Below are 456,652 nucleotides of genomic sequence, written 5' to 3' on the forward strand. Positions count from 1 at the left end.
TGGCGCTGCTCGTAAGGAGCTGAATGCACACCTTCCGTGTCTGGGCGCCGAACGCATCGTCGGTCGACTTGGTCCTGCGGGACGGCCGTCTGCCCCTGCACCAGCGGGATGGCTGGTGGGAGCGAGAGGTGGTCGAGGCGCATCACGGCACCGACTACGCGTTCTCCGTCGACGGGAGCGAGCCGCTGCCGGACCCGCGGAGTCCCTGGCAGCCCGATGGGGTGCACGGCTTCAGCAGGGTGTTCGACGAGGACCGCTTCCGCTGGACGGACAGCGACTGGGCCGGACGTGATGTGCGCGGCTCGGTGTTCTACGAGCTGCACATCGGCACGTTCACCCCGGAAGGGACGTTGGAGGCGGCCGCGGGTCATCTGGACTACCTGGTGGCACTTGGGGTCGACGTGATCTCCCTGATGCCGGTTGCCGCGTTCCCGGGGCGGCACGGCTGGGGGTACGACGGTGTGCACCTCTACGCCGTCCACGAGCCGTACGGCGGGCCGGAGGCGCTGCAGCGATTCGTGAACCGGTGCCACGAGCTTGGCCTCGCGGTCTGCCTCGACGTCGTCTACAACCACCTCGGACCGAGTGGGAACCGCCTGGGCGAGTTCGGGCCGTACTTCACCGACCGGCACACCACTCCCTGGGGACCTGCGGTCAACCTCGACGACACCGGCAGCAACGAGGTCCGCCGGTGGATCTGCGACAACGCCCTGCGGTGGTTCCGGTGCTTCCACATCGACGCATTGCGGCTGGACGCCGTACATGCGCTCGCCGACGATAGCCCGGTGCACCTGCTGGCGCAGTTGTCGACAGTGACCGCGGACCTGTCGAAGCAGCTGGGCCGACCGCTGGGGCTGGTGGCCGAGTCGGACCTCAACGACCCGCGGATGGTCGAGCCGGTGGACGAGGGCGGACTGGGCATGCCCGCGCAGTGGAGTGACGACTTCCACCACGCGCTGCACACGCTGCTGACCGGTGAGCGAGCCGGGTACTACGTGGACTTCGGTGAGCTGGGCGTGTTCGCCAAGACGTTGACCCAGGTGTTCCGGCACGACGGGTCGTACTCGACCTTCCGGGGCCAGGACTGGGGGCGGCCGGTCGACCCGGCCCGGCATCGCGGCGGCGAGTTCCTCGCGTACACGTCGAACCACGACCAGGTCGGCAACCGCGCACTCGGCGATCGGCCCGCACTGACGCCCGGCCAGCTCGCGATCGGCGCCGCGCTGGTGATCACCTCGCCGTACACGCCGATGCTGTTCATGGGTGAGGAGTGGGGTGCCTCGACGCCCTGGCGCTATTTCACGGACCACGATGAGCCGTCGTTGGCCGAGGCGGTGCGGGCGGGCCGTCGGCGCGAGTTCGCCGAGCACGGCTGGAACGCCGAGGAGATCCCGGACCCGCAGGATCCGGAGACCTGGCACAGCTCCGTCCTCGACTGGTCCGAGCTCGACGAGCCGCCGCACCACGAACTACTCGCCTGGTACCGCGATCTGCTCGCTCTCCGTGCCCGGACCCCGGACCTCCACGACGACCGGCTGGACTCCGTCGGGATCGCGTACGACGCCGACGGGGACTGGATCGTGGTCACCCGCGGACGTTTCCGGATCGTGGTGAATCTGGCCGCCGGCGAGACCCTGGTCCCGGTCGACGGCGTCCCGACGTACCAGGTGATGGCCTTCGGTACGGCGGCGGCGACTACTGATGGTGTTCGTCTCTCGGGTCATGGCGTCGGCATCTTCGTCGTGTGACGTGAGCCAGACCATCAAGCATTTAACGGGTTTGGCGCATATTCGACATCCAAGTGAACACAAGACGGCGTTCGATTGTGTTCGGGAATGGGTTTTTCCGGAATCGCTTGTGTCAAACGCCACTCGTGACGGACTGTGGGAATCGCCAGCAGGGGTCGCGGGGGTTGACGGGAGGACATATATGACAGTCGGAGGCGTCGACACTTACTACGACTACGAAGAGAAGCAGTGGAAGAGCCGGAGGCTGGGTGGCGGACCGATCCGCCGTGGCCCGGTCTGCCCGGCCCCACGAACAACCGAGCACGCGCTCCACGAGCAACCACACGAACGGCATCCGGCAGCCCGCGAACACGACAAGAAGAAGTCCGTCCTCAACTGACGGACCGGTGGCAGGGCCCGCCAGACCAGGTCACCGCACAGTCACCACAGCGGCCGTCGTGCCGGAACCCGACGGCCGCTGCGGCACGCCCAGAGCAGACCCGCGAGCTGCTACGCCCGCCCCGCCCCCCTCGTTCGCGCACTCAGAGGTCGAGCGCGATTGGGGCGTCGACTGGGGGGAGATTGCCGCTGGCAAACGATTACCGGCGACACGGTGCTCACAGTCGATGACGCAGTCGGGGCCGACTCACCACATGAGGCTTCGCCTTCAACCCGGGCTCGATCAGTGTCGTGGTTGGTGCGGGATTCTCCTGTGAAGTTGTGCCGGCGGGCGCAGGCGCCCCCGCGATCGCCGGCGGATCCGCAGGTCGGCTAGCGGGGGAAGAGGGTTCGGAGTTCTAGGGAGGCTTGTAGGCGGTCTAGTTTGGGGCGGGTGCGGAGGGCTTTGCGGAGGTCGCGTACGCCGGACCACGCCTGCTGACTGAGTTCCGCGTCGGGGGCGGTGCCGGACCAGACTGCCTGGTCGACTGCGCGGGCGACGGTGGTGAGGCCGGGCTCGGTGTTTGGTAGGTCGCGGGCGGCGTGGGCCAGGTCCCGGACTGTCATGCCGGGGGTGATCGGGATGCCGTGGGCGCGGAGGCGGTCTCGAGCTTCGGACCAGGCGCCTACTACGGATGCGGTGCCGGTACGGCGTTTGCGGCGCAGCGCTCGGACGGACTTCAGAAGCGGTACGCCGGCCAGCCAGAGCAGGAGCAGTGCGGCTGAGGCGAGGAAGATCCAGAGCAGAGGGATCCGGATGCCGGTCCAAGTCCGGGCGGCGGTGCCGTCGTCGGTCGACGGCGGGACCTTGGGGTCCTCGATCTGGTCGACCGGTGGGACCGACTCTCGGGCCTGCTCGGTGATCGAGGCGGTGGAGCCGGCCACGGAGGCCCTGCCGGTGGCGGCTTGGTCGGCCGGGTCGAGGGGCCACCAGCCGATGCCGTCGACGGCGACCTCGGGCCACGCATAGGCGTCGCTGTCGCGGACCGTGTACAGCCCGTCCGGATCCGGCTTGGCGGGTGCGCGGAATCCGACCACGAGCCGGGCCGGGATGCCGTTCATCCGGGCCAGGACGACGTACCCGGCGGCGAATTGCTCACTCGTGCCTGCCCGCTGCTTGAGCAGGAACGCCCGAAGTTGCGGCCAGCTGTGGCCGGTCGGGAGCTGACCGTCGACGGCCTGCCGGTAGTTGACGCGCATGTACTTCTCGAGCGCGAGCGCGGTCGCGAAGGTGGCGCGTTTGCCCTGCAAGGGGTTGATCGCGGCGATGTCGGGCGGTATCGGATCGCGGTCGGACAGACCGCCGGGGGCGTCCGCGTCGATGCCCGCGGTGAGCAGGTCGGCCGCGTCGACCGAGGTCGGTTCTGCCCAGGTCAGCTGGTAGTGATCGGGCCGGTGCGGGGCCAGCAGGGTGCTGCCGATCGGCTCGACCTTGGGCTCGGTCACCCCGCCGACCGTTGCCGGGAGCAACTGCCCGGGTAGCCAGGGGCCGTCCAGGTCCTCGAGTTGGATCGACGCGTGCTGTTGCGTGGTCGAGACCTTGATCTCGGGCCCGGGAGTGAGAGCGGACCCCATCCGCAGGAGCGGATGATCCGTGGTCCAGGTCACGCCGTCGAAGTCGTCGAGCGCGACCAGACGCCAGCGGTCGACCGGCTCCGACGCCGTGTACCGGAACAGCACCTTGTCCTTGTCCGTGCCCCGCGAGCTCAGCCGGCTGCCGAGATCGTCGAGCGGACTGGGCAGTCGCGTTCCCGGTGTCGTCGCCGCTTGCACCTTCTGCAGCGAGTACGGCGTACGCCCGACCGGATCGATCGCGCCGGCGACGAGCCCGAAGACGACCGCGGCCACGGTCACCGCCGCGGTCGCCACCCATGGTGCGAGTCGGCGGTGTTCCATGTTGTCCGGGATGAGCAGTGCGATCACGATCAGGCAGAAGGCGCCGGCGATCAGTACGGCGGTCAGCCCGGTCGCGGCGATGTACAGCTGACTGACCCCCAGGACCGCGACGCCGGGAAGCAGAGCGACCAGCGGGGGCGCGCGATCGAGCAACTCGATGGCCAGGAGGCAGGCCACCAGCGTGAGCAGTGGGACGAAGACGACCAGCTCCGGATCAGGCCTGGCGGGCCAGGTCGACTCCAGTGTCAGTCGCCACGACGTGAGTCCGCGTCCGAGCGCCCGGATCGATGCCGCGGTCGGCAGGCCGATGACAGCCGTTGCCCGCAGCACCGTTTCCACAACGGCCAGCAGACCGCCCACAACCACGAGCAACGGACGCCAGGCCGTCAACCCCGGCCACTGTCGGCAGGCCTCGGTCGCCAAGTAGGCGACCACGCACACCGAACCCACCGGGAGCCACAGATTGCCGATCCCGAAGACCGGTCCGAAACACAATCCACCGACCAGTACGCCGGCCAGCACCGCGATTGTCCGTCGCCGGTTCATCGCAAGACCCCCGTCCACTGCTGTAGGGCCTCAGGCGCGGTGCCGGTGAGGATGACCTGGGCACCGAGGATCGGCGCGATACCTTGCGCCTCGCCCAGGCCGAGAACGGTGACGGAGGAGTAGCGGCTGAGCAGCGGTGCCAGCTCCGCGGCCGAACCGCGGACGCCGGTGACGACCACGATCGCGCCGCCGGCCGACGTACCGGTGGTGAGGACCGGAGGCAGCAAGCCGGAGCGACCGTCGCTCTGGCCGACCACGCAGAGTTCGTCGAGGAACAGGCGCGAGGCGACCGCACCGCCGGGTGCGGCCGTGTCGGCGCCGGCGGTGGTGACCAGGCGGCAACGGTGGCCCGCGGTCGACGCGGCGAACAGGATCGAGGCCGCGACCTCGGTCGCCTCCTCGAAGGTTGCCGGAGACAACGGTTCGCTCCTGGTGTCCAGCAGTACGGTCAGTCGGGGCTGGTCGGGATCGGCGTAGTCGCGGACCATCAGCTGACCCGTCCGCGCCGTCGCCTTCCAGTGCAGGTGCCGCACCTCGTCGCCGACCACGTACGGACGGACGTCCCGCAGATCCGCCGAACCACGCAGCGAGTCGTCCGCGGTCCGCCCGACATGGTGGTGCCGTGGCCGACCGGCGACGACCGTCTTGGTCGGGTGGCGTTTCGGGTGCACCCACAGCGTCGCGACCTCGCCGGTCGCCTTGCTGTTCCGGGCCAGGCCGAGCGGATCGCGTCGCTCCAGCGTCAACGGCCCGACCGCGATCCGGCCGCGCCGCGAGGTCGGCAGCTCGTACCGGTACGTCGCCTCGCTGCCCGGACCGAGCCGCCGGATCCGGACCTCCTGCTGATCCTCACCGGCAGAGTCGTGTGCCGCGAACGATGCCTGCCACCGGGTGCCCTCGTTCCGCACCCGCAAGGTGGCCAACGCCGGCCGGCCGCGCTCGACCCGATCGGGCGACAACACTCGCTGCACCGTTACCTGCGGCTGCCGCACGGTCAGTACGGCGGCCGCGATCAGCGCGCCCAGTCCGATCCCGCCGAGCGCCCGGAAGACGGCGTACCCGGCGATCTCGCCCAGTGCGTACGCCGCGATCGAACCGATGAGCACCGCGACCCCACGTCCCGTCAACCGCATCCCGTCACCCGCTCGGCCAGGTCATCGCAGTGGACCGACACGGGCCGCCCGGAACACTGCCGGTCTCACCGTCCTGGGTCCGGGAGATCCGCTTCATGACAAAGTCGCGCCGGCCGTTGGAGCCGGGGTCGCGGCCAGCACCTCGTCCACCACCGACGACGGCGGTCGCTGGCTGAGCTCCGCATCGGGGGTCAGGACAAGGCGGTGCGTGAGGACCGGCTGGGCCACCTGCTTGACGTCGTCCGGCGTGGTGAACGCCCGTCCGTCGGTCGCGGCGAACGCCCGGGCGGCCCGGACCAACGCGATGCTGCCGCGCGGACTGGCGCCGTACCGGACCGCGGTGTGCTCCCGGGTCGCCGCCGCGAGCTTGACGGCGTACGAGCTGATCGCCGGGTCGACGTGGACGGACCGGACGGCCGCGATCGCGTTCCGCAGCGCGGGCAGGTCGATCACCGGGCTGAGTGAGTCCGGACCGATCCGGCCGGTGTCGCCGAGCACGATCCGGACCTCGGCGTCGTGGTCGGGGTAGCCGATCTCGATCCGCATCAGGAACCGGTCCAGCTGCGCCTCCGGCAGCCGGTAGGTGCCTTCCATCTCGATCGGGTTCTGGGTGCCGATGACCAGGAACGGATCCGGTACGGCGCGGGTGTTCGAGTCGACCGTGACCCGGCGCTCGGCCATCACCTCGAGCAGCGCGGACTGCGTCTTCGGCGTACCGCGGTTGATCTCGTCGGCGACCACCACGTTGGCGAAGATGCCGCCCGGGTGGAACTCGAACGTCTCGTTGCCCTGGTGGTAGACCATCACTCCGGTGATGTCACCCGGCAGCAGGTCGGGGGTGAACTGGATCCGGTTCCAGGTCGCGTCGATACTGCGGGCGATGCACCGGGCCAGCGTGGTCTTGCCCAGGCCCGGCACGTCCTCGATCAGCAGGTGCCCCTCGGCGAACAGCGCGGTCAGCGCCAGCCGGATCACCTCCGGCTTGCCGTGGATGACCTTCGCCAAGTTGTCCGCAACCAGCCGGTAAGCCTCGCCGGGCGGAATCGTCGCGCTCATGTCAGTTCTCCCCAGGGTCTACGGCCGGACTGCACTGTGTGACCCTACTCAGTCCAGGTCCATCCGCCGTACAGAACCGGTCCAGGCTGGATTGCTACTCCGAGGTAGGCAAGCTGAATTCGAAGATCGCGCCGCCCTCGTCGGCGTTGTAGACCTTCAGATCGCCGCCGTGGGACAGCGCCACCCAACGGACGATGGACAGGCCGAGGCCGGACGAGCCGCCGCCGCTGGTGAACCGGTCGAACAGGTCCTCGCCGACCGCCGGATCGATCCCCGGTCCCTGGTCGGCCACCGTGACGCGGCCGTCGGCGACCGTGACGGTGACGATGGCCTGGTCGGCACCCGGTGCCCGGCCGTGCCGCATCGCGTTGTCCAAGAGGTTGCCGATTGCCCGTTGCAGCAAGGTCGGATCGGCGCGGACCATCGTCGGCGCCGTCACCAGCGAGATCCGCGCGCCGTCGGTCGGCAGATCCTCGGCCACCCCGGCGACGAGCTGGTCGAGCCAGACCGGCTGTACGGCGAGCTGCTCGACGCCGGCGGCCAGCCGGGCCCGGACGAGCAGGCCGTCGATGATGTCGCCCATCCGCCCGGCGAGGCGCACCGTCCGCGGCAACAACTCGGCCTGCTGCGCCGGGTACTGCGCCGCCGTCTCCGCCAGCGCCCGTAGTGCGGCGACCGGCGTCCGAAGATCGTGCGCGGTCTCGGCCAGCAAGGTCTCCTGCTGCTCGAGTGCCTCCATCGCTGGCCGGATCGCCCGGCCGGACAACCAGTATCCGGCGAGCGCCGCGGCACCGATCAGGATCGCGCAGGCACCCAGGACCACCCAGACCAGTCGCTGATGCCGGGTCGCCTGACCCTCGATGTCGACCCAGGCCAGCACCGTGCCTCCGGGGGTGCCGCTCTGGATCTGGAACGGCTGGACAGCCACCCGGATCCGGTGCCCGTTCAGCGCCTTCCGATCGGCGAACCGGCTCGTCCCGCTGTTCATCGCCTCGGTCGCCAACTCGTCCAGCACCTTGTCGTCGACCGGCGTACAGTTCTTCGCGCTCTTGTACGGCTCGCCGTCCTTCTGCAGGACCGCGAACTGTGGGCAGTTCGCGTTCAGTTCGTCGGTGGTGACGGCGCTGATGTTCAGTGTCGTCTCGTTGCCCTTGATCAGCCGAAGTACCGGAGCTGTGACGACGTTCAGTCTGTCGTCGATCTCCGCCGTACCGCGTTGGGCGTCCAGGGTGATGATGACCGGCGCGAGGATGATCAGGCCGATCGTGTTCGTCACCGTGAACAGCACGGTCAGCCGCCAGCGCAGCCGGCGCAGCCGCTCGGCCGAGGGGCCTTTCATCCGGCGCTGCCCTCGCTGGTCAGCCGATAGCCCCGGCCGCGGACCGCCTGGATCAGCTCGGGTCCGCGCAGCTTGCTGCGCAGCCGCTTGATGGTGACGTCGACGACGTTCGCCCTCGGGTCCGCGTTCTCGTCCCAGCAGTGCTCGATCAGGTCGGTCCGGGACACAGCGTGCTCGGGCCGGACCATCAGGTACTCCAGCACGGAGAACTCCTTCGCTGTCAGAGTCAGCAGTACACCGGCCCGGCGGACCTCGCGGCGCCCGGTGTCCAGCTCGACATCGGCGTACCGCAGGACCGGCGGGCGGCCGGTGCCCGCACGACGGCACAGGCTGAGCACCCTAGCGATCAGCTCGGCCACCGCGAAGGGCTTGATCAGGTAGTCGTCGCCGCCGTGCTCGAACCCTTCCACCCGGTCGGTCAGCGTGTCCCGGGCGGTCAGGAACAGGACAGGCACCGCCCAGCCCTCCTTCCGGCGGTGGTGGACGTAGAGGGCCGAGTCGCCGTCCGGGAGCGTCCGGTCGAACACCACACAGTCGTAGGAGTTCACCCAGAGCGCCTCGTCCGCGGCCGCGATCGTGCCCGCGACATCCACTGCGAGCGCCGCCGTCCGCAGCGCGGCCGGGACCGCCACCGCCAGGTCCTCGTCGTCCTCTACCACCAGTACGCGCACCGGCACCCTCTCGTGTCATCGAAATGTCATCGTCGATACGGATCGTATGTGTCATGAACGGTCACTCAGCGCACTCACCGGCCCGGTTGTCCTTCCGCGTGCTGGGTCCGCTCGAGGTCGACGGCCCGGACGGATCCCCGCTCGACGTCTGCGGCGGCAAGCCTGCCACCGTGCTGACGCTGCTCCTGCTGCACCGCAACGCGTGGGTCAGCACCGAGCAGCTGATCGACGCCGTCTGGGCCGGCCGGGACATCCCGGCATCGGCGCAGAACAACCTGAAGACCTACGTCTGGCAGCTGCGCCGGGCGCTCCCGGACGATGAGCGGATCGAGAGCCGTCCGGGCGCGTACCGGGTCCGCGTCCTGCCCGGCGAACTGGACGCCGATGTCGCCTCCGGGCTCCGCGACGAGATCCGCGACCTGCTCGCCGGTGGCGCCGCTGCCGAGGCCGCCGCGGCGGTCGAGCGTGCCCTTGGTCTCTGGCGCGGTTGCCCGTACGACGGCCTGACCGTCGACGCGACCTCAGCCGTCGACCGGCTCACCGAGCTGCACCGGAGTCTCCGCGAGGACCTGGCTGACGCCCAGCTTGCGCTCGGGCGTCCGGCCGAGGCGATCGCCGTACTGCGGAATCTCACCGACGAGGAGCCGCTGCGTGAGTTGGCCTGGGCCAGGCTGATGACGGCGTACCGGAAGACCGGACGTCGCCATGACGCATTGGCGGCGTACCAGCGGGCCCGGACTGCGCTCGTCCGCGACCTCGGGATCGAGCCGGGAGCCGAGCTCACCGCCCTGCATCAGCAGATCCTGAGCGAGGAGGCGCCGCGGCCGGTCGTGCTGCCGCTGACCTCGAACCTGCCGCCGCGCGTGCCCGGTTTCGTCGGCCGGACCGTCGAGCTTCGGACACTGCACAGCGCCCGCGGTGTGGTGACGATCGACGGGATGCCCGGCATCGGCAAGACCGCTTTCGCCCTCGAGGTCGCGGCCGCTTCGGGTTACGAGACCCAGAGCTACCTGGACCTCCGTACGCCGATCTCGTTGCCGCCGGCGACCGGCCTGGTGATCCTGGACAACGTCGAGAACGCGGACCAGGTACGACGCCTGTTGCCGAACGATCCGGATGCGGTGGTGCTGGTGATCAGCCGCCATCGACTGACCGGCCTGGATCGCACCGGCGCGGTCACCCTCGACGTACTCGCCGCCGAAGAGGCCGAGCAGCTCACCGACATCGACCAGATCCTGCGTTGGTGCGCGGGACACCCCGGAGCGATCCGGCACCTGGTCGAGCGGATGCGCAATCGGCAGCCGTGGACGGTGGCCCGGATGGCCGCGCGGCTCGACGATCCGGCGGCCCGGTACCGCGCGCTGGCCGAGGTGCTGGCTCCCTTCGACGCGGCGTACGACGTACTTCCGGTGCCGGTCCAGCGGTTCTACCGGCGGATCGCCACGACACCGCAGTTCGACCTGCGCAGGGCCGGCCGGCTCGCCGGGGTCGGACCTGAAGAGGTCGAGCCGATGGTCGACCTGCTGATGGATCTCAACCTGGTCGCCGAGCCCGCGCCCGGACGGTTCGTGCTGCTCCCGGTGGTCCGCGATCACGCTCACCGGTTGCTGTTGGCAACGGAAACCAAAGCGGAGTTGGTCGCATGAGGCCGCCCGCCGCCGCAGCCGCGGCTCCTCAGCATGAGGCCGTCCAGGCTTCGGTGACTCGCGCCGTACCGCGAGCCACGTCGGTCGGTGTGCCGCTCGCCCAACCCGCGCCCCAGTTGCCCAGGGCTTCTATCCCGGTGGCGGCTGCCCCTCGAGCTCCCGCACAGCCAAGCCTGGTTGCGCAGCCGCCCGCGCCCGAGCCGGTGGCCGACGCCGTCGGGCGGCCGGATCGGTCGATCCGGGTCGGTCAGATCGTCTGCTGGCAGTTCGCCCTGGTCGCGGTCGGTGCAGCGACGGCAGGTTCGCGTACGGCGTTGATCGCGACGTCACTCGCCGCCGTGTCGCTGGTGCTGCTGACCACGATCCGCATCCGCGGTCTGTGGCTGTACCGCTGGCTCGGTGTAGTCCTCGTCTTCCTGGTCCGGCAGCGCCGGATCGACCTCGGCGACGGCACCGCGATCAACCTGGTCAGCGCGTTCCTCGGCCGAACCGGTACCGACGAGGTCGTCGTCCGCGAACAGCCGTACGGCGTACTCAGCCGGCCGATGGGTGCGAGTGTCGCCCTCCGGCTCGGCCCGGACGCACAGCACCAGGTCCTGCACCGGTTGGGTTCGCTGGCCGACGCGGCCGACGAGCAACCGGTCGAGGTCGGTGTCCAGCTCGTCCTGCACACGGGCGTGAAGCAGAACCAGCCGCCCCGCGCGTGGATCGCCGTGGCCGCCGAGCGTACGCCGGACATCGCCACCGACGAGGAACTCCGCCAGGTGCTGGCGAACACCGTCCGCCGATTGGTTCGCCGGTTCGATCGGGAACAGGTCGAGACCATGCCGCTCGACGGATCCGACGTACTGGCATCCCTCGGCGCACTGGCACACGCCAACGCCGGCCGCGGCCGGATCCACGAACGCTGGTCGACCTGGTCCTGCGGCCCGGTCCGGCAGTTGTGTGTCCGGCTGACCGGATCCGCATCGTTGCCCGCAGCAACCGTGCAGGCCCTCGTCGCCACCTTGCTCGGCACCGGAACGGGTGCCGCCCAGACCATCGCCATCACGGTGACGGCCTCGGCCGATCACCTCGCACCTCACCGCCATGACGCCGTACTCCGGCTGGCCGCGTCACACCCGGCCACGCTCGACACGGCCTACTCCGTTCTGACCACTCTGGCCCGGTCCTTCGGGGTCGAGCCCGAGCGCCTCGACGGGCGGCACGCCGCCGGCGTCGCCGCCACGCTACCTCTGGGGGTTTCAATCTCATGACCGTCACCATGCTGACCAGCGGTTTCCATCAGATCCCCGCTCACAGTGGGATTGCCGAGCTCCTCGCGTCCGCCAAGGACGACGTGATCGCGATGAGCAACCTCACCCCGGCCGGGCCCGCCTTCGGTCCGCGCGACGTCCGGCCCGGCCTGCGCTACCGGGCGATCTACCCCGACACCGCGCGGACCACGCCGACCGCGTGCCGGCACCTGGGTGCGATGTCGATCGCCGGGGTCGCGGTACGGACGATGCCGTACATCCCGATGAACGCGCTCGTGATCGACGGCTCGATCGCGGTCCTGCCCGCGGACTCCGCCAACAGCAGTGTCGCCGTCCTGCGGCTGACCAGCGTGGTCACCAACGCCATCGAGCTCTTCGAGCGGATCTGGCCGGACGCCGTACCGCTGGCCGGTGACGACCTGCCGGACGACACCGATCTGTCCGGGCGCGAGCAGGAGATGCTGCGACTGCTCGCCCTCGGCGCGACCGACGAGGTGGCCGCCGCCCAGCTCGGCATCTCGGTCCGGACGGTACGGCGGATGGTCGCGCAGATCATGAATCGACTCGGTGCCCGCAGCCGCTTCCAAGCGGGTGTGAAGGCCGCCGACCGCGGCTGGCTGCTGGAACGGGCCAGCTGATGAGAGTCCTCACCGTCGCCCCGGATCGTCCCGGCGCATATCCGACCATCGGCTCCGCGTTGCTCGAGGCGCCGGACGGGGCCGCGATCGCGATCGCCGACGGAACGTACGCCGAGACGCTCGAACTGTCCGGCCGCTCGGTCACCCTCCAGGCCGAGGACGGGGCGACGGTGATCCTCGACGGTTCCGGCGCCGACTGGCCGACGATCCGGGCCGTCGACGGCGCGCTGACCCTGCACGGTCTCGACGTACGGGCCGCGGAAAGTATCGCCATCTCGGTCGACCGAACGACGTTGTCGGTCGAGCAATGCATCGTCACCGGCCGGACCAGGCCCGCGATCAGTGTGCACGCGAGTACGTCGTTCACGATCGACCGCTGCACCGTCACCGGCGCCGAGACCGGGATCGTGGTCGAGGGCGCCGGCGGGCGGATCCTGGACACAGGAGTCCGGGAGATCTCCGGCGACGGCATAGTCGTTGCCCTAGGCGCCGATCCGGTGATCCGGAACAGCACCGTCTCCGGCTGCGGCCGGCGCGGCGTCTACATCTATCAGTACAGCCGGCCGGAGCTCACCGACACCGAGATCTCCCACACCGGCACCGAAGGGATCGGCGTCGCCCACGGCAGTACGCCGGTCATCCGGCGAGTGACCGTGCACGACACCCGTGGGTCCGCGATCACCTTCGCGCCTGGGTGTGGCGGGACGGTCGAGGGGAGCCGGTTCACGAACACGGCCGAGCCTGCATTGCTGATCGCCCACGGGGCGACGGTCGAGGTGATCGAGGAGAGCCAGGCGATCGCGGCCGGCGATGGTGGGCCGGTCGACGAGTTGCTCGCCGACCTCGACGCGATGGTGGGGCTGCCCGGTGTGAAGGCGGAAGTCCGGGCTGTGGTGGACGAGATCCAGGTCAACGAGTGGCGTCGTACCGCCGGGCTGTCGATCGGCGCGGTCAGCCATCACCTGATCTTCGCGGGTGCGCCGGGGACCGGGAAGACGACGGTCGCGCGGTTGTACGGAAAGCTGCTGAAGGCGCTCGGCGTCCTGCCGCACGGTGGCTTCACCGAGGTGTCCCGACGGGATCTCGTCGGGCAGTACATCGGGCACACGGCGGAGAAGACGTCGCAGGTGTTCGAGAAGTCGCTCGGCGGAGTGCTGTTCATCGACGAGGCGTACACGCTGTCCCGCTCGGCCGGCACCGGCGGCGATTTCGGCCAGGAGGCGATCGACGTCCTGGTGAAGCTGATGGAGGATCACCGCGACGAGATCGCGATCATCGTCGCCGGGTACACCGCGGAGATGCTCGACTTCCTGGACGCCAACCCCGGTCTGGCGTCCCGGTTCTCGAAGACGATCGAGTTCGAGAACTACAGCGCCGAGGAACTGCTGCTGATCACCGACCGGATGGTCTCCGGCGGCGACTACCTGCTCGACCCGGCCGCCGCTCCGCCGCTGACGTCGTACTTCGACCGGATCGCGGACAGCCCCAACTTCGGCAACGCCCGCGAGGCCCGTCGCTTGGTCGAGGCCATGCGCAAGGCCCAGTCGCAACGTCTGCGCACCCTCGGCCGGATGCCCACCACCGAAGAACTCCGCTCGCTGCTCGCGGCCGACGTACTCACTGCCGCCGGGGGCTGACAGGGGTCCGATCGCGTAGTCCCTGGATCGCAGAGAGTGATTGGGGTACGAGGACGATCGGAGGGCTGCCTCGATGGCCGACGAGAAACCGCCGTACCCGGGCTTCGACATGAGCAAGCCGAGTATCGCGCGGACCTACGACTACCTGCTCGGTGGCAAGGACAACTTCGCCGTCGATCGCGCCTTCGGGGACAAGTTCATCCACGACCTGCCCGGCTCCCGGCAGATCGCGTACGACAACCGCGGCGCGCTGATCCGCGCGATCCGCGAACTGGTGTCGACCAGCAAGATCCGGCAGTTCATCGACCTGGGCAGCGGGCTGCCGACGGCCGACAACGTCCACCAGGTCGCCCAGCGGTACGACCCGAACGCGAAGGTCGTGTACGTCGACAACGACCCGATCGTGCTCGCCCACGGCCGCGCGCTGCTGGAGCAGAACAGCAACACCACCGTGATCCAGTCCGACCTGCGCACGCCGAAGGCGATCTACGACCACCCGGACACCCGGCGGCTGATCGACTTCGAGCAGCCGGTTGCGATCGTCTTCAGCGCGATCCTGCACCACGTGAACGACGACGAGGACCCGGCCGGTCTGGTCACGTTCTGGGCCGACCGCATCCCGTCCGGGAGCCACGTCTTCATCAGTCACTTCCGCAGTGAGAACGACCCCCGCAGCCAGGAGTTGGAGCAGTTGCTGCAGGGGTCACTCGGCCGCGGCCGCTGGCGGACCGACGAGCAGATCCTCGCGCTCTTCGGCGACGGTTTCACCGTCCTCGAGCCCGGCCTGGTCCCGGCCGTCGAATGGCGCCCCTCCGAGCCCGTCGACGACCTGACCGACTGGCAACGCCTGATCGCCGCCGTCCTGGCCGTCAAGAACCAGGGCACGTCTCCCAGTTCCCTGCGAGACGCGCCCTGACCTGGCTCACCCGGACTTCCAGCGGAACTTGTTGGAGGTGTAGGTGGTGCCGTCGGGGGCGGTGACGGTGGCCCAGACGAGCTGGCCGAGGGCGCTGCACGGGAACCGGTCGTCGACCAGCAGGTGCCCTTCGCTGCTCGTGGTCAGGGTGGCACCGGAGTTGAAGTTGCCCCACTTCGACGTGAACGGCTTGACGACGTACTTCGTGTTCGGCAGCAGATTCTCGATCCGGACCTGGACGAACGCGCACACCGGCGGATCGCAGTCCTCGTACTCCGCGCCCGCACCACGCGACGCGACGATGCGCTTGGTCCGCACCTCCTGGCCGATCGAAGCCGCACTGAGGATGGCCTCCTTGCCGGTCACCAGGGTGCCGTCCGATGCCTTGGTGATCGCCCGGACGGTGTACTCGTTCATCTTCCCGTCGGTCAGCCCGGTCCACGTCAGCTGATTGGTGGTGGTGCTTCGCGTCCGTCCACCCATGGTCACGTCGTACCGGAGGAAGGTGCCTTCGCCCATGGTGGGCTCGTCCCATTCCAGGGTGATCCGGCCGCTGGTGCCGTCGTCCCGCACGAGCAGCTCACGCGGCGACTCGGCCGGGTCCCACTTGAGCGAGACCAGGTTCGACCGGACCGCCGGCCCGCTACCGACCCGGTTCACCGCTTGGACGGTGATGTAGTACCCGTTCGAGGTGGACAGTCCGGTGACCCTCGCCGACCGCGCCGTACCGGCGACCGTAGTGGATCCACCGGTCCAGCTCAGCTTGTACGAGGTGATCGGTGCACCGTTCGCCGCAGCGGCCTGCCAGTTCACCGTCGCGTATCCGTCGCCGGCTCTGGCCTGGACACCGACCGGTGCGCCCGGCCGACCGGCCTTCGCAGTGGCCTGGTTGGTGGGTGTCGACTTCGGCGGGGTCGTCTTCCTCGGTGGCTGTGTTGTCGTCTCGGTCTTTCCGGGTGTCGGCCGATCATTGCCGGGCGGAGTGGTCTTGCCGGGCGGAGTGGTCTTGCGGGGCGGCGTCTGCGTCCGCACGGGCGGCGGAGCTGTCTTGACCGGCGGCGGTGGAGTCTTGACCGGCGGCGGAGTCTTGGTGGGTTTGCCGGTCGGCTTGACCGGGACTTCGGTGCCCTCCTCGTCGGAGCCGAGCTGGACGGTCTCCGCCTCCCCGTCGCGGCCCACTACGACGACCCGGTCGCCCTTCGAGCTCTCGACGTACACCCGGGAGTCGTCACCGCGGAACAGGCTCGGCTCGCGCTGCTTCTCGTCGTCCTTCTGCCGGCTGGTGACCTTCTGGTACGAGGTCTCCTTGCCGTCGCGGCCGAGCGTCAGCAGGTCCGCGTTCTTCCGGTCCAGCAGGGCAAGGCCCCGGCCGGAGGAGGCGACCTTGTCGTACTTGCCCGGCCTGATCGGCGTCGTGATCGGCGCGGCCGGCTTGGCGCTGACGTCGACCAGGTGGACGACGGACTTGGCGGGGTCGACGATCGCCAGCCGGCCGTCGAGATCGTTGCCCGCGACAAGGGCAGTGTCCGGTACGTCGACATCGCGGAGCTCAATGCGTTCGCCGATCCCGTCATCGGTCAGCGAGTAGATGTCGCCGGCCGTCAGGTCGACGAAGACCGCCTTGGCGCCGATCACCGTCAGCGACCCCTTATGGCCCTTCGGAACCGAAGCCGGGCACGACATCCGGTCCGCCACGAGCGGGAGCCGGCACAGGTCGCCCTGGCCGACCTTGTGCACCCAGAGGGTGCCGTCCGGGGTGACCGCCGGATCGCCGAGCGGCCCGCCGGGGAGCGTGACGGCCGGCTTGTCGCCGAGCCGCATCACCCGGCCGGACTTCGGATACACGGCGAACGCCGCACCAGCCGCCTCGAGACCGACCGGCTGCTCGTCGACCGGGATCTCCTTCGGCTCGGCGACGGTCAGGTCCGACTTGCCGAACTGGTCGATCCGGGACCGGGACAGGACGTACCCGTTCTTGTCATCCTGCACCACCTGCGCGCCCGGAGTCGCCGAACTCAGGTCCACCTGGGAGTCGACGTCCCCGGTCGAGCCGTTGAGATGGAAGATCCGGCCGATCGCACTGTTGTAGACCCAGTGGCCGGACTGCGTGAAGGCGACGCCGGAGTCGGCATTGCCGGGACTGCTCAGGACGACGACGCCCATCAGGGCGACGCAACCGGCGACCACCGCGGCCAGGCCGGCGCGGGCCTTGCGGTCCGTCGCCTTACGGTCGGTCGCCTTGCGGTCGGTTGTCGCCTTGCGGTCGGTCGTCCCGGCGGCGGCGTTCTGCTTGGTGAGCCGCCTGGGGCGGAAGGAAATCGGCTTCACCGGACCAGACTAGGCGAAACAGGTCCAGGAGTGGTCCAGAAGCCGTCTACCGCTGTCCGACGCAGGTGGCGCCCCGGATGCCGATGCGCGCGCTCAGGTACATGCCGACGCCGTCGATGCCCTGGATCTGGAAGCAGTACAGCAGACCTGGGCTGACCGGCACGGTGACCGAGGTCTTGGGACCGTGATAGCCGACGATCGCCTTCTTCGCACCCTGCTCGGCGACGATGACGGCGTACTCGTCGAGTTCCTGCGGGAACGACCACGACAGGACGACGGACGTGCCCTTGTCCTGGGGCGGTTTCAGCGCGATCGCGCTCGGCGCCGACGTGGCCGGCGTACCGATCGTCGTACTCGCGGTCGGCGTCGTACTCGCGGCCGTCGGGTTCGGGGCCGGGGGAGGCGTGGCGTCGTCGTCCTGGCCCGGCTGGAAGACCACCGGCACGACCGCCACCAGAGCGACCGCGGCGGCTGCCCCGATCAGCAGACCCTTGCGCGACTTCTTCGGCTCTTTCCGTTGCTTCTGGGCAACGAGCTTTTTCGGCTTCGCCGCGATCGTTGCCACCGGCACGGTTCGCCCGGCGGCGAGCTCCTCGCTGAAGTCGTCGAAGTCGAGCTCGTCCTCGGCCGGTCCCGCGGTCAGCAGTTCCTCGAACTCGCGCCGTACCGTCACCGCTTCCGGCCGGTCGTCCGGTTCCTTGGCCAGCATCCGCATCAGCAGCCCGGACAACGCCGGCGGCACGTCCCGGCCGGACACCTCCGGCGGCGGCTCACGCAGTACCCGCAGTACGACGCCATCCGCCGACTCACCCGTCCGCGCCGGGAACGGCGACTGCCCGGTCAACGCCAGATACAGTACGGCGCCGAGCCCGTAGACGTCGGCCTGCTCGGAGAGCTCGCCCTCCCGCAGTACTTCGGGAGCCGTGTAAGCGGCGTCGTCCATCAGATCCCGGGGAAACCGCAGGCGCAACGCCATCCCGAAGTCGGCGAGCGCCGGCTGACCACTGGGCCGCTCGAGCACGTTCGACGGCGTCACCCCGCCGTGCACCAGCCCGACCTCATGCGCCTCCGCCAGCACCGAACTCAGGATCTGCCCGAGAACGATCACATCGCCGATCGGCAACGGCCCGTTCGCGACCAGATCCGGCAACGACTGCGGACAGAACTCCATCCGCAACCCGGTCCGCCCGTCCGGCAAATCGTCCAGCGCCTCGACCCGCACGATCGACGCCGCCGACCGCAACCCGACCAGCTTCGACTGCTCGACCTCGACCGCGTTGTACGTCCGCCGATCCAACGGCTGCGGGTAGACCTTCAGCACTCGTGTCTGCGCACCTGGCAGCAGGTAAACCGCAGCGACCGGCCCGGTGGCCCGCGGTACCAGCGCATCAGGAGAAATCTCAGCCATCAGAGTCATCTTGTCATCCAGCGACGTCCAAGTACGCGCATCCATGGGAGATCAGGAACCGCAGATCCCCCAGGATCTCCGTCAGCGCAGCCATCGGATCCGGTGCCTGCCCGTGCGCCGCCGTCACCGTCGCCCGCACCTCGCAGCTGTGCCACAACGTCGGCGCCACCGACCCCCACTGCCACAACTCGTAGCAATCCGGATCCAGCACAGCCGCCGTACCCAGGCCAGGAATCCCCACCGCATGCCCCTCCAGCCGCTCCGGCGCATTCCCCAGCCCGACGAACAACACATCCATCCGATGACTCCGCGCGAAGTTCGTGGGGTCGTCCACGACCGCCACCAACCCCGCGTCGGCCAACGCCTCCAGATGCTTGACCGCATCCGCGATCCCAGCGCCTTCGCACTGCCGGACGACGTCGTCCACGGTCCAATGACCCTTGCCCACGTCAGGCAGCCCGTGCGCCATCACCCAGACCCCGAACGCGTCCTCGTCGAGGCGATGCTGACTCCACCCGACCCGCACAGCCTGCACACCCTCCCGGGCGCCGCCATAGTGGCCGATCGGGAATACCGTGGCGCTCATCGGACCCTCCGCCGATCGAAGTACGCCGCCCGGACACAGAGCAATCCGTGGACCTCACTCAGTACGCCGGTCAGCATCTGCCGTGGCTCGGTCTCCTCGGGACTCGTCACCCCGACCTGCCGCGCCACCGTCGCCGCGTCCTGACACCCGGTCCACAGCTCCGGCGCCAACTGGGTCCACGCCCAGACGTCGTACAGGGCTGTCGACACCTGCGCGATCGGCTGATTCAGCATCCCCACGGTCTGCAACCACGGCTGCTCCGGATCCGGCCCCAACCCGTGCACCAACCCGAACAACTGATGCTCCCGCGCGAACTCCACCGCATCGTCGGCTTGCGGATCCACGGCCGCCAGCAACCCGTCGACCAGAAACCGCTCGATCACCCCGTCGACCTCGAGCCCCAACGCGCCCGCCCGCTCGGCCAGCGACGCCCGGGTCGGCCGATCCGCATCATCCACCCCATGCGCCAGCAACCACACCGCGAACTCCCGATCCGCCAACTCCGCCACCTCGCCCCCCACCCGAACCTGCTGCCGATGCTCAGGCCCGTTGTCCGGATAGAGCACCCCGAGGTCGTGCCCGACCGGTATCAGCAGTTCTCGATCGTCCGTCACCAGGTGCTCCTTCAGTTCGCCGTCCTGGTCAGGCTAGGTCGCCGCCCAACCGCCGGACCGCCCACGGCAGGAAGCTGTCGCAACCGTCCGATCGCGGGCCGCCGTACGGATCCTGGACCCGACATCCCTGGAAGCGAGGAAGGTCCATGAACATCACAGGTCTGCTCCGGGTCACGGTCGCTGCCCCGCACCGACGCCTCGACCTGGCCCTCCCCGAACAGGCCTCGGTCGCCGAGGTCCTCCCCGGCCTACTCGCCAAAGCCGGCGAACACCTGGCCGACGAAGCCGTCCCCGACGGCGGCTGGGTCCTGCGCCGCGCCGACGGCACCGAACTCACCCTCGGCCGCACCCTCGGCTCACACCGGATCAAGGACGGCGAAGTCCTCCATCTCGTCCCTCGCCGAATCGACTGGCCCGAGCTGGAGTACGACGACCTCGTGGTCGCGGTGGCCTCCGGATCCGGCCGGCTGGGCTCGGCCTGGACCGCCTGGCACACCCGGATGGCGGGTCTGGCGATCGCAATGGCAGGCCTCACGGTCGCACTGGTCACGGTGCTCCGGGCGGGTGCGCCTTGGTCGCATCCGGCTGGTCGTTTCTTGCTGCTGACCTTCCTGCTGGTGACGGCGGCCGTCGTACTGGCGCGGGTGGTCGGTGACTCCGGGGCAGGAGCACTGATCGGTGGTCTGGCCTTGCCGTTCGCGGCGGCCGGCGGTGGACTGCTCTTCGCCGGTACGGGTGACACTCCGGCGATCGGCGCACCACAGTTGCTCGCGGCATCGGCCGCCGTACTCCTGGCCGCCGTCGCTTGTTATGTCGGCGTGGTCGACGGAGCGGCCTTCTTCGCGGCCGCGATCAGCCTGGGTGTCGTCGGTGTCGCCGCCGGCTGGATCGGTACGGCGCAATCGCTCGGCGGTGCCGATGTCGCGGCCATCGTCGGACCGGCCCTGTTCGCGTTCTCGCCATTGCTCGCCTCGCTGGCGATCAAAGCGGGCCGGTTGCCGATGCCCATCCTCCCGCGGACGACGGCCGATCTGGTCCGCGACGATCCGCTGCCGCCACGGCGGCAGGTGTACAGCGCGGTCGTCCGGGCGGACGGGCTGCTGACCGGCATGCTCGGCGCGCTGCTCGTGACGGAGTCGGTCTGCCTGGTCCTGCTGGTCCGCGAGCAGACTCGTTCGGCGACGATCCTTGCCGGTCTGCTCACGGTCGGGTGCCTGATCCGGTCCCGGCTCTACCCGATCGTGAAACAACGTCTGATGCTGCTGGGGCCCGGCCTGGCCGGCGCGGCCGGTCTGGCCCTCGGCCCGCTCAGCCACGAGTACGCCGACCCGGTTCCGGTGGTGGTCCCGTTGGCCGCCGGAGTCGCGGCCGCCGCGATCTTCCTGGGATTGCGCTACAGCACCAAGCCGCCGAGTCCGTACCTGAGCCGGTACGCCGAAATCCTCGAAATCCTGGTGACGCTCGCGCTGATCCCGGTCGCGTGTGCGGTCCTCGGGCTGTACGGCGTCGTCCGCGGCCTCGGAGGCTGAGATGGCGAGTCGCAAGGATCAACTGCAGTCGCATCAGTTCTCGGCCCAGCGGATGGTGTCCGCCCTCGTGACCCGTGAGTCGGACCCGGAGCAGCCGCCGTTCAAACGACCCACCAATTCGGCTGTCTGGAGTGTGGTGATCGCGGTGCTCGCGCTCGCCGTCGTCGGGGTCTACGGTCTCGTGGTCCCAGGCGGCAGCAAGGCCTGGTCCGGTGGCGACGCCGTCATCGTCGAGAAGGAGACCGGCACCCGCTACGTGTACGTCGCCGGCCACCTGCACCCGGTCGCCAACTACACCTCGGCACTCCTTGCCCTGGGCAAGTACGGCGAGACCCGACGGGTGTCGCGGAAGTCGTTGCGGGGTGTGCCGCGCGGGCCGCGGATCGGGATCCCGGACGCGCCGGACGCCCTGCCGTCGAAGGACCGGCTGCTCACCGGCGGCTGGACCCAGTGTTCCCAGCCCGCCCTCGACCCAACTGGTGCCCGGACCAGCGAGTCCGTCCTGATGATCGGGCAGCAGCCGTCCGGAGGGCAGCCGACGGGTGAGCGGGCGATGCTGGTGGAGGTGATGGAGACCGGCGATCGGTATCTGATCAGCAAGGGCTATCGACACCAGATCGAGAAGTCCGACCCGGCGGCCATGGTCGGTCTGGCGCTCCGGTCGGAATCCTGGACCAAGGTAGGAGCCGCCTTCGTCGCGGCGTTGCCCGACGGGGAGCGGATCGCGCCGATCAAGCCGGCCGGGATCGGCCGGCCGTCCAAGGCGATCGCTGACCGGCCACGAACGCTGATCGGCCAGCTGTTCGTCGTGAAGACGTCCAGCGGTGGCGTGCAGTACTACCTGGCCGGCAAGGACCGGTTGATCCCGATCTCGGAACTCCAGTACGACATCCAGACGGCGTACAAGCCGATGGCTGCCGCGTACGGCGGCAAGGCACCGCGGGCGATCGAACTGGGACTGGTCTCTGTCGGCCAGGCCGCGCCACCGGCGTCGGGGCCGGAGACCGGCCGGGCGCCGCGGTCGCGGCCCGAGTTCGTTGCCCCCCGGGACGGGCTGGGTACTGTCTGCGCTGCCTTCACCCCGGGAAGCGCAGTACCGTCGATCTCGATCGATCCGCAGCTGCCGCCGCGGGACGAGGCGACGATGACCCCTCGCCGGGGCCCGATGGGCACCGCGTTGGCCGATCGAGTCCTGGTTCCACCGGGCACTGCCGCGGTCATCGAAGCGATGCCGAGCGACCGTGCGCCGGCCGGCACGATCTCCGTCGTCACCGATCTGGGCCGCAGCTACCCGCTCGCCGAGCCTGACGTCCTCGCGATCCTCGGCTACTCCGGCGTCACCCCGGTCAAGGTCCCTGCCCTCCTGGTCAGCCGGATTCCCCAGGGCAGCGGTCTGAACCCCGCCGCGGCGACCCGCGCGGCGACGCAGTAGTCAAGCTTGCCGTCGGCAACTTGATGCCAGCACAGCGCAACGCCCCGGTCGGGAGAGACCGGGGCGTTGCGCTGAGGAGATTCAGCGGGCGAGACGGCGTTGCCTTGGCGCCGCCGCGGCAGCCGGGACCTGATCCGCCCCGTCCACCGTCCACAGCTCCTCGTCGAGGACCTGCAGAGTCTCGACCTGCTCGCGTTCCCGCCGTTGCGACGCGACCGCCGGCTGGAAGGCGCCGGGCTTGCCGGTCTTGCCCTGCAAGCCGGCAGGTACTCCAGGCGTCGGTCCATCGGAGCGCTTGCGCTCCCGCCCGGTCGGCCGGATCGCTCCCGATCCGGGCTTGCCGCCGCCACCACCGGCCGCGGCGCCGGCACCGCCCATGGGCGGCATCATCGGCGGTACGCCGCCGGCGCCCTGAGCCCCGCTGGCTGCCGCGCCGCCTGTACTCGACAGCGAAGGTGCCTGCCCGTTCGTCATCGAGGTCTGCGTCGGTACTTTCGCCGCCGATGGAATCGCTGGATCGATCTTTCCGATCCCGGCCTTGTCCAGGCCACCGGCCCTCCCGATGCCACCGACTCCGGAGATGCCGCCGCCACCGCGGAATCCGCCGGCCGGGACACGCGTGCCGGTGCTCGGTATACCCCGTGAGGGCACCGCCCCGACCGGCGTCCAAGGCACCCCGGCAGGTGGTGAGTGCGGCGTCAAGCCTGTGCCCGGCACCGTAGGCGCCGGCGTGGTCGGCAGCGCAGGAGTCCCGGCCAGTCCGGTACCACCCTGTCCCGCACCGGGATCGGCCCCGGCTTGCTCTCCGGCCGCTCCACCAGCCTGCTCACCCCCCGTTCCACCAGGCTGCTCCGGCCCCGCATCCGTCGGTCCACCTCCAGGCGGAACACTCGCCGGCGAAGCGCTCGTCGGCCCGCTGGGTGAGGCAGAGTTCCCAGTCGTGCCGGCCCACTTCAGCGCCTGGGCCGCTCCCAGGATGTACGCGCCTACTTCCGCGTAATTGGTGTTCTGCGAGTGCAACATCTGACCGGCCCACAGGACGTCCGGCCGCACCGCTTCCACCGCCGCGAGTTCCTGCGCCGTGGCGGGTTGTGTCGACGGAGCGGTGTTGGTGGTGCCAGTCACTGGAAAGTAAGTTACATTCCCGCCCGGATACGCCTGGAGGAACGCCTTCTGCGCCTCCTCGACCTTGATCACGGTTTCAGCGGCCCGCGTGTTGCTCATCTCGATGAACTTGGCGAGGCCGAGGCACATCTGCTCGATCGTGCCGTGGCTCTCCGCGGATCCGACCGGAGCGGACTCACCGATGGCGGCCGCCGACGAGGCCAAGGCGGTGCTGGTCGCATCGCTGGTGCCCTGGAAGATCGTCGACTCTCGCTTGCTCGTCCAGCCGCCCAGCAGTTCCGACACATCGCTGTTGAACTTCTGCGACAGTTCGGTGGTGGCCGCCGCGGTCGCGGCCCACCGCGGGCCTTCGGCTTCCAGCGCCGGCTTGATGGTGCTCATTTCGGAGGCTGCCGCCGTGGCCAGGCCCCTGGCTGCCACGAGGAGCTGGTCGAAGGTCGTGGCCGTCTGCGCGGCAGTGATGGATTGTGCCGGTTCGTTGGGCATCAGTCGCCTCCCTCGGCGGGTGTGTCGATCTTCACGATCTGCCGCATGGTCGCCGTGGTGACCGAACCGAGCTGAACGTGCAGGCTGTAGAGCGCCTGGGACGTGCTCTGGTAGCGCGTCAGACCGGTGCTGGTCGCGTCGATGAAGCGGCCTCGCAGGGTGGCGGCCTGGCTCAGTTGCTCGCCCAGCGCCTGGCTGTTGGTCAATTCGCCGTTGCCCGGGGCCGGCAGCTCCCGGGAGCCGGCGGTCTGCCCGGTGAACGTCGAATTGCTGATACCTGTCCTGTCGGTGAAGGTTTTGAACACCTGCGGTGAGGTGACCGAGATGTCGCCTGCGCCCGAGGGCTCGTCGGGTGGTGGCATACCAGAAGTCCTTTCTTGTCAGGGGTCTTCGGGATCCGGTGGACTCACGCGTCCACCGGGGCTTGGGTGAGCTGGATCAGCTGGCTGGTGCCCTGGCGGGTGATCAGCCGGCCACGGCCCGGTGGCAACGGCTGTGGGCGCAGGCCGCCCAGCAGCGGACCTTCCTCCCGGCTGCCGGACAGCTGCAGGCCGGGCGACCCGACGTCACGGAGCCGGGCCAGGACCGGTTCGAAGAAGCCACGGCCCGCGCCGCCGATCCGCCGGGCCACGATGACCCGCAGCCCGATGTCGGCCGCCTGCGGGATGAACTGCAGCAGCGGCATGAGTGGATGGCCCTCGCTACCGGCTATCAGGTCGTAGTCGTCGACCAGGATGAAGAGGTCCGGACCGTGCCACCAGGAGCGATCGCGCAGCTGCTGCGGCGTCACATCGGGGCCGGGGATGCGTTCGGCGAGTGCCTGGCACGCATCGGCGATCAGGGCCGCGCTGCTCTGGTGGTTGGTGCCGTAGCCGATCAGGTGCTCGCCTTCCACTCCGCCGAGCAGGCTGCGCCGGTGGTCGATTACCAGCAACCGCGCCTGCTGCGGGGTGTAGGTCTGCCGCACGCGCCGTGCCACCGTCCGCAGGAAACTGCTCTTGCCCGCGGAAACGTCGCCGAGGAGGATGAAGCACGGATTCTCGTTCGGGTTCAGCCGGACCGGCGCCAGATCGCTCTCCGCGATACCGATCGCGAGCCCGAGCTCCGGCGAGCTCTCGCCGTCGAGCTGCTCGAACGGCAGGTCGGCCGGCAGCAGCCGGACCGCCGGCGCCGGTTCTCCCGGCCAGGCCGATCGGATCCGCTCGACCAGCGCCGGCGTACCGGCGCGATCGGCCGGATCGGCACCGAGCCGCGGTTGCGCCATCAAGAAGTGATGCTTGGACGCGCTGACACCGCGGCCGGGTGATTGCGTCGGCACCAGCGCGGCGGTCCGCCGATCCACCACCGAGTCCGTCGGGTCGCCCAGCCGCAGTTCGAGCTTGGTCCCGCACAGGTCCCGGATGTTGGTCCGCAGGTCGAACCACCGGGACGCGCCGATCATCAGGTGGACCCCGTAGGCCAGGCCACGCGCGGCGATGTCGGGCAGCACCATCTCCAGGTCGTCGAAGTCGTTGCGAATCGTCAGCCAGCCGTCCACCACCAAGAACACGTCGCCGTACGGCGAATCGGCGTACGCCCCGTTCCGCCGGAGCTCTCGGTAAGCGGCCATCCCGTCGATCCCGGCCTGGGCGAATTCACGCTCCCGCTCAGCGATGATGCCCATCACCTCGGCGACGGTCCGGCGTACGGCGTTCACGTCCTGGCGGCCGGCGATTCCGCCGACGTGCGGCAGGTCGCGCAGTCCGCCGAGGACACCGCCGCCGAAGTCCAGGCAGTAGAACTGCACCTCGCGCGGGGTGTGCGTCAGCGCCAGGCTGGTGATGATCGTGGCGAGGGTCGTGCTCTTCCCGCTCTGCGGACCACCGATCACGGCCACGTGGCCACCACCGGCGGACAGGTCAAGCAGAAGCGGGTCGCGGCGCTGCTCGAGCGGCCGGTCGACGATTCCGGTGATGGTGGTGAGGCTTCCGCGCAACTCCGGGGCACCAGCGGTCAAGCCGCGATCGCCGTCGATCGCCGCCGTACCGAGGATGTCGTCGAGCGCCGGTGACTCGTCCAGCGGTGGCAGCCAGATCTGGTGCGCGTCCGCGCCACGGCCGGTGAGCCGGTCGACCAGGATGTCCATGAGCGATTCACCGACCGCGTCGTCGAACGGGTCCTCCGTCACCGGATGCTCGTCGGCCTGCTCCTCCTCGACCTCCGCCGCGACGTACGAGCTGGTGAAGTCCTGCAGGATCAGCGAGTTGTCCGAAGCGACCGGCAGGTCACCGATCAGCGGCCGGCGGTGCACACCGGATACGTACGCCGAGCGGAACCGGTCGAGCTGATCCGTGCCGACCCGGAGGTAGCCGTGACCTGGCGCCCTGGGCAACCGGAAGGCGTCGCTCATGCCGAGGACGACGCGGCTGTCCATGTCGGAGAAGGTTCGCAGGCCGATCCGGTAGGACAGGTGCGCTTCGAGGCCACGCAGCCGGCCCTCGTCGAGTCGCTGGCTGGCGAGCAGCAAGTGCACCCCGAGCGATCGCCCGACCCGGCCGATCTGCACGAACATCTCGATGAAGTCCGGGCGGAGGGTGAGCAGCTCGCTGAACTCGTCGCAGATCACCAGCAGCGTGGGAACCTCGGGCAACGGCGCACCCGCCGCCCGAGCCTTCTCGTAGTCGCGCAAGGAGGAAAAGTTGCCCGCGGCCCGGAGTAGTTCCTGCCGCCGGAGCAGTTCACCGTTGATCGCGTCCGTCATCCGGTCGACCAGATGAACTTCCTCGGCCAGGTTGGTGATCACCGCGCTGGTGTGCGGCAGCTTGTCCAGCCGGGTGAACGTGGCACCACCCTTGAAGTCGATCAGGGCGAAGTTGAGCGATCGCGGCGGATGGGTGATCGCCAGCGCCAGCACCAAGGTGCGGAGGAGCTCGCTCTTGCCCGAACCGGTCGCACCGATCAGCAGGCCGTGCGGCCCCATCCCTTCCTGCGCGGACTCCTTGAGGTCCAGCTCGATCGGCTGGCCGTCGGCGCGGATCCCGAACTTGACCCGGAGCCGGTCCCGGTTCGGTCGCTGGACCCAGGTCTCGTCGGGGTCGAAGTCGAACGGATCACCGAGCTCGAGCAGCTCGGCCAGGCCGAGGTCGGCGGTCAACGGCTGCTCGCCCTGGGAGCCCGCGGTCAGCCGCAGCGGAGCGAGCTGCCGGGCCAGTCCCTCGGCGCTGACGAGATCGAGCTCGTCGGCGACTCCCAGCCCGGTCTCGCCGTCGATGGTCTCGCTGACCAGGGCGCCGTCGGGGCCGACGTCGAGCACGATCGCACTGGGATCGAGCGCTCGGGGCGGTAAGGTGCTGAGGTCGACGACAGTGACACCTTCGAGGCCGGCACCGACGAGGACGTGATCGGAGCCGTCGATGTCACCACCGTCGAGGACGACCACGACGTGCGGACCCGGTACCGACGTACTCGACTCCGAGTCGAAGCGCGGACGGTTCGCGAGGACGTCGTCCAGCATGGCCTCGATCGCTGTGATCGAGCCGGCCACCAGCCGGAGCGGACCGAGCGCATCCGTGCGCTCCGGGTGGAGTGCGTGCGGCAACCACTTGACCCAGTCCCAGTCGGCACGGGTGGCATCGCCGGCGCAGACTGCGAGACGGAGGTTCTCCGGTGCCTGCAGGGTGACCAGCTGGGCAAGCAGGGCCCGCGCCATCGCGGCTGAACGGCCCCGGTCCCCAGGCAGGTAGATCCGGCCGAACCCGGCAACCGAGATCGCCAGTGGCAAGCCGGGCACCGTCGCGTACGTCGAGACGAAGCGCCGCAAAGCCAACGCCGACAGGGGTTCCAGGCGTTCGAGTGGCTGGGTGTCCGGCGGTACGACGGTCACCGCCGGACCTTGCGGACCGACGCCGATCCGGGCGACGGCGAAGTCGGCGTCGTCCCTGCGTCGTTCCCACAAGCGGTAGCTCGCGGCCAGCGTCCACAGGCTGTCCGGCTCAGGATTCACGTAGAACAAGGTGTTTCGTTGCCGCTCGACCGAACGGCTGAGCCGGGTGCGTTGCTGTGACAGTTGCCGCAGGTAGCCACGGCGGGCGGCGCCCATCTCGGCTTTGCCGGCGCCGGTCCGGCCGACGAGCCCCATGACGATCATCCCGATCATCGCGAGTCCGAACAGGCCGAAGACGACGTACCGCAGGTTGCTGGCGATGCTGCCGGAGAACATCAGCATCATCGCGCCCATCATCGCGACCATCGGTACGACCATCAGCAGTTGCATCCACTGCCTGCCACCCGGCTCGGGCACCTCGGGAGGTGCCGAGAGCAACAATTCACCGCCGGGCAGTTCGGGCGCCGGCCGTCGTGCCGGCCGCCTGACCACCATCGTCGCCATGCCGAACCTCATCTCGTCGCACGTGTTCCGGCTCCGATCATCACGCCGGTCGACGAGTCCGGAACGGCGCTGGCAGGAACGTGCCGTCGGCCCGGCCGTACGGCGGTTGCTTCCTACCGTGAGGAGCTGTCACATCCCTGAAAGAAAGGACTCGGCCACATGCGCAACGGCATGCTCGACGGCAGCCCTGAAGAAATGGGCGCACTGTCAGGCTGGATCGGTCAGGCGGTCGACGACCAGCGGAAGCACCTGACGAACTTCCTGTCGAACACCGACAACCTTCGTGCGGGGTTCCAAGGTCCTCCGGCCGATCTCAACGACGAAGGCGCCATGAACTGCTACAGCGACGCGAACGTGACGGTCGTCCAGCGCGGTGAGGAGCAGCAGACCGGCGTCATGCACCTGGGGAACATGTACGACTCGAACATCTCGCTCCAGAGCCATGCGATGAGCGGAATTCTCAACCCCGGATCGGTCTGATCGGCCGCCGGGATCGATGAAAGGAAACTGATGAGCGACTTTCGGCTGTTCAACGTGTTCGACATCATGCGGGAAGGGGCTGCCGGGTACCGGACCGTCTCCGACGCGGTGGAGACGACCGCCAACGACATCCTGACGAAGATTCAGGCTGTCGGCACGGAGGTGTGGAAGGACGGCGTGTTCGACACCTTCTGGGAACCTGCCCTGCAGCGGAGCAACTCCGAGCTCGACACCAGTGAGCGGCACGCGAACCGTGCGCTCGCTATGGACAATTGCACTGACGCGGGTGAGTCCACGTCGGCGCAGGCCTGTTCGTACGCCGCCGGCCTGTAACCGCTGACCGTCCACACAGAGCCCCGGCCGGTGTTCCGGCCGGGGCTCTGTGTCGGTGTCAGCGGTGGTGCTTGGTGAACAGGTACTCCGGTGGCAGATCCTCCGCCGGTGTCCGCGACGTACGCCGCGTCAGCTGCGAGCGGCCCGCCGCCCACCGCCGCCTGCGTCCCGCCAGCAGAATGCAGCTGATCAATGCGACCGAGACCGCACCGCCGGCAGTTAGCAGCGTGAGGTGACGGGCTTGCAGGCCTGCCGATCTCCACCATGCGAGGACAGCAAGGCTTTCCTCGTCCGGTGGTGGCTGCTTCATCCGCGGCAGCGCCTTAGCCGGTGTAGCGATCATGCCCTCGGTCACCGCACGATACGGGTCGACGATCCCAGCGCCGTACTCCGTGCTGTTGGTTCCGCCGCGGGCCGGCGCGGCGGTGGCCTGCAGTCGCTGAATCACCTGTGGGGCAGAGAGTTTCGGCCACGCCGACCGGACGAGTGCAGCCGTCGCCGCGACGAATGGTGTGGCGAAGCTGGTCCCGGTGACGTATGCGTGCCCGGTCCGCCGAGTGGCCGCCAGTACGCCGTCGCCCGGTGCCATCAGGTCGACGTACGGGCCGATCTGCGAGCCGTTGATCCGCGCGCCGGCCATGTCGATCGCCCCGACGCCGAGAACGCCGGGATAGGAGGCCGGGTACGACGGGAGCGTGCCGGATCCGAGTTTCTGGCTGTTGCCGACGGCAGCGACCACGACGACGTCTTTGCGAACGGCGTACGCGACAGCCTTCCGCACCGGCGCCTCGTCCTGATCGCCGGACATCGACAGGTTGATCACCTTCGCGCCCTGGTTGACCGCGTACACGATGCCCCGGGCCAGCACGTTCTGATCGATCACCCGGGTCGTGCCGCTGTCACCGGTCTCGCGGTCGGTCACCCGGACCGGCAGGATCCGGGCGCCGGGCGCGATGCCGCGGAACCCGATGCCCGTGGCGGCACCGGCCGCGATGATGCTCGCGACGCCGGTGCCGTGCGAGACACAGTCGTAGTTCCCAGGCAGTTTGCCCTCGAGGAAGAAGTCCCGTCCCGGCAGCACTGTGCCCGGCCGGCGCAGTTGCGGATGGTCGGCGTCGACACCCGAGTCGATGACCGCGACCGTCACCCCGGTGCCGTTGCTGTAGGGCCAGGCCCGCCCGGGCATCAGCAAGTCCTGGGCCCACGGCAACAGCCGGACGGTGCTTCGCCCGGGCTCCGGATTCGAGCATGCGCCGCGGGGCGGTGCGGCCGCTGCTGGTGCTGGGGTCAGACAGCCCAGGACCAGGGCGCACAGGGCAAGCCCGAGCGCAGCCGGTCGTCTGCGGCCGATGCGATGTCCGGCAGGACTTCCGCCGGTAGGTCGGGGAGAAGAACTCACCTGAGCATGCTGCTCCGCGCGCCGATGGCCCCGGCAGTCGTGACATGAAGCGGTCACCGTGTCCCGACGTACCGGATCGTCGGGCACCTTCGAGTCTCGGCCCATCGAGGCTCTGCCCATCGAGTACGGGAGGCGTGATGGAAAGGACCGCAGGCAGCGGCTGGCTGGACGACCTGGAAGTGCTGGAACGCCAGGCCCGCACCGCTCAGCGCCTGGCGGAAACGGTCAGCGGTACGGCGGAATCCGCTGATGGCTTGATCGAAGCGACCGTGTCCACCCGCGGCGTACTGACCGAGCTGATCCTGGATCCGCGGGTCTACCGCGAGCTGGACACCGATGACCTGGCGACCCAGATCCGTGCCGCCGTCAACAACGCGTACCAACACGCCCAGGAGGAGCTGTTCCGGGCGTTCGCCGCTCAGCTCCCGGCGGCCGAGCGTCCGCCCGACGACGACCCGGTCTTCGGCCCGTTCCTGACCGAACTCGACCGACTGCAAGGAGAGGCCCGCCGATGAGCGACGCGACCACGCCGATCGACGTCGGCGCGACCGGTGACATCGACATGTTGCCGGACCCGACCTTCCGTGCGATCCAGCGAATCTTTCAGGCCGGCACCAAGTTCGGCGCTGTCTGGCCGGGCCTGCGCGACGCGATCAACGCCGACGAGCAGATCGTGCAGCCGGCGACGGACGAGGTCAGCATGGCCTTCCGGGACGGCTACAACTTGTACGAAGCCGCCGTCAAGCCGCAGGCCGAGCGGGTCCAGCCAGACCTGCACCGCGCCGGTACGACGGGCAACTCGATCGTGGCCCTGTACCTGGAGCTCAGCCATCAGATCCAGCCGGCCTACATGCGCGCACTCGAGTGATTCCCGAGCCGACGTCGTGGATGTGGACGGGACTGCGAGAAGCTCTCGACTCGGTCTTCCCGTTCTGGGTCGACGAGGACGCCGCCCGCCGGATGGGCGACGCCTGGGACAGGTTGCACCAGGAGCTGACCGCGGCGGGCGACCAGGCCCGGGCGGCGACCAAGGAACTGCCGGCCGTGTGGACGGATTCGGCGGGTATCGAGTACCGCTTCGGAGTCAACCGGATCCTCGACGGTGTCGGCGAGAGCGGCGGCATCAGCCGGCTGGCCAAGATGATGGGCGACATGGCGGTGATGTCGCATGAGTATGCGCGGCACATCGCCACCATCAAGGACCAGATCTACGCCGAGCTTGCGGCCAACGGGGTCGCGTTCGCGGCGAGTTTCGCGATCCCGTTTCCCCTCGGGCAGTTGTTGCGGGACCGGATCATCCTCGGCGCCGTGGGCCGGATCGCCGCGACGATCCGGGCCGCCTCGGCCGCGATGCGGATCCCGGCCGGGGTGCAGGGGTACCTCGCGAAGGCCGCCCTGGAGATCCCGGAGGAGATCGGGATCGAGTTCGTTGCCCAGACAATGGACCAGCTGCGTGGCTACCGCGACGGCTACGACCTGAAACAGATCGCGGTGGCGGGCGGCTCGGGTCTCGGCGGAGGGTTGCTGTCCGCGCCGTTCGCACCGGTCGGTTGGCTGGTCTCGAAACCGCTGGGTGGAGCGATCAGAGCGATCCCCGGCGATGCCGGAACGAAGATCGGCAACTGGGTCGAGAAAGGGTCGCAGACCTTCGCGGTCAACGGCCTGACCTCGCCCATCGCCGGCGTGACCGCACAGGCGATTGCCGATGGCAACCTCGGCCAACTGACCTGGGCGGATTACGGCAAGGCCATCAATGATCAGTTCCTCACCGCCGGTGGGTTGGCCGTCTCGCGGATCGCGGCACACGACACCGGCCACGCCCTCGGCAACCTCATCGCGGGACAATCCCACGGGGCGTCGGGGCACGAGCCGAGCACGGTCACCACGACGAACACCGACCCGCCGCACACGCCTCCGCCTGGTGGGCTGGCGAAGCCGGCACTCTCCGGACAGCATGCCGGCGGCCTGATGGAGCAGCCGGCGCACCAGGCCGCCGGTGCCACCGATCAGGCGGGTCTGACGGATACCGGCAACCAGTCCGCCCCAGGCGTCACCGAAGCCTCCGCTCACCAGCGGATGACGGATCAGGTGGGAGGCGAGTCGCAAGCCGGTGGTCGAGGCGACGGTGACCAGAACATGGTGGGTCGCCCGCCGGTTGGGGCGGCTGCGGCCCCCGCAGCGGCACCTGCGCCAGTTGCCCACCCCGCACCAGTCGCGACTGCTGCACCTGCCGCGCCCGCCGCGCCCGCCGCGCCCGCTGCACCTGCGGCACCTGCGGCACCTGCAGCGCAGGCACCGGCGGCGGCTCAACCAGCTGCTCCAGCACAGCAGGCGGGGGCCTCCCAGGGCGGCGCTCAGCAGTCAGCTGCCGGCCAAGGGCAGGGAGCGGCGCCTGCCCAAGGAGCGGCGTCTGCGCAAGGAGCGGCGTCTGCGCAAGGAGCGGCTCAGGCGCAAGGATCGGGTCAGGCGCAGGGCGGTGCGCAGGCGGCCAACGCTCAAGCCCAGGGCGCTCAAGCCCAGAATTCCCAGGGCCAGAGCGCGCAGGGCCACGGTGCGCAGGAATCGGCGTCTGGGCGGTCGATTGAGGGTTCATCGGCTCGAGCGGCCAAGCAGGGGGCCGCGAAGACCGACGGGACTCAAAGCGACGCCGAGCAGGATCAGAGCAACGACTCGAAGGTTGGTACGGCACTTGCCGAGGTGGTGGACGAGGAGGCTGTCGACGCCGAGGGCAACGGGCTGCAGGTGGTCAACGAGCCGGGTCCGTCGAACGAGCACGTCGCCGAGGGCAACGGGCTGCAGGTGGTCAACGAGTCGGGTCCGTCGAACGGGATTGTCGCTGGGCCGTCTGCGGCTGTGGGGCCGGTGGCAGGGGCGGCTGTGCAGGCGGCGCCGGCCAAGGTTCCGGTGGCTGCCGATGCCGCGCACCGAGGGGCGAACCGCGGGGAGCCTGGTTCGGCAGGGCCGACGCACACGCGGTCATCGCGGTCGGTGGACGACGATTCCGGCAAGCCCGCGGCGAAGAGTGGTCCGAAGGGGCCGATTGATGATGACCCGCCGTCGACGCCGCCCAGGAACGGTCCGGCGGATGAGGCCGACGATCAGGGGCAGAGCGATCGGGAGTTCGGGTGGTTCGATCCGGCGTCGCCGGTGGTCGATGCCGCGGGGCGGAAGGGGACCAACCCGGTCTGGTCCGAGTGGCACACGTTCGGGGCGAACGAGGCGCGGTGGTTGGAGGAGTCTTCAGGGTGGGGGCGGGTCGCTCAGGCCAGGCTGCGGGCGACGTACCCGAAGCAGAAACGCAGCTCCGACGACGCAAGGGAACGGAAGCGCGCCCGCGATCGCGGTGTGAAGGGTGACCAGGGTGGTCACAGCATCGGGTGGCGGTTCTTCCAGGATGTGTTTCCCAGCAACTACTTCCCGCAGAACAAGGTGCTCAACAACGGCGCGTTCAAGAGCTTCGAGAACGAGATCGAACAATGGATCCTGGCCGGGCACCACGTCGAGCTGACCGTCTTCCTGCCACCCAACCAGGCGCGGCCGGACTCGGTCACCTTTGTCTACACCGTGGTCGATCCTGTCAGCGGCCGCGTCGTCTACACCAGCGGCCGAAGCTTCGAGAATCAGCCGCACAAGAAGGTCGATCGGTTCCCGACCCCGCGCATCCGAGTATTTGCCCCAGGCAACGAGAATCTGTTCGAACCGCCGTCGGTTCCTGCGGACAGTGACCACCATTCGCACGGAGCCCCGGAAGGCAAGAGTTGGCGCAGTAACCAGGATGTCTTCGACAATGGCGGCGGTGTCGAGCGGACGGCGGAGTCGGTTACCGAGGCCGCTGCGGCCGCGGGCGTGGATCTCACCGATACCGAGGTCGTCATCGTGGACGGGCCGGCCGAGATCCGGTACCTGGACGGCCAGCGCGCGTACGCCCGCGTACGAGTGGCGGACGGCAGCTACCAGATCCGGCTCGGCCCGGCGAGCTTCGCCGATCGGGAGACGCTGGTGGCGACGCTGGCGCATGAGCAGACCCACGTCGACCAACTCCGGGCGGGGGTCGACTTCGACAAGACGTCCATCGACGAACTCGAGAACGAGGCGTACGCGAGCGAGGCTCCAGCGCTGGAAAGGATGCGGGCGCATGACAACGGTGAGGTTCGTGGTCGAGACGACGTTCGACCTGGAGGACGAGAACACGATTCTGGCTCCCGGCCAACTGCTGACCGGACAGATCAGGCCCGGCATGACGCTGAGGACAATGACAACGGACCGCCCAGTGAAGGTCCAGGCAGTGGAGTTCCGCTGTTCCGCCGCGCCAGTGGACCGCACGAACGGGGTGACGTTGGTGATCGATCGCGCGGACGCGACGGCGATCCACACCGGGACGGTGCTGATCAGTCCAGCCTGACACCTGACGCCGCGACCACGATCACGCCGGCCGGCGAGCGGGTGATCGTCGTCGACATGAACGACGGGACGACGGTCGAGTCGGGGGCGTTCCCCGCCTTGGTGCGGGCGTTGAACGAGCGGGATGCGAACAATGACCTGACTCCGGCAGCCGTGAAGTTGCGCCAGCAGTACTACAAGAATCCCAGTGTCGACAGCAACACCGATCAGCCGACCGGCGTTGTGCAGCGTCAGCCGGGTCGGCCGACCTTCCCAGCCGCCGGGCCGGACGGAACCGTGGTCAGAGTTCCGGTTCCTCCGCTTCGGCTTCTGACCGACTCGGGCGACTTCGCCGTGGTCCGGGTGAACACTGGCCCTGGACTGGGCGCTCCTGTGCAGATCGAGCGGTGGAACGGGCCGAACGGTGAGAACGCCTGGTTCGAGCCGGACCTGCCCGTGGCGCCTGCCGAGCAGCGGGAGGCGGCGAACCCGGACTGGTCGCAGTGGCATTCCTCCCAAGGGAACAAGGTCCGATGGCTGGAGGAATCGCCCGGGCGGGGTCGTGCGGCCGAGGCGGTACTGCGGAAGGACTTCGGGGACAGCCCGCGGCCTTATGCGGACCGGAGGGAACGCAATAACGCCACCAAGCGAGGGATCCCCAAGGATGACGGCGGTCACCTCGTTGGCTGGCGGTTCTTCAAGGACGTGCTGCCTGCCAACTACTTCCCGCAGAACCTGACCCTCAACCGGGGTGCGTACAAGACCTTCGAGAACGAGATCGCGGGCTGGATCAACGCCGGGCACGAGGTCGAGTTCATCGTCTTTCTCTCGCCCAACCAGGATCGCCCGGATCAGGTCACTTTCGTCTACACCGTGGTCGATCCCGGCCCTGGCAAAGTCGTGTACTCCGGTGGGCGAACCTTCGACAACGAGCCGCTGAGCGACGTCGAACGCTTCGTCGACGAACAGATCGCCGCGCACAAACCAGGCGACGAGAACCTCTTCGAGTCCGAGGCCGGGAACGCCGCCGCCGCGGAGAACATCGAGGACGACGGTACGCCGCACTCGCACGGTGACTCGTCCGAGTTGTTCTCGCATCGGGCGCCGCGGACCAATCAGGACGTGGTCGACAATGGCGGGGGCTTGCCCAGGACACCGGAGACCGTGGCGGAGGTGGCCGCGGCCGGTGAGGTGGATCTGTCCGGTGTCGATGTCGTCATCGTGACGGACCCGCTCGAGATCGAGGTCCTGGACCTGCATGGTGCGTCAGCGGTGACGCCGCAGGAGTTCCGGGGCGCACAGATCCGGCTCGGTCCGGCGGCTTTCGCGGATCGGGAGACGCTGGTCGCGGCCCTGGCGCACGAGCGGACCCACGTCGAGCAGCTCCGTGGTGGCGCGACGGTGAACGCGGAGACCAAGCCTGGGCTCGAGACTGATGCCCGTGCGAGCGAACAGCACGCAGTGGAGAGGATGAGACACCATGACAGCGGTCAGATTCCAGGTCGAGAGAGTCTTCGACCTGAAGGGCAGGGGCGGGATCCTGGCTCTGGGCCGGCTGGTGACGGGAGTCGTCGAGGACAGGATGCCGCTGAGGATCGAGGGCACGGATCAGTTGATTCAGGTGCTGGGCGTGGAGTTCCACTCTCCGGTTCCGAAGGAGGACGGGATCGTCATGGAGACACTCGTGATCGAACGGACGGGTCCGATGCCGGTCCGCGCCGCGACGGTGCTGATCAGCCCAGCCTGACACCTGGAACCGCAGCGCAGCCGAGTCGGCAGATCCCGCACGACTACGTTCCGATGCCGGGTTCGCCGTACGTCGTGGTGCCGGCCGAGCTCGCCTACGCGCCGCCACCGCCGATCCGCACCCGGATGGAGCAGCGGATCAAGGAAGCGATGGCGCGTACGTCGGTCGCCCGGTCCGCTCAGGTCAAGTCGGTCGAGCATATCGACGGGGACCGCTACGCCGTCCACCTGGACGACGACACGGTCATTCAGGTCGTGATCACGCCAGGTTCGCTGGACGCGGACCAGTCCCACGCTGTCGATGTCCGGCCCGACGAGTCGCTCGCGGTCGTCACCGTGCCCGCGAAGATGCACCGCCACGATGTCGCGCCGATGATGGCGCAGATCATCGCCGAAGTGCGACTGCGGTTTACGGATGCGGTGTCGGACCCCAGCCTGCTGAGCAGGGATCCGGTCCTCAGCCCGAAGCACAACCAGGACGGCCGACGAGACCTCGAGCTGACCATGGAGGACCAGAGCAAGCTGGCCAATCTCGCGCAGCGGGTCAAGGATCGCCGGGACATGAGTCCGCTGCGCCGGGCGATGACCAGGGACTCGATGGCCCGGTTGATCGAGTCGATGGGCCTGGCCACGCATCAGCGGGACGGTCGATCCGACGCGGAGGTCGACCAAGCACGGGCGACACTCGAGCAGGCGATCACCGGCTATCGCCTGCTCATGTCCGAGGACGGCAAGCCGCCGATCTTTCCAGCGGTGGACAGTGTCGACCCGGCCAACGGCAGGGCGCTGGAGGGCGGCTACACGGAGCAGGTCCGGGCCGCTGTCGACGAGGCGAGGCGGCTGCTGCACGCTGAGAAGGGCCGCGAGCAGCACAAGCTCGAGGAGCGGATCGACGCACTCTGGGCAATCCGGAAGGCGGCCGATCGACTGGACACCTGGACAGCGGCGTCGGAGGAGCTCGGCAACCACCGGCCGAGAGAGCTCGCCAAGCGGCGGCTCGACCAGGCGATCGACAACTTCCGGAAACTGTCGGAGGAGGTCGCGATCCCGGCGGCCGGGCCGACGTCGGGAGAGGTGCTCGCGCAGGACTCGCAGAACCGGGCGACGTGGAATTTCGGGCGATCCGGGATGCCGGACGCGGTCGTGCTCGAACTGCGCGACATCCCGCCGCGCCAGACGCAGCCCGGCCTGCAGCCGCCGGGGTTCGCGCTGGACTGGGCGTTCAGTGAGCAGGACGCGCGGGGACTGATTCCACCGGGGATCAACGTGTCGTGGGCGTCGTTCGTCGGGCTGGAAGCCCAGCTTCGGCGCCTGATCCACGCCGGGCAGGAGCTCGAGGTTCTGCTGCGCGCCGTGCCCGGGGCCGATGGCAGCCGCACGCTGGTCGTGTCGGTGTCGGTGAGGGACGTCGGCACCGATCGCACGAAGCTCTACCGGAACCTGACCGTCGACGAGATGACCGAGGCCCTCGGCAACCATTTCATCCGGCCGCCGTCCGGCACCCGGACTGATGGTCCGGATGACCAGGACACGGATGGCGGAACGGCGGCGCAGCCGGATCCGCTGCCCTTGCCGCCTCCGTCCGGGGCGGCCCCACTGGAGCAGGCTGGAGACACGGTCGAGATCACCGTGCGGGAGTCGGGGCTAGAGCAGTCGCTGCCGCCGGAACTCGTGGTGGATCCGCAGGCGCTGGCGGCACTCGAGGCGCGCTGGACGGAGCTGGTCCGGGGCGGTTTCGAGGTGACGGTCACGGTGACGAGGGTCCTGCGCCCGAGCACGGCCGCGGACCCGCTGCGCTTCACCGTCGAGGTGGTGGACCCGCACAGCACCGCGCCGAACGAGGCCAAGAACGTCTACGGTCAGCGGAAGGCGACCGCCGAGCTGGTCACCGAGATGATCACCGACCAGCAATCCCCACCAGGCCGCCACCGCGCTCCTGCGCAGGAAGCGCAGGCGGCTCAGCCGGAGGCGGCGCCGTACGTGGCTGCGGCGCGGGTGGATCCGCGGCTGGGGCCGGTGTCGGGCGAGGTCGCCTCGAATGAGTCGCAGAATCGGGCGACCTGGAGTTTCGGGCAGCCGGGGCAGCCGGATGTGGCCGTGCTCGAACTGCGGCAGGTGCATCCGCCGGAGCGGTTGCCGGTCCCGAACAAGAAGCCGGAGGCGTTGCCCCCGTTGGCGTTGGAGTGGGCGTTCGCGCGGGATCGGGCGCGTGGGCTGATTCCCCCGGGAGTCGAGGTGTCGCCGCAGGAGTTCGCGGCACTGGAGCAGCGGGTCAAAGACCTGATCGGGGCCGGGCAGGAGATCACGCTGACACTGAGCGCTGTCCCCGGACCCGACGGCCGCCCACAGTTGATGGTCGCCGCCGACGTACGCTCCGGAGCAGGCGTCACGAGGTACGACGCCCGGCCGCTCGTCGAGATGGTGGATGCCCTAGGCAAACATCAGATTCCGCCGGCCGAGCTGGCCGCACCGGAGCAGGCGGCGGACGGTCGGAGCGCGATTGCCCGGGCGCTGAATCCCCAGCCGGCAGGCGATCAGCAAACTGCAGCCGACCAGCAGGCGGACGAGCAACCGGCGAGCGATCAGGCGGCGGGCGATCGGCAGACGGGCGATCGGCAGGCGGAGGAGTCGGGGCGGACGGCCGAGGAGATTCTCAGGGGTGCTGCCCGGCGGGTGGCGGCCGAGGACATTGCTCGTCAGGCACGTCGACTCGCGGGACAGCCGAACGAGCAGACCACCGGTACGACGGAACAGGCCGACGGACCCGGGGGCGGGCGGACCGGCGACGGCAACGGGCGGCTCGGTCATGCGCCGCGGGTTCGCCGGACGAGGTTCGTCGCCGACGGGCGGACGACTGACGAGGGCCCACTCACAGAGGACAAGATCAGGGCGGCGGCTGAGCTCACCGACCGCACCGATTTCGGTGGTCTGCTCGAGTACGGTCCCAGCCGGGCCGGCGACCTCATCGTCGTACGCACGAAGGACGGCGAGCTGCACTACTTCAGGGTCGAGGAGCCCGGCCGGGTTCGCGGCCGCCGCCTCGCCGCGACCCACTCGGCGACCGGCGACCGGCTCGATCCGCACCGAGTCACCTTCGTCCCCGGCGTCGCGGACGATCAGCTCGCCCGGCTCTGGGTTCACGAGATCAGTCACACGCTCCAGGAACTGCACGCACCGCCAGGAGGTCCGGTACGGCGGCTCTGGAACAAGCTGACTGGAGACGGGCGCAACGCCTGTGTCGAGGCCCAGCTCAACGAGTTCCGCTATCTGCAACGGCAATGGGCCGCGGCCGTGGAATCCGCCGACCACGCGGCCCAGACCGAGCTCAGCCGGGACATCGAGGGGCTCCAGAAGGCGATCAGAAGACGTGGCGGTCCACGGCTCGTGCTGCCCTGGGACGGTCCACACATCCCCGGTCCGATCGAGCGGTTGAGGATCTCCATCGCCCAGCAGATCCAGGCGCTCGACCGCACTGTGGCCACCCTGCAGACGCTGATCGACAGCAAGCACGAGAAGGCAGCCAAGGCGGACACGGACGCACAGGAAGCATCCGCCAAAGCCGGCAAGGCAGCCCGCGCCAAGGACGAGGGCCGATTCGGCCGGCAACGTTCGGCGAACGCCGACGCCAAGAAGCACCAGGATCTTGCGGAGTGGTACCGCCGGATCGAGACCCAGTACCAGGAGGCACAGGACAAGGCGGCAGCCGCGCTCGACGGCTACCGGCAACTGCGGTCCGCGTTCGACGACCGTACGTCGGAAGAGGTGGCGGCCGAAGCGACCAGGCTTGCCGCCGACGTGGCGGCGTACGAGGAAAGCATCAACAAGCTGGCCCCGGCGGAAGGGCTGCTGCCGACCGACCGGCTGCCGCACCTGACCGAACTCGCGCAGCGGATCAACACGGTCCTGTCCGCACGTGGCATCGACGAGCGACTCAGCCGCGAAGACCTGCAGGATCGGCTGAGTGGCGTGTTCGGCAAGCTGATCAACGGTGAAGGCGCGGTACTGCGCTTCGGTCACGCGAAGACCGCCGACCTCCGGATCCGGCTCTCGGTGGCCGAGTTGGTCGAGGTTGTCAACCCGTCGAAGACGGCAGCGGAGACCATCAACGGCCTGTTCCCGCAGCCGGCCCGGCGGATGTCCTCGACGTCGAACTCACGCTTCAACCATGCGTACGGCGGTCCACTGACCGACATCGCCGAGTGGTTCGCGTCCTTCCCGCAACTGTCCTTCCTGAGTGCCCTCACACTCAGGGGCGAGGTCACCCTCGGCAACAGCCGCGGCGTCACGGCGAACGCTGCCGAGATCGGTCAGGGCGGCTCGGTCGATGACAACCGCGGTCAGTCGGTGATGTTCACCGGCAAGGCGTCCTGGCAGCTCGAGATCCGGACCGACCAGGACACCGATTGGAGTTCGACCCACACGATCCACGGGACCGAGGAACTGCGGGCGTGGGCCTCGCACGCGTACACCGTGCCGGCCGCGACGAAGGTCGAACAGGATCCGAGCCTGCAGAACGGCCGCTTGCCGGCGCACATCCTGTCCTCGATCAGCGGCCTGGAGGGCATCGCCGACGGGGTGATCGAGGAGAACGACACCGAGCTGAGCAGTCTGGGTTCGGATCGGGCCCTCGTCGAGGAGCAGATCCGGGCCGCGCTGACCCAGGACCTGCCCGGCCGGCTGTCCGAGTCCACCCGGCGCCCCGTACTGCGACCCCTGATGGCCGGCGGGAAACCGGCCGGCTACCTCGAGGTCAGGACGAGGATCCGGTACGAGGCCGTCGAGTTGGCCGGTGCGGACAGCACCACGCACTGGCAGGAGTCGGTCCGGGTCGGATACAGCTCGGCGAGTGTGCAGCAGAACCTGGGTTCGAGCGACACCGAAGCACTCACCGTCGGGTACGGCGGCAAGGCGCTGGACGACATCAACGGCACTGGATCGAGTGTCGGGCCGACCGTCTCCGGAAGCCGTTCGGCGTCGCGATCGGAAGCGTTGTCCGGCGGTGGCAGTGCGATCCATGTCGGCGTCCACCGGTTCACCGGACCGACGCAGGCGTACCGGACGGTGCTGGAGCACGAGGTCACGCTGGTCCTCAATGGCGAGGCGGCGTGGACGACGCCCGGTACGAGCGAGGCACTCATGCGGGTGCGCGTGAACGACGCATACCGTCACGGCCTGCCGGTGGACTCCACCGCGCTGACGCGTCCCGACGGCCGGCCGGGACTGCGCGGTGACGTGCAGCCCGGCGTCGAGGTCCCGGGCCGGAAACTCGAGCTGCCCGCGTGGGCAGCCGATCAGGGCAAGCCTCGGGCCGCGGGTCCCTGGAACATCCAGGGCGTCACCGGTGGCGAGGCGGCGTTCCGGAGCATCGTCGACCACCTCTGCGCGCGCGGGTTCGTCCCACCGTTGGATGCCAACGGCAACCCAGATCTGACCAGACTGTCAACCGACCCGGTCGAGCGGCACGCACAACTCCTCAACCTCGAGGAGCTGCGCACCCAGTTGTCCACGGGGCGACTCGAAACCGGGTACGACATCGCGGCCCGGGACGGTCTCGTGGTGACGCTGACCCGGCCCGGCAGCGGTACGGCGGTGGAGACGGTCAGCCTGCGGATCGCGCTCGACCAGGGACAGGCGAGAGCTGTCGGCGTGACCAACGACGAGGCCGTCGTACTGCTGAACATCGGGTCCGACACGGCCGGCCGTTCGGGCAGCCGGGCGCGGGTCTGGCCGGTGCGTGGCAAGGCCGAGTTGGCCAGCCCTGTCCAAGGTGTCGACGGGAAGTCCGGCCTGTCGTACGGGCGGCAGATGCTCAGCCGGATGCTGGTCTGGTTCGGCGGCGGGACGATCAACCAGGTCACGCTGGTCGAGAGCAACTCCCCGGTAGCGGTCTTCGAGGTCCCGCACACCCTCACCGTCACCGAGGTCGGCACCGGCGACGTGATCCACACCGGCGTCGGCGAGTCCGCCCGCCTGCTGATCGACAGCGACTTCCTCCCGTACGCCGACACCGCCGAAGGCGCACCGTCTCCGTGGCAGTCGGAGCAGCCGGCGTCCGGTCCGGTGCCGGGCAAGGTGCTCGACCGGGCCACCCTGCTCGCGCTGGGTGACTTCGACCTGGGGGGCGGCCGGAGCCTGCTGGATCAGTTGCCAGAGGCAATCAGATCTGATCCGACCGCGCTCCGGCAGTTGTCCGCCTTCCTGAACAAGCGCAACCTGCTGGCGCACCCGGAATGGGCGCAGACCGGCTATCGCACCACCCTCGTCGTCACCGGTCCGGACGGCACGCAACACCGCGTTCCGATCACGCTGACTGGGCGGATCCGTGGCGCGAAGGCGGTCGCACAGACGGACGGAACGTCCGGCGACATCAACTTCGCTCTCGGCAACCAGGGTGTCTCGGCCGCGGGACAGCGCGGCGGCAGCACCGAGCTGAGCCACGGCGCTTCGGAAGATTCCGCGGGCGGTGGAGCAAAGGTCGGCATCGGGTCGAGCAGCGCGACCGCCTCTACCGAGCAGCACATCTGGGGCGTCGAGCGGTTGGACATCGAGATCGGCCGACACAACGTCTTCGACGCTGTCGCCGACTTCGAGCTCGCCGTCGGCGACGCCGTACCGATTCCGTTCGAGGCCGGTGTCGCGTTCCAGGTCGCTGAGCGGGACGTCCTGGACTTCTACAGCCGGAACGAGTCCCCGCTGTCGCTGCGGTTGGTCGCGGACGCGGTCGAGCGCTACCTGCACGACGACCTCAACCTCGACCGGCGGGCGGCCGCGGGTGTCATCCGGCGCTGCCGCAAGGAGTTGGCGGAGGCGGAGGCCGAGGGGCGGCCGATCCCGGAGCCGGCCGCCGGGCATACCGCGAAAGTCCTGGCCGACAAGCTCTGGAAACCGAGCCCGCGGCCGGTAGGCCACGACACGCCCGCACCGGATCCGAACGATCACGAGGCCCGACTCGAGCAGGCCCTGGTCCGAGCCGCGAAGCCGGCGGAGATCGAACTGCCGGCACACTACCAGGAGCACCTCGGATCCAGCCTGGTCGAACGGGCGGAGCTCGCCGACGACACCCAGTTGCTGTCCGAGGTCCAGGCGGCCATGCGGGACGAGCTGGGAGTGAACCTTCACGACGAGCCGTCCCTGGCGAACGCCCTGTTCGCGGAGCTGGCCGGCAAACGCTGGTGGGGTCGCCTGGAGGACATGCTGACTCCCCGCGGTTTCGTCCGGAACTACCCGATCAGCCGGCCCGGCCGGCTCAACACCGCCGATCGGGTCACGGTCCGGATCAAGGCCGAGTTCACCGACGAGGCGGAGAACCTGGGGGAGGCCCAGGACGTCGTCAGCATCGTCCAGCGCTACCTGTACCACGAGCAGAGCCACACCGAACTCAACGGCCGCTCGGCCGGCATGGGCGCGGACGTCCAACTCGGTGAGCTGCAATCGGCATCGGTCGCCACGGATCGGACCGAAGGCAGGTCGACCACCTCGGCCGAGCAGCGGGCCCGGCTGGAACGCATCGCGACCTTCGACGGTATGACCCGCGTCGGCCGCGGTCTCCGGATCACGGTCGAGGTCACGCGCGACGGGGTCTCCCCGACCCGCGGCGACCTTGCCCGCCACCTCGGACCGAACGAGGAGGGCGTCGCCGCGCAGCCGAGAACTCTCACGGCCCGCATCGTGCAACTGATCCCGAAGGGCATGCTCGAGAACCCGATCCCCGATTCAGCACCCGCGGCGACAGCCGGTACGGCGCTCCAGCTGCCGGCGACGTACTTCGTCGAGGGAACCGGGCCTGGAAGATTCGGCCGGCCGGATCTGCTGAGCGTCGTACTCGACAAGCTCAAGCTCGGGAATCTACTCGGCAAAGCCGGGTTGCGCGCGCAGCAGGCGCAGGTGGAGAGCCAATTGTCGGCCTCGGCTCAGCACGCCACCTTCAGCCGGATGACGTCCGAGGAAGGGCTCCGGCTGAAGCCGATCCCGACGCTCGGGTACAACCAGGGCACCGTCGATGTGACGGTGCGGGCGCGCGTGTCGAACGTGGAGCTCGTGAGCGGGCCGATCGAGAACGGCGAGCTCGGCGACGTCAACCGGAACCAGCGCACCGTCTCCACCAGCACCACGACCGGACGCATGATGCCGGTCGCGGGTACGGGGTCGGGAACGGTGCCCGGGGTCGGTGCCAGCGCGAGCGCCTCGGTCGGCGAGCAGGCGTCCGACACGACAACGGACGTTTGGGGTGTGCGCGGTGAGCTCAGCCGCTTCGAGCGGAGCGACCTGGTCACCGTACGAGTTCGCGTCGACTACGACCTCACCTTCCGTCGTACGACGGTCGACGACGAGGGCGCCGTCCACATCGAGGGCGCGCCGACGTACGTAGCCACCACCGGCGAAACCTACCTCTCGATGCACGAACACGACTATCAAGCTCTCGTCGCCCAGCAAGCCGCGGCGAGGTCCGGGAGACCGCGATGACTGCGGTCAGCCGCGAGTTCACCCGGCCGGAGCCACAGGCAATCGGCCGTTTGACGATGACGAATTCCCTTGGGAGTGATGAGTGATGTTGCCGGTGGCAAGGACTCGGGACGAGGCGCGGTTGTTTCTGGATTTGACGCCGTGTGAGTGTGGGTCGACCGATGCGGACTGGCAACACGGGACCGGAGTGGTCGACGGTGAGTTGGCGAGCGTGTACGACGCGAGCTGTGCGGACTGTGGTGCCGAGCGGACGTATTCCTTCGGGTTGCCCGAGAGGGAGACCGGGGGCGACTATCCGAACTTCGGTGGTCCCGAGCCGTCCCAGTTGCTCGACCCCGGGCGCTGGCTCGAGCTCGCCGACCAGCTCGCGAGCATGCTCCCTCCGGACGATCCGGAGACCCGGGCCGAGGCGCTGGCGATCGCGGCCGCATCCGTCTGCGAGATCCTGAAATTCATTCCGGCCGACGCGGACGCCGTACCCGCGGAGGCCTTCTGGACCGAGCAGGGCCGGCGGGTGTACGACGAGCAGCCCGGACGCTTCCAGCGCGCCCGCCTGCAGATCGTCCGCGAAACCTACGAACAGGCCGCAGCCAGGTAGCAGTGGCAGGTTGTTGTACTACTCCTGAAGGCTCAGGAAGCGCTCGCGGGTGAGGAAGGCCAGTTGGGCGGTTTTGGTGGTGCCGTCGGGGTGGGTGATCTTGGCTTCGGCGCCGAGGACGAAGCCGGTGCGGTGGAAGCGGTCGATGGCCCGGTCGTTGCGGAGGTCGGGTTCGACGACGACACGGGGGTGGCCGAGGTGGACGAAGATGAACTGGCCGACGACCCGGAGCAGGTTGCCGGTGAAGTTGGGCCGGGGGTCGCCGGGGGCGATCAGGAAGTGCAGGCCGATATCGCCGGCCTGGATGTCGTACACCGCGCCGACCGGATCGGCCTGCGGATCGTAGGTCTGCAACAAAGCGATCGGTACGTCGTCCAGATACACGACATACACGTGATGCGTCGGCACCGAATCGAGGAAGCGATAGATCCCGGCGATCTCGTCGCGGGACAAATCCCCCATCCCCCAGAAGGACGCACGCTCGGCCGTCACCCAACTGTGGATCAGGTCGAGGTCGCGGTCGGGATCGGCCTCGATGATCCGTACCGCGCCGAAGCCCGCCATCTCGCCGGCATAGCCGCGATCCTCGCGCGTGAGCGAAGACGCAACCGGGGCCAGTTCGCCGCGGAGCCAGAGCGGAAGCTGGTCGTGGTGATGCGCATCCCCGAGTACGCCGGACGCACCCAGCGGGACGACCCACCCACTCGCCGAACGGTCCGCGAGGTCAAAGGCATAACGCGCCGCCGAACCACGGACGCACACGTCGCTCAGACCGGGCAGACTCGACGTCGACATCACGCAATGGTGATCGCCGGACACCCCGAGGTCGAACGGTTCCTCGCCCGGCGCGAACACCGGACCACGCAACATGTGCAGCGGCGAGAGTTGATGGGTCTCACCCCACGGCGGTCGAGGCCCGCGCGCGGCAACCTCCTCGAGTGCCTCACGTGCCAGCCAACCCACGTTCACCTCCGTCAAGTCGGCAGCGAGAAGGTTCTCCAACGCGTACGACGTATGCGTGAGCGGATCCATCCACGGCACGAACACCTCGGGAACAGCAGCGTCTTCCAGGACGGCGAAGTGGTCGGCCAGCCGGGACACGAGCGCCTTGCGCACCGCGGCGTACGAGGATGCGGTGGTGCTCGCCGCATCCATCCGCCGGTCCCAGTCGAGCAATTCGGTGCGTAGGGCAACAGCCTCCGTGGAGAGATTGTCCAAGCCCGCAAGCACATCCAGCAGACTGGCTGCCGAGCCCAGATAGACATCGGTGTGGATCGTCGGCATCTCCTCGACCGACCAGCTCGGCCGCGCGGCCAGCAGTTCAGCGATCCGCCGGGACCGATGCGGTGCCGCGAACTCGACACCCAGTGGTGCCGCCAGCTCGCGAGCGTTCGCCATCACGGCCGGCCCGTCGACAGTTGCCCGAGGCATCGGCTCCCACGAGCCCTGCCACTGGTGATCCGCTTCCCATGCCGGTACGACGCGCAGCTTGTTCGAGTGGTGGCGAGTCGGGACCAGGCCGGCGGTCCGGTGAAGGAGGCCACCGGAAGTGTCGGCAGCCAGGACCACGTTGACCGGCTCCACCCACGTGTCCAGCGCAGCGTCGATATCGCCGACGGTGGTTGCCCGCAGCAACTTCGGCAGCACCTCGAAGCCCAGTCGCCCGGTGACCCGTGGTGGATACCTCAGGCTGACGGTCTGCTCGTCGTCGTCGATGATCACCGGTCCGCGGTCGGTCTCGATCACCTCGATCTGGATCGGATCCGCACCGGCCACCTCGACGACCTCGGAATGCACCGAGGCCGGCTTCCAGCCATCCGGACCGAGCGCCTCCACGACAGATCCGGTCCGCCGGAGCTGCTCGGCGTACAGGTCCTGGTAGTCCGACATCGCGTTGGTGATCGCCCAGGCGACCGTGCCGGTGTGGCCGAAGTGCGCGATCCCCGGGATTCCCGGTACGGCGAGACCGAGGACGTCGTACTCCGGGCAGGTCAGCCGGAGTTGCTGATAGATGCCCGGGCTCTCGATGAACCGGTGCGGGTCGCCGGCGATGATCGCCTGGCCCGAGGTGGTCAGCGAGCCGGGGATCATCCACCCGTTGCTCCCGGCCGTGCGTGGACCCTCCGAGGAGAACAGCTCGATCGCCTCGTCACCGAGGTGGCGGGCGACGTGCGTCCGCCACAGCTTCGACGGGAAACCGGCGAACAGGATGTGGACGGCGAGCCAGATCCCGAGCGGCGCCCACGGCTCCCACTCCTGCAACGTCAGTCCGGTCTCCGCGAACTCGGGCGCCCGGGCGGCTCCGATCGGCAGCGCGTGGTTGACGCCCTCGACGTAGGCCGTGATCCACTCGCGGGTCTCGTCGTCGAGCGCCTCGAAGCAGCGTTGCGCGGTGTCGGCGAGTCGTGCCTGCCGCGCGAGCACGTCCCAGGGCGCCGCTTCGGGTCCGAGGAAAGCTGCCGACGTCCCCAGGAAGCGGCGGCGCTCCAACTCGAGCTGCCAGGCGCGGTCCTGGGCGGCGTTGAGGCCTTGCAGGTAGACGAGCGCCAATGGGTCTCCAGCTTGCAGGTGCGGTACGCCGTACGCGTCCCGGAAGACCCGAGCGTTCACTACTGTCCTCGCTTCAGTTAGGTTAGGCTGGGCTAACTTACAAGTCAGGATTGTCGGCCGCAATGGCCCATTGTGCTGGAGGAATCGTCGTGGGGCGTGGCTGGGAACACGTGGTGCTCAAGCTGTTCCGCGGGAAGGACTTCATCTTCACCGTGACCGGTGCCGAACAGATCACTGAGCGCTACCGCCGGGTGCACTTCTCCGACGGTGGATTGCTCGAGGCAGTCGGCGTACGCCCGACGATGTGGGTGCGGTTGTGGTTCGAAAACGCGGGCAAGCCGCATCAGCGGGCGTACACGCTGGTCGACCCGGATCCCTCCAAGGGCACCTTCAGCCTCGAGTTCGCGCTGCACGACGGGTGCGCGAGCGACTGGTCCCGCAAGGCCGAGCCGGGGGACACGATCGAGGCGACCGTGCAGGGGACCGGGTTCGAGGCGCCGGACCCGCTGCCGGAGCGGATGCTGGTGATCGGCGACCCGGCCTCGCTGCCGGCGATCAACTCACTGCTCGCGGGCGCGCCGGAGCTGCCCGCGACCATCTGGTTCGAGACCACGGCTGACGTCGATCACGAACTGCCTTTCCGGATCGATCCGGAGCACCACGAACTGCGGACCGTTCCCCGCACGGAGCTGGTCGAGGGCGTGAAGGCCGAGCTGCCGAAGTTCATCGGCGACCCGGCCGGCGCCTGCGTCTGGATCGCCTGCGACACCGCCACCACCCGGGCGCTGTCGTCGTACGTCCAGAAGGATCTCGCCGTTCCGAAGCATCGGGTCAAAGCGCTCGGCTACTGGAAGGCAGCCTGACGTAATCTGGCCCGCGTGATCAGGCCCCTCGATGTCACCGACCGCGCCCTGGCCGAACGGCTGCTGGAGATCCAGCACCGCGCGTACGCCGTCGAGGCCGAGCTGATCGGCTTCGACGGCATCCCGCCACTCCAGGAGGACCTCGAGGGCCTGATGTCGTCCACCGAACACTGGCTCGGCCGGTACGACGCTGACGTCCTCGTCGGCGCGGTCGCCTATGAGTTCCCCGACGACGCAACGGTCGACATCACCCGCCTGATCGTCGACCCGGCGAACGCCCGTCGCGGCCACGGTCGCGCGCTCCTCGATCACCTCGACACCGTGGAACCCCGCCAGACCAGCGTCGTCTCGACGGGGACCGCCAACACCCCGGCCGTCAACCTCTACAAGTCCCGCGGCTACCGCGAGAGCGGTCGCCTCGAGATCGCCCCGGGCATCACCGTGACCCACTTCAAGCGCGAGTCCTGAGCTGCTCGAAGCCGTAGTACAGGGCGAGCAGGAACTGCACGAGCAAGGTGACCGGCGCGGAGACGAACGACAGCCCGATACAGGCCGCGTAGAACGCCGTACCGACGGAATAGCGCAGCACCGACGCCCGCTGCTGGGACGGCGTCAGCTGGTGGTCGACCAGATGGCTACGCAACACATGCCACCAGATCAGGCTGAAGGCGATCGCCGCGAGGGTGAGGTTCGTGCTGTAGACCGCCGCCGCGACGTGCGCGTCGATCGTGTCGTCGCGCAGGTACTCGGCGAACAGACTGGTCGGGAACGGCAGCAAGGCGGTCCACAGCAGCAACAACAGGTTGAGGAACATCAGCCCGCGATCGGCCCGCTGGATCTGCCGGAACATCGAGTGGTGGTTGACCCACATGATGCCGAGGATCGCGAAGCTGGTCAGGTACGCGCCGAACTGCGGCCACTCCTTGACCAGGGCCGGCCACAACCGCTCACCCGGCTCGGTCTCGGGGATGTGCAGCTCGAGGACGAGCAAGGTGATCGCGATCGCGAAGACCCCGTCGCTGAAGGCCTCGATCCTCGAGGTCTCGGCGAGGTCAGACTGGGTGGCCACAGCCACCCAGTCTGGCACCGCACTGTCAGTCGGTCGACAGGCTGAGGGCGGCCCAGCTGATCGCCGGGAGGGTGATGGTCAGCTTGCCGTCCTCCAGCTTGGCCTCGGCCGGCTGGGGGGTGACGCGGTCGGGGTGGTCCGCCGAGTTCGTGGCCAGACCGTCTTCGTCGTGCACGATCAAGGCTTCGGCGACGGTGGTGACCCCGGCGCGGCTGACGTCGACGGTGACCTCGACCGGGCCCTCGGTCGACCGGTTGACCAGGAACACCGACAGCTTGCCCTCGTCGTACGTCGCCACCGCGTCGACCGCCGTGATGTCGCCGTACTTGGTGGTGCTGACCGTCGGCGAGTCGGTCTCCAGCCGCAGGACCTGACCGGCCGCGAGCCGGGACGTGATCGCGAACGGGTGGAAGGTGGGCTGCCGCCAGGCCGGGCCGCCGCGCTCGGTCATGATCGGCGCGATCACGTTCGCCAGCTGGGCCAGGCAGGCGACGCCGACCCGGTCGCTGTGCCGCAGCAGCGAGATCAGCAGGTTGCCGACGACAACGGCATCGGTGACGTTGTACTCGTCCTCGATGCGTCGCGGTGCGACCTCCCAGCCGTCCCCGGCCTCGTCGGTGCGCTGGGACCGCTTGCCGTACCAGACGTTCCACTCGTCGAAGGAGATGTCGATCTTCTTCGTGCTCTTCTTCTCCGCGCCGACGGCGTCCGCGGTCGCCACCACCGCCTCGATGAAGCGGTCCATGTTGACGGCCGAGCCCAGGAACGACGCGGTGTCGCCGTCGTCGTTGCCGTAGTACGCGTGACAGGAGATGTAATCGACGAAGTCGTACGTCTCCCGCAGGACGGTCTGCTCCCAGCTGCCGAAGGTCGGCATCGCCGACGAGGACGATCCGCACGCGACCAGCTGCAGGTCGGACTCGATCATCCGCATCGCCCGCGCGGTCTCGGCGGCCAGGCGCCCGTACTCCTCCGCCGTCTTGTGCCCGATCTGCCAGGGCCCGTCCATCTCGTTGCCCAGGCACCACAGCTTGATTCCGTACGGCGATGCGCCGTGCTGCTCGCGCAGGTCGGACAAGGCGGTGCCGCCGGGGTGGTTGGCGTACTCCTGCAGGTCGAGCGCCTCCTGAACGCCACGGGTGCCGAGGTTGATCGCCATCATCGGCTCGACCCCGGCCTTGGCGCACCAGCGGATGAACTCGTCCAGGCCGAACTCGTTCGTCTCGACGCTGTGCCAGGCCAGGTCGAGCCGGCGCGGCCGGCCCTCACGCGGGCCGACGCCGTCCTCCCAGCGGTAACCGGAGACGAAGTTGCCGCCGGGGTAGCGGACCACCGACACCCCGAGCTCGCGGGTCAGCTCGAGGACGTCCTTGCGGAAGCCGTCCTCGTCCGCGGTGGCGTGGCCGGGCTCGTAGATGCCGGTGTAGACACACCGGCCCATGTGCTCGACGAACGTCCCGAAGGTACGCCGATTCACGGGCGCGATCGTGAACGCGGGGTCGAGGTTGATGTTGGCAGCGGGCACCAGGTTGCTCCTGTCGTGACGAATTGCTGGGTTCAGGTGATCCGGGGCCAGCCGTCCGGCCCCCAGTGGATCCGCCGCAGGCCGAGGCGGAAGTCGCCACCGGCATCGACGTCGTAGTAGTGATGGGCCAGCCAGCCGTCGTACACGGACTGGCCGCCGGGACCGGCCATCGAGCCGGAACCGGACAGGATCACCGTGCCGCCTCCTTGCAGCAGCGGCGTGCCGAGCCGGTCGACGTACGGACCGGTGACGGCGCGCGAACGGCCGACCGCGATCTTGTACGTGCTGTCCGAGCCACGGCAGCAGAAGTCGAACGAGACGAACAGGTAGTACCAGTCGCCGCGCCGGACGATGTACGGCGCCTCGATCGCGTTGGGCGGGACGCGCCGGTCGGCCAGCCGGAGCGGTTCGCCCTGACCGGGGACGGCCAGCCCGGACGGCCACTGCAGCCTGACCATCCGGATGCCGCTCCAGAACGACCCGAACGCCATCCACGGCGTCCCCGCGCGATCCACCACGACACCGGGGTCGATCGCGTTGTAGTCGTCGGTCGGCACCGAGCGGTGCACCAGACCCCGGTCGACCCAGCGGTACGACGGATCACCGGGATCCAAGGTGGTGTTGGTCGCCAGCGCGATCACCGATCGGTTCGAGCCGAAGGTGGAGGCGGAGTAGTAGAGGTAGTAGGTGCCGTCGTGCTCGATCACCTCGGGAGCCCAGAGGTTCGACACCCCCGGGACCTCTGTCTGCAGCCATCCGGGGATGGCGTCGAAGACGGTGCCGGCTGTGGTCCAGTGCCGTCCGTCCGACGATCGCCGTACCTGAATGGTGCCGCCGGCAACGGCCGGGTCGCCGGTCGAGAAGACGTACCACGTCCGGCCGGCTTTGATCAGCGCCGGGTCGTGCGTGCGCAGGTCGCCGCTCAGCGCGGGTGAATCCTTCGGTGTGGCGCCCGCGGTGGAGCTGAGGACGAGGAGCACGGCCGCGGCCAGCGCGGCGAGGCGCCTCATCCCTTGATCCCGGCGTCGCCGACGCCGCGGACGACGTGCCGCTGGAACAGGGCGTAGACGATCAGCAGCGGGAGCCCGCCGAGGACCGCCGAGGCCATGATCTGGGCGTAGCGCAGGCCGTACGAGCCCTGCACGTTGGCGAGCCCGACCGGAATCGTCATCATCGACGGGTCGGTGGTGACGATGAACGGCCAGAGGAAGTTGTTCCAGGCCCCGATGAAGGTGAAGATGCCGACGGCAACGAGAATCGGCCGCGACATCGGCACCATCACGCTCCAGACGATCCGCCACCGGGTCGCGCCGTCCACCCGGGCGGCGTCCTCGTAGTCGCGGGAGATGCCGTCGAAGAACTTCTTCAGCACGAACACCATCACCGGCGCGACCACCTGCGGCAGCACGATGCCCCAGTAGGTGTCGACCAGGCCGAGCCCGGTCATCTCCTGGAACAGCGGCACGATCAGCACCTGCGGCGGGACCAGGATGCCCGCGATCATCAACGCGAACAGCGCCCGCCGGCCGGGGAAGTCGGTCCGGGAGAACCCGTACGCCGCCAGCACCGAGACCAGCAGGGTCAGTGCCGTCACCAGCACCGACACGATCGTGCTGTTCAGGAACCAGCGGATCAGGTCACCCTGGTCGATCACACTCTGGTACGCGCCGAGGGTCGGTGCTTCAGGCAACCAGGTGATCGGCGCCCGGGTGGTTTCCGGCTCGGGTTTGAGTGAGGTGTCCAGGGCCCAGAGCAACGGCACCAGCCAGACCAGGGCGAGGATCACCGCCCCGACGACGCTCGCCACCTTGGGGAAGCTCCAGCGGGGCTCGACCGGGCCGGACCTTGTTGCCGCGGGAATGGTAGCGGTCGCCATCACACGCCCTCCTTCCGGCCGGAGAACAGTTTGAACTGCAGTACCGAGACGATCACGATGATCGCGAAGAACATGTACGAGATCGCCGACGCGTAACCGATCCGGTAGTTGGTGAAGCCGTTCTGGTAGATGTACTGGATGATCGGCCGGGTCGCGTAGTTCGGGCCGCCGTTGGTCATCAGGTAGATCTGGTCGAAGATCTTCAGCGACGCCACCAGTTGCAGGACGATGATCAGCCCGGTGGTCCGGCTGAGCAGCGGCAGCGTGATCCGGAACAGCTTCTGCCGCCCGTTCGCGCCGTCGATCGCGGCCGCCTCGTAGACCTGGGCCGGAATCCCTTGCAGGGCGGCCAGATAGAGCAGGAAGTTGAACCCGACGGTCCACCAGACGGTCGTGATCACCACTGCCAGCATCGCCCGGTTGTCGGTGTTCAGCCAGTCGATCTCGGCGAACCCGCCGGCCGTCAGCAGACCGTTCACCAGGCCGAACCCGGGCTGGTAGATCCACACCCAGATCAGGGTCACGACGGTCGCGGGCAACACGAACGGAGCGAAGTACGAGAACCGCAGCAGCCAGCCGAGCAGACCTCTACGGTTGGCGAGCAAGGCCATCACGAGCGCGATGATCACCAGGGGCGGAGTGCTCATCGCGGTGAAGACGAGGGTGTTCTTCAGCGACGACCAGACGGCCGGGTCGCCGAACATCTCCCGCCAGTTCTGCAAGCCGAGGAACTCCTGCTGCACTCCGGCGAGACTGGCGTTGAAGAAACTGTTCCAGAGGCCGGAAAGTGTCGGCCAGACCAGGAAGACCGCGAACAGCAGCAGGAACGGCGCGACGAAGAACAGTCCCGCCCAACGTTCCTTCCACGGCTGCCCGGTCTCCGGTTTCACCGCGGTGGACGGCGTACCAGGTGTTACGCGAGGTGGTGTCTGCACGGTCATGGGGCCTCCCGGCCTGGACTGAGGAGCGCAGGGAGCGCAGCGACTGGAGTGACGAGGGAAGGCCGGGAGCCAACGCCCCAGGACCACGCCGGTGCCGGAGGCCCGGCCAAAAGCAGAGCCATGGGTTGACCTCCTTTCAGACCGGGGACGGGGTGTCGAGCAGCGTCTGGGTGGCGGCCTTGAACTGCGCGAGCGCGGCCTTCGGCGTCGCCTGGCCGGAGAACACACCGCTGAAGGCGGCGCCGGCCTCGTTCTGCAGCTGGGCGCCGGAGCCGCTGAACCACGCGTCCGGGTCGTACAGCACGTCCGGGGCGACACTGCGGTACTCCGCCTGCGGCTTCAGGTTCAGGTAGTCCTGGCTCTTCACCACCGGCTGGTACGCCGGAATGTGGCCGCCTGCGGCCCAGTCCGCGCTGTGCTTGAGCATCCAGGCGATGTACTCGATCGTCGCCTTCGTGTCGTCGTCGTTCCGGTTCGACTGGTGCGGCAACACGAACGTGTGCGCGTCACCGGCGTACTTCGGTACGTCGTACACGACCGGGAACGGCGCCATGCTGAACGGCATCTTCGCGGTCTGGTACGTCGTCACCTCCCACTCCCCGTTGAAACTCAGGCCCGCGTCACCGTTGGTGAACTGGGCGACCAGGGCCGGGTAGTTCGACGACTTCGGGGTGAGCCCGTCGGCGGCGAGTTTCGCCATCAGTTCAAGGGCTTCCAGCGCCTTGGCGTCGTCGAGCACCAGTTGCTTGCCGTCGTCGCTGAAGAACTTCCCCTCGAGCTGTCCGTAGAGGGTCCACCACAGCCGCCACGGGTTCGTGGTCTCGACCGAGGCGCCGAACTTGCCGGTGGTCTCCTTGACCGCTTTGAGCATGTCGAGGAACGCGTCCACACCTTTGACCGGCTTGATCCTGCCGTCCGGTCCGAGCAGTCCGGCCTTCTGGCAGATCTCGGTGTTGTAGTAGAGGACGAACGGGTGCTGGTCCAGCGGTACGGCGTACAGCTTCCCGTCGACCACGCAGCGGTTCCAGGTCGCGGGCAGGAAGTCCTCCTCGCGAATGCCGGCCTCGTTCAGCAGGTCGACCGGGATCGGGTCGAGCATGGTGCTCGGGCTGAAACCCTTCAGCCGGGACAAGTGAAGGGTTGCCACCTCGGGCGCCCGGCCGCCGGCCGCGGACATCGCCAGCTTGGTGTAGAACGGCGGGCCCCAGGCCAGGGTGTGCGCCTCGAACCGGACGTCCGGGTGCTCGGCGACGTACTGCTGATGGATCTGCAGCAGGCGGGCGCCGTCGCCACCGCCGAACAGGTTCCATTCTCGGACTCGCGGTTTGGCGCCCAGGCTGCCGCAGCCGCTGAGGGCGAGTGCGCCGACCAGTCCACCCAGGACTGTTCGGCGAGACAGGGTTGGGGGTTCAAGCATCTGCGTGTCCTCCTGGCGGGGGTGGAGCACGAATTCGGGCGTGCGTGACCGCCGCGCCGACCCCAGGTATGGGCGTCCGGCGCATGCTTTTACATCGGTGTACTACATCGGTGAAGAGATGATGCCCGGGTGGTCCGCGACGGTCAACCCTTCAGGGCCGGTGGCTTTGTGTGACCGGTCAGCCGACGGTGGATTCGCGCACGTGCAGCTCGTACGGCGCGACGATCTCCTCGTGCTCGAAGTCGTCGCCGGCCATCCGCTTGACCAGCAGCTCGACCGCTTTCCGGGCGATCTGCGCCCGGCCGGGATCGACCGTGGTCAGCGTGGGGGTGCTGTACTTCGTCTCGTCGATGTTGTCGAAGCCCGCCACCGCTACGTCGTCCGGAATCCGGTACCCGTTCCGGGTCAGCACCCGGACGGCACCGAGCGCGAGCGTGTCGTTCAGGCCCAGTACGGCGTCGAACGTGGCCCCGGAGGCGAGCAGCCGCTCCATCGCCTCGGCTCCGGTCGACCGGTGCCACCTCCCGGCGGGCAGCGCGAGCTCCTCCGGCACCGGTACGTCGTGCTCGGCGAGGCTGGCCGCATACGCGCCGTACCGGATGGCGGCGGTGCCGACCTTCTCGTCCGGGTGGACGCCGAGGACCGCGATCCGGCGACGGCCGAGCTGCAGCAGGTGGTCGACGGCGGCCTTGGTGCCGGCCACGTTGTCGATCATCACGTGGTCGACCGGGCTGTGAAAGATGCGCTCGCCGAGCAGCACCATCGGCGTGTTCGTGGTGAGCTGGCCGATGTCTTCCTGACCGAGGCCGAGCGGGCTGTAGAGCAGTCCGTCGACCAGGTGGCCGCGGGGCCGGTTGAGCACGGTCAGCTCGCGGTCACGGTCCGCGCCGGTCTGCTCGATCATCACGGTCAGGCCGTGCTGGTCGGCCGCCTCGATCACCGCGTCGGCGAGCTCGCCGAAGTACGGCAGGCTGAGCTCGGGGACGGCGAGGCCGATGATGCCGGTCCGGCCGGACTTGAGGTTGCGGGCCGAGATGTTCAGCTGGTAACCGAGGGCATCGATCGAGGCGAGCACCTTGATCCGGGTCTCCTCGCGGATGTACGGGTAGCCGTTCATCACGTTCGACACCGTCTTCGGCGACACCCCGGCGTGCCGGGCCACATCCCGCATCGTCACTGCCACGGCGTCACCTCCTGGGTCACCGGTCCCGAGTTCCACACACACCGTAATGCACGCGGACGACACGCCCGGGCTGGCGCAAATATATGAGCGAGTCATATGACTGAATCATGTCTGAGTCGAATGTCTGGGCCGCCTGGACCCTGCGAAGTCACGACGCGCTCTCGGCGGCGCTCACCGCGACGGCGCCGCCGGGCCTCACCTTGCGCGACCTCGCGGCGCTGACCCTGATCGCCAGCCACGACGGCTGCTCGGCCGACTGGTTGTGGAACCGGATCGGCCTCACCCAGTCCGGCACCGTCCGCCTGATCGACCGCCTGGAAAGACTCGGGTACGTCGTCCGCGCCCGTCGCGGCCGGGTTCTCGAACTCGGCCTGACCACAGCCGGTACGGAACTCCTCGAGACCTGGAACGCCGCCCGGGACCAGGCCGGCCGCGAGGTGCTGGGCGGATTGACGCCCGCCGAGCGACGCCGGTTCAACGACCTGCTGGCCACTTCGTTGCGGCGAACCGCTCGCGCGCGGTCCGAGGCCGACACGACCTGCCGGCTCTGCAACTGGCCAGTCTGCACCGAGTGCCCGGTGGACGAGTCGGTGGGCAAGTCTTCATGACCCGCAAGCCACTCGTCAGCCTGGCGGCCGCCTGGACGCTCGCCTCGACGGCTGACAGTTTCCTGCTGTTCGTGCTGCTCTGGATCGCCGAGCCGCAAGGCTGGTCGGGTGCTCAGACCGCCTTGCTGATCGTGGCAATCCGCTTGCCCACAGTGGCCGGTGGCATTGTCGGTGGTCGGGCGGTGGATCGCTTCGGGCCGGTGCGGATGATGATCCTCGACGCCATCGTCCGCGCCGTACTCATGGCCGCGCTGGTGGTGGCCGGGTGGCAGCAACAGTTCTCGATCTGGATCGTGCTCGGTCTTTGTGCGGTGGCGGGGGCGACGACACCGCTGAGCTACGCGGCCGCCCGGACGTTGGTGCCGCGACTCGTGGATGACGACCTGTTGCCCAGGGCAAATGCCTTGCTGGGGTTGGGTGATCAGTTGCCGATGCTGCTCGGTGCCGCGGCGGCTGGTCCGGCGATCGCCCTGCTCGGGCCCGGGCGTGCCTTTCTGGTGCCACTCGCGCTGTTGCTCGGCGTTGTCGCGATCGCCGTACGGCTGCCTCGTCGTACCGGCGTACGTCGATCCGCCGAGGCCCGGAGCGGTTGGGCGTCGGGTCGGGTGGTCGGGCTGATCGGTTTGTCGGTGGCGTACTACTTCACGTACGGGCCGTTCGACACCGTGCTGCCGTACTTCACCCGGGAGCAGTTGCACAGCGGGGTTGGTGGTTACACGCTCCTCTGGGTTCTGTTCGGAGCGGCCGCGCTGGCCACCTTGCCGCTGGCACCTTGGCTGGCGGGGCGGCGGCCTGGCCTGGTGAACGCCGGTGGCGCGATCGTGTGGGGACTCGTCACCTTGCCGATCGTGCTCACCGACAGTCTGCCGCCCGCCGCCGCGATCTTCCTTCTCTCGGGCGCGGTCTGGGGGCCGTACTCCGCGATCGAGGCGACCGCACTGCAACGCTGGGCGGATCCGGCCAGCCACGGTGCGATGTTCGGCACCCAACGTGCCTTGCTGTCGATCGCGTTCCCGCTCGGCGCCGCGGTGGGTGCCCTCGCCGTCGATCACGTACCGCCGGCGACGATCCTCGCCGTCTCCGCACTGAGTTGCACCGTGGCCGGCGCGGTGGCGCTGGGTCCGCTGTGCCGCGGCTAGGCCGTGTCTGACGGTCCCTCGCCTACTGCGCGGCACTCGGCACGGCACCTCGCCGCACTGGAGCAAAGGCCACGATGGAACCACATCGAGACCTTCGCTCCAGCACGCCGAGCTACCGCACCGAGCACCTGCTCGCTACGGCCCTGGACCGTCAGACACGGCCTAGACGCCGTACGGCGGACGGTTCAGCGGCAGGATCGGGATGCCGAGCTGGAGCGCCTTGTTCAGAACCGCCGGTTCCGGGCGGCCGAGGCGCATTCCTATCACCGAGGGTGGCAGGTTGTCGGCGGCCAGCTCCTTCAGTTTGCGTAGTTCCTTCGCTGTCCAGGGCTCCGCGGCGTTGCGGATGGACTGCGGCAATGCCATTGTCCTCACTCTTCTCTCGGTTCCGATCTCCTTCCCGGTGCCCGATCCGCACCGTTTGAAAAGTCCTCAGGGGTCAGCGGTCGGCCGGGGGGCGCCGACGGAGGGTGGGGGTGGTGAGGGAGGGGGGTTGCCAGGCGCCGTCCGGGTGGTAGAGGTCTGTGCCCGGCGGGACGATTTCGTCGATGCGGTCGAGGGTGGCATCGTCCAGCGTCAGGTCGGCGCCCTTCAGCAGGCCGTCCAGCTGCTCCATCGTGCGTGGCCCGCTGATCACTGACGTGACCGCCGGGTGGGTGGTGACGAACGCCAGGGCCAGCTCCGGCAGTGTGCACCCGATGCCCTCGGCAACCTCGATCAGTTGCTCGACCGCGTCGAACTTCGCCGCGTTGCCCGGGATCGTCGGATCGAAGCGGAACGGCGTGAGCGCGGCCCGTCCGGTGGTCAGGTCGACCGGCTGGTCCTTGCGCACCCTGCCGGACAGGAACCCCGACGCCAGCGGACTCCAGGTCAGCACCCCCATGCCCAGCCGATGCGTCGTCGGCAGCAGCGACCGCTCGATGCCCCGGCTGATCAGCGAGTACGGCGGTTGCTCGGTCCGGAACTTCCCGTAACCACGCCGTTCCGCGACGTGGTACGCGTTCACGATGTCTTCGGCCGGGAACGTCGAGCTGCCGAACGCCCGGATCTTCCCCTGGCTGACCAGATCGGTCAGCACCCACAGCGTCTCCTCGATGTCGGTGCTGTAGTCGGGCCGGTGGATCTGGTACAGGTCGATCCAGTCGGTGTCGAGCCGGCGCAGGCTGTTCTCCACCTCCTGGACGATCCACCGCCGCGAGTTCCCGCCGCGGTTGCGCCCCTCACCCATCGGGAAGTGCACCTTGGTCGCCAGTACGACGTCGTCCCGGCGGCCCTTGAGCGCCTTGCCGACGATCTCCTCGGACTCGCCGCGGGAGTACATGTCCGCGGTGTCGACGAAATTGATGCCCTGGTCGAGGGCGGCGTGGATGATACGGACACTGTCCTCGTGGTCGGGGTTGCCGACCGCACCGAACATCATCGTCCCGAGGCAGTGTGCACTGACCTCGATCCCCGTCCCACCCAGCGTGCGATAACGCATCTGCAACTCCTTAGCCCTATCTGATGCCCGCAACGCTAGAAGCTAGAGCGCTATCTAGGTCAAGCCGCACCTTGAGAACCCACCAACCATTTCGCGGGCCGAAAAGTGGTTGGTGGGTTCTCAAGGTGGGGTGCGTAGGGTGGGGGCGTGGAGTTCGACGGGTTGTGGGATCCGGAGCCGGGCTGGCTGAACACGGCGTCGTACGGGTTGCCGCCGCGTCCCGCCTGGGAGGCGCTGCAGGCCGCGCTGTCCGACTGGCGGGTCGGCGCGACCAGTTGGGAGCCGTGGGACGAGTCGACCACGCGCAGCCGGGAGTCGTTCGCGCGGCTGGTCGGTGCAGATGCGGCCGATGTGTTCGTGGGCAGCACCGTCTCGGCCGCGCTGGCGCCGATCGCGAGCGCGTTGCCCGCCGGTGCGACCGTGCTGACCGACGATGTCGAGTTCACCTCGAACGTCTTCCCGTGGAAGGTGCACGAGGACCGTGGCGTCGAGCTGGTCGCCGTACCGGGTGATCAACTCGTCGCGGCGATCCGGCCCGGGGTCGACGTGGTCGCGGTCAGCGCGGTCCAGTCGTCGACCGGCGCCGTCCTCGACCTGCCCGCAGTCGTTGCCGCCAGCAAGGAAGTCGGCGCGCTGGTGGTCATCGACGCGAGCCAGGCACTCGGCTGGCTGCCGCTCAGCGTCGATGGAATCGACGCGCTCGTCGCCCACACCTACAAGTGGCTGATGTCACCGCGCGGCGCGACGCTCGGCTACCTCTCGCCGCGACTCCAGGAGCTTTGCCGCCCGTTGGCCGCCGGGTGGTACGCCGGCCAGAACGTGCACGGCTCGTACTACGGGTCCCGGATGGAGCTCGCTGAGAGCGCCCGCAGGTTCGACCAGTCGCCGTCGTGGTTCTGCTACGTCGGCGCGGCACCGGCGCTCGAGCTGGTCGAGCAGATCGGCGTCGAGACGATCAACCGCCATAACCTCGAGTTGGCGAACGAGTTCCGCACCGGCCTCGGCCTGCCGCCGTCCAACTCGGCGATCGTCAGCACCTCACTCGCCGGAGCGGAGGACGCGTTCGCCGCCGCGGGCATCCGCGCGGCCGTCCGCGGCGGGAGGTTGCGGGCGTCTTTCCACCTCTACACCACGCGCGCCGACGTACATCAGGCCCTCACCGCGCTCAAGCCGCTGCTGTAAAAGAGCTAGAGGGTGGTCTAGCTGTGGGCTAAGGTGCCGCCTATGACCACGGGACTGAGCATCGGACAGGTGGCGGAGCGGACCGGGCTGAGCGTGCACGCCCTCCGGTTCTACGAGCGCGAGGGCTTGCTCGCGGATCCGGTACGGCGGGAGTCGAACGGCCGCCGTGTCTACACCGAGGACGACGTCGAGTGGCTCGACATGTGCATCAAGTTCCGCTCGTCCGGGATGCCACTGGACACGATCCGCAAGTACGCCGACCTGGTCCGCCAGGGCCCCGGCAACGAGCAGGACCGGCTCGCGCTGCTGCGCAGCCACGAAGACCACGTCACCGCCCAGATCCAGGAACTCGCCGAGTGCCTGAGCGTCATCAGCCACAAGGTCGACTGCTACAGCCAGCACCTCGCCGCCGGCACCGCCGACTGCCTCTGGGGCGCCCCCTCCACCACCACCAACACCTCCGCCGCCTCCTGAGGTGGCCTAGGCGGTGTCTGACGGTTCCCCGCCTACTGCGCGGCACTCGGCACGGCATCTCGCCGCACTGGAGCAAAGGCCACGATGGATCCGCATCGAGACCTTCGCTCCAGCACGCCGAGCTACCGCACCGAGCACCTGCTCGCTACGGCGCTGAACCGTCAGACACCGCCTAGCCGGCTGAGCGGGCCGCGTCGACCTGGATGCGGTCGGGGTGGGTGTAGACGTTCATTGCGCCGTTGCGGATGAAGCCGGCCAGGGTCAGGCCGGATTCGTGGGCCAGGTCGACGGCGAGGGAGGACGGGGCTGAGACGGCGCCCAGCACGGGGATGCCGGCCATGACGGCTTTCTGGGCGAGCTCGAACGACGTACGGCCGGAGACGATCAGAATGCAGGACCGGGCCGGGATGCGACCCGCGAGGACTGCCCAGCCGATGACTTTGTCGACGGCGTTGTGCCGGCCGACATCCTCCCGTACGACGAGCAGCTCACCGGCGGGTGTGAACAGCCCGGCAGCGTGCAGACCGCCCGTGCGGTCGAACACCTGCTGCCGTTGGCGGAGAGCATCGGGCAGACCGGCCAGGACGTCGAAGCGCACGCGTACGTCGTCATCGGCCGGCGAGTAGCGCGTCTTCAGGCGTACGGCGTCCAGCGAGGCCTTACCGCAGACACCGCAGGACGACGTGGTGTAGAAGTTGCGCTCGACACCGGTCACCGGCGGTGGCACGCCGGGCGCGAGGCCCACGTCGAGGACGTTGTAGGTGTTGCGGCCCTCGTCGTCGCGCGAGTCGCAGTACCGGGCGGCGCGGATGTCGTCGACGCTGCCGATCACGCCTTCGGTGTGCAGGAACCCGTGGGCCAATTCGACATCGTGACCGGGGGTGCGCATGGTGACCGCGAGCGGTTTGCCGTCGACGCGGAGCTCGAGCGGTTCCTCGACGGCGATCGAGTCCGGGCGGGTACGGTCGCCGGCCGGACCGAGCCGCAGTACCGGACGACGTGCGATCAGACGCCCCATGGTCGCGCTCCCGGGTCGAGTGGCAGCAACCGCGCGGCGATCGCCTCGGCCGGCCCGGGATCGACCACGGCCAGCGCGTCCGCCGCGGCGACACCGCGCAGCATCGCGGAACCGCCATGTCCGAGCGGTACGGCGCCTTGTGCGGTGACGCGGACGGGGACGAGCCGGGTACTGCGCGGATGGCACGCCAGCCCGCCTGGTACGGGCGCGACCGTCAGCGCGGGAAGAGGGAGACCACGCATCCGCAGGATCGCCGCGACCCCCAAGGTGAGGAAGGCGGTCAGCGCGGCGAACGGGTTCCCGGGCAGGCCGACCACCAGCCGGCCGTCGGCGAACCGCGCGAGCGCCTGCGGATGACCAGGCCGGCACGCCACCCCGTCGATGATCAACTCGGCCCCGAGCGCGAACAACGCCGGCCGCAGGTGATCCGCCGGCCCGGAAGCCGACGATCCCGACACGAGGATGAGCTCCGCGTCGGTCGACAACAGGCTGTCGACCAACGCCGTACGCTCGTCGGGCAGATGAGTGACAGAAGCGGCGACGCCGCCGGCGCGGCTGATCAGGCCGGGCAGCATCGGACCGATCGCGTCCCGCACGCGGCCTGGTCCCGAAGCACCTCGGTGCACCAACTCGTCACCGGTCACCACAGCCGCCACCCGAGGCTGCGGAATGACAGTCAGCCGGTTGAGCCCGACAGAAGCCGCAACTCCCAGAACCGGCGGATCTACGACCACGCCAGCAGGCAAGAGCACCTCGTTGGCGGCACACTCCTCGCCTGCTCGCCTGATATGGCGTCCAGGCTCGTCCGGCCCTTGCAGTAGCTCCCCAACCAGTACTGCGTCCTCCGAACGCACCACGGAGGTCGCTCCAGCCGGCACGGCAGCACCCGTCGTGATGCTGCACGCCTCACCAGCCGAAAGCACAGTCGGGGCCTCACAATTCGCCCCTATATGACCCACGACCCGCCAGGGCCCCGGACCGCACACGGCGTACCCGTCCATAGCCGACCGGTCGACCGGCGGCACGGCTACCGGTGAAACCAGCGGACTCGCCAGCACAGTCCGCTCAGCTTCGGCCAGCTTCCGGGAGACGGCCTTGAGCGGTGTCGCCGCCGCATGCGCCAACTCCCGGGCAACATCCCACGGCAACACAGCCTCAGCGTGCCGTGGGACGTCGTCGGGTTGGGTCACTTGTACGCCGCCTGGAGTTGCTGGGCGGCCAGCGCCGCAACCGGGTCGAGGTCCTCGGCGCCGGCTTCGACGTGCGCGATCAGGGCCTTCTTCATGCGCGGGTCCCAGGCGATCTTCAGGTGGTTGGCGATGGCGGTGGCGGCATCTGCCGGGGGCCGGTGGGCGAACTGGGCCGCGATCTCGTTGGCCAGTCGCACGTACGGCGGAAGCGTGCTGCTCATCGGGCACCTACCGACTCTCGCTCGGAGGCGGTCGTCGTCGGCTGGGTCAACAGGTCGACCTGTACGGCGGTCACCTTGTACTCCGGGCAGTTGGTGGCCCAGTCCGAGTTGTCCGTGGTGATCACGTTCGCGCCGGTGACCGGGTGATGGAACGTGGTGTAGCAGACCCCGACCGGCATCCGGTCGGACAGCTTCGCCCGCAGCGTGGTCCGGCCGACCCGGCTCGACAGTGCGACCGTGTCACCGTCCTCGATGCCGCGGACCTCGGCGTCGTGCGGGTGCAGTTCCAGGATGTCCTCAGGATGCCAGGCGACGTTCGCCGTCCGTCGGGTCTGCGCGCCGACGTTGTACTGCGACAGGATCCGGCCGGTGGTCAGGATCAACGGGAACTTCCGGGTCGACCGCTCGCTGGTCGGCACGTACACCGTCTCCATGAACCTGCCCTTGCCCCGGGTGAACTCGTCCTCGTGCATGATCGGCGTCCCGTCCGGGTGCTCGAGGTTGCACGGCCACTGGATCGAGCCCATCGTGTCCAGCTTGGCGAACGACACGCCCATGAACGTCGGGGTGGTGAGGGCGATCTCGTCCATGATCTGGCTGGCTGTATCGTAATGCATCGGGTAGCCCATCTGCTGGGCGATCTCACAGACGATCTGCCACTCCTGCTTGCCGGTCCTCGGCGCCATGATCGGGCGGACCCGGTTGATCCGGCGCTCCGCGTTGGTGAACGTGCCGTCCTTCTCCAGGAACGACGTACCGGGTAGCAGCACGTGCGCGAACTTCGCGGTCTCGTTGACGAACAGGTCCTGTACGACGAGCAGCTCCAGCGCGCCGAGCGCGGCGAACACGTGCTGGGTGTTCGGGTCGGACTGGGCGATGTCCTCGCCCTGGACGAACAGCGCCTTGAACGATCCGTCGATCGCCGCGTCGAACATGTTCGGGATCCGCAGTCCGGGCTCGTTCAGCAGCGGCGTACCCCAGAGTTGCTCGTAGACCTCCCGGACGCCGTCATCGGAGACGTGCTGGTAGCCGGGGAGCTCGTGCGGGAACGAGCCCATGTCACAGGAGCCCTGGACGTTGTTCTGGCCGCGCAGCGGGTTGACGCCGACGCCGCGCCGGCCGATGTTGCCGGTCGCCATCGCGAGGTTCGCCATCCCCATCACCATGGTCGAGCCCTGGCTGTGCTCGGTGACACCGAGACCGTAGTAGATCGCAGCGTTGCCGCCGGTCGCGTACAACCGGGCCGCCGCGCGGATCTCCTCGGCCGGTACGCCGGTGATGTCCGCGACCGACTCCGGACTGTGTTCGGGCCGCGCGATGAACCTCTCCCAGGTCTCGAAGTCCTCACACCGATCGTCGACGAACGAACGATCGGCCAGGCCCTCGGTGACCACGACATGGCCGAAGGCGTTGATGATCGCGACGTTCGTCCCCGGCGCCAGCTGCAGGTGGTGCTGCGCCTCGATGTGCGGCGAGCGGACCAGGTCGATCCGGCGCGGGTCGACGACGATCAGCTTCGCGCCCTGGCGGAGCCGTTTCTTCATCCGGGACGCGAACACCGGGTGCCCGTCGGTCGGGTTGGCGCCGATCACCAGGATCACGTCGGCCTCCTCGACCGACTTGAAGTCCTGGGTGCCGGCCGACTCACCGAAGGTCTGCTTCAGGCCGTACCCGGTCGGCGAGTGGCAGACCCGCGCACACGTGTCCACGTTGTTGTTGCCGAAGACCGCGCGAACCATCTTCTGGACGGCGTACACCTCTTCGTTGGTCGTCCGGGACGAGGTGATCGCACCGATGGAGCCCTGCCCGTACGACGCCTGGATCTCGCGCAACCGGCGGGCGGTGAAGCCGATCGCCTCGTCCCAGGAGACCTTCCGCCACTCGTCCGCGATCGTGTCCCGCACCATCGGCTCGAGGACGCGGTCCGGGTGACTCGCGTACCCGAAGGCGAACCGGCCCTTCACACACGAGTGGCCCTCGTTCGCGCCGCCGTTCTTGTACGGCACCATCCGGACCAGCTCGTCACCACGCAGCTCGGCCTTGAACGAGCAGCCGACACCGCAGTACGCACACGTCGTGACGACCGACCGGGTCGGCATGCCGAGCTCGATGACCGACTTCTCCTGCAGCGTCGCGGTCGGGCACGCCTGCACACAGGCGCCACACGACACACAGTCCGACTCGAAGAACGACACCCCGGCACCCGCGGCGACCTTGGAGTCGAACCCACGCCCTTCGATCGTCAGCGCGAAAGTTCCCTGTACTTCGTCACAGGCCCGGACACACCGTGAACACGCGATGCACTTCGACGCCTCGAAGTCGAAGTACGGGTTGGAGGTGTCGGTCGGCGCGTTCAGGTGGTTCGCTCCGGCCTCGACGCCGGAGCCGTACCGGACCTCGCGGAGACCGGTGACGCCGGCCATGTCCTGCAGTTCGCAGTCACCGTTGGCGGAGCAGGTCAGGCAGTCGAGCGGGTGGTCGGAGATGTAGAGCTCCATGACTCCGCGCCGCAGCTTGCCGAGCCGCTCGTTCTGGGTCCGGACCACCATGCCGTCCGCGACCGGCGTCGTACAGGAGGCCGGCGTACCGCGTACGCCGTCGATCTCCACGACGCACAACCGGCAGGACCCGAACGCTTCGAGACTGTCGGTCGCGCACAGCTTGGGAATGTCCAGCCCAGCCTCCTTGGCCGCACGCATCACCGACGTGCCCGGTGGGACGGCGACATTCACGCCGTCGACAGTCAGTTCCACCGTGGCTTCACCCGGGCGAGCCGGCGTACCAAAGTCAGGTTCTTTGAGCAGGGTCATGGGGCCTCCCGGCCTGGACTGAGGAGTGGAGGGAGCGAAGCGACTGGAGCGACGAGGGAAGGCCGGGAGTCAAAGCCCCATGACCCCGCCGGCGCCGAAGGCCCGGCCAAAAGCACAGTCATGCGCTGAAGTCCTCTCCGAAGTGGCGGACGGCACTGCGGACCGGCATGGGGGTGAGTCCGCCCATCGCGCAGAGCGAGCCGTCGGTCATCAACTCGCACAGGTCGTCGAGCAGCACGAGGTTCTGCTGCCGGTCGTCACCGGCCACGATCCGGTCGATCGTCTCCACACCGCGGACCGCGCCCACCCGGCACGGGGTGCACTTGCCGCACGACTCGGCCGCGCAGAACTCGAACGCGAACCGGGCCATCGCGGCCATGTCCACGGTCTCGTCGAACACCACGATCCCGCCGTGCCCGACCATCGCGCCGGCGGCCGCGAAGGCCTCGTAGTCCATCGGCAGGCCGAACTGCTCGACCGGGAGATAGGCGCCGAGCGGGCCACCTACCTGGACGGCCCGCACCGGCCGACCCGACGACGTACCGCCGCCGAAGTCGTTCACCAGTTCGCCGAGCGTGATCCCGAAGGCCGTCTCGACGATGCCGCCGCGGGCGACGTTACCGCCGAGCTGGAACACGCTGGTCCCGAGCGAGCGGCCGGTCCCGTACGCCGCGTAGGCCGCCGCGCCGTGGGCGAGAATCGTCGGGACCGTTGCCAGCGACAGCACGTTGTTCACCACGGTCGGCCGGCCGAAAAGCCCTTCCAGTGCCGGGATCGGCGGTTTGGCCCGGACTGTCCCGCGCTTGCCTTCGAGACTCTCCAGCATCGACGTCTCTTCACCGCAGATGTACGCCCCGGCGCCGACCCTGACGTGCAGGTCGAAGGTCAATCCCGAGCCGAGGATGTTCTCGCCCAGCCAGCCCTGGTCGCGGGCGATCTCGATGGCCGCCTTCAGCGTCGCGACCGCGTCCGGGTACTCCGAGCGCAGATAGACGTAGCCCTCGGTCGCGCCGACCGCGTACGCCGCGATCGTCATCCCCTCGATCAGCGTGAACGGATCGCCCTCGATCAGCATCCGGTCGGCGAACGTCCCGGAGTCACCCTCGTCCGCGTTGCAGCAGACGAACTTGAGGTCCGCCGCCGCGCCGAGCACGGTGCGCCACTTGATCCCGGTCGGGAACCCGGCGCCGCCGCGACCCCGCAGCCCGGAGTCGACCACGGTCTCGACCACCTCGGCCGGGGTCATCGAAAATGCTTGCCTCAGGCCACCGTTTCCGCCGTACGACGTATGGTCGTCGGCCGAGAGTGGATCGATCACCCCGACCCGGGCGAACGTGAGCCGCTGCTGCCGCTTCATCCACGGCAGCTCCTCGACCGGACCGAGGTAGGCACCGATGTCGCGGACCGCTCCGCGCAGCATCCCGGCGGCGACCAGGCCGTCGACGTCCTCCGGCGCGACCGGTCCGTAGCCGACACGTCCCTCGGGGGTCTCGACCTCGACCATCGGTTCCAGCCAGAGCATGCCCCGGGACCCGGTCCGGATCACGTCCACGCCACCTGCCGCGGTGATCCGTTCGGCGACCTCGTCCGAGCCGACCGATCGTGCCGCGGAGTCCCGCGGGACGTAGACCTTCGTCATCGTGCCTCCCCGAGGATCGCGTCCAGGCGGGCCGGCGTGACCCGTCCGTGCAGCTTGTCGCCGACCTGGACCGCCGGGCCGAGCGCGCAGTTGCCGAAGCAGAACACCTCGTCCAGCGTCAGCCGGCCGTCCGCGGTCGTTTCCCCGAACCCGCAGCCGGCACTGCGCTTCGCATGCTCGGCCAGCGCGACCGCGCCGACCGATCGGCACGCCTCCGCCTGGCAGATCGCCACGGTGGTCCGGCCGGCCGGCGTACGGCGGAAGTCCTTGTAGAACGTGACGACGCCGTGGACCTCGGCCACGGCGATGTTCAGTACGTCGGCGACGACCGGGATGTCGCCTTGGTCGACGTACTCCAGCTCCTCCTGGATCGCGTGCAGAATCGGGATCAGCGCACCCCGGAGCCCACGCAACTCGGTGGCTATCTCGCGCACGCGCTGGGCACGCCCGGGAACCGGGACGGGGGCGGCGGCCACGACCTCACTCGTCATGTATACAACATTCCGTGACCCCGACCCCGGGGTCAAAGCAATGCTGCCTATCACCCGATAGGCAGCGTCTATCAAGCTGGCGTCATACGGTGTGACACCGGGCCGTAGATGGCGTTGGGGCGGCCCTCCAGGTGGGCCCAGTAGCGGTCGCCGAAGGACCAGTGCCACCACTCGGTGGGGTAGTTGACCAGGCCGGCGGCGATGAGGACGTCGGCGAGCAGTGCGCGGTTGGCCCGGGCCTCGCGGCTGATGTTGGGGGCGGCGAAGAAGCAGGCGCCGTTGCTCTGCTCGGGCGTCGCGTCGATCGGTGTGCCGAGGTCGAGCGGGCCGTGTGCGCCGATCAGGGTCAGGTCTACCGCGGCTCCCGCGACGTGGGGTGCGACCTCCACCGGGGAGACGAAGCGGCTGGCGAGTACGTGGAGGTCGTGGCCGGAGCTGCCGGGATGCAGTTGCTCGACGTCGGCGCGGTAGTCGTCGTAGATCTCCTGCTGTCTCTCGATGGGGCGCAGGCCTTCCACGACGTGGAGCCGGACGCCGGCCGGCAGGAACGTGTCGGCCAGCGCGAGCCGGTCCGCGACGCTCTCCCGGACGAACTGGCGATCCGATGTCGAGATGCCCCGAGTGAACAGGTCGACCAGTGGTTCACCAGTCTCAATGGCAGGGATCCGGGTGATCCGCTCGTCACTGAGCAGGACGGTCATCCGCGCGCCACCGCCGTACGGATCAGGGTGTCGACCACCTCGACGTAGCTCATCCCGGCCGCCGCCCACATCCGCGGGAACTGCGATGCCGGGGTGAACCCGGGGAAGGTGTTGATCTCGTTGACCACCGGCGCCCCATCCGCCGGCAGGAAGAAGTCCACCCGCGCGAGCCCCTCGCAGCCGAGGACTTCGAAGACCTCGATCGCCGTACGCCGGAGCCGATCGGCCGGCGCCGGATCCAGCGGCGCCGGTACGACGAACCGGGTGGCACCGCTGTCGTACTTCGCGGTCGCGTTGAAGAACGGCTGGTCCGGATCACTGTGGATCTCCAGCGCCGGCGCGGTGTCGACCCGCCCGTCGGGGAACTCCAGCACGGCCACGTCGATTTCCCGGCCGACCATCTCCCGCTCGACCAGCACCTGCGGGTCGAGTACGGCGGCGTCCGCGATCGCCTGCGACAACGCCGGCAGGTCGGGCGCCCGGGTCACGCCGAAGCTGGAACCACCGTTGCCGGGTTTGACGAAGACCGGGAAGTCGAGTCCGGCCGCCTTGAGCTTCTGCAGTGCGGACTCGGTGTCGGTCAGGTCGGGACCGGTCAGCGTGACACCGGGAGCGACTGCGATGCCCTGAGCCTTCAGCAGCGCCTTGGTGAGGTGCTTGTTCAGTCCGATCGCACTGGCTGCCACGCCGCTGCCGACGTACGGGACCTTCAGTTGGGCGAGAAATCCCTGCAGGGTGCCGTCCTCACCGCCCTCGCCGTGCAGAGCGGGGACGGTGACGTCACACGCCTGGAGGATCTCGATCGCCTCGTGCTGACCGTCCACCCAATTGCCTTCAGCATCGATCACCAGGGGGATCGCGGTGTGACCGAGGATGCCGATCGCTGTGGCGATACCCCGTCCGCTGGCCAGTGACACCTGGTGCTCCGGGCTCGCGCCGCCCATGACGACCGCGACCTTCATCGGGCTGCCTCCTCGTACCGGCGGGGCACCCGGGATCCGAGGCCGCAGTAGATCTCGTGCGGAATGGTGCCGGCCCAATCGGCCCAGTCCTGGGCGGTCGGCTCGCCGTGCGACCCGTCGCCGAAGATCGTCACCAGCTCACCGGGCTCGACCGGGAGATCGCCGGCGTCGACGACGAACTGGTCCATCGCGATCCGTCCGATCACCGGCATCCGGACAGCGCGACACAGGACACTGGCTTGTCCACTGGCGACTCGCGGAATCCCGTCGGCATACCCGAGCGGGACGAGGGCGACCGTCGTGTCGCGATCCGCGACGAAGTCATGGCCGTACGAGACGCCTTCACCTGCGCGGATCCGGCGTACCTGGGCCAGCTTGCTCATCAGCCGCATCGCCGGGCGCAGTCCGAGGCCGACTTCGTCGATGCCGTAGAGCCCGGCGCCGATCCGGACCAGGTCGCAGTCGGGTGCGTCCAGCGTGATCGCACCGGCGGAGTTGGCCAGGTGTACGACGCCCGGCCGCAGGCCAGCGCGCCGGGCCAGGACAACACCGGTCCGCAGCAGCTCGAGTTGCCGACGACTCTGGACGGCATCCGCGGCGTCGCCGTGCGAGAGGTGCGACCAGATGCCGCGGACAGTCAGGGCGCCGAGGGCTTCGTAGTGAGCGGCCGTTCGGGTCAGTTCGATCCATTGGCCGGGTGCGCTGCCGGAGCGGTGCAGGCCGGTGTCGAGCTTGAGGTGCACGTGATGGACCGACGGGTTGGAGACGACGTGATGCAGTTCGGCGATCGTCGAGATACTCACGTCCACGTCGACATCGCCGAGGAGCATGAGCTCGGCAGCGTCGTACAACCAGGTGAGGATCGGCACGGTCAGCCCGTCGGCGCGCAGTTGCAGCGCCTCGTCGGCGCGGGCCACGCCGAGCCAGGTCGCGCCGGCGTCGACGGCCGCACGGGCGACGGGTACGGCGCCGTGGCCGAAGGCGTCCGCCTTCACCACGGCGAGAACACCTTGCGGGACGAGGCGGCGGAAGGTGCGGACGTTGTCGCGAACCGCCGAGAGGTCGACGACCGCCTCGGACAGGCCGGCCGGCTCACCGACTGCCGGCCTCCGTGCTGCCGGGCGGTGGCGGGACGGGATCTGGACCAGGTTCATGGCCGTCATTGTTGTTTCCGGCAACGGTCGATGGCGTCGGTTCGCGGACGGATGTGTCCGGCCCGGGGCTACGACCCTGGTATGACCCGGCTCCTCCAGATGAATGAAATCCCCCGCCCGCAGCGAACTTTTCTCGCCGCCAAGTCCGGACCCGCGTTGCACGGACGTCTCACCGGGATCTCAGCCCCACGGTGACCGGGGATACTGGCTGGGTGGAAGCCACGGATCACCTGAAGGCGTCGCTGGTGGCGGCGATCGCGCTGGCCAATGCCTTCGGATCCACCTGGCGACAGGGCCGGCCGGCGGCGGAGCCCGATGCTGCCGTGGTGGACGGCGTACTGCGCCTGACCACGGACCAGCCGGTCGACGTCGACGTGGCGCAATGGGCGTCCGGTGGCCGGCGCTTGTACGACGCGCTCGGTCACCTTCCTGAGGGTGAGGTCGACAAGGCCGTTCAGGTGGTGAACGAGTTGCTCAGGACAACCAAGGCGGCACCGCAGCTGACCCGGCACGAGGACGCCCCCTGGCACCTGCACTTCGGCGATCCGGTTGAAGCGACCGGCTGGATCGCTGAGTTCGCCACCGCGACCGCGATGCTGCTCGGCAGCGACGACGTACTCCGCCTGCGCCGCTGCGAGGCGGACCGGTGCGAGGACCTGTTCCTGGACTCGACCCGGAACCGCACTCAGCGCTTCTGCTCAACGGCCTGCCAGAACCGCACCAAGGTCGCCGCCCACCGCGCCCGCACCGCCTGAGCCCTTCGCCGTGACCATGGTTGCTTCGGGCAACCAGCCGAGCTTGCGGTAGAGATGGACCCCTTCCGCCGTGGCCATCAGCAGGCCGCGGGACGCGCCTCGCTCGACCGCGCGCCGGCTCAGCGCTCCCATCACCACGCTGCCGAGCCCGCGGCGCCGATGTGCCGGGTCGGTCTGGATGTCGTGCATGACCGCGTCCTTGCCCACGATCGCCGTCATGCCCCGAGCGGCGACCGTGCCGTCGGCCGCGAGGAGGCGCACGTACTCCAGCGGTCCGTCCGTGCTCAGCTCCAGTTCGTACAACGCTGTCGACGGCTGCGGGTGGTCGGGTAGCGCGATCGTCATCAGCATCTTCTGCTCCGCGAACGGCGCCAGCCCGGCATCCGCCAGCCGTCGCGCCACCTGGTCGCCGTACTGCGTGGTCACGGTCAGCCAAACGTCCGCGACCAACCCGCTCGCCAGCCGATCGACGACCGCGGGGTCGTCCGTCAAGGCGAACAGCTCCCGATCCCGTCCTGGCAACCGCAGGACGACGGCCAGCGCATCGTCATGCTCGATCGCCGGTTCCAGCCCTCGGCACAGCCGCCAGCCCGCGACCCACCGCCTCAACAGCTCATCCATGCCGTCGAGTGTAACTGCTTAATCCGAAATAGCCAGTTACTGGCGTCCGAGGACAAAGGTTTGGATGGCGACGACAGCGGCGCCGCGGGCCCACTCGGTGAAGTCGGCGGGCTGCAGGACCATGGGGAGTTCCGAACCGGACGGGTGGCGGTCGCCGTGCAGGCCGGCGAGAAGCTCGTCCTGGGCGACCTCGGCCAGCCGGACGCCCTCGCCGCCGAGGACGACGAGCTCGGGCATGGTGAAGTTCGCGGCCGCGGCGATCAGGCGGCCGAGTGCGCGGCCTGCTCTGCCGACTACCTGGAGCGCCGCGGTGTCTCCCTTGGCGGCGAGGTCGAGGCATTCCTCGTAGTCGACGGACCGGCCGAGCGCGCTTCCGACCTGCTCGGTGATGGCGCCGACGGTCAGCACGCTCAGGGCGCAGCCGTGGTGACCGCGGTCGCAGCGTGGCCCGTTCGGCACCAGGGGATGGTGGCCGATCAGGCCGATACTCGTGTCCGGGCTGTCGACGGTCCGGTTGTGGATGACCAGGCCGTAGCCGATCCCGACCCCGATCGTCAGCAACACGAAACGGGCCGAGCCGCGGCCGGCACCGAACCAGTGGGTCGCCTCGGTCAGCGCGTTGAGATCGTTCGCGACCACGACGGGTGTGTCTGTGCCGGCCGCGAGCAGCTCGCCGAGTGGCACGTCCACCCAGTTCAGGTACGGACCCCAGCGGACCTCAGAGCTGTCCGTCACCCGGCCGCCGACCGTGACACCAAGGCCGGTGATCGGACGCTGCCCGGGCACCCGGACGGCGAGGTCGTCAGCGAGTTCGAGGACGAGCCGGCACACCGCGGACGGAGTGTGATCGGTCAGCGGGCGCTCGATACTCGCGATCACTTCGGCCCGCAGCGTCGTCAGTACGCCGATCGCGGTGTCGCCGGTGAGTTTGATGCCGGCGAAGTGGTGCGCGGCCGGGTCGAGGTCGAGTGGTTGCGACGGGCGGCCGACCCGGGCGTCGGTCGGGCCGGCGGACACCTCGACCAGCAAGCCCGATTCCACCATCGGCTTGGTCAATCGGGTCAGGCTGCCCGGCGACAGGCCGACCCGGCGGGACAGTTCGGCGCGCGACAGCGGCCCGTCGAGCAGGATTTCCAGCGCCACCTGCCGAGACGGCCCCGTCAATGGTCGCCATTCACCCACGCGCCAAGGGTAACGGCGTACCGGAAGAAGAGGGTTGGACGCCGGGACGTGACCCGGTCCGCGGTTCTGGCCGCACAAGCCCCGGCGTCAAGCTCAACCCCATGATCCGCACGTGTCGACAAAGAAGGCGATGCGAATCTTGTCTGCGGGCGAAGTACCCAGTTCTTCTTGCAGTATGCACCCGATCAGCCGGGACGCGGCCGTTACTTTTCCTATATTTTCAGAACGTTTCAAACGCTCGACCCCGGCCGGCCGGCGTCCCCGGGTGCTGGTCAGTGGGGGAGTTTGCGGGTGTCGATGAGTTGCTGGGCCACGTCGCGGAGCTTGGTGTTGGTGTCCTGGGAGTAGCGCTTGAGGATGGCGAAGGCTCGGTCGCCGTCGACGTCGAAGCGCTCCATCAGGATGCCCATCGCCTGGCCGACGAGTTTGCGGGCGTCGACAGCCTGGGCCATCGTCTCCTCGTGCCGGGCGGAGGCGACCGCGACGGACGCGTGCCGGGCGAGGATGTGGGCGATCGCCTCGTCGTCCTGGCTGAAGGCGTCGGGGGTCGGGCTGTAGAGGCCGAGGACGCCCACCGTCGAACGGGTCCCGTTCCCGGTTGCCAGTGGTACGTCGAGGACGCTGCGGACGCCGAGTGCGGCGACCTTCGCTGCCCACTCGGGCCAGCGATCCTCGGTGAGGGTGTCGCGGATCAGGATCGTCGTGCTTTCGCGGAGGGCGGTGACGAGCGGGCCGTTCTGAGTGCTGAGCTGGACGTCGTACACGTCGGCGACGACGGGGTCGGTCACCGCGGCGATCTCGGGGCGAGAGCCGCGGGCGTACAGGGCGACGCCGGCGTAGGTGCAGCTCAGCGCCTGGAGGGCGAACTGAACGACGGCGTCGATCGTCTCCTCCACCCCGGGGGCGTCATGCAGCTCGATCGCCAGACGCGCGAACGCGTCCGCCGACGTCACTGCGACTTCTTGCTCGGTCAACGGGACTCCAGTCGTGCTCGAACCAACGGGCACCCCGTGGCTGGAGTGATCCTCAGGAGACATCATGCCGCCAGCCCCCCACAAACTGTTAGCCGGATCAGCCTCCGACTTTTCTGGGTCCTTCAACCCAGAACCATACCGTGAAGGCAGTGCTGGCATCCCTGCCCGGCGTGCTGTGAGTCAAACCTCGTGACTGGATTTTGTGGCACTGGGGCATTTCTGCCACTGTCGGTGGTCTGAGAGATACCCGACGCTGGTGTTCCGCTGATCGAGAAGGAGCCTCGCATGTCCGTTGACCTGCACACTTCGGCTGTTCTGCAGACGCCCGCCGCCGACCGGGACACGGCAGTCGCGCACTTCGCCGGGCGGCTGGCCTTCGAGGCGGACGTGTCGGACGTGGCCGCGGATCTCGGTGCCGGTGTGACCGGATGGGTGCTGGTCGACAGCCGGAGCCAGGAGAGCTGGGACCAGGGTTATGTGCCTGGTGCGATCCACCTGCCCACCCGCGAGATCGCGGCGCGCGCGGCGTCCGTCGTACCTGAAGGCGTCACCGTGGTGACGTACTGCTGGGGGCCGGGCTGTAACGGCGCGACGAAGGCTGCACTGGAGTTCGCGAAACTCGGCTACCCGGTCAAGGAGATGATCGGCGGCTTCGAGTACTGGGCCCGCGAGGGCCTGCCGGTGGAAACCGCCAGCGGAGTCGACCGCCGCCCCACCGACCCGCTGACGGCTCCCCTGGGTATCGCCTGCGCCTGCTGACTGCTGACTTAGGCCTAGGCCGGTTCGGAGATCTTCGAGACGGTGTCGCCGGTCTTCCGGTCGGACATCTCCCGGGCGACGTCCGCCTGCGAGAGCATGCCGACCAGCGTGTGGCCGTCGATGACCGGCAGCCGGCGGACCTGGTGCTCCGCCATCGTCTTCAGAGCCTCCTCGGCGCTGTCGTCGGCGCCGATCGTCACCGGCTTGCCCTGCGCGAACTGGCCGGCCGTCGCGGTCGCCGGGTCGCCGCCCTCGGCCACGCAACGCACCACGATGTCGCGGTCGGTCAGCATCCCGTGCAGCCGGTTGTCCTCGCCGCAGATCGGCAACGCGCCGACGTCGAGGTCGCGCATCTTCCGGGCGGCGTCGACCAGGGTCTCGTTCTCACCCACGCACTGGGCGCCGGCCGTCATCAGATCCCGTGCCTTCTTCATGACTCGCCCCTCTCGTTCTCGGTGAGTTCGCCCGGTACCCCCGGGGCCGGCCGGGCACACCCGGCCTAGGAGAGGTTCGCGAGGTGGTTCGCCGGGCGGATGTTCTGGTTGAGGTGGAAGACGTTCTCGGGGTCGTACGCCGCCTTCAGTGCGGTCAGCCGGGTCAGCTTGGCCGGTGGGAAGGCGCGGTCGATCGGGTCGCCGTTGAGCGTGTTGAGGTAGGCGCCACCCGCGTACGGCGCCAGTGCCGCGGCGTACTCACGGAGCTGGGCGATCCGGGTCTCGTCCTCGGCCGAATCCTCCCAGCGGGTCGCGGTGACGAACTCGAACAGCGTGTCCCGGTGGCTGAACGCCGCGTCGTCGTCCGGTACGTCGGCGATCGCACCGCCGTACGCCTGGAGGCTCGCGGACACGCCCGGGGTGTTCAGCAGCGCGCGGATCGCGTCGTCGGGCAGCGTCTTGAAGTAGTGGCCCTTCCAGTAGCGGCGGTACCGGTGACCCTGCACGTTGTCGTCGCGGCTCTGCAGGGTCAGGTACGGCATCTCCTCGACATACTCGTCGGCGGGACCCATTGCCCGGAAGGCATCCAGCAACTCGAAGCCGCCGTCACCGACCCACACGTACCCGACGATCACGGTCTCGGGTGTGATGCTCGCGGTGAACGTCGCCTGCCGCGGCGCGGAGGTGTTGAGCTCCCGCCAAGTCCGCAGTACGTCGAAACCCACCGAGGACGGATAGGTGAACTCGGCAACCAACGCCCGGGTGCCGATCTGGTGCAGCCGGAACTCGAACGACGTCACGATGCCGAAGTTCCCACCGCCACCGCGCAACCCCCAGAACAGCTCGGCGTTCTCGTCCGCACTCGCCCTGACCGCGTCGCCGTCCGCGGTGACCAGCTCGTACGACGCCACGTTGTCACAGGCCAGACCGAATTGCCGGGCGAGCCAGCCCATCCCGCCGCCGAGGGTCAGCCCGCCAACGCCGGTGTGCGAGACGTTGCCCGCGGTCGTCGCCAGGCCGTACTGCTGCGCGGCCTTGTCCAGCTCGCCCAGCAACGCGCCACCCTGGACCCAGGCCAGCCGGCGAGCCGGATCGACCCGGACCGCGTTCATCGGGGTCAGGTCGATCATCAGGCCGCCGTCGGGTACGGCGTGGCCGGCGATGCTGTGACCGCCGCAGCGGACGCCGATCTCCAGGCCGGCCGTGCGGGCGAACCTGACCGCGGCGACGACGTCGGCGGTGTCGTGGCAGCGCGCGATCGCGGCCGGGTGGCGGTCGACCATCGCGTTCCAGACGCTCCGGGCCTCGTCGTAACCGGCGTCGCCGGCCTGCAGCAGCTTGGTCATCGGTCCCCTCCTGGTCTTCTTGGGCCTGCCATCACCCTGACAGCGCAGCGGTACTCCGATAAGGTCCAGTTCCGTGAGCCGAACCAGGACCAGTTCTGGCGCCGGCGAGCTGCTGGTCGAGCTCCGGCGGGATGCCGGCGTGCCACTGCACCAGCAGTTGGAGAAAGCGATCCGGGACCGGATCCGGCAGGGTCTGATGAGCGCCGACACGGTGATGCCATCGACCCGGGCGCTCGCCCAGGACCTCGGACTGTCCCGCGGCGTGGTGGTCGAGGCCTACCAGCAACTGGTGGCCGAGGGGTACCTGGTCAGCCGGGGTGGCGGGTACACCCAGGTCGCCGACATCGCAGTGCTCGAGCCCTCGACGACCGCGACGCCGGTCGGCGGTCCGCCGCGGATCGACTTCCGGTACAGCAAGCCCGACGTCTCTCAGTTCCCTCGCCCCGCCTGGCTGCGCTCGATCAAGAAGGTGCTGAACGAGACACCGCACCTGAGCTTCGCCTACCTCGACGGTCGCGGCGCGCTCGAGCTCCGGCACGCGCTGGCGGACTACCTGAACCGCGTCCGCGGTACGGCGGCCAGACCCGAGAACATGCTGATCTGCAACGGGTTCGCCCAGGGATCCCGCTTGCTGCTGCAAGTCCTCGCGCACCAGGGCTATCGGCGGCTCGCGGTCGAGGACCCGTCCGACAACGAACTGCGCGACGTGGCGAAGGCCGCTGGCCTCGAGGTGGTCGGCGTACCGGTGCTGGAGACGGGGATCGATGTCGACGCGCTCGATCAGTGCGGGGCGGACGCCGTACTGGTGACGGCCGCGCACCAGTTCCCCACCGGAGCGGTGGCCTCGGCGGAGACGCGGGCAGCGCTGGTCGCGTGGGCGGTGCGGCGGGACGCGTTGATCATCGAGGACGACTACGACGCCGAGTACCGGTACGACCGGGAGCCGATCGGCGCGATCCAGGGGTTGGCACCGGACCGAGTCGCGTACGCCGGGACCGCGAGCAAGACGTTGGCGCCGGGGCTCCGGCTCGGCTGGCTGATCCTGCCGGCGCGGCTGGTCGAGGCCATGTCGGCGGCGAAGCTGACGGACGATCGCGGGTCGCCGGTGCTCGAGCAGTTGGCGTTCGCGGACTTCGTCGCCCGCGGCGAGTTCGATCGGCATCTGCGGCGGATGCGGCCGCGGTACCGGCTGCTTCGGGACACGCTGGTCGGACGGTTGGGTGAGCGGTTGCCGGAGCTGGTGCCGGTCGGGGTGTCAGCCGGTCTGCACGTGACGACGTGGTTGCCGCCGGGGCTGTCCGAGCGTGCGGTGGCTGCGGCCGCGCTGGAGCGTGGGCTCGGGGTCTACGGTCTGGCGCCGTACTGGATGGCCGGGCAAGGGCCGGCGGGGCTGGTGTTCGGGTACGGCGGCCTGACCGTGCAGGCAGTTGCCGAGGGCATCGATGTCCTCGCGGACGCTATTCGCTCGATGTGAATAGTTATCCACTAGCTTGCAAGTTGATTCGCCGGCTTCTACCCTGGGTCGGGTGATCAGCGCAGCTCGCATCGACAATCTGATGAATCAAGGCTGGCCGGCGGAGGCCAAGACCGAACTGGATGGCTGGGTCGTCCGACGCAATGGCGGCGTCACCATGCGAGCGAACTCCGTCCTGCCCGCAAGTGCGCCCTTCGACCTCGACAGAGCCTTGGATTACGTGGAAAGCCTGTATCAGGCCTACGACATCACGCCGTGTTTCCACATCAGTCCGGCGGCGCAGCCGGCCGACCTGGACGCTCGGCTCGAGGCTCGCGGCTATGTTGTGCGGAGCCCGACGCTGGTGCAGTGCGCCGAGGTGGCCGACGACGTACTCGATCGACTGCCCGAGGTGTCGGCCGACCTGAATATTTCCTCGGCCCCCGATGACGACTGGATGGACTTCTGGTGGTCGATCGACGGGCGCGGGGGGAGTGCCGAGCAGCAGGCGACCGCGCGCGGGATCCTCAACCGCGGCCGCGCCTTGTACGCCGTGATTCCGTCCAGTGGCCCGATCAAGGCGATCGGACGGCTCGCGCTGGTCGACGACTGGGCCGGGTTGTACTGCCTCGCCGTCGACCAGCGCTTCCGCCGGCAGGGACTCGCGCTCGCGGTGATCCGCGGGTTGTTGCAGGAGGCAACGACTGTCGGGATCCGGCGGATCTTCCTCCAGGTCGTCGCGGACAACGAGCCGGCCCGGGCCCTGTACGAGCGCCTCGGATTCCGGACCGTCTCGCAGTACCACTACCGGGTCAGAGGGTGAGCTTCTCCAGGTGATCCAGGACGATGAACTCCGCGCCGGCGCTCTCCACCGAGGTGCGGAGCTTCGTCAGGTCGGTCCACGGCACGCCCGGCTTGTCCAGCGGCTGGTCGAAGTCGTCCCAGTGAGTGGCGACGACCTTCCGCACCGGCTTGAGGGTGCGGAACAGCCGGTCGGTGATGCCGGGCTCGCCACCGGGGGCGGCGAAGACAACGTCCACCTGCAGGCCACTCAGCGCGTTCGGGTCGAAGTTCGCCGTACTCAGGCTGAGGATCCGGACGCCGCCGATGGTGATGACGTAGGCGAGCGTGCCGCCCTCGACCAGGTCCTCGATCACGCGGGGCCGCGGCGGAACACCGTCGAGCCGGTAGCCGGGGTAGGCGTAGGTGTGGCGCCGCCCGCCGCATGAGTGCAGGGATGGGAAGACCTCGATGGTGAAGCCCTCGAACGGGAGGTACTCGCCGCCGCGGACCGGGGACAGCAGGTCCTGCGGGGTGCGCATCGCCCGGAGCATGTTGACGTGGGACTCGGTGCCGAGGACGGTGGCCTGGGTCTTCTTCGCGACGTACGGTACGTCGGCCATGTGGTCGTAGTGCCCGTGGTGCACGAGGATCGCGTCGGCCGTGGAGATGTAGCGGTCGATCACGTCCGGCTTGATCACGAGCTTGGTCTTCGGATCCGCCCCTTCGGGGGTGAAGGTGCCGGTCTTGAACCGGGTGATCCAGGGATCTGTCAGTACGACGCTCTTCCCCGACCGGATCTGCCAGGCGTGGGTCCCCAGCCAGGTCAGCTCCACCGGCTGCCGCTCCTGAGCCGTCCTCGCCTCGCCGGCCGCTGCCACCCCTACCTCGCCCGCTGCTGTTGCGCTTGTCGCGGCCTCGGGCGTCGCCGCCTCGCCGCGGGTGGTCAGGCCGACGACTCCCGCCGCGCCGGCCGCTGCCGCCCCCGTGATGACTCCTCGCCGACTCACCTTCACGCCGTCTCCTCTCGCCGTACTGGGCCTCCAGTCAAGGCGAGCGCGTGCGGGCATGTCGAATATGCTCTTACGCATGATCCGATTGCCCGGAGATATCGCCGCAGGTCAGCTGGGTCATGCTGACTGAGCGGCACCTGCAGATCTTCATCGCGCTGGCGGAGGAGCAGCACTTCGGGGACGCCGCCCGGGCGGTCGGCATCACCCAGCCGCCGCTGTCCCAGGGGCTCCGGCGGCTGGAGGCGCTGGTCGGGGCGAAGCTGTTCGAGCGCGGGCAGGGCCGGGTCGAGCTGACGCCGGCGGGCGCGGCGTTGCTGCCGTACGCCCGGCGTGCGCTGACCTCGATCGAGGAGCTGCATCAGGCCGCGGTCGCGCGTGATCCGGAAGGGCCGGAGATCCGGCTCGGGCTGGCTCCGGAGGTTCCGCCGTCCGCCGGTGCGTCGGTGGCCGCGGCGTGTGGGGCGGCGATCCCGGGGAGCCGGGTGACCGTGGTGTCCGCGCCGACCAGTTCGCTGGTCGGTCAGGTGTCCGCGGGCCGCCTGACTCTAGCCGTCGTACTGCATCCCGCCGTACTGGATGGACTCGAGGCGGGCCAGGTCACGTTGTTGCCGACGTGGGCGTTGGTGCCGACTTCGGTGGTGCCGGATGACGGCGGTGAGGTCAAGCTGCGGCAGCTGGGTGGGCTGCCGGTGGCCGTTCGCCCGCGGGCCGAGGCGCCCGCGGCTCGTGATCTGTTCCTGGACACGTTGGCGGTGCATCGGCCTGATGGCGGCACGGTCGTGGTGACTGACGAGCGAGCCGGTTTGGCGATGGCGGCGGCGGGCCAGGCGACGGTGGTGACCGCCGATCCCTCGCTGGCGGCGCCGGGAGTCGGTCGGCATCGTCTGATCGACGATCCGCTGCCGGTGCGTTTGCGGCTGGTGTGGTCCAGGACGCGTACGCCGTTCCTGCGGCCGGCCGACGTGATGGCGCACCTGACGGACGCGTTGGTGGTGTCGTGAACGCGCGGATTCGAGCGGTCTTCGAGGACGCTGGCGTGCGCGGCTGGCTGCATGCGGTCGCGCTGGATGCGCCCGAGGCGACGGTCGAGGTGGACGCGGACGGCGTCGTGCCGATGGCGTCGGTCTACAAACTGCCGTTGCTGGCCGGGTTCTGTCGGCTGGTGGATCTAGGGGAGCTCGATCCGCGGGCGCAGCTGACCTTGGATCCGGCGGAGCGAACGGCCGGGCCGACCGGGCTGTCGGCGCTGGCGGATCCGGTCACGATGTCGCTGCGGGATCTGGCGGTGTCGATGATGACGGTGTCGGACAACGCCTCGGCCGATGCCTTGCTGGGGCTGGTCGGGTTGCCCCGGCTGGCCGAGCTGCTGAAGTCCTTCGGCTTGCAACGGACCTGGGTGCGTCGGGGGACCGCGGGGAACCTGCGCGATCTGCAACGGCGTACCGGGCTGGACGATCCGGATGCGGCGCTCGCCGTACTGGCCGACAACGACCGCACTGATCCCGCGGGTGTCTACGAGGCGGCGAACGGGTCAGCGAGCACTCCACGCGACATGACGCTGCTGCTGCGGCGGTTGTGGGCGGGGGAGTTGCTGTCGGCCGAGCAGACCGAGTTCGTGAAGGCGACGATGCATCGGCAGCTCTTCCAGCACCGGATGGCCTCCGGCTTCCCGCACGACGGCGTACGCGTCGCGGGGAAGACCGGGACCTTCGGAGCACTGCGCCATGAGGTCGGTGTGGTGACACTGCCCGGCGGCGCCGCCTTCGCCATCGCCGTCTACACCCTCGCCGCCCGCGGCGACTTCCGCCAACCCCGCGTCGACGCCGCCATCGGCGAAGCCGCCCGGGTCGCGGTGGATCTCCTCCGCTGACCGGTTTGGTGGGGGCGGTTGGGTCAGATGATCGCGTACGCCTCGACTTCGAGGAGGGCGTCCGGGCTGAACAGCGCGACCACCTGGACCGCTGTGCTTGCGGGCGGGTTGCTGGTGTCGACGTACTCGTCCCGGGCAGCCCGGATGGCCGGCAAGTACGCGATGTCGGTGACGTAGAAGTTCAGCTTCACCACATCGGCGAAGGTCGCACCTGCTGCCTTCAGACAGGCGTCCAGGTTGGCGAACACCTGCCGCGCCTGCGCGGCAGGATCACCTCTGCCCACAAAGTTGCCGTCAGCATCCAAGGCCACCTGCCCGGCAATCGCCACCCACTGCCCCGGCCCGGTCACCACATGGCTGTACCCGTTGCCCGGCGCAACACCTTCGGGCTTCGGGTGCGAGAGCTTGCTCAAGAGTTCCTCCCGGATTGTCGTCGGCCCATTCTCACTCCACGGCCAGGTGATTCGCGAAGAAGGTTTTGACCGCGGTCTGCATCTCGTGGTCGAAGCGGTGAGGTCCGGGCAGAAAGAGGGCTTGGTAGGTGCCGGTGCCGTAGTGGAAGTGCTCGGTGAGCTCGCGGTCGGCGGTGAGCATGCCTTGCGGTGGGAAGAGGTTGTCGTCCTCGGCGTAGATGACGAATTGGTGGTGGCGGGCGCGGCCTGCGGTGAGGGACGGGTGGTCGAGGTCGCGGGCCAGGCCTGGGGTGGTGAACAGCCAGGAGTGTGCGTCGAAGTACGCCGGCATCATGGCGTCGAACGTGGTCATCATGCAGACGATCGCCGAGGCCTTGAGGTCCGGATCGAGGGCGGTGAGGGTCGCCGAGCGGCCACCGCCGCCGGAGAAGCCGAAGACGCCGACCCGGTCCGCGTCCACCTCGTCGAGCCCGCGCAGCACGCTGAGCGCGACCAGGTCGTCGTACGCGACCATCCCGGCGAAGGACGTGCCGAGCAGCCCGGCCGCCTTGGCGATCGTGTTCTCGTGGTGGCCGGCCGCGACGTCGTACCACTCGTCGTCGCCAGGGGAGTGATCCGCCGCCAGCCAGGCCGCCTCGTACGTCGCCATCACGTCACGCAGTCGCCACGGCAACGGATCGAGCCCGAAGCGGCGCGATCCCCAGGCGAAGGTGTCGTGGCACAGTACGACGAAACCCGCGCGGGCCAGTTCGTTGGCGACGGCCCTTCCTTCGTAGAGGTCCTGACGAAGCCGGGCCGCGCCGGCGCTCGGTACTGGCGTCTCGACCAGCCGCTCGGCGCCGACCGACTTCACGCCCGCATGGCAATGCAGCCCGAGCAGGCCGGGCGCCGGCGCACCATCAACCGGCCGCACCAGCCACGCCCGCGTCGGCGGGCCGAACGGGGTGTTCCACTCGAGCACACTTCCGCGGACGCCGTCGGATTGCCAATTGTCGACAATCCGCACGGCCGGAGGCTCCCCAGGCTCCGGCACGCCGAGCAACCCGGCAACGCGAGTGGTGAGCTCGTCCCCAGTCAGCGGTGAAGCATCGCGAACGAAGTCCGGCCAGTCCTCATAACCACCCAACGCACTCGGTCTCAACCCTTCACCGCTCCCGCCGACAGACCCTGGACCAGGAACTTCTGCACATAGGCGAAGACAAGCACAACCGGTACGACGGCCACCACGCCACCCGCCGCCAGCGCGCCGAAGTCGACGCTGTACTCGCCGAGCATGTAGCTCAGCCCGACCGGGATGGTGAACTGGTCCTGGTCGTTCAGGAACATCAGCGCGAAGAGGAAGTTGTTCCACGAGCCGATGAAGGCGAACGAGCTGATCGCCACCATGCCGGGCCGCAGCAACGGCAGGACGACGGTGAGGAACCCGCGCAGCCGGCCGCACCCGTCCACCCAGGCCGCCTCCTCCAGCTCGATCGGGACGTTCCGGATGAAGCCGGCCATCATGATCAGCGAGAGCGGCAACCCGAACACGGTGTCCGCGACGACGATGCTCCACGGGGTGTTGATCAGCCCGATGGTGCGGAAGATGTCGAACAGCGGGATCAGCATCATCGCGCCCGGGATGAACTGCGTGCACAACGTCATCACCATGAACGCACCCCGGCCGCGGAACCGGAACCGGGCCAGTGCGTAACCGCCGAGCAGCGACAGCACCGTCGTACCGAAGAGGGTGAACAGCGCGATCACGACGGAGTTCTTGAAGAACACCGCGAAACCGGCGCCGTTCCAGACGGTCGCGTAGTGCTCGAAGGTGATCGGCCACGGCACCACGGACGTGGACCCGGCCGGCCGGAGGCTGAACAGCAGGATCCAGTAGAACGGCACGAGCGTGAAGAGCAGATACAACGCGAGCGGCGCATAGATCATCCACCGCGGTGCTTGCCGATTGTTGGGATTCTTACGCTCGGATTGCCGACGATCGACAGCAGTCGGTCGTCTGGTCGGTGCTTCGAGAACGGTGGTCATGGGGCCTCCCGGCCTGGACTGAGGAGCGCAGGGAGCGCAGCGACTGGAGCGACGAGGGAAGGGCGGGAGTCAAAGCCCCATGACCCGCCGCGCGGCAGCGCGGCAATGTGCACGGTCATTTGTTGTCCTCTCGGCCGACGCGGGAGAGTTTGAGGTAGGCGATCGAGAAGATTGCCAGGATCAGGAACGCGGACACGGTGAGCGCGGAGCCGTAGCCGAACTCCTTCGCGTCGACCGCCATCCGGGCGACGTACAGCGGCAACGTCATCGTCGCGTTGCCGGGGCCGCCGCCGGTCAGCGTGTAGAGCAGGTCGACGTTGTTGAACTCCCACACCGCCCGGAGCAGCGTCGACAAGATGATGGCGTTCTTGAGGTGCGGCAACGTGACCGACCAGAATCGTTGCAGCCGGCCGGCGCCGTCCACCTCCGCGGCCTCGTAGAGATCCTGCGAGATCGTCTGCAGATCGGCGAGCAGCAGGATCGCGAAGAACGGCACACCCCGCCACAGTTCCGCGAGTACGGCGGCCCAGAACGCCGAGGTCCCGTCGATCAACGGACTCTCGCCGTAGCTGCCGATGCCGATATCGGCGAGGTAGCGGGAGAAGCCGGTGGTCGGGCTGTAGATGAGCAGCCAGATCGTCGTGGTGAGCACGCCCGCGACCGCCCATGGCGAGAACACCAGCGACCGGGCCAGGCTCCTGCCCACGAAGGTCTCGTTGATGACGAGGGCCAGGCCGAGCCCCAGGACCAACTGGAGCCCGACCTCGACGACGACCCACTGGGTGGTGAAGCGCAACGAGTCCCAGAACATCTGGTCATTGAGCATGTTCTGGTAGTTCTCGAGGCCGATGAAGCCGTTGCTGCGCGGCTTGGTGACGTTGTACTTGAACAGCGAGTAGTACACGACACTGCCGATGGGGTACAGCAGGAAGATCGCGACGAGCACCAGTGTCGGTGCCAGCAAGGCGTACGGCGTCCAGCGCTCCCGCGGTCGCCGCCGGACCAGTTCGTCCGGCGGCGCCGGATCGGCCTGCAGAACTGCCATCGTGGATTCTCCTTGTTGTGGCTACGGGGTCAGTCGCGGTCGACCGGGTTCCACCCGTCCGACCCGGCCAGCCAGGCGGATCGGTTGGCGGCGGCCGCCTCTTCGGGCGTGAGTTGGGGCCGCCCGTCACCGGTCGCGGCGCCCGGGCCGGTGTTGCGGTACTCGGCGAACCGCGCGTCCCGCCACGACCAGCCGCTCATGTCCGTCCAGGCCGGCGTACCGATGTGGGCGCCCAGCCACGAGTCCCGCACGACGACGCGCGGGTCGGCGCCGGGATCGCCACTGGGATGCCACGGGCGGCCGAGGAACACCGTGCCGGCCGCGGCGTCGGACTCGAAGCGGCTGTGTTCGATCAGGTAGCCGTGCGGGTTCGTGTCGACGGTCGCTGCCGCGGTCACGTACCCGTTGACCGCCTGGCCGCGGTTCACCGACTTGATCGTGCTGTCGGTGATCACCGCCGTGCCGCGGCCGTAGATGAAGTCGACGTCGCCCTGGATGAGCGAGTCGGTGATCCAGGTACGGACGATCGCCTCGCGGCTCGGGGTGTCGAGCAGCAGCGTGTCCTGGTTGCCGAGCACGCGCACGTTGTCGAGGCGGATGCGGTCGCCGGCGGTGCGCAGCGCGATCGCCTGGCTCGGGAAGTTCGCCTGCTCGTCCCAGCCGTTCTCGACGGTGAGGTTCTCGACCGTGACGTCGTCGCCGAGGATGCCGAGCGTGGCCGAGCCGGTGTGGCCGAAGGTGCCGCCATAGAACTTCTGCTGGCCGGCGGCGAGGTCATAGGTCAGTACGACGTCCGCCGGGTTGCCGGTCGCGCCGCGAAGGGTCAGGTTGTCCTGGAACGCCCAGATCCGGACGACCTCGCGGTAGATCCCGGGTTTCACGATGATCGTGACCGGCGTGCCCTGTCCTCCTACCGTCGCCACGGCCGCACCGATGCTGCCGAAGTCGCCGGTGCCGTCGAGTGCGACGGTGACCGTGTGGCCGTAGGTCCGTGGCTTGGTCGTCGGTCCGGCGTACTTGCCGATCAGTTCCGGGATCTTGCTCGCGGCGTCCGGGGTCGAGGAGTAGTACGTCGCCGGGTCGAACGCCGTACCGACGTTGTCGCGGCGGCCGCGGGTGCCGTTGAAGACATTGTTCTTGTTGACAATCTGCGACGCCGGGTCCTTGGCGACGACCGGGTCCTCGCCGTCGGAGTAGTAGTTGCTCTCGGCCACTACCTTGGCGGCGCCGCGGGACATCGTGCCGTACTGGCCGAAGCCGCGGAACCAGTTGTTGTAGACGTGCGCGGCCTCGACGTTGTCGATACTCGCGTTGCGCTGGTAGGTGTTCGAGAACCAGTTGTGGTGCAGGGTGATCTTGGTGACCACGTTCGGGGTCCAGCCGACGCCGACCGTCTTGTTGTGCGCGCTGAAGACGTTCCACGACAGCGTCACGTAGTCGGAGTCCTTGCGTACGTCGACCAGGCCGTCGCCGAGCCGCTCGAACGTGACGTGGTCGATCCACACATGATGTGCGGTGTCGAGCCGGATACCGTCGTTGTCGTTCTCGGCCGACTTCCCGTCCCAGTCGCCGGGGACGTAGGAGTCGCGGATCCGCAGGTTGCGGACGATGACGTTGTGGGTGCCGTTCAGGAACAGGCCGCCGCCGACCAGTTCGGCCACGGTGCCGGCGCCGATGATCGTCTTGTGCGAGGCGACCGGGATCTGGGTGCCGAACGGGATCCGCAGGCTGCCGCGGACGACGATCACCAGTGGCTCGGCGCTTCCGGCGTACTGGGTCAGCTTCTCGGCCGTGTCCGCGACGACGATCCGTCCGCCGAGGCCGCCGGTGGTGCCGTTGGGGAGCTCGGTCGTCGGGATCGACGCCATGCCGGTCGCCTTCGCCGACCACACCGGGCCGTCGGCGGTCGTGGTGGCCGGGGCGTTCATCAGGTGCAGGAGTTGCTTCTCCTGGTCGAGCCGGCCCGCACCTGCCCATGCGCCGACGAGGGCGGGGACGCTTGGCGCGGGATCGATGCGCAGGTGCGGGCCGGAGCTTCCGGACACCGTCGGCAAGAGTTGGTCATCCGGGTGTACGGCGTTGTAGGCCTCGAGTACGGCGGTCGGCCGGCGGTTGACCCAGTTACCGGATTCGGTGATGCCGGTGCCGCCCCAGTCGTGGATGATGCGGTCGGGACTGACACCTTCGAACCAGTTGCTGCGGGCAATGATCGACGACTCGACGCCGACACCCCAGGAGTACTCGTAGCGGCCCGGATCCGTGACCCGGTAGAGGTTGTTGTAGACATGTGCCTGGCCGAACCGGACCCGCGGGGCGCGCTGGACCAGGTCGGTGAGCTCGTTGTGGTGCATGGTCACGCGGAGCTTGCCACGGTCCGCGACGACACCGTCGCCGTTGCCCCACAGCAACGACTTGTCGTGACCCTTGAGTTTGTTCCAGGAGATCGTGACCAGGTCGGCCTGGCGGACCACGTCGAGCAGACCGTCGTGGCGGAGGAACGGTTCGCCGAAGTACTTCGGCTGCTCGGTGTCGACGGTCTCGCCGTCGTCGAGGGTCAGGTGATCCAGCCAGACGTGGGTCGACCGGCTGACCACCACGTTGTCCCACTCGGTCTTCCAGGTCTCGCCGTTCCAGCCCGGGAAGCAGTCGTACGCGTCGGAAATCCGCAGATTGCGGACAATCACGTTGTCGACCGACTCGATGTTGATCGTGAATCCGACCAACTGCGCGTCGCTGAGACCGATCACGGTGGTGTTGGCCCCGATGTTCACCCGGACCCGCTCGGCCTGCTTGGCGGACGAGGCCTTACGGGCGTCTTCCATCGGCCCGCTCGCCGGCCCCGTCCACTGCGCCGGGTCGTAGGTCCGCAGGTAGTTCTCCAACGTGTACGGCGCGACGTTGTACTCCGCACAGCTGATCGGTCGCCCGTTGTCCGTCGTGTTCGCGTCGAGCCTCCCGACAACCTGCACGATCTTCGGCTCGTCCCCACCCACAGCCGCCCTGAACTCAGCCGCCGTCCGAACCTGTACGACGCGCCCGGCTGCCGACCCGCCCGTCGTTCCAGCCCCAACCGACGCCCACCCGTCACCAGGCGGGAGCGTCTGCCGAGCCGGATCGGCACTTTGTGTAGTTGTTGTTGTGGATTGCTGGGCGACCGCGGACGGCACCGGCACAAGACCGAGAAGTGCCGTGGCCAGTAGGAACGTGGTGGTGCGCAGGGTGGGCGGCATGCGAAAGCTCCTCAGCAGAGAGAAACCGGTTTCTGGGATAGCTGACAGGCTGTGGGCTTACTTGCCTGTCTTGAGGGAGTCGTCGTACTCCTTCTTGGCGGCTTCGAAGCGGGCCGCGTACTTGTCGGCGAATGCCTGCGCGGTGAGCTGCTTCTGGAGCACCTTCTGGAAGTCGGCTTCCATCTCGGTCTTGAGGATCTTGCTCCAGTCCGGCAGGTACGTCGGCAGCTGCAGGTATTGGGTCTTCGGGTTCTTCGACGTCTCGACGATCGCCTTCAGCGGCTGCGACTGCTGCACCCATGACGCCTTCGCGGCCTCGGTGTTGGCCGGCACCTGGCCGACCGTCTCGCACCACTCCGAGTTGGCCGTCGTACTCATGTACTCGACGAACTTCCACGCCGCGGCCTTCTTCTCGCTCTTCGCGAGGATGCCGAGGCCGGAGATGGCCGGCGCGGTCGCGGTGACGACGCCGTCGGCGTTCGGGAACGGCTGCACGCCGGCCACGTTCGCCGGGCCGAGGGCCTTGAAGTGGTCCTGGGTCGAGCCGAGGTTGTGGTGTGTGGCCCAGGCCGATCCGCCGTCGAACGCGGCGACGATCTTGGCGTAGTCGTTGGACAGGTCGGCCGGTGCGCTGACCGTGCCGTACAGGCCGGCGTACCGCTCGAGCGCCTTGACCGACTCCGGGTCGTTGAACGTCGCCTTGCCGTCGTCGGTGAAGAACTTCCCGATCCCCGACTGCCCGTACGTCATCGCGAACATCGGCGGCATCGCGCCCGGCCCGCCACGGAACGCGAACCCGAACCGGTTCTTGTCCTTCTCGGTCATCTGCCGGGTGATCGCGAAGAACTCGTCGTACGACTTCGGCTCGGCCAGGCCCTTCTGCTTCAGCCAGTCGGTCCGGTACCAGATCACGTCGGACAGCGCGCTCAGCGGCGCCTTGTAGAGCTTGGCGTCGGCGGAGTTGCGCCGCTCGTTGGCGATCATGGTCGGGTCGACCTTGCTGGTCAGCCCGGACTTCTCGTACGCGTCGTCGAGTGACACCAGCGCGTTCTGTGCGATCAGGTGGGCGACGTCGTTGCCGATCAGCAGGACGTCCGGGATCTCGCCGGAGGCCAGCGCGTTGTCGACCTTCTGCAGGTACGACGAGTTGGGCAGGCCGACGTACTCGACCTTGATGTCGGGATTGGCGGCGTTGAACTCGCCGATCAGCTTCTCCCACTTCTTGGTCAGCGCCGGATTGGCGTTGGTGTCCCAGAACTGGACCGTGCCCTTCGCCTCACCCCAGTCGTCGGGGTTGCTCGCGGCCTCCGAGCCGCCGCCGCTCGTCGGGCCGGCACAGCCCGCGATCGTGACCACGGCCGCCGCTGCGACCGCGGTGGCCCGCAGCCACCCTGTGCGCCTCATCTTGTCCTTCTCTCCACGCCGGAACAGTTTGAGAAACCGGTTTCTTCGTGAGAAAGTAACACAGCGCACCGGGCTCGCAATAGGGTTCGGAAGGCGGTTTCCAAGGTGGGGTCCGATCGGGAGGGTGAGGCGTGTGGATGCCAACCGTGCGAACCAGGTGCGGAGCGGGTCGGTCAGTCCGGTGCGGATTGCGTACGCCAATCCGGTGCTCGACGCGGACTGGCCGGATCCGGACGCGATCCGGGTCGGCGACGACTACTGGATGATCGCGTCGAGCTTCAACCGGGCGCCCGGGCTGCCGGTCCTGCACTCGCGCGACCTGGTCTCCTGGACGCTCGTCGGCCACGCCCTCGAGACGGTGCCGCCGGTCGAGCACTACCGGATCCCGCGGCACGGCGGCGGCGTCTGGGCGCCGAGCATCCGCCACCACGACGGCCGGTTCTGGATCGTCTACCCCGACCCGGATCACGGCATCTTCGTGCTCAGCGCCACCGACCCCGTGGGTGCCTGGTCGGAGCCGCGGCTCTTGCTGGCCGGGCGCGGCCTGATCGATCCATGCCCGCTGTGGGACGACGACGGCCGTTGCTATCTCGTGCACGGCTGGGCGAAGAGCCGGGCCGGAATCAAGAACCGGCTGACCGTTCGTGAGGTTTCCCCGGAGCTGGATCGGGTGATCGGGCCGGCCCGCACGGTGATCGACGGCGACCAGTTGCCCGGGTACACGACGCTCGAAGGACCGAAGTTCTACCAGCGCGACGGGTTCTACTGGATCTTCGCGCCGGCCGGTGGGGTGACGACCGGGTGGCAGTCCGCGTTCCGGGCCCGGTCGCCGTACGGTCCGTACGAGGATCGCGTCGTACTGGCGCAGGGGTCGACGCCGGTCAACGGGCCGCATCAAGGTGCGTGGGTGGACACGCCGGACGGGGAGGACTGGTTCCTGCACTTCTCCGATCGCGGTCCGGCCGGCCGGGTCGTACACCTGCAACCGATGAAGTGGGTGGACGGCTGGCCCGTCATCGGCAACGAGGGCGAGCCGGTACTGCGGTACGGCGACGGCGAGCTCGTCGACGGTGAGCCGAATCGGACCGATCTCTTCGACGGGCCGGAGCTGTCGCCGATCTGGCACTGGCAGGCGAACCCGCGGCCGGACTGGTACGACGCCCCGAAGGACGGCTCGTTGCGGTTGGCCGTGCTCCCGGACGACGACGGCGACCTGCGGAACCTTCCCCAGGTGCTCGGGCAGCAGCTGCCCGGGCGACCCCGTCGGTTCGAGACCTCGGTCCGGCTCGACGGCGGCGGCCCGGGCGCTCGTGCGGGTCTCGTCGTACTCGGTCAGTCCTATGCGTGGATCGGCCTTCATCGCACGCCGGCCGGAGTGGACGTCGTACTGCGACAGCGCGGCACCCCGGACGAGGACGTCCTGCATCAGGCTCCGCTGGAGACGGCGTACGTCGAGTTGGCCGCCGACGTCGATGAGGACGCGATGGTGCGGTTCTCCTATCGGGTTCGCGGTGAATGGGTCGACGCCGGCCGCTTCCAGGCCGTCGAAGGACGGTGGATCGGGGCCGAGGTGGGCCTGTTCGCCGCGGCGCCACAAGGCACGATGGACGGTGGCGGGGCCGTGTTCGGTCCCGTCCGGGTCACCGAACGAGAGACGGCGTGATGGGCAGGACACCGAAGGACTCGATCACGATCGCCGACGTCGCCCGCGCGGCGGAGGTGTCGCGGGCGACCGTGTCGCGGGTGATGAACGGCCGCGTCACCGTCGCACCGGAGATCGCCGAACGCGTCCGGGCCGCCGCCGACCGGCTCAACTACCGGCCCAGCGACCTGGCCCGCAACCTGTCCCTCGGCCGCACGAACATGGTCGCGCTGGTCGTGCCGGATCTCGGCAACCCGCTGTTCCAGCAGATCATGCGCGGGATCACGAACGCCTCGGCCGCGGCCGGCTACCGGGTCCTGGTCGCGGAGACGGACGAGGACCCGCTGGCCGAGGCCGAGATCGCGATCGAGGCCCGGCGCCGGTGCGACGCGCTCATCCTGGTGTCGCCGCGGCTGGCCGAGGACCGCCTGCTCGAACTGCTGCCGGAGGTGAAGCCGGTGATCCTGGTCAACCGCCAAGGACCGTCCGACGTCGCCTCGGTCGGGGTCGATTTCGGCAAGGCAGTGCGGATCGTGGTGGACCATCTGGCCGGCCTCGGGCATCGGCGGCTCGCCTACCTGGCCGGTCCGGTCGGAAGTGCGTCGAACGTGGACCGCCTGCGGTCGCTGGAGATCGCCGAGCGCGAGATCCCCGGGCTGGAGATCGTCCGGCTGGCGTGCGGTTCCTCGATCGAGGACGGGTACGCCGCGGTCGAGCGGGTGCTGGAGTCCCATGTCACGGCCGTTGTCGCGTTCAACGATCTGGTCGCGTTCGGGCTGCTGGCCCGGCTCAACGAGGTCGGCGTCGCCGTACCCGCCGATCTGTCGGTGGCCGGGATGGACGACATCGGGTTGTCCCGGTTCGCCGTACCGTCGCTGACGACCGTGCGGGTGCCGCAGCAGGGGATGGGCGAGCTGGCCTGGCGGCGGTTGTACGCCGAGATCGCCGGAACGGACGTGGACGTGGACGGCGTACCGGATCTGCGGCTGGCGCTGCGGGCGAGCACCGGGCCGGTTCCGCAACCGACCCGGTTGCAAGGGGATGCGCCACGAGGGCGGCTCGGGCCGGTTCGCTGGCAGCAGCAGGGGGACATCTTCGTACTGGGGTCCGAGTCCGGGCTTCTCGCACATTACGAGTTCGGTCGCCGGATGCCACAGGTGCATTCGCCGCGGCCTTACCTGCACCCGGTCCGCACCCTCGGTGGCAGCCCGTTGACCGAAGTGAGCCCGGTTGACCACCGGCATCACTACGGCGTCTCGCTGGCTGTTGCCGGAGTCAACGGAACGTCGCACTGGGGCGGTCGCACGTTCCTCCCCGGCCGCGGTCCGACCCTGCTGACCAACCACGGCCAGCAACGCAGCCGTGGTGTCACCGTCGACGAAGGCCCGGGCAGCTCGCTCACCGACGACATCACCTGGTACGACGAACAAGGCCGTCCGCAGCTGGTGGAGCAAAGGCGTCTGAGCGGCTCGCTGGCAGAGGGCGGCTGGCGTCTCGACTGGCGCAGCGTCCTCACCGCCCGCTACGGCCCCATCCGCATCGACAGCCCGGCCACGGCGGGGCGTCCAGGCGCCGGGTACGGCGGCATCTTCTGGCGACTGCCTTCCGCCGAGAACACCGTCGTACTGAGTGAAGCCGGTGAGGGCACCGACGCGGCGTACGGCTCCCTGAGCCCTTGGCTCGCCTTTGTCCAGCAACACGGCGACACCGTCACCACCTTGCTGCTCGTCCAACCTGACGGCGTGCGTCCATGGTTCCTCCGCTCCACCGACTACGTAGGCGCCGGCCCGGCCCTGGCCTGGGAAAGCGCCTTGGCCCTGCAACCCGACCAGGACCTCTCCCTGTCCCTCACCGCTTTGTTGCTGGATCGCTCCATCGACCTGACCGAGGGTCCAGCTCTGGTCGGGAGGCTCTTGCAGTCCTAGCCTGGCAGCAGGGGGCGTGACATGGCGCACGACGGGCTCATCGCGGTGCTGGGGGCAACAGGACGTCAGGGCGGTGCGGTCGCCCGGCACCTGCTGGCCGCCGGCTGGCGCGTGCGCGCCCTGACCCGCAAGCCGGACTCCCCGGCTGGTGATGCCTTGCGGGCGACTGGAGCCGAGGTCGCCGGATGCGACATGGCGGACCCGGATTCGTTGCTCCGTGTCTTCGAGGATGCGTACGGCGTCTACAGCGTGCAGAACCCGATGATCGCGGGCCACGACGGCGAGGTGCGGCAGGGCAAGAACGTCGCGGACGCGGCGAAGGCCGCCGCGGTGCAACACGTGGTCTACGGATCGGCCGGGCCGGGTCTGCGCGGGACCGGAGTCGACTCCTGGGAGTCGAAGCTGATCATCGCCGACTACCTGCGTGAGCTCGGTGTTCCGCTGACGGTGCTGCGGCCGACGGCGTTCATGGAACTGATGACGGACAAGGACTTCTACCCACCTGTCGCGGTCTGGGGTCTGATGCCCAAGCTGGCCGGCGACCAGACGCCGGTGCCCTGGCTGGCGGTCGACGACCTCGGCGCGATCGCGGCCCGCGCCTTCGCCGAGCCGTCCGAATTCGTCGGCACGGAGCTTCCGCTGGCGGCGGAGTTCCGCTCGATCGCCGAACTCCGCCAGGCTTGGACCGCGGCGACAGGGCGGCCACCTCGCGGCTTCCCGATGCCGCTGTGGCTCTTCGAGCGCTTCGTCGGCAAGGACCTGACCACCATGTGGCGCTGGCTGGCGGCCAACCCGGTGGCCGTGGACCCAGTGGACACGGTGAAGCTGCTGGGCCTTGTCACAACTGTCGGGCAGTTCCTAGAACGACGGCAGGCCGGTGACCGGTGAGGACGCCAGGGCGGAGTGGTAGCGGCGGGGGACTCGGCCGGCCAGGCGGGCGGCGCGGCCGGCGGTGACCGCGTCGCGCATCGCGGCTGCCATCAGGGCCGGTTTCTCGGCCCGGGTGACCGGGGTGGCGAGCATGACCGCGGCGCAGCCGAGCTCCATCGCCAGCGCGGCGTCACTCGCCGTACCGATACCTGCGTCGACGATCACCGGGACGTTCGCGGCCTCGGTGATGAGCGCGAGGTTGTGCGGATTGCGGATACCGAGGGCGGACCCGATCGGCGCCGCCAGCGGCATCACCGCCGCACACCCGGCCTGCTCCAGCCGGCGGGCCAGGATCGGATCGTCGTTGGTGTAGGGCAGCACGGTGAACCCGTCCGCGACCAACGCGTCCACGGCGTCCAGCAACTCGATCGGGTCCGGCATCAGCAGGTGATCGTCGGCCACCACCTCGACCTTGATCAGGTCCGTCTCCAGCGCCTCCCGGGCGAGCTTCGCGGTGAGCACCGCCTCGGCCGCGGTGTGGCAGCCCGCCGTGTTCGGCAGGACGTCGATGCCGTGCCGCTTGAGTACGTCGAGGATCGAGCCCTCGTGGCCGGTGCCGAGCCGGCGCATCGCGACCGTGGTGAGTTGGGTGCCCGAGGCAATCAACGCCTCTTCCATCACCTCGAGGTTGGCGGCACCGCCAGTGCCCATGATCAGCCGGGAGGAGTACGTCCGCCCGCCGAGCTCCAGTGGATCGTCCATGACGTCAGCCTCCCTGAACCGCACTGACGATCTCGACCCGGTCGCCGTCCGTGAGCGTCGTCCCGGCCCACTCCTGCCGGGTGAGCACGGTCTGGTTGACCGCTACAGCGATTCCGGTCTGCCGGTCGGAGTACTCCCGGACCAGCTCGGCTACGGAGCGGCCCGGCGGCACCCTTGTCGGCTCGCCGTTGACCCACACGTCGTACGCCATCGCTTCCTCCCTACGCCGGCATTACCCGAGACAGGTTCAGCGGTCGGCGACACCCTGGTCAGTCGCCCTCTCAGCCCACTGTGGCGCGAGCTCCCGCGGCTCTTTCGACCTTAACCACTCCGAAACGCTCAGACAACCAGCGGTTCCGACAGGCGGGCAGCAGCTCACAGGGTCGTGACACCAAACCCCTGCCGTGCGCCCGTCCGGGCCGCTGTCACACTGCAGGGGGCTGCACTGTCTTAGCTGGCGACCGGTCGGCAACTGGCGTGGTTGGAGGCGTACTGGATGACCTCGGCGGAGTTGGAGGAGGCCGCGGCGGTGTTTGGCGGCGTGCGGCCGCGGTTGTTCGGGATCGCGTACCGGATGCTTGGTAGTGCCGCTGAGGCAGAGGATCTCGTCCAGGACGTGTGGTTGCGATGGCAGACCACCGACCGCAGTAAGGTCTCGAACCCAGCGGCGTACCTGGCCACGGCGATCACCCGGCTGGCGATCAACGCGATGCAGTCGGCGCGGGTACGCCGGGAGACCTACATCGGGCCGTGGCTGCCCGAGCCGGTCGACACGAGCGCCGATCCGTATCTCGGCGCCGAGCACAACGAGGCGCTGGAGTTCGCCGTACTGCTCATCCTGGAACGGCTCTCGCCGACGGAACGGGCGGCGTACATCCTGCGGGAGGCGTTCGACTACCCGTACGGCCAGATCGCCGAGATCATCGGGTCCACCGAGCCGGCCACGCGCCAACTGGTCAGCCGGGCGCGCAAACGCCTGGTCGCGGAACGTCGCAATCCGGTCACTGGGCCGGAACAGCGCGAGCTCCTGAGCGCGTTCGTCACCGCGGCCCGCTCCGGTGACCTGGCGGCGCTCGAGAAGCTGCTCGCCGACGACGCCATCAGCTACTCCGACGGCGGCGGCGCGGTCCGGGCCTCCCGCTTCCCGGTGGTCGGTCTCGAACGCGTAGCGAAGTACCACAAGGCCTTCGCGGACCGCTTCTGGACCGGCGCCGACGTGGAACTGGCCACCGCCAACGGCCAAGCAGTCGCGATCCTCCGCCGAGACGGCATCGCCTTCGCCATGTGCACGGTGACCGCATCCCCCAACGGCATCAACCAGGTCCTCTGGCTCCTGAACCCGTCCAAACTCACCACCTTCAACCCCACAGCGGCGTAGCAGTCACTGCGCGTCGTAGTCGTTTTTGGGGCCGCTCGGCCGGGTACCGGCCCCCTGCTGTTCTCGAGCTCAGGAGGGGCGATGAACGATCCGATCGATCGCATCGCGAACGTCTGGGGAACCCGGACGCCGTATGCGACAGGCGCCGACTGGCCGGCTCGTGTCGACGAGTTCATCGAGGACGGTACGGCGCCAGGCGAGGTCGACTGGGTGCAGTCGGCGTGTGTGCTGTGCTCCAACGGCTGCGGGATGGACATCGGTGTCCATGACGGCCGGATCGTCGGTGTCCGAGGCCGATCCGCAGACCGCGTCAACCACGGGAGGCTGGGCCCCAAAGGGCTGTTCGGCTGGCAGGCGAACAACTCGGCCGACCGCCTCACCACTCCACTGATCCGGCGCGACGGCACGTTGACACCGGCAACCTGGGACGACGCGATGGAACTGATCGCGGAGCGCAGCAGGCTGGTGCTGGACGAGCAGGGCCCGCTCGGTATGGCGTTCTACAGCAGCGGACAGTTGTTCCTCGAGGACTACTACACCCTCGCGCTCGTCGTCCGCGGCGGCATCGGCACCCCGCACCTGGACGGCAACACCCGGCTGTGCACCGCCACCTCGGACTTCGCGCTCAAGGAGACCTTCGGCACCGACGGCGCCCCCGGATCACTGACCGACTTCGACACCTGCGACGCATTGTTTGCCATCGGCCACAACATGCCGGAAACCCACACCGTGCTGTGGTCCCGCGTCCTCGACCGGTTGCACGGCCCTGACCGTCCCCGGCTCGTCGTCGTCGATCCCCGCCGTACGAAGATCGCGCAGGAGGCCGACGTACACCTTGCCATCCGCAACGGCACCAATCTTGCCCTGCTCAACGGAATCCAGCACGAGCTGATCGAGAACGACCTGGTCGACCGGGCCTTCGTCGACGCGCACACCGTCGGATTCGACCAACTCGCCAACACGGTCGCGGCCTACCCGCCTGACCGCGTCGCCGGGATCTGCGGTGTCGAGGCCGACGAGATCCGGGCCGCGGCGCGGATCATCGGGAGCGCCGAACGACTCGTGTCCACCTGCTTGCAAGGCGTCTACCAGTCGCACCAGGCCACCGCGTCGGCCTGCCAGGTCAACAACATCAACCTGCTGCGCGGAATGATCGGCAAACCCGGAGCCAGCGTCTTCCAGCTCAACGGGCAGCCGACGGCTCAGAACACCCGCGAGACCGGCGCGAACGGCGACCTGACCGGCATGCGGAACTGGCAGAACCCCTCCCACGTGGAGGAACTCGCCCACCTGTGGAACCTCGATCCGGCGCAGATCCCGAGCTGGTCCCCGCCCACCCACGTCATGCAGATGTTCCGGTACGCCGAGGAAGGATCGGTCCGGTTCCTGTGGATCATCGGCACGAACCCAGCGGTGTCGCTCCCGGAACTGCACCGGATCCGGTCCATCCTCCAGCAGGAGCGGCTGTTCGTGGTGGTCAGCGACCCGTTCCGCACCGAGACCGCCCAGTTCGCCGACGTCGTCCTGCCCACCGCCATCTGGGGTGAGAAGACCGGCACGTTCACCAACCACGACCGCACCGTCCACCTGTCCGAGAAAGCAGTCGATCCGCCCGGCGAGGCGCGATCGGACATGGACATCCTCACCGACTACGCCGACCGGCTCGGACTACACGACAAGGACGGCCGGCCCCTGGTCAAGTGGCGAACTCCCGAAGAGTGTTTCGCGGCCTTCCGCGAGGCGACCCGCGGCCGCCCGTGCGACTACTCGGGTCTGTCGTATCAGAAGCTGCGCGGGGCAGGTGGCATCCAGTGGCCCTGCACCCATGACAACCCCGAGGGCACTGAGCGGCTCTACACCGACCAGGTCTTCAACACCCAGACCGAGTACTGCGAGGACTACGGTCACGACCTGCTCACCGGCGCCGCCCACGAACGCAAGGACTACGCCGACCTGCAAGCGGACGGCCGGGCGATCCTGAAGGCCGCTGAGTTCCTGCCCCCGCACGAGCCGCCCGACGACGACTACCCGCTGCTCTTCACCACCGGGCGTACGGCGTACCACTTCCACACCCGCACCAAGACCGGGCGCGTCGCGCAGCTGCAGGCGGCCGCACCGACGGTCTGGATCGAGATCGGAGCGAGTGATGCCGAGCCGCTCGGCATCACCGAAGGTGACCTCGTCCGGGTCGAGTCCCGGCGCGGGAAGCTCGAGGCGAAGGCGCGGGTCAGTGACATTCGGGACGGCGTCGTCTTCGCCCCGTTCCACTACGGCTACTGGGACCAGGACGAGGCAGATGGCGACCGGCCGACCGCTGCGAACGAACTCACCAGCACCGAATGGGATCCGGTGTCCAAGCAACCACTGTTCAAGGTCGCCGCCGTCCGGGTCCACAAAGTGGCGGAGGAGCAGCCGTGAAGATCGATCAAGCGATCAACGATGTCCGCGACGCCGAAACCGAGCTGGCGAAGCGGCTCCGCCTGACGGGCGAACGTCACGCCGTCGAGCACGATCTCTACCACCTCGGCCACACCATGGCCCGGCAGTGCGCCGACCATCTCGACCAGTTGGCCACGGTCAGCGGCAAGTACGGCGTACAGACCGAAGAGGCCGAGGTCGCCGAATCGCCCGGCCTGCTGGAGACGGCACGGCACAAAGCCTCCGAGGTTCTTGGCCGGTCCGAGACGACCGGTCTCCTGCTGCTGCGCGACCTGCGCGAGGTGTACCTCCGGGCACAGGCGGCGGAGATCGCCTGGATCATCCTGATCCAGGCCGCCAAAGCCAGTCGCGACACCGACCTCCTGACGATCGCCACCAGTTGCCACACCGAGACGGAAACCTGCGCCAAGTGGTTGCGAACCCGCATCAAGGAAACCAGCCCCCAAGTCCTCGCCACGGGCTGACTCCTGAGCCTCGGCATACGCTCGATGTGACGACCTGCAACTGAAGGAGGCCGCGGTGACCAGTACCGAGACCTCGTACGACGTACCGGCCCATGTGGAGACCCTGTACCGCGACGGCGTCACCGCGGCGAAGGGCGTCTTCTCGCGCGACTGGATCGAGCAGATGCGCGAAGACATGATGGACGCCTTCTGGACCGCTGTTCAACGCCCAGGTGGAGCGGTCGGACGCGGGCCCCGTCGGTGGTACGTCGAAGTCCACCCCCAAGACATCTCGGGGTTCGTCGACCTGGTCACGCACCCCTGGGTGACCGGAATCTGCGAGACGGTGCTCGGGCCGGACTACGAGATCGTCGAGCTCGGCTTCGACGTACCGTTCCAGGGAGCCAGGAACCAGCCGTGGCACCGCGACTTTCCGTCACCACCGCAGACCTACCGCGACCGACGGATCACCTCACTGGCGTTCAACCTGACCGGCGTGGACGTCACCACCGACATGGGTCCGTTCGAAATCGCCCCCGGCACCCAGTGGGACGACGGCCGGCACTGGGAACATGAGATGTTCCCACCCAAGGCCGCCTGGTCCCGGTACAGCGAGCGAGCAGTACGGAAGTATCCCCAGATGGGCGACGTCTCCGCCCGCTCCGCACTCACCGTCCACCGCGGCACCGAGCACCGATCGCCGATCGCCCGGCCGGTCCTCGTCCTCGGCGTGGACGCGCCCGGCGCCGGGCACTCGGCCCTGCACGACCCGATGGTGACCCACGCGTACTACGAAGCACTCCCCGAGTCCGTACGCCGCCACCTCGAGTGCCGGGTCGTCGACGAACTCTTCCCCATCACGCAGAAGCACGATATCGAGGGCCTGGTCATGGGCGCCGACTGAGCAGCCCACACCACTGGCGCGCGGTGACGGGAGTGAATGGTGGTGCATCGGGGCACCGTAGGGGGTACGGAGCGGTTCAGGCCGGTCCGGCGTACAAAGCGGCAGGGACACCCGTGCTCGGGTGTCGGTCCCTCACGAGACCAACATCTAGGACTGGGCGATGACTTCAGCAGTAAGTTCCGATGATTCGCCTCCGGGCGAATTCCAAGCCGTCGGTGGCAAGCTCGAACGGGGCCTCATCTGGGTCTTCATCGTGGTGCCTACCCTCGCGCTGCTGCCAGGGATCTACTTCGCGTGGGGCGGCTGGATCGGCTGGCACGACATCGTGCTGCTGGTCGTGTTCTACGTGATCACCAGCACCGGCATCGGGGCCGGCTACCACCGGGCCTTCACCCACGGATCCTTCAAGAGCAAGCGCGGCCTCAAGATCGCGCTCGCTGTCGCCGGGAGCCTGGCTCTCGAAGGTCCGGTCATCCGCTGGGTTGCCGACCACCGCAAACACCACAAGTTCTCCGATCGAGAGGGAGATCCGCACTCGCCCTGGCGCTACGGCACCAGCGCGTGGGCGGTGACGAAGGGGTTTGTGTTCGCCCATGTCGGCTGGGTGCTCTGGGGTCAGGATCGCGCCGAACCGAAGCACTACGCCCCGGACCTCCTGGCGGATCGCGACATGGTGTCGATCTCGCGGCACTTCCGCACGCTGGCGGCGATATCTCTGCTGGCACCCGCGTTCATCGGTGGCCTGTGGGACAGGTCGTGGCACGGTGCCGCCACCGGATTCTTCTGGGGCACGCTGGTCCGCATCGCGCTGATGCACCATGTCACGTTCTCGATCAACTCGATCTGCCACGTCACGGGTAACAAACCCTTCACCTCCCGCGACCGGGCGGGCAATGTCTGGTGGCTGGCCATCCTCAGTCAGGGTGAGTCATGGCACAACCTTCACCACGCCGACCCCACGTGCGCACGCCACGGCGTACTCAAGGGACAGATCGACATCAACGCCTGGTTCATCAAGCAGTTCGAACGGTTCGGCTGGGCGTACGACGTCAGGTGGCCGAACCAGGAACGCCTCGAGAGGAAGCGTACGGCCGCACGCCAGGTCACCTGATCGGACCGACCTGGGATCAGCGGTGCTGGTCGATCAGGTTGGCCGCCATCGCCTGTGCGCGCCGCGCGGCGTGGGTGTCGCCTTCTGCGGCCGAGACGATGGAGCCTTTCATCAGGATGTGCCAGGAGCTGGCGAACTCCTCCGGCTCCTGCAGGCCGGCTTCGGTGGCCAGGTCGGCGATCACGGTGCGGATGTTTCGCAGGTGGCGGATGCTGGCCTGGCCCAGCACGTGGTCGGGGCCCATCTCCAGCAGCACGTTCACGAACGTGCAGGCGTCGAACCCGTCGCTGCGGAACCACTCGTCGAAGACATCGAACACGGCGAGTAACCGGCCCTCGGCGGTGGCGCCGCGCCTCCGGGCCTCGGCCTCGACCATGCCCAGCGTCCAGAGCTGCTCGCGCTGCTCGAGCACCGCCAGGACGAGATCGGTCTTGGACGGGAAGTGCCGGTAGAGCGTCGCTTTGGCGATCCCTGCTTTGGCGATTACCTCTTCGACGCCGACGTCGCGAACACCTCGTCGCGACATCAGCCGGTAGGCGGTATCGAGGATGCGCTGCCGCGGCGCCTGTGTGCGCTCCGCTGCCGCGTCGACCGTCATGCCACGCACCCTACGCCCTCGACATCGGCCCGGGAACCAGGTAGAAAGAGTTGTCTTCCTACCCCACGTTCAGTGTGGCGGTCGGAGCCTTCCGGCCTCGTCTGACCCGAGCACATCGAGCAGCGGTGTGTGCAGACCAGGGCATCGAGCGGATCCGACTCGGAGGAACCGATGACCTCTCCGGCAGCCGACGCCACCCCTCAGCCGCCCGATGCGGCGCAGCTGGACAGCGCCGCAGACGCACGCTGGCGCCCGATCCTCGACGAAGACCGGTGGGAGAACCTGGTCGTCGAGTTGCACGAGGCACTCGATCTGCAGCAGACGATGGACCGGTTCCTCGCGTTCGCGGTCGATTTCCTGGCCTGTGACCACGCGACCATCGCGCTGCGCCATCGCGCCAGGATCACGGTAGGCGCCGCCACCGACGAGGCTTCCCATGCCGCGCTGCTCGCTCAGCTGGACTGCGGCGAAGGACCGTCCCTGACGGCGATCTCGACCGGCCTGAGCGTTCTGGTCAGCGACACCGAACGCGAGACCCGCTGGCCGCTGTGGGCCGCCCGAGTGACAGCCCGCGGTCGCTCGATCTTCGCCATTCCACTCACGGCCGCCGGCTCCACCTTCGGCGCGTTGACCTTGATCGGTGAACATCCACACAGCTTCGACGCCGAAGACGCCAAGGCGCCGCGTGTTGCGACGTACGGCGCGGTGGCGATCGCAGCGGCCAAGGAACACGACTCCCTCGTCGAGGCCGTGCACGCCGGCCAGCTCATCGGACAGGCCGTGGGCATGCTGAGAGAACGCTTCAGCATCGACGACAGCCGCGCCTTCGACATCCTGAAACGCCACTCCCAAGACTCCAACACCAGACTCCGCGAAGTAGCCCAACACCTCCTCACCACCGGCCACCTCCCCACCACCAACCCACCCACCCGCCGCTCCTGACCACCTGCGACCTCCGGCCCGGCAACACGCACTCGGGCTCGGCAGGCGCGGGGCCTGCCATCGGTCGGGGATGATGTGGCGATGGATGGCTGGGAGGACCAATTCCCCGAACTGTTTACTCGAGCGCCCTTCCAGTGGGGCGGTGTCGCGGATGATCGCCTGGAGGTGCAGTTCGTACTCGAGCGGCCGGCAGACCACCTCGTGAGCAACGTGAAGGTGATTGGCCGGTCCGGAGGAGGCGTCGTCGTGTGCGCCAGTGACCAAGGCTGGCGGTTCCTCCCAGGTGGCACCCGCGAGCCAGGAGAAACGATCGACGACACCGCGAGGCGCGAACTCTTCGAGGAGGCCGGCGCGGTGATCACCGGGCCGCTGACCTGGGTCGGAGCCTTCAAGGTCCACCATCCAGGCTCAACGCCGTACCGCCCTCACCTGCCGCACCCGATCTCCTACTGGCTCTACGTGGCCGCCGATGTTGTCGTCCAGGAACGGCCGACCAATCCCGCGGACGGCGAGAACGTCATCGAAGTCCTGACGCTGGAGCCTGCCGAGGCAGCGGACTACCTGGCGGTGTTCGACGACGGCCCCATGACCGACGTCCTTCGCCTCGCCACAGCCATGGGCCACGTCTGAGCAACTGCTGTGTGCCCCCAGCGCGGCTGGACGCTCGACCTTCCCCGCTCACACCCCGAGGTCACCTTCGCGGCCTGAACCCTCCGATCCAGACAGGACGGCGGCGGCAGTCTTGCTCTCCTCGACGACTCATGAAATCTGTGGTGGCGAGATTAGACTTTCGTCAGTGGGCTGTGTAGTGTTGCTCGTGTTGACGGAGAAGAACAGCGAAGCTGAGGTGGACAGCTACCGTTCTGTCCAGAGGTGAAGTACGACGGCGGATTCCGCCGGGCCGATCAGTGAAAGGGCTCGGGTTTCGCGCCAGACCCGATGAGAGTTGTTGGAGCCTGCGGTCGAAGGTTCCACTCTCGGGTGCAGTTGGCAGTTCGCAGTAGGTAGTTGCAGTTTCGTACGAGTAGTAGCGGTTTGTAGTTGTAGTTGCAGTGAGTAGTCCGAGTAAGTAGGAGTTGGTTACACCGTCGGATCATCCGCCAGTGCCAGTACGTCGCCGGGCGGATGCCGCAGTCACAGCAGATTGGAAGGTGGTCTTCGGTTACGCATTCAGCGATACCCGCAGTGACGGCCTATCTGTGGCGGGCTGCGGACACGAAAAGGCCGGCCTGACGGCCGGTAGAAGGTGAAAAATCCAACCCTGGGCCCCGGTGCTTCGGCACCGGGGCCCTTCGACACACGGAGGCTCGATGGCCCCAGGACGCACCCGGGAGAATCCGATGAACTCAGACCCGAAAACGGGACCGGCCCATTTCGAGGACGACGACTACCCCGCCTACACGATGGGTGCCGCCGCGGAGATGCTCGGCACCACGCCAGGATTCCTCCGGAGCCTCGACGAGGCGAAACTGATCACTCCGCAACGCTCCGAGGGCGGCCACCGCCGCTACTCGCGCTACCAGCTGCGGCTCGCCGCCCGGGCCCGCGAACTGGTCGACCAGGGCACCGCCCTCGACGCCGCCTGCCGAATCATCATCCTGGAAGACCAACTCGCCGAAGCCCTCAAAATCAACGAACAAATGCGAACCCAGCACTAGCAACTCACCCAGTGGAGCCTCACAACCCCAGGACGAGGCCTCCACCTGCCCCGCCGGCCAGACCGAAACCTCCGACATTCCGGATCTGCCATTGCCCATGGCAACTTTCGGCTCTCGCTGACACAACCGCGACCGGCGTACCGTAGCAACGATGTCGGCCCGCGTGGTGTCTCTGGTCGCACGGGCACGCTTGACCGCTCTCACTCCGGTTGCGATCGGGACGCACGCCACATGGTGTGTTCGCGGCTGACGGCCTCTTCTGCGTCGGCGACCTCAGCTGCCCACCGCCGATCTGAGTCAGGACCATCGCAGTCGAATACCTCGATCCTCGACCTGATGATCGCCAACTCCTCGCTGGCGAGCGAATAGGCGCGGGCGTTCGTCGTGTACTGCCGTACGCCGAGCCGTGTGGCTCCGACACCGATCAAGGCCGCGACGACCCGGGGGAAGCATCCGACCGCTACGGGAACGGCGCGAAGGAGGCTGACCCGGCTCGATCCGCTCACCCAGTCGACAATGGTCGGTATCCGTTGAGGATTCCGGTCCTCCGACGGGCTACGGGGGGCTACCGTCTGGTTCCGGTATGCCGTTGTCTCGGCGCCTCTCCTGACTCGCCCCGGCGACCGGACCTACGCTGGGATTCGGCACCACAGCCGTACTACGTGATCGGAGCCGGGGTGGTGGTTGCGATGGTCGAGCAGGGACCGTCGGGCACACGAAAATACGGCCGCGCCGGTGCAGCGGAGCTGCAGGTACCGGAGCCCGAAAGCGGCGGCCAGGTGAGATCAGCCGGGGCGGATGCGGCCACGCCGTTGACCGAGCGCATCCTCGCGGTGCTGCCGGGTCCGCGTTCGGCGTGGGTCGCGGTCTGGGCGCTTGTTCCATGGATGAACCTCGCGCTGGCGACGGCAATCAGCGGTGCTGCAACGGGTGGGTCCAGGGTGCCTCTTGCGGAGGTCCTCAATCGCGCCGCGGTGACGATCGCCATTCTTCTCTCGCTGTGGGGTGCAGCGACCATCGCCGCCGAGTTGCGCACTATCCGGCCGACGCTGACCGAAATCGTCGACGAGGACGAGCGTGACGTGGCGCGACTGTTCCGCGGCATCGACAGTGTGGTCGGCCCTCTGATCCTGGTTGTCGCGGTCGCTGTGATTCTCCCCCTGGACGAGGCGCAGCGCGGCGACCCGGCGGGGGCAGCACTGCAGGCGGGAACCTGGTTGGTCATCGGCATTCCGGTGTGTACGGCGGTATGGGCGTATGTCGTCCTCCAGGCTGGCCTGAACCGGCTCGGCGCCGGGCAGGTGAGCCTCCAGGGCTACAACGGCGATCGCAGCCTCGGCCTGCTACCGATCGGAAGACTCGCCTTCACCGGCTTTTGGATGCTCGTCGGCACAGTGGCGCCACTGGTTGTCACCAGCTTCGCCGATCGCCCCACCCAGATCGTCGGCATCACCGTCCTCATCGCCGCCATCGCACTGCTCTTCGTCTCACTGCGGCGCGTCCACCGGCAGATGGCGGCGGTCAAACAGCGAGAGATCTCGCGAGCGCTGACCCTGTATCAAGAGGCGTATCGGGAGCTTCGCGAGCGGCCGGGCCTGGAAGTGCTGCAACGACAAGCGTCCCTGCTCAAGGCTGCCGAAGACCTCGAGAAACGAGCGGAACACATTCGTGCGTGGCCGTTCGCGGAAGGCACCTTCACCTGGGTCCTTGCCATCGCCCTCGGTTCAACGGCCACGATCATCGCCCGGCTGCTGCTGACCACCGCCGGACTTTGAGCCGCGCCGCCGTACCGGTTCGGTGGCTTGCGGCCGTCGTGGACGGCGTCGATCACCAAGGGATGCGCTTCTCCGCCGGCACCTGCGGGCGGAGGATGGCAGCAAGGGCATCGCACCCAGCGCCAGGAAAGACTCAGCCCACCGGCGCCGGACATCATCCAGGGGAGGTCGAGCGATGCAGAACCACAACATGCGCCACGGCACCGAACAGGCCCGAGGCGAGGTCTTCCCAACCGATCCCACCGGATTGCCACGCGCCAGTGCGCCGCGGCTGGTGGACCTCGGTGATGACGACGAGTTGGAACTGGTCCTTGAGCCGGTCGCCAAACAGCTAGGCGACGACCTGGTGCGCATGTTGGCGTACAACCGCTCCATTCCCGGGCCGACGCTGAAGGTGCGGCAGCACTCGCAGATCGGGGTTCATGTAGTCAACAACGGCGACCTCGACACCACGGTCCACTGGCATGGTCTGCGTCTGGAGAACCGGTACGACGGCGTACCGCACAGCACCCAGGCGCCCATCCCGGTCAACGGAGAGTTCACCTACCGGATTCAGTTCCCAGATCCCGGCCTGTACTGGTATCACCCACACATCCGGGAGGACTACGCCCAGGAACTCGGCCTGTACGGCAACATCCTCGTGATCCCCACCGACCCCGACTACTGGCCGCCGGTCGACAGCGAGATCGTGCTGACGCTGGATGACATCCTGCTCGAAAACGGCAAGGTCGCGTCCTTCAGCCGTACCGAGACGACTTATGCCGCTATGGGTCGCTACGGGAACGTGCTGCTGGTCGGTGGCGAGACGGACCTCGATTTCACCGCGCACGCGGGGGAGGTCACCCGGCTGTGGCTGACCAACACGGCGAACACCCGGGTCTTCAACGTCACCCTCCCAGGGGCACGGATGAAGCTGGTCGGCGGAGACAGCGGCCGGGTCGAACACGATGAGTTCGTCAGCGAGGTGCTGTTGGCGCCGTCCGAACGCGCGGTCGTCGACGTAGTGTTCGATCACCCGGGGCAGTACAGGCTCGAGCACCGTACGCCGCAACGCGTCAGCACACTCGCCACGGTCACCGTCGATCCCGGCCGCGGGGCTTCCGCGGCCGCGGACCAGTTCGACCACCTGCGCCGCGCGCCCGAGCTCGCAGCCGAACGCGACCTGCTCCGGAGCTGGCTGGAAGCGCCGCCCAGCAAAGTGCTTGCGCTGGTGGCCACCATGGAGGATCCGTCGAAGACTGACGCCCGCCTCACGCAGCGGTACGCGTGTCCCATGCACCCCGACGTGGTGAGCGACCAACCCGGCCCCTGCCCGCGGTGTGGGATGAAGTTGCTGGCCGAACCCGCAGACAGTACGGGCGATCCAACGCCGCACTCGATGCCCACCCACGGCACCACCGGCGGAACGCAGCACGGCTCTCATGGGCACGAGGGCCCTGCTGGCCCTGTCGAGATCGAGTGGGAAGACGAGATGGTCGAGGTCAACCGCCGGATGACCGCCGCCACGATGCATTGGCAGATCGTGGACCGCACGAGCGGAACCGACCAGCCACCGACCGACTGGCGCTTCACCGTCGGCGACCGCGTGAAGATCCGCCTGGTCAACGAAGCCGTATCCGATCACCCGATGCACCACCCGTTCCACATCCACGGCGCGGGTCGCTTCCTGGTCCTGGCCCGAGACGGCGCCCCCTCGCCGAACCTCGGATGGAAGGACACCGTCCTGGTCCGCGCCGGTCAGACCGTCGACCTGCTCCTCGACGTGACCCACCCCGGCCTGTGGATGGCTCACTGCCACATCCCCGAGCACATGCACAGCGGCATGATGTTCAACTTCACCGTCACAAAACCGGACACCTGACAAGCCCGGACGGCAGCTCGCAAGAGTGCTCGGGTACGGCGTCAACGTCCGCTCTCGCTCAGCCTGCGCACTCGACGTCAAACTCTGAGCGGCACGCCGACAGCGCGATCACCTGCTGCTGCATGCGCTTCGTTCAGAAGCTCCGCGTGGTGGCGTCGGCTCCCCAGCTGGCGAGGAGTAGCAGCGCGGCGGCGGAGGGGGAGGGGGAGCCGGGTTCGGGGTGGTAGGTGACGAAGGTCTGGTCGGGATCGTCGGGTAGGGGGAATGTCTCGTAGGAGAGCGTGAGGTCACCGACGAGCGGGTGGTTGAACCGCAGCACACCGTGGCCCTTGCGGCGGACCTCGTGCGCTGCCCACAGTTGGCGGAACTCCTCGCTGCGCACCGACAGCTCGCCAACGAGCTGAGCGAGTTGTGGGTCGTCCGGATGGATGCCGGCGTGCAGGCGCAAGATTCCGGCGACACCGGCCGCCTTGGCGTGCCAGTCGACGAACAGGTCGCGGGTGGCGGGGGAGAGGAAGATCAGCCGGCCCCAGTTGCGCTCCTCGGCCGGCAGTTCGGCCCAGTTGCTGCCAGTGGTAGGAACCTGGAAGCTAGCGAAACCGCCGACTGGCTGGGCGGTGCGGTGCGCGGCAGGGTTACTGGTGCCCGGCCGGACCGGCGACAACCCGATGCATACAGTCGCGCGACCCCAGAGTCGACCCCGTCGCCGCTCCGGCCTCATCCGATCCAGTGCCCCAAAGGGCACTGTCGTGGCCTGCCCGGCCGCGTGACTGCCCAAGGAGCTATTTGATGTCTCGTATCTGGTTCATCACCGGAACCTCACGAGGATTCGGCCGCATCTGGGCCGAGGCCGCGCTCGGGCGCGGGGACAAGGTGGCCGCTACCGCCCGGAACATCGCCACCCTGGCCGACCTGGTCGACCGGTACGGCGACCGCGTCCTGCCGATCCCGCTCGACGTCATTGACCGGCCCGCGGTGGAGCTGGCCGTGAAGACAGCACACGATCACTGCGGTCGGCTGGACGTCGTGGTGAACAACGCGGGCTACGGTCTGTTCGGCATGACCGAGGAGGTCACCGAGCAGCAGGCGCGCGACCAGTTCGAGACCAACGTCTTCGGCGTACTGTGGGTGACTCAGGCTGTGCTGCCGTATCTGCGGGAGCAGGGCTCGGGCCACGTCATCCAGGTCTCCTCGATCGGTGGGTTGCACGCCTTCCCTGGCCTGGGCATCTACAACGCCTCGAAGTGGGCGCTGGAGGCGATGAGCCAGGCGCTCGCGGCCGAGGTCGCCGGGTTCGGGGTGAAGGTCACCATTGTGGAACCGGCCGGCTACGCCACCGACTGGGGCGGGAGTTCAGCAGTCCGCTCCGACCCCATGTCCGCCTATGAGCCCGTGCGGGAGGCGGTGGCCGCGTTCTGGAGAGACACGACGCCCGGCGACCCGCTCGTGACCGCGCCGGCCCTCCTCGACGTCGTCGACGCCGAGGAACCGCCGCTGCGGATCTTCCATGGCGCCGGACTCCTCAGCATGATGCGCATCGAATACGCCCAGCGCATCGCGGTCTGGGAGGATTGGACCCACATCTCGCAAGCCGCCATGGGCAACCCCTCCGCCACGGTCGGCTGACGTCGATTTTCAAGCGCCTGATCAACCGAGGCGATCGTCGTTTGGAGGCCCTCGCGAAGCCCGGTCGAGCGAGGCTAGGACTTGCTCGAGGTGGCCGCGGACTCTTCGACTGGTCGCGGTCGGATGCACCGGTCCTACTTCGGTGGGCTTGCTCACGGGCAACTCATTGGTGGACCCGGGAATGTCCGGCACCGGTCGTCACTCGTGCTGCCGCCTGGTTCTGTGGTCGATCTGGCCTGCGCCGTGCCCCGTGGAGGTATTCTCGCTGAGGAGGCCACGATGACAGCATCGAACACCGCCAGCGGCGCGACCAAGAGCGCCCCCGTGGCGACGAGCCTCGCACCTGCGCTGAGTGACCTGGGAGAAGCGGCCCTGCTGTATGCCACTGCGAAGGCGTCGCTGAAGGTGGAGGACTGGGCCGACGGTCTGGACGATTTTGTGGCAAGCGGAGGGCCCACCACGCAGGCGGTCTTCGAGGGGCTGAAAGCCAAGCTGCGGGGAAAGAACCCTGTCTGGGCGGCGATCAAGGGTGCTTGGTCGGGGGCAAGCCCCAAGCTGAAACTGGCCGTGGTGTTGATCTTGATACTGACGCTCTTGCTGGGTCCTGTTGCGCTGCTCGTGCTCGTGCTCGGGCTGCTGGTTGCCGCGCTCGTCGCCGGCATTCGAGCCGCCACACGGTGATCAGGTCCCGGATCGAGCACGCCCAGCGTGCTCGCTCGCGAACCGACTTGCCCTTGACGCGCGCCGGCCGCATCCGCGGTGGGCTGCGAAGCGGATCCGGCCGGACCCGCTGCGCAACCGTGCGGAAGGCGTGGTGGTGCCGTCGGAGCGCACGATCAACCGGACCTTGCCCGCAGTCGTGGGCCGATGGCCCGATCGAGTTCGACGGGCGGTGCCGCCGAGCAAGTCGCCGCCGGGAGACTACGCCATTCATGCCGGGCACCGTTCTGCGGGCGCCGCATCCGGCCCGGCGCCCGCAGCGAGGTGCCGGTGATCCTCGTCGCCGCCGAGGCAAGCACGTAGCCAGCGTCAATGTACAACGCGCAATGCGATCGCATCTGGGCTCCTCTCGCTTCGAATTGGCGCTGCACGTGCTCCCTGGATCGGATGCCAGCTATGTTGGCCAAACCTGTGTACTTTCCGCGCCGCTGTCGGTCACCTGCCAGCTTCCGATCCCTTTCATTTCGAAGCGGGCATCAGAGATGCCTCGGCCTGCGCCCGGTGCGTCTCCGACGTGCAGGCCGATGGCTGGTCTGTCGTCCGCCGGTCAGGACGCGCGCGCCGGAAGCACCAAGAGTGTTCCGTCGCTGTGCTTCTCGATCTCGATGACGACCTCTGACGTCCGGCCGGCAGCGCCGATCGAGTCCCCCAGATCCCTGAGCCGATAGGACGCCTCAAGGAGGGAATCGACCTGCCCGCGCGTCATGACCTTGTCGATAAGCCGCTTGGGAGACCGCAGCTCGAGCGCCGAAAGCCGAAAGAGCACGCCGTTGATTCGCTCTTCCAGCTCGTCGATCCTTTGCTGGTCGGCCTTGAGGCTTCGGACGAAGTTCTCGAACGGGTTGTCCGGGTCACTCTGGCCTGCCTCCACTCCCTGCAGGACGACGACGCGGCGCTTCAGAGCGATCGCGAGAGCGGCCAGCTCGAGGTGGGTGCGGAACTCGCCGCCGTCCTCGGCAATCCCAGGAAAATCGGCCTCCAGCTCGGAAACTTCAACCCGGTTGTCGAAGATCTCACTGAGCGCAGCTTCCCACTTCTTCACCCGACGCTCGGCGTTCTGCGTCGCCGTACTGATGGCGTGAACGGCCGAATCGAGGCCGAGCGATGCACCGACCTTGCCGCGATCCAGAAGCAGCGCGGTCGCCTTGTCGATGGCGTCCCGGCAGCCGTCAAGCTCGTTGCGCTCCTGCTCCAGCTTGTCGTCGTGCAGCTTCTCCAGCAGCTCGGTAATGTGCTCGATCGCCTTCTGGCGCTGGTGGTCGGCGTACGCGCTCGCGCCGACCGCGACCGCCATCAGAACCAGCGGAGCAGCGACCGTTATAGCACCACCCGCGGCGACCGTTCCGACGGCGGTTCCGGCGACCCCGGTACCGGCGGCGCCGGCGGCCGCCCGTTCAACGGGCACGAAGGTTGCCTTGGCGACCGCCACGTTGGTCGTGGCATCAACCAAGGCGTCGTACACGCCGTTGGCAACGGCCTTCGACGGCATCTGCTTCACGAGTCCCTTGCCCACCTGCGCGGCGACCTTTGCCGGCACCACCATCCGGTAGAGCACCTCGCCGGAGTCTGCGAGCTGGCCTACCGCAGACACGTGCTTGGCGTTCGCCACCAGGCGCGAGAGTTCCTGCGCGAGGGGGCTGACGGCGTCCAGAGGCAGGCCCGCCGAGCTGTCGCGCTTCTTCGGCAGCGGGTGGGCTTCCAAGGTCACGAGCGGGACCGACGAGAAGGTCGCGAGCGCTGTGCGCAGTTCGGCCAAGCGGTCCGGAGTCAGTGCATCCCCGTCATCAACAGCCGGAATGCTGGAGACGTCGGCCGTGGACAGGGTCCAAACAGGCACGTTTGCGTGGTCGCTCATGGATCTCCCCCTCTGACGATGCCCGACACGATAGCGGGACGCGCCGACATCCCTAGCACTGCCGCGGCGATCACAGCTGAGCCGGCGTCGAGGTGCCGTTAGGTGAGTAGAACAGCCGGTGGCAGCTTGTGGAAGCCTGCGGCGTCCATTGCGAGCTGAAGCGTCCGGCGGCCCCAGCGAGCGACGACCCTGCGGCCGCGCGTGTCTCACGCCGCGGTCCGAGCCAGCCAACCGAGGGAGGCCGGGGATGCGCGTTGGGTAGTGTCGTGGCGTGACGGCTGATGGTGGTGCGGAGTCGACGTTGTGGAAGATCCATGGCGAGCGACTGATTGACGACACCCGTCGGCTGCGATTGAGTATCGCGTCGGTCGAGTTACCCGATGGGGTGCGGTTCGAGCAGTACGTGCTGCGGATGCCCAAGGCCGCCATGATGGTCGTGCTTGATCACAATCAAGAGAACGTACTGATGATGTGGCGGCACCGCTTCATCATCGACCGCTGGGTGTGGGAGCTTCCGGGCGGCTACGTCGACCCCGACGAGGATCCGGGCGTGACCGCTGCTCGCGAGGTCGAGGAGGAGACCGGCTGGCGGCCGAGGAACGTGAAGCCGCTCGTGTCCCTGCAGCCTTCGGTGGGTACGACGGACGCCGAGAACCTACTGTTCGTGTCGTACGGCGCCGACTACATCGGTGAGCCGAAGGACATCAACGAAGCCGAGCGCGTCGACTGGCTCCCGCTCGATTCGATTCGCGAGCGGATCGATACCGGCGAAATCATCGGTGCGGCGTCCCTCGTCGGTTTGCTTCACGTACTCGCGTTCCATGCAGGCTGGGTTTCCCCTCGTAGCGTGGAGACATCCCCTTTGAGGTGAAGGCGATGGCTGAGGCACGAAGGAAGTTTGATCGGGAGTTCCGGGAGGTCGCGGTTCGGATTGTCGGGGAGACCGGCAAACCGATGGCGCAGGTGGTCCGGGAGCTGGGCGTGAACGCGGGCACGCTGGCGAACTGGGTGGCCAGAGACAAGCGGGCCCACGGTGGTGACGGTCGGTTGAGCGAGGACGAGCGGGCCGAGCTGGCCAGGTTGCGCAGGGAGAACGCGGAGCTGGCGATGGAGCGTGATGTCCTCAAGCGCTCGGTGGCCCTCTGGGTCAAGGATGCGATGGGCCGGTAGCCGTGGCCGCGTTCATCGCCGCCCAGAGGGACACCTACCGGGTGCCACACGCGCTCAGTTGCCGGGCGCTGGGGGTCAGCCAGGCGTGGTTCTACAAGTGGCGCCACGGCGACGCCTCGCCCCGGCACGCGCGCCGCGAACAGCTGAAGATCGCGATCCGAAGGTGGTTCGCCACGCATCACGGCACCCACGGGTCACCGCGGATCACCGCGGACCTGCGCGACGAGGGCTGGCGGGTCAGCCAGAACACCGTTGCCGCCCTGATGCGCGAGCTCGGTTTGCAGGCCCGGCGCAAACAGACCACCCGGCCGGGCCGGGGGAAGTGGCGGGCACCGGACCTGATCCGTCGTGATTTCCCTGCCACCGCAGTGAATCGGAAGTGGTACGGCGACGGCACCGAGATCAAGACCGACGAGGGCAAGCTCGACCTGGCCAGCGTGCTGGATATGGGGTCCCGGCGCATCGTCGGGTTCAGCCTGGGGGAACACCATAACGCCGAACTGGCCTACAACGCGCTGGTGATGGCGGTCGCGGTCCGTGGCGGCAAGGACGCTATCGCCGGGGTGATCATGCACACCGATCAGGGCAGCGAGTACACCGCCGGCACCGTCCGGGCCGCCTGCACCCGGATCGGCATCGCCCAGTCCATGGGCTGGTCCGGCTCAGCACTGACAATGCCGTGATCGAGTCCTGGCACTCCACCGTCGAGTTCGAACTGCGCAGGCTCGAGCACTTCACCACCAGGGCCCAGGCCCGCACTCGGGGGGCCGCCTGGATCGAGGAGTACGACCACGACCGGCGCCACTCCGCGCTCGGCATGTGCTCACCGATCACCTACGAACTCACCCACCAGGCCCACGACCACGAACCCGAACAAGCAGCATGAACGACCGGCTCCCTCACACCAGCGGGAGACCGGCCAACCGAACAACAAATCTCAAGTCTCTACGGTTTCAGGGGATTGCCGGAAGATAGTCACCGGCTTCTCGTCAGAGGCTGCCGAACGATCGACCGACGCCACAGGGGATCGCTGAGCTACCAACACAGTCCGTCCCGCTGCCGCAGCCAGACTGACATCGCCATATCAGGCGATCGGCCAGACCTTACCGACCGTGGAGTCGATAGGGTCTGAGGTACGATGGTCGCTCACCCTGCAAGCTTGCATCAAGGTGTCGACCAACCCGCACGCCGATCGGTCGGGCCGCTGACCAGACCAGCACGGCTCAGGCCGCCCCACGACTGGTGATCTGATTGGCTCTTCCCGAACTGGATGTTGCACGCGTACAGCAATGGTGCGCCAGACGGGTCCCCGAGCACGCTCGCGACCAACTGCGCATCGAGTGCGAAGTCGCTCCGCGCCACCTAACGATCGTGGAACGGCGCCCACCATGGCGTGAGGACCTCGGTCCGGATTGGACCAGCTCCGCAATCGCTCGCCTGCGCTACTACGCCACTGACAACTCCTGGACGTTGTACTGGGCCGACCAGCAGCAACGCTTCCACGCCTACGACCGACTCGCCCCGTCGCAGAGCATCGACGACCTACTGGCCGAGATCGACCGCGACCCCACAAACATCTTCTGGGGGTGACCGTGACCCGTCGGCGAGAGTGTTCTGTTCCCACGAGAGACAAATCTTCAGCGGGGTCGAGAACTGCAGCGTCGCGGACGTCAAGCGTGCCGGCGAGACAGACCGCATCGTGCCTGGCTCCTCGGAAGTCCTCCTGAGAGGTCGCCTGCTCCTACAGCCGCAGGTCGGCGGTAAGCGATCCTACGGTCAGGTGAAGCCGATGAGTTGCATCTGATTCGTTCGCCGATCGTGTCGCTGATGGAGGTGCAAAGCCGTTGCGGATGGTTGGATCAGATGGTTTGTTGATCGGCAACCAATCACGGGACGGAACATGACGCTGCCCACCCCTACACTGCTCACGGCTCGCCTTCGGCTGCGTCCGTTCGATGACGCGGATGCGAGCGACCTCTTCGCGATGCACAGCAGCGCGTATGTGTTGCGCTACTGGGATGCACCGCCGTGGAGCGAACGTGAGCGCGCCGGGCGGTTTATTGCGGCTTGCCGGCAGATGGCAGAGGAAGGCACCGGGGCGAGGCTGGCCATAGATCGCGTCTCCGACGGAGCGTTCATCGGCTGGTGCAGCCTGAGCCAGTGGAATCCGGACTACCGCAGCGCATCGCTGGGCTACTGCTTCAAGGATGCGGCGTGGGGCCACGGCTACGCGACAGAGGCTGCGCGCGCTTTGCTGGGGTGGGCCTTCGACACGCTGGACCTGAATCGCGTTCAGGCTGAGGCCGACACACGCAACGTGGCATCTGCCCGCGTGCTGGAGAAGCTCGGGTTCGTGCGTGAAGGAACGTTGCGGGAAGACTGCGTCGTGAATGGCGAGGTCTCCGACTCGTGGGTCTACGGACTGATCAGGCGGGAGTGGCGGCCGTCGTCCGAGCCGGTCCCCGCCCTCTGAGTGCTCGCTCCCTCGCGAGACGTCGCCGGGCATCCGTATGCTTCGCTTCGGCGCGTCCAGGGGCCGGGCCGGCACCAACGTGAGCACTCGCGCTTCGGGAAGTCTGCTCACCTCGCAGCGCAGGTCGCAGACGCGAGCAACTCATCGCCCTCAAACAGCTCGGCTTGCCAGTTCTATCAGTCGCTTTGACCATTGCCGGTTCGGGTGCTGAAACGAAAGTGCCGCCGTGAGCGATGTGCCAGCCATGGGGCGCCATCCACGAATCGCCGGACGTCGGCGTAGTGCACGAACTCGTACCAGGCCTGCGGTTCAGGCTGCGCTGAGGGCGAGCGTACAACTGCGGCACGTGTTTCGCCCGCAGTCCGTCCGTCGCCCGAATGTTGCACAGAACCAAGCCGGGACACTCGGGTGACCGTCGCCACGTCCTGGTCGCGGATCGTTGGCTGGCTTGCCGCCAACCACCCGGCTACGGCTGCTCTCGTCAACCCGCCTGCGACGGCCGTCGACGTCCGCTATCTCCAGGCCGCGATCAATCGTCCGCTCCCGGCTGACTTGGTCGAGCTGCTCGAGCTCGCCAACGGTACGGAGCACCGGGCGGTCCGGGGATCGCTCATCCCGACGCTCTACAACCTTGTCCCGGTGATGGACATGCTGTCGATCAGGCAGATGCTGCAAGGGATCCAGCGTGGCATCTTCGGTTCCGGTCCGTGGCCAGGCGATGGCGATCCGGCTGGGAGCCCGACAACGGACTGGCTTGACAGCTTCCTGCCGATCGCGGACGCGGCTGACGCCGGTCTCCTGTACGTTGACTTGCGCGATGGTGACCAGTTCGGGTGCGTTTGGGAGTGGTACGCCGAGGGAGGCGTAGCGTCGGCGCCGTGGTGGGCCAGTGTCAGCGAGATGATCGACGACGTCGCGTGCGCGCTCGTGGAAGGACGTCCCGCACTGCAAGCCTATGCGAATGGGGCCGTGTGGCCGGCCAAACGGCTTTCCCCGCAGCTGGCGGAGGTGGACGAGGGGTACCTGCGGTGGTCCGCGGCCTAGAGGTTGGGCTGTGGTCCACCCTTCGCGGGCGGCAGGTCTCCGGCAGCCGCCGGCACACCACCGAACGGGTGGACGGGCACCCAGTCGCTCTGGAGCCTACTCAGCCAATTGGCTGAGTAAAAGCTGACCTAGAGGTCCGGGCGCAGGCTGCCAGTACGCGCCTGCCCTGGGGATTTGTAGGCCCCGTGGGACTCGAACCCACAACCCGCGGATTAAAAGGCTGCGCGTCGGCGTGTCATCTGGCCCCTCGAGGCGTCACTAGTATCGTCAGCGACCGCGCTGGCCACCTTCTCCAGCGTCAGTTGGCTCCAGTTCGCGTCACGAACCGTGTCACGCGGCTGAGGCGGCCACAAGCCGCCACGCCGGCACCGCGCTGTCCGCATCATTTCATCCGCCGCAAGTGCTTCGCTTCGAAAGCGGCCCTGATCGAGGATCTTGCCGAGTGCGCTTCTGGCGACAGACAAGCAGAAGCGACTGGCAGGCAGCGAAGGCAGGCCGACTCATGCCGCGCGTCGCGGCCGCGCCACGTGCGGGATGCCAGCAGGTGTGGTTACGTGGCGCAGTGATCGATTTCGCGAACGGTTCCGTCTTCAAGCTCAATCCCGCCAAACCGGCCGAACTCGGTCCGATGGTGGCGCCACTGCTGATTCCCGGAGAGCAACTCGTGTCCTGCTTCAAAGCGGTGCGGGACTTCGTGGTCTTCACCGACAAGCGGCTGATCGCGGTCAACGTGCAGGGGATGACCGGCAAGAAGCGGGACTTCACCTCACTGCCGTACAGCAAGATCCAGGCGTTCTCGGTCGAAACGGCCGGCACCTTCGACCTGGACGCCGAGCTGGACCTGTGGTTCAGCGGTCTCGGGAAGGTTCGCCTCGAGTTCAAGGGAACGTCCGACATTCGTCAGCTGGGTCAGATGATCGCCGGTTACGTGCTTTGAGGCAGCCTTCTCGTGCCAGGTTCCGGTCTTACGCGTGATCACGCCAGGCCGCAAGGCTCACGGCGTCTGGCGCGGGGATGTCGACGCACCGCGGTGAGCCTACAGTTGACCCGCCACCAGATGGCGCAGCCATGCCGGTGACGCACGGTTTAGAAGATTGTTCGCCGCCTCGTCTCCGGTCACATGAATCCAACACTGAGTCGAGCAGGGTGAGGACCGTCGGCGCGGCGTCGGGCCTGGATCGCGCTCGACCCACTCGGGCGGTCAGAGTGCGTGCATCGGCGGCACGACACTGGTCACGAGAGAACCCGGCCTTAGTGTTCCTCGACCAGATCCATGGCCAGGTAGTACGAGACGTCCGGTGCGTTGTCGTCCCAGTAGGCACGAGGGTCAAGTCCTTCCATGAGGTATCCGACCCATTCCGGCTGCTCCGGGCGGATCCAGATTGGTGAGTCTGCGTTCGGTCTGATCGATTCGTCGCGGCCAGCCGCCGAGCCGAGCGCGATCCTGGCGGCCGCGCTTTGTATGCGCGGGGCCTTGCCGGTGCCGCCACTCGAGCGTTTTCTCAGGTTTGGGCAGAGAAGGCATTCGAGTGGCATTGCGTAGAGGTTGACCGTGTCCGCTTGCTGGTTGGGAGCCGGCGGCTGAACGATGAAGTCCCGCACGTCTTCGGCGTGGGCGACGGAGATACCCATCGCGCTGGCATCATTCTTCCAGGGCAGCCCGGCGCCGCGTTTGAGCCAGTGTCGCAAACAGGCTCCGAAGGACGTCGACTCTCCGGCTTTCCCGAAGGGTGCGATCTCGCCCTGGTAGAAGGCGTAGACCGGCAGTGCGCTGGCCATTGCGGCCGTGTGAAGAAGATCGCCGACCTGGTCTGCGGCGTCCCTCTTTCTGAGCTCGGGATACTTGGCGAACCGTTTGCCATCGGCCTGCTTCGCCTGGACGATCATGTTCACCCACCCGGCGCCGGTTCGCAGTGCCCAGGCCCAGTCCAGCCCGGCGCGGGCTTCCACGCCAGTCGTCGCCTTGTACACCCAGACTCGTCTACGGCCGTGTCGCTCGAGATAGATCAGCAGTGATTCGGTGATGGTCTCTTCGCGGGGCCGGAACGACGCATCGCGCAGGAAATGCCAGGTCCACTCAGACATCGTCGCAAGGAGGTTGGTGGTCACTCACGCATCATGCTTGGCCTGCGCGCGTTGAACGAGCACGCCTCGCCGGGACGGAGGGAGCCATCAGACGCCGGACCTGTTCGGCGCCAGCTGCCAATCTCCGAAGGTGAATCCGTGTCTGAGGACAAAATCCTGGCAGTCGTGCGAATCCGCGAGTTGTGTGCTCGGTCCCACGCGGCGAGTTCGCCCGCTTCTCCGGGCGCGTGTCGATGAAGTCGCATCTTCGGCGATCCGCTCGAAGCTGGCAGAATCGGCCGGCCTCAAGAGACCCGCATCGAGCCATCCATCCCTCGCCCCGCTTCGGGTCGCAGATGTAGATCATCCGCACAACAAATCCCCGGATCAATCTGTGCGAACGTGTCGCTTCGTCGACGACATCCGCAGGGCTAGTACGACAGCCGGACTTCGTGATCTTGCGCGTGGCGGCGCGACATGGCGCGGCCGCCGCCTGATCATGCCGGGTTTGTGTGGAACACAGCTGACGTGACGGTGGCCGCGGGCGTCAGCATAGACCCGGGTCGATGGCAGACGGAGTTCGACGGCTTGCTTGAGCTGATCGGTGGTCGGTTCGCGCGGGTGGAGTCGCGGCGGCTGGCGCGGGATGCGGTGCTTGGGTTGATGTCGGATCTTCCGGTTAAGAACTGCTGGACGCTGGCCGAACGCGCAGGCCACGAGTCACCGGACGGGCTGCAACACCTGCTGCGGAAAGGCGAAATGGGACGACGACGGTGTGCCTGACGACCTGCGCGGTTATGTGGTCGACAGGCTCGGCAGTGATGATGCCGTGCTGGTCATGGACGAAACCGCGGATGTGAAGAAGGGCACGTGCATGGTCGGCGTGCAGCGCCAATACACCGGTACGGCGGGGCGGATCGAGAACGCCCAGGACGCGTTCCTCGCCGTCGTCGGCGACTGAACGAACCGAGAACCCAGCCCCACGACGAAGCTCACTGATCTCGTTGACCTGCAACGAGATCAAGCGCCTGTTCAACATCCCTCATCGCCGCACCGATACACAACCTGCGACACCGGATCCGCTGGTCAATCTGGAGACGCCGCGCATCACCAACGCTCCGACCAGGTTCGGGACGGCGCATCATCCGCGCCGTGACGTTGATGGCGACAGGTCGACCCGGACCTCCTTCAACTGCTGCTTGAGCTCGTCCGGCAGGTCGTTCAGGACGTACGTCAGCAGCTCGTCCTGGCGGGGCTGGCCGAACGCGATCCTGTAATGGGCGGTACTGGCCAGGAGATCACCGACCCGGGAGCTCTCTCGGGTGTAGGGGATGATCGGCAGGTGGCGTTCGATCTTGGCAAGCTTGGTGGAGTCCACGTTGGCCGGTTGGAATACCCAGTAGGGCACTATCTCCGGCTCGCCGGGCCTCCGATATGCCTCAGCACTCTTGAACCCCTCATTCCACACGTTGCCCTGTCTGGGCAGCCCAACGACCGCTCCCACGTTCTTGCGCACGGCGTGTCCCTTGTAGCGGTGGATTCGTCCTTCGCGCTGCTCGAGGTCGACGGGGTTTCCTGGCAGGTTCCAGTGCATGATCGCGTGGCAGTAGAGATGGAAGTCCAGCCCTTCCTGACCGATTGATGTGCTGGTAAGCACGAAAGGCCAGAAGGGCGAGTTGAAGGCCAACGCAACCGCCTTGGCCCTGTCCTCGCTGCCCTCCTCGGACTTCTGGTCCCCGAACCGAACGGCATAACGGCCGCGCATGTTCGACTCCTTGAACACGGATGTGCCAGATTCGTTGGTGCGCACCGCGTAGACGGCGCTGCGAAGCGACATGGCTGCGACCAGGTCATCGACTGCGTCCGTCAGGTCCTCATTCAGGTTCCCGTATCCGCGCCACTCAGCAAACACATGCAGGTATTCATCCAGCGTCGCCTGAAGATTGCCGCGCGCACAGTAGGTCAGGGTCTTCAACCAGTGAGCGGAGTTGCCGAGGTTGGTGTCTTCTTGCTCGATGAGGTGTGTGGCTTCGAAGCCGTTGAAGATCGAGCGGAATCCCCAGGCCATTCCGGCTGCGACCTTCAAATGCTGGGCAGGCGTGGCGTCTGGCCAGGTCTGCTGCGCCGCACGCAAGGCACAGTTGGCCGGCGAGGCCACCCCGATCAGCGCGAGGACCTCTTCGAGGTCGACGGGAACGTCGGGGAGCTCGTAGTCGTCCAGCCTTGTCACCAAAGAGCGGAGTCGCTCGAGCTGGTCGCGCATGCCTTTGGAGTCCTGGTGGCGCGGCCACCAGTCCGCCGTGGGCCGGATGTGCCCCCCAGCGTGGTCGAGCAAGGAGGGCATCAACCAGTACCAGAGCACCGAGTCGGTCGCGCGAGACCGGGGACGACCCTTGACGAACGGTGCGACCTCCTTCCTGATTCGCTTTCTCGCTTCGGTCAGAACGCGAGCAAGAGCTGGCACTCTGGCCCTCTCGCCCGCAAGATCACGACTAATCTGCAGCGGGTCCGTCAGCGCAGCAAGCTCCGGCGTGGGCAGGATCAACGGCAGCAGTGTCATGTTCTGGGCGTCCGGGGGCCGCAGGTGGATGGTATGTCTGGAGTTCGCGGGGTCGTCGTATCGAACGGCGCGCAGGCGTCGAGTTGATCCCGGGTCTGCCTGGGTTCGCCGCTCGACCTCATAACTGGTCAAGGTGGAGATCGCTGTGGGGACCATGTTCCAAGCGCTGAACACAAGCCGCTTGGTGAAACGCCGCGCCCATTCCTGCTCGAACGTCCCGCCGGCCCGATAGTACGGAATTGACGGGGGCAGCCATAGCAGCCTCCACGCCTCGGTGTCGAGCACCTGCCGCCACAACAATTCGACTCGAGGATTCTCGGGGGTCAGCGCCTGGTAGCGACGTACCACCTCCCAATCCATCAGCGCGGTGCTCTTCGCCAGCATCTTGTACAAGGCCGGGTCACGCGGAGGCTCAAGTCCCTTAGCGATCCGCTGGGTGATGTCGTACTTGAGCCCGCCAAGGAAGCTCAGCGGGTAGGGCGCAGACTTCCAGAAGTCGACGGGATCGGACGCGCCAACGTGTTGGGCGATGGTGTCCACGTCGATGTACTGCCGAATGGATTGAGCGCGAGGTGTGCTCGTCCGCCCGGGAACGGTGAGCAGCATGCCCTCGCGGTCCTCGGTGGAGGCCAGCCGTTCCGTCCGCGCCATCACTTTGAGCAGCTGATCTGACACCGCGGCGGCAGCGTCCTCGGCTGGTTGCACTCCCGCGAACCGTGCGTCGTAAATCGCAGCGCGAAGGTCGCGCAGGCGCCCTTGGAGGCGTTCGACGGCAGAGGCATCCCCGTCGACCAAGAAGCGGTAGGTGTTTAGGAAGTCCTCATAGTGGCGGTCGTCACCGGCGGCGGCTTCCTCGCTGGTCGTGTGCATCGCGTACGGTGTTGCCGACAACATCAGCACCCGCGTGTGCCGCTCGTGATCGGCATGCCAATAGGTAAAGATCTCCCGCGCCAACTGTCCAGCAAACGGGTCGCCCTCGGGCTCGCCGCCCTTATCCACCTGGGCCGGATCCTCGATTCGGATCAGGTTCCGGAAGCGCTGGAACTCGTCCAGGATCACCAAGTCCGGGCGCAGACCCTGCACACCTGCCGAGGACAACACCTCACGCATGTCCCGGATGAACCGCTGCCGCCGGCTCGAGACTTCCCGGGTGTAGGACGAGCGCCGTCGCTGAAAGTCCAACGTGAGTTCCTTGAAGTCGTCCCGCAGCGTCGGCTGGCCGGCGATCCTGCGCGACTCATCACGCTCCTTCATCAGAGCGCGCACCTCTGAGCGCATTGGCTCGTGCAGCCTGCCGAGCCCGTGGGCCGCGTCCAGGAGTCGTCGGCGAGCGACTTGCGAACCGCCGCTCTCACTGATCCCCCAGAAGCAGGCGCGGGCTGCGCCCATGGTGTCCATGAAGTCAGAGCCCCAGATGCTCTGTAGGGCCCGGAATACAGCGGCCCGCTCGAGGAAGACACCACTCGAGCCGCGGAGGTCGAGGCTGGTTCCGGGGGTCAGCGCGATTACGTTGACTTCGCGCTCGTCCAGCTCGCCGAGCCGGAATGGCAGCAGCGAGAGTCGTCCTGCTCGGTGCGCCACCTCGACGCCGGGAATCTTGAGTTTGCGCACATTCTGCGAAGCGATCGCGGCGTTGGAGGCGATATAGACGATGTCGATGCGATCGTCGCCCCGTTCCCGAAGGTGGTCGATGGTCTGGGCGATCACTCCGCGCGCGACCAAGGTCTTGCCCAGACCCACCTCGTCGGCCACCAAGAATCTCGGCGCGGCGTCTGCTGCCCTGAACATCCTCGTGAACGCGTGCCGGGAGGTGTCGCGCTGGAAGTCCCGCAGTTGGCGCATAACTACCGGCGTGACGCGGGAGGACCTTGTCACGAGACGCTCCCGATATTCACGGCGTTCCAGATCTCTGCCCAGAGCTCCCGGAGTCCGGCAGGCACCACTTCGGTGTTCTCAAGGTCGGCGAAGAGCTGCTGGATGTGTCCGATCGTCTCCGGCTTTCGCGAGGCAGCACGCACGAACCTCTCGACCAGAGGAAGCGTCTCGAGAGCCCGCGCACCACCACTGCCCGGAGGTGGTGCGCCCCCGTCGCCGTTGTTGAATCGGTCGTCGATCTCATCGCGGAGCAGCAACATCAGGTAGCGGATCAGCCGGTCGGGGTCCTGCAGGAGTTGCGCGATCAGCCGCCCACGTCGACCGTCCGGCTCGCCGTGCATCTCGGCCCGTACGACGAATTCGGTGTGCAGTCGCCCACGCCGCAGTTCGTAGACCAGGAATCCGGTCAGCCCCTCCAAGGTCGCAGGCCTCGTGAGGTCCAGGCTGGAGCCGGTCCGCACTTCGTGCCACCCAGACAGGGTAAGCGGACGCGCTCGGATCCTGATCCCGGCCAGGTCGGGAAGTGGGTCGCAGGTCATGTATCTGACCGAGAACGACATGTCGTCCAGATTGTCCACCCAGGCGTCGACAGGAATCGCGGCGAACTCGCGACGGGCACGATCCAGGTCCGTGTCCGCCTCGTCGTCGGTCACGACGGGGACGTCGCTCCAGATGTGCTGTTGGAGAATCGAGCGGAAGTTCTGCTGCTCCGGCGAGGCGGCGTCCTCCAACCACTTGGCCACTCCGGTGCCGGAACGACTCCCTTCCAACTCGAGGAGGATCTCGACGTTGGTGTTGAACGCGGCACAGGTTGCATTGGCGCTCCCTACCCAGGTGGTGCTGTCGCGCCCGGTGTCGAACACGAACACCTTCGCGTGCAGCCCGCTCAACGGGAACACCATCCCGTCGCCGATCTCGTCGACGTCGTCACCGACGAGGTCGGGCCTCAGCTCGAGCGCTTCACAGCCCAGGTCCTCCGTGAGTTCGCTGTCGAGATCCGCCGACCGCGAGACGACGCTCAACCGATCCCACGCGATGTGGACTTCGTCGAGCAGCGCGCGCTTCAAGAAAGGCGACACGATCAGAGCGCGGTCGATCCGAGCAGGGAGCAACCTTTTATCGCTTCGGGCGCCCATACCCAGGACGTGCACCTGCGACGTGTGATAGCCGGCCGGCGGGACGAAGCGGGCGCGGGCGATCGATCGGGCCACACTCAGCACCCGCTCGAGGTGTTCCGGTGCCAGGTCTGCGAGAGCCAGATCCGGCAGTCGTCGAAGGAAGTCGGCGTACCCCTGCAGTGGCTCACCTTGGTCCCCTTCGTCCATCGAGATCACGGCGTCCCAAGACCGGTCGAAGGTCAGGTTGCGACTGGCGATCACGATCCGGTGCGTGAAGGTGCCATCCTGATGGGCGAACCGCAGTGCCCATGTCTTCGGATGGAAAACGCCGCCCTTGGGTGCCGTGACCGGCACCGTGCCGTGCTCAAGGAAGGCGAACATCGCCTTGCTGCGCCCGCCAGTAGGAACCGCGATCTGCCCGGCCTGAGTGAACACCGTCATCCGATCCGCAGTCCGACGAAGGCTGTCCAGCAACTCCAGCGGGGCCGCGCCACCCTGCTCACCCCGGGATGGAATGCGAGCGAGGGTGAGCAGCGCCGGAACGACAAGGAACGCGTCGAGGTTCAGCGTGTACGTCGTGCCCACCGCGGCATCGAGGGAGGCGCCTGCCGGCGGTGTCAGGAGTTCGGTCAACTGCCTGCGGTTGTTCGGGCCCAACACGTCATTCCCCCAAACCCTTGTGACAGTCGCTGATGTGGCGTCGGGCGATCCCGAAACGGAAATCCATGTAGTTCTGCCCGAACAACGCCCCGCGCCAGCGCTCAAGGGCAGCCCGGTCGCGAAGTCGCGCCATGCCGCGCCGCTTGATCGCGCCCTCTCTCGCTCGGATCGCTACCCGAGCGGCGTCCGTTTTCAGAGCCTGCTCTGGGTCTGCTATCGCAAGGTCGGACCAAGCGCGCACGAACCGTTCGGATCCGCCGCTGATGCGGACACCCGTCCGTCGGAGCCCGGCGAAGAGCGAGGTCAACTCGCTCCGCCACTGCTCCATGTCGCCCTGCACGGCTAGCATGTTTACGATCCAGTCTGCCTCTAGCCCGTCGAGCCGCGCTTCGGTGTTCGGGAACTCGCCAAGCCCTGACGATGCGGCGTCTTCACACAGCATCCGGTTGTAGAGCAGCCGGGCGCCCTGAGCCACGGTGGAGAATCCGACGGCACGCCTCAGAAGGACCGCGGTCCTGGGGTCGAGTAGCGCAGGGTCTAGTTCGAAGATCGACCCGACCTGAGCCAGGCGCAAGTCGGCGGCCATGGCCGCCAGAAGCGCGGTTGACGTCTCGCCGGTGATTCTGTTGACCGTCACGCTCGTGCGTTGCATCCGCTCGAGGAGGTACTCAGCCTCCCGCTTGGTCGGCAAAATCTCGAGGGCGTCACCAGGGAACTGCTCCGGCATCGACGGCAGCTCGTCGAAGTACGGCACGTCAGCCACGGCTACGTCGGGACCTTGGTGGCGAGTGTGCCGCCGGTTCAGCACCCAGGCGCGGTACTCCGACAGGGATCCAGCCTCCGCGCCATCAGCGCGTGGTCGGACGACTCCCCAAAGAGCCATGCCGTTCCAGTAGACCTCGCTGGGCAGGCGTTGCGTGTTGTGGCCGGCATCGAATCCAATGACACCATCGCGCCTCTTGGCCATCTTCTTCAACGCGTCCATCGTGTCCCACTCGGCCTGCCGGAACCAGTTGTCGAACTGGCGTGCATCGCGCGGACCGCGTTGGGCGACGAGCAGTGCGGCGTACGGCACCAAGAGGAAATAGCGCACCCGGGTCTGAATCGTGGACGTACCCGGGAACATCAGATTCGCGAAGCCGTCCCGGATCGAACCGAGCCCGAGCGCGTCGACGGACTCCGAGTCCAAGGCAGCCAAAAGCTCCCTGGCCTTCCGCGTCTCATCCTCGTCGTAGTCGAGCCAAGAGAACGAGGTCATCGACGCCGGTGGGGTCAACTTCGATCACTGCCTTCGGTGCCGAGTCCTTCAGACCTTTGTGCCATCAGTTTCGCTTGCCAGCGTGATGGGACCGTCTTATTGCCACGAGCCCTGGACCACCTGGAGGTGTTTAGTGAGAATCGCGGGGCTTGCTCTTGGTGTCAATGGTGACGCGCTGGTTGTGGGGTCTCGTTGGCGGTCGGAGGGGCCTTCGATGATGAGGGTGCGCTGCTGATGTGAGTCGGTCGATGGCGGACAGGGCGCACATCGCGTCGCTGGTCATCGACAGCCATTCGGAGGGTTCGCGGTTCACTGCCAGGGACTGCCGGGGATCATCGGCGGGAGATGTAGCCGCCGAGGCTAGGGTGCTGACCAAAGTCCTTGCTCCTTGGCTATGCCGCCTACTTACGCCGACTGGACGCGGACGGTCTACACACCGTTCTGCTCGGCTACCTGAACAAGCACGGCTATGCCTTGATCGCCCACGCCGCCAAGGTCGCCACGCAGGCCGACCCCGGATTCGACGACGAGGCATTCCACACGCGGTTCGCAGGTGCACTCGCCGACGGCCGGTTGCGGGCCGTCATCGTGCTTGATTCCGCACCACCTGATCTGGTTGACCTGGGTCGGCCACGTTCAGGAGGTCACCGTGACCAGCTGCCTCTCGACCTGGTAGTCGAGACATTGAAGTCGCCGACGGGCACCGCACCATGGTGCCGCAACTGGTCGAACCGGACCGCTCACAGGTCACCCCCCAACTGGCAGGCGGTGGCAAGCCGTCGATCACCTACATCAAGGCCGACTACGACGAGGAACTGCTCAGCCTACTTCGAGACGCCTACCGTGAGGCCAGAGACGGCCAGGCCTAACGTTCGTACGGACCGCACGACGTCGCCGACCGACAGTGGCCAGAATTCTTGCGTTGGCGGTTTCTCGTACAGCCGCTGAAGATCTGAACAGAACACGATCACACCGTGCAGAACCGTCGTGAACCTAGAGTCGATGGCCCGGTTGGTGCGGTTGGGACGAGCACAAAGGCCTGGCATTCAGTGCAGACCCTGAGAGATCCACGCGAGTTCCTCGCTACCACCAACTCGGCATCTCGAGCGGACAACCGCGGGTGATCCACTCCCACGCCTCGAGCTGGTCGCCTGTGACGCGCGTGTTGACCGCCTCCCAGTGCTCGTAGTCACTGAGCGGATAGTCCGGGAGCTCCCGGGAGGCAAACAGCGTGGCGAACAGCAGGCTGTCGGAGAGATTCTTCCGCAGGTCGCGGACAGTCTCGTCGTAGAGGAACTTGGTGAGGGTGTGGACGGCTTCCTGCTCGGGGAAGCCGTCGTAGTACTCATCTTCGGGCTCGAACTCAAAGTCGATGCCGTGCGCAACCATCAGTTGCCCGATCGTGAACAACGAAACCAGCGGCGGCTGGCCGATCACCTCGGCGAGGGACTCAGCCCACTGGCCTGGGCTGCCTTCGTCGAATGCGCGCAGGGTGAACTCTGTGTGCAGCGCTTTCAGCGCGAGGATGCGGAATACGCACTGGACTCGGCCTACCTCATTGTCCCAGGAGGTCAGGGCAGGGCTGAGTGACCGCCACGTGTAGGCGGCCCAGTCGTCGCCACCTGTCTTGGTGCCGAAGCGGAACACCTCGGTAATCACGTCCTGGAGACGTTCCCAACGCTCATCGCTTGCCGGGCCAGCAGCCTGCTGTGAACTGTCTGGATCGGTCATCTCTACTCCCCTCGAGTCGTACTCATGGCGATACGTGCTCGTCGAGTCCGCATCTGCTTCTCAACCTCAGCCATCGCTCGGCTGCCACGCATGGGCTGAGGGCAAGTGGTCGTCATCATCGACGCGGTGCCAGTCCACGGCCAAGTCAGCCTACGGCTCTTGGCGTCTATCAGATGGCTGCGCGACCGATCGGTCGTGAGTCAGATCTCCCGTTTCGTCTACAAACGTCACCTACCCGCTGGAAATCTCGTCAATTGGCGCGTTTTCGGTGCCGTCTGAGCACGCGGTGTCCGGCTCGGGACAGTTCAGCATGACGGGCTGTGTTATACCGGGTCGCGGGGATGGTCGAGTGCCACGGCCGACCAGTAAGGGCTCATGCCCGACCCGGCGGTTTCGCCGCTGTCCGTCATTGAAGCTGATGACATCTACTCGCGACTTGAACCGCCACACCCCGCGAGTCATCCAAACTCGGGGCAGTCCCAGACATGTTGAGGCGGGCTAGATTCCCAGCCGCCGCGCGACCTCAGGTCCACCAATCTCCCGAATGATGGCGGGATCACCGACCACGACCAGCTCGTCCGTTGCCCTCGACATTCCGACGTACAGCCGCTCTCGCGCGCGGTCGCGGCCTTTCTCCTCGTTCACACACAGGACAACGGCGCGGCGCTCGAGGCCCTTGCAGCCGAGCACGTGCCCATAGAAGACGTCCTCGGTGTCCCAGAAGGTCTTCCAGTACCCTTGCTGGCCGTGGAGCTCGGTCCGTTCGAGCTGGATCGGGTGCCGCTTCCCGGTGGTCATCAGGCAGATGTGCTCCGGCTTCCAGCCAGCCTCCAGGAACTCATCGACGACGTCATCCGCGGCCGACAGGGCGTCTGATGTGGTCGACGCAACGAAACGCACGGCGGCTCCGTCACCACCGCGCGAGTACATCCGACTTGGCGCCAACGGTCCGAACGACTCGTGGATCTGCTTGGTGTTGCGCAGGTTGTGGTCGAGCATAAGCGGCACCAACTGGACTGGCGGGCGACCGAAGCGTGCGAAGAGCCGCTGGTTCTCGTCGGAGTAGACATAGAGCCCGCTCTCCTCCTCATCACGCAGAGACTTGAGGACCGGCCGCCACCACAGGTCAGCGAAGTCCTGTGCCTCGTCCACGATCACTGAGTCGTACTTGGCCTTGGGGTCCAGCCGTTCAGCCAGCTGATCCATCAGCTCGGGCAAGTCAAACTCCCAGAATTGGCTGTCGTTGCGATCCCCCTGAGCGGGGGCGCCCCATTGGACTCCGAACTCGTGGAACGTACCGACGAAGGCCGGTCGTTCCTTGCGGTGCCAGGTCGCGACCTCACGCTTCATGTACTCGGCCAACCCGAGTGAGTAGCACAGCACCGCCACTCGCTGGGCCGGCTTGTGGGTGCGTCCCCGCGTCAGCTGCTTGGCCTGCTGAAGCGCGAGGACGGTCTTTCCGCTGCCGGCCCCTCCGCGTACCTCCACCCGGTTCAGCAGCCGCGTCACATGCAGGATCGAGGCCTGTTCCTGAGTGAGTCGATCCGCGGTCGATGCTCGTTCGTCGGACTCCGCGTTGACGTCGTACGACGTGGGCATGCGGCCAGCCAAGATATCGACGATCGCCACCACATCGTCGTACGTCGGTGGGCGCTGACCGTGTGCCAGCCCCCACCCGTTGTCGCGCACTCGCTCTGCCAGGATGCCCTGGTCGGCCCGGTCGTGCAGCGCCCAGCGAGGTAGCTCAGGCACCTCGAAGTCGTGGCCGAAATCCGAGAACGGAGTCACGACTCCATGCGCCCAAGCGACCCGCCCCCGGCTCCAGCGTGGGTCCTTCTCGACGTACCGCCGGAGCGCGTATTTCGCGTCTCGCGCCTGATCGACCGGGCGGATGGTGGTGGCCCGGCCGTGCCGCCTGATCCACCAACCGCTGTCGTACCAGACGCTGCCCCCCTTGACCTCGAGCACCAGCACACCGATGTCGGGCATGAGCACGACCAGATCGGCCTCGTGGTCCTTGACCTCATCTGTGAGGCGAAGGTTGGCCATCAGTACGTAGTCCTGGCCGAGCCCGTCGCGCAGCCGTTCCCAAACCTCACGCTCCGACGCCGTCGTGAAAGTCGGCTGCTCGGGGACGAGTATCACCATGCCCGCAGACTTTCACGGTCATGGCGAGCTCGTGAATAGTTCAATCCAAATCAACAGTGAAAGGGTTGAGCAGAACTCTGTCATGGTCGCATGGTCGGGCGTTCGCTTCGCACCGCTCTAGTACTACAGCCGTAGATCGTTACCTTGGCTGATTCGCTTTCCTGGTATGGGATCTGGGATCGGCGTGGCTGTGTGACGCGAGGCGGCCACCGCTTGATCATGCAGTGCTTGTGAGAACAACTGAAGATTCGGCGGTGGCCGCTGCGCTTAGCGTGGAGGCTGCGGTGTGGGAACGGGAACTGGGCGCGCTGATGCAACGGGTTGGGGGGTGTTTCGCGCGGGTTGAGACCCGCCGGACGGCCAGGGACGTTGTCGATGGTCTGCTGGCAGACCTGCCGCGAAAGAACTGCTGGAGCCTGGCCGAGCATGCCGGCCATGGCTCCCCGGACCGGATACAGCATCTGCTTGGTCAGGCGAGCTGGGACCACGAGACGTTCCGGGCCGAGGTTGCCGCCTACGTGGTGGAGAATCTGGCTGATGGGGTGGAGCCGGATCTGGTGACGCTGGTGTTCGACGAGACCGGTGACGCCAAGAAGGGCCGGCGCACCGTGGGTGTGCAACGGCAGTACTCCGGCACCTGCGGGCGGATCGAGAACTGCCAGATCGCGGTGTTTGCCACGCTGGCCAGTCCGGCCGGGCATGCGTTCGTCGATGTCGAGTTGTATCTGCCGCGGTGCTGGACATCGGATGTGGCTCGGTGTGGACAACTAGGCGCGAGCTGCGTCGGAATCCTGCCCGTGCCGAGAGGCGCAGACGCCTGGCATGGATCAGTACGGACGTGACTGCGGCAACTTTGAATCTCGTGGCGGCTCTGCGGCGGAAGTGGCTACTGACCCTTCGAGCAGTTCCGCGCGGTGCCGCCACGCGAGCGTTAGGCATGCGGCGCTAGTCTGCCCAAGGGGCTCACGTGTAGTCAGTCGTTTCACGGTCTCCTCGTCGAAGGGCAGTCCGCGGATGGACTTGTTGTTGTCCAGCGAGAACACGACCTCGCCCTCGGGATTCGTCGCGACCAGATCACGGAACAGCTCATCGAACACGGTGTCATCAACGACGGTTGCTGTGGCGATCGACGCGTTCAGGCTTAGGGCGTCGAGGACGACACCCAGCGCGTAGGGTCGCACTGTTCCGGCTTCGCGAGCGGCGGTCATGTCGCGGTAGAACGGCCAGATCTCGTAATCGACGGGGACGCCGCTGCTGCCGTCGTGTTCTGGTTGGCCGAGCATTTCCTCGGCGTACTCGCGGACCATGTTGCGCCAGATGTCGAGGTCGGTCGTGATGCTTTGGGGCGAGATGCTGGCGGGTTGGAATTCGCCCGCGGGTAAGAGGCTGTAGTGCCGGCCGTTCGTGACCTGCGTCGGGTCGCGTCTGAGCAGGAAGAACGTTCCGGTGCCATCGGCGGTGTTTCTGCGGATCGTCAGTGTGCTGATGCCCGGATTGACGATCCGGACCGAAAGATCGAACGGATCTGACAGCAAGCCTCTAAACGGCAAGCGTTGCCAGTCGAGGTGCCCGGCCAGCTCGGCCGCCGCGGCCTCGTGGCCGAGTGGCTCGGAGACGTCGAGTTTGTCGAAGAAGGTCGCGAGGCCGAACGTCATCCGGCCGGCGCCTTCGCTCCACTCGATGCCGGTGAGGCGGTAGCTGTGGCGGTTCTCGAACAGCGCTGGCTTCCGTAGGTATCGGATCGCGGCCGTGTAGCGGGTGAAAGCGTGCCCGGGCGCACGCAGGGGCAGGGTGGGTCGAGCCTCTGCCTCAAGGCCGGTGATTCGCGGCTTACGAGAGGTGTCGTCCCAGTCGAGAGCGAGCTTCTCAAGCGGTACTGGTCCGCTGGGAAGCCAGTCAGCCGTGCTGATCGCCGGCACGTGTTCCACGCGAAGCGCTGGGTCATACAAGTCGGCCGTTCTTGCAGCCAGGCCGATCCCGCTCTCAATCAGGTACTGCCGTACCTGGCGCCAGTGCGTCTGGCTTGCCTCGATGGCAGCGTCGGGCGACGGTCTCTCGCCGGGTTGGATTTGGCGCACGGAGTTCTCGGCCGGCGCCCCCTGGACGGTGCCGTCTTGCGCGGCAAGCAGCATGCCAAACCGCCGTTGGACGCTCTCATCTGCGTCTTTCAGCGCCGCGTCGAGTACCTCTTGCATGCCCGGCGAGAGCACCATGTCCGGATTCGCCTCCCAGTTCGCAACGGTGCGGACTCCGGCACCGAGACGGCTGGCGAAGGCCTCATTGCTCATGCGCAGGGACGCTCGGAGCGCCGACGCTCGTCGGCCTGTCCACAGGTCAACTACGTCCATCTTCTGAATCCCTCCGCAAGGTCGAGCCAGCAAGACTGCACTGCCGCTGCACTGTCGTTGCATCGTCGCGGCATGTTGAGCAAGTCGCCTTCAGTATTCACTGGTTCACGTGGCAAACCAGGGACAACGGAGCTTCGCTGACTCACTCAGCTTTCGATGGCTGGGAGGGGTCGGACACCAGCTGCTCAAGGTGCTCGACTCGCTGGCGCAGCGCGTCGATGTCGGCGCGCAGACTTGCCAGCTCCGAACCGTTGTTCCCAGGAGTTGCAACGAAGACGCCGACACCTGGCGCGGATCGGAGGAGGCCTTCCGACTGGAGTGTCTCGATGGCGCGTCGGACGGTCATGAGGGCGACTCCGAAGGTCGCTGCGAGCTTTGGGCCAGCCGGCAGCTTCTCGCCGGGCTTGAGTTCGCCAGCAGCGATCGCTTCGCGGATGCCGGACGCGACCTGGAGATAGGCGGGACCGGCGACCTTGTCATCCAACTTCATAGCTGAACAGTAGTCCGGGCTAGATCAGCTAGTCATGTCTAGCCGCGAGCTATTGTCGGTCAGAGTAGACTAGACTAGTCTAGTCTGGACTAGAGTTGTTCGAGAGGAGAACGGAAATGCAGGAATCCAATGAGGGGAAGCGTCAGTGGCTGAACGTCGCCGAGATGGCCGCAGAGCTGGGCATTGCCGAGATGACGCTCTACCGCGCAATCGCGGCGGGGGAGTTCCCCGCCGTGCGGATCGGGCGGCGTCTCTTCATTCCCGCGCGCGTGCTGGACCGCATGGCCGAGGTCGCGATCGCGACCGGCCGGGTAGTAACGGCGGCCGAGTTCTGCGGCGAAGCCTCATGACAGCAGTCACGCGACGCAGAACCAAGCAATTTCAGACCGGCCCCGCACAGGCGCCAACCAGAACAGGGCCGGTTCTCCCATTACTCAGGTACGAGTTCGAGAGGTCTACAGCATGACTGACGCAGTGCAGGCCGGCACGGAGTGGGTGCCGCCGATTGGGATGTTGGAGGTTCCGGCTGAGCATGCCGCGGTGATTCGCGGCCTGTTCGAGCTGGCCGCGTTCGTGGCCGATCACCCCGAGCTGCCCGCGCCGGACGTGGATGCGGGGTTCTACTCCGGTAGGGGTGACTGGGAGTCCAAGCGGGCCGTGGTGGATCGGGTCGCTGGGGCATTGGGTGAGCAGGCGGTCGAGGACCCGCGGCGCGGGTCGTACGGCGTGCGGAAGTTGTTCGGCCCGGTGCGGGCGTGGGCTGCCGCGTTCACGGCCGAGTCAATGGCGGCACACGCCGCGTTGCTGTCGTACAGCCGCAACGTGCAGCCCGAGGCGTCGGCTGACGCGGCAGGTGGTGCGCGATGAACGAGCGTACGCAGTTGGATTTGGCGTGGCGGATGCATGATTCGGCCGCGGCGGCGATTGACAAGGCGGACACGAAGGCGGGTTTCGCGGCGACGGTGGAGACCGCGCTGGCGGCGGTGGTGCTGACGTTGGTGTCGCAGTCGGACGGCGCGCCGCTGGGCGCCCGGGTGTTGTTCGGTGTGGCGCTGGTGGCGCTCGCGGTGGCGCTGGGTTCGGCGTTGCTGGTGGTGGTGCCGCGGCTGCACCGGCCGGCCGATGCGTTGGTGCCGGGGGAGTTTCTGTACTTCGGTGCGGTGCGGCGCCGTTCGGTCGTGCAGCTGCTTGACCGTCACATCGACCCGCAGCTGACGCGCGACAAGGTCGCCGACCCGCTGGTGGCGGTGACTCATCAGGCCAAGCGGCTGGCCGACATCGCGTGGACGAAGCACCAGTGGCTGCGGGTGTCGTTCCTGGCGGCGGTCCTGGGCGCTGCCTTCGCGGTGGCGGGTGTGCTGATCGGTGGTGCGCGATGATGCGGCGGCCGACCAAGACCGAGGGTGTGATGGTCCCGCGGTTCACCCTCGCGATGGTGGCGCTGCTGGCCGGGAGTGTGGCCGTGGTCGCCTGGGACAAGACTCCGGCGCTGACCGAGGTCGGTTGCTGGGTCGCCGTGACCGGATTGGTCGGGCTGGTGACGGCCAGCCTGTTGTTTTGGCGGCTGATGCATGGCGCGCTGATCGCGGCCCCGCTGTGGGTGCTGCTGGCTGGCGCGGTGGGGTTGCGCCTCGGCGCGCCGGGTGGTGCGGCCGGGTGGGTGATCGCCGGCGGTGTCCTGCTCCTGGTCACGCTGGCCTTGGTGGCGGTGAACCGCCCGGTCGGCGGTGGTCTCGCGGTCGCGCTGTGGCTCGGCTACGCCGGGTTCGTGCTGCGCGCTCTGCCGTCAACCGTGCAGGCTTCTCAGCGCTGGTGGCAGCTGCTGATCGCTGCGGGAGTCGTGCTGCTCGTCACGGCGGGGTTCACCCTGCGGTCGCGGGCCAGCTCGCGCGGGCTGCTGCGCCGTCTCGGCCGCGCCGGCCGGGTGACCGACGGGCTGGCGTCGGGGTGGGATGTGCGGCGGGTGTCGTCGGCGCGGATGCTGCGCAAGAAGGCGAAGATCGTGCGCCCCTCGCTGGCCGAGGTGCCGGCGTGGAGGCGGCGGTTCGTGCCGCTTACGCAGATCGGCGCGACCGTGGCCACGGTGGGCTGGGTCAAGGTCCGGTCGTCTGCTGAGGACCACACGCTGACGGTGGCGGGTCCGCGCGCCGGCAAGACCGGCCTGATGATGAACCACCTGCTGGACGCACCGGGCGCGGTGATCGCCACCTCGACCAAGACCGACATCCTCGACATCACCCGCACCCAGCGGGCCACGCGCGGCCCGGTGTGGGTGTTCGACCCCGACGGCCTCACCGACGACGGGTCCACCATCACGTTCGACCCGCTGACCGGGTGCACCGACCCGGGCGTGGTGATGGACCGCGCCTCGGACCTGCTCGACGGTGTCGGCGCGAAGTCCGACGACGCCGAGCACTGGCTGAACCTGGCCCGTCAGGCGCTGACGGCGCTGATGCACGCCGCCGCGCTCGGCGGCTACACGATGGCCGACGTTCAGCGCTGGATCGCCCACCCCGACGACCAGGCGAAGTCCGACGCGCTGTGGGAACTGCGCGTGGCCAACGCCACCGGGTTCGAGCAGCAAGCCATGCAGTTCTTCACCAACAACGAGCGCACCCGCTCCAGCATCTCCACCACGATCATGCCCGCCCTGTCGTGGCTGTCGGTCCCGAGCGCCGCCGCGGCCGCGGCACCGGGCGGTGTGCCGTTCGACGTGGAGCGGCTGCTGGCCGAGACCGGCACCGTCTATCTGCTGGGCGCGGAGGACAAGAAGACCGCGCCACTCGTCACGGCGCTGACCGCGCACATCGCCCGCCAGGCCAAGCAGCTGGCCGTGCGTACGCCGGGTCGCCGGTTGGACCCGCAGCTGACGATGGTGCTGGACGAGGCCGCGCTGATCTGCCTGATCCCCCTCGATAGGTGGACCGGTGACTTCGGGTCCCGCGGGATCACGCTGCACATCTCCGCGCAGTCCCGCGCCCAGCTGCGCGACCGGTTCGGCGAGGCCGCCACCGGTGCGCTGCTGACCAACGTGACCACGAAGGTCGTGCTGGCCGGCACATCCGACGATGACGACCTGCAGTTCTGGTCCACGCTGTGCGGCGAACGGCTGGAACAGGTCGCCACCCGCGACCGCACAACCGGCGGGGTCTCGATCAGCGACCGCCGCGTCCCGGTCCTCACCCCGGGCCAGGTCGCGCAGCTGCGCGCCGGGCAGGCACTGATCATCACCCGCGGCATGCCGCCCGCGATCGGCCGGGTCAAGATGGCCTGGAAGCGCCGCGACCTGCGCAGGGAGCGGTTCCACAACCGCCGCACCGTCCAGTGGGCGACCCGCCAACTGGTCGCACTCGAGAACCGCCTCGGCGCCCGGCTGCTCGCCGACACCGCCTGGCTGCGCGACCAGCTGCTCGCCGGGCTCGACCGAGTGACGGCCGCGCGGCAGCACCTGACCTCGCCCGTCGTACGACGGATCGCGGCACGCCTTGACGCCGTAGTGACGTGGCTGGAGGCCACCGACCCGGCCCGCGAACTCCTCGCCCGGCTGCGGCTGGCCGGTGCGATGCGCAAGGCCCGCGCGGCGCTCGCCGCCCGCGACAGCAGCCGTGCCGGTGCGCCGGAACTCGTCGGCGCCACCGACGACGCGGCAGACGCGGACGGGAGCCGGTCATGACCGCGTACGACGACCGACGCGGGGTGGAGTGGGTGCAGTTGTGGGACGGCCGGCGCTGGCCAGGCCGGGTCCGCAACGGACTGCCGGAGTTCCGGTTCGGCCAGGCCCCGTCCGGGCTGTCCACGCGGCGGCAGCTGCGCGACCGTGGGCTGTCCCGCGGCGGGCAGGAGCCGTTCGCCCGGTTGACGTGGAAGCGGGATCGCCGGTTCGCGTGGCTCTACGTGGACGAGCGCGCCAAGGCGAAGCGGACCCCGAGCGACAAGCAGCTCGCCGCCGTCAACAAGGCCCTGGCCGCGCGCAAGGTCTGCGCCGAATGCGGCCCGGTCGATCACTTCGTGCGCACCACCGACCGGCTGTGCGGTGACTGCCACGCCGCCGGTGTCACACCCAGCGAAGGTGGAACCTTCGGGTGGCGCACCGTCCAGGCATGGCAGGACGAAGCCACCACCGCCGACGAAACAGACCAGGCCGAGGCGACCGAGCAGGACGAGGCCTCGGCCGCGGCCGGCAGGGCCGCCGCGGCACTGGCGGGCGCAGAGGCCCGCCTGCACACGGCCGGCCAGGCGGCGCACGAGACCGGGCGGGACGAGCAGCTGGCCCGCTGGCATGCCGACGACCAGGCTGCGCGCCTCGCCGCCGGGCAGCACGAGACCAACACCCACCACACCGGGTCGTGGAACGAGAGGGGAGTGGCCTGATGCAGTACGACGACGAGAAGGACCCCGGCACCGCCGCGCTCGCGGCGGTCGCTGGCCTGGCCCGCTCGGTCGAGGCACTGACCCGCGACGTGGCCGCGATGAAGGCCGGTCTGAAGCAGACCGCCTCCAAGACCGCCGTGGCGCGGCTGAACGACACCGTTGCCTCGCTCGGCCACACGGTCGCGTCATTCGAGGATTTGCTGACCCGGCTGGCCGTCGCCAGGCCCAGCCACGGCCGCGGCAAGCCCGCCGACGCCAGTTCAGTCGAGCCGGTGCGGTCATGGCTGCGGCTGCCCGAGGACCCGGCCGCGGTCGAGGCGGTGCTGAGCGAGCTGCTGCCGTGGATGGAATCCACCTATCTGCGGTACGCGACCGCGCGGGAGACGCTGCCGCCGTGCTGGCTGTGGCACCCCGAGATTGTTGAGGAACTGCTGTGGCTGATGGACGCCTGGAACGCCGCCTATGACAGCGACGAGGCGTCGAACAAGCTCGTCGGTGACTGGCACGACCGGCAACGCCCAGGCGTCACCCGCCGCATCGGCGAATACGCGCCCGCGTGTGACGTGCTCGCGCACCGCGACCCCGCCGGTCAGCGCGCGGTCACCGTGCCGCTGGCGGCTGACGCCGACCCGTTCGTCACCTGGTGGGCCACGAACCGTGACGACAACGGCCCTGCCCCGACACCTGAGCAGATCAAGGCCGGCCGCCGTGGCGGCCTGACCGCCGTACCGAATTCGACCGCTGGAGGCCAGCGATGACCACGCTGTTGAGCAACCTGCCCGAGGCGTTCGACCCGGGCGCGGTCACCTGGCCGATGATCGCCGCTAGCGGCGCCGGACTGCTGCTCGTCGCCGCCGTCCTCACCGGCGCGGTGTGGGCGACGCGGCGCGCGGCTCGCAGCGTCACCGCCGCGATCGAGTCCGGGCGTCTGACGACCCGCCGGGTGCTGATCGTGGTCGCGATCATCGCCGCGCTCGGCGTGGCCGGGATCGGCGGCACCCGCTCGTTCGGCGCGGTGTCGCAGAAGTTCGACAGTCCGCTGGTGCCGCTGGTGGCCGACGGCATGATCGTGGCCTGCACCGCCCTGCGGCTCGCGGCACTTACCCGCGGGTGGCGGATTCCCGGTGCGCTGGTCACGACGTACGTGTTCATCGGCGGCACCGTCTGGCTGAACATCGACACCGCCCACGGCATCGCCGACGCACTCGCCCACGCGCTCGCGCCGCTGGCCTACGCCGTACTGGTCGAGATGCTTGCCCACCTGCTGCGGCTGCACATGAAGCTCGCGCAGCCCGCGAAGCCACGGCTGTCGGCGCTGACCTGGATCACCTCACCGGTCATCACCACCCGCGTCTGGCTGCACCTGACGCGGACCGCAAGCGACGACCCGGCCGCTGCCCGGGCGCTGGTCCAGCAGGTCGTCCGCATGGCGTCGCGCCTGGCGACGCTGTGCCCCAGCCACAAGCTGTGGCCACTCGACGCCGCCCGCGCCGCCCGCACGGCCGCATTGCAGACCATCCGCGACGGGCTGCTGTCGGCCAGCGAACTCGCCGCGCTCCTGCCGGCCACCGGACGCCTGACGCCGGGCGAGCTGCTCGCGCTGGTCGATTCCGCCGCGCTCGGACTGACCGACCCAGGCACACCGCCCGAGACCGCCGAGCCTGCCGACGTGACCACCCGCAACGAGCATCCGAGTGCACCGGTGTGGCTGCTCGCCTACCTGCTCGGTGCACTCCGCACCGAATCGGCCACCGCACCGGTGCACCACCCGACCCGCACCGCACCGACTGCACCGGTGCACAACAACGGCCCGAACAGTGCACCTGCACCGGTGCACGCACCGCACCGCACCGACCCGGCCACGCCCGAGTCAGCCGAGGCCGCACCGCGCAAGAGCGCCGGGCCGTCCGACGCCGAACTGCTCGACGCGGTGGTGCGCCACGCAGCCGAGCACGGCGGTGCGCCTCTCGGCCAGCGCGAAATCCGCCGCGCCACCGAGGAGGCATTCGGGCGGCCGGTCGGCTTCGGCCGCGCCAAGCGCCTCCAGGAGCTCGCCGGGTGGGCCGAGCCCAACGCCACCGACAGCGCCGACAACCCGCCAGCTGTCCCGCAGGGCCGTGGACAGCTCCAGTTCGTCACCGAGCCCGGCGAAAACCCCGACACCACCACCAACGACGAGACCACGAGCAACACCGAACTCGAAGCGAGCAACAGCCGATGAGCAACCACAGCACGAACTCAGCGATCAGCAGCCATGACAGCAACGGACCCGCAGCGACCACGACCCAGCCGACGACCGATCTGACGATTCAGCAGCAGCCACTAGGCAGCAGCAGGATCAAAGAACTCAGATCACACCTATGCATCACGATCAAGTGGAGCCGTCGCTCCGCTTCGTGTCGTCGGCGGTGCGCGGGCTTCGCCCTGCGTGTCGGTGCCGGGCTCGGCCCGGCCCGAGTCTTCGGAGGTGCCTCGTGCTGAGCGTGCGCAGCGGCCATCGCGCCGACTACCTGACCGGCGCGGTCGCGGCGGGCAGGGAGAACTACTACACCGGTGCGGTGGCGGCCGGCGAGCCGCCGGGGCGCTGGTTTGGCAAGGGCGCCGAGGCGCTCGGCCTGTCCGGCGAGGTCGACGCGCAGGACATGACCGCGCTGTACGAGCGGTTCATCGACCCGCGCGACGAGGCGTTCCGCGACCCGGCGCGCTGGGATGTGGCCGAGACCCTCGGCCACACCGGCCGGGCGTACAAGACCGAGGAACAGGAATACGCCGCTGCACTGGCCAAGGAGCCCGGTGCGGACGCCGAACGCCGCGCCGAGCTACGTGCACTGGCCGGCAAGAAGGTGCGCAAGAACGTTGCATTCCACGACGCGACGTTCTCGGTGCAGAAGTCGGTGACGGTGCTCCACACCGCGTTCGAGGCCCAGGAGGTGCAGGCCCGCGGTGCGGCCGAGGCGGCCCGCGGTGCACTCGAGCATGCGCACCGCACGGGTGACGCCGAAGCGGTGCACCGGTGCACCCAAGCGCTGCACCAGGCCGAGACCGAGGCCGCGGCGTGGGGGCAGTACCGCGAAGCGGTCGAGGATGCGATCTGGGCGGGCAATCGGGCCGCGTTGAACTACCTGCAAGACAAGGCCGGATACACCCGCATTGGTCATTGGGGCGGCGCCGCGGGGCGGTGGGACGACGCGCACGAGTGGACGATCGCGTCGTTCTTTCAGCACGACTCCCGCGACCACGACCCGCAGCTGCACATCCACAACGCGATCCTGAATCGGGTTCAGGGAACCGACGGCAAGTGGCGGACCGTCGACGGTGAGGCGCTCCACCGCTATCAGCCCGCGGCCGGCGCGGTCGGTGAGCGGGTGATGGAGCACCACCTGTCGAAGGTACTCGGTATCCGGTTCGAGATGCGGCCGGACGGCAAGTCGCGTGAGGTGGTCGGGATCGACAGGGCCGTGATGGATCTGTTCTCCTCGCGCCGCAAGGCGATCACGAAGAAGACCGCCGTACTGGTCCGCGAGTTCGAGGCCCAGTTCGGCCGGACGCCGAACAACCTGGAACTGACACGGTTGCAGCAGACCGCCACGCTCGCGACCCGCAAGGCCAAGTCCCACGACGGCGAGACCGTCGCCGAACGGCTCCAGCGGTGGGACCAGCAGTTGCGCGCCGAAGTCCGCGGGGGACTGGGCAAGGTGGCACAGAACGTCCTCGCGACCACAGGCCAGTCGCCGATGTCCGAGGTGTTCAACGAGGCGAAGGTGCTGGACATGGCGCTTGCGGAGGTGCAGCGCAAACAGGCGGAGTGGGAGGCGCCCGACCTGACCCGCGAGATCAGCAACGTCCTGCCCGACGATCTGGGCGACCGGACACCGGAGCAGATCGTGGAACTGCTCGACCAGCTCACCGAGCAAGGTCTGCGCAAGGCGGTCGTGCTGGCCGCCGAGCGGCCCGGCGAGGCGATCCTGCCCGACGACCTGCGCTTGGCCAACGGGACCTCGCCGTACCGGGCGCCCGGCGGCACCCGGTACGCCACCGGAGACCACCTCAAGGCCGAACGCCAGCTCGCCCGCGCCGGCTACGCCCGCGGTGCCGCGCTCATGCAACCTCACCTGGCTGAGGCGTTCTGCGGCCAGCTCGCCACGGCAGGTCTCAAGCTGGGCGCCGATCAGGAGGCCGCGGTGCGTGGCATCCTCACCTCCGGCGCGAAGGTGGAGACGCTGATCGGTCCGGCCGGCACCGGCAAGTCCCGCGTCATCGGTGCCCTGGCGAAAGCCTGGGAAGACCCCGCGCTGTGGTTCGGCAAGCAGCAACGCATGATCGGGCTCGCGGCCTCCCAGGTCGCGACAGAGGTCATGGCCGCCGACGGCGTCACTGCCCGCAACATCACCCGGTGGCTGATGACGCAGCAGCGCATCGCCGACGGTTCGGCCAGCCGCGAGGAACTGGCCTGGCAGTTGCGCGACGGCGACCTGGTCGTCGTGGACGAGTCCGCGATGGCCGCTACGAGCGATCTGGCCGTCATCAACCGGCTGTGCGATGAGGCCGCGGCCAAGCTGCTGCTGGTCGGGGACCACCGCCAGCTCGCCGCGGTCGGCGCCGCCGGCGGCATGGAACTGGTTGCCTCCGGCGCGCTCACCCACGAGCTGACCGAGACCCGCAGGTTCCAGGCCGAGTGGGAAGGGCCGGCGTCGCTGCGGCTGCGCGCCGGTGACCAGACCGTCCTGGCCGAGTACCACAAGCAGGGCCGCATCCTCGACGGCGGCACCATCGAGCGCGCCCAGCGCACCGCCGCCGACGCCTGGCTGGCCGACCACCTCAACGGTCTGCACTCGCTGCTGATCGTGGACACCAACGACCAGGCCGCCCAGGTCAGCGCCCAGCTGCGCGCCAAACTCGTGGAATACGGCCACGTCGACGACACCGACACGGTGTTGCTGGCCGCGCAGGGCACCAACGCCGGCGCCGGTGACCTCATCCAGGCACGCCACAACGACTGGCGGCTCGCCCAGTACAAGGACAACCGGCGGGCCGTGTTCAACCGCGACGAGTTCGAGGTGGTCGAGACCCGCCCGGACGGTGGCCTGGTCGTCGCGCCGCTCGAGCGCGGCACCCGGCGCCGGGTCCCCGGGCAGACGGTGGAGCTGCCCGCGAGCTACGTGCGCGAGCACGTCGCCCTCGGGTACGCCGCGACCGTCCACTCATCTCAGGGGCTCACCGTGGACACCGTCCACTCGGTGACCACCCAGAACACCTCGCTGCATGCGCTGTACGTGGCCATGACCCGGGGCCGGGTCGCGAACACCACGCACGTCGTCACCCAAGCGATCGCGGCCTCGGCCGAGATCGGCGAGACCAAATCGGCGGCGAAGCGATCACCGATGGCCGTGCTCGGCATCGCGTTCGACCTCGACCAGCCGCAGATCTCGGCCCTGCAAGCCCAGGCCGAAGCCGCCGCCGAAGCAGGCCACCTCCGCACACCGGCCGAACTGCTCACCGACGGAATCGCGGTTGCCACCGCCGGCCGCTGCGCACAATGGCTCGACGAGCTGACCAAGCAAGGACTGCTGACCGAGAAGCAGCGAACGAAACTCGCTGCCGAGGACGGCGCCGGCACCCTGGCCACCCTGCTGCGGCGAGCCGAGCTGGCCGGGCACGACCCGCGTCAGGTGCTCACCGACGCGGTAACGGCACGGACGCTGACCGGCGCTCGCCGCCTGTCCTACGTCTTGCACGACCGCATCACCAAGACCACCCGGCTCGACCCGGTCGGAGACACCCATGCCGCGTGGGTGCCCCGACTCGAGGACCCGGCCTGGTCGAGCTACCTGCACCAGCTCGCCGCCGAAGCCGACCGTCGCGCCACGACCATGGCCGAGCAATTGGCCGACGACCCGCCGCAGTGGGCGGTCAAGGCGTTTGGTGCGCCGCCAGGTACTGGAGCGGCTCGCACCGAATGGATCGACCGGGCTGCCGTGGTCGTCGCCCACCGCGAACTCGCCGGAGTAGACGACGATGCCGCCGCGCTCGGACCGGCGCCTAAGCCGGGCCAGGTCGAGGCCTACGCATCATGGCGCGCGGCGTGGCGCGCCCTCGGCCGCCCCGAGACCGACCGCGCGGAGGCTGAGATGTCCAACGGCCAGCTTCGTGTCCGGGTCCGCGCTTACGAACGCGAACAGGCCTGGGCGCCGCCATCGGTGGCCGAAGAACTCGCCGGAACCCGGCAACAGGCCGAAGAGCAACGGCGCACGGCGACACTGCGCGCCACCGAGGCCGACGCCTGCCGTGACGCCGAGACCGCGGCTCGGTTGCGCGGCGAAGCCAATGAGGCGAAGGCTCTCGCGCAGGCTCTTGATGCCCGGGCGTCCGAGCTGGCGATCGTCGACCAGGCCCGCGCCGAGTGGTACGCCCACACGGCCGCCACGCGTGAAGCAGCGTTGCGCGCGGCGGACGAGCTCAAGGACCGCGGCATCGACAACAGCGACGAAGGCACCACCACCGAGGAATGGCTCGCCGCACACCGCGCCAGCGATCGAGCCGACGACCAGCACCGGCCCGTCACGGACGAGCACGATCTGGCCGACGGCGCGCAGCAGCGCGACACCGACACGATCGAAGCTGTGCCCGATGCCGAGTTCGTAGAGGCCGAACTGGTCAACGACCAGCTACCCAGTAACGCCGCGGAACACGAGGTAGCTGCCGACGAGATCCGCGACACGGAGATCGTTGCCGACGACAACACGAGCGGCGGCGACCAGGCCGCGCACGAAGGCCAGGCTCCGATCGATATTCGCGAGGTCGCGGCCGGCGAGGAGCGCGTCACGGAGTCCGACGCTCCGCGGGTTCCATCCGCGGACGAGACCGCCGAGGCGGTCCGCCGTGCGAAGCGGGCACTGATCGAGATTCAGCACCGCCGCGAAGCCGAGGATCGGTTCGCCGCCGCAGAAGCCGAAGCCCGGGAAGAAGAACTCACCCGTTGGCACATCGACGACACCAGCGCTGAGCGTCGCGAGGCGGCAGCGAAGGCATCCAAGGTCGCGAGCGAGGACAGCGGACCAGTGCCGGAGCTGGGCAGCTACGACGACGAATAGCCGCGCGTAGCCCAGAGGCTCTCCCGCCCCTGGCGGGCGGGAGAGCACCCGGCCTCCGGTCGGGCAAATCCCTTCTATGGCTGGGGTTGGTGGGCGGCTACCAGACCGGCCCCCTCCACCCGAAGCGGTTGCGGAAGTTCTCGCCTGATGGACGGCGGCGCTCGCAAGCTCGCTTGTTTCCTTGTCCATCAACCGAGAACTTCCGCAACCGCTTCGCGCGGAGCCTCTAGCCGGTCCGGTAGGCGGCAGTAGCCGGCAGGCCCCAAAGGACGGGGCTGCCGCCACACAAGCCCACCAGCGGGCAAAACGGACCAGTCGCAAGGAGACCACCGTGACGAACCAGAAGTACCTCCTCACCCCGCCGATCACCGGACCGGCTGCCGCAGGCAGCGACATCGGGTGGCCCGACCACCGTGATGTGACTCCGGCTCCGCAACCGATCCGCAACGGCCAGGTCGTGTGCGTGTGCTCGTGCGGCCGCACGTTCGTCGGCATCGACCCCGACCACGCCGACTGGCAGCTGATCGACCACATCGACAACTCCCTGAAGTCGGCCCAGACCGCCAAGACCGCCAACTAACCCACCGGCACGGGGAGCGTCGTGGTGAAGGACCACGCACCCACGGCGCTCCCCGCACCAAATTTTTGGAAGGAGCTGAACCGATGACGTTGACCGTAACTGATCTGTTCTGCGGTGCCGGTGGATCGAGCACCGGCGCTGTCCAGGTGCCCGGTGTGACGGTCCGGATGGCCGCGAACCACTGGAAGCTCGCGGTCGAGACGCACAACAGCAACCACCCGAGCACGGACCACGACTGCGCGGACCTGTCCCAGGTCGACCCGGGCCGCTACCCGCGCACCGACATGCTGTGGGCGTCGCCAGAGTGCACCAACCATTCCCAGGCCAAGGGCCGCAAGCGCAACGTGGACGCGATGCCGGACCTGTTCGGCGACACCCTGCCGGACGAGGCAGCCGAGCGGTCCCGGGCGACGATGTGGGACGTGGTCCGGTTCGCCGAACACCACAGGTACGCCGCGATCGTGGTGGAGAACGTCGTCGACGCAGCGCTGTGGGTGCTGTGGCCGGCCTGGCGCTCAGGGCTCGACGCGCTGGGCTACTGCACGCACGTGGTCTACCTGAACTCGATGCACGCCCAGGCGAGCGGGCTGCCGGCGCCGCAATCCAGGGACCGGCTCTACGTCGTCGCACACCTGCGCACGACGACCTGCCCGGACCTGAACCGGTGGACTCGGCCGATGGCGTACTGCGCCGCGTGTGACCAGATGGTGCGGGCGATGCAGGCATGGAAGAAGCCCGAGCGGACCTGGGGCCGGTACCGGGCCCAGTACGTGTGGCGCTGCCCGAATGTTGCCTGCCGCAACCAAACCGTCGAGCCGGGCTGGCTCCCGGCCGCTGCCGCGATCGACTGGTCGCTGGTGGGGGAGCGGATCGGGGATCGTACCCGGCCGCTGGCAGACAAGACGATGCAGCGCATCCGTGCGGGTCTCGCCCGCTACGTGCGGCCCGAGCTGCTACTGCCGGTCGAGGGTCGCGACGGCAAAACCGCCGCCCCCATCTCGGAGCCGATGCGAACCATGACCACTCGCAACGAGACCGGACTCCTGGTCCCTGCCGGTGGCACCTGGAACGAGACCGCGACACCGCTGAGCGAGGTAATGCGGACCCGCACCACGCGAGAGTCCGAAGCGCTGGTCGTGCCGCTGCGCAACAACAACACCACCAAGCAGGTATCGGAGCCGTTCGACACGTTCGCCGCCAACGGCAACCACCACGCGCTGCTCATGCCCTACTACGGCAACGCCACCAGCCGACCGACAACCGCACCGCACGGCACGTTCACCACCAGGGACCGGTACGCGCTGATCATGCGGAACAACGGATCGCGCTACACCGGCGCGGAGATGTGCACCCCAGCGACCGAGACGCTGCGCACCCTCACCACCGCCGGACATCAGTCGCTGCTGGAACCGCAAACCATCGCGGTGGAGGACTGCCTGTTCCGGATGCTGGAGCCGCACGAAGTCGCCGCCGGGATGGCCTTCACGCCCGGATACGTGGTGCTGGGCAACAAACGGGAGAAGGTCCGCCAGCTCGGCAACGCCGTCACCCCACCCGCCGCACGCGACCTGATCGCCGCCGTCGCCGAATCCCTCGGACACGACCTCACCGACCTGAACGCTGCCTGACCGGGCCGCAGTCGGCCGGACCTCGCCGCCGCAGGTCCGGCCCCTCGGCCACCCGGCCATTGACACGTAACCGTCAACCACACAAGGAGATCCATGATGCTGGTAGTACCCCCGAGCCCCGACGAGCCCCGCGACCCGTCCCTGGTTGAGCTGCCGCCGATCGTGGTTCAGACTCGGCGCTTCGACCACCAGCGCGGCGGAGACTGGCCCGGCAACCGTGGCCTGTTCATCGAGGCCCGACGCTACACCGACGACGCGAGAGTGTTCTCGCCCGGCTTCCCGGTCGTCTGCGTCACCGATGGCATCGACGTTGAGATAGACGAGGGCCGCTGGCCAGCCGACGAGTTCCTCGCCTGGATCGACGCTGTACGTCCTCACCTCATCGAAGCAGCCAGCGCGCGACCGCCGTCAAAACTCGCAGTGAGGTGGAGCAGTGACCATCAAGGTTCGGCTGTCCGGAGAACCCGACGAGATCAACGAGCTGGTCGCGCACCTGAGCGAAGGATTCGAGGTGGCCGGCGGCGACCGCGCCTACCCGAACCGAGGATCGTTCGGTGTCCGCGTCTACCTCGAAGTCCGCCCCCGCGGCGACCAGCCGCCTAAGCGCCGCGTACCCGGTGAGCGCGTGCACCCCAGCCACGAGGAGATCGAACCGTGAACACCACAACGAACCCGAGGGCGAGGACCAAGCGGTCTGGGGCTCGAGGTACCGGACCCGACCGGCTCGCGAGGGCGGCCCACTGGCACGCCGCCCGGGGACTGGCGGTGTTCCCCCTCCGGCCATGCTCCAAGACCCCAGCGATCGAGGACTGGCCACACAACGCCACCACCGACGCCGAGCAGATCACGCGCTGGTGGCGCGAAGCCCCTTACAACATCGGCGTCGCCACCGGCGCGTCCGGGCTCCTGGTGATCGATCTGGACCAGCCCAAGGACGGCGAAGCGGTGCCCGAGCCATGGGACTCCCGGGGTGCGACATGCGGGCGCGACGTGCTCGACCAGCTCGCCGACGACGCGGGCCAGGCCATGCCCCGGACCTGGACCGTCAGCACCCCCAGCGGAGGACAACACCTGTACTACCGGCAACCCGACGGCACGGAACTCGGCAACACCGCCGGGCGACTTGGCTGGAAGATCGACACCCGAGGAAACGGCGGGTACGTCGTCGGCGCCGGATCGGTCATCCGTGGACAGCGGTACCGGGCCGACGTGATCCGCCGACCCGCGTCCCTCCCTCGCTGGGTCGCCGCCGCCCTCACCCCGCAGCCAGATCCCACACCGAGGAGCGCGACCGACCGAAGGAATGCGAGCGCCTACACGCTCGCCGCGCTCACCGGGGAACTCGACAAAGTCCTCGCCGCCGTACCAGGACAGCGCAACGACTCCCTCAACCGCGCCGCGTTCGCACTGGGCCAACTCGTCGGCGCTCACCTCCTAGACGAAGGAGCCATCCGCGACGAACTCGTCTCAGCCGCCGACCGCATCGGTCTACCCCGCAACGAAGCCGACCGGACCATCACTTCAGGACTCACCGCCGGCGAACGACACCCCCGCCAACGCAACGCCTAGACCTGCCTCAGGCCGCAGAAGGGGCCTCAGGAAAGGCCACTCAATGGTTCTCCTGAGGCCCCTTCTCGATGCCAACCGCTGTGGTCAGATCGCGTGCGCTTGCTCAACCTGGATCGGCGGTAGACCCGAGCGTCGCCACGTCCAGGCGAACGTCGCGGCGACTCCCTCCACGTAACCCGGGCGACCCGGCCACTCCCACCGCCCGACCAGCCGCTCAGCGTACATCGTCTCTTCCTCGATGAGCTCCTCGATGACCCCCGCACTCTTCAGGGTCAGCGGCGTCTTGGCCATCTCACCGTTGCGGCCGTCGATCGGGCCGTCGTACGGAATCCACGCGTTAGCAATCCACCGGCACGCCGCGAGCACCCCGACCAGGTACCAATCGACCTGGTCTTCACCACGCAACGCATCGCTGCGCTGCTCGGCCTGCCACCACAGATGAGCGAACTCCGTCACCTTCACGCCGCGCAGGTGTTCCCGTCGGATGCGGTCGAGATCCCGGCCCATCAGCTTCATGCCACAACACGATCCCACCGGGCACGGACACTTTCTAGCGGAGACTCTGTCCACGGGCGCCCCGCCGCGGCAGCGTCTGCAGTTCCTCGACCTCCGTACGCGCCACGTGTAGTGCAATCACGGCACGTTGAATGAGATCTTCTGCCCGGGTCAGGTGGCCGGCCACCCGGTCGATCACGTCGTCCGGGTCCTCGCTCGGGTCTACGAAGCGGTCTTGAGGCAACTGAGTCATCCGGCGCAACCCGCTCGCAACCAGGCTGAGCACGTGGATCTGAGCCGTGGCCGCGGAGGCTAAGCGCAACAACAACCACCAGGCGAGTTCCGGCCGCACCAGCTCCGACATCGACCCGGCAAGCTCGGCCGAGGCCTTGTCGATCTGCCGCGCGAGAACAACCTCAGGCTCACCTTTCACGTCTCCCAATTCCAGCACCTTCCTAGCTGTAGTGGGGCGCCTGGTGGCCGGTCTGCGGGGCCGATTTGAGTAGACGCTCCAAAGCCCGCAGCCGGGCCGAATCAAGCGGCTGATCGCCCTTCAGACCCGGCCGAGGCGCGTTCTGCGATGCCTGCGCCCGTTGAAACTCCCGGCCGGTGAAGACCTCCGCCAGGAACACGCCGTACCCGAGATCCACGACGATCCGATCGGCCAGCTTCTCTTGTGTACGGGCCGCCCACGGCGCGACGAACGGCGCGAGGAACGGCGACAGCATGAACACGATGTAGTGCGAGAACCCGAGGAAGAGCCACACCCCGAGCACCCCGAGCAGCAAGAACCCGATGACGATCTTGGCCAGGATCGACAACACCTGATGCCGCAAACAAAACGCGATCCCCCGGCCCATCAGCCGGGCAGGCAGAGCCAGCCAGTACAGCAGCAGCGACAGCGCCCTCGGCATCGCCAGATGGTGAGCCAGCTCGTGCGCCAAGACCGCCTCCAAGTGCCGGGGCGGCAGCGAGTACACCGCCCAGCTCGTCACAGCCACGGTCGCGCCGGGGGTGATCGGGCCAGTTGCCTCCGGTCCCTCGTGCACCCACACCCGGTACCGGTCAGGGTCGACGCAGTAAGACTCAGGTCAGTCAATCGGGATCGGGTGACAGTTCTTCCCCTCCCGCCATACCCAGATGAGCCCGGACACCGGGCGCTCGTACGACAGTGGCCAGCCAGCCGGGTCGCCGACGGTGCGATGCATCCGTTTCGCGGCGCGGATGCACTCGAGGAAGTCCTGCTCGTAGTACTGCCACTTGTCGTTGGGACCGCCCTGGAGCCGGATGACCGGTCCCCGGTCGGCGGTAGCCATCAGAACTGCTCGGCACGACGCAGATCGGCCTGCGGAATCCAGGAGACCTTGTCATCTTTCCCCTTGACCCGTCCCAGCCAGGTTCCGTGCTCGAAGATCCAGGCGTCCAGGAACCCGGCCGGCTGCCAGGCCCTCTCCACCGGCACGGGCGGGTCGACGCGCCGGACATGGTCCGGTGACCGCGGCCCGTACACGTCGTACTGCAGCTCAAGGTCCGCCGCGACCCGGTGCGCAGCCTGTTCGGACAGGCCCGCTCCCCGGCTGCCGTTCGCCGCGTTGTCCCAGACCGACCAATCCGCATCGCCCGAGCCCTCGCGCACATTGAACCGCAACCATGACGCCAGGATGTCACACATTCGAAAGCATGTTCTAGTGATCTGAGCGACGATCGCTCACTGTCGATGACCAGTTCGGGAAACTGACTGGCAGGTTCAGTCAGACGACGCCTGGCTGATCGAGTCAGACGACTGACAATGGATCGAGTCAGACGACCGACAGCAGCCATCCTGACCACGGACGTGCGTAGCCTCTGGACGGACCGGGAGGCGATGGAGCCACTCGGTTTGGAGATCTGGCGCCCCACCGACCTCTTCAGAGCGTACCTATAGTGCTGGCTTACCCGGACCATTGGGAGGCGTGACTACGCCGCTGGCGGCTTACGGAAGAATGGTGGTGTGGCAACCGTGCAATCCGAGGAAGAGATCCGCGACCTCCTCACCCGCCTGGTGGGAGAGAAGATCACCGGTTTTCAGGTTCTCGGGATCAACAGCTTGAAGTCCCTCGCTCCGCCGCCGGATGCCGTCGTCGGCGAGGTCGTGTCGGCGATCGAGGTAGCAGGTCGCATCCTTCGACTGCAGACCATTGCTGTCACGGTCACGGTGGATCTGCAGCGCGTCGGCAAGCTTGTCTGGCTGAAGGCTGCCGAGCCGTTCCGACACTCTCCTGGCGTGCCGATGCCGACCGTCCGCCTACTTCTGGAGGGCGGTGCCGGCCTCGACCTGACCGAACCGGCGAAGACGAAGCGAATCACCGTGGCGCTGACGGCGGGGTCCTAGCGCGGTGTCCAGGCAGCGGGCGCGTTGCTGACAGCCCGCTCGTGAGCAGCTACTCTGACGCCATCACAACCACGGGTCGGGGAGGTGTAGGCATGGCTCAGTCGGGACAGAAGGTCGACGACCTCGTGGTCTCGTCCAACTTCATCAGGGCGGTTCGAGAGTCCGGTTACCTCAGCCTCTCGACCGCTCTCGCCGAACTCGTGGACAACGCGCTCCAAGCCGAAGCGACGGAGGTCGCTATCACCATCAAGCGTGAGGAGGCGAACGGGCTTCCGACCATCACCGTCACGGACAACGGCATCGGCATGACCCGGAGCGAACTAGAGGCGTGCTTGCGCTTCGGCGGGTCGTCGCGCTTCGACACGCGGCATTCGTTCGGGCGGTTTGGCATGGGGCTCCCTGCTGCCAGCCTGAGCCAAGCGCGGCGGGTCGAGGTCACGTCGTGGCGGAGCCGGAGCGAGTACCAGGTCGCGCTCGACGTGGATGCCATCACCCAGGGTCGGAGCGCATCCCTCACGGCGCGTCGGGTGGGCGCTAGCCGGGGCGCGTCGGGGACGCGCGTTCGCTGGTTGCAGTGCGACCGGATCGAGTATCGGCGGCTGGCGTGGCTGGACCGGGCAATCCACCGCGACTTAGGTCGCATGTACCGGCGGTTCCTTCGAGATGGCGTCACGGTGACGATCAACGGGGCGAAAGTCGTACCATTCGACCCGATGCTGCTCGACGCCACGGTCGAGGACGGGCGGGCGACGCTGGCCTTCGAGCCGCTCGCGTACGAACTGGAGACGGCGAGCGGCGACGCGGCGACCGTCACGGTTCGCTTCAGCATGCTGCCGGTGCATGCCTGGCACCACCTGGACAACGTCACCAAGCGGCGGGTCGGCATTGTCGGCCAGGGCGGCGTGTCGATCCTGCGGGCCAGACGCGAGATCGCCAGCGGCTGGCACCTGATGGGTGGCAAGCGCAAGGAGAACTACGACGACTGGTGGCGTTGCGAGATCGAGTTCGATCCCATCCTCGATGAGCACTTCGGTATCACCATCAACAAGCAGGGCATCCGGCCGTCGCAGACCTTGAAGGACGCGCTGGAGCCGGAACTGGAGTCGGTGGCGCGTCTGCTCAACGCCCGTGTCCGGCAAGCCTTCGAGGAAGTGAAATTCCAGGCCGCAGCCGAGGCGTCTTGCCAGATCGCGTCGTCCGCCGACCGCGACCTGCCGGTCATCGGCTCGCGCGGCGGGGGTGGGGCGCTGCGCTACCGGCTGCAGTCCGAGCCGCTGCCGATCGACGCCATGTTCCGGCAAGCGCTGCGGTCGCGGACGCTGGCCCTGACGCTCAACGTCGATCACCCGGCGTTCGCGGCGCTGTACGAGCCGCTGCACGGTCTGGAGGGCGAGGCCGGTACCAGGCTCCGGACGGCGCTCGAACTGTTTCTTCTATCCTTCGCACGGAGCGCTGCACAGATGGAGCGCGCGGGTCAGCCGTGTGACGAACTGCTGCAGACATGGAGCGCCACGTATGGACGGATGTTGCAGAAGGTATGACGGACACTGAGCGAGCACAGGCCGACCCGAAGTACCTGCCGCTGTCCCTTCCCGCGGGCTCTACGAAGTCCGAGCGGCAGGGCTTCCGCCGGCTGTGTGAACTCCTGAACCGGGCATACCTCGACCCCGAGGCTCCGCTGGAGCACGGCCACTGGATTGCTGCGGCTGGCCTCGGCAACCTCTACAACCGGCCACGCCTTGCTGCGGCGGCCCATACCCTCATTGACCTGGTCGACCAGGGATGGTCGGTCGAGATGGACACGCTGGGCACGTTGGTCGCCCCACCGGAGGCACGCGATGACCGCGCCTTGGAGAAGGACAGGATCCGGCGCCAAGAACTGCTGCGCCGCGACCAGCAACTTGGCAAGCCGAGCGTGCGTCGCTTCATCGACGGCATGGAGCGGACGCATCAACACGGCAACAAGCTGATCTCGATCTTCAACCTGATGCGTGACGGGCGCGAACTCGCTAACACGCTCGCGGCCGACGTCGATGGAACGGCGATCCAGCCCTATGTGCAGGTGGTGGACGGCACCTCGGTCTGCGAGCTTACGGGCTTCAGGCTCCACGACATCTGGCGCTACTTCCGGCACACCTGGTCGAACGCCTATCAGACGGTGCCAGGGCGTTCGATGCCCATGCTTGTTCGAGACGCAGCTACCGAGTACCACGCCGTGATCGGCCTCGCCGCCATCTCCAGCCCGATCGTGCAGATCGCCGAACGCGACCACTGGATTGAGTGGGACACGAACCAGTTCGTGGCGTCGGTGCGCGAGTGCCCGACTATCGAGGTTGCCCGCTGGTTGGCGCGCCGCATTAAGGTGCAGAAGAGCGATATCTACGTCGAGGATCTCCTGCGTGATGGGGTGCTGCAGCCGCGCGACCTTGAGCGGCCGACAACAGACGTGGTAGCCCGCCTTCGGGCTGACGCGGAGCGTCATCGGGCCAAGCATCATCGGGGCAGCCCTGTTCGGGAGGTCCGAGACAGCTTGCGCGACACCTGGGTAGAACGAGCCGAGACTCACCTCTTCCGCAGCAAGCGTGCGGCGGCGCTCGCCGAGACGCTAGAGATCCAGCTCAGGTTGGGCAATTACCTGTCGCCGAACCCGACGATCGCGGGCTTGCGCCGTGCGCTGGACGACACAAGAGCGCGGACGCAGATTGGCCGAGTGGTGCGTCGGGCACGCGGCGAACGAGTCGGGACGGTTATAGCCGATCTCACGGTCTGCGGTGCGGTCGCGCCATACAGCGCGCTGGCTGCAGGCAAGTTGGTCGGCGCGCTGGCGGTGTCACCGCCGGTGCTCGCTGCCTACGAGAAGAAGTACGCCCGCCCGAGCGAGATCGCATCGAGCATGGCCGGCCGCCCGATCACCCGCGAGGCACGGCTGGCCTTCGTCGGAACGACCTCCCTCTACGGCACTGGCTCGAGCCAGTACAACCGTCTGTTTTGGCCAGCCAACGTGATGGGCGGCGAGCAGGGAGTGAAGATCGGCTTCTATGAGCTCGGCCGCTCGCGCTCGTTCGGGACGTCGCACTTCTCCGTTGACACGGTCGAGGCGCTGGTGCGGTTGTCTGAGGTGGAGGGCTCGAGCACTCGCGTCAATAGCTTGTTCGGCGAGGGGGTGAGCCCACGGTTGCGCAAGGTCCGCTTGGGTCTGGCCGTCCTCGGCTGGCCGACCAACGAACTGCTGAAGCATGGGCGCGAGCGCATCCTGTACGGCGTTCCGCTCGTTGAGAACTTGCGGGAGTACGCGCTCGGCATCGAGCGGGAGCCGAGATACCTACTTGATCCTGTGCCGAGTGACGAGGGACAGACTGTGGCTAGCTGGTGGTGGCAGCGCTGGGGATCTCGGCGAGCCGACCAGGAGCGTGTTCGCGAGGCAATGCGGACGCATCGCCTGACGCGACCAGTTCGCCACGGCGCTCGGGTGCCTGCGCCAACCGACGACGAGCTTCTCAGCGTGGAGTCTGGCCACGGCCGAACCGCGGCCAGTGGCGGACGCTAGGTCGGGTTTACCACGTAGATCTCGGAGGTGCTGGTAAGGGCGCCGATGAGGGCGCTTGGGTCGTCTGGGTCAGTGACCTTACGCACCCCAAGTAGGCGGATGCGGGCACCGAGCGGCAGCGAGACAGAGGGTGCGGGCGTCCTCAGCAGGAGCGGCGGGTAGACGCCGGCCTCAGATTCGATGCGCCAGCTCTTGATCCCCTGCTGTGCGGTGACGGTGCCTTCGAGGTCGAACCACGCGCCAGCGGTGACGCTCGCCGGGTCAGCGGCTTCGCTGGTCCAGTAGTCCTCGCAAAGGTGTCGCACCTGGCAGTAGGGGCAGGTCTCGGGTCCCGGTTTCGCTTGGGGGGACGCAGAGTTCGTCTCGCTGTCCGCGGCCGCGATGCGCGCACTGGTGGCCGACTCCAGCGTCCTTAGGCCGGACTCGGTTAAGGGCGGCACGGGGTGGTCGCGGGCCAGGTATGAGACCACCAGGTTGGCGGCGGGAAGGCGGCCTGGGTTGCGCTGCTCGTCCAGGTCCCACAGGAGCGCATAGAGCCGGACTTGGTCGTCGTGGGAGGGATCCTCCTGCCCTGTCTTGTAGTCGGTGATGGTTACCTCGGTCCCGTCCACCAAGACGAGATCAATGCGTCCCCAGAACCGGAGGTTCTCGGCAACTAAATCGACCTCTGGCCACGCCCCCGGGCCGATAGCAGGACGGTGAGGCGCTCCGGTGTACTTATGACCAGCCTCTTCGCTCGTTGTCACGTCGGACTGGCCCGCCCACGCGGGCAACTGCCCACGGCTCAAGAAGACCTGCACGCGGTTGGTTGCGTCGCCGAGCCGGTCGACGAGCCTCTGGCGCAGTTCCTCGCGGGCGGTGTCATCAATGCGCGGGTTGTCCATGAGGGCGTCCACCTTGTCGTTGATCACCCTCTTCAGCACTGTGGACAGGCCGCCAAGGCCGCGGATGACAGCGACCGCTTCGGCGGCATGAGTCGACGTGCAGCCCGCTGTCGATAGCGCCTGGACGACTACCTCCAGCGCCTCGTGGACGACGTCACCGAAGAGTGCCGCCTGTCCGGGGATCTCCGGATAGCCGGCGCGCGTCCAGAGGTCCGGGTAACGGGCGCGGGACAGCATCCAGCGGCGAGGGCACGCCTCGATGTCCTTCAGCGAGCTATAACTCCAATACTTCGGTGCCGCGGGCCAGGTGCCCCAGACGCCTTCGATGGCCGTCTCGAATCGAGCCGCCGGCCCACTCATCGCAGCAGATCCAGAACCGACTGGCTGGCGTGGGGAAGGTTTCGACGGATGATCAGGTCATCGACCAGGCGCACGGGCACGCCCACCTGGTTCTCTTTGGCGTCCTGGAGGGCCGGGTTTGGGGCCAAGTTCGGCGTCAACGGACCGGAGACACCGACGATGAAGTGCCGCCCGCCCTTGGTCGCCAAGATGGGTGCCGTCACCGTTCCGATGCCGGGAAGCGAGACAGGAACGGCTCGTTCGAAGTCGACATCGGTCTCCCCGAGGAGTCGCAGGTCCTCATAGAGGCGGTCGGTAGAACTGTCGAGGCGGGTCTGGTCAAGTTCGGGGATCTTGTCGTAGAGGAGGTAGCGCAGCAAGCTGGCGCCGACCTGGCGATCCATCGAGCTGTGATCGAAGCGGTTGCGGAAGCTGCGCAGGCAGCGATAGCAGGACTCGTCACACTGATCGGGGCAGCCATCGAGCAGTTTGAGCGCCGCTTCGTAGGCCTCGATTCCGAGTTCGCTGACGCGGCGCGTGAAGCCCGCGCCGCCCGGCAGGGTGTCGTAGAGGTAGATCTCCGCTTCCCGACCGTGGCCGCCTGCCGATGTGAGGGCTGGACGGAACTCGGCGTCGAGTTCGCTCGCCTCGATTCCCAGCCGAAGTGCCGCCGCAATCGTGAACGCCTCCGCAAGGGTGCGGAGGGCCACCTGCGTCGCCAAGTAGGAGGGACGGAGCGTCACCGGGTCATCGACTCGGAGACGGAGCAGCAGAACATCTGAGATGAAGTCCGTGCCGAGCACCAGTCCGTGGGTGGCGCGCCCGCCGTCGCAGTTCCGGTACCGATCGTCCGGGTAGGGCTTGGGGTGCGTGCCCGCGACCAAAGGCGAGACGGTGGCGGTTGGCTCAACGAGGCCGCAGCGCACACACATGCTGTAGCCCTCGCCCTCGGGGCCGGTGTTTGTCACGAGGAGCCGACCGCGGTTGTACGTCTGGATAAGCCGGGGGGTGACCGGTTCCCACACGGCGTCGTCGAGCGGGCCGGCAGCGAGTAACTTGGCGCGGGTCGCGTAGGAGATCGCCGGTGAGTCGTCGGGGCTGGTGCCGGCGGGTGTCTTGCTGCGATGGGCGAATCCAGGCGGTCGTATCCAGTTCATGGCAGGTCCGAACTTCTCGACCGCTTTGCAGGCCGGGCAGTCCTGCACGTCGCCCTTATCAGCTGTGTCGTGCTCCACGTGGACGGCGTAGCCGCACTCCTGGCACTCGAAGTAGAGCTTCTTGGCGTCCCAGGCCTCGCCGAGTTCCCCGCGCATGGGCGAGTAGATCGCACCGGAGATCCACTCCTTGTTGGCGACCCACACGGTCTTGCCAGGAGCGTACTGCGTTAGCGCAACCGGGAGACCCTGGCTGGGCTCGAAGCGGAATTGAGGCCGGAAGCGGGTCGATCGCTCGTCATCGAAGATGTGGAACGAGACGACGTCGGTCGGGAACGCGTAACGCGGCAGGACGCCTTTGTAGAGCAAGCGATCGAGCAGGTTTGTAGTGCTGCGCTGGGCACTCGGCGTGGTGCCGTCTTCGGCGGGCGGTTCGGTCGTCTCTGTCTCCTCGGCTTCAGCCTCGGCATCGGAGTCGGCCTCACCAGGGGCGTCCTCTTCAGGATTCTCCGCCTCGGACGTAGGCGGTGCGTCAAAGACGTCTAGGGCTTCGCGCAGGGCGCTCATGGTGTCGGGGATGAGGTCATCGAGCAGCGTCGTTCGGACCGCGCCCCCGATCTCGGTTGGGAGCCAGCTATCGATGTCGGCGCGTAGCGTCGCTTGCTTGTCGGTGAGCCAGGATTGGAAGTTGGTCAGGTTGAGCGGCGACTCGGAGTCGAGGAACGCCCCGACGGTGCCGAGCACCTCGAAGAGGTTCGGCGGGAGGGTCGCTGGGTCGATATCCGGGAGACGGTCCTGGTGGTAGCGCTGGAGCAGATAGGCCGTGACATGGCGACGAGCGATCTCGTCGTTGTCCATCGTGAGCTTTGGATCGTCGACCTCGCCCGCAATCATGGCGGTCGGATCCCGGAAATACTGGTCATCGTGAGTGTCGGAGCTGCCGAAGGCCAAGACGGTGGCTATGGCGTTGCCGCGACGTCCGGCTCGGCCGGCGCGCTGTTGGTAGTTGGCGCGTGAGGGCGGCATGTTGCGCAGCGCTACACCCGACAGCGACCCGATGTCGATACCAACCTCCATCGTGGTGGTCGATGACAGCACATCGATTGCAGCTTCAGGCGCCTCGCCGGGACCGGGCACCGTGATATCGATATCTTGAAAGAGGAGTTCGTTGCGCTCGGCCTTGGAGAAGACGTCCTCGGTTTGCGACGAGTTGAGTTGGGCTGTGTGTTCCGCGGCGATGATGCTGAGCGGGAGGATTGGGGGATCCTGGAGGGCGCGCAGCGAACTGGCCCGGTAGTAGCCCTTGCGAGCCTTGAAGACGTCGTCGGTCAGTGGGTCGATGGGGCGGGCCGTGTCGCCGAGACAGGCAACACAGACGGTGGTACCTGGGAAGCGGCGCTGGGTGAAGCGGCAGCGGTCGCAGTAGGCCCACTCGCCCCCGGGTTCCAGCGCGAGATTGCTCGCCAGGATCTGATAGCTGCCACCGGACATCTGGCAGAAGGCGTCGATCAGCTCAGGGAGCCAGTCCTTGGTGAAGGTGTTCTTAGCGCCTGTCCCGAGCGCGTCGAGGAAGTTGTTCATCGGCGCGAACTTGCCCTTGTGCGTACGGACGCCATCCTTGGTGCCGATCCAGTCGCCGGTCATGGAGGAGAACCAGATACCGGGCTTGCGCCATTGGGAGATCCAGAGGCGAAGCAGCGCGATCTTGGCTTCCCTGGTCTCCACGATGCCGGCGATGTCCGGAAGCTTCTCAAGGACGGGGTCCGTCAGGTCGGCCTGCTCACGCAGGGTGGCGAGACCGAGCGCCGGGAGCGCGTAGTACTCGTGCGTCAGGGTCGTAACCAGGGCACGGAGCAGCGACTGCGGCGGCTGGTTGGGGATCATGATCAGCTTGAGGGCACCCTGGGCGGTGCCGAGCGCTCCGCTATCGACGAGGCGACGCACTTCGGTCATCGGGCGCATCGATTCACCCGTTACGAGTTCGGGTCGCAGGCGAACGTGCAGGCGGGACGCCCCGACGAGTGAGGCGAGAAAAACGTGCTCCAGGTTGAGCGCTGAGGCGAGTGCCGGGTTGTCGGTCAGTTCTTTCCAGCCCCGAAGGACGAGCGGGCGGATGACGTCGCGCATCGAGTAGGTCTGCAGGTTGGGGGCGAGGCGGGCGGCCATCTGCCGGGAGTCGGAGAAGACCATTACCTTGCGACCGCGCAGCGGTGCAAACTCGGTCTCCTCGGCTTCTCCTGCTGGTTGTACCTCGATCTGCCGACTCACGAGCGCGAGGAAAGGCTGGTCGCCCTCAGTCTGGTGGTCTTGCACAGAGGACTCGAATCCGGCGCGCTGCTTGCAGACACCACAGGGTGTGAACTGCCCGCTGGCCGTGGTGTCATCGTCGTCCTCGCCCGAGCCGTCCCCGGTTCGAGGCGTGACCAGGTAGGCGGTGCGCCAGCGATCACTCTCGTTCATCGGATTGAGCCTGCCGGTGACGAGGTCGAGGACGAAGGGCTCGACGTTTGCCTGTTGCGGCTGCTCCAACAGGATGTCGAGGGGCTCTAGGGGGCGGATGACGCCGGACGCTGTGTGCAGGGCCTTGCCCGGCTCCCGCCAGAGATAGGCGGGATCGACGAGGTTGTCGGTGTAGGCGCGGGCATAGGCGGCACCGCACTGGCGGCAGGTGAAGAGTTCGAAGACACGGGCACCGCAATCGCAGGCGGTGCGCGGCTGGGAGTAGAGCTTGCCGATCGGTCCTTCGGGAATGACGGTGCGGTCGACCAGGTCACACGCCGGATCCATGCAGGCCCAGAGACCAGGGAGGCCCCGGAAGAAAGCATGGACGCGGCACGGCAGGAGCCCGGCGTCGCCCTCCTGCAGACGCGCAACACTGCCGAGCGCGGCGAGCGCCGAGACCGCTCGTGAGGCAACGTCAGGATCGGCATCGGGAAAGACCATCGTGCCGAGTTGAGTCACGGGCTGAGCCTGGCCCATCGTGACGTTGACCAACTCGCCCAGCGGGGCGAAGTCCTCGAGTGCCTCGAACAGCAACTTGTTGATATCCAGCGTTGCGGGACGAGTCACGCCGCGAGCGTCAAGCAAGGACTGGACGGCATCAGCTCGAGCGGCATCCGTCGTGCCGTCGTAGAAGTCCTTCATGGGGAGCGCTGCGAGCAGCGCCGCGTCAGCGGCAGACCCGGGCGCGGCCGGTTCGCGGTGTTTCGGATCGCCGGTGATGGTGTCGAAGGTCGCCACGTCCGTACCGCTGAGTTGGGACGCGAACTCGCGGGCGTAGTCCGAGTCCTGGAAGCTCGCGCTGGTGCAGATGACCTGCAGTCGCTCCGGCGGGATGCCGAGTCGGGTACGGAGGCGGCGCAGAAGCAGGGCGACCTCGGCGCCCGCTGCTCCTCGGTAGAGGTGGGCCTCGTCGATGATGAGGAGGAATTTCTCTTCTGGGTTGCCCTGGAGCCAGGCGCGGGTCGCCTCGAAGATCGGCCGCTCCAGCGGCCGCATCATCATGTACTCCAACATCGAGTAGTTGGTGATGAGGATGTCCGGCGGGGCGTTGAGTACTTCGTGGCGGGTGAGCAGTTCCGGGTCCTCGGGCAGCATGACGGCGCGCTGGAACCTGCCGTTCTTGTCCTGCCAGAACCGCTTGGAACGGGCGTACCAGCCGATCAGGTCCGGTTTGGCCGGCCATTTGCCGCGCTTCTTGAGGTTCTGAATTAGGCCGGCGGATCGTTGTTGCTTGGGCGAACTCGGCCCGGCGGCCTGGTCAATCAGGTCGATGTAGAAGTGCTCGATGGATTTGAGCTTCGTCTGGTCCTTCTTCACCGACCGAACGCCCGGGTAGAGGGTGCGGCTGGTGTAGCGCGCAAAGCGGGCCGGTCGCCCCGCCCACGTCTGGAACTGTGCGGTGACGCGCGGATCGCCCATCAGGAGGCGGAGACGGCCAAGCTGGTCGTTTACCAGTGCGTTCATCGGGTAGAGCACAAGTGCCCGCACCGCAGGGGTCTCGAAGGAGCCGGGGCGCCCGGCTGCTTCGGTAGCGAGCTTGGCGAGCAGTGGCAGCAAGAAGGTCTCGGTCTTTCCGGAACCGGTACCGGTGGTGACCACGAGGTTGCGGCCGTCCCGCCCGATTGCTTCCAACGCTCGGGCCTGGTGGGTGTACGGCGGGTCGAACAGGAGCGGAGTGTTGCCGTCGCTGCTATCTGCGAGATCGGCGAACATGCCGTGGACAGCCTCGCCGAGGTCGAGGTCAGCGAATGTGCGATCGGCCCGGTAGCGGGGCGTGCTCTCGATGAAGGGCGGCTGCGTGATAACGCCTTCGCTGGCGAGTAGTTCCTGACGCTGCGCGATGATCGCAGGGTGCCCGACGTGGTAGGTCGCCTCGATGTAGTCGGTGAGCGCGCCCGTGATGTCCGCGATGGTCTTGGCAATGGTTGGTGCCGCGTCGCTCACGCTGTTCCCTCCTGGCCAATAGGCTGCATCCATAGCATGTTAGTGAGCAACTGCTCGGCGGACGTAACTGCGGCGGCCGGTAGGCGGTACGACAGCAGGGCTCCTCGGCGACGCTCAAGGGGGTCCCCAGCGAACGAGAGAGAGCGCTCCACCCATGAGGGGATGGGGCTGAAGAGGTCAAGCACGCTGCCCCCATGCTCTTCGGCCGACAACCGGTAGACCTGGGGCGCTCGACGTTCGGCATCGATGGCCGCCTGTAGGCGCCACGCCTCGTCACGAGGCAGCGCCCCGGTGTCGACGGGAAGGTCCAGGAGGGCGGTCGGCTGCCCGTCGTGCACCCGTACGAAGCACCAAGCTGCGGCGCCGTAGGCCTGCGGCCGGCGGCCAAGGAAGTCGCCGGTATCTGTCGGCTCAAGCTGACGCCAGCGGCCGGCGTAGTAGCGGACCGGACGGGTGGGATCGAGGATCTCCAGCCCCTGTACGGCGCCAGAGGCGAGCGCCACGTCGAGTCGCGCCATCACGTTGCTGAGGTGCTGCGAGCTCGGTATGGCCGCTGGGTGCCTGAGCCAGCGATCCGAGCGGAGTTCGTGTAGGCCGAACTCCTTCAGCAGGGCGGGTCCACTCTCTACAGGGAGTGCGAGCGTACGTACATGCCCGTGCACCTGGATGCCTGCGGCTGCTTCGCCCTCGACGAGCGGACGACCTTCAGCACGGACACCTAGGAGCAGGTAGTGACCCGGGTGGCGGGCGACGAAGGTCGGTGGTCCCAGGTAGATCAGGCGCCCCGCGCGCACGCCCGGCGACCGTAGTTCGAGCAGGTCGCCGATACCGAGCAGGTTCTCCAGTTCGATGGCAATGAGCTCGCGCAGCGGTGCTTGACCCTCATAGAGGGGACCGAAGACGTCGCGTACGGCATCGATCAGGTCGGCAGGCGGGACCGGGCAAAGGAACGAGGCCGCACGGCGGAGGCTGGCGGCGAGTATCTCGGGATCTGCCGCGCTGCCCGAATCAGCGTCGAGCGCCAACGTTGTCCGCGTGAGCGCGGTGATCTTTGCGGCCGAGAGTTGGGTGATGCTCACGAGGGTCCTCGTTCGTTCGTGCTGTCGCGGGGCTCGGGCCGGAGTGCGTCGCTCCCAAGGACGGCGAAGCGCACCGCGCGGAGGAGTACCGGGCTCCGTAGGGTTCCTTCGAGGAGTTGGCGGCGCTTGGTCTCTTCCCACCTGAGAAGACGGCCGGGCCGCGAGGCCAGTCGCTCGAGGAAGCGAACGGCGGTGACCGGGTGTCCCATGCCGCTCGCGTTCAGGACGGAATCGAGGAGACCCGCTAGTTCGGGGACGCGGGCGTCGGGGGCGTTGGCCCAGTGCCACAGCCTGGCGGCGATCTGGTCGCCGATCTGCTGCTCTGCCCCGGTGCCGACGATCGCTTGCATCTCCTCTAGGTGATCGAGGATGTCCTTCTCACGTTGGCCGCGCTCCTGGTGCGCCCAACGGCTCCCGCCGATGAGGCCCGCCAGCTCACTTGTGATGGCCTGAAGGGCTCGCTCACGCTGTGCCTGGGCGAACGGGTCGGCGGGAAGCTCCGCGTCCGCCCACAGTGCATGCCCGCGGATAAGGCGCATGGCCTCGATGAGCGACCGGGGCCCGATCTGCACGAAGGGACGGCGAGCACCACCCTGGGCAAAGAGTCGGTTGGGATCGGGCGGGATGACGATGGCTGACGACACGTCGCCGGACGTGGCCACCAGCAGTCCGCCGTTCAGGGGGCTAGCGATCGGCTGGTCTGGGACTTGGGCATGCCCGACGAGCGGTTCCGAGGTCTCGAACAGGGTGACGGTGGTGGCCTGGGCGTCGGTCCGGTCGATGAGGTGCGCTTCGTACCCGCCATCGTGGACTTTGGAGATCACCCAGCGAAGCGGGCGGAAGCCGCGCTCACACTGAAGGGTGGCGAAGCCGACCCCACCCCGGCTAACGGCAATCTCGGCGGTTTCGGCATCGTCGTATGCGGCGGCCAGCTCCGACCCTCGAAGTTCCCGGACGGCGAAGGTTCGCCACTGCTGGTCGGTCAGGGGAAGCCGTACCGGCCGTTGGAGATGTGCGAGCGACTCACCACCCGGGCCGCGGAGCGTCACGGTGAGCTGGGCCTGGAGCCCGGACGGCCCCTCGATGCTCAGGGAAGCGCGCCCGTCCCAGAGGTCGGTGAGCAGGGGGCGGGCTGGCGACGCCAGCATCCGGATACCGGTACCCGCGTTCTCGGCTTCTTCACGCGGTTCGCGGACGACGAGCGTGAGTGCTCCCGATGCGACGGTTGAATCCTCACCGGTGCCCAGCAAGGTTACGGTGATCTCGTAGACCCCGGCAACCAGGTCGGTGAGGCCAAAGAAGAGTTCGGGCGTTTCTGCGGGCCACGGCAAGAGTTCCGGCGCCCCGCCATTGATCGTGATGACACAGGCCTCGGGCGGGTGCTCCGCGCGTAAGCCGAGCAGGATCGGGTCACCTTCGAGGAACTCGCCGAGGCCTTCCCCGTCCCACGAGGCCGGCGTCAGTCCGACTGGGCGGATGGCGATGCTGGAGATGACCGAGATGCCAGCCGTTGTGAAGGCGAAGGCGTCCAGATCACCGATCTGCTCGGGAAGGTCGAGCAGGTAACCTCGGGCACCCTCGAGGCGAAGCTCTACCTCCGAGAGCCAGGCGACAGCGGGCGGTGGGGTTTCGGGACGCGCAACCAGCAGGTAGCGCTGGCCAGGGCGAACGACGGCGCCCTTGACCTGGACGGCGTGGTTGGCCGTCCGACGACGGAACACCCACCACGGTCCCGGCGTGAGCATGCACTGATTGGCTACTAGCACGTTGACGGAGGGGTCGGCTCGCTCCAACTGGATGAAGGCTTGACCTTCGGCGGGGAGGGCCGTGAGCAGTTGCTCTCCGGCGTATAGGAGCCGACCCGGCGCCACGGGCCGTGGGACTCCTGCGATGCGAGCTCGGCGTTGCTTGAGTTCGTCGTAGAGCTGAGGCAAGCGCGTTGCGAGGGGCGTCAGGTCGGGGATGTCTGCGAACAAGCGCCAGCCGTCGGCGAGCCGTTTCATGGAGAGGCGTGGGTCCGAGAGCGTGCGAGTGCGTGTCCCTGTCGAGGTGGACGTCAGAGCGCCGCCCTTGCCCCTGAAGCCGGTGGTTCGCACCTGGCTGGCACGATGGCGCGCCTTGGAGAGCCAGACCTTCGCCTGGCGCTCGCTTGTGAGCCCGCCGACGATGCGCTCCAGCGTCGAGCGGACGAGGTACGGTGAATCCTCGTTCTCGCCCTGGAGCAAGGCCAGCGCCACCCGCCCGAGCAGGCTGTGCATCGTGCAGAACTCCTGGAAGCGTTCCGGGTACCCCCGAGTGCGGGCAGCCAATGCGGCACCGAGGGCATCGGGATCGGCCAGTTGGTCGGCGGTGATGCTGCGGAATTCAAAGAGCAGTCGAGCGAGTTGGCGCTGCAGATAGACCGGCAGCACCGCGTGGGCGATGGGCCACGCGATGTTGACGAAGAAGTCTGCGAAAGCGCCAGTGGGACGAGCGCCGCCGTACTCATCGGCGAAGCGCACGAACCAATCCCGCAGGCGACTACGGTGCCCGTTGATATTTGAGAGGCGGTCCCAGCCGGGCGTCCGCTGGGCGAAGATCGGCCAGTAGTCGACCCCGACGTAGTCGTAGCCGACATTGGCGGCGTAGACGACGAATGGAAGCCACCACTGCCGGTAGCGCGGGCCGAAACCGGAGGCGACCGCTGCGCGCACCGCCGCCTCAAGCACCTCGAACTCGGCTTGAGGAAGGTCGTGCTCCAGTGCGAAGACGGGAGCGACGGGCGAGAGTTGGTGGCGCTGCTCAGACAGTTCACGGAAGTGGACGTCCAGGCGCTCGTGGAAGCGTTTGAGCAGATCGAAGGCATCGCCGCCGCTACTGGCTGATGTCACGGTCAACCCCTCTGACTTGTCTGCTCCTCGCCCGGACGGGGCGATCAAGGTCAAGTGTGGTCTAGACATCGGACACATTCCGGAGCTCGGACCATCGAGACGTGGAAATGGGGTGGGTCTGACCCGCCCTTGGAGTACGCCCAGACTCGCCGGGGCTCGCTCGGGGTGGTCAGACCGGAGAGCGAACGACCACCATCGAGTCATGCCCACCCTGACCGACGAACAGGAGGCCGCCGGGCGCTGACCCGGAAACCCCCATCACTGTCCGTCGCACCACTAGCGCTGGCCAGAGCGGGCGTACTCCAGACGTCGATGTCGGTCACGGCGTCAGCGCAGGTGCCTGAAACGCTGCGGTCCAGCGCTCTCGTCCCGAGTCGTTGCTCCCTGCGCGCATCCGCGTGCCGCCGAGAGTGAAGCGCGCTCGCTAATGAGCGCGCGTACAACTGTTGCAGTTCCCCTGATCGTGCGTGCCCGCGAGACTTCCGCCATGACTGATTTGATGGGGAGGGCATCGCTGGCCCTCCGACCACCAGCGCTAGTTGTCAGAGTCCCAATGCTCGTCACCAACGGCATTGTCAGCGAACTGTCGTACGTCTTGATCTACCGTCATTTGGTGCTCAACATCAAGTTGGCTGTAGAGATCCTCAAACTCTTCCTCGCTCAGAGACTCAATGCCGACAGCCAGGTCCACTACGATTTGATCCTGTTCAGCTTTGGTCAGTTTTCCCTTACTCACTACTTCCCTCCATAGGGTTATCGAGCGCATCCAGCGCTTCCGGGTCCTGACCCCGGATCTTAGACAGAGTTAGCGGTTCCGCGAGGGGTAAGCGGGGTGGCGAGCGGCTTCTAAGCAAACAGCACCGCTATCCAATGTAGAGTCCGGTTCGCAGGGGGAGGTGAGCGGTTGTTGGACGAGTATGAGCGCTTGGCCCAACGACAACTGGAGCCGGCGCTCGGGCCGATGACAGCTGTCGATGTCGCGGGCGGCCGACCCGGGCAGCATGACTTCGAGGTCATGTTGCTGGACGGCGGCGTCGGGGCGATCGAGGTGACATCCGTCGTGGACGCAGAACGACGGAACCTCTCTGCATCGATTGCAAGACGCTTGTCCGGATTGCGAGTCGGCTCCTCTCGGCTCCTTTGGATTGTTGGGCTCCTGCCGTCTGCGCGAGTGCGAGCTCTGAGCCCTGGTGTATTAGAGCGTCTGATCGCAGATCTCGACGCCGAGGGAAGGACTTCAGCCAGCAACATTGGCCATGGCGAAGATCCGTGGGCGTCCCGGCTGGGATCCCTAGGCATCGAATCAATACACGGGGTGCCGGCTCGGGAGGGCAGTGATGGGTTGGTCTTCGTTCGTGCCGGGACCTACGGCGGAGTCGGCTGGGGTCAAGAGGCGATTGACGCCTGGCTAACCTCCTTCCTCTCCGGCAGTCAGGCTGCCAACAAGGTTGAGAAGTTGGGACGGGCGGCCAACGCCCGCGAGAAGCACCTCGTGGTTGTCCTCGACAGCTTCTCAGAGGCGGGTATGGGCGTAGGGTTGGCTCTTACTGCACGTCAGGACCCTGGCGCAGCAGATTTCGGCCTTCCGACAGTGACGCCGCCAGCGCCGATCACACATCTGTGGCTGATTTCCGATGTCGTTGAGTGGGACGGACTGCTCTGGACGAAGGGCGTCGGATGGGCCGTGCTCTCACCGGTTCCCTTCGTAGAAACCGCCGAAGTACGCTCGGGTGACGTATGCGAGGACTCGGCGATGGGTGAGGTCGCCCATTGGGATGGGGGCGTCGGGCGCCCTGATCCTGACGAACCGCGGGAGGACGCAGCCCAACGCCAGAACGGCGAGAGCTGACCGTGCCCGGACGCGATCTCCTCTTGGCGCCCGGACCTGGCGGCAGGTACGACATTGGCATCACCACCCGACCGTCCGGGCTGCTCATGGAAGACCACAACCACGACCCTCGCCGACCCGACGCGTTAACGCCTCTGCGAACACGGCACCCGCGCTGACCTCCCCATCATGGGTCAGAGTCGGCCGGCAGACGGGGGAGTTGTAGCGGCGGCGTGGAGCCATTCGTGGAGCGAACTGCCCGATACGGATGAGAAATACGGGCACCGGAGATAGGTTCCCTGCAACGAATCACGCCTGAAGACGGCAGATGTGACGGTGACCTTCCTCCTCGCAATGAGAAGGTCGTCGGTCTGATTCCGACAGGCGGCTTCCAACCAAGCCGCGGCTTAGAGGCCACGTCTGAAGCTGGCGAGCCGAGCCGGCGCTACGCCCGGCCGGTGCCGCGGTTGTACGCGGCGCTGAGCCCGAGCCAGTGCCCGGACAAATGCTGCTGTGACGAACTGTGGCGCTGACCGAACTTGTTCGACACAGCGTCTGGTGTCGACGACGAGGAAGATCAGACTGCCGCATCTCGCACGGGCTTGAAGGGGTGATCCCGTAGTCGAGCCCGCAGCGCCGCGATCGATGGGTTGGTGTCCGTAACTTCCGCAACCTGTCGGGCGACAGCCAAGGGGACGAGCAGACCGGAGTCGTTGACGGCTGCTTCGATGGTGGCCATGACCGCGGCATCTGCAGATCCAGCAATGACGATCCATGTGAGTCCCGCCGCTGTGGTCGCACGGATCTGTGGGTCTTCGTCATGGGCCAAGGCAATCAGCATCCCGACGGCAAGCTCTTGTGCGCCGCCGGCCGCCCGCATGTGGCACGCGGCCACCATTGCTGCCCAACGGCGCTGGTCGCGAGATCCTGCCAGCAACTGAACGACAGACTCGTCGATCATCGAGTCAGCCCCCAATGTCGCCATTAGGTATGCAGCTGGTCCGGCCGCTCCAGGTCCGAGTCCGAACTCAACATCTCGTTCATCAGCATCGGTGGCGAGGATTCGAGCAGTGATCTCGGTCAGGCGATCGCTCAATCCTTCAGGCACCTGGCCCACGCCGTTTGCCAGTGCAAGCAATGCGCCGCGCTTCTGGGACGGAACGATATTGTCATCAGCGAGATAGTCCAGAAGTGGATCCCACTGAGCCTGTGTGGGATGCCAGCAGTTCAGGACGACGAGGGATCTTGCCTCGTCGTAGATGCCGACCCCCACGATGCCCGATGCTGCGGACTCGCGACGCGTCCGAAGCTGGTCGACAAGCCTCTGGATCATCGCTGCCGCCGCGTCGCCAGCAAGTACGCGAACATCCCCGAACGCGGAGAGGGCCGATGACGACCCTGCCGCGATGTCATCGACCAATGCGGCCCGCGCGGCCTCGATGTATGGGGCCGCAGCGCCCAGGAGCGCGTGGCGCAGGCTTTCATGGTGGCGTTCAGCGACGGCGACCGCAGTTGCGGCTGTGTCGGCGCCCCACACGGCGCGGTCCAAGGCTATGGCGCAGGTCGCCCAGCCCCGGGCGAGCAGTTCATCCGAGATAGGCGGCAACTGCAACATGAAAGTGGCAACTCGCTGCTGTGCTGCTTGGCTGGCAGACCGCAAGACCTGAGCAAGGGCCTCCACTAACGCGATGTGGAGAAGGAAAGTAGGCCGGACTCGCTGTTCAAACCCGGCCGGATCGGAGTAGGTGCCTAGGAGCCACTCGATGGTGGCGTCCGCGGTCGCCTCGTCGAGTACCGCCCCGCCTCGACGCAGAAGCGTCAGGTTTGCATACGCGGTTGTGTGGGTGGAGGCATTGAGGTCGATCGAACGGATTGTGTCCGCCACTGAGGCTGCTGGCCCGTCATCGACAAGCCTCCGCACTGCTATGTCCAGAGCCTTGTGGTCCCCGGCCATACGAAGAAGCGACAGTCCGGCGCCTAGATCTGCTGGGTCGCTTGAACGCGCGAGGCGTGTGAGCGTGTCGCGGCCTAAGAGGCTTGAGAGGTCTCGCCAGCTTCCGTGGTCGCCGGCCAATGTAGCGTTTAGCGCGGCAGCGACGAGTTGGTCGTGGGCGGTGTCGCTGGCGCTCCAGCGATGCGAGGTGTCTCGTGACCAGTCGACGAAGCTGCGCTCTAGCGCGTCCGCGAGTGCCCAACCGCGGGTCTGCTGTCTCCACCAGTTCGCGGCGGTGTCGGACGCCTCAATCGTGGCACCCAGATCGCCCTCGCCCCAATCAAGTAGTCGGAAGAGGAGTTGGGCGCCGACGCCGGCGACGGCGGTCGCGGTGACATCCTCAGCGTGGGTGCCTGCGATGGACTGAACGGATGCGGCGAGCTGACGAGCCTCGGTTGTGCGCCCGACCTCTGCGTATGCCCTGGCCAGTTGCACCGCGAGCCATGCGTGATCGACCGGTTTGGCAGCGTCTGTGTCGCGTATCGCCTCCAGCAACGCGATTCCCTCATCGGTGCGGCCTTCTTCCATCAAGCTCGTAGCGGCCGCGATGGTCGCAGCGGTCTGAGCGGCCGCGTCGGGCGCGTCGACGGGCACCGCGAGCAGCAGATCGAGCTCGCCTGCGGTAACCCGACGGTGCAGGGCGGCATAGAATCGCCAACCCCACTCAATCGACGCTGCAGCAGCGTCGGTGCTGGGGACGAGACCGCGTTCCTCGAACTGATGAAGTTCGCCGATCCGGGCTTGGAGGACAAGCGCAATTGCCTGCGACGCTGTCAGCGGATCATCGACGTGAGAGTTCGGATGTGGGGCAATGAGTCGCGGCACGAGCAGCGCGTAGCGAAGAAGATCCCGCTCCAGCACAGAATCTGCCCCATGCCACGCGCTGCCCTCCCACGCCGGTGCGGGCCGCGTGCTCGCAGCGATCGCGATGAGCGAGTCGCGACTCTGCTCGTCTACCTTCTGGTCGATCGGAACCAGTACCTTCTTGCCTTTACCGGTCGAGATGACAGCATCCTCAGTGACATGAACCCAGTAGCTCGTGTCGCTGTCGAGATCATGGATGACTACTAGGTGGGGCAGTCCGTGGCGCAGCCAGTCATCAATATGCTCACCGTCGTCGTCGCGAAACCACCACCCATTGACCTCACCGTCCGCGTTCTTGGCGGGCTCTCTGAACCAGGATGGACCAGCCTTGATCTGGGCACCGAGCGTCAGCCCCAAGTCGAAACGGCGGGCGTCCCGCGCCATCAGAAAGACATCGGTTCCGTTGTCATGCCGAGTGATCTCCGCATAGCCGAAGCCGATTCGGCCGAACTTGCCAGTGACCTCACTGACTCCAACGGATCCCGTCTGCTCGCTCTCGGTCGCACGTGCCACCGACGTACCCTCTCCCGGCTCCGGCGAGGAACGCAAGCCCACGCTTGCCGGCCACTTGGCGTCCTTCGCTGGGCCTCGTCGGTTTTGACGTGTCAAGCAGCTCCGCGAGCACTTCACCGGCCAGGAGGAGTCGCGCCCCCGGACCGCTGTCGCCACGAGCGGCGGCGCTCTGCTCGATGACATCAGTTGGTCCTCAACGCGAGCGGGCTGCGTGGCGAGCCGCGCGCCGCGGGCGAGCCTCGTGCGTCATGCGGTGCTTCTTCGAGAAAATCCAGCAGAGGTGCTTGGTCGCGGGTTGGCATGCAGGTGCATGTCTCACTTCTCCGTGCATTTCAGCCGATTGGCGGTTTCCGGGCGAAGGTCTCGCTCAAAGGCGCTCGGATTGATTGGAGATCCTGGCCAGTGCGCACGGTGCGGAGAGTTGAGCGGGCACATGGCTGCCCGCCCACCATGGACGGCGGTCCTCACTGAGGTGAGCGTGCCGGAACCACTGCCGCATCCCCGGCGATGACCGGCGCCAGTGGGTGCGGTGCTGAACAATTGAACCATCCGACCAGGCTGGGATGACCACCACATGACCACCGTCGCCTACATCGCCGTTGGGAATCCACCCCTCGCCGGCAGGCGGCTGGGTCTCCAGGAGAGGCTCGCTCGCCAGGGCAAGCCAATGCACGACGCCGTACTGCCAATCCATGACAGCCTCGCCTGCATGCGCCCCGGCCGTCACCGCTGCACCCGTTCGTAGGGCCGTTCCGATGCCTTAAGGAGTAGGGACCAGCCACGAACAGTCACATAAACGGCCGAGCTGCGGGCGCCGGACCACGCGTGCGCGCGGACCGCAATTTTCTGGACCATCGCAGAGCCTTCCTTCGCAACGACGGATTTTCCAGCACGACGAAGCTAATATTTTCCTAGGGAAGCTTCAACCATTGCTGAGCAGATATTGACTTCTTACCGTAGATATTGGCGACGTGCCGACTGGAGGAGAAGCGTGGACGATGCTGCCGTGCCCACGGAGGAAGTTGATGCGACCATCGCTGCCAACGTGCGCGCCATTCGAGCCCGGCGGCAGGAGCGCCAGGAAGATCTGGCCGCCGAACTTGGCTGGTCTCGTCCTGTTGTGGGCGACCTCGAGAACGGGCGACGCCGGGTGACAGTTGCCGATGTCATCGCCCTCTGCCGGGCACTCGAGGTGGATCTCCGTGAGCTGCTGCGAGGCGTGGATGACGATGACCTGCGAGTCCTCGGTCTCGACCGCCGGCGCGCGTAGAACACAGCGACATACACAAACTGGCCGACCGGCCGTCGACAGGCGACGCTCGCTGGTGGCGCCGGTGAGTGCTGGGCTGGGACAGCCACAACTCCTGATCTGGGTCGACAAGCTGGCCCCCGGCCTACGCCTGACTGGATGGATCTGAGACGTTCCAGATATCAGCCGGGACTGGCCGCGTGCCGCGCCGTGCCCGGCTAGCGGCCAGCTCAGGAACGATTGCTGGAGTCCCATCAGCGGCGGCGGCGCCGCCGGGCAAATCGCCTGCAGGGAGTCGGAAACCGCTATATCCTGCAAGGCTTTTCTCGACGGCGTTGGGACGGGAGATACCAGGCATGGAGATCAGGTCGCTCGAACAGCTGCGTGAGCCAGACCCGCGTACGCAGGCCTTCACGCCCCATGGGCTGGGGATGGATCGCATTTTGACCCCCGAGTCGGCGGCCGAGTTCCAGCAGCGGGTGATTGGGCGCCTTGAACTCACCGGCGCAGTCGCTGACGGAACTCGGCGCTCGTTCGAGCGGCTCCGCACCATCTACGCCTACGGTGTGCTGTGCTACGACGTGTTCACACTGGTGAACGATGCAGCGCTACTCGTCTTGGAGCAGGCCCTGCGGGACCGATTCGTCACATACCACCAGCACGGCATGAAGCTCGTCGATCCTGATGGCGAGATGCGCGAGATCCAGATCGGCGGCTACGAACACGTGCGGAGCTATTTCAAGAGGAACCGCCGAAAGCGCCTTCGTCTGGTCGTGGGTGATAGTGGGGCCACGATCGCGTTCAGGGATGGCATGTTGTCCGACCTGCGGGTGTGGGCAAGGGCAGCCGGCCTCCTCCGTGGCCAGCGCAACCGGTTTGTCGAAGACGCCATGGCGGCGCTGCGTAACGAGGTCGCCCACCCCAACGGTTATAACCTCCTCTCACCCGTTGATGCCGCGCGAACTGTGACTGACTTGGCCGAGATCATTAACCAACTGTGGGGCGAAGCAACCGAGAATGGTCGCCTCTATCCGACGCCCATGCGGAGGGAGATCCTCACCCTGGCTCGGACGCCGGACGGTGTTGACATCGCCGCCAGGGCAGAGCGACTGGCAGATGACGACGCCGAGCTGCTCGGCGCGGAACACCTCATTGTGCGGGCAGTGTTCCATGATCCTGACCTGCACTGGTTCCAAGGCAGGTGGGAGGCAACGTCTTACCCGGCAGATTGGCTGTGGGGCCCAGGATCAGCTGACGCCGCCCGGGACTGGCTGCGGACACTCCAGCCAGCTGAGGATAGCTGCGACTACCTAGACCGCGTATTCGCGGTGCACCACGTCGGCGCGGACCTCTATCTGCCGATGACGCCTGACGCTGTCTTGGCGTTACCAGATGCGGACCGCAGCGGGAGCTGGCACATCGTCCGGGCAGACCACCCGGACGCCGCCTTCACGCACGTCAAGAACCGAGTCCTCGGCCTCTCATGCCAGCAGACTGGACCGTGTGACAACTGCCCAGCTGAGCTGCTCGCCCAGGGCGCATTTCCCGACATCGCCGAATTGCTGAAGGTCAACCAGACCAACGCGCAGTATGTGCTGCCACCGGAGCTTGCGAGGCCCAGAGCACGAGCACACAAATTCCAACTACCAGAACCGTGATGGCCAGGAACCCGACCACCAAACGATGAGCCTCATTGCCCGAACAGGGCCTCGCTGTCGCCCGGACCTGGATGGTGGAGGGGCGGCGCGTGCCCTCCAGCCTGGAAGGCACTTTGGTTCTGATGCCGAGAGGCGCTCCGTCGGACCTCAGCCCATACGCACGAACGGCACACCGGCCTGGTTCAACACCTCGTACAGATCGGCGATCCTGTCCGTGGCGCCGCGTTGGTCGCATTGGGTGAAAATGAGCCGCTCGGCCGCGCGGGACACACCGACGAAGAACGCCATCGTGGATTCGACCGTGTCGCGGGCATGGGCCCACCACTGGTCGTCATCGAGCCCAACGAAGAAGACCGTGTGGTATTCCAGGCCCTTGCTGCGATGGATGGTCAGCAGCGGCACTGCTTCGTCGTCGGTGAACGCGCCAGCCACTTGACCCCACGAGTCGACCCGGCCGAGAACGTCAGCGAGCCGAGTCTTGAACGCCTCGAGCGTCACTGCGAGGTCTTCAGCCCGGTCCGCGAGGATGCGCTTCTGGGCGATGTAGTCATACTCCACGAATGCCGCGAGCTTGCCGACGAGGACCTCGGTGAGCTCTTCGGCGTGGTCAATGTCCGGCCCGGTGGTCGCATCATCGTCCAGCGGTGTAGCACCGAACCAGCTGCGTAGTTGGGCCAGGAATTCCGAGAGTGAGTCGTCGGTGCTCGACCCCACTTCGCGGTTTCCGTCGTTCGGAGCGAGCCGGGTGAGCGTGCCGGTGACCTCGCGCCAGGTCTGCGGCTGGCCTCCGCGAACAGCGCCGAGGCGGACCAGACCGATGAGCAGTCGCGCGAGCTCGTCCTTGAGCAGATCCTGGAGCCGGAGCTCGCCGACCTGGGCGTCGTCGTTGCGCAGCTTGAGTCCTTGAGCTGCGAGCGCCCGCGCGAGTTCCGGTTCGAGGTCGGCCACTCGCTGGCGCGCGATCAGGGCATACTCCGCTGGCGGGCGTCCGGATTGCTCGATGTCGGCGGCGATCCACGCTGCGATGGACTCGGCCTCAAGCCTGGCGTTTGAGAACGACCAGACCTGGACTGGGACGTCTCCGACCTGGCTGACGACTTGTGACAGCTGCTGCTGGCTGCCCGGGTCGAGGCGTGTCGCGAAGCGATGTTGCAGATCGACGAGCTCCTGGGTCGAGCGGAAGTTCCAGCTCAGCTCGAACGGCTGCGCGTCGAAGTCGTGCTCGAACTGAGCGAACGCGTCGGTCAGGGCGCCCGCCCAGCCCATGATCCGCTGCTTGCGGTCGCCGACGACCGTGACGGTCGTGCCTTCGCGTGCGAACACAGACTTCAGGAAGGAGTACTGGGCATAGGTGGTGTCCTGGAACTCGTCGACGAACACGTACGGGTAGGTCGCGGTGAGTGCGCGCTGCAGCTGCACGCTTGAACGGATGACCAGCTCGGCCAATCGGTTCAGCATGACGAAGTCGACCGTGGGGACCTCGTGGCCTTGGTACTTCTGGGCCCACCACTGCTGGATCGCGTAGTCCTCTGCAGTCGCGGGTTCCTGCGGCTCGGGCTCCAAGCGGTAGGAACCGACGAGGTTGGTGATGAATCCGGCCTGCCGGATCCCGTAGATGCCGCTACGGAACTTCTCTGGTGCCGCTGCGGCGAGGTTGCCAAGGAAGTCGCGAACTTCAACCTGGCTGGCGAAGCCGATCCGATACGTGCCGCTGATCGCCCAGGCGGGTGGCAGGAGGTCTTTGAACCGGTCGACAATCGACTTGGTGAACGAGTCGAACGTCATCGAAGTGAACCGGTCGACGTGTTCCGGCAACCGTGTCTGCACACGTCGCCGGAGGTTGGCTGCCGCGTCCCGCTTGAACGAGATCGCGAGGATCTGCCGGGGAGGACGGCACAGGCCGGTCTCGAGAAGGTAGCTGGCGCGCTGTGCAAGGAACTCGGACTTCCCGGCGCCTGGCCCCGCGGTGACCGAGAGGGTGCCGGCGCGCAACGCATCCCAGGCCGCGGGTTCAAGGTCCTCGATGTCACGCGGACGCCAGTCAGCGGGGTCGGTTCTCATGTCGGGGTGACCGCCTCGGCGATCCGGTCCAGAAGTCGCGAGAGGGGACCCTCAACCATGGCTAGGTCGGCTGGGGAGACATAGGAAAGGGCACGCAGGTGGGTGCTGGGCTTGGAGTGGGTGAGGAACAGGTACCGGTACCAGCGCAGATCGTCGGTCCTCTTCGCCTCCGTCCAGTACGCCACGTCAGGTCGCACGCCGGGTTCACCGAGGACCGCGTCGCGCGGGTCTCCCTGGCTACTGGGCCCCTTCTGTCCATCCTCGCGGTGGTCGGTGTAGGCCGGCCTGAACTTCGTCAGAAGGAGCATGTCGAGGTCGAGCGGAGCCGAGAAGTAGATGCCCCACTTCTCGAGGTGGTTCAGCCATGCCACCAGCTGAGTGGTGTCGAGATCGTCGATGTCGTCAGTCGAGTTGAAGCCGACGATGCCCTCGGATCCGTCGAACGGGTTGATACCGACCTGGAGCAACCGGGTGCAGGCATCACGGACGCGTCCTTCACCTCCCCCGCTTCGCCCCAAGTCGAGGTCGAGAAGCGTGGCGTACGGGATGTCGAGCTGAGTAAGAAGGCGCCAGAAGTGGTTGGTGTGCCTGCCACCTAGCGGGACAACGGCAACGAACGACTGGTCGATGTGCAGTCCTCTAGCTGCGGCGAGCTTCGGCAGGACAAGTGCTTCGGAATCGCCTTCGCCGAGGACGACGAAGCGGGCGAAGTACAGCTCGGGATGAGCACGGACAGCCTCGCGGATGTACTTGCCCGCCTCTGAGGAGTCGTCCGGCAGGACTATCTCGCGCACTCGGGTGGTCTTGGTTGCCTCGTCGAGACGGAAGTGCCGGACCTGCTCGGGCGGGATGCGGGACAGAACGCTGGCGGAGTGGCTGGAGATGAGTGTCTGGGCACGGCCGGTTTGGGTCACGTCGAGGAGCTGCTGGACCACACGGGAGAGGAAGAACGGCGCCAGGTTGTTCTCCGGCTCCTCGAGTGCCAGAAGGGTCAGGGATGGCAGAGCCGTGGCGGTCAGGTCGAACTTGTCGTCGTGGTCGCCCGCAGCGATCGCGCCCTCAAGGTCCAACGTGGCTGCGGTCAGCGCGATGTGGAGCAGAGACTGCTGCCCGTCGCTCAACTCCCTGGCAGACCGTGTTCGTCCGGTCGGCGAAGGCTCGAAGAGCATCTCGGCGTTCGTGACAAGGACGCTCACGTCACGGTTGATGGGCTCGAACATCGGATTCAGCTCGGAGGTCAGGTGATGGAGCTCTTGCCACCTAGTGGAGATCGCCTTGGTCACAGTCTCGACGACCGCTTCGTCCTTGAACTTTCCGAGAGCTCGTCGGCGGCACCGCCGACGTGCTCGCGGAACGGGTCCGACCACTGGCTAGCGCGCCAGACCCGCCCGCGCAGGAAGGCGTTGACCTGGCGGGCTCCGTCCCGGGTTGCGGGCACGTACACCATCTGAATGCGGTTGCGGTCCGAGGCGCTCAGCTCGAGCCACTTTTCGCCGTACTCCTCATCGAAGGTGTAGACGACACGGCGGCTATCTTCGATGGTCCCGTTCACAGGGCCTTCCGCCGACCAGGAAGCTTCAAGGACGATGCGGAGCTTGAGCTGACCGTCGTCATCGGCCGTCATCTGCGCGAAGAACTCCGGCACGCTGCCTGAGGCGTCGGCGGCGTCGTCTGCGAGCTCGGGGAACGCGAAGACTGCTTCGATCCTCAGGGCCCTGGTCGCGGGTGCCTCTTCCTCGTCGTCGGGGACGTGGAAGTCGTCGACACGGATCTGCCGCTGGTCACCGACGACACCGAACAGGCGCGAGAGCGCCTGGCAGGCAGCAGTCTTCCCGGCCGCGTTCGCGCCGAGCATCGCAGTCAGCTGAGTGTCGAAACGGATCGTGGTCGGCTCGGGTCCGAAGCTTTGGAAGTTGGTCAGGCTGAGGCGCTCAAGGAACATCCAGCGACTCCTCCAAACTCGAACCGTCCTCCCGGTCACTTGCGCACAATACGAGACTCGAGGCGCGATTGGCACCCCCGGGTGGGCATGCGGGCGGCATACCGGTAGCACGCGATGGTTCGTGCCCCGAAAGCGCTTCTACCAAGCAGGCGAAGGGCTGAAGATGCAGGCCACCCAACGCCGGCATTCTGAGGCGCCCCCAAATGGCCGACGGACTGCGTCTGACCTACGCGCCCACCACTCCAGATATCCCAACTTGCCTGCGCTTCGCACCCCGGATGGCCCCACGCGGAAAGGGCGCCCGAGCCTTTACCACCAAGCATCTGGGCTTGACCTGCAGTTATCTGGTGGCCACAAAGGTCGTCATGAGATCCGCGGACCCTGCCAGGCTGACAGCGAGTTCGTAGTCGCCGATGTCCGCGAGGTCACCGCCGCTTCGTCGAATCGCGCCGACGAGCAGCTGGCGAAGGTCTTTCGAGCTGTCTGGATCGGCACTGGCTCTGAACTTGGCGATCGGCTTGCCTAGCTGGCGAACCTCCAAGTCGAGGAGTCGCTCCTGCCCGACCGAGACCTGAGCCTGATCGTTGGGGGCGTTGGTCGATGTTGCAGCGGTCGAGGCCGCAGCAAGTGCGACGTACTTGACCAACGTACGGCGGCCGGAATTGATCTCTACGAGGCCCCACTCGTCGAGAAGCTTGACTGCGCGTTGGGCGGTTGAGACTGATGTGCCGTGCTCGGCCGCGATCGCCTTCACCGGTGGGATGGGGAGGCCCGGCCGGAGTGTGCCTTGCATGATCTTGGTTCGGAGATCTACGGCGATCCGCTCGTACGGGCTCGTCGGGTCCAACTCAGTGAGAGTGATGGTGGGTGTGGGTGCGGCTCCGGGGCGGATGGGCATACGTGAGGCAAGGCTGCCCGCTGCGCGTTGATCGGATTCGGATACCCAGGCGGTGTAGGCGCGGAGGGTGGTGGTTCCGCCGCCTCCATGGCCGAGTCGGCCAGCGACGGTTCGGATGTCGACGCCGGCGGCGATCAGCTCGGTGGCGGAGTAGTGACGGAGCTTGTGGAGAGTGGTCTTGATTCCCAGGCGGTTGGCCAGCTTGCTGTATCGCTGGGTGACGGAGTCCGGAATCAGGTGCGCGGATCCGTCTGGAGCTAGCGAGAAGACGAAAGCGTCGTCGGCGAGCTCAAGCTGGAGTGCCTCGGCGCGGGCGTGGGCACGTGCCTTATGTTCACGTAGTAGTTCGATGGTCTCGGGGTCGAGGGTGATGCGGCGGTCCTGGTGGGCCTTGGTGTCCTTCTCCCACGTCTTCTTGCTGCGTTGGCCGATGGCCTTCTCGAGGTGGAGTACGCCATTGTCGAGGTCGACGTGCAACCAGCGGATGGCACACAGCTCGCCGCGGCGTTGGCCGGTGATCATGGTGAGCCAGATTAGGGCTCCCCAGTCGGGGTCTTTGAAGGCCTCATTGATGATGCGCGCTGCTTGTTCTGGCGTCGGTGGGCGCGGGTTGCCCTTAGGAGCTGCGGGTGGTTCGGCGTCGGCGATGGGATTGGTCGTGACCCACTTCCACCGGACCGCGCGACGGAGAGCGCCGTACAGGATGAAGTGGATTTGGCGGATGGTTGAGGCTGCGAGGGGCTTGCAGGTGTGCGGCCGGCAGCGCTCGTCGCACTCGTGCTTGCGGGTGGTTCGGTGGTCGATCTGGCCTTTGGTGTTCTTGCAGTGGTCGCGGCAGCGACGGAGTTCGGCGTACAGCGAGTCCATGATGCCGGCGTCGAGAGAGCCCACCTTCACGCCGCCGAGGAGTGGGCGGATGTGCTTGTCGGCGTAGCCCTTATAGACGTCGAGGGTGTTGAACTCCAGGTCTGCTTCTGACAGGTACTTGTCGAGCAGTTGATTGACCGTGGCCTTGGTGCGCGGGTTGCGGCGCTCGTACACCTGGTTGAGCAGCCGGACGCGCATTTCCTCGGCCAGCTTCTCAGCGTCCGGCCCGGCGGGGATGACCTCCGTCAGGTCATGCCGGCGCTTCGAGACGGGGTCGATTCCGGCGTACACGCGCACTCTGACGGCGCCGCTCGGCAGTACGTCGATGCCGCCGCGGTCCCGTTTCTTACGACCATTCACCTTGGCCATGCGGCCGATTCTAGGCCTCTTGCGTCACGAAGCGTGTCATGACGCGAGTTCGAGAGGGCAGAGCGGCTGCTTGGAAGAAGGTCCTCTGACCCGTTTTCGCAGGTCAGAGGCCACTTTCTGAAGGTAGGCCCCGTGGGACTCGAACCCACAACCCGCGGATTAAAAGTCCGCTGCTCTGCCAGTTGAGCTAGAGGCCCTCTCACGAGGGGTGAGGGGAATAGTGTGTCAGGTTTGTCCAGGGGTTTGGTGGTGGGGTGGGGGTAGTGACTCGGGCGGGGCCGACGAGATCGTCTGCCTGGCCGGCCTCCAGGCCACGTTCGAGGACGTTTTGGACGCGTACGTCGCCGGGCGCCCGGCCGCGGTGAGCGCGATCGAGACCGTGGCTGGCCGGTTTGCCAAAGGTGTGGCCGCGATGCGGGCGATCCTCGATCCGCAGGTCGTCGTGATCGGCCGCCCGATCGCCCGCTGCGGCGGACCGTTGCTGGAGGCACCCGCCGTCACGCATCAACCCCTGAACCAGCCACCGCTCGCGGTCTCCTCGCTGGGCCACGACGGCGTCGTGTACGGCGGTCTGCATCACCGCCTGGCCGAGGTCGAGCGGAGCCGGTTCGAACGCGGCAGGAGCAGTATCCGCCGAGCAGCAGTTCGCGGCCCGGTGCCGGGCGAGGTGCCACCGGCCGCGGCCTCCGGATGCTCGTCTGCCTCGCCTTCCAGGGGGAACTTTGGCAACGGAATCATCCAGGGTGTGGTCAAGAATTAACCGCTGGTGACTGTTCGTGACGGCCCGGTCGGCGTACGCTCGTGGCGGGGGGAGACGATCGCGTCTGGGGAGGCGCGTTCGGTGTTAGGGGGCACGGATGAGTGTCGTGGAGCGGGCGGAGATCGTGCCGTCGCACGCTGAGGTGGTGAACGCCTGGAGAGAGATCCTGAATCTGGCGAGCACCTTGGACCTCGCCGATCGGATCGTGATCGCGGTCAAGCTGAAGGCCCGCGCCGAGGCGCTGGCGACGTACGAAGGACTGGCCCGGGGTGCGGAGGACCTGGCCGGCGACGCTCGGACGTTCGCGGCGGCGGTGCGGATGCAGAATCCGCTGGCGAAGGTGTTCGTGGCGGTCGGACTCGCCTCGGCGATGCTCGGATTCTTCGGCCTGTGGTCGTTCTCGGTCTTACGGAGCACGCTGGTCTCCGACGCGGGGATGGCCCAGACGAGCGCGGCGCTGATCGGAGTGCTGACCGTGGCGTCGGGTGGGGTGGTGTTCGGAGTGGTCCGGGGTGCGGTTGTGGCGGCGCAGACCGCGGTCGAAGTGGTGGAGAACGTCAAGCACCCGTCGACGGTCCTGCTGCGGGAGGTTCGCCCGGCTGAGGAGCGGTTGTTCGCGATCTTCGACCAGGAGGTCCCGGAGCCGCCGATCAGCGCTGGACCGCTGATCGCCCTGGCCGCAGCCGGAGTCGTGACCGGGGCTGTCTCCGCCACGCTCGCCGGAGTCCTGTGACCCCCTGAGTTTCTCGTGCCGGCACCACCGGGTGGGCGTCGGCCAAACTACGCGGCATGGTCCAGGAATCTACGCGTTGCTGGCGATCTGCGGGTCGTCGAGGAGGCCTTCGGTGCGTAGGGCCGTCCAGAGCTCGGGTGGGACGGGGGTGTTGAAGTTGGCGAGGTTTTGCTCGACTTCGGTGCGGTTTCGCATGCCCAGGACGATGCTGGTGATGGCGGGGTGGAGGAGCGGGAAGGCCAGGGCTGCTTGGGGGACGGTGACGTTGTGGGCCTCGCAGATGGTGGCGATGCGGTGCGCGCGGGCCAGGATCTCGGGGGTTGCGGTGCGGTAGTCGAACTTGGCGTTCGCGTCGGGGCGGTGGGTGGCCAGGATGCCTGAGTTGAAGACGCCGGCCGCGACCACGGAGACGTTGCGTTCGACGCAAGCCGGCAGGAAGGTGTCGAGGGCTGGTTGCTGCAGGAGGGTGTAGCCGCCGGCAAGCATCACCACATCGACGTCGGTCTCGCGGACCAGGGTGGTCAGTTGGCCGACGTCGTACATGCCCGCGCCGATCGCGCTGACCACACCTTCGGCGCGCAGCTCGGCCAGCGCCGGGTAGCCGAGCCGCAGTGCGTCGTCGAAGTGCTGCTCGGCGTCGTGCAGGTAGAGCACGTCGATGCGGTCGAGTCCCATCCGGACCAGGGAGTCCTCGAGGCTGCGCCGTACGCCGTCACGGGAGAAGTCCCAGACCCGGCGATGCGTGGCCGGTACGTGGAACGTCTCGTCCCTCCGGCCCTGCGGGTCCTGCGGCACCAGCAGCCGGCCGACCTTCGTCGACACGACGAACTCGTCCCGCGGTTTGTCGCGCAGCAGTTCCCCCATGCGACGCTCGGAATGACCGATGCCATAGTGCGGCGACGTGTCGTAGTAGCGGATCCCGCCGTCCCACGCCGCCGCCAGCGCCTCGGCGGCGGTGGCATCGTCCAGTGGCTCGAACAGCCCGCCGAGTGGCCCGCCACCGAAACCGAGTTGACCCATCATTTGGTCCTCCTATGACACACAGCGGCTGCTGCGGCGAGGGCGGTCACAAAGGCAGGGACCGCCCACCAGCCCAGTTGGTTGTAAAGCCGTACGGCGGTCCACGAGCCCAAGCCGCCGGCGGCGTACGCGCAGACCATATAAGCGGTGTTCATCGCGCTGCGCGAGTGCGGATCGAGTCGATACATCCGCGTCACGTTCGCGACCATGCCCGACTGCATCGACACGTCGAGGACCAGTACGCCGGCCACCAGCAGGACCAACCCCACCGGTCCGCCGAGCAAAGCCCCCAGCATGAGTACGGCTGCCAGACAGGTGCCGGCCAGGATCCATGACGTCACCACGTCCGGGCTCTTCCGATCGACCAGCCGCCCGGTCAGCGGAACGACGGCCATCGTGGCGATCGCCACCAGACTCACCCAGCCGAGCGCATCGGCGCCGAGGCCGAAGTCGTCCCGCAGTACCAGCACCAGCGTGGCCCACGTGCCGGTGAATCCCGCGAACGTGCACATCTGGTAGAACGCGGACCGCCGCAAGCCGGGGTGGAGTCCCAGCTGGTTCAGCGGCCGCCGCAGATAGCCCGGAAACCCAACGGGTACGACGTACGCCGGCACAGGCAGCCGTGACCACGCCACCACCGCACACACCAGCGCGAGTACGGCGGCACCGACATACGCGTATCGCCAGGAGTACTGCTCTCCGAGAAACCCCGCCACAGCACGCGAAGCGATCATCGCCGGAATGGTGATGCTGAGCAGGATGCTGTTGACGCTGCCGAGCCGGCTCGAGCCGGTGATACCCGCGACGTACGGGCCGATCACCGGTGCCGCGACGGTCGCGCATCCCATCAGGAACGACGCCACCACCAGGACCGGCAAGGACGGAGCCACAGCCGCGATGACCGCGGCGGCCGACGTGCAGCAGAACAAGATGGTGAGCAGCCGGCGCTGGATCCCGGCGTCACCCAGCGGGACAAGGGTCAAGATGCCGGCGGCGTACCCGGCTTGTGGCGCTGTCACGACCAGGGCGGCGTCCGCCACCGAGACGTGCAGGGACGCCGCGACGTGCGGCAGCAGCGCCTGCGGGAAGTAGACCGTGCCGACGCCGACGGCCGAGCACACGGCGAGTGCCGCGAGCAGGTCCCTCCGCGGTAGCGCGTCCACCATGACAGTAGTCATGAGCCTGACTGTCACCCGGCGCGATCCACGTCCGTGAACGATTTAGCAGTCGGCTACATTGAACAGGTGCTCACGTACGAGCTGACCGCGGCGGACCTGGCGGACATCCGGTTCGCGATCTCGCCCGCGGCGGAGACAGTGCTCTCGCTGCGCGCGCTCCAGGATCCTGGCCGATTCCCCTTGCAGTTGCCGTGGGTGCGCGCCGTACAGCCGTTGCTGGATCAGCTGGACTGGAGCGTCCTGCGCTGGCTGGTCAACGAGACCATGGGCAGCCCGGATTTCCTCACGCCGCGACCCACCTCGCCCCTGACCCAGCTCGACGACGAGCTGGAGATCGTCGCGTCGGTCGACCGCAGCACCTTCGAGCGGCAGCTCGTCGCGGTGAACGGGCAGCTGCCCGGCGAACTGGCCGGCAGTGACGGCGTCACGAAGGTCGTCGAGGCGCTGGGCGCCTACTGGCAGACCGTGATCGCGCCGTACTGGGACCGGATGCGCACGATCCTGTCCGCCGACATCAGCTACCGCGGCCACGTCATCACCCGGCAGGGGACCGCCGCGATGCTGAACGACCTCGCACCCGTCATCAGCTACCAGGACGGACGGCTGGACATCGACCAGGTCAGCAATCCCAGCCGGACCGAGCGCATCGACGGCCGCGGTCTGGTCCTGCAGCCGACCTTGTTCGGCCCGCATGCGGTGATCCCGTTCGACGTCGGCGCGGAACCACTGATCGGCTACCCGCCTCGCGGCCAGGGCCACCTCTGGTCAGTCGTCGAGCCGCCGTCGCGGCGGGACCTGGCACAGCTTATCGGTACGCCGCGCGCCCACATCCTGGCGCTCCTCACCCACCCGCGGACGACCAGCGACCTGGCTGCCGAGCTGAAGGTCACCCCGTCCGCGGTGAGCCAGCATCTGCAAGTGCTCCGGCGTACGGGACTGGTCGAGCCGCAGCGTACCGGCAAGCTCGTGCTGTACCGGCCGACAGAGCTGGCCGACCTGCTGACCGGCAGCAGGTCGCCAGCATCGTCAACGATTACGGGGTCTTGAGCAGTTGGACCTCGGCGATATTGGTGAAGCCGCCGTGGCCGTCGTACACGCGGATCATCGGTGTGGAGGCCGGCGATGCCAGCGGGAAGACGTACCACTGGTTGCCGTCGGCAACACCGGTGATCGTGGCCAAGGTCGTCCAGGTGGTGCCGCCGTCGGTGGAGGACTGGACGAAGGTGCCGTTGGCCCGGCTGGGGAAGTTGGTCCGCGGATGAATCCGTACGGCGTTGAACTCCAAAGCCGTCGGCGCGGTCACCTTGACCCAGCCGTTGCCGCTGGTGGTGTCGGTGAAGGTGTTGATGTTCCCGTCGAACATCCGCCACCCGTTGTCCTCGGCCGTGCTCACCCCCGGGAAGACCAGGCTGGAGGCAACCACCCAGCTCGGCTGTACGGCGACCGTCTGGACGCCGGTGTTCCACAGTTGTAGCGCCGTCCCATCCGTCGACGAGACGATCGTGGCACCGGTCTGCCCCGCGGCCGTCGTGTAGTCAACCGAGAACTGCAGTGCACGCCCATAGCCGACGTTGTCCGGCAGTACGAGCTTCGCCGTCCAGTGTTGACCGTCCGACGTCGTGACGGTCGCGTCGAGCCCTTCGATCGTTGCCTTCACTGTGCTGAGCGGCTCGGTAGCGGTCATGGTCAACGTGACCGTGTCGCCGTTCTGGGCAAGGGTCGGGTCACTGTTGCTCGATGCGATCGACACCGAGTTCAACGCCGTACTCATCTCCATCCGCTCGCCGTAGATCCGGAATTCGCTGAAGCTGGACAGGCCTGGGTACGCCGGATCGGTCGGTACGCCGGGGTGGTCGACCTGGAGCTTGAGGAACCGGAAGCTCAAAGCCTTCATCTCGTCGCGGACCGGGATCTTCTCGAGGGCGAAAGCCTCGTCGCTGGTGTCGGTCGTCTCCCGGGAGGTCAGCAGCGTCCAGCTCCGTCCGTCGTTGGAGCCATACACGTTGGCGCCCTGCGAGCGGTTGGCGAAGTTGTACCGGGCCTGCAACCCGAACGCGTCGGCCCGGACCCGGAAGCCGTTGCCGTAGTCGATGATCGCCGGTGCTCGCAGGTCACCCGAGAAGGTGTTGAAGTCGCCGTCGAGCATGTTGCCCAGGGCAACCGGCGTGATCGTCGCGGAGGTCGCCCGGCCCCAGTAGTCGAACGATCCGTCGTCGGGCATCGTGGGCGTGAGCTCCTGCAGCCCGGCCACGGCGGCTTGTACGGCGACCAGGTCGGCGGCGAAGCTGGCCGAGTCGGCCGACTCGATGTCGGCGGTCGCCTTGGCCGCGGCCGCCGTCACCGCCGCGGCAGTCGACCGGACGTAGACGGTGTCGGCGTCGTATCCCTCGAGCGCCGCAGTGATCGCGGCGGCACGACTGGCGGCGACCGCGACCGTCACCCGCAGCACGCTGGACGTCGTACCGTCGTCGGCTGTGACGAATGTCTGGTGATCGCCCACGTGGCTTGTGGTCGGCGTCCAGGTGAGAACGCCGGTGTTTGCATCGAGTGCGGCACCGCTGGGCAGAGCTGTGCCGGCGGTGTAGGTCACGGCGTCGGTGTCGGTTGCGGCCAGGTTGCTCGTGAACGGCTCGCCCGCGACGGCGACGCCACGAGTGTCGGTGCCCTGCGGGAACCTCGGGGGTGTGAGTTGGCTCTTGGCCTGCAAGTTGACGGCGTCGATGTCGACGGCAACCTTCGACGATCCGACGACGGTGTAGTACGCCAGGGATTCACCACCCGCGCTGCCACGCAGCTTCGACGTGTCCATGTCGTACGTCAGGTACCGCCAGGCACCGTTGGTGTCCGGCACGGTCAGCGAGTGGTACGGCGCCAGCGTCCTCTCCTTGCGGATCTGCAGCGTGGCCGTGCCGTTCGTCCGCACCAGCACACCCACCGGGCTGTAGCCGTTGCGGTTCTCGTAGAGCAGTGAGCGTACGGCGATCGTCGTACCCGAACGGCTCGGGGTCATCCGGACGTAGCCGTCGCGGACCGAGGTGCCGGGTGTGATCGGGAACGTCCGCGTCTCCGCCTGAACGAGCGCGTTGCGTTGCACCGGAGGAATCGTCCCGGCGACCGAGGCCGGGAACGACAACCAGGAGTCGGGGTTCCAGTCCGGGTTGCTGTTCCAGTAGTTGTACGGCGCCGTACCCCAGTAGAACTGTGCGGCCGCGTCCTGTTTCGTCGCGACCTCGGTGATACTCGGCGCGATCTCGCGAATCTCGCCGCCCAGCTTGTCCTTGTAGACGTGGTACAGCTCGTTCGTCGGGTCGAAGATCCGGCCGCGGTAGGCCTGGGAGAGTACGCCGCCGCGCCCGGTGGTGTCGATCCACGGGATGTCCTTGCCCAGCATGAACGCGAAGAACTGTTCCGAACCGCGGAGCAGGCGGTAGTCGCCGAACTCCCACGGCGAGACCGCGTTCCGCTGGGTGGAGACCGTGCCCCGCACCGGATCCAGCCGGGTGCCCTGGGTGTCGACGACCCGGGCGAGTTGGGTGAGCATGCTGACGTCGTCCCAGGCGTGCGCCTGGTCGCGTCCCATCTCCTGCAGTTGGACGAACGTACGCCGGTACGGGTTACGCGGGTCGTTCTTGTCGATGACCGGCATCACCTTCGCCAGCGCGCCGTTGGTGTGGTCGTCGGGATTGGTGGAGTTCACCGAGAACCACTCGACTGCTTCGGCGTACCGGGCCTGGTTGTCGGTGAAGATGTAGCCCGCCATCGCGCCGATGAGCGAGTAGCTGTGCTGGTTCATGAAGTTCCTGTTGCGGTACAGGAAGGTCCGCGTCATCGGCTCGATCAGGTTCGTGGTGAGGTCGGCGGTGTCGGCGTCGTTCCACTGCAGGTCGTAGCCGTCCGCCCCTGGGTTCACACTCGAGTAGCGCAGAATCTCCGCCGCGGCCAGCATCCGCATCAGCGGCGGACCGCTGTGGATGTGCGCGTCCGGATAGTACGCGTACGCGGCCGGATTCATGTGACTCCAGATCCGGACCAGTTTCAGGCCGTTCGCGCGGTGGACCGGGTCGCCGGTGATGACGTAGAGAATCGCCTGCGTGTAGGCGCGAAACGCGTCGTCGATGAACAGCGACTGGACCCCTTGGGAGTTGAACGCGCTGTTCGCCGGCCGGTCCACGACCGGGCCCTGGTTCCTGGAGCTGAAGGTCGTGGACGCGTACTTCGTGGCGACCATGGCGGCGTAGTACGACGCCCACGGCTCGGCGCCGGCCTGCACCTGGGCGCGAGCACGTTCCAGGGAGTCGGCGCTGACCGCGAGACCCGGATGCACGAACCCGGCGCTCGATGTCACCCGGTTCAGAGTGGGTGCCGGGTACGCCGCGACGACCGCGAACGCTGTGGACGGAACGGTCAGGAGCGCCACCATGATCGCCAGCAGTGTCACCAGTGTGGTGGAGCGACGTCTTCCCAGGACAGCCAACATGGACCCTCTCCTCCGGTCGTGTGGCCGCGAGCCTCGCACCCCCATACCCGGACGGCAAGCGCTTGCCCAAGACTGAAAATTTCGCGGCCCGGTCACAGTCGTCGGCAGCGACATCTATGACCTGGACCGCGACAACGACGGCCTCGGCTGTGAGGACTAGTTGGGCCAGGTGGGGTTGCGGCCGAGAAGAGCGACTGTTTGGTCCAGGGGGTCAGTGCCTGACCACGGGACATCGGGGCCGAAGGGGGTGCCCGGGGTCAGCCGGAGGTCGCCGGTGGGGACGATCCGGGCCACGTCGAGGGCGGCCGCGGAGACCTCAGGAGTGAAGGTGACCGTGGTGCCGAGGGTCTTCGCGACGTCCCAGGAGTGCACCACGTAGTCGATGAAGTGGAAGCTGATCGCCTGCTGCCCCGGGAACGACGTGCCGAACTCGGGGAGCGGGAAAACGCGCTCGGTGACGCCGTCCTCGGCGAAGGCGGTCAGGACGTGTTCCGCGGAGTCGATGTAGGCCTTGACCGGGTCGTCGCCCAGGTCGCGGAGTTTCCACCCGGCTTCGTCGCCGTCGCCACGGGAGGCGGCGGCGAAGCCGTAGTGCTGGGTCGCCATGTGGGCGAGCAGTCCGTACAAGGTCCAGGCCCGGCAGGGTGTCGGCTTGGCGAGATCGTCGTCGGTGACACGCGCCACCAGGTCGATGCTGACCCGAACCGCTTGTGCGTCGAGAGAAACGTAGTCAACTGTAGGCATGCGCTGATCATATGCGCGAGCTTATGATTGCGCCAGTGCTATCTTCCGTTGCGTGAGTGACGAGCGCCCCGATCTCGCCGCGATGCTGCATCCGCTGCTGCGCGCGCTCATCGCGGCGGAGATGCCCGTGCTCGCCGAGCACGACGTCTCCATGTGGGGGTACGCCGTACTGACCGCGCTCGACGACACCCCGGTGCGCACCCAGGCCGCTCTCGCGGAGGCGATCGGGGCCGACAAGTCGCGCATCATCGGCACCCTGGACGAACTGCAGGAGGCCGGCCTGATCGAGCGGACGCCTGATCCGAACGACCGCCGGGTCAGGCTGCTGTCGATCACTCCGAAGGGCCGCCGGGTGCGAAGCGCCGTCCGCAAAGGCATCCGGGCCGCGGAGGACCGCCTCCTCGCAACCCTCCCGGCAGCCGACCGCGAAACCTTCCTCCGCGCCGTCCGCGAGTTGTACGACGCCCACTGACGTCCATCGCGCACGGACGTCCACCCCGAGCCGTACGGGATCGATGGCGTCCGCGTACTTCCCAGTGCACCAGGCGGATGCATTGCTTCCTGTGCAGAATGGTGCGATCAGCAGTGGCAGCGCAGTGATCCCGGCCGGGATCGCACGATGCACGACAGAGCAGGAGCGCCGATGGCCGACGACCGGGCGGCGTTGCTGCGCGAGTTGCACGATGTGCACGCGCCCGCGTTGTGGCGATTCGTGGTCCGCCTGACCGGCGACGACCGGCTGGCCGAGGATGTCGTGCAGGAGACGCTGCTGCGGGCCTGGCGCCGGCCGCAGATCCTGACCGAGGACGAGGCCGGAGCCCGGGCCTGGCTGTTCACGGTGGCGCGCAATCTCGTCATCGACGACCGGCGCAGTGCCCGGGTCAGCCGCGAGGTGGCCAGTGACGACCTGCCGGAGAATCCGAGTGCCGACCACGCGAACGCCGTACTCGATGCGTGGCTGGTGGCCGAGTCGCTGGCGCAGTTGTCGGAAGAACATCGGCAAGTGATTGTTCGTGCGTACTACGGGCGTCGTACTGTCACTGATATCGCCGCGGAGCTGGACATCCCGTCAGGCACCGTGAAGTCGCGGCTGCACTACGGGTTGCGGGCCTTGAAGCTCGCGTTGCAGGAGAAGGGGGTGACGAGCCAGTGAGCGATCCGTACCAGGAGTGGGACGCGGCCTACCTGCTCGGCGCGTTGTCGCCTCAGGACCGGCGCGCGTACGAGGAGCACCTGCGGACGTGTGACGAGTGCTCGGCCGCGGTGGCGTCGCTGGCCGGCGTACCCGGGGCACTGGCGGCGCTGCCGGAGGATCGCGCGCTCGCGACGATCACGGCCACCCCGCCCAACCTGCTGCCCGGGCTGGTCCGCGCGGTCCAGCAGGACACGCGCAAGCGGCGCGTGCGGATGGGCCTGGCGATGGCGGGAGTCGCGGCGACGGCGGCCGCGGTCGGTGCGCTGGTCGCGATCCCGCTCAGCCGCGAGGAGCCGCAGGGGGACTACGTCGTCCTCGCGCAGACGGTGGCGAGCAAGCTCACCGCGGACGCCAGGCTGGTGCCGGAGCGCTGGGGTACGACGATCGAGATCAGCTGCCGGTACGACGAACTCGCCACGCCGAGCGAACGCGCCCGGGGGTACGAGCTGTACGTCACGGACACGTCCGGGAAGGCTCAGCTGATCGCGAGCTGGACCGCGGCACCGGGGACGACGGTCAAGCCTGCCGCGACCACGAAGCTGCAGCGCAATGAGATCCGCGCGCTGGATATTCGCAGCTCCGAGACCGGCCGGGTGCTGCTCGCCGTGCACTTCTGAGCACTGTCCGCGAAAATCCGGTGGCAGAAGAAACGAATGACTGAGTACCGAAGGGGCACCTGAAGGTCAAGAGACGTGGTCGCTCGAGAGGCCGCTTCTCGAGACCCCGGTGTTCAGGGACGTGCACCGGGGTCGCTCGCGTCCGGCCCCACCCACCCCGTCGGCGCGGCGTCAACGTCTGGGGTGGGTGTGGCGGAGAATTTTTTCCTTCGATTGTGTAACGCTCGTGCTGTCACCAGCGATACACCGTGTGTAACGCCACTGAGGATCCCGTCCCAGGTCATCCGCCCGAAGGGCCTGGGGCGGGGTTCTCGCCGTCGACAGGCGCCCCGGCCGCGTTACGCACGAAGGCCCCCGGATTCCTCCGGGGGCCTTCGTGCTGTCCTCCCTCGACGTTATGACGCTCGTTCGGTTGGTCCATGCGACTGCGGCAAGGCGATCCGGTCTGCCGGGAGGCGTTCCGTCCGCTCGGTACCGTCGTCGCCCTCGTACTGCACCAGACCGATCCATCCCGTCTCCTCGTGCTCACGGCCGATGAGCCAGCCGGGACGCCACTGGCCGTCCGCGTGGACGATCACATGGCTGGGCAGCGGCAGACGGGACACCACTTCGGTGCCGGGCTCGAACTCAGTCATGGCCGCAGGCTAGGTGCTTTCCGCGTTTCGCGCCTCCTGGGAGGGCGTTTCGTCCCGGTATTCTCAGACTCTGGGCAGAAGTTCCCGCACGATACCCGCGGACAGCCCGAGCTCACGCACCGAACCCGTCACCTTCAACGCTCGGGTCCCCGTGATGTGGCTCACCCACCCTTGCCGCAACGCATGTGTGCACAAAGCCGCGCCGACCGCCCCGGCCAGATGCGGCCGGCGCTCGGTCACGTCCAGACATGACCGCAGCGCGGGTCGTCCGCGTCGCCGCTCGACCGTGATGCCGAGATCGTCCAACCAGGCCGAGCCTTCCGGCGTGAGGAGGACGCCGTCCGACCAGTCGATCAGACCGCGTTCGGTCATCGCATCCGCCAACGCCACCCCGAGTTTCCCCGCGAGGTGGTCGTAGCACGTCCGCGCCCGGGCGAAGGCGTCCCGCCTGCTCACCGCCGCCAGGCTGTTCAGAACCTCGGTACGACGAGGCGCGAGCGCGGCAAGTCCTTCGATCAACTCGGCCGTCTCCGGACCGGCGAGCTTCAGATAGCGATGCCGTCCCTGCCGTACCTCGGTCAGCAATCCGCCATCCACCAGCAGATTGAGATGCTCGCTGATCGTCGGCCGCGACACCTTCGCCAGCTGGGCCAGCTCGGTCGCAGTCCAGGCCCGCCCGTCGAGCAACGCCAGGCAGATCGTCGCCCGAGTGGCGTCGGCCAGCATCCTGGCCCAGGCCGCCAACTCCTGCCCTTCCGTCTGCGTGCTCATCCGCGTCCTCGCTTCGCACCGGGCGCGGATGAGACACGAGGTGCGCTGTGTTTGATGATGAACTCGCTTCGCTCGTTCATGGATCCATCATGCCGCTCCGACAGTTCGGCGCCTGCCGAAGCGATCGCCTTCTAGCGTCGGGACCATGACGCACCTGACGATCGAACCGTCCATCCTGTACGTCGGTACGCCGGTCGCGCTGCTGTCCACCGAGAACGACGACGGCACGATCAACCTCGCCCCGATGTCGTCCGCGTGGGCGCTTGGCGATGTCGTCGTCCTCGGCCTCGGGGTGTCCGGCCAGACCGCTCACAACCTCCAGCGCCGGCCAGGCCTGGTGATCAACTTCCCAGAGCCTTCACAGTGGCAGGCGGTCGAGCGGCTTGCCGGCCTGACCGGCCGCGACCCAGTGCCGGAGCACAAGCGCGCCCGGTTCCGCTTCGAGCGGGAGAAGTTCAACGCCGCCGGGCTGACGGCGATCGGGTCCGAACTGGTCGGCCCGCCGCGGGTGGCCGAGTGCCCGTTGCAGTTCGAGGCGACCGCCGTACAGTCCCACTTTGATGCTGATGGCAACTTTTTGATCGTCCAGGCGAAGGTATTGCGCGTGCACGCCGACGACCGCGTCGTCATACCGGGGACGTCGTACGTCGATCCCGCCGCGTGGTCGCCGTTGATCTACAACTTCCGCCACTACTTCGGGTTGGGCCCGGAGCTGGGCGAGTCCTTCCGCACCGAGACGCCGCGGGTCGTCACGGCGTGAGCTGCTGGGCGATCTGGATGAGGTTGCCGCAGGTGTCGTCGAACACGGCCGTGGCGACCTGGCCCATGTCGACCGGCTCCTGGGTGAAGCGCACGCCGAGACCGCTCAGCCGCTCGTACTCGGCCTTGACGTCGTCGACCGCGAACGAGGTGAACGGGATGCCGTCGGCGACCAGCGCGTCCTTGAACGGCTTCGCCGCCGGGTGGCCGCTGGGTTCGAGGAGCAGCTCGGTGCCGTCCGGGTCCTCCGGGGACACCACGGTCAGCCAGCGGTCGGTGCCCAGCGGGACGTCGTGCTTCGTCACGAAACCCAGCATGTCGGTGTAGAACCGCAGCGCCTTCTCCTGGTCGTCGACGAGAACGCTCGTCAGGTGGATTCTCATGCGGGTCCCTTTCCTTCGGTGTCGCCGGCGTCGCCGGTGACCTTCCCGGGTTTCCTGAGCCACCGCTCGACGATCGGTTCGAGCGGGCTGGTGTTGATGTAGTGGAACTTGTACCGGCCCTCGCGCCTGGTCTCGACCAGGCCGGCGGTCTCGAGCACGTCGAGGTGCTGCGAGATCGCCTGCCGTGACGAGCCGAGCTGATGCCTGGTCGCCAGCCGGGCGCAGAGCTCGAAGAGCGTCTGACCGTTGCGGTCGGTCAGCTCGTCGAGGATGATGCGCCGCGTCGGATCGGCCAGGGCCTTGAACAAGTCGCCCACGTGACAGCACGTTAGGCAAGTGAATGCTTGCCTGTCAAGTGCAGTCGAGGGATTACGCCTGGGCCCCCTCCGGCGGGGAACCGGCAGACAGCGCCTAGGCGGTGTCTGACGGTTCCCCGCCTACTGCGCGGCACTCGGCACGGCATCTCGCCGCACTGGAGCAAAGGCCACTGGACACCACATCGAGACCTTCGCTCCAGCACGCCGAGCTACCGCACCGAGCACCTGCTCGCTACGGCGCTGAACCGGCAGACAGCGCCTAGACGAGCCGCAGTCGGTCCACTTCTTCGTCGCTGAGGATGACGTCGAGGCTGGCGAGCGCTTCCGGGAGGTCCTCTGCCGGTACTACGCGCTGCGTGGTGCGGCCGTCGGCGTACTCGGTGGTGAGTTCGTTGCCGATCAGGCGGCGAACGACGCCGTCGGCGACGCGCATCACCACCGGGCGCCCGGTGAAGGGTGAGTCCGGATGGGTCGAGACGTAGTGGTGGTAGACCTCGTAGTCGATCGGGCGGACCGGCTCGTCGTTGGACGCGTGCTGCGGGATCCAGCCGTCCGGGGTCTTCTTCGAGAGAGTCCACACATCACCCTCGGCCGTGAGGCGGTGGTCCCAGCCGGCCTGGTCGACGATCACGCCGTCCTTCAGCGGGGTCGGGTAGAGCTGGCCGGCGCCGAAGCCGACATCGGCGAGGAACTCCTGCCCGTCCACGCCGACCTTGAGGAGGGCGTGCGTACGCGGTCCCGACTTGTGTGGTTGCACCCGTGCGACCCGCCGTTCCACCGCGAACCCGAGTTGCTCCAGCGCGGCGCCGAACAGCAAGGTGTGCTCGTAGCAGTAGCCGCCGCGTTGCCGCCGTACCAGCTTCGCCTGGATCGCGCCCAGCTCGATCCCGGGGTGCGTGCCGAGGATCACGTCGAGGTTCTCGAACGGGATCGCCAGCACGTGCGCCCGGTGCAGGCTCTTGAGGTTCTCCGCGGACGGCGCCACCCGCGGGTGCGCGATCCGCTCGAGGTAGGCGTCCAGGTCCAGTTCGTCGATCTGCCACATGGCGCCTACCTCAACACTTCTAGTTCACTTGAGGTCAAGCTCGGTGAACAAGGTCAGCTGAATCCCGCCCGGTGTCTCCAGCCGGTAGAACGTCACCGCCTCGTCGTAGTCATCCGCCGTCACGACCAACCGCAGTTCCTTGACCGTCATGGTCCCCAGTATCAGACCTGCTCCGTTGGGTCAGGCGCCGGCGTGAGTCACCGCGCCGGTCGTCAGCCGGTAGCCGGTGTTGGCGGAAAACTCGGCGGAGAGGGCGAAGCGGTCGCCGCGGACCAGCGTGTGCCGCCACTCGACCGGGTTGTTGTGGGAGGTGCCCCGGCGGTTGATGGAGAAGGCGGCGGCTTCCGGCGGGCAGCGGAGGAGTGCGCGTTCGGCCGGTGTGGGTACGACGGCACGGATGTCCTCGCGGCCGTGGTCGAGGCGGAGGCCGGTACGGGCGGCCAGTTCGTTGTAGAGGCTGGTGTGGGTGAAGTCGGCGTCCAGGAGCGGTTCCGCGAGTGAGGCGGGCAGCCAGACACGGTCCAGGGCCAGCGGTTCGTCGCCGGCGAAGCGGAGACGCTCGAGGTAGAGCAGCGGGATGGACTCCTCCAGGTCGAGACGGGCCGCGATGACACCGTCGGCCCGGATGTCCAACGCCCGTACGACGCTGTGCTGCGTCAGTCCGGAGGCCTCGACCGACGAGAACAGGCTGTAGAGCGCGCCCATCGGCTGCCGGATCTCCGGTGCCGTGGCCACGCGCGGCTGGCGGCCGCGTTCGGCCACGATCAGACCGTCCGCGCGCAGCTTGGTGAGCGCCTGCCGAACCGTGTGCCGACTGACCTGGTAGTCCTCGACCAGGGCGAGCTCGCCGGGGAAGACCTCGTCGAACTCCCCGCCCCGCAGTCGCCGGACCAGGTCCTGCTGCAGTTGCTTCCAGAGCGGCTGGCCGCTGGAGCGGTCGAGCCTGCGCTCGGTCATCTGGGTCCATGCCTTCGTCGGGTGCCGGGGTTGCCAAATGTCCGGTCATCTCTTAGCTTAAATGTGCGTACATTTCGAGCTGGAGGAGCCGGTCTGATGGTGCAGGTCGAGGTTAGGCCAATCGCCTCGACCACCGTGATCCATCACGGCCGCGTTGGCTCCGCGCTCCGGGCGGCTCTCCGGCGGGCGCCCGGGTTGGCCGTCGTACTCGCTTTGACCGCCGCGGCGGTTCCCCTGGGTCGGCTCGTGCCACTGGTCGGCGGGCCGGTCTTCGGAATCGTGCTGGGTGTGCTGGCCGGGCTGTTCGTGCCGGCGCTGCGCTCTGACCGATGCCGGCCCGGGTACACCCTCGCCGCCAAGGGCTTGTTGCAGCTGTCGATCGTCGTACTGGGGACTGGTCTGTCTCTGCAGCAGGTCGCCCGTGTCGGCGGCTCGTCGTTGCCGGTGATGCTGGGAACATTGGCGATTGCACTCGGTGGAGCCTGGGTGTTCGGCCGGCTGCTCGGAGTCCGCGGTGACACCCAGACCTTGATCGGCGTCGGTACGGCGATCTGCGGCGCCTCGGCGATCGCGGCGACCACGGCGGCGATCAACCCCAAACGCTCCTCGGTCGCCTACGCGCTGGCGACGATCTTCACCTTCAACGTGGTCGCCGTACTCACGTTCCCGCCGCTCGGGCACCTGCTCGGCCTCAGCCCGGAAGCCTTCGGCCTGTGGGCGGGTACGGCGATCAACGACACATCCTCGGTCGTCGCGGCCGGTTACGCCTACAGTCAGCAGGCCGGTGACCAGGCGCTCGTGGTCAAGCTGACCCGCTCCCTGATGCTGGTACCGATCGTGCTCGTGCTCGTTGTGCTGAAGTCCCGCTCCTCGGGTTCCTCGAAACGGCTGCCTTGGCGGAAGCTGGTCCCGCTCTTCCTGATCGGCTTCCTGGTGGCGGCGGGCCTGCGTACCGCCGGTCTGGTTCCGCTGGGCTGGCTGCCTGCTCTGAGCCTGATCGGCACGGTTCTGATCACGTCCGCTCTGGTCGCGATCGGGTTGTCGCTTCGGCCGAAGGAGCTGCGCGACACAGGACCCCGGCCGCTCCTCCTCGGAGCGATCCTGTGGGTCCTGGTCGCCGCGGGCAGTCTGGCGATTCAGTCCTTCTCGTAGGCGGCCGGCCTGGTCTGGACGGCCTTGATCCGCGGTACGTCGAGTTTCGCGCCGCGGTCGAAGCGGTAGATGCCGTTCTCCTCCTGGAACACGTCGGTGAGCTGCGTGTAGCAGTAACCGAACATCAGCGGGTTGTCGAGCAGTACGTCGACCAGCCCGGCGAACCGGACGTAGAACGCCTCCTCGTCCTTGACGCGCTGGCCGTAACCCCACGACTCGTTGGTGTTGTTGCCCGCCGACGCCGCGGCCGCTTCGGGGTTCCACCAGATCCCGCCGAACTCACTGCAGAAGTACGGCTGACCGGCGTACGGCTGGGAGATCGGCCGCTGCTCGGGCCCACCGGTGTTCCCGTACGGCGCTCCGTCCACCAGGCCGGCCATCTGCTTGGCGAACTCGGCCGGATCCTGCTCGTAGTTGTGCGAGTCCCAGACGTCGGTCTCCGGCACCCGGTGCGAGTACCCGGACGCGTCGAGGACCGGGCGTGTCGTGTCCGCGGCCTTCGTCGCCAGGAACATCGCCCGGGTGACGTCGTCGAGCTGGGTGATCCGGTCGTGCAGCAACTGGTGTGTCTCGTTCAGTGGGCACCAGCCGATGATGCTCGGGTGGCTGTAGTCCCGTTCGACCGCTTCCAGCCACTGGGTGACGAAGTTCGCCGCCGGCTGCTGGTTGTCGTTGCCGGTGTCACCGACGCCCGAGCCCCAGTCGCCGAACTCGCCCCAGACCAGGTACCCGAGCCGGTCCGCGTGGTACAGGAACCGCTCCTCGAACACCTTCTGGTGCAGCCGCGCTCCGTTGAAACCGGCGGCCAGGCTCAGCTCGATATCCGCGACCAGAGCCTCCTCGGACGGCGCGGTCATCAAACTCTCCGGCCAATAGCCCTGGTCCAGCACCAGCCGCTGGAACACGTGCTTGCCGTTGATCAGGATCGCCTGCCCGTTGATCGACACCGACCGCAGTCCCGCGTAGCTGTCGACGCCGTCAATAATGTTGCCTTCGGCATCGATCAGCTCGAGGCGTACGTCGTACAGGTGCGGATCGGTGGTGTCCCAGAGCCGGACCCGGCCGGCCGGGACCTGGAGAGTGAGGCGCGGGGCCAGGTCGAGGTCGGCGCGAACCTCGGCCCGGGTGACCTCGCCATCCCCGTCCTTCAGGATCGCGCGGACCTTCCAGCCCGGCTTGTTCGCCGACACCGGTGCCTCGAGGTGGAAGCTGGAGCCGGCCACGTCCGGGGTGATGCGCGGCCTGTTCAGGTGAACTGTCGGCACCGCCTCCAGCCAGACGGTCTGCCAGATGCCGGTCGTCCGGGTGTAGTGGCAGCCGCTGTTGAAGTAGTTCGTCGTCTGCTTTCCGCGGGCCTGGACGCCGTGGCGGGTGTCGCGGGCGCGGACCACGATCAGCGCCTCCTCACCTGGCCCGGCCACGTTCTTCAGGTTCGCACTGAACGGCGTGAAACCGCCGCGATGCCGGACGACCTCGACACCGTTGACCCAGACGGTCGCATCCTGGTCGACGGCCTGGAAGTGCAGCACCGCGTCCTTGCCGGACCACTCGGCCGGGATCGTCACGGTGGTCCGGTACCAGACCGCCTCGAGGAAGTCGACGTTCCCGATCCCGGACAACTGAGACTCCGGCGCGAACGGTACGACGATCCGCTGCCGCAACTCGCGGTCCCGCACCCCGCGCTCGAGCCCGGAGTCCGCCTGATCGATCTCGAACTGCCACTCACCGTTCAAGTTCACCCACTCCGGCCGGACGAACTGCGGACGCGGATGTTCAGGGCGGGGTTGAGTCATCAAGCACTCCCATGAGCCGAAGAAGACCGGGCGCTCAGACGTTACAACGTTGGAACAGCCTCAGCAACAGCGGTTACAGGTTGAGTAGACGGGCGCCGTTTTCCCGGCACACGGCGCGGAGCCAGTCGTCGCCGAGGTCGAGGGACTCCAGGGCCTCGAGTTGTACGGCGTACTCGTAGGGGATGTTCGGGAAGTCCGAGCCGAGGACGATGCGGTCCTGCAGGTCGGCGAGGCGGGAGGTCAGCGAGCGAGGAAAGGGCATCAGCGCCTCGGTGAACGGGGTGAGGGCCATTGTCGTGTCCAGGTGGACATTCGGGTACGACGTCATCGCCAGGTGCTCGGCATACTCGGGCATCCCCAGGTGGGCGATGACCGCGGTCAGTCGGGGGTGCTTCCGTAGTACCTCACCGAACGGACCGGGACCCGTGTGCCGGCCGGGGATCGGGCCCGACCCGCAGTGCACCACCACCGGTACGGCGGCCTCCGCGAGCTGACCCCACACGTCGTCGAGCCCGCCGGAGCGCGGGTCATAGTCGCCCACCTGCAGGTGGACCTTGAAGATCCGCGTGCCCTGCTCCAGGGCCTCCCGGACATAGTCCCCGGCCCCGGGCTCCGGGTAGAACGTGCCACTCGGCACACACCCGGGCGTCGCTTCGGCGAAGTCGCGCGCCCACTCGTTGAGCCAGGCGGCCATCCCCGGTTTGTGCGGGTAGACCAGCGCCGGAAATGCCCGCACTCCCAACGCCTCGAGGGTCTTCAGCCGCTCCTCGACCGACGTCCGGTAGTTGATCGGCCACGCCGTCCCGTAGTGCTGCGACGCCTGGTCGAAGTACGCCCAGACCGCGTTCATCACCTGGTCGGGCAGGAAGTGGACATGCACATCCACCAACCCGTCCAACTCCAGCCGGCGCCACCACGACCGGACATCCACATCACGCACGGGGTCCAGCCTAGACAGACGCGGGAGTTGCGCATCAGGCGCCTAACAACTCATGATGCAGTTTGGGTGTTAGATGGGAGGTGGACGTGGACTATCGGCCTGAGCTCGTCGGGGGACATCTCGCGCTCGACCTGGTCAACACTGTGGCCTGGCGGTTGGACGATGGACGGCGGGTCGACCGCCTTGCGGATCCGGTCAACCTGAGGAAGTGGTTGACGGCCACCGGACTGGAACCGTCGGGCCGACAAGGCCGGACCGAACTGCGGGATTCGCTGGTGCGCTGCCGGGAGACTGCTTATGCGGTGCTGCATCCGCTCGCGGTCGGTGCGGAGCCTGGTGCCGCCGACCTTGCCGTACTGCGCGAACTGGTCGAGGACGCCGTACGAGACGCCTCGCTCGTGAGCGCGCGACCGCTGATCTGGCGCGCCGGCACCGTCGCCGACCGGGTGCGGCTGTCCGTCTGGCGACTGTTCGAGGAGGAGGACCTGAACCGGTTGCGGCAGTGCGACGACGACGGTTGCGGCTGGCTGTTCCTGGATCGCAGCAAGAACGGTTCGCGCCGCTGGTGCAGCTCGGCGGACTGCGGCAATCGGGCCCGCGCCCGCAGGCACTACCAGCGTCATCGGGCCGGAGCAGCGCGATGACGGCGATCGACCGGACCGGCTTCGCCGCGGGCATCCGGCTCGGGCTCGGACCGGCCGGTGCGGGTTTTGTCCTGGCCCTGAGCTTCGGCGCCGAGGCCGAGGCCCGGGGCTGGGGAGTCGGCTTGCCGGTTCTGTTCTCAGCCCTGGCCTTCTCCGGATCAGCGCAGTTCACTTTGCTGACCGCACTGTCCGGAGGCACTGTGGCGGCCGCGATCGCCTCGGCAGCGTTGATCAACGGGCGGTATCTCGTGATGAGTGTCGCCCTGAACGACAGCCTGCACGGAAGCCGGCTGACCCGGGCACTGCAGGCGCAGGCGCTCGTGGACGCATCATTCGTCTTTGCTCATCGCAACGACGGCCGGTACGACGTGTCGCGCCTGATCGGCGCCAGCCTGCCGCAGTGGGTCACCTGGGTACTCGGGACGGCGGTCGGCGCACTGACCGCTCCGTCAGCCGAGCTGATGCACCGGCTCGGGCTGGACGTTGTGTTTCCGGCGTTCTTCCTGGTGCTCGCGCTGGACGAAGTGAGGCGCTCCCGCCGGGCGCTCGCCGCCTCCCTGCTCGGAGCCGGAACCGCCGCCGCCCTCCTGCTCGTGACGGATCCGGGCTACGCGCTGCTCGGAGCCACGGCGGCCGCGCTGATCGGCCTGGTTCCGCAACGTGGAGCGGATCCCGATCGCGAGCGGACGGAGACCGGAGAGGAGACCTCGTGAAGGTGTGGTTGGCTGCCTTGGCCGTCGCCGTCGTCAACTGGCTCATGAAAGCCGGTGGACCGCTGCTGATGGGTGAACGCAGGCTGCCGCCGGCAGCGGTCCGGGTCGTGGCCTTGATAGCTCCGGTCCTGCTGGCAGGACTGATCGTCACCGAACTCGGCGGCAAGCGCCTGGACTGGACCCAGTTGGCCGGTGTCGGCACCGCCGGGATCCTTTCAGTCCTGCGAGTGCCGCTGCTGGTGGCCGTCGCCGCGGGCATCATCCTGACCGCCGCGGCCCGGTTGCTGCTCGGCTAGCCTGCCTGGTCGGCGAGCCAGAGATTCGTCAGGCCCTTGAAGTGGGAGAAGAACTGCTCTTGCTCGTCGGCCGGGTACGTCGAGACGACGGTCTCGCGGAGGAGACGGTCGAAGTCGGGTCCGGCGACCCAGTCGCGCACCTGGGCGTCGAAGTCACCCAGATGCTCCGCGCACCACGTGTGGTACTTCTCGGTCTCGAAGTATTCGTCGGCGAGCCCGAGGTAGGCCTCGATCTTGGCGTCGTAGTCGAGGGACTCGTCGTCGGCGATCTCGAAGTACCGCTCGGTGTGCAGGTCGACGCTGCTGCGCCGGCCGGTCGCCAGCGAGAAGACCGACCACTTGACCAGGGCGCTGATCGCCCACGGGAAGTAGTAGTGCAGTGAGGTGACGGCGACGTCCGGGCAGGCGTTGGCGTAGTCGATCGGGTGGACCGAGTCGCCCTTGACCAGCATCTCGCAGGAGTTGAACTCCCAGCCGAAGAACGCGTTCACGATCCGGCTGATCGCCACCGCCTGGTGACCGGCGGACGGGCTGAGGAAGTCGTGCGAGACGGCGTACCGGTTGTGCATCGGCTCGTCCGGGCGGAAGTCCATCACCATCGTCTCGGCGCCGATCGACAGCGCCCGGGCGAACACGTCGTACTCGATCGTCGCCTGCAGGTGCATCAGCATCTCGCCGGACTGGTCGTAGGCCCGGTGCAGGTCGACCTTGTTGTTGATCCGGGACACGCCCCGCCAGCCGCCGCCGTCGAACGGCTTCATGTAGAGCGGGTAGCCGAGGTCCTCGGCGATCGCGTCCAGGTCGAAACCCTTGTTGTACTTCGCCGACGTGTAGGCCCAGCGCACGTTGTCGACCGGGTTCTTGTACGGCACCAGCACGGTCCGCGGGATCTTCAGGCCGAGCCGGAGCATCGCGCAGTACGCGCTGTGCTTCTCCATCGACTGGAACGTGAACGGCGAGTTCAGCAGGTAGGTGCCGTTCATCAGCGCGGCCTTCTTCAGCCATTCGCGCGGGTGGTAGTACCAATACGCCAGCCGGTCGATCACCAGCCCGACCCGGACCGGATCCGTCAGGTCGAACGGCTCGATGGTCAGCCGCCGGGACCCGAACTCGTGCTCGGTCCCGTCGATCGTCACCGGCCCGACCCGCTGCAGCAGCGCCTCGAACGCCTGTGGCCAGTCCTCCTCGGCCCCGAGCAACAACCCGATCAAATGCCGTGAACGGTCAGCCACAACTTCTCCTCAAGGTCGGAGCGGTTAGACAAATCGGGGCAGGTGGCGGGCGAGTTGCCGCTGCCACCACGGCCAGTCGTGCGCTACGTCGTACCCCCACAGATCCAGCTCATGCGGGATGCCTTTGCTCGCCAGTACGGCGGCCGTGGCACGAGCGGACGGCAACGACCCGGTCGGATGCGTCTCCCAGTCGCCCTGGCCGACCGTGAGCAGCACGAAGATCCGGCTGCGCAGCCACTCCAGGTGATCGCCGTCCAGGTTGGGCAGGTAGTCGGCCGGGTTGTTGAAGTACGTCGCCTCGCCGCGTTCACCCCAGCCGTGCCAGCTGGCCGCGTCGTAGTTGCCGGACTGGCAGATCGCGACCGGGAAGAGATCGGCCCGTTTGAAGGCGAAGTTGAGCGCATGGAACGCGCCCAGGCTGCAGCCGGTGGTGATGATGTCGGTGACACCGGGGGAGTCCGAGCCGATCACCGGGACCACCTGGTTGACGATCCACGACTCGTACAGCCCGTGCCGCCGGGCCCGGTCCTCCAGCTGGATGCTCCGGTCCGACCAGCTGACGTGGTCGTAGGAGTCCACGCAGTACAGCTTCACCCGGCCGGCCTCGATCAGGTCCGCGACGGCGTCGACCATGCCGTTGTTCTCGTAGTCCCAGGCACGGCCCTGCTCACTCGGGAACACCAGCACCGGGCGGCCGTAGTGGCCGTAACGGATCACGGTGCCGGGCCGGTCAAGCCCCGGCGCCTCCAGCTCGACCTGTTCCCGCTCCATCAGCCTCACTCCAGGCGTTTCGCAGTAGATCCGTGAGATCAGGATCCAGCACATCACGCCAGGCTGTGAAGTTGTGCATGTCCGGCGTTTCGCCGTACTCGACCCGCAGCCCGAGATCGGTCAGTTTCGCGGCCATCACCCGGTTGTTGTGGACGTTCTCCTCCGGCGTACCGGCCGTCATCCCGACCACCGGCGCACTCGGTGCCGTGGTTGCCGTCAGCACCTGGTTCACGAAACCGGTGACCTGGGCGTAGAACTCGAACTTCGACTCCTGCGGGTCGGTCTCCGGCGTGAAGAACGACCCGGACTGCAGGAACAGCCCGTCGAAGGTGCCGGGATGGTGCCACTCGGCATGCAACGCCGCGAGCGCGCCGAGGCTGGCACCCATCAGCACCGGCCTTCGGCTGCGGTACTGCGTCATGATCGCGGGCAGCACGTGCTGCGTCAGGGCCTCGGCGTACTGCGGGTTGGCGGCGTACCAGAGGTTGCGGGAGGTGGGCCTGATCAGCGCGAGGCGGAACGGCGGGAGGGTGCCCTCGACGACCATCGCGCCGGCGTAGTGCGTCAGGCCGGCGTACGCGGCGAACTCGGGGCCGTCGTGGGCGAGCAGTAGCGGCAGCTCGAATGTCGGGGCGATGCCCTCGGGGGACCACATCTGGACGTCGATCGGGCCGACCGGGGAGCCGATCGAGTGCGGCGTCAGCGTGGACGGGATCGGCGGCGTCGCGATCCAGGCGGGCTCGACGTACCCGGGCAACGGCAGCCATGAGTGCTCTCCGAAGGCGCCGTCAACCACTCGGGGGTTGGTCAGATCGGTCTGCATGCCCACATCGGCGATGTCGAACAGGTACTCCATCCGGTGCACCGACGGCCTCGGGAGTCGCAGTTCCCAGCCGTAGTCGACCGGCTTGAACTCGAGCAGTTCGGCGGCGATGCCGAGCTCCTGCCACAGCTTGACGCCCGTGAAGGCATGCGAAGGATCGCTGAGGCGGAAGACCACCTCAGCGCCTTCGACCGCGCTCACCACGTCGGGCATCAGACCAAGGTACAGCCGGAATTCACCGGGGCGGTGGGGCGGGGAAGGAATCAAGCACTGACATTCATTGTCAGTGATCAGTGTCTATCGTTGGACAGTGGTCGATCTCACAGATATCCGGGCGCTGACGGCGGACCTGCCGCGCAGCTACGAGGTCCTGGTCCGGGACCGGATCAAGTTCCGGGTCGGACGGATCGTGTACCTGTCGGTGGCGCCGGACGAGCAGACGATCGGCATCGGGTTCCCGCGCGAGGAACGGGAGGCCGCACTGGCCGCCGAGCCGGACAAGTTCTTCCGCCCGCGCCCGTCCGACGAGCGTTACCAGTGGATCCAGGTGCGCTTGGACGCGCTCGAGTACGACGAGCTGCGCGAACTGATCCTGGACGCCTGGACGATGTGCGTCCCGAAGAAGGTCCGCGCCGAGTACTTCGGACAGTAGGGGGCTGAGGGCAACCATCTCATCCTCAGGTAGTAGGGCAGAACCGTTCTGAGGACCGATGGCCGGCGGCGTTTCCCGGCGCACGATGGAGGCATGACCGGAGACTTCCTACCCCGCCGCCGCACGGCGTCGGTGAAAGCCCAGCTGCTGACCGTTCTCTTCCTCGCCGTCGCCGCGGTGCTCGGGGTCTATCTGTACTCCTAGGATTCCCAGCGCACTTCGGCGTCGCCCGGGCGGACCACTCCTGCTTCGTAGGCGACCACGACCGCCTGGACCCGACTGGACAGGCCGAGCTTGGAGAGGACGCTGCTGACGTGGGTTTTGACGGTGGTCTCGCTGACGAAGAGCTTGGTGGCCAGCTCTCGGTTGGAGAGGCCTCGGGCCATCCAGACCAGGATCTCGCGCTCCCGTTCGCTCAGGTGGGCCAGCAGCCCGGCCCAGCGGGCGTCCGGTGGGGCCGGCGGGTGTTCCGTCGTACCGGTGCCGACCTGGCGTTCGAGCTCCATGCAGCGCTCCAGCAGCACCCGGGTCGACGCCGGGTCGACCAGCGAGTCGCCCCGGTGGACCGCGCGTACCGCCGAGACCAGCAGGTCCGGGTCGGTGTCCTTCAGCAGGAACCCGGATGCCCCGGCGCGAACCGCGCTCAGCACGTACGCCTCGTCGTCGAAGGTCGTGAGCACCAGTACGGCGGGACGCGAACGACCGGCCGCCTTGTTGGCCGAGGTGATCCGCTCGGTCGCGACCAGCCCGTCCATCACCGGCATCCGGATGTCCATCAGGACGACGTCCGGGTCGTACTGGTCGACCAGCCGGAGCGCCTCTTCGCCGTTCTCGGCCTGGGCGATCGTGGTCAGGTCCGGTTCGTGATCGAGGATCATCGCCAGGCCCATCCTGATCACGCCCTGGTCGTCCGCGACCAGCACCTTGATCTCGTCGGTCACCTCTGCGGCGGCAGCCATACCTGCACCCTCCATCCACCCAGTGGGCCGGCCGCGACGGCCAGTGTGCCGCCGACCGCCGTCGCCCGTTCCCGCATCCCGATCAGCCCGTTGCCGCGCCCGCTCTCGCTCCGCCGGGCGGTCTCCAGTACGTTCACCGGCGGTGGCCCGCCGCTGCCGTTGTCGTCGATGGTCAGGAGCTCGCCCTGCGGTCCACTCTGCCAGGTGACCCGAGCCGCGCTCGCCTTCGCGTGCACCATCACGTTGGTGAGCGCCTCCTGGATGATCCGTACGGCGGTCAGATCGGTGGCCGAGGTCAGTTGCCGCTGCCGCGACGGCAGGTCCATGGTCACGTCGATGCCGACCGCCTTCAGCCGATCGCCCATCCGCGCGACGTCGGCCAGGTCGGGCACCGGCGTGGTCCCGCCACCGGAGCCCGGAGAGGTTTCCGCGGCGCCCGGCGAGGCGGTGTTGAGCACCCGGACCGTCTCCCGCATCGCGGTCAGCGCTTCCTTGCCGCTGGCAATGATCCAGCGGATCGCCTCGCGCAGGACCTCTGGTCGCTGGTCGGCCACCCGGTCGGCGGCCTGAGCCCGGATCACGACCGCGCTGACATGGTGGGAGATCACGTCGTGCAGGTCGCGGGCGATCCGGGTCCGTTCGGCGACCGCCGCCCGCTCGGCCTCGACCGCGCGAAGCCGGACCAGTTCGGCGTTCCGCTGCTCCAGCAGGGCGACGCTCTTGCGCCGCCGGCGGGCGTCCGCGCCGAGCAGCACCATGCCGCAGATCAGCGCCTCGGCGAACACGAACAGCGAGACGTCGATGTAGTTGTAGAGGCTGGGCAGGTCGCTGGGCAGGTTCCGGTACCGGTCGCCGTACATGATCGCCCGGTTCGCATGACCCAGCACGATCGCGACCACGGTCGGCAGGCCGATCATCAGTCCGGCCAGGCTGCCCATGGTGAAGAACAGGCAGGTGAACCGCCGTACGCCGTGGGACGCGGCCAGGTAGCCGACGACGAGCAGCGGGACCAGGTGGATCTCGGACTGCAGCGCGGCGTCACTGATCTCGGGCTGGCCGAAGATCGTCAGTCCGAGCTGCGCCGCGAGGCCGGTGCCGACCGCGGCGTACAGGATCGGGTAGAGCACCGAGACGATCACCAGCATCGTGCGCGGCGTCCGCCGGCCGAACGCGACCGTGCCGACCAGGAAGACGCCGGTCACCACCGAGACCATCGGGTTCTGCGGGCGCAGGCCGCTGTCGTTGATCAGACTCAGCGCCCCGAACCAGACCACGCCGACGACCGCAGCGAGCAGCAAATCCTGCTGCACCTGCGGCAACCGACGCCAGACACTCCACACGTCGCCCAGCGTAGTCAGACCGAGTTTGCCGAAGCTTCATCTGCCCGGACGGGCCGCTCTCCAACTTTCGGAGGAGGCTGAGCGTCCGATTTGATACTCAGGGCCTACTTCCGGGTCTTGATGACGGTCCCTGGGGCCGATGTGGCCGCCGCCCAGATCCGAGAGGCTGTACCCCATGAGGAACCACCAGCTGCGACGGCGGACCGGCTCGGTGCGGACGCGGTGGCTGTCCGTGACGGGTTTTGGCGTGGTGGTGCTGGCGGTGGGGTCGCTGGTGCTCTGGCACGGGCAGGTCGGGGAGTTGTTCGGGCTGGCCGCGGACAAGGAGCCGGTCGTCTCGAGCGTGAACGCGCCCGCGATCTCCGAGCCGCCGCCCACCACTGCGGTGCCCACGCCGACGAAGACGCCCACCAGGAAGCCCACCAGGAAGCCGACGAAGGAACCGACGAAGCAGCCGACGAAGACTTCGGACAAGCCGTCGTACGACGAGGAGAGCATCGACGGGCTGTCGCCGACGCTGAAGTCCCGGCTGAAGAAGGCAATGGCCGCCGCGAAGGCCGACGGCGTCACCCTGCGGATCACCTCCGGTCGCCGGAGCGCCGCCAAGCAGCAGCGGCTGCTGAACGAGGCGATCAAGAAGTACGGCTCGTACACGGCGGCCACGCGGTGGGTGCTGCCGCCCAAGTACTCCGCCCACGTGCACGGCAAGGCCGTGGACATCGGCCCGGCCGCCGCCATGCAGTGGCTGAACCGGAATGGCTATCGCTACGGCATCTGCCGCCGGTACGACAACGAACCCTGGCACTTCGAGGCGCTGACCACCCCCGGCAAGAAGTGCCCGCCGCGCGAACCGTACTCGCGGCCCGTGCCCGACTGATCCCACCCACGAGAACAGGAGCCGACCATGACCATGACCTATGCACAGCCGCTGCCCCGGCGCTACACCCGCGCCCGGATGACCGTTCCCGCGCTCTGGCGGCAGGTGATCGGCGGCAGCGAAAAGGGCACCACGGCGACCGTGGAGGAGCCGGATCGGTCGGCGTACACGCAACTGGAGATCTACGACGGTGTCCTGGCCGCGTTCGAACGCCGGGACGAGGTTGCCGAGGTGCTGAAGAGCTCCGCCGACCGGGCAACCGCCGTACGCCGGCTGCGGGAACAGCTCGGGCTGGGACACCTGCAGGCGACCGCTCTGGTCGACCTTCCGTTGACTACCGAGCGCCGTGACCGGATCGCTCAACGTGCCGCTGAGCTGCGTGCTGCCCTGAACCGCTGACCTGCGCGGCTCGCCGTGGACTGCGAGGTTTGTGTCGCGTGGGGAGGATGGAGGGGTGATCACGATCGAGCAGGCCGGACGACTGCGTAAGGCCGGGGTGCTGTGGGCGCCCGCGGCCGGGGATCGTTTCGTCGTACCGGACCGGGACATGGACGACGACGTGTTCGTGGTGAGCGACATGACCGTCGAGGTGCACGACTACCAGGGCAGCAAGGTGATCGGTTTCAACGGCACCACCGAGTGGGCCCTGGACAGCATCGAGCAGCGCGAGGTGATCTGGCTCCCGCGCGAGGAACAGCTCCGCGCCCTCCTCGGCGACCACTTCCGCACCCTCGCGGCGGTCCCCGGCGGTTACCAGGTCGAGCTCACCGACAGCACCCACTCAGCCGAAGACGCCGAACAGGCCTATGCCGAGGCCGTCATCCACCTCCTCGGCGCCTGAATCACCTCGCCGTCGTCTTCTGGTTCTTCAGGAACCCATTCCTTCATGGCCTGAAATTAGTACAACCGGCCGGGCCGATAGTCTCGATCGAATGGCTGAAAGTATCTGGTTCTGGATCCACCGATGCTGATCACCGAGCCGTCCGACCTCGACCCGGCAAGCACCGAACCGATCACCATCGGTCGTCCGCTTCTCGACCACCTGGCCTCGATCCGGTCGGCCGTGCTCGACGCGCTGGCGTCCGGCGGGCCCGTGTACGGGGTGAACACCGGGATGGGTGCCCTGAGCAAGCATCGCCTGACCGATGACGAACAGCGCGTGCATCAACGCAACCTGCTGCTGGGCCGAGCGGTTGGCGGACCCCCGTGGCTGCCGGCCGACGAGGCCAGGGCTGTACTGATCGGCCGTCTCCGGACGTTCCTGACCGGTGACGCGGGTGTCTCGGTCGAACTGATCCAGCAGCTGGTTGCCGTTATCAACAGCGGCCGGAGGCCCGCGATCCCCGCGAGCGGCGCAGGGTCGGCCGGAGAGATCATTCCGCTCGCGCATGCCTTCGGTTCGCTCGACCTCGACCTCGGCCCCAAGGAAGGCATCGCACTCCTCGCCGGCATCCCGGGCGCGACCGGACGGGCGGCCCTCCAGGCGAGCCGGACCCGAAGGCTGGCCGGCCAGCTGACCGCGGTCGCGGCCGCGTCGATCGCCGTGATCGGGGCCAACCGCGATCCCTACCACCCGCTCGCCGCCCGAGGTGACGACGTGCTCGGGGCCGAGCTCACCCGCCTCCGCGATCTTGCCGGTCCCGAGCCCGACCCGCGCTCCTTACAAGCCCCGGTCTCGTTTCGCGTCGCGGGTCACGTGATCGCGCATGTACGGCGATCACTCGATCAGCTCGAGGCCGCGGTCGACCGCGCGTTCGACGGGGTCAACGATTCGCCGGCGTACCTGGACGGCGAGTTCATCGGCACCGCGGGATTCCACGGGATCGATCTCGCCGCGCACTGCGATCACCTGACCGCGGCGCTCGCTCACGCAGCCGAGGTCTCGACCGCGAGGCTGCACCGGCTGCTCGATCCGGCGGTGACCGGACTGTCCGCTCAACTTGCCCACGAGCCCGGTCCGCAGGCCGGTCTGGTCGCCGTTCACAAGCGAGCCGTCGCCACCAGTCACGCCTTCCGCCGCCTCACATTGCCATCGGCAATCAGTACGGCGGAGACCTCGAACGGCCAGGAGGACGTGCAGAGCTTCTCCTGGGAGGCGGTCGGCGTGCTCGGCGAAGCGGTCCGCCTGACTCGCGAAGTCACCGCCTGCGAGCTCCTCGCCGTCCACCAAGCCTTCGCCTTGTCCAAGCGCCCGATACCGGGCGGACTTCACGAACTGCTGCGCGCTGTCGCGAACGTCGTACCGCCGATCGAGGCGGACCGGCCCTTCGGTGAGGACTTGACCAGACTGCTGGAGTCGGTGGTCTAGGGCCCGGCCGGCGACCGGATCACGCCGAGCGCCGGGGGCCCGGAGCCATGGCGGGGACTTCCGGGACGGCTACGTAGGAAGGTAAGGCAACCTGGCTAGATACCGCTCCCGGCCATGGGTTGATCGAAAAAGCCAGCGCGACGCGCGGGTGGTGGGAAGTCGCAAGTAGCTTGCGGGGGGTCTGTGTCGTTGGCCTGGATACGGGCGCGTGGATCTGAACGAAGACCTGACCTGTCACAGGTGTCCGGCTCTCAGGTGTGTCCACTAGCCTGATGCGGGCTTTCGTCGGCGGAGATGGAGGAGTTCGTTGAAGCGGTTCGTGGTCCCGCCGACCTGGCCGTCGCCGCCCCGCCGTAGCTGGGTCCCGCCCAAGACGTGGCGTCCGGACCCGTCCTGGCCGCCGCCGCCCGAGGGCTGGCGGTTCTGGGTCGACGGCAAGGGCAAGCCCGTCCGGGGCCCGGTCGGCCGGTACGGCGGCCCGTCCCGCAGGTCGGCGTACGCCGGGATCGGCGGCCTCGTGCTCCTGCTCGGAGTCAACTTCTGGGCCCTGTCCGCGATCGGTCTGTTCGGTGGCGACTCCGGTTCACAGGCCATCCATGTCGTCGACGACAGTTCGCCGACGCCCTCGCCGGCCGTCGTACCGCCGAAGGCCACGCGGCCGACCTCGGCCCCGCCGCCGGTGCAGAAGACCACGGTGACGCCGACGCCGAAGCCGACGCCGAAACCGACGAGGTCGCGGACCACCGAGCGGAAGGCCGACGACGATCGGGCCGAGCCCGAGCCGACGCCGACCATCACGCCGACGCCGAGCAAGACCGTTCGCCCGCCGCGACCGAGCACCAGTACGCCGCCGTCCCGCGAGGAGCTCATCCGGCAGTACTGCATCCAGCAGGGGTACGACCCCGAGTGGTGCGACCCGGACAACTGGCCCCAGAACCCCGCCGACGACCCCCGCACCGAAGAACCGTAAGGGTCGGCTCGGCGGTTAGCTGTCCCTCGGTAGCTTGCGGTTCGGATAGAGGTCCGGGATCGGGATGGGCATCCGCCACAGCCGCATGTGCGGGTGGATCAGGCCGTGCCGGACAGCGACGTACCGGAGCAGGCGGAGTGGGCCGGCGATCAGGACGAAGGCCAGCGGGAGCTCGACCAGGAAGGCACCGAGCAGCGCCTGGGTGAGGTCGCCGCCGCGCTGGCTGGTCATCACGTCGAACCAGGCGTCACAGATCAGCAGCACCCCGGAGGCGAACGCGGTCGGGAACACCAGTTGCTTGCGCTTCCAGCCCGCGACCGCGGTCAGCGTCAGCATGGTCAGCAGGAGGATGTCGAAGCCGACCCAGGTCGCGACCCAGTTCCGCGCGACGTAGTGGCTGGGCAGAGTGACGGCCAGGTAGACCGTCCACGGGATCAGCGCCGCCACGCAGACCAGCATCAGCGCCGTCCGCCACTTGCGGATCCGCTCGATCGTCCGCAGCGGCGGCATCCCGTCCGGCCGCGGCGCCAGCCGCAGGATCAGGTCCCGGCGTTCCGCCGCCGTCATCGCCGCGATCTCTTCGTCGGTCAGAGGCACCACTCCAGTATGTCTTGTGACTGCATTCACAAGCTATTAGGATGGCTCTCGAAGGCAACTGTCGGTGAGACAGATGAGGTGTGGGTATGACGGAGCGCAAGCCACCGGGCATCAGTACCCAGGACTGGGTCGAGGCCCAGATCAGGCGGGCCCAGAACGCCGGTGAGTTCGATGATCTGCCCGGAGCGGGCAAGCCGCTGACCAAGCTGGCCGAACCGCATGACCCGGACTGGTGGGTCAAGGACTTCATCCGCCGGGAACAGATCGAGACCGACGCCCTGCTACCGCCGGCCGTGCTGCTGCGCAAGGAGAAGCAGCAGGTGTACGAGAAGGTCCGCGGGATGCGTCGCGAGGCCGAGGTCCGCGACTATCTGGCCGATCTGAACCAGCGGATCCTGATCAACATCCGCGACACCACCGGCCCGGTCGTCCCGGTCGGGACCGTGGACGAGGAGGCGATCCTCGCCCACTGGCGCTCCGAGCAGCCCGATCCGGCCGCTCAGCCGGCAGCCGAGCCGGAGCCGGCGCCGAAGAAGTCCCTCTGGCAGAGGCTGTTCAGCTGAGCAGTTCGCGGGCAGCCCTCTCGATCTCGCGCTCGCTGACCAGGACGTGGTGGGCGGCCGCGCCCAGCGGCACGTACGAGTCGTGGCTGGTCACTCTGGCCATCCGGCCGGTGTACGCGTAGTCGACGAGGGTCGCCAGCACGCCTTCGGAAACGCCTCCGGAGCGACGCGTCTCGTCGACGACCAGCACCCGGCCGGTAGTGGTTGCCTCGCGCAACAAGTCGTCGACGGGGAGCGGTGCGAGCCAGCGCAGGTCGAGGACCCGGACACCGGGCACCCTGGCGGCCACCCGGAGGCTCATCGGCACACCGTTGCCGAACGTCACGATGGTCAGCTCGGTCCCGTCGCCGTACGTCCGGCCGCGTCCGATCGGCACGGGGTCACCCGGGTACGACGCCAGCCACGCATCGTCGCCGTCGTCGTACAGATCTCGCCGGTGGTACAGCGCGATCGGCTCCAGGAACACGCTCACCGTGCCGGACGAGCGGGCGGCTGCCGCGCACGTGTGCAGCATCGCGGCCGCGTCGTCGGGCCGCGACGGTGACGCGATCACGAGACCTGGGATGTCCCGCAGTACGCCGATCGCGTCGTCGTTGTGGAAGTGCCCGCCGAATCCCTTCTGGTAGCCGTAGCCGGGGATCCGCAGCACCATCGGGTTGGAGTACTGCTCCTGCGAGAAGAACTTCAGCGACGCCGCCTCGCCGCGCAGCTGGTCCTCGGCGTTGTGCAGGTAGGCCAGGTACTGGATCTCCGGGATCGGCAGCAACCCCGAGACCCCTGCGCCCAGGGCGAGTCCGAGGATCGACTGCTCGTCCAGCAACGTGTCGAACACCCGGGCCGGCCCGAACGCCTTCCGCAGTCCGCGGGTCACGCCGTACACCCCGCCTTTGCGGCCCACGTCCTCGCCGAACACCATCGCCTCCGGGTACGACGCGAGGACGTCGGCCAGCGCCCGGTTGATCGACTGGCTCAACGTCAGCCGTTCCGTCGTGCTGCTGCGCTCAGGCAACGACTCCTCGGTGAGCCTGGGATCCGGGAACCGCAGCGGTGCCGCCACGGCCGTCGCGGACGACAGCTGCGGCAGACCGGCGACCTCGGCCGCGATCCGCATCACCTCGGACCGCTTGTCCTCGTACAGCTCGATCACGTCGTCGGCCGTGTAACCGGCTCCGAGCAGCAAGCGCGCCGTACCGAGCAGCGGGTCGAGCTCCTCGTCCGCGGCCAGCTCGGCGGGGGAGCGATAGGCCGCCTCCACGTCGGAGCCGGCGTGACCGAGCAACCGCACCGTCCGGAGCCGGAGGAACGCGGGCCGCCGGTTGCGCCGGACGAAGGTGGCCGCTTCCGTCGCCATCGACAGTGCCGCGGCGAGATCGGTGCCGTCGGCGTCGAAGTACCGCAGACCCGGCCGCTGCCCGTACGCCTGCCGGATCCAGCCCTCCGGCGTCCGCACGCTGATCCCGATCCCGTTGTCCTCGCAGACCAGCAGCAACGGCATCGGCAGGCCCTGGTACGACGCGTGCAGGGCGGCGTTGATCGCACCGGTCGCGGTCGAGTGGTTGGCCGAGGCGTCGCCGAAGCTGGTCACCACGATCGCGTCGTGCGGCCAGGGCGACGGTACGCCGAGTTTGGCCGACCGTGAGATCGAGAACGCGACGCCCATCGCGCGCGGCAGGTGGGACGCGATCGTCGACGTCTGCGGAATGATGGCCAGGTCGTGCCGGCCGAAGACCTTGTGCCGGCCGCCGGCGATCGGCTCGGCGGTGGCGGCCGCGACCCCGAGCAGTATGTCGCGCAAACCTTCCTTCGAGCCGCACTGCTCGGCGCGGGCCAGGTAGAAGGCGCCGGAGCGGTAGTGCAGCAGGGCCGGGTCGGTCGGCTGCAGGGCCGCGGCGACGGCGGCGTTGCCCTCGTGGCCAGCCGACCCGATCGTGTAGAAGCCCTGGCCTTGCGACTGCAACCAGCGCGCGGCCAGGTCGGCGTGCCGGCTGCCGAGCTGGGCGTCGAACAAGCTGCGCACCAGGTCGGGCGGTACGTCGCCCGGCGTCGGCTTGAGCGCCCGCACGCGCTCGGCGAACCGCTCGTCGACGGCGTTCACCGGCCGAACCTCTCAGAGCCCGCAGTCGAACCCGTCGTCGTTCGGGTTCGCGTCGGCCAGGACGTCCAGGATTCTGCTCGCGCGGCGAAGGTCCTCATCTGATACATGATCGGCGAAGAACGTAGACACCACAGCCTCGACCACAGGTTGAGCGGCCGTGAGCGCCTCCCGCCCGGCCGGGGTGAGCTCGGCCCAGGTGGCCCGGCGGTCCTCCGGGGTGTTCCGGCGGACGACCCAGCCGTCCTTGTCCTCGAGCTTGCCGACCAGCCGGGTGCAACCGCTGCGGGAGATCATCAGCTGCTCGGCCAGCGGCGCCATCCGCAGCCGCCCGCCGGCCTGATCGAGGGTCCGCAGCACCTCATGCTCGAAGTAGCCCATCTTGAGCCGGGACCGCAGCGTGTTGTCGAGATGCGTGAACAGCAGCGTGTCCGCGCGGTACATCGCCCGCCAGGCACCCAGCTGCTCGGCGCTCATCGTCGTCGGCATGGTGAGAAGTGTACGTCGTCTGGTGCGCATCACAACAGTTGACACGTGAACTGTTTGTCTGTGTATGCTCGCCGAAACGACTTTGGGGAGATCACGTGAGCTGGAAGGCGGTTCAACCGCTGCGGCATCGGGACTACCGGCTGCTGTGGACGGGCCTGGCGGTCGCGCTGCTCGGCAGCGGGCTCTGGCTGGTCGCGCTGGCCTGGCAGGTGATCGAGCTCGACGGCGGCCCGGTCCAGTTGTCGATGGTGACGACGGCGTACAGCATCGGGCTGGTCGTCTGCGTGCTGTTCGGCGGGATCGCGGCCGACCGGTTGTCCCAGCGCAGCGTGATCGTCGCGGCGGACGTCGTTCGTGGCCTGGTGCTGCTGATCGTCGCCGGGCTGGCGCTGAGTGAGCTGCTCGAGGTGTGGCATCTGGCCGGCGCCGCGGTGCTGATCGGAGCCGGCGAGGCGTTCCTCATTCCGGCGTACACGGCGCTCGTGCCGAAGCTGTTGCCGGCCGACGAGTTGCTGGCCGCGAACGGCCTGGAGGGCACGCTGCGGCCGTTGGCTCAGCAGGCGACCGGCCCGGCGCTAGGTGGTCTGGCGATCGCGGCGCTGTCGCCGGGGATCGCGATCCTGGTGACGGCGCTGACCTACTTCTTCTCCGCCGGATGTGTCCTCGCGATGCGGGTGCCGTCGACGGGCTACCAGCCGGTCGAGCCTGGCGACGTCGAAGAGATCCAGGACGTCGCGGCCAAGCCGGCAGCGCAGTCGATCTTGGCTGATCTGCGCGAAGGCTGGGGCTACGTACGACGGACCCGTTGGTTGCTCGCCTCACTGCTGTTCGGCACGGTGTTCGTGCTGCTGATTCTGGGGCCACTCGAGGTCCTGCTGCCGTTCGCCGTACGCGATCAGCTCGGTGGTGGGCCGAGTGACTTCGGCCTGGTGCTGGCCGCGTTCGGGATCGGTGGGGCGGCCGGGGCGTTGCTGATCTCGTCGCGGAGTCTGCCCCGGCGGTACTTGACCGTGATGACGCTGCTGTGGGGTGTCGGGTCGCTGCCGTTCGCGCTGCTCGGTTTCGCCCGGGACCTGTGGATCATGATGGCCGGGGCGGCCGTCGTCGGCCTGACCAGTTCGGCGGCGATGGTGATCTGGGGGACGCTGCTGCAGCGCCGGGTGCCGGATCACCTGCGCGGGCGGATCGCCAGCCTGGACTTCTTCGTCTCGCTGCTGCTGATGCCGGTGTCGATGGCGCTGGCCGGCCCGGCGGGCGCCGTACTGGGGCTGACGGCGGTGTTCCTGGTCGCCGGGATCGGGCCGGCGCTGGTGTCTCTTCTGGTCGTCTACCTCGGCCGGATGCCGTCCGACGAGATCGCCCATCCGCTCGACCAGGTGGAGCCGGCGGCGGCGCCCAGCGCCGCCTGAGCCGATTTCGGTCCGCGATCGGGTACGAATGGGGTATGGGATGGATTCGACTGCGTGCCTTGCTGCTGGCCAATCTGGCGCTGTTCTTCCTGTTCCTGGTGGGTCTGCTGCTCACCGGGCACGCGCAGGAGAACTCTGAGCTGGCCGACCACGGGCAGCCGTCGCAGAGCCTCGCGCAGTACGCCGGCTCGTCCTCGTTCGGCGAGGCGGTGTTCGAGAACTGGGAGTCCGAATTCCTGCAGATGGGTATGTACGTCCTGCTCACCGCGTACCTGCTGCAGAAGGGGTCGGCGGAGTCCCGGCCGCTCGAGGGGTCGGTTCCGCAGGACGAGGATCCGAGGCGGCACCGCAACGACCAGCAGGCGCCTTGGCCGGTACGGCGTGGGTCGCCGGTGGTGCTGCGGTTGTACGAGAATTCGCTCGCGATCGCCTTCGGTCTGGTCTTCCTGCTCTCGATCTGGCTGCATGCCGTCACCGGAGCCCGGGCGTACAGCGAGGAACAGCAATTGCACGGGGCCGAGGCGGTGACCACTTGGCAGTACGCGCGGACCTCGCAGTTCTGGTACGAGTCCTTCCAGAACTGGCAGAGCGAGTTCCTCGCGGTCGCCGCGATCGTCGGCGGCTCCATCTACCTGCGCCAGCGCCGTTCCGCGCAGTCGAAGCCGGTCCACGCCCCGCACTCGGAGACCGGCGCCTGATTGGCGGCGCTCCCAGGTGGGAACGGTGACGAAGGGCCGTTCGTTCTGGGGGTAGGTGTGTGGGGTGGTAGCGCGTGAGGTGTGTCGTGAGTGAGTTCCGGTGATCCGTCCTTCGCCGTTGCTGCGTCGGATGGCAGTCGCGGGTGGTCTCGGGGTCGGGACGACCGGCGTGCTCGCTGGGGTGTTACTGCTGGGCCCGCTCGCCGCATCGGCCCTGCTGGCCATGGTGTTCGCACTGGTCTGGCCGCTGGCCGCGATGATTCGCCACGTTGCGGACGATGCGCCGTACCAGTCCGCGCTGGTCGTCGCGGCCGCGGCCGCTGCCGGCGTGCTGTGCTTGCCCGGCCTGGTGCGGTTGCTGGCGTGGGGTGCGGTCGGGCTGGCGATCGCCCTGCTTGTCGCCGGGCTGTTCATCGTGATCGACCTCGTGACGCCGGAGCGCCGTCCGCGTCCGTCGCGACGGCAGCGGAAGCTCGAGCGCGCGAGCGAGGCGGAGCTGCAGGATGAAGAGCAGCTGATCGCCTCGCTCAAGTGCCCGCTCAGCATCGAGGAGCTCTGCGGCGTCTGGACCGAGACCGCCACCACGCTCGCCCAGGGTGCGGGGCCGCGCGACCGGCAGGCAGTGGCGGAGGTACGCCGGATCTGCCTCGACGAGTTCGAGCGTCGCAACCCCGACGGCTTCAACCGCTGGCTGGAGGCCGGCGCCCCCGCCAACCCGAGCAGGTACCTGCTTCCTATCCCCGGCGAATGAGGGCCGCGACCGCGCGGGCGGTCGGCTCGGCGGACTGCGGGTTCTGGCCGGTGACCAGGCGGCCGTCGGTGATCGTCTGCGGGGTGAAGTTCGCCGCCGGGTGGTGGATCGCGCCGCGCGCGGTGAGCGTGTCGGCCAGCAGGAACGGGACGACCTCGGTCAGGCCGACGGCCTCCTCCTCGTCGTTGGTGAAGCCGGCGACGTTCTTGCCGTCCACCAGGTACGAGCCGTCGGAGAGCTTCAGGTTCACCAGCGCGGACGGACCGTGGCAGACGGCGGCGACCACGCCACCACGCTCGTAGATGGCGGCCGCGAGCGAGGCCAGCGCTTTGTCGTCCGGGAAGTCCCACATTGTGCCGTGTCCGCCGGCGAACAGGATCGCGTCGTACGACGAAGCGTCCAGCCCAGCCGCGGTCGGGGTGTGGTCGAGATCCACGGAGGCGAGGAACTTCTGCTGGATCGGGTCGTCCTCGTTCAGCCCGTCGAGCGGCGGCCGTCCACCGGCGACCGAGACCAGCTCGACGTCGAACCCGGCGTCGGTGAACACCGCCCACGGCTCGGCCGCCTCGGAGACGTAGAAGCCGGTACTACGCCCGGTGTCGCCGAGCTCGGAGTGACTGGTGAGAGCAATCAGTACGCGTGGCATGTCGCCCATGATGCGTCGGCACGGCCATCGGAAACCAATAGGAAAACGTCCACTTAGTCATAAGATTTCCGATATGGCGGTCTCCCTTGATCTGCTCCGGACGTTCCTGGCCGTGCATCGGGCTGGTTCGATCACCGCGGGCGCGGAAGCGCTCGGTTTGTCCCAGCCGACAGTGACCGGTCAGGTGAAGGCGTTGGAGGCGGCGCTGGGACGGCCACTCTTCGAGCGACAGGCCCGCGGCGTTCGGCCGACCACTGCGGGGGATGAGCTGGCCCGGCGGATCGCTGAGCCGGTCGATGCCCTGCAGGGCCTGCTGCGCGACGAGCTCGACGTACCCGCCGCTGCGACCGTCCATCTCGGTGGGCCGGCCGACTTCCTGTGTGATCAGGTCCTGCCCGCGATCGCCGATCGGCTCGCGAACGGTCTGCAGGTGCGGACGACGTTCGGGCTGCCGGACGAACTGCTGGAGCGGCTCCTCAACCGCAGCCTCGACCTGGTGATCAGCTCGGTCCGGCCACGACGGCCCGGCTTGCGCGTGACGCCGTTCTACGACGAGGTGTTCGCGCTGGTCGCGGCCCCCCGCTGGTCCACCGGTACGGCGATCACGTCACCGGAACCGCTCCGCAAGATCCCGCTCGTCGCGTACGCCGAGGAGGCCCCGATCATTCGCCGCTACTGGCGCAGCGTCTTCGGCACCCGGCTGACCCGGACGGCGGATCTCGTCGTACCCGATCTCCGGGGCGTGCTGGCCGCCGTACGCGCCGGCGCGGGAGCCAGCGTGTTGCCGACGTACTTGTGTGATGAGGCAGTGGCCTCGGGCTCGTTGGTGTTGCTGGCCAAGCCCGAACTGCCGCCCCTGAACACGTTGTACGTCGTGACCCGATCGGACGTCGGCCCGCGAAGCGCGGCGGCTGTCGTAAGGGACGAGTTGGTCAGACGCCTAACGCGCCCTTGAAAAGCGTGGAGATCCCGCCGGTCAGGGCGAGCAGCAGGACCAGCATCCGGGCGCGGTGTTCGGGGACTCGGCCGGACAGAGCCCTGCCGATGATGGCGCCGCCGGTCAGGCCGGCCACCGCCGCCGCCCAGGTTCCGCCGCTGAGCCGGGGGACGCCGTTGGTCGCGACCGAGAAGATGTTGACGAGAACGCCGTAGAACAGGGCGTTCGGGACGAACTCGCGAATCGTCCAGCCCGCGTTGACGGCGTACAGAGAGACCGGCGGGCCGCCGAGGCCGGCCGACGCGTTCATGAACCCGCCGGCCGCGCCCGCGCCGAGTGCGCCCTTGAGTCCGCCGAGGGAGGGCACCCGGATGCCGCGCATGATCACGAGTACGGCGGCCGTCACCAGGGCGCCCATGGTGATGAGCAGGACGGGCTCGGGGAGGTGGTTCGAGAACCACGTCCCGAGTGGGACAGTGCACGCGGACGCGAGGATCAGCGGGACCATCGCCCTCAACCGGACGAGGTGCCAGCCACTCGTCAGCCCGGCCAGGCAGATGACACCGGCCGCGCAGTTGGCGAGCGCGACCCCGTCACCCGGTCCGAGCAGGAGGACCAGCGCAGGTACGGCGACCAGCGCGAAACCCATCCCGGTCAGCCATTGCACCGATGCACCGAGCAGGACGACGCTGCCGAGCAGGAGGTCAGCGGGCATGAACGCGGACCCACATCACCGGCATCGCGCACGAGGTCATCTGCACGAGCGGCGACTATAGCGAAGGAACGGTGCGGGGTCAGGCAGCTTTCTTCCTGGTGGACGTCTTCTTGGCGGTGGACTTCTTCGCCGTCGTCTTCTTCGCTGTGGTCTTCTTCGTGCTCTTGCCGGACGACTTCTTGCTCGCCGCCTTCTTCGTGCCGCCGGCGGCGCGGCGGCTGCGGGCCTCCTCGACACTGGCGCGCAGCGCGGCGACGAGGTCGGTCGAGGAGGTGGCTTCCGGCTCCTCCTCGTTGAAGACGACCTCCTGGCCCTTGCGCTTGGTCTCGACCAGCTTCTTCACCCGGTCGGTGTAGGTGTCCTTGTAGGAGCTCGGCTTCCACTCGCCGCTCATCGCCTCGATCAGGTCGGCCGCCATCGACAACTGCTTGCCGGCACTCGACCTGCCCGGCAGGTCGTCCAGCTCCTTGGCCGGGTCGCGGATCTCGTCGGCGAAGTACATCGTCTCCAGCACCAGGACCTTGTCCTGGGCCCGGATGGTGGCCAGGTACTCCTTGCCGCGCATCACGAACTTGGCGATCCCGGCCCGGTTCGTCTTCTTCAACGCGTCCCGCAGCAGCGCGTACGACGACTTGTTCTCCTTGTCGGAGGGGCCGAGGTAGTAGCTCTTCTGGTAGTAGATCGGGTCGATCTCGTCCAGGTCGACGAAGGTGGAGATCTCCAGCGACCGGGACTTGCCCGGTGCGATGTCCTCCAGCTCGTCCGGCTCGACGATGACGTACTCACCGCCGCCGACGTCGTGTCCCTTGACGATCTTGTCGAAGTCGACCTCGCGACCGGTGCGCTCGTTCACCCGCTTGTACCGGATCCGGTCCGACGTCCCCTTCTGGAACTGGTGGAAGTCGACCTCGTGCTCCTCGGTCGCGCTGTAGAGCCCGACCGGTACCGAGACCAGCCCGAAGTTGATGTACCCGCTCCAGATCGATCGCGCCATCGCCCGGCTCCTCTCCGTGTCCAGCGCCCGGTACCCAGCTCACAGACGGTTGTACCGCTTCCGCGCCTCGCGGCTCTCCTTCTGCGCGTCCCGGGCGGCCCGGCGCGCGTCGTCCAGCTCCGCGCCCAGCCGTCGTACCAGCTCCTGGGCGTCGGCGAGTGCCTCGCGGGCCTCGTCGAGCTGGTTGTCCAGGTCCTCGACCTTCGCCTCGGCCGCCTGAGCCGCCGCGACCGCTTCCTCGAACGCTTGCTTCGCCTTGACCTTCTCCGCGGCCTCGCGTTCCTCCTGCTCGCGCTCGGCCTTCTCCCGCTTGCGGCGGGCGGCTGCCGACTCTTCCTCCTCCACCGCGGTCTCGGCCTTGCGTCGCTCCTTCGCCCGCCGGCGACGTTCGTCGGTGAGCGGGGCGACATTGGTCGGCTCGCCGCTCTCGTCGACGACACCGAAACCGACGTGCCGCAGCGCGCTGCTCAGCCGGCCTTCGCGTACGGCGTCGCCCGCGGCCGGATCCACCAACGCCGCGTCGAGGGTCTCGCGCAGCTTCTGACCGACATCGGCGCTGACCTTCTGGCCCTGCTTCTCGGCCAGCTTGGTCGCGTCCGTGGCCAGCTTGTCGAGGAGTTTGTGCCGCTTCGGGGTCAGCTCGCGCAGTCGCTCGCCATCCAGGTCCGCGGTCGCCTCACGGAACTCGTCGCCCAGCGCGAGCAGGTCGTCGAGCTCGTCGGGCAACTCCCGGGCGACCAGGTTCGCCACCCAGGCGGCGACCGTCGGCTTGCGCATCGCCTTCAGCCGCGTCGATCCGAGCTGGTCCCCGTCCGCCTTCAGCTGTTTCGCCAGCTCGTTGCGGGTAGCAATGAAGTCGGCACCCGAGGCCGCATAGAGCGCGTCGGCCGCCTCTTCGAAGTCCACGCAGCCGACGCTACCGGAAGTAACCGCCGCACAGAACCACCCCAGCGCGCGGGGGATCCGTGCTGGGGTGGCTGACTCGACCTCTGACTACTTCTTGAAGGCGTCCTTCGTCTTCTCGCCGGCCTGTTTCAGCGCGTTGGCGGACTGCTCGGCTTTGCCCTCGGCCTGCAGATCGCGGTCATCGGTCGCCTCGCCGGTCTCCTTCTTGATCTTGCCCTTGGTTTCCTTGGCGACGTTCTTGGCCTTGTCTCCGACACCCATTGGACTCTCCCATCGCGGGTTCCGGGTACTTTCCCCGTTCGGGTGCCCGCCGGAGGGGGATCCATGCATGCGGGGCGGGTATCGGTCGGTATGCGGTTACGACGCAGCGACCCGACCCGTCCCGGCCTGACCCGGCGGGGTCACGGGCGCGGTTTCATCTATCTCGATGCCGACGGCAAACGGGTCACCGACGCCGAGACGCTGGACCGGATCCGGGCGCTGGCCATCCCACCCGCCTGGAAGGACGTCTGGATCTGTCCGTATCCGAACGGTCACCTGCAGGCGACGGGCACCGACGACGCCGGTCGCCGGCAGTACCTGTACCACGACGACTGGCGCACCAGCCAGGACGCCGACAAGCACGATCGGGTACGACGACTCGCCCGCAAGCTGCCCGAGTTCCGCGAAGCGGTCGACCGCGACCTGTGCCGGAAGGGCCTCGACCGTGACCGGGTGCTCGCGGTCGCGTTGCGAATGCTCGACTACGGCGTCTTCCGGACCGGTAACACCCAGTACGCCGAGGAACACGGCAGCCGTGGTGCGGCGACCCTGCTGCGTGACGACGTGCGTGTCCGCAAGGGCAAGCTGGTATTCGATTTCGTCGCCAAAGGCGGGATCGATCGCACGGTCGAGCTGGACGACGACCGGCTGGTCGAGGCGGTCTCCTCGCTCAGGCGAGCCCGCCACGGCAAGCCGCAGTTGCTCATCTACCGGGACGGGTCCGGCTATCACGAGATCGACGCGACCATGATCAACGATCGCTTTCGCGAGCTGGTCGGCGAAGACTTCACGGTGAAGGACCTGCGGACCTGGACCGCGACCGTGCATGCCGCCGTGGACCTGGCCGAAGCTGACCCGCCGACCAGCAAGAAGGCCCTCAACGCCGCAGTGAAGGACATGCTCGCTGAGGTCGCCGACCACCTCGGCAACACGCCGGCGGTGGCCAGGTCGTCGTACATCGATCCGCGTGTCGTCGAGCAGTACGAGGAAGGCCGCACGATCGCGTCGGCGGTGGACCGGCACGGCGACGACCTGAACGACGAGGACACCCGCGAGGCTCTGGAACGCTCGGTGACCAGATTGCTCACCAATGGCGAATAGTCAGGCACCCCTGGGGCACCGGCCGGGGCGTAGTCGACGGGAGGAGTCGTGATGCGGGCGTTGGTGCTGAACTGCTCGCTGAAGCCGTCACCGAACGAGTCGAACACCGATCAGCTCGCGGATGTGGTCGTGGACGCCCTGCAGCAGGAGAAGGTCGATGTCGACCGGGTCCGGCTGGCGGACCTGACCATCAAGCCGGGGGTGAGCAGTGACGAGGGCACCGGTGACGACTGGCCCGGGATCCGCCAGCAGCTGGTGGACAGCGAGATCCTCGTCGTCGCCACCCCGACCTGGCTCGGCCGGCCGTCGTCGATCGCGCAGCGGATGCTCGAGCGGATGGACGCCCTGCTCAGCGAAACCGACGACGAGAACCGCCCGGTCGCGTACAACCGGGTCGCCGGCGTTGTCGTCACCGGCAACGAGGACGGCGCGCACCACGTGATCTCGGAGATCAGCGGCGCGCTCGCGGACATCGGCTACACGATCCCCGGTCAGGCCTGGACGTACTGGAACAAGGGGCCCGGTCCGGGGCCGAGCTACTCGGAGACGGACGAAGGGCACGAGTGGTCGGCGAGGACCGGCCGGGCGATGGCGAGCAACCTGCTAGCGGTCGCCAAGGCGCTCGCGGCGAACCCGATTCCGGCGCCGCCGAGCTGATTGTCCCGCAGGCCATCGGGTACAGGGCGTACGGCGTGAAAGGAGCAGACCATGCCTGCAGGATCGAACCGGAAGCGTGAGCGGCAGTACGAGCACATCAAGGAAGGCCTGAAGAAGCGCGGCCGGAGCGAGGACAAAGCGGAGGAGATCGCGGCGCGCACCGTGAACAAGGAGCGGGCCCGGGCCGGCGAGTCCAAGACCAAGAGCCGCACTTCGACGCAGGACATGTCGTCCAGCCGTCGCGGCGGTCTCCGCTCGCACAGCGGCTCCCAGGGCCGGACCAAGGAGCAGCTCTACAACGAGGCCAAGCAGAAGAACATCAAGGGCCGCTCGAAGATGAGCAAGTCCGAGCTCGAGAAGGCCGTAGGACGGTAGTGAAAGCCCTCACCTGGCAGGGAAAACGCACTGTCGAGTTCAGCGACGTGCCGGACCCGCGGATCCAGGAACCAACCGATGCGGTCGTCAAGGTGACGACCACCGGGATCTGCGGGTCCGACCTTCACCTGTACGAGGTGATGGCCCCGTTCCTCGACCCCGGCGACATCCTCGGCCATGAGGCGATGGGGATCGTCGAGGAGGTCGGTGCCGAGGTCACCAACCTGAAGCCCGGCGACCGCGTCGTCGTACCGTTCCAGATCGCGTGCGGCACGTGCTTCATGTGTACGCGCGGTCTGCAGACGCAGTGCGAGACGACGCAGGTGCGCGAGCAGGGCATGGGTGCGGCGCTGTTCGGCTACACCAAGCTCTACGGGCAGGTCCCCGGCGGCCAGGCGGAGTACCTGCGCGTTCCGCAAGCGCAGTACGGCCCGATCAAGGTGTCGCACGGTCCGCCGGACGAGCGCTACATCTACCTGTCCGACGTCCTCCCGACGGCCTGGCAAGCGGTCGAGTACGCCGCGATCCCGGCCGGTGGAACGGTCGTCGTACTGGGCCTCGGCCCGATCGGCGACATGGCGTGCCGGATCGCGCTGCACCGCGGGCACCGCGTGATCGGCGTCGACCTGGTGCCCGAGCGGCTCGAACGCGCCGAGCGGCAAGGAATCGAGGTGCTCCGGTACGACGGGGACGTAGCGAACCAGCTCAAGGACGCCACCGAAGGGCGTGGCCCCGACTCGGTGATCGATGCCGTCGGCATGGAAGCGCACGGGTCGTCGGTGGCGAAGGTCAGTCAGCAGCTCGCCGGCCTGCTCCCGGATGCCCTGCAACGCAAGCTGATGCAGACGGTCGGCGTGGACCGGCTGGCCGCGCTCTACCTCGCGATCGACATCGTCCGGCGCGGCGGCACGATCTCCCTGATCGGTGTGTACGGCGGCATGGCGGACCCACTGCCGATGCTCACCCTCTTCGACAAGCAGATCCAGCTGCGAATGGGCCAGGCGAATGTCCACCGCTGGTCCGACCAGATCCTGCCGTTGCTCGATGACGAGGACCCGCTGCGGGTCGACGGCTTCGCCACGCACCATCTGCCGTTGTCCGAGGGACCGGCGGCGTACGCGATGTTCCAGCAGAAGCGCGATGGCGCGGTGAAGGTGTTGCTGACGCCCTGACGGAGGAACCCTGTGCAACAGATCGACGTGACCCCGCTGAGTGATGAGGAGTTGCAAGGTCTCGATGCGTATTGGCGAGCGGCGAACTACCTGTCGGTGGGGCAGATCTACCTGCTCGACAACCCGTTGCTCAAGGAGCCGCTCAGACCTGAGCACATCAAGCCTCGCCTGCTCGGTCACTGGGGTACGACGCCCGGCCTCAACCTGATCTACGCACACCTGAACCGGGTGATCCGGGAACGACAGCGCCAGATGATGTACGTGATCGGCCCGGGTCATGGCGGTCCGGCGATCGTGGCCAACACCTGGCTCGAGGGCAGCTGGACGGCGGCGTACCCGAACACCACGCGGGACGAGCTGGGGATGAGCCGGCTGTTCAAGCAGTTCTCGTTTCCGGGCGGCATACCCAGTCACGTGGCGGCCGACGTCCCCGGATCCATCAACGAGGGCGGCGAACTCGGATACTCGCTGAGTCACGCGTACGGCGCCGCCGCCGACAACCCGGATCTCGTCGTGGCCTGCGTGGTCGGCGACGGCGAGGCGGAGACCGGGCCACTCGCCACCTCGTGGCACTCGAACAAGTTCCTCGATCCGGTCCGCGACGGTGCCGTGCTGCCGATCCTGCACCTCAACGGTTACAAGATCGCGAACCCGGCCCTGCTCGCCCGCATCGGTGACGAAGAGCTGACCGCGTTGCTGCAGGGGTACGGGCACGAGCCCTACCTGGTCGAGGGCTCGGACCCGGCCACCGTGCATCAGGCACTGGCCGGCGCGCTGGACCACTGCCTGGATCGGATCGACGAGATCCAGCTGGAAGCGCGGACGGCTTCCGAGCGGCCGACGCGTGCTGCCTGGCCGATGATCGTGCTCAAGACGCCGAAGGGATGGACAGGCCCGCATACCGTCGACGACCAGCCGGTGGAGGACACCTGGCGATCACATCAGGTGCCGCTGTCCGGCGTACGGAAGAACGAGGAGCACCTGCGGCAGTTGGAGTCCTGGCTGCGCAGCTACCGGCCGGAGGAGTTGTTCGACGAGGCGGGCCGGCCAGTGGAGCGACTGCTGGAGTTGGCGCCCGGGCCGGAGTTGCGGATGGGCTCGTGTCCGCACGCCAACGGCGGAGTGCTGACCCGCGCTCTCGAGTTGCCGTCGGTCGAGGAGTACGCCGTACCCGTGAAGCGGCCGGGAGCGGAGAACGGCGAGCCGACGAAGGTGTTCGCGGCGTACCTGCGGGACGCGTTCCGGATGAACGCCGAGTACAGCAATCTGCGGCTCTTCGGCCCGGACGAGACCGAATCGAACCGGCTGAACGCGGTCTACGAGGCGACGGACAAGGCGTGGCTGGGGGAACGGCGAGCCACCGACGAGCATCTCGCGCCGGACGGCCGGGTGCTCGAGATGCTCAGCGAGCACACCTGCCAGGGTTGGTTGGAGGGGTACCTGCTCACCGGCCGGCACGGGTTGTTCTCGTCGTACGAGGCGTTCGTGCACATCGTCGACTCGATGGTCAACCAGCACGCGAAGTGGCTGAAGACGGTCAACCGGCTCGACTGGCGGCGGCCGATCCCGTCGCTGAACTACCTGCTCACCTCGCACGTCTGGCGGCAGGACCACAACGGGTTCTCCCATCAGGATCCCGGGTTCATCGACCACGTGGTGAACAAGAAGGCCGAGGTGGTCCGGGTCTACCTGCCGCCGGACGCGAACACCCTGCTGGCCACGATGGACCACTGCCTGCGGACCCGGAACTACATCAATGTCGTTGTCGCAGGCAAGCAACCGCAGCCGAGCTGGCTGGACTGGGAGTCGGCCGCGTTGCACTGCGCGCGCGGTATCGGCGTCTGGGACTTCGCCAGCAACGACGGGGGCGATCCGGATGTGGTGATGGCGTGCGCGGGCGACGTACCGACACTGGAGACGATGGCCGCGGTCGACCTGCTGCGGGAACACCTGCCGGGGTTGCGGATCCGGGTGGTCAACGTGGTCGACCTGATGCGGCTGCAGGACCCTCGCGAACACCCGCACGGTCTGTCCGACGCCGAGTTCGACGCGCTGTTCACCACCGACAAGCCGGTGATCTTCGCGTACCACGGCTATCCGTGGCTGATCCACCGGCTGACGTATCGCCGGCACGGCCACGCCAACCTGCACGTCCGCGGCTACATCGAGGAGGGTACGACGACCACGCCGTTCGACATGGTGGTGCTGAACAACCTCGATCGGTACCACCTGGCGATGGACGTGATCGATCGGGTGCCCTCACTCGGGACCCGCGCGGTGACGACCCGGCAGTACTTCGCCGACCAGCGGGTCCGGCATCGCGCCCACGTCACCACGTACGGCGAGGACCTGCCGGAGGTTCGGGAGTGGCGATGGACCTCCTGATCGTCAACGCGGGTTCGTCGAGCCTCAAGCTGCGGGTCCTGTCGCCGGACGACGAGGTGGTCGACGAGCGGTCGATCGCGGACTGGGACGGCTCCGCGGATGCGCTGTCCGACTTGAACGCCGACGCGGTGGTGCATCGCGTGGTGCACGGTGGCTCCCGCTTCGCCGGCGCCGTGCTGGTGGATGAGGAGGTCGAGGCGGGGATCGAGGACCTGGTCTCGCTGGCGCCACTGCATCAACCGCGGGCGCTCGCACTGATCCGCGCGTCGCGCCGATCCGGTCTTCCGGTGGTCGCCTGCTTCGATACGTCGTACCACCGGACCATCCCGGCGGCCGCGGCGACGTACGCCCTGCCGTTGGAGTGGCGGGAGCGCTTCGGCCTGCAGCGGTTCGGGTTCCATGGCCTGTCCCACGAGTACGTCGCCGGCGCGATCGACGCCCGCCGCATCGTGAGTTGCCACCTGGGTGCCGGGGCCTCGTTGTGCGCGATCGCCGACGGTATGTCCGTTGACACGACGATGGGATTCACCCCGGTCGACGGGTTGGTGATGGCGACGCGCTCGGGCTCGGTCGACCCCGGACTGCTGATGTGGTTGCAAACCGCCGGCGGGCTGACCGCCGATGAGCTCAGCGATGCCCTGGAGCATCGCTCCGGACTGCTCGGCCTGACGGACAAGACCGGTGATCTGCAGGAGATCCTGGCCGACCTGGACAACGAGACCAACGAGCTCGCCTACACCGTCTACCTCCAGCGCCTGACCGGCGAGATCGCCCGGATGACGGCGTCGATGGGCGGTGTCGACGCCCTGGTGTTCACCGGCGGCGCCGGCGAGCACTCGGCGCAGTTGCGGGCCGGCGCGTGCCGTCAGCTCGCGTGGCTGGGCGTCGTCCTCGATCCGGAGGCGAACGAGGCGAACGCACCGGTCATCAGCGTGGCCGGGTCCCCGGTGGCGGCGTACGTCGTGCCGGCGCGCGAGGATCTCACGATGGCCCGCCAGGCCAGACCCTTACTTGTCTGAGGGTCAGGCCCTCGCCTGAAGGTCAGACCTGGCGTGCGGGTTCGGCGAGTTGGGTGCGGAGGCGGTCGAGGATGCCGCGGAGCAGGCGGGAGACCTGCATCTGGCTGACGCCCAGCTCGTTCCCGATCTCTTCCTGGGTGAGGCCGTTGCGGAAGCGCAGCTCGAGGATGCGCTTGTCGCGGTCGGCCAGCGAGGAGACGGCCGGCGTCAGGGTGTGGACGTTCTCGACCAGCTCGTAGCCGTCCTCGGAGTCCGCGACCGTGTCGAGCAGGTTGGTGCCGCCGTCGACCGCGCCCGGGGCGTCCAGCGACAGCGTGGTGAAACAGGCGCGGATCGAGGTGGCCTCCACCACTTCCTCGGGCTCCGTGCCGAGCGCCTCGGCCGTCTCCTGGTCGGTGGGGAGGTGACCGAGGCGCTGGGTGAGCTCAGGTTCGGCGGCGGCGATGGAGCCTTGCATCTCCTGGACCCGGCGTGGTGGCCGGACGGTCCACGCACAGTCGCGGAAGTAGCGCTTCAGCTCGCCTCTGATCGTCGGTACGGCGTACGCCAGGAAGGCCGTGGAGGCGTCGAGCCGATACCCGTTGGCCGCCTTGACCAGACCGAGGTAGGCGACCTGCTCGAGATCGTCCGGGTCGACCCCTTTACTGCGATAGCGCGAGGCGATCGAGCGGGCCACCGGCGCGTTCAGGATGACGACTTCGTCGAGCAGTTCCTGGCGGCGTGGGTCCGGGGTGCTGTCGGCCTCGGCCAGTAGTGCCTGCGTGGTTTCGGCGATGCGCTGCTTCGCATCGGCAGTGCTGACAGGTGCGATCGTCACGGTGAGGGACCTCGTCGTGTGTCGTCCTGCGGCGTGGCGTCAAGGCTGAACCACTTACCCCCACCAGATCAAACTCGGCCGCCGCTTTCAACCCCCGGGGTGTTACAGCTGTTTGAACTGGGCACCGGCGAGCCGTGAGCAAGTTCACCGGCGCATCGGCATGGGTGCCGTCCGAGGGCGGCCTGAAGAAGCTCACCGCCGCACTCCCCGAGTGCCGCGGTTGCGATCTCTACGAGTACGCCGAACGCGTCGTCCCGGGGGAGGGACCGGCGCGGGCGCGGATGATGTTGATCGGTGAACAACCAGGGGACGTGGAGGACAAGGAAGGACATGTCTTCGTCGGCCCGGCCGGTCGGCTGCTGGACAAGGCCCTGGCGGAGGCGGGCATCGATCGCTCGACGGTGTACCTGACCAACGCTGTCAAGCACTTCCGGTTCGAACGGCAGGGCAAGCGCCGGATCCACAAGACTCCGGGCGCCGGTCACATCTCGGCCTGCCATCCCTGGCTGGATCGCGAGCTGGAAGTGGTCAAACCGGCCCTGGTGGTGGTGCTCGGCGCGGTCGCGGCACGGGCGGTCTTCGGACCCGGGTTCAAAGTCACCGAACAGCGCGGCCGGCCGCAAGAGCTTCCGGACGGCCGGTCCGCGGTCGCGACGGTGCATCCGTCCTCGGTGATCCGATCGCGGGAGTACCGTCGCGACTTCGCGCTCTTCGTCGACGACCTGCGGGTCGCCGCCGGACTCCTGGGCGGTGGCTGATGGCCTAGCGAGCGATCCGGCGTACCTCGGGCAGCACCTCGGTGCGGTACAGGTTCATCATGTCGATCGAGTGCGGGCCCATGTTCGCCACGTAGATCTCGTCGAAACCGGCCTCGATGTACGGCTTGAACGCGTCCACGTGCGCGTCCGCCTTCGCCCCGGCGGTGACCGACTGCGCGGTCGACTCCTTGGTCACCAGCTGGCTGGCCTGTTCGAAGTGCCGCGGCGACGGCAGCACCTGCGACAACTCACCCGGCAGACCCGAGTTGCGCCAGATCCGGTGCGCCTGTTCGATACCCTCTTCCTCGGTCGGTGCGTAGCTGACCTTGAACCCCACCTGCGCCGGCTTGTCGCCACCACCGTTGTCCCGGAAGCGCTGCAGCATCTCGGCATCCGGCGACGTGGTGATGTACCCGTCCGCGATCCGCGCCGCGACATCGGTCGCCTGCGGCCCGAACCCGGACATGTAGATCGGCAGCGGCGTCTCCGGCCGGGTGTAGATCCGCGCCGTGTCGACGGTGTAGTGCTTGCCGCGGTGCGTGACGAACCCGTCCTCGGTCCACAGCCGCCGCATGATCTCGACCGCCTCCTCGAGCATCTCCAGCCGTACGTCGACCGTCGGCCAGACGCTGCCGAGGATGTGCTCGTTGAGCGCCTCACCAGAGCCGATACCGAGGGTGAACCGCCCGTTCAGCAGGACGGCACTGGTCGCGGCGGCCTGCGCGATGATCGCCGGGTGGGTCCGGACCGTCGGGCAGGTGACCGCGGTGGTCACCGGCAGCTCACAGACCTGGGAGATCGCCCCGATGGTCGACCAGACGAACGCGCTCTGCCCCTGCTCGTCGTTCCAGGGATGGAAGTGGTCGCTGATCCAGAGACCGTCGAACCCGGCCTCCTCGGCCAGCCGTGCCTGCTCGATCAGCTGGGCCGGTGTGTATTCCTCACTGGACAGGAAGTATCCGATCTTCACGTTCGTCTCCCGAGCACATCGACTTCAATGCCCGTCCGGTGCCCCGCGGTCGCCGCCCTATGCACCGGCCAGGGCTTTGCCGAGCCTGCTGTCGGCGGTCACCAGCACACGGTCGAGCTCCAGCCAGGAGGCAATCAGGCTGAGCTCGGCCGCGAGCGGTTCGACGATGTCCGCGTCGGGTACGCCGGGCTCGGCCGTGACGGTCGGGACGATCAGCGCGGAGTTCCGGCGATCGGCCTTCAGGTCGACGCGGGCGACGAGCCGATCACCCAACAGGAACGGTAGGACGTAGTACCCGTGGACGCGCTGGGCCGCGGGCGTGTAGATGCTGATCCGGTAGAAGAAGTCGAACAGGTGATGGGTCCGGTCCCGGTTCCAGATCAGGGTGTCGAACGGTGACAGCAGCGCCCGGGCCTGGACCGGCCGCTCCTCGGCTCCGGACCACAGGTAACTCTGCTGCTTGACCCCCTCGACGCGGACCGGGACGAGGTCGCCGGCCTCGACGAGCTCACCGATCACCTGCCTGGCGGTTGCGGTAGGCAACGGAAAGTGGCCGGTGCCGGCTCCGCACAACTCGCGCGCGGTCGCGACCCCGAGGGTGCGGGCCGAGATCCGGACCAGCTCGCGCCGGGCCTCGTCGGCGCTCAGCTCCGGCTGGGACGGCAGAACCCGCTCGGTGAGGTCGTAGAGCCGCTCGAAGTTGCGTCGCCCGGCGATCGCCACACGGCCCGCGCAGAACAGGTACTCGATCGCGATCTTGGCGTCCTGCCAGTTCCACATCGTGCCGGTGGTGGGATCCGGGTCCGGGTCCGTCCGGTTCCGCCGTACGCCGTCGGGGCTCGCTTCGCCGGCCGTGACCGGGCCGCGTTCGGTGACCAGGGCCAGTACGGCGTCGACGTACCCGGGCCGTTCGATGGTCAGCCGACGCATACCGGTGACGACCGACCATGGCGCGGTGAGGCCGGGGTCCAGGTCGGCGGAGGGGTCCCAGCTCTGTCGTTCGGCCGCGCGCATTCGCCAGCGGAACAAGGGATAGCTGCTCAAGGGGATCAGGCTCGCCTTGTGACCCCAGAAGAACTCGAACAGCTCGCGGTCCGCATCCCAGCACATCCGATCCAGCGTCGTCCGTGGGTACGGGCCGAGGCGGGCGAACAGTGGCAGGTAGTGCGAGCGGCACAGGACGTTGACCGAGTCGACCTGCAGTACGCCGATGCGATCGATCACCCGACGGAGGTGACGGGCGTCGACGCGTCCCGACGGACGCGGGTCCGCGAAGCCCTGTGCGTTCAGCGCGATCCGGCGCGCCACGTCGATCGGGATGGTCTCCCCGATGGCTCCCATGGGGTGACGCTACAGGGCGTCGCCCCACGCGGGAGCTGCGTGGGGCGACGCCGTACGTCTTGGCGGTCAGGTGAAGATGCTGACGCCACCAGGACCGACCAGCAGGCCGATCACGATCAGAGCAGCGCCCCACAGCAACTGGCCACGGACGAGAGAGACAATCCCGGCAATGACGAGGATCGCCGCGATGATCCACAGGATGAGACCCATGGTCCTTCCAATCTCTAGGGCCGGGCGGGCGCCCGGCGGCTTAACTCCCCGTGCTGCACTTCCGGTGCCCGTGCGCGGACGGGGCAAACGGCGTATTCACTGACAGACACCGTCAGGTATGCGTGCTTGACTGAGCGTGGCCGAGCCGAGGAGAAGACGATGGACGAGTGCTGCGCAGTGGTGGACCTGCGGCAGTACACGCTGCATCCGGGACAGCGGGACACCCTGATCGACGTGTTCGACGAGCACCTGGTCGAAGCACAGGAGGCGACCGGCATGCACATCGTGGGCCAGTTCCGCGATCTCGACGACCCGGACCGGTTCGTCTGGATCCGCGGTTTCGCGGATCTGCCCGCGCGCGCCGCTGCCTTGACCGCGTTCTACGGCGGACCGGTGTGGCGAGAGCACGCCGCGACCGCGAACCGGACGATGATCGACTCGGACAACGCCCTGCTGCTCAAGCCGCTGGAGCTCCGGGACGGCTATCCGCGACTCGACTCGCCCCGTGCTCCGATCGGCACGACGGGGATCCCCGAGTCGGTGATCGGCGGGGCGGTGTATCACCGTGGTGCGCCGGACGACGGGTTCGTCGAGTTCTTCACCGATCACGTCGTACCGGCCCTGGTGGCGAGCGGTGCCGAGCCGGTCGCGGTCTTCGAGACATTGGTTGCCGAGAACAACTTTCCCGCGCTGCCGCTGCGGGACGAGGTGGTGCTGGCCTGGTTCGCCCGGTTCCCGGGTGCGGCGGCGTACGACGAGCACCGCCGGCGGCTGGCGGCGTCGCCGGACTGGCAGCGGAAGGTCTTGCCGGAGCTCGTCTGCCGCTCGGCCAAGCCGGCCCAGGAGCTGCGGTTGCGGCCGACCGCGCGTTCGCAGTTCAGCTAGCGGGCGCCGCCGATAAATAGGTTGCGCCGCCGGGCCGCCGCCCGGCATCCTGATGCGACCCGTGCGGCGACGAGCGCTGCCTGGACCTAAGGAGGGCTGACGGATGGCAATCACTGTGCTGCGGCATGTCCGCGTCAGTCCCACCTCACCGTTCAGGAGCACTCCAGATGTCTTCCGACGTCTTTCGTACCGACTCAGAACTCTCTGACCTCGACGCGCGCTGGGCAGACTTCACCAGCGACGAGTCGCAACCCGATCCGGCCGACGCCTTCGTCTTCCAGTTCCAGGCGGTCGACGAGACTCTCGGCCCGGATCAGCGCTGGTCCACCTGGCTGGACGTCGAGCGCGGTTCTCGCGGACCTGATCCCCGCCCGGCCTGGGTGGTGACGGAACAGGCTGCGATCGACACCGAGCTCGGCGTCCTCAAAACCGGCAAGGAAGCCGACGTCTTCCTGGTCGAGCGGGCCGTCGAAGCCATCGGCGACAACCCGGCCCGGTCCTCGCTGCTCGCCGCCAAGCGGTACCGCACCGAGGAACACCGGTCGTTCCACCGCAGTACGTCGTACGTCGAAGGCCGCCGGACCCGGAACAGCCGGGACAGCCGCGCGATGGCGAGGAAGACCGCTCACGGTCGCAGCGTCGCCGCGGGGCAGTGGGCGTACGCCGAGTGGGACGCGTTGTGCCGGTTGTGGAAGGCCGGCGTCCCGGTGCCGTACCCGGTCCAGGTGGACGGCACCGAGCTGTTGATGGAGTTCATCGACGACGGTGAGGGCGGGGCCGCGCCACGGCTCGCCCAGGTCCGGCCGCCGAAGGACCTGCTCGGTCAGTACTTCGAGCAGTTGCGCGACGGGATGCGCGAGTTGGCCAGGGCGGGGTTGGCCCACGGCGACCTGTCGCCGTACAACGTCCTGGCCCAGGGAGAGCGGATCGTGATGATCGATCTCCCGCAGGTGGTCGACATCGTCGGCAACCCGAAGGGGATGGACTTCCTGCTGCGCGACTGCCACAACATGGCCACCTGGTTCACCAACCGCGGCCTGGAGATCGACGAACAGGAACTGTTCGCGGATCTCCTCACGATGGTGTTCTAAGGCAACAGCAGCCGGTCCAGGCTGTCGGCGAGCCATTCCTCGAATTGCTCGGGGGTCCGGCCCTGCTGCTCGGTCAAGAGCGCATACGTCTCGGGATTGGCCAGCACCGCGTAGGTGTCGGTGGCGTCGGCGTGCGTCAGCCGGAGCGGACCGTTCGCCATCAGCATGTCGATGTAGGTGGCCTGGCCGCGCCGGCGGCTGGCCCGGTCGCTCTCCTGCAACTCCGCGGCCTTCGGGTCGGACGCGGCCGCGGTCTGCAGGATCCGATGGATCCGCGCGGTTCGCTGCAGGACTGTGCGCGACCAGTGGGCGAGCAGCCGGATCTGGCGGCGTTGATCTGTGCAGGCGCGGACCTCGACGAGCTCGGGGCTGTCAAAGAATCCCCGCCGGTCCGCGGTGCCGGTGATGGCCGGCCCGAGGATCGCGTCGAGCAGCCCGGCCTTGCTCCGGAAGCGGCTGTACACGGTCTCGACCGCGACATCCGCGCGTCCCGCGATCGCCTCGATCGTCGTCGCCGAGTAGCCCAGATCGGTGAAGAGGTCGGCCGCGGCGTCGACGATCCGGCGCCGGGTCTGGGCGGCCTGCTCGGCCCGGCGAGTGCGCGGGGGCCGGGACCTCTTGACAGTCTCGCTCATCTCAATACAGTAGCACTGTACCCATACAGTCAGGCTGTACCTGCTGCGACTGGCGGGCCCGGCCGATCGGAGGCAGCACCATGACTGACTTCACGTTCACTCCGGCTCGGGCCGCCCTGATCAACGTCGACCTGCAGAACTGCTTCGTCGAGGGCAGCCCGCTGGCCTCGCCCGAGGGGCCGGCCCTGGTGGCCCGGATCAACGAGTTGGCCGCGGCCTGCCGGGACGCCGGGATGCTGGTGGTTCACACCAGAGGGTGGATGCGGCCCGACGGCTCGAATCTCGGCGTGATGGCGGAAATCGTTCCGCCGTTCATGATCGAGCTGTACACCGAGGGGTTCGAGGCCGCGGAACTGCACAGCTCGCTGGAGGTCGACGACCGCGACGTCATCCTGAGCAAACCGCGCTACGGCGCCTTCCACGGCACCGATCTCGACCTTGTCCTGCGTTCGCGCGGCGTCGACACCGTGATCATCTCCGGCATCGCCACCAACATCTGCTGTGACACCACCGCCCGGGAAGCGGCCCAACGCGACTTCCGGGTGTTCTTCCTGAGTGACGGGACGGCCACCAAGGAAATGGCAGGCGTGCCCGCCGACGAGCTGCAGCGGGCGACCTGCGCGAGCCTGTCGATGGTCTTCGCCCAGGTGATCACAGTCGACGACATGATCGCCAGGATCCGCGCGGGTGCTCCAACCGGAGACCTGTCGCCAGCCGGAGTCGGCTGAGCATCGACTCGCGCTGGCGTAGCCGGCCGAGCGGGCGGACCATCGAGGCATGGGTAGCGAGTCGCGGTTCGCGCGTGCGCCGGCCAGTGGGGTGGTCGCGGCGGGAGACGGCCGCGCGCTCCAGGCCGGTCCTACCCGGCCGACGGTCAAGGCCGGCCCGCACGCCGGCGGCCGGCTGATCGGGATGCTCGAATCGGAAGTGCCGCCGGGCGGCGGGTTCCCCGGGCACGTTCACGACGAGTACGAAGAGGTCTTCTATGTCCTGACTGGTGACATCGACTACCTGATCGACGACAGCTGGGTCACGGCTCCGGCGGGTTCGACGGTGCTCATCCCGCCGGGCCGCGTGCACGGCTTCCGCAACAGCGGCAGCGAATCCGCCCGCCACCTGGCCATCGCGAGCCCCGCCGACGCGATGACCATGATCGAGGAACTGACCCAGTCCCCGCCGGATCAGTGGGACGTCATCCTCGGTCGCTACCGCTCCCGGCTGGTCTGAGCAATCGCCTGCTGCAGCAGGGGAACCAGGGGGACCAGCCGGTCGGGGTAGGCGTCGACGAGTCCGTCGACGTGGTTGCCTGCCTCGACCCGCTCGTACGTGTGCAGGCCCGTGCGGCGGGCCATGGCGGCGTACACGTCCGAGTCCTGCGTGATGGGCAGCAGGCTGTCGTACGTGCCGTGGATGGTGACGAGCGGCTTGCCGATCTTTCCGGTCAGGGCGATCCGCTGGACCGCCTTCCGCGCCTGCGGTCGTGACGCGTAGTCGTAGTCCGCTTCCGTGCCCGTATAGCTCGGGTCGAGCTCGGCGGCGTAGATGCGCTGGGTCAGCTTCCAGTAGACCGAGTAGTGGTAGTCCCAGAGGAACTCCGAGCGCGGATCGAAACCGGCCTTCGCGATGAGCTCCGGTGATTGTTGCTCGTAGCCCCTGATTGCCGGCGGCAGGAAGGTGAACAGGTTCGGGCCCTTCGCGGTCCAGAGCGTGCCTTCGAGATCGACGCCGCGGGTGTAGAGCTCGGGGTGGTTCTCGAGTTGCCAGCGGACCAGGTACCCGCCGTTCGAGATGCCTGCGGCAACCACCTCGCGTGCTGCCCGGCCGTAGTACTGCGCAACCGTGGCGCGGGCAGCTTTCGCCAGTTGGGTGGTGCGCAGGTTCCATTCGACGATCGCGTCACCTGGCCGGACACCGTCGGTGTGGAACGCCGCACCCGTGTTGCCTTTGTCCGTCCCGGCGTACGCGTAACCCAGCGAGAGAACGTAGTCCGAGATCGCTTTGTCGTTCGCGTACTGCGCTCGCACACCAGGCGATCCGGAGACCACCAGACCGCCGTTCCACTTCTTCGGCAGCCGGATGACGAACTGGGAGTCGTGGTTCCAGCCGTGGTTGGAGTTCGTGCGCGACGTGTCTGGGAAGTACCCGTCGATCTGGACACCGGGTACGGACGGTGGTGTCTGGAGGCCGGAGTGCGTGAGCCCGGCGTAGTCGGCCGGGTTGGTGTGGCCGGAAGCGACGGTGCCGGTCGTGGTCAGGTCGTCGAGGTGCGCGACCTGTTGATACTCGGCACCGGGGACGCGGACCTGTCGATGGGCGCTGGCCGGCACGGTCACACCGGTCAGCAGGAGGACGGCTGAGAGCAAGGCGAGGCGGCGCATGGCGTCACGCTAGAAGCCGCCTCCTCCGCCGGGTATGGGATGACGACACACACCTCGTTGTGCCGACCTGGCGTCTCGGCCTACTCCGGCTGATCGAGTGCGGTGACCAAGCCGGCCAGCAATCCTCGGCGGTCGCGGGTCGGAACACTCACCCGCCGCTGCCCGCTGCCGTGCAGCTCGAGGGTCACCAGATCATCACCGAGTACGGTGCCGTACGCCCCGCCCAGCAACTGACCGCGATCCCTGCGTGCTTGCCGCTCGGCCGAGACGTGGTGCGGCGCGATGCGCTGAGCGAGTGCGGGGTCGGCCCTGCCGGCCAGCATCCGCACCCACTGGGGCTCGATCTCGGCAACCGCGATGGTGTGCCGCCCAACCCGCAGACTCTCGCGGGTGAGCGTGACCGCGCCGTACCGGTTGATGGACCACAGGGTGAGCAGCCAGATGCCGAACAATGCACCGGGCCCGATCACTGAGACAGTCACCTGGAACGTGTCGAGCTCGACCTGTGAGGTGAGCAGCATGGCAACGGTCGCTGCGATCCAGAGCACAATCGGCAACAGCCACATCCGGCGCGACACCGGCCTGTGCTGATAGATGACGTCAGCCATGTGTCAGCTGACCGCCTTGGCTGCCGCGCGTCCCGCCGTACGGCCGGTGAAGAGGCAGCCGCCGACGAAGGTGCCTTCGAGCGAGCGGTAGCCGTGGATGCCGCCGCCGCCGAAGCCGGCCACCTCGCCCGCCGCATAGGCGCCGGGCAACGGCGAGCCGTCGGCCCGCAGCACCCGCGACTCCAGATCGGTCTGCAGCCCGCCGAGCGACTTGCGGGTGAGGATGTTCAGCCGTACGGCGATCAGCGGGCCGGCCTTGGGGTCGAGGATCCGGTGCGGCGGCGCGACCCGGATCAGCTTGTCGCCGCGGTAGTTCCGGGCACCGCGCAATGCGGTGATCTGCAGGTCCTTGGTGAAGGTGTTGGCCAGCTCGCGGTCGCGGGCGACGATCTGGCGCTCCAGGTCGTCCAGATCGATCAGGTTGTCACCGGTCAGGTCGTTCATCCCGCGGACCAGGTCGGGCAGGTTGGCGCGGACGATGAAGTCCGAGCCCTTCTCCATGAACGCGCGCACCGGCGCGGTCGCGCCGCCGCGGGCCCGGCCGAGCACGCCGCGGATGTCCTTCCCGGTCAGGTCCGGGTTCTGCTCCTGGCCGGAGAGGGCGAACTCCTTCTCGATGATCTTCTGGGTGAGCACGAACCAGGTGTAGTCGTGCCCGGTCCGCATGATGTGCTCGAGCGTGCCGAGGGTGTCGAAGCCGGGGAACAGCGGCACCGGCAGTCGCTTGCCGGTGGCATCGAACCACAGTGACGACGGGCCGGGCAGGATCCGGATGCCGTGCATCGGCCAGATCGGGTCCCAGTTCTGGATGCCTTCGGTGTAGTGCCACATCCGGTCCCGGTTCACGTACCGGCCGCCGGCCTTCTCGGTGATCGCCAGCATCCGGCCGTCCACGTGCGCGGGTACGCCGGAGATCATCCGCTTCGGCGGCTCGCCCATCCGCTTCGGCCACTGCGCCCGGACCAGGTCGTGGTTGCCGCCGATGCCGCCGGACGTCACGATGACCGCCTGTGCGGTGAGGCTGAAGTCACCGACCTCGGTCCGGGAACTGGCCACGCCGCGCTCGACGTCACTCGGCTCCAGCACCTTGCCCGCGACGCCGTCGACGACCCCGCCGGTGACGGTCAGCTCGTCGACTCGATGCCGGAAGCGGAACTCCACCAGGCCCTTCTCCTGCGCCTCCCGGACCCGGCGCTCGAACGGCGCGACCAGGCCGGGCCCGGTGCCCCAGGTGATGTGGAACCGCGGCACCGAGTTCCCATGACCGTCGGCGTTGTAACCGCCGCGCTCGGCCCAGCCGACCACCGGGAAGAACCGCACTCCCTGGGCGTGCAGCCACGGCCGCTTCTCGCCGGCCGCGAAGTCGACGTACGCCTCGGCCCACTGGCGGGCCCACTTGTCCTCGTCGTCCAGCCGGTCGAACCCGGCCGAGCCGAGCCAGTCCTGCAGCGCGAGATCGCGCGAGTCCTTGATCCCCATCCGGCGTTGCTCGGGAGAGTCGACGAACATCAGCCCGCCGAACGACCAGAACGCCTGCCCGCCGAGCGAGGCCTCCGGTTCCTGGTCCAGCAGCAGCACCTTCCGGCCCGCGTCGGCCAGCTCGGCGGTCGCGGCCAGCCCGGCCAGTCCCGCCCCGACGACGATCACATCCGCGTCCATGGTTGTCCCCTCAGCAGGTAGGTGGTCCATGTATAGCGGACAGCGGGCAGCGATAGACGCAACTGCGCAAAGTTGTCAGGATGGGACTCGTGACGATCCTTTCCGCGCATGATCTCGTGCTGCCCTCCGCCTCACTAGGGCCGGAGAACCCGCTCGCGCCACTGCGCAGCCAGCAGGAGCTGCACCAGGTCCAGAATCTCGCCGACCTGCCCGACGAACTGCGCGAGAACATCCAGTACGGGCGGCTGCACAGCCCGCTGCCGTGCTTGAACCAGGACGGGTACGACCGCTCGCTGGCCGACCGGGCCTTCCCCGCGCTGGTGCTGGAGAACGACCACCTCCAGGCCACCGTGCTGCCGGGTGTGGGCGGTCGTCTCTACTCCCTCGTCCACAAGGCGAGCGGTGCGGAACTGCTCTATCGCAACCCGGTCTTCCAGCCCGCGAACCTCGCCTTGCGCAACGCCTGGTGGGCCGGCGGCGTCGAGTGGAACGTCGGTAGCACCGGCCACTGGACCGGCACGTGCGAACCGATGCACGCCGCCCGCGTCGAAGGTCCGGACGGTACGCCGGTACTACGTCTGTGGGAGCTGGAACGGACCAGGAACCTCGTCACCCAGCTGGACTTCTGGCTGCCGGCCGACTCGGAGTTCCTGTACGTCGGCGTCCGGGTGCAGAACCCATCCGCTGAGGACGTCCCGGCGTACTGGTGGTCGAACATCGCGGTCGAGCAGTCCCCGTCGACCCGCGTGCTGGTCCCGGCCGACCAGGCCTGGCGCTTCGGGTATGGCAAGCGTCTGGACCTCATCGACGTACCTCTGTATGAAGACGCAGACCTCACCTATCCGATGCGACACGGCCGAGCGGTGGACTTCTTCTTCGAGCCGCTCGCCGGCGAACGGCCGTGGATCGCCTCCGTGGACGCCGACGGAAACGGCCTTGCCCAAGCATCGACCGACCGGCTGAAAGGCCGGAAGCTGTTCGTCTGGGGTGAGGGCACCGGCGGGCGGCGATGGCAGGAATGGTTGTCGCCGGGTCTGCAAGGTCATGGGTACGCCGAGATCCAGGCTGGACTGGCGCGAACCCAGATGGAACACCTGAAGTTGCCCGCCGCAACAAACTGGCACTGGCTGGAGGCCTATGGCCGCATGTCCATGGACCCAACAGCCGCGCACGCGGACGACTGGACAACCGCCCGGACCGCAGGCACCCAGGTACTGCGCCCAGTGCTCGATCAGCTGCCGGATCGTGAACGCGCATGGTTGACGGTGGTGGACGCGGCGCCGGTCGAGCAGTTGGCCATCGGGTCGGGCTGGGGCGCGCTCGAGCTGCTCCGCACGGGCTGGAGGGTGTCGGCCGGTACGCCGTTCGCCGAGGAGACGATGACGTCGCGGGAACGCGCTTGGCTGCCGTTGCTCGACGGGCGGCTGCCGGCGGCGGACGCCGTGCCGGATGGGACTCTGGTGAGCTGGAAGGAACTGCTGGAGAAGGCTGAGGACAACTGGCTCGTCTGGTATCACCGGGGCGTGGCGCGGCACTACGCCGGTGACATCGCGGGTGCGGTGGATGCCTGGCTTCAGGCCGGCGACAACCCGTGGGCATTGCGGAACCTCGGGTTCGTCACCGGTGAGCTGTCGTACTACGAGCGAGCGGCCGAGTTGGTGCCTGACTTGGTTGAGTTGCAGGCCGAGGCGGTCGCTGCGGCGCTCGACGTCGACGTACCGCGTGCTGATCGCATGCTCGACCGCATCCCTGCCCCGGTCGCGGATGATCCGCGCATCCACTTGTTGCGGATCCGTCACGCACTACTGACCGGCGACCCGCGGACCGCTCACGAATTGCTGGCTGACGGCATCCAGTTGCCGACCGTTCGGGAGGGTGCCAATCCGCTCGCGGACCTGTGGGTTGAGACCGAAGAGGCCCTCGGCACCAACCGGCCGGTGCCGCCGCAGTACCAGTTCGGCATGGGCGGCAACTGACTGGTCAGAAAGTTTGTCAGGACCTGGGAACCGACGACCTCCGGGTGGCGTCTCACCGTTGTGCGGCAAGGGCCGCGCGAGGCAGTTTCGACAATACGACCGCGTCGCTCGCGGGCGGCGCGTCGGGGGTGAGTGCCATGTTGACGATCGTTGTACTCGGTGGGTTCGGCCTGGTGCTGCTGGTCACGGCATGCATCGTGCTGGATGTGCTCGCCGGTGTCCGGCGGGACGAAATCCCCTCGGGCACAGAAGAGAAGACGGCCGGTCAGGTGATCCGGGTTCGTGGCCCGGTCCGCGGTCAGCTGGACGGCGGCGTACCGACGGAATACACGGAGGTCACGGTCGAGTACTGCACCCGCCGCGGTGAGGGCCCGTTCGAGGTCTCCCGCCGGCTTCCGGTGGGCAGCAGGATCGCTTACACCAAGGGCGACCGGGTCATCGTCAGCTACGACGTCCGGACGCCCCGCCGGGCTCGCATCGCCGGCCGGGTCAGCCACTGGCCGCAGCTGGGTCCGCGCAACGCGGACCCTGTTCCACAGCCCTGAACAGGAAGGTTCGGGACGGAGTCCTCGACCACCACTTGACGGTGGTCCAGTCCCTCGCCTCGAGCGAGGGCTTTCCAGTTCAACCACCTGCTTGAGCCACCCCGGCTCAAGCAGGTGAGCCGCCGCTGGGCGGCATTTGCTTGTCAGGACGGCAGGTGCGGCTCGAGCAGTCTGTGGAGCGTCGGGCGCCCTTGGGACAGCACGTACTCCGCCTCAGCTGGATCCAGGCGGTCGGCCAGGTGGGCGAGAGCTTCACCCATGGTGATGCTCAACGTGACGGCCAACCGGAACTCGCGGCTGTCGCGGGCGCCGAAGCGTGACGTGAGCAGCTCGGCGAACTCGTCGGCGTGCTGGTCGTCGAACTCGCCCGGCTTCGCCTCCAGGTCCGGGTCGCCCAGGCCGCTCAGCACCACAGCCTTGAACCCCGGGTCGGTCCGGTGCATCTCACGGAACGTGTCCAGCGTGACGTCCACCGCCTGCCGCCAGGTCGACACCTCCGTCAGCCGGTCCCGGACCGCCTCGGTGTACCGCGCCTGGTTCCGGCGCTCGATCGCCTGGATCAGGCTCCGCTTGTCCGGGAAGTACCGGTACACACTCCCGACCGCGATCTCCGCGCGTTTCGCGATCCCGCTCGTCGACGCGGCGTCGTACCCGCGTTCGACCACTTCGGCACAGGCCGCGTCCAGGATCCGCTCGACCTGCTTGCTGGCCCGGTCCTGGGTCGGCGTCCGGCGCAGTGGATACGCCCCCGATGTCACCATTCGCTCATTGTCCATCTTCTGGGGGGACAACTTTGCCACCCGGATGTGACAGATTGCCGTCAGATCGGCGTCACCATCGCCGACCGACAACCTGGTGTCCGCCCACAGGAGGGGAACTTCCGCCATGCGCATGAGCAGAACGGTGGTCGCCGGCCTGGCCTCCGCCGCGATCGCCGCGTCCGGACTGGCCGGTACGGCGCTCACGTCCACAACAACCCCCGAGCCCACCCAGTCCGCCGACGGCGCGGGACTGCGGTTCAACCAGCTCCAGATGATCGGCTCGCACAACTCGTACCACCGCGAGCTCAGCCCGGCCGAGCAGAAGGTCCAGCAGGCGCAGAACCCCGGATCGGTCGACCTCTGGTACTCGCACGCCGCGATCCCGGCGCAGCTGGAGGACCAGAACATCCGCACCCTCGAGCTGGATCTGCTCCCGGACCCGAACGGCGGGCTCTACACCTACCCGCTGATCCGTAAGCTGACGGGGCAGGGACCGCTCACCGACCCGGCGATGGCGCAGCCGGGCACGAAAGTCATGCACATTCCGGACTTCGACTACAACAGCAGTTGCGACACCCTCGTGCTCTGCCTGCAGCAGGTGAAGAGCTGGTCCGACCGGAACCCGGACCACACACCGATCACGATCAGCCTCGAGCTCAAGCAGTCCGACCCGAAGGTGGTCGCGGCCGGCGGTGTGCAGTCGCCGCCGTGGGACGCGGCGAACCTGGACCGGATCGACGCTGAGATCCGGTCGGTGTTCTCCGAGCAGGAGCTGCTCACCCCGGACGACGTACGTAAGCCCGGCCTGACGCTGGAGCAGTCGGTCCTGACCAAGGGCTGGCCGAAGCTCGACTCGGTCCGCGGCCAGGTCCTGTTCTACTTCGACAACGGCGGTCCCGGCGCGATCCGCGACCTCTACCGGACCGGCACGCCGAACCTGGAAGGCCGGGCGGTGTTCACCCGCGGTCCGGAGGGCGAGCCGGACGCCGCGGTCACCCAGGTGAACGACCCACGCGGCGCCAACCAGGCCGAGATCCAGCGGCTGGTGTCGAAGGGCTACCTGATCCGCACCCGGTCGGACGAGCCGCTGGCGACGATCCGGGCGAACGAGACGAGCCGGGTCGGGATCGCGCTGGCCAGCGGTGCCCAGATCGTGACCACCGACTTCCCGGTGGCTGGGATGGCGGCCCGCTACGACAGCGACTTCGTGGCGAAGCTGCCTGGCGACAACGCCGTACGATGCAATCCTGTGTCGGCGCCGAAGTGGTGCCGGGGGAATGTCTCGGAGAGGTGAGCTGAGCATGTCGGAGCACGTGGTCGATGTCAGCTGGAGTCGCGGTGAGCACGAGTTCACCTACGACACCTACAACCGCGATCACGAGTGGCGCTTCGACGGCGGGATCACGGTGCCGGCGTCGGCCAACCCGACGTATCTGGGCAACCCGGGCCCGGTCGACCCGGAGGAGGCGTTCGTGGCGGCGCTGTCGTCCTGCCACATGCTGACCTTCCTGGCGATCGCGGCCCGCAAGCGCCTGGTCGTCGACGCGTACGACGACCACGCGGTCGGTGTGATGGCGAAGAACGAGGCCGGCCGGCTGGCCATCACCCAGGTGACCCTGCACCCGAAGATCGTCTGGGGCGGCCCGGAGCCGGATGCCGAGGCGCTCGAGCGGATGCACCACCGGGCCCACCTGGAATGCTTCATCGCCAACTCGGTCACCACTGAGGTAACGGTGGCCTAAAGCAACCAATTTGATAGCTTACAGCAACAAAAAAACCACCCGGCGGTCTGGCCTGAGCCTCGCGCAAGCGGCGTCAGGACAGCCGGCGGGTGGTTTGCGGTGCACCCGAAGTCGCGGTGCACCGGCAACGGATCCGGCGGCGCCTCGCACTGGGCGCCTCTGCTTTCGTGTGCGATGTCCGTGCGGTCTGGCTCGGTGGGCAAGACCGTCCGGGGGCCGCCTGGATCCATTCGTCCGGTACGCGCCAGTTACTGCTCGGCGGCGGTGTCGCTCCGGTCGTCGATGGTCTGGTTGCTCGGGTCAACGACCTGCTCATCACCCCGCAGGCGAACCTGCTCGGTGGCGATCGCGGTCATCAGTCGGTGGATCGTCATGCCAGTGAGACGCACGCCCACCCCGGTTATGACGAGGATCCGGCCAAACTTTTGATGTGACCTACTTCTCATCCAGTCCGTCGAGGCGGAGCGGAACCAGTTTGCGGGCTTCGTCGTACGACGTACCGGTGAGTTCGAGCAGGTCGATCACGGTGGACCGGATCTGGCCGAGCACCACCACGGCCGACAACCCGGCCGGCAACGGCATCTCCGCCGTACGGCGGCCGAGCTCGCCCAGGACGCGGTGCGCGGCCTGGTCCGCGGCCGGTTCGAACAGCGACTCGGCGATCAGCCGGGTGCCGTCGGCGAGCCGCTCGAGCAGCACCGGGTACTCGGCCGGCATCTGCTCGTCCCGCCACACCGACACCGCGCATCGGCGGACCAGGACTCTGATGTTCCGGATCGCCCGGTCCAGCGGTACGACGAGATCCGCGATCTGCTGGACCCGGCCGCGATGCCGGCGGCGGAACGGCGACAGCCGGACCACCGCGACGCCCTCGTCGGCCGCGCTCCGCAGATCGTCCAGCATCGACTCGCTGGCCCGGGCCCGGCGGAGCGCGTCGGTGACCGCCTTCTCGTCCTTGTCCCGCAGGCCGTCGGCGGTCTCGATCAGGATCTCGGACAGCTCGGTCAGTACCTCGGAAGCTTGTTGCCTCGGGCGCCTGATCGCCGCGGCCGGGGCGATCGTGGCGGCGGCCAGTGCGACCACGCCGCCGAGCGCCGCGTCGAGCCAGCGGCTGAATCCGGCGCCCGGGTTCGGCAGCAGGGTGGTGACGATCGCGGCCTGGACCCCGGCCTGTGTGGTCATCAGCGTGCCGGCACCGAGCAGGACCGCCACACTCATGGCCAGCGCGACGACGAAGATGATCTGCGCGAAACCGGTCCCGAAGACCGCGACGAACAGATCTCCGACACCGACGCCGACCGCCACGCCGACCATCACCTCGGCGACCCGGCGCAGCCGCTGACCGAAGCTGAACCCGAGGCAGATCATCGCCGCGACCGGCGCGAAGAACGGTTGCGGGTGGCCGACGACGTACCGGGCCAGTGCCCACGCCACGCCGGCGGCGAGGGCGCACTGGGCGATGAAGAAGAGCCGGTCCCGCCACCGGTCCACCCGGCGGCGGACCGAGGCCCGCGAGCGGCGAGCGGCCTGCGGCGCGATGTCGTCGCGCAGCTCCCGCAACTGCTCCAACGTCAGCCTGACCGGATCCACGGACCCCATTGTCCCCGGTGCGCGCTCCGGCTTGATTCACCCGGGCTTGACGGGAAGGGTGGGGGCATGAGTGAGCGTAGCGAGCGAACAAGAGGCACAGTGGAGATCTCCGTCGTGCCGGAGCCGAGCGCCAGCGAGGTGGAGGCATGAGTGAGCGTAGCGAGCGAACAAGAGGCACAGTGGAGATCTCTGTCGTGCCGGAGCCGAGCGCCAGCGAGGTGGAGGCATGAGTGAGCGTAGCGAGCGAATAAGAGGCACAGTGGAGATCTCCGTCGTGCCGGAGCCGAGCGCCAGCGAGGTGGAGGCATGACGGAGAACAACCGCGAGGACTACGGCAGCTACAGCGTGGACGACGAGGACCAGCTGCAGCCGGAGGACACCCTGAACGACCGGGGTGTGGACGATTTGCTCGACGAGGGCTACTCGCCGCCGGAGAAGTGGTCCGCGGGCGAAGGCTTCGGTACGACGGCCGAGGAGGCGCTGCAGGGCGAGTCGCTGGACCAGCGGATCGCGCAGGAGGAGCCGGACGTGGACCCGTACGCCGAGGACGGCGAGGACGTCGGCGGTCCCGAGGTCGGGGTCGAGCGCTCCGGCCGGCTGGTCGCCCCCGATGAAGGCGCCCACGGCGACGAGGAGAAGGACCTGGTCGCCGAGGACGTCGGCTTCGACGGCGCCGCCGCCTCCGCCGAGGAGGCCGCCGTCCACGTAGTGGACGACGAAGAAACCTTCGAACTCGAAGCCGACGACGAGTCCGACCTCCCCTCCTACCGTGACGTGGACCTGGGCGACGTAGGCGACCCCGAAAACTGACCCCACCACCCCCCGCTCCGCTCGGCCGGGTGCAGCAGGCGTGGCCCGCCGGGCATCTCAGCTGCCGGGGCGCAGGCTAGGGCTGTGCTCGGCCGGCGGGTGGTGGCAGGCGTGGGCGGGTCCGGTGCCTCGGGTGCCTGGGTGCCGGCCGGCGAACATCTACCGGCTCACCCACCCGGACGACCGACTAGCTGCACAGGCGGGTGGTGGTTGCGGGAGGTCAGCGCCGGGTGGCGACTACCTCGGCTCCGCGGGCGGGGACCAGGGTTACGTTCTTGGGTTTGGTGGGTTCGGGGGCGGGCGTGGGGGCGTGGAAGTTGTAGGTGGTGAGAGCGGCGCGGAGGATTTCGGTGGCTTCCATCAGGGAGAAGCCGGCGCCGATGCAGCGGCGGGCGCCGCCGCCGAAGGGGATCCAGGTGCCGGGGGCCGGCGGGTCGTCGGCCAGGAAGCGCTGGGGGCGGAAGTCTTCGGGCGCCGGGAAGTGTTCGCCGTCGCGGTGTACCAGCCCGATCGCCGCCATGATCGTCGTACCGCGGGGCAGCCGGTAGCCCGCGACGTCGGCGGTCTCGGTGAGCCGGCGGCCGACCTGGTAGACGACCGGATGCAACCGCATCGCCTCCTTGACGATCGCCTCGAGCTCCTCGTCGGCACCCGCGTCCGCCGCCCGCCGGCCGAACGCCAACTCCTCCGGCCGCCGGGCGAGCTCGTGGAAAGCCCAGGCCAGCGCCGTCGCGGTGGTCTCGTGACCGGCCAGCAGCAAGGTGACCAGCTGGTCCCGCAGCTCCACGTCCGACCAGTTGCCCGCGGCAAGCAGCTTGGACAGTACGTCGTTGCGTCCGGCAAGATCCCCGCGGCGCCGGGCGATCTCGTCGGACAGGATCTCGTCGACCTGGCGCTGGACGGTCAGGTACGTCCGCCACGGCGGCACCCGGAGCAGGGCCGGGTAGAACCCGCCGAGCATGATCACCGGTGACACCGAGACGATCTTGTCCAGCAGCGGCCGGAGCTGGTTCAGCCGGTCCGAGTCGGTCACGCCGAAGACGACCTGGAGGATCACCTCCAGGGTCAGGTCCCGCATTCGCTGGTGCAGCTTGAACGGCTTGCCGGTCGGCCAGGTCCCGACCTCGGCACGGGCCAGTTCATGCACCATCCCGGCGTACCCGCGCAACGCCTGCCCGGAGAAGGCCGGCATCAGCTGGCGGCGCATCCGGACGTGGTCCTCGTCGTCGAGCAGCAGCAACGAGTGTGAGCCCATGATCGGTTCCAGCACGGTGTTGCCCTCACCCGCGTGCATCACCGACGGCGGACTGCCGAACACCTCCCGGATGTGCTCCGGCCTGCTCAGTACGACGACCACGCGGCTGGACGGGACCAGCCGGATCGTGAACACGTCGCCGTACCGCTCACGCATCCGGGGGAAGAACGTCTTGCGGTGACTCGCGAACAGCAAGGTCTGCGCCAGCGTCGGGTACCGCGGGCCGGGCGGCAGCGTCCGAGCCGTCTGCCGATCGAGCGTTCGCGAACCGAGCAAGGGTGTCGAGGCCATGCCACCTCCTAGCCGGGGCCAATCCGAGCTACTCAGCCAAGCTACGTCAGCCGGGTGAACGCCGGGCGTCGAATGCGACAACGCCGGGGCCGGCCGCTGGTCGTCCCGCACCGGATCGACCCCGATCCAGCGCCTCCTTCGGCCAGAAAGTCGCCGCAGTTGCGCACCGACCGGCATTTGGCTGGTGGACCAGCTGTTTTGGGGGTTTGCCACCCGGAACCAGGGTGGCAAACCCCTCATTTGCTGGGTCAACCAGGCAAATGGGGACGGGGCCGCCTGGGGGAGGGCGGGCCCGTCGGGTGGGTCAGGAGCGCTTGAGGCGGAGGGTGAGGATCTGGAAGGGGCGGAGCTCGAAGGAGACGCCGCCGTCGGTCAGCTCGCGGTCCGCGAGGTGGCGCTCCAGCAGGTCGACCTCGGCCACGGACGCGACCCCGAAGGACGGGGTGAGGGTGGCACGGGAGCGGCCGCCGCTGGACTCGTAGAGGCGGACGACGACGTCGCCGGACTGGTCGTCGGCCAGCTTCAGCGCCTCGACGATCACGTTGCCGTTGTCGATGGCAACGAGTGGTTCGACCCCGTCGGACCCGGTGACGACCCGCTCGGGCAGGTTGATTCGGTAACCCTCCTCGACCGCCTCCGGGATACCGGCGCCGACCACCAGCGCGTGGTTGACGGTGTGCACGCCCTGGTCGGTCTGCGGGTCGGGGAACCGCGGCGCGCGGATCAGCGACGTACGGATCGTGGTGGTCGTGCCGCCGTCCTCGCGGGCGGTCCGGTTGATGTCGTGACCGTAGGTCGAGTCGTTGACCACGGCGACGCCGTACCCCGGCTCGCCGACGTGCACCCAGCGGTGAGCCGCGATCTCGAACTTCGCCGCGTCCCACGACGTGTTCTGGTGGGTCGGCCGGAAGATGTGCCCGAACTGGGTCTCCGAGGCCGACCGGTCGGCGTGCACGTCCACCGGGTACGCCGCCTTGAGGAACTTCTCCGCCTCGTGCCAGTCGATTGTGGTCTCGATGTCGACCCGCTTGGTGCCCGGGCGCAGGCGCAGCGTCTGGGTCACGCTGGACCGGTTGAAGGACCGCTTCACCACCACCGTCGCGACACCCTCGGCGGTGCTGAAGTCGACACTGTCCACCTCAGTCACGTCGCGGACGTTGTTCTTGTAGAACGAGTCGACGTCCCAGGCGTCCCAGTGGTTCGGGGTGTCCACGTGCAGCTGCAGAAGGTTGCCCACGGCACCTGGTGCGATCACCTCGCGGCCGGCCTCCACGTCGTACAGGGAGGTGATCAGGCCACGCTCGTCGATGGTGACCCGGATCCGCCCGTTGTCCAGTACGCCGTCCTGCACCGTCACCGCCTGGCCCTCGCCGGTCGCGACACCGGCGCCCAGGCCGGCGATGCCGTTGCGGCTGTGTGGCGCGGCGTTGAAGACGATCTGGGCCGACCCCTCACCGGCCAGCGCCTGCTGAGCCTTGGCGATGATCGCCTCGAGCTCCGCGGCCAGCTTCGCGTACGTCGCCTCGGCCTCGCGGTGCACCCACGAGATCGAGCTGCCCGGCAGGATGTCGTGGAACTGGTTCAGCAGTACTGCCTTCCAGATCCGGTCCAGGTCCTCGTACGGGTACGCGTCCAGCTTGCCGGCGACCACGGCCGCGGCGGACCACAGCTCGGCCTCGCGGAGCAGGTGCTCGCTGCGCCGGTTGCCCTGCTTGGTCTTGGCCTGCGAGGTGTACGTGGCCCGGTGGATCTCCAGGTAGAGCTCACCCGACCAGACCGGCGCGTGGTCGCGGTACTCCTCCTCCGCCGCGGCGAAGAACTCGGTCGGAGACTCGATGGTGACCCGCGGCGAGGACTCCAGGTTCGCCACCCGGCGCGCGGTCGCGACGAACTCGCGGGTGGGGCCGCCACCGCCGTCGCCGTACCCGAACGGCACCAGCGAGCGGGTCGCGGCGCCGTTCTCGGCGAAGTTGCGCTGCGCGTGCGCCAGCTCGCGGCCGGACAGGTCGGAGTTGTAGGTGTCGATCGGCGGGAAGTGGGTGAACACCCGGGTGCCGTCGAGACCCTCCCACCAGAACGTGTGGTGCGGGAACCTGTTCTCCTTGTTCCAGGAGATCTTCTGGGTCAGGAACCACTTCGACCCGGACAGCTTCACCAGCTGCGGCAGCGCCGCGGTGTAGCCGAACGAGTCCGGCAGCCAGACCTCCTGGGTGTCGATGCCGTACTCGTCCAGGAAGAACTTCTTGCCGTGCACGAACTGACGGGCCAGCGCCTCGCTGCCGGGCAGGTTGGTGTCCGACTCGACCCACATACCGCCCACCGGAACGATGGTGCCGTCGGCAACGGCCTTCTTCAGCCGCTCCCACACCTCGGGGTAGTTCTCCTTCACCCAGGCGTGCTGCTGCGCCTGGGAGAACGCGAAGACGAGCTCGGGGTACTCCTGCGCCAGGGTGGCGACGTTGGAGACCGTCCGGGCCACTTTGCGGCGGGTCTCGCGCAGCGGCCAGAGCCAGGCCGAGTCGATGTGCGCGTGGCCGACCGCGGACAGCTGGTGAGCGCTCGCGTGCGCCGGGCGGCTCAGTACGTCGGTCAACTGGGCGCGGGCGTCCGCCGCGGTGCCGGCGACATTCTCGTAGTCCAGCGCGTCCAGCGCGCGGCTGAGCGCACGCAGGATCTCGCGGCGGCGGGGCTCCTGCGGGGACAGTTGCTGCTGCAGGCCGTCGAGCGCCTCCAGGTCGAGGATCAGGTCCCACACCTCGGCGTTGAAGACGGCCAGGTCGGCGCGGGCCAGCCGGTAGATCGGCGTACCGCCCGGCTCGGGCTTGCTGCCGATGTCGGTCGGGGCGAACGCGTTCGACCCCAGCACTTCGGGGTTGGCCGCGGCCTCGACGTAGAACTCGATCCGGTCGCCAGGCGAGGCCGCCGTACCGTCGGGGCCGAGGATCGACAGCGGGGCGTAGGTCTGGCGTGGGTGCAGACCCTTGAGCGGTACGCCGGAGGTGGTGTGGATCAGGCCTTCCGCGGAGAACCCGGGGCCACCGCTGAAGCCGAGGTCGACGACGGCCTCGATCTCACTGCCGGCCCACTCGGACGGCACCTGGCCGCTGAACTTGAACCACGCGGTACCCCAGGCAGGCCCCCAGGGCAGCCCGATCGCGGCCGGCTCGTACGTCGCCGCGAGCGCCTCGGCAGGCGGCACCGGCTCACCCGGGGCGTGCCATACCTGGACGTCCAGCGGGACCGCCGCGCCGTAGATCGCGGGGCGGATCCGCTCCCGCAGGGCGCGCTGGAGCCGCTCCTCGATGAGTTGACGGTCGTCGTGCACGAAATCATCCTCCGCGATTGTCACGCGACCCACGCGGCCGCTGCGATGACAACGCTGTCACACCCACCCCGGGCCCGTCCAGACGCAGTTCATCGTTGCACTCCAGGTAGCGGTCAGGTCGCGGTCCGGCAGCGTGGCTACCGGTTCGGACCTGTTGGCGTTTAGGTTGTCCTGCATGGATCGCCCCCGCTTCCTGACCCCTGCCGGGAACGGCCTCCTCAAACCGACCGGACTGACCCGGCGAAGCGTGCTCGGCCTCGGTGCCGCCGCCGCGACGTCGCTGCTCGTGCCGGGCTGCTCCCGCGGCCGCTCGGACGAGCCCGCGCCGGCTGGTCCGGCCACTTTCGCGACCGGCAACAGGAACGGCGTCTACAACACTTTCGGCGGCGGCCTGGCCAAACTGGTCAGCGAGGTCACCGGCATGGAGCTCCAGATCATCGAGACCAACGGTTCGGTGGACAACCTGCAGCGGGTGGCCGGGATGAAGTGCGACATGGGGCTCACCACCTCGGACAGCGCACTCAACGCGTACGAGGGCACCGGGACCTTCAGCTCCGGCGGGCTCAGGTTCACCGCCCTGGCCCGGACGTACGACAACTACGTGCACGTCGTGGTGCCGACTGCGTCGGACGCGGTCAACCTCAAGGACCTGTCCGGCCTGACCGTCAACGTCGGTCCGATGAACTCCGGGACCAAAGTGGTGGCGGACCTGATCCTGACCACGGCCAAGCTCAGGAACGTCAAGACGACCAACCTCTCGCTCGAGGACGCCGTCAAGTCGCTGGCGAGGAAGGCGAACAACCTGGGCAGGGGCCAGGGGATCGACGCGCTGATCTGGAGCGGCGGCCTGCCGACCAAGCCGATCGCGGAACTGCAGTCGTCGGTCGGCTTCCGGCTGGTCGACATCGGCGTGGTCGCGGAGGAGATCTCGCTCAAGCGGTTCGGCGGCTACATCGTCTCCTCGATCCCGCCGTCGGTGTACGGCCTGGCCAATTCGGTGCCGACGCTGGCGGTGCCGAACTACCTGATCGCCCGGCCGAACCTGTCCGACTCATGGGCCTGGTGGACGGTCAACACGATGTTCCGCCGGCAGAACGACCTGATGGCGGCCCACCAGGAGGCGGGCTCACTCGACCCGCGCTCGGCGATCGCCACCATGCCGATCCCGCTGCACCCGGCCGCCGAGCGCTGGTACCGCGCCAACCACATCTGACCCGTCCTCGGGGCCGACGTACTGCTGTCTGCGGGCGTACGTCGTCGCGGGGTGCGCGGACGTCCTGCGTCAGGCGTCGTAGTCGTCGATCAGGGGGACGCGGACCTCGATCACCAGGCCGCCGCCGATCGGCGGGCGGGCGACCACGCGGCCGCCGACCCGGGCCGCCTCGGACCGGACGATCGCCAGCCCCAGGCCGGTACCCGGCATCTCCCGGTGGTGCGCGCTGCGCCAGAACCGCTCGCCGACCTTCTTCAGATCGCGCGACCCGAGCCCGAGGCCGTGGTCGCGGACCGACAGCACCACCTCGGTGCCGTCCCGGGTCACCGACACCTCCACCGGCGGAGCGCCGTACTTGGAGGCGTTGTCGAGCAGTACGTCGAGGATGTCGTCCACCTCGAGCTCCGGGGCGACACCGCCCGGCACCATGTCGCCGATGACGAGCTCCATGTCGTCGGCGGCGTACACGGCCTTCCAGCCGACCAGCCGCTCCTTGACCGCCTGGGCCAGGTCCAGCGGCTCTTCGTTGCTCTCGGCATCGGCTCCGGGGCGGTCCGAGCCGGCCAGCCGGGACAGTCGCTGGACGATCCGGCCGAGCCGGTCGATGTCGCTGAGCGCGAACCGTGCCGTCGGCGACAGCCGGGACAGGCCTTCGATGTGAATGCGTGCAGAGGTGAGCGGCGTCCGGAGCTGATGGGATGCGTCGGCCACGAACTCGCGCTCACGCTGGCGGGCCTGGTGCAGGCTGAGTGCCATCGAGTTGAAGCTGTCGCCGAGTCGTCGCAGCTCTGGTGCGCGTCCGTCGGTGGACACCCGGGTGTCGAGGGCGCCGCGAGTGATCTGGTGGGTCGCGTTGTCCAGGTCGTTCAGCGGCCGCAGCACCCAGCGGGTGATCGGCCGGACGATACCGATGACGATCGCGCCGATGCTGATCAGCAGACCGCCGAGGAGCAGCCACAGGCCGCGCTGCACCTGGTCACGGGCCTTCTCGGTCGGCACCCGCAGGACGGCGGCACCGAGCACGCGACCGTTGTTGACGACCGGACGGGCCACCACCATCTCGCCGGTGCGCCACGGCCACAGGGCGGGCGGCTCAGTGGGCAGCCGGCCGGCCAGCGTGCTGTCGAGGGCGATCTTGAGGTCCGGCTCGTCCACGATCACGCCGGACCGAGAGGTGGCCACCACCTTGCGGTCGACGTCCACGACGAACACCGGGGTGTTGTAGAGCTCGTGGTAGCGGACGGCCAGCTCACGCAGGTTGGCGATGTCACCGGACTGCAGTGGCGACTCCGCCATCGTGGCGAACCAGTCCGCGTCGTTGCTGCGGGACAGGAACAAGGTGCGCGACGTACTGGTGGCGATGTAGTTGGCCAGCGGTACGGCGGCCACGATGGCGAGAACGACCACCATCGGTACGAGTGACTGCAGCAGACGACGGCGCAACGGTCAGTCCGAACCCAGGCGGTAGCCGACGCCACGGATGGTCTGGACCAGTTCGGGCCGGCCGAGCTTGGCCCGCAGACTGGCCACGTGCACGTCCATCGTGCGCGAGGAGGCCTCGAAGACCGACTGCCAGGCGTACAGGGCGACCTGTTCGCGGGGGACCACCCGGCCGTGGTGAGCGGCCAGCACAGCTAGCACGTCGAACTCCTTGCGGGTCAGGGCGATGGGCTTGTCCGCGACCTGGACGGTCCGGGCCTCGATGTCCACGGTCAGGTCGCCGACGGTCACCCGGGGGCGGGGCTGCAAGAGGCCGGTACGACGAAGTACAGCATCGATCCGGGCCAGCAGTTCGGAGATCGCGAACGGTTTCACCACATAGTCGTCCGCGCCGCTGCGCAACCCGCGAACCCGGTCGGCCGCCTCACCGCGCGCCGTCACCGCGATCACCGGTACGTCCGACACCGTGCGGATCTGCCGGCACACGTTGATACCGTCCCCGTCCGGCAGGCCGAGGTCCAGCAGGACCAGGTCGCCAGGGTCCGCCGCGAGGGCGTCCGCGGCCGTCCGGACATGTGTCACCATCAGGCCGTATCGCCGCAACGCGGGTATCAGCGCATTCGCGATATCGAGATCGTCCTCGACCAACAAGATCCTGACCGCGCCACTCATGCGGTGATCGTAGGCCAGGAGGCGCTCATGTGTGTCAGATCTTGGTAAAGACGTAATCACGCGACTCCACGCAGTGTTCGGCAACATTAGCCTTCCGGGCACAGGAGGGAACCGGTAGATGACTGTCGGTGTCGGTACGGGGGGCGGCGTGGTCACGCCCTCCGAAGAAGAACTCGCCGAGTACGAGCAGGAACGGCCCGCTCGGCGGCTTCGTCCTGTCCTGGATCTGGGCATTGCGGTCTGGTGCGCAATTGTCAGTGTCGGCGTGCTGCTGCAGGTGTTCTTCCCTTTACCACAAGGCACCCAGTTTTACTTGGTGATCTTTCTCGCAGCCGTTCTGCCGATCACGCTGCTGTGTTACCGGGGCTGGAAGGTCCCCGCGTTCCTCAATCCGTTCAGGAACCGGTCGCATGACGATCCCGGCGTCAGCGACTGGGTGCTGGCCGTCATCGCGTTCGCGGTGTGCGTCTATCCGCTGTTCGACTTCGACGGTTATCTGGAACGCCGGCAGGCCCCGACCACTCTTGATGTGCTGGTCGGCGCTCTCCTGCTGCTGCTGTTGCTCGAGGCATGTCGCCGTACCACTGGATGGGTGCTGCCGGTCGTCAGTCTGCTGTTCATCGCCTACGCGTACTACGGCGGATACCTGCCCTACACCTGGTCGCTGGCGCATCAGGGCTTCAACTTCGACGCGATCATCGCGCAGTTCACCATGGGCACGGCCGGGTTCTACGGAACGCCTTTGAGCGTTGCGGCCAGCTACATCGTGCTGTTCACGATCTATGGCGCCGTACTGGACTACTCCGGTGCGGGGAAGTTTTTCATCGACCTGTCGTTCGCCGCGTTCAAGCGCAGCCGTACGGCGCCCGGTCGCACGGTCACTCTTGCGGGCTTCCTGCTCGGTAGCGTGTCCGGCTCGGGTACGGCGACCGCCGTCTCCCTCGGCACCGTCTCGTGGCCGATCCTGCGGCGCGCGGGGTATCCGCCCGAACCGGCAGGCGGAATGCTGGCTGCCTCCGGTATCGGCGCGATCCTGTCACCGCCGACGCTGGGCGCGGCCGCGTTCATCATCGCCGAGTTCCTGCAGGTGTCCTACCTGACGGTCCTCGGGTACGCCGTCATCCCGACGATCCTGTATTACCTGGGCATCCTGCTCGCGATCGAGATCGACGCCCGCCGGCACGGGACCAGATCGGCCGAGACCTCGGACAAGTCGGCGCTGCGGCTGCTGCTGCGGTTCGGGTATCACTTCCTCTCGTTGTTCGTGATCATCGGCTTCATGGCGGTCGACGTACCGCCGTTCAAGGCCGTGGTCTACGCGGTGATCATCCAGTTCGGGCTGTCGTTCCTGGACCGCGAGCACCGGCTGACCGCGGGACGGCTGTTCAAAGCGCTTGCCCAGGGCACCCGTTCGGTGCTGCCGGTGGCGGCCACCTGTGCGACCGCCGGCGTGATCGTCGCGGTCACCACCCAGACCGGTCTGGGACTCAATCTGGCCGAGATCATCGTCGGTGCGGCTCGCGGGCTGACCGACAACCACACCGTGGTGCTGATCCTGACCGTCGTCCTGTCGGCGCTGGCCGTGCTGATCCTCGGACTCGCGGTGCCGGTGACCGCGTCCTTCATCATCGCCGCGGTCATCATCGCGCCGGCCCTGGTAGAGCTCGGGGTGACGCAGCCCGAGGCGTACATGTTCATCTTCTACTACGCCGTGCTGTCGGAGGTGTCGCCGCCGACCGCGCTGGCCGCGGTGGCCACGTCCGCGATCACCGGCGGGAGGGTGATGCCGACGATGTGGCAGGCGTGGAAGTACACGCTGCCGGCGTTCCTGGTGCCGTTCGCGTTCGTGCTCACCGACAACGGCGCGCGGCTGCTGGGCCAGGGCTCATTCGTTGGCATGCTGTGGACGCTCGCGGTCTCGATGCTGGCCGTCGCGGCGCTCGCGGTGGTGACCGGCGGCTGGATCCTGGTGGCCACCTCGTGGGTCGAGCGGCTGCTGTGCGTTCCGGCCGCCCTGCTGTTGCTCTATCTCGCGCCCGTAACCATTACGGCCGGAATCTGTTTGCTAATTGTTGCCGTAGTCATCAACCTGATCCGGCGCTCGCGCAGCACGAAGGCTGACCCCACCCCACCGCCCCGGTCAGATGCCGGACCAACGGAAGGATCCGTCGCTTCATGAGAATCCGTCGTCTCCCCACCGCCGTGGTGGCGCTCGCCGCTGCCGCCTCGCTGGTCGCCTGCGGCGGTCAGCGGGAACCCTCCGGCTCCGGTTCGGCCGACGGCGGCCGGCTGACCATTGCCACTGGCAACACCACCGGCGTCTACTACCAGCTGGGCGGCGCGCTCGCGTCGCTGATCTCGCAGAAGGTCTCCGGCTACCGGGCGACCGCGAGCGAGACCGGCGCCTCGGTGCAGAACGTGCAGGGCCTGGTGGCGGGGAACTACGACATCGCGTTCTCCCTCGGTGACACCGCGGCCGACGCGGTCAAGGGCGAGAACAGCTTCCAGCAGCCGCAGGACGTCGTCGCGCTGACCAAGCTCTACAACAACTACACGCAGGTCGCGGTCCGTACGTCGGCCGGCATCAACACCATCGCCGACCTCAAGGGCAAGCGGGTCTCGACCGGTTCACCGAACTCCGGCACCGAGGTGATCGCCCGCCGCCTGCTCGAGGCGGCCGGCCTCGACCCGGCCAAGGACGTCACCGCGCAGCGGCTCGGCCTGCCGGAGTCGGTGGACGCGATGAAGTCCGGTTCGATCGACGCCCTGGTCTGGTCCGGCGGCCTGCCGACCGGCGGCATGACCGACCTGACCACCAGCATGGGCAAGAACGTGAAGCTCATCCCGATCGTGGACCTGCTGCCGAAGATGCAGGAGAAGTACGGTCCGGTGTACTCCCAGGCGCCGATCCCGGCGGCGACGTACAAGCAGCCGGCCGACGTCGCCACCATCGTCGTACCGAACGTGCTGCTGGTCCGGAAGAACATGAAGGACGAGCTGGCCGAGCAGCTGACCAAGGTCATCTACGAGAACAAGGACGCCCTGGTCGCGGTGAACGCTGCCGCCAAGGGCATCGACCTCGCGAACGCCGACAAGACCGATCCGGTGCCCGTGCACCCGGGAGCGAAGAAGGCGATCGACGGGTTGAGATAACCGGACCGTCCTCCCCCGCACACCAGGCGCAGCGGGGGAGGACGTAAGTCCCGCCTCCACACATCAGGCGCAGTGGAGGCGGGACTCAAGCCGGCTCCCACAACCAGGCGCAGGGGGAGCAGGCAGACCGGGCCCGGCCCTCCGGAGGCATCCGGAGGACCCGGGCCCGGTCGCTTGTCTACGGCGCGTCTTCCTCGGTCTCCGGCATCGGCGTGCCGTAGAGATAGTGCGACAGAGCCGAGTCGCGCTTCGGGTGGACGTGGTACTTCGTCGGTACGACGCGACCCTCCGCGCTGTCCCACGCGGTGTCGGCCACCCGCCACATACGGTGCGCCAGCTTGCCGGCCATCCCGGTGTGCGGTGAGTACGGATGCGCCCGCGTCGGAGCGACCTCCTCCGCCTCCAGCAACTCCTCGGTCAGAGTGTTCACATCCGCGTCGTCCATCTGCTCGCTCAGCCGCTGGCTGTACTCCGTCTCCAGGTCCTCGTGCTGCGTGAGCAGCCAGTCGATCGATTCCCACACCTCGAGCGTCGTCAGGTCTTGCATGCGGCTGTCGCCGTACTGGCGTCCCTTGAGGAACCGCAGCGACCGCTCCAGTTCCTTCGCGTTGCCGAGGTACCTGGTGACCAGCTCGGCGCCGTCGGGCAGGCGTCGTACGTGCGGGAGAAGGACGTCCTCGGCAGCGGCGAGGTGCTGGGCGGCGATGGCGTAGAACCAGTCGGTCCGATGCCTGCGCTCCGGGTGCGCGGCCTCCGGATGCTGAGCGGGCTCGGCCAGCTCACGGATGCGGGCATGTTCGTAGGTCAGGGCCATTTCGAGCGTCGAAGCGGTCATGGAAACCACCTCCAGGGTTCTTCACTCCACCGTGTGCCCAACCTTTGGGGAGTGCAACCGTCCCACCGCGCTCCGTGACCCCAACCGTCCCGCTGGTCACAGATCCAGCGTGCGCAGCGGGTCACCGCCGTCGATGAACAGCCGTCCGCCGGGTGACAGCGCGTGAGCGATCCGCTGGCGTGCCTGCTGCTCGAGGTCCGGATGGCGGCCGTCCAGGGCGCCCACACGGATGGCGAACGCGAGGTCGAACGGAGCCTCGTCCGCCGCCAGTGCGAAGGTCTCGATCGCCGACTGCCGGAAGGACAGCACTCCGGTCGCGATCAGGTCCGCCGATGCTGCGGATGCCTGCGCGATGGCCTTCGACGAGCGGTCGATCGCCAGCACGTGTCCGGTCGGACCGACGCGCCTGGCCACCTCTCGGGCCGCGGCTCCGGGACCGCAGCCGATCTCCAGTACTCGTAGACCGCGTTTCAGCGGCAGTGCGTCGACCACCGCGGCAAGACGCGGTGACAGCTTCTCCGGCATCTGTGGACCACCTCCCGGTCCACATCATGTAACAGGATTGTGTGAAGGGTTCGCTGATCCGGTCGGAGCCAAGGTCCTTTCCACATAGGGTGTGGCGCGCCCCCGACCGAGGAGACACAACATCGTGCTGCGCCGTCTGTGCGTCCTGCTCGCCGTACCGGTCCTGCTGATGACGTTGCTGCCCGCCTCCGCGGACGCAGTGGGCACCGGCGACATCACGACTCAGATCCTGGCTGGCCAGGACGTCACGCTGGCCGGTGCCGCCGTCATCACAGTGCCCGCCGGGACGACGACGTACGACGGTGTGATCAGCGGCGAAGGCACGCTGCGGATCAGTGGACAGGGGACCTTGATCCTGACGCGTGACAGTTCCTTCGTCCTGCCTCGGGCCCGGCAGCGGCAGCGGGTCAGGATCCTCGGCGGCAACCATCCGTACGTCGTCGTCAGCAACCCCGACCCGCCGGCGGTGATCGTCGACCGCGGCGCCACCCTGCAGTACGGGAACGGTGGCAGCACCGGGCTGATCGGGCGATTCCCGTACAACACGCCCGGCTTCCAGCTCAACCAGGACAACATCGAGGTCAACGGCACCCTGCGACTGTCGCTGACCCGAGCCTTCAACCTCGGCACGATCAGCGGCTCCGGCCTGGTCACGCAGCCGCGGTCACTGTGGGGAACGCTCGATCTCACCGGCAGGCAGCCCTTCTCCGGCGTGATCGACAACGGCACCGGTACAGCGGCCGGTAAGCCGGAGTCCGCGGTGTCGCTGCCCAATGCGCGTGCCGTCCTCAACCAGGGCACCTGGACGATCGACACTCCGCTGGACCAGACCGTCGTACTGCGGCAGACCTTCTACCAGCGCGAGTACGGCAGTGACATCAACGTGCAGTCGCGACCGGGCGGGAAAGTGGTGCTCACCGGGCAGTACAGCTACTCCGATCGAGGCGGCGACACCGACCCGTCGCTCAGCGATCCGGGCCTGAACTGGCGCAAGATCCCGCACGACCGCAACAAGCGCGGGACCAACATCAAGGGCGCCGACGTCCAGTGGGGTGACGGCACGACCGACGACATCTTCATGCCCGGTACCGCGGACACGGTCTACATCAACCTGCTGGCGGCGCGATCCCGGTCCAAACTCACCTTTGCCTACAACGGGCCGGTGACGCTGGGCGCGCCGATCGGTGGCGGGGTGTTCCACGACACGCTCAAGTCGCCGGGCGCCGGGGACATCGTGATCAAGGGCGTTCGCGGCAACGATGTGACGTTCGCGGCGGATCAGTACTACGACGGCTCGACGACGATCGAGCGTGGGGCGGTGTTGCGGCTGGGCAGCGGGCGGCCGGGCGGCGACGGCAGTCTGCTGACGAAGGCTTCGCGGTTCAAGGTCGTGAACGACGGCTCGCTGGTCGTGCAGAACGTGCGGAGCCCGATCTCACTGTCGAAGATCAGCGGCACAGGGTCCTTTGTGCAGGCAGGCCGAGCTACCACCCGTTTGACCGGGGATCTGAGCTACACAGGCCGCACGACGATCTCCCGGGGCACTCTCGCGGTGGTCGGCGGGAGCTTGCGCAGCAGCAGCGGTGTCGCCCTCACTCGTGCGGGCGCTCGCTTGGACCTGACCGCCGCCGGGAACCATCACTTGCGCAATCTCACGATGGCCGCGGGTACGAGGCTCACCTCGAACCGGCGCGCTGTCGTGAACTTGACTGGCAGATCGAACCTCGCCGGAACCTTCTCGGGCGGCACCCTGGTCAACACCGGCACCCTGACCGGCCCCTTCACCGTGACCGGCAACTTCACCCAGACGCGTACCGGACGACTAACCCTCCCGCTCACCACAAAACCCCCACGCATCACCGGCAAAGTAACCCTGTCCGGCACCCTCCACCTCACCCGCGCAACTCCCAAGCCCGGCGCAACTCCCCGAGCCGGCGCAACTGCCGAGCCTGGCGTGACGGCTTCTGGGATCACGCTGATCGACAACGCCGGCGCCGCGCCCGTCACGGGAACCTTCACCGGCCTCCCCGAGGGTGCCAAGGTCACCCTGGGTGGATCGCGGTACGCCATCACCTACAAGGGTGGCACCGGCAACGACGTCACCCTCGAGCCGGTGCGGGCCGATGCGCCCGCCGTCGCCCCGAACCACGTGGACGACAACGGGCCGACGGCCACCGCGGCGACGCCCGGCAGTTCGTCGTATTGGCGCTCTGCCGGTCTTGCCGCGGTGGCCGTCTCGGCCGCCGTACTTGGGCTACTTCTCCTCCGCCGGCTCAGGCGTCGGAGCTCTTCTTCCAGAGGTTGATGCCGGCCTCGACGGCGTCGGCGTCGATGGCTTCGAGCTCTTCGGGGGTGAACTTCAGGTTCTTGACCGCGGCCAGGTTGTTCTCCAGCTGCGCGACGCTGGAGGCGCCGATCAGCGCGCTGGTGACGCGGTCGTCGCGCAGCGTCCAGGCGAGTGCGAGCTGCGCGACGGACTGGCCGCGCTGCTTGGCGATCTCGTTGAGCGCGCGGACGTGCTTCAGGGTTTCCTCGGTCAGCGACTCCGGCGCGAGCGACTTCCCCTGCGCCGCCCGCGAGTCCGCCGGCACGCCGTCCAGGTACCGATCGGTCAGGACACCCTGCGCGAGCGGCGAGAACGCGATCACGCCGACACCCAGCTCACCGACGGTGTCCAGCAGGTCCTCCTCGATCCACCGGTTCAGCATCGAGTACGACGGCTGGTGGATCAGCAACGGCGTCCCCAGCTCCTGCAGGATCCGCGCCGCCTCCCGGGTCCGGTCCGCCGAGTACGACGAGATCCCGGCGTACAGCGCCTTGCCCGAGCGGACCGCGGCATCGAGCGCGCCCATCGTCTCCTCGAGCGGGGTGTCGGGGTCGAACCGGTGCGAGTAGAAGATGTCGACGTAGTCCAGGCCCATCCGGCTCAGCGACTGGTCCAGCGAGGCGAGCAGGTACTTCCGCGAGCCGCCACCCTGACCGTACGGACCCGGCCACATGTCGTACCCGGCCTTGGTCGACAGGATGAGCTCGTCACGGTACTTCCTGAAGTCGCGGGCGAAGTGCGTCCCGAAGTTCGTCTCCGCCGAGCCGTACGGCGGACCGTAGTTGTTCGCCAGGTCGAAGTGCGTGACGCCGAGGTCGAACGCCCGGCGCAGGATGTCGCGCTGCGTGGCGAACGGCTTGTCGTCGCCGAAGTTGTGCCACAACCCGAGCGAGATCGCGGGCAGCTGCAGCCCGCTGCGTCCCGTCCGCCGATAGGCCATCTGGTCGTCGTACCGGTCCTGAGCGGCTACGTAATCAGTCACGAGACCTCAGTCTGCCTCATGTCACAACAAGTTCAAACCCCCTTGTTTTACGGCAGAAACCCCATCTCTGACACCCAGAACCCCGCCTTCTTGATGGCGTTAGGTCAAGGTGGACCACGGGGCGGGTGGGGTGGTGGCGAAGAACTTGAGTAGGGCGAGGAGGCGGCTGGCTGGGGGTGCGGTCCAGTGGCGTTGGCCCGGCCATGGGGTGGCGGTGAGCTTGCCCAGGGCCCAGTGCAGGTGGAACCACAGGGTGGCGGCGGCCAGCTCGTCCTCGTCTGCGAGGTGTTGTTCGGGATGGGACGTGCGGAGTGCGCGGATGTAGTCGGGGAGGATGGCGGCCACGTGGTCCAGGGGGAGTTTGGCGAAGTCCATGGTGCGTGGGGCCCAGGCTGCGTCGCCCCAGTCGATCAGGGCGCGGAGCTCGCCGTCCGGGCCGGCGAGAAGGTTGTGTGCGGCAACATCTCCGTGGATCAGCACCCTCGGTTCGTGCCGGTCGAAGCGGTCTGACAGGCGAGTGAACCAGCCGCTCAACCATTTGGCTGTACCGAGATCCAGGTAGCCGCGCTCCGCCAGAGCGTCGACGGTCAGCCACGGATCGCCGCCGTCGTCCTGCGGTACGCCTGGGATGTCTGTTCGCTCGACCCTGTGCAGCCGGGCGAGTTGCTCCGCCAGTCCCACTGGTGCGCCGGGGTGCTCGATGCCGTGGATGCGGTCCATCACGACGTACGGCGCATCGATCAGCTCGCGGCTGTCGTCGTACTGGATGATGGTCGGAGTCAGCACGCCCGCGGATCGAGCGACGGGCACGACGCCGGCCTCCTTGCGCAGGTCGTCCTCGAATCCTGGTCGCGCTACACGGAGGAAGAAGGCTTCACCGAGCACGAACCCGCGGTTCGCCACGCCGCCCGCGACCTCGGTGATCTGCTCTGGCGGGACATCGTGCTGTTGGCCTATCGCCGTGACACGGGCCAGGAACTCGTCGTGTTCGCGCACTCGCACCTCCCTCGTCGTCGTGTGATCCGTCCCACGATCCTTGTGCCGGGGCGCGGTGGCGTCCACCGGATTTGATGTACTGCGGGCGTGCGAGTGGATCTGGATCCGGAGGCGGTCAGTCGGCGGGAGTTCTATGCGGCGCTGAACTCCGTGGTGGTGCCGCGGCCGATCGCGTGGGTGTCGAGCAGGTCGGCCGACGGGGTGCTCAACCTCGCGCCGCACTCGTTCTTCACCGTGGCGTGTGTGCAGCCGCCGATGGTGCAGTTCACCTCGGTCGGGCGGAAGGACAGCCTGAACAACGTCGAGGCGACCGGTGAGTTCGTGGTGAACTTCGCCGCCGAAGCGCTGTTCGAGCAGGTCAACGCGACCGGGACGAACTTCCCGGCGGAGATCTCCGAGTTCGAAGCCGTCGGCTTGACCACCGAGCCCTCCCGCACCGTCGCCGTACCGCGCGTCGCGGAGTCGCCGGTGGCGATCGAGTGCACGCTCCACACCACCCTCGAACTCGGCGATTCGACGGTCGTGATCGGCCGGGTCCGCCACCTCGCGATCGACGCGGCGGTGATGGTCGACGGACACCCGGAGATCCAGTTGCTCCGCCCGCTGGCACGGCTCGGCAAGGACGAGTGGTCGACGATCGGCGAGATCCGCTCCATCACCCGAATCCGCCACGCCGAGTGGCCCGGCCATTACAAGCCTCCACACAACTGAGCTCCTTGTCTCTCACACGGTCGGTTGGGTTGCCGGCCTGATCACTCAGGCTGGGGTGGTGCGGTGGGTGCCGGCCCTTGGTGGGTTACCGGGATCGGGCGGTGGGTGGGGGCTCGTTGAGGGCGAGGGTTTTGGTCAGGGCGTCTAGGTGGGGGGAGAGGCGGAGTGGGGTGTTGTCGGGGGACGGGGTGGTGGCGGGGTGCCAGGTGAGGGTGGGGGTTACCAGGTGGACGTCGGGGGCCAGGGGGCCTGGGGAGTGGGAATAGCAGCGGGCCGCGAGGTTGAGCATCCGGCCTAGGGCGGGGATGACGGACAGGTCCCGGATGACGTGGATGAGGAGGACGTCGCGGGCGGGGACGGCCGCGAGTACGCCGTACGGCGGAATCTCGAGGCGGAGGGATTCGCGGAGGACGGTGTCGAGGACGAGGGCTCGGGACGCGGCGAAGATCGTGCCGGTGACGAGGGCGATCCGGATGTCGTCGTGGTCGACGTACTCGACGTGATCAGTCAGACGGCGGAGGTTGGCCAGGCCGTACCGCTCGGCGGCGGACCAGGTCAGGCCGAGGTCGGACGGATCGAGGAACATCGTGACGACGCCGTCGTCGGCAGTGGCGGGCACCGAGATCAGGCCAGGGAGGAAGTCCACCCGGTCCGCCGTCCATTCGGCGGGGAGCGCGTGGCGCGGGACGAGGCGCTGGATCAGCTCTCGCTCGGGATCGGTGGGCGGCTGCGGAGGACCCATGCGCAGTTGGTGCAGAACCTGGACGAAGTGCTCCTCGACCATGGCCGGCCAGCGGTCTTCCTCCTGCGTGGAGACGACGCGAGCCAGGTTGCTCAAGCCGAGGATCGGACTGTCCGCGGTCGGCTCGACCGGGACGAGGGCCGCGCCGCCCTCGTAAGTCAGTTGTAGGCCGAGGCGAGCCGCGGCGGTCAGACCGAGGCGCACCAGTCGTGCAGCCTGGGTGCGGGTCAGCGGAATCAGGACCGGGTCGGGCCGGTCGGAGTGGTTGTCTTGGGCACGTGCGGTGGAGCTGTCGATGGTCATCGTGGCGACCTCCTCGCCAGAGAAAGTACGAGGATTGGCACCCGTTCCAGCCGGTCGTTTCGAACCTGTGGACAACCGCCCGGATAGTCTGCGGCAACACCATGTCAGGCCTGGAGGAGTGGAGCAGGATGTCCAGCACGCCGTCGTCACGGCCCACCTCGGAGACTCGGTTGTCGCTGTCGCACATCACCGCGCAGAACGAGACCAACCTGCTGGGCACCGTGCACGGTGGCGTGATCATGACACTGGTCGACTCGGTCGCGGGTGTGGTGGCGGCCAGGCATTCGGGTGGTCCCGCGGTCACTGCGTCGATGGACGAGATGACGTTCCTCGTGCCGGTGCGGGTCGGCGACGTGGTGCATTTCAGCGGTCAGGTGAACTGGACCGGTCGCAGCTCGATGGAGGTCGGTGTACGGATCACGGCCGATCGGTGGGACTCCGTCGGGCCGGAGGTTCACGTGGCGTCGGCGTACCTGGTGTTCGTCGCGGTCGACGCTGACGGGAAGCCGCGGGAGGTGCCGCAGGTCGTCCCGGAGACCGACGAGGATCGCCGCCGGCTGCGCGAGGCCGAGATCCGGCGCAGCCACCGCCTCGCCCGCCGGGCCGCCATCATCGCCTCCCGCGAAGATGACGCCCGTGAGAAAGAGGCTGCCGAGAGGACGGCGGTCGAGCAGGCGGCTCCAGCGCGTGATGGTGGGCCGGACAGCGGGGACGACGTTCGGTGAACTGGTTCACGAATGCTCGGCGGCATCCGTCCGCGGTGTTGTTGCTGGTGCAGTTGCTCGGCGTTCTCGTCTACCCCGCGATGGAAGGCTCCCGCGGCGGGCGGGTCGCGTTCGAGATCCTCGGCATCGTCGTTCTCGTGCTCGCCGTCTTCTCGGTACGCGCGACGCCCGGCCTGACCTGGGTCAATATCGGGCTCGGCATCCCGGCCGTGGTTCTCTCGCTGGTCGACGCGTTCAACCCCACTCAGCCGGTCGCGGCGGTCTCCGCCGTACTGCACGCGGCCTTCTACTTCTACGCCGCCTACAGCCTGCTGCGGTACATGCTGTCCGATCACGACGTCAGCACTGACGAGCTGTACGCGACCGGTGCGACATTCACCTTGGTGGCTTGGGGTTTTGCGTACGTCTACACGTTCGTCCAGGTGGTGGTGCCGGGGAGCTTCACGGCAGCCGCCAACCCGACCGCCGACCGTACCTGGATGGAGCTGTTGTTCCTGAGCTTCACCACGCTGTCCAGCACAGGCCTGAGCGACATCGTCCCGATCACGTCGTGGGGCAGATCAGTGGTCATGCTCGAACAACTGGCAGGCCTGGGGTACGTCGCCATGGTCGTGTCCCGCCTGGTCGGCCTCACCATCACCCGACGCAGCAGGAGTTAGGCCGCGGCGAACCCGCTTACGTCCGAAGAAGCGAAGAGACCTCCCGCCAGCTCTTCGGACGTAAGCGGAAGGGGCGAAGGGTTGGCACAGAGGAGGTTGAACGAGCGATCCGGACCGGTTCTGGCTACGCTGCGGGGATGGCGGAACCCCGGTGGCTGAACGAGAGAGAGCAGCAGGCTTGGCGTGCGTTCATCGCGGCGCAGCGCGTGGTGAACACCCGGATCGAGCAGCAACTGCAACGCGACGCAGGGATACCGCACACGTACTACGAGATCCTCGTCCGACTGTCCGAGGCGCCTGACGGGCGATTGCGGATGAGTGAGCTCGCGGTGGCGACCCAGGGCTCACGCAGCCGCCTGTCGCACGCGGTGAACCGGCTGGAGCAGGCCGGCTGGGTACGACGCGAAGGCATCGAGTCCGACCGTCGGGGCCAGGTGGCGATCATCACCGACCTAGGCCGGCAGAAGCTGGTCGAGACCGCACCCGGTCACGTGGACGAGGTTCGCAAGTCCATCTTCGACGCGCTCACCGAAGAGCAGATCGAGCACCTGTACGACGTCTGCGCCACGCTCGCGAGGCATTCCGGGGACGCGGTCGACCGGGCCGCGTGGGAGCGGCGCTGACATGAGGCGCACAGCAGCAGCGGTCGCGCTGACTGCACTCCTGCTGGCCGGCTGCAGCGACGCCGACTCTCCCACTGCCGGCCCCAGCACGGTGCCGTCGTCCTCCGTGCCACTGCCCACAACGCAAAGCCCCACCCCGACGCCCACACAAACCTCAACGCCGACACCGACACCGACACCGACCAGCTGTATCGACCAGAAGCTGCAAGCCCTCACCCTGCGAGAGCAAGCGGCCCAGCTGATCATGACCGGCATCAGCGCCAACGGCATGACCTCGTCCCAGCGCCCCGTCGTGCAGAAGCAGAAGCCAGGCGGCATCCTCCTGCTCGGCAACGGCGGCAGCCTCTCTCACACCCGTACGGAGATGGCCGCCACGACCACGGCCGCCACGGTCAAGGGCATCCGCCCGCTGATCGCCGCGGATCAGGAGGGCGGTCAGATCCAGCGTCTGAAGGGCTCCGGCTTCGACCGTATGCCCTCGGCGAATGTGCAAGGCGCCTGGTCGAGCTCCAAGCTCACCGCCGAAGCGGCGGGCTGGGGTGACCAGCTCAAGCAGGCAGGTGTCAACGTCGACCTCGGGCCGGTGGCTGACGTCGTACCCAGCTCCCAGAAGTCTCAGAATGCCCCCATCGGGAGTCTGGATCGTGAGTACGGCGATACCCCCGAGGAGGTCGGGCCGCCCGTCCAGGCGTTCGTCAAGGGCATGCAACAAGCCGGTGTGATGACGTCGGTCAAGCACTTCCCAGGGCTCGGCAGAGTGCGCGGCAACACCGACTTCTCCTCCGGTGTGGTCGACAACGTCACCGTCCGCGGTGACGCGGACCTCCAGCCCTTCGCCGACGGGCTCAAGGCCGGGGCCGACATGGTGATGATCTCCACCGCCACCTACAGCAAGATCGATCCGGACAACCGCGCCGTCTTCTCGCGGACCGTCATCCAGGGCATGGTCCGCGGTGACCTCGACTGGAACGGCGTGGTGATCACCGACGACGTCGGAGCGGCCGCGGAGGTGGCGTCGGTACCTGCGGGCCAGCGGGCGACCCGGTTCGTCGCTGCCGGGGGGGACGTCGTCATCAACGCCAAGACGGGGCTGACCGCCACCATGGTGAACGCTCTGGTCGCCAAGGCCGAGCAGGACAAGACGTTCGCCGCGCAGTTGACGAGTAGCGTGAAGCGCGTGCTGACACTCAAGGAGAGCCACGGCCTGGTGAGCTGCGGATGACGGACGAGCAGGAACCCGACTACCGCTTCACGCTGGCGAACGAACGGACGTACCTGGCGTACCTGCGGACCTCACTGGCCTGCTACGCCGGCGGCCTGTCGGCAGTGCAGTTCCTCGATCTCGGGCCCGACCGCTGGCTCGCTCGCATCATCGGTGTGGTTCTGGTCACTGCCGGAATCGTGACCACGGCCGGCGCCTTCCGCCGGTGGCAGCAGAACCTGACCGCGATGCGCAGCGGCGGCAGGCTCCCGGTGACCCGGCTCCCGGTGGTGCTGGGGGCAACGATCATCGCGGTCGGCCTGATCGGCCTCCTGGTCAGCCTGTGGCGATGAACCGCGACCCAGGGCTGCAGCCGGAGCGCACCCTGCTCGCCTGGCGCCGGACCGCGCTGGGTCTGATCGCGAACGCCATCCTGTTGCTTGCCTCCGGCCACGGTACGTCGGACGTCCGCACCGGTCTCGGCATCGTCGTACTGGTCCTGGCACTGGCCTGCTGGGCCGCGGTCAGCGCCGTGTACCGCCGTACCAGGGGTGCCCCGATTCATGCCCTCGGCCACCAACGGGTGGTTCGCGCGGCCGCTGGTCTGGTCCTGATCGTCGGGCTCTTCGACCTGTACGCCGTACTCACGCGGTGAAGTCGAATGGTTACTCACTGGTCGTGTCCAGGCGGGGAGTTCACCGCCACGCGGTACGTTGGCCAGGCGGATGCCGCGTCAGCGGCCCGTTCCCCCTAGCATGTTCACGGTTTGTCCCTCGTTCATCCGGAGCTTGAAGTGCCGTTACGTCTGCGTCCGAACGACCCGACGTTCTACGACCTTTTCACCGAGTCCGCCAGCCACCTCGTCGACGGGGCCCGGATCCTGGCCGAGTTGCTCGGCAGTACAGCGGGAACTGGGCTGGCGTCAAGTCAGCAGATCGCCAGCGAGATGAAGGACGCCGAGCACGCGGCGGACGAGACCACCCACTCGATCATCCGCCGGGTGAACTCGACCTTCGTCACGCCGTTCGACCGCGAGGACATCTACCGGCTGGCCTCCGATCTCGACGACGTGATGGACTACATGGAGGAGGCCGTCGACTCGGTCCACCTGTTCTCCCTGGAGAAACTGCCGGAGGAGATCGCGGAGCAGATCGAGGTGCTTCAGCGGGCCGCCCAGCTGACCGCCGAGACGATGCCCCGGCTGCGCACCATGAAGGACCTGGCGGAGTACTGGATCGAGATCAACCGGCTGGAGAACACCGGTGACGCGGTCCACCGCAGGCTCATCGCCAAGCTGTTCAGCGGCGAGTACGACGCGCTGACGGTGATGAAGGTGAAGACCGTGGTCGACCTGCTGGAGGCCGCGATCGACGCCTTCGAGCATGTCGCCAACACGGTCGAACAGATCGCTGTCAAGGAGAGCTGAGCGTGGAGTTCGCGCTCGTCGTCGCCGTCATCGTCATCGCGCTGACGTTCGACTACACCAACGGCTTCCACGATGCGGCGAACGCGATCGCGACGTCGGTCTCCACCCGCGCGCTCACCCCGCGAGTCGCGTTGATGATGGCAGCGGTGATGAACTTCGTCGGCGCGTTCCTCGGCACCGAGGTGGCCGACACCGTCGGTAAAGGCATCATCGAGACGCCGGCCGGCGAACACGGCCTGGTGATCGTGCTCTCCGCCCTGCTCGGTGCCATCACCTGGAACCTGATCACCTGGTACTTCGGCCTGCCCAGCTCCTCGTCCCACGCGCTGATCGGCGGCTTGGTCGGCGCCGGGCTCGCCTCGACCAGCGTCGTGCTGTGGTCCGGCATCCTGGACAAGGTCGTCATCCCGATGATGCTGTCGCCGGCGATCGGGTTCCTCGGCGCGTTCACGCTGATGCTCACGATCCTCTGGGTGTTCCGGCGCGTTCACCCCGGCCGGGTGACCCGCGGCTTCCGGCTGGCTCAGTCGCTGTCGGCCGCCGCGATGGCACTCGGCCACGGCTTGCAGGACGCGCAGAAGACGATGGGCGTGATGTTCCTGGCCCTGCTGACCACCGGCCACGTGGAGAAGGGCGACAGCATCCCGCTCTGGGTCAAGCTGTCCGCCGCGACCGCGATCTCGCTCGGCACCTACTCCGGCGGCTGGCGGATCATGCGCACCCTGGGCCGCCGGATCATCCACCTGGACCCGGCTCGCGGCTTCGCCTCCGAGGCGGTCGCCGCGACGGTCCTGTACGTGATGGCCATCGGCCTGCACGCGCCGGTCTCCACCACGCACACGATCACCTCGGCGGTGATGGGCGCCGGTGCGACCAAGCGGCTGTCCGCGGTCCGCTGGGGCGTCGCCAGGGGCATCATCACGGCCTGGGTCCTGACCATCCCGGCGGCCGGGCTGGTCGCCGCCCTCTGCTACGGCCTGGCCCACCTGATCCTGGAGTGACAGCGAGGCCGCTCAGCGGTTCCAGCGGCGTACTGCCTTGGCCACGTCCTTGGGGCGGATAGAGCCCAGGTTGAGCTCCCAGGTGGCGGCCAGCCGGTCACCGAGGCCGGCCACGTCGAGGTAGGCCTGCGGTCGCACCGCCACCACCCAGGTGGCCGCGGCGGCATGGCCCTGCTGGAACAGCAGGTGGTTGGCGGTCGCCTCGATCTTGCTCCGGCTCGCGCCGCTCAGTCCGCTGGACGCCCAGTCCTGCACGATCGATCCGTCGTCGGCGGTCATTCGGGCCAGGTACGTCAGCGGCCCGCGCCAGTAGCCACGGCTGCCGATGCTGTCCAGGCTCTCCAGCGGAAACCAGCCGTTCTGGCAACGCCGTCCGTTGATCGCCGCCTCGACCTCACGGGCCTGCGCCGGGTTCAGGTCCCGGACCGCCCAGTCGAGGAAGTACGTGCCGACGTCAGGGATGTCCTCCGCGACATGCGGTGCCACGGTCAGGATCCCCGGCTCGAAGAGATGCAGCTCTTCGGATGATTCCACTACAACTTCCCCCGCCCACCTGAGTACGACGGCCACGCGCGCCACCGCCCGGCCGAGTGCACAGGGACCCCCCAGGTTCCTGCTCCATCAACAAGTGCTTTTCGTACCCTCGTACCGCACCGAGGTCAAGGTCCTGTCCGGTAGCTGGCTACTTCCTTCGGGCCGCCCGGCGGGCCAGCTCCTCCCGGTCCAGGCGGTCGGCTTCCTCGGGAGTGGGCGCGCCGCCGCCGTACGAGGCGGGCAGCCACCAGGCGCCGGCGGGCTGCTCGGGGTAGGCGCGGATGGTGCGGTCGAGCATCCCGGCCATGGTCGAGCGCAGCTGGGCGGTCGCCTCGACCGGGTCGTCCTCGCGGGTGACGGTGATCGGCTCGCCGACGGTGATGGCGATGGTCCGGTGCCGGGAGAAGTCGCGCGGGTGGTCCTTGGTCAGCATCCGCTGCGTTCCCCACAGGATCAGCGGGATCACCGGTACGGCGGCCGCCGCGGCCATCCGGACCGTGCCGGACTTGAACTCCTTCAGCTCGAACGACCGGCTGATGGTTGCCTCTGGGAAGACACCGACGACCTCGCCCGCCTTCAGGTACTCGAGCGCCTTCCGGTACGACGCCGTACCGGCGGCTCGGTCGACCGGGATGTGGTGCATCCCGCGCATCAGCGGGCCGGAGTACCGGTTGCGGAACAGCACCTCCTTGGCCATGAACCGCACCAGCCGCTTGCTCGGCAGCGCACCGAACCCGCCGAGCACGAAGTCGACGTACGAAATGTGGTTCATCGCGATCACCGCACCGCCGGTCCGCGGCACGTTCTCCGTCCCGGTCAGCTGGAACTTCAGGTCCAGCACCTTGAACGCCGTCTTCGCGAAGCCGATCACCGGCGGGTACACGAGGTCTCGCATTCCCGAACGCTACCGGTTCACGCCCAACCGCGGACGTGACGCGCCCCACGGAATCCCGTATGCAGATCTTCGTTAGGGTGATTCACGACAATTGGAGATCGCGGGAGCTCGCACCGTAGCGGGCTGAGAGGGCGGCTGGGTGAACCGGCGCCGCCGACCGCCGAACCTGTCCGGGTAATTCCGGCGTAGGGAGCAGCATTGTGACAACCATCGGAAACAGTGCCCAATCACGGGTCCGTCCGTCTGTCACCACCGGCCCGATCTCGGGCTCGGAGAAGATCTACCGCGGCGAGCTGCGGGTCCCGGCCCGCCGTGTCCACCTCACCAACGGCGAGCACTTCGACCTGTACGACACGTCCGGCCCGTACACCGACGCCCCCGCGCGGATCGACGTACAGGCCGGTCTGCCCACACTGCGGCGGGACTGGATCGCCGGGCGCGAGCCGTTGACCCAGCTCGCGCACGCGCGCGCCGGCACCATCACCAAGGAGATGAGGTACGTCGCCGTCCGCGAGGGAGTCGATCCGGAGTTCGTCCGGGACGAGGTGGCCCGCGGCCGCGCGGTGATCCCGGCGAACCGGCGGCACCCGGAGTCCGAGCCGATGATCATCGGGAAGAAGTTCCTGGTGAAGGTGAACGCCAACATCGGCAACTCGGCCGTCACCAGCTCGATCGAGGAAGAGGTCGAGAAGCTGGTCTGGGCCACCCGATGGGGCGCGGACACCGTGATGGACCTGTCCACCGGCAAGAACATCCACGAGACGCGCGAGTGGATCCTGCGCAACTCGCCGGTGCCGATCGGGACGGTGCCGCTGTACCAGGCGCTGGAGAAGGTGAAGGGCGACCCGACCGCGTTGTCGTGGGAGGTCTACCGCGACACCGTGATCGAGCAGTGCGAGCAGGGCGTGGACTACATGACCGTGCATGCCGGCGTACTGCTGCGGTACGTTCCGCTGACCGCGCAACGGATCACCGGGATCGTGTCGCGCGGCGGTTCGATCATGGCCGCGTGGTGCCTGGCGCATCACCAGGAGTCCTTCCTCTACACGCATTTCGCCGAGCTCTGCGAGATCCTCCGCGCGTACGACGTGACGTTCTCACTCGGCGACGGGCTGCGGCCGGGGTGTATCGCGGATGCCAACGACGCGGCGCAGTTCGCCGAGCTGCGGACCCTCGGCGAGCTCACCAAGATCGCCTGGGAGCACGACGTCCAGGTGATGATCGAAGGTCCGGGACATGTGCCGATGCACAAGATCGCCGAGAACGTGCGGCTCGAGGAGGAGCTGTGCGGTGAGGCGCCGTTCTACACATTGGGGCCGTTGGCAACTGATGTGGCACCGGCCTACGACCACATCACCTCGGCGATCGGCGCGGCCCAGATCGGCTGGCTGGGTACGGCGATGCTCTGCTACGTCACGCCGAAGGAACACCTCGGCCTGCCGGACCGCGACGACGTGAAAACGGGTGTGATCACGTACAAGATCGCCGCCCACGCGGCCGATCTGGCCAAGGGGCACCCAGGTGCGCAGGCCTGGGACGACACATTGTCCAGGGCAAGGTTCGAGTTCCGCTGGGAGGACCAGTTCAACCTCTCGCTGGATCCGGACACCGCGCGGTCGTTCCATGACCAGACGCTGCCCGCCGAGCCGGCCAAGACGGCCCACTTCTGCTCGATGTGCGGACCGAAGTTCTGCTCGATGCGGATCACCGCCGACATCCGCGCGTACGCCGAGGAGAAGGGCCTGACGTCGGCGGAGGCGATCGAGGCCGGCTTCGCCGAGATGTCCGACAGCTTCAAGGCCCACGACAAGAAGCTGTACTTGCCGATGGCTGAGTGAGAGGCCGGACCGCCAGGCCATCACATTCGACGTACTCCCGTCGGGACGACCCTCCGGATGGGCAATTGTGATGGCCTGGCGGTCCGCTCGGTGCTGACTCGGAGTGAAAATCGTGGGGCGAGTCGAGATGCCGTGGGGGCCGAATGCAGCGGAGAATTGGGGGGATCGGCGGGCCTGCGGGGCGGTCACTGGGAGTGATCGGGTGAACCGATTCAGGTTTTTTCCTTCACTCTACGTGAATAAGACTATATCCTTAATCCGTTGCGAAGGAGGTGCAGGGCCGTGGTCTTCGTTCTCACAGTAGATCAACGGGGCAGCCGAAGCATGACCGATCTCGTACCCGAGCTCCTGAACACCCTGAACCGGCGCCCGCGGCGGACCGGATTGCTTCGGAAGTTCGAGCGGACGGCCGGTGACGAGGTACAGGGGGTGTTCTCGGAGGCGCGCGCCACCATCGACGTGATTGTCGAGCTTGTTCGCGCGGACACCTGGTACGTCGGTCTCGGTATCGGCGAGGTCGCCCAGCCTTTGCCCCGCAGTACGCGGGCGGGCACCGGCGAGGCGTTCGTGAACGCGCGGGAGGCGGTGAACCGGGCGAAGTCGAGTCCGCACCACGTCAACGTGGTCGGCACCGACACCCGCGTCGCCGAGCAGGTCGAGACAGTGCTGTGGCTGATGGCGTCGGTGCTGCGGCGCCGGAGCGAGCGGGGATGGGCAGTGGCCGACCTGCTCGCCGAAGGACTCACCAGGCGGGAGATCGGTGTGAAGCTGGGGATCAGCCAGTCGGCGGTGACGCAACGGGCCCAGGCGGCCGGCTTCGCCGAGGAGCAACGCGGACGGGTGCTGGCAGCCGAGCTGCTGGGCGCTGGGGCCGCTGCGTGACGGCACTGATCCTGTCGTTGACCGCAGCCGGCCTGGTCCTCGCCGTACTGGCGTGGGTGCCCAAGGCCGGCTCCACAGTGCAGATCGTGTTCAGCGGGGTGATGCTGGCCTGTCTGGTCGGAGTCGGACTCCTGCTGCTGGCAGGCGACGGTGTGGTGGGCTGGGGCGAGCGCTGGTGGAACGTGCTGCTCCTGCTGGCCGGAGGCCTCGCTGTCACCGGTGGCGGTCCGCTGACGACGTCTGTGCTGGCTCTGGTCGACCGGCGCAACACGAGAGCCCAGTCGACGCAGAAAGCCGGTGAGGTGCTGCGTGGAGGCGCGCTGATCGGTTCACTGGAGCGTGGCGCCATCTACGCGTCCCTGGTGGCGGGGTGGCCGGAGGGCGTGGCGATCGTGCTGGCCATCAAGGGACTGGCTCGCTACCCCGAGCTGCGCAGCCCTGATCAGCCTGCCTCGGTCACTCCACAGGCGGTGGCCGAACGCTTCATCATCGGCACCTTCACCAGTGTTCTCTGGGCCGTCACCTGCGCCGGCTTCCTGCTGTCGCGGTAGCTAGGCCTAGGCCGACTTGATCACGTAGGTGGTCATGACCTTGTCGTGCCAGGTCTGCTTCTGGTCGTCCCACAATGGCCACAGCAGGTTCAGGAAGCAGGCGTTGTTGAAGAGCCCGCTCAGGAGGTCGCGGAGGAACGCCTTGCCGGCGCCCACCGGCTGGTAGGTGTTCGCGTCGACCAGTCGCAGGTGCAGGGCGCTCTTGCCGACGCTCTGCCCGGTCTTGCCCTGGCGGAAGACCCGGTTCCACAGGCCCAGACCCAGGCTGGCGGCGAGGCCGAGCACGAAGATCACGATCGCGAACGCGCCCGGAGCGTCGTTGGACGACGTCAGGTCGTTGGCGCGTGACGCGATGTCCGCGAGGAAGACGCCGTACCCGATCAGGATCGGGACCAGGCTGATCAGGCTGTCGATGAGGTAGGCGCCGGCACGTGGTGCCCAGTCGGCCAGCGGCGCCTGCGGTACGCCGTACCCGTAGCCGTACTGCGGCTGTCCGTACGGCGCCTGCCCGTGGGGGTTGTAGCCCTGCTGCGGGTGGCCGTACTGAGGCTGCTGGCCGTACTGGGGTTGCCCGTACTGGGATTGCCCGTACGGCGGCTGACCGTGCTGCGGCTGACCGTACTGGGGCTGCTGACCGTACGGCGGTTGCTGACCGTACGGCGGCTGGTCCTGCGGGGGTGGTGTCGGTGTACTCACATCTATTCCATCTCTCGAGGGGTTCAGAGGCGGATGACCACGTCGTTGACGACCTTGTCGTGCCAGGTCTGCTGCTTCTCGTCCCACAGCGGCCAGAGCACATTGAGAGTACAGATGTTGTTGAACAGCACCGCACAGAACTCGCGGCCCAGGGTCGAGCCGATACCGATCAGCCGGCCGGTCTCCGCGTGCACGACCTTCAGCCCGGTGACCTTCTTGCCGACCGACTGACCCGTGCGGCCCTGCTGGATGACCCGGTTCCAGACCGCGATCCCGAAGCTGCCGAGGTACCCGAGGGCGAAGGCGATCCCGCCGCCGGCGCCGAGCTGCTCCTGGTCTGCGTCGATCACCAGGGCGACTACGCCGCCGCTGATGGCTGGGATGGCTGCGAGCAGGCCGTCGAGGAGCGAGGCACCCACCCGGATCGGCCAGCCCGCCAGCTGTCCGGGTGGTGCGTAGCCGTAGCCGTAGCCCGGGCCGTAACCGCCCTGTCCGTAGGGGCTGTAGCCCTGCTGGTGGTACTGACCACCTGGCTGGCCCGGCGCGTACCCACCGGGCTGGCCTGGCGGCGGGCCGCCGTACCCGGTATGGCCTGGTGGCGGGCCGCCGTACCCGGGCTGGCTCGGTGGGTACTGCGCGTTGGAGGGCGGGGTGCTCACCTGCGGTCCTTTCTGGGGCCCGGCATGGCCGGACGCCGCGGCCCCACGGGCCACGGCGTCCGGTGCAGCGCGGGACTACGTCAGAGCTTGATGACGTAGGTGTTGTTGATCTTGTCCGCGAACGTCTGCTTCTTCTCGTCCCACAGCGGCCACAGGTAGCCGACGTAGCACGGCAGGCCGTCCAGGATGTGGGTGATGTCACGCAGGAACGCCTTCAGCACGCCGACGGGCTGGCCGGTCTCGGCACCGACCAGCTTCAGGCCGGTGACCTTCTTGCCCCAGCTCTGGCCCGTCTGCCCCTGAAGGACCCAGCGGTTGTAGATCCAGAGACCGATGCCGATCAGGAGGAACACCAAGCCGATGACGATCATGGCGCCACCGGTGTCGCCGCTGGTCAGGGCGTTGCCGATACCAACCGGGATGCCGTAGATGATGCCGTCGATCAGGAAGGCGCCGACCCGGTTCGGCCAGGCGGCCAGGTTGCCGGGGACGCCGCCGAAGCCCGGCTGGCCGTACTGCTGCGGGTAGCCCGGCTGGCCGTACTGCCCCGGCTGCTGCCCGTATTGCCCGGGCTGCTGCGGATAACCGGGCTGCTGGCCGTACTGCCCAGGCTGCTGCGGCTGCCCGTAGCCCGGCTGCTGCTGAGCGCCGTAGCCGGGCTGCTGCCCATAGCCCGGCTGCTGTGCAGGCTGGCCGTACGGGTCCGGCTGCTGTCCGGGCTGGCCGTACTGGCCCGGCTGCTGGCCGTACTGACCCGGCTGCTGCGGGTCCTGCGGGCCGTAACCCGGCGGTGGCGTCGGATTGCTCACGACGATCCCTTCTACTGATTGCTGTTTGAGGAGTGAGTTGCAGGCTAGTGGTCGGACGGCTCAGCTTTGGCTACGGATCCCACGTGATGAGAGTTACCGTTGTCCGGTGAGCCTTTCGCTGAGCGTCGTACTGCGGCCGACCGGTCCGGTCCAGCCTGTGGACAGACGAGTGCTGGGCCTGGCCGCCACGGGTCTCGGCGGGCTCGGGCTCGCAGCCGTGTACCAGCTGTCCGGCGGGCGGATCGGGATTCCTTGCCTTCTGCACGCGACCACGGGCCTGAACTGTCCGCTGTGCGGATCGACCAGGATGGCCGCCGCCTTGCTCCGTGGGGATCTGGACGCCGCCTGGCACTTCAACCCGGTGGTCCTGGTCCTCGGCCCGGTCGTCGGTGTTGCCGTCGGCTACCAATTGCTTGCCTGGTCGCTCGAATCGCTGCGGCTGATCCGGCTGCCCCGGCTGAGGATGAGCCCCCGCACGGTGGACTGGGTGGTCAAGGGCCTGATCGCCCTGTTCCTCGTGTACGGCGTGGCGCGGAACCTGAACTGAGCCGCCGCCAAGTCAGGCGACGGCTCAGCTTGCGCTCGGAAGTTTCGCCACTCAGTAGTTGCCGACCAGACCGGTGGAGTAGGACACGATCGACAGGACGATCGAGACGATGCCGCCGATCCAGGCCACCTTCGCGAGCGTATCCGGCCGGCCCTGCTCGCGGAATTTGCTCTGGGCAATCAGTCCGAGGACGATCGAGGCCGGCCCGCAGCAGAACCAGCAGACGATGCCGATGATCGACAGGGTCTGGGGAGTGTTGTTCTGCGGGACGCCGCCGCCGTAGCCGTAACCGCCTGCTTGGCCTGGGTACTGGCCGTACGCGCCTGGCTGCTGACCGTAAGAACCCTGCTGTTGGCCGTACCCCGGTTGCTGCTGACCGTACTGGCCAGGCTGGCCCGGGTACGCACCCGGCTGGGACTGCCCGTAAGGCGGATACTGCCCACCCTGCCCGCCATAGCCAGGCTGGCCGGGTTGCTGTCCAGGCTGTTGTCCGTAGCCAGGCTGCTGGCCGTACTGCCCCGGCTGCCCGGGCTGGCCGTACTGCCCCGGCTGCCCGGGCTGTCCGTAGGAACCCGGCTGGCCGTACTGCCCAGGCTGCTGGCCGTACTGGCCCGGCCGGTCGTCGTCGGGCTGACCGGGTGTTTCGCCGTACTGGCCGGGCTGTTCTCCCGGGGTCTCGCCAGGGGTGTCCTGCGGCCTGTTCTGGTCGTTCGGGTCGTCGCCGGGAGGCGTCGGAGTGCTCACCGCGGTCCCTTCTGAGAACGTCGAGGAATCCTGGCAGATTATCTTTTCCACAGGTACCGGTCACGCGTCCACACCGGATCCCTCGAGCACTTAAAGTTGGCCGGGTGACTCAACCCCCTCAGCCTCCGCCGCCCGCCGGCCGGCCCGGCGATCCCGCACCGGAGCCGACCCGCCACCTCCCGGTGCAGTACGAGCCGCCGACGCCGACGTTCGAGGCGGCGCCGTCCGCGCAGCCCGGGCCGCCGCCCCCGGGGCCGTACCAGCCGCCTGTCGGCGGGCCGTACCAGCCCGCGCAATCGCTGCCCCTGCAGGCGTTCCCGACCGGGCCGGTGCTGGTCACCGTCGGCGACATCTCCGTCGAGCAGTTCCGGATCGTCACACCGGCCGGTGTGCTGCCCACCCAGGGGACCAACTGGTCCGCGATGGACATGTCGCGCACCGAGGAGAAGATCCCTGCCTGGGCGATCATCCTGGCCATCGTGTTCGCGCTCGCCTGCCTGCTCGGTCTGCTCTTCCTGCTCTGCAAGGAGCGCAAGACCACCGGCTTCGTCCAGGTCACGGTGCAGAACGGCAACCGCACCCACAACACCCACGTCGGCGTGAGCTCACCGCGCGACGTCGCCGACACCCTTGCCCGGGTCAACTTCGCTCGAACCCTCTGTGTCTGAACGGCTCTCACCCAACAGATCGGCCCCCACGAGTTCGCGGGGGCCGACCTGCCGGTACGACGGAATCAGCCGAAACGACCGGTGATGTAGTCCTCGGTCGCCTTCTCGTTCGGGTTCGAGAAGATCTGCTTGGTCGGACCCATCTCGATGAGCCGGCCGGGCTTACCGGTCGCGGCCAGGTTGAAGAACGCGGTCTGGTCCGACACCCGGGCCGCCTGCTGCATGTTGTGCGTGACGATCACCACGGTGAACCGGTCCTTCAACTTCTCGATCAGGTCCTCGATCGCGAGCGTGGAGATCGGGTCCAGTGCCGAGCACGGCTCGTCCATCAGGATCACCTCGGGCTCGACCGCGATCGCCCGGGCGATGCACAGCCGCTGCTGCTGACCACCGGACAGGCCCGCCCCGGGCTTGTCCAGCCGATCCTTCACCTCGTTCCAGAGGTTGGCGCCCTTGAGCGACTGCTCGACCACCTCGGTGAGCCTCTTGCGGTCCTTGACCCCGTTCAGCTTCAGCCCAGCCGCGACGTTGTCGAAGATCGACATGGTCGGGAACGGGTTCGGCCGCTGGAACACCATGCCGACCACCCGGCGGACCGCGACCGGGTCGACCCCGGTCGCGTACAGGTCCTGCTGGTCGAGCATGACCTTGCCCTCGACCCGGGCGCCGGGGATCACCTCGTGCATCCGGTTCAGGGTCCGCAGGTAGGTGGACTTGCCGCAGCCGGACGGTCCGATGAACGCGGTGACCGAGCGGGGCTCGATCGTCATCGACACGTCCTCGACGGCCTTGAAGTCGCCGTAGTAGACGTTGAGGCCGCTGACCTCGATGCGCTTCGCCATATCGACTCAGAACCTCTCGTGACTATTTCGACTTGATGGTGCTGAACCGGGCGAACAGCCGGGCCAGCAGGTTGAGGGCAAGGATCAGCAGGATCAGCGTGAGCGCCGCCGCCCAGACCCGGTCCGCGGCCGGCTCCAGCGCCAGCTCGGTCCGGTCCTGGTTGATCATCGTCGGCAGCGCGCCCATGAACCCGTCGAACGGGTTCAGGTTGATGTTCTTGGAGTAGCCGACCAGGATCAGCAGCGGCGCGGTCTCACCCATCACCCGGGCCAGGCCGAGCATCACGCCGGTGACGATGCCGCCGAACGCGGTCGGCACGACCACCTTCAGGATCGTCTTCCACTTCGGCACCCCGAGCGCGTACGACGCCTCCCGCAACTCGTCCGGCACCAGTTTCAGCATCTCCTCGGTGGACCGCAGTACGACGGGAAGCATCAGCAGCACCAGTGACAGCGAGACGGCGAAGCCGACCCGGTTGAAGCCGAACACGGTGATCCAGACCGCGTAGACGAACAGCGCGGCCACGATCGACGGGACACCGGTGAGGATGTCGATCATGAAGCTGACCGCGCGGGCGGCCTTGGTGCCCTTGCCGTACTCGACCAGGTAGATCGCACCGAGGATGGCGATCGGAACCGCGATCACGGCCGTGATCAGGCCCATGATCAGCGTGCCCATGATGGCGTGGTACGCGCCGCCGCCCTCGCGCCGCACCGTGACGCCGCGCTGCGACTGGCTCCACCAGTTGGCATCGAGCAGCAGGCTGTAGCCCTTGCTGATGACGGTCCAGAGAATCCACACCAGCGGGATCAGCGCGACCACGAAGGCCAACGAGATCAGGACGGTGGCCAGCGTGTTCTTGAAGGCGCGGGCGCCCGACTTCCCGGACAGGTCCAGAGCCTGACCGTCGTACACCGGCTTGTTCTCGACGATCGTGCTCATCGGCGTCCTCGCTTCGCTCCGGGCGCCGCTGAGGCTCCGGGTGCGCTGTGCTTTCTGATTCGCTCGCTGCGCTCGCTCATGCGGAGGCTCCTTCGGTGGCGGTTGCGCCGGCGTTGCGGTTGCGGCGCGACCGCTTCCCACCGGGTGCGCTGCGGGCCACGATGATCCGGGCCGCGGAGTTGACCAGGAACGTCACCACGAACAGCACCAGACCGGCCGCGATGTAGGCACCGGTCTTCTCCGGCGAGTCGAACTCGGCGGCGTTGTTGGCGATCTTCGACGCGAACGTCTCGCCGCCGGCGAAGATCGACGAGTCCCACGGGTCGTTGCCGTTCGGCACGGACAGGATGATCAGCACCGCGACCGTCTCACCGAGCGCGCGGCCCAGGCCGAGCATCGAGGCACTCACCACACCGGACCGCCCGTACGGCAGGACCGACATCCGGATCATCTCCCAGCGGGTCGCGCCGAGGGCCAGCGCGCCCTCGCGATGCGCGATCGGCGTCTGGGCGAAGATCTCCCGGCTGATCGCGGTGACCACCGGCAGGATCATGATCGCCAGTACGACGGACGCGGTGAACACCACGCCCACGTTGTCGCCCGGCGGCTTCTCGAACACCGGGAGCCAGCCGAGTGCGCCGGACAGGCCGTCGATCACCGGGCGCAGGATCGGCGCGAAGAACAGGATGCCCCACAGGCCGTAGATGATCGAGGGCACCGCGGCGAGCAGGTCGATCGCGTGCGCGACCGGCGCGGCCAGCCGCTTCGGCGCGTAGTAGGTGGTGAACAGCGCGACCCCGACCGCGATCGGCACCGCGATCACCATCGCGATGATCGAGCTGATCACGGTGGTGTAGAAGAGCGCGGCGATACCGAACCGGGGCTGGTCGCCGCCGGGCTCCCAGATCCGGGAGAACAGGAAGCTGCTCTGGTTGTCGGCCAGGGCCGGGATCGCCAGCGCCAGCAGGAAGATGCCGACGAACGCGACGATGGCGACCACCAGGCCGCCGGAGCCGCGGGCCAGGCCGGCGAACAACCGGTCGCCGAGGTGCCCGACCGGGCCGAGCTCGAGCTTCTTCCCCTTGTCCTCAGCCGGCGGTACGGCGGACTGGCCGGCGTGCTTGTCGGCCAGGTGCTCGAAGTGCGGTGTGGGACCGGCCGGTTCGTGGACCAGGTCCTCGATCCGCTCCTCCTCCTGGCCGGCTGGCCGGTCGGGCGGTGCCGTGCCGTCTGGACTACTCATCGGGTTTGATGGCGTCGAACCCCGTCATTCAGGGCGGGGAGGAAACGCCATTTCCCTCCCATCAGGTTTTGTCGGTCGGGTCGGATAATGTCTTCGCCGGTTGCGATAGCCAAGCAACCGATACCTGCAAGACCAGTAGCAACCGCGGCCGGGCGGGCCGTGGCAGCGCGGGGAGCCTTCTTGCGCAGTAAGGCACGGCTGTGAACCGCGAACCTCAACCCGCACGGGTTGGAATCCCCTGCTTTAGGGCGGTGGGAGGACGTCAACGATGGTGCTCCAAGCGCCTAGGTGGTCACGTCTGAATCCGGCGAAGCCCCGGCCGCCATCCGATGACTCGGACCGGCCGGGGCTCGCATCACTGCCTGGTGACGATCAGCTGATCGACTGGATCGCCGCGTCGACCTTGGTCCGGATCGCGTCCGGGAGCGGCGCGTAGTTCAGCTCGGTCAGCGAGGACTGGCCCTCGGTGCTGGCGAAGTAGCTCAGGAAGCTCTTGACCAGGGCGGTCTTCTCGGCCGGCAGGCCCTTGCTGCAGGCGATCTCGTAGGTGACCAGGATGATCGGGTACGCACCCGCCTCCTTGGTCGCGTAGTCCAGCTTCATCGACAGGTCGCCGCCGGTGCCGGCCGGCTTCGCGGCGGCCAGCGCCTTACCGGCGGTCTCGGCGGTCAGCTCGACCGGGCTGCCGGAACCGTTGTCGATCTGCGCGACGCCGAGCTTGTTGTCGACGGCGTACGACCACTCGACGTAGGTGATGGAGTTCTTGGTGCTCTTCACGCCCTCGGCGACCCCCGCGGACTTCTCCTTGCCGGCGCCGGTGCCGGTCCACTTCTTGGCCGGCTTACCGGTCCAGGCGCCACCGCCGGCGGCGGCCAGGTACTTGGTGAAGTTCTCGGTGGTGCCGGACTCGTCGGACCGGAAGAAGACCGAGATCGGCGCGGACGGCAGCGTCACGCCCGGGTTCAGTTTGGCGATCTCCGGGGCGTTCCAGGTCTTCACCGTGCCCTGGAAGATCTTCGCGGCGGTCGCGCCGTCCAGGACCAGCTTGTCCAGGCCGTCCACGTTGTACGCGATCGCGACCGGGCCGATCACCATCGGCAGGTTCAGCGCCGGGTTGTTCGCGCACCGCTTCGCGGCCTGCGCGGCCTCGGACTCGCCGCCGTCGGCGCCCTCGGTCTTCAGCGCGGAGTCTGACCCCGCGAAGTCGACCTGGCTCGCGTTGAACTGCTTGATACCCGCACCGGAACCGGTCGGGTTGTAGTTGACCGTGACGTCGGCGCACTTCTCGTTGTACTTGGCGATGACTTCCTCGATGGCGTTCTTCTGCGCCGAGGAGCCCTCTGCGTTCAGGGTGCCCTGCGGACAGTCGGCGCCGGTCGACGACGAACCCTCCGGACTCGAGGAACCGGACGGCTCCGGGTCACTGCCACAGGCGCTCAGAGCGAGAACGCCGAGGGATGCCACGGCGACGGTGCCGACGCGGAGCAGGCGATTGACGGACACGAGAGTGTTGCCCTTCTGCGGGAATCAGACTTCTGAACTTCCACAGACGGTAGGGAGAGCAGGTGTCCGACCGGTCCGTCGCCGGTGAACGAGCGGTGAACGATTCCGATAGCGTCGGCGACGCTTGGCATGCCGCCAGGCGGCCAACAGGTGAACTGAGTTAAGAGCCGTGACTCTGCGTCGATTCCAACGACCGCTGGCTCACGTCCCGGTAACGCTCGGCGCACCGTCCGGGTGAACGCGCGACTCGCCGTACGGCGCACACGGTAGTACGTCGTGGTGGCACGCGGGCCGGGCGAGTCAGCTGGAGAAGTCCTCCGGGGCGACGCCGTCGAGGAACTGGCGGAAGCGTTCGAGCTCGGCCTGCTCCTCTTCCGGGGTCGCGACGCCAGCCTCGCGCAAGACCTCTTCGGTACAGCGGATCGGGGTGCCGAGCCGGACCGCGAGGGCGACCGAGTCGCTCGGCCGGGCCGAGACGCGGGCTCCGTTGGCCAGCACAAGCTCGGCGTAGAAGACGGCGTCGCGCAGCTCGACGATCTCGACTGCCTCGATGCGCACGCCGAACGCCTCGATCAGGTCGCGCATCAGGTCGTGGGTGAGCGGCCGCGACGGGCGCAGCCCCTGCTCCTCGTAGGCGATCGCGGTCGCCTCGACGGAGCCGATCGAGATCGGCAGGTAGCGGTAGCCATCGGTCTCGCGCAACATCATCACCGGGGCCCGGTTGGGCGATTCCATCCGGATCCCGATCAGTGTCAGTTCTCGCATCATCGTCATGGTGCGCCCCGAACCTCTCCTCAGACCCGGGCCCGGTGGGGCGCCAGGTTCCTCGGTAGGAACATACCCGTCACTTCCAGAGTCATCCGGACGCCCCGGCGGCTGTGCCTGGATCGTCACCGACCCGTGCTGGTTGCGCGTCCGGCCCGGTGTCTAGGGAGCGGTGAACCGCTCGTAGACGAGACGTCCGTCACTCAGCCGGTGAGCAACCAGGAAGGCTCCGGGTGAGAACTTGCCGACCCTCAGCCCGAGCTCCCGGGCCAGTGCAGGCAGCACCGGCCGGTGCGAGCAGACCACCGTCACCTTGCCCGGCTTCCACGCCTTCTCGGCCAGGCCGGCGAGTGCACTCGGGTCCTCGTGGTACCCACGCTCCGAGATCTCCGGCCAGAGGTGGATCTGCCTGTCGATCGAGGCGGCGTACGGCGTGAGTGTCGCAATGCAACGCTCCGCGTCGCTGGTGATGAGCTTGTTCACCCCCAGCGCTCCCAGTACGGCGGTCAGCCGCTCGGCCTGGTTCTTCCCGTTGGTGCTGAGCGGCCGCGCTGTGTCCTTGCTCTCCCAGTCCTTGCGCTTGACCGCCTCGGTGTGACGTAGCAGGACCAGTGTGGAGCTGACAGGTACGACGCGGCCGAGGCAGTCGAGGATGTCCACGTCACGCGGGTAGCTGAGCTTGGTGCGCGCCTTGTCCAGTGGAAGCCAGGCGACTTCGTCCACCTCGCTGTTGGGCTGGAAGTCGGCACCGTCGAGTGGTGTCGCCGACCAGTAGTGGACGAGCTTCGGCGCGGTCGCGCCGTTCTTGCGGACGGTGTAGCGCTGCACGCCGAGCGGTGGACCCAGCACCACCTGCTGTCCGGTCTCTTCCTCGATCTCACGCCGTGCAGCGACCAGCACGTGCTCGTTCGGCGCGAGCTTGCCCTTCGGGAGTGACCAGTCGTCGTACCGGGGCCGATGCACGAGCAGCACCTGCAGGCTGCCGCGGCGCTCACGCCAGACGACACCACCCGCGGCGATGACGGTCGCCGGGGTGCTCATACACGTCCTCGCTTCGCTCCGGGCGCGCATGAGACACGACATGCGCTGCGTTTGATGATGAGCTCGCTGCGCTCGCTCATGGAATCACCCTAGGTAATGGGGTCGGCAGTTCTGCGACGGCCACGCGTGGCGATGAGTCTTTCCTGCAGATCGCGCAGCGGTGCGCCGTCCGGCCCGGTGAGCTTGGCCTGCCAGGTGTCGTCGGACTGCAGCCACCACGAGCCGGTGCGCTCATCGAAGCCGAGGTCGAACAGCTCACGGAGTTCACCGACGTGGTCCGGCTCCTTCAGTTGCACCAGGACCTCCACCCGGCGGTCGAGGTTGCGGTGCATGAGGTCCGCCGAGCCGATCCACACCTCCGGCTCCCCGCCGTTCTCGAACCAGAAGACCCGGCTGTGCTCGAGGAACCGGCCCAGGACGCTGCGCACCTGGATGTTGTCGGACAGCCCGGGGACACCGGGGCGGAGCGTGCAGATGCCGCGGATCCACAGCTCCACGGGTACGCCGGCCTGCGACGCCCGGTAGAGCGCATCGCACAGAGCCTCATCGACCAGGCTGTTCACCTTGATCCGGACCCGGGCCGGGCGGCCGGCCAGGTGATGCTGCACTTCCCGGTCGATCCGCTCGAGCAGTCCGCGCCGTACCGACTGCGGAGCGACCAGGATCCGCCGGTAGCCGGCGCTGCGAGCGAAGCCGGAGAGGTGGTTGAACAGGTGCGCGACGTCCTCGGTGACCACCTTGTCGCTGGTCAGCAGGCCGAGGTCCTCGTACAGCCTGGCGGTCTTGGGGTGGTAGTTCCCGGTGCCGATGTGGACGTACCTGCGCAGGCCGTCCGGCTCCTCGCGGACCACCATCGACAGCTTGCAGTGCGTCTTGAGCCCGATCACGCCGTACACGACATGACAGCCGGCATGCTCCAGCTGGCGGGCCCACTTGATGTTCGCCTGCTCGTCGAAACGGGCCTGGATCTCCACCAGCACCAGCACCTGCTTGCCGGCCTCGGCGGCGTCGATCAGCGCGTCCACGATCGGCGAGTCACCGCTGGTCCGGTACAGCGTCTGCTTGATCGCGAGCACGTGCGGGTCGGCCGCGGCCTGCTCGATGAACCGCTGCACGCTGGTCGAGAAGGAGTCGTACGGGTGATGCACCAGTACGTCGCGCTGCTTCAACGCGTAGAACATGTCCGCCGGGTTGGACGTCTCCACCTCGGCCAGGTGCGGGTGCGTGGAGGGGACGAAGGCCGGGTACTTGAGCTCGGCCCGGTCCAGGCCGGCGATCGCGAACAGGCCGCGCAGGTCCAGCGGGCCGGGCAGCTCGAACACCTCCGCCTCGGTGACACCCAGCTCCGACAGCAGCAGTGCCCGCACCTGCGGGTCGATCGACTCCTCCACCTCGAGCCGGACCGGCGGACCGAACCTACGGCGCAACAACTCCTTCTCGAGTGCGGCCAGCAGGTTCTCCGCGTCGTCCTCCTCGACCTCGAGGTCCTCGTTGCGGGTGACCCGGAAGGTGTGGTGCTGGGTGACCTCCATGCCCGGGAACAGCTGCCCCAGGTGGGTCGCGATGACGTCCTCCAGCGGTACGAACCGGCCCTCGGCCACCGGGATGAAGCGCGGCAGCAATGGCGGCACCTTCACCCGGGCGAAGTGCTCGCCACCGGTGTCGGGGTTGCGGACCACGACGGCCAGGTTCAGCGAGAGGCCGGAGATGTACGGGAACGGGTGCGACGGGTCCACCGCCAGCGGGGTCAGCACCGGGAACACCCGGTCCCGGAAGAACCGGGTCATGTCCTCGCGCTCGCTGTGCTCCAGGTCGTCCCAGCGCAGGATGTCGATGCCCTGCTCGGTCAGCGCCGGCTGGACCGCCTTCCGCCAGGTCTCCGCGTGCCGGTCCATCAGCTCGCGGCTGCGGGCCAGGCTCTGGTCGAGCACCCCGCGGGGGTGCAGCCCACTGGCCGCCCGCACCGCGACCCCGGCCGCGATCCGGCGCTTCAGACCGGCGATCCGGACCATGAAGAACTCGTCCAGGTTGCTCGCGAAGATGGCCAGGAACTTGGCCCGCTCGAGCAATGGGATCCGGTCGTCCTCGGCCAGCTCGAGGACGCGCTGGTTGAAGGCGAGCCAGCTCAGCTCACGATCCGAGAAACGGTCCGCCGGCAAGTCGCCGGCCGCAGTGATGTCGTACGGCGGCTCGACGTCGTACTCCCGGTTGTGGGATGCCAGCAAGTCTCCAGCCACGTTGACCAGCATCGCACCCTTTGGTGAACGAGAGGTTGCCGAGGGCATGTCGGTACGTGGTCGCCCCTCTGCCTGGTGGTTGCCTACTGCGCTGCTTCTGTTGCTAGCGTCACTCCTTGTGAACCCACGACTGGACTCGCTGCTCCGCGGCACGGTCACCGCCGTACAGGCGAACGCCTTGACGCCGCTGTACGCGCTGCCCACGGCCGTCCGGCGCCGGCTCGCCGGTGCTCCGATCCAGATCGACGGCAACACCCTCGACCCGGAGCTGCAGCTGCTTCTCCGGGTGGAGTCGTTGTTGCCGAGTACAACGAAGTCCGATGTGGCCACTGCGCGCGCGCACCTGCGGACCCTGTGCAAGCTGATCTCGGGTCGCCCGCGCGAGCTGCAACGCGTGACCGAACTCACCGTCCGCGGCGCCGACGGCCAGCTCGGTGCCCGCCTCTACGTACCCCGCGACCCCGGCCGTGGCCTACTGGTCTTCTTCCATGGCGGCGGCTGGGTCGTCGGCGACCTCGACACACACGACGGGCTGTGCCGCTCGATCGCTGCCGATGCCGGCATCCGGGTGCTGTCCGTCGACTACCGGCTCGCCCCGGAGGCCCCGGCGCCGACCGCGGCCGAAGACGCCATCGCCGCCTTCACCTGGGCCGTCGAACACGCTGAAGACCTCGGCGCCGACCCGAAACTGGTCGCCGTCGGCGGTGACAGTGCCGGCGGCAACCTGGCCGCCGTCGTAGCCCAGCAGTGCGTACGCCGCGACCTCCCGCGCCCTGCCCTCCAAGTACTGCTCTATCCCGCCCTCGACCTGGTCAACCGACGCCCCAGCCGGGACCTCTTCGGCGAAGGCGGCTTCATCCTCACCGAGGACGACATCATCTGGTACCGCGACCACTACACCCCGGACCCGGCCATCCGCCCCGACCCCCTCGTCTCCCCGCTCCTGGCAGACGACCTGACCGGCCTGGCCCCCACCTACATCACCACCGCCGGCTTCGACCCCCTCCGCGACGAAGGCACCGAGTACGCCGAAGCCCTCCAAGCCGCCGGCGTCCAGGTAACCCACGCCCCCCACCCCTCCCTGACCCACGGCCACAGCAACCTACAAACCCTCCCCGGCACCACCCGCCAAGCCCACCACGCCCTAACCACCCACCTGAAAACCACCCTCAACCCTTAACCCCCCGGCTCCACCAAAACCGGCACCGCCTCCCGAACCTGCAACGGCGTGGCCGGCCCCGTCACCGGGATCGTCCCACCCACGTACTGCCACCCGGTCCCCGCAACGTTGAACCGCGCCGCGTAATTCGTCGTCACCGTCAGATTCACCGCCCCCCGCTTCAAATACTTGTGCGTGATCTCTTTCGCCGGGTACGGCTTGCCCGGTGAGGTTGTCGTCAACTTCGCACCATCGCCAAAGCGCCACGTATAGCTCATCGCGGTGGCCTCGACTGTCACCGGGAATCCCAGAAGTTGAACGGTAGCCGTGGTCACCCCTCGATCCTGGGTATACACAATGGTGTCCAGATTGACCAACGTCCGACCCTTCGGCTGAACCTGCACGGTCAATTCCGGAAACAACACCACTCTCCGCTGCGCCAGAATTTGCTCCCAAGTCACATCCTGTGGTTGTGGCGGTGGCTGGACGACCACAGGCGGCAAGGTGCGTCGTGTTGGTGTCAGAGTCTCGGGCTCAACGGGCTGGCAACGTGCCGGCCCCGGGACCGATCCATCGGCTTCGCGCAAGCCGCAGATGCCGGTGTTCAGTCTGAAATCCTTCTCTCTCACCGGCGAATCCGGACGTGCCGACTTCTCTTTATTCCGGCCGGATGGGTTTTTGGCGTCCGCTGACTTCGCGGCACCTTTCTTCCGCTTCGGCGCTGGCGCATCGCGTTTCAGCCGGTTGGACTTGATGGTGCTGCCTTTGAGTTCGATCCCCGACTTGGTCTGCCCACCGATGACGGTCGGAGGCGTCGGCGTGGCGGCAATCACCGGCGCTTCAGGTATCGTCGTCGCGGCCGCGTCAGCGGTGCTGACGACACCTACCGCCGAGCGAAACCAGAGACCTCCGGCGACGAGGACGGCTACGCCGACCAGGCGGCGGTATCTCATCGTTCCTCGAATTGGGTCTCGTACATCACCCAGTTTTGACCGCTCGGCGACAGCGCGATCTGGTCGGTGAACTCGGTCGCCTTGCTCACAATGGGCTTGGCAGACGGGCTGTTCTTCGTCGTGTAGCTCCCGACGGCGATCACAGCCGAGCCGCCTAGTCGGCCGCTGGCGCCCCGGACGAGCTCAGCTACCTCCTTGACTCGCTCCTGGTAGTCCCCCGTGAGACCTCCATTGGCCGCGTTCACCTTTGCCACGTAGGCGGCGTACTCCTTGCAACCTTCACAACCGGCTTCGCTGGCGCTCAGCAGCGCCGCCGTGTCACCAGTTGTCGCGGCGTAGTTCTTGAGCTCCACGTAGTACCGATAGAACGCCTCGGCGGCGGCCAGAGTGAGGCCGTTCGCGGCCGCTGGGCGCTCTGGTGGGCCGCTTGAGGTGGGCGGGGCGGGCGTCGAACTGGATGCGGTCGGGGTCGTGCTGGGGGTGGTTGAGGCGGTCGGTGGGTTGGTGTTGGGGCGGCCGGCTTCTGGGCTGCTTGGGGTGCAGGCGGCTAGGAGTGTGGTGGTGGTTAGGCAGGCCAGGAGGAGGTGTTGAGGTTTGTTGCGGTTAGTCACGAGTGTCAGCCCTCCGTAGTCGATAGTGATCGTAACGGGGGGTGGGAGCGACTGGGACGGGAAATTTTGGGCCTGTGGACAAGGAGGTCGGGCCAGGAGCCGTCCGGCTGAGGGTTAAAGGCTCGGACGGCTCCTGGTTGGTGGTGGGACGGGGGTAGGCGGCGGTTTATGACGCGGAGTGATGGAGTGGACTCGGTGTGATGCCGTTCACAGTGAGGTGGTGGGGGTGAACTGGACGTCTAGGGCGGCTGTGGTGAAGCCGAGGTTGGTGTAGAGAGCGCGGGCTGCGGTGTTGGTGCCGTCGACGTACAGGACGATCGTGTCCAGGCCTCGGTCCTCCTGGAGGTGGTGTAGGCCCTGAAGGGTTAGGGCCTTGCCCAGGCCGCTGCCTTGGTAGGCGGGGGATACGCCGACGACGTATACCTCGCCGACCCCCTCCTCGACCTTCGTCCAGTGGAAGCCGGCCACCGCGCCAGTACGTGAGTCCACCGCCAGGAAGAAGCCGGACGGGTCGAACCACGGTTGCTGGATTCGCTCCGCCAGGTCCTCAGCTGTCCAGCTGCCCTGCTCCGGGTGGTCCGCGAACGCCTGGCTGTTCACCTCCAGCCACGCCGCCTCGTCCTGTCCGGGTACGAACGTCCGTACGGCGATCCCGTCAGGCCAGACCGGCTCCGGGAGGGCGGCTCTCGTACGGCGGAGGAAGTACAGCTCGCGGCTTACTTCCAGTCCGAGCCGCGCTGCGAGTTCGTCGCTGCCAGGCAGTCGTCCGTGTGCCCACACCCGGAGCCGGGCGCCACCGTGGTCGAGCAGCATGCGTAGTAGCGCCGTACCGGTGCCTTGTCGTCTGGCCGTGGGGGTGACCACCAACTCGGCTGAGCCGTCCGGGGACAAGGCGCCGTACCCCACGAGGTTCTCTGCGGTCTGGAGGCCTGTCACCTCGAGCGTGCCTGGGTCGCCTTCGTACGCGAGGACGTGCAGGTCGCCCGGGTGTTCGCCATCGAGGTGGAGCAGGGTGCGTTCCGAGAGCGGGTTCACACCGTCGCTCTGTGCGGCCGCGCGGGCGATTTCCGTAACGGCGGCGGCTGTAGCCGGGGGCAACGGTGAGGGTACGGCTTCGAGAGTCACCGGAATACCGTAAAAGGTCCGGGTCAGTTCATGCTCAGGTCCTTGGAGAGGCCGCGGAAGGTCGGGTAATTTCTCGGAACCGCGCACCAGCGGTGACCGAGACTACGACGGAGTAGACATGGCCTTCACAGGACGAGACAAGACGTGGCTGCGGGGACGGCGGGTGGCTGGCCTGCTCGCCGCGGGGACGGCTGCGGCACTCGCCTTGGCCACGGGGGGAACCGTGACCCAGGCTGCGACGACGGCGAAACCCACGCCGACGCACACCCAGATCCAGCTGCTCGCCATCAACGACTTCCATGGCAACCTGGCGCCAAACAGTCCGACCAGTTCGAGCGGTAACGTCAATGGCACGCCCGCGGGCGGCGCCGAGTTCCTCGCGACGCACCTGAAGCAGATGCGCGCGGCCGCCGCGGCCAAGGGCCAGCAGTCCGTCACCGTGGCCGCGGGTGACCTGATCGGTGCCTCGCCACTGCTGTCGGCCGCGTTCCACGACGAGCCGACGATCGAGGCGTTGAGCGGGATGGGCCTGGAGGTCGCCTCCGTCGGTAACCACGAGTTCGACGAGGGCTGGCGCGAACTGCTCCGGATGCAGACCGGTGGCTGCCTGCCGGACGGCGACGGGCAGAACAACCAGAACTCGTGCCCCGACCCGCAGACGCCCTTCCAGGGGGCGAAGTTCAAGTACCTCTCGGCGAACGTGTTCTTCGAGAACACCCAGAAGACGCTGTTCGCGCCGTACAAGATCAAGACCTTCAAGGACGGCCGCAAGGTCGCCTTCATCGGGATGACGCTGGAGAACACGCCGAACATCGTCACCAAGTCCGGTGTCGAGGGGCTGACCTTCACCGATGAGATCGAGACCGCGAACAAGCTGGTCCCGATCCTGAAGAAGAAGGGCGCGGAATCGATCGTCGTGCTGCTGCACGAGGGTGGGTTCCCGGCCGACCCGCGGGCGTACAACAGCTGCCCGGGGATCTCCGGCCCGATCGTCGACATCAACGCCGGGCTGGACCCAGAGATCGATGCGATCATCTCCGGCCACACCCACCAGGGCTACAACTGCACGCTGCAGGACAAGGCCGGCCAGCCGCGGCTCGTGACCAGCGCTTCCTCGTTCGGCAAGCTCGTCACCGAGGTGCGGTTGAGCATCGACAACAAGACCGGCGACGTCGACCGGGCGAACACCGTCGCCAGCAACCAGATCGTCACCCAGGACGTGCGGAGGGACCCCCGGACCAGCGCGCTGATCACGAAGTACCAGGACCTCGTCGCGCCGATCTCGAACAAGGTGATCGGTCACATCACCACGCCGACCGTCTCCCGGACGGCGGACGGCTCGCTCGAGTCGCCGCTGGGCAACCTCATCGCGGACGCTCAGCTCGCCGACACCTCGACCGTCACGGACGGCAAGATCCCGGTGGTCGCGTTCATGAACCCGGGCGGCATTCGTGAGCATCTCGTCTCGAACGGTGGCGAGGTGACCTTCGGGGCGGCCTTCACCGTCCAGCCGTTCAACAACTACCTGGTGTCGATGGACATGACGGGTACCCAGATCAAGGCGTTGCTGGAGCAGCAGTTCTCCGGCGTGAACGGTCCGGAAGCGCCGAAGTTCAAGGTGCTCCAGGTCGCCGGCATCACCTACACCTGGAACCCGGCCGCGGCCGCGGGCTCGAAGGTGGTCCCCGGTTCGATCAAGATCGCCGGCCAGCCGCTGGTGGACGGTACGACATACCGGATCGTCACGAACAACTTCCTCTCCGACGGCGGCGACGGCTTCCCGGCCTTCACCACCGCGACGAACAAGTTCTTCGGCGGCCTCGACATCGACGCCTTCGCCAACTACCTGACCGCCCACGACCCGTACACCCCCGTCCCCACCAACCGCATCTCCGTCGGCTCCTGAGTCCAACCCCGGCACGGCGCTGATCCGCGCCGTACCGGGTCGCTCGGGGCCTTCATTCGTACGCCGGTACGCCGTGAACTCACGGCGTACCGGCGACCCGACGGGAGCCGGTCCACGGTCGTGAGCGGGTCTCATCGCCCGAGGCACTGCGGTTTCAGTTCGAGATCCGCCGGGGTGCAGCAGTCTGGGGTTCTGTGGGTGCCGGAGTCTGAGGTTCTGCGGAGACGGTGGTCCGTCCCACGCGGGAGCAGTCTGAGGTCTGCAGAGCGTCGCAGTCTGCGGGGCGTAGCAACCCGAGATCCTGCGGGGCGTAGCACTCCCATGTGCTGCGGAGTGCCGTCGCCCGGAGGTCCTGCGGGCGCTCCAGTCTGACGTCCTGTGGGGCGGGGGACTGACGGTTTGTGGGGCTCGCGCGTTGCGGCAATTCGCGTGGGTCGGTCGGTCGCGCCAGCTGCTGGGCGGGCCGGGGGGCTTGGGCGGCTTGGAGGTTGAGTGGGCAGCTTTTTGTTTTGGGTGGGGGCTGGTACATTGCGTACTCGGTCTTTCACGGAAGGTGACCGATGGCGCACGTTGCTCCGACTTCGCATCGTCGTGCGACCCGTGCGTCGCATCGCGGGCATCGCAGTGAGAACGGGCCGATCCAGATCACTACCTGGCTGGGGCTCACGTTCGCGATGATTCTCGGCCTGGTGTTGACCGGGCGTTCACATGTGGGTGTTCATGCGGCCGGCGTCACGCTGCTGGTGATGCTGGTGCCGCTGACTGTCGCGGTGTTCGGTGCTGGTCTGCGGCGCGGGATCGGCTCCGGGAAGGCGGCGCTGTCCACAGCCGTCGCCCTCACCTTCGTCTTGCTCAAGTTCTTCCTCTGAGCGATCCGTTCATCCTCTGACCGACCGCGCCCTGCCTCCCCGCGCGCCGATTCCCGCGGACGGGGTTCGCGCTGACGGGTCCGCACGGCCGGGGTTCGCGCGGTTGGGGCGTGCGCGGAGGGGGTCGCTCGGATGGGCTCCTGCGGACGGGTTCGCTTGACCGACCGCGCACTGCCTTCCGCGCACCGACTCGTGAGGACTGGTGCGCGCGGATGGGTTCGCGCGGACGGGGCTCCGCCGGGCGGGGCTAGCGCGGACGGGGTTCGCTCCGGCGGGGCTCCGGCGGACGGCGTTCGCGCGGCGGGATTCGCGAGGGCGGGGCTAGCGCGGCGGGATTCGCGGGGGCGGGGCTAGCGCCGGCGGGGCTTGCGCGGGCGGGGGTCGCGCGATGGGGCTCGCGCGGGCAGGTTGCTCAGGGTGGTTAGCCGCCGGCGAATGGGGGGAGGGCGTCTACTTGGGCACCGGGGTGGAGGGGGGTGTTGGGGTCGGCGCGGTGGCCGTCGAGGAGGAAGGTGCAGATGCCGAGGACGCGGGCGAGCTCGGGGCGGTCGGCGGAGACGGTGCCGATCAGGTCCCGGATCGAGGTGGCGTCGGCGGTCGCGGAGGACTCGCCTGCGGCCGCGCGCGCGGCGGCGAAGTACCTGATGGTCACTTCCGGCATCTGAGCGAACGCCTCACTAATCGGTTAAGTCTCCGCTATTATGTCAGCTTGCTGTTGCTATCCAGTGTGTCTCAGGCCCCCGGCAATGACGCCGTCGGGGCCTGACGTGCAAAAGGACCGGATCGCTGACCGCGGATCCGCCGACCAGCACAAGGAGACAGCGTGAGTACGTTGCTTCTGCTGACGAACGCGTTGCAGGCCTCCACCGAGGTGCTGCCGTCGCTCGCCCTGCTGCCGCACCAGATCCGGATCCTGCCCGCCGAGGTCGCCGCGCTGGTCGACGCCCCCGACGCCGATGCCGTCCTGCTCGACGCGCGTCGCGACCTGGTCGCGGTGCGTGGCGTGTCCCGCCTGATCCGGACCACCGGGGTCGACGTACCGCTGATTCTGGTCGTGACCGAGGGCGGCCTGACCGCGGTGAACGCGGACTGGGGCGCGGACGACGTACTGCTCGACACGGCCGGACCGGCCGAGATCGAGGCCCGCCTGCGGCTGGTGATCGGCCGGCTCGCCGCGGCCCGGAACGAGGAGCCCGACAGCAGCCTGATCCGCACCGGTGACGTCGTGATCGACGAGGCGTCGTACACGGCGAAGTTGAACGGGCGGGCGCTCGACCTGACCTACAAGGAGTTCGAGCTGTTCAAGTTCCTCGCGCAGCACCCGGGGCGGGTGTTCACCCGGGAGCAGTTGCTGCAAGAGGTGTGGGGGTACGACTACTTCGGTGGTACGCGGACCGTCGATGTGCATGTACGGCGGTTGCGCGCGAAGCTCGGCCCGGAGCACGAGGCGCTGATCGGCACGGTCCGCAACGTCGGCTACCGCTTCGTCCTCCCGCCCACCACCCGCGAGACCGCGGACGCGAACGCCTGACCCCTTCACACCTCGCAAGCCGCCAGAGCCCAGCTCTTGGCGGCTTGTCTGTTTTCGGCATGTAGTCGAGTCACCCGTAGGCCGGCCCGCGACAGAGCCGGCCGGCTGGGGCGGCGAGGCTGGTCGGGCCGGACTGGGCCGTGCGGAGGTGGCGGGGCTGGTCGAGGGCTGGGGGCCGGCGGAGGGTGGCGAGGCTGGTCGGGGCCGCGGTCGGCGAAGGGCGACGAGGCAGGTCGGGCCGGGTGGAGCAGCTAGGGCGGGTGGTCTAAAGGGGTTGGTGACGCTTTGGGGAGGTAGGTTGCTGGCGTGGCAGTGGAAACGGGGAGCCTGCTCACCACGGTGGGGCGGGCGGGGGGACTGTTCGCGAGGGCTTGGCCTCGGTTGTTGGCTGTGTTCTTGATCGCGCAGTTGGTGCATCGAGGTCTGCAGTGGGTGGCCGTGCAGGCCGGGGCGAAGGCTGAGGCGGCGGGCATCGCGGTGCTGGCGTTGCTCGTGCTGGTGTCGCTGGCCATGTATGTGGCGATGTTCCTGGTGCTGCGGGGTGAGTTGCCGTTCCACAAGCGGGCGGTGGCCGAGGGCATGCTCGCGCCTGACGGTGTGGAGCCCGGCAAGGAAAGCCCGGTGCTTGACGCGCTGGCGGCGGCGTTGCTGCCGTTCCTGGCGTTCTACGCGGCGTACAAGTTCCTCCAGACCGAGGCGCTCGACTACGAGTACCAGTTGGCTGTTCACAAGGTGAACGAAACCGCGGCGGCGGTGCTGACCGGCGGGTCGGCCCCGCAGGAGTCGGAGGGATTGCAGTCGCTGTCGACCTGGTTGTTCATCGGCCTCGGCGTCTCGGCGTACCTGCTCCGGCTGGCCTTCAAGAAGTGGAAGCAGGAGAAGGAGGGCCCGGTCCGGAAGCTGTTCGTCACGTATCTCGAGGCGTTGTGGATCTTCGTGGTCGCGTACCAGGCGTCCTCGTTCGTCCCGTCGCCGAAGGCGTGGCTGCAGGAGCGGCAGGTCTGGCTGTGGCTGCAGGACGGGTACCACTGGGTGCTGGACCACGTACTGGGGATCAGCCAGGTCCGCGAGATCTGGGACACCGTCACCGGGTTCGTGGCCGCCGGCATCGGGGATCTGTGGAACGCCGCGGTGCTGCCGCTGATGTGGATCACCATGACGGCAGTGATCTACGGCCGGGCCGTGCACAAACTGGAGAAGCCGCAGCTGCGCTGGCGGTTCGACCGGATCACGCAGCGCTGGCAGCAGACGCCGCGGATCGTCCGGGCGGCAGGCAACTCCGTGGTCTCGGACTGGCGGGATCGGTGGACGCCGGTGATGGATGCCTTCCGGCTGGTGGTGCGGTCCGGGCTGCGGCCGATGCTCGGGTACTTCCTGGCCTGGGCGGTCGTCACCTTCGCAGCCAGTGGAGTGTGGATCGCGCTGAAGCTGTGGGTGCTCGGGCCGCACTCGCTGCAGTTCTGGCTGGTCGTCGACGAGCCACTCAACCTGGTCACCGAGGGCCTGAAGATCATGCTCCAGGTCAGCCTGCTGGCAGCCGCGTACGACCGGATGGTCGGTGGCCTGTCCGGCTACCTCACCCCGCGCACCCGCGCCGTCCACGAGCAGCCCGAGGGTGATCAGGGTGTGACCGACCTGACCGCCGCTACCTCGGGAATACCAAGTACTGAGGGAGCCTCGTAGCCCACGTGAGCGTGGGCTCCACACTGGAAGCGACGGCGGTCGGTACGACGAACACGGCGACCGTCTCGAACGGCTTACCCGCCACCGGCTTCACGTAGTACTGCGCGGTCGCACCACGCCAACTCTGCGGCGCCGAGTCGTACCCACCGGTGCACCCGCTCGGCCGATCCTGGAAGTCACCTTCGGCAGCAGAGTCGTTCCACAGCCGTCCGTCCGGCGCGCGCAGTTGCGGCCGGCACCCACCGAGACCCTCCAGCGCGGCAACGTCGTCGACCTGCAGCCGGAAGTACACCCGCACCCTGGTCGTCCCCGGCGGTGTGGGCTCAGTGGACCGCCCGGTCCGCGCAGGCGGGTCCACCTCGACGCTGGCGGCGTACCAGGTGGCTCCTGCGTACGACGTCCCGCCGGCAGCCACGACCACCGGGTCACGCGGCTCAGCGTCGTACCAGGACTTGTAGTCGCTCCGGGTGGTCCACCAGCCGGCCAGGGGAACGGCGACAACCAACGCAGCCAGTGCGGCAGCATTCTTGTTGAACCAGCCCCGCCGGGCCCGGCGCGCGCCGGTCATGACTCGTTCACCCGGGTCAGCGCTACCACGTCCTCGACCGCGGGGGTCGCGTCGAACCCCAGGGATATGGTTGCCTGCGGCTCCAAATCGTTGAAGATCGCCTTCTCCATCACCTGCAAGGTTGCGCCAGGCAACTTGTCGGCCGGCAGCTCGATCACGAACGAGCCGCGCACCGGGATGTCCGGCGCGAACTCGAACCCGGTCAGGTCCACCCGGTCGAGACCGCTGCGGTTGGCGCCGAGGTAGGTCACCCCGTCCGAGGCCTTGATCCGGACCGAGGTCAGGTGAATCGGCTCACGCGTGGCGACGACCAGGGCATCGACGACGACGAAGCTGGACAGAGTGTCGCGGGCCTTCGTAGAGCCCGGGAGTCGCAGAGTGCGCCCGACCCGCACGCTCTCGACGGTCAGCTCGAACCGAGGTGTCTTCACCGCGTGGCCGATCACACCGTTCATCGCGACGGGTTCCTGGATGTCCTTCCGGGTCGGCGTGAGGCGGTACAGGCCGACGATCGCGACCAGCACAGCGAGTGTGAGCGCCACGTTGACGAGCTTGCGGCCGCTCATTTCGTGTTGTCCTTGACCGCGACTGTGCTCTCGGCGGCGATGTCGCCGGACAGCCACTTCTCGTGGTGATCGAGGATCGACTCCTCCTGGTGGTCGTACCCGCGCACCGTGAGCTCGACCGACGCCGGCAACTCGGTGGCCTTGGGCAACTTCCACACGTAGGCGACGTCCTCGGCGTGATCGGGTGTGAGCACGGGGTTCATCGTCGCGTCGCGCAGGTTCGTGGTGCCGAGTGGCGCGTCGGTGTCCTTGATCCCCGGTACGCCGATCAGCCGGATCAGATCGCTGGACGGCGTCGTACCGGTGTCGTCGGTGACCTTGAGCTTGGTCACCACCGCGATCAGTGCGCCGCCCTCGTCCGGCCTGAACAAGGGCTTCAGGTCGGCCACCGTGACCACGCGCTGGATCGTGACCTCGTACCGGCCCGCGTCGATCGCCGTACCGGCCTCCACCCGCGGTGTGTCGTCCTCAGCCTTCTTCAGCCCGCCGAACGCCGCCGAGATCGCCAGCAGCATCGCGCCCGCGCTGAACACCCACGTCCGGATCGACCGGCCGCGTAGCTTGATGTCCTTCAGGTCCGGGAGTTCGTCTTCCTCCCTGCCCTCATCCCCGCTCCCCGTTTCCTGCACGGGCGGACTAGCGATCGAAAGGGCCGCACCTCCTCGCTGCGCTCGGGTGCGACGCAGGCCAGCGGGTCCGGTTGAATGGTGCCGTGGACAGCGGGCTGGTGGTTCGGGCGGGGGTGGTCATCCCGGAGACGGAGCTGGGCTGGCGCTTCTCGCGGTCCAGCGGTCCGGGCGGGCAGTCGGTCAACACGACGGACAGCCGGGTCGAGCTGAGTTTCGACGTCGCCGGCACGACGGCGCTGAACGACGTACTGCGGGCTCGCGCGCTGGAGCGACTGCGGTCGCGGCTCGTGGACGGCGTACTGACCGTGGTCGCGTCGGAGCACAAGTCGCAGTGGCGCAACCGGGAGGCGGCGCGGACGCGGCTGGCGGCACTGCTGCGGGACGCGATCGCGGCGCCGCCACGGCAGCGGCGGCCGACCAAGCCCAGCCGGGGCGCGGTCCGGCGGCGGCTGGACGAAAAGAAACGTCGCGGCGAGACGAAACGGCTCAGATCCCGCCCGGACGACTGAATGTCCGAGGGGTGAACGAGCGTTTGGGCCCACTGACCAGCGACGTACGCTGGATTGTCATGAGCCTGGGGATGTGGGTGCTGGTCGGTGCGGTCGCCGCCGGCGTCGTCCTCAGTCTGCTCAAGGCAAACCTCGACGGCCGGTTCCGTGGAACGCGGGCGGTGCGAAAGGCGGACACCGAACAGGTGGACAGCGTGGACCGGGTTTCCGCGGCGGACATCGGTGCCGAGCTCGGCGAGCGGGCGACCCTGCTGCAGTTCTCCTCGGCCTTCTGCGCGCCGTGCCGGGCCACCCGCCGGACGCTGGCCGAGGTCGAAGGCATGGTCGACGGCGTTCGGCATGTCGAGCTCGACGCGGAGGCTCATCTCGAGTTGGTACGCCGCCTCGACATCCTGCGGACCCCGACGACGCTGGTGCTCGACGGCACCGGAGCGGTCGTCAAGCGCGCGAGTGGCGCACCCCGCAAGCCCGACGTGATCGCCGCGCTGGCGACGGCGCTCGAGCACGCACCTCGCTGAGTCGTGTCCGCTCAGTGCCATCGGATGGCGGATGGACCGCCACTTAGGTGATGCTTTCCCGGTGAGCAATCCAGCCGGTTGGTACGACGACCCCCAGGACCGATCCCAGGAGCGGTACTGGGACGGCAACGCATGGACGGACGACCGCCGTCCACGGCAGAGCCCACCGCCGTACCAGGGCCAGTTCGGCCAGTCCGGCCCGCCGCAGTTCGGCCAGCCCGTCCAGCACGGCCAGGTGTACGGCGGAGCACAGCCGGGCCCGGCCCAGTACGGGCAGCAGACCGGCCAGGCGCAGTACGGACAACAGCAATATGGTCAGCAGCAGTACGGCGGCCAACCGCAGCAACCCGGTCAGTCGCCGTACCCGGCCTACCCGCAGCAGCACGGACAGGGCTACGGCTATCCGGGCCAACGGGTGCACACGACCCCGGACGGTCAGCAACTCTCCGGCTGGTGGCGCCGGGTGTTCGCCCGCATCATCGACTCGATCATCGTCGGCATCATCGGCCTGCCGCTGACCGGCTACTTCTACTACCAGTACTTCCTGGTGATCTGGGAGTACCTGGAAGACACCATGGACGCCGCAGCCGCTGGGACGCCGACGACGAGTACTGCGCTGCCGCCCGAGGTGTACAAGTGGATGATCCCGGCGGTGCTGATCGGCATGGTCGTGTCGTTCGCCTACGAGTACCTCTTCCTGACCAAAAAGGGCGCCACTCCCGGCAAGATGGCACTCGGCATCGCCGTCCGGCTCCGCGACTTGCCCGGCAACCCGCCCGGTTCCGCGGTGGGCAAGCGGTACGGCTTCATCATCCTCCTCAGCCTGCTCGGGTCGGTCCCGCTGGTCGGCACCCTGTTCGCCTTCCTTGGGCTGATCAACTACCTGTGGCCGCTGTGGGACGACAAAAAGCAGGCGCTCCACGACAAGATCGCGGCCACCAACGTTGTCAGGACCTAACCGCGTCCGCAATGTGATCAATTGTCTCATCTAATGGGACCACGGCTGGCGCGCCCGCCCGCTTTCCGTACTCTCGATCCCGTGGCTTACACGACATGGCTGACCAAGCGCCGGGCAGTGGACAACTGCCGGATGCGCTCGTCGCTGTGTCGTCGCCGCTGACCAGGCGGCGTCCCGAGCGCTGCGGAACCGGTCGCTGAGCACGGTTCCGCGTACGTCGCCTCCCGCAGACCCGGGCGGGTCCGGCTCGAACCACCTCCTCCTCCGGGAGTCGTCATGTCCGAACAGAAGACGGCGACACATGCCAAGGTCGACCCGCGCGGGCTTCGGTTCGCCGCGGGTGTGACCACTGTGCTGCTCGCACTGACCCTGATCCTGGACAGCGCCTGGCCGCTCGCGGTCCAGGCCGTGGTGTTCGCGATCTCCGTCGCGTTCGGCGTCCAGGCATCGCCGTACGGCCAGCTGTTCAAGCGGCTGATCCGGCCGCGGCTGGGTCCGCCGAAGGAGCTGGAGGACGCGGCCCCGCCGCGGTTCGCCCAGCTGGTCGGCCTCGTCTTCGCGGTCGCCGGCCTGATCGGGTACGTGACCGGCGCCGCGGTGCTGGGCGTGGTCGCCACCGGATTCGCCCTGGTCGCGGCGTTCGTCAACGCCGCGGTCGGGCTCTGCCTCGGTTGCGAGGCCTATCTGCTGATCCACCGCATTCGTACGCCAACCACCGCTACCAACTGAGAGGCAGCAAACACCATGAGCAGGGAATCCGCGCTCGTCTCGGCCGACTGGGTCGAGGAGCACAAGTTCGACGCCGGTGTCGTCCTGATCGAGGTCGACGAAGACGTCTCGGCGTACGACGCCGGCCACATCGCCGGTGCGATCAAGCTGGACTGGAAGGACGACCTGCAGGACCCGGTCCGGCGTGACTTCGTCAACCAGCAGCAGTTCGAGGCGCTGCTGTCCGACCGCGGCGTCAAGAACGACGACACGGTCGTCCTGTACGGCGGCAACAACAACTGGTTCGCGGCGTACGCATACTGGTACTTCAAGCTGTACGGCCACGAAGACGTCCGGCTGCTCGACGGCGGCCGCAAGCGCTGGGAGCTGGACAGCCGCGAGCTGACCGACGAGGTCGTGAAGCGCGAGGCCACCGACTACAAGGCCAAGGCGCCGGACCTGAACATCCGCGCCTTCCGCGACGAGGTCAACGACGCCATCGGCGTGAAGAACCTGGTCGACGTGCGCAGCCCCGACGAGTACGCCGGCCGGCTGCTGGCCCCGGCGCACCTGCCGCAGGAGCAGGCGCAGCGTGCGGGTCACATCCCGACCGCCGCGAACATCCCCTGGAGCAAGGCCGCCAACGACGACGGCACCTTCCGTTCCGACGACGAGCTGAAGGCGCTGTACGCCGACGCCGGCGTCGACTTCGGCAAGGACACCATCGCCTACTGCCGCATCGGCGAGCGGTCGGCGCACACCTGGTTCGTGCTGCACGAGATCCTCGGTCAGGCGAACGTGAAGAACTACGACGGTTCCTGGACCGAGTGGGGTTCGCTGGTCGGCGTACCCGTTGCCCTCGGCGACGAGCCCGGAAAGGCCTGACACATGTGCGGAGCGAAGAAGGGCGGCCTCGACCTCAAGGGTGTCGACGTCGACAAGGAAGCGGTGATCCAGGGCCAGGTGCTGCGCGGTGAGGAGCCGGTCAGCGGCGCCTACGTGCGGCTGCTGGACGCCTCTGGTGAGTTCACCGCCGAGGTACCCACGTCGGCGACCGGGCACTTCCGGTTCTTCGCGGCGCCGGGCAGCTGGACGCTGCGCACGCTGGCGCCGAAGGCCGAACCGGTCGACCGCCAGGTCGTGGCCCAGTACGGCGAGGTCGCCGAGGTGGCCGTCGCCGTCTGAGCGTACGACGTACTCCTGAACGATCGGGCGTCACCGATCGCGGTGGTCGATCGTTACTGATGGTGCCGCACCACCCGATGGCGGCTCGCCCTGATGCAAGCCCCGAAGGGCCCGGACCTTGCGCGTCCGGGCCCTTCGGCCTGTCCGGATTCGCCTGCCGAACGGGCGGTTTCGATCATCGCTGCAGAGTTACGGGGGCGACGGACAGATCTCGCGGACCGAGCGGCTATGTAACAGTTCTATCTCGGAGCGGAACATTCTCGTTACCTAACGCAACCGGCTGAGTTGTGTCTGTGTCCTGGCCCGCCATCCGGGTCACGTCATCACTCAGGGAGGAGGGGTCATGAGACCCCGCATCAACAAGAAGCTCGCCGCCGTCGGTATTGCGGCAGTTGTCGGCGTGGCTTCTACGATTGCGCTGACGTCGGGCTCGGCGTCCGCGTCGCCGGTCTTCGGTTACAGCGGTTACGCGTTCGGCACCGACGTCCAGTCGGGCGTGGCGAACAGCGGCCCGCAGGTGATCAGCCAGTTCGCCTGCACCACGGACTCGAACCGGTCCGACAAGAACGACCTCGCCGCGGCGAACATCAACAACCGCGCGATCGCACGTACCGTGCGGACCGACACGCACTCGTTCAACGACAAGCGCGGCACCGGTGTGACCAGCAACGCCAGCGCTGTCGACATCAAGCTCGGCAACCTGCTGCACCTGACGGGTGTGAAGACCACCACCACGTCGGTCTACAAGGACGGCAAGCTGTCCTACACCGGCAGCACCACCTTCGCCGGCGTCAAGATCGGCGCCGTCTCGGTGCCGTCGCTGCTCAAGCCGGAGCCGAACACCAAGGTCGCCATCCCGGGCCTCGGCTACATGGTGCTGAACCGCGTCGGTGGCGTGAAGACGAACACCGGCATCTACTCGTACGCGCAGGCCGTCGTGCTGCACGCGAACGTGAAGAACCAGTACATCCCGCAGGGTGTCGACGTCGCGGTGCTGAAGACCCGCGCGGAGATCACCAAGCCGGCCACCGCGATGGTCCTCGGTGACGCGTACGGCACCAAGGCGCACGCGGACAAGCTGGTCGTCTCGGGTCCGACGTCGTACCAGGCAACCTGCCAGGGCACGGAAGGCAAGACGATCCGGAACGCGATCGGCGAGCTGAACATCCCGAAGGTCGCCTACGTGGGTGCGGTCTACACCACGAAGAACGGCGTCATGGGCATGGACAAGTCCGCGGTGAAGTTCACCTCGCACGTCGCGGGTGTGAAGGTCGGCAAGCTGTCCATCGATGCGATCGAGTCCTCGGCCTCGGCCTGGAAGACCAAGGACGGCAAGGTCGGGCTGGACCACTCCTCGAGCGTCGCCTCGATCCGCGTCGGCAACAAGGTGTACCCGGTCAAGACCGGTCCGAACGCCACGCTGGACATCCCGGGCGTGGCCAAGCTGACCTTCAACCAGGTCGTCAAGCAGCAGCGGTACGTCGCGGTGAACGCCCTCGTGATCGACGTCTACAGCGTGAACACCAAGGTCATCGTCGGCCACTCGGCCGCCGGCGTCATCGGCTGATCCAGCCGAACCCACCTTTCTGGATCGAACCTCACCGATTCAGAACAGAACACACCGGCCCCCGGCCGGGATCCTCGGATCCCGCCGGGGGCCGTTCTGTTGCCGTCCCGCCCCGACCTTGAGAAGCCATCAACCATTTCCGAGCCGACTTCTTGGTCAGTGGCTTCTCAAGGTGGGCTGGTCACGTGTCGAGGATGAGGGTGACTGGACCGTCGTTGATCAGGGCGACGTTCATTTGGGCCCCGAAGCGGCCGCGTTCTACCTTGGCGCCGAGGGATTCGAGGGCGGTGCAGAAGGCGTCGTACAAGGGTTCGGAGACCGGGCCGGGGGCGGCGGCGCTCCAGGACGGGCGGCGGCCTTTGCGGGTGTCGGCGTACAGGGTGAACTGGCTGATGGCGAGGATCGGGGCCTGCGCGTCGGCGCAGGAGCGTTCGTCGTGCAGGATCCGCAGCGTCCAGATCTTCGCCGCCAGGGCCTTCGCCTTCTCCTCGGTGTCGTCGTGGGTGACGCCGAGGAGGACCAGCAGGCCGGGCTCGTCGATCGCGCCGACCACCTCGCCCTCGACCGTGACTGATGCCTGGCTGACCCGCTGGACGACTGCTCGCATGCCCCCATCCTGCCCTGCGGGAGATCGTCCGGTAATCAGGCCGTCCGGCAGGCAAATATCCCGTTGCAAGGCTCGATCTGGCAAGATCTGTTCATGGCCTCGACACTGATCACTGTTGCCCCCACCGGCGCCGAGACCGCCAAGGCGGACTGTCCCGCGCTGCCGACCACGCTCGACGAGCTGGTCGAGACGGCGAAACGCTGCGAGGCCGCCGGGGCCGCGATGATCCACCTCCACATCCGCGACGGCGAGCACCGGCCGACGCTGGACCTCGGCCGGCTGGCCGACGCGGTGGCCGCGGTCCGCGAGAACACCGCCCTGATCGTGCAGCTTTCCACCGGCGGCGCGGTGACCGATCCGCTCGACCATCGGCTCCGGGTCCTGGACGCCGCGCCGGACTCCTGCTCGCTGACGATGGGCACGGTCAACTTCGGCGACGACGTGTTCATGAACCCGTGGCCGTTCGTGACCGAGCTGTACCGGCTGACCCAGGAGCGCGAGGTGGTGCCGGAGTTCGAGCTGTTCGACCTCGGTCACGTGGCCGCGCTGCACCGGTTGCTGGACAAGTTCGGTCTCCCGTACGGCGGCCGCGTGCACTGCGACCTGGTGATGGGCGTACCGGGTGGCATGCCTGGTACGGCGGATGCCTTGGTTGCCGCGGTCAACGCTCTGCCGGACGCGGTCACCTCGTGGTCGGCGACGGGAGTCGGGCGTACGACGCTCCCGGTCGCGCTGGCCGCGTTGTCGAAGGGCGGCCACCTGCGGGTCGGGATGGAGGACACGCTCACCCTGGCCAAGGGCCAGCCGGTCACCCACAACGCCGAGCTGGTCGAGCGGGCGGCGTCCCTGGCGACGCTGGCTCAGCGTCCGCCCATGTCACCCGACGAAGCGCGCGATCTCCTCAACGTGAAGCGCTGAAGCACGAACACGATCACACCCGCCGCGATAATCGTTGCCTCAAGCAATAACCAGTCGCGGAGGTAGTCTCGCGGCAGCACGGTCGGGTTGGCGCCTTTGCCTTGGCGGAGTAGTAGGGGGACCGCGATCAGCGTGGTCAGGCCGACGTACAGCACTGTGGTCCGGATGGCGCCCAGCCCGGGCCGCCGGCTCAACAGCCAGCCGAAGCCGATGATGAGTGGGACGAGGAAGAAGTCGTCGGCGAGTACGGCGCCGCCCAGCCAGAGCGGCAGGCGGATGAGCGCCGGTGGTTCAAGCGCGTCCAGGAGCAGCCACAATCCCCAGAGCCCGAAGCCGACGCCGGTCGCGGCCAGCACGACGCGTGCCTTCACGACAGAACCTCCAGGCGGTGGACCCATTTGGTCTGCAGTACACCAGGGCGGTTCGGCGCGATGATCCGGGCCGGGTAACCGTGGTCGAGTGCGAGTTCACTGCCGTTCAGCCGCAGGGCCAGCAGGGTGAGTGGGTCTTCGGCGAACTCCGGCGGCAGCTCGCTCGTCCCGTAGAACCCGCCCTTCTCCATCGACACGACTCGGACCCGTGAGCCCTCGGGTGCGCCGCAGAGCCGGAGCAGGTCGCGGATCCGGATACCTTCCCACCGCGCTCGCTGGCTCCAGCCCTCGACACAGGCGATCGGTAGGTCGGACCGGCTCTGTGGAAGCCGGCCCAGTTCGCCGATCGTGTACGAAAGCGGTCGTGGGCCGTCGACCGTGAAACGCCAGTCCGCGCCGATCCCTGTGACGCCGGCGGCTTCCGCCGTACGGTTGACCGGCAGCCCTTGCGGTCCGATCCCAGGCTTCCGGGGTGCGAGTACGGCGACCGGCCCGAGAGCGGGGGCGGACTGGCCGGCTGATGTGATGCCGACCAGGGCGGCCGCACCGGCCACGGTCCGGAACAGGGTGCGCCTCGTCATCCCAGTGGTTGCTTCTGGCAACGGCTCGGGGGTGCGTCGCCAGTGCGCGGTGATGAGCGGAAGCTTCACTGCGACATGCACGAGCAGGGCGCCGACGATGATCCAGGCGAGCGCGTAGTGAGTTTGCCGGAACGGAAACGGCCAGGGATACCACTGCAGGGTGTTGAGGAGGCCGATGAAGAGCTCGAGCGCCAATGCGGAGACGAGGACCAGGATCGAGAGGCGTTCCAGTGCGGTGCCGAGAGACCGCCGGCTCGGCGGCCACGGGAGCTTGGCGAACAGCTTGGGATAGACGGTCCACAACTTTGCCAGCAGCAACGGAACCGCGGCGGTGCCGGTCAGCACATGCACGCCCTGTGTCACCCGGTAGAGCGAGGACGGCCGGCTCGGGATGACGAGCCAGCCGGGGGTCGTCTGCTGCAGGTGGCTGAACAGACCGGTGAGGAAACAGGCCGCCACCGCGAAGCCGAGCCAACGGCCGATCACGGTTGCCACCCGCGGATGGTGCAGCGGGGACGGGAACGATCTCTCCGTCGGGATCTTCATGCTTCCACTAAAACCCAGTCCGGCCCGGGCGTACGGCGTTCCGCGGTTACCGCTCGCGAACAGGCGGGTCCGGTGGTCGTGGATCCGGACGCCCGGGCGGTGCGTCTGTCGGGAGGTGATGGCACTGGTTGGGGCTTAGGCTGGGCAGGTTGTTGAGGAGAGGAGTCGCACGGGTGAGGACGCAGCTGCTGTCGTCCGACGATGACGAGCGCGCGATGGCCGACCTGGTCGAGGTCTCCGACTGGAGATCGGTCTGGGGCCCGCCCGGGACCGGTCTGGACGCGATCCGGGCCCTCGTCTCCCGGGTGACCGCGGCCACCGGCTGGCGTCCGTGGGCTCCCGGCACCATCGATCCCAACCGCTACACCTGGGGCCTGGTCACCCCGCGCGAGACCGTGATGCTGGTGCTGCCGGACGCCGTACTGCCGGAGAGTCCGCGCAGCGGCTGGTCGGCGTACGAGATCGGGCCGGCCGAGGTGGCCCAGGCCGAGGAAGGGCTGGACGAGTACTGGCCCGGGCAGCTCGAGCTGGCCCGCAAGCACTGGGGTCCTCCGGTCTTCGTCGGGCCGGGGTCCGATCCCCGGATTCCCCCTGAGTGGCGGGGTCGCCGTCGCCACCTGGCGGTCTGGCTGCGGCCGGGCGCCGAGTTTCACCTGTACGCGACACAGCCCGGGCCGGACGACACGCAAGCCGGCTTCGGGTACTCCGTCTATGCGAGCGAGGTGGCGTGATGGCTGAAGCGGAAGAGATCTTCGAGCAGACTCTGCAAGAGGTGCGGAAGCTCATCAACAATCTGAAGCTGCTCAGGGAGGCCGTCAGGCAGCGCAAGAGGGCGCGCGCGGCGATGGAGTTCATGCGCGACGCCCGCCGGCAGAACCCTGCGCTCGACCAGTTGCTGAACGACAAGCCGGACCGCGCCGAGCAATGGGGCCGGCACGAGCGGGAGGTCCGGCAGTTGGAAGAGGAGAGCGCCCGGCTGGAAGCAGAGAACGCCGAGCGACGCGCGGAGCTCGGCCGCATGCGGGAGCAGCTCGACCGCCAGCAGGGAGAGCTCGACGACCGCAACGGTGACGGCATTCCCGACCAGCTGAGGGACCCGAGAGACCGCGATCGGGATGGACAGGACGACGCCCCCCAGCACCGTGACGAGGTGGCCGCGGACAACGCCCGCGCGGTCGATGGGGACCAGGACGGCAGGCTGGACACGGTCGAGCGCGACCAGGAACAGGCCGAGCAGAGTCAGGCCGACGAGGAACAGGACGAGCAGAGCCAGGCCGAGGAGGAGCAGCAGGCGCGGGCCGAGCAGGACCAGGACGCCGAGGCGCAGCGCCAGGAGGAGCGGGATCGCGAGGAGCGTCGCGAAGGGGAGCGGGACGACCGCGGGGTCGACCCGGCCGCGCCGGTAGCAGCCGCGGGTACGGCGGCCGTCGTGGCCGACGAGCTGGACGACCGCGAGGAGCAGGCTGAGCTGGGCGATCGCGGGGAGCAGGCTGAGCTGAACGACCGCGAGGAGCAGGCTGAGCTGGGCGATCGCGAGGAGCAGCCTGGGCTGGACCAACAGCGGTCGGAGCAGGAGCTGGGCAACGCGGACGGGACGGGGCGAGAGGGCACGCCCGGCGCGGACGTCGACCGACAGCAGGTCCAGGACCAGGGGCAGCAACCCCAGCAGGTCCAGGACCAGGGGCAGCAACCCCAGCAGGTCCAGGACCAGGGGCAGCAACCCCAACAGGTCCAGGACCAGGGGCAGCAACCCCAACAGGTCCAGGACCAGGGGCAGCAACCCCAACAGGTCCAGGGCGGCCGGCAGCCGGAGCTTGGTCAGGAGCCGGAGCAGGTGCGGGATGGTCAGCAGCCTGAGCTAGGGGAGCGACCGCAGCAGACGCAGGACGGACCGGGGCCCCAGCAGGCTCAGGAGGGGCAGGACCATCGGGACGTCATGGCGGACGACGGGTCGATCAGGAACGCTACCTTCACCGTGCGCGGGCCGGACCAAGAGCAATCGGAGCACACGCAGTCCCAGGACCTCCAGGACGGACCGAACGTCCGGAACGTTCGCCAGGGCGAGGTGTGGATCGACGGGGAGCGGGTCGACCAGGCCGGGCAGCAAACCGGTCAGGCCGGGCAGCGGGCCGGGCAGGCCGGGCAGCGGGCCGGGCAGGATGGGCCTCAAGCCGGGCAGGATGGGCAGCGGGCAGGTCAACGGGACGACCGGGGGTGGCGGCAGCGTGAGCAGCCGGTGCAGCAGGCGATCAACGACCATCGGGCCCAGCACGAGAGTCTGCAAGGGGGTCAGCAGCGTTCCGCCCCACCCACCCAGAAGTCGGTGGAGGAAATGAGGCGCACGCAGGAGCTGGTCAACTCGGGCCAGCCCGCCGCGGCGAGGGCGACCGGGCCGGAAGCCGGCCAGGCCAGCCGCGACGGTGCCCGTGGTGGTTTGACGCCAGCCGCGGCGCACAAGGAATCGGTCGGCCGGGGCGCCGGCGGCCGGACCGACGGACCGGGCCGCGAACGGACCTGACCGGCTGGACCCGGGTCAGTACACGATGGCCCGGGCGTTGTCGGCGAGGATCTCCTCGGTGAAAGCAGGTGCGCCGGCGATGCGGGTGCCCGGGAGCAGGTCGGACTGCACCAGCTCGCGGCGTTTCGCGCACTGCGTGCAGACGGTGAGCTGCCCACCTTCGAGGACCGCCGTGATCAGCTCGGCCAGTGGCGCCGCGTGCGGCAGCTCGAACTCCTCCGCCCGACCCGGTACGGCGAACCAGACAGCCTCCCCGGTCAGCCACAGCGACACCGTGGCTCCGGCCGCGGCCGCCGTGGCCGCGACGGTGAAGGCCTGGTTGGCGCGCTCCGGTTCCTCGGCGCCTGCGGTCAGCTTGATCACCAGCGTGCGGGACATCACGCCACGGTAGCCGAATCGCCCCGAACCCATCCTCTAGACTGTCGGCGTGCTGCATGTCGTCTTCACCACGCTGCTGGTCCTGGTCTGTGTGTTCATGGGCTGGTTCTCGGCGTTCGTCGTCTACCGGCTGTACCGCGGCCGCAGCACGCACTGAGATGGCGTTCGAGATCCCGCAGGACCTCCACCCCGACCTGATGCCGCTGGCCTGGCTGCTCGGTCGCTGGGAGGGCCGCGGCCACGGCGACTACCCGACGATCGAGAAGTTCGAGTTCGGCCAGCAGATCGACTTCAGCCACAACGGCAAGCCGTACCTGCACTACGTGAGCCAGACGTTCGTGGTGAACGACGAGGGCAAGAAGGAGCGCCCGCTCGCGGTCGAGACCGGGTTCTGGCGGCCCAAGCCGGACAACAAGCTCGAGGTGATCCTCGCCCACCCGACCGGCTTCGCCGAGATCTGGTACGGCGAGATCGACGGCGCGAAGATCGAGCTGCGCACCGACGTCGTCGCCCGCACCGAGACGGCCAAGGAGGTCAGCGCCGGCCACCGGCTGTACGGCCTGGTCAAGGGCGAGCTGATGTGGGCCTACGACATGGCCGCCGAAGGCCAGCCGCTCCAGCCCCACCTCTGGGCAACCCTCATTCGCGCCTGATCCGCTACGTCCGAAGAACTGCGCAGACGTCTCGCCACTTCTTCGGACGTCAGCTCTCAGCCACCCAGGAGTACTCCACCTTCGGCCGGCCGCTGCGGCCGTCGTAGCGCTGGGTGCGTAGCGCCTGTCCCTGGTCGGCGAGATGTTCGAGGTAGCGCCGGGCCGTGATCCGTGAGGTGCCGATCGAGGCCGCGACCTCCTCGGCCGTCCAGCCCTCGCGGTTGCCGAGCAGCTGGACGACCCGGTCCAGCACCGATCCGGCCAGCCCCTTCGGCACCGACGAGACAGTGGCTGGATGCAACAACCTGTCGACCTCGTCCTGATCCGCCACCACCTGACCCGATTCGGCCGCTCGACGTTGCCGTGCGTACGCCGTCAATCGGTCCCGCAAAGTCTCGTAGGCAAAGGGTTTCAGCACGTACTGCACCACGCCGATCCGCGCCGCCGCCTGGACCGCGGCGACCTCGCGAGCCGCGGTCACTGCGACCACGTCGGTTTGGTTGCCCAGGGCCCGCATTCGCCGGACCACGTCGAGCCCGTGCCCGTCCGGCAGGTTCATGTCCAGCAGCACCAGGTCGACCTCGCCCCGGGCCAGCACGTGCAGCGCGCGGGCCGCCGTACCGGCGACGCCGAGACAGGTGAAGCCGGGCAGCCGGTCGATGTACGTGCGATGGGCCTCGGCGGCGACCGGGTCGTCCTCGACGACGAGGACCCGCAGGTCAGGCACTGGCGCTCACCGCCCGCGGCAGCCGGACCCGCACGGTCAGCGCCGGTACGTCGTCCAGCTCGGAATCCGGGTCGACCATCAGCGAGCCCTGCCAGCGCTCGACCGTACTGCGGACCAGCACCAGCCCGAGGCCATGACCTGGTTCGGCCTTGGTCGTCCAGCCGCGCTCGAACATGTGGGCCAGCTCGGTCGCGCCCAGCTCGGCACCGGTGTTCGTGACGGCCAGGTCGATCGCGTCCCGCGTCGTACTCGCGCTCAGTTCGACTCGGCGGGGTGCAGGCCCACCGCGTGCCGCCTCGATCGCGTTGTCGAGCAGGTTGCCGACGACCGTGATGACGTCCTGCGCCGGCAACCGGGTGTTGAGCGCCTCGTGGCCGAGCTCCAGCGTGAGCACCACACCGCGTTCCTGCGCCTGGGAGAGCTTGGCCAGCAACAGTGACGCGAGCACCGGGTCGCCGACGGTACCGACGACCCGGTCCGTCATCGCCTGTGCGAACTGCAGCTCCGAGACCGCGAACTCCCGAGCCTTCTCCGGTTTACCGATCTCGATCAGGCTGACCACTGTGTGCAGCCGGTTCGAGGCCTCGTGGTTCTGCGCCTGCAGAGATTCGGCCAGGCTGCGGATCGCGTCCAGCTCGCCGAGCAGCGATTGCAGCTGCGTGTGATCCCGCAACGTGACGATCCGGCCGGAGCGGGCCGGTTGCTGGTTCACCACGACGACTCCCTCGGCGCCGAGGTGCAGTTCGTCGTACGCCGTCCGCCCGGCGGTGAGCAACTCGGACAGGGTGGCGCCCAGATGCAGATCCTCGATCGGAGTGCCGGGGAGGACAGTGTGCAGGCCGAGAAGCTGGCGAGCCTCGTCGTTGACGAGCTGAACCCGGCCATCCGCGTCGAGCAGGATCAGGCCCTCCCGAGCGGCGCGCAGGACGCCCTCGTAGAAGTCGAGCATCCGGGCCAGCGCCTGGGTGCCGATGCCGCGGGTGGCACGTCGTACCCGCCAGGAGACGAGTGCGTTCCCGGCGATCGCAACACCGAGCATCAGGCTGGCGACGCCCAGCATCGAGCGGAGGTCGAGCCGGATCAGCTCCTCCCAGCTCGGCGGGGGTACGCCGGCCGCCGCCGCGTCCCGGTTGGCCTGGGTGCGGGACTGGCTGATCATGGTGATCCAGACCATCGCGATCAACACCACGGCCGTGACGGTCTGCAGCCAGAACACCTGGCGGCGCAGCTCCCACGGCCTGTGGTTCATGGCGACAGTTTGCACATCGCGGCGGGATTTGTGCATTCCAGAGCGGTCACTGGTCCGCATCGGCGAACGATATGAACGAAATGCGCAGTTCCCCTGTGCGTCACGTCACAGTTACTCAGGTACAGCCCGCCCGGCCGATACAGGAGTGTCCCCCCATGTCGAGCTCCACCGCATCCCGACCGACGCCCGTCCGCAATGATCGGACCCACTTCCTCTACATCGCCGTCATCGTCGCCGTTCTGCTCGGCATCGGTGTCGGCTTCCTGTTCCCGAGTTTCGCCGTCGAGCTGAAACCGGTCGGCACCGGTTTCGTCAACCTGATCAAGATGCTGATCAGCCCGATCATCTTCTGCACCCTGGTGCTGGGCATCGGCTCGGTCCGCAAGGCCGCCAGTGTCGGCAAGGTCGGCGGTCTCGCGCTCGTCTACTTCCTGGTGATGTCGACGGCCGCGTTGGCGATCGGCCTGCTGGTCGGCAACCTGGTCCAGCCGGGTTCCGGTCTGAACCTGACCGACAGCGTGCGCGAAGCCGGCCAGAAGCAGGCCGCGGGCGCCCACGAGGGGACGACCGAGTTCCTGCTCGGGATCATCCCGAAGACGCTCGTCTCCGCGCTCACCGAGGGCCAGGTGCTGCAGACGGTACTGGTCGCGCTGCTGATCGGATTCGCCCTCCAGGCGATGGGTTCCAAGGGCCAGCCGATCCTGGACGGCATCGGCCACCTCCAGCGGCTGGTGTTCAAGGTGCTGGCGATGATCATGTGGGCGGCCCCGGTCGGCGCCTTCGGCGCGATCGCCGCGGTCGTCGGCGCGGCCGGCTCGACCGCACTGCTCAGCCTGCTGAAGATCATGCTCGCGTTCTACCTGACCTGCCTGCTCTTCGTCCTCGTTGTCCTCGGCACCCTTCTCCGCGTGGTCACCGGGCTGTCGATCTTCCAGTTGCTGCGCTACCTCGGTCGCGAGTTCCTGCTGATCGTGTCGACCTCGTCGTCGGAGACCGCGCTGCCCAGGCTGATCGGCAAGATGGAACACCTCGGTGTGGACAAGTCCGTGGTCGGTATCACCGTCCCGACCGGCTACTCGTTCAACCTGGACGGCACCGCGATCTACCTGACCATGGCCTCGCTGTTCATCGCCGAGGCGCTGGACCAGCCGTTCTCGCTCGGCCAGCAGATCTCCCTGCTGCTGTTCATGATCATCGCCTCGAAGGGCGCCGCCGGTGTCACCGGCGCCGGTCTGGCCACCCTGGCGGGCGGGTTGCAGTCGCACCGGCCCGACCTGGTCGACGGCGTCGGCCTGATCGTCGGCATCGACCGGTTCATGTCCGAGGCCCGGGCGCTGACGAACTTCGCCGGCAACGCGGTCGCGACCGTCCTGGTCGGTCACTGGGTCGGCGGGTTCGACAAGGCGCAGGCCCGGCAGGTGTTCGCCGGTGAGGATCCGTTCGACGAGGAGGCCTTCGCGGCCGGTGACACCCACGCGGGCGACGTACCGCAGGTCACCGCGCCGGCCGTCGACAGCGGTCCCGCGAGCCACTAGCCATCTCTCCACCCCTCCGGCACTGCCCGTCAGCTCCTGGCAAGCTGACGGGCAGTGTCACATCCAGACACGGCCTAGCTCCCGGCCAGCTTCTCGACCACGGGAGCCAGGTCTTCGAGATACGTCGCGTTGACCGTGACGTAGGTCGTACCGAACTCGTCGCGGCGCCGCTGGAGCTCGTCGGCCATCTGCAGCGGGGTGCCGCGCAGCATCATCAGCGAGTCGCTCGCCTCGAGCTCCTCTGCCGACACTCCGGCGGCCTGCTGGGTCCACGGCGGCAGCGCACGCGTCCCGGCCGCGAACAGATTCATCGCCAGTTCGACGGTGTCCGCCCGCGGTCCGGCCAGCTCGCGCAGGTCCCGGACCAGCCGGAGGATCTCCGCCCGCGGTGTCATCGCGTCCTTGGCGATCGACACGATGTCGGCCCGGGCCGCCGCCATGGCCAGCGCTCGCGGACCGCCGGCCGCCAGCATGATCGGCGTACGACGATCGCCGTCGAGCCGCTCCAGGAGGTCCAAGGTCTCGCGGACGTGGTCGCGACGTTCCCTCCCCGATCCGAACGGCAGCCCGATCTCCGCCGCTTGCTGTTCGGTGCCCGGGCGCCCGGTGCCGATGCCGAAGTCGAACCGGCCATCGGTCAGCACGGTCAGAGTGTGCGCGTCCCAGGCGGCCTGCCGGGGCGTCCGCAGCGGTGCCGCGGCCACGAAGGTGCCGACCCGGACGTCCGCAAGCGTCGCGGCCATCGCGAGGGATGCGAATGGCGACGGCAACTGCAGTCCGTCGGGCATCAGCACACTCGAGTAGCCGAGGTCGGCCGCCCGCCGTACGGTCGTGGTCCACTGCTCCGCGGTCGCCGGGCTGCCCACCACGCCGAACCGGAATCGCCTGTCGCTCATCACCCTTGCTCCCTTCGAGGATCTGGTACCTCCAGGCTGTCGGCGACCGGGTGTTGTCCACATCCCACGGTGGGAGGCGTTCGCCGTACGCGACCGACGTACTCTGGTGACATGTCACTGAAGCGCAGCCCTCTGCTGGACCGGCCCGGCGCGGTCGAGGCCGACGGAGTCGATGCCGGCGTCGCGGCGCACTACGGGTCTGACCTGCGGGAGCAGCGGACTCTGGCGGCCGGTGACGGGTTCGTCGACCTGTCGCACCGCGACGTCGTCACGATCTCCGGCCCGGATCGCCTGACCTGGCTGCACGCGCTGACGACGCAGTACTTCGAGGGCCTGAAACCCGGTACGTCGACCACCGCGCTGCTGCTGTCGCCGACCGGACACATCGAGCACGTGATGTACGGCGTCGACGATGGCGAGACGTTCTGGCTGCACACCGAGCCCGGCGCCGCCGCGGCTCTGGTCGAGTGGCTGCAGAAGATGGTGTTCATGTCCCGCGTCGAGATCGCCGACGTGACCGACGACTACGCGATCATCTGGCGACCTGGGCCTGCCGAGGGCCAGTTGCTGACCCGTAGTGGCGAGGACTCGCTCGGCGGGCACGAAGTCTTTCTGCCGCGGTCCGAGCTGGCGGGCCTGGAGGGGCCGGCCGCCGGGATCTGGGCGTACGAGGCGCTCCGGATCGAGGCGGGCGCGCCCCGGCTCGGTCTGGACACCGACGAGCGCGCGATCCCGAACGAGGTGGGCTGGCTCGGCGTCGGCGTTCACCTGAACAAGGGCTGCTACCGCGGTCAGGAGACGGTCGCCCGGGTGCACAACCTCGGCCGTCCGCCGCGGCGGCTTGTTCGGCTGCACCTGGACGGTTCGGTGGATCATCTTCCGGCGCACGGATACGCGGTCCGCGCGGGGGAGAAGCAGGTCGGGTTCGTCGGGTCGGCGGCCCGGCATCACGAGTTCGGTCCGATCGCGCTCGCCCTGGTGAAGCGGAACGTGGACGCGGCCGCCGTCCTCGAGGTCGTTGCCGAGGATCAGCCGACGGTGACGGCGACCCAGGAGCTCCTGGTCGACCCCGAGGTCGGGTTGCACGTACGCGCCCGGTTGTGAGCGGGATCATTCGCAATACACCTTTTTGCACCTGACGGTTGACCCGTACAGTTCAGCCGTGACCGAACCCGTGATCCTGGCCGACGTCGTCCGCAGTGACTTCGTGGAGGGCCACCACCGTGGCTCCGTCGTGGTGACGGATCCCGACGGCGTCGTCGAGTGGTCCGTCGGCGTGGTGGACCGGCCGATGTTCCCGCGCTCGTCCAACAAACCGATGCAGGCCCTCGGCATGCTCCGCCACGGGCTGCCGCTCGACGGCAAGCTGCTGTCGCTCGCGGGCGCGTCCCACTCCGGTGAGCAGTTCCACCTCGACGGCGTCCGCGAGATTCTCGCGCTGGCAGATCTGGACGAATCGGCGCTGCGGACGCCGCCGGCGTACCCGCTGGAGGATGCCGCCCGGGACGCCTGGGTCCGCGCCGGACACGGGCAGGAGCGGATCGCGATGAACTGCTCGGGCAAGCACGCGGCGATGCTGCTGACCTGCGTGATCAACGGCTGGCCGCTCGACGACTACCGCGCGCCGGATCACCCCGTGCAGCAGGTGATCCGGACCGCGGTCGAGGACACCGCCGGCGAGAAGGTCTCGTACGTCGCCGTCGACGGTTGCGGCGCCCCGATCCTCGCGATCAGCCTGGCCGGCCTGGCCCGGTCGTTCGGCCTGTTCGCGTCGGCCGCCCCCGGCACCCTCGAGGCCCGGGTGAGGGACGCGTTCCGCACGTACCCGGAGTACGCCAGCGGGAGTACGCGCGACGAGGCCGCGCTGATGCGGGCCATCCCGGGCCTGTTCTGCAAGGTGGGCGCCGAGAGCGTGTACGCCGTCGGCCTCGAGGACGGCCGCGGTATCGCGCTGAAGGTCGAGGACGGTACGCCGCGAGCTCGCGCCGTGGTGATGGCCGCCGTACTCCAGATGCTGGGCCTGGACCACGAGGTCCTCGACCAGCAGTCCCGTTTCCCCTTGTACGGCGGCGGCGTCCAGGTCGGCGCCGTACAGCCCGCTGCCGGATTGTTTCACCTCTAGCGGTTTGTAACCCGCCAGCGGTCGCAAAACCCGCCAGTTGCTGAGGGTGAGCGGGCTCACGGCCGGGGTGCTTGCAATAGCAAGCAGGTTGCTAGCACACTGTGGGTATGGCCAAGTTGAGTGATCGTGCCGCGGGGGCGGTGGGCTCCGTCGGGGAGTACCTCGCCGAGCAGCGGCGGCACGCGCAGTTGTCGTTGCGGCAGCTGTCCGACCTGGCCGGTGTGTCGAACCCGTATCTCAGCCAGATCGAGCGCGGCCTGCGGAAACCGTCGGCCGAGGTGCTGCAGCAGCTCGCGAAGGCGTTGCGGATCTCCGCGGAGACCCTGTACGTGCGGGCCGGCATTCTCGATCCGGACGACGGCTCGGACGGCCGACGGGCCTCCGGCGTGGTCGACGCCGTACTGCTCGATCCAGCGCTGAACGAGCGGCAGAAGCGGGTGCTGCTGGACGTCTACGCGTCCTTCGTCCGTGAGAACGCGTCCCCTGGCGACATGCCCCCTGACGAGGCCGCCGAGAAGCCGGAGCCGGCCAGACCGGCTGCTGTCAAGAAGACCGCGGCCAAGAAGACCCCTGCAAGCAAGCGCAAGTAACACATCCTGCTGAAAAACATCCCGAGGAGAAGCCTGATGGCTACCCGTACGCCCGTCACCCCGCTCTACGCCCTCGCCGGCGCCGGCGACCTGGCGGTGGAGAAGTTCCGCGCGGTCAGCGACGACGTCACCGCCCGGTTCGCCAAGCTGGACCAGAAGACCCTGCAGACCGAGCTGAGCAAGCGTCAGACGGAGCTGGCCAAGCTGGTCGAGAAGCGGTTCGAGGCGATCGTCGCCGACGCGCGGACCGCTCCGGCCAAGCTGCGTGAGCTGCCCGCCGTCGCGCAGGCCGGTTTCACCACCGTGCTCGGCCAGGCCGAGGAGACCTACGAGGACCTGGCCGGCCGGGGCAAGGACCTGGTCGAGCGGATCCGCACCCAGAAGGCCACCGAGGACCTGGTCACCCAGGCGAAGTCCACGGTGAGCAAGGCGAAGGCTACCCGGACCACCGCGAAGAAGACCGCCGAGACCGCCTCCCGCAGCGTCAAGTCGACCACCACCAGCGCCCGCAAGACCGCGAAGACGGCCTCCAAGGCCGCCGCGGACGCCGCCACCAAGGTCGGCGACTGACAGTGACAACGCCCCCCGTCTGGGGTGAAACCTGAGGCCGGGCGGCCCACAATCTGCGCTGAGCAGAGGTGGGCCGCCCGGTCTTTCGGTAGGCTCGTACGCATGCTCCCACTCGCCACGTTCCCGAACCTCTTTCCAGGGTTCGCCGGTCCGCTCGAGATCATCTGGTGGGTGCTGCTCGGGATCAAGCTGGTTGCGCTGGTCGACGCCGCCTTCCGGCCACGGGCGGTGTTCGCCGCCGCGGACAAGCTGACCAAGCCCGGCTGGGTGCTGATCCTGTCCGTGTTCACGCTGAGCCAGATCTTCCAGGGCTGGCTGAGCTTCATCGGCCTGTTCGGCATCGTCGCGGCCGCGGTCTACCTGGTCGACGCCCGCCCGGCCCTACGCGCCGCCTCCGGTCGCGGCCGGGGCGGCTGGGGCATCCGCCGCCGTCGCGGCCCCCGCCCGCTCTGAGCCGCGCTACGAGCGGTAGACGATCACCTTGTCGCCGACGTTGATCTGGTCGAACAGGATCTTGATCTTGCCCAGGTCCCGGACGTTCACGCAGCCGTGGGAGGCGCCGTTGTACCCGCGGGCGGCGAAGTCCGACGAGTAGTGCACCGCCTGGCCGCCGCTGAAGAACATCGCGTAAGGCATCGGGGAGTCGTACAGCTTCGACACGTGGTTGCGGCTCTTCCAGCCGACCGTGAAGCTGCCCTCGCGGGTCGCCGTCTTCACCGCGCCGAACCGCACGTCCAGCTGCATCCTCACCACACCGTCGACGACGTACCGCAGCTTTCGGGTGCTCTTGTCGATGCAGAGTACGACGCCGGTCGCGCAGCGGGCGTCCAGCTTCTTGCCGTTGACCACCGGGGCCGGCGGGTAGAGCTCGGCCTGGGTCGGCTCGTGGGTGACCGACACCAGTTTGTCCCAGGTGTTCTGGTCGACGTACCCGAGCTGGGGAATGCCCTTGGAGTTCTGGAACTTCTTCACCGCGGACCGGGTCATGGTGCCGAACTCGTTGTCCAGATAGCGCTTCTCGAGCAGCTTGAGCTGGACCAGCCGGGCCTCGACCTTGCGGACGTTCGTCCCCTGGGAGCCGTTCTTCCACAGGGCCTTCGGATAGATCGGCAGCTCGCCGCTCACCTGGAACGGCACCGTCTTGAGCTCCGAGGTCGCCGTCGGCCGCGCGGTCGCGACCGTTCCGGAACTGAGCAGTGCGGCAATAGCAGTACCTGCAACCAATCCACTGACTACGCTGCGAATGATCAGCCGACGCATCGAACACCCCTTTGGTAGACCCCGCCCTGCATTGGTAGGACGTCCTCACCGGTCTTTTGGTTGGCGCCTCAGCGTACCGGAGGATGTCCGCATGGAGATTGTTCTCAGCACAGCGGACATCACCACGGTTCCCGCGGATGCGATCGTGAACGCGGCGAACGCGGCGTTGCGCGGTGGCGCCGGCGTCGACGGCGCCATTCACCGTGCCGGTGGGCCGGAAATCCTGGCGGAGTTGATCGAGCGCTATCCGCGCGGCGCCGCGACCGGTGAGGCCGTGTGGACGACCGCTGGCTCGCTGCCGGCGTCGTACGTGATCCATGTGGTCGGGCCGATCTACACCGGAGGCTCAGGGGAGCCGGCGCTGCTCGAGTCCTGCTATCGCAATGCGTTGCGGGTGGCGGACGAGCTCGGGGTCAAGACGCTCACCCTCCCCGCGGTGTCGGCCGGCATCTACGGCTGGCCGGCCCAGTCCGCCGCGGACATCGCCGTACAGACACTTCGCCGTACGGCGACCGACGTCCGGACGGCGACCTTCTGCCTGGTGGACCCCAAGCTCTACAAGGCCTTCCAGAACGCGACAGCGGCCGGAGAGTAAGAACTCTCCGGCCGCTGTCGATGGGGCTTCAGCCGTTGTAGACGACGACCTTGTCGCCGACCTTCACCCGGGCGAAGATCCAGGCGATCTTCTTCTTGTCCCGGATGTTCACGCAGCCGTGCGAGGCGCCGTTGTACCCGCGGGCCCTGAAGTCCGACGAGTAGTGCACCGCCTGGCCGCCGCTGAAGAACATCGCGTACGGCATCGGCGACTTGTAGATGCTCGACACGTGGTTCTTCGACTTGCGGTAGACCTTGAACACGCCGTTGCGGGTCGGCGTCCTACGCCCACCGAACCGCGCGTCGGCGATCTGGATCGGCTTGCCGTTCACCATGTACACCAACTTGCGGGTGCGCTTGTTGATGCACAGCACCCGGCCCTTCGTCATGCAGCGCTTGTCGATCCGCAGCTTCCCCGGGACCACCGCGGCCGAACTCGCCGCCGCGGTCGCCTGCTGCGGCACGACCACGGCCTGGGGCGCAACCTTCGGCGCGACCGTGGCGGCCTCGGCCGTCGTGCTGGCGGTCAAAGCGCCCACCCCCACGAACGCGGCGGCCGTGACGGTGGCGCCGAGCTTACGCAGAATGCCCATGTTCCTTGTGTCCTTCCCCCAACTGATTCTTGCTTGCACAGGTCAGACGTCATCGCCGCACGTCTGGTTGGTAACGATCCGGCTTTGCGTTCCCCCGCCTCGGACCGAAGAAGTGTGTATCACATGCTGGTGGTCAGCTCTTGTTCTTGCGGCCGAGTTTCGCGCGCTCCACCTGGGTCAGGGCGACCTTGCGCATCCGGATCGCGTCCGGGGTGACCTCGACGCACTCGTCCTCGCGGCAGAACTCCAGCGACTGCTCGAGGGACAGCTTGCGGGCCGGGATCAGCTTCTCGAACTCGTCCGCCGTCGACGACCGGACGTTGGTCATCTTCTTTTCCTTGGTGATGTTCACGTCCATGTCGTCACTGCGCGAGTTCTCGCCGACGATCATGCCTTCGTACACCTCGGTGGTCGGCTCGACGAACAGCGTGCCGCGCTCCTGCAGGTTGATCATCGCGTACGACGTCGCCGCGCCGGCCCGGTCGGCCACCAGCGAACCGCTCGGCCGGGTGCGCAGCTCGCCGAACCAGGGCTCGTACCCCTCGAACACGTGGTGCGCGATGCCGGTGCCGCGGGTGTCGGTGAGGAACTCGGTCCGGAACCCGATCAGGCCGCGGGCCGGGACCAGGAACTCCATCCGGACCCAGCCGGTACCGTGGTTGGTCATCTGCTCCATCCGGCCCTTGCGGACCGCGAGCAGCTGGGTGACGGTGCCGAGGTACTCCTCGGGGCAGTCGATGGTGAGGCGCTCAACCGGCTCGTGCCGCTTGCCGTCGATCTCGCGGGTGACCACCTGCGGCTTGCCGACGGTCAGCTCGTAACCCTCGCGGCGCATCTGCTCGACCAGGATGGCCAGCGCCAGCTCACCACGGCCCTGCACCTCCCAGGCGTCCGGCCGCTCGGTCGGCAGCACCCGGATCGACACGTTGCCGACGAGTTCCTTGTCCAGCCGGTCCTTCACCAGCCGGGCGGTGACCTTGGTGCCCTTGGCCCGGCCGGCCAGCGGCGAGGTGTTGGTGCCGATCGTCATCGAGATGGCCGGCTCGTCCACGGTGATCAGCGGCAGCGGCTTCGGGTCCTCCGGGTCGGCGAGCGTGTCGCCGATCATGATCTCCGGGATGCCCGCGATCGCGCAGATGTCGCCCGGTCCCGCCGATTCACCCGGCACCCGCTCGAGCGCCTCGGTGATCAGCAGTTCGGTGATCTTCACCCGCTCGACGCTGCCGTCGTGCTTGCACCAGGCGACCTGCGCGCCCTTCTTCAGCGTGCCCTCGTGGACCCGGACCAGCGCGAGCCGGCCGAGGAACGGCGAGGCGTCCAGGTTGGTCACGTGGGCCTGCAGCGGCGCGTCCTCGACGTACGTCGGCGCCGGCACGTTGGCCAGGATCGTCTCGAACAGCGGCTCGAGGTCCTCGGAGTCCGGCAAGCCGCCGTCGGCGGGCTGGGTCAGCGAGGCGCGGCCGGCCCGGGCGGACGCGTACACGACCGGGAAGTCGAGGGCGCTCTGGTCCGCGTCGTGGTCGAGCAGGTCGAGGAAGAGCTCGTACGTCTCGTCGACGACCTCGGCGATTCGGGCGTCCGGGCGGTCCACCTTGTTCACCACCAGGATGACCGGCATCTGCCGGGCCAGCGCCTTGCGCAGCACGAACCGGGTCTGCGGCAGCGGGCCCTCGGAGGCGTCCACCAGCAGCACGATCGCGTCCACCATCGACAGGCCGCGCTCGACCTCGCCGCCGAAGTCGGCGTGGCCGGGGGTGTCGATGATGTTGATCGTCACCTGCTCGCCGTTGGCCATCTTGTGCCGGACCGCGGTGTTCTTGGCCAGGATCGTGATGCCCTTCTCACGTTCCAGGTCGCCGGAGTCCATCGCCCGCTCGTCCACGTGCTGGTGAGCGCCGAAGGCGCCGGACTGCCACAGCATCGCGTCGACCAGGGTGGTCTTCCCGTGGTCGACGTGGGCCACGATGGCCACGTTGCGCAGGTCGTTACGGACAGGCATGGGGAAGCGCTCCAAGCAGTCAGAAGGGTTTCAGGCGGTGGCTACGGCTGGTTCACGTGCCACTCGACACAGGGCGCAGCACCCTGATTCTACCGGTGACTGATCGGTGCCAACGAATCGTCGGCCGGTTGACTTTGATTGACTGGACGTCCAGTCTATAGCTGGGCCGCCTGGGGAGGGGTCCGGAAAGACGGGGGTCAGCCCGGGAGCGCCGAGCAGGGAAGTTGGGGGGGTTGCTCGGCCCTCCGGGGCCATGACCAGCATCGGGGAAGGAAACGTGCCGCGCTCGGCCACGGCGAACCAGCAACTGCGGGAACGCTCGCGGGAACGCATCCTCGCCGCCGCGCTCGAGGTTTTCGCCGAGCGGGGCTACGAGGCCGCGTCGATCTCCGAGATCACCGCCCGGGCCGGGGTCTCCCGCGGACTGGTCTCGTACTACTTCGCGTCCAAGGACCAGCTCGCCGCCGAACTGCTCGATCGCTGGCTCGACGGCATCACCGGGATCCTCGCCATCGAAGGCACCCCGGACGAGCGCCTGGCCGGCATCATCGACGGGGCCCTGATGGCGGCCGCGACCACACTTCCGATCCAGCGCCTGGCCATCACGTTGATGATGCAGCCCACCACGCACGACGTGTTCGCCCGGGTGGAGGCCGCCAAGAACACCCGCCTCGCCCAGGTCGAAGACGCCATCCGCTCCGTCTTCGCCGCCCGCGGCGCCGCCGACCCGGCCGTCGAGGAAATGTTGCTTCGAGCAACTTTAGAGGGCGTCACGGTCAAGCTGGCGATCTACCAGCAGACCTTTCCCCTGGAAGCCATCCGCCGGCGCCTCTACGAAACCTACGACCTCCCCGCGCCCACCACACCCCTACCCGTCCCGTCACCTCCAGTCCACCGTCTCCGCGCCAAGTGATGCCGGCAGAACCTGTGGACAACGGGTTGGACACAGACCGATTTCTGGATCAATATGTCGCACGAAGAGCATGACCGTGCGACACTTTTATCCATGAAGGAGGTCGCGGCCGAGTTGCCGAGCACTTTCACGACTGGTGCCGCCCGGGCTCTGGGGGTGCATCCCCGCGACCTGTACTCATGGCGAGACACCGGCCAGGTGATCGAGCTTTCCAGAGGAGTTTTCCGACGGGCCGACGCTCCGGTGCCGTCGTTCCCCGACTTCCTCGCCGTCGCGTATCGGTCCCCGACGGCGATCGTCTGCTGTGCTTCGGCCGCGGCGGCGCACGAGTTGACCGACGAGCTACCGGTAGCAGTGCAGATCGCCGTACCTGGTCGAGCGCGAGCTCCACGGGTCGACTACCCGCCGACGACGGTGTACCGGTTCGACGAGAGAACCTTCGAGATCGGACTGTCCCGGCTCGAGGCAGCACCTGGTGAGTGGGTGCGTATCTACGATGCGCCGCGAACGGTCGTCGACCTGATGCGACTGCGCCGTCGTCTCGGGGAGCCACTGGCCCACACGGCCCTACAGCGATATGTCAAGCAGCGCGGGGCAAAGCCGGCTCTCTTGCTGGAGTACGCATCCGCGCTGGGCGTCCATGGACCGATGCGCACTGCACTGGACATCGCGAGCGCAGGATGAGCCGACCGACGAGGGAAGACGCCGGTGGCCGTGCGTTCCTTGACCTGCAGAACCGAGCGCGGCGCGAGCGACGCGGAACACAGGAACTTCTGACCCTGTACGTCGTGGAGCGCTGGCTGGCACGTCTGAGCAGATCGAGCCAACTGGACGACTTCGTCCTCAAAGGCGGCATGCTTCTTGCGGCGTACGGTCGGCGTCGTCCTACCGCGGACGCGGACGCTCTCGCTCGGAACATGCCGGGAGATGAGAAGATGGTCGCAAACCGGGTCGCCGAGATCGCATCTCTGCCGGATCCGGATGGCGGTGTCGAGTATTTGCCGGACACGTTGACCACCCGCGTCATCCGCGACGATGCGCTGTACGCCGGGGTCCGGGTCAGCATGGGAGCCAGGATCGCGACGGCAGCGGTGAGGCTGCGGCTGGACGTCAACTTTGGCGATCCTGTGACTCCGGCACCGCGGATTGTCGAGGTGCCTGCGCTGCGCCCGGGCGTCGCCGCGATTCGGGTGTTGGGCTATCCGATCGAGACCGTGATCGCGGAGAAGCTCGCCACTGCGGTGGCGCTTGGAGCGGCGAACACACGAGTCCGCGACTACGCAGACCTTTACACGCTGATCACGAGCCGGGAACTCGAAGATGACGCGGTCCGGAGGGCTGTCCGGGCGACGGCATCCTTCCGCGGCACTGCATTGCGCCCACTGACCGAGGTGACCTCAGCACTGGTGGCCTTGAGATCTGGCGCCTACGCCGCATACCGCGCTGGTCTCGGCATGAGTGGACAGGACCTACCGGAGGACTTTGCCGATCTCGTCCGCGTGGTTGCCGCCTTCGGCGACCGAGTACTGCCTCGCGCGAAGTGAGTCCGCGTTACGACGGGCGTACCGAAAGAGCCGTCCTGTGGAGATTCTGTCGGCGGTCAGGCCACTCTACTGAACGCGGTGGACCTTGTGTTGAGCGGCTTGGGCGCGGGGGCGGACGGTGAGGCGGTCGATGTTCACGTGTGGCGGCCGGGTGGCGATCCAGGCGACGATGTCGGCGATGTCGTCGGAGGTGAGCGGTTCGGCGACACCGGCGTACACAGCCTCGGCCTTCTCCTGGTCGCCGCCGAATCGGGTCAGGGCGAAGCCCTCGCTGCGCACCATCCCCGGCGCGATCTCGCAGACGCGCACCGGCTGGTCGTACAGCTCGAGCCGGAGCGTGTCGACGACGGCCTTGGTCGCGTGCTTGGCGGCGACGTACCCACCGCCGCCCTCGTAGGCGACCTGGCCGGCGGTCGAGCCCATCACGATGATCGTGCCGCGCCCGGCGATGAGGGCCGGGAGCAACGACTTCGTGACGGCCGCGACCCCGATCACGTTCACCTCGTACATCTGCCGCCAGCCCTCGAGATCCGCCTCGGCGACCGGCTCGAGCCCGAACGCGCCGCCGGCGTTGTTCACCAGCAGTTCGAGCCGGTCACCGACCGTCTCGGTCAGTGCGGCGACGTCGTCGGCCGACGTCACGTCGCACTGGACCGCCCGGCCGTCGATCTCCTTGGCCAGCGCCTCGATCCGGTCCAGCCGGCGGGCCGCGCAGATCACCTCGAAACCCTCCCGGGCCAGGTGCCGAGCCGACGCGGCTCCGATCCCACTGCTCGCTCCGGTCACGACGGCAAGAGAACGTGCATTCGAAGTCATGCCTCCGAGTCTCCCAGCCCCGCTGCCATCGGCGGGAGCCAGTCCGCACAGTAGAACGTCGAGGTTTCGGGTGGGGGCAAGCTCGGCAAGGAGACCGACGATCTCCGTCCGGCCTTGTCACGCAGAGTCGCGGCCACACTCGAAACCGGCCAGACCCTCGCCCTTCCGAGGCGGCAGCCGGACTGAGCTCAGACTCTCGACAACCGGCGCGACCAGGTGCCGCCGGAGTTACCCTGACCAGGTGACCCAACCCTTCGCCGACCGTCCTCTCCGGCGGGTCGCGATGATCAGCCTGCACACGTCGCCGCTGGATCTGCCGGGCACCGGAGATGCCGGCGGGATGAACGTCTACGTCGTGGAGCTCTCGAAGCGCCTCGCCGACCTGGGGGTCGAGGTCGACGTCTTCACCCGCGCGACCTCGTCGGCCTTGCCCGCCCGGGTGGAACTGATGCCCGGAGTGATGGTCCGCAACGTCGCGGCCGGCCCCTACGAAGGCCTGACCAAGAACGAGTTGCCCGCCCAGCTGTGTACCTTCGCCCGCGCTGTCCTGCGCGCCGAGGCGATCCACGAGCCCGGGTACTACGACGTGATCCACTCGCACTACTGGCTGTCCGGCCAGGTCGGCCTGCTCGCCCGCGACCGCTGGGCCGTCCCGCTCGTCCACACCATGCACACGATGGCCAAGGTGAAGAACGCCAGCCTCGCGGAGGACGACGTACCCGAGCCGCCGGCCCGACTGCTCGGTGAGGAGCAGGTCGTCGAGGCCGCCGACCGGCTGCTCGCCAACACCGACGACGAGGCGAACGAGCTGATCACCCTGTACGGCGCCCAGCCGGCGAAGGTCGGCGTGGTCAACCCGGGCGTGGACCTGGACATGTTCAGCCCCGGCGACCAGGCGGCTGCCCGGCGGGTGATCGGGCTGCCCGAGGATGCCGTCGTACTGGCGTTCGTGGGGCGGATCCAGCCGTTGAAGGCGCCGGACCTGCTGATCCGGGCCGCCGCGCGGATGCTCGGCCGCGATCCGTCGTTGCGGGACCGGCTGATGGTGGCGATCATCGGCGGACCGTCGGGCAACGGGATGGAGCATCCCGAGTCGCACGCCGAGCTGGCCCGGGCGCTGGGGGTCGACGACGTGACCCGGTTCGTCAAGCCGATGGAGCGGTCCGCGCTGGCCGACTGGTACCGATCCGCGTCGGTCGTCTGCGTTCCGTCGTACTCGGAGTCCTTCGGGCTGGTCGCGCTAGAGGCCCAGGCCTGCGGAACGCCGGTGGTCGCGGCGGCCGTCGGCGGGCTGACGACCGCGGTCGCGGACGGACAGACCGGGCTGCTGGTGCCGGGGCACCGGGTGGACGACTTCGCCGACGCGCTGACGCGGATCGCGACGGATCCGCTCACCCGCGAGACCATGGGCCGGGCCGCGGTCAAGCACGCCCAGGGTTTCGGCTGGGAGCTGACCGCGCGCAAGACGGTGACGGCGTACCGGAAGGCGGCGGAGACGATGGCGGCGGAGCTGGCCGCGGAGGTAACCGGATGAGGGTCTCGGCGGCGGACGTGATCCGTCAGGTGCTGAAGGAGAACGAGCTCGACTTCACCGAGAGCGAGCCGGGCGTCTTCATCGCGGACCTGCCGGGGGAGCGGAAGCTGAAGACCACGGTCTCGCTGACCGTCGGGGCACAGGCGGTCCAGGTGCACGCGTTCGTCGCCCGGCATCCGGACGAGAACCACACGGCCGTCTACCGCTGGCTGCTGGAGCGGAACCTGAAGATGTACGGCGTCGCCTTCGCCGTCGACCATCTCGGCGACATCCACCTGGACGGGAAGGTCCCGCTGCACGCGATCACCCCGACCGAGGTGGACCGGCTGCTCGGCGCGGTCCTGGAGTACGCCGACTCGTCGTTCAACACCATCCTGGAGCTCGGCTTCGCCTCCTCGATCCGCAAGGAGTACGAGTGGCGCGTCTCCCGCGGCGAGTCGACCCGGAATCTGGACGCTTTCAAGGGCTGGCTCGAGCCCCAGTAGGCTGATCGCCATGACCTATCGCCTCATCCTGCTCCGCCACGGCCACAGCGACTGGAACGCCAAGAACCTCTTCACCGGCTGGGTCGACGTCGACCTGAACGCCCAGGGCGTCGAGGAGGCGCACCGCGGCGGTCAGTTGCTGCTCGAGCGCGGACTGCTCCCCGACGTCCTGCACACCTCGGTGCTGCGCCGCGCCATCCGGACCGCCAACATCGCGCTCGAGGAGGCCGGGCGCCAGTGGATCGACGTACGCCGGTCCTGGCGGCTGAACGAGCGCCACTACGGCGGGCTGCAGGGCAAGGACAAGAAGCAGACCCTGGAGGAGCTCGGCGAGGAGCAGTTCATGCTGTTCCGCCGCTCCTACGACACCCCGCCGCCGCCGATCGAGCGCGGCTCGGAGTACGACCAGGCCGGCGACCCGCGGTACGCCGGGCTCCCGTCGGAGCTGCTGCCGTCGACCGAGTGCCTGAAGGACGTCGTCGAGCGGATGCTGCCCTACTGGTACGACGCGATCGTGCCGGACCTGCGCGACGGCAAGACCGTCCTGGTCACCGCGCACGGCAACTCGCTGCGCGCCCTGGTCAAGCACCTGGACAACCTGGACGAGAAGACGATCGTCGGCCTCAACATCCCCACCGGCATCCCGCTCTACTACGAGCTCGACGACGACTTCAACCCGGTCACCCCGGGCGGCGAGTACCTCGACCCCAAGGCCGCCCAGGCAGCGATCGAAGCCGTCAAGAACCAGGGCCGGTAGCCTCGTCCAGCTCGACGGTTCGGAGGTAGTCGAGTCTGGCCTGGAGCTCGGGTCGGTCGGCGAGCACGTCCGCGCTGCCTTCGAGGAGGTCGCGCTCGGTGCGCAGCAGTTGTTTCATTCGGCGCTCGACCGCGTCGAGATGAGCCAGCATCTCGGCGCCGGTCAAGGCGGACACGTCGGTGTTGATCAGGCGGTCGGTCTCTGAGTTGTCGTCCATGCCGGTGAACATATCCGTGCGCGCCCGCGGCGCGCCGACCTGGTTCGCGGCTGTGGACGAACGGCAAAGCCCTCGGCAACCAAGTGGTTGCCGAGGGCTACTTTTTGGAGCTCAGTTGCCGTTCGGGTTGGGGGCGGAGGCGCCGGCGCCGGAGCCTGCCGCCGTACCGCCGACGGCGACCGGGAGCTCGCCGGTGACCAGGTAGACGACCCGGCGGGCCATCGACACGGCGTGGTCGGCGATGCGCTCGTAGTACCGGCCGAGCAGGGCGATGTCGACCGCGACCTCGACACCGTGCGGCCACGAGTCGTCCATCATCAGGCGGAACTGGTTGCTGCGCAGCTTGTCCATCAGGTCGTCGGTGGCCTCGAGCTTCGCGGCCGCCTCGACGTCGCGGGTCCGGATCACGTTGCCGGCGGCGTCGACCATCTTGCCGGCCACCGAGCCCATCTCCTCGATGACGCTGTGCAGCTCGTCCGGGATGGCCGGTGACGGGTAGCGCATCCGGGCGATCTTGGACACGTGCGCGGCCAGGTCGCCCATCCGCTCCAGGTCGGCCACCATCCGCAGCGCGGCGACCAGCATCCGCAGCTCGTTCGCGACCGGGGACTGCCGGGCCATCAGCTCGAAGACCTTGTCCTCGATCCCTTCGCCGGCCGCGTCCAGCTGGATGTCGGCCGCGATGACTTCCTCCGCCTTGCGGATGTCGGCCTCCAGCAGCGCCGCGGTGGAGCGTCGTACGGCGGTGGACACCGTCCGGGTCATCCGCTCCAGCTCGGCGAGGATGTCGTCGAGCTGCTCGTGGTAGCTGTCACGCATTGTGTTCGTTTCCGATCTGTGGTGTTCGGTGCCACGGTGCGGCGGCGCGGGCAGGCACCGCCTGTACCCGTCAACGGTGACCGTATGCCGTCGAGGTTGCCGGATGGCGACGAGTGGTGAACGCCTGATGAACAGTTAGGTCGTCCCTCGGTCATGAGGTGCTCGTTCGGTCTTTCCCTGCTGGTTGCCCGCGTAGCATCGTTGCCGTGGACCCCACGCTGGCTGCGGTGCTGGGCGGCGTCATCGGCGCGGCCCTGGCCCTGCTTTCGCTCGGGGCGATGATGCTCAGCGAGCGGGCCCAGCGCAAGATTCCGGAGTCCCCGGAGCCGGCCGTCCCCTCCGGCGTCGCCACCGTCTTGTCGGTGCTGCGGTCGTCCGCGGTGGTGATGGGCCCGGAGGACCAGGTGCTCCAGGCCAGTGCCCCGGCCCACGTGCTCGGGATCGTGCGGGGTGAGCGGCTGGTGGTCGAGGACCTGCTGACGATGGTCCGGGCGGTCCGCCGGGACGGCGAGATCCGCCAGCAGGACCTGGAGATCATCCGCGGCCGGCTCGGTGCCACGCAGTACGTGAGTGCCCGGGTCGCCCCGCTGGGCAGCCAGCTGGTGCTGGTGCTGGTCGAGGACCGGACCCGGGAGCGCCGGCTGGAGGCGATCCGGCGGGACTTCACCGTCAACGTCAGCCACGAGCTGAAGACCCCGATCGGTGCGCTGATCCTGCTCGCCGACGCCGTCTCGGAGGCGTCCGACGACCCCGAGGCGGTGCAGCGGTTCTCCGGCCGGATGCGGATCGAGGCGTCCCGGCTGAGCCGGCTGGTGAAGGAGATCATCGAGCTGTCCCGGCTGCAGGGCGACGACCCGCTGGAGAACCCCGGGCCGGTCGACATCAACGGCGTCATCGACACCGCGGTGGACCGCTGCCGGGTGGACGCCGAGGACCGCGACATCAAGATCGTGGTGAAGACCGAACCGGACCTGGAGGTGATGGGCAGCGCGGACCAGTTGGCCATCGCGATCGGCAACCTGGTCGAGAACGCGGTCAACTACAGCCCCGACGGCACCCGGGTGGCGGTCGCCGCGCACCCGATCGGCGACCTGGTCGAGGTGACCGTCAGCGACCAGGGCGTCGGCATCCCGAGCAGCGACCTGGAACGCATCTTCGAGCGGTTCTACCGGGTCGACCGGGCCCGCAGCCGTGAGACCGGTGGGACCGGGCTCGGCCTCTCGATCGTCAAGCACATCGCCTCCATCCACGGCGGTGACGTGCGGGTCTGGAGCGTCGAGGGCCAGGGCTCCACCTTCACCGTGAGACTCCCGCTGCGGCTCGAACCCGCGCCGGGCCAGACCGGTTCCCCCAGCCAGGCAGAGCCGGCCGTTCCCCTGGCGCCTACCCCGTCAGGTAAGCAGCCTGCATCGCAGGATCCTTCGCATCGGCGGCGCCCAGGCGGGCACCTCGCTGCGTTGGAGGAGGAGCCACGATGAACCCCACATCGAGGCACCTCCTCCGCCTTGCGATGCACCCACCCGGACACCGCCGCTACTGAAGCATCCTGCAATGCAGGCCGCTAGATCACAAAGGAGACAGCTTCGTGACCCGAGTGCTGGTCGTCGAAGACGAAGAGAGCTACAGCGACGCGTTGTCGTACGTGCTGCGCAAGGAAGGGTTCGAGGTCGCCGTCGCGGAGACCGGACCGGACGCGCTGGACGAGTACGACCGGGCCGGTGCGGACATCGTCCTGCTCGACCTGATGCTGCCGGGTCTGTCCGGCACGGAGGTGTGCCGGGCACTGCGCAGCCGGGGCAACGTCCCGGTGATCATCGTCAGCGCCAAGGACACCGAGGTGGACAAGGTGGTCGGCCTCGAGCTGGGCGCCGACGACTACGTGACCAAGCCGTACAGCCCACGCGAGTTGCTCGCCCGGATCCGCGCCGTACTGCGGCGTGGTCAGGACGTGGAGCTGTTGCCGGACACGCTGGAGGCGGGGCCGGTCCGGATGGACGTGGAGCGGCACGTGGTGACGGTGTCCGGGACCGAGATCCGGCTCCCGCTCAAGGAGTTCGAGCTGCTCGAGATGCTGCTGCGCAACACCGGCCGGGTGCTCACCCGCGGGCAGCTGATCGACCGGATCTGGGGCGCCGACTACGTGGGTGACACCAAGACCCTGGACGTGCACGTGAAGCGGCTGCGCTCGAAGCTGGAGAAGGATCCCTCGAATCCGCAGCACCTCGTCACGGTGCGTGGTCTGGGCTACAAGTTCGAGTCCTGAGTCACATGCTCACAGGTCGCGATGGCTTGTCGGGTTAGCTTAGGCTCTCCTTAGTTGAGGCAGTCTGTCTAAGGAGAGCCACCATGTCCTGGTCCCGTACTCGGGCCGTCACCGCGATCGCCACCGCGCTGGTCGCGACGACCACGCTGACCGCCTGCGGGAGCGATGCCGACCCCCAGGCCGGCAGTTCTGCCGGTACGGCGGCCGCCGGGTTCCCGGTCACGTTGAAGAACACGTTCGGCGAGACCACCATCACCAAGAAGCCGGAACGCATCGTGACGCTCGGCTGGAACGCCCAGGACGTGGTCTACGCCCTCGGCGAGACGCCGGTCGGGATGCCGAAGGTGACCTACGGCCCGACCGCGGCCGGGGTGACCGCGTGGGACGCGGACAAGTTCGACGCCTCGAAGACCGAGTTGCTGGACACCGCCGACAAGTTCCCGTTCGAGAAGATCGCGGCGCTGAAGCCGGACGTCATCCTGGCGCCGTACGAGGGGTTCGACGCGGCGACGTACAAGACGCTGTCGGACATCGCGCCGACCGTCGCCTACCCGGGTGCCCCCTGGCAGACCACCTGGCAGGACCAGACCCTGCTGATCGGTGAGGCGCTGGGCAAGAAGGCCGAGGCCGAGAAGCTGATCGCCGGTATCGACGACAAGATCAAGCAGGTCGCGAGCGAGCACCCGGAGTTCAAGGGCAAGACGATCACGGTCGGCTCGTTCGGCGCGGAGAACTACGTCTACATGCCGACCGACCCGCGGGTGCAGATGCTGAACGAGATGGGGTTCGTGAACGCGCCCGGCGTGGAGAAGCTGCAGGCCGGCAACACCAAGAAGGAGTTCGCGCTCACCGTCAGCAAGGAGAAGGTGCCCGACGTGGACGCCGACGTGGTGGTCGCCTACGTCGACGGGCTGGGCGCACAGAAGTTCCAGGCCGACCCGGTCTACTCGTCACTGGCCGCGGTCAAGCGCGGCAGCGCCTACGTGATGGAGGACCAGCAGGTCATCTCCGGGATGAGCGCGGTCAGCGTGCTGAGCGTTCCGTGGGTGCTGGACAAGATCGTCCCCGGCCTGTCCAAGGCCGCCCAGGCCGCGGGCTGACCGTCCGCCGGGACCTCGGCCACAGGTCCCGCCGGTACGACGAACGGGCCGTCCCGCGCCGGGGCGGCCCGTTCGGCTGTCTCAGCCGTGCCCGCCACCCTCGTCGGGGCGCGGGGACGGGGAGTAGTGGTCCTCGGCCAGCACCGGGACGTAGGTGGTGATCGGTGCGGCCTGACCGAACGTGATCGTCACGTTGATCATCTGGCCCGGCTTGCCGCCGGTGACGGTGATCGGCTCACCGCTCGCCTCGCCGTTCTCACCCTCCGCGACCGGGGCCGGCGGAATCAGCGTCGACGTACCGGCCTTCAAGTCCAGCGGCTTGACGTTACCGAAGGTGACCTCGCTCGGCTGGTCACCCCCGGCCTGGCCGTCCGGGGTCCCGGCCGGGGCCTGCGCGATGCCGACCAGTTCGTCGTCGGACCCGCCGTTGTTGACGATGAGCGCGTGCAACTCGCCCTTGCCGTCCTCGGAGGCGAGCACCAGAACGTTGCGGACCGCGATCGAGCCGGAGTCGGCGTTGGTGCCTTCGGCGGCCTGGTACGGCTGCAGCGTCTGGGCGTTGAAGCTCGCGCCGCAGGCCGTCAGCGCGATACTCAAAGCGGCGGCGGCACCCGCCAGCGCGGTGCGCCGGACGGACCGCGAGGACATCGTGATCGGCACTGGAATCCCTCTCCTGCAAGCTGTTCGACGCCGTCAGGCAGCGGCCTCCGGCGCGTCACAGCGTAGCTCTCGTGCCCGTCGGGCTCGACGGCGGGATGGCGATCACGGGCTGTCCCAACGGTGTCCCGGGCAACCTTTCACGCGCGCACGAGGCACGGCCTCGAGCGTTTGTCAAGGCAGGAAATGGCCTCTGACCAGCGCAAACGTCCCCGGCCGGACCATCTGCCACGTGGTAGGATGGAGCTTGGAAAGGGGCACGTGACATATGACTTTCACAGTCGGCGAGACGGTTGTTTACCCCAATCACGGTGCGGCCGTCATCGAGGACATCGAGACCCGTCAGATCAAAGGTGAGGACAAGACCTATCTGGTCTTGAGGATCGTCGCTCAGAACGACCTGGTCGTCCGGGTCCCCGCGTGCAACCTCGATCTCGTCGGCGTGCGTGACGTCGTGGATCAGGCTGGCCTGGAGCGCGTCTTCGACGTGCTGCGCGCACCGCACACGGAGGAGCCGACCAACTGGTCGCGTCGGTACAAGGCGAACCTCGAGAAGTTGCACTCCGGAGACGTGATGAAGGTGGCAGAGGTCGTCCGCGACCTGTGGCGCCGTGAACGTGACCGCGGTCTGTCCGCCGGTGAGAAGCGGATGCTGGCGAAGGCTCGCCAGATTCTGGTCTCCGAGCTGGCCCTGGCCGAGCACACCAACGAGGACAAGGCGGAAGCCATCCTCGACGAGGTTCTCGCTTCCTGATCCACCCGATCAGACCCGAGTCGGAACACGTGATCCTGCCGTCCTGCGCGGACCGCTCCCGATGAGCACCGCGGCCATCATCCCGGCGGCCGGTCTCGGACTCCGGCTCGGTGGTGAGACCCCGAAAGCGTTTCGAGAGGTCGGTGGCGAATCGCTGCTGGTCCACGCCGTTCGTGGACTGCTGGCAGCGACCGCCGCCGACCTCAGCTGTTGTGTGGTGGTAGTCCCGGCCGGCACCGAGGACGCGGTCCGTACGGAGCTCGAGCCGTACGCCGGGGGCACCCGGCTGCTCGTTGTCCCGGGCGGCGCCGAGCGGGCCGACTCGGTCCGGGCCGGCCTGGAGCTGGTCCCGGTCGACGGGATCGACTGCATCCTCGTCCACGACGCGGCCCGCGCGTTCGTCCCGGCCGACGTCGTCGAACGGGTCGTCGCGGCGGTTCGTGGCGGTGCTGCGGCCGTTGTGCCGGCGGTGCCCGTGACGGACACGATCAAGCTGGTCTCCGCGACCGGTGAGGTCGTCGACACGCCCGACCGGTCGAGGCTGGTCGCCGTACAGACTCCACAGGGGTTCCACCCCGCCGTCCTGCGTCGTGCGCATGCGGCCGGTGCTGCCGGTGCGACGGATGACGCGATGCTGTGTGAGCGGCTCGGTGTGACCGTGGTGACGGTCGAGGGTTCCGAGGAAGCGTTCAAGGTGACGCGGCCGCGGGACCTGCTGCTGGCTGAGGCGTTGCTGGCGGACAGGAGACTGCCGTGAAGGTTCCCCGGGTCGGCACCGGCATCGACGTACATCCGCTGGAGGAGGGCCGCCCGATGTGGCTGGCCGGCCTGTTGTGGCCGGAGGAGACGTCGGGACCATCGGGCCACTCGGACGGTGACGTCGCGGCCCACGCCGTCTGCGACGCCCTGCTCAGCGCGGCACGATTGGGAGACCTGGGGTCCAACTTCGGTACGTCGGAGCCGGAGTGGGCGGGTGCGTCCGGGGCAGCCCTGCTGGCCGAGGCCGCGCGTCGGGTGCGGGCCGCCGGTTTCGAGATCGGGAACGTGTCGGTACAGATCATCTGCAACCGGCCCCGGTTCGCGGGTCGCCGCGAGGAGGCCGAAAAGGCCTTGAGCGCCGTCTGCGATGCGGAGGTCTCGGTGAGTGCCACCACGACCGACGGACTCGGCCTGACCGGCCGCGGCGAAGGCATCGCCGCGATCGCGACCGCGCTCATCTACTGAGGACCCGGCCTCGACAGGCTGACGGGATCCGTCGAGAACCGCGCGGCTCGCGGGTCGAGCTCGTCGCCGGTCCGTTCCGTGAGTACGCCGTACAACTCGGGACGTCGGCCCCGGAGCCAGCGGCGGCCGGTTGCCAGTGGCACCAGTTCCAGGTCGAGGTCGGCGACCACCACGGACTCGGCCGGTACCGGGGTCTCGGCAACGATTCGGCCGTAGGGGTCCAGGATCATTGCGTTGCCGGTGCGGACCTCGTCGTCGTCCCGTCCGACACCGTTGCTGAACAGGACGAACAGGCCGTTGTCGTGCGCCCGGGCCGGCAGCCAGCGCATCAGCCAGCCGCGGCCGTTGGGTCCGTTGAAGGCGGCCTCGATCGCCTCCCGGTCGCCGTTCTCCCAGACATCCAGCGGGATGGGCTTCATTCCGTGTGGGCTGCGGGAGTTCGTTCCACCGGTCTGGTGTGGCGCCAGCAGGACGGTTGCCCCGAGCAACGCGGTGATCTGGACGTTCTCGACCAGGTTGTTGTCCCAGCAGATCAGTACCCCGGCCCGGAACCCCCACGGCGTGTCGAACACCGTGTACGACGATCCGCTCGCGATCGCCTCGTGCTCGAACGCGTGCAGCTTGCAGTGCACGTGGATCTCGCCGGTCGGCAGGCAGACGGCGTACGAGTTGAAGAGCCTGCCATCGGCATCCTCGAGGAACCCGACAGCGATCCCGGCGTCGAGGTCCTTGGCCAGGGCAAGGACCTGGCCGACGAGCGGGCCGTCCACGGGCGAGGCCAGCTCGTGCAGCCGCTCGGCGGTGTGCCGGCGGAGGTGCCAGTAGCCGAGCAGGCACAGCTCCGGGAACACGACCAGCCGGGCGCCGTCCGCGACCGCCTGCCGGGCAAGTCGCTCGACGGTGGCGAGATTCGCCGACGGCTGGTCCGGGACCGCCTCGAACTGGACGACCGCGCTGCGGAAGAGATTCATACGTCCATCGAAACGCCGAACGTTCTATGACGTCCAATAGCTGTTTGATCAGATTCCATATCGTGGGGTTATGGATCTGCGATTGCTCCGGGCGTTCGTCACCGTCGCTCGGCTGCGCAACTTCGGGGCCGCGGCGGAAGAGTTGTCGACCAGCCAGCCGGCGCTGACCAAGCAGATCCAGGTGCTCGAGCGAAGGGTCGGCACGGTGCTGTTCAGCCGAGGCCGGCACGGTGCTCGCCTGACACCGGCCGGGGAGCTCCTGCTGCCGGACGCCGTGGAGTTGCTCGAGCGGTCCGAGGCCTTCGATCGGCGGGCGGCGCAGGTCGCGGCGGGGAGCGAAGGGTCTCTTGCGATCGGATTCGGGCTGTCCGGGATCGAGCTGGCACCACGGGCTGTCGCGCTGTTCCGCAGTCGTTGGCCAGGTGTCTCGGTGTCACTCGACGACATGTCGTCGGCAGTCCAGTGCGAGCGCCTGCTCGCGGGCAGCTTGCAGATCGGGTTCGTCCGCCTGCCCGTCCCGGCCGGTCTCGAACACCTACGGCTACGGCGGGACCGGCTGGCCCTCGCCGTACCGGACGGGCTGGCCCTTCCGCGAGACATCGGCGGCTGGCTCGACGGTCGCCCGCTCGTCCGTCTCACCCCGTCCCGTGGTCCCGGCCTCACCGCGCAGATCCAGGGCCTGTGCGCCGAGCTCGGTTGCCATCCGGGAGTCCTTCAGGACTCTGCCGACCTCCAGACTGTGCTGGCGTTGGTGGCCGCCGGTGCCGGCCCGGCCGTCGTACCGCAGTCTGCCGATCGCATCGCGCCGCCGGAGCTGCGCCTTGTGCCACTTCCCGGGCGGGCCGCCTCCTGGTGGATCGGCGCCGCCTGGGCCACCCGGACCCCGCTGACCGAACGCTTCGTCAAGGTCGCTGCCGAGGTCGCCCGCTCTTGAGCGCCGGCAGCTCCGTCGAGTCCAGCCACAGCGCGAAGAGGGCGCGTACGGCGTTCTCATCCGAGCTGAAGCTCACCGCCAGTGCGATGAACTCGGCTGTTGTCACCGAGCCGTGGCGGTACGTCTTGGTCCAGGTTCGCAGTAGCTCGAAGAACGCGTCGTCGCCGAGGTGCTGACGCAGTACGTGCAAGGTGATCGCGCCGCGCTTGTAGAGCCGGTCGTCGAACATCAGCTCCGGCCCCGGATCCGACAGCAGCAGATCCTGCGGCAAGCTCTTCAGGCGCGTGTGCGCCTTCGACACCTGCTGCGTCGCCGTCAGGCCGCCCGACGCCTCGGACCACAGCCACTCGGCATAGCAGGCGAATCCTTCGTTCAGCCAGATGTGCTGCCAGTTCGCCGGGGTCAGGCTGTTGCCGAACCACTGATGCGCCAACTCGTGGGCCACCAGCCGCTCGGATCCGCGCCGGCCGTCCAGATGGTTGCTGCCGAACACCGAGATCCCCTGCGCCTCCAGCGGAATCTCCAGCGGGTCGTCCGTCACCACGACCGTGTACGCACCGAAGGGATACGGCCCGAACAGCCGGCAGAACAGCTTCATCATGTCCTGCTGCCGGCCGAGATCCACCTTGGCGTCGCGGACCAGCGAAGCCGGTACCAGTGCCCGCGTCGTCACCGGTGACGAGGCCAGCTCGACCGCGTCGTACCGACCGATCTGGACTGTCGCCAAATATGTCGCCATCGGCGCGGCCTGGTCGTAGACCCAGGTGGTCCGGCTGGCCTTCACCCGCCGGGACACCAGCCGCCCGTTCGCGACCACCTGGTACGGCGAATCAGTGGTGACCGTGATCCGGTAGTGCGCCTTGTCGCCAGGCCGGTCGTTGCACGGGAACCATGTCGCCGCGCCACTCGGCTGGCTGGCGACGATCACACCCTCGGTCAACTCCTCCCAGCCCAGTTCGCCCCACGGACTGTCCTCAGGCTTGGGGTTGCCGCCGTACTGGATGTCGACGACGAACTCGGCGCCGTCGGTGATGTTCGCCGAGATGTGCAGCTTGCCGGAGCGCTGGGTGTAGCGCTGCGGACGCCGGCCATTCACCGAGACCTTCGACACGCGCAGGCCGGACAGGTCGAGGCTGATCCGGGACAGGGCCTGCGTGGCCACCGCGGTGATGGTCGCCTTGCCGGTCAGCCGGTTGCTGCTGACCCGGTAGTCCAGCTCCAGCTCGTAGGACTCGACGTGGTAGCCGCCGTTGCCGTGGGTGGGCACATAGGGGTCGCCGGCGGTCGACGCACCGGGCTGCCCGTTGCTCTGCTGCCCTTTGCCGGGGGCAACCATCAGCTCTGCCAGGGAGCGATCGGGTTCCCGGCCCAGCGCGTCCCGGCTGGTACACCTTCACCACGCATCACGAGAGACACCGGGCCGATGGTAGCCCCTGCTCCTACCTCGGCGGCCGGCAGGACGATGCCGTGCGGCCCGAGGGTCGCCCCCGGCCCGAAGGTGACTGTGCTCATGGACAGAACTCGATCGTGGAACAGGTGAGTTTGCAACACGCACCCGCGATTCACCGTGGCGCCGTCGCCGAGGGTGACCAGATCGGCCTCGGGCAACCAGTACGTCTCGCACCAGACGCCCTTGCCGATCTTCGCCCCGAGGGTCCGCAGCCAGAGCGCGAGGACCGGCGTACCGGCGGCGGCGTTGGCGAACCAGGGCGCGGCGACCAGCTCGACGAAACTGTCCACCACCTCGTTGCGCCAGACGAACGAGCTCCACAACGGGTACTCGACCGCGCGGGTCCTGCCCACGATCACCCACTTGGCCACCGTCGCCATCCCGCCCGCAACCGCGCCGGCAGCCAGGATCACCGCACCGGACAGCAACACCGTGAGCCACGGCCCGAGCCACACGTCGAGTGCCTGCAACGCGAACAGCACGCCGAGCGCGATGGCCACCGTGCACATCATCGGCACGAACCGGCACAGCTCGACCAGTGCCCGGGCCACCTTCAGCTTGAGCGGCGGGTGGAACGTCCGGCTCTGATCGCCCTCGACCGCCTGCCGCCGAAGCTTCACCGGTGGCGAACCGAGCCACGACGTACCGGCCTTGGACTTCTTCGGCGCTGCCGACAGGACCGCCACCAGGCCGTTCTTCGGCACCGACCGGCCGGGTGCGGTCATCCCGGAGTTGCCCAGGAACGCGCGCTTGCCGACCTTCGCGCCGGCCACGTGCAGCCAGCCGCCGCCCAGCTCGTACGACGCGATCATCGTGTCGTCGGCCAGGAACGCACCCTCGCCGACCGTCGTCATTTTCGGCAGCAACAGCACCGTCGACGCTTCGACATCCCGGCCGATCTTCGCACCGAGGGCTCGCAACCACCACGGTGTCAGCAGGCTCGCGTAGAGCGGGAAGAGCAGCGTGCGGGCCGAGTCCAGCAGTCGCTCGGTCGCCCACACCTGCCAGCCGATCCGGCTGCGCACCGGGTAATGGCCCGGCTTGATCCCGATGCCGAGCAGCCGTACGCCGACCAGCGTCAGCAGGGCCAACGTCGCAAAGCCGACCAGCGTCATCAGCGGCACGGCTATGAGCGCTTCGAGAGCCGCAGCTTGAAGCGTTGTTGTGCCTTGCAGCGCGTTGCCCAGTACGACGATCGCCGCCGCGGCCGCGGCCACGGGGATCAAGGACATCAGTGCGGACTGAGCGCCGTACGCGAGAACCCACCACGGCGCCCGGGCCGGACGGTGATCCGGCCACGGGTGCCTGGCGCGGCCGATGCGGGTCGCGGGGGAGCCGGACCAGCGCTCGTTCGCGGGCACCTTGCCGGACACCGCCGAGCCGGCGGCGATCTCTGCGTTCCGGCCGATCTCCGCACCGGGCAGCAGTGTGCTGCGCGAGCCGACGACCGCCTCGGCGCCGACGCTCACCGGACCGACGTGCAGCTGGTCTCCGTCGATCCAGTAGCCGGCCAGGTCGACCTCGGGTTCGATCGACGCGCCACGGCCCATCGTGAGCATGCCGGTCACCGGCGGAAGCGTGTGCAGGTCGACGCCGCGGCCGACCTTCGCGCCGAGAGCCCTTGCGTAGTAGGCGATCCAGGGTGCGCCGGCGAGGTTGGCCGCGCCGGCGGCGTCCGCGAGGTTCTCGGCCGCCCACAGGCGGACGTGGACGTTGCCGCCGCGGGGATAGGTGCCGGGTTGGAGGTTGTGGAGCAGGAGGCGCGCTCCGACGACGGCGATGCCCATCCGCCCGGCCGGGCTGATCAGGATCAGCCAGCCGGCCAGGATCCACCACCACGAGACGGTGCGAACCCAGGGGAGCGGGCCGGCGAACTCCGCGAGCAGGTTGTTCAGCGTGAACAGATAGACGAGCCACCTGGCCCCGACGACCGTCTGCAGGATGAGCGTCAGCGCGGTCTGCAGTAGTTGGGTGGCCTTGGGAGTGGGCCTGATCTCGCGGATCTCTTGTGGCTCTGTGACTGTCGTGCCGGCCTCGTCGAGTCGATCGGCGAGTGCGCCGAGTCTCGGGTACTCGTAGATGTCCGCGACCGTGACGTCGGGATAGCGCTCGCGCAGGGCCGACACGAGTTGGGCGGCGGCCAGGCTCCCGCCGCCGTGCAGGAAGAAGTCGTTGTCCAGGCCGGTGACCTTCGCTCCGAGCACCTTCGTCCAACGCTCGGCCAGCCATCCCGCCGTACCGTCGAGCTCGGCGGCGGGTCCGTCGGTGTCCATCCCTTCGAGTGGCCAGGGGAGCGCGTCGCGGTCCACCTTGCCCGAGGTCCTGGTGGGCAACGTGTCGACGATCGCCAGCAGCGGTACGAGGGCCGCGGGCAGGGCCTCTCTGAGGCGCTCGGTTGCCGCTTGCTGGTCGAACTGCGCTGCGTCTTCTGGTACGACGTACCCGACGAGCAACTGATTGCCCGCGGCGCTGACGCGGACCGCGGCGGCCGCTCCGGTCACAGTGGGCAACGCCTGCAGGGCGGCGTCGACCTCGCCGAGCTCGATCCGGCGACCGCCGAGCTTGATCTGCTCGTCGGCTCGCCCCTGGAAGATGAGGCCCTCGGGCTCGTAGCGGACCAGATCGCCGCTGCGGTACGCGCGTTCCCAGCCCAGGGCAGGCATCGGGGCGAACTTCTCCGCGTCCTTGGCCGGGTCCAGATAGCGGGCCAGCCCGACGCCGCCGATGATCAGCTCACCGATCTGGCCCTCGCCGACTTCGTTGCCTTCAGCATCGACTACGGCGAGGTCCCAGCCGTCCAGCGGGAGGCCGATCCGGACCGGTCCTTCACCGGTCAGCCGGGCGCCGCAGGCCACCACGGTCGCCTCGGTGGGTCCGTAGGTGTTCCAGACCTCGCGGCCGTCCGTCGCGAGCCGTTCCGCGAGCTCGGGCGGACAGGCCTCGCCGCCGAAGATCAGCAGCCGGACCTGGTCCAGCGCGTCCGACGGCCACAACGCCGCCAGCGTCGGAACAGTCGACACGATCGTGATGCCCTGCGCCACCAGCCAGGGGCCGAGATCCATACCGCTGCGGACAAGTGATCTCGGCGCCGGGACGAGACAGGCGCCGTGGCGCCACGCCAGCCACATTTCCTCACACGATGCGTCGAACGCCACCGAGAGACCGGCGAGGACGCGGTCGTCGGGCCCGATCGGCTCCTGCTGCAGGAACATCCGGGCCTCCGCATCCACGAAGGCGGCCGCCGATCGGTGCGTGACGGCGACACCCTTGGGTACGCCGGTCGAGCCCGAAGTGAAGATGATCCACGCGTCGTCGCCCGGCTCCGGACCGTCGGCTCGGGGCGGCGCCGTACTGGTGTCCATGCGGGCGGAGTACGGGTAATCGTAGTAGCCGTCGGCGTTGTCGTTGTCCGGCAGCGGGCCCAGGTGCGGACGCGTCGTGGTGAGCTCGAGGTCGTCGGTGACGACGGCGGCCACCGAGGCCTCGCCGAACACCAGCTCGGCCCGCTCCTCCGGATCGTCCGCATCCACCGGCACGTACGCCGCCCCGGCCTGCAACGTGCCGAGGATCGCGACGTACAAGTCGTTGTGCCCGGACGAGATCCGCACCCCGACCCGATCGCCCGGCCCGATCCCACCCTCGGTCAGCCGCGCCGCGAACTTCGTCGTCTGCTCGAGCAACTCCCGATAACTCAGACTCACGCTGCCGTCGTCCAACGCCGGCTCGTCCGCATACTTGGCCGCGGTCTCCCGCAACACCTCCACCAACGTCCGCGCGGGCGCCGCCCACTCCCCGCGTCGCAACGTCACGCCCGGATGATACGCCGCCCGGTTAACACCACCAGAACTCCGAACAACCCCCGAGACAACTCAGTGATCCGCCGCGTGGGACGGAAGTACTTCAGCCGACGTGCGTTCCCTCGGGTTACTGGACCAGGTCGGAGCGGGCGGCGTAGGTGTTGCAGGCTTTGTTTTCGCCGATGTTGAAGCCGTTCTGGATCCAGAAGCCTTGGCTGGTGGCCAGGCCGTGGGTTCGTTCCTCCGGTGGGGTGCTGGGAGATTCGCCGAAGCTGTTGCTGGACTGTTCCCGGAACTCTGACATGCGGTCGGTCAGCGGGTAGGTGCCGGCGACGGCCTTGCTGAAGACGCCGGCGAAGCAGGAGGCCTGGAGCTCGTTGCGGCGTGAGAAGTCGAGTTTCCTGTCCGGATGCTCCTGCAGGTACGCCGCTCGCGCGTAGAACAGCCCGGTGACACCCTGCACGTGATGGCCGTACTCGTGCGCGATCGTCATCAGGTACGCGAGGTCCTGCTGCGGTCCGAACGCCTTGTTCATCTGCTGTACGTCGGTGTACATGACCTGATTGCCGTAGCAGTAGAACGCCAGCACCCGCCCGGACAGCGGAGCGAACTGGCCGCACGGCGTAGTGACAGGCTTGTCGAACACGACCAGGCCCGGGTCGGGCTTGTCCTGGCCGAGGTCCTTGAAGATCGGCCGCCAGGCGTCGTTCAGGCAGGTGAACAGCTTCTCGTAGTACACCTTCTGCGCCGCGAGGCTGCCGTTGCCGAGGTTCGCGGCCTTGCAGTTCTGCTCCGGCAGCCCACCGGAGCGGTAGATGTCGGCATTGAGCAGGTAGTCCTCGGCCGAGCCCTCCTGCGGGTTGGTGGTCGCCGTCGGCACGATCGACGGGCCCGTCACCCCCGGCTGGGCGGTGGGGTCGGTGTCGCCGCCGGTCAGGATCACGCTGATCGCTGCCAGCGCCCCGCCGACGATGACGAGCATCGCGAAGCCGAACACAATGAGCCGGAGCGATCCACCCCGGCGCTTCGGTGGCTGGAAGCCGTTGAACTGACCCGGGCCGCCGTAGTACGGCTGAGCCCACTGCCCTGAGTACTGACCGGGCCCAGGCTGAAACTGCGGACCAGGCTGGAACTGACCGTCAGGCTGGAACTGAGGGCCGGGCTGGAACCGCGGATCGGCCTGGAACTGACCAGGCCCCTGTGGTGGCCAGGGCGCGGCCTGTGGTGGCGGCAGGACGCCAGGCGGCGGACCAGGGACCAGGCGCTGGTCTTGGGGACGGCCGCCGTACGGGCTGCTCACAGGTCGTGCCTCCTCGGTTCGGTCGGGTTCGCTGGACGAACCGGCACGAGACTACTCTCGACCCATGTCACTGAAGCGCCGCCTCCGTTCGGCTGCCCTGCTGATCTCCCTGACCGTCCCGTTCGTTGCCCTGGGCACGTTGCCGGCCCAGGCTGCCGCGGAACGCGCCACCGACGACCAGATCACGGCCTACGCCGCCGAGGCGACGCTGACCAAGGACGGCGCGCTGCAGGTCAAGGAGACGGTGGACCTGACCGCGGGTGGTACGACGTTCAGCCGGACGCTGGCCACGAAGGTCCGGGCCGACTCCGAGCGGGACCGAACGTACGACGTCCGCGACGTATCGGCGACCGTGAACGGCCAGCCGGCACAGGGGTTCCAGAACGAGAGCATCGACGACGGCCGCCGCCTCACCGTGAACGTGTCCGGCCAGTCGAAGATCGTCTACAGCTACACCGTGGACAACGTGGTGGCCGAGTCCACCGAGGGCCGCGAGGTGAGCTGGCCGATCGTGCAGGGCTTCAGTACGTCGGTGCCGAAGGCCACCGTGACCGTCGACGTCCCGTTCGCGACCTGGGTGACCTGTATCGCCGGCCGGGTCGGCTCGAGCATGCCGTGTACGTCGTCGCAGCTGGCCGAGTCGGCCGCTTTGCAGATCGATCAGAACGGCGTACCGGCGGGTGGCCGGCTGACCTTCCTGACCGGGCTGAGCGACCAGGCGACGGTCCAGCCGAACGCCGAGTTCACCACGCGCTGGTCCCTCGGCCGGGCGTTCACCGTCGACTCCAGCACGCTCGGACTCGCCGCGCTCGTGCTCGGCCTCGGGTTGCTGGGCGCCGCGGCACTGTGGTTCTTCCGCGGACGGGACGCGGCCAAGGTAGGTGGCGGTGCGCCGGAGCGGCCGGTGCTGGACAGTTCGGACGGGCCGCAGTTCGCCGCGCCGGACGGGATCCGGCCGGGGCAGGTCGGCACGGTGGTGGACGAGACCGCCGATGTTGTCGACATCACCGCCACGCTGCTGGACCTCGCTGTACGCAACTACCTCACCATCGTGGAGCTGCCGCGACAGAGCCAGTTCGGCAAGCTGGACTGGGAGCTGCACCGGCTGAACCCGGGCGGTCCCGAGCTGCTGCCGTACGAGAAGGCCCTGCTGGACGCGGTGTTCGCGGACGGCGACTCGGTGGTCGTCTCCACCCTCGGCCCGTCGTTGCGGCCGCGGCTCAACCTGGTGCGGGAGCAGCTGTACGCCGACGTCGTGACGCAGGGGTGGTTTGCCAACCGTCCAGACGCGGTCCGGAACCGCTGGACCACTGCGGGCGTGGTGCTACTGGGTGCGGGCGTCGTACTGACGATCGTGCTCGCGATCGTGAGCAAGTACGCCCTGGTGGGCTTCGCGGTCATGCTGGCCGGACTGGTGCTCGCACTCGTCGGTCAGGTCGCTCCGGCTCGCACTGCGCGTGGTGCCGCCGTGCTGGGACGCGTGGCCGGCCTGCAGCGGTACCTGCTCGACGAGACGTCTGCAGACCTGCCGCACAGCCACCGGCTCGAGTTCGCGTCGCGATGCCTCCCGTACGCCGCTGTGCTCGGGCTGACCGAGAAGTGGGCGCTGGAGATCGCCGCCACCGATGACGACGACGACCCGGATGCCGGCATCGGCTGGTACTCCGGACCGGAGAACTGGCACCTGTCCGACATCGGCGAATCGCTCAGCAACTTCGTGACGTCGTTCGGCGGCTCCCTCACCACGGCTCGCCGCCTCTTCTGAGCCCACAACGACAACAGCCCGGGCCCCCGATTCGGGGACCCGGGCTGTTGCGTCAGTACACCTAGGCCACGCGGGCCTCGTCGGCGATGAAGGTGTTGCAGGAGTTGGGCTGCTTGCTGTTGTACCCGGCGATGGACCACTGGTAGTTGCTCACCCGGTTGCCGTGGTCGTGCACGCGCGGCCGGGCGTAGTCGTCGCCGGTGTGGGCGATCAGGAACCGCCAGTTCGCCAGCAACGGATTGCGCATCGGGATGAACGCCGCGTTCGCGCCCAGGTAGGCCGCGCCGAGACAGGTCGCCTGCAGCTCACGGCGACGGCTCTCCAGCAGTTTCTGGTTCGGCGTCATCGACTGCTGCCGGGTCGCCGAGGCCATCAGGATGCCGCTCAGGTTCTGGACGTGGTGCCCGTACTCGTGCGCGAAGGTGTTCAGCATGACCGCGCGGGCGTAGGCCGGGTTCGACCGGTAGTACCGGTTGTCCACCGCGAACGGGAGGTAGATGGTCGCGTTCGCACCGCAGTACGACGCCCGCACGCTGCGCTGCATGCCACACGGTGACGACAGCTTGCCGGCGTACACGACGGCCTTCGGCGCCCGGAAGCCCAGTCCGGCCTTCTTCATCGCGAGTGACCAGGTGCGGTCCAGGCACGGCAGCAGGCGGTTGTAGTAGTTCTGCGTGGCGGCGAAGTTGATCGGCGCGAACGGCGGTTCGGGGCACTTCGAGGCCGCGATCGGGCCGACGGAGTACAGCTTGTTCGCGGTGAGGATCTCGTCGGTGGCCGGCGCGGCGGGGCTGGACGGTGTCGGGGACGACGGGCTCCCGGATGGGGATGGTGACTCCGACGTGGTCTCCGACGGTGCGACCGAGGGGCTGTTCGTCGTCTGCGGGGTGTCGTCACCGGTGTTGCGGACCAGCAGCGTGACGCCGGAGCCGACAACCAGTACGGCGAGCACGACGAGACCGATCAGCAGGCCGCGGGTGCGGGTCTTCTGCGGACGCCGGCGGCCGGGGCCTGGGGGCTGCGGGATCGGGATCGGCGGGTACTGCCAGGTCGGCGGCTGCTGGACCGGCTGTCCCATCGGGCCGACCTGGCCGCGCTGCGCCGCGTGCCTCGGGCCATTCTGCTGTTGCATGTTCGGCGGCAGTGCGTTGCTCCACGGCGACTGCTGCTGCGGGGGTGGCGCGGACTGTGGGGCCCACAAGTAAGACCCTTCCGAGTACGCCCCGCTCCCACCACCAGCCTGACCAGCCTGAGGACCAGTCGGTGAACCGGCCTGAGGACCTGCTTGTGGTCCACCGGTCTGGGGGCCTGGCCGCGGGCCGGCGCTCTGCGGACCTGTCTGTGGCCTCCCGGGTTGCGGAGCACCCGTCTGAGGAGCGCGGCCTGCCCCAGCGTTCGGCCCAGGACCCTGCTGAGGCCCGGCTCCACGCGCAGGTCCGCTCTGCGGCGGCTGCGGCGTGCTCCCGTACGACGGCGCCGACTGCCAAGAACTCCCCGGACCACGGCCACCCTGCCCACCACCGGTCGGCGCACCGCCGGACTGGCTCGGGCCGGACTGGCTGGGACGAGACGGCGCACCGCCGGATTGCGCACCGCCGGCCGGAGGGCCGGACTGCACACTGCCGGGCTGCGCATCGCCGGGCCGTGGAGGGCGGGACTGTTCCGGCTGGGTCTGCCAGGAGGGGCCCTGGTCGGGGTCCTCCGGGCGCCGGTTGGTCCAGCCTTCGCCGAACCACCTGTTCGCCGGCCGCTCACCCTGGTCCTCGTTCGGGTCCTGGAACTCGCGCTTGGCGTCCGTCTTCTCGCTCCACCACCTGGGCGACTGGCCCTCCCCGGCAGGCTGCTCCGGCGGACCGGCCGGCTGGTCGCCGTCAGCCGGCTCGCGCCGCCCCGGGGGTGGGTTCCAGTTGTCCGACATCGATACTCCTCACGACCTTGCTGGCTGTAGCCGTCACGTGGTGCGTCCGGCCCTGTTCGGGGTGCCGACGCCGCGCCAGGTCGTTCGCCCCCCGGGACAGACCGCTCGCCCCCCGGACATACTCTGCGTGATCCGGACGCCCCAGGCTAGCCAGCCCGGCCAGTCTCCGTCTGCAACCCGGCGCATCGTGATCGAGACCACTATGACGGTGTGAGCTGCCGCACCAGTTCCCGGCGTACGCCGGACGCCCGCGAGCGTCGCCGTACCGAGGTCTACTGCACCCTGGCTGAGGACGCCGCGAAGGTGTTGCAGGAGTTCGGGTTGCGGGTGTTGAAGCCCCGGGTCGCCCAGTACTGGTGGTTCCCTGCGTCGCCGTGGTCGTTGGCGTAGTCGGTCACGTGCCCGATCAGCCACCTCCACTGCCGCATCGACTCGCCACTGATCGGGTAGGTGCGTCTGTTCGCCCCGATGAAAATGTCGGCGAAGCACGACGCCTGCAGTTCGAGCCGGCGGCTGTGTTCCAGTTCCTTGGCCCGGGTCGGCGCCTCGTACCGGATCCGGTGGTTGGCCGCCAGGATCCCGGTCCGGCTCTGCACGTGGTGGCCGTACTCGTGCGCGAACTGGTGGAGCAACCACATCCGGGCCCACACCTTCTGGTGCGCCTGGGTGTAGCGGTTGTAGTTGCCGATGTCCTCGGTGAGGTTCATGTAGATGGTCTGGTTGCTGCCGCAGTAGAACGGCGGCCCGGAGTCGCTCCTGCTCCCGCACGGTGTGCTGACCCTGCCGCTGAAGATCCGCACGTTCGGTGGACGGAAGTTCGTGCCCGACTTGGCCACCAGGGCCGGCCAGGACCTGTTCAGGCAGGCGAGCAGGTTGGCGTAGTTCGCTCGCGCACCGGCCACGTTGGTCGGGCGGGAGCGGGACTCCTTGCAGCCCACTGACTTCATCGCCCCGGCCGTGTAGAGCTTGTTGCGCAGGACCAGGTCGCTGTCGCTCGGCCCCGGCTTCGGCTTCGGTGTGGAGGTCGTCCGCGGCGCGGTCGGTCTGGTCGCGGTCGGCCGCGTCGTGGTCTTCACCGGGCCGTTCGGCTTGATCGACGGTGTGTTGGAAGGTCCGTACGTCGGGGTGTAGCTGGAGGACGAGTACGACGGACGGGTGTACGAGTTGTCGTTGTCGCTCAAAGCGTTCGAGACACCGAAGAGGGCGACCGCACCGAGCACGACGACGCCGAGCACCACCAGCACTGCCTTGCCCCCGCCGCCCTTCTTCCGCGGCGGCTGCGGTCCACCAGGCGGAGCGCCCCAGCCGAACTGCGGCTGTCCTCCGTACGGCGGCCCTTGCGGAGGCATCCCCTGGTACGGCGCTGCCGGCGGCGGACCGACGTACTGCGGACCCGGCTGCCATGGCGGCGCACCGTAAGACGGTTGCGGCCCACCATGAGGCGGCTGCTGTGCACCATAGGGAGGCTGCTGATGCGGCCCGGGCGGCGGGCCCCACTGGTTGCCTGACACCCGTCAGAAGCTAGCGGAGCCAGGGATCACCTTGGCCGCGGCGATGCCCACGATAAGGTGCCCGAGTCAACTGACCCTCTCTATACGGTGTGATTGGGCGATGCGTCTACGTCTGCTTGGGCTAACCCTGTGTGCCCTCGGTCTATCGGCCTTGACCGGCGTCCCTGCCGGTGCGACCGGTTCCCACGGTTCGGCCGACCCGGTCGTGACCAACTTCGACAGTCAGATCCGGGTCGAACGCGACGGCCTGCTGAAGGTCGCCGAAACCTGGAAGCTCAGCAACGTGACCGGGACGTTCACCCGGTTCGTGGTCACTCGCGACCACCTGCCCGACGACATCGACCACGTGCAGGAGATCCAGGACCTGAAGGTCACGGCCGGCGGCCAGGACAAGCAGACCGAGGTGAGCACCAACGGTGACGTCACCTCGATCGCGGTCGCGGACGTCAGCGGCAGCACCGAGCTGGACTTCAGCTACACGGTCAAGGGCGCGGTCGCCGAGACGCTGAACGGCACCGAGGTGCGGTTCGCCCCGCTGACCGGGATCAACCTGACCATCCAGCAGGCCAACATCGTCTTCAGTACGCCGGAGGTCACCCACGTCTCCTGCTTCGCCGGCGCGATCGACAGCAACACCCCGTGCACGCTGGCGCAGATCGGCGAGACGGCCGGGCCGACGTTCCAGCAGCAGGGCCTGCCGCCGGGCAACACGGTCCGGATGACGGTCGGCTTCCCCGAGGGTGAGATCGCCGCGAACTCGATCGTCGAGTACCGCAAGACGTTGAAGCGCGCCTTCTCCACCGACACCGCGCAGCTGCTCACCGCGCTCGGCCTGCTGCTGCTCGGCGCGATCGCGCTGCTGGTGCTCTACCGGCTCCGCGGCCGCGATCGGGTCGACCCGCGGCGCGTCGTGCCGGCGTCGCTGTTCAGCCTCGGCACCGACACCCGGATCGACTTCACCCCGCCGTCGGACCTGCGGCCCGGCGAGGTCGGCACCCTGATCGACGAGCGGATCGACCCGGTCGACGTCACCGCGACGATCATCGACCTGGCCGTCCGCGGGCACATCACGATCATCGAGCAGGAGCACGACTCCGAGTACGCGCGGCCGGACTGGGAACTGCGCCGGGTCGCGAACGCGCCGGCCGAGGAACTGCAGCGGTACGAGAACGTGCTGATCCGCGCGATCTTCGGCGACTCCGACTCGGTGCTGGTCTCCGAGCTCGGCCGCCAGGTCCGCGCGAACCTCGGCCAGGTCCAGGACGCTCTGTACGACGGTGTGGTGAAGCGCGGCTGGTTCACCGAGCGGCCGGACCGGACCCGTTCGCTGTGGGCGACGATCGGTATCGGCGTCACCGTGCTGGGCGTCGTGCTGACCGTCGTACTCGCGCTGCTGTCGACCTGGGGCCTGCTCGGGCTCGCGGTCACTGCCATCGGCGTCGGCCTGATCGTGGTCGGCCGTCACATGCCGGCCAAGGCTCCGGCCGCGGGCCGGGTGCTCGGCCAGGTCGCCGCGATCCGGGGTGAGCTGCTCGAAATGGACGTCAGCGAGCTGCCGACCGACCAGCACGCTGAGCTCTGCTCCCGCGCCCTTCCGTACGCCGTCGTGCTCGGCGGCTCGGAGCGCTGGATCGACGCGCTGGTCGCGACCGACCAGGACGTCGACGAGGACGAGGGTTTCCCGTGGTACCGCGGCCCGCGCGGCTGGCACCTGCAGTACCTGCCGGACTCGCTCCGCAACCTCACCACCAACCTGACGGGCGCACTCTTCGCCCGCTGAGCTGTACAGAACAGCGCCCGCCACACCGCCCCGGTGTGGCGGGCGCTGTCGCTTTACCAGTTGGCTTGCGAGCCGACCGGCGGCAACGGCATCCCGGCCGGATGGATCACGTACACCAGTCCACCCGAGTGCGGCACCCACGCATTCTCGAACGCGGCCCGGTCGTACGTCGTCCGCACCTCGTCGTTGCTCGGGATCAGGTGCGAGGCCGGATCATTCACCACCACGTTGCCGTTGGCATCGAACCCGACGATCACCATCAGGTGCCCGTTGGTCCCGTATCCCGCTCCAGGCAGGTCGCCCTTCTTGAACGACAGCGAGGCGATCAACGGGATGCCCGCCTTGATGAACTGCTCCGCCTCGGTCAGCGACCGCAGCCGCGTCACGAATCCGTCCACGGACCGCGTTCCGGCGTACGCCGTGTTGAACGGCCAGTTGCCGGCGCCGTCGTACGCGTAGTCGAAGACCGAGCGGGCCGCGTGATCCACCTGCGGATCGGCGTCGTCCGGATCGACCCAGGCCGTCTCCTCGTCGGACGGCCCGGCGCCGTAGTAGTCGAGCACCATCGCGGTCGACGTGGCCGAGCACCAGGCCTCACCGCCGCCGTCCCACTGCGGGTAGTGCCCGATGTGCGTCTCCTGCGAGTACGTCGGTACGTCGAGGACGATGCCCTCCGCACCGCCAAGTGGGCTCGCGGCAACCTTCTTCGCGTCCGGCAGCCGGGACGCCATCGCACCGACGGACCGGACCACCGGGGCCTGCGTCGTACCCGTGAGCCGGTAGAGCGTCACCTTGAGCTGCCACCGGTCGAGTGAACGGTCGCCGGCCGCGACGAAGGTGTCGACGGCAACCGATCCGTTCGTGTCGCCCTGGGACGGGACCGACGTGCGGTGGATGTCGCCGGCCGCGGTGTCGTCGCCGCTCGACCACCGGCCGAGCACGTACCACTTGGTGGAGGTGCCGAGATCGGTCCGGCCGGACATCGACACTTCGACCCAGGTCCCGGGTGGTGTGGTCGCGTTCCAGGACGCGATCAGCTCGGTCAGGCCGAAGCCGGGGGTGACGACCGGCGACGTCCAGCTGGTCCGGTCGTAACTCTTGGCGGTGCCGTCACCGAACGGGTCGACGTACGACGTGGTGCCGCTCGACGTACCGAAGGTGAGGGCGCCGTCGGCGACGGTGGTGCCGGAGTGGGCACCGGCGAGGAAGTCATCGGTCGACGTCCACGTGGTGTACGCGATGTCGCGCAACTGCGGCAGCTTGGCGGCCTCGCTGGGCAAGGTGCCGGAAGTCAGCACGACCACACTGGCGATCAGTGCGGTGAGGCTGTGGGCGGTGGTCATGAACTGACCGTAGCCCTGGGCTTCGCCGCTGTCGCGGTGAACGCGTGCCGCAGTACGGGTCTTGTCCGGTCAAATTGTTACGAGCGTTCGTTCCACTCGTCGGCGAGCATCGCGAAGACCAGTTCGTCGGTCCATTCGTTCTTGAGGAACTCGTTCCGGACGAAGTGCGCCTCCTGCCGCATGCCGAGCCGCTTCAGCAGGTTCGCCGAGGCGGTATTGCGCGCGTCCAGGCGGCCGATGATCCGGTGCATCCCGAGCTCCTCGAACCCGAGCCGCAGGATCTCCACCGAGGCCTCCGCGGCGTACCCGCGCCCGTGGAAGTCCGGGTGGAACACGAAGCCGATCTCGCCACCCCGATGCGCGGCGTTCTGCACGAACAGCGACACCTCGCCGACATGCTGCCCGGTCTCGCGCAGAATCACGGCCAGCGTCAACGCTTGGCCGTCGGTATCCATCGGTACGTCGGCCAGCCGGCCGGCCAGCGTTCCGCGGACTTCCTCCGGGGTTTTTGAGTCGTACAGCAGGAACCGCGTCACATCGTCGTTGGACTGCAGCTTCAGCAGGTCGTCGTAGTCGGTCTCGAGGTAGCGGCGAAGGATCAGGCGTTCGGTCTCGATCGGCAGCGAGTAGGTCACAGCACGAGCCTAAGAGACCTCGCAACCCAATAACGCAAGGCAAGCCAGGCCCTCCCACGCCGTTGTGCGAGGGCCTGGCGTCCCAGCCTGGCGTCAGCCGTTGGCGAGGGCGACCAGCCGGGTCTGGTCGCCGTTGAACCGGTTCTGGTCGATCGGGCTCGAGCTGTACTGCCAGAAGGTGTAGAACGGCCAGCCGCCCGGCAGGGTGCCCACGGTCGAGGCGTAGCGGGCGACCCAGAGCGGGTTGGTCGCGTTGAAGGCGGTGGTGTTGCCGGTGCAGCGGGTCCACCAGTCGAGGTTGGTGTAGATCACCGCGTCGCGAGTGGTGCGGGCCTTGTAGGTGGTGAGGAAGTCCCGGATCCAGCTGACCATCGCGGACTGGCTCAGTCCGTAGCAGGTGGCGCCGTACGGGTTGTACTCGATGTCGAGCGCACCCGGCAGGGTCTTGCCGTCCCGGGACCAGCCGCCGCCGTTGCTGGCGAAGTAGCTGGCCTGGGTGGCGCCGCTGGACGTGTTCGGGGTGGCGAAGTGGTAGGCGCCGCGGACCATGCCGATGTTGTAGGAACCGTTGTACTGCTGGGCGAAGTACGGGTTCTTGTACGACGTGCTTTCGGTCGCCTTCACGTAGGCGAACCGCTTGCCTTGGCTCCACCAGTACGACCAGTTGACGTTGCCCTGGTGGCTGGAAACGTCGATACCTTCGACTGTCGCGGCGGGCGCCATGACCGCTGGTGCGGAACTGGTCGTCGTGTTCTGCAGCCAGCCCATGTACGCCTCGCCTGCCCGGCTGATGCCGTGCTGACGTGCCTGTGCGGTGGGCTGCTGTGCTGCGGTGATGGTGGGATCGGTCGGACGTGCTTGGGCGGAGCCGATCGAGGCCAGGAGCAGGCCAAGAGTGACGGCGGCACCCGTGAAAAGGGCGGACTTCACGGTGAACCTCCACAGAGCGATGAGGGGCGGAACAGAGCGCTCGGCGGAGGTTTTACCCGCGTTTCGTAAGAATCAACCCTCGATCTCTAGGTATCTGTGAGTATTTACCGTACGTAGGTCGCGGCGGCGACGTACGTATTGCAAGCGCCCGGGCTGCGCGTCGTGAACCCGGCGTTCGCCCAGCGCGGGACGACAGCCCGGCTGCCGTGGTCGCGCCGGGTGCCGTACTCGTCGCCCTGATGGGAGTGCAGGTAGTCCAGCTGCGACTTGAACATCCCGCTGAGCTTGTAGCTCCTCTTGTTCGCACCCAGGAAGACGTTGCCGAGACAGGTCGCCTGGAGCTCCAGCCGGCGGCTCATCTGCAGCGCCGCGTCACCGGACTTCTCGTACTTGATTCTCGACGACGCGCGCGAGATCCCGGTCAGGTTCTGCACGTGGTGGCCGTACTCGTGCGCCATCGTGTCCGACATCGCCGCCCGGAGCCAGGTCAACGCCTGGGTCCTGTTGGGGTAGCGCGAGTACTGCCGGTACAGCTTGAGATCGCCGGCGACGTCCATGTAGATCGTCTGGTTCGACGGGCAGTAGAACGAGCTCGGCGCACTGCCGCTGCAGGGCGTCGAGACCCGCCCGGTAAAGCCGACCACCCGGGGCGCCTCGAAGGTCTTCCCCGACAGCGCGACCTGCCGTGGCCAGGCCTTGTTCAGGCACGCCGTCATGGCGGCGTAGTACTTCCGGGCGTTCGCGGCGCTGTTGGCCCGGGCGCCCGACTCCCGGCAGTTCACTGTGGCCTGCACACCGGTCTTGTAGATCCGGTTCTTCGTGACGATGTCCGAGTCCGACACCTGTGGTGTCGTGGGTGTGGTTCGCGTCGTGGTCGGACGGTTCGTGGCCCGGCCCGGCGCACCGGTGGTCCGGGGGAAGGTCGGTGCCGTGGTCGGGTTGTAGGCGGGCCGCGGGGAGGTGTAGTCGTCGTCGGGGCCGTTCGACACCTGGATCCACATCCACAGCCCGATGACCCCGGCCGCCACGAGCACGATCGGCAGCACGATGAAGGCAGCCTTGCTCTTCTTCTTCGGCGGGGGCGGCGGGAACCCGTTCGGGCCCCACCCGAAACCGGGTCCCTGCGGCGGCGGGCCCCACTGCTGCGGACCAGGCGGACCGTACTGCGGGGGAGCGCCGTACTGAGGAGGTGGACCGGCGTACTGCTGTGGTGGCGGACCGTACTGAGGTGGTCCCTGGGGCGGTGGGCCCTGGTACGGCGGTGGTGCCTGCGGCGGTGGTCCGCCGTACGGGGGCTGGTTCGACAAGGGAGTCCTCCTAGGGCTGGTTCGGGCAATCTTGTCAAGACCAGGTGTCAACTCCCGTTACCCTTGATCGGTGACACTTCGCTTGTACGACACCGCGACAGCAGCAGTGAGGGATTTCGAACCGGTCCATCCGGGCAAGGTCGGGATCTACCACTGTGGGCTGACGGTGCAGGGTGCCCCGCATGTCGGGCACATCTACAAGGAGGTCGTGTTCGACGTCCTGCGGCGCTGGCTGGAGCGCTCCGGGTACGAGGTCACCGTGATCGCGAACGTGACCGACATCGAGGACAAGATCCTGACCAAGTCGGCCGAGCGGGGCGTCCCGTGGTGGGCGCACGCCTACGAGTTCGAGCGCGAGCTGCACTGGGCGTACGACGTGCTCGGCTGCCGCCCGCCGACGTACGAGCCGCGCGCCACCGGGCACATCCCGGAGATGCTGGAGCTGATCGACCAGCTGATCGAGCGCGGGCACGCGTACGTCGCCCCGGACGGCTCCGGCGACGTCTACTTCGACGTGAAGTCCTGGCCGGCGTACGGCGAGCTGTCGAACCAGAAGATCGAGGACATGGAGGCCGCCGAGGACGCGGACCCGCGCGGTAAGCGGGACCCACGCGACTTCGCCCTGTGGAAGGGCCACACCGAGGGCACGCCGCGGACGGCGTCCTGGCCGACCCCGTGGGGTCGCGGCCGCCCGGGCTGGCACCTGGAGTGCTCGGCGATGGCGGGCAAGTACCTCGGCGACGAGTTCGACATCCACGGCGGCGGGCTGGATCTGCGGTTCCCGCACCACGAGAACGAGCTGGCCCAGTCGACCGCGGTCGGGCAGAGGTTCGCCCGGTTCTGGATGCACAATGCGCTCGTCACCACGGCCGGCGAGAAGATGTCCAAGTCGATGGGCAACAGCGCGGTCGTGCGCAACGTGGTCGAGCGGGTCCGGCCGATCGAGCTGCGGTACTACCTGGTCCAGTCGCACTACCGGTCGGTGGTGGAGTTCTCGTTCGGCGCGTTGGACGAAGCCGCGACGAGTTTCCAGCGGGTCGAGGGCTTCGTCACCCGGGCCACCGAGGTCACCGGCGGGGTCGAGCCGGCCGCCGAGCTGCCGCCCGACTTCGTCACCGCGATGGACGACGACCTGGGCACGCCGGCGGCGTTCGCCGTACTGCACAACACCATCCGGGACGGCAACAAGCTGGTCGCCGACGGGGATTCGCCCGCACTGCGGGAGAGTCTGGCGGCGGTTCGCGGGATGCTGGGCGTACTCGGGCTGGATCCGCTGGCCGAGCCGTGGGTGTCCCGCAGTGGTGCCACCGAAGAGCTCAGTGACGTGGTGGACGGGCTGGTCAAGGCGCTGCTGGAGCAGCGGCAGGCCGCCCGGGAGCGCAAGGACTACGCCGCGTCGGACGAGATCCGCGACCGGCTGAAGGCGCTCGGCGTCGTCGTCGAGGACACCCCTCAGGGTCCTCGCTGGTCGCTCGCGGTGTCTGACGCCCGGTCCGCAACCAACAACGAAGGAAGCTGACGTGCCAGGCAACAGCCAGCGCAAGGGAGCCGTCCGCAAGAAGCCACGGGGTAACCCGACCGCCGGATCCGGTGGCCGGGTTCGCCGCGGTCTGGAGGGCAAGGGCCCGACGCCGAAGGCGGTGGACCGGGTCAAGCACCCCGCGCACAAGCGGGCGAAGGCGAAGGAGCGCGCCAAGGAGCGCGAGCGCAGCCGTCGCCCGGTCCGGAAGGACACCGACGCCACGGTCGAGTGGGTGTACGGCCGCAACCCGGTGGTCGAGGCGTTGCGGGCCGGTGTCCCGGTCGCGGCGCTGCACGTTGCCGAAGGCACCGAACGGGACGCCCGGCTGCGGGAGGCTCTGCTGGTCGCGGTCGAGCACGGCATCTCGGTCCTCGAGGTGCCGCGCACCGAGCTCGACCGGGTGACGGGCAACGGCGCCCACCAGGGCGTCGCGGTCCAGATCCCGCCGTACGAGTACGCACACCCGGACGACTTGCTCAGCCGGGCATACGACGCGCACGAGGTGCCGCTCGTGGTCGCGCTCGACGGGGTGACCGACCCGCGCAACCTGGGCGCGATCACCCGGTCCGCGGCGGCCTTCGGTGCGCACGGCGTACTGGTGCCGGAGCGTCGTGCGGCGTCCATGTCGGCGTCGGCGTGGAAGACGTCGGCCGGTGCGGCGGCCCGGATCCCGGTCGCCCGCGCGACGAACCTGAACCGCGCGCTCAAGTCCTACAAGGACGCCGGCCTCCTGGTCGTCGGCCTGGACATGGGCGGCGAAGTCGAGCTTCCCGAGCTGGCAGCCGCCACCGAGCCGCTCGTCCTGGTGGTCGGCTCCGAAGGCAAGGGTCTGGCCCGCCTGGTCCGCGAGAACTGCGACGTCATCGTCTCCATCCCGATGACCAGCGCCACCGAGTCCCTCAACGCCGGCATAGCCACCGGCGTAGCCCTCTACGAAATCTCCCGCCGCCGCGGGAACTGAGTGGAGATGGATCCGAAGGTGGAGCAATCGCGGGTGCTACAGGAGATGATCCAGGCCGGGGAGGCTGCGCTGCCCGCCGCATCAGGTATGCCTGACCCAGTACCAGACATGGCTCCCGGAGTGGGTAGCCTGGCGGACCTGCTCATCGCCGAACGAGACGCCGAGCGGCGTCTTTGACCCGCGTCCGCGGAATGAGTCAGCGCACTCCCAGGCGTCTGGCACGGTGGCTTCAGTGGCGGGCGTCTGTCGGTCGGCCCGCGGCCGAGTGTGGCAACCGAGTCATTGGTAAGCGATTACCGCCGACACGGTGGTCGCAGTCGATGAGCGTGAGCTGCGAGTGAAGCCACCGTGCCGACGCAGTCGTGCCGACTGAAGCCATTGCGGGATCGGCTGGCGCCGACCCCGGAACGCCGTGCGGGCCGGGGAGGCTCCCCGGCCCGCGGTTCTCAACTACTGACTTCGGTGAAGCTCACCCTCAGTAGACGCTGACGCCGTAGCGGGAGAGGACTTCGGTGACGGGTTGGAAGTAGGTGGTGCCGCCGGTGGTGCAGTTGCCGGAGCCGCCGGAGGTCAGGCCCAGGGCCACGGTGCCGGCGAACAGAGCACCGCCGGAGTCACCACCCTCGGCGCAGACGTTGGTGCGGATCAGGCCGTAGACCGTGCCCTCGGCATAGTTCACCGTGGCGTTGGTGCCGGTGACCGAGCCACTGCGCAGGCCGGTCGTGCTACCACTGCGCTTGACGGCCTGGCCGACGTACGCGTTCCCGGCCGAGGTGATGTCCTGCGTGGAGCCGTTGTAGAGGTTCACCGAACCGGGGTGGTTCGTGTACGACGTGCTGTACCGGACGATCCCGTAGTCGTTGCCCGGGAAGCTGGTTCCATACCGGGCGCCGAGCAGGGTCGTCTTGCTGGAGTTCGCGTACCAGCTGGACGCGACGTTCGTGCAGTGGCCGGCGGTCAGGAAGTAGTACGTGCTGCCACTGCGGACGTTGAAGCCGAGCGAGCAGCGGTACTGCCCGCCGTAGATGGCGTCACCGCCGCGGATGAACTTCGACAGCTTGCCGGGCATCTTCTCCAGCGTGACCCGGTTGCCGAACTGCTTGGTGACGTTGGTGAGCGCCGTCAGCTTCCCACCGGTGACCGTGTCGTCGTACGAGACGATGATCCGGCCGTCCGGGTTGGTCTGCCAGGCGGTGCCCGGGATGGATGCGTCCTTGGACAAGGTCGCGGTGATGGCCGTGGCCGACAGTGTCGACGGGTCGACCGGGGCAGCCGAGGCCTGGGTGGCGAGCAGTCCGGTGGCGGTCAGCCCGGCAGCAGCCAGGATTGCGGCGGTACGACGGATGGGCAGAAATTTCACGGTTTCAGCCTCCTCACGATGAGGACGCGCTCGGGGCGGGTGCGTCCTTGACTTCAACCGTGTCCAGTATTACACCAGTTTCTCCCTGAGTACTCAGGTGAATTCGGAGAGTGAGGGAAATCCTGCGCAGCGGCTTCCCCCGGTTTTACCCGTACAAGGGGAAGTCGCCGCGGCGGGTGTGACCGGCGTCACATCAACACTCAGTAAACGCTGACGCCGTACGCGTTGAGGGCCTCGACCACCGGCTGGAAGTAGGTGACGCCGCCGGAGTCGCAGTCACCGGTGCCGCCCGAGGTCAGGCCGAACGCCCAGTGCCGGTAGAACAGCGGACCGCCGGAGTCGCCGGGCTCGGCGCAGACGCTGGTCCGGATCAGGCCGGCGACCCGGCCGTCGCCGTAGTTCACCGTGGCATTCAGCCCGGTGACCCGGCCGCTGTGCAGACCGGTCGTGATGCCGGCGCGGTACACGTACTGGCCGATACCCGGGTTCATCGCCGTGGTGATGTCCTGCGAGCGGCCGTTGTAGAGGTAGACGCTGCCGCCGGGCGGGCGGATGGCGGTGGGGTAGATGATCAGGGCGTAGTCGTTCCACGGGTAGCTGGCGTGGTGCAGCTTGCCCATGTAGACGTCGTGGTCGTCGTCGGAGTACCAGGTCGAGGCCTCCTTCCCGCAGTGCCCGGCGGTCAGGGCGTAGTACTTGCCGCGCCGCTGGACGTTGAAGCCGACCGAGCACTTGATCTCGCCGCCCCAGATGCCGGTGCCGCCGCTGACGTACTTGGTCAGCTTGCCGGGCAGCTTCTCGAGGACGACGTTCTCGCCGAGCTTCTTGGTCACGTTGGTCAGGGCGGTCAGCTTCCCGCCGGTGACGGAGGAGTCGTAGGAGACGACGACCTTGCCGTCCGGCCGGGTCATCCAGGCCGTTCCGGGAGTCGTCACCTCCTCGTTGAGGGTGGACGTGATGGCGGCCGCGGACAGCCGTGGCGGCTTGACCGGGTCGGCCTGCGCCAGTGGCAGCGCGGCCAGGGACAAAGCAGTAGCCGCGACGATCGCCGCGGTGCGTCGGAGGGTAGTGGATCGCATGTCATAAGCCTTCCGTGAGGAACGGCGGGCGAACCGGCCGTGGCAGCTTCAGGACATCAAGCGTTTGGACGGCGAGTCTAAGCGTCCGTAGGTCAAGGTCCGGCTCAGCAGCTGTCGCTCCCCGCGCAGTTCGGCGTGGTCGACGTCCACCGACCAGTCCGCACCGGACAACGTCAACGTCATCGCGCCGTTGCCGAACCACGGTCCGTGCGTGATCCGCCAGTCGGCCGCCACGTCCGGTACGCCGGCCGACCGGGCGAGTCTGTGCAGCAGGTTCGTCATCCAGCGCTTGTCGAGCAGGTGGTTCGCCCACTGGATGTGCCGGGGGACCGGGTTCCGGAACGGCGACATGGTGAGCTGGCGGATCGCCGTACCGGGATGGTCGACGGCGAGCAGGCGGGCCTCGGCGAGGTAGCTGCAGTGCACGTCGCCGGACAGCATCAGGATCGACTCCGGCGGGTCCTCGCCGCCGGCCACCTCGGCCAGCAGCCCGGTCACGTCGTCGAACGACTTCCGGAACGACGCCCAGTGCTCCAGGTCCATGCCCTGCCGGATCTTCTCGCCGATCCGGGCGCCCCGCGGTCCCCAGGCCCCGGACGAGATCGCCTCGTCCCAGCCTTCCAGGTGATGCAGCCCGGGGGCGAGCAGGAACGGCAGCGTCGATGCGAGCAGGAGGTGGTGGATCGGACGGGACGCCTCGACCGTGCGATGGCGCACCCACTCCCACTCGTACGCGTCGACCATCGCCCGCTCGCCCGGCTCGAGCTGCCGCGAGCAGCGCGAGTCGATCGCGACCAGCCGGACCCCGCCGGTCGCGTCGCCGAAGTCGCGGACGAAGCTCCACCGGGTCGAGGCCGGGTCCTCGTCCGCCGTCCACGCGAAGCTGTCCAGGTACGCCGTACGCTCGTCGTCCTTCTCGATCGCGAGCATCGCGCGGTACGTCGGATCCTGGTCGAGCTGCTCGGGCGACAGGTTGCCGAGGTGCTGATAGACCCAGTACGACGCGTAGGCGCCGACGACCCGATCACGCCACCACGGCTGCGAGGTCACCCAGCGACGCCAGGTCAGCGAGGTGTTCCAGTCGTCGCGCAGGTCGTGGTCGTCGAGCAGCATGCACAGCGGGACCGTGGAGAACAGCCACCGCACCGCTGGCGTCGTCCACGCGTCGTCGTACAGCCAGGTGTACTCCTCGAAGTTGCCGATCTCGTCGGCCACCTCCGATCCCTGCCGGCCGCCATGCGCGCTCCGGAGTTTCTCGAGTACGGCGTCCGACGGGTCGTCGGCGTACACCTGGTCACCGAGGAGCAGGATCGCGTCCGGTGGTTCGTCGATACCGGCGGCCATCCGCTCGGCGAGTGCGACCAGGGCGTCCGGGCCGAATTCCTTGTACCCCTTGGCGTCGAACGGCGCCGACCGCCGGCACGATCCGAACGTCAACCGGAAGGTTCCGTCCCCGCGGGGGGTCCGGATCAGGCTGGGGCCGTACGGCTCGTCCTCCGGCGGCCAGACCTTCGAACCGTCCAGCCGGACCTCGTACGGCGTCTCGCTGTCCGGCGTGAGGCCCTCGATGCGGACCAGTGCGTAGTGGTGGCCGTGGACCGACCAGGTCCGGGCCCGATGGCCGAGGATCTCCACCTCGCCGGGGGTGCTGGTCTCGACCCAGACTGTTGCCCGCGTCTCGTCGACGTACCGCAGCAGCGGCCCCAGCCTGAGTTCCATCAGGAAAAGCTACAAGGTCGGTCCAGCCGCAGGGAGCGCAGAACGTCAGTCCAGCCGCAGGGAGTGAAGGACAAACGACGCGAGCTCGCGGTAGGCCTCGGCGTCGTTCAGGCCGGTCCGGCGGGCGATGTCACCACGCTGGATCGCCTGCATGGTGTGCGCGATCATCTCGGCCGCGAACGCGATGTCGACCGGCCGGAACGCCTTGTTGTTGATGCCGTCCTCGATCAGCGTCCGGACCCGGTCGGCCGCGATCCGGGTGTTCCGCTCGTACACCGAGCGGGCCGGGGCGAACCGGGCCACGTCGTCCAGGAAGGTCCGGCTGGCCGGCCGGAGCGCGTCCGCGACCGCGTTCAGGTACGCCGCGATCCGCCGGTCGTGCCGGGTCTGCCGCGCGACCGCGGACTCCACCTGGGCGGTGGCATTCTTGAAGTAGTGCTTCACCACCTCGACGGCGAGCTGTTCCTTGCTCGGCGCGAGCGCATAGAGGGTCGTCTTGCTGCAGCGCAGCTCGGCGGCCAGGTCGTCCAGGGTGAACCGGCTGAAGCCCTGCGTGAGAAACAGGGACAGGAGCCGGTCGAGCAGCTCGGACTGCCTGCGGGTACGCCGCCCCGGAACGACTGTTGTCATATCGAGACAGCATAGAACGATACTGAAGTATGGTCGTCAGTATCGCTTGGAGTATCATTCTGCACAGCCGTTGAGAGGGGCACCTGATGGCTGTCGATCGGCTGCTGCCGACTGAGGAATCCACTGACCTGCTGGCTCTCGTCCGCGACCTGTGCGCGCACGAGCTGGCGCCGTACGCCGCTCAGGCCGAGGAGAGCGAGACGTTCCCCCGGGACGCGTTCCGCACCCTGGGCAAGGCCGGCCTGCTCGGCCTGCCCTACCCGGAGCAGTACGGCGGCGCCGAGCAGCCGTACGAGGTGTACCTCCAGATGCTGGAGGAGATCGCCACGGCCTGGATGTCGGTGGGCGTCGGGGTCTCGGTCCACACCATGACCAGCTACGCCGTCGCCACCTCCGGCACAGAGGAGCAGCGGGCCCGGCTGCTGCCGGACATGGTCGGCGGTGACCAGCTGGGCGCCTACGCGCTGTCCGAGCCGCAGGCCGGCTCCGACATCAGCCGGCTCACCACGAAGGCGGTCCGGCAGGGCGACGAGTACGTCCTGACCGGGACCAAGGCGTGGATCAGTCACGGCTCGCACGCCGACTTCTACACCACCTTCGCGCGGACGTCGGACGACCCGAAGCGCGGCATCTCCGCCTTCCACGTGCCGGCGTCGGTCGCGGGCCTCAGCTTCGGCGCTCCCGAGCGCAAGATGGGGCTGACCGGCTCCACCACCACGCTGGTCAACTACGACCAGGTCCGGGTGCCGCTGTCCAACCGGATCGGCGCCGAAGGTGACGGGATGCGGATCGCCTTGTCCGCGTTGGACTCCGGGCGTCTCGGGATCGCGGCCTGCGCGACCGGCCTGGCCCAGGCCGCGCTCGAAGTCGCCGCGTCGTACGCGCTGGAGCGGCAGCAGTTCGGGCAGCCGATCGCGGAGTTCCAGGGTGTCCAGTTCCTGCTCGCCGACATGGCGGCCGCGGTCGAGTCGAGCCGGGCGACGTACCTGCAGGCGGCCCGGCGGCGCGACCTCGGCCGGCCGTTCACCCAGCAGGCGGCGATCGCCAAGCTGGTCTGCACCGACGCCGCGATGAAGGTCACCACGGACGCGGTCCAGGTGCTCGGTGGGTACGGTTACACCCGCGAGTTCCCGGCCGAGCGCTACATGCGCGAGGCCAAGGTCACCCAGATCTTCGAAGGAACCAACCAGATCCAGCGGCTCGTCATCAGCCGTGATCTCTTGAGGAGCGTTTGATGCAGCTTGGCCCGTCCGAGGTAGCGCTGGTCACCGGCGGTGGTTCCGGGCTCGGAGAGGCGACGGTACGGCGGCTGGCCGCGGAGGGGATCGGGGTCGTCATCGTCGACCTGCCCTCCTCGGCCGGCAAGGCGGTCGCGGACGAGCTGGGTGATCGGGTGGTGTTCGCCCCGGCCGACGTCACCGACGAGGCCGCGGTGACCGCCGCCCTGGACGCGGCCGACTCGCTCGGGACGCTGCGAGTCGTCGTCACCTGCGCTGGAATCGCCACCCCCGGCCGGGTTGTCGGCCGCAAGGGTCCGCTGCCGTTGGCAACCTTCCGGCAGGTGGTCGAGGTCAACCTGATCGGCACCTTCAACGTGCTCCGGCTGGCCGCCGAGCGGATGATCGCGCAACCGGCCGGCGACGACGGTGATCGCGGTGTGGTGGTGATGACCGCGTCCATCGCGGCGTACGACGGCCAGGTCGGGCAGGCGGCGTACGCGGCCAGCAAGGGCGGGATCGTCGGCCTCACCCTGACCGCGGCGCGTGACCTTGCGGACAAGGGAATCCGTGTCGTCACCATCGCGCCGGGCACGATGGAGACGCCGATGCTGGCGGGCCTCCCGGAGGAGACCCGCACTGTCCTCGAGCAGCAGGTGCCGCACCCGTCACGCCTCGGCCGGCCGTCGGAGTACGCCGCCCTGGTCGGTCACATCATCGACAACCAGTTGCTGAACGGCGAGGTCATCCGCCTCGACGGCGCCCTCAGGATGCCGCCGCGCTGAGCTTCAGCCAGCGAACACCGTGCGCGGGTACGTCGTACTCGAGCTGACCGGCGGCTGGCTGACTCGACCCGTCCCACAGGTCGCGGGCGACCGACGTACCCGCACCGACTGATGCCAGCGGAACAGACACCTTCCGCGTGGAAGCGCCGGTCCAGAAGATGGCCACGTAGGTGGACTCTTCCGATCGGGCGGACCACACGATCAGCTCGCCGTCGTCGATCGGCTCGCGGACGACCTCGCGGCCGTCGTACGACGTCCGCAACATCTCGGACAGCGCGGGGTTGGCCAGCAGGGCAAGCGTTTCGTCGTCCGTGGTCGGCAGGTCGCCGCCCATCATCAGCGGCGAGCGGGCCATCACCCACAAGGTCAGCAGCGTTTTCTGCTCGTCCCCGGTGAGCCGGCTGGAGCGGTCCTCGCCGCGCTCGGCCCGGATCCCGATGTGCCCGAACGGCAGCATGTCGGCGTCGGCCCACCCACCGGCCTGCTGGAACGGCGCCCAGCGCGCCAGCCGGGCGAACTGTGCGTGCACGTCCTCCCAGCGGTCCCACAGGTCGTCGGAGATCCGCCACATCTGCGCGTTGGCCCGAAGATGCTCGAGGTGGTGAGTCGACAGGTGGGTGCCCGGTGACAGCGACAACACGATGTCCCGGCCGCTGCGCTCGATCGCCCGCGCGTACGCCGCGATCTCACGGTCGTGGTACGGCGCGAGCATGTCGTCGGCCTTGATGAAGTCGACACCCCAGTCGGCGAACTGCGCCACCTGTGCGTCGTAGTACGCCTGCGCGCCGGGGTGGTCGTGGTTCAGGCCCAGGTTGTCCGGGTTCCACGGGCAGACGTGCTCCGCGTCGGCGATCTCCCGCGCGGTCCACTGCGTCCCGAACACCGGCAGGTCGAGATCCACCGCCTGGCGCGGGATACCGCGCATGATGTGCAGACCGAACTTCAGACCCTGGCCGTGAACTGCGGCCGCGAGCGGTCCAAAACCGGCACCGTCCGCGGCCGACGGGAAGCGGTTGGGCGCCGGGAGCTGGCGGCCGTAGCCGTCCAGGGAGAACGTCCCGTCCGCGTTGTACCCGTGTGATCGGGCCATCGGGTCGTACCACGCGATGTCCACGACCACGGTGTCCCAGCCATAGCTCAGCAACCGGTCGTGCATCACCTGGGCGTTGGCGAGCACCTCGGCCTCGGTGACCGTCGTACCGAAACAGTCCCAGCTGTTCCACCCCATCGGCGGGGTGTGCGCCCGGGTCACCATTCGGCGAACGAACCGTCGGAGTGCCGCAGCACCGGGGATCTCCAGCGGTGGCCTTCGGAGGCGGCGGCGCGGACGGCCTCCTCGTCGACCTCGATGCCGAGCCCGGGACCGGACAGCCGCTCGATGTGGCCGTCCACGAAGCTGAACACCTTCGGGTCGACGAGGTAGTCGAGCAGCGCGCTGCCGCCGCCGTACTCGATGCCGAGGCTCTGCTCCTGGATCAGGAAGTTCGGCGTGGCCAGGTCGACCTGCAGGCTCGCGGCCAACGTGATCGGACCCAGCGGGCAGTGCGGCGCGACGGTGACGTCGTACGCCTCGGCCATCGCGGCGATCCGGCGTACCTCGGAGATGCCGCCCGCGTGGGACAGGTCGGGTTGCGCGACCGCGATTCCGGTGGGCAGGACGTCGCGGAAGTCCCAGCGGGAGTAGAGGCGTTCGCCGGTCGCGATCGGGATGCTGGTCGAGTCGGTGACCCGGCGCAGGTCGCGCGCGAACTCGGGCAGCACCGGCTCCTCGACGAACATCGGCAGCAGTGGTTCGAGCAACGGCAGGATCCGGCGGGTGGCCGCCGTACTGAACCTGCCGTGGAAGTCGAGCGCGATATCGACGGAGTCACCGAGTGCGGAGCGCAGCGCCTCCACCTGCGCGACCATCCCGCGGACGTCGGCAGCCGATGGAATCGCCGGGAGCTCCCCGGCGAGATTGAGCTTGATCGCCGTGAACCCCTTGGCCACCTTGGCTTGCGCGTCGTCGACGAGCTCGGCGGCGTCGCGACCACCGACCCAGGTGTAGATGCGCACCCGGTCTCGGACAGGACCGCCGAGCAACTCGTGCACCGGCGCGTCGTGATAGCGGCCCTTGATGTCCCAGAGCGCCTGGTCGATCCCGGCCAGCGCACTGGACAGCACCGGCCCACCCCGATAGAAGCCACCCTTGGCCAACGTCTGCCAGTGATCCTCGATCCGCAACGGATCGGTGCCGACGAGGTACTCCATCAACGCGGTGACAGCACCCTGAACCGCCTCGGCCCGCCCCTCGACGATCGGCTCGCCCCACCCGCTGATCCCCTCGTCGGTGTCGATCCGCAAGAACTGCCACCGCGGCGCCACCAGAAATGTCTCAAACCCGACGATCTTCACGTTGCCTCACTTCGAGGATTGATTGGGGACTGTCGGTCCCGGCTGATTGGGTAGGCGGCATGTCCCGGTTCCGGCTATACCCCACTCCGCCTCAGCAGGATGCCTTGCTGGAGCAGTGCGGGTATGCCCGGTACGTGTGGAACCTGGCGCTTGAGCAGTGGGCGATGTGGACCCCCGACAAGACAGCGGCGCCGGGCTTTGCCGAGCAGTGCCGACAGTTGACCGAGGCGCGAGCCGTGTTCGGATGGCTGCGGACCGGCTCGCAGACCGTGCAACAGCAGGCACTGCGGGACTTCGACCAAGCCGTGAGAAATTTCTACGCGGGCACCCACCGGCGGCCAACGTGGCGCAAAGCCGGACTGCACGAGGGATTCCGCATCGTCGGTTCCCAGGCTTCCCGGATCGTGAAGCTGAGCCGGAAGTGGGCCAAGGTCAACGTCCCGAAGGTCGGTTCGGTGCGGTTCCGGCTGACCCGGGCCGTTCCCGACGCGAAGTCGTACCGCATCACCCGCGACCGGATGGGTCGCTGGCATATCGCGTTCGCGGTGATCCCGAAGTCGATCCCCGCGCCGGGCGGGGGTGAAGTCGTTGGCGTGGATCGCGGTGTCACCGTCTCCGCCGCCCTGTCCACCGGAGAACTCCTGACCTGCCCCGGTCTGTCGGAGACCGAGCAGGAACGGCTCAAGCAGTTGCAGCGTCGGCTTTCCCGGTGCCGGCGCGGCTCCAACCGGCGTCGGCGGGTGCAGGTCGCAATCGCCAAGCTGCATGCCCGGGCCGGCGACCGGCGCAAGGACTGGGTGGAGAAGGTCAGCACCGATCTCGCCGGGCGGTTCGACGTGATCCGGGTGGAGGATCTGCGGGTCGCGCCGATGACCAGGCGACCCAGGCCGAAACCTGATCCGGAGCGGCCGGGTGCCTATCTGCCGAACCGTCGCCGCGCGAAAGCCGGTCTGAACCGCGGCATCCTGGCCAACGGCTGGGGTCAGTTGGTGGTCCGTTTGGAGCACAAGGCTGTGGGCCGGGTCGAGAAGATCAACCCTGCGTACACGTCGCAGACCTGTAGCGTCTGCGGGCACCGTGCACCGGGAAACCGTGAGAGCCAAGCGGTCTTCCGGTGCGTCGCCTGCGGGCACCAGGCCAACGCGGACGTGAATGCGGCCATAAACATCGCGGCCGGACGGGCCGTCAGAGCACGCCGAGAGACGCCCCCGTGGGTCTCGCCGAAGCGTGAACCTCAACACGCTACCTCCGCGTAGTGGTTGGAATCCCCGCCCTCAAGGGATGGGGAGGACGTCAAACGGCCTCATTCGTTCGAAGTTCTGCGCCGGCCAGCAGCGCGGCGACGAGTTGGTCGGTTTGGCGCAGGACCAGCGCCGCGGCGCCGGAGGCGCCTGCGCGGGCGCCGAGGTCGAGTTGCGCGGCGACCACCTCGGCGTCGCGGGTGAGCGCCATCGCGGACCGGCGCAGGGCGGCGCGGATCGGCTCCAGCACCAGGTCGCCGGTCCGGGCGAGTTCGCCGCCGACGATGATCAGCTCGGGGTTGAGCAGGTTGCAGACGTTCGCGAGCACCCGCCCGGTCACTTCACCGGCCTCGCGCAGGACCCGCACGGTCTCCGGATCACCGGCCTCGGCCGACGCGAGCAACTCGTCGATGTCCCCCAGCTGCAGGGCTTTCAGTACGGCGGGAAGCGATGCGTACTGCACCAGGCAGCCACGGTTCCCACACGGGCAGGGAGCACCGGACGGGTCCGCGGAGATGTGGCCGAACTCGCCACCGCCACCGCGCGCACCCCCGTGATGAAGGTTGCCGTCGACAAGCAATCCCGAGCCGATCCCGGTGGACAGCCCCAGGTACAGCACGTCCCGGGCACCCCGGCCGGCGCCCCAGGTGAACTCGGCGACCGCCTCGAGCCGGGTGTTGTTCTCCACCAGCATCGGTATGTCGAGATGCCGCCCGAACTCGGCCGAGACGTTCACTCCGGCCCAGGCTTGACCCGGCAAGGACGGACCGACCACGCCGGTCTGCGAGTCGATCGGCCCGGGTACGCCGATCGCGACACCGACCAAGGCGTCACGATCGGTCCCGGCCTGCGTGAGCAAGTCGTCGAGCAGAGTCAGGCCGGCGGTCAGCCGCTCCTGCCACGGCGTGTCCCGGGCGGTGGTCACCCCGGCGCTGGCAAGCGTCGTACCCGAGAGGTCGGTGACCTGGCCCCAGACGCGTTCGAGGGTGAAGTCCAGGCCGGCCGCCGCACCCGCTCCCGGGTTCGCCTGCAGGAAACCGCGGGCCCGCCCGTCCACCTCCGAGGCGTCGATGCCGGCCTGGGCGACCTGGTCGCCGACGGCCTCGATCACGATGCTGCCGGCGATCAGATCCGCCACGATCGTCGACACGGTGGTCCGGGACAGGCCGCAGATGCGCGCCAGCTCGGCGCGGTGCAACGCGCCGTGCTCCATCAAGGCCGAGAGCAGCCGTTCGGAGTTGGTGCGCCGTAGCGCTCGCAGTGATCCGGTGTCCTTGGCAGCCACAGCGTTGAGTATTGACGGCCGGACTTACCGGCGTCAACAAAATTGACATGGTTCGTTCACACTCTTGACACAAACCCGGAAGTACTCGAACAATCACGGTCACAGTTCGGGTATCGGTCCCGGCCGGGCGACATGGATGGCAACGACATGGGCGCTACACGGAACGACCGCGAGCCGCTGGTGGTGATCACCGGCGGACTGGGTCGGGTGGCGAGTGTGGTGCTGCCGCGACTGCGGAAGCACTACCGGCTCCGGCTCGTGGACCGATCCGCGCCGGTCGCATCCGGCGACGAGGTCCGGCAGGCCGACATCGGCGACCCCGATGCGGCGTACCAGGCCTTGGAAGGAGCTGACGCGATCCTGCACCTGGCGGCGAACAGCAGCCCGTGGCAGACCTGGGACAGCGTGTACGCCGCCAACGTGCGGCCGACCCAGATCGTGCTCGACGCGGCCGCGGCGCTCGCCGTACCGAAGATCGTGCTGGCCAGTTCGCTGCATGCGGTGGGTGAGTACAACCGCCCACAGTTCTGGCCGGTGGATCCGCGGCTCGACCCGCGACCGTGCTGCCCGTACGGCCTCGGCAAGGTCGTGCTGGAGACACTCGGCCGGACGCACGCGGACCGGACCGGCGCCTCGGTCACCTGCCTACGGCTCGGCCTGACCGGCTGGCCGCTGACCGAGCGGCGCTACCTGGGGCAGTGGCTGTCCGACGGCGACGCCGGTCGGCTGATGCTCGCGGCGCTGAACGCCCGGGAGCACTACGGCGTGCACTTCGGGGTCTCCGCCAACACCCGCAACCACTGGGACATCACCTCGGCCCGGCACGAGCTCGGCTACCGGCCCGAGGACGACAGCGAGCCGCTGGCGGACCGGGCCGGGCCCTCCTCCGGCCCGGTCTGCCGGCTCTTCGACGACTCACAGCTTTCCGAATGAGAGGTTCGACATGACCCCCACGAATCCAGGGCTCTCCCGCCGCCGGTTCCTTGCCGTCTCCGGCGCCGCCGTCGGCGGCGCCCTCGCGGTCGGCTGCTCGCCCGCGTCCTCGACGAACACCCCGGCCGCCGGCCCGGCCTCGGGATCGGCCGCCAAGGGGACGGTGACCGTGATGTCGCAGTCGGGCGAGTTCGGCCCGAAGGAGGCCAAGGCGGCCTCCCAGGCACTCGGCCTCACCGTGAAGACGGTCGAGTACGACCTGACCAAGCTGACCGCGATGCTGGCCAGCGGCAACCCGCCGGACGTCGTCCGCGGGATGGGTGCGACCGAGACGCCATACCTGGTGGCCCGGCAGGTGGCCGAGAACCTCGATCCGTACTTCGAGAAGAGCACGCTGATCAAGGCCGACGACATCGACCCGGTCAACGACGTGTGGCGGTACGACGGCCAGAAGCAGGGCAGCGGGCCACGGTACGGGTTCGCCAAGGACTACTCGCAGGACTGCACGCTCTGGTACAACGGCGGGCTGTTCGACGCCGCGAATGTCGCCCGCCCGAGTGCGACCACGCCGCTGCTGCTCGACGAGCTGCTCGAGGAGGGCAAGAAGCTGACCAAGCGCCAGGGCGCCAAGGTCAGTGTCTACGGCCTCAACCCGAACGGGCTCGGCCTGTTCACGCAGCTGAGCTGGCTGACCGACCTGGCCGGTGGCAAGTTGACGGCCGACGATCTGGCGTCGGTCGACTTCAGCAGCCCGGAGGCCCAGCGGGCCCTGACGTGGTACCTGGAGTACGCCAAGGCCGGCATCGGCCCGACCGTGCTCAACCCCGACCCGAACGGCTGGGACGGCCCGACCTTCCAGGCAGGCCGGATGGCGGCCACGCTCAGCGGCTACTGGCTCGGCGGCCTCTTCGCCGGTGACCCCAAGTCCGCCAAGGTCGCGGGCTTCGCGCCGGCGCCGCAGTTCGACACCGGCCGGCGGGTCAGCCCGTGTTTCGGCGGCACCGGGCTGTGGATCCCGAGGGCCAGCAAGAACAAGGATGCCGCGTGGGCGGTGATGGAGTGGTTCCTGGCCGGTGACCCGGCGAAGGCGCGGGCGGCCGGTGGCTGGGGCATCCCGCCGCTGAAGTCGCTGCAGAAGCTCATGCCGCAGAAGCTGCCGTACCAGAAGCAGGCCTACGAGGTGCAGATGGCCGAGAAGGAGCACTTCTCGGTGATGTCGTTCACGCCGTACGTGCGGCTGGACGCGATCAACACCGTCATCAGCCGTGAGTTGCCCAAGGCAATCAAGGGGACGACGTCGGCGGGCCAGCTGGCCGACGCGCTGAACTCGCAGATCAACGCGCAACTCGAGGACGGAAAGAAGCGGCTCCGGTGAGCTCCGCACTGACCGAGGTACGTCGTTCCGCCGCGCCGGCCGCGGCGGAACCGGTGGCCCGGGGCAAGCGGAAGCCGCCCAGCCTGCGCAAGGCGCGGACCTTCTACCTGTTCGTCGCGCCGTGGATCATCGGGTTCGTCGCGCTGACCGTGTTCCCGCTCGGCTACGCGTTCTGGCTCAGCCTGACCGACTCCGACGGACTCTCGCCCAAGACCCACTTCGTCGGCTTCGCCAACTACATCGAGATCTTCCAGGACCCGCTGACACTCAGCTCGCTGGCCAAGACCGGGGTGTTCACCCTGGTCACGGTGCCGCTGTCGATCTTCGCCGGCCTGCTGCTCGCGGTGATCCTGAACCAGCGGATCCGGGCCCGTGGCCTGTTCCGGGCGCTGATCTACCTGCCGGCGGTCGTTCCGCCGGTGGGGGCGGCGCTGACGTTCCGGTTGATCTTCGACCGCGACGCCGGTGCGGCGAACGGCATCCTGAGCACCTTCGGCGCGGACCCGATCACCTGGCTGGTGGACCCGAACGCCCGCTACGTGCTGTACGGCCTGGTGATGTGGGGCTGTGGCGGGTCGATGATCATCTCGCTGGCCGGACTGCAGGACATCCCGCGTGAGTTGCAGGAGGCGGCTCAGGTGGACGGCGCGTCGTACTGGCAGTCCTTCACCCGGATCACCATCCCGCTGCTCTCGCCGGTGATCCTGTTCCAGGTGATCACCGGGGTGATCGGCTCGTTGCAGTCGTTCGCACCGCTGCTGCTGTCCTCGGGTTCGCTCAGCGGCGCCGGCGCGGTTCCGCAGGGCAACTACATGTACATGATCCACGTCTTCGCGCAGTACTTCGCCGCGTCCCGCTTCGGGTACGCCTCCGCGATGCTGTGGATGTTGTTCGCGGTCATCCTGCTCGTCACCCTGGTCATCATCAAGGTGAGCGCCCGGACCGTCTTCTACACCGTCGAGCCGGAGGGCAAGCGATGACCAGGTCCTACCGCTATGCGCTCTACATCGTGCTGCTGACCGTCGTACTGCTGATGCTCAGCCCGATCTACTGGCTGGTGCAGACGTCGCTGAAGTCGCCGGCCGAGATGGCGTCGTTCCCACCCACCTGGTGGCCGTCCGCGCCGCGGTTGTCGAATTACAGCGATGCGGTCACCAGCGTCAACTTCGTCGGCGCGCTGCAGAACTCGCTGACCATCGCCTTCATCACCACCACGCTCACCACGCTCAGCTCCGCCTGGGTCGGATTCGGGTTCGCCCGGCTGACCGCGCCGGGGAAGAAGCAGCTGTTCGTCATCCTGCTGTCCACGATGATGCTGCCGGGCATCGTCACGCTGGTTCCGACGTACCTGATCTTCGCCAAGCTGCACATGGTCAACACCTACTGGCCATGGGTGGCCTGGGGACTCGGCGGCAGCGCGTTCCTGATCTTCCTGTTCCGGCAGTTCTTCGCCGGTATCCCCAAGGAGATGGAGGAGGCCGCCGTCATCGACGGCTGTGGGTACGTCGGGATCTTCTGGCGGATCTTCCTGCCACAGTCTTGGCCGGTGATCGCGGCCAGCGTGATCCTGTCGTTCACCGGCGCCTGGGGCGACTTCGTCGGGCCGGCCATGTTCCTCAGCCAGGACAGCACCACGCTGGCGGTGGCGATGGCGACCGGCTACGTCAACGACAAGGGCCTGCCGCTGAACAACCTGGTGGCGGCCGGTGCGGTCATGTACGTGCTGCCCGTACTGGTGCTGTTCATGTTCATGCAGAAGCGCTTCGTCAGCGGCTTCTCCACCTCGGGAATCAAGTGATGCTCGAAGGACTCAGACAGCGGCAGCAGGCGCTCGGGTACGGCGGTGACTACAACCCCGAGCAGTGGTCGACTGAGACCTGGCGCGAGGAGCTCCAGCTGATGCAGGAGGCTGGCGTCAGTAGTGATCGACCTCGGTGCCGCGGGTGCCTGGGTCAACCTGCTCGAGCCCGATTGTCCGGCGCTCACCGAGCGTCTGCAGTTACCGCCGTACGGCGCAGCAGTCCTACGCGACACCACCAACTGACGCGAGGAGTTCCGAATGACACGACGACGAGCGATGTCACTTGCCATCGCCGGCCTGATGCTCGCGACCGCAAGCCTCACTGGCGCGGTCACTGCTGAAGCGGAATCGACCGCGGTCGACGGCTCTCGGTCTGGGCCTACCTGCGCCGAACGCACGTCTCCACCCGCCCAAGGACTGCCGCTCGCGTGGCATGACGAGTTCAGCGGCCGGACACTCGACGCCGGCCGGTGGAGCACCGTGATGGACTTCCCCGGCCGGGCGGGCGGTCACTACCACAACACGTCGTACGGAAGTTATGCCGTCGACGAGAACGTCGTACTGTCCAACGGGCAGCTGCGGCTCGTCACCGACAACAAGCCTGTCGTCGGCACCGATCCGGCCGGGACGTACCAGTACACCGAGGGCTTCATCTCCTCGCACGACAAGTTCTTCCAGTCGTACGGCTACTGGGAGATCTGCGCGAAGTTCCCGGCCGGCAAGGGATTGTGGCCCGCGTTCTGGCTGATCCCGCAGGACCGCACCTGGCCGCCGGAGATCGACGTCGCGGAGTGGTTCGGCAGCATCGAGAGCATGCACAGCGGCATTGCCTCCGGCAACTGGCCGGACGTCCGCTGGGACAGTCACTGGGCGACCAGCCTCACCCCGACGACCGGCTGGCACAAGTACGGCGTCCTCTGGTCACCCGGCCGCATCACCTTCTATACCGACGGCGCCCCGACCTACACCATCACCGGCGCCCAGGTCCCCACCAAGCCGATGTACATCGTCCTCAACAGCGGCACCTGGGCCAACGCCGACCGCGGCGGCCCACCCGACGCCACCACCAAGTTCCCCAACTCCTTCGACGTCGACTACGTCCGGGTGTACCGCGCGAAATAGCCCTGTGGACAACGGCTGATCCAGGCCGGAACACGCATATCTTCTCTGGCGACCAACCACCAACGATGGGTGTCAGACAAATATGTACTATGATGCGGCCATGGCTGAGGTTCCGATCCGGATGTTGAACCAGGAAACGGCCCGAGTGCTGGCCCGGGTGAAACACGGCGAGGAGATCGATATCACCGAGCGCGGCGTGGTCGTCGCTCGCCTGGTTCCCGCCGAGCCGTCGCCCACGGCGTGGCTCCTGGCAACCGGCAGTCTCCGGCCGGCTCGGCTGACGAAGGCCTTCTCGCGTCCTCGCGGCGAGGTGCGAACCGATCCCGAAGCCGGTGAGCTCCTGGAGCAGTTGCGCGACGAGGAGCGCTACTGATGATCTACCTGGACACAGCGGCGTTGGTAAAGCTCGTTCGGCGGGAGACCGCGTCGGACGAGCTCGTCGACTGGCTCAACCAGCAGGTCGATCGGATCTTCGTTTCGTCAGCCCTGGTGGAAGTGGAATTGCCCCGTGCTCTCCGGCGGAGTGAGCCGGCGCTTCTCACCGCGGCTCCCGCCGTTCTTGCCCACGTGGCTATGTACGACGTCGACGAGACGGTGCGGACCACTGCGGCCGCCTACCAGGATCCGTCGATCCGATCCCTCGACGCGATCCACCTCGCGACCGCGGATGCCGTGCTGGGCGACGAGCTCACCGCCTTCGTCACCTACGACCGGCGCCTCCTGGCCACCGCCAAGACAATCGGCCTCCCGACGGCAAGTCCCGGGATGGCCTGACCCGGCGAGCGCGATGTCCAGGCCCCGTGGTCGCGGCGATCGCTACCTCCGGCGCACGGCTATCCATTGCGTAGGGCAACAAGCTCATCTGGGTGATGGGGTGAGGGGGCGGGCTGGGTCGAAGAGCTGGCTGGGCTCGTGGGCCTGGTGGACGCCTTGGCGGATGAGGTCGAGGGTTTCGTAGCCTGTGCGGCGTTGGGTGACTCCGTCGTCTGTGGGGAAGGTGCGGTCGGCGTAGCAGTAGGCGACGGTGATGCGAACCGGGTAGGACTTGCTGCGGCCGTGCAGGGTGACGACGAAGGTGCGCTGATCGGGTTGGCTGCAGCCTTCGCCCCACGCTGCCGGCTCTCCAGCCGGTGAGGCGGCGAGCTGCTGAGCGAGTTTGGCGGCGGGGTCGCCGGAGACGGTCGAGCCGGCGACCAGGGTGTTGTTCCAGTACTCGCAGATACTTGCCGAGGTGATGCGGTCGTCCGGGTCCAGGCCGGTTCCGCGCGGGGCGGTGTCCGTGGGCGCGCAGCCGTAGTAGTCGGTGCCGATGTTCGGGCGGGCCGAGTCGAGGATGCGACGACGGAGCGCATCGTCCTGGGTCAGCACGCTGATCTTCACGCCGGCCACGAGGCGCGTCTCCTCCGTCCATCCGGCGTCGTACGGCTTGATGCCCGGGTTCTGTACGTCGTTGAACCACAGGTACGGCAATCGTTGCTCCGCAGGGAGTACCGCGTCCTCGCAGACGTAGCTCGAGGGACCGAGCCAGCCGTTGAACCGCCCGACCGCCGGCTTGCCCGAGGACGAGCCCGAGCCCGAGATCTCGGTACACGGTGCCGGGCCGGAGATGTACTGCGTCCAGTCCGCCGGCACCTGGACCTGGACCGTCTGGTATGACTCCCAGCGCCAGCCGGTGTCCGGTGCAGCCGGACGGGAGACCTCGGGATCTGTGCGCAGTTCGCCGGAGATGGAGTGAGTCGCGGTGATCGCGGTCGCGATCGCCGCGCACGCCAGTACGGCGGCACCGATCGCGCGACCGGTCCGGCGACGCCGGAGACGGTGGTGGACCGCAGCCAGCAGGTCGTGGTCCGACGGCGCCTCCGCCGCGTGCTTCGACAACCTCGTCACGATCAGCTTCTCGTGGGCGTCCATCAGCGGTTGACCTCCTCGGCTGTGGTCAGGGTGGTGCGCAGGCTCGCCAGCGCACGGTGGATCTGCGATCGGACGGTCGCGGGGCTGCATTCAAGGATCTCGGCGATCTCGGCATCGGGCAGATCTTCGTAGTACCGCAGTACGACGGCCGCCCGCTGCTTGGCCGGCAACGTCGCACACAACGCCCAGACCGCGTCCTGCTCCGCTTGAGCGACCGCGTGATCGGGGCTCGGCGTGCGCGGGACCGGGTCCGCGGTCGGACTCTCACGCCGGAAGAACCGCCGCCACCGAGAGATGTCCGCGTTCACGATCGAGCGCCGGACGTAGGACTCCGGATCTCCGTCCCGGCAGATCCGCGCCCACCGCGAGTACGCCGCGACCAACGCATCCTGCACAGCCTCCTCGGCCCGGCTGTGATCGCGCGTGATCAGGTACGCGAACCGCAGCAACGCCGCACCACGGTCCCCCACCCACGCATCGAACTCCGGGCACTCCATCGCCACCTCCCACCCCTAACCACGCGGAGGAGAGGCAGAACGTTGCAGGCCATGCGTACGCGCCGGACCGGGGTCACCCCCACGTCTGCCGACCCGACCGTTGCTGAGCTACTCCGGTTCGGCGGTGGCCGGCGTGGGGAGGGCGAGTTTCTCGTCGGGTTTGGCGCGGAGTACGTCGTCGACGTACGAGCGGGCGGCCTCCATCGTGTCGACCTCGTGGCCGGCCTGCTCGGACAGGAACCACCGGTGCTCGAGGACCTCGTGGAAGACCTCGGCCGGCTCCAGCTTGCGGTTCAGGTCACGCGGGACCGAGCGGACCACCGGCTCGAACACCTCGGTCAGCCACTGGTGGGCCACGATCTCCTCGTCCTCGTTCTGCTGGTCGGTGGCGGCGGCGAACGAGTCGAGGTCGTTCAGCAGCCGGCGGGCCTGGTTCTCCTCGACGTCCAGCCCGGTCAGCCGGAGCAGGCGGCGGGAGTGGTGCCCGGCGTCCACGACCTTCGGCTGGATCCGGACCTGGCTGCCGTCCCAGTCGGTGATGATGTCGATCTCGGCGACGTCGAACCCGAGCTCGTTCAGCCGCCGGATCCGCGAGTCCAGCCGGTGCATCTCGTCGGTGGCGAACTCCTCCGGCGCGGTCAGCTCGGCCCACAGCGCCTCGTACCGGTCATTGATGGACTGCACCGTCTCCTGCGGGTCGATGTCCGGGTCGAGCAGCCCGCCCTCCTGCAGATCGAGCAGTTCACCGAACAGGTTGATCTCCGCGGTGTAGAGATCGTGCGCGCGCTGCCCGTCGGAGATGTCCTGGTGCAGCTCACCGGTCTCGGCGTCCACCAGGTACGCCGCGAACGCGCCGGCGTCGCGCCGGAACAACGTGTTGGACAGCGAGCAGTCACCCCAGAAGAACCCGTTGAGGTGCAGCCGGACGATCAGCGCGACCAACGCGTCGATCAGCCGGTTGACCGTGTCCGGCCGGAGCGTGCTCGAGAACAGCGCACGGTAGGGGAGGGAGAACTGCAGGTGCCGGGTGATCAGGATCGAGTCGATCGGCTCGCCGTTGCGGTCGAGCCGGTCGGTGATCACGCCGACGGGTTCGACCGAGGGAGTTTCCAGCCGTTCCAGGTCGCGGAGCAGCCGGTACTCGTGCAGGGCGAGATGCTCGAGGACCTCTTTGATCGCGTACACGCTGCCGTTGACCCGGACGAACCGGACCACGTGCCGCGAGATACCGCGCGGCAGCGCGACCAGCTGGTCCTCGGGCCAGTCCTCCAGCGGGACATCCCACGGAAGCGACAGCAGACCGGTGTCCGGGCGGGTGGCGACGAATCGGGGCACGGCCCCCAGTCTGTCAGCATTTGGGCCGGAACCTGAGCACTCAGCCAGTCGGTCCGGCTCGCGAAACAGACCCATTCGGTCCGGTTCGTGAAACAGTCAGCGCAAGCGCTTGCAAGAGCTTGCGCTATCGAGCGTAAAATTTGCGTCATGACACGACGACTTGCAGAGGTTGCCAAGAAGGTCGGCGTCAGTGAGGCCACCGTGAGCCGGGTGCTGAACGGGAAACCGGGCGTGTCCGAGGCGACCCGTGAAGCGGTCCTCACCGCGCTGGACGTGCTTGGGTACGAGCGTCCGACCCAGCTGCGCGGCGACCGGGCCCGGCTGGTCGGCCTGGTACTGCCCGAGTTGCAGAACCCGATCTTCCCGGCGTTCGCCGAGGTCGTCGGCGGGGCGCTCGCCCAGCAAGGTTTCACGTCGTTGCTGTGCACCGGGACGGTCGGTGGGGTGTCCGAGGCGGACTACGTCGACCTGCTCCTGCAACAGCAGGTGTCCGGCGTGGTGTTCGCCGGCGGGTTCTACGCGCAGGCCGACGCGCCGCATCAGCACTACGAGCTGATCCAGGAGCGCAAGTTGCCGACCGTACTGGTCAACGCGGCGGTCGACCACCTCGGCTTCCCACAGGTGTCGTCGGACGATTACGTCGCCGCGGAGATGGCGATCGGCCACTTGCGCGCCCTCGGTCACCGGCGGATCGGCATGGTCCTCGGCCCGCGTGACCACATCCCCTCGCGGCGCAAGCTGGACGCGTTCATCGCGGCCGACGAGGCCGATCTCGACCTGGTCGAGCACACGATGTTCTCGCTCGAGGGCGGGCACGCCGCCGCCACCCGGCTGGTCAACAAGGGCGTCACCGGCATCGTCTGCGCCAGCGACATCCTCGCCCTCGGCGCCATCCGCGCGGTCCGCCGGGCCGGCCTGACCGTCCCCGAGGAAGTCTCGGTGATCGGGTACGACGACTCCGCGATGATGAACTGCACCGACCCGCCCCTCACCACCGTCCGCCAGCCCATCGACGCCATGGGCCGCGCCGCCGTCGACATGCTCGTAGCCCTCATCGAACGAGCCGCCGTCCCCGCCGACGAACTCCTCTTCGAACCCGAGCTGGTAGTCCGAGCCTCGACCGCCCGAGCCCGGATCTAACCCCGCACTCGGCGCGGCCGAGCCCCAAGTCCAACCCGCCCCAGGCGCACCGCCGACCCGCTTCCCATCGGAAGTCGTTTCTTGCGATCTTCTAGTGAAGAATTGCGGGTTCACGAAGTACGGCCGCCAGCCGTACGACCAGAACCTCGTGTATTGCCGTACGACGACATTTCCTTGTGGCGTCGTACGGCAACATTTCTCAGCTCAAGATGTGCCAAGCGGGCGGAAGCGGCGGAGGCGGAGGCTGTTGGTTACTACGAAGATGGAGCTGAAGGCCATGGCGGCGCCGGCGAGCATGGGGTTGAGGAGGCCGGCGGCGGCCAGGGGAAGGGCGGCGATGTTGTAGGCGAAGGCCCAGAACAGGTTGCCCTTGATGGTGCGCAGGGTGCTGCGGGAGAGGCGGATGGCGTCCGCCGCCGCGCGCAGGTCGCCGCGGACCAGGGTCAGGTCGCTGGCCTCGATCGCCACGTCGGTCCCGGTGCCCATGCTCAGGCCGAGGTCGGCCTGGGCCAGGGCGGCCGCATCGTTGACGCCGTCGCCGACCATGGCGACCACGCGGCCCTCGCCCTGCAGCTTCTTCACCACGTCGACCTTGTCGGCCGGCAGTACTTCGGCGATCACCTCGTCGATGCCGACCTCGGCCGCGACCTTCGCAGCCACGGCCTCGTTGTCACCGGTCAGCAACACCGGCCGCAGTCCCAGCGCCTTCAACTGGCCGATCGCCTCTGAAGACGTCGCCTTCACCGTGTCCGCGACGACCAGCACTGCACGGGCCTGACCGTCCCAGCCGACCGCGACCGCCGTACTCCCCTCGGCCTCGGCGTGTTCCTTCGCGTGCGCCAGCTCGTCCGGAAGGTACTGGCTCCACTCCTCCAGCAGCCGGGTGCGTCCGACCAGTACGGCGTGACCGTCGACGATGCCCTGGACACCGAGGCCTTCGACGTTCCCGAAGTCCTCGACCTCGGGCAACTGACCGACCTCGTCCACAGCGCCTCGGGCGATCGCCTGCGCGATCGGGTGCTCGCTCGAGTGCTCCAGCGCCCCGGCCAGCCGCAGCACCTCGGCCCGGTCCTCCGAGGGAGCCAGCAGTACGTCGACCAGCTCCATCCGGCCCGTCGTCACGGTGCCTGTCTTGTCCAGTACGACGGTGTCGATCCGGCGGGTGGACTCGAGCACCTCCGGGCCCTTGATCAGGATGCCCAGCTGCGCGCCCCGGCCGGTCCCGACCATCAACGCGGTCGGCGTGGCCAGCCCGAGAGCACAGGGGCAGGCGATGATCAGGACGGCGACCGCCGCGGTGAACGCGATCTCCACCGGCGAACCGTTGCCCAGCCAGAACCCGAGCGTCGCCAGCGCCAGCCCGATCACGATTGGCACGAAGAAGCCGGACACCCTGTCGGCCAGCCGCTGGACGGCGGCCTTCCCGTTCTGCGCGTCCTCGACCAGCCGGGCCATCTGCGCCAGCTGGGTGTCGGACCCGACCCGGGTCGCCCGGACCAGGAGCCGGCCGCCGGCGTTCACGGTCGCCCCGACGACCGGGTCGCCCTCGCCGACCTCGACCGGCACTGACTCACCGGTGAGCATCGACGCGTCGACCGCGCTGCTGCCGCTGACGATCACGCCGTCGGTGGCGACCTTCTCGCCCGGCCGGACCACGAACTGGTCGCCCACGACCAGCTGGTCGGCGGGAATCCGCACCTCGGAGCCGTTCCGCAGTACGGCGACATCCTTCGCGCCGAGTTCCAGCAACGCCCGCAGGGCGGCACCGGACCGGCGCTTGGCGCGGGCCTCGAAGTACCGGCCGGCCAGGATGAAGGTGGTGACGCCGGCCGCGACCTCGAGGTAGATCTCCTCGGCCCCGCTGCCCCGGGACGGGATCAGCGTGAACGGCATCTTCATGCCCGGCTCGCCCGCGCCGCCGACGAACAGTGCGTACAGCGACCACAGGAACGCGCTCACCACGCCCAGCGAGATCAGCGTGTCCATCGTCGCGGCGCCGTGCCGCAGGTTCGTCCAGGCGGCCTTGTGGAACGGCCAGGCCGCCCAGGTGACTACCGGGAAGGTCAGCGTCAGCGAAGCCCACTGCCAGAAGTCGAACTGCAGCGCCGGGACCATGCCCAGGGCGATCACCGGCACCGCCAGCGCGATGCTGGCGAACAACCGCTCCCGCAGCGGCTTCAGCTCGTCGGGCTCCTCGCTGTCCGGCGAGTCGAGCGCCGGCGCCGGAAGCGTGGCGGTGTAGCCGGTCTTCTCGACGGTGGCGACCAGGTCGTCGGTGGTGATGCCGTCGGCGAACGTCACCTTCGCCTTCTCGGTGGCGTAGTTGACGGTCGCGGTGACACCGTCCATCCGGTTCAGCTTCATCTCCACCCGTGCGGCGCAGGAGGCGCACGTCATACCACCGATGATGAGTTCGACGGACTGACCGGGTTCTGTAGTGGTCATTGCAGTGTGCCTCCTTTCTCAGTGGCCGTGCGGGGTCTCTTCGTGCCCGGGCGTGCTCGGTGCGGCGGTGGGCAGCTTGGTGGGCGGGACGATCGCGGTGGTCCCGTCCGTGCCCACCTTGACGGTGAACTCGGCGGTTCGGACCGCGCCCGCGTGCTGGAAGTCCAGGAACAGGCTGTACGTCCCAGCGGTGGGGAAGGTGGTGGCGAAGGTGATCTTCGGTCCGCCCTTCATCCCCGCCGTCGCTTCCTGCGCGGGGTGGGTGTGCAGGTAGGCGAGGTCGCCGCTGCGCAGTGAGACCAGGTGTCCGAAGGCACCCAGGTACGGCTGCAGGTCGGTGACCGGCTTGCCGCCCCGGTTGATCGAGAACGTCAACTCGGACTCCTTGCCCGCGACCGGGTCGCCCGCCAGTGTCACGTCGTACCCGTCGAAGCTGTAGATGCCGGCCGGCTCGCTCAGCGGGACCGGGATGTAGAGGCCGGAGACGTTGACGTCCGTGCCGAGGGTCAGCGTCCGGTCGAGACCGGCCGGCTGGAAGTCGGCGAACAGCCGCCACGTGCCACCGGCGGTGAACGTGAACGGAATGCTCCAGGTCCCACTCGCGTCCCGGGTCGGGTGCACGTGGTGGAAGCCGGACAGATCACGCCGGACGACGATCAGGTGCAGATCCTTCTCGTGCGTCTCGGTGTACTCCTTGACGGGCTTGCCGTCCGGGCCCTGGATGGTGAAGCGCAGCTCGGTCTTCTTGCCGGGCTGGTAGAACGTCGTGGTGGGGGAGAAGGTGTACCCGGCTTCGGAAACCGCCAGTCCGGGCAGTTGCTCGCCCGACTCGCTGTGCTCCTCCCCGTGTCCGGCTGCTGGTTCCTCCATGCCGCCCATCTCCTCTCCGTGAGCAGGGGCAGTGGTGGTGTCGGCCGCCGCGATCGGGTCGACCGCGGTGCCGATCGCGAACGCCGCCCCGAAGGCGAGCGCGAGCGCACCGGCGAACGCGCCGAGCCGGAGCGCGACGGCCCGGCTCACGACGCCGCCAGTTCGTAGCCCGCCTCGTCGACGGCCTCGCGTACGGCGGTCTCGTCGAGAGCGGACTCACTCGTCACGTGCACCTTGGAGGTGCCACCGGCGACGAGGTCGATGCTGACCTCCTGCACGCCGGTCAGCTTGCTGATCTCCTCGGTGACCGCCGCGGTGCAGTGCCCGCAGGTCATGCCGGTGACGGAGTAGGTCGTGGTGGTCATAGCGGTCTCTCCTTGCTCGTGTTGTGGGGGGTGCTTCAGCTGCGGACCAGGCGGGCGATCGCGTCGGAGGCCTCGCGGACCTTCTCCTCGGCCTCCGGACCGCCCCTCTGCGCGGCCTCGACCACGCAGTGCGCCAGGTGCTCGTCCAGCAGCTCCAGGGAGAAGGACTGCAGCGCCTTCGTCGCCGCCGACACCTGGGTGAGGATGTCGATGCAGTACTTGTCCTCCTCGACCATCCGCTGCAGGCCGCGGACCTGGCCTTCGATCCGTCGCAGCCGCTTCAGGTGGCTGCTCTTCTCGGCGGTGTATCCGTGCACCTGGTGGTCGGCCGCATCGGTGGTCATCTCAGGCTCCTCATCTACCCCTCGGGGGTATGTCGACAACCACGAAGTTACCCCCTTGGGGTATCGAAAGCAAGTCCCGGCGCAATACGGGCCGGGGGTATTTTCGGAGCGGCTCGCCGACAAACCTGCGAAGCTGTGCGTCTACTGGCAGGACGAGGGGGTCAGATGCCGGAGCTGGCGATCAGTACGCGCGGTCTGCGCAAGACCTACCGGACCCGGCGGGGCCGGCAGGTGGTGGCCGTCCAGGGGCTCGACCTGGACGTGCCGGTCGGCGGGGTGCACGGGTTCCTCGGGCCGAACGGATCGGGGAAGACCACGTCGATCCGGATGCTGCTCGGGCTGATCCGGGCCGACGCGGGGTCGATGACGGTGTTCGGCCGGCCGGTGCCGGCCGAGTTGCCGGCGGTCGTCGGCCGGGTCGGCGCGATCGTCGAGTCGCCGAAGTTCTTCCCGGCCTTCAGCGGCCGGAAGAACCTCGAGCTGCTTGCCGAGGCGATCGGGGTACCGCGGCAGCGGGTCGGCGAGGTGCTCGAGCAGACCTCGCTCGGCGAGCGCGGCAAGGACAAGTTCAGGGCGTACTCACTCGGTATGAAGCAGCGGCTGGCGATCGCCGCGACGCTGCTGAAGGAGCCCGACCTGCTGATCTTCGACGAGCCGACCAATGGCCTCGACCCGGCCGGCATCCGGGAGATCCGCGAGACCATGCGCAGCCTCGGCGACCAGGGCCGGACGGTGCTGGTCAGCTCCCACATCCTGGCCGAGGTCGAGCAGGTCGCCGACACGGTCTCGATCATCGGCCACGGCCGGCTGCTCGCCTCCGGCTCGGTCGCCGAGGTGATCGGTGGCGGTACGGCGGGCACGGTCAAGGTTGCCGTGGACAACCACGAGGCGGCGATCCGGATCCTCACCGCGGCCGGGATGACAGTGCGGGCCGATGGCAACTACCTCGTCGTCGAGGGAGCCGAGCATCCGGCCGACGTGACCCGCCGGCTGGCCCACCAGGAGCTGTACGTGTCCGAGCTGGTCCCGGTCCGCGCCGACCTCGAGTCGGTCTTCCTCGAGCTGACCGCCGGGGAGGGACTGCGTTGAACACCTTCCCCACCCCGCCACCCCGGTCGATGATCCGGCTCACCACCGTCGAGCTCCGCCGGCTGACCGCCCGCCGCCTGACCGTCATCGGCGTACTCGGGGTGCTGGCGATCACAGCGTTGCTGCTCGTCGCCACCTGGATCGACGCCAAACCACCGTCCGAGGCCGAGCAGCGCCAGTCTCAGGCGCAGTTCGAGACAGCGCACCAGTACTGGGAGGAGCACGCCGAGGAGGATCGCGCGCGGTGTGCGGAGGAGTGGCAGAAGCAGCCGGATCCGAAACCCGCGCTGGACGAGATGTGCAACTACCCGGAGCCGCGCATCGACGACTTCGGCAAGCCGCGGGCGGTGTTCGCGGAGAGCATGCCCGAGCTGCTGCTCGGCTCGTCGTACCTGCTGCTGTTCGCCGCCTTCCTGATCGGGGCGAGTTTCCTCGGCGCCGAGTTCAGCACCGGTGCCATCGGCAACTGGCTGACCTTCGAGCCACGCCGGTTGCGCGTCTACGGCAGCAAGCTGCTGGCCGCCGCGATCGGCCTCGCGCCGGTGGCGGCCGCCGTCCTGGCGATCCTGACGCTCGGGACCTATCTGATCGTCGATCAGCTCGGCGACACCTCCAGTACGACGGGGAAGGTCTGGGGCGATCTCACCGCGACCGCTGGTCGAGCCGTCCTGTTGATCGCCGTCGGTGCCGCACTCGGTGGAGTGGTCGGGCTGTTGCTCCGGCACACGGCGGCCGCGATCGGTGTGGCGATGGGTTACCTGGTCCTGATCGAGGGTGTGTTCGCCGGCTTCCTGAACAAGGCTCAGCCGTGGCTGGTGAAGCTGAACTTCGACGCCTTCGTCCGGCACGATACGACGTACTACGTCAACGAGTGCTCGACCGGCGACGACGGGAGCTACCTGTGCACCGGCATCGAGAAGACGCTCTCGTTCGAGCACGGCGCCTCGTACCTGGGCATCCTGACCGTCGTGCTGGTCCTCCTCGGTGGAGCGGTCTTCTACCGCCGGGACGTCAACTCCTAGACCGGCGGAGGCGTCCGATCAGCACGAGCCCGAGCGTGATGACAGCCGCGACTCCGGCCAGCGCGAGTCCGCGCCGGAGGCCTGGCGGTGTGTAGGTGCAGTCGACACGGTCGGCGTTGCCGGTCAACTGTACGGCGATCAGACCGCCGTAGTTCCGCGGCGTCTGGGCCTCGCCGTCACCGGCCGAGCACTTCCACCCGGGCAGCTTCGGCACGGCGATCACGGCGTACCCCTGGCTGCCGGGAGGCAGCGTCGCGCTGATCGAATGGCCGCCGGCCTCGACGTCCGTTGCCCCGCTCGACCGCAGCATCCGCACGGCCCTCGCCAGGCGCTGCTCGTCGAGACAACCGAGCGCACCGGTGGAGGTGATACCGGACGTGCTGCCGGTGAATCGGATCTCGGCCGACACCACCCCGGACGCCGGGACGGTGCCCAGCCGGACCATTGCGCTGTTCGTGTTGATGCCGGGCCTGCGGCTCGCGGTCAGCGCATGCCATTGAACGCTGTCGGTCAGTCGCGCTTGCCCCGAGACCCGCGGCTGGTGCAGGTACGCCGTCGTGCCGGGTGTGCAGCGCCCGACCAGTTTCACGTCACCACCGGTGGTCGCCTTGCTGCCCCGATACTCGGGGACCTCGTACACCTGGGTCCCGAGCAACCGCTCCTGGGCGACGAACGCGTTCGAGGCGGCCGTCGCCCCGAGCCGCCGCCGGACCGTCACCAACGGCGGCACCACGGATCGAACGATGGTCTCCTTGCCGCCTGACGCGAGATGCAGGCGGGCGCCGATCGAGAAGATCGCGTCGATCACCGGATGCTCGAGATCGTCGGAGGCCCGGCCGTACCCGGACCAGCCGAACCCGAGCCCGGTCAGCGTCTGGTTGACCGACGCGGGCAGCAGGCTGCTGTAGAGCCCGGCGCCTTGACCGCCGAGCAAGATCGGGTCGTTCGGCGTCACCGCCGTCCCCGGATCGGTCCGATAGTGCGGCCAGTCGTCGGCGCCCGCGATCGCGTCGGCCCGCTCGGTCTGCTGCTGGTTCCACGGTGGTACGAGCGCACTGAGGATCTTCGACCGCTCCTCGTCCGTCACCACCGCGGTCCACGTGGTCTCGACGGCAACCACCGCCATGACGGCGGCGAACGCCACAGCCACCGGCCACTTGGTACGCCGACCTGCCGCAGTACGGCGTACGACCCAAATGGTGCCCAGCGCAACGAGCGTGACAGCTCCGGACCCGATGAGGACGGTCATGGCGTGGTCGGTCAGCAGTGGGCTGCCGTTGGACAGTACCGCGATGACCGCGACCAGGGCCGCACCGCCCAGCAGCGCCAGCGGACCGGGCAGCCGATGCGCGACCGAAACCCACGCGAGTACGACGATCACGCCGCACAGGACGAAGGCCTCGCGGTACTGGCTTCCGTTCGGGGTGTCGAAGCCGTGCCACATCTCTTGGGTCGGCGTCCACCGGAAAGACAGAGCGATCGCGGCGGTCGTCACGATCCAGACCGCCTTGGTCCGGATCGGTACGAAGCGGTTGAACGGCAGGGTGAGCGCGAGCAGCAGGGCGACCGTGCCGACGTACAGGCTGGCGGTGCGGCCCACGCCCTCGGACAGCGGGAGCAGGCGGGACAGGAAGATGTCGACCGGGGACGGGCTGAAGACGCCGGACGGTGACGGTGTGGCGTCGTCGTTGGCGGCGAAGATCGGGAGCAGGATCGGACCGGCCAGGGCGAGGCCGAGGACAAAGGAGATGCCGTGCCGCAGGACGCCGCGCAGCCGGAGCGCCCAGGTCAGGTCGCTGGTCAGCACCCGCGCGAGCAGGTACAGGCCGGCCGCGATCGTTGCCATGTAGGCGGTGTAGAAGTTGGAGATCCAGAAGAGGGCGACCACGAGCACACTGAGCAGGCGGTTGGTCCGGCGCAGGGACCACTCGGCCACCAGGAAGAACATCGGCAGCGCGATCAGGCCGTCCAGCCACATCGGCACGTACGCGCCGTCGTCGATCGCCCAGCCGCACACGCCGTACGACGCGCCGAGAATCGCTGCAACCCAGCGGGGTCCTGGCGACATCTTGAGTAGTAGGACCGCCATCGCGGCGGCCGCCAGGCTCAGCTTGAGGACGGTGATGACGTAGACGGCCAGGTCGATCTGGTCGCGGGGGAAGAGCCCCACCAGCAGGGACAATGGGCTGCCGAGGTCGACGCCGTAGTCGGCAAGGAACCCGACTCCGAACGCGCTCTGCCAGTTGAAGAACAGGTCACCCTGGGCGCGGCCGTGCAGGACGTCCCACAGGTGGGCGAAGAAAGGGATGTACTGGGTACCGAGATCGTTGGTACTGCGGGACAGTGAACCGAAAGGAAAGGTACCGCGGATGAATCCGGAGGCGGCGAACACCGCCGCCACCAGCAACCCGGCGGCGAGCGCCGACGGCAGTGCCGAGCGCTCCGGAGCCGATCGGTTGGCGGCCGGCCGCCGTACGTCCGGCGCAGCGGTCGGGGGCGCCTGGGCGGCACTGGGCGCAACTGGGTCCTCTACCGCTTCGTCGTCCACTGGCCGCCCCTCCGCTCAGTCCCTGGGTACGCGCGCGGGGTCCCTGGGTGTACGCGCTCGACCGAGCGCCAAACTAGCGCGTAGTTCCGGTCTGGACAAGAATCGGTCCGGGCGGAGGAGGTGGGACAGATGATGCGGCTGAGTCTGGTGGTGCCGTGTTACAACGAGGTCGAGGTGGTCGACCGGTTCCATGAAGCCGTCAGCCGGGAGCTCGCCGCGACCGGCGGTGAGTACGAGATCGTGTACGTCGACGACGGCAGCAGCGACGGCACTCTCGACGCGCTGGTGCAGCTCGCGGACGCCGATCCGGCCGTCCGGTACCTGTCCTTCAGCCGGAACTTCGGCAAGGAGGCCGCGATGCTGGCCGGACTGCGGTACGCCTCCGGCGACGCGGTGGTGATCATGGACGCCGACCTGCAGCACCCGCCGGAGCTGATCGGCCGGATGCTCGAGCTGTACGAGCGCGGTTTCGACCAGGTGATCGCCCGGCGGAACCGGGTCGGCGACCCGGCCACCCGGACGTTCTTCGCGCGGGCGTACTACTGGCTGATCAACAAGTGGGCCGACGTCGAGTTCGTCGACGGCGTGGGCGACTTCCGGCTGTTGTCCCGCCGGGCCGTGAACGGCCTGCTGGAGCTGGGGGAGTACAACCGGTTCTCCAAGGGGCTGTTCGCCTGGATCGGGTTCGAGTCGATCCTGTTCGAGTACGACAACGTGCAGCAGCCGTCCGAGCGGAAGAGCCGGTGGACGTTCCGGCGGCTGCTCGAGTACGGGCTGGACGGGCTGCTCTCGTTCAACAACCGGCCGCTGCGGCTGGCGATCTACGTCGGCCTGCTGCTCACCGCGGTCGCCGCCGGGTACGCGATCTGGGTGATCGCGGTCGCCGTCCTGCACGGGGTGGAGATGCCCGGGTACGTCACGCTCATCGCGGCGATCACCGGGCTCGGCGGGCTGCAGATGGTGATGCTCGGGGTGATCGGCGAATACATCGGCCGGATCTACTACGAGACCAAGCAACGGCCGCACTACCTGCTCAAGCAGACCAACCTGAACCCGGCCGACAACCCGCTGCATCCGGACGAACGCAGCCGGCGGGCGACCTAGGCTGGAACATGCAGCGGCCCCGGGTGGACGAACCACCCGGGGCCGCGGCGGGCGTACCGCTGATCAGGCGGTCAGGCGCTCCTCGGTGGAGGTGGAGAAGAGGTGCAGCTTCTCCGGCACCGCCGCCAGGTGAATGGTGGAACCCTTCTCGACCGGCATCCGGGCGTCGATCCGGGCGACGATCTGCTGGTGCTCGTTGTTGTGCTCGGCGGTGCCGTACAGGTACGCGTCGGCGCCGAGCTCCTCGACCACGGCCACGTGCACCGGCAGGCCCTGGTCGGCGACCTTGAAGGCCTCCGGCCGAACACCCACGGTCATGGTCTTGTCGCTGCCGGTCTTGGCCAGCAGGCTGCGCTCGATCGGGATGACGTAGTCACCCAGCTTCGCGCCACCCTCGACGATGTCGGCGTTGAGCAGGTTCATCGCCGGCGAACCGATGAAGCCCGCGACGAACTTGTTCTTCGGGTGGTCGTACAGGTTCAGCGGGGTGTCGACCTGCTGCAGCAGGCCGTCCTTCAGTACGGCGACCCGGTCGCCCATCGTCATGGCCTCGACCTGGTCGTGGGTGACGTAGACGGTGGTGACACCGAGGCGCTGCTGCAGCTCGGCGATCTGGGTACGGGTCTGGACGCGGAGCTTGGCGTCGAGGTTCGACAGCGGCTCGTCCATCAGGAAGACCTGCGGGTTACGCACGATCGCGCGGCCCATGGCGACACGCTGACGCTGACCACCGGACAGGGCCTTCGGCTTGCGGTCGAGGTACTCCTCCAGGCCGAGCAGCTTGGCGGCTTCCTGCACGCGCTTGGCCCGGTCCTCCTTGGAGACGCCCTGCATCTTCAGCGCGAAGCCCATGTTGTCGGCGACCGACATGTGCGGGTAGAGCGCGTAGTTCTGGAACACCATCGCGATGTCCCGCTCCTTCGGCGGACGGTGCGTGACGTCGCGGTCGCCGATGTAGATGGAGCCCTCGTTGACCTCTTCGAGGCCGGCGAGCATCCGGAGCGAGGTGGACTTGCCACAACCCGACGGGCCGACGAGAACCATGAACTCGCCGTCCTCGATCTCGAGGTTGAGCTTGTCGACGGCGGGGGTGTCACCACCGGGGTAGATCCGGGTTGCCGACTTGAACGACACAGTGGCCATGACGATTACATCCCTTCACCGGCAGGAACGTGCCGGACGATCCGAGTAAAGGCCCCCAGGCGGGGGTGCGCTTATCCTCGCCCGCCCGGCTCGTCCTGACAAGGTGTACGGCGTGTGACGTGTCCATACTGTTCACGTTGTGGACAACTCCACGCATCCTGCAAGTTCTTGCAGGATCTTGCTGCAAGGTCAACGACCCCTGGGTACAGTGCCCCGGGTGAGCAGCAGAGCGCGGCTGGCGGACATCGCGGCCAAGGCGGGGGTCAGCGAGGCGACGGTCTCGCGGGTGCTGAACGGCAAGCCGGGGGTGGCGGAGGAGACCAAACAGTCGGTCCTCACCGCGCTCGACGTACTGGGGTTCGAACGGCCGACCCGGTTGCGGCGCCGGTCAGCGGGGCTGATCGGGCTGGTGATGCCGGAGCTGATCAACCCGATCTTCCCGGCGTTCGCCCAGGTGATCGAGTCGGCGTTGTCGCAGCGCGGGTTCACCCCGGTGCTGTGCACGCAGTCACCGTCCGGTGCCACCGAGGAGGAGTACGTCGAGATGCTGCTCGAGCGCGGCGTCTCCGGGATCATCTTCGTCTCCGGTCTGCACGCGGACACCGGTGCCGACCATGTGCGCTATCAGGCACTGGTGGACCGGCGGCTGCCGGTGGTGTTCGTGAACGGCTGGCTGCCCACGGTGGAGGCGCCGTTCGTGTCGTCGGACGAGTACGCCGCGATGGAACTGGCCGTGGCCCATCTGGTTGCCCTCGGCCACCGCCGGATCGGCTTCGCCTCCGGGCCGGAACGGTTCATCGTGGTGCAACGCAAGCTGGCCGGCTACCGCACCTCGATGAAGGCCCAGCTCGGCCTGTCCGACCCCGAGCTCGACGAGCTGGTTGCCTTGAGCATGTTCGGTGTCGAGGGCGGGGCCGCGGCCGCGCAGCAGCTACTCGACGTCGGCGTCAGCGCGGTCGTCTGCGGCTCCGACATGATGGCGCTCGGCGTCATCCGCGCCGCCCGGCAACGTGGTCTCGCGGTTCCCGGCGACATCTCGGTAGTGGGGTACGACGACGCCCCGATGATGGAGTTCACCGACCCGCCGCTGACCACCATCCGCCAGCCTGTGCAGGCGATGGGCCTGGCCGCGGTCCAGTCGCTGCTGGAAGAGGTCCGCGGCCACACCACCCCGCACACCGAGTTCCTGTTCCGCCCCGAGCTGGTCGTCCGGGGGTCCACCGGGCCGGCGCGCTAGTTCCAGTCGTCGCAGGTCTTCGTCTTGAAGTCCTCGAGCGACTCGGACCTGTTTCCTTCCTGCTCGCGCTCCGGTACGAGCACTGTGCCCGGTTTCAGGCCGGACAGCTCCCGGTCGCTGAATTCGAGGTGGGTCGCCGACCAGTTGCCGTCGTTCGACCACCCGTAGATCGTGTACTGCTGCTCCGGGTCCCGCCTCACGAACTCCCCGACCAGAGCCCACCCGTTGCCGCCAGAGTCCAGGTCGAACTGCGAGAACCTGGTCACCGGAGAGCTGACCTCCCACTTGCCGAGGGTCTTGTCATCCCGGTACAGCGTCGCGCCGTCGATGTGCCCCTCGCACATCTGGATGACGATCACCGGGTGGCCGGCGGTGTCGACTGTCACGCCGACCACCCCGCCTGGCGGGACCGTGCAGCCCGTGAGGCCGGCACAGCAGGCGGCTGCGGCGCCCCAGATCCCCACCCACCTACGCACGGAATCAGGATAGGTGCCGGACGGGGTCATACCCGGAGCTCCGATCCGGAGCCGGGTCGGGTCGTACTGCTACGACGCGCGGCGTCGAGTTGTCGACTGTGGTTCGGGATCGGGGGGTCCGGACCGGAATTGACGAGTCGGCGGGGCTATTCGCCGGGGATGCCGACGTTGAGGATGCGGGCGCCGGGGCCGCGTTCGGCCAGGCGGTCGGCCTTGTTGTAGAGGTTGCAGCGTTGGAGGCTGAGACAGCCGCAGCCGATACAGCCGTCCAGGTCGTCGCGCAGCCGCTCGAGCTCGGCGATGCGTTCGTCGAGGCGGGTCCGCCACGACTTCGACAACCGGCTCCAGTCCGCGCGGGTCGGCGTACGGTCGTCCGGCAACGAGTCCAGCGCGCTCTTGATCTCGGACAGCGCCAGCCCGACCCGCTGGGCCGCCTGGACGAAGGCGATCCGCCGCAACGTGCTGCGCTGGTACTGCCGCTGGTTCCCGGCCGTACGCCGGGAATGGATCAGGCCCTGGTCCTCGTAGAAACGCAGCGCCGACGCGGCGACTCCGGACCGATGCGCGATCTCCCCGATGGACAGCCAGTGATCCTTGCTCGGAACGTTCTCCTCCGCCATACCGCCACCCTAGAATGGTCGCGCAAGAATTCAACCTCACTTGAACTGCGCGAAGTAGGCCACCGTGCCGAGTGGTCTGGTCCCGGGACGGTGTGGTCAGGGCAGCGGTCGCGGTCGGGTATACTTTTCTGCGTCGGTGCGCGCGTCGCGTCACCAGAGATTTTCCCAGGCGCTCCGACCCGTCGGTTTCAGCATCCGGCTGAAGGTCCCCGGCGACATGGGTGCAACGCGATAGCACCCGCAGGTCGATGCCCGTCTCCTGCCCAGCACGTTCTGTCCGGTCACGTCTGTGACCGGCCTTTCTGTGCGGTTGCGATCCGGCCATCCGTCCGTGACGTTGAGAGAGAGTTTTTGCGTGACCCAGCACCACCAGGAGAACCACTCCGCCGACGCCGACCAGGCTGACGGCCGGATCAAGAAGCCGCGGCACAAGAAGTTCCAGACCCAGTCGTACGGCGAGCGGATGGCGGCCGAGGCCGCCGCCTCGCCGGCCGGCGAGGTCCGTAGCGACGCCGCCCGCGGTGAGGTTCGCAACGACGCCGCGCGCGGTGAGCGCCGCGGTGGACCCACCCAGTACTCCGACCGCGGTTCCCGCACCTTCGGTAACGACCGGCGCGACAACCGCCCGGTGAAGGGCTACCGCGCCGAGCGTGCCGGCGAGCCGCGCACCGACCGCCGGCCCGTCAACCGCGACGACCGGCCGGCCTACAACCGCGATGAGCGCCCGGCTTACAACCGGGACGAGCGTCCGAGCTTCAGCCGCGACGAGCGGCCGCAGTACGGCGACCGGAGCCGCACCGACCGCCCGCAGTTCAACCGTGACGACCGCCCGCAGTTCCGGCGGGAGGACCGGCCGCAGTACAACCGCGGCGATCGTGACAACCGGGGCGACCGGGCGCGGTCCGGCGACCGTCCGCAGTACAACCGGGACGACCGGCCGCAGTACAACCGCGACAACCGTGACGACCGGCCGTCGTACCGGCGCGAGGAGCGGCCGTCGTACGACCGTTCGTCGTACCGGCGGGACGACACGCGCTCGTCGTACCAGGAGAACAAGCGGGTGGAGGAGCCGGTGGATCTGGGGAACGTTGCTCCGGACAACCAGTTCGCCGCCCTCGGGTTGTCGCCGCGGCTGGTGCAGCGGCTGGCCCGGGACGGGATCACCACGCCGTTCCCGATCCAGACCGCGACCATCCCGGACGCATTGGCCGGCAAGGACGTGCTCGGCCGCGGTCAGACCGGCTCCGGCAAAACGCTCGGTTTCGGCCTGCCGACGCTGATGCGCCTGGCCGGCGGCCACACCGAGTCGCGCCGTCCGCGCGGCGTGGTGCTGGTGCCGACGCGGGAGCTGGCGATGCAGGTGCACGACGCGCTCGAGCCGCTGGCGCACGTGATGAACGTGTCGCTCAAGCTGATCGCCGGCGGCCTGCCGTACCCGAAGCAGATCGAGTCGCTGCGCCGTGGCGTCGACCTCCTGATCGCGACCCCCGGCCGGCTGATCGACCTGTGTGAGCAGGGCGCGGCCGACCTCGGCGCGGTGGAGATCGCCGTCCTCGACGAGGCCGACCACATGTGCGACATGGGCTTCATGCCGGCCGTCACCACGCTGCTCGACATGACCCCGCCGGAGGGACAGCGGCTGCTGTTCTCGGCGACGCTGGACAACGACGTCGACAAGATCGTGAAGACGTACCTGAAGGACCCGGTCCAGCACTCGACCGAGTCCGGTCAGGCATCGGTCAGCACGATGGAGCACCACATGCTGGTGATCGAGCCGGGGCACAAGCAGTCGCTGACGGCCGAGCTGGCCAGCCGTGACGGCCGGACGATCGTCTTCGTCCGCACCAAGCTGGGCGCCGACCGGGTCGCCACCCAGCTGCGGGATCGCGGCGTGATGGCCGCGGCGCTGCACGGCGGCCTGACCCAGGGCGCCCGGAACCGGACGCTGGACCAGTTCAAGGACGGTTCGGTACCGGTGCTGGTGGCAACGGATGTTGCCGCGCGCGGTATCCACGTCGACGACGTCGGCCTGGTCGTCCAGGCCGACCCGGCCGCGGACCACAAGGACTACCTGCACCGCGCCGGACGTACGGCGCGCGCCGGGGGCAAGGGTGCGGTCGTCACCCTGGTCCTGCCGCACCAGCGGCGCGGGATGATCCGGCTGGCCGAGTCCGCCGGGGTCGAGGCCGCGCCGGTGAAGGCCCGTCCGGGTGACGAGCTCGTCACCGAGCTGACCGGCGGCAGCAAGCCGTCCGGCTACCCGGTGAAGCTTCCGGCGCCGAAGCCGCAGCGGTTCGGCAAGGGCGGCGGCGGCAAGCGGTTCGGCAGCAGCCGGCCGGGTCGCGGTCACGACGGTCGCGGCAGCAGCGGTCCGCGCCGCGGCAACGGCCCGCGCCGTACCGACAGCAACCGCTACGAAGGTGGCAAGTCCTACCAGCGCTGATCATCCAGCAGGCCCTGACCTCGGCATGAGGTCAGGGCCTGCTGGCGTTCTCTGTCAGCGATGGCGTGCTGCAACGCGCCAGTGAGCACATCAGCCGTCAGTGAGCGACCTACTGCGTGAGGATCGCCCAGAGGCGGGCGAGGATGACGGCGATCTCGTTGTCGCCGAGTGGGACGAGCTCGAGGACGAGTTCGTCCTCGTCGGCCCGGTCCGTCATCACGTAGATCGGCGGTGAGCCCGCTTCCAGCTCGGTCGCGATGCGTTTGGCGTCGGCAACCTTCAGCAGTACGCGCGAGATCTGCAACCCGGTCGGATCCGGCAGAACCTCCGCCGACACCCCAGGGATCTCTGCGGCCGAACCGGCGAACGAGACCACCTTGGCGAGCTGGTCCGCCTCCCACTTGACCCGGTCGAACGCCTGCCATTCCTCGAGGGCGGCCAGGACACCGATGACGGCTTCCTTGGTCGGCTTCATCACCCGGCCGATGCCGTTGTCCTGGGCCCGGACGGACTGCACCAACGACCAGCTGCCGGCGATCAGCCCGGCGGTGGGGGAGCCGAGGTACTTCTGCCCGCTGACCAGCACGAGGTCCGCGCCGGTCGCCAGCAGGTCGGCGATCCGCGGGAACTGAGCGGCGCCGTCGAGGATCGCCGGTACGCCGCGACGGTGAGCGGCACGTACGGCGGCGACCAGGTCGATCGGCTCGCCTTGCGTCAGCCGGGACGAGACGAGAAGGAGGCAGGCGACGTCCGGCCCGTCCAGCTCCTCCTCCAGATCGTCAATGCCACAACGGGTTTCGTCGCCGGCCAGGTCGACCTGCGCACCGGCGAGACGGATGCCCTGCAGGTTGGAGTGGCCGTAGTTGACGACATGGACGGCCGGCAGGACCACGCGGTTGTGCATAGCCGTCGTGTCCGGCAACGCGGCCACCCGGCGCGGATCGCCGCCGGTCATGGTGGCCGCGACCGAGAGCGTGATCCCCGCGGCGGTGCAGTGGACGACCGCGCCGGCCTGGGCGCCGGTCACCTGGGCGATGGCCTCGCTCGCCCGGTCGCCGAGCTCGTCCATGACGAAGAACTCAGGCAAGGCCTGTGCGACGGCCGCCGCCACGGACTGGGAACTCCGGGACACTCCGAGTGGGGTGTACGTCCCCCTGGCGTTGATCACCACACTCAGCCGGTACCGATCGTGGATGCTCATGGTCTTGCACACAGTAGTGGTCACCGACAGTGTTGGCGAGACTCAGTTCGGTCCCGATCTTGACCCGAAGCTACTGGTGAGTCATTCTCAGTTTTTCAGTACTCCCCTGCCGTCCTGGTCGCGTCTCGAGGAGGATCTGTGCAGCTCCGCCCCGCTCACCGAACCATCCGTACGACGATCGCCGCGGCTGCGATCACAGCACTGCTCGCCTTCCTTCCCACACCCACCCAAGCCAAGTCCGAGGCTGCGGCGGCGCCACCGGTGGACTACTGCGTCGGCTAGTGCGGCGACATCTTGCCACCGGGACAGAACGGCAACGCCACCTTCACGGATCTCCTTCTTTTCAAGGGTTTCGGGACCCGGCCGGCGCATTTCAGCGACTCGCTCAAGCCGTACCAGAACCTGGTCTGGAACTCCACCGGCATCACCGACGACGGTCTCGGCGCGTACTTCGACGACGCGTCGTTCGGCGTGAAAGCAGGTGACGTCGCGAGCACGATTCAGCCGCGTGCGGACGTGAGGATCGTGCGGGACAAGTCGCGCGGGATCCCGCACATCACCGGCACCACCCGGCGTGGGGTGATGTTCGGCGCCGGGTACGCGGGGGCGCAGGACCGGCTGTTCGTGATGGATGTGTTCCGCCATCTCGGCCGCGGCCAACTGACCCCGTTCGCGGGTGGGGCGCCGGCCAATCGCGCGTTCGAGCAGGAGTTCTGGCGCACCGCGCCGTACACGGAAGCCGACCTGCAGCGGCAGTACGACGACGCCGACGAGAGGTACGGCGCCGACGGCGTGAAGATGCAGCAGGACATCCAGGCCTGGGTCGACGGGGTCAACCACTACATCAACACCGTCGGCCTCGCGTACCCCGGTGAGTACGTCGCGCTCGGACTGGACTGGCCGACACCACAGTGGAAGGTGACCGACGTGGTCGCCACCGCGGCCGTCGTCGCGGGCATCTTCGGCACCGGCGGCGGACACGAGGTCACGTCGGCGCTGGCCTTGCTCGAGGCACAAGCGAAGTACGGCGTTGCCCTAGGCACCAAGGTCTGGGAGTCGTTCCGGTCGCAGAACGACCCGGAGGCGAACACCACGGTGCACAACGGCGCGACCTTCCCGTACGGCGTCACGGGTCCGAACCCGGCGGGTCGCGCGATGCCGGATCGCGGCTCGGTCACTCCGGAGCCTCAGGTCATCGATCAGACGGCCGGGACGGCGAGCAAACCGGCGCCGAAGGGTGCGGAGTCCCTGCGCGGCATCTTCGACCGCGGCCTGTTCCCGGAGGGGTTCGGCGAGAAGGGCATGTCGAACGCCCTGCTCGTCTCCGGCGCGCACACCGAGAGCGGCAACCCGGTCGCGGTCTACGGACCGCAGACCGGCTACTTCGCCCCGCAACTTCTGCTCCGGCAGGAACTCCAAGGTCCAGGTGTCAGCTCCCGTGGTATCGCCTTCGCCGGCCTGAACTTCTACACCCTGATCGGTCGCGGTCCCGACTACTCGTGGAGCGCCACGTCGGCCGGCCAGGACATCACCGACACGTTCGCCGTACCGCTGTGCGAACCCGGCGGCGGGACGCCGACGAAGAGCTCGCAGTACTACGAGTTCCGCGGCCATTGTGTCCCGATCGAGCGGCTCGAGCGACACAACGAGTGGTACTCCAGCCTGGGATCGTCCGAACCGGCCGGGTCGTACACCTTGGTTGCCCTGCGCACCAAATACGGCATCGTCACGCACCGCGGCACGGTCGGCGGCCGGCCGGTGCTGTTCACCAAGAACCGTTCGACCTACGGGAACGAGGCAGGATCCGCGCTCGGGTTCATGCAGCTCAACGACCCGGACAGGATCCACTCCGCGGCCGACTTCCAGAGGGCGGCGCACAACATCGGCTACACGTTCAACTGGTTCTACACGGACAAGACGTCGATCGCGTACTTCAACTCCGGTGACAACCCGGTCCGCGCCGCGGGCGGTGATCCCAACCTGCCGACCTGGAGCTCGTACGAGTGGCAGGGCTGGAACCCGGACACCAACCGGGCGACCTACACTCCGGCCGCCCAGCACCCGCAAGTCGTCAACCAGGACTACCTGACCAGCTGGAACAACAAGCAGGCACCCGGATTCTCGGCATCGGACGGTCAGTTCGGCTACAACGCGGTCTACCGCAGCCAGCCGCTCGACGACCGGATCAAGGCGGTCATCAACAGCGGGCAGAAGTTCACCCGCGGCAAGCTGGTCGAGGCGATGGAGGACGCGGCCACCGTCGACCTCCGCGGCGACCAGGTCGTTCCGTATCTGTTGAGGGTCCTGAAGTCTGCCCCGATCACCGATCCGGCCGTCGCCGACGCGGTCGCGAAGCTGACCGCGTGGCAGGCGGCGGGCAGCCACCGCAAGACTCCGAACGCTTCGTCGAAGGTCTACGACCACAGTGAGGCGATCCGGATCCTCGACGCCTGGTGGCCACTGCTGGTGCCGGCCCAGTTCAAGGACCTGGGCCCCGAGTTGTACGGCGCCCTGGTCGCGAACCTGAAGATCGACGAGCGCCCGGGTGCGCAGGGATCCGCGTTCCAGAACGGATGGTGGGGTTTCGTTCAGCGCGACCTGCGCAAGGTGCTCGGCGATCCGGTGCGGACGCCGCAGCCGGTCACGTACTGCGGCGGCGGTTCGCTCGCGGCCTGCCGTACGGTGCTCGCCGACTCTTTGCTGGCGGCAACCAAGGTCCCGGCGGCGACGACATACCCGGCGACCGCGGACTGTGCCGCGGGAGACCAGTTCTGCGCGGACCAGATCGCGCACAGCCCGATGGGTGGCATCACCCAGGACCGGATCGCCTGGGTCAACCGGCCGACGTACCAGCAGGTGATCGAGTTCCCGGCACGCCGGGGTGACGACGTCAGCAACCTGGCGCCGGCGCGGTCCGTCCGGGTCACTGGGACGCGGCGGGCGACGTCGTACGGGTACGCGCTCCACGAGTTCCAGGTCTTCCGCCAATGACGACCGGGCAGCCTGTCAGGATGAAGGCATGAACCAGACTTTCCCCCCGAACCCGAACCAGCCGTACCCGCCGCAGCAGGGTTACCAGCAGGGCCCGCCGCCCGGTTACGCGCCGCCGCAGCAGCAGCCCGGCTACCAGCAGGGTCCGCCGCCGCAGGGGTACGGGCAGCAGCCGGGCTACGGTCAGCCCGGGTACGGTCAGGCTCCCGGCAACTACCAGCCGGCCCCGCAGAACGCACCCCACATCGCGCCGCAGGGTTCGCCGTACCCGGTGCTGGTCTCGACCATGAACGACCTGCCCGGGTACACCGCGGAGAAGGTGTTCGGCGAGGTGTTCGGGCTGACCGTGCGCAGCCGCGACTTCGGGTCGAACTTCGCCGCCGGCTTCCGGTCGCTGGCCGGTGGCGAGGTGCCGGAGTACACCCAGATGCTGGCCGAGTCCCGGCATGTCGCCGTGATGCGGATGTGCCAGATGGCGCAGCAGATGGGCGCGAACGCGATTCTCGCGATGCGGTTCGACTGCACCGAGATCGCCAACACGATGAGCGAGGTGGCCGCCTACGGCACCGCGGTCATCGCCCGCAAGAACGAGCCGGCACCGGCCCCTCCTGAGGATGATGCCCATGACAGCTGACCTGACCTTCGGCCCCGGCTTCCGCTGGGGGGTGTCGACGTCGGCGTACCAGATCGAAGGGGCCGTCGCCGAGGGTGGCCGCGGCCCGTCGGTCTGGGACACGTTCTGCGCCGAGCCGGGCCGGATCCTGAACGGCGACACCGGTGCGGTGGCCTGCGACCACTACCACCGGTACGCCGAGGACGTCGCGCTGATGCGGGAGCTCGGGGTCGACACCTACCGGTTCTCGTTCGCGTGGCCGCGGATCCAGCCCTCGGGCAGCGGGCCGGGCAACGCGGCCGGGCTGGACTTCTACGACCGGCTGATCGACACGCTGCTGGGTGCGGGCATCCAGCCGGCGCCGACGCTGTACCACTGGGACACGCCGCAGCCGCTGGAGGACGCCGGCGGGTGGCTCGATCGCTCCATCACGGATCGATTCGCCGACTACGCCGCGATCTTGGCCGCGCACTTCGCTGATCGGGTGCCGCTGTGGATCACGATCAACGAGCCGATGGTGCTCACGCTGATGGGGTACTCGCTCGGCGCTCACGCGCCCGGCAAGGAGCTGCTGTTCGACGCGCTCCCGGTGGCGCATCACCAGCTGCTGGCGCACGGGCGCGCGGTGCAGGCGCTACGGGCGGGTGGGGCGACGAACATCGGGATCGCCAGCAACCACGCCCCGACCTGGCCGGCCAGCGACAGCGTCGAGGACAAGGAAGCGGCCGCTCTCTACGACAACCTGATCAACTGGCTGTTCGCCGACCCCGTCCTGCTCGGCAGCTATCCATCCGGTTTCGAGGCCGCGATGCCCGGCCCGGTCTCGGATGACCTCGCAATCATCTCCACGCCGCTGGACTTCTTCGGCATCAACCACTACGCGCCGGTGTCCGTCGGCGCCGCGACCGGGCAGGCCGACACCGCCGCGACGGACGGGATCCTGCTCCCGCCGGGCCTGCCGTTCGAGCCGCGAGTGCTCGCCGGCTACGAGCGGACCGACTTCGGCTGGCCGATCGTGCCGTCGGCGTTCGGCGAGATCCTGCGCGCCTTCAAGGATCGGTACGGCGACCGGCTGCCACCGATCTACATCACCGAGAACGGGTGCTCGTTCGGCGACGGACCCGTCGGCGGCGTGGTCGCCGACCAGCGCCGGATCGACTACCTGAACGGGTACCTGCGCTCGCTCCGGCAGGCGATGGACGACGGTGTCGACGTCCGCGGGTACTTCCACTGGTCGCTGCTGGACAACTTCGAGTGGGCGGCCGGATACTCCCAGCGGTTCGGCCTGGTGCACGTCGACTTCGACACCCAGGTCCGGACGCCGAAAGCGTCGTACCACTGGTTCCGTGACGTGATCGCGCAGAGCCGCGGATGATCCCCGAGCCGGGCGTCGTGCCAACGGCGTTCGCGGAGCCGGCCGTCCGGGTCCGGTCGCGGTGGACGGCGGCCGTCGTACTGGCCAATGTCGGGGTGTTCGCGGCCTGGCTGGGGCCGATCCAGGTGCTGCTGGCGAAGCAGTCCCAGGCGGTTGCTCCGGGCAACAAGGAGTTCGTGTTCGGGCTGGTCACCGGCGTCGGCGCCGCGGTTTCGGTGATTGCGAACCCGCTGGCCGGTGCGATCTCCGACCGTACGACGTCCCGCTTCGGCCGCCGGGTCCCGTGGGTGCTGGCGGGCGCTGCCGGAGGTGTCGTCGGGTTGCTGGTGCTGGCCGGTGTCGCGTCCGTGGCCTGGATGCTGGTCGGCTGGTGCCTGCTGCAACTGTTCGGCAACGCGTTGCTCGCGGCAATCACCGCCGCCGTCCCCGATCGGGTCCCGGCACTCCAGCGTGGCGCGGTCGGGGGATGGGTCGCACTGTCCCAGGTCCTCGGCGCCTTGGTCGGCACCGGGTTGGCGACGTACTTCGGCGGTATCGGCGCCGGGTACGTCGCCTGTGCGGTCTTCCTGCTGTTGTCGGTGGTGCCGTATCTCGTGGGCAGTGGCGACGAGCGGTTGGCCTCGCGACCGCCGCTGGTGGCGCGTGAGTTCCTCCGCGGTTTCTGGATCAGCCCGCGCCGCTACCCGGACTTCGGCTGGGGATGGCTGACCCGCTTCCTGTTCAACGTCGGGAATGCGCTCGGGACGCTGTACCTGTTCTTCTACCTGCAGGACGAGGTCCGCGTCGACGAGCCGGACACCGCCGTACTGATCCTGACCGCGATCTACAGCGTCTGCGTCCTCGTCACCTCGGTGGTGTTCGGCACCTGGTCGGACCGGATCGCCCGCCGCAAGATCTTCGTCACCGGCTCCGGCGTGGTGATGGCGATCGCCGGCGTCGTCCTCGCCGGCTGGCCCACCTGGCCCGGCGCCGTTCTCGGCGCGATCATCCTCGGCGCCGGCTTCGGCGTCTACCTGTCCGTCGACTTCGCCCTCCTCACCCAGATCCTGCCCAGCGCCCGCGACCGCGCCAAGGACCTCGGCGTCATCAACATCGCCAACTCACTGCCCCAGGTCCTCGCCCCGGCGATCGCCGCCCCCATCGTCAAACACCTCGGCGGCTACCCCGTCCTCTACCTCCTGGCCGCCACCGTCACCGCCTTGGCCGGCCTCCTGGTCCGCCAGATCCGCACAGTCGCGTAGTTGTCACCTACGCGGTCAGCGCGTGCTCCGACGCGCGGCGTGGTCGGCCACGCCCGGTCCAAGGAGCTTCTTCACTGGGATGTGCAGCCGCCGCTCAGTGAGCCCGGTGCCGGATTCGGGCAATCCCTTCGTTACCGCCGGATGTAAGGCGGAAAGCCCTGAGCGCTGAAGCCGCCGGGGGTTGGGCTACGCCGTGTCTGACGGTTCAGGGCCGTGAAGGGTGGGTGTGGTTTCGCGGGTTCCGCTGGGTGATGGGTGAAGAGTGGGTGTGGTTCCGCGGGCTCCGCTGCGTGATGGTGCTGGTCGGTGCGATGTGCCTCAAGGGCGCCTTGCGGCGTCCGCTGCGCGGATCTTCGACCCCTGACCCACACCACACCGACCAGGGAAGGACGCAGCTACGTGGATCCCGCGGGAGGTGTGACCCGAGTGGGGTGGATGACTCTTGCGAACCTGGTGGCCGGGTTGCCCGTGGAGCCGGCCGGGTCTGGTTGGGCGAGAGGGGCCGTGGGTGCATCGAGTCGCGGATTCTGGTTCGGGAGACCGCGATTTTTCGACCACGATTGACGACTCGATGATCCATCCCAGGGGCTGCCCCCGGAAATCCCGCCATGCGGACAAGCCCGGCCACATGCCGAAACCAGCCCCTCGGATCCACGGCCAGTGGCAGGTTATGTCACCGCTGGCGTGCTGCAACCCGCCAGCGGTGACGCAACCCGCCAGCCACCTCCAACCACATCCACCAGTCCTCAGCCCCACCCTCGGCGGCAACCGTCAGACGAGGCTAGGCGGGGACGAGTTCAGGCTGGGTGGCTACGGCGGTGTACTCGTGGGTCAGGCGGCGGTAGGCGGTGGTGAGGAAAGCCAGGAGTACGACGATCAGCATGACGGTGCTCGCGATGACGAAGGTGAGGGCCAGGCCTCGGGAGTGACCTTCGCCCAGGAGCCAGCCGAAGGTGGTGTGGCCGGAGGTGGAGTTCATGTAAGGGACCAGGAGGAACTGGGCCACCGGTCCGATGGCGAAGGCCGCGACCGGGGTGGAGGCCGACTCGATGCTGTGGGCGAAGCCGAAGATGCGTCCCTGGGTCTCGAACGGGACGACGCGCTGCAGGATCGTCTGCTCGGCCGCCTCGGCGACCGGGACGACCAGGAAGAACCCGAGCATGCCCAGCACCAGCAGCGACTGCCATTCGCGGATGGCGGTGGTCATGCCGATGACGGCGATCGCCACGTTCGCCAGCAGCAGCAGGCGCAGCGGCGAACGGCCCAGGCCGAAGCGCGCGACGGCCGCGCCGCCGGCGATGAAACCGATGCTGGTGACGCCGAGCACGATGCCCCATGCCTCGACGGAGAACAAGGTCAGGCCGTACGGGTCCATCAGCGTCATGAACACGCCCATGACCAGGTTGTTGAAGGTGCTGAACAGGACCAGCGGCACCAGACCCGGTACGGCGCGCATCGTCCGCCACGAACCGCGCAGATCCATGTGACGCCGCGCGTGACGGGCGGGGCGCGGCTCGTCGATCCGGATCGCGAGCAGCAGGTGTCCGAGTACGACGAAGGTGAGTACGAGCGCGATGACGACCGTACCGCCCATACCGAGGAATCCGACAGACAGGCCGCTGAGGATGCTGGTCACCAGGTGAGCCAGGCCGTTGACCGTGCCGACCATGCCGTTGGCCTTGTCGCGGCGGTCCTCGGGAATCAGGAGCGTGACAGTCGTGGACAGTGCGATGCTCCGCAGTCCGCCGGCGAGGCTGCCAATGAGTACGAAGGCCGCGAACACCCAGAACCACGGCCTGGTCCAGTCGGTCACCGGGACCAGCAGGTAGACCAACCCGGCCGCGGCGAAGGCGGCCGCGGTGATCGAGCTGGAGATGACCATCGCGGTCTTCTTCCGGTTCGCGTCGACGATCGCGCCGAAGACGGCACCGGACAACGCGCCGGCCAGCATCGAGCTGCCGGCGACGATCGACGCGACCAGCACGGACTCGGTCACCAGGTAGACCCAGAACGCCAGCGCGAAGGACAGGAAGGTGCTCGTGACGTTGGCGACGAGCGTGTTCAGCAGCAACCGCTTGAAGGTGCTGTTGTGCTCACTCATGGTGACTCCTAGGTCGTGATCTGGTCGGCTCTCACTTGTTCGTCGTACTGACATGGCGAGATTTGACACACTCGGCGGAAAGAATTCGTGACCGCGGTTAGGGTGCGGACCATGCCGCCGCTGATGCAGTCGTCCAAGCTCGCGAACGTCTGCTACGAAATCCGTGGACCGGTGCTGGAGGAGGCGCAGCGGCTGGAGGCGGCGGGGCATCGGATCCTCAAGCTCAACACCGGCAACCCCGCGCCGTTCGGCTTCGAGTGCCCGCCGGAGATCCTCGAGGACATCGTCCGCAGCCTCGCGGACGCCCACGGTTACGGCGACGCGAAGGGTCTGCCGGCCGCCCGCCGGGCCGTCGTACAGCACTACCAGCCGTGGGGCGTCCACCTCGACATCGAGGACGTCTACATCGGCAACGGCGTCTCCGAGCTGATCCAGATGGCCGTGCAGGCGCTGCTCGAGGACGGCGACGAGGTCCTCATTCCCGCCCCGGACTACCCGCTGTGGACCGCGGCGGTCGCACTGGCCGGAGGTACGCCGGTGCACTACCGCTGCGATGAGCAGTCAGACTGGATGCCCGACCCGGCCGACATCGAGCGGAAGATCACCGACCGCACGAAAGCACTGGTGATCATCAACCCGAACAACCCCACCGGCGCCGTCTACGACCGCGAACTGCTCGTGCAGCTCGCCGACATCGCGCGCCGGCACGGTCTGCTGATCTACGCCGACGAGATCTACGACAAGATCCTGTACGACGAGGCCGTCCATACCCCGGTGGCCTCGCTGGCTCCCGACGTACTCACGTTGACCTTCAACGGGCTGTCGAAGGCGTACCGGGTGGCCGGCTATCGCTGCGGGTGGATGGCGGTGAGCGGGCCCAGGCACCAGGCGGCGAGTTATCTGGAGGGCCTGACGATCCTGTCGAACATGCGGCTGTGCGCCAACATGCCGGCGCAGCACGCGGTCGCCACCGCGCTCGGCGGCAGGCAGTCGATCAAGGATCTGGTGCTGCCCGGCGGACGACTGCTGGCTCAGCGCGACACGGCGTACGAGCTGCTCACCCAGATCCCCGGGGTGAGCTGCGTGAAGCCGAAGGGTGCGCTGTACGTGTTCCCGCGGCTGGACCCGAAGGTGTTCGGGATCACCGACGACCGCCAGCTCGTCCTCGACCTGCTCCGGGCCGAGAAGATCATGATCGTGCACGGCACCGGCTTCAACTGGCCCGAACCCGACCACGTCCGCATCGTCACCCTGCCTCACAAGGACCAGCTCGAAGCCGCCGTCACCCGAATCGCGACGTTCCTCGAGAGCTACCGCCAGCGCCCCTGACGGCCTGGAGCTAGTGCGTTGCGCCAAAAGTGGTGGCAGCGTCGTGACAGCTTGCGATAGCGTGCGGCCGATGCGTTACTTCGCTCAGTTCCGCGCGGGGCTCGGCGAGCTCGTGATCGACTGTCTGCGGCGTGACCTCGCGAGGGTGAAGGTGGTCAGCTCCGATGAGAGCAGTCTGATCTTCGACACCGGCAGCAATCCGTCCAAGGTCGCCAACCTGGCCTATCTGAAGAACGCCTTCAGTGTGCTCGGCACAATTCCACGATCCTCAGCTCAGCGGGCGGCCGAACAGTTCGCCGAGCAGGTGCTCTCGACCCCGATGTTGGGTGGGCAGGGACGGGGAAAGAACTTCCGGACGATGGTGAGCGTAGACGGGAAGCTGCTCGGGTTGCCCCGGCCGGCCAAAGTCCGGCTCGAGTCGGCGATCGCCAAGGCCACCGGAGCGCGGCTGAGCCCTCGCGGTGGCGGCGTGGAGTACTGGCTTATCGGCCGCCGTGAGCTCACATCGATGTTGTTCTGCCGGCGGTTGACGACGGGCGTCAAGCCTGGCGCAGCCGGCAGCCTCGGGGCCGACCTCGCCACCCTGCTGGTGAAGGCGTCCGACCCAAAGCCCGACGACGTCTTCCTGGACCCGTTCGCAGGCAGCGGTTCCATCGTCCGGGCTCGGATGGCGCTGCCCTACGGCCGGGCGATCTACTCAGATCTCGCCGTTGGGGGGCCGGACCTGCAGATGCCGCCAGAGATCCGGCGCAGCAGTCGGGTCGACGTGCTTGCCGAGGACGCCCTGGAGCTTCCGTCGATCTCGACCGGTTCGGTGAGTTCCATCGTCACCGATCCACCGTGGGGCGAGTACGACGACCAGGACGTCGACTTCGCCACCTTGGCCCGGCGGATGATGGCCAGCTTCGACCGCGTGCTGGATCCGCGGCGCGGCCGGCTGGTACTGCTGCTTTCGCGGCGGGCGGGTGAAATAGCGCATGGTCTTTGGCCGGCTGCGAACCTGAAACTGGAGCAGTCCCACCAGTTGCTGGTCAACGGTCATCCGGCCAGTGCACAGATCGGTGGCCGACTCCCGCGGGTGGCTTGACCCGAGACTCCGGATCACCGGACGACGAGCGGCCCGGGACAGGAAACAGCCTGTGTGAGGCCACCCGGCGGTTGTCTTTGCCGCCGGCGGCGCGGCGGGGTGGGGTTGGTTGCGGATTAGGGTGCCGGGTATGCCCTTGTTCTCGTTCGAAGGTAAGAGCCCGGTCGTGCATCCGGAGGCGTGGGTTGCGCCGACTGCGACGTTGGTGGGGGACGTGGTGGTCGAGGAAGGGGTGTCGATCTGGTACGGCGCGGTGATTCGGGCCGATCTGGGCCGGATCACCATCCGGGCGGGGGCGAACATCCAGGACAACACCGTTATCCACGTCGGCAGCAACGGGTGTGAGATCGGGCCGAACGCGACCGTCGGACACCAGTGCCTGGTCCACGACTGCACCATCGGCGAGCAGGCGCTGGTCGGGAACGGTGCGATCGTCCTCGACGGCGCGGTGGTAGGCGAGCGCAGCCTGGTCGCGGCCGGCTCGACGGTCACCCCTGGCGCGGTGATCCCGCCGGAGTCCGTGGCAATGGGCAGCCCGGCGAAGAAGATCGTCCCGCTCGAGGGCGTCGCCAAACTGTTCGTCGACCACAATGCAGCCGTCTACCACGATCTGGCCCGACGCCACGCCACCACAGTCCAGCAGATCAGCTGACCCGGTCAGTTGGGCGGGTGATGCTCCGGCGGGGGTGGGTGGAAGTGCGCCCCCGTGGTGGGCTTTGCGAGTGCCCGCCACGGGAGCCGCACTGTGGGCTGTCTGCTTAACCCGACGTGGGTCCGGTACCCAGGTTGGCCGCGGCGATTCTTGTTGGGCCTGCCACAGGGGTGCTAGCGTGCCCGGTCTTGCAATGATTGTAAGAAAGGTGGCGGGTGATGCGGACTGGAGAGCTCGGCCTGGCTGCCAAGGTGCGGTTTGCTCGCTCGGCTGTGTTTGCGCAGATCAGCGGCCTCCCCAGCACGATCCGTGCGCACTTGACGAGCGGCCCTGGTGCGGCGGTGCTGACTGAGCGTGAGCCGCCCGACACCGCGCTGACCCGGCAGGTGCTCGAGCTGGCCAAAGCGTCGTACCCAGACCCGTTGCTCGGTCACTGCCTGCGTACCTGGTTGTGGGCCGAGCTCCTCGCGGCAGGGACCAAACCAGACGAGGAGCTTCTGTACGTCGCCTGCCTCCTGCACGACATCGCGCTCACCGACGACTACCGGCCGCCGGAGTCCGTCGCCTGCTTCGCCGTACACGGTGGTGAAGTCGCCCGTACGACGCTCACATCGCTCGGCGCCCAACCGTCGTACGCCGAGGAAGTCGCGCACGCGATCGCCTTGCACATGAACGTCCGCGTCCCAGCGGATCAGGGACTCGAGGCGCATCTCCTCCACGCCGGCGCCCACCTCGACGTCGCCGGTACCCGGGCCGCCGACCTACCCCGCCGGGCCATCCGCGAGGTCGTCAGCAAATATCCCCGCGACGGCTTTCCCACCTGCTTCGCCACCCTCATGCGCCGCGAATCCAAGGAGCGTCCCAACTCCCGCGCCGCCGTCCTCTGGCGCCTGGGCATGCGCCTCCCGCTCCACCACAACCCTCTCGACCGATGACCTGGCGAGCGACCCACCACTCGAAGGTCTAGGGTTGAGTGGGTGCTCAGGACACTCGTGGGGTTTGGTGGGTTCGGACTGTTCTGGGGGGCTTGGGGTGCGAGTCTGCCCGCCGTGCGGGCGGAGTCGGGTGTCGGCGACGGCGAGCTCGGGATCGCGCTGCTCATGGTGGGGCTGGGTGCGCTGGCCTCGATGCGGTTCACCGGGTATCTGATCGATCGGTACGGCGGTGTCGTGCTGCCGGTCGTGGTCGTGTTGTTCGGCCTGTGCGGCGTACTGCCCGCCTTCGCCACCGACGTCGTCACGCTCAGCGGAGCGCTCTTCCTGCTCGGCGTGACCTCCGGAGCGACGGATGTCGCGATCAACGCGACCGGATCCCATGCGGAAGCGGTCACCGGCAAGCCGCTGATGAACCTTGCCCACGGCATCTTTTCCGTCGCGGTCGTGATCGCCAGCCTCGGTACGGCGGCGCTCCGCACAGCCGGCGCGGACGCGTTACCAGTGCTCGGCGGTGTCGGTGTGACCATCGCCGTCGCGGCCGTCGTCGTCCTCGCGCCAGGCTCCCGCGCCAACCTGCAAGCGTCCACCGAGCCGAAATCGAAGCGGCGGCTCGAGCCCGTTCTCCTTGTTTTCGGCGGACTCTGCGCCCTCGCGTACGTCGTGGAGAACGCCTGGCAGAGCTGGAGCGCCGTACACCTCGACACCTCGTTGGACGCCGCACCAGGACTGGCGTCCAGCGCTCCCGCGGTGTTCGCCGCCGCGGCCGCGACCGGGCGGATCGCCGGCAACGCTCTGCTCCGGCGGCTCCGGCCGGTCCAGCTGCTGGTTGCCGGCGGCATCATCGCGGCGGCGGGTTCGATCGTCGCGGCCACGGCCGGCAGTGCGTGGCCGGCCTTGATCGGGATCGGCGTCGCCGGGCTGGGGACGTCGGTCTGCGCGCCGACGATCATCGGCATGACCGGTGCGTGGGCCGGTCCGGAGCGGCGAGCCGGTGCGATCTCGACCGTGACCACGCTCGCGTACCTGGGCTTCCTGCTCGGTCCGGCCGCGGTCGGCGCCGCCTCGTCGGCCTGGTCGTTGCCGGTCGCGCTCGGTGGCGTCGCCGTACTCGCGCTGCTCGTGGCGGCCCTCGGCCCGGTCGCCGCCAGGCAGAGCGAGCGGGAGCCGACGACCTTTCAGTCCTGATCACTGCGGTCGCAAGCGAACCGGTCGCGGTCTACGGTGGGGCTGGAACTGAGGGGAGAGATGTCATGACCGAGATCGCGAACACCGGCGCGGCGGTGATCAGCCGCGCCGACGGGCGGGACGACGGTGAGGAGTGGACTGAGAACTACGAGCTGCTTCCGGGTGGGGCCGGGGTCTCGCTGATCCTCGAGTCGACCACCAAGGAGGGTGTCGGCCCGCGCCTGCACAAGCACCCGTACGCCGAGACATTCATCATCCGCCGTGGTTCGGCCACGTTCACCGTGGACACCGAGCAGGTCGTCGGCCGGGCCGGCCAGATCCTCGTCGTACCGGCGGACACCCCGCACAAGTTCGCCACCGGCCCCGAGGGCTACGAAGCCGTCCACATCCACGCCAACCCCACCTTCGAAACCACCTGGCTGGAGTGAGTTGTTCGAGTGGCACGGCTGGGCCACCATCGTGGCGAGCCCCGGCACGGAGGATGACGAGTCCGCCGAAGCACGCCAACGCGCGGCCGAGGACGAGGTGACCCGGCTCGCCACCACCGACGTACCGAATGAGACCGTCGACGTGCGCTGGGCGAACGGCAGCCTGCACCTGTGGCTGGCGGGCTCGCACAACCATCGCGATGACGGCGTCATCAAGCTGTTCAGCGAGGTCGCGCGGATCGCGCCCGGCTCGTACGGCGTTCTCTATGCGCTGGAGCACGGCGTCGACGACAGCTGGGAACGCTGGGTCATGCGCCGCGGCACGGTCAGGCGGGAGGCTGACACCAGCCTGTCGCCGCATCGGGGATCAGTCGAGGACGGCTGAGGTCAGGCGGGAGACGAGTTCCTCGAGGAGTTTCGGGCCGGTGCCGAAGTTGAGGCGGACGAAGCGTTTCTGCAGTTCGGACAGCTCGGCAACGTTCAGCATGGTCAACGCGGTACCCAGCCGGTCAGGCCGGGACGCGTTCGCCCGGTGGGGTGAAGGCGGCCAGGACCGTCGCGGTGATGTACTCGGCGGCCTTGTCGGGGGTGAGCCGCCCGGCGTTGATCTCGTCGGCCGCGCCGTGCATGACGCTGTGCATGGCGCCGACCAGCCAGGACGTCGGCAGGTCGGTCCGGAACGCGCCTTCCTTCTGACCGCGCTCGATCAGCCGCTCCACCCGCACCATCGGATCGGCGTGCAGCTCGCGGATCCGGCCTGGGGGAAGGGCGTCCTGCGCGGCGACCAGGAGCGAGCGGAACCGGTCGACCAGGTGCCAGCTCGACTCGATCAGCCGCGCCAGGGCCGCGCGCGGGTCGCCGGACAAGTCGACCTCGCCGAGTGCTGCTTCACCGCGCTCGATCGCGTGCACGAAGACCGCGTCGACCAGTTCGGTCCGGGATGGGAAGTGGCCGTAGAGCGTGACTCGGCCGACGCCGGCCGCCTTGGCGATCTCGCTGGTGCTCGCACTCGGATCGCGACTCAGGCAGGTGGTGGCGGCGTCCACGATCGCCGCGATGTTGCGCTGTGCGTCGGCCCGCTTGGTCGCCGTACCCGCTGATTTCGCCGGCATCGCGCCTCCTCTTGTCGAACACCACTGTACGAGTTACTGTAGCCGAAATAACTCGAACAATGCTGTTCGATTTAAGAGCGAGGAAGGGACCATGACAGAACCTGAGGTCACCGTGGCGGATCCGCGGCGGTGGCGGATGCTGGGACTGCTCGCCATCGCGCAGTTCATGCTGATCCTCGATGTGACCGTGGTGGCGATCGCGCTGCCGCACATCGGCGCTGACCTGCAACTGGAGCGCGACACACTGACCTGGGTGGTCAGCGCCTACACGCTGATGTTCGGCGGGCTGATGCTGCTCGGCGGGCGCGCGTCCGACCTGTTCGGCTCTCGCAAGGTGGTGCTGGCCGGTCTGCTGGTGTTCACCGCGGCCTCGCTGGCGACCGGCCTGGCGAACAGTGCCGAGGTGCTGATCGGCGGCCGGATCGCGCAGGGGATCGGTGCCGCGCTGTTGTCTCCGGCCGCGCTGTCGACGGTGACCAAGACCTTCGACGGCGACGAGCGGAACAAGGCCCTCGGCATCTGGTCCGCCATCGGTGGGGGCGGCTCGGCGATCGGCGTACTGCTCGGTGGTGTACTGACCGCCGGCCCGGGCTGGCAGTGGGTGTTCTACGTGAACGTGCCGATCGGTGTGATCGTGTTCGCGATCCTGCTGAAGATGCTGCCGGCCGACGGTCCGGCCGAACGCCAGGGCCGGCTCGACGTACCGGGCGCGATCCTGGTGACGGCCGGCACCGGTACGGCGATCTACGCGCTGATCAACGCCGGTGACCGCGGCTGGCTGTCGGCCGCGACGCTGGGCACGCTGGCCGGCTCGGTCGTCCTGTACGCCGCGTTCGCCTGGCTCCAGAAGGTCGTCCGCTCGCCGCTGATGGACCTGCGGATCCTGACCCGCCGTCCGGTGGTCGCCGGTACCTTCCTCATCCTGGTAGCAACCGCGCTGATGATCGCGGTGTTCTTCCTGGGGTCGTTCTACCTGCAGCACTACAAGGGGTACGGCGCACTGCGGACCGGGCTGCTGTTCCTGCCGATCGCCGTACTGACCATCGCCGGCGCGCAGGTGTCCGGCCAGGTGATCGGCAAGGTCGGTGCCCGTCCGGTCGCGATGATCGGGATGGTCATCGCCGCCATCGGCATCGCTGCCCCCGCCATCTGGGAGGGTGCTGCCGTGGTCGTGATCGGGACGAGTTTCGGTGCCGGCGGGATCGGTGCGGCCTTCGTCGCGGCCTCGACCACGACGTTCGCGCAGATCCACTACACCGAAGCCGGGCTGGCGTCCGGGATCCTGAGCACCTTCCACGAGTTCGGTGCGGCGCTCGGTGTGGCGATCGTGTCGAGTATCGCGGCAGCAAGCCTGGCCGGAACGGTCACCACCGGTTTCAGCCGCGGCTTCACCTTCGCGGCGATCACCGCGGCGGTCGCAGCCGTCCTCGCGGTGGTCGTCGTACCGGTCGCCAAGCCGACAGGAGCAGCTCATGTCCACTGAGATCCGCCGTGCGGTGCCCGCGGATGCGGAGCTCGCCCGGACCATGCTGGTCGAGCTCGCCGACTACCAGGACCAGGGGAAGTACGTCACGGCCACCGTCGAGGACTGGCAAGGGTTCCTCGGCCGGGACGACGTGATCGTGCTGATCGCCGAGATCGACGGAACACCGGCGGGGTACGTGTCCTCGCTGCGCCGCCCGTACCTCTGGGTCGGTGGGGAGATGCTCGCCCTCGACGACCTCTACGTCCGCGAGCAGTTCCGCGACGCCGGCGTCGGTCGCCAGCTGATGCTCGAGTTGGCCCGCCACGCTCTCCCGGACCGCCTGACCATCGGCTGGGGCCTCCGCCTCGAGAACGAGGCCGGCTACCGCTTCTACGACCGCCTGGGCGCCAAGCTGGTCACCAAAACCGCCGCCAGCTGGCCGGCCACGGCGTACGAGAAGCTGCTCAACGAATAAGACGCCCGCGCTGCCGGCCCACCCGGCAGCGCGGTCGCGTCAGCTGAATCACACAGATTTCTGGCTGAAAGCGCAGCGCCACCGGCCGGATTCGCGGACGTACAGGTCGCTGATCCACTCCTCGGTCGTGTACGGCGATCCGTCCCAGAGACCTGAACTGGCCTTCCGTGCGGTGTGGACGAAGGTGTCACCCACGCGGATCAGCCGCTCGCCGCCGACGACGGTCATGGTGTGGTGGGCCAGTCGGCCGGAGGCGATCCAGCCGATGAGGTCGGACTTGGAGGTGATTCCGGCCGCGTCGACGTACACCCAGTCGTCGGTCATGTAGCTCGCGACGGCGGTGGCGTCGTTGCCGACCAGGATCTCGTCGAAGGCCGCCGCGACGGCCCGTACCTCGTCTTCGTCTGTCATCTGCCCAGCATCCACGCCACGCGGTTCTTCTCAAGCTTTTTCGGGTGGGGTGTCGATTTCGGCCGGGGCCGGTCGACGCAGGGGTGAAGGAACACCTCAGACCACCTGGAAGGACACCGGCCATGACCACCAACCACCTGACGATCCCGGCCACCACTCGTGTCTCCACCCGCGCTCTGCTGACCGGCGGGATCGTGGCCGGCCCGCTGTACATCGCGGTCTGGCTGGGCCAGGCCTTCACCCGCGAGGGTTTCGACCCGACCCGGCACCCGGCGAGCCTGCTGGCCAACGGCGGCCCGGGCTGGATCCAGACCGCGAACTTCGTGATCAGCGGCCTGCTGTCGATCGGTGCCGCCGTCGGACTCCGCCGGACGTTGCGCGGTCGCGGCGGCAAGTGGGCGCCCCGGCTGCTCGGCGCGTATGGCGTCGGACTCCTGCTCGCCGCCGTCTTTCCGGCCGACCCGGCGGCAGGGTTCCCGGCTGGTACCCCGGCCGACTACGCCGAGATCAGCACTCGGGGGATGGGCCACTTCGTTGCCGGGAGCATCGGTTTCACCGGCCTGATCGCCGCCTGCCTGGTGGTCGCCGCGCACTACCGCAGCATCGGCCGGACAGCCTTCAGCCGCTACTCCGCGGCCACCGGCATCCTGTTCTTCGGCGCCTTCGCCGGCCTCAGCGCCGGCGCCGGCTCCCGCCCCACCATCATCGCCTTCGGCCTCGCCATCATCCTCGGCTGGACCTGGATCGCGAAGCTCTGCGCAGACCAACGCCACAACGCCTGACCCCACCCAGCAAGCCCTGGCTCACCCGAGCCAGGGCTTGACGCTCGCCTGTCAACTGCTGCCGTCAGGACGTTAAGGCAGCGTCCACTTTTGGTTGAGGGCGGTGTGGCAGGTGTAGAGGATCAGGCGGGTGCCGTTGGCGCTTGAGCCCCCGGTGGCGTCCAGGCATTGGGCGGAGCGGCGGTTGAGGAGTGTGCCGTTTGTGCGTGGCAACCACTTCTGGCCTCCGCTGCCGTCACACGTCCACAGCACGGCCGGTGTGCGGAGCGCCGTACCGCGTGCGTCCAGGCACTTGCCGAGGGCCCTGAGGGTGCCGTCCTCGAACTGGGTCCACTGCTGGTTCGCATGGCCGTGGCAGGTGTAGAGCGTGACTGGCGTACCGTCGGCCGAGCTGGCTTGGTAGAGGTCGATGCACTTGCCGGCGATCCCGGTGATCGGCCCGGTGTTCTGGAAGATGCCGACCTCCCACAGCGAGTAGTAGCTGCCCGCAACACCCCGGCTGGTCGCGTTGATGCGGACGTACCGGGCGAGGTTGGGCGTGAACGTCAAGCTGTCCACACCACCGTCGCCGACCGTGGTCGAGTAGACGGTCTTCCACGTCCGTCCACTGGCCAACACCTGAACTTGATAGCCCTTCGCGTACGCCGACCCCAGCCAGTTGAGCAGCACCCGATCGACCAACTGGACCGAGCCGAGGTCGACCTGCAACCACTGCGGATCACTTCGCGCGCTCGACCAGGCCGTCGCCATCGAGCCGTCCACGGCCTTCGGCCCTTCGCGGCCCGCGGTGTAGACGCTGGACACGGCCACCGGACGGTTGAGCGCCAGATTCCGCTTCGGTAGGTACGTCGCTGTGTATGTCGTCGGTGTGGCCGGCGCGGTGAAGTTGTGGTTGCGTGCACCGCCGTCCGACCAGGACGCGAACCGGTACAGCTTGCCCGCCGACGGCTGGAACAGGTCGGCGGACAACGATCCGCTCGACCCGACGATCGCCGTACTGGTCGTCGGGGTGCTCACGTTCTTCGACAAGTAGGTGAGCTTCATCCCCGACGGCTGGGTCGCGAACGTGAGCCCGACGGCCTTCGGGTCGAGCCGCACACTCTTGACGTCGGTCAGGCCACCGGCGTCCGTGGCGGTGAGCCTGAGTTCCAGGTACGACGGATACTCGTGATCGGGCGCGGTGAACGAGGTGCTCGGGCCGGCCATCGTGGTGATCTGATGCGCGTGGCAGTCGCTCGGGCAGTGATGCATGATCAGCGCCCAGGTGAGGGCCGATGCGGGCAACGTGCCCTGCTCGGGGTCGGTCGCCGTACCCGCGAAGCTGATGGTGTCGCCGACCTTCCAGGTCGTCGACGGATCGGGTGCGGTGATGGTCGCGGTGGGTGGATCGTTGGTCGCGATGGGTGCACCCGTGGCCACCTCGATCTCGGTCGCCGCGGTGCCGACACCGCCGCGGCCGTCGTTCACGCGGAGCCCGGCGGTGACGACTTGGCTGCCCGTGTAGGTGTACTGGACGGTCGCGGCGGTCGAGTCGTCGTACTGGCCGTCGCCGTCGAGGTCCCAGGCATACGTCAGCGCGTCGCCGTCGGCGTCGTGGGAGGCGGTGCCGTCGAAGGTGACGGTGAGCGGGCTCGGGCCGCTGGCCGGATCGGCGTTGATGATCGCGGTCGGCGGGGTGTTGGTCCCGTTGTAGACGTAGCGGATGATCCGGCCGTTGTCGTAGTCGACCGCGAAGATGTCACCGCCCGGTCCGGTCTGCAGCCTGGTGGTCCCGTAACCCGAAGCGAAGGTGACGAGCTTGCCCGGGTCCGGCAGGCCGTTGGCGTCCGGGAGCATCGCCCAGACGCACTTGCGGCTGTAGTCGGCGAAGAACAGGGCGCCGTCGTACTCCGGCGGGTAGTTGCCCTTCTCGTAGAACGACATTCCGGTGATGGAGGAGCTACCCGTCCCGCAGCTCTCACCGGCCACCACCCGTTCGCTGTGGTGATAAGCGAAGTACGGCGCTGCGACCGCGGACGGACCGGCGGCGTACAGGTTCTCGCAGATGCTCAGGTCGTTCGCGTCGTACCCGCTCTGCCTGGCGGCGCCCTCGTAGCAGGGCCAGCCGAAGTTGGTTACCGCGGTCGGGTTGGTGATGCGGTTGATCTCCTCCCACGCACCCCAGCCGACGTCGCCGACCCAGATCTCGCTGGTGCCCGGGCGGAAGTCGAAGCGCATCGGGTTGCGTAGGCCGTGCGCCACGATCCGGCGTGTGTTGAGATCCGGGCTGCTCAGCATGGGGTTGCCGGGCGCGGCAAGCCCGGTGTCGGGGTTGATCCGGATGATCGATCCGTCCAGCGTCGCCGGGTCGCCGCTCGTGCGGATGTCCTGGGCGCGCAACGCGCCGCCCTGGGCCGACGGCGGCGCGAGCGCGGTGCCGGTCGGTGACGGCGGATCGCCACAGGGGTTGTCCGGCGTGATGTCCGAGGCGGGGAAGGCGTCCTGGCCGTAATCGGCGTAGCTGAAGCTGGCGCCGTCGCCACCGCCGGCGTACAGCATGCCGTCCGGACCGAATTCGATCGAACCGATCGAGTGGCTGGGGAACACCTGGCACCAGTCCTCGACCAGCACCTGCTCGGCCACGGTCGAGCCGTTGGGCGTCAGGACCGACAAGCGCGCGCTGGCTTGGCAGCCGTCACTCGTCGGACCGGGTGGTGACGGGCAGGGGTCGTCGGTTCCGCCGACAGTTCCCCACTTCGGCGACGGTCCGCCGATCAGGCCGTCGTACGTGTAGAGGACGTAGACGCGTGGATCGGCGGGGAAGTCTGGGTGCAGGGCGAGGCCGAGCAGGCCGCGGTCCCAGTAGTTGTAGACCTTGGTGCGCAGGTCCGCGAACACAGCCGGCGTCGTGTCCTCGAGCGAATCGAAGACCTTGATCAGGCCGCTCTTCTCGGCGACGAACACGCGGCCGTCGGCAGCGAACGCGACGTTCGTCGGATTCGTCAGCCCGCTGAACGCGACCTGTTCGCTGAAGCCGCTCGGCGCGACCGCGGCGCGCGCGGCCGGTACGACGAACAGGCCGCCGGCTACCAACAGTGCTGCGATGATTGCCCTCGGCAACCGGCATGCGGATATAGACATTGTCCCCCCAGACAAAGCGATCCTCGATGCCTGCCCTCACCACCCCCGGCGAGAAAACATCGAGGTGTTCGCCAGCATGGGGCAGGATGCGCGCTAGCGCAATGCCGCCTACTCGGGGTCAGTAGGTGGTTACTTCAGGCGCTGACCGGATCGTCACAACTGTGTTCGATCGTGTACGGACCGTTGAAGTCGTCCGGGCCACGCAGCACGCTGAGGCACACGTTCTCGTCTGGTGAGGAGACAGTCACGATGACCCGTCGAAGATTACGATTCGCCGTTGCAGCGTTGGCGATTCTGGTGGCCTCGGTCGCCGGTGTCACACCGGCCTCAGCCGTCGACAAGTACGAGTCCTTCCGGCCGGGGGAGCCGTGGCTGGACAGCAATGGTCAGGTTGTCCAGGCACATGGCGGCCAGGTCGTGCCGTCGATCGATCACCGTGGCCAGCGGATCTACTACTGGTACGGCGAGGATCGCAGCAAGGGTTACTTCGACAGCCCGGGTGTGCACGTGTACTCGTCGTACGACCTCTACAACTGGAAGGACGAGGGACTCGCGTTGCGGGCGATGAGCTCGCGCGACCAGTTCGAGAACGACAAGTACTTCGCGAAGCTCTACAAGGGGTACACGGCCGCGCAGCAGGAGATCGTGTGGCGTGACCTGTCCACCAACAGTGTTCGGGACGACGGCTGGGCGCGGCCGTCGATCCTCGAGCGGCCGAAGGTGATCTACAACCAGGCCACCGGGAAATGGGTGATGTGGGTGCACTCCGACGGACCGTCGTCACCGACGAGCACCTCGACGTACGCCCGCGCCGAGGCCGGGGTCGCGATCGCGGACTCGCCGACCGGCCCGTTCCGCTGGATCGACTCCTACCGGCTGAACCGGGTGCCGAGCGACTCGGTGCCGTGGTGCGGTACGTCGTCCGCGTTCGACCCGGCCGGCGGGATGGCCCGGGACATGAACCTGTTCGTGGACGACGACGGCACGGCGTACATCATCTACTCGTCCGAGGAGAACCGGACGATGTACATCTCCAAGCTGAACAAGGCCTACACCTACCTGTCCGCCGCACCGCAGAACGCCGTTCAGGGCAAGGACTTCGTCCGGACGCTGCCGTGCAACCAGCGGGAGGCCCCGGCGATGTTCAAGTCCGAGGGCACCTACTACCTGGTGACGTCGGGCGCGACCGGCTGGGATCCGAACCCGGCGCGGTACGCGACATCGCAGAACATCCTCGGTCAGTTCACCGATCGCGGTAACCCGATCGGCGGTGCCGGCGCGGCGAACACGTACCGGTCGCAGAGCACCAACGTGATCCCGGTCGACCGCAAGCACAACAAGTTCATCTTCATGGGGGACCGGTGGACGCCGAGCGATCTGGCGAACGCGCCGTATGTCTGGATGCCGATGAGCTTCGGCGAGGGCGGCACGCTGTCGATCGGCCCGGATCAGGAGTGGACGCTCAAGGACCTGAAGCCCTACACCCGCTGGACCGTCACGTCGGCCGTCCCGGACCACGTCTGGCTGAACGACACCAGCACCCTGCCCAGCCAAGTCACTGTGACGACCGCCCGCGGCTCGCAGCAGGTCGCAGTCACGTGGGACGCATCGAGTGTCGCCCAGCCCGGCCCGGCCTCGTTGCGGGGGACACTGTCGGACGGTCGTAGCTTCACTCGCTCGGTCGTGGTGGTGCCGCACGGTCTGCGGTACGCCGTCAACGCGGGGGGTGCTGCGACACCGGACTGGACACGCCTGGCGGAGGTAGCTTCCCCTCTGCTGAACTCCGTGCCCGAGCAGCCACTGGCGACTGACCCGACTACTGGCACGACTTGGGGCTATACCGGCTCCAGCGCCCCTGCCGGCTCCGGTGACCTCTACACCACCCTGCGCTACGCCAAGAACCACGAGCCGCTCGTCTACACCTTCGGCGGCCTCGAACCGGGCACCTACACAGTCCACGCCGGCTACTACGACCCCTGGCCCTGGGCCAACCGAGCCGCCTCGGTCTCCGTCAACGGCTCCGTTGTGGACGCCCAACGCCTCTTCACCGCCACCCCGACGGCAGCGGCGTACCCAGGCGTGGTGGGAGACGACGGCAAGCTCACGGTCACCATCACCCCGACCCGCTCACCCGACATCCAGGTCAGCTGGCTGATGATCGCGAAGAGCTGACTGGTGGGTTCCCCGGGACGCTCCCCGAGCGGGCGACCTGCGCCTGGACGGCAACCCGGCGACCCGGGGAACCCAACCACAGATCCCATCACAGGTAGGGGTCAAGCGGTGCAACGACTCAGGCCCCGCTCGCATCCTAGGAGTATGAGGATGCGACTGCTGGGCTTGCTCGTCGTCTCGTTGACTGCCTGCGGCAGCGAGGTCGTGGCGGTCGATGACGCAGGTGGTTCGCCGGTAGGCACGTCGTACCTGTCGGTGAAAGTCACCGAAGACGGCAAGGTCAAGCCACTGGCGCCGAACACCCGGATCCGGCTGGACTTCCGGAACGACAGTGCCTTGTCGTTCCACACCGGCTGCAATCAGTTGGGCGGCGAGATCTCGCTGGACGGCGGCACGATCGTGATGGACGGGTACGGCGGCACCGAGATGGGCTGCGACCCCGCACGACAAGCCCAGGACGAGTGGCTGGCAAGGTTTCTGATGGACCGCCCCACCTGGAAGCTCGAGGCCGACGTACTGACCATCACCAGAGGCGGTACGACGCTCGTCCTGCAGGACCGGAAGGTGGTCGAACCCGACCTTCCGCTCCAGGGCACCACCTGGACTGTTGACGGGATGATGACGAAGGAGGTCTTCGAGCATTTCTACGACCTGCCGCCGGCGACCATCACCATCAAGGGCGGGCGGGTCATCGGATCGACCGGCTGCAACCAGTTCCATGGTTCCGTCACCCACACGGCGACCACACTGACTGTCGGTGACCTGAGTGTCACCGACAAGGCCTGCACCGGCGATGCCGCTCGACTGCATGACGGCGTACTGGCCAGGTTGAAAGGCAAGCTCGCCTACTCCATCGACTATGACCGCCTGGAACTGCGAAGCTCTGGCGATGCGACCGGCCTCGATCTGAAGGCTGGTAAGTGAGAATGGTGGAGTGAGTTCAGCGCGGACCGTCGCACGGGAGCTTCCGGTGGGACCGGGCGTCTATCGCTTTCGGGATGGGACCGGGAAGGTGCTGTATGTCGGGCGGGCGGTGAACCTGCGCCGGCGGGTGCAGTCGTACTGGACGAACCTGGGGGACCGGCCGCGGCTGCGCCGGATGGTGGAGCGTATCGAGCGGGTCGAAGGTGTGTGGTGCGACTCCGACCACGAGGCGGCCTGGCTGGAACGCAACCTGCTGGAGCATTCCAAGCCGCGCTGGAACCGCACCGAAGGCGGCCAGGAGGTCGTCGGGTACATCCGGTTCGACGACAGCCCGCAGCGCCCCGGCCTGCGGTTCGCCCACCTGGCCTCGGGAACCGCGCGGCACTTCGGCCCGTACCTCGGCGGTCTCCGGATCCGGCAGGCGATCTCCGCGCTCCACCGCGTGCTGCCACTGACCTACGCCGGTACGGCGGATGGCTCGACGCGCGAGTTCGCCCAGCTGTTCGGGATCGGGCCGGCCGACCGCGAAACCCTTGCCCGGACGGCGATCGCCGTACTCGAACGTGATCCGGCGGCGGTGGCCGCGCTCCGGGCCGAGCTGGAACGGCGCCGGGACCGTGCTGCCGCCGAGCTGCGGTTCGAGTTCGCGGCGAAGGTGCAGGACGAGATCGCGGCGTTCGACTGGATCGTCGCCGAGCAGAAGGTTTCCCGGCTCGAGCCGCACGACGCCGACGTGTACGGCTGGGCCGACGGCGTCCTCGTGCACTTCCAGATCCGCGCGGGCCGGATGCGCACGTGGACGCAACGCGCCGTCTCCGAGGCTGTCGCGCGGGATCGGGTGACGGCGACGCCCGTGCACTGGCAGCCGTTCGCTCAACGCAACGCCGAGCTCGCGGCTCGCCTGCTCCGCGGCCGGTGACTTCATCCGCGCATAGCATCTGCTGTCATGGCACAGCCGACCCCTCCACCGCCACCTTCGTACGGCGCACCATCGCAGCGTGGCCGCGGTCTGCTCGTGCTGGTCGGCGTACTCGTGCTCGTATTGGTCGCAGTGCTGGCGGTGGGCACGGTCATCGTCGTACGGCGCCTCAACGAGCCGGATACGCCGAGCGCAGTGACCAAGCCGGCGACTCCTGATGCGGTGCAGTTCCGTCGAGTCCTGAAGGCCGAGGCAGGCGGCTGCAGCAGTGCGTCGCCGACTCCATCCGGCTCGACCGTCTGTGGTTTGGACGGCTACAACTACGTCCTCGGCAAGGTCGAGCTCGACGGCAGCCACATCATCGAGGTCGAACCCGCCCAGTCACCCGACAACGCCACCTGGCTGATCAACCTGACCTTCGACGACGAAGGCGCCAAGACCTTCGGCAGTCTCACCGCCGATCTCGCCACCAAGCAAACACCCCTCAATCAGATCGCGATCGTCGTCCGCGGCCAGGTCGTCGCCGCCCCGGCCGTCATGTCCGCCATCCCCGGCGGCAAGATCCAGATCGCCGGCACCTACACCAAGGACGAGGCCGAGAAACTCGCCGCTCAGATCACCGGTTGAGCTCCTCGGCTACCGTCGACGTATGGGTGGGAAGTGGTCGCCGGGCCGGGCAGACCAGATCGTTGTCCTCGACAACGGTCAGGTCGTTGAGACCGGAACTCACCAATCCCTCGTCGTCGCCGATGGCCCGTACGCAAGGCTCTGGCAAGCAGCCAACAACACCCGAGGCTGGTACCTGAGGTAAGTGTTCTAGGGTTCCAGTATGACGAGTCGGCTTGCAGCGATCGCCATCGACGCGGTGGACAGCCGCCGAGTGGCCGAGTTCTGGTGCGCCGTTCTGGGGTGGCGCATCGTCGAGGAGGATGTGGAGTTCATCAGCATCGCCGGCGACGGGCCGGGACTGAAAATCGACATCGCGACCGTTCCCGAACGCAAACAGGTCAAGAACCGCCTGCACCTGGACGTCCGCGCCGACGGCGTCTCGACCGAGCAGGAACTGCAACGCCTGCTGGACCTGGGAGCCACCCACGTCGACCTCGGCCAGCCGGACGACGCGACGTGGACCGTCCTGGCCGACCCCGAGGGCAACGAGTTCTGCCTTCTCCATCGCACCGTACAAGAGGTTCCCGCCGGTTGAGAAAACCTGCTGCGGGGAACCGGTCCATGGCTGTTGGCCAATGACGACTGGGAAACGCGATGCAGAAGGCGGCTCTGGCGCGGTACTTCGTCGCGGCGAGCCTCGCGCGGGCAGCCGACAGCGGAGCCGCAGTGGGCCTGGTCCTGCTGGCGGTCGCACAACCTGACCTGTCGCATCCCGAAGCGGTCGGCGGCATCCTCGCCGCTGGACTGACGGCTCCGCACGTTCTCGGACCGGTGGTTGCCCGTCGCCTGGACCGCGCTCGCGACAGCCGCCGCTACCTGTTCGTCGCCTTCGTTCTCTTCGGCGGCGCACTCGCCGGTTCCGCGATGCTGCTCGGGCGGGTACCACTTGTTTTAGTGCTCTTGGCAACAGTCGTCGCGGGTTGCTGCGGCCCGTTGCTGACCGGCGGAATGAGCAGTCGGGTAGCCGATCTCACCGGCCCGGACCAACGGACCCGCCGCCGGGGCGAGGGCTTGGACCTGCTCAGTTTCAGTGTCGCCAGTGTCGCCGGACCGGCGGGCGTCGCCGCGCTCGCAGCCGTCACCGATCCTCGCGTTGCCCTCGTCAGCCTCGGCGCCGCCGCAATCGTCGCCGCCTTCATCACGCTCACACTGCCACCCGCGGTCACCGACGACGGCAAGTCGAAGGACGCCGAGAAGGTCCGAGCGGTCCTGAAGCTGCTGGTCCGGCACGGCCCACTGCGCCGGGTCAACTACGCCACCATGCTGACGGCCATGAGCAACGGCGGTCTCGCGGTGATCGCCGTCGTACTGGCAACCCATCTCACCGGTCGATCCAGCGCCGGTGCGACGCTGATGGCGGTGCTCGGCGTCGGCAGCCTCGTCGGCGCCCTGCTGGTGACGGCCTTTCCCCTGCGCGGTGAACCCGACCGCCTGACCACTCGGTACGTCGCCCTCACCGGTGCGGCTACTGCGATCTGTGCCTTCACACCCAGCTACGTGGTCGCGCTGGTGGCTTTCGCTCTGATCGGGCTGGGCAACGCTCTGTTCGGCGCCGCCACCTTCGCCGCGCGATCGGAGTACGCACCTCCTGCTGCTCGGGCACAGGTCTTCGTCACGATGGCCTCCCTCAAGATCGCCGCAGCCTCGGCCGGCTCCGCCCTCGCCGGCATCCTCAGCTTCCTCGGCCCACACGGCCTTCCTCTCGCCGCGGCGACCGTCGTCCTCCTCGGAGCGCTGCTCACGGTGATCGACCGGGCCCGTTAATTGCGTTGCCGTGGCGTCTCGCGCTTGCCTACCGTTGAGGACCTCCTGAGCGGAAGGCTGCGTCGGATGACCTCTCAACTCCATGCACTCTGCTTCGACGCCAACGACCCGCCGCGCCTGGCGCGCTTCTGGGCCGGCGTCCTGGACTGGGAGACGGAACAAGACGCCGTCACCCTCCGCCCGACCGACGACACCGGCTTCCTGCTCCGCTTCCTCCCCACCGGGGAACCGAAGACCGTCCCGAACCAGATGCACTTCGACCTCACCAGCCAATCGCTGGAGCACCAACAGCAAACAGTCGCGAAATCCCTCGACCTAGGCGCCCGCCACATCGACATCGGCCAACGTCCAGAAGAAGGCCACGTCGTACTGGCAGACCCCGAAGGCAACGAGTTCTGCGTCCTTCCCCCAGGCAACAAGTTCCTGGCCGACTGCGGCTTCCTAGGCGCCATTGCCTCCGACGGCTCCCAAGCAGTCGGCTACTTCTGGTCCAAAGCCCTGGCCTGGCCCTTGGTCTGGGACCAGGACGAGGAGACCGCCATTCGCTCTCCCCACGGCGGCCCAAAGATCACGTGGGGCGGCTCTCCCGTAGCCCCCAAACCCGCCAAAAACCGCCTCCACTTCGACCTCACCCCCAGCACCGATCCCCACCTGGAGCTCAACCGCCTGATCTCCCTAGGCGCAACCAGCTCGACCACCCGCCAATGCGACCCCACCTGGATCCCCCTCACCGACCCCGACGGCAACGAATTCTGCTTACGAACCCCCTGACCCCACCTCCGACGGTGCTCCCGGCCTGACGCCGTGCTCCGATGGGATCTGGCGACGGTCGCCGACCCGGCACCCGATCCGGATCGTACGGCGGGGCGCCGGCGTGCTGGGGCAATCGTTGGAGTCGCTAGGGCACTCGTGCATCTCGTCGAGAACATGCCGGACGTCCCGAGCCCAGGGGAACGGGACGTCTTATGTGCGGCTTGAAGACAGTCAGGATCGGCCGCGACGCACCGCCTTGGCCAGCTGGTCCTTGGTCATCTTCGACCGGCCCTTCACGCCGATGCGTGCGGCTTCGGCGTACAGCTGCGCCTTGGTTCTCAGGTCTGAGGCTGCCTTCTTCGAGCCGGTCCGGCCCTTGGCGGATGACCGTCGCATCGCACCACCAGCCTTGGCCACCTCACCCCTCATGCGCCCTGCCATAGCGTCGGTGCGTGGGCTGTTGTCGTCCTCTGTCATCTTGTGAGCGAGGTTCTTCACTCCGCCCTTGATCTGTTCAACCCGCCGGTCGAACTTGTCGCCCAAACGGTCCTTCGGCATGGTCACTCCTTCCGCAGCAGCGGTCTTCCTGCCGGTACCCTGAGAGCGAGTCAGCCATGCGGCTCACGGCGGCCCACAACCGCTACCACTACTGGGCGCCTGCCAGCTTCCGCTGATCACTGTGAACGGCGGATGTTGTCGCATCCTCCAGGCCCACGTCGTCGCTTTCTGATGGCGACTCTCTGACTCCGTTGCGTGGCCGACTTGTCGACCTTCGTCGGTGTTTGCTCGGCGCGCGAGCATTCGCATCCCTGGTGCGTGTTCGGGGTACTGGTGAAGGCGTAGCGGATGGGCCGTTCGAAGGCTCACCACCCAAGGCTGTGGGCCGCGGCTGAATCAGCTGACCTGGGCGCCGGATCCGTTCAAGGAGCGGCCATGTGGCATCGGCGAGGTGCGGTCTACGCGGAGCGGGAGTCCGACCAGGTCATCGAGGTCGGACTGGATGAGTTGTTCGGAATCGAGGCCGACGGCCTTGATGACGACGTTGAGATTGGCACCGATGAGCGGCACCTGGAGAACGATGCTGATCTCTCGCCACTCGTCACCGATGCTCCGGAAGAGCCTGACATTGTGGGCGGCGCGTTCAGTGCCGCGTTCTTCGGCTGGCTGGTCGCCGGCAGCACCGTCGTACTCCTGGCGTCGTTGCTGGGTGTTGTCTGCAGTCTGTTCGGCTGGGACAGAATTGCCGACTGGTCGGAGACTGACGCCGGCCTGCGCAGGCTTCTTGTCGGCGCCTGGATTCTCCTCGTGCTGACGATGGGACTCGGCGCGTTCTCCGGTGCCTACGCCAGCGGGCGCATGGTGCGCTCGCACGGCGGCCGGCAAGGCCTGGGCGTCTGGTTCTTCAGCTGGATCGCCGGTGGCCTCATCGTCGCGCTGGGCTTTGTAGCGGACCGCAAGTACGACCTCGCCGCGCGAATCGACTGGCCGTCTCTACCCATCGCCGAAACTGATCGCAGACCGCTAACTTTGCTCGCTCTCGTGGCGATCCTGCTCGTCACCATGGTGGGCACACTCCTGGGCGGCGCCGCAGGAACCCGCTGCCACGAACGCTTGAACCCACTCCCGCCCCGACAACCCACCGAGCGCCTCGCCTCTCAGACCGCGAGCGCGGTAGACCGCGCGCGAATCCCGATAGACAGCAACTCCCCGGGTCCAGGTGCCTGATCGCCTTCCCTGGATCTGATGACCCAGCCCAGCGACTGGTTGAGTCGGGCGTCTTGGGCTCGTTGTGGATCCCGGGCGGCAGCGAAAGCCTGGCCGGCGGGTGTCGCCATGCGGGGCTATGGGATCGGTCCGGATCCGGGTGCGTAGCTCGCTGCTGCCGAGACCTCGCCGCCGCTGCAGACCGCGCTTCTCGCGGCACTGCGCGGCCGTCACGACCACCGGCCGTCACAACGGCGAGGAATGGACCACCGAGGATGTGGCAACACCGCCAGAAGTTGCCGACGGCAACATCCCGACCGGCGTAAGGAGCATCAAGCTCGGCCGCAGCGAGGACGCGATCCGGGCGAATGCAGAGGCCGAAGGCATCTCGCTGGCACCGGCGAACCGGCCGCCGTACGGCAACGTCAGCAGTCTGCCACTGCTACCTACAGGAATCGGGGCGTGAAGCGGTCGGCGGTGCGCACTACGAAGGCGAGGGGCCCGGTGAGGTAGGCCGCGACCGCGCCCGTGAGGCGTCCGCGACGCCTCGCCGAGACCCGCGGCGGGAGTACCGCGAACAGCGTCGCGAGGGCCGGCAGCGGGCGAACGAAGATCTTGAGCTCGTCGATCTGACCCTGCTCGTTGACGTGCAGCAGGACGTGGGCCTCGAGGTCCACGCCGCGAACCCGCGCGCGAAAGGAGAACGATCGCGAATCACCGAGCGCGAGCGCTTCGGTGGTCTCGAGGTCATCAAGGACGGCGAAGATGTCGCGGTGCAGCGCCGCGACCTCCTCCTTGCCTTCGAAGCGCACTCGGTCCGTCATCGGCGAGTGAAAGACGACGCCAGGCGCCAGCAGTTCGGCGACCGCGTCCGCATCCCCGCTCTCCGCGGCGGCGCGCAGGGCGCTGGTCGCGGTCGAGGCCAGCGAGGTGGAAGGGGCGGCTCTTCCGGAGACAGACATTGGACCCTCTCGGGGAGACTTCCTCTGGTACGTTGCTTGATAACATCAAGCTCGATAGAGAAAGTCAAGCACATGTCAGCTCGCTCCTACGGACAGTTCTGTGGTCTTGCGCGCGCGCTCGACACGGTGGGCGATCGCTGGAGTCTCCTCATCGTCCGCGAGCTTCTTCCCGGCCCGATGCGCTACAGCGAACTCGTCGCGTCACTGGGAGGGATAGCCACGAATCTGCTGGCCGGCCGCCTGCGCAGCTTGGAGTCCGCCGGAGTGATCGAGCGGCGACTGGGCCAAGCGGGCGGCGTCACGTACGCGCTGACGCCCTGGGGCAGTCAGCTCCGGGAAGCAATCGAGGCCCTCGTCGGCTGGAGCACCCCACTCATGGTGAGCGGGCGAGACTCCGATTCGTTTCAGCCTCGCTGGCTGGCTGTCGCACTCCCAGCGCTACTCAGCGGAAGGACGGCAAAGCCTCCGACTGAGCTCGGCATCGAGGTTTCCGGCTGCTTCATGACTCTGCGGATCGACGAGGACGGGCCGCACGTGACCGTCGAACCGGACCGGCGCCCCGACACCATCCTCGAAGCGGAGCCAGAAGTCGTCCTGGGACTCGCCGCCGGGGCGATCACCATCGCTGAAGCACTATCCGCAGCGAGCGTCCACGGCGATCGGCGCGTTCTCATGAAGGTGCTGCCCGGGGCTCGAGCATGAGCGAGCTGCTCGACGAAATCCTCGCCGCCCATGGCGGCCTTTGAACGGTGGCAGCCCGGGACTGCCCACCGCCTACGGGGCATTCGGCGTCGTCTCAAGGGATCAGGGGAGGTGGAGTGCGCGGTCGCTGATCCATCCGATGGAAATGTTTGACATCAGATCGGCATCTGGCAGCCAAACAAGGCGAGTATCAGTAGATGCACTCTCGCCAACGATTGCGGTTGTGCAGGCAGCGTGCATGTCGACGGCGGGCGGTTATTGCCATGTGGCCGCAGGTCCCATAGCTTTTCTGTGTTCATGCTGAATTCCACGCTCACGGGGTGCGAGTTGGATGGCGTTCGGGCCCCGGCTGTTGCGTGATCCCCCAGGAGTCTGCCTCGATGGCTACTGAGTACGCCCATAGTGACCAGTTCCGTGGTGCCCGCATCCGCTCGAGTGAGCTCGCCGGGTTCGAGATCCGCGATTGCGAGGTCAGCGGTCTGAAGATCGTCGATTGCTACGGGAGCGACGTCTACCTCGGTGGCGACTTCGAGCGTGTCGTCGTCAACGACGTCGACGTAACCGCCTACGTCGAGGCCGAGCTCGACCGGCAGCACCCCACGCGGGTGCTGGCGCGTGATGCCTCGTCCCCCGACGACTACCGCTCTGCTTGGGATGCCATCGAGAGGATGTGGCAGGCGACGCTCGACCGCGCCCGGCTGTTGCCCGAGGCAAAGTTGCACGAGCAGGTCAACGGCGAGTGGTCGTACGTCGAGACCCAACGACACCTGCTGCACGGCGGCGATGCCTGGCTCGGCAATGCCGTGCTCGAGGAGGAAGCGCCGTACCACCCGTTGGGCTTCCCCACCGGCGGGATGGAACCCGACGCGGCGGCGAAGCTAGGGCTCACCCTCGAAGCCACTCCGACGCTCGACGAGGTGCTCGCGCCGCGGCTCGCCCGCATGGCCACGATGCGGCGGGTCGTCGACAGCCTCACCGAGGCCGAGCTCGATCGTGTATGCGGTCGCAAGCCGGCAGACCCGTACCCAGACCAGGAGTACGTCGTACGCCGCTGCCTCAAGGTGGTGCTGAAGGAAGAGGCCGAGCATCACCGTTACGCGGTGCGCGACCTCGCCACACTCGAGGCCACTGCCTGAACCGGGCGCGCGCCCCCTGGTTGCTCCCGCCCGCCCGCATCGCGCAACCACCAAGTGACGACACCCGGATCTCTTGGGCAGCGCATGACTTGCCTCACCGGGTCGCACATGGTCAGGTTTCCACCATGGATATCGCTAGGAGTCACGTCGTCGGTTCATTGCTCCGCCCGGCCGAGCTGCTCGCCGCCCGGGAACGGTTCGGCACCGGAGAAATCACCGCGGAACAGTTGAGGGAACTGGAAGACCAGGCGGTGAACGCCGCCGTCGAACTGCAGGAGTCGGCGGGCATTGAGATCGTCACCGACGGGGAACAACGCCGGGGCGTCTACTTCGACTCGCTGGCCACGGTACTGGACGGCATCACCCCGGTCCGCCAAGGACAAAGTGACGTGGTGGACGCGATGGTCGGCGACGCGGCCTGGAACTCCGCCGACGACCAAGCCGACCTCGCCGAGCTGGACGCGAAACTGCTGATCACCGGCAGGCTGTCGCGCCGGGAGTCCCTCGCCGGGCAGGAATTCGGCTACGTGAAGACCCGGACGGCCAGGCCGGTCAAGGTGACCCTGCCCAGCCCGAGCAGCATCGCGCTGGTGTTCTGGTCCGGCGAGCACTCCACCTCGGGCTACCGAGACGTTTCCGAGGCCATGACCCATCTTGGATCGCTGCTGCGCGAGGAGATCAGCGACCTGGCGGCGCAGGGATGCCGTTACATCCAGCTGGACGCGCCCGACCTGACGTTCCCGATCAACGAGGCCGCGTTCTTCTACGAAGCCGCCGGGCTCAGCCGCGCCGAGTTCCTCGAACAGAGCGTGGAACTGCTGAACAGCGTGGCCGTCGAACCGGGCATCACGTTCTCCACGCACATCTGCCGGGGCAACAACCAGGGCCAGTGGCACACCTCCGGCGGCTACGACACGATCGCCGAGCAGGTGTTTCCCCGGCTGACCAACTTCCGTTACCTGTTCCTGGAATACGACGACGAGCGTTCCGGCGGATTCGAGCCGCTCGCGCACGTGCCGGACGACCAGGTCGTGGTACTCGGCCTGGTGTCCACCAAAACCGATGTGGTCGAGGACCGCGACACCGTACTCCGCCGGATCGACGAGGCGGCGAAGTACCATCCGCGCGAAAACCTCGCAATCTCCCCGCAGTGCGGCTTCGCCTCGGCGATGCAGGGAAATCCGCTCTCACCCCAAACCCAGCGGTCGAAGCTCGAACTCATCGGCGAACTCGGCCGCTCCGCCTGGTAGCGGACAAGCAGGACTCCCTGCCGGGCCCGAGCAGTGCGCTTCGGCGCGGTCGGGTCCTCCACCCCGAGCACCGCGGTCGGGTCCTGCCGGCGCTTGATCAGCGCCGGCAGGATGGTCAACAAACCGCCGTCGGCCCGTGCCTGTACGCCGTCGGGAAACCGCCACTCACCAGTGCGAAGCGGCACCGCCCGAACCAGTCCCGGCCGTCGATGACCCAGGACATCTACTTCGGACGGAAGGCATGTAGCCCTCGGCGGGGCCGTACTGAAAGCTGCAGCCGGAAGACGTTCCGATACTTACTGATAACGGTGCGGACGTCTGATGCGATCCACCGGGTATTGCTGATGTTGAAGCCGCCCGTTGCCTCGAGCCACGACCGCATCAATGCTGCGTTAGATGCCACGGGGTCCAACACGGGAAACGGGCTTCCTGGTCTACGCATCTCGTGCTCATTGAGGGTCGTGGCTTGCTGCAGCTGGAGGTCGCAGTGCTGGAGGCGATGGTTCAGACACCGTGGCGAGTGGCCGTTTCCGAGGGAACCGACCGCATCGCCAGGGCCGCAGCGCAGCGAAACCGCCCACGAACAGGCGGGTGCAAACCGGTCCTGATCCTGTCACCTGGTTGAACTAACACCGGCGTTGAGCGACCGCGGAATCTCACTTCCAGCCGGCGGACGCCTGGGAGACCGAGGAGTGGCAGTGACCCTGCAGCTCGACTGTGCTGCCGTCCCTCACGTAGGCCTCCTTGTAGATGTCGGCGTCCCACCAGGCGTCGCACTTCACATCGAGGTACATGGTGCGTCCCCCGCCGTTGTGCTCGGAGTTGCACTTCCCGTGTCCCCGCTCACCGCTGATCCAGCTGGTGCAACTGCCCCCACTCACCTGTGCCTGTGCCGGGACTGTTCCCGCTAGGGCACCACCGAGCAGTCCCACGGCGGCGAGCGCCGCTGCCGGCAAGATACGTCGATTCATCAGATGCTCCCCTCGAACGCGATCGCTTGGTACGACCGCTTGCACCCAGACAACCGCGGCCGTCTTTCAGATCGCTTTCACATCGCGGTCAAGCCACAGCCACGTTGGACCGGACGAACCGAGCGAGCCTGATCCCAAAACCGAATGTTGACATCAACACCGGCGCGGCACTGCCTGAGTGGCGGCTGGAGGGTGGACCGCAAGTCGGCGTCCGGCAGCCGCCGAAGCTTGCCGACCTGCGCGCTCCGCGACCTCGACGACGAGGTTCTGCCGCCGCAAAGCGAGTGGCGCAAAGAGGATTCGCAGGCCTCTGCAGCATGGGCTGAGCGGTACCGCGACCGGTCGCCGGTCGACCCCAGGCCGATCAAGTAGCCGGGACAGCCAGCGATTCGACGCCGATGAGAGTGTCAGTTGGTTGTGGTCACTGAATAACTCCGACTTGGGCTGCTCGGTCACGAGCAGGTACTCGCGGCGGTGTCCGACGCCATGGATGCCGAGCCTGACGACCTGGTCGGGCTGCGCGCGGCCATCGCGCGACCCAGATTGCCGAACACCTGCCGAGCCTGGACGGCCAAGTCACCGGCGTAGACCAGGTTGCCGTCCGGATCGTCGAACATCTGACCGGCGATGAAGACGAACCTGCAAGCGAACTAGCTCCGGAGCGTGGCGGCGTCACCAGTATCGGCGGCTTAGGTGTGATGTCCAGGGAGGTCTTTCCGCCGTGGGGCGGTGAGTCGGTCTGACAGGTGAAGGCCTCCGGTTGTGAAGCGGAGCTGAGCTGTTCGCCGAGGTTCTCGCCCGCTGCCGCCTCACCACCGTCCCCAACACCGACCCTGAGATCGAAGCTGACGACCTGCCCGCACTCACCGCATAACCCCAACAGGATCGCGCAGCGCTACACCACCACAAGGGACTTGACCGGTGCCCAGGCTGATCTACTGAGTACGATGAAGATGCGTTCAGCTGAGCTAGGCGTTTGAAACGCACGAGGAAGGGCTTTACGAATGCGCGCTCATGAGGTGAGCTTCCTCGACCTGGTCCAGGGTGAGAAACAATTCCAGGTTCCGCTGTACCAGCGGCCTTACAGCTGGGTGGAGCCGCAGCTCGCTCGGCTGTGGAGGGACATCGTGGAGCAGAGCAGCGCCATGGCGGTGTCCTCGGCTCACCCGCGGCACTTCATCGGGTCGGTCGTGATCGCGCCGAGTCCGGCGTTGCACGCGGCCGGCGTACAGCGGTGGTTGGTCGTCGATGGCCAGCAGCGGCTCACCACGCTGATGCTGGCGCTGGCCGCACTGCGTGACCACGTCGAGCAGACCGACAGCCGCGACGCGGACCGCATCCATCGGCAGTACCTCGTGAACGAGTTCCGGCAGGGCGACGAGCATCTTCGTCTGTTGCCGACCCAGGCAGATCGCGATTCCTACCGGGCGCTGATGCTCAAGCACTCGACTGGCGAGCGGATCGGCAACATCAGCGAGGCCTACCGGTACTTCCGCGCCGCATTGGTTGCAACGGACGATCCTGACGATGCTGAGGACCTGACCCGGATCGAAAACACCATCCGGGCCGGGCTGTCAATCGTCGAGATCACCGCAGAGTCGGGCGATAATGTTTACCGGATCTTCGAGTCGCTCAACAACACAGGCATGAAGCTCAGCCAGGCAGATCTGCTGCGCAACTACCTGTTTATGCGACTGCCCAAGCGCGGCGAAGATGTCTACCGTGACGTCTGGCTTCCAATCCAGGAAGCGCTAACGGGATCGCAGCTCGAGCTCCTCGTATGGCTGGATCTGGTCATCCGCGGCGACGTGCGCGTCAAACAGTCAGAGATCTACCGTGCCCAGCAGGAACGTCTCGAGGGAATCGACGACGGAGACGAGGCTGCTATCGAGGCCGAGATAGCCGAGCTGGCACGAAGGTCCCGGCACCTCGAACGCATCCTAGACCCAGCGAAGGAGCCTGATTGCCAACTCAGCGTCGGCCTCCGGCGCCTTCGCGCGTGGGGCGCAGCCACCGCCTACCCGCTCGTCATGCATCTGCTCGACCTGCTGGACCGAGGCGTTACCGACGCAACCGATGTTGCCGAAGCGTTGGCCTACATCGAGAGTTTCCTGACCCGGCGCATGATCTGCCAGGTGCCCACCAACAACCTCAACCGCGTCTTCAACGCCTCACCGAGCGCGGTCGGTGAAACCGGGCCTATCGCCCCGGTCGTGCGCCGGTACCTATCCGGGCGACGCCGGTACTGGCCGAGCGATGCTGAGCTCAGGAACAGCGTGCGCACCCGCCCGTTCTACTGGACCGGCCGTGGCCCGCAGCGCGTTTACGTCCTGCGCAGGCTCGAGGAGAGCTACCAGGCTGCTGAACCTGTCGACTTCGACCGCGCCAAGCTCACCATCGAGCACGTCCTTCCGCAGACTCTGACGCAGGAATGGATCGACCTCCTGGCCGCCGAGGTGACCGACGAGGGAGGCCCGAAGCAACTGCACGAGCTGATCGTGCATACCCTCGGCAATCTCACCCTGACCGCCGAGAACGCCAGGTTGTCCAACAGTCCGTTTCAACGCAAGCAAGATATCTATCAGTCGAGTGCCTTGCGGATGAATCGAGAGATTGCAGACTCGCCAACCTGGGGCAAGGCGCAGATCCTGGCTCGTAGCGACGCCCTGGCCGAGCGTGCTCTTCGCATCTGGCCGAGTCCGACCGAGGGTGTCACCGACGAGAGCGAGGGCCGGGACTGGTCGCTTCTCCGGCGCGCGTGCGCCGCCATCCCTCCCGGGACGTGGACAACCTATGGCGATCTGGCCGAGCTCATTGGCAGCCACCCGGTCCCGGTCGGCGTGCACCTGGCCACGCACCCAGTACTGAACGCCTGGCGGGTGCTGACCGTGGACGGCCGGATTTCTCCGGGATTCCGTTGGGAGATCGAGGGACGCACCGACGACCCGCAGCAGCTTCTCGAGTCAGAAGGCCTCACGTTCGTGTCGGGTCGGGCGGCCCCAGCACAACGTCTGACGGGCACGGACCTCGCTGCGCTACTAGGGATGGAAGCCAGTGAGCCGTTACCCCGCCCGGACGCCAAGGTCGACCTCGACTCGGAGGCGGGGCAGCGCTTCCTCGCCCAGCTCACTGAATCCCACCCGCAGGCTGTGGACGGTGTCCAGGATGTGCTGTCCGCATGGCGAGCATCGGGCGGCGAGCTCTCCTACGGCAGCGCGGCGGAGACGTCATGCTTCCTTACACTCGAGCCAGCCCGCTACGAGCTCCAGTCGACCTGGCCACTCGTGCTCTACCCACAAACCGGGGTGGCCGAAGTGGTGTTTCAGCACATGCGTCGCCGTCCAGTCTTCGACGATGTCGCGCTACGCGATGAGTTCCGGCAGCGGATCGAGCACGCAGGTCTGGAGATTCCCCAGGCCAAGCTCAATCTTCGGCCGTCCTTCTCGCTCGACCTCCTCATAGACCCGCAGCGGCGCTCGGCGATCACGAGCGCGTTGGAATGGTTCGCGATGGTCTTCCAAGCACGACTAGCTCAGGCTGAGCGTGACAGTGCAACCACCATGTTCAACGACAGCAACGACAGCGAGAGCTGACAGACCATGCCGACCATGATCGGAGCTAATGCGACGTAGCTCGTCGAGGGCCGCCCTCTGGTCAGAGATCGGGCCCCGGACCGCCGCAGCACGCGATCTGCGCAACCCACGCCAAGATTCGGCCTGTTGCTCGTAACACGTCGCGTTGAAGCGGTGCAGACCCTCGAGGAGGAAATAGGGATACTGGCCACCCGGATTGTGAAGGAAGTTCACCGGTGGTAGCGCCTCGCCGGCCCGAAGCGCTGTCCGAATGCTGTCGACCTTCGGGCCGGTGCGATGGTCCGTTCCGCAAGGTCGCGGTACCTGTCGAGAGTGGACTCACCTGTTTTGTGGACTTTGCGCCACTCCTCCAGCGCGTACGCCAAGGTCGCCTTTGTCGCAGCGTTCCGCTGTCGGTCGACCTGAGCCTGGAGTCGGGTCTGGATCTCATCGACCAGCTTCTCGTCAGTGGTCGACTCCACCAGGTACGAGTCCTTGCCTGTGACAGGGTCCACACCGGCGTAGACCATCACCTGATGGGAGTTGCCGCGCTTGCGCAGGTGGCCACGCTCGGGCTTCCGCGGAGGCATGCCTCATGGTACCCATTGACAGATTCATTGACAGGGCAACCGAGAAGATCGTCACGCTGTGTAGTAATGCCTGGTCAGTGCTGGAGCCGGTGAGGGGACTCGAACCCCTAACACCGCTTTCTGGGCGTTCACCTGCTGTTGTTATGCATTGATGCTCGGATCCCTTGTGACACAGGGATTTGGGCTCATCGAGCGGTCCGTTGACGGTCGGCGTCTGGCGTCGTTTCGCGTTGAAACCCATGGGCTAAACCATGGGTGTCAGCACACGCGATCCGGCGACCTCCACGCACTCGTCTCCGAATGCTTGTTCTAGCACGGTCGAGGACATGCGTCGGTGACCGTGCCGGATCCGTTGCCCGCTCGCAGGAGGCACGGGCCCTTGGTCGGCCCGCCTGTCCGGCCGAAACCTGGCTCAGTACTCCGTGGCATGGGACTTCGCGGCACACCTGGTGAAAGTCGCGGGATGCCATGAGTTTGTAGTCTCCAGTTCGTGAGATTCAGGGCCGGCCGTGCCCAACCAAGCCACGCCTCCGCCGATGGCTTCGCTACCAAACCACCACCTGGCGGCATGTTGTGCTTGGTAACGATCAGGCAACGCAGCAGCCGAATGTTGTAACGGGGTCGTTACTACCTTCGATAAGGCACATAGTCTGATTGCCGCTTCGAAAATGTCGAGAAGTGGCGGCGTTCAATCTGATCAGTTCGAGTGGGACAGACCCTACATGCGCTGCCATTTTATAGCCACGAGAGGGAGATGCATGCCATCGCTTGTTCGCGTAGATGTTGAGGGTCTGCTGGGTCAGTTCCATCACGACATCGACTTCCCTGCGTCCTGGGATTTCGTGATCCTCTATGGGCCAAACGGCGTTGGTAAGACGAAGATTCTCGAATTGATCAAAGCGGTTGCTGCTATTGATCTATTCACGCTGCATCAGATCCCTTTCGATCGAGCAACGCTATACTTTGAGGGTCGCATCGAATTGTGGATTGTGCGTGTGGGGCAACTGCCTTTACCTGAAATAATGCCCGACTCCGCTCCAGTTGCACAGTACGCCTTTGAATTTTCGCTTCACGAACCGGACTCCGCCCCAGTCACATGGACCCCTTCCTCCGGTGCGACTGATTCGAGGCAGGTCGCTCAATGGATCGATCGACATTCCGCGCTGACTCAAGTCGGTCCACGGCAGTGGCGAAACCCGCGGAATGGTCGGAGGATGAGTCAGGAGGAGACGCTGGAGTTTTTAGGGGCATCGGGTGTCTATTTTCCAAACTTGGACGATCCTGCACCCGCACAGTTAGCCGAGTTTCTTGAGGACTTTTCTGTGCACCTCATTGAAACTCAGCGCCTGTTGACAATGGCAGATGTGGATCCTCGGTCGACTCGCGAATCCGCCAGAGCCTCCACGGTAGAAGAGTATTCCAGAGACGTTGTAGATAAGCTCAGCATGGCATTGGCGCAAAACTCAAGAAAGTCTCAAGAGCTGGATCGTTCGTTTCCCAGCCGGCTGCTTCGCGCCGGAGAATTGCCGCCGACGGTCACTGATGAAAACATCAGGAGTCGCTATGAAGAGCAGAATGAGCTGCGCGCGCAGCTAGCCAGAATTTCAGTATTGGATCCCACGCCGCCGCTGCCGCTGCCGACCGAAGCACTTGAGTCGTGGCAGCGTCGAGTGCTGTGGACGTATCTAGACGACAGTGAACAAAAGCTCAGCACATTTCAATCATTGCTGGAAAAGGTGACCCTGCTCCGCGAGATTGTTAACTCCAGGTTCATATATAAGGAGTTGACCATCGATCCGAAGAACGGCTTTCGATTCGTCATGCAGGACGGGAGTGAGATAAGTCCAAGGCGGCTCTCCTCGGGCGAGCAGCACGAGCTCGTGTTGACTTATGAACTGTTGTTTAAGGTCAGGTCGGGAAGCGTTGTGTTCATCGACGAGCCCGAGATTTCCCTGCACATCGGTTGGCAGCAGTCCTTCCTGAATGATGTCGCTAAGATAGCCGAGCTTTCAAATTTCCGCTTTGTCGTTGCTACTCATTCTCCTCAGATAATTCACAAGTGGTGGGAGAGAGCGAGGGCGCTCGGTCCGGAGATCGACCCGCGCGGGATGGAGATTTGATGCTAAATTTTCTGACCGGCGATGACATCTACAATCATATTCTGATGATGCGGGGCGTTGATCCACGCGCAGCTATGGTATTGGAAGGGCCGACAGACTGTTCTGCGTTGGATCCACATCTGAATTCCTCGCAAATTTACTCCATTCCAGGGAATGGCAAGCCATCGGTTCTGCGTGTTGTTGAGCTGGTTGATCTGAACCAGGTCAAGTGGGTCCTCGGCGTAATCGACAGCGACCGGAAGCCTCTGCCGGTTCGGAGCGACAATTTGGTTCAAGTGGACGCTTATGATTTAGATACGCTAATTTTCAGCGCCCAGTCAGTACTCAGCAGGGTACTGTCCGTGGTTTCAGACCCCGACAGTCGACGCGCGCATCTTGCGTCGAGCGGTTGCGACACCGAGTTCGATGCAATAAGTCGTCTAGCGCGGCCGGTTTCGGCACTTCGGCATGTTTCGATTTCTGAGTCAATTGGTTTGGGCTTGGACGGATTTCCAATTGGGGAAGTCGCCGATCCGAAGACGCTGGCTGTGTCATTGGCTGGCCTCATCGACCTGGCAGCCAAGCGAGCCAAGAAGCCACCGAAGTTGCCATACGCGGACATCGAAGCTAAATTGGTCGCCGAACTCGGAACCATGGCGAGTGACGACAGAGGTGAGCTGTGTGGGCATGATTTGCATGGCGCTGCCGCCCTCTTAGTGAGGACCGCGTGGGGGAGTCGCGGTAACTGGTCAGCGAAAGCTATTGGTCAAATGATGCGATCAACGCTCGGTTGCGCCCAGCTGATGGGGACCGGTCTATTTGAGGCGATTCGTCGATGGGGCGAACGGCAAGGGCTAACGTCCTGGTTGTGTCCAGTGTGCTGTTGACGGATACGGGTCAAACGCGCGGCCAGTTCTCCGCATCGCCCCGATAGCTGCCGACCTTAGGTTCGGACCGGTGGGGGTCAAGGGTCGAGCTTGCTCGATCGCTTGCGACGCCGTAGGCGCCCTAATGAGGCGTGCCGGGCCGGACCGCACCTCTCCATGATTGCTAGCGGGGCGATGCGGGAGCCCACCGGCAGACGGGAGCATGGATCAGCCGAGGGCGGCGGATAGCCGGCCATTTGGGCGAGTACCACATCGACAGGGTGTCGATCGTTGGTGGCGAGTTCTGCTGTCTTCGACCCGCCACCTTGTTGGCACGTGCGCGCCAAGCCAAGGGACGCGCCCAGAGCGCAGCGAAGCGGAGTGGCGGGCAGGCGGCCCGCCCTGCGGTGGCGGCGCGCTTTCGGGGCCCTGAAGGGGCCCGTCTTGAAGACGGAGAGAAACTTGAAGACGTAGAGAAACTTGTCAGCTGACCGAACGCGGATGGCATGTCCTCCCGTCGGGCGATTCGCGACACTCGCCCGCCAGGTGATCTGCAACAGTCGGGATCGAGCGTCGCGGCGGATGCGGATGCCTCACAGTTGCTCTGCGGGTGGGCGCGGCAGCCAGGTCAGTAGTTCGGCTTCGATTCGAGGATGCCATGCGGGCAGCAAGCTAACGCTCGCGGCTCGCGCCATCTCCCTGACACTGTGGGATGTTACTGCCATCCTTAGAGTGCGGCCCCTCCGCACTGGAGGGACGGGTGTCGCACAAACGTTCGAATGAATGGTAGATGAGAGGACATATGACAAGCGGCTGTCGCATCACTCGATCAACCTGCTGCCTCATCGGAGGGGTTGCTTGATGGCGCCTGAGAGCAAAGAGCGTCAGCGCGCCGAGCTGCACAGGACCATCTGGCGCATCGCCAACGACCTGCGTGGCAGTGTGGACGGCTGGGACTTCAAGAGCTACGTGCTCGGCATCCTCTTCTACCGCTTCATCTCCGAGAACCTCACCGCCTACCTCAACAAGCTGGAGCGCGAGGCTGGCGACACCGATTTCGACTACACCAAGCTCAGCGACAAGGACGCCGAGTTCGGTCGCAAGGACACGGTCGACGAGAAGGGCTTCTACATCCTGCCGAGCGAGCTGTTCGCCAACGTTCGCAAGCGCGCCGCAGGCGACGAGAACCTCAACGAGACCCTCGCTCGAGTCTTCAAGAACATCGAGGGTTCGGCGCTGGGGACCGACAGCGAGGACGACCTGAAGGGTCTCTTCGACGACCTTGACGTCAATAGCGCCAAGCTCGGCAACACCGTCGCCAAGCGCAACGAGAAGCTGGTCAAGCTTCTCGACGCGATCGGTGACCTGAACCTCGGTGACTTCAACGACCACGCCATCGATTCGTTCGGCGATGCCTATGAGTATCTGATGACCATGTACGCGTCGAACGCTGGCAAGTCTGGTGGCGAGTTCTTCACGCCGCAGGAGGTCTCCGAGCTGCTGGCTCGCATCGCGGTGGTCGGCAAGAAGTCGGTTAACAAGGTCTACGACCCGGCGGTTGGTTCGGGCTCGCTGCTTCTGAAGTTTGCCAAGGTGCTTGGCAAGGACAACGTCCGCCAGGGCTTTTTCGGTCAGGAGATCAACCTAACCACCTACAACCTGGCGCGCATCAACATGTTCCTGCATGACATCAACTACGAGAAGTTCGATCTCGCGCACGGTGACACGCTCACTGATCCGCAGCACTGGGACGACGAGCCGTTCGAGGCGATCGTGTCCAACCCGCCATACTCGATCAAGTGGGCGGGCGATGCGAACCCGCTGCTTATCAACGACCCGAGGTACGCGCCGGCCGGTGTGCTGGCACCGAAGTCTAAGGCCGACTTGGCCTTCACTATGCACATGCTGTCGTGGCTGGCAGTCAATGGCACCGCGGCCATCGTTCAGTTCCCTGGGGCGCTCTACCGTGGTGGTGCTGAGCAGAAGATCCGCAAGTATCTGGTCGACAACAACTACGTCGACACCGTTGTCGAGCTGCCGCGTGACCTCTTCTTCGGTACCACGATCACGACCTGCGTCCTCGTGCTGAAGAAGTCGAAGAAGGACAACTGCGTCCTCTTCATCGATGCATCGGCCGAGTTCAAGCGCCTGGGCAATAAGAACAAGCTTTTGCCCGAGCACCAGCAGAAGGTGCTCGACGGCTTCGTCGCTCGCGAAGACGCTGACCACTTCACCAAGCTCGTCCCTAACGACGATATCGCTGCGAACGGCTACAACCTCACCGTGTCGTCCTATGTCGAGGAGGAGGACACCACTGAGGCGGTCGACATCACCGCTCTGAACGAGCAGATTGGGGGGATCGTTAAGCGCCAGGCGGAGCTGCGAGCGCAGATCGATGCCATTGTGGCCGAAATCGAGGGTGCGTCGTGAGCCACATTGACGACCTGATCCGGCAGCTCAGCCCGAGCGGGGTCGAGTTCAAGGAACTCGGTGCGGTCGGCGAGCTGGTACGCGGAAACGGAATGCCGAAGACGGACTTCACCGAGTCTGGCGTCGGTGCGATCCACTACGGCCAGATCTACACGTACTACGGCACCTGGACGACGGGCACGATCTCGTTCGTTGCTCCCGAGACGGCTGTTCGGCTCGCGAAGGTTGACCCGGGCGACGTCATCATCACGAATACCAGTGAGAACCTTGAAGACGTCGGTAAGGCTGTCGCCTGGCTTGGCGACGGGCAGATCGTGACTGGTGGTCACGCGACCGTCTTGAAGCATGACCAAGATCCGAAGTTCGTCGCGTACTGGCTGCAGAGCCCTGGATTCCAGATCCAGAAGAAGAAGTACGCCACCGGCACCAAGGTGATTGATGTGTCGGCCAAGAGTCTCGCCAAGATCAGGATCCCTGTTCCGCCTGTCGAGGTGCAGCGCGAGATCGTTCATGTCCTTGACTCACTTAGCGCGCTCGAAGCGGAGCTCGAAGCGGAGCTCGAAGCGGAGCTGGAAGCTCGGCGCCGTCAATATGCGTACTATCGTGAGGACCTACTAACATCCGCGGACGGTGGTATGAGTTCCTGGGTTCCTCTTGGCGAGCTGGCAAGCTTTCAGTACGGCTTTACAGCGAGTGCCCAGGAATCTGGCGAATATCGGTTCCTCCGCATCACGGACATCAATCAGTTGGGAAAGCTTTCGCCAGAGGGTGCGAAGTACGTTGACATATCAGACGCTGCTCTTGGCTACGTCGTAAAGCAAGGCGACCTCTTGATGGCGCGCACCGGGGCAACGTACGGCAAGACGATGCTAGTCGACTCCGACGAGCCAGCAGTTTACGCTTCGTTCCTCATTCGAATCCGGTTCAACGATAGCGCGGTGTTGCCAGCCTATTATTGGCACTTTGCTCAAAGTAGCATCTATTGGGCTCAGGCCAACGCGATGGTTAGCACCGGCGGGCAGCCTCAATTTAATGCCAATGTTCTGAAACTCGTGAAGGTGCCAGTCCCTCCTATCGAAGAGCAGGAGCGGATCGTCGGCATCCTGGACAGGCTCCACGCCCTCGTGAACGATCTCAGCAGTGACCTCCCCGCTGAGCGGAACGCTCGTCGCACCCAGTACGAGTACTACCGCGACAAGCTGCTGACCTTCGAGAAGGCAGGGGCATGAGCGACCTCAGCTCACATCGCTACGAGCCGATCGCAGTCAGCCCGGAGAGCACCGTTGTCGCTGAGTTCATCGCGGACGAAGGCACGGAGACGGCCTACCAGTCCGAGGCCGGCCTGGAGCGGGAGTTCATCGGCCTGCTGCAGTCTCAGGCCTACGACTATCTCCACATCGCATCCGGCGTGCACCTGGTTGCAAACCTTCGTACGCAGCTTGAAGCCCTGAACGGGATCACGTTCTCGGACACCGAGTGGGAGTCGTTCTTCAGTGAGAAGATCGCTGGGGCGAACGAGGGCATCGTCGAGAAGACTGTCCGGATTCAAGAGGACTACGTCCAGATCTTGAAGCGGGACGACGGCAGCACGAAGAACGTCAAGCTCATCGACAAGACCAACATCCACAACAACCGCCTGCAGGTCATCAACCAGTACGAAATCGGTGCTGGGGAGGGCGGCGCAGCACATGCGAGCCGCTACGACGTGACGGTGCTGGTGAACGGCCTGCCGCTGGTGCACATCGAGCTGAAGCGACGCGGCGTGGACATCCGCGAGGCGTTCAACCAGATCGACCGGTACCAGCGCGACGCCTTCTGGGCGGGCTCGGGGCTGTTCGAGTACGTGCAGCTTTTCGTCATCAGCAACGGCACGCTGACGAAGTATTATTCCAACACCACACGCCGCCAGCACCTGAGCGAGAGCACCGGGGCGAAGCGAGGCCGCAAGACGTCGAACTCATTTGAGTTCACCTCGTGGTGGGCAGATGCCACCAACCGGCCGATCCAAGATCTGAATAGCTTCACCAAGACCTTCTTTTCCAAGCACTCACTGCTGAACGTCCTGACCAAGTACTGCGTCCTGACCGCCGACCGACTGCTACTCGTGATGCGCCCGTACCAGATCGTGGCGACCGAGCAAATCCTGCAGAAGATCGAGATCTCCACGAACTACAAGCAGCTCGGCACCGTGACGGCCGGCGGCTACGTGTGGCACACCACCGGCTCGGGCAAGACACTGACCAGCTTCAAGTCGGCGCAGCTGGCATCAAAGCTGCCAGACGTCGACAAGGTTCTCTTCGTGGTCGACCGTAAGGATTTGGACTACCAGACGATGCGCGAGTACGACCGCTTTGAGAAGGGCGCGGCCAACTCCAACACCTCGACGGCGGTGCTCAAGCGGCAGCTCGAAGACCCCAGCGCCAGGATCATCATCACGACGATCCAGAAGCTCTCAACCTTCATCGCCGCCAACAAGGGTCATCAGATCTACGACGGTCACGTCGTCATCATCTTCGACGAGTGTCACCGCTCGCAGTTCGGTGACATGCACACCTCGATCACCCGGGCGTTCAAGCGCTACAACCTGTTTGGCTTCACCGGCACGCCGATCTTCTCGGTGAACGCCGGCAGTGGTGGCAACCCGAACCTGCGCACCACGGCGCAGGCCTTCGGTTGCTTCCTTCACGGCGACCCGACCAAGTGCCCGCCCGAGCAGCACCAGCTGGCCATCCACGCCTACACCATCGTGGATGCCATCAACGACAAGAACGTGCTGCCGTTCCGGATCGACTACGTCAACACCATCAAGCTGCCCGAGGGCATCGACGACAAGCAGGTTTCGGCGATCGACACCGAGCGGGCGCTGCTTGAACCCCAGCGGTTGAGCCAAGTCGTTGCCTACACGCTGGAGCACTTCGACCAGAAGACTAAGCGGGCCGAGCACTACTCCCTGGCGGGTAAGCGGGTGCACGGCTTCAATGCGCTGTTCGCCACTGCATCGATCGACGCGGCGAAGCGCTACTACGCCGAGTTCAAAGCGCAGCAGAAGGAGCTGACACCTGACCGTCGGCTCAAGATCGGCATCATCTACAGCTACGCAGCCAACGAGGATGTCGGTGACGACTACCTGGACGACGAGGGCTTCGAGACCGGTGCGCTCGACCAGTCGTCTCGCGATTTCCTCGATGCTGCTATCCAGGACTACAACCAGGCGTTCGGTACCAGCTTCGACACTTCGGCCGACAAGTTCCAGAATTACTACAAGGACTTGTCGCTGCGGCTGAAGAACCGCGAGATCGATCTGGTGATCGTGGTCAACATGTTCCTGACCGGCTTCGACGCCACCACGCTCAACACGCTGTTTGTGGACAAGCGACTAGTCAACCACGGCCTGATCCAGGCCTTCTCCCGCACCAACCGCATCCTGAACTCGGTCAAAACCTACGGCAACATCGTCTCGTTCCGTGACCTCGAGGACGAGACCAACGACGCCATCGCGCTGTTCGGCAACAAGGAAGCCCGTGGCATCGTCCTGCTCAAGCCGTACGCCGAGTACTACGGCGAGTACAGCGAGCGGGTTCAGGAGCTACTGACGAAGTTCCCACTCGGCGAACCGATTGTTGGTGAGGCTCCACAGAAGGCGTTCATCGCACTTTTTGGTGCCATCCTGCGCCTGCAGAACATCCTGACCTCGTTCGATGAGTTCGTCGGCAACGAGAATCTGAGCGAGCGCCACAACCAGGACTACCGCAGCGTCTATCTGGACCTCTACGCCGAGTTCCGTAAACAGGGTGAAGCTGAGAAGGAGTCGATCAACGACGACATTGTCTTCGAGATCGAGCTCATCAAACAGGTCGAGATCAACGTCGACTACATCCTGATGCTCGTCCAGAAGTGGCGCGAAGCGCGTGGCAACGGCTCAGACAAGGAGCTGGACGCCGTCATGAAGATCCAGCGTGCCATCGACTCCAGCGTGACGCTGCGCAACAAGAAGGATCTCATCATGGACTTCGTCGATCGCGTGTCTGCCAGCGGCGAGATCGACGAAGAGTGGCGCGCCTATGTGGACGCCAAGCGCACCGCTGAACTGGACGCCATCATCACCAACGAGAGTCTCAAGCCGGAGGAGACGAAGGCGTTCATCGAGCATGCCTTCCGCGACGGCGCCATCCCCGTTACCGGCACGGCGGTCACGAGGATTCTGCCGCCAGCCTCCCGCTTCTCGGCAGCCGGCGGCCACGGCGAGAAGAAGCAGCGTGTGCTCGCTCGCCTCGAAGAGTTCTTCCAGCGGTACTTTGGAGTGTCGGCGAGAGGGCAGGAGTGATCGAGAAGGCCCTCTCCACGAGACTCCTGGCAACCACGGCCAGGGGTGTTGTGGGCGGTACTCGTGCAAATAGGCAGGTGGCACGGTCCATATGCAAGTGAGGGCCTCTTGCAGGCTGACGTCGCTCATCGATTGGGGTGGTCGATACATAAGCTCAGCCTGATCGAGACTGCGCGCGTGCGGGTGGACCCTTCTGAAATGGAAGCTCTGCTGGCGCTGTGTATCGAGTAAAGCGGCATGTTCGCGCATCGCTGCTCGACCTTGCAGGTCGAGCAGGTGAGCCATCCGCCTCCGATCAGTTCGCCTGGGTCACGTCGCACATCTTCCGGAAGACCACTGCGACCATGCTGGACGAGGGCGGGCAGACCCGCGGCAGGTCGCCGACCAACTCGGTCAGTCGCGACCATCCATGACCCAGGACGTCTACTTCGGACGCAGGTCACGCAACCCGGAGGCAGCATCCGCACTGGACAAGGCGATGCCGGAGTTCCTGGAACCGAAAACCATGGGGTAAACCATGGATCGGAGGACTCCGAATCATGACCAATGAGGCATATGCCCTGGTGAGAGAGCCGGTGAGGGGACTCGAACCCCTAACCACCGCTTTACAAGAGCGGTGCGCTGCCAATTGCGCCACACCGGCGGGTGCAACGTGCCGGTCCATCTTAGAGGATCGGGGAGCGATGGGGTTCGGCGCTACGGGTGTGGGTGGGAGGGGGATTGGAGGTCGGCGATTGGTTGGTTGAGGGCGCGTGCGCCTGGTACGGCGGCCAGGGCGATGGCGGCCATCACGAGGAAGGCTGTGGAGGGGTGGTTGACGAGTAGGCCGACTGCGACGGCGACTAGTAGGCCGCCGAGGTTGCCGGACATCCAGATTAGGCCGGCGGCGGTGCCTTCGGCTTCGCCGGTGCGGCGTTCGACGAGCTCTAGGACGATCGGGAGGGCTGGGAGGAGGGCTAGGCCGATCAGGGTGATGGTGATGAAGGCGGTGATTACGCCTGGAGTCAGTGCTAGGGCTATGCAGGCTAGGGCGGTGATGCTCAGGCTCAGGACTAGGTGTGAGGACTCGGCTTGGCGGCGGGCGACGATGACGGGGATCACCGCAGACCCCAGTACGCCGGCCACGACGTTGACGAGCAGGATGGTGCTTGCTGTACTGCTGCTCACCCCGGCCGGTTCCAGCAACGCCTGTGCGAAGGTGCTCAGGGCAACGAAGACGCCGAATGGGAAGAGCGCGAGCACGCACAGCCGGCGGATCAGTGGGTCGCCCCACGCGATCCGCAACGCACCACGTTCAAGGTGGCGCGTCGCTGAATAGGCGCCCTCATCACGAAGGGCAGCGATCAGTACGACGGCTGCCGCAACGCAGAAGGCGGCAGTCACTGCCAGCATGGGCTCAAGGGAAGCCCCGAAGACGGCGCTGAGCAGGAAGGCGAGGACCATTCCGGCGAAGATGCTGGCGGTGCCAACGGCGATCCCCTTCGGTCGATCGTCCGGGGCCAGATAGCGGCCGGTGATGCCGGTGACTGCGTTGAGTACCAGCGGTTGGGCGACCGAGGCAACGAGTTGGCCCGCGAGTAGCCAGCCGTAGTCGTCGCCGATCAGGCGCAGCGAGGCGCCAAGGGCAGTCAGTACGGCGCCCGCGATCAGCCCGGCGCGGAACCACCGATCCAGCAGAAGTCCACAAGGGATCGCAAGGACGACGTACAACAGTGGGAAGACCTGAGCGAGCCAGCCGATCGCGCTCTCGGAGACGCCGTAGTGCGAGGCCGCGACGGTGGTTACGCCGGCGAAGTTGAGCCAGACCAGTTGGGTGGCCGCGCCGACCAGGGAATAACCGACGATCGCCGTCCAGCGACTGCCAGTGACCGCCACCACGTCCTCCTACCGATCGGGGTTGAGCATCACACGCCCGTTCACACGCGTACGGCGTACAAAGGAAAGCATGACGGACTGGAAAGGGCCGCTCGGGGAGGCGTTCGAGCGGGCAATAACGTATCTCGATGGGTTGCCGGAGCGGCGGGTCGGGCCGCGGGCGACGGCGGCGGAGTTGCACCAGGCGCTCGGGGGAGCGCTGCCGCGGCAGCCGACGGACCCGCAGGAGGTGATCGCGCAGCTCGCGAAGGGGGTCGAGGACGGCCTGTTGCCGAGCGGCAGCGGCCGGTTCTTCGGCTTCGTCTTCGGCGGTGCGACCCCGGCCGCGCTCGGGGCCGACTGGCTCACCACGGTCTGGGACCAGAACGCGGGCCTGTACGCCGCCTCACCTGCGGCGGCTGTGGTCGAGGAGGTCGCGGCGAGCTGGTTGGTCGAGCTGTTCGGCCTGCCGAGCGGTACGTCGGTGGGCTTCGTGACCGGCGCGCAGATGGCCAACTTCACCGGCCTCGCCGCCGCCCGGCACGCCGTACTCCGGCAGCAGGGCTGGGACGTCGAGCGGGACGGACTGATCGGTGCGCCGCCGATTCGCGTGCTGGCCGGCGCCGAGCGGCACGACACGGTCGACCGAGCGCTGCGCTTCCTCGGTCTCGGCACGAGCTGCATCGTGCCGATCGACGTCGACGACCAAGGGCGGATGCGGGTCGACGCGCTCGCCGCAGCCCTCCAAACGGACGGCCCGACGATCGTCTGCGCCCAAGTCGGCAACGTGAACACCGGAGCAATCGATCCCATCGCCGAGATCTGCGACCGAGCACATGCGGTCGGTGCCTGGGTGCACGTGGACGGCGCCTTCGGACTGTGGGCAACTGTGAGCCCCAAGCTCAAGCCGCTGCTGAAGGGCATCGAGCAGGCCGACTCCTGGGCCACCGACGCGCACAAGTGGCTGAACGTTCCGTACGACTCCGGCCTCGTCCTCTGCGCCCATCCCGAAGCCCACCGCGCCGCGATGTCCGTGCGCGCGTCGTACCTGATCCATGACGAGCACGGGGAACGCGACGCGCTCGAGTTCAACCCCGAGTTCTCCCGCCGGGCGCGCGGTTTCGCGGTGTACGCCGCGATCCGGGCCCTCGGCCGGGACGGGATCGCCGAGATCGTCGAGCGGTGTCACCTGATGGCGCGCCGGTTCGCGGAGACGTTGGCCGCGAACGGGGTCGCCGTACTGAACGACGTCGTTCTCAACCAGGTCCTCGTCCGGTTCGATGACGACGACGAGAGAACCCGTGCGGTGGTGCGTGCCGTCCAGCAGGAGGGCACGTGCTGGATGTCCGGCACGTCTTGGCAGGGCCGGGCCGCGATGCGGATCTCGGTCAGCAACTGGACGACGAACGAAGACGACGTCGACCGTTCGGCGGCCGCCGTACTAGCGGTGGCCCAGGGCCTTGGCTAGCTCGTCGCGACCCATCTTCGAGCGGCCCTTGAGGTCGCGGCGCTGGGCTTCGCGGTAGAGCTCCTGGCGGGTCTTGGGCTCGTCGCCGCCGGTGCGCTTGCGCTGTGCGACCGCGGCGCCCTGCTTGCCGAGCGCGGTGCGGGTCTTCTTCGGCATGTTCGAGATCGACTTCTTGGCCGTCGCGGCCTTGGCTGCCGACTTCACGTTCTTGCGTGCCGCCGCACGCTGTTTCTGAGTGGCCATGGGCCGCCGGTACCCGCTACGGCGCGAAAGACTCCAAGCGGGCGAGGGCCGCGTCCAGGGAGTCGCGGAGGGGGCCGGCGCGGCGGAGGGTCTGGGACAGGAGTACGCCGCCTTGCATCGCGGCGAGCAGCGTGTTGGCGAGGGAGTCGGGGTCGGCGTCCGGACGGAGCCGACCCTGGTCGCGCATGGTGTGGAGTTCGCGCCGGAACCGCTCGAGCCAGCGGTCGTAGCCGTCGGCGAGGAGCGCGCGCGTTTCCGGGCTCGCTTCGGCGAGCTGACCGGCGAGTGAGCCGAAGTCGCAGCCGCCCTGGAACTTCCGCGCCTTCTGCCGCGCGACGACTTGGTCGGCCCACCGACGCCAGGCGTCGATCGAGTCGAGCGCCGGCTCGCGTTCCAGTGTCGTGTCCGCCTGCCAGGCGATCACGTCGTCGATCAGCGTCTGCTTGTCCCGGAAGTAATGCGTCAGCTGGGAACCGCTCACCCCCGCGGCCCGGCGTACGTCGTCGAGACCCGTGTGAGCGACACCCTGCCGCAGGATCAGTTCGGCCGCGACGGCCAGGATCCGCTCGCGGGTCGCCTGGCCCTTGGCGGTCAGGCGATGTTCCTCCATGCAACGAGACTAGCGTCGTTTGGGTCCCGGAACCCAGAACGAGGGCGCATGATGGAGCCATGGGCGAGGGGATTCTGGAACTGGCGCAGGAGCTGGCCGAGGTCAGCCGGCTGGTCGAGGACGACGATGTCGCGACCACGCTGGGCCGGTTCGTCAGCCGGGTGGTGCGGACCGTGCCGGACTGCGAGGAGGCGTCGATCACCGTGCTCGCCGGCGATGCGCCGGAGATCGTCGCCCGGTACCACAAGACCGCGGACCCGCTCGCCGAGCCCGTCCGGTCCACGCTGGCCCAGAAGCTGATCGACCGGGACGGCGCGCTGTACGACGTACTCACGTACGGCGAGCCGCACCGGATCGCCGATCTCGCCGCGGACCACCGCTGGCCGGCGTTCGCCGCGGCGGCGATCAATGCCGGTTACCGGAGCAGCCTGCTGCTTCCGTTACCCGCGGTGGCCGGTTCCGCGGCCGCGTTCAGCCTCTTCTCGGCCAAGGTCGACGCGTTCGGGAGTACGTCGTACGACATCGTCCTGTTGTTCGCGCTGCACGCGGGAGTCGCGTTCGACAACGTGCAACTGTTCAACGACAGCCGGAGTCTGATCGATCAGTTGCGTACGGCACTCATCACCCGGACCGTGATCGGCCAGGCGCAGGGCGTGCTCATGCATCGCTATGGGATCACGAGCAGCGTGGCGTTCGACGTACTCAAGCGAGCTTCCCAGGACAGCAACGTGAAGCTGCGTGACCTGTCCACCGACCTCGTGGACTCCCAGAACGAGGGCCGGCTGTCCGCCGCGCTGCGCAAGTACGGTCTGCAAACTGATGAGTGAGGGGTGTCGATTTCGGGGCCGGCCGATCGACGCACTGGTGCAGACACACTCTTGAAGGAGGCACCAGATGTCGTTCCAGGCGTACTTGGACAAGATCGAGGAGAAGACCGGCCAGACCCCGCGGGCGCTGGTCGAGCAGGCGAAGAAGCTTGGGTACGACGCCCCGGACGTGAAGGCCGGCGTGATCTGTGACTGGCTCAAGGCCGACTACGACCTCGGCCGCGGTCACGCGATGGCTCTGGTCCACGTGATCAAGAACGGACCGGTCATCAGCGACAAGCACGTCGGCAGCAAGGGCACGCACCGCGACCCGTCGAACGTCCTCTGGCTCGACGGCAAGGCGACTAACCCCGCCGGTTGACCAGTGTCAGCTCCGCGAGCTGGGCGAGCCGGTGGGCTCGAGCGGATTCGGCGGGCGTGAAGGGTTCGCCCGGCCGGGTGAAGGCGAACAGGCCGGTCCATGGCGACGGGATCTTGAGGACGGTCCCGTCGGCCGGCAGCGGACCCGCCAGAGCGACGCGGTCGGTGACGAGCTGGGCGCCGAGCAGCTCGGCGACCGCGTGCGGGAGTTCACTCGGGTCACCGACCACCCGCGCGGACAGGCTCAACGCCTTCGTCTGGCCGTCGACCAATGCGAGGGTGGTCGTCGGCCACACGTGCGCGTCCCGTCCTCCGGCCGCCTCGATTGCCGCCAGCAACGCTCGCGGGCTTGTCGTGTCCGGGGTCGACACGACAAGCTCGTCGCGTACGCCGTCGTGGACCGGATGGACGTGCAGCCCGAGGATGTTCGCGTCCAGCTCGGCCAGTTCATGTGTCAGCCGTTCCAGCGCGCCGGCGCGGTCCGCGACGGTGACGCGGATCCGCCACAGCGCGTCGATCCCGGACGCCGGCCGGGTTCGTGGCGCATGCAGCCACGACCGCAGCAGGCGCATCGTCGACGGCTCGACCACCCAGATCACCAAGGCGGTGGTGGCGAACACCAGCAGCGTGACGGACACCAAGTACGGCGGATGCCACGCCAGCACGAGCGCGTGCAGTACAAACTCCACCGGCAGGATCGCCAGCAGTTTGGCCACGGTCAGCCGCAGCCGCCGTGGATGCGGGAGTCGCCCACACACCTCACAGGCGGTCCCACCGACGAGCGCCGTACGCAACTGTTCCATGCTGCCGAGGGTGACCGACGTACATTGCCCGACTGTTGCCAGGACGTGAAGTTGTCCGGCGTACCGTAGGCAGGTGGAATCGAAGAGGTCGCCGCGGGACAAGTGGATCACGATTTACGGGCGTAAACCGGTCCTCGAGGCGCTTCATGACCCGGCGTTGTCGGTGGCGAAGGTGGTCGTGGCCGACAACGCGACCGGGC

415 protein-coding genes, 2 tRNA genes, 3 pseudogenes and 2 riboswitches (2 of these 422 cut by a window edge) are annotated in these 456,652 nt (G+C 67.9%); of the genes and pseudogenes, 224 read left to right on the plus strand and 196 right to left on the minus strand.

Features of this window, described 5'->3' with window-relative positions; translation table 11 throughout:
* The 3 genes from treY to AB0F43_RS10345 all read left to right on the plus strand — a co-directional run.
* Window positions 1-23, plus strand: the 3' portion of a protein-coding gene (gene treY, locus AB0F43_RS10335; RefSeq protein ID WP_360473480.1) for a malto-oligosyltrehalose synthase. The gene continues 2,410 nt to the left of window position 1, outside the view; only the last 23 of its 2,433 coding nucleotides appear in the window; the start codon falls outside the window, past its left edge; its stop codon occupies window positions 21-23.
* Window positions 24-1,748 (plus strand): malto-oligosyltrehalose trehalohydrolase, encoded by a 1,725-nt coding sequence (gene treZ / locus AB0F43_RS10340; RefSeq protein ID WP_360473482.1) that lies wholly within the window; start codon window positions 24-26, stop codon window positions 1,746-1,748.
* A 181-nt stretch (window positions 1,749-1,929) separates the two neighbouring features.
* Window positions 1,930-2,127 (plus strand): hypothetical protein, encoded by a 198-nt coding sequence (locus tag AB0F43_RS10345; RefSeq protein ID WP_360473484.1) that lies wholly within the window; start codon window positions 1,930-1,932, stop codon window positions 2,125-2,127.
* A gap of 371 nt (window positions 2,128-2,498) precedes the next feature.
* Here the strand turns inward: AB0F43_RS10345 and AB0F43_RS10350 are convergent, their stop codons facing one another.
* The 5 genes from AB0F43_RS10350 to AB0F43_RS10370 all read right to left on the minus strand — a co-directional run bounded on the left by AB0F43_RS10350 (window position 2,499) and on the right by AB0F43_RS10370 (window position 8,806).
* Window positions 2,499-4,607 (minus strand): DUF3488 and transglutaminase-like domain-containing protein, encoded by a 2,109-nt coding sequence (locus AB0F43_RS10350; RefSeq protein ID WP_360473486.1) that lies wholly within the window; start codon window positions 4,605-4,607, stop codon window positions 2,499-2,501.
* A complete protein-coding gene (locus AB0F43_RS10355; RefSeq protein ID WP_360473488.1) occupies window positions 4,604-5,740 on the minus strand; it encodes a DUF58 domain-containing protein in 1,137 nt (378 codons plus the stop codon). The genes AB0F43_RS10350 and AB0F43_RS10355 overlap by 4 nt, the downstream gene beginning before the upstream one ends.
* A gap of 93 nt (window positions 5,741-5,833) precedes the next feature.
* Window positions 5,834-6,796: a MoxR family ATPase gene (locus tag AB0F43_RS10360; protein WP_360473490.1), complete on the minus strand. Its 963-nt coding sequence runs from the start codon at window positions 6,794-6,796 to the stop codon at window positions 5,834-5,836.
* A 94-nt stretch (window positions 6,797-6,890) separates the two neighbouring features.
* The gene (locus tag AB0F43_RS10365) at window positions 6,891-8,135 is read right to left on the minus strand and encodes a HAMP domain-containing sensor histidine kinase (RefSeq protein WP_360473492.1); all 1,245 of its coding nucleotides are present in this window, start codon (window positions 8,133-8,135) and stop codon (window positions 6,891-6,893) included.
* Window positions 8,132-8,806, minus strand: a complete 675-nt coding sequence (locus AB0F43_RS10370; protein ID WP_360473494.1) for a response regulator transcription factor — start codon at window positions 8,804-8,806, stop codon at window positions 8,132-8,134. The genes AB0F43_RS10365 and AB0F43_RS10370 overlap by 4 nt, the downstream gene beginning before the upstream one ends.
* Before the next feature lie 53 nt (window positions 8,807-8,859).
* Here AB0F43_RS10370 and AB0F43_RS10375 point away from each other — a divergent pair, with 53 nt between their 5' ends.
* From AB0F43_RS10375 to AB0F43_RS10395, 5 genes are all read left to right on the plus strand, one after another.
* Window positions 8,860-10,452 (plus strand): AfsR/SARP family transcriptional regulator, encoded by a 1,593-nt coding sequence (locus AB0F43_RS10375; protein WP_360473496.1) that lies wholly within the window; start codon window positions 8,860-8,862, stop codon window positions 10,450-10,452.
* Between the two features lie 137 nt (window positions 10,453-10,589).
* Window positions 10,590-11,708, plus strand: a complete 1,119-nt coding sequence (locus AB0F43_RS10380; RefSeq protein ID WP_360473498.1) for a hypothetical protein — start codon at window positions 10,590-10,592, stop codon at window positions 11,706-11,708.
* Window positions 11,705-12,346 (plus strand): helix-turn-helix transcriptional regulator, encoded by a 642-nt coding sequence (locus AB0F43_RS10385; RefSeq protein ID WP_360473500.1) that lies wholly within the window; start codon window positions 11,705-11,707, stop codon window positions 12,344-12,346. Before AB0F43_RS10380 ends, AB0F43_RS10385 begins: the two co-directional genes overlap by 4 nt.
* Window positions 12,346-13,983 (plus strand): right-handed parallel beta-helix repeat-containing protein, encoded by a 1,638-nt coding sequence (locus tag AB0F43_RS10390; RefSeq protein ID WP_360473502.1) that lies wholly within the window; start codon window positions 12,346-12,348, stop codon window positions 13,981-13,983. The genes AB0F43_RS10385 and AB0F43_RS10390 overlap by 1 nt, the downstream gene beginning before the upstream one ends.
* A gap of 73 nt (window positions 13,984-14,056) precedes the next feature.
* Window positions 14,057-14,899, plus strand: coding sequence for an SAM-dependent methyltransferase (locus AB0F43_RS10395; RefSeq protein ID WP_360473504.1), 843 nt, complete (start codon window positions 14,057-14,059; stop codon window positions 14,897-14,899).
* A gap of 6 nt (window positions 14,900-14,905) precedes the next feature.
* Here AB0F43_RS10395 and AB0F43_RS10400 read toward each other — a convergent pair whose 3' ends face one another.
* The 4 genes from AB0F43_RS10400 to AB0F43_RS10415 are packed head-to-tail and all read right to left on the minus strand — an operon-like array spanning window position 14,906 to window position 19,835.
* Window positions 14,906-17,227: a fibronectin type III domain-containing protein gene (locus tag AB0F43_RS10400; RefSeq protein ID WP_360473505.1), complete on the minus strand. Its 2,322-nt coding sequence runs from the start codon at window positions 17,225-17,227 to the stop codon at window positions 14,906-14,908.
* A 46-nt stretch (window positions 17,228-17,273) separates the two neighbouring features.
* Window positions 17,274-18,635 (minus strand): protein kinase, encoded by a 1,362-nt coding sequence (locus AB0F43_RS10405; RefSeq protein WP_360473507.1) that lies wholly within the window; start codon window positions 18,633-18,635, stop codon window positions 17,274-17,276.
* 13 nt (window positions 18,636-18,648) lie between these two features.
* The gene (locus tag AB0F43_RS10410) at window positions 18,649-19,221 is read right to left on the minus strand and encodes a hypothetical protein (protein WP_360473509.1); all 573 of its coding nucleotides are present in this window, start codon (window positions 19,219-19,221) and stop codon (window positions 18,649-18,651) included.
* Window positions 19,218-19,835, minus strand: coding sequence for a hypothetical protein (locus tag AB0F43_RS10415; RefSeq protein WP_360473511.1), 618 nt, complete (start codon window positions 19,833-19,835; stop codon window positions 19,218-19,220). The genes AB0F43_RS10410 and AB0F43_RS10415 overlap by 4 nt, the downstream gene beginning before the upstream one ends.
* A 146-nt stretch (window positions 19,836-19,981) precedes the next feature.
* On the opposite strand from AB0F43_RS10415, the gene eccD reads away from it, so the two are divergent.
* Together eccD and eccB are read left to right on the plus strand one after the other, a co-directional pair.
* A complete protein-coding gene (gene eccD / locus AB0F43_RS10420) occupies window positions 19,982-21,364 on the plus strand; it encodes a type VII secretion integral membrane protein EccD (protein ID WP_360473513.1) in 1,383 nt (460 codons plus the stop codon).
* A 1-nt stretch (window position 21,365) separates the two neighbouring features.
* Entirely contained in the window at window positions 21,366-22,796 is a 1,431-nt protein-coding gene (eccB, locus tag AB0F43_RS10425) for a type VII secretion protein EccB (protein WP_360473515.1), read from the plus strand.
* Window positions 22,797-22,877: 81 nt separating this feature from the next.
* On the opposite strand, the gene AB0F43_RS10430 is transcribed toward eccB, so the two are convergent.
* Genes AB0F43_RS10430 through eccCa form a run of 3 tightly spaced genes read right to left on the minus strand, consistent with a single transcriptional unit; the run spans window position 22,878 to window position 28,773 of the window.
* Window positions 22,878-24,407: a hypothetical protein gene (locus tag AB0F43_RS10430; RefSeq protein ID WP_360473516.1), complete on the minus strand. Its 1,530-nt coding sequence runs from the start codon at window positions 24,405-24,407 to the stop codon at window positions 22,878-22,880.
* Window positions 24,407-24,769 carry a hypothetical protein gene (locus tag AB0F43_RS10435; protein WP_360473518.1) on the minus strand — a complete coding sequence of 121 codons (363 nt, stop codon included), beginning with the start codon at window positions 24,767-24,769 and terminating at the stop codon, window positions 24,407-24,409. The genes AB0F43_RS10430 and AB0F43_RS10435 overlap by 1 nt, the downstream gene beginning before the upstream one ends.
* Before the next feature lie 44 nt (window positions 24,770-24,813).
* Window positions 24,814-28,773, minus strand: coding sequence for a type VII secretion protein EccCa (gene eccCa / locus AB0F43_RS10440; protein WP_360473520.1), 3,960 nt, complete (start codon window positions 28,771-28,773; stop codon window positions 24,814-24,816).
* Between the two features lie 159 nt (window positions 28,774-28,932).
* On the opposite strand from eccCa, the gene AB0F43_RS10445 reads away from it, so the two are divergent.
* Both AB0F43_RS10445 and AB0F43_RS10450 read left to right on the plus strand, forming a co-directional pair.
* The gene (locus tag AB0F43_RS10445) at window positions 28,933-29,253 is read left to right on the plus strand and encodes a hypothetical protein (protein WP_360473522.1); all 321 of its coding nucleotides are present in this window, start codon (window positions 28,933-28,935) and stop codon (window positions 29,251-29,253) included.
* Between the two features lie 30 nt (window positions 29,254-29,283).
* Window positions 29,284-29,586, plus strand: a complete 303-nt coding sequence (locus AB0F43_RS10450; protein WP_360473523.1) for a hypothetical protein — start codon at window positions 29,284-29,286, stop codon at window positions 29,584-29,586.
* Between the two features lie 58 nt (window positions 29,587-29,644).
* Here AB0F43_RS10450 and mycP read toward each other — a convergent pair whose 3' ends face one another.
* Entirely contained in the window at window positions 29,645-30,796 is a 1,152-nt protein-coding gene (mycP, locus tag AB0F43_RS10455) for a type VII secretion-associated serine protease mycosin (protein ID WP_360473525.1), read from the minus strand.
* A gap of 326 nt (window positions 30,797-31,122) precedes the next feature.
* On the opposite strand from mycP, the gene AB0F43_RS10460 reads away from it, so the two are divergent.
* From AB0F43_RS10460 to AB0F43_RS10475, 4 genes are all read left to right on the plus strand, one after another.
* A complete protein-coding gene (locus AB0F43_RS10460; RefSeq protein ID WP_360473527.1) occupies window positions 31,123-31,500 on the plus strand; it encodes a YbaB/EbfC family nucleoid-associated protein in 378 nt (125 codons plus the stop codon).
* Entirely contained in the window at window positions 31,497-31,853 is a 357-nt protein-coding gene (locus tag AB0F43_RS10465) for a hypothetical protein (RefSeq protein ID WP_360473529.1), read from the plus strand. The genes AB0F43_RS10460 and AB0F43_RS10465 overlap by 4 nt, the downstream gene beginning before the upstream one ends.
* Before the next feature lie 20 nt (window positions 31,854-31,873).
* Window positions 31,874-45,574 carry a hypothetical protein gene (locus tag AB0F43_RS10470; RefSeq protein WP_360473531.1) on the plus strand — a complete coding sequence of 4,567 codons (13,701 nt, stop codon included), beginning with the start codon at window positions 31,874-31,876 and terminating at the stop codon, window positions 45,572-45,574.
* Between the two features lie 85 nt (window positions 45,575-45,659).
* Window positions 45,660-46,172, plus strand: coding sequence for a hypothetical protein (locus AB0F43_RS10475; RefSeq protein WP_360474507.1), 513 nt, complete (start codon window positions 45,660-45,662; stop codon window positions 46,170-46,172).
* 18 nt (window positions 46,173-46,190) lie between these two features.
* Here AB0F43_RS10475 and AB0F43_RS10480 read toward each other — a convergent pair whose 3' ends face one another.
* A complete protein-coding gene (locus AB0F43_RS10480) occupies window positions 46,191-48,782 on the minus strand; it encodes a GNAT family N-acetyltransferase (RefSeq protein ID WP_360473533.1) in 2,592 nt (863 codons plus the stop codon).
* Between the two features lie 89 nt (window positions 48,783-48,871).
* On the opposite strand from AB0F43_RS10480, the gene AB0F43_RS10485 reads away from it, so the two are divergent.
* Both AB0F43_RS10485 and AB0F43_RS10490 read left to right on the plus strand, forming a co-directional pair.
* Complete coding sequence (locus tag AB0F43_RS10485; protein ID WP_360473535.1) at window positions 48,872-49,585, plus strand: siderophore-interacting protein; 714 nt, start codon at window positions 48,872-48,874, stop codon at window positions 49,583-49,585.
* 15 nt (window positions 49,586-49,600) lie between these two features.
* Window positions 49,601-50,053 carry a GNAT family N-acetyltransferase gene (locus tag AB0F43_RS10490; RefSeq protein WP_360473537.1) on the plus strand — a complete coding sequence of 151 codons (453 nt, stop codon included), beginning with the start codon at window positions 49,601-49,603 and terminating at the stop codon, window positions 50,051-50,053.
* Here AB0F43_RS10490 and AB0F43_RS10495 read toward each other — a convergent pair.
* The 7 genes from AB0F43_RS10495 to AB0F43_RS10525 form a co-directional block, all read right to left on the minus strand.
* Window positions 50,037-50,654 (minus strand): TMEM175 family protein, encoded by a 618-nt coding sequence (locus tag AB0F43_RS10495; protein WP_360473539.1) that lies wholly within the window; start codon window positions 50,652-50,654, stop codon window positions 50,037-50,039. The two genes, AB0F43_RS10490 and AB0F43_RS10495, sit on opposite strands and share 17 nt — an antisense overlap.
* Before the next feature lie 25 nt (window positions 50,655-50,679).
* The gene (locus AB0F43_RS10500) at window positions 50,680-52,179 is read right to left on the minus strand and encodes an alpha-N-arabinofuranosidase (protein ID WP_360473541.1); all 1,500 of its coding nucleotides are present in this window, start codon (window positions 52,177-52,179) and stop codon (window positions 50,680-50,682) included.
* Window positions 52,180-52,211: 32 nt separating this feature from the next.
* Window positions 52,212-53,189 (minus strand): arabinan endo-1,5-alpha-L-arabinosidase, encoded by a 978-nt coding sequence (locus AB0F43_RS10505; RefSeq protein WP_360473543.1) that lies wholly within the window; start codon window positions 53,187-53,189, stop codon window positions 52,212-52,214.
* Complete coding sequence (locus AB0F43_RS10510) at window positions 53,186-54,055, minus strand: carbohydrate ABC transporter permease (protein WP_360473545.1); 870 nt, start codon at window positions 54,053-54,055, stop codon at window positions 53,186-53,188. The genes AB0F43_RS10505 and AB0F43_RS10510 overlap by 4 nt, the downstream gene beginning before the upstream one ends.
* Window positions 54,055-54,996 carry a sugar ABC transporter permease gene (locus AB0F43_RS10515; RefSeq protein ID WP_360473547.1) on the minus strand — a complete coding sequence of 314 codons (942 nt, stop codon included), beginning with the start codon at window positions 54,994-54,996 and terminating at the stop codon, window positions 54,055-54,057. Before AB0F43_RS10515 ends, AB0F43_RS10510 begins: the two co-directional genes overlap by 1 nt.
* Window positions 54,997-55,132: 136 nt before the next feature.
* On the minus strand, window positions 55,133-56,413 hold the full coding sequence (locus AB0F43_RS10520) for an extracellular solute-binding protein (RefSeq protein ID WP_360473549.1): 1,281 nt from the start codon (window positions 56,411-56,413) through the stop codon (window positions 55,133-55,135).
* A gap of 178 nt (window positions 56,414-56,591) precedes the next feature.
* Window positions 56,592-57,596, minus strand: coding sequence for a LacI family DNA-binding transcriptional regulator (locus AB0F43_RS10525; RefSeq protein WP_360473550.1), 1,005 nt, complete (start codon window positions 57,594-57,596; stop codon window positions 56,592-56,594).
* 107 nt (window positions 57,597-57,703) lie between these two features.
* Here AB0F43_RS10525 and AB0F43_RS10530 point away from each other — a divergent pair, with 107 nt between their 5' ends.
* On the plus strand, window positions 57,704-58,204 hold the full coding sequence (locus AB0F43_RS10530; RefSeq protein WP_360473552.1) for a MarR family winged helix-turn-helix transcriptional regulator: 501 nt from the start codon (window positions 57,704-57,706) through the stop codon (window positions 58,202-58,204).
* Complete coding sequence (locus AB0F43_RS10535; protein ID WP_360473554.1) at window positions 58,201-59,343, plus strand: MFS transporter; 1,143 nt, start codon at window positions 58,201-58,203, stop codon at window positions 59,341-59,343. The genes AB0F43_RS10530 and AB0F43_RS10535 overlap by 4 nt, the downstream gene beginning before the upstream one ends.
* A 162-nt stretch (window positions 59,344-59,505) precedes the next feature.
* Here AB0F43_RS10535 and AB0F43_RS10540 read toward each other — a convergent pair whose 3' ends face one another.
* The gene (locus tag AB0F43_RS10540; RefSeq protein WP_360473556.1) at window positions 59,506-59,709 is read right to left on the minus strand and encodes a hypothetical protein; all 204 of its coding nucleotides are present in this window, start codon (window positions 59,707-59,709) and stop codon (window positions 59,506-59,508) included.
* A 73-nt stretch (window positions 59,710-59,782) separates the two neighbouring features.
* Window positions 59,783-60,823, minus strand: coding sequence for an aldo/keto reductase (locus AB0F43_RS10545; protein ID WP_360473558.1), 1,041 nt, complete (start codon window positions 60,821-60,823; stop codon window positions 59,783-59,785).
* Between the two features lie 147 nt (window positions 60,824-60,970).
* On the opposite strand from AB0F43_RS10545, the gene AB0F43_RS10550 reads away from it, so the two are divergent.
* Together AB0F43_RS10550 and AB0F43_RS10555 are read left to right on the plus strand one after the other, a co-directional pair.
* Window positions 60,971-62,005 carry an aminotransferase class V-fold PLP-dependent enzyme gene (locus AB0F43_RS10550; protein ID WP_360473560.1) on the plus strand — a complete coding sequence of 345 codons (1,035 nt, stop codon included), beginning with the start codon at window positions 60,971-60,973 and terminating at the stop codon, window positions 62,003-62,005.
* Between the two features lie 42 nt (window positions 62,006-62,047).
* Window positions 62,048-62,479 carry a MerR family transcriptional regulator gene (locus AB0F43_RS10555; RefSeq protein ID WP_360473562.1) on the plus strand — a complete coding sequence of 144 codons (432 nt, stop codon included), beginning with the start codon at window positions 62,048-62,050 and terminating at the stop codon, window positions 62,477-62,479.
* A gap of 172 nt (window positions 62,480-62,651) precedes the next feature.
* Here AB0F43_RS10555 and fdhD read toward each other — a convergent pair whose 3' ends face one another.
* The 9 genes from fdhD to alr all read right to left on the minus strand — a co-directional run bounded on the left by fdhD (window position 62,652) and on the right by alr (window position 72,665).
* Window positions 62,652-63,497 carry a formate dehydrogenase accessory sulfurtransferase FdhD gene (fdhD, locus tag AB0F43_RS10560; RefSeq protein ID WP_360473564.1) on the minus strand — a complete coding sequence of 282 codons (846 nt, stop codon included), beginning with the start codon at window positions 63,495-63,497 and terminating at the stop codon, window positions 62,652-62,654.
* Window positions 63,485-64,687 carry a molybdopterin molybdotransferase MoeA gene (locus AB0F43_RS10565; protein ID WP_360473566.1) on the minus strand — a complete coding sequence of 401 codons (1,203 nt, stop codon included), beginning with the start codon at window positions 64,685-64,687 and terminating at the stop codon, window positions 63,485-63,487. The genes fdhD and AB0F43_RS10565 overlap by 13 nt, the downstream gene beginning before the upstream one ends.
* A complete protein-coding gene (locus AB0F43_RS10570; protein WP_360473567.1) occupies window positions 64,684-64,908 on the minus strand; it encodes a formate dehydrogenase subunit delta in 225 nt (74 codons plus the stop codon). Before AB0F43_RS10570 ends, AB0F43_RS10565 begins: the two co-directional genes overlap by 4 nt.
* Window positions 64,905-67,718 (minus strand): formate dehydrogenase subunit alpha, encoded by a 2,814-nt coding sequence (gene fdhF, locus AB0F43_RS10575; RefSeq protein WP_360473569.1) that lies wholly within the window; start codon window positions 67,716-67,718, stop codon window positions 64,905-64,907. The genes AB0F43_RS10570 and fdhF overlap by 4 nt, the downstream gene beginning before the upstream one ends.
* Before the next feature lie 118 nt (window positions 67,719-67,836).
* Complete coding sequence (locus AB0F43_RS10580; RefSeq protein ID WP_360473571.1) at window positions 67,837-69,357, minus strand: NADH-ubiquinone oxidoreductase-F iron-sulfur binding region domain-containing protein; 1,521 nt, start codon at window positions 69,355-69,357, stop codon at window positions 67,837-67,839.
* A complete protein-coding gene (locus AB0F43_RS10585; RefSeq protein WP_360473573.1) occupies window positions 69,354-69,848 on the minus strand; it encodes an NAD(P)H-dependent oxidoreductase subunit E in 495 nt (164 codons plus the stop codon). Before AB0F43_RS10585 ends, AB0F43_RS10580 begins: the two co-directional genes overlap by 4 nt.
* Window positions 69,849-69,919: 71 nt before the next feature.
* Window positions 69,920-70,549 carry a M15 family metallopeptidase gene (locus tag AB0F43_RS10590; RefSeq protein WP_360473574.1) on the minus strand — a complete coding sequence of 210 codons (630 nt, stop codon included), beginning with the start codon at window positions 70,547-70,549 and terminating at the stop codon, window positions 69,920-69,922.
* On the minus strand, window positions 70,546-71,511 hold the full coding sequence (locus AB0F43_RS10595; RefSeq protein WP_360473576.1) for a D-alanine--D-alanine ligase family protein: 966 nt from the start codon (window positions 71,509-71,511) through the stop codon (window positions 70,546-70,548). Before AB0F43_RS10595 ends, AB0F43_RS10590 begins: the two co-directional genes overlap by 4 nt.
* Entirely contained in the window at window positions 71,508-72,665 is a 1,158-nt protein-coding gene (gene alr / locus AB0F43_RS10600; protein WP_360473578.1) for an alanine racemase, read from the minus strand. Before alr ends, AB0F43_RS10595 begins: the two co-directional genes overlap by 4 nt.
* A 212-nt stretch (window positions 72,666-72,877) precedes the next feature.
* Between alr and AB0F43_RS10605 the strand changes: the two genes are divergently transcribed.
* Window positions 72,878-73,420 carry a CGNR zinc finger domain-containing protein gene (locus AB0F43_RS10605; protein ID WP_360473580.1) on the plus strand — a complete coding sequence of 181 codons (543 nt, stop codon included), beginning with the start codon at window positions 72,878-72,880 and terminating at the stop codon, window positions 73,418-73,420.
* Here the strand turns inward: AB0F43_RS10605 and AB0F43_RS10610 are convergent.
* The 3 genes from AB0F43_RS10610 to AB0F43_RS10620 all read right to left on the minus strand — a co-directional run bounded on the left by AB0F43_RS10610 (window position 73,364) and on the right by AB0F43_RS10620 (window position 76,197).
* Window positions 73,364-74,041 carry a GNAT family N-acetyltransferase gene (locus tag AB0F43_RS10610; RefSeq protein ID WP_360473582.1) on the minus strand — a complete coding sequence of 226 codons (678 nt, stop codon included), beginning with the start codon at window positions 74,039-74,041 and terminating at the stop codon, window positions 73,364-73,366. The two genes, AB0F43_RS10605 and AB0F43_RS10610, sit on opposite strands and share 57 nt — an antisense overlap.
* 36 nt (window positions 74,042-74,077) lie before the next feature.
* A complete protein-coding gene (locus AB0F43_RS10615; protein WP_360473584.1) occupies window positions 74,078-75,223 on the minus strand; it encodes an ROK family transcriptional regulator in 1,146 nt (381 codons plus the stop codon).
* 272 nt (window positions 75,224-75,495) lie between these two features.
* On the minus strand, window positions 75,496-76,197 hold the full coding sequence (locus AB0F43_RS10620) for a GAF and ANTAR domain-containing protein (RefSeq protein ID WP_360473586.1): 702 nt from the start codon (window positions 76,195-76,197) through the stop codon (window positions 75,496-75,498).
* Between the two features lie 285 nt (window positions 76,198-76,482).
* Between AB0F43_RS10620 and AB0F43_RS10625 the strand changes: the two genes are divergently transcribed.
* Entirely contained in the window at window positions 76,483-76,956 is a 474-nt protein-coding gene (locus tag AB0F43_RS10625; RefSeq protein WP_360473588.1) for a rhodanese-like domain-containing protein, read from the plus strand.
* 14 nt (window positions 76,957-76,970) lie between these two features.
* Here the strand turns inward: AB0F43_RS10625 and AB0F43_RS10630 are convergent, their stop codons facing one another.
* Entirely contained in the window at window positions 76,971-77,390 is a 420-nt protein-coding gene (locus AB0F43_RS10630; RefSeq protein WP_360473590.1) for a CBS domain-containing protein, read from the minus strand.
* A 65-nt stretch (window positions 77,391-77,455) separates the two neighbouring features.
* Window positions 77,456-78,736, minus strand: a complete 1,281-nt coding sequence (locus tag AB0F43_RS10635; RefSeq protein ID WP_360473592.1) for an FAD-binding oxidoreductase — start codon at window positions 78,734-78,736, stop codon at window positions 77,456-77,458.
* A 73-nt stretch (window positions 78,737-78,809) separates the two neighbouring features.
* On the opposite strand from AB0F43_RS10635, the gene AB0F43_RS10640 reads away from it, so the two are divergent.
* Window positions 78,810-80,210: a PLP-dependent aminotransferase family protein gene (locus AB0F43_RS10640; RefSeq protein ID WP_360473594.1), complete on the plus strand. Its 1,401-nt coding sequence runs from the start codon at window positions 78,810-78,812 to the stop codon at window positions 80,208-80,210.
* Between the two features lie 52 nt (window positions 80,211-80,262).
* Window positions 80,263-81,012: a GNAT family N-acetyltransferase gene (locus tag AB0F43_RS10645; RefSeq protein WP_360473596.1), complete on the plus strand. Its 750-nt coding sequence runs from the start codon at window positions 80,263-80,265 to the stop codon at window positions 81,010-81,012.
* Here AB0F43_RS10645 and AB0F43_RS10650 read toward each other — a convergent pair.
* Window positions 81,002-81,985 carry an MBL fold metallo-hydrolase gene (locus tag AB0F43_RS10650; RefSeq protein ID WP_360473598.1) on the minus strand — a complete coding sequence of 328 codons (984 nt, stop codon included), beginning with the start codon at window positions 81,983-81,985 and terminating at the stop codon, window positions 81,002-81,004. The two genes, AB0F43_RS10645 and AB0F43_RS10650, sit on opposite strands and share 11 nt — an antisense overlap.
* Before the next feature lie 116 nt (window positions 81,986-82,101).
* On the opposite strand from AB0F43_RS10650, the gene AB0F43_RS10655 reads away from it, so the two are divergent.
* Window positions 82,102-82,983, plus strand: coding sequence for a LysR family transcriptional regulator (locus tag AB0F43_RS10655; RefSeq protein ID WP_360473600.1), 882 nt, complete (start codon window positions 82,102-82,104; stop codon window positions 82,981-82,983).
* Window positions 82,980-83,852 carry a serine hydrolase gene (locus AB0F43_RS10660; RefSeq protein ID WP_360473601.1) on the plus strand — a complete coding sequence of 291 codons (873 nt, stop codon included), beginning with the start codon at window positions 82,980-82,982 and terminating at the stop codon, window positions 83,850-83,852. Before AB0F43_RS10655 ends, AB0F43_RS10660 begins: the two co-directional genes overlap by 4 nt.
* Before the next feature lie 23 nt (window positions 83,853-83,875).
* On the opposite strand, the gene AB0F43_RS10665 is transcribed toward AB0F43_RS10660, so the two are convergent.
* The 6 genes from AB0F43_RS10665 to AB0F43_RS10690 all read right to left on the minus strand — a co-directional run bounded on the left by AB0F43_RS10665 (window position 83,876) and on the right by AB0F43_RS10690 (window position 91,969).
* Complete coding sequence (locus AB0F43_RS10665; protein WP_360473603.1) at window positions 83,876-84,265, minus strand: RidA family protein; 390 nt, start codon at window positions 84,263-84,265, stop codon at window positions 83,876-83,878.
* 31 nt (window positions 84,266-84,296) lie between these two features.
* Complete coding sequence (locus tag AB0F43_RS10670) at window positions 84,297-85,271, minus strand: hypothetical protein (RefSeq protein ID WP_360473605.1); 975 nt, start codon at window positions 85,269-85,271, stop codon at window positions 84,297-84,299.
* 131 nt (window positions 85,272-85,402) lie between these two features.
* Window positions 85,403-86,191 carry a carbohydrate ABC transporter permease gene (locus tag AB0F43_RS10675; protein ID WP_360473607.1) on the minus strand — a complete coding sequence of 263 codons (789 nt, stop codon included), beginning with the start codon at window positions 86,189-86,191 and terminating at the stop codon, window positions 85,403-85,405.
* A 214-nt stretch (window positions 86,192-86,405) separates the two neighbouring features.
* Entirely contained in the window at window positions 86,406-87,335 is a 930-nt protein-coding gene (locus AB0F43_RS10680; RefSeq protein WP_360473609.1) for a sugar ABC transporter permease, read from the minus strand.
* Between the two features lie 29 nt (window positions 87,336-87,364).
* The gene (locus tag AB0F43_RS10685) at window positions 87,365-90,565 is read right to left on the minus strand and encodes a pectinesterase family protein (protein WP_360473610.1); all 3,201 of its coding nucleotides are present in this window, start codon (window positions 90,563-90,565) and stop codon (window positions 87,365-87,367) included.
* Between the two features lie 57 nt (window positions 90,566-90,622).
* Window positions 90,623-91,969, minus strand: coding sequence for a sugar ABC transporter substrate-binding protein (locus tag AB0F43_RS10690; RefSeq protein WP_360473612.1), 1,347 nt, complete (start codon window positions 91,967-91,969; stop codon window positions 90,623-90,625).
* 133 nt (window positions 91,970-92,102) lie between these two features.
* Between AB0F43_RS10690 and AB0F43_RS10695 the strand changes: the two genes are divergently transcribed.
* From AB0F43_RS10695 to AB0F43_RS10705, 3 genes are read left to right on the plus strand one after another with little or no spacing between them, the layout of a single operon-like run.
* A complete protein-coding gene (locus AB0F43_RS10695) occupies window positions 92,103-93,632 on the plus strand; it encodes a family 43 glycosylhydrolase (RefSeq protein ID WP_360473614.1) in 1,530 nt (509 codons plus the stop codon).
* Window positions 93,632-95,536: a DUF6807 family protein gene (locus tag AB0F43_RS10700; protein WP_360473616.1), complete on the plus strand. Its 1,905-nt coding sequence runs from the start codon at window positions 93,632-93,634 to the stop codon at window positions 95,534-95,536. The genes AB0F43_RS10695 and AB0F43_RS10700 overlap by 1 nt, the downstream gene beginning before the upstream one ends.
* 21 nt (window positions 95,537-95,557) lie before the next feature.
* Window positions 95,558-96,424 (plus strand): NmrA/HSCARG family protein, encoded by an 867-nt coding sequence (locus AB0F43_RS10705; RefSeq protein ID WP_360473618.1) that lies wholly within the window; start codon window positions 95,558-95,560, stop codon window positions 96,422-96,424.
* Here the strand turns inward: AB0F43_RS10705 and AB0F43_RS10710 are convergent.
* Window positions 96,395-97,168 (minus strand): thiazole synthase, encoded by a 774-nt coding sequence (locus AB0F43_RS10710; RefSeq protein ID WP_360473620.1) that lies wholly within the window; start codon window positions 97,166-97,168, stop codon window positions 96,395-96,397. The two genes, AB0F43_RS10705 and AB0F43_RS10710, sit on opposite strands and share 30 nt — an antisense overlap.
* A 4-nt stretch (window positions 97,169-97,172) precedes the next feature.
* Window positions 97,173-97,379, minus strand: coding sequence for a sulfur carrier protein ThiS (gene thiS, locus AB0F43_RS10715; RefSeq protein ID WP_360473622.1), 207 nt, complete (start codon window positions 97,377-97,379; stop codon window positions 97,173-97,175).
* A riboswitch (TPP riboswitch) is annotated at window positions 97,370-97,486 on the minus strand. Its footprint overlaps the gene before it by 10 nt.
* Before the next feature lie 178 nt (window positions 97,487-97,664).
* Here thiS and AB0F43_RS10720 point away from each other — a divergent pair.
* The 5 genes from AB0F43_RS10720 to AB0F43_RS10740 all read left to right on the plus strand — a co-directional run bounded on the left by AB0F43_RS10720 (window position 97,665) and on the right by AB0F43_RS10740 (window position 103,443).
* A complete protein-coding gene (locus tag AB0F43_RS10720) occupies window positions 97,665-98,546 on the plus strand; it encodes an RNA polymerase sigma-70 factor (protein WP_360473624.1) in 882 nt (293 codons plus the stop codon).
* Window positions 98,547-98,627: 81 nt separating this feature from the next.
* Window positions 98,628-100,964 (plus strand): nitrate reductase, encoded by a 2,337-nt coding sequence (locus AB0F43_RS10725; protein ID WP_360473626.1) that lies wholly within the window; start codon window positions 98,628-98,630, stop codon window positions 100,962-100,964.
* Window positions 100,961-101,449, plus strand: coding sequence for a hypothetical protein (locus AB0F43_RS10730; protein WP_360473628.1), 489 nt, complete (start codon window positions 100,961-100,963; stop codon window positions 101,447-101,449). Before AB0F43_RS10725 ends, AB0F43_RS10730 begins: the two co-directional genes overlap by 4 nt.
* 55 nt (window positions 101,450-101,504) lie before the next feature.
* Window positions 101,505-102,332 carry a phytanoyl-CoA dioxygenase family protein gene (locus AB0F43_RS10735; protein WP_360473630.1) on the plus strand — a complete coding sequence of 276 codons (828 nt, stop codon included), beginning with the start codon at window positions 101,505-101,507 and terminating at the stop codon, window positions 102,330-102,332.
* A 160-nt stretch (window positions 102,333-102,492) separates the two neighbouring features.
* Window positions 102,493-103,443, plus strand: a complete 951-nt coding sequence (locus AB0F43_RS10740) for a fatty acid desaturase (RefSeq protein WP_360473632.1) — start codon at window positions 102,493-102,495, stop codon at window positions 103,441-103,443.
* A gap of 16 nt (window positions 103,444-103,459) precedes the next feature.
* Here AB0F43_RS10740 and AB0F43_RS10745 read toward each other — a convergent pair whose 3' ends face one another.
* Window positions 103,460-104,041 carry a helix-turn-helix domain-containing protein gene (locus AB0F43_RS10745; protein WP_360473634.1) on the minus strand — a complete coding sequence of 194 codons (582 nt, stop codon included), beginning with the start codon at window positions 104,039-104,041 and terminating at the stop codon, window positions 103,460-103,462.
* A gap of 171 nt (window positions 104,042-104,212) precedes the next feature.
* On the opposite strand from AB0F43_RS10745, the gene AB0F43_RS10750 reads away from it, so the two are divergent.
* The 3 genes from AB0F43_RS10750 to AB0F43_RS10760 all read left to right on the plus strand — a co-directional run bounded on the left by AB0F43_RS10750 (window position 104,213) and on the right by AB0F43_RS10760 (window position 106,641).
* Window positions 104,213-104,983 carry a GAF and ANTAR domain-containing protein gene (locus AB0F43_RS10750; RefSeq protein ID WP_360473636.1) on the plus strand — a complete coding sequence of 257 codons (771 nt, stop codon included), beginning with the start codon at window positions 104,213-104,215 and terminating at the stop codon, window positions 104,981-104,983.
* Between the two features lie 81 nt (window positions 104,984-105,064).
* Window positions 105,065-105,613: an NUDIX domain-containing protein gene (locus AB0F43_RS10755; protein ID WP_360473638.1), complete on the plus strand. Its 549-nt coding sequence runs from the start codon at window positions 105,065-105,067 to the stop codon at window positions 105,611-105,613.
* Window positions 105,614-106,323: 710 nt separating this feature from the next.
* Window positions 106,324-106,641, plus strand: a complete 318-nt coding sequence (locus tag AB0F43_RS10760; RefSeq protein ID WP_360473640.1) for a MerR family transcriptional regulator — start codon at window positions 106,324-106,326, stop codon at window positions 106,639-106,641.
* Window positions 106,642-106,841: 200 nt separating this feature from the next.
* On the opposite strand, the gene AB0F43_RS10765 is transcribed toward AB0F43_RS10760, so the two are convergent.
* Window positions 106,842-107,147 (minus strand): SLATT domain-containing protein, encoded by a 306-nt coding sequence (locus AB0F43_RS10765; protein ID WP_360473642.1) that lies wholly within the window; start codon window positions 107,145-107,147, stop codon window positions 106,842-106,844.
* Window positions 107,148-107,330: 183 nt separating this feature from the next.
* On the opposite strand from AB0F43_RS10765, the gene AB0F43_RS10770 reads away from it, so the two are divergent.
* Complete coding sequence (locus AB0F43_RS10770; RefSeq protein ID WP_360473644.1) at window positions 107,331-108,416, plus strand: hypothetical protein; 1,086 nt, start codon at window positions 107,331-107,333, stop codon at window positions 108,414-108,416.
* Window positions 108,417-108,591: 175 nt separating this feature from the next.
* On the plus strand, window positions 108,592-110,277 hold the full coding sequence (locus tag AB0F43_RS10775) for a multicopper oxidase family protein (RefSeq protein ID WP_360473646.1): 1,686 nt from the start codon (window positions 108,592-108,594) through the stop codon (window positions 110,275-110,277).
* Window positions 110,278-110,410: 133 nt separating this feature from the next.
* Here AB0F43_RS10775 and AB0F43_RS10780 read toward each other — a convergent pair whose 3' ends face one another.
* Window positions 110,411-110,998, minus strand: coding sequence for a hypothetical protein (locus tag AB0F43_RS10780; RefSeq protein ID WP_360473648.1), 588 nt, complete (start codon window positions 110,996-110,998; stop codon window positions 110,411-110,413).
* A 68-nt stretch (window positions 110,999-111,066) separates the two neighbouring features.
* On the opposite strand from AB0F43_RS10780, the gene AB0F43_RS10785 reads away from it, so the two are divergent.
* Both AB0F43_RS10785 and AB0F43_RS10790 read left to right on the plus strand, forming a co-directional pair.
* Window positions 111,067-111,903: an SDR family oxidoreductase gene (locus AB0F43_RS10785; RefSeq protein ID WP_360473650.1), complete on the plus strand. Its 837-nt coding sequence runs from the start codon at window positions 111,067-111,069 to the stop codon at window positions 111,901-111,903.
* Window positions 111,904-112,182: 279 nt separating this feature from the next.
* Entirely contained in the window at window positions 112,183-112,584 is a 402-nt protein-coding gene (locus tag AB0F43_RS10790) for a hypothetical protein (protein WP_360473652.1), read from the plus strand.
* 586 nt (window positions 112,585-113,170) lie between these two features.
* On the opposite strand, the gene AB0F43_RS10795 is transcribed toward AB0F43_RS10790, so the two are convergent.
* Window positions 113,171-114,478, minus strand: a complete 1,308-nt coding sequence (locus tag AB0F43_RS10795) for a hypothetical protein (protein ID WP_360473654.1) — start codon at window positions 114,476-114,478, stop codon at window positions 113,171-113,173.
* A 301-nt stretch (window positions 114,479-114,779) separates the two neighbouring features.
* On the opposite strand from AB0F43_RS10795, the gene AB0F43_RS10800 reads away from it, so the two are divergent.
* From AB0F43_RS10800 to AB0F43_RS10835, 8 genes are all read left to right on the plus strand, one after another.
* Window positions 114,780-115,349, plus strand: coding sequence for an NUDIX hydrolase (locus AB0F43_RS10800; RefSeq protein WP_360473656.1), 570 nt, complete (start codon window positions 114,780-114,782; stop codon window positions 115,347-115,349).
* Between the two features lie 5 nt (window positions 115,350-115,354).
* Window positions 115,355-115,648, plus strand: a complete 294-nt coding sequence (locus AB0F43_RS10805; protein ID WP_360473658.1) for a transposase — start codon at window positions 115,355-115,357, stop codon at window positions 115,646-115,648.
* 2 nt (window positions 115,649-115,650) lie between these two features.
* Entirely contained in the window at window positions 115,651-116,331 is a 681-nt protein-coding gene (locus tag AB0F43_RS10810) for an IS3 family transposase (protein ID WP_360473660.1), read from the plus strand.
* Window positions 116,328-116,534, plus strand: coding sequence for an integrase core domain-containing protein (locus AB0F43_RS10815; protein ID WP_360473662.1), 207 nt, complete (start codon window positions 116,328-116,330; stop codon window positions 116,532-116,534). The genes AB0F43_RS10810 and AB0F43_RS10815 overlap by 4 nt, the downstream gene beginning before the upstream one ends.
* 485 nt (window positions 116,535-117,019) lie before the next feature.
* Window positions 117,020-117,238: a DUF3024 domain-containing protein gene (locus AB0F43_RS10820; protein WP_360473664.1), complete on the plus strand. Its 219-nt coding sequence runs from the start codon at window positions 117,020-117,022 to the stop codon at window positions 117,236-117,238.
* Between the two features lie 310 nt (window positions 117,239-117,548).
* A complete protein-coding gene (locus AB0F43_RS10825; RefSeq protein ID WP_360473666.1) occupies window positions 117,549-118,121 on the plus strand; it encodes a GNAT family N-acetyltransferase in 573 nt (190 codons plus the stop codon).
* Between the two features lie 408 nt (window positions 118,122-118,529).
* Window positions 118,530-119,165 carry an SMI1/KNR4 family protein gene (locus tag AB0F43_RS10830; protein ID WP_360473668.1) on the plus strand — a complete coding sequence of 212 codons (636 nt, stop codon included), beginning with the start codon at window positions 118,530-118,532 and terminating at the stop codon, window positions 119,163-119,165.
* A 562-nt stretch (window positions 119,166-119,727) separates the two neighbouring features.
* Window positions 119,728-120,102, plus strand: coding sequence for a PH domain-containing protein (locus AB0F43_RS10835; protein WP_360473670.1), 375 nt, complete (start codon window positions 119,728-119,730; stop codon window positions 120,100-120,102).
* Between the two features lie 314 nt (window positions 120,103-120,416).
* Here the strand turns inward: AB0F43_RS10835 and AB0F43_RS10840 are convergent, their stop codons facing one another.
* The gene (locus tag AB0F43_RS10840; RefSeq protein ID WP_360473672.1) at window positions 120,417-121,274 is read right to left on the minus strand and encodes a DUF6615 family protein; all 858 of its coding nucleotides are present in this window, start codon (window positions 121,272-121,274) and stop codon (window positions 120,417-120,419) included.
* A 543-nt stretch (window positions 121,275-121,817) separates the two neighbouring features.
* Here AB0F43_RS10840 and AB0F43_RS10845 point away from each other — a divergent pair.
* Window positions 121,818-122,166, plus strand: a pseudogene (locus AB0F43_RS10845) (transposase); the annotation flags it as partial.
* 204 nt (window positions 122,167-122,370) lie between these two features.
* Here the strand turns inward: AB0F43_RS10845 and AB0F43_RS10850 are convergent.
* The 3 genes from AB0F43_RS10850 to AB0F43_RS10860 form a co-directional block, all read right to left on the minus strand.
* A complete protein-coding gene (locus AB0F43_RS10850; RefSeq protein WP_360473674.1) occupies window positions 122,371-125,541 on the minus strand; it encodes a helicase-related protein in 3,171 nt (1,056 codons plus the stop codon).
* Between the two features lie 119 nt (window positions 125,542-125,660).
* A complete protein-coding gene (locus tag AB0F43_RS10855; RefSeq protein ID WP_360473675.1) occupies window positions 125,661-127,415 on the minus strand; it encodes a phospholipase D family protein in 1,755 nt (584 codons plus the stop codon).
* A 28-nt stretch (window positions 127,416-127,443) separates the two neighbouring features.
* Window positions 127,444-128,700 carry a DUF6361 family protein gene (locus tag AB0F43_RS10860; protein WP_360473677.1) on the minus strand — a complete coding sequence of 419 codons (1,257 nt, stop codon included), beginning with the start codon at window positions 128,698-128,700 and terminating at the stop codon, window positions 127,444-127,446.
* Window positions 128,701-129,410: 710 nt separating this feature from the next.
* On the opposite strand from AB0F43_RS10860, the gene AB0F43_RS10865 reads away from it, so the two are divergent.
* Window positions 129,411-129,569, plus strand: a complete 159-nt coding sequence (locus AB0F43_RS10865) for a hypothetical protein (protein WP_360473679.1) — start codon at window positions 129,411-129,413, stop codon at window positions 129,567-129,569.
* A 214-nt stretch (window positions 129,570-129,783) separates the two neighbouring features.
* Here AB0F43_RS10865 and AB0F43_RS10870 read toward each other — a convergent pair whose 3' ends face one another.
* Both AB0F43_RS10870 and AB0F43_RS10875 read right to left on the minus strand, forming a co-directional pair.
* A complete protein-coding gene (locus AB0F43_RS10870; protein WP_360473681.1) occupies window positions 129,784-130,431 on the minus strand; it encodes a hypothetical protein in 648 nt (215 codons plus the stop codon).
* A 498-nt stretch (window positions 130,432-130,929) separates the two neighbouring features.
* Window positions 130,930-132,579, minus strand: coding sequence for an NERD domain-containing protein (locus AB0F43_RS10875; protein WP_360473683.1), 1,650 nt, complete (start codon window positions 132,577-132,579; stop codon window positions 130,930-130,932).
* A 311-nt stretch (window positions 132,580-132,890) separates the two neighbouring features.
* Between AB0F43_RS10875 and AB0F43_RS10880 the strand changes: the two are divergent.
* A pseudogene (locus AB0F43_RS10880) lies at window positions 132,891-133,340 on the plus strand (transposase); the annotation flags it as partial.
* Between the two features lie 66 nt (window positions 133,341-133,406).
* Here AB0F43_RS10880 and AB0F43_RS10885 read toward each other — a convergent pair.
* Both AB0F43_RS10885 and AB0F43_RS10890 read right to left on the minus strand, forming a co-directional pair.
* Entirely contained in the window at window positions 133,407-134,867 is a 1,461-nt protein-coding gene (locus tag AB0F43_RS10885; RefSeq protein ID WP_360473685.1) for a hypothetical protein, read from the minus strand.
* A gap of 202 nt (window positions 134,868-135,069) precedes the next feature.
* Entirely contained in the window at window positions 135,070-135,417 is a 348-nt protein-coding gene (locus AB0F43_RS10890) for a GntR family transcriptional regulator (RefSeq protein ID WP_360473687.1), read from the minus strand.
* Window positions 135,418-135,533: 116 nt separating this feature from the next.
* Here AB0F43_RS10890 and AB0F43_RS10895 point away from each other — a divergent pair, with 116 nt between their 5' ends.
* The 12 genes from AB0F43_RS10895 to AB0F43_RS10950 all read left to right on the plus strand — a co-directional run bounded on the left by AB0F43_RS10895 (window position 135,534) and on the right by AB0F43_RS10950 (window position 150,656).
* The gene (locus AB0F43_RS10895; protein ID WP_360473689.1) at window positions 135,534-135,767 is read left to right on the plus strand and encodes a helix-turn-helix domain-containing protein; all 234 of its coding nucleotides are present in this window, start codon (window positions 135,534-135,536) and stop codon (window positions 135,765-135,767) included.
* A 112-nt stretch (window positions 135,768-135,879) separates the two neighbouring features.
* On the plus strand, window positions 135,880-136,284 hold the full coding sequence (locus tag AB0F43_RS10900) for a hypothetical protein (RefSeq protein WP_360473691.1): 405 nt from the start codon (window positions 135,880-135,882) through the stop codon (window positions 136,282-136,284).
* Window positions 136,281-136,796 (plus strand): Pycsar system effector family protein, encoded by a 516-nt coding sequence (locus tag AB0F43_RS10905; protein WP_360473693.1) that lies wholly within the window; start codon window positions 136,281-136,283, stop codon window positions 136,794-136,796. Before AB0F43_RS10900 ends, AB0F43_RS10905 begins: the two co-directional genes overlap by 4 nt.
* On the plus strand, window positions 136,793-139,090 hold the full coding sequence (locus AB0F43_RS10910) for a type IV secretory system conjugative DNA transfer family protein (protein WP_360473695.1): 2,298 nt from the start codon (window positions 136,793-136,795) through the stop codon (window positions 139,088-139,090). The genes AB0F43_RS10905 and AB0F43_RS10910 overlap by 4 nt, the downstream gene beginning before the upstream one ends.
* Entirely contained in the window at window positions 139,087-139,788 is a 702-nt protein-coding gene (locus AB0F43_RS10915) for an RRQRL motif-containing zinc-binding protein (protein WP_360473697.1), read from the plus strand. The genes AB0F43_RS10910 and AB0F43_RS10915 overlap by 4 nt, the downstream gene beginning before the upstream one ends.
* A complete protein-coding gene (locus AB0F43_RS10920) occupies window positions 139,788-140,546 on the plus strand; it encodes a hypothetical protein (protein WP_360473699.1) in 759 nt (252 codons plus the stop codon). Before AB0F43_RS10915 ends, AB0F43_RS10920 begins: the two co-directional genes overlap by 1 nt.
* On the plus strand, window positions 140,543-142,009 hold the full coding sequence (locus AB0F43_RS10925) for a DUF2637 domain-containing protein (protein WP_360473701.1): 1,467 nt from the start codon (window positions 140,543-140,545) through the stop codon (window positions 142,007-142,009). Before AB0F43_RS10920 ends, AB0F43_RS10925 begins: the two co-directional genes overlap by 4 nt.
* 253 nt (window positions 142,010-142,262) lie before the next feature.
* The gene (mobF, locus tag AB0F43_RS10930) at window positions 142,263-146,879 is read left to right on the plus strand and encodes a MobF family relaxase (RefSeq protein WP_360473703.1); all 4,617 of its coding nucleotides are present in this window, start codon (window positions 142,263-142,265) and stop codon (window positions 146,877-146,879) included.
* 331 nt (window positions 146,880-147,210) lie between these two features.
* Window positions 147,211-147,459, plus strand: coding sequence for a hypothetical protein (locus AB0F43_RS10935; protein ID WP_360473705.1), 249 nt, complete (start codon window positions 147,211-147,213; stop codon window positions 147,457-147,459).
* Window positions 147,460-147,542: 83 nt separating this feature from the next.
* On the plus strand, window positions 147,543-149,087 hold the full coding sequence (locus tag AB0F43_RS10940; RefSeq protein ID WP_360473707.1) for a DNA cytosine methyltransferase: 1,545 nt from the start codon (window positions 147,543-147,545) through the stop codon (window positions 149,085-149,087).
* A gap of 433 nt (window positions 149,088-149,520) precedes the next feature.
* Complete coding sequence (locus AB0F43_RS10945; RefSeq protein WP_360473709.1) at window positions 149,521-149,745, plus strand: DUF3970 family protein; 225 nt, start codon at window positions 149,521-149,523, stop codon at window positions 149,743-149,745.
* The gene (locus AB0F43_RS10950; RefSeq protein ID WP_360473711.1) at window positions 149,742-150,656 is read left to right on the plus strand and encodes a bifunctional DNA primase/polymerase; all 915 of its coding nucleotides are present in this window, start codon (window positions 149,742-149,744) and stop codon (window positions 150,654-150,656) included. The genes AB0F43_RS10945 and AB0F43_RS10950 overlap by 4 nt, the downstream gene beginning before the upstream one ends.
* Window positions 150,657-150,740: 84 nt before the next feature.
* Here AB0F43_RS10950 and AB0F43_RS10955 read toward each other — a convergent pair whose 3' ends face one another.
* The 5 genes from AB0F43_RS10955 to AB0F43_RS10975 are packed head-to-tail and all read right to left on the minus strand — an operon-like array spanning window position 150,741 to window position 152,823.
* Window positions 150,741-151,172 (minus strand): hypothetical protein, encoded by a 432-nt coding sequence (locus AB0F43_RS10955; RefSeq protein WP_360473713.1) that lies wholly within the window; start codon window positions 151,170-151,172, stop codon window positions 150,741-150,743.
* 34 nt (window positions 151,173-151,206) lie between these two features.
* The gene (locus AB0F43_RS10960; RefSeq protein ID WP_360473715.1) at window positions 151,207-151,602 is read right to left on the minus strand and encodes a hypothetical protein; all 396 of its coding nucleotides are present in this window, start codon (window positions 151,600-151,602) and stop codon (window positions 151,207-151,209) included.
* Window positions 151,603-151,606: 4 nt separating this feature from the next.
* Window positions 151,607-152,200, minus strand: a complete 594-nt coding sequence (locus AB0F43_RS10965) for a M48 family metalloprotease (protein WP_360473717.1) — start codon at window positions 152,198-152,200, stop codon at window positions 151,607-151,609.
* Between the two features lie 42 nt (window positions 152,201-152,242).
* Window positions 152,243-152,467 (minus strand): hypothetical protein, encoded by a 225-nt coding sequence (locus tag AB0F43_RS10970; protein ID WP_360473719.1) that lies wholly within the window; start codon window positions 152,465-152,467, stop codon window positions 152,243-152,245.
* Window positions 152,467-152,823 (minus strand): hypothetical protein, encoded by a 357-nt coding sequence (locus AB0F43_RS10975; protein ID WP_360473721.1) that lies wholly within the window; start codon window positions 152,821-152,823, stop codon window positions 152,467-152,469. Before AB0F43_RS10975 ends, AB0F43_RS10970 begins: the two co-directional genes overlap by 1 nt.
* 318 nt (window positions 152,824-153,141) lie before the next feature.
* Here AB0F43_RS10975 and AB0F43_RS10980 point away from each other — a divergent pair, with 318 nt between their 5' ends.
* The 3 genes from AB0F43_RS10980 (at window position 153,142) to AB0F43_RS10990 (ending at window position 157,069) form a co-directional block, all read left to right on the plus strand.
* Window positions 153,142-153,522: a hypothetical protein gene (locus AB0F43_RS10980; RefSeq protein ID WP_360473723.1), complete on the plus strand. Its 381-nt coding sequence runs from the start codon at window positions 153,142-153,144 to the stop codon at window positions 153,520-153,522.
* Window positions 153,523-153,614: 92 nt separating this feature from the next.
* Window positions 153,615-155,063, plus strand: coding sequence for an ATP-binding protein (locus AB0F43_RS10985; protein WP_360473725.1), 1,449 nt, complete (start codon window positions 153,615-153,617; stop codon window positions 155,061-155,063).
* Window positions 155,060-157,069, plus strand: coding sequence for a Druantia anti-phage system protein DruA (locus AB0F43_RS10990; RefSeq protein ID WP_360473727.1), 2,010 nt, complete (start codon window positions 155,060-155,062; stop codon window positions 157,067-157,069). The genes AB0F43_RS10985 and AB0F43_RS10990 overlap by 4 nt, the downstream gene beginning before the upstream one ends.
* Here the strand turns inward: AB0F43_RS10990 and AB0F43_RS10995 are convergent.
* From AB0F43_RS10995 to AB0F43_RS11010, 4 genes are read right to left on the minus strand one after another with little or no spacing between them, the layout of a single operon-like run.
* A complete protein-coding gene (locus AB0F43_RS10995) occupies window positions 157,066-158,313 on the minus strand; it encodes a PD-(D/E)XK nuclease family protein (RefSeq protein ID WP_360473729.1) in 1,248 nt (415 codons plus the stop codon). The genes AB0F43_RS10990 and AB0F43_RS10995 overlap by 4 nt on opposite strands.
* Complete coding sequence (locus AB0F43_RS11000) at window positions 158,310-163,892, minus strand: DEAD/DEAH box helicase (protein ID WP_360473731.1); 5,583 nt, start codon at window positions 163,890-163,892, stop codon at window positions 158,310-158,312. Before AB0F43_RS11000 ends, AB0F43_RS10995 begins: the two co-directional genes overlap by 4 nt.
* Window positions 163,889-164,971 (minus strand): hypothetical protein, encoded by a 1,083-nt coding sequence (locus tag AB0F43_RS11005; RefSeq protein WP_360473733.1) that lies wholly within the window; start codon window positions 164,969-164,971, stop codon window positions 163,889-163,891. The genes AB0F43_RS11000 and AB0F43_RS11005 overlap by 4 nt, the downstream gene beginning before the upstream one ends.
* On the minus strand, window positions 164,968-167,841 hold the full coding sequence (locus AB0F43_RS11010; RefSeq protein ID WP_360473735.1) for a hypothetical protein: 2,874 nt from the start codon (window positions 167,839-167,841) through the stop codon (window positions 164,968-164,970). Before AB0F43_RS11010 ends, AB0F43_RS11005 begins: the two co-directional genes overlap by 4 nt.
* Window positions 167,842-168,328: 487 nt before the next feature.
* On the opposite strand from AB0F43_RS11010, the gene AB0F43_RS11015 reads away from it, so the two are divergent.
* Complete coding sequence (locus tag AB0F43_RS11015; protein ID WP_360473737.1) at window positions 168,329-168,592, plus strand: hypothetical protein; 264 nt, start codon at window positions 168,329-168,331, stop codon at window positions 168,590-168,592.
* A 156-nt stretch (window positions 168,593-168,748) separates the two neighbouring features.
* Window positions 168,749-169,690: a hypothetical protein gene (locus tag AB0F43_RS11020; protein ID WP_360473739.1), complete on the plus strand. Its 942-nt coding sequence runs from the start codon at window positions 168,749-168,751 to the stop codon at window positions 169,688-169,690.
* Between the two features lie 556 nt (window positions 169,691-170,246).
* Here AB0F43_RS11020 and AB0F43_RS11025 read toward each other — a convergent pair.
* Entirely contained in the window at window positions 170,247-173,039 is a 2,793-nt protein-coding gene (locus tag AB0F43_RS11025) for a DUF4365 domain-containing protein (protein WP_360473741.1), read from the minus strand.
* Between the two features lie 991 nt (window positions 173,040-174,030).
* On the opposite strand from AB0F43_RS11025, the gene AB0F43_RS11030 reads away from it, so the two are divergent.
* Entirely contained in the window at window positions 174,031-174,309 is a 279-nt protein-coding gene (locus AB0F43_RS11030; protein ID WP_360473743.1) for a helix-turn-helix transcriptional regulator, read from the plus strand.
* A 335-nt stretch (window positions 174,310-174,644) separates the two neighbouring features.
* Entirely contained in the window at window positions 174,645-175,946 is a 1,302-nt protein-coding gene (locus AB0F43_RS11035) for a hypothetical protein (protein ID WP_360473745.1), read from the plus strand.
* 147 nt (window positions 175,947-176,093) lie between these two features.
* Here the strand turns inward: AB0F43_RS11035 and AB0F43_RS11040 are convergent, their stop codons facing one another.
* The 5 genes from AB0F43_RS11040 to AB0F43_RS11060 form a co-directional block, all read right to left on the minus strand.
* On the minus strand, window positions 176,094-178,007 hold the full coding sequence (locus tag AB0F43_RS11040) for an ATP-dependent helicase (RefSeq protein ID WP_360473747.1): 1,914 nt from the start codon (window positions 178,005-178,007) through the stop codon (window positions 176,094-176,096).
* The gene (locus tag AB0F43_RS11045; protein WP_360473749.1) at window positions 178,004-179,227 is read right to left on the minus strand and encodes a TOPRIM nucleotidyl transferase/hydrolase domain-containing protein; all 1,224 of its coding nucleotides are present in this window, start codon (window positions 179,225-179,227) and stop codon (window positions 178,004-178,006) included. Before AB0F43_RS11045 ends, AB0F43_RS11040 begins: the two co-directional genes overlap by 4 nt.
* 59 nt (window positions 179,228-179,286) lie before the next feature.
* Window positions 179,287-179,988 carry a DUF2813 domain-containing protein gene (locus tag AB0F43_RS11050; protein WP_360473751.1) on the minus strand — a complete coding sequence of 234 codons (702 nt, stop codon included), beginning with the start codon at window positions 179,986-179,988 and terminating at the stop codon, window positions 179,287-179,289.
* Window positions 179,989-180,289: 301 nt separating this feature from the next.
* On the minus strand, window positions 180,290-182,083 hold the full coding sequence (locus AB0F43_RS11055) for a tyrosine-type recombinase/integrase (RefSeq protein ID WP_360473753.1): 1,794 nt from the start codon (window positions 182,081-182,083) through the stop codon (window positions 180,290-180,292).
* A 124-nt stretch (window positions 182,084-182,207) separates the two neighbouring features.
* Window positions 182,208-182,280 (minus strand) — tRNA-Lys (locus AB0F43_RS11060).
* Window positions 182,281-182,411: 131 nt separating this feature from the next.
* Here AB0F43_RS11060 and AB0F43_RS11065 point away from each other — a divergent pair.
* Complete coding sequence (locus AB0F43_RS11065; RefSeq protein ID WP_360473755.1) at window positions 182,412-182,843, plus strand: hypothetical protein; 432 nt, start codon at window positions 182,412-182,414, stop codon at window positions 182,841-182,843.
* A gap of 97 nt (window positions 182,844-182,940) precedes the next feature.
* Window positions 182,941-183,576 carry a hypothetical protein gene (locus AB0F43_RS11070; RefSeq protein ID WP_360473757.1) on the plus strand — a complete coding sequence of 212 codons (636 nt, stop codon included), beginning with the start codon at window positions 182,941-182,943 and terminating at the stop codon, window positions 183,574-183,576.
* Between the two features lie 69 nt (window positions 183,577-183,645).
* On the opposite strand, the gene AB0F43_RS11075 is transcribed toward AB0F43_RS11070, so the two are convergent.
* Together AB0F43_RS11075 and AB0F43_RS11080 are read right to left on the minus strand one after the other, a co-directional pair.
* Window positions 183,646-184,599 (minus strand): aldo/keto reductase, encoded by a 954-nt coding sequence (locus AB0F43_RS11075; protein ID WP_360473759.1) that lies wholly within the window; start codon window positions 184,597-184,599, stop codon window positions 183,646-183,648.
* Complete coding sequence (locus AB0F43_RS11080; protein WP_360473761.1) at window positions 184,596-185,774, minus strand: MFS transporter; 1,179 nt, start codon at window positions 185,772-185,774, stop codon at window positions 184,596-184,598. Before AB0F43_RS11080 ends, AB0F43_RS11075 begins: the two co-directional genes overlap by 4 nt.
* Window positions 185,775-185,840: 66 nt before the next feature.
* On the opposite strand from AB0F43_RS11080, the gene AB0F43_RS11085 reads away from it, so the two are divergent.
* Entirely contained in the window at window positions 185,841-186,821 is a 981-nt protein-coding gene (locus AB0F43_RS11085) for a DUF5937 family protein (RefSeq protein ID WP_360473763.1), read from the plus strand.
* Here the strand turns inward: AB0F43_RS11085 and AB0F43_RS11090 are convergent.
* Both AB0F43_RS11090 and AB0F43_RS11095 read right to left on the minus strand, forming a co-directional pair.
* Entirely contained in the window at window positions 186,808-190,251 is a 3,444-nt protein-coding gene (locus AB0F43_RS11090) for a discoidin domain-containing protein (RefSeq protein WP_360473765.1), read from the minus strand. The two genes, AB0F43_RS11085 and AB0F43_RS11090, sit on opposite strands and share 14 nt — an antisense overlap.
* Before the next feature lie 156 nt (window positions 190,252-190,407).
* Window positions 190,408-190,995: a TIGR03086 family metal-binding protein gene (locus AB0F43_RS11095; protein ID WP_360473767.1), complete on the minus strand. Its 588-nt coding sequence runs from the start codon at window positions 190,993-190,995 to the stop codon at window positions 190,408-190,410.
* Window positions 190,996-191,047: 52 nt separating this feature from the next.
* On the opposite strand from AB0F43_RS11095, the gene AB0F43_RS11100 reads away from it, so the two are divergent.
* The 3 genes from AB0F43_RS11100 (at window position 191,048) to AB0F43_RS11110 (ending at window position 192,807) form a co-directional block, all read left to right on the plus strand.
* Window positions 191,048-191,467 (plus strand): MarR family transcriptional regulator, encoded by a 420-nt coding sequence (locus AB0F43_RS11100; RefSeq protein WP_360473769.1) that lies wholly within the window; start codon window positions 191,048-191,050, stop codon window positions 191,465-191,467.
* 171 nt (window positions 191,468-191,638) lie between these two features.
* Entirely contained in the window at window positions 191,639-192,148 is a 510-nt protein-coding gene (locus tag AB0F43_RS11105) for a sigma-70 family RNA polymerase sigma factor (RefSeq protein WP_360473771.1), read from the plus strand.
* Window positions 192,145-192,807: a zf-HC2 domain-containing protein gene (locus tag AB0F43_RS11110; RefSeq protein ID WP_360473773.1), complete on the plus strand. Its 663-nt coding sequence runs from the start codon at window positions 192,145-192,147 to the stop codon at window positions 192,805-192,807. The genes AB0F43_RS11105 and AB0F43_RS11110 overlap by 4 nt, the downstream gene beginning before the upstream one ends.
* Window positions 192,808-193,202: 395 nt before the next feature.
* Here the strand turns inward: AB0F43_RS11110 and AB0F43_RS11115 are convergent, their stop codons facing one another.
* A complete protein-coding gene (locus AB0F43_RS11115) occupies window positions 193,203-193,442 on the minus strand; it encodes a hypothetical protein (protein ID WP_360473775.1) in 240 nt (79 codons plus the stop codon).
* A gap of 63 nt (window positions 193,443-193,505) precedes the next feature.
* Window positions 193,506-194,213, minus strand: a complete 708-nt coding sequence (locus AB0F43_RS11120) for a winged helix-turn-helix domain-containing protein (RefSeq protein WP_360473777.1) — start codon at window positions 194,211-194,213, stop codon at window positions 193,506-193,508.
* A 145-nt stretch (window positions 194,214-194,358) separates the two neighbouring features.
* Between AB0F43_RS11120 and AB0F43_RS11125 the strand changes: the two genes are divergently transcribed.
* The gene (locus AB0F43_RS11125; RefSeq protein WP_360473779.1) at window positions 194,359-194,973 is read left to right on the plus strand and encodes a flavin reductase family protein; all 615 of its coding nucleotides are present in this window, start codon (window positions 194,359-194,361) and stop codon (window positions 194,971-194,973) included.
* Here AB0F43_RS11125 and AB0F43_RS11130 read toward each other — a convergent pair.
* From AB0F43_RS11130 to AB0F43_RS11150, 5 genes are all read right to left on the minus strand, one after another.
* Entirely contained in the window at window positions 194,963-195,355 is a 393-nt protein-coding gene (locus tag AB0F43_RS11130; protein WP_360473781.1) for a VOC family protein, read from the minus strand. The genes AB0F43_RS11125 and AB0F43_RS11130 overlap by 11 nt on opposite strands.
* Entirely contained in the window at window positions 195,352-195,672 is a 321-nt protein-coding gene (locus AB0F43_RS11135) for a metalloregulator ArsR/SmtB family transcription factor (RefSeq protein WP_360473783.1), read from the minus strand. Before AB0F43_RS11135 ends, AB0F43_RS11130 begins: the two co-directional genes overlap by 4 nt.
* 259 nt (window positions 195,673-195,931) lie before the next feature.
* On the minus strand, window positions 195,932-196,717 hold the full coding sequence (locus AB0F43_RS11140; RefSeq protein WP_360473785.1) for an arylamine N-acetyltransferase: 786 nt from the start codon (window positions 196,715-196,717) through the stop codon (window positions 195,932-195,934).
* A 24-nt stretch (window positions 196,718-196,741) separates the two neighbouring features.
* Window positions 196,742-196,867, minus strand: a complete 126-nt coding sequence (locus tag AB0F43_RS11145) for a hypothetical protein (protein ID WP_360473787.1) — start codon at window positions 196,865-196,867, stop codon at window positions 196,742-196,744.
* A gap of 30 nt (window positions 196,868-196,897) precedes the next feature.
* Window positions 196,898-197,674 carry a GntR family transcriptional regulator gene (locus tag AB0F43_RS11150; RefSeq protein WP_360473789.1) on the minus strand — a complete coding sequence of 259 codons (777 nt, stop codon included), beginning with the start codon at window positions 197,672-197,674 and terminating at the stop codon, window positions 196,898-196,900.
* A 96-nt stretch (window positions 197,675-197,770) separates the two neighbouring features.
* Between AB0F43_RS11150 and AB0F43_RS11155 the strand changes: the two genes are divergently transcribed.
* Window positions 197,771-198,826 (plus strand): putative sulfate exporter family transporter, encoded by a 1,056-nt coding sequence (locus AB0F43_RS11155; RefSeq protein WP_360473790.1) that lies wholly within the window; start codon window positions 197,771-197,773, stop codon window positions 198,824-198,826.
* On the opposite strand, the gene AB0F43_RS11160 is transcribed toward AB0F43_RS11155, so the two are convergent.
* The gene (locus tag AB0F43_RS11160) at window positions 198,811-200,619 is read right to left on the minus strand and encodes a sugar-binding domain-containing protein (RefSeq protein WP_360473792.1); all 1,809 of its coding nucleotides are present in this window, start codon (window positions 200,617-200,619) and stop codon (window positions 198,811-198,813) included. The two genes, AB0F43_RS11155 and AB0F43_RS11160, sit on opposite strands and share 16 nt — an antisense overlap.
* 73 nt (window positions 200,620-200,692) lie before the next feature.
* Complete coding sequence (locus AB0F43_RS11165) at window positions 200,693-201,559, minus strand: amidohydrolase family protein (RefSeq protein WP_360473794.1); 867 nt, start codon at window positions 201,557-201,559, stop codon at window positions 200,693-200,695.
* Window positions 201,560-201,645: 86 nt separating this feature from the next.
* Here AB0F43_RS11165 and AB0F43_RS11170 point away from each other — a divergent pair, with 86 nt between their 5' ends.
* The 3 genes from AB0F43_RS11170 to AB0F43_RS11180 are packed head-to-tail and all read left to right on the plus strand — an operon-like array spanning window position 201,646 to window position 203,212.
* Entirely contained in the window at window positions 201,646-202,203 is a 558-nt protein-coding gene (locus AB0F43_RS11170; protein WP_360473796.1) for a CGNR zinc finger domain-containing protein, read from the plus strand.
* Complete coding sequence (locus tag AB0F43_RS11175) at window positions 202,200-202,916, plus strand: AzlC family ABC transporter permease (RefSeq protein WP_360473798.1); 717 nt, start codon at window positions 202,200-202,202, stop codon at window positions 202,914-202,916. The genes AB0F43_RS11170 and AB0F43_RS11175 overlap by 4 nt, the downstream gene beginning before the upstream one ends.
* A complete protein-coding gene (locus AB0F43_RS11180) occupies window positions 202,913-203,212 on the plus strand; it encodes an AzlD domain-containing protein (protein WP_360473800.1) in 300 nt (99 codons plus the stop codon). Before AB0F43_RS11175 ends, AB0F43_RS11180 begins: the two co-directional genes overlap by 4 nt.
* Here AB0F43_RS11180 and AB0F43_RS11185 read toward each other — a convergent pair.
* The 3 genes from AB0F43_RS11185 to AB0F43_RS11195 are packed head-to-tail and all read right to left on the minus strand — an operon-like array spanning window position 203,209 to window position 206,251.
* Window positions 203,209-204,444, minus strand: coding sequence for a hypothetical protein (locus tag AB0F43_RS11185; RefSeq protein WP_360473802.1), 1,236 nt, complete (start codon window positions 204,442-204,444; stop codon window positions 203,209-203,211). The two genes, AB0F43_RS11180 and AB0F43_RS11185, sit on opposite strands and share 4 nt — an antisense overlap.
* Before the next feature lie 24 nt (window positions 204,445-204,468).
* On the minus strand, window positions 204,469-205,215 hold the full coding sequence (locus AB0F43_RS11190; RefSeq protein ID WP_360473804.1) for an alpha/beta hydrolase-fold protein: 747 nt from the start codon (window positions 205,213-205,215) through the stop codon (window positions 204,469-204,471).
* Complete coding sequence (locus AB0F43_RS11195; RefSeq protein ID WP_360473806.1) at window positions 205,175-206,251, minus strand: alpha/beta hydrolase-fold protein; 1,077 nt, start codon at window positions 206,249-206,251, stop codon at window positions 205,175-205,177. Before AB0F43_RS11195 ends, AB0F43_RS11190 begins: the two co-directional genes overlap by 41 nt.
* Window positions 206,252-206,348: 97 nt before the next feature.
* Here AB0F43_RS11195 and AB0F43_RS11200 point away from each other — a divergent pair, with 97 nt between their 5' ends.
* Window positions 206,349-206,690 carry an MmcQ/YjbR family DNA-binding protein gene (locus AB0F43_RS11200; protein WP_360473808.1) on the plus strand — a complete coding sequence of 114 codons (342 nt, stop codon included), beginning with the start codon at window positions 206,349-206,351 and terminating at the stop codon, window positions 206,688-206,690.
* A gap of 200 nt (window positions 206,691-206,890) precedes the next feature.
* Here the strand turns inward: AB0F43_RS11200 and AB0F43_RS11205 are convergent, their stop codons facing one another.
* Window positions 206,891-207,631 carry a response regulator transcription factor gene (locus AB0F43_RS11205; RefSeq protein WP_360474510.1) on the minus strand — a complete coding sequence of 247 codons (741 nt, stop codon included), beginning with the start codon at window positions 207,629-207,631 and terminating at the stop codon, window positions 206,891-206,893.
* Window positions 207,628-208,989, minus strand: a complete 1,362-nt coding sequence (locus AB0F43_RS11210; RefSeq protein WP_360473810.1) for a histidine kinase — start codon at window positions 208,987-208,989, stop codon at window positions 207,628-207,630. Before AB0F43_RS11210 ends, AB0F43_RS11205 begins: the two co-directional genes overlap by 4 nt.
* Before the next feature lie 175 nt (window positions 208,990-209,164).
* On the opposite strand from AB0F43_RS11210, the gene AB0F43_RS11215 reads away from it, so the two are divergent.
* The 5 genes from AB0F43_RS11215 (at window position 209,165) to AB0F43_RS11235 (ending at window position 213,144) form a co-directional block, all read left to right on the plus strand.
* Window positions 209,165-209,866: a M15 family metallopeptidase gene (locus tag AB0F43_RS11215; protein ID WP_360473812.1), complete on the plus strand. Its 702-nt coding sequence runs from the start codon at window positions 209,165-209,167 to the stop codon at window positions 209,864-209,866.
* Between the two features lie 27 nt (window positions 209,867-209,893).
* Entirely contained in the window at window positions 209,894-210,265 is a 372-nt protein-coding gene (locus AB0F43_RS11220) for a hypothetical protein (protein WP_360473814.1), read from the plus strand.
* Between the two features lie 55 nt (window positions 210,266-210,320).
* The gene (locus AB0F43_RS11225) at window positions 210,321-210,707 is read left to right on the plus strand and encodes a pilus assembly protein CpaE (protein WP_360473816.1); all 387 of its coding nucleotides are present in this window, start codon (window positions 210,321-210,323) and stop codon (window positions 210,705-210,707) included.
* 123 nt (window positions 210,708-210,830) lie between these two features.
* Complete coding sequence (locus AB0F43_RS11230) at window positions 210,831-212,174, plus strand: aromatic amino acid lyase (RefSeq protein WP_360473818.1); 1,344 nt, start codon at window positions 210,831-210,833, stop codon at window positions 212,172-212,174.
* 307 nt (window positions 212,175-212,481) lie between these two features.
* Entirely contained in the window at window positions 212,482-213,144 is a 663-nt protein-coding gene (locus AB0F43_RS11235) for a hypothetical protein (RefSeq protein ID WP_360473820.1), read from the plus strand.
* A gap of 15 nt (window positions 213,145-213,159) precedes the next feature.
* On the opposite strand, the gene AB0F43_RS11240 is transcribed toward AB0F43_RS11235, so the two are convergent.
* Window positions 213,160-213,741 (minus strand): hypothetical protein, encoded by a 582-nt coding sequence (locus tag AB0F43_RS11240; RefSeq protein WP_360473822.1) that lies wholly within the window; start codon window positions 213,739-213,741, stop codon window positions 213,160-213,162.
* Window positions 213,742-213,827: 86 nt separating this feature from the next.
* Here AB0F43_RS11240 and AB0F43_RS11245 point away from each other — a divergent pair, with 86 nt between their 5' ends.
* Window positions 213,828-214,304: a DUF1992 domain-containing protein gene (locus AB0F43_RS11245; protein ID WP_360473824.1), complete on the plus strand. Its 477-nt coding sequence runs from the start codon at window positions 213,828-213,830 to the stop codon at window positions 214,302-214,304.
* On the opposite strand, the gene AB0F43_RS11250 is transcribed toward AB0F43_RS11245, so the two are convergent.
* Both AB0F43_RS11250 and AB0F43_RS11255 read right to left on the minus strand, forming a co-directional pair.
* Entirely contained in the window at window positions 214,297-216,399 is a 2,103-nt protein-coding gene (locus tag AB0F43_RS11250) for a thiamine pyrophosphate-dependent enzyme (protein WP_360473826.1), read from the minus strand. The genes AB0F43_RS11245 and AB0F43_RS11250 overlap by 8 nt on opposite strands.
* 12 nt (window positions 216,400-216,411) lie before the next feature.
* On the minus strand, window positions 216,412-216,885 hold the full coding sequence (locus AB0F43_RS11255; RefSeq protein ID WP_360473828.1) for a MarR family transcriptional regulator: 474 nt from the start codon (window positions 216,883-216,885) through the stop codon (window positions 216,412-216,414).
* 95 nt (window positions 216,886-216,980) lie between these two features.
* Here AB0F43_RS11255 and AB0F43_RS11260 point away from each other — a divergent pair, with 95 nt between their 5' ends.
* The 3 genes from AB0F43_RS11260 (at window position 216,981) to AB0F43_RS11270 (ending at window position 219,743) form a co-directional block, all read left to right on the plus strand.
* Entirely contained in the window at window positions 216,981-218,294 is a 1,314-nt protein-coding gene (locus AB0F43_RS11260; RefSeq protein WP_360473830.1) for an MFS transporter, read from the plus strand.
* Between the two features lie 35 nt (window positions 218,295-218,329).
* Window positions 218,330-218,992: a DUF6766 family protein gene (locus tag AB0F43_RS11265; protein ID WP_360473832.1), complete on the plus strand. Its 663-nt coding sequence runs from the start codon at window positions 218,330-218,332 to the stop codon at window positions 218,990-218,992.
* A 100-nt stretch (window positions 218,993-219,092) separates the two neighbouring features.
* Window positions 219,093-219,743: a hypothetical protein gene (locus AB0F43_RS11270; protein WP_360473834.1), complete on the plus strand. Its 651-nt coding sequence runs from the start codon at window positions 219,093-219,095 to the stop codon at window positions 219,741-219,743.
* Here AB0F43_RS11270 and AB0F43_RS11275 read toward each other — a convergent pair.
* On the minus strand, window positions 219,727-220,389 hold the full coding sequence (locus AB0F43_RS11275; protein WP_360473836.1) for a type 1 glutamine amidotransferase domain-containing protein: 663 nt from the start codon (window positions 220,387-220,389) through the stop codon (window positions 219,727-219,729). The two genes, AB0F43_RS11270 and AB0F43_RS11275, sit on opposite strands and share 17 nt — an antisense overlap.
* Before the next feature lie 73 nt (window positions 220,390-220,462).
* Between AB0F43_RS11275 and AB0F43_RS11280 the strand changes: the two genes are divergently transcribed.
* Window positions 220,463-221,344 (plus strand): LysR family transcriptional regulator, encoded by an 882-nt coding sequence (locus AB0F43_RS11280; RefSeq protein WP_360473838.1) that lies wholly within the window; start codon window positions 220,463-220,465, stop codon window positions 221,342-221,344.
* Here AB0F43_RS11280 and AB0F43_RS11285 read toward each other — a convergent pair.
* From AB0F43_RS11285 to AB0F43_RS11300, 4 genes are all read right to left on the minus strand, one after another.
* A complete protein-coding gene (locus AB0F43_RS11285; protein WP_360473840.1) occupies window positions 221,322-222,041 on the minus strand; it encodes a sulfite exporter TauE/SafE family protein in 720 nt (239 codons plus the stop codon). The genes AB0F43_RS11280 and AB0F43_RS11285 overlap by 23 nt on opposite strands.
* A 79-nt stretch (window positions 222,042-222,120) precedes the next feature.
* Window positions 222,121-223,035, minus strand: coding sequence for a Ku protein (locus tag AB0F43_RS11290; RefSeq protein ID WP_360473842.1), 915 nt, complete (start codon window positions 223,033-223,035; stop codon window positions 222,121-222,123).
* Between the two features lie 39 nt (window positions 223,036-223,074).
* Window positions 223,075-223,941, minus strand: a complete 867-nt coding sequence (locus tag AB0F43_RS11295; protein ID WP_360473844.1) for a hypothetical protein — start codon at window positions 223,939-223,941, stop codon at window positions 223,075-223,077.
* An 87-nt stretch (window positions 223,942-224,028) separates the two neighbouring features.
* A complete protein-coding gene (locus AB0F43_RS11300) occupies window positions 224,029-224,202 on the minus strand; it encodes a CsbD family protein (protein WP_360473846.1) in 174 nt (57 codons plus the stop codon).
* Window positions 224,203-224,292: 90 nt separating this feature from the next.
* On the opposite strand from AB0F43_RS11300, the gene AB0F43_RS11305 reads away from it, so the two are divergent.
* The 6 genes from AB0F43_RS11305 to AB0F43_RS11330 are packed head-to-tail and all read left to right on the plus strand — an operon-like array spanning window position 224,293 to window position 230,911.
* A complete protein-coding gene (locus AB0F43_RS11305) occupies window positions 224,293-225,303 on the plus strand; it encodes a DNA topoisomerase IB (RefSeq protein WP_360473848.1) in 1,011 nt (336 codons plus the stop codon).
* A gap of 51 nt (window positions 225,304-225,354) precedes the next feature.
* Window positions 225,355-225,960, plus strand: coding sequence for a flavodoxin family protein (locus AB0F43_RS11310; protein WP_360473850.1), 606 nt, complete (start codon window positions 225,355-225,357; stop codon window positions 225,958-225,960).
* A gap of 51 nt (window positions 225,961-226,011) precedes the next feature.
* Window positions 226,012-226,335, plus strand: coding sequence for a plasmid stabilization protein (locus tag AB0F43_RS11315; protein ID WP_360473852.1), 324 nt, complete (start codon window positions 226,012-226,014; stop codon window positions 226,333-226,335).
* Window positions 226,335-227,507 (plus strand): zinc-dependent alcohol dehydrogenase, encoded by a 1,173-nt coding sequence (locus AB0F43_RS11320; RefSeq protein WP_360473854.1) that lies wholly within the window; start codon window positions 226,335-226,337, stop codon window positions 227,505-227,507. The genes AB0F43_RS11315 and AB0F43_RS11320 overlap by 1 nt, the downstream gene beginning before the upstream one ends.
* Before the next feature lie 12 nt (window positions 227,508-227,519).
* A complete protein-coding gene (locus tag AB0F43_RS11325; RefSeq protein WP_360473856.1) occupies window positions 227,520-229,892 on the plus strand; it encodes a phosphoketolase family protein in 2,373 nt (790 codons plus the stop codon).
* Entirely contained in the window at window positions 229,880-230,911 is a 1,032-nt protein-coding gene (locus tag AB0F43_RS11330; protein ID WP_360473858.1) for an acetate/propionate family kinase, read from the plus strand. The genes AB0F43_RS11325 and AB0F43_RS11330 overlap by 13 nt, the downstream gene beginning before the upstream one ends.
* 22 nt (window positions 230,912-230,933) lie before the next feature.
* Here the strand turns inward: AB0F43_RS11330 and AB0F43_RS11335 are convergent, their stop codons facing one another.
* Window positions 230,934-231,728, minus strand: coding sequence for a sigma-70 family RNA polymerase sigma factor (locus AB0F43_RS11335; RefSeq protein ID WP_360473860.1), 795 nt, complete (start codon window positions 231,726-231,728; stop codon window positions 230,934-230,936).
* Window positions 231,729-231,862: 134 nt separating this feature from the next.
* Between AB0F43_RS11335 and AB0F43_RS11340 the strand changes: the two genes are divergently transcribed.
* Window positions 231,863-232,486: a UdgX family uracil-DNA binding protein gene (locus AB0F43_RS11340; RefSeq protein WP_360473862.1), complete on the plus strand. Its 624-nt coding sequence runs from the start codon at window positions 231,863-231,865 to the stop codon at window positions 232,484-232,486.
* 4 nt (window positions 232,487-232,490) lie between these two features.
* Here AB0F43_RS11340 and AB0F43_RS11345 read toward each other — a convergent pair whose 3' ends face one another.
* The 3 genes from AB0F43_RS11345 to AB0F43_RS11355 form a co-directional block, all read right to left on the minus strand.
* Window positions 232,491-233,456, minus strand: a complete 966-nt coding sequence (locus AB0F43_RS11345; protein WP_360473864.1) for a TIGR03557 family F420-dependent LLM class oxidoreductase — start codon at window positions 233,454-233,456, stop codon at window positions 232,491-232,493.
* Between the two features lie 57 nt (window positions 233,457-233,513).
* The gene (locus tag AB0F43_RS11350; RefSeq protein WP_360473866.1) at window positions 233,514-234,797 is read right to left on the minus strand and encodes a crosslink repair DNA glycosylase YcaQ family protein; all 1,284 of its coding nucleotides are present in this window, start codon (window positions 234,795-234,797) and stop codon (window positions 233,514-233,516) included.
* A 66-nt stretch (window positions 234,798-234,863) separates the two neighbouring features.
* On the minus strand, window positions 234,864-235,007 hold the full coding sequence (locus AB0F43_RS11355; protein ID WP_165949278.1) for a GPGG-motif small membrane protein: 144 nt from the start codon (window positions 235,005-235,007) through the stop codon (window positions 234,864-234,866).
* A 126-nt stretch (window positions 235,008-235,133) separates the two neighbouring features.
* Between AB0F43_RS11355 and AB0F43_RS11360 the strand changes: the two genes are divergently transcribed.
* Window positions 235,134-235,892 carry an NIPSNAP family protein gene (locus AB0F43_RS11360; RefSeq protein ID WP_360473868.1) on the plus strand — a complete coding sequence of 253 codons (759 nt, stop codon included), beginning with the start codon at window positions 235,134-235,136 and terminating at the stop codon, window positions 235,890-235,892.
* A gap of 167 nt (window positions 235,893-236,059) precedes the next feature.
* The gene (locus AB0F43_RS11365) at window positions 236,060-236,983 is read left to right on the plus strand and encodes an RIO1 family regulatory kinase/ATPase (protein WP_360473870.1); all 924 of its coding nucleotides are present in this window, start codon (window positions 236,060-236,062) and stop codon (window positions 236,981-236,983) included.
* Here AB0F43_RS11365 and AB0F43_RS11370 read toward each other — a convergent pair.
* Window positions 236,980-237,618: a helix-turn-helix domain-containing protein gene (locus AB0F43_RS11370; RefSeq protein WP_360473872.1), complete on the minus strand. Its 639-nt coding sequence runs from the start codon at window positions 237,616-237,618 to the stop codon at window positions 236,980-236,982. The genes AB0F43_RS11365 and AB0F43_RS11370 overlap by 4 nt on opposite strands.
* Before the next feature lie 80 nt (window positions 237,619-237,698).
* Here AB0F43_RS11370 and AB0F43_RS11375 point away from each other — a divergent pair, with 80 nt between their 5' ends.
* Both AB0F43_RS11375 and AB0F43_RS11380 read left to right on the plus strand, forming a co-directional pair.
* Window positions 237,699-238,346: an isochorismatase family cysteine hydrolase gene (locus tag AB0F43_RS11375; RefSeq protein WP_360473874.1), complete on the plus strand. Its 648-nt coding sequence runs from the start codon at window positions 237,699-237,701 to the stop codon at window positions 238,344-238,346.
* 49 nt (window positions 238,347-238,395) lie between these two features.
* Window positions 238,396-238,845, plus strand: a complete 450-nt coding sequence (locus AB0F43_RS11380) for a cupin domain-containing protein (protein WP_360473876.1) — start codon at window positions 238,396-238,398, stop codon at window positions 238,843-238,845.
* On the opposite strand, the gene AB0F43_RS11385 is transcribed toward AB0F43_RS11380, so the two are convergent.
* The 3 genes from AB0F43_RS11385 to AB0F43_RS11395 all read right to left on the minus strand — a co-directional run bounded on the left by AB0F43_RS11385 (window position 238,824) and on the right by AB0F43_RS11395 (window position 242,263).
* Window positions 238,824-239,996, minus strand: a complete 1,173-nt coding sequence (locus AB0F43_RS11385) for a prolyl oligopeptidase family serine peptidase (protein ID WP_360473878.1) — start codon at window positions 239,994-239,996, stop codon at window positions 238,824-238,826. The two genes, AB0F43_RS11380 and AB0F43_RS11385, sit on opposite strands and share 22 nt — an antisense overlap.
* 80 nt (window positions 239,997-240,076) lie before the next feature.
* Window positions 240,077-240,604 carry a hypothetical protein gene (locus AB0F43_RS11390; RefSeq protein WP_360473880.1) on the minus strand — a complete coding sequence of 176 codons (528 nt, stop codon included), beginning with the start codon at window positions 240,602-240,604 and terminating at the stop codon, window positions 240,077-240,079.
* Window positions 240,605-240,607: 3 nt separating this feature from the next.
* Window positions 240,608-242,263 carry an FAD-binding dehydrogenase gene (locus AB0F43_RS11395; protein WP_360473882.1) on the minus strand — a complete coding sequence of 552 codons (1,656 nt, stop codon included), beginning with the start codon at window positions 242,261-242,263 and terminating at the stop codon, window positions 240,608-240,610.
* An 89-nt stretch (window positions 242,264-242,352) separates the two neighbouring features.
* Between AB0F43_RS11395 and AB0F43_RS11400 the strand changes: the two genes are divergently transcribed.
* Window positions 242,353-244,239, plus strand: a complete 1,887-nt coding sequence (locus tag AB0F43_RS11400; protein ID WP_360473884.1) for a DUF5107 domain-containing protein — start codon at window positions 242,353-242,355, stop codon at window positions 244,237-244,239.
* Window positions 244,240-244,376: 137 nt separating this feature from the next.
* On the plus strand, window positions 244,377-244,784 hold the full coding sequence (locus AB0F43_RS11405; RefSeq protein WP_360473886.1) for a DUF3592 domain-containing protein: 408 nt from the start codon (window positions 244,377-244,379) through the stop codon (window positions 244,782-244,784).
* A 143-nt stretch (window positions 244,785-244,927) separates the two neighbouring features.
* Here AB0F43_RS11405 and AB0F43_RS11410 read toward each other — a convergent pair whose 3' ends face one another.
* Window positions 244,928-245,545 (minus strand): TetR/AcrR family transcriptional regulator, encoded by a 618-nt coding sequence (locus AB0F43_RS11410; protein ID WP_360473888.1) that lies wholly within the window; start codon window positions 245,543-245,545, stop codon window positions 244,928-244,930.
* Window positions 245,546-245,675: 130 nt separating this feature from the next.
* Here AB0F43_RS11410 and AB0F43_RS11415 point away from each other — a divergent pair, with 130 nt between their 5' ends.
* Entirely contained in the window at window positions 245,676-246,839 is a 1,164-nt protein-coding gene (locus tag AB0F43_RS11415; protein ID WP_360473890.1) for a phosphatidylinositol-specific phospholipase C1-like protein, read from the plus strand.
* A 7-nt stretch (window positions 246,840-246,846) separates the two neighbouring features.
* The gene (locus AB0F43_RS11420; protein WP_360473892.1) at window positions 246,847-247,287 is read left to right on the plus strand and encodes an OsmC family protein; all 441 of its coding nucleotides are present in this window, start codon (window positions 246,847-246,849) and stop codon (window positions 247,285-247,287) included.
* Between the two features lie 248 nt (window positions 247,288-247,535).
* On the opposite strand, the gene AB0F43_RS11425 is transcribed toward AB0F43_RS11420, so the two are convergent.
* Window positions 247,536-247,661, minus strand: coding sequence for a hypothetical protein (locus tag AB0F43_RS11425; RefSeq protein ID WP_360473894.1), 126 nt, complete (start codon window positions 247,659-247,661; stop codon window positions 247,536-247,538).
* A 61-nt stretch (window positions 247,662-247,722) separates the two neighbouring features.
* A complete protein-coding gene (locus AB0F43_RS11430) occupies window positions 247,723-248,877 on the minus strand; it encodes an FUSC family protein (RefSeq protein WP_360473896.1) in 1,155 nt (384 codons plus the stop codon).
* Between the two features lie 306 nt (window positions 248,878-249,183).
* On the opposite strand from AB0F43_RS11430, the gene AB0F43_RS11435 reads away from it, so the two are divergent.
* Window positions 249,184-249,687 (plus strand): DUF5709 domain-containing protein, encoded by a 504-nt coding sequence (locus AB0F43_RS11435; protein WP_360473898.1) that lies wholly within the window; start codon window positions 249,184-249,186, stop codon window positions 249,685-249,687.
* Window positions 249,688-249,907: 220 nt separating this feature from the next.
* Here AB0F43_RS11435 and AB0F43_RS11440 read toward each other — a convergent pair whose 3' ends face one another.
* Complete coding sequence (locus tag AB0F43_RS11440) at window positions 249,908-251,233, minus strand: cytochrome P450 (protein WP_360473902.1); 1,326 nt, start codon at window positions 251,231-251,233, stop codon at window positions 249,908-249,910.
* 304 nt (window positions 251,234-251,537) lie between these two features.
* Entirely contained in the window at window positions 251,538-254,558 is a 3,021-nt protein-coding gene (locus tag AB0F43_RS11445; protein WP_360473904.1) for a glycoside hydrolase family 38 C-terminal domain-containing protein, read from the minus strand.
* A 175-nt stretch (window positions 254,559-254,733) separates the two neighbouring features.
* On the opposite strand from AB0F43_RS11445, the gene AB0F43_RS11450 reads away from it, so the two are divergent.
* Complete coding sequence (locus AB0F43_RS11450) at window positions 254,734-255,771, plus strand: TAXI family TRAP transporter solute-binding subunit (protein ID WP_360473906.1); 1,038 nt, start codon at window positions 254,734-254,736, stop codon at window positions 255,769-255,771.
* Window positions 255,772-255,840: 69 nt separating this feature from the next.
* On the opposite strand, the gene AB0F43_RS11455 is transcribed toward AB0F43_RS11450, so the two are convergent.
* Both AB0F43_RS11455 and AB0F43_RS11460 read right to left on the minus strand, forming a co-directional pair.
* Window positions 255,841-257,181 (minus strand): HAMP domain-containing sensor histidine kinase, encoded by a 1,341-nt coding sequence (locus AB0F43_RS11455; protein ID WP_360473908.1) that lies wholly within the window; start codon window positions 257,179-257,181, stop codon window positions 255,841-255,843.
* Between the two features lie 36 nt (window positions 257,182-257,217).
* The gene (locus tag AB0F43_RS11460) at window positions 257,218-257,883 is read right to left on the minus strand and encodes a response regulator transcription factor (protein ID WP_360473910.1); all 666 of its coding nucleotides are present in this window, start codon (window positions 257,881-257,883) and stop codon (window positions 257,218-257,220) included.
* 118 nt (window positions 257,884-258,001) lie between these two features.
* Here AB0F43_RS11460 and AB0F43_RS11465 point away from each other — a divergent pair, with 118 nt between their 5' ends.
* Window positions 258,002-260,062, plus strand: coding sequence for a TRAP transporter fused permease subunit (locus tag AB0F43_RS11465; protein ID WP_360473912.1), 2,061 nt, complete (start codon window positions 258,002-258,004; stop codon window positions 260,060-260,062).
* On the plus strand, window positions 260,059-261,036 hold the full coding sequence (locus AB0F43_RS11470; protein ID WP_360473914.1) for a TAXI family TRAP transporter solute-binding subunit: 978 nt from the start codon (window positions 260,059-260,061) through the stop codon (window positions 261,034-261,036). The genes AB0F43_RS11465 and AB0F43_RS11470 overlap by 4 nt, the downstream gene beginning before the upstream one ends.
* Window positions 261,037-261,214: 178 nt before the next feature.
* Here the strand turns inward: AB0F43_RS11470 and AB0F43_RS11475 are convergent, their stop codons facing one another.
* Window positions 261,215-261,871: a hypothetical protein gene (locus AB0F43_RS11475; RefSeq protein WP_360473916.1), complete on the minus strand. Its 657-nt coding sequence runs from the start codon at window positions 261,869-261,871 to the stop codon at window positions 261,215-261,217.
* Window positions 261,872-261,967: 96 nt separating this feature from the next.
* Window positions 261,968-262,396 carry a methyltransferase domain-containing protein gene (locus AB0F43_RS11480; protein WP_360473918.1) on the minus strand — a complete coding sequence of 143 codons (429 nt, stop codon included), beginning with the start codon at window positions 262,394-262,396 and terminating at the stop codon, window positions 261,968-261,970.
* A 124-nt stretch (window positions 262,397-262,520) separates the two neighbouring features.
* On the opposite strand from AB0F43_RS11480, the gene AB0F43_RS11485 reads away from it, so the two are divergent.
* Window positions 262,521-264,701 (plus strand): hypothetical protein, encoded by a 2,181-nt coding sequence (locus AB0F43_RS11485; protein ID WP_360473920.1) that lies wholly within the window; start codon window positions 262,521-262,523, stop codon window positions 264,699-264,701.
* Here AB0F43_RS11485 and mgrA read toward each other — a convergent pair.
* Entirely contained in the window at window positions 264,670-265,704 is a 1,035-nt protein-coding gene (mgrA, locus tag AB0F43_RS11490) for an L-glyceraldehyde 3-phosphate reductase (protein WP_360473922.1), read from the minus strand. The genes AB0F43_RS11485 and mgrA overlap by 32 nt on opposite strands.
* A 99-nt stretch (window positions 265,705-265,803) precedes the next feature.
* Window positions 265,804-266,700, minus strand: a complete 897-nt coding sequence (locus tag AB0F43_RS11495; protein ID WP_360473924.1) for an aminoglycoside phosphotransferase family protein — start codon at window positions 266,698-266,700, stop codon at window positions 265,804-265,806.
* A gap of 87 nt (window positions 266,701-266,787) precedes the next feature.
* On the opposite strand from AB0F43_RS11495, the gene AB0F43_RS11500 reads away from it, so the two are divergent.
* Window positions 266,788-267,411, plus strand: a complete 624-nt coding sequence (locus AB0F43_RS11500) for a flavin reductase family protein (RefSeq protein WP_360473926.1) — start codon at window positions 266,788-266,790, stop codon at window positions 267,409-267,411.
* A gap of 85 nt (window positions 267,412-267,496) precedes the next feature.
* On the opposite strand, the gene AB0F43_RS11505 is transcribed toward AB0F43_RS11500, so the two are convergent.
* Window positions 267,497-268,456, minus strand: a complete 960-nt coding sequence (locus AB0F43_RS11505; RefSeq protein ID WP_360473928.1) for a hypothetical protein — start codon at window positions 268,454-268,456, stop codon at window positions 267,497-267,499.
* Window positions 268,457-268,584: 128 nt separating this feature from the next.
* On the opposite strand from AB0F43_RS11505, the gene AB0F43_RS11510 reads away from it, so the two are divergent.
* From AB0F43_RS11510 to AB0F43_RS11545, 8 genes are all read left to right on the plus strand, one after another.
* Window positions 268,585-269,181, plus strand: coding sequence for an acyl-CoA thioesterase (locus tag AB0F43_RS11510; protein ID WP_360473930.1), 597 nt, complete (start codon window positions 268,585-268,587; stop codon window positions 269,179-269,181).
* A complete protein-coding gene (locus AB0F43_RS11515) occupies window positions 269,178-269,840 on the plus strand; it encodes a potassium channel family protein (protein ID WP_360473932.1) in 663 nt (220 codons plus the stop codon). The genes AB0F43_RS11510 and AB0F43_RS11515 overlap by 4 nt, the downstream gene beginning before the upstream one ends.
* Window positions 269,841-269,977: 137 nt before the next feature.
* Entirely contained in the window at window positions 269,978-270,463 is a 486-nt protein-coding gene (locus tag AB0F43_RS11520) for a MarR family transcriptional regulator (protein WP_360473934.1), read from the plus strand.
* Between the two features lies 1 nt (window position 270,464).
* Window positions 270,465-271,685 (plus strand): glycoside hydrolase family 3 N-terminal domain-containing protein, encoded by a 1,221-nt coding sequence (locus AB0F43_RS11525; protein WP_360473936.1) that lies wholly within the window; start codon window positions 270,465-270,467, stop codon window positions 271,683-271,685.
* Window positions 271,682-272,017, plus strand: coding sequence for a DUF202 domain-containing protein (locus AB0F43_RS11530; RefSeq protein WP_360473938.1), 336 nt, complete (start codon window positions 271,682-271,684; stop codon window positions 272,015-272,017). Before AB0F43_RS11525 ends, AB0F43_RS11530 begins: the two co-directional genes overlap by 4 nt.
* Window positions 272,014-272,319 (plus strand): DUF202 domain-containing protein, encoded by a 306-nt coding sequence (locus tag AB0F43_RS11535; protein ID WP_360473940.1) that lies wholly within the window; start codon window positions 272,014-272,016, stop codon window positions 272,317-272,319. The genes AB0F43_RS11530 and AB0F43_RS11535 overlap by 4 nt, the downstream gene beginning before the upstream one ends.
* Window positions 272,320-272,457: 138 nt before the next feature.
* Complete coding sequence (locus AB0F43_RS11540) at window positions 272,458-273,090, plus strand: DUF47 family protein (RefSeq protein ID WP_360473942.1); 633 nt, start codon at window positions 272,458-272,460, stop codon at window positions 273,088-273,090.
* Window positions 273,091-273,092: 2 nt separating this feature from the next.
* Window positions 273,093-274,091 carry an inorganic phosphate transporter gene (locus tag AB0F43_RS11545; protein ID WP_360473944.1) on the plus strand — a complete coding sequence of 333 codons (999 nt, stop codon included), beginning with the start codon at window positions 273,093-273,095 and terminating at the stop codon, window positions 274,089-274,091.
* Window positions 274,092-274,103: 12 nt separating this feature from the next.
* On the opposite strand, the gene AB0F43_RS11550 is transcribed toward AB0F43_RS11545, so the two are convergent.
* A complete protein-coding gene (locus AB0F43_RS11550; RefSeq protein WP_360473946.1) occupies window positions 274,104-274,625 on the minus strand; it encodes a hypothetical protein in 522 nt (173 codons plus the stop codon).
* A 148-nt stretch (window positions 274,626-274,773) separates the two neighbouring features.
* Window positions 274,774-275,520, minus strand: a complete 747-nt coding sequence (locus AB0F43_RS11555; RefSeq protein WP_360473948.1) for a lysophospholipid acyltransferase family protein — start codon at window positions 275,518-275,520, stop codon at window positions 274,774-274,776.
* A 90-nt stretch (window positions 275,521-275,610) separates the two neighbouring features.
* Window positions 275,611-275,730: riboswitch (TPP riboswitch) on the plus strand.
* Here AB0F43_RS11555 and thiC point away from each other — a divergent pair.
* From thiC to AB0F43_RS11570, 3 genes are all read left to right on the plus strand, one after another.
* A complete protein-coding gene (thiC, locus tag AB0F43_RS11560) occupies window positions 275,721-277,358 on the plus strand; it encodes a phosphomethylpyrimidine synthase ThiC (RefSeq protein ID WP_360473950.1) in 1,638 nt (545 codons plus the stop codon). Its footprint overlaps the riboswitch before it by 10 nt.
* 324 nt (window positions 277,359-277,682) lie before the next feature.
* Window positions 277,683-278,240, plus strand: coding sequence for a transposase (locus tag AB0F43_RS11565; RefSeq protein ID WP_360473952.1), 558 nt, complete (start codon window positions 277,683-277,685; stop codon window positions 278,238-278,240).
* Window positions 278,237-278,791, plus strand: coding sequence for a hypothetical protein (locus AB0F43_RS11570; protein WP_360473953.1), 555 nt, complete (start codon window positions 278,237-278,239; stop codon window positions 278,789-278,791). Before AB0F43_RS11565 ends, AB0F43_RS11570 begins: the two co-directional genes overlap by 4 nt.
* A 6-nt stretch (window positions 278,792-278,797) precedes the next feature.
* Here the strand turns inward: AB0F43_RS11570 and AB0F43_RS11575 are convergent, their stop codons facing one another.
* From AB0F43_RS11575 to AB0F43_RS11585, 3 genes are all read right to left on the minus strand, one after another.
* Window positions 278,798-279,487: an RDD family protein gene (locus tag AB0F43_RS11575; protein WP_360473955.1), complete on the minus strand. Its 690-nt coding sequence runs from the start codon at window positions 279,485-279,487 to the stop codon at window positions 278,798-278,800.
* A 23-nt stretch (window positions 279,488-279,510) separates the two neighbouring features.
* Complete coding sequence (locus AB0F43_RS11580) at window positions 279,511-280,146, minus strand: RDD family protein (protein ID WP_360473957.1); 636 nt, start codon at window positions 280,144-280,146, stop codon at window positions 279,511-279,513.
* Between the two features lie 80 nt (window positions 280,147-280,226).
* A complete protein-coding gene (locus AB0F43_RS11585) occupies window positions 280,227-280,955 on the minus strand; it encodes an RDD family protein (protein ID WP_360473959.1) in 729 nt (242 codons plus the stop codon).
* A gap of 106 nt (window positions 280,956-281,061) precedes the next feature.
* On the opposite strand from AB0F43_RS11585, the gene AB0F43_RS11590 reads away from it, so the two are divergent.
* On the plus strand, window positions 281,062-281,502 hold the full coding sequence (locus AB0F43_RS11590) for a DUF2752 domain-containing protein (RefSeq protein WP_360473961.1): 441 nt from the start codon (window positions 281,062-281,064) through the stop codon (window positions 281,500-281,502).
* Window positions 281,503-281,553: 51 nt separating this feature from the next.
* On the opposite strand, the gene AB0F43_RS11595 is transcribed toward AB0F43_RS11590, so the two are convergent.
* A complete protein-coding gene (locus tag AB0F43_RS11595; RefSeq protein ID WP_360473963.1) occupies window positions 281,554-282,246 on the minus strand; it encodes a DUF4190 domain-containing protein in 693 nt (230 codons plus the stop codon).
* Between the two features lie 104 nt (window positions 282,247-282,350).
* Between AB0F43_RS11595 and AB0F43_RS11600 the strand changes: the two genes are divergently transcribed.
* Window positions 282,351-282,914 (plus strand): hypothetical protein, encoded by a 564-nt coding sequence (locus tag AB0F43_RS11600; RefSeq protein ID WP_360473965.1) that lies wholly within the window; start codon window positions 282,351-282,353, stop codon window positions 282,912-282,914.
* 65 nt (window positions 282,915-282,979) lie between these two features.
* Here the strand turns inward: AB0F43_RS11600 and pstB are convergent, their stop codons facing one another.
* The 7 genes from pstB to AB0F43_RS11635 form a co-directional block, all read right to left on the minus strand.
* Window positions 282,980-283,756: a phosphate ABC transporter ATP-binding protein PstB gene (gene pstB, locus AB0F43_RS11605; protein WP_360473967.1), complete on the minus strand. Its 777-nt coding sequence runs from the start codon at window positions 283,754-283,756 to the stop codon at window positions 282,980-282,982.
* Window positions 283,757-283,778: 22 nt separating this feature from the next.
* Window positions 283,779-284,699 carry a phosphate ABC transporter permease PstA gene (gene pstA, locus AB0F43_RS11610; RefSeq protein ID WP_360473969.1) on the minus strand — a complete coding sequence of 307 codons (921 nt, stop codon included), beginning with the start codon at window positions 284,697-284,699 and terminating at the stop codon, window positions 283,779-283,781.
* 76 nt (window positions 284,700-284,775) lie between these two features.
* Window positions 284,776-285,942, minus strand: a complete 1,167-nt coding sequence (gene pstC, locus AB0F43_RS11615) for a phosphate ABC transporter permease subunit PstC (protein ID WP_360473971.1) — start codon at window positions 285,940-285,942, stop codon at window positions 284,776-284,778.
* A 372-nt stretch (window positions 285,943-286,314) separates the two neighbouring features.
* Window positions 286,315-287,445, minus strand: a complete 1,131-nt coding sequence (gene pstS, locus AB0F43_RS11620; RefSeq protein WP_360473973.1) for a phosphate ABC transporter substrate-binding protein PstS — start codon at window positions 287,443-287,445, stop codon at window positions 286,315-286,317.
* A 300-nt stretch (window positions 287,446-287,745) separates the two neighbouring features.
* Window positions 287,746-288,210, minus strand: a complete 465-nt coding sequence (locus AB0F43_RS11625) for a bifunctional nuclease family protein (RefSeq protein WP_360474512.1) — start codon at window positions 288,208-288,210, stop codon at window positions 287,746-287,748.
* A 162-nt stretch (window positions 288,211-288,372) separates the two neighbouring features.
* The gene (locus AB0F43_RS11630; protein ID WP_360473975.1) at window positions 288,373-289,251 is read right to left on the minus strand and encodes an NUDIX hydrolase; all 879 of its coding nucleotides are present in this window, start codon (window positions 289,249-289,251) and stop codon (window positions 288,373-288,375) included.
* Between the two features lie 89 nt (window positions 289,252-289,340).
* Entirely contained in the window at window positions 289,341-291,500 is a 2,160-nt protein-coding gene (locus AB0F43_RS11635) for an RNA degradosome polyphosphate kinase (RefSeq protein ID WP_360473977.1), read from the minus strand.
* Between the two features lie 106 nt (window positions 291,501-291,606).
* On the opposite strand from AB0F43_RS11635, the gene AB0F43_RS11640 reads away from it, so the two are divergent.
* Window positions 291,607-292,668: an alpha/beta hydrolase gene (locus AB0F43_RS11640; RefSeq protein ID WP_360473979.1), complete on the plus strand. Its 1,062-nt coding sequence runs from the start codon at window positions 291,607-291,609 to the stop codon at window positions 292,666-292,668.
* On the opposite strand, the gene AB0F43_RS11645 is transcribed toward AB0F43_RS11640, so the two are convergent.
* From AB0F43_RS11645 to mshD, 3 genes are all read right to left on the minus strand, one after another.
* Window positions 292,665-293,600, minus strand: coding sequence for a PKD domain-containing protein (locus tag AB0F43_RS11645; protein WP_360473981.1), 936 nt, complete (start codon window positions 293,598-293,600; stop codon window positions 292,665-292,667). The two genes, AB0F43_RS11640 and AB0F43_RS11645, sit on opposite strands and share 4 nt — an antisense overlap.
* Complete coding sequence (locus AB0F43_RS11650; RefSeq protein ID WP_360473983.1) at window positions 293,597-294,211, minus strand: DUF6318 family protein; 615 nt, start codon at window positions 294,209-294,211, stop codon at window positions 293,597-293,599. The genes AB0F43_RS11645 and AB0F43_RS11650 overlap by 4 nt, the downstream gene beginning before the upstream one ends.
* Window positions 294,212-294,418: 207 nt before the next feature.
* Window positions 294,419-295,246: a mycothiol synthase gene (mshD, locus tag AB0F43_RS11655; protein WP_360473985.1), complete on the minus strand. Its 828-nt coding sequence runs from the start codon at window positions 295,244-295,246 to the stop codon at window positions 294,419-294,421.
* Between the two features lie 208 nt (window positions 295,247-295,454).
* On the opposite strand from mshD, the gene AB0F43_RS11660 reads away from it, so the two are divergent.
* Both AB0F43_RS11660 and AB0F43_RS11665 read left to right on the plus strand, forming a co-directional pair.
* Entirely contained in the window at window positions 295,455-297,242 is a 1,788-nt protein-coding gene (locus tag AB0F43_RS11660) for a bifunctional metallophosphatase/5'-nucleotidase (protein WP_360473987.1), read from the plus strand.
* Between the two features lie 560 nt (window positions 297,243-297,802).
* Window positions 297,803-298,111, plus strand: a complete 309-nt coding sequence (locus AB0F43_RS11665; protein WP_360473989.1) for a hypothetical protein — start codon at window positions 297,803-297,805, stop codon at window positions 298,109-298,111.
* 421 nt (window positions 298,112-298,532) lie between these two features.
* Here the strand turns inward: AB0F43_RS11665 and AB0F43_RS11670 are convergent, their stop codons facing one another.
* Window positions 298,533-298,772: a MoaD/ThiS family protein gene (locus tag AB0F43_RS11670; RefSeq protein ID WP_360473991.1), complete on the minus strand. Its 240-nt coding sequence runs from the start codon at window positions 298,770-298,772 to the stop codon at window positions 298,533-298,535.
* A 162-nt stretch (window positions 298,773-298,934) separates the two neighbouring features.
* Here AB0F43_RS11670 and AB0F43_RS11675 point away from each other — a divergent pair, with 162 nt between their 5' ends.
* On the plus strand, window positions 298,935-299,642 hold the full coding sequence (locus tag AB0F43_RS11675; RefSeq protein ID WP_360473993.1) for a response regulator transcription factor: 708 nt from the start codon (window positions 298,935-298,937) through the stop codon (window positions 299,640-299,642).
* Window positions 299,643-300,032: 390 nt separating this feature from the next.
* The gene (locus AB0F43_RS11680; protein WP_360474515.1) at window positions 300,033-301,325 is read left to right on the plus strand and encodes a hypothetical protein; all 1,293 of its coding nucleotides are present in this window, start codon (window positions 300,033-300,035) and stop codon (window positions 301,323-301,325) included.
* Here AB0F43_RS11680 and AB0F43_RS11685 read toward each other — a convergent pair.
* The 3 genes from AB0F43_RS11685 to AB0F43_RS11695 are packed head-to-tail and all read right to left on the minus strand — an operon-like array spanning window position 301,288 to window position 303,088.
* Window positions 301,288-301,893 (minus strand): hypothetical protein, encoded by a 606-nt coding sequence (locus AB0F43_RS11685; RefSeq protein ID WP_360473995.1) that lies wholly within the window; start codon window positions 301,891-301,893, stop codon window positions 301,288-301,290. The two genes, AB0F43_RS11680 and AB0F43_RS11685, sit on opposite strands and share 38 nt — an antisense overlap.
* Complete coding sequence (locus AB0F43_RS11690) at window positions 301,890-302,459, minus strand: hypothetical protein (RefSeq protein WP_360473996.1); 570 nt, start codon at window positions 302,457-302,459, stop codon at window positions 301,890-301,892. The genes AB0F43_RS11685 and AB0F43_RS11690 overlap by 4 nt, the downstream gene beginning before the upstream one ends.
* Entirely contained in the window at window positions 302,456-303,088 is a 633-nt protein-coding gene (locus tag AB0F43_RS11695) for a hypothetical protein (protein WP_360473998.1), read from the minus strand. Before AB0F43_RS11695 ends, AB0F43_RS11690 begins: the two co-directional genes overlap by 4 nt.
* Window positions 303,089-303,171: 83 nt before the next feature.
* Between AB0F43_RS11695 and arfB the strand changes: the two genes are divergently transcribed.
* The 7 genes from arfB (at window position 303,172) to AB0F43_RS11730 (ending at window position 308,533) form a co-directional block, all read left to right on the plus strand.
* On the plus strand, window positions 303,172-303,597 hold the full coding sequence (arfB, locus tag AB0F43_RS11700) for an alternative ribosome rescue aminoacyl-tRNA hydrolase ArfB (RefSeq protein ID WP_360474000.1): 426 nt from the start codon (window positions 303,172-303,174) through the stop codon (window positions 303,595-303,597).
* A gap of 59 nt (window positions 303,598-303,656) precedes the next feature.
* Window positions 303,657-304,115: a thioredoxin family protein gene (locus tag AB0F43_RS11705; protein ID WP_360474002.1), complete on the plus strand. Its 459-nt coding sequence runs from the start codon at window positions 303,657-303,659 to the stop codon at window positions 304,113-304,115.
* Window positions 304,116-304,176: 61 nt separating this feature from the next.
* Window positions 304,177-305,073 (plus strand): RDD family protein, encoded by an 897-nt coding sequence (locus AB0F43_RS11710; protein ID WP_360474004.1) that lies wholly within the window; start codon window positions 304,177-304,179, stop codon window positions 305,071-305,073.
* 276 nt (window positions 305,074-305,349) lie between these two features.
* On the plus strand, window positions 305,350-305,802 hold the full coding sequence (locus AB0F43_RS11715) for a DUF4395 domain-containing protein (protein ID WP_360474006.1): 453 nt from the start codon (window positions 305,350-305,352) through the stop codon (window positions 305,800-305,802).
* 15 nt (window positions 305,803-305,817) lie between these two features.
* On the plus strand, window positions 305,818-306,666 hold the full coding sequence (locus tag AB0F43_RS11720) for a sulfurtransferase (protein WP_360474008.1): 849 nt from the start codon (window positions 305,818-305,820) through the stop codon (window positions 306,664-306,666).
* A gap of 3 nt (window positions 306,667-306,669) precedes the next feature.
* Window positions 306,670-306,966, plus strand: coding sequence for a DUF1416 domain-containing protein (locus tag AB0F43_RS11725; RefSeq protein ID WP_360474010.1), 297 nt, complete (start codon window positions 306,670-306,672; stop codon window positions 306,964-306,966).
* A 343-nt stretch (window positions 306,967-307,309) separates the two neighbouring features.
* A complete protein-coding gene (locus AB0F43_RS11730; protein ID WP_360474012.1) occupies window positions 307,310-308,533 on the plus strand; it encodes a choice-of-anchor P family protein in 1,224 nt (407 codons plus the stop codon).
* Window positions 308,534-308,714: 181 nt separating this feature from the next.
* Here the strand turns inward: AB0F43_RS11730 and dtd are convergent, their stop codons facing one another.
* A complete protein-coding gene (gene dtd, locus AB0F43_RS11735) occupies window positions 308,715-309,140 on the minus strand; it encodes a D-aminoacyl-tRNA deacylase (RefSeq protein WP_360474014.1) in 426 nt (141 codons plus the stop codon).
* A 93-nt stretch (window positions 309,141-309,233) separates the two neighbouring features.
* Here dtd and AB0F43_RS11740 point away from each other — a divergent pair, with 93 nt between their 5' ends.
* On the plus strand, window positions 309,234-310,058 hold the full coding sequence (locus AB0F43_RS11740) for a 3-keto-5-aminohexanoate cleavage protein (protein ID WP_360474016.1): 825 nt from the start codon (window positions 309,234-309,236) through the stop codon (window positions 310,056-310,058).
* On the opposite strand, the gene AB0F43_RS11745 is transcribed toward AB0F43_RS11740, so the two are convergent.
* Both AB0F43_RS11745 and AB0F43_RS11750 read right to left on the minus strand, forming a co-directional pair.
* On the minus strand, window positions 310,001-310,429 hold the full coding sequence (locus AB0F43_RS11745) for a hypothetical protein (protein ID WP_360474018.1): 429 nt from the start codon (window positions 310,427-310,429) through the stop codon (window positions 310,001-310,003). The two genes, AB0F43_RS11740 and AB0F43_RS11745, sit on opposite strands and share 58 nt — an antisense overlap.
* Window positions 310,426-311,556, minus strand: coding sequence for a molybdopterin-dependent oxidoreductase (locus AB0F43_RS11750; RefSeq protein ID WP_360474020.1), 1,131 nt, complete (start codon window positions 311,554-311,556; stop codon window positions 310,426-310,428). The genes AB0F43_RS11745 and AB0F43_RS11750 overlap by 4 nt, the downstream gene beginning before the upstream one ends.
* Before the next feature lie 173 nt (window positions 311,557-311,729).
* On the opposite strand from AB0F43_RS11750, the gene AB0F43_RS11755 reads away from it, so the two are divergent.
* The gene (locus tag AB0F43_RS11755) at window positions 311,730-312,287 is read left to right on the plus strand and encodes a hypothetical protein (protein WP_360474022.1); all 558 of its coding nucleotides are present in this window, start codon (window positions 311,730-311,732) and stop codon (window positions 312,285-312,287) included.
* Window positions 312,287-314,074 carry a hypothetical protein gene (locus AB0F43_RS11760; protein ID WP_360474024.1) on the plus strand — a complete coding sequence of 596 codons (1,788 nt, stop codon included), beginning with the start codon at window positions 312,287-312,289 and terminating at the stop codon, window positions 314,072-314,074. Before AB0F43_RS11755 ends, AB0F43_RS11760 begins: the two co-directional genes overlap by 1 nt.
* Window positions 314,075-314,089: 15 nt before the next feature.
* Here the strand turns inward: AB0F43_RS11760 and AB0F43_RS11765 are convergent, their stop codons facing one another.
* Window positions 314,090-314,452: a DsrE family protein gene (locus AB0F43_RS11765; protein ID WP_360474026.1), complete on the minus strand. Its 363-nt coding sequence runs from the start codon at window positions 314,450-314,452 to the stop codon at window positions 314,090-314,092.
* Between the two features lie 158 nt (window positions 314,453-314,610).
* On the opposite strand from AB0F43_RS11765, the gene AB0F43_RS11770 reads away from it, so the two are divergent.
* A complete protein-coding gene (locus tag AB0F43_RS11770; RefSeq protein WP_360474028.1) occupies window positions 314,611-315,105 on the plus strand; it encodes an FABP family protein in 495 nt (164 codons plus the stop codon).
* 49 nt (window positions 315,106-315,154) lie between these two features.
* On the opposite strand, the gene AB0F43_RS11775 is transcribed toward AB0F43_RS11770, so the two are convergent.
* Together AB0F43_RS11775 and AB0F43_RS11780 are read right to left on the minus strand one after the other, a co-directional pair.
* Window positions 315,155-315,832 carry a response regulator gene (locus tag AB0F43_RS11775; protein ID WP_360474030.1) on the minus strand — a complete coding sequence of 226 codons (678 nt, stop codon included), beginning with the start codon at window positions 315,830-315,832 and terminating at the stop codon, window positions 315,155-315,157.
* Window positions 315,825-317,081: an ATP-binding protein gene (locus AB0F43_RS11780; protein ID WP_360474032.1), complete on the minus strand. Its 1,257-nt coding sequence runs from the start codon at window positions 317,079-317,081 to the stop codon at window positions 315,825-315,827. The genes AB0F43_RS11775 and AB0F43_RS11780 overlap by 8 nt, the downstream gene beginning before the upstream one ends.
* Window positions 317,082-317,236: 155 nt before the next feature.
* On the opposite strand from AB0F43_RS11780, the gene AB0F43_RS11785 reads away from it, so the two are divergent.
* Window positions 317,237-318,616 (plus strand): cation:dicarboxylase symporter family transporter, encoded by a 1,380-nt coding sequence (locus AB0F43_RS11785; protein WP_360474034.1) that lies wholly within the window; start codon window positions 317,237-317,239, stop codon window positions 318,614-318,616.
* A gap of 74 nt (window positions 318,617-318,690) precedes the next feature.
* Here AB0F43_RS11785 and AB0F43_RS11790 read toward each other — a convergent pair whose 3' ends face one another.
* Window positions 318,691-319,512 (minus strand): LLM class flavin-dependent oxidoreductase, encoded by an 822-nt coding sequence (locus AB0F43_RS11790; RefSeq protein WP_360474035.1) that lies wholly within the window; start codon window positions 319,510-319,512, stop codon window positions 318,691-318,693.
* Between the two features lie 111 nt (window positions 319,513-319,623).
* Between AB0F43_RS11790 and AB0F43_RS11795 the strand changes: the two genes are divergently transcribed.
* From AB0F43_RS11795 to AB0F43_RS11815, 5 genes are all read left to right on the plus strand, one after another.
* Entirely contained in the window at window positions 319,624-320,616 is a 993-nt protein-coding gene (locus AB0F43_RS11795; protein WP_360474037.1) for a glycine cleavage T C-terminal barrel domain-containing protein, read from the plus strand.
* 58 nt (window positions 320,617-320,674) lie between these two features.
* The gene (locus tag AB0F43_RS11800; RefSeq protein WP_360474039.1) at window positions 320,675-321,634 is read left to right on the plus strand and encodes an asparaginase; all 960 of its coding nucleotides are present in this window, start codon (window positions 320,675-320,677) and stop codon (window positions 321,632-321,634) included.
* A 107-nt stretch (window positions 321,635-321,741) separates the two neighbouring features.
* Complete coding sequence (locus AB0F43_RS11805; protein ID WP_360474040.1) at window positions 321,742-322,224, plus strand: helix-turn-helix transcriptional regulator; 483 nt, start codon at window positions 321,742-321,744, stop codon at window positions 322,222-322,224.
* 36 nt (window positions 322,225-322,260) lie between these two features.
* Window positions 322,261-322,794, plus strand: a complete 534-nt coding sequence (locus AB0F43_RS11810) for a hypothetical protein (protein ID WP_360474042.1) — start codon at window positions 322,261-322,263, stop codon at window positions 322,792-322,794.
* A gap of 102 nt (window positions 322,795-322,896) precedes the next feature.
* On the plus strand, window positions 322,897-323,247 hold the full coding sequence (locus AB0F43_RS11815) for a DUF2516 family protein (protein ID WP_360474044.1): 351 nt from the start codon (window positions 322,897-322,899) through the stop codon (window positions 323,245-323,247).
* 6 nt (window positions 323,248-323,253) lie between these two features.
* Here the strand turns inward: AB0F43_RS11815 and AB0F43_RS11820 are convergent, their stop codons facing one another.
* Entirely contained in the window at window positions 323,254-324,054 is an 801-nt protein-coding gene (locus AB0F43_RS11820) for a L,D-transpeptidase family protein (RefSeq protein WP_360474046.1), read from the minus strand.
* A 91-nt stretch (window positions 324,055-324,145) separates the two neighbouring features.
* On the opposite strand from AB0F43_RS11820, the gene AB0F43_RS11825 reads away from it, so the two are divergent.
* A complete protein-coding gene (locus AB0F43_RS11825) occupies window positions 324,146-324,649 on the plus strand; it encodes an O-acetyl-ADP-ribose deacetylase (protein WP_360474048.1) in 504 nt (167 codons plus the stop codon).
* A gap of 28 nt (window positions 324,650-324,677) precedes the next feature.
* Here the strand turns inward: AB0F43_RS11825 and AB0F43_RS11830 are convergent, their stop codons facing one another.
* Window positions 324,678-325,241 (minus strand): L,D-transpeptidase, encoded by a 564-nt coding sequence (locus AB0F43_RS11830; protein ID WP_360474049.1) that lies wholly within the window; start codon window positions 325,239-325,241, stop codon window positions 324,678-324,680.
* A 133-nt stretch (window positions 325,242-325,374) separates the two neighbouring features.
* The gene (typA, locus tag AB0F43_RS11835) at window positions 325,375-327,240 is read right to left on the minus strand and encodes a translational GTPase TypA (protein WP_360474051.1); all 1,866 of its coding nucleotides are present in this window, start codon (window positions 327,238-327,240) and stop codon (window positions 325,375-325,377) included.
* A gap of 253 nt (window positions 327,241-327,493) precedes the next feature.
* Between typA and AB0F43_RS11840 the strand changes: the two genes are divergently transcribed.
* The 3 genes from AB0F43_RS11840 (at window position 327,494) to AB0F43_RS11850 (ending at window position 329,697) form a co-directional block, all read left to right on the plus strand.
* The gene (locus AB0F43_RS11840; protein WP_360474053.1) at window positions 327,494-328,153 is read left to right on the plus strand and encodes a helix-turn-helix domain-containing protein; all 660 of its coding nucleotides are present in this window, start codon (window positions 327,494-327,496) and stop codon (window positions 328,151-328,153) included.
* A gap of 93 nt (window positions 328,154-328,246) precedes the next feature.
* Window positions 328,247-328,837: a type IV toxin-antitoxin system AbiEi family antitoxin domain-containing protein gene (locus AB0F43_RS11845; protein ID WP_360474055.1), complete on the plus strand. Its 591-nt coding sequence runs from the start codon at window positions 328,247-328,249 to the stop codon at window positions 328,835-328,837.
* Window positions 328,838-328,941: 104 nt separating this feature from the next.
* Entirely contained in the window at window positions 328,942-329,697 is a 756-nt protein-coding gene (locus tag AB0F43_RS11850; RefSeq protein ID WP_360474057.1) for a nucleotidyl transferase AbiEii/AbiGii toxin family protein, read from the plus strand.
* Window positions 329,698-329,763: 66 nt separating this feature from the next.
* Here the strand turns inward: AB0F43_RS11850 and AB0F43_RS11855 are convergent, their stop codons facing one another.
* Complete coding sequence (locus AB0F43_RS11855; RefSeq protein WP_360474059.1) at window positions 329,764-330,513, minus strand: SDR family oxidoreductase; 750 nt, start codon at window positions 330,511-330,513, stop codon at window positions 329,764-329,766.
* 241 nt (window positions 330,514-330,754) lie between these two features.
* On the opposite strand from AB0F43_RS11855, the gene mshA reads away from it, so the two are divergent.
* Genes mshA through AB0F43_RS11870 form a run of 3 tightly spaced genes read left to right on the plus strand, consistent with a single transcriptional unit; the run spans window position 330,755 to window position 333,289 of the window.
* A complete protein-coding gene (gene mshA / locus AB0F43_RS11860; protein ID WP_360474061.1) occupies window positions 330,755-332,047 on the plus strand; it encodes a D-inositol-3-phosphate glycosyltransferase in 1,293 nt (430 codons plus the stop codon).
* Entirely contained in the window at window positions 332,044-332,532 is a 489-nt protein-coding gene (locus AB0F43_RS11865; protein ID WP_360474063.1) for a YbjN domain-containing protein, read from the plus strand. Before mshA ends, AB0F43_RS11865 begins: the two co-directional genes overlap by 4 nt.
* Window positions 332,533-332,542: 10 nt before the next feature.
* Window positions 332,543-333,289 carry a phosphoglyceromutase gene (locus tag AB0F43_RS11870; RefSeq protein ID WP_360474065.1) on the plus strand — a complete coding sequence of 249 codons (747 nt, stop codon included), beginning with the start codon at window positions 332,543-332,545 and terminating at the stop codon, window positions 333,287-333,289.
* On the opposite strand, the gene AB0F43_RS11875 is transcribed toward AB0F43_RS11870, so the two are convergent.
* Complete coding sequence (locus AB0F43_RS11875) at window positions 333,270-333,506, minus strand: hypothetical protein (protein ID WP_360474067.1); 237 nt, start codon at window positions 333,504-333,506, stop codon at window positions 333,270-333,272. The genes AB0F43_RS11870 and AB0F43_RS11875 overlap by 20 nt on opposite strands.
* A 111-nt stretch (window positions 333,507-333,617) precedes the next feature.
* Window positions 333,618-334,325: a phosphate signaling complex protein PhoU gene (phoU, locus tag AB0F43_RS11880; RefSeq protein WP_360474069.1), complete on the minus strand. Its 708-nt coding sequence runs from the start codon at window positions 334,323-334,325 to the stop codon at window positions 333,618-333,620.
* A gap of 206 nt (window positions 334,326-334,531) precedes the next feature.
* Here phoU and AB0F43_RS11885 point away from each other — a divergent pair, with 206 nt between their 5' ends.
* The 3 genes from AB0F43_RS11885 (at window position 334,532) to AB0F43_RS11895 (ending at window position 337,688) form a co-directional block, all read left to right on the plus strand.
* Window positions 334,532-335,803 (plus strand): ATP-binding protein, encoded by a 1,272-nt coding sequence (locus tag AB0F43_RS11885; protein ID WP_360474071.1) that lies wholly within the window; start codon window positions 334,532-334,534, stop codon window positions 335,801-335,803.
* Between the two features lie 107 nt (window positions 335,804-335,910).
* Complete coding sequence (locus AB0F43_RS11890) at window positions 335,911-336,588, plus strand: response regulator transcription factor (RefSeq protein ID WP_131353111.1); 678 nt, start codon at window positions 335,911-335,913, stop codon at window positions 336,586-336,588.
* Between the two features lie 83 nt (window positions 336,589-336,671).
* Complete coding sequence (locus AB0F43_RS11895) at window positions 336,672-337,688, plus strand: iron-siderophore ABC transporter substrate-binding protein (protein WP_360474073.1); 1,017 nt, start codon at window positions 336,672-336,674, stop codon at window positions 337,686-337,688.
* A gap of 81 nt (window positions 337,689-337,769) precedes the next feature.
* Here the strand turns inward: AB0F43_RS11895 and AB0F43_RS11900 are convergent, their stop codons facing one another.
* Complete coding sequence (locus AB0F43_RS11900; protein WP_360474075.1) at window positions 337,770-338,348, minus strand: hypothetical protein; 579 nt, start codon at window positions 338,346-338,348, stop codon at window positions 337,770-337,772.
* Window positions 338,349-338,613: 265 nt separating this feature from the next.
* Here AB0F43_RS11900 and AB0F43_RS11905 point away from each other — a divergent pair, with 265 nt between their 5' ends.
* From AB0F43_RS11905 to ispF, 3 genes are all read left to right on the plus strand, one after another.
* Window positions 338,614-339,099: a CarD family transcriptional regulator gene (locus tag AB0F43_RS11905; protein ID WP_012918679.1), complete on the plus strand. Its 486-nt coding sequence runs from the start codon at window positions 338,614-338,616 to the stop codon at window positions 339,097-339,099.
* 61 nt (window positions 339,100-339,160) lie between these two features.
* Entirely contained in the window at window positions 339,161-339,856 is a 696-nt protein-coding gene (ispD, locus tag AB0F43_RS11910; RefSeq protein ID WP_360474077.1) for a 2-C-methyl-D-erythritol 4-phosphate cytidylyltransferase, read from the plus strand.
* A complete protein-coding gene (gene ispF, locus AB0F43_RS11915; RefSeq protein ID WP_360474079.1) occupies window positions 339,853-340,323 on the plus strand; it encodes a 2-C-methyl-D-erythritol 2,4-cyclodiphosphate synthase in 471 nt (156 codons plus the stop codon). The genes ispD and ispF overlap by 4 nt, the downstream gene beginning before the upstream one ends.
* Here ispF and AB0F43_RS11920 read toward each other — a convergent pair.
* Window positions 340,317-341,294: a nitrilase family protein gene (locus AB0F43_RS11920; protein WP_360474081.1), complete on the minus strand. Its 978-nt coding sequence runs from the start codon at window positions 341,292-341,294 to the stop codon at window positions 340,317-340,319. The two genes, ispF and AB0F43_RS11920, sit on opposite strands and share 7 nt — an antisense overlap.
* Before the next feature lie 70 nt (window positions 341,295-341,364).
* On the opposite strand from AB0F43_RS11920, the gene AB0F43_RS11925 reads away from it, so the two are divergent.
* The gene (locus tag AB0F43_RS11925; protein ID WP_360474083.1) at window positions 341,365-342,228 is read left to right on the plus strand and encodes a LysR substrate-binding domain-containing protein; all 864 of its coding nucleotides are present in this window, start codon (window positions 341,365-341,367) and stop codon (window positions 342,226-342,228) included.
* Here AB0F43_RS11925 and AB0F43_RS11930 read toward each other — a convergent pair.
* The 3 genes from AB0F43_RS11930 to AB0F43_RS11940 form a co-directional block, all read right to left on the minus strand.
* A complete protein-coding gene (locus tag AB0F43_RS11930) occupies window positions 342,197-343,564 on the minus strand; it encodes a M1 family metallopeptidase (protein ID WP_360474085.1) in 1,368 nt (455 codons plus the stop codon). The two genes, AB0F43_RS11925 and AB0F43_RS11930, sit on opposite strands and share 32 nt — an antisense overlap.
* Window positions 343,564-347,487 (minus strand): Pls/PosA family non-ribosomal peptide synthetase, encoded by a 3,924-nt coding sequence (locus tag AB0F43_RS11935; RefSeq protein ID WP_360474087.1) that lies wholly within the window; start codon window positions 347,485-347,487, stop codon window positions 343,564-343,566. Before AB0F43_RS11935 ends, AB0F43_RS11930 begins: the two co-directional genes overlap by 1 nt.
* Window positions 347,488-347,602: 115 nt before the next feature.
* Window positions 347,603-348,775: a neutral zinc metallopeptidase gene (locus tag AB0F43_RS11940; RefSeq protein ID WP_360474089.1), complete on the minus strand. Its 1,173-nt coding sequence runs from the start codon at window positions 348,773-348,775 to the stop codon at window positions 347,603-347,605.
* A 64-nt stretch (window positions 348,776-348,839) separates the two neighbouring features.
* Between AB0F43_RS11940 and AB0F43_RS11945 the strand changes: the two genes are divergently transcribed.
* Window positions 348,840-350,540, plus strand: a complete 1,701-nt coding sequence (locus AB0F43_RS11945) for a DUF2207 domain-containing protein (RefSeq protein ID WP_360474091.1) — start codon at window positions 348,840-348,842, stop codon at window positions 350,538-350,540.
* 61 nt (window positions 350,541-350,601) lie between these two features.
* Here the strand turns inward: AB0F43_RS11945 and AB0F43_RS11950 are convergent, their stop codons facing one another.
* Entirely contained in the window at window positions 350,602-351,672 is a 1,071-nt protein-coding gene (locus tag AB0F43_RS11950) for a neutral zinc metallopeptidase (RefSeq protein WP_360474093.1), read from the minus strand.
* A 1,058-nt stretch (window positions 351,673-352,730) separates the two neighbouring features.
* Complete coding sequence (locus tag AB0F43_RS11955; RefSeq protein ID WP_360474095.1) at window positions 352,731-353,807, minus strand: neutral zinc metallopeptidase; 1,077 nt, start codon at window positions 353,805-353,807, stop codon at window positions 352,731-352,733.
* Window positions 353,808-354,120: 313 nt separating this feature from the next.
* Here AB0F43_RS11955 and AB0F43_RS11960 point away from each other — a divergent pair, with 313 nt between their 5' ends.
* Window positions 354,121-355,749: a DUF2207 domain-containing protein gene (locus AB0F43_RS11960; protein WP_360474097.1), complete on the plus strand. Its 1,629-nt coding sequence runs from the start codon at window positions 354,121-354,123 to the stop codon at window positions 355,747-355,749.
* Between the two features lie 53 nt (window positions 355,750-355,802).
* Here the strand turns inward: AB0F43_RS11960 and AB0F43_RS11965 are convergent, their stop codons facing one another.
* From AB0F43_RS11965 to AB0F43_RS11980, 4 genes are all read right to left on the minus strand, one after another.
* Window positions 355,803-357,092, minus strand: coding sequence for a peptidase C39 family protein (locus AB0F43_RS11965; protein WP_360474099.1), 1,290 nt, complete (start codon window positions 357,090-357,092; stop codon window positions 355,803-355,805).
* Window positions 357,093-357,169: 77 nt separating this feature from the next.
* Window positions 357,170-357,727 carry a GNAT family protein gene (locus tag AB0F43_RS11970; protein ID WP_360474101.1) on the minus strand — a complete coding sequence of 186 codons (558 nt, stop codon included), beginning with the start codon at window positions 357,725-357,727 and terminating at the stop codon, window positions 357,170-357,172.
* Between the two features lie 93 nt (window positions 357,728-357,820).
* Entirely contained in the window at window positions 357,821-358,657 is an 837-nt protein-coding gene (locus AB0F43_RS11975) for a lysozyme (protein ID WP_360474103.1), read from the minus strand.
* Between the two features lie 104 nt (window positions 358,658-358,761).
* Window positions 358,762-359,964: a neutral zinc metallopeptidase gene (locus tag AB0F43_RS11980; protein WP_360474105.1), complete on the minus strand. Its 1,203-nt coding sequence runs from the start codon at window positions 359,962-359,964 to the stop codon at window positions 358,762-358,764.
* A 70-nt stretch (window positions 359,965-360,034) separates the two neighbouring features.
* On the opposite strand from AB0F43_RS11980, the gene cysS reads away from it, so the two are divergent.
* Together cysS and rlmB are read left to right on the plus strand one after the other, a co-directional pair.
* A complete protein-coding gene (cysS, locus tag AB0F43_RS11985; protein WP_360474107.1) occupies window positions 360,035-361,483 on the plus strand; it encodes a cysteine--tRNA ligase in 1,449 nt (482 codons plus the stop codon).
* 1 nt (window position 361,484) lies between these two features.
* Complete coding sequence (gene rlmB / locus AB0F43_RS11990; RefSeq protein WP_360474109.1) at window positions 361,485-362,447, plus strand: 23S rRNA (guanosine(2251)-2'-O)-methyltransferase RlmB; 963 nt, start codon at window positions 361,485-361,487, stop codon at window positions 362,445-362,447.
* A 475-nt stretch (window positions 362,448-362,922) separates the two neighbouring features.
* On the opposite strand, the gene AB0F43_RS11995 is transcribed toward rlmB, so the two are convergent.
* From AB0F43_RS11995 to AB0F43_RS12010, 4 genes are all read right to left on the minus strand, one after another.
* Window positions 362,923-363,807, minus strand: a complete 885-nt coding sequence (locus AB0F43_RS11995; RefSeq protein ID WP_360474111.1) for a S1 family peptidase — start codon at window positions 363,805-363,807, stop codon at window positions 362,923-362,925.
* Between the two features lie 200 nt (window positions 363,808-364,007).
* Window positions 364,008-364,886, minus strand: a complete 879-nt coding sequence (locus tag AB0F43_RS12000) for a S1 family peptidase (RefSeq protein WP_360474113.1) — start codon at window positions 364,884-364,886, stop codon at window positions 364,008-364,010.
* Between the two features lie 48 nt (window positions 364,887-364,934).
* Window positions 364,935-366,605 (minus strand): alkaline phosphatase D family protein, encoded by a 1,671-nt coding sequence (locus AB0F43_RS12005; RefSeq protein ID WP_360474115.1) that lies wholly within the window; start codon window positions 366,603-366,605, stop codon window positions 364,935-364,937.
* Between the two features lie 45 nt (window positions 366,606-366,650).
* Complete coding sequence (locus tag AB0F43_RS12010) at window positions 366,651-367,235, minus strand: TetR/AcrR family transcriptional regulator (RefSeq protein WP_360474117.1); 585 nt, start codon at window positions 367,233-367,235, stop codon at window positions 366,651-366,653.
* Between the two features lie 86 nt (window positions 367,236-367,321).
* Here AB0F43_RS12010 and AB0F43_RS12015 point away from each other — a divergent pair, with 86 nt between their 5' ends.
* Both AB0F43_RS12015 and AB0F43_RS12020 read left to right on the plus strand, forming a co-directional pair.
* On the plus strand, window positions 367,322-368,470 hold the full coding sequence (locus tag AB0F43_RS12015) for an acyl-CoA dehydrogenase family protein (protein ID WP_360474119.1): 1,149 nt from the start codon (window positions 367,322-367,324) through the stop codon (window positions 368,468-368,470).
* Window positions 368,470-369,237, plus strand: a complete 768-nt coding sequence (locus tag AB0F43_RS12020) for an SDR family NAD(P)-dependent oxidoreductase (RefSeq protein ID WP_360474121.1) — start codon at window positions 368,470-368,472, stop codon at window positions 369,235-369,237. The genes AB0F43_RS12015 and AB0F43_RS12020 overlap by 1 nt, the downstream gene beginning before the upstream one ends.
* Here the strand turns inward: AB0F43_RS12020 and AB0F43_RS12025 are convergent.
* Together AB0F43_RS12025 and dgoD are read right to left on the minus strand one after the other, a co-directional pair.
* The gene (locus AB0F43_RS12025; protein WP_360474123.1) at window positions 369,218-370,465 is read right to left on the minus strand and encodes a glycoside hydrolase family 27 protein; all 1,248 of its coding nucleotides are present in this window, start codon (window positions 370,463-370,465) and stop codon (window positions 369,218-369,220) included. The two genes, AB0F43_RS12020 and AB0F43_RS12025, sit on opposite strands and share 20 nt — an antisense overlap.
* A gap of 20 nt (window positions 370,466-370,485) precedes the next feature.
* Window positions 370,486-371,631, minus strand: a complete 1,146-nt coding sequence (dgoD, locus tag AB0F43_RS12030; RefSeq protein ID WP_360474125.1) for a galactonate dehydratase — start codon at window positions 371,629-371,631, stop codon at window positions 370,486-370,488.
* A gap of 59 nt (window positions 371,632-371,690) precedes the next feature.
* Here dgoD and AB0F43_RS12035 point away from each other — a divergent pair, with 59 nt between their 5' ends.
* Window positions 371,691-372,887 carry a transposase gene (locus AB0F43_RS12035; RefSeq protein WP_360474127.1) on the plus strand — a complete coding sequence of 399 codons (1,197 nt, stop codon included), beginning with the start codon at window positions 371,691-371,693 and terminating at the stop codon, window positions 372,885-372,887.
* Window positions 372,888-372,924: 37 nt separating this feature from the next.
* On the opposite strand, the gene AB0F43_RS12040 is transcribed toward AB0F43_RS12035, so the two are convergent.
* Window positions 372,925-374,157 carry an ROK family transcriptional regulator gene (locus AB0F43_RS12040; protein WP_360474129.1) on the minus strand — a complete coding sequence of 411 codons (1,233 nt, stop codon included), beginning with the start codon at window positions 374,155-374,157 and terminating at the stop codon, window positions 372,925-372,927.
* A 147-nt stretch (window positions 374,158-374,304) separates the two neighbouring features.
* On the opposite strand from AB0F43_RS12040, the gene AB0F43_RS12045 reads away from it, so the two are divergent.
* From AB0F43_RS12045 to AB0F43_RS12080, 8 genes are all read left to right on the plus strand, one after another.
* On the plus strand, window positions 374,305-375,090 hold the full coding sequence (locus tag AB0F43_RS12045; RefSeq protein WP_360474131.1) for an NAD(P)-dependent oxidoreductase: 786 nt from the start codon (window positions 374,305-374,307) through the stop codon (window positions 375,088-375,090).
* Window positions 375,091-375,100: 10 nt separating this feature from the next.
* A complete protein-coding gene (locus AB0F43_RS12050; protein ID WP_360474133.1) occupies window positions 375,101-376,465 on the plus strand; it encodes an extracellular solute-binding protein in 1,365 nt (454 codons plus the stop codon).
* On the plus strand, window positions 376,462-377,445 hold the full coding sequence (locus AB0F43_RS12055; protein WP_360474135.1) for a sugar ABC transporter permease: 984 nt from the start codon (window positions 376,462-376,464) through the stop codon (window positions 377,443-377,445). The genes AB0F43_RS12050 and AB0F43_RS12055 overlap by 4 nt, the downstream gene beginning before the upstream one ends.
* Complete coding sequence (locus AB0F43_RS12060; protein WP_360474137.1) at window positions 377,442-378,263, plus strand: carbohydrate ABC transporter permease; 822 nt, start codon at window positions 377,442-377,444, stop codon at window positions 378,261-378,263. The genes AB0F43_RS12055 and AB0F43_RS12060 overlap by 4 nt, the downstream gene beginning before the upstream one ends.
* 123 nt (window positions 378,264-378,386) lie before the next feature.
* Window positions 378,387-378,509, plus strand: coding sequence for a hypothetical protein (locus AB0F43_RS12065; RefSeq protein WP_360474139.1), 123 nt, complete (start codon window positions 378,387-378,389; stop codon window positions 378,507-378,509).
* Window positions 378,510-378,524: 15 nt separating this feature from the next.
* On the plus strand, window positions 378,525-379,388 hold the full coding sequence (locus AB0F43_RS12070; protein ID WP_360474141.1) for a glycoside hydrolase family 16 protein: 864 nt from the start codon (window positions 378,525-378,527) through the stop codon (window positions 379,386-379,388).
* Window positions 379,389-379,488: 100 nt separating this feature from the next.
* Window positions 379,489-379,761, plus strand: a complete 273-nt coding sequence (locus tag AB0F43_RS12075) for a type II toxin-antitoxin system prevent-host-death family antitoxin (protein WP_360474143.1) — start codon at window positions 379,489-379,491, stop codon at window positions 379,759-379,761.
* Window positions 379,761-380,162, plus strand: a complete 402-nt coding sequence (locus AB0F43_RS12080) for a type II toxin-antitoxin system VapC family toxin (protein WP_360474145.1) — start codon at window positions 379,761-379,763, stop codon at window positions 380,160-380,162. The genes AB0F43_RS12075 and AB0F43_RS12080 overlap by 1 nt, the downstream gene beginning before the upstream one ends.
* An 84-nt stretch (window positions 380,163-380,246) precedes the next feature.
* On the opposite strand, the gene AB0F43_RS12085 is transcribed toward AB0F43_RS12080, so the two are convergent.
* From AB0F43_RS12085 to AB0F43_RS12095, 3 genes are all read right to left on the minus strand, one after another.
* Window positions 380,247-381,299, minus strand: a complete 1,053-nt coding sequence (locus tag AB0F43_RS12085; RefSeq protein ID WP_360474147.1) for a hypothetical protein — start codon at window positions 381,297-381,299, stop codon at window positions 380,247-380,249.
* Complete coding sequence (locus AB0F43_RS12090) at window positions 381,299-381,796, minus strand: SigE family RNA polymerase sigma factor (protein WP_360474149.1); 498 nt, start codon at window positions 381,794-381,796, stop codon at window positions 381,299-381,301. Before AB0F43_RS12090 ends, AB0F43_RS12085 begins: the two co-directional genes overlap by 1 nt.
* A gap of 108 nt (window positions 381,797-381,904) precedes the next feature.
* The gene (locus AB0F43_RS12095; protein ID WP_360474151.1) at window positions 381,905-383,131 is read right to left on the minus strand and encodes a DUF4032 domain-containing protein; all 1,227 of its coding nucleotides are present in this window, start codon (window positions 383,129-383,131) and stop codon (window positions 381,905-381,907) included.
* A gap of 147 nt (window positions 383,132-383,278) precedes the next feature.
* Between AB0F43_RS12095 and AB0F43_RS12100 the strand changes: the two genes are divergently transcribed.
* Entirely contained in the window at window positions 383,279-384,271 is a 993-nt protein-coding gene (locus tag AB0F43_RS12100; RefSeq protein WP_360474153.1) for a LacI family DNA-binding transcriptional regulator, read from the plus strand.
* Window positions 384,272-384,475: 204 nt separating this feature from the next.
* Here AB0F43_RS12100 and AB0F43_RS12105 read toward each other — a convergent pair whose 3' ends face one another.
* Genes AB0F43_RS12105 through AB0F43_RS12120 form a run of 4 tightly spaced genes read right to left on the minus strand, consistent with a single transcriptional unit; the run spans window position 384,476 to window position 388,268 of the window.
* The gene (locus AB0F43_RS12105; protein ID WP_360474155.1) at window positions 384,476-386,716 is read right to left on the minus strand and encodes a heavy metal translocating P-type ATPase; all 2,241 of its coding nucleotides are present in this window, start codon (window positions 386,714-386,716) and stop codon (window positions 384,476-384,478) included.
* Window positions 386,717-386,734: 18 nt separating this feature from the next.
* A complete protein-coding gene (locus AB0F43_RS12110; protein ID WP_360474157.1) occupies window positions 386,735-387,736 on the minus strand; it encodes a hypothetical protein in 1,002 nt (333 codons plus the stop codon).
* Window positions 387,733-387,951 carry a heavy-metal-associated domain-containing protein gene (locus tag AB0F43_RS12115; RefSeq protein WP_360474159.1) on the minus strand — a complete coding sequence of 73 codons (219 nt, stop codon included), beginning with the start codon at window positions 387,949-387,951 and terminating at the stop codon, window positions 387,733-387,735. The genes AB0F43_RS12110 and AB0F43_RS12115 overlap by 4 nt, the downstream gene beginning before the upstream one ends.
* Before the next feature lie 35 nt (window positions 387,952-387,986).
* On the minus strand, window positions 387,987-388,268 hold the full coding sequence (locus AB0F43_RS12120; protein WP_360474518.1) for a metal-sensitive transcriptional regulator: 282 nt from the start codon (window positions 388,266-388,268) through the stop codon (window positions 387,987-387,989).
* Between the two features lie 192 nt (window positions 388,269-388,460).
* Between AB0F43_RS12120 and AB0F43_RS12125 the strand changes: the two genes are divergently transcribed.
* The gene (locus AB0F43_RS12125) at window positions 388,461-389,384 is read left to right on the plus strand and encodes an ATP-binding cassette domain-containing protein (RefSeq protein WP_360474161.1); all 924 of its coding nucleotides are present in this window, start codon (window positions 388,461-388,463) and stop codon (window positions 389,382-389,384) included.
* Entirely contained in the window at window positions 389,381-390,406 is a 1,026-nt protein-coding gene (locus tag AB0F43_RS12130) for an ABC transporter permease subunit (protein WP_360474163.1), read from the plus strand. The genes AB0F43_RS12125 and AB0F43_RS12130 overlap by 4 nt, the downstream gene beginning before the upstream one ends.
* On the opposite strand, the gene AB0F43_RS12135 is transcribed toward AB0F43_RS12130, so the two are convergent.
* A complete protein-coding gene (locus AB0F43_RS12135) occupies window positions 390,396-392,954 on the minus strand; it encodes a YfhO family protein (protein WP_360474165.1) in 2,559 nt (852 codons plus the stop codon). The two genes, AB0F43_RS12130 and AB0F43_RS12135, sit on opposite strands and share 11 nt — an antisense overlap.
* A gap of 129 nt (window positions 392,955-393,083) precedes the next feature.
* On the opposite strand from AB0F43_RS12135, the gene AB0F43_RS12140 reads away from it, so the two are divergent.
* Window positions 393,084-394,058 carry a glycosyltransferase family 2 protein gene (locus tag AB0F43_RS12140; RefSeq protein WP_360474167.1) on the plus strand — a complete coding sequence of 325 codons (975 nt, stop codon included), beginning with the start codon at window positions 393,084-393,086 and terminating at the stop codon, window positions 394,056-394,058.
* Window positions 394,059-394,121: 63 nt separating this feature from the next.
* Here the strand turns inward: AB0F43_RS12140 and ugpC are convergent, their stop codons facing one another.
* On the minus strand, window positions 394,122-395,201 hold the full coding sequence (ugpC, locus tag AB0F43_RS12145; RefSeq protein ID WP_360474169.1) for a sn-glycerol-3-phosphate ABC transporter ATP-binding protein UgpC: 1,080 nt from the start codon (window positions 395,199-395,201) through the stop codon (window positions 394,122-394,124).
* Window positions 395,202-395,418: 217 nt separating this feature from the next.
* Here ugpC and AB0F43_RS12150 point away from each other — a divergent pair.
* A pseudogene (locus AB0F43_RS12150) lies at window positions 395,419-396,525 on the plus strand (LacI family DNA-binding transcriptional regulator); the annotation flags it as partial.
* Here the strand turns inward: AB0F43_RS12150 and AB0F43_RS12155 are convergent.
* Both AB0F43_RS12155 and soxR read right to left on the minus strand, forming a co-directional pair.
* Window positions 396,435-396,914: a hypothetical protein gene (locus AB0F43_RS12155; RefSeq protein WP_360474531.1), complete on the minus strand. Its 480-nt coding sequence runs from the start codon at window positions 396,912-396,914 to the stop codon at window positions 396,435-396,437. The pseudogene AB0F43_RS12150 and the gene AB0F43_RS12155 sit on opposite strands and share 91 nt — an antisense overlap.
* Window positions 396,915-397,060: 146 nt before the next feature.
* Window positions 397,061-397,534 carry a redox-sensitive transcriptional activator SoxR gene (soxR, locus tag AB0F43_RS12160; protein ID WP_360474171.1) on the minus strand — a complete coding sequence of 158 codons (474 nt, stop codon included), beginning with the start codon at window positions 397,532-397,534 and terminating at the stop codon, window positions 397,061-397,063.
* A 355-nt stretch (window positions 397,535-397,889) separates the two neighbouring features.
* Between soxR and AB0F43_RS12165 the strand changes: the two genes are divergently transcribed.
* The gene (locus AB0F43_RS12165; RefSeq protein WP_360474172.1) at window positions 397,890-399,977 is read left to right on the plus strand and encodes a DEAD/DEAH box helicase; all 2,088 of its coding nucleotides are present in this window, start codon (window positions 397,890-397,892) and stop codon (window positions 399,975-399,977) included.
* A gap of 109 nt (window positions 399,978-400,086) precedes the next feature.
* On the opposite strand, the gene AB0F43_RS12170 is transcribed toward AB0F43_RS12165, so the two are convergent.
* Entirely contained in the window at window positions 400,087-401,178 is a 1,092-nt protein-coding gene (locus AB0F43_RS12170; protein ID WP_360474174.1) for an aminotransferase class V-fold PLP-dependent enzyme, read from the minus strand.
* 138 nt (window positions 401,179-401,316) lie between these two features.
* On the opposite strand from AB0F43_RS12170, the gene AB0F43_RS12175 reads away from it, so the two are divergent.
* The 5 genes from AB0F43_RS12175 to AB0F43_RS12195 are packed head-to-tail and all read left to right on the plus strand — an operon-like array spanning window position 401,317 to window position 407,398.
* Window positions 401,317-401,460, plus strand: coding sequence for a hypothetical protein (locus tag AB0F43_RS12175; RefSeq protein WP_360474176.1), 144 nt, complete (start codon window positions 401,317-401,319; stop codon window positions 401,458-401,460).
* A gap of 12 nt (window positions 401,461-401,472) precedes the next feature.
* Complete coding sequence (locus AB0F43_RS12180; RefSeq protein ID WP_360474178.1) at window positions 401,473-404,169, plus strand: penicillin acylase family protein; 2,697 nt, start codon at window positions 401,473-401,475, stop codon at window positions 404,167-404,169.
* 28 nt (window positions 404,170-404,197) lie between these two features.
* Complete coding sequence (locus AB0F43_RS12185; RefSeq protein WP_360474180.1) at window positions 404,198-404,803, plus strand: YbjQ family protein; 606 nt, start codon at window positions 404,198-404,200, stop codon at window positions 404,801-404,803.
* A complete protein-coding gene (locus tag AB0F43_RS12190) occupies window positions 404,793-406,157 on the plus strand; it encodes a GH1 family beta-glucosidase (protein WP_360474182.1) in 1,365 nt (454 codons plus the stop codon). Before AB0F43_RS12185 ends, AB0F43_RS12190 begins: the two co-directional genes overlap by 11 nt.
* Entirely contained in the window at window positions 406,154-407,398 is a 1,245-nt protein-coding gene (locus AB0F43_RS12195) for an MFS transporter (RefSeq protein WP_360474184.1), read from the plus strand. Before AB0F43_RS12190 ends, AB0F43_RS12195 begins: the two co-directional genes overlap by 4 nt.
* Before the next feature lie 781 nt (window positions 407,399-408,179).
* On the opposite strand, the gene AB0F43_RS12200 is transcribed toward AB0F43_RS12195, so the two are convergent.
* Complete coding sequence (locus tag AB0F43_RS12200; RefSeq protein ID WP_360474186.1) at window positions 408,180-409,499, minus strand: MFS transporter; 1,320 nt, start codon at window positions 409,497-409,499, stop codon at window positions 408,180-408,182.
* 111 nt (window positions 409,500-409,610) lie between these two features.
* On the opposite strand from AB0F43_RS12200, the gene AB0F43_RS12205 reads away from it, so the two are divergent.
* From AB0F43_RS12205 to AB0F43_RS12235, 7 genes are all read left to right on the plus strand, one after another.
* Entirely contained in the window at window positions 409,611-410,828 is a 1,218-nt protein-coding gene (locus AB0F43_RS12205; protein ID WP_360474188.1) for a pyridoxal phosphate-dependent aminotransferase, read from the plus strand.
* A gap of 70 nt (window positions 410,829-410,898) precedes the next feature.
* Window positions 410,899-411,915: a hypothetical protein gene (locus tag AB0F43_RS12210; protein ID WP_360474190.1), complete on the plus strand. Its 1,017-nt coding sequence runs from the start codon at window positions 410,899-410,901 to the stop codon at window positions 411,913-411,915.
* Window positions 411,916-412,045: 130 nt separating this feature from the next.
* Window positions 412,046-412,567 carry a gamma carbonic anhydrase family protein gene (locus AB0F43_RS12215; protein WP_360474192.1) on the plus strand — a complete coding sequence of 174 codons (522 nt, stop codon included), beginning with the start codon at window positions 412,046-412,048 and terminating at the stop codon, window positions 412,565-412,567.
* Between the two features lie 218 nt (window positions 412,568-412,785).
* A complete protein-coding gene (locus tag AB0F43_RS12220) occupies window positions 412,786-413,502 on the plus strand; it encodes an HD domain-containing protein (RefSeq protein ID WP_360474194.1) in 717 nt (238 codons plus the stop codon).
* 42 nt (window positions 413,503-413,544) lie between these two features.
* A complete protein-coding gene (locus tag AB0F43_RS12225; protein WP_360474196.1) occupies window positions 413,545-414,687 on the plus strand; it encodes an MFS transporter in 1,143 nt (380 codons plus the stop codon).
* Between the two features lie 65 nt (window positions 414,688-414,752).
* Complete coding sequence (locus AB0F43_RS12230; protein ID WP_360474198.1) at window positions 414,753-415,115, plus strand: cupin domain-containing protein; 363 nt, start codon at window positions 414,753-414,755, stop codon at window positions 415,113-415,115.
* 1 nt (window position 415,116) lies between these two features.
* A complete protein-coding gene (locus AB0F43_RS12235; RefSeq protein ID WP_360474200.1) occupies window positions 415,117-415,500 on the plus strand; it encodes an Imm7 family immunity protein in 384 nt (127 codons plus the stop codon).
* Window positions 415,501-415,624: 124 nt separating this feature from the next.
* On the opposite strand, the gene AB0F43_RS12240 is transcribed toward AB0F43_RS12235, so the two are convergent.
* Window positions 415,625-416,227: a TetR/AcrR family transcriptional regulator gene (locus AB0F43_RS12240; RefSeq protein ID WP_360474202.1), complete on the minus strand. Its 603-nt coding sequence runs from the start codon at window positions 416,225-416,227 to the stop codon at window positions 415,625-415,627.
* Between the two features lie 91 nt (window positions 416,228-416,318).
* Between AB0F43_RS12240 and AB0F43_RS12245 the strand changes: the two genes are divergently transcribed.
* Window positions 416,319-417,710, plus strand: coding sequence for an MFS transporter (locus tag AB0F43_RS12245; RefSeq protein ID WP_360474204.1), 1,392 nt, complete (start codon window positions 416,319-416,321; stop codon window positions 417,708-417,710).
* Window positions 417,700-418,167, plus strand: a complete 468-nt coding sequence (locus AB0F43_RS12250; RefSeq protein WP_360474206.1) for a GNAT family N-acetyltransferase — start codon at window positions 417,700-417,702, stop codon at window positions 418,165-418,167. The genes AB0F43_RS12245 and AB0F43_RS12250 overlap by 11 nt, the downstream gene beginning before the upstream one ends.
* Before the next feature lie 48 nt (window positions 418,168-418,215).
* Here the strand turns inward: AB0F43_RS12250 and AB0F43_RS12255 are convergent, their stop codons facing one another.
* Window positions 418,216-418,578: a nuclear transport factor 2 family protein gene (locus AB0F43_RS12255; RefSeq protein WP_360474208.1), complete on the minus strand. Its 363-nt coding sequence runs from the start codon at window positions 418,576-418,578 to the stop codon at window positions 418,216-418,218.
* Window positions 418,579-418,700: 122 nt separating this feature from the next.
* Here AB0F43_RS12255 and AB0F43_RS12260 point away from each other — a divergent pair, with 122 nt between their 5' ends.
* On the plus strand, window positions 418,701-419,360 hold the full coding sequence (locus AB0F43_RS12260) for a DUF998 domain-containing protein (protein WP_360474209.1): 660 nt from the start codon (window positions 418,701-418,703) through the stop codon (window positions 419,358-419,360).
* A gap of 72 nt (window positions 419,361-419,432) precedes the next feature.
* On the opposite strand, the gene AB0F43_RS12265 is transcribed toward AB0F43_RS12260, so the two are convergent.
* Window positions 419,433-422,459 carry a ricin-type beta-trefoil lectin domain protein gene (locus AB0F43_RS12265; protein ID WP_360474211.1) on the minus strand — a complete coding sequence of 1,009 codons (3,027 nt, stop codon included), beginning with the start codon at window positions 422,457-422,459 and terminating at the stop codon, window positions 419,433-419,435.
* Window positions 422,460-422,765: 306 nt separating this feature from the next.
* Here AB0F43_RS12265 and AB0F43_RS12270 point away from each other — a divergent pair, with 306 nt between their 5' ends.
* From AB0F43_RS12270 to AB0F43_RS12300, 7 genes are all read left to right on the plus strand, one after another.
* Complete coding sequence (locus AB0F43_RS12270; RefSeq protein WP_360474213.1) at window positions 422,766-424,652, plus strand: family 43 glycosylhydrolase; 1,887 nt, start codon at window positions 422,766-422,768, stop codon at window positions 424,650-424,652.
* Between the two features lie 144 nt (window positions 424,653-424,796).
* Window positions 424,797-425,576 (plus strand): META domain-containing protein, encoded by a 780-nt coding sequence (locus AB0F43_RS12275; protein WP_360474215.1) that lies wholly within the window; start codon window positions 424,797-424,799, stop codon window positions 425,574-425,576.
* 10 nt (window positions 425,577-425,586) lie between these two features.
* The gene (locus AB0F43_RS12280; RefSeq protein ID WP_360474216.1) at window positions 425,587-426,495 is read left to right on the plus strand and encodes a GIY-YIG nuclease family protein; all 909 of its coding nucleotides are present in this window, start codon (window positions 425,587-425,589) and stop codon (window positions 426,493-426,495) included.
* A 27-nt stretch (window positions 426,496-426,522) separates the two neighbouring features.
* Window positions 426,523-427,122: a hypothetical protein gene (locus AB0F43_RS12285; protein ID WP_360474218.1), complete on the plus strand. Its 600-nt coding sequence runs from the start codon at window positions 426,523-426,525 to the stop codon at window positions 427,120-427,122.
* A gap of 202 nt (window positions 427,123-427,324) precedes the next feature.
* Entirely contained in the window at window positions 427,325-427,699 is a 375-nt protein-coding gene (locus AB0F43_RS12290; protein WP_360474220.1) for a VOC family protein, read from the plus strand.
* A gap of 59 nt (window positions 427,700-427,758) precedes the next feature.
* Window positions 427,759-428,928, plus strand: a complete 1,170-nt coding sequence (locus AB0F43_RS12295; RefSeq protein ID WP_360474222.1) for an MFS transporter — start codon at window positions 427,759-427,761, stop codon at window positions 428,926-428,928.
* 66 nt (window positions 428,929-428,994) lie between these two features.
* Entirely contained in the window at window positions 428,995-429,699 is a 705-nt protein-coding gene (locus AB0F43_RS12300; RefSeq protein WP_360474223.1) for a VOC family protein, read from the plus strand.
* Between the two features lie 213 nt (window positions 429,700-429,912).
* Here the strand turns inward: AB0F43_RS12300 and AB0F43_RS12305 are convergent, their stop codons facing one another.
* Window positions 429,913-430,239, minus strand: a complete 327-nt coding sequence (locus AB0F43_RS12305) for a hypothetical protein (RefSeq protein WP_360474225.1) — start codon at window positions 430,237-430,239, stop codon at window positions 429,913-429,915.
* A 375-nt stretch (window positions 430,240-430,614) separates the two neighbouring features.
* On the opposite strand from AB0F43_RS12305, the gene AB0F43_RS12310 reads away from it, so the two are divergent.
* Both AB0F43_RS12310 and AB0F43_RS12315 read left to right on the plus strand, forming a co-directional pair.
* Window positions 430,615-431,406: a hypothetical protein gene (locus tag AB0F43_RS12310; RefSeq protein ID WP_360474227.1), complete on the plus strand. Its 792-nt coding sequence runs from the start codon at window positions 430,615-430,617 to the stop codon at window positions 431,404-431,406.
* A gap of 256 nt (window positions 431,407-431,662) precedes the next feature.
* The gene (locus AB0F43_RS12315) at window positions 431,663-431,851 is read left to right on the plus strand and encodes a hypothetical protein (RefSeq protein WP_360474229.1); all 189 of its coding nucleotides are present in this window, start codon (window positions 431,663-431,665) and stop codon (window positions 431,849-431,851) included.
* Here AB0F43_RS12315 and AB0F43_RS12320 read toward each other — a convergent pair.
* Complete coding sequence (locus AB0F43_RS12320; protein ID WP_360474231.1) at window positions 431,832-432,347, minus strand: nuclear transport factor 2 family protein; 516 nt, start codon at window positions 432,345-432,347, stop codon at window positions 431,832-431,834. The two genes, AB0F43_RS12315 and AB0F43_RS12320, sit on opposite strands and share 20 nt — an antisense overlap.
* A 72-nt stretch (window positions 432,348-432,419) precedes the next feature.
* On the opposite strand from AB0F43_RS12320, the gene AB0F43_RS12325 reads away from it, so the two are divergent.
* The 3 genes from AB0F43_RS12325 to AB0F43_RS12335 all read left to right on the plus strand — a co-directional run bounded on the left by AB0F43_RS12325 (window position 432,420) and on the right by AB0F43_RS12335 (window position 435,435).
* A complete protein-coding gene (locus AB0F43_RS12325; RefSeq protein ID WP_360474232.1) occupies window positions 432,420-433,049 on the plus strand; it encodes a helix-turn-helix domain-containing protein in 630 nt (209 codons plus the stop codon).
* Between the two features lie 380 nt (window positions 433,050-433,429).
* Window positions 433,430-434,185, plus strand: coding sequence for a DinB family protein (locus AB0F43_RS12330; RefSeq protein WP_360474234.1), 756 nt, complete (start codon window positions 433,430-433,432; stop codon window positions 434,183-434,185).
* A 125-nt stretch (window positions 434,186-434,310) separates the two neighbouring features.
* A complete protein-coding gene (locus AB0F43_RS12335; RefSeq protein WP_360474236.1) occupies window positions 434,311-435,435 on the plus strand; it encodes a cobalamin-independent methionine synthase II family protein in 1,125 nt (374 codons plus the stop codon).
* Between the two features lie 656 nt (window positions 435,436-436,091).
* On the opposite strand, the gene AB0F43_RS12340 is transcribed toward AB0F43_RS12335, so the two are convergent.
* Entirely contained in the window at window positions 436,092-436,406 is a 315-nt protein-coding gene (locus AB0F43_RS12340) for a hypothetical protein (RefSeq protein ID WP_360474238.1), read from the minus strand.
* Between the two features lie 452 nt (window positions 436,407-436,858).
* The gene (locus AB0F43_RS12345) at window positions 436,859-437,023 is read right to left on the minus strand and encodes a hypothetical protein (protein WP_360474240.1); all 165 of its coding nucleotides are present in this window, start codon (window positions 437,021-437,023) and stop codon (window positions 436,859-436,861) included.
* Window positions 437,024-437,425: 402 nt separating this feature from the next.
* On the opposite strand from AB0F43_RS12345, the gene AB0F43_RS12350 reads away from it, so the two are divergent.
* The gene (locus AB0F43_RS12350) at window positions 437,426-439,999 is read left to right on the plus strand and encodes a DUF262 domain-containing protein (RefSeq protein ID WP_360474242.1); all 2,574 of its coding nucleotides are present in this window, start codon (window positions 437,426-437,428) and stop codon (window positions 439,997-439,999) included.
* A gap of 209 nt (window positions 440,000-440,208) precedes the next feature.
* Here the strand turns inward: AB0F43_RS12350 and AB0F43_RS12355 are convergent, their stop codons facing one another.
* Window positions 440,209-440,568, minus strand: coding sequence for a hypothetical protein (locus tag AB0F43_RS12355; protein ID WP_360474243.1), 360 nt, complete (start codon window positions 440,566-440,568; stop codon window positions 440,209-440,211).
* Window positions 440,569-441,326: 758 nt separating this feature from the next.
* On the opposite strand from AB0F43_RS12355, the gene AB0F43_RS12360 reads away from it, so the two are divergent.
* From AB0F43_RS12360 to AB0F43_RS12385, 6 genes are all read left to right on the plus strand, one after another.
* A complete protein-coding gene (locus tag AB0F43_RS12360) occupies window positions 441,327-442,688 on the plus strand; it encodes an AAA family ATPase (RefSeq protein ID WP_360474245.1) in 1,362 nt (453 codons plus the stop codon).
* Window positions 442,688-443,554 (plus strand): hypothetical protein, encoded by an 867-nt coding sequence (locus AB0F43_RS12365; RefSeq protein WP_360474247.1) that lies wholly within the window; start codon window positions 442,688-442,690, stop codon window positions 443,552-443,554. Before AB0F43_RS12360 ends, AB0F43_RS12365 begins: the two co-directional genes overlap by 1 nt.
* 840 nt (window positions 443,555-444,394) lie before the next feature.
* A complete protein-coding gene (locus AB0F43_RS12370; protein WP_360474249.1) occupies window positions 444,395-445,963 on the plus strand; it encodes a type I restriction-modification system subunit M in 1,569 nt (522 codons plus the stop codon).
* Entirely contained in the window at window positions 445,960-447,192 is a 1,233-nt protein-coding gene (locus AB0F43_RS12375; RefSeq protein ID WP_360474251.1) for a restriction endonuclease subunit S, read from the plus strand. Before AB0F43_RS12370 ends, AB0F43_RS12375 begins: the two co-directional genes overlap by 4 nt.
* A complete protein-coding gene (locus AB0F43_RS12380) occupies window positions 447,189-450,287 on the plus strand; it encodes a type I restriction endonuclease subunit R (protein ID WP_360474253.1) in 3,099 nt (1,032 codons plus the stop codon). The genes AB0F43_RS12375 and AB0F43_RS12380 overlap by 4 nt, the downstream gene beginning before the upstream one ends.
* Window positions 450,288-450,350: 63 nt before the next feature.
* The gene (locus AB0F43_RS12385; protein WP_360474521.1) at window positions 450,351-450,518 is read left to right on the plus strand and encodes a helix-turn-helix transcriptional regulator; all 168 of its coding nucleotides are present in this window, start codon (window positions 450,351-450,353) and stop codon (window positions 450,516-450,518) included.
* Between the two features lie 339 nt (window positions 450,519-450,857).
* On the opposite strand, the gene AB0F43_RS12390 is transcribed toward AB0F43_RS12385, so the two are convergent.
* Both AB0F43_RS12390 and AB0F43_RS12395 read right to left on the minus strand, forming a co-directional pair.
* Window positions 450,858-450,930: transfer RNA gene (locus AB0F43_RS12390), tRNA-Thr, on the minus strand.
* Window positions 450,931-450,983: 53 nt separating this feature from the next.
* Window positions 450,984-452,162 carry an MFS transporter gene (locus AB0F43_RS12395; protein ID WP_360474255.1) on the minus strand — a complete coding sequence of 393 codons (1,179 nt, stop codon included), beginning with the start codon at window positions 452,160-452,162 and terminating at the stop codon, window positions 450,984-450,986.
* Window positions 452,163-452,232: 70 nt separating this feature from the next.
* On the opposite strand from AB0F43_RS12395, the gene AB0F43_RS12400 reads away from it, so the two are divergent.
* Window positions 452,233-453,609 (plus strand): aminotransferase class V-fold PLP-dependent enzyme, encoded by a 1,377-nt coding sequence (locus AB0F43_RS12400; protein WP_360474257.1) that lies wholly within the window; start codon window positions 452,233-452,235, stop codon window positions 453,607-453,609.
* On the opposite strand, the gene AB0F43_RS12405 is transcribed toward AB0F43_RS12400, so the two are convergent.
* Both AB0F43_RS12405 and AB0F43_RS12410 read right to left on the minus strand, forming a co-directional pair.
* Window positions 453,583-453,852 (minus strand): hypothetical protein, encoded by a 270-nt coding sequence (locus tag AB0F43_RS12405; protein ID WP_360474259.1) that lies wholly within the window; start codon window positions 453,850-453,852, stop codon window positions 453,583-453,585. The two genes, AB0F43_RS12400 and AB0F43_RS12405, sit on opposite strands and share 27 nt — an antisense overlap.
* Window positions 453,853-453,868: 16 nt before the next feature.
* Entirely contained in the window at window positions 453,869-454,462 is a 594-nt protein-coding gene (locus AB0F43_RS12410; protein ID WP_360474260.1) for a TetR/AcrR family transcriptional regulator, read from the minus strand.
* A gap of 59 nt (window positions 454,463-454,521) precedes the next feature.
* On the opposite strand from AB0F43_RS12410, the gene AB0F43_RS12415 reads away from it, so the two are divergent.
* The gene (locus AB0F43_RS12415) at window positions 454,522-455,289 is read left to right on the plus strand and encodes an ANTAR domain-containing protein (protein WP_360474262.1); all 768 of its coding nucleotides are present in this window, start codon (window positions 454,522-454,524) and stop codon (window positions 455,287-455,289) included.
* Between the two features lie 67 nt (window positions 455,290-455,356).
* Window positions 455,357-455,650, plus strand: coding sequence for a DUF4287 domain-containing protein (locus tag AB0F43_RS12420; protein WP_360474264.1), 294 nt, complete (start codon window positions 455,357-455,359; stop codon window positions 455,648-455,650).
* Here AB0F43_RS12420 and AB0F43_RS12425 read toward each other — a convergent pair.
* On the minus strand, window positions 455,634-456,452 hold the full coding sequence (locus AB0F43_RS12425) for an ACT domain-containing protein (RefSeq protein WP_360474266.1): 819 nt from the start codon (window positions 456,450-456,452) through the stop codon (window positions 455,634-455,636). The genes AB0F43_RS12420 and AB0F43_RS12425 overlap by 17 nt on opposite strands.
* A gap of 73 nt (window positions 456,453-456,525) precedes the next feature.
* Between AB0F43_RS12425 and AB0F43_RS12430 the strand changes: the two genes are divergently transcribed.
* Window positions 456,526-456,652 carry the 5' end (the start) of an RNA methyltransferase gene (locus AB0F43_RS12430; protein ID WP_360474268.1) on the plus strand. Its footprint extends 614 nt past the window's final position, so the window shows 127 of its 741 coding nt (coding positions 1-127); the start codon lies at window positions 456,526-456,528; its stop codon lies beyond the right edge, outside the window.

This window comes from Kribbella sp. NPDC023972 (genome assembly GCF_040639075.1).
GTDB lineage: Bacteria > Actinomycetota > Actinomycetes > Propionibacteriales > Kribbellaceae > Kribbella.

Excerpts from the sequence above, each read along its gene's own strand:
- treZ (WP_360473482.1), top strand. The coding sequence starts at position 24 with ATGCACACCTTCCGTGTCTGGGCGCCGAACGCATCGTCGGTCGACTTG.
- AB0F43_RS10345 (WP_360473484.1), top strand. The coding sequence starts at position 1,930 with ATGACAGTCGGAGGCGTCGACACTTACTACGACTACGAAGAGAAGCAG.
- AB0F43_RS10350 (WP_360473486.1), bottom strand. The coding sequence starts at position 4,607 with ATGAACCGGCGACGGACAATCGCGGTGCTGGCCGGCGTACTGGTCGGT.
- AB0F43_RS10355 (WP_360473488.1), bottom strand. The coding sequence starts at position 5,740 with ATGCGGTTGACGGGACGTGGGGTCGCGGTGCTCATCGGTTCGATCGCG.
- AB0F43_RS10360 (WP_360473490.1), bottom strand. The coding sequence starts at position 6,796 with ATGAGCGCGACGATTCCGCCCGGCGAGGCTTACCGGCTGGTTGCGGAC.
- AB0F43_RS10365 (WP_360473492.1), bottom strand. The coding sequence starts at position 8,135 with ATGAAAGGCCCCTCGGCCGAGCGGCTGCGCCGGCTGCGCTGGCGGCTG.
- AB0F43_RS10375 (WP_360473496.1), top strand. The coding sequence starts at position 8,860 with ATGAACGGTCACTCAGCGCACTCACCGGCCCGGTTGTCCTTCCGCGTG.
- AB0F43_RS10385 (WP_360473500.1), top strand. The coding sequence starts at position 11,705 with ATGACCGTCACCATGCTGACCAGCGGTTTCCATCAGATCCCCGCTCAC.
- AB0F43_RS10390 (WP_360473502.1), top strand. The coding sequence starts at position 12,346 with ATGAGAGTCCTCACCGTCGCCCCGGATCGTCCCGGCGCATATCCGACC.
- AB0F43_RS10395 (WP_360473504.1), top strand. The coding sequence starts at position 14,057 with ATGGCCGACGAGAAACCGCCGTACCCGGGCTTCGACATGAGCAAGCCG.
- AB0F43_RS10405 (WP_360473507.1), bottom strand. The coding sequence starts at position 18,635 with ATGGCTGAGATTTCTCCTGATGCGCTGGTACCGCGGGCCACCGGGCCG.
- AB0F43_RS10410 (WP_360473509.1), bottom strand. The coding sequence starts at position 19,221 with ATGAGCGCCACGGTATTCCCGATCGGCCACTATGGCGGCGCCCGGGAG.
- eccD (WP_360473513.1), top strand. The coding sequence starts at position 19,982 with ATGAACATCACAGGTCTGCTCCGGGTCACGGTCGCTGCCCCGCACCGA.
- eccB (WP_360473515.1), top strand. The coding sequence starts at position 21,366 with ATGGCGAGTCGCAAGGATCAACTGCAGTCGCATCAGTTCTCGGCCCAG.
- AB0F43_RS10430 (WP_360473516.1), bottom strand. The coding sequence starts at position 24,407 with ATGCCCAACGAACCGGCACAATCCATCACTGCCGCGCAGACGGCCACG.
- AB0F43_RS10435 (WP_360473518.1), bottom strand. The coding sequence starts at position 24,769 with ATGCCACCACCCGACGAGCCCTCGGGCGCAGGCGACATCTCGGTCACC.
- eccCa (WP_360473520.1), bottom strand. The coding sequence starts at position 28,773 with ATGGCGACGATGGTGGTCAGGCGGCCGGCACGACGGCCGGCGCCCGAA.
- AB0F43_RS10445 (WP_360473522.1), top strand. The coding sequence starts at position 28,933 with ATGCGCAACGGCATGCTCGACGGCAGCCCTGAAGAAATGGGCGCACTG.
- AB0F43_RS10450 (WP_360473523.1), top strand. The coding sequence starts at position 29,284 with ATGAGCGACTTTCGGCTGTTCAACGTGTTCGACATCATGCGGGAAGGG.
- AB0F43_RS10460 (WP_360473527.1), top strand. The coding sequence starts at position 31,123 with ATGGAAAGGACCGCAGGCAGCGGCTGGCTGGACGACCTGGAAGTGCTG.
- AB0F43_RS10465 (WP_360473529.1), top strand. The coding sequence starts at position 31,497 with ATGAGCGACGCGACCACGCCGATCGACGTCGGCGCGACCGGTGACATC.
- AB0F43_RS10470 (WP_360473531.1), top strand. The coding sequence starts at position 31,874 with ATGTGGACGGGACTGCGAGAAGCTCTCGACTCGGTCTTCCCGTTCTGG.
- AB0F43_RS10475 (WP_360474507.1), top strand. The coding sequence starts at position 45,660 with ATGTTGCCGGTGGCAAGGACTCGGGACGAGGCGCGGTTGTTTCTGGAT.
- AB0F43_RS10505 (WP_360473543.1), bottom strand. The coding sequence starts at position 53,189 with ATGAGGCGCCTCGCCGCGCTGGCCGCGGCCGTGCTCCTCGTCCTCAGC.
- AB0F43_RS10510 (WP_360473545.1), bottom strand. The coding sequence starts at position 54,055 with ATGGCGACCGCTACCATTCCCGCGGCAACAAGGTCCGGCCCGGTCGAG.
- AB0F43_RS10515 (WP_360473547.1), bottom strand. The coding sequence starts at position 54,996 with ATGACCGTGCAGACACCACCTCGCGTAACACCTGGTACGCCGTCCACC.
- AB0F43_RS10520 (WP_360473549.1), bottom strand. The coding sequence starts at position 56,413 with ATGCTTGAACCCCCAACCCTGTCTCGCCGAACAGTCCTGGGTGGACTG.
- AB0F43_RS10530 (WP_360473552.1), top strand. The coding sequence starts at position 57,704 with ATGTCTGAGTCGAATGTCTGGGCCGCCTGGACCCTGCGAAGTCACGAC.
- AB0F43_RS10535 (WP_360473554.1), top strand. The coding sequence starts at position 58,201 with ATGACCCGCAAGCCACTCGTCAGCCTGGCGGCCGCCTGGACGCTCGCC.
- AB0F43_RS10540 (WP_360473556.1), bottom strand. The coding sequence starts at position 59,709 with ATGGCATTGCCGCAGTCCATCCGCAACGCCGCGGAGCCCTGGACAGCG.
- AB0F43_RS10545 (WP_360473558.1), bottom strand. The coding sequence starts at position 60,823 with ATGCGTTATCGCACGCTGGGTGGGACGGGGATCGAGGTCAGTGCACAC.
- AB0F43_RS10555 (WP_360473562.1), top strand. The coding sequence starts at position 62,048 with ATGACCACGGGACTGAGCATCGGACAGGTGGCGGAGCGGACCGGGCTG.
- fdhD (WP_360473564.1), bottom strand. The coding sequence starts at position 63,497 with ATGGGGCGTCTGATCGCACGTCGTCCGGTACTGCGGCTCGGTCCGGCC.
- AB0F43_RS10570 (WP_360473567.1), bottom strand. The coding sequence starts at position 64,908 with ATGAGCAGCACGCTTCCGCCGTACGTGCGACTGGCCAACGAGATCGCG.
- fdhF (WP_360473569.1), bottom strand. The coding sequence starts at position 67,718 with ATGACCCTGCTCAAAGAACCTGACTTTGGTACGCCGGCTCGCCCGGGT.
- AB0F43_RS10580 (WP_360473571.1), bottom strand. The coding sequence starts at position 69,357 with ATGACGAAGGTCTACGTCCCGCGGGACTCCGCGGCACGATCGGTCGGC.
- AB0F43_RS10585 (WP_360473573.1), bottom strand. The coding sequence starts at position 69,848 with ATGACGAGTGAGGTCGTGGCCGCCGCCCCCGTCCCGGTTCCCGGGCGT.
- AB0F43_RS10590 (WP_360473574.1), bottom strand. The coding sequence starts at position 70,549 with ATGACCGTCCTGCTCAGTGACGAGCGGATCACCCGGATCCCTGCCATT.
- AB0F43_RS10595 (WP_360473576.1), bottom strand. The coding sequence starts at position 71,511 with ATGAAGGTCGCGGTCGTCATGGGCGGCGCGAGCCCGGAGCACCAGGTG.
- alr (WP_360473578.1), bottom strand. The coding sequence starts at position 72,665 with ATGAACCTGGTCCAGATCCCGTCCCGCCACCGCCCGGCAGCACGGAGG.
- AB0F43_RS10610 (WP_360473582.1), bottom strand. The coding sequence starts at position 74,041 with ATGGATGAGCTGTTGAGGCGGTGGGTCGCGGGCTGGCGGCTGTGCCGA.
- AB0F43_RS10625 (WP_360473588.1), top strand. The coding sequence starts at position 76,483 with ATGTCCGTTGACCTGCACACTTCGGCTGTTCTGCAGACGCCCGCCGCC.
- AB0F43_RS10630 (WP_360473590.1), bottom strand. The coding sequence starts at position 77,390 with ATGAAGAAGGCACGGGATCTGATGACGGCCGGCGCCCAGTGCGTGGGT.
- AB0F43_RS10635 (WP_360473592.1), bottom strand. The coding sequence starts at position 78,736 with ATGACCAAGCTGCTGCAGGCCGGCGACGCCGGTTACGACGAGGCCCGG.
- AB0F43_RS10655 (WP_360473600.1), top strand. The coding sequence starts at position 82,102 with ATGCTGACTGAGCGGCACCTGCAGATCTTCATCGCGCTGGCGGAGGAG.
- AB0F43_RS10675 (WP_360473607.1), bottom strand. The coding sequence starts at position 86,191 with ATGATCTATGCGCCGCTCGCGTTGTATCTGCTCTTCACGCTCGTGCCG.
- AB0F43_RS10680 (WP_360473609.1), bottom strand. The coding sequence starts at position 87,335 with ATGGCAGTTCTGCAGGCCGATCCGGCGCCGCCGGACGAACTGGTCCGG.
- AB0F43_RS10685 (WP_360473610.1), bottom strand. The coding sequence starts at position 90,565 with ATGCCGCCCACCCTGCGCACCACCACGTTCCTACTGGCCACGGCACTT.
- AB0F43_RS10690 (WP_360473612.1), bottom strand. The coding sequence starts at position 91,969 with ATGAGGCGCACAGGGTGGCTGCGGGCCACCGCGGTCGCAGCGGCGGCC.
- AB0F43_RS10700 (WP_360473616.1), top strand. The coding sequence starts at position 93,632 with ATGGGCAGGACACCGAAGGACTCGATCACGATCGCCGACGTCGCCCGC.
- AB0F43_RS10705 (WP_360473618.1), top strand. The coding sequence starts at position 95,558 with ATGGCGCACGACGGGCTCATCGCGGTGCTGGGGGCAACAGGACGTCAG.
- AB0F43_RS10710 (WP_360473620.1), bottom strand. The coding sequence starts at position 97,168 with ATGGACGATCCACTGGAGCTCGGCGGGCGGACGTACTCCTCCCGGCTG.
- thiS (WP_360473622.1), bottom strand. The coding sequence starts at position 97,379 with ATGGCGTACGACGTGTGGGTCAACGGCGAGCCGACAAGGGTGCCGCCG.
- AB0F43_RS10720 (WP_360473624.1), top strand. The coding sequence starts at position 97,665 with ATGACCTCGGCGGAGTTGGAGGAGGCCGCGGCGGTGTTTGGCGGCGTG.
- AB0F43_RS10725 (WP_360473626.1), top strand. The coding sequence starts at position 98,628 with ATGAACGATCCGATCGATCGCATCGCGAACGTCTGGGGAACCCGGACG.
- AB0F43_RS10740 (WP_360473632.1), top strand. The coding sequence starts at position 102,493 with ATGACTTCAGCAGTAAGTTCCGATGATTCGCCTCCGGGCGAATTCCAA.
- AB0F43_RS10745 (WP_360473634.1), bottom strand. The coding sequence starts at position 104,041 with ATGACGGTCGACGCGGCAGCGGAGCGCACACAGGCGCCGCGGCAGCGC.
- AB0F43_RS10750 (WP_360473636.1), top strand. The coding sequence starts at position 104,213 with ATGACCTCTCCGGCAGCCGACGCCACCCCTCAGCCGCCCGATGCGGCG.
- AB0F43_RS10755 (WP_360473638.1), top strand. The coding sequence starts at position 105,065 with ATGGATGGCTGGGAGGACCAATTCCCCGAACTGTTTACTCGAGCGCCC.
- AB0F43_RS10760 (WP_360473640.1), top strand. The coding sequence starts at position 106,324 with ATGAACTCAGACCCGAAAACGGGACCGGCCCATTTCGAGGACGACGAC.
- AB0F43_RS10770 (WP_360473644.1), top strand. The coding sequence starts at position 107,331 with ATGGTCGAGCAGGGACCGTCGGGCACACGAAAATACGGCCGCGCCGGT.
- AB0F43_RS10775 (WP_360473646.1), top strand. The coding sequence starts at position 108,592 with ATGCAGAACCACAACATGCGCCACGGCACCGAACAGGCCCGAGGCGAG.
- AB0F43_RS10780 (WP_360473648.1), bottom strand. The coding sequence starts at position 110,998 with ATGAGGCCGGAGCGGCGACGGGGTCGACTCTGGGGTCGCGCGACTGTA.
- AB0F43_RS10785 (WP_360473650.1), top strand. The coding sequence starts at position 111,067 with ATGTCTCGTATCTGGTTCATCACCGGAACCTCACGAGGATTCGGCCGC.
- AB0F43_RS10790 (WP_360473652.1), top strand. The coding sequence starts at position 112,183 with ATGACAGCATCGAACACCGCCAGCGGCGCGACCAAGAGCGCCCCCGTG.
- AB0F43_RS10795 (WP_360473654.1), bottom strand. The coding sequence starts at position 114,478 with ATGAGCGACCACGCAAACGTGCCTGTTTGGACCCTGTCCACGGCCGAC.
- AB0F43_RS10805 (WP_360473658.1), top strand. The coding sequence starts at position 115,355 with ATGGCTGAGGCACGAAGGAAGTTTGATCGGGAGTTCCGGGAGGTCGCG.
- AB0F43_RS10825 (WP_360473666.1), top strand. The coding sequence starts at position 117,549 with ATGACGCTGCCCACCCCTACACTGCTCACGGCTCGCCTTCGGCTGCGT.
- AB0F43_RS10860 (WP_360473677.1), bottom strand. The coding sequence starts at position 128,700 with ATGACCTCGTTCTCTTGGCTCGACTACGACGAGGATGAGACGCGGAAG.
- AB0F43_RS10865 (WP_360473679.1), top strand. The coding sequence starts at position 129,411 with ATGGTGCCGCAACTGGTCGAACCGGACCGCTCACAGGTCACCCCCCAA.
- AB0F43_RS10870 (WP_360473681.1), bottom strand. The coding sequence starts at position 130,431 with ATGACCGATCCAGACAGTTCACAGCAGGCTGCTGGCCCGGCAAGCGAT.
- AB0F43_RS10875 (WP_360473683.1), bottom strand. The coding sequence starts at position 132,579 with ATGGTGATACTCGTCCCCGAGCAGCCGACTTTCACGACGGCGTCGGAG.
- AB0F43_RS10885 (WP_360473685.1), bottom strand. The coding sequence starts at position 134,867 with ATGAGCAATGAGGCCTTCGCCAGCCGTCTCGGTGCCGGAGTCCGCACC.
- AB0F43_RS10890 (WP_360473687.1), bottom strand. The coding sequence starts at position 135,417 with ATGAAGTTGGATGACAAGGTCGCCGGTCCCGCCTATCTCCAGGTCGCG.
- AB0F43_RS10895 (WP_360473689.1), top strand. The coding sequence starts at position 135,534 with ATGCAGGAATCCAATGAGGGGAAGCGTCAGTGGCTGAACGTCGCCGAG.
- AB0F43_RS10900 (WP_360473691.1), top strand. The coding sequence starts at position 135,880 with ATGACTGACGCAGTGCAGGCCGGCACGGAGTGGGTGCCGCCGATTGGG.
- AB0F43_RS10905 (WP_360473693.1), top strand. The coding sequence starts at position 136,281 with ATGAACGAGCGTACGCAGTTGGATTTGGCGTGGCGGATGCATGATTCG.
- AB0F43_RS10910 (WP_360473695.1), top strand. The coding sequence starts at position 136,793 with ATGATGCGGCGGCCGACCAAGACCGAGGGTGTGATGGTCCCGCGGTTC.
- AB0F43_RS10915 (WP_360473697.1), top strand. The coding sequence starts at position 139,087 with ATGACCGCGTACGACGACCGACGCGGGGTGGAGTGGGTGCAGTTGTGG.
- AB0F43_RS10920 (WP_360473699.1), top strand. The coding sequence starts at position 139,788 with ATGCAGTACGACGACGAGAAGGACCCCGGCACCGCCGCGCTCGCGGCG.
- AB0F43_RS10925 (WP_360473701.1), top strand. The coding sequence starts at position 140,543 with ATGACCACGCTGTTGAGCAACCTGCCCGAGGCGTTCGACCCGGGCGCG.
- AB0F43_RS10940 (WP_360473707.1), top strand. The coding sequence starts at position 147,543 with ATGACGTTGACCGTAACTGATCTGTTCTGCGGTGCCGGTGGATCGAGC.
- AB0F43_RS10955 (WP_360473713.1), bottom strand. The coding sequence starts at position 151,172 with ATGAAGCTGATGGGCCGGGATCTCGACCGCATCCGACGGGAACACCTG.
- AB0F43_RS10970 (WP_360473719.1), bottom strand. The coding sequence starts at position 152,467 with ATGGCTACCGCCGACCGGGGACCGGTCATCCGGCTCCAGGGCGGTCCC.
- AB0F43_RS10975 (WP_360473721.1), bottom strand. The coding sequence starts at position 152,823 with ATGTGTGACATCCTGGCGTCATGGTTGCGGTTCAATGTGCGCGAGGGC.
- AB0F43_RS10985 (WP_360473725.1), top strand. The coding sequence starts at position 153,615 with ATGGCTCAGTCGGGACAGAAGGTCGACGACCTCGTGGTCTCGTCCAAC.
- AB0F43_RS10990 (WP_360473727.1), top strand. The coding sequence starts at position 155,060 with ATGACGGACACTGAGCGAGCACAGGCCGACCCGAAGTACCTGCCGCTG.
- AB0F43_RS10995 (WP_360473729.1), bottom strand. The coding sequence starts at position 158,313 with ATGAGTGGGCCGGCGGCTCGATTCGAGACGGCCATCGAAGGCGTCTGG.
- AB0F43_RS11015 (WP_360473737.1), top strand. The coding sequence starts at position 168,329 with ATGACTGATTTGATGGGGAGGGCATCGCTGGCCCTCCGACCACCAGCG.
- AB0F43_RS11035 (WP_360473745.1), top strand. The coding sequence starts at position 174,645 with ATGGAGATCAGGTCGCTCGAACAGCTGCGTGAGCCAGACCCGCGTACG.
- AB0F43_RS11040 (WP_360473747.1), bottom strand. The coding sequence starts at position 178,007 with ATGAGAACCGACCCCGCTGACTGGCGTCCGCGTGACATCGAGGACCTT.
- AB0F43_RS11045 (WP_360473749.1), bottom strand. The coding sequence starts at position 179,227 with ATGTTCGAGCCCATCAACCGTGACGTGAGCGTCCTTGTCACGAACGCC.
- AB0F43_RS11055 (WP_360473753.1), bottom strand. The coding sequence starts at position 182,083 with ATGGCCAAGGTGAATGGTCGTAAGAAACGGGACCGCGGCGGCATCGAC.
- AB0F43_RS11070 (WP_360473757.1), top strand. The coding sequence starts at position 182,941 with ATGAGTGTCGTGGAGCGGGCGGAGATCGTGCCGTCGCACGCTGAGGTG.
- AB0F43_RS11075 (WP_360473759.1), bottom strand. The coding sequence starts at position 184,599 with ATGATGGGTCAACTCGGTTTCGGTGGCGGGCCACTCGGCGGGCTGTTC.
- AB0F43_RS11080 (WP_360473761.1), bottom strand. The coding sequence starts at position 185,774 with ATGACTACTGTCATGGTGGACGCGCTACCGCGGAGGGACCTGCTCGCG.
- AB0F43_RS11090 (WP_360473765.1), bottom strand. The coding sequence starts at position 190,251 with ATGTTGGCTGTCCTGGGAAGACGTCGCTCCACCACACTGGTGACACTG.
- AB0F43_RS11095 (WP_360473767.1), bottom strand. The coding sequence starts at position 190,995 with ATGCCTACAGTTGACTACGTTTCTCTCGACGCACAAGCGGTTCGGGTC.
- AB0F43_RS11105 (WP_360473771.1), top strand. The coding sequence starts at position 191,639 with ATGGCCGACGACCGGGCGGCGTTGCTGCGCGAGTTGCACGATGTGCAC.
- AB0F43_RS11115 (WP_360473775.1), bottom strand. The coding sequence starts at position 193,442 with ATGACTGAGTTCGAGCCCGGCACCGAAGTGGTGTCCCGTCTGCCGCTG.
- AB0F43_RS11120 (WP_360473777.1), bottom strand. The coding sequence starts at position 194,213 with ATGAGCACGCAGACGGAAGGGCAGGAGTTGGCGGCCTGGGCCAGGATG.
- AB0F43_RS11125 (WP_360473779.1), top strand. The coding sequence starts at position 194,359 with ATGACGCACCTGACGATCGAACCGTCCATCCTGTACGTCGGTACGCCG.
- AB0F43_RS11130 (WP_360473781.1), bottom strand. The coding sequence starts at position 195,355 with ATGAGAATCCACCTGACGAGCGTTCTCGTCGACGACCAGGAGAAGGCG.
- AB0F43_RS11140 (WP_360473785.1), bottom strand. The coding sequence starts at position 196,717 with ATGTGGCAGATCGACGAACTGGACCTGGACGCCTACCTCGAGCGGATC.
- AB0F43_RS11145 (WP_360473787.1), bottom strand. The coding sequence starts at position 196,867 with ATGACGGTCAAGGAACTGCGGTTGGTCGTGACGGCGGATGACTACGAC.
- AB0F43_RS11150 (WP_360473789.1), bottom strand. The coding sequence starts at position 197,674 with ATGACCGAGCGCAGGCTCGACCGCTCCAGCGGCCAGCCGCTCTGGAAG.
- AB0F43_RS11155 (WP_360473790.1), top strand. The coding sequence starts at position 197,771 with ATGGTGCAGGTCGAGGTTAGGCCAATCGCCTCGACCACCGTGATCCAT.
- AB0F43_RS11160 (WP_360473792.1), bottom strand. The coding sequence starts at position 200,619 with ATGACTCAACCCCGCCCTGAACATCCGCGTCCGCAGTTCGTCCGGCCG.
- AB0F43_RS11175 (WP_360473798.1), top strand. The coding sequence starts at position 202,200 with ATGACGGCGATCGACCGGACCGGCTTCGCCGCGGGCATCCGGCTCGGG.
- AB0F43_RS11190 (WP_360473804.1), bottom strand. The coding sequence starts at position 205,215 with ATGGAGCGGGAACAGGTCGAGCTGGAGGCGCCGGGGCTTGACCGGCCC.
- AB0F43_RS11195 (WP_360473806.1), bottom strand. The coding sequence starts at position 206,251 with ATGCCCGACGTGGTGAGCGCGGTCGAAGGCGCTGAGGTGGTCTTCCGC.
- AB0F43_RS11215 (WP_360473812.1), top strand. The coding sequence starts at position 209,165 with ATGAGGAACCACCAGCTGCGACGGCGGACCGGCTCGGTGCGGACGCGG.
- AB0F43_RS11220 (WP_360473814.1), top strand. The coding sequence starts at position 209,894 with ATGACCATGACCTATGCACAGCCGCTGCCCCGGCGCTACACCCGCGCC.
- AB0F43_RS11230 (WP_360473818.1), top strand. The coding sequence starts at position 210,831 with ATGCTGATCACCGAGCCGTCCGACCTCGACCCGGCAAGCACCGAACCG.
- AB0F43_RS11245 (WP_360473824.1), top strand. The coding sequence starts at position 213,828 with ATGACGGAGCGCAAGCCACCGGGCATCAGTACCCAGGACTGGGTCGAG.
- AB0F43_RS11255 (WP_360473828.1), bottom strand. The coding sequence starts at position 216,885 with ATGCCGACGACGATGAGCGCCGAGCAGCTGGGTGCCTGGCGGGCGATG.
- AB0F43_RS11265 (WP_360473832.1), top strand. The coding sequence starts at position 218,330 with ATGGGATGGATTCGACTGCGTGCCTTGCTGCTGGCCAATCTGGCGCTG.
- AB0F43_RS11275 (WP_360473836.1), bottom strand. The coding sequence starts at position 220,389 with ATGCCACGCGTACTGATTGCTCTCACCAGTCACTCCGAGCTCGGCGAC.
- AB0F43_RS11280 (WP_360473838.1), top strand. The coding sequence starts at position 220,463 with ATGGCGGTCTCCCTTGATCTGCTCCGGACGTTCCTGGCCGTGCATCGG.
- AB0F43_RS11285 (WP_360473840.1), bottom strand. The coding sequence starts at position 222,041 with ATGCCCGCTGACCTCCTGCTCGGCAGCGTCGTCCTGCTCGGTGCATCG.
- AB0F43_RS11290 (WP_360473842.1), bottom strand. The coding sequence starts at position 223,035 with ATGGCGCGATCGATCTGGAGCGGGTACATCAACTTCGGGCTGGTCTCG.
- AB0F43_RS11300 (WP_360473846.1), bottom strand. The coding sequence starts at position 224,202 with ATGGGTGTCGGAGACAAGGCCAAGAACGTCGCCAAGGAAACCAAGGGC.
- AB0F43_RS11305 (WP_360473848.1), top strand. The coding sequence starts at position 224,293 with ATGCGGTTACGACGCAGCGACCCGACCCGTCCCGGCCTGACCCGGCGG.
- AB0F43_RS11310 (WP_360473850.1), top strand. The coding sequence starts at position 225,355 with ATGCGGGCGTTGGTGCTGAACTGCTCGCTGAAGCCGTCACCGAACGAG.
- AB0F43_RS11315 (WP_360473852.1), top strand. The coding sequence starts at position 226,012 with ATGCCTGCAGGATCGAACCGGAAGCGTGAGCGGCAGTACGAGCACATC.
- AB0F43_RS11330 (WP_360473858.1), top strand. The coding sequence starts at position 229,880 with ATGGACCTCCTGATCGTCAACGCGGGTTCGTCGAGCCTCAAGCTGCGG.
- AB0F43_RS11350 (WP_360473866.1), bottom strand. The coding sequence starts at position 234,797 with ATGGGAGCCATCGGGGAGACCATCCCGATCGACGTGGCGCGCCGGATC.
- AB0F43_RS11355 (WP_165949278.1), bottom strand. The coding sequence starts at position 235,007 with ATGGGTCTCATCCTGTGGATCATCGCGGCGATCCTCGTCATTGCCGGG.
- AB0F43_RS11365 (WP_360473870.1), top strand. The coding sequence starts at position 236,060 with ATGTCTTCCGACGTCTTTCGTACCGACTCAGAACTCTCTGACCTCGAC.
- AB0F43_RS11370 (WP_360473872.1), bottom strand. The coding sequence starts at position 237,618 with ATGAGCGAGACTGTCAAGAGGTCCCGGCCCCCGCGCACTCGCCGGGCC.
- AB0F43_RS11375 (WP_360473874.1), top strand. The coding sequence starts at position 237,699 with ATGACTGACTTCACGTTCACTCCGGCTCGGGCCGCCCTGATCAACGTC.
- AB0F43_RS11380 (WP_360473876.1), top strand. The coding sequence starts at position 238,396 with ATGGGTAGCGAGTCGCGGTTCGCGCGTGCGCCGGCCAGTGGGGTGGTC.
- AB0F43_RS11385 (WP_360473878.1), bottom strand. The coding sequence starts at position 239,996 with ATGCGCCGCCTCGCCTTGCTCTCAGCCGTCCTCCTGCTGACCGGTGTG.
- AB0F43_RS11390 (WP_360473880.1), bottom strand. The coding sequence starts at position 240,604 with ATGGCTGACGTCATCTATCAGCACAGGCCGGTGTCGCGCCGGATGTGG.
- AB0F43_RS11395 (WP_360473882.1), bottom strand. The coding sequence starts at position 242,263 with ATGGACGCGGATGTGATCGTCGTCGGGGCGGGACTGGCCGGGCTGGCC.
- AB0F43_RS11405 (WP_360473886.1), top strand. The coding sequence starts at position 244,377 with ATGTTGACGATCGTTGTACTCGGTGGGTTCGGCCTGGTGCTGCTGGTC.
- AB0F43_RS11410 (WP_360473888.1), bottom strand. The coding sequence starts at position 245,545 with ATGGTGACATCGGGGGCGTATCCACTGCGCCGGACGCCGACCCAGGAC.
- AB0F43_RS11415 (WP_360473890.1), top strand. The coding sequence starts at position 245,676 with ATGAGCAGAACGGTGGTCGCCGGCCTGGCCTCCGCCGCGATCGCCGCG.
- AB0F43_RS11420 (WP_360473892.1), top strand. The coding sequence starts at position 246,847 with ATGTCGGAGCACGTGGTCGATGTCAGCTGGAGTCGCGGTGAGCACGAG.
- AB0F43_RS11425 (WP_360473894.1), bottom strand. The coding sequence starts at position 247,661 with ATGACGATCCACCGACTGATGACCGCGATCGCCACCGAGCAGGTTCGC.
- AB0F43_RS11435 (WP_360473898.1), top strand. The coding sequence starts at position 249,184 with ATGACGGAGAACAACCGCGAGGACTACGGCAGCTACAGCGTGGACGAC.
- AB0F43_RS11440 (WP_360473902.1), bottom strand. The coding sequence starts at position 251,233 with ATGGCCTCGACACCCTTGCTCGGTTCGCGAACGCTCGATCGGCAGACG.
- AB0F43_RS11450 (WP_360473906.1), top strand. The coding sequence starts at position 254,734 with ATGGATCGCCCCCGCTTCCTGACCCCTGCCGGGAACGGCCTCCTCAAA.
- AB0F43_RS11455 (WP_360473908.1), bottom strand. The coding sequence starts at position 257,181 with ATGGTGGTCGTTCTCGCCATCGTGGCCGCCGTACCGCTGGCCAACTAC.
- AB0F43_RS11460 (WP_360473910.1), bottom strand. The coding sequence starts at position 257,883 with ATGAGTGGCGCGGTCAGGATCTTGTTGGTCGAGGACGATCTCGATATC.
- AB0F43_RS11465 (WP_360473912.1), top strand. The coding sequence starts at position 258,002 with ATGACTGTCGGTGTCGGTACGGGGGGCGGCGTGGTCACGCCCTCCGAA.
- AB0F43_RS11470 (WP_360473914.1), top strand. The coding sequence starts at position 260,059 with ATGAGAATCCGTCGTCTCCCCACCGCCGTGGTGGCGCTCGCCGCTGCC.
- AB0F43_RS11475 (WP_360473916.1), bottom strand. The coding sequence starts at position 261,871 with ATGACCGCTTCGACGCTCGAAATGGCCCTGACCTACGAACATGCCCGC.
- AB0F43_RS11480 (WP_360473918.1), bottom strand. The coding sequence starts at position 262,396 with ATGCCGGAGAAGCTGTCACCGCGTCTTGCCGCGGTGGTCGACGCACTG.
- AB0F43_RS11505 (WP_360473928.1), bottom strand. The coding sequence starts at position 268,456 with ATGACCATCGACAGCTCCACCGCACGTGCCCAAGACAACCACTCCGAC.
- AB0F43_RS11510 (WP_360473930.1), top strand. The coding sequence starts at position 268,585 with ATGTCCAGCACGCCGTCGTCACGGCCCACCTCGGAGACTCGGTTGTCG.
- AB0F43_RS11520 (WP_360473934.1), top strand. The coding sequence starts at position 269,978 with ATGGCGGAACCCCGGTGGCTGAACGAGAGAGAGCAGCAGGCTTGGCGT.
- AB0F43_RS11525 (WP_360473936.1), top strand. The coding sequence starts at position 270,465 with ATGAGGCGCACAGCAGCAGCGGTCGCGCTGACTGCACTCCTGCTGGCC.
- AB0F43_RS11530 (WP_360473938.1), top strand. The coding sequence starts at position 271,682 with ATGACGGACGAGCAGGAACCCGACTACCGCTTCACGCTGGCGAACGAA.
- AB0F43_RS11535 (WP_360473940.1), top strand. The coding sequence starts at position 272,014 with ATGAACCGCGACCCAGGGCTGCAGCCGGAGCGCACCCTGCTCGCCTGG.
- AB0F43_RS11555 (WP_360473948.1), bottom strand. The coding sequence starts at position 275,520 with ATGCGAGACCTCGTGTACCCGCCGGTGATCGGCTTCGCGAAGACGGCG.
- AB0F43_RS11565 (WP_360473952.1), top strand. The coding sequence starts at position 277,683 with ATGACCGATCTCGTACCCGAGCTCCTGAACACCCTGAACCGGCGCCCG.
- pstB (WP_360473967.1), bottom strand. The coding sequence starts at position 283,756 with ATGGCGAAGCGCATCGAGGTCAGCGGCCTCAACGTCTACTACGGCGAC.
- pstA (WP_360473969.1), bottom strand. The coding sequence starts at position 284,699 with ATGAGCACGATCGTCGAGAACAAGCCGGTGTACGACGGTCAGGCTCTG.
- pstC (WP_360473971.1), bottom strand. The coding sequence starts at position 285,942 with ATGAGTAGTCCAGACGGCACGGCACCGCCCGACCGGCCAGCCGGCCAG.
- AB0F43_RS11625 (WP_360474512.1), bottom strand. The coding sequence starts at position 288,210 with ATGCGAGAACTGACACTGATCGGGATCCGGATGGAATCGCCCAACCGG.
- AB0F43_RS11630 (WP_360473975.1), bottom strand. The coding sequence starts at position 289,251 with ATGAGCACCCCGGCGACCGTCATCGCCGCGGGTGGTGTCGTCTGGCGT.
- AB0F43_RS11635 (WP_360473977.1), bottom strand. The coding sequence starts at position 291,500 with ATGCTGGTCAACGTGGCTGGAGACTTGCTGGCATCCCACAACCGGGAG.
- AB0F43_RS11645 (WP_360473981.1), bottom strand. The coding sequence starts at position 293,600 with ATGAGATACCGCCGCCTGGTCGGCGTAGCCGTCCTCGTCGCCGGAGGT.
- AB0F43_RS11660 (WP_360473987.1), top strand. The coding sequence starts at position 295,455 with ATGGCCTTCACAGGACGAGACAAGACGTGGCTGCGGGGACGGCGGGTG.
- AB0F43_RS11665 (WP_360473989.1), top strand. The coding sequence starts at position 297,803 with ATGGCGCACGTTGCTCCGACTTCGCATCGTCGTGCGACCCGTGCGTCG.
- AB0F43_RS11670 (WP_360473991.1), bottom strand. The coding sequence starts at position 298,772 with ATGCCGGAAGTGACCATCAGGTACTTCGCCGCCGCGCGCGCGGCCGCA.
- AB0F43_RS11685 (WP_360473995.1), bottom strand. The coding sequence starts at position 301,893 with ATGACCGGCGCGCGCCGGGCCCGGCGGGGCTGGTTCAACAAGAATGCT.
- AB0F43_RS11690 (WP_360473996.1), bottom strand. The coding sequence starts at position 302,459 with ATGAGCGGCCGCAAGCTCGTCAACGTGGCGCTCACACTCGCTGTGCTG.
- AB0F43_RS11705 (WP_360474002.1), top strand. The coding sequence starts at position 303,657 with ATGAGCCTGGGGATGTGGGTGCTGGTCGGTGCGGTCGCCGCCGGCGTC.
- AB0F43_RS11715 (WP_360474006.1), top strand. The coding sequence starts at position 305,350 with ATGTCCGAACAGAAGACGGCGACACATGCCAAGGTCGACCCGCGCGGG.
- AB0F43_RS11720 (WP_360474008.1), top strand. The coding sequence starts at position 305,818 with ATGAGCAGGGAATCCGCGCTCGTCTCGGCCGACTGGGTCGAGGAGCAC.
- AB0F43_RS11725 (WP_360474010.1), top strand. The coding sequence starts at position 306,670 with ATGTGCGGAGCGAAGAAGGGCGGCCTCGACCTCAAGGGTGTCGACGTC.
- AB0F43_RS11730 (WP_360474012.1), top strand. The coding sequence starts at position 307,310 with ATGAGACCCCGCATCAACAAGAAGCTCGCCGCCGTCGGTATTGCGGCA.
- dtd (WP_360474014.1), bottom strand. The coding sequence starts at position 309,140 with ATGCGAGCAGTCGTCCAGCGGGTCAGCCAGGCATCAGTCACGGTCGAG.
- AB0F43_RS11740 (WP_360474016.1), top strand. The coding sequence starts at position 309,234 with ATGGCCTCGACACTGATCACTGTTGCCCCCACCGGCGCCGAGACCGCC.
- AB0F43_RS11750 (WP_360474020.1), bottom strand. The coding sequence starts at position 311,556 with ATGAAGATCCCGACGGAGAGATCGTTCCCGTCCCCGCTGCACCATCCG.
- AB0F43_RS11760 (WP_360474024.1), top strand. The coding sequence starts at position 312,287 with ATGGCTGAAGCGGAAGAGATCTTCGAGCAGACTCTGCAAGAGGTGCGG.
- AB0F43_RS11765 (WP_360474026.1), bottom strand. The coding sequence starts at position 314,452 with ATGTCCCGCACGCTGGTGATCAAGCTGACCGCAGGCGCCGAGGAACCG.
- AB0F43_RS11770 (WP_360474028.1), top strand. The coding sequence starts at position 314,611 with ATGGCGTTCGAGATCCCGCAGGACCTCCACCCCGACCTGATGCCGCTG.
- AB0F43_RS11780 (WP_360474032.1), bottom strand. The coding sequence starts at position 317,081 with ATGAACCACAGGCCGTGGGAGCTGCGCCGCCAGGTGTTCTGGCTGCAG.
- AB0F43_RS11785 (WP_360474034.1), top strand. The coding sequence starts at position 317,237 with ATGTCGAGCTCCACCGCATCCCGACCGACGCCCGTCCGCAATGATCGG.
- AB0F43_RS11790 (WP_360474035.1), bottom strand. The coding sequence starts at position 319,512 with ATGAGCGACAGGCGATTCCGGTTCGGCGTGGTGGGCAGCCCGGCGACC.
- AB0F43_RS11795 (WP_360474037.1), top strand. The coding sequence starts at position 319,624 with ATGTCACTGAAGCGCAGCCCTCTGCTGGACCGGCCCGGCGCGGTCGAG.
- AB0F43_RS11805 (WP_360474040.1), top strand. The coding sequence starts at position 321,742 with ATGGCCAAGTTGAGTGATCGTGCCGCGGGGGCGGTGGGCTCCGTCGGG.
- AB0F43_RS11810 (WP_360474042.1), top strand. The coding sequence starts at position 322,261 with ATGGCTACCCGTACGCCCGTCACCCCGCTCTACGCCCTCGCCGGCGCC.
- AB0F43_RS11815 (WP_360474044.1), top strand. The coding sequence starts at position 322,897 with ATGCTCCCACTCGCCACGTTCCCGAACCTCTTTCCAGGGTTCGCCGGT.
- AB0F43_RS11820 (WP_360474046.1), bottom strand. The coding sequence starts at position 324,054 with ATGCGTCGGCTGATCATTCGCAGCGTAGTCAGTGGATTGGTTGCAGGT.
- AB0F43_RS11825 (WP_360474048.1), top strand. The coding sequence starts at position 324,146 with ATGGAGATTGTTCTCAGCACAGCGGACATCACCACGGTTCCCGCGGAT.
- AB0F43_RS11830 (WP_360474049.1), bottom strand. The coding sequence starts at position 325,241 with ATGGGCATTCTGCGTAAGCTCGGCGCCACCGTCACGGCCGCCGCGTTC.
- typA (WP_360474051.1), bottom strand. The coding sequence starts at position 327,240 with ATGCCTGTCCGTAACGACCTGCGCAACGTGGCCATCGTGGCCCACGTC.
- AB0F43_RS11840 (WP_360474053.1), top strand. The coding sequence starts at position 327,494 with ATGACCAGCATCGGGGAAGGAAACGTGCCGCGCTCGGCCACGGCGAAC.
- AB0F43_RS11845 (WP_360474055.1), top strand. The coding sequence starts at position 328,247 with ATGAAGGAGGTCGCGGCCGAGTTGCCGAGCACTTTCACGACTGGTGCC.
- AB0F43_RS11855 (WP_360474059.1), bottom strand. The coding sequence starts at position 330,513 with ATGACTTCGAATGCACGTTCTCTTGCCGTCGTGACCGGAGCGAGCAGT.
- AB0F43_RS11865 (WP_360474063.1), top strand. The coding sequence starts at position 332,044 with ATGAGGGTCTCGGCGGCGGACGTGATCCGTCAGGTGCTGAAGGAGAAC.
- AB0F43_RS11870 (WP_360474065.1), top strand. The coding sequence starts at position 332,543 with ATGACCTATCGCCTCATCCTGCTCCGCCACGGCCACAGCGACTGGAAC.
- AB0F43_RS11875 (WP_360474067.1), bottom strand. The coding sequence starts at position 333,506 with ATGGACGACAACTCAGAGACCGACCGCCTGATCAACACCGACGTGTCC.
- phoU (WP_360474069.1), bottom strand. The coding sequence starts at position 334,325 with ATGCGTGACAGCTACCACGAGCAGCTCGACGACATCCTCGCCGAGCTG.
- AB0F43_RS11895 (WP_360474073.1), top strand. The coding sequence starts at position 336,672 with ATGTCCTGGTCCCGTACTCGGGCCGTCACCGCGATCGCCACCGCGCTG.
- AB0F43_RS11905 (WP_012918679.1), top strand. The coding sequence starts at position 338,614 with ATGACTTTCACAGTCGGCGAGACGGTTGTTTACCCCAATCACGGTGCG.
- ispD (WP_360474077.1), top strand. The coding sequence starts at position 339,161 with ATGAGCACCGCGGCCATCATCCCGGCGGCCGGTCTCGGACTCCGGCTC.
- AB0F43_RS11920 (WP_360474081.1), bottom strand. The coding sequence starts at position 341,294 with ATGAATCTCTTCCGCAGCGCGGTCGTCCAGTTCGAGGCGGTCCCGGAC.
- AB0F43_RS11925 (WP_360474083.1), top strand. The coding sequence starts at position 341,365 with ATGGATCTGCGATTGCTCCGGGCGTTCGTCACCGTCGCTCGGCTGCGC.
- AB0F43_RS11930 (WP_360474085.1), bottom strand. The coding sequence starts at position 343,564 with ATGGTTGCCCCCGGCAAAGGGCAGCAGAGCAACGGGCAGCCCGGTGCG.
- AB0F43_RS11945 (WP_360474091.1), top strand. The coding sequence starts at position 348,840 with ATGTCACTGAAGCGCCGCCTCCGTTCGGCTGCCCTGCTGATCTCCCTG.
- AB0F43_RS11950 (WP_360474093.1), bottom strand. The coding sequence starts at position 351,672 with ATGCAACAGCAGAATGGCCCGAGGCACGCGGCGCAGCGCGGCCAGGTC.
- AB0F43_RS11955 (WP_360474095.1), bottom strand. The coding sequence starts at position 353,807 with ATGCCTCCGCAAGGGCCGCCGTACGGAGGACAGCCGCAGTTCGGCTGG.
- AB0F43_RS11965 (WP_360474099.1), bottom strand. The coding sequence starts at position 357,092 with ATGACCACCGCCCACAGCCTCACCGCACTGATCGCCAGTGTGGTCGTG.
- AB0F43_RS12000 (WP_360474113.1), bottom strand. The coding sequence starts at position 364,886 with ATGCGATCCACTACCCTCCGACGCACCGCGGCGATCGTCGCGGCTACT.
- AB0F43_RS12005 (WP_360474115.1), bottom strand. The coding sequence starts at position 366,605 with ATGGAACTCAGGCTGGGGCCGCTGCTGCGGTACGTCGACGAGACGCGG.
- AB0F43_RS12010 (WP_360474117.1), bottom strand. The coding sequence starts at position 367,235 with ATGACAACAGTCGTTCCGGGGCGGCGTACCCGCAGGCAGTCCGAGCTG.
- AB0F43_RS12015 (WP_360474119.1), top strand. The coding sequence starts at position 367,322 with ATGGCTGTCGATCGGCTGCTGCCGACTGAGGAATCCACTGACCTGCTG.
- AB0F43_RS12020 (WP_360474121.1), top strand. The coding sequence starts at position 368,470 with ATGCAGCTTGGCCCGTCCGAGGTAGCGCTGGTCACCGGCGGTGGTTCC.
- AB0F43_RS12025 (WP_360474123.1), bottom strand. The coding sequence starts at position 370,465 with ATGGGGTGGAACAGCTGGGACTGTTTCGGTACGACGGTCACCGAGGCC.
- AB0F43_RS12035 (WP_360474127.1), top strand. The coding sequence starts at position 371,691 with ATGTCCCGGTTCCGGCTATACCCCACTCCGCCTCAGCAGGATGCCTTG.
- AB0F43_RS12045 (WP_360474131.1), top strand. The coding sequence starts at position 374,305 with ATGGGCGCTACACGGAACGACCGCGAGCCGCTGGTGGTGATCACCGGC.
- AB0F43_RS12050 (WP_360474133.1), top strand. The coding sequence starts at position 375,101 with ATGACCCCCACGAATCCAGGGCTCTCCCGCCGCCGGTTCCTTGCCGTC.
- AB0F43_RS12060 (WP_360474137.1), top strand. The coding sequence starts at position 377,442 with ATGACCAGGTCCTACCGCTATGCGCTCTACATCGTGCTGCTGACCGTC.
- AB0F43_RS12070 (WP_360474141.1), top strand. The coding sequence starts at position 378,525 with ATGACACGACGACGAGCGATGTCACTTGCCATCGCCGGCCTGATGCTC.
- AB0F43_RS12075 (WP_360474143.1), top strand. The coding sequence starts at position 379,489 with ATGGCTGAGGTTCCGATCCGGATGTTGAACCAGGAAACGGCCCGAGTG.
- AB0F43_RS12080 (WP_360474145.1), top strand. The coding sequence starts at position 379,761 with ATGATCTACCTGGACACAGCGGCGTTGGTAAAGCTCGTTCGGCGGGAG.
- AB0F43_RS12085 (WP_360474147.1), bottom strand. The coding sequence starts at position 381,299 with ATGGACGCCCACGAGAAGCTGATCGTGACGAGGTTGTCGAAGCACGCG.
- AB0F43_RS12090 (WP_360474149.1), bottom strand. The coding sequence starts at position 381,796 with ATGGAGTGCCCGGAGTTCGATGCGTGGGTGGGGGACCGTGGTGCGGCG.
- AB0F43_RS12100 (WP_360474153.1), top strand. The coding sequence starts at position 383,279 with ATGACACGACGACTTGCAGAGGTTGCCAAGAAGGTCGGCGTCAGTGAG.
- AB0F43_RS12105 (WP_360474155.1), bottom strand. The coding sequence starts at position 386,716 with ATGACCACTACAGAACCCGGTCAGTCCGTCGAACTCATCATCGGTGGT.
- AB0F43_RS12115 (WP_360474159.1), bottom strand. The coding sequence starts at position 387,951 with ATGACCACCACGACCTACTCCGTCACCGGCATGACCTGCGGGCACTGC.
- AB0F43_RS12125 (WP_360474161.1), top strand. The coding sequence starts at position 388,461 with ATGCCGGAGCTGGCGATCAGTACGCGCGGTCTGCGCAAGACCTACCGG.
- AB0F43_RS12140 (WP_360474167.1), top strand. The coding sequence starts at position 393,084 with ATGATGCGGCTGAGTCTGGTGGTGCCGTGTTACAACGAGGTCGAGGTG.
- ugpC (WP_360474169.1), bottom strand. The coding sequence starts at position 395,201 with ATGGCCACTGTGTCGTTCAAGTCGGCAACCCGGATCTACCCCGGTGGT.
- soxR (WP_360474171.1), bottom strand. The coding sequence starts at position 397,534 with ATGGCGGAGGAGAACGTTCCGAGCAAGGATCACTGGCTGTCCATCGGG.
- AB0F43_RS12170 (WP_360474174.1), bottom strand. The coding sequence starts at position 401,178 with ATGAGCATCCACGATCGGTACCGGCTGAGTGTGGTGATCAACGCCAGG.
- AB0F43_RS12185 (WP_360474180.1), top strand. The coding sequence starts at position 404,198 with ATGAACCAGACTTTCCCCCCGAACCCGAACCAGCCGTACCCGCCGCAG.
- AB0F43_RS12190 (WP_360474182.1), top strand. The coding sequence starts at position 404,793 with ATGACAGCTGACCTGACCTTCGGCCCCGGCTTCCGCTGGGGGGTGTCG.
- AB0F43_RS12195 (WP_360474184.1), top strand. The coding sequence starts at position 406,154 with ATGATCCCCGAGCCGGGCGTCGTGCCAACGGCGTTCGCGGAGCCGGCC.
- AB0F43_RS12200 (WP_360474186.1), bottom strand. The coding sequence starts at position 409,499 with ATGAGTGAGCACAACAGCACCTTCAAGCGGTTGCTGCTGAACACGCTC.
- AB0F43_RS12205 (WP_360474188.1), top strand. The coding sequence starts at position 409,611 with ATGCCGCCGCTGATGCAGTCGTCCAAGCTCGCGAACGTCTGCTACGAA.
- AB0F43_RS12210 (WP_360474190.1), top strand. The coding sequence starts at position 410,899 with ATGCGTTACTTCGCTCAGTTCCGCGCGGGGCTCGGCGAGCTCGTGATC.
- AB0F43_RS12215 (WP_360474192.1), top strand. The coding sequence starts at position 412,046 with ATGCCCTTGTTCTCGTTCGAAGGTAAGAGCCCGGTCGTGCATCCGGAG.
- AB0F43_RS12220 (WP_360474194.1), top strand. The coding sequence starts at position 412,786 with ATGCGGACTGGAGAGCTCGGCCTGGCTGCCAAGGTGCGGTTTGCTCGC.
- AB0F43_RS12230 (WP_360474198.1), top strand. The coding sequence starts at position 414,753 with ATGACCGAGATCGCGAACACCGGCGCGGCGGTGATCAGCCGCGCCGAC.
- AB0F43_RS12240 (WP_360474202.1), bottom strand. The coding sequence starts at position 416,227 with ATGCCGGCGAAATCAGCGGGTACGGCGACCAAGCGGGCCGACGCACAG.
- AB0F43_RS12245 (WP_360474204.1), top strand. The coding sequence starts at position 416,319 with ATGACAGAACCTGAGGTCACCGTGGCGGATCCGCGGCGGTGGCGGATG.
- AB0F43_RS12250 (WP_360474206.1), top strand. The coding sequence starts at position 417,700 with ATGTCCACTGAGATCCGCCGTGCGGTGCCCGCGGATGCGGAGCTCGCC.
- AB0F43_RS12255 (WP_360474208.1), bottom strand. The coding sequence starts at position 418,578 with ATGACAGACGAAGACGAGGTACGGGCCGTCGCGGCGGCCTTCGACGAG.
- AB0F43_RS12260 (WP_360474209.1), top strand. The coding sequence starts at position 418,701 with ATGACCACCAACCACCTGACGATCCCGGCCACCACTCGTGTCTCCACC.
- AB0F43_RS12275 (WP_360474215.1), top strand. The coding sequence starts at position 424,797 with ATGAGGATGCGACTGCTGGGCTTGCTCGTCGTCTCGTTGACTGCCTGC.
- AB0F43_RS12285 (WP_360474218.1), top strand. The coding sequence starts at position 426,523 with ATGGCACAGCCGACCCCTCCACCGCCACCTTCGTACGGCGCACCATCG.
- AB0F43_RS12290 (WP_360474220.1), top strand. The coding sequence starts at position 427,325 with ATGACGAGTCGGCTTGCAGCGATCGCCATCGACGCGGTGGACAGCCGC.
- AB0F43_RS12295 (WP_360474222.1), top strand. The coding sequence starts at position 427,759 with ATGCAGAAGGCGGCTCTGGCGCGGTACTTCGTCGCGGCGAGCCTCGCG.
- AB0F43_RS12300 (WP_360474223.1), top strand. The coding sequence starts at position 428,995 with ATGACCTCTCAACTCCATGCACTCTGCTTCGACGCCAACGACCCGCCG.
- AB0F43_RS12305 (WP_360474225.1), bottom strand. The coding sequence starts at position 430,239 with ATGCCGAAGGACCGTTTGGGCGACAAGTTCGACCGGCGGGTTGAACAG.
- AB0F43_RS12310 (WP_360474227.1), top strand. The coding sequence starts at position 430,615 with ATGTGGCATCGGCGAGGTGCGGTCTACGCGGAGCGGGAGTCCGACCAG.
- AB0F43_RS12320 (WP_360474231.1), bottom strand. The coding sequence starts at position 432,347 with ATGTCTGTCTCCGGAAGAGCCGCCCCTTCCACCTCGCTGGCCTCGACC.
- AB0F43_RS12325 (WP_360474232.1), top strand. The coding sequence starts at position 432,420 with ATGTCAGCTCGCTCCTACGGACAGTTCTGTGGTCTTGCGCGCGCGCTC.
- AB0F43_RS12330 (WP_360474234.1), top strand. The coding sequence starts at position 433,430 with ATGGCTACTGAGTACGCCCATAGTGACCAGTTCCGTGGTGCCCGCATC.
- AB0F43_RS12335 (WP_360474236.1), top strand. The coding sequence starts at position 434,311 with ATGGATATCGCTAGGAGTCACGTCGTCGGTTCATTGCTCCGCCCGGCC.
- AB0F43_RS12340 (WP_360474238.1), bottom strand. The coding sequence starts at position 436,406 with ATGAATCGACGTATCTTGCCGGCAGCGGCGCTCGCCGCCGTGGGACTG.
- AB0F43_RS12345 (WP_360474240.1), bottom strand. The coding sequence starts at position 437,023 with ATGTTCGACGATCCGGACGGCAACCTGGTCTACGCCGGTGACTTGGCC.
- AB0F43_RS12355 (WP_360474243.1), bottom strand. The coding sequence starts at position 440,568 with ATGCCTCCGCGGAAGCCCGAGCGTGGCCACCTGCGCAAGCGCGGCAAC.
- AB0F43_RS12360 (WP_360474245.1), top strand. The coding sequence starts at position 441,327 with ATGCCATCGCTTGTTCGCGTAGATGTTGAGGGTCTGCTGGGTCAGTTC.
- AB0F43_RS12365 (WP_360474247.1), top strand. The coding sequence starts at position 442,688 with ATGCTAAATTTTCTGACCGGCGATGACATCTACAATCATATTCTGATG.
- AB0F43_RS12370 (WP_360474249.1), top strand. The coding sequence starts at position 444,395 with ATGGCGCCTGAGAGCAAAGAGCGTCAGCGCGCCGAGCTGCACAGGACC.
- AB0F43_RS12380 (WP_360474253.1), top strand. The coding sequence starts at position 447,189 with ATGAGCGACCTCAGCTCACATCGCTACGAGCCGATCGCAGTCAGCCCG.
- AB0F43_RS12400 (WP_360474257.1), top strand. The coding sequence starts at position 452,233 with ATGACGGACTGGAAAGGGCCGCTCGGGGAGGCGTTCGAGCGGGCAATA.
- AB0F43_RS12405 (WP_360474259.1), bottom strand. The coding sequence starts at position 453,852 with ATGGCCACTCAGAAACAGCGTGCGGCGGCACGCAAGAACGTGAAGTCG.
- AB0F43_RS12410 (WP_360474260.1), bottom strand. The coding sequence starts at position 454,462 with ATGGAGGAACATCGCCTGACCGCCAAGGGCCAGGCGACCCGCGAGCGG.
- AB0F43_RS12415 (WP_360474262.1), top strand. The coding sequence starts at position 454,522 with ATGGGCGAGGGGATTCTGGAACTGGCGCAGGAGCTGGCCGAGGTCAGC.
- AB0F43_RS12420 (WP_360474264.1), top strand. The coding sequence starts at position 455,357 with ATGTCGTTCCAGGCGTACTTGGACAAGATCGAGGAGAAGACCGGCCAG.
- AB0F43_RS12425 (WP_360474266.1), bottom strand. The coding sequence starts at position 456,452 with ATGGAACAGTTGCGTACGGCGCTCGTCGGTGGGACCGCCTGTGAGGTG.